Below are 343,580 nucleotides of genomic sequence, written 5' to 3' on the forward strand. Positions count from 1 at the left end.
CGTACCGCTCACCGTCACCGTTTCGCCGCTCAGTACACCACTAAGCTCGTAATTGTCAGCAGCAAGTGTAGCCTCTTCCAAACCGTCGTACACTTTCGTAATCGGCGGATCAGCGGACAACGAGACCGTCAGTTCCCTGGCCGTGATATCGCCGGTGGTCGTCGCTGATACCGTTGAAAGCGTATAGTTGGCGTGATCAGCACCATCCAGCACGAAGCCGGTCACCGTGACCGTTATACCGGTGCCAACGTTCTTATGATCATAAACAGCTGTACCACTCACTGTCACCACCTCACCGGATACGATGCTGCTGAGTTCGTAGTTGTCTGCCACAAGCGTAGCCGCATCCGAGCCGTCATACACTTTCGTGATCAGTGGATCGGCAGACAACACGACCGTCAGCTCCCTGGCCGTGATGTCACCGGTAGTAGTCGCTGATACCGTGGAAAGCACATAGTTGGCATGGTCAGCACCGTCCAGCACGAAGCCAGTCACCGTGATTTCCTTACCTGTACCAATATTTTTGTCGTCGTAAACAGCCGTACCGCTCACTGTTACCGTTTCGCCGCTCAGTACACCGCTAAGCTCGTAATTGTCAGCAGCAAGCGTAGCCTCATCCGAGCCATCATACACTTTTGTAATCAGCGGATCAGCAGCAAGCGATACCGTCAGTGCTTTTTTATTTACGACAAGGGGTACAGAAACAGCTGCCGGGTCATATTCGGCATTCCCCTCCACCCCGATTGTCAATTCGACTTCACCGACCCCATGGATCTGGATCGATCCATCCACGATTTCCGCGATATCAGCTGCATCCGAAGGCAAGCTGAATGTAACCGCACCTCCCGAACTGCTTGTCAACCCAGGCTGGAAATCCGCATCACCGTAGCTCACCGCCAGTGTATCGTCCTGGAAACGCAAATCGATAATATCGATAATCTGCTGTTTGAAGGGACGCTCATACGCCCCGATATCAATGCGTCCATCAAAAATCCGGGTTCCTCCGGGAAGATCGCTGCTCCCCGCCTGGATACGGTAACCGATGTCATTGGTCTGTGGATCACCCCGATTGATCACAGGGCTGCCGGCCTGAAGGCTGAAATCCCCATCGGCAATAGGAGCGTCCAATGGATCTACCGCGGCTACAAACAGCGGGTCGGCATCGATATTGTTGCCGCCGTCTATCAAATCACCGCCCAGGGTCCAGTTATCACTGCCGCCGCTATTCGCAATCAGGCTGTATGCCGCATCGAAGGTGCCACCTCCTGCATCCACGTAAACCGATGCCGAGGCGCTTCCCGTATTTGTGGTGGCGCTGTTATTCCAGACCATGCTGTTGGTCAGTGTCGTCTCCGAATTGCTTGTTTGGTAAATCCCCCCACCTTCGCCGGTGTTCGCCGCATTTCCCGTAACGGTCGTATTGACAAGCGACATCACTGTATTCCATGTGTATATCGCCCCGCCAAATTCAGCCGCCTGATTGCCACTGATCGAGGTATTCAACAAATGGACGGTCGATTTTTCCTGGTACATTCCGCCACCAGATCTTTCCGTGGCCGTATTACCAGAGATCACCACATTTTCGAACGTCAAATCCGACCCATCACTGTACACCCCCCCACCCCGGTTTGCCGTGTTTCCACTGATGGTCACATCTGTCAAAACCGCATTTACCTGGTAGTTATATATTCCGCCACCTCGATAACTTGCCCCCGCTTGGTTGCCCGTGATGGTCAGATTTGTCATCACCGGATTTGCATCTGTATTAAATATTCCGCCACCATTCCTGGTTGCCGTATTGCCACGGATAATCAGGTTACGCAGGGTCGGACTGACATCGCGGTTTTCTATCCCGCCACCATAATAATTACCAGTCCCCCCGGTAATCGTAAACCCGTCCAATTGGGCCGCTATCGTCACCCCGTTGTACAGATTACGGATTACGCTCGCCCCGTTGCCTTTTAATACGGTTTCATTTCCCTCCCAGTCGCGTTCATCCACGCCGGGCGTGCCAGTGGAAGGGAAGCCCCCATAGATCATCACCCCGTCCTTCATCGAAAATGATTCACCGGTGCCGCGTTGGTACTCACCCGCTGCGACCCAGACTCCATCACCGCTGCCGGATTCGTTGATCATGGCCTGCAAATCACCGGCAGCATCTGCCCAGCTGTAGCCATTGCCTGTAGCGCCCTGTTTTACATAGCGGATGCCCTGCTCATGAACCGCCCCCTGCCGATTGCTTTCCACGGTCGGGCCTGCGACGATACCGTCGTGCGCCGTTACCTCGAAACTGATGAATTTACCGATATCCGCCGCGACAAGCGTATACGATTTTCCTGTTGCCCCCGGGATGGCTGTTTTACCTGCATCTCCACTTGGCACATCATAGCGATACCACACCACCGTACTGTGGTCTTCGTCGTCCGGGTTTGCATCAATAAAGGCATAGGAAGCCGTCAGCGTGTTGCCCACCTGGAGCGGAGCATCCAATACCAATGCTACATCCGATACTTCGGGGGGCGTAATGCCAAATGCTGTCGCGGTGAGCAACTGAAAGGTTACTGGATCGTCAAATTCGGACCCTACATATTTGTCCTTGGTATTGACGTCCGCTTCAATCACCAGCCTAAGCGGGCCGTCATCCGATTCCCCATAAATCAGTTTCAGATCACTTGCTACCGCTCCGTCCAATGCACTCGGCTTGTAGTGCAAACGCACAACTCCCGCAAACGTAATCGGCGCACTGAACGTATATACCTGACTGATGGATGGTAATCCGCTGAACATTACTGGCGTCGCCGACCGTTGAATTTCCGTCTCCGATAAATTCATGGTAGCAGCAGGCTTAAATTCCAACCCATTTACTGAGAACAGCATTTCCTTCTTGATCCAGAGGCCATCGCTGCCGATGGTAAGCTGGGCGAATGCGGGCTTAACGCAAAAAAGACTGCTGCTTAACACAAGTATGGCTACAAAAAAACGGGATATGGAGCGGGCAATTTTCATAGAGGAATCAGGTTGTTGATTACGGTTCAGGCGTTTCTTCCATTCTGGCCATCCACGCTTCCAGCAACGCCAAGCGTTCCTTTGCGGCCTGCAGCTGACTCTTTAGATCTTCATTTTCCGCCTTCAGCTCGGCTGTCCGTTTTTCCAGTGCCTGGATGGCCGCCATATTCACCCCATCGATATCCACGGTATTGATGGTCGTGTCGTTAGTTAGGCCATCAAGCCGGAATGCTGCGTGGAAATCCTGTGCCATGGGGCCAATGTGCTGTTGCGTGTTCGGTTGGCTTTTGTAATTCCATCGGGAAACGGGGATAGCTGTCACTTTTCGGAGAATGGATTCGGTATCAATCGGCTCAAAGTTTTCTTTTCGGTTGCGATCGCTTAAGCTGCTCCAAGCACCGGCACCGGGAGCCAATGCCACACCTGCCGAAAGGTTTTGGTTGGTATAGAGCTGATACCCCCCAATAAACCGCATGGTTATCTGGTTGTTTGCCGTTGCGTATACGTAGTCCTCGCCCGAAAAACTGCCATCTGCCAAGACGATCGAACCTTGCCGGTTATCGGTATGTGCACCCCGGCCTATTGCGACCGAAAAATTCCCGGAAGCAAAACTTTGTGTACCAATGGCTACTCCAAAGCTTCCCCGCGCCCTCGACTCGGCGCCGATTGCAATCGAAGCAAGCCCTTCTGCAAGCGAAGACTTCCCCAGTGCCAATGCATCGTCGTTCGTCGCTTGCGCGTTTACCCCGATGGCGACCGCACCTACCCCCGATGCTGTTCCATTAGCTGCGAACGAGCGGTCCGCGCTGGCGGTGCTGTTCAGCCCCAATGCCACCGACTCCTTACCTGTGGCTGTAACGCCAGAGCCCGCAGCGAAGGAAGACGCCCCTTGCGCCCGGGCATTCTTGCCTGCGGCAAACGAATAGTTGCCGATATTGGCCGCATCCCAATAGTTGGCACCGGTGGCATCAAGATAACCCACCCGGAAGGCAGCTTTCTCGGCGTACCACATCATCCGGCGCCCCTCGCCTGATACCGGAACGGTAGTCGATGGTGTGGCCGCCCCCTCCGCACTGAACACCACACTGCTGTCTACCACATGCAGGCCTGCCTGGGGCGCATTCGTCCCGATACCGACCTGCGCTGCTGCTTGTAACGTAATTGCGCATAAAAATGCGAGTAATAGCTGTTTCATCATTGTTTATTTTTTGCCATCCATGCTTCCAGTACCGCCAAGCGGCGGTCCATTTCCGCCAATTCATCCGTCAGGTTATCTACTCCCAATCGTAGCGCAATTGTTCGCCTTTCGAGTGCTTGAATAGTGACCATGTTTATCCCATCGATGTCTACGGTGTTGATGGTCGTATCGTTGGCAATCCCATCAAGCTGAAACGCAGCATGGAAATCCTGTGCCATGGGGCCAATGTGTTGCTGGGTAGTGGGTTGGCTTTTGTAATTCCAGCGGAAGATGGGAATAGCGGCTACTTTTTGTAGTACCGACTCGGCTTCGGTGGCACCGATTGCTTGAAAGTTTTCCTTTTTCCGGCGGTCGCTGATGACATTCCAGGCACCTCCACCGGCGGATAGTTCCACTCCGGAAGAAAGTTCGGAACTAGTAAGCAACCTAATCCCGGCTGCACCCCGTGTTGACAGTTGATTATCGGCCGTAGCGTATACGCTATCGCTCGAAAACCCGGCGGAACCATCGCCCAATACCATCGACCCGTATTTTCCGGCTGTCCGCGCATTTTTGCCGATAGCCACCGAGTAATGTCCTGAGGCGCCGTTTTGCAGGCCTATGGTCACAGCAAAACTGCCATTTGTAATTGAAGGGCCGATGGCTATAGACGCGGCTCCCCCCACAAGCGAAGATGGCCCCCATGCCATGGCATCGCTGCCCGTGGCTTGTGCGCCTGAGCCGATGGCAACCGTACCAACCGCCGAGGCCGTCCCGTTAAAGCCAAACGCCCTATCGGCAGTAGCCGCGCCGTTATTTCCCAACGCCACAGCCCCGTTGCCGGAAGCGGTGGTAGCCAGGTTCATCGCGACGGAATAATCACCGGAGGCCCGGGTATTCTCACCAGCGCTGAACGAATAGTTACCAATATTGACTACATCCCAATAAGTAGCCCCATACGAGTTAACCATGCCTACCCGGAAGGCGGCCTGCTCGGGGTACCACATCAGCCGCCTGTTTGCCTTGGATAGGGGGAGACGATCCGATGCCGTGACATCGCCCGCCGCACTGAATACCACACGACGATCAACCACGTGCAGGCCCGCTTTGGGGTCATCGGTTCCAATACCGACCTGCGCTACCGATTGATACCCCACTGCGCAGAAAAGCACGAGTAGCATTTCTTTCATAACTATTTTATTTAGTCCATTGTAGTTGTCCTTTTTACGTCCTGAATATCCCGTTCGATACGATCCAACTCACATTGATAATATATATACACGAGTACGACCGATACCAGTACCAGCACGATGAGGGCAAGCCATAGGGTTGGATAAACGGATTTGGTACGCACAGGTAGCATAACGCAACAAACATAACGGGATTGCCCAAAAAACAGGAAATTCAGGCGTTACAACTGGCGTTACAATCGGATTAAAGCTGGGAAATGGGGTCAGAGACCTACCAAATGATCGGTAAAAATCTCTTTTGGCTGATGGGCTGCGGAGAGGCCGATTTTTTTGCGCAGGCGGTGCCACGTGACGCGTAGCGACGCCGGCGAGATACCCAGCGCATTGGCAATTTCAGGATTCGACAATTCCAGCCGCAGCAACAACAGGTAGCGAACCTCCGCGGTGGTAAGGTTGGGATGCCGCGCCACGAGCCTGTCCATGATGCCGGGATACACTTTTTGGAACAGCTTTCTGAAATCCTGCCAATCGCTATCGGTGAGGATGGTGCTATTTCTGAGTTGCTGAAGGATGCCATCGTTGTGCTCAAACTCCGTGGAGTCCGCTATGGACTGGATAAGGCGGGAATTGTTTGAGATTTTACGGGTATACCCTTCTAGCAGCAGCCGTGAATTCTCCAATTCCCCACGGGTACGTTCAAGCTCCAGTTCCTGAAGCCGATGCCGGGTACGGCTTTGGCCTACCATTGAACGGTATATGGCAAGGACCGCTATTAATGCAACCAACAGCCCACCGATGATGGTATTACGAACTAAGCGCTGCCGCGCGGCGTTTGCCTGCAACTGCCGTAATGCCGCCCGCTGTTGGCCGAAGTTAATCTCCTGATTGGCACGCATCAGTTTCAACGCATTGAACTTTTCGGAAAAACGTTTGTTGGCAGCCAACGCCGAGTCGAGGTAAACTGCAGCTTTTCCATGCTGCCCGGCGGTGGTATGCCATTTGCTCATCACCGGATATAATAGCCGGAGCCGATCGGTTTGCCGCGACCGCTGGATGTAATCGTATGCTTTATCGATATGCACCCTGGCTTCGGCAAGGCGACCACGCTGCGTGAGGATGTCAGCCAGGAGAATAGCTGAACCGGCAGCCAACCCCATATCGTTGTACTTTTCTGCAATCAGGATATCCTTTTCACACAACGGGATGGCGGCGTCATAATCGCCGCGCAGGTAATAATTGTAACCGAGATTGCCCGATGCGATGCCCACCCATTGTTCGGATATACCAGCTTCTTGCTTAATAAGCCGCTGAAAACAAGTGTCTGACTGATCCAGCTGGCCCAGTTCGCGATAGGTCAGTCCCATGGTGTTGACCGCATGCCGCCACCGATTGCGATAGAAATCCCGGATGGGTAGATTGACCACCTTTTCGAAATATGGAAGGGCCTTTTCGTAGTCACCGAAGCGGTAATGTGCTCTTCCGATCTCTTCCAGGTAGTTGGCCTTGTCCGGAAAATCCGTCACATCGATTTCCTCCATCATTCGGTCCAGACGAAGGTACCACCGGAACCCCTGTTCATACTGCTCCGCTGCCCAATAATGCTGGCCTATCCGCCACGCCGCCCGGCAGGCAATATGGAAGACGCCCGCCTTTTCCGCCTCTTCCAGCGTATGCAGCAACCTATCCGGTTTGCCCGAACCTACGTTGAGCTCGAAATCAGCTTCCAGTAGATCGGCTTCCAGACGCAGTTCGTGATTGTCCAGCCGGTCGTCCAGCCTCCGCATACCGGCAAGCGTATCGGCCAGTTGCGCTGCGGGCATCCGTTCGTCGACGACCTGCCGATACAGGCGATCGATCACATCCAGTTGCTGGCTATACGGTTTGCCCACCAACTCCCGGTATTGTGCATGGATGATTGTGTGGCAGGCGAGTAAAAAGAAAAGAGAGACGGTTATCGATCTCATTACGACGCAAAAGTAGCAATTGTTTTTTAATCTGCTACTGCATTTCAGCACCGACCCGCCGTCGAACCGATATTTATAATAGCCCCATATCACGCCCAAACCGATAGCTCAGCCCGATTTCATGCGTGGTATTGTTGATGCGCCGGTTCAGCGGTTGGTTACCCGGGTTGAACTGGTAGCTGTAGCCCAAACCGAAACCCCCGAAGTTGAACTGGGCCATACCGGCCAACTCCCCGTAGCTCCGCACGTTTACCCCTATCCCAAAGACTTCCTTCACGAAGAACATCGCCGAGACCTCCGCCTGCGGCCGCAGGCTCTCCGAGTAGGTAACCAGTAAAGACGGCCGGAACTGGAAATCCGTTCCCAAAGGGAACAATGCCCCAGCCGTCAGGTGATAGCTATTGGTGAATTGGTACCGGCTGTCGCCCGTCAGACCCAGGTTGCCGAGCATCAGCCGCGGCAACGACAGCCCTACATAGTATCGATCGGGGCGGTAAAGCATCACCCCGAAACCCACCAGCGCATCCGTCTCGCGGATGTCTTCACGGAACGCCGGATCCATCGGATCCAGTTGCGAAAACCGGCCATCAAGATAGCTAAAGCCCGCATTCATCGACAAACCCAGGTATTCGCTTTCCGAAATACGCACCGACTTGGCAAAAAAAGCACTTGCCTCGGTGAGCTTCTCCACGGCAAGGCTTTCGTGCCGGATGTTCAGCCCCGCCGTTGCACGGATTCCGCCGAACCCCAGGTGACCGCTCCCCCAGAAAACCGTGGGGGCGCCCTCGATGCCCACCCACTGCCGCCGCCCGATTACGCTCACCTCCCCGCCCAGGTGCATCAGGCTTGCCGCCGGGTTGACCACCGTGCGCAGCTGCCCGTGCTGCGTGTGCGTGAGCGGCTGCTGGGCCTGTAAGCCGATGCTTGCCAGTAGCCCCGCCAATGTTATGAATAGATTACGCTTCATTTGTCTCGATGTCTCTTTATCTAATGTCTCCTTATCTCAATACCTCAACACAAAATACCCTTTCTTGTGCTTCCAAGTATTTCCGTCTTTCACTTCCACGATGTAGAAATACGTACCCGCCGGCAGCAGCTGCTGTCCGGTACTGATACCACGGAAGGCCACCCTGTTGTTATCGTAGCCGCTGGCTTCCCACAACAGCGTACCGTTACGGTTGAAGATGGTCACCATATTTTCCGGATAGTCAGTCACCGCCTCGATCATCAGGAACTCATTGATACCGTCGCCATTGGGCGATATCACCGGATGCACACGTACCGGCAGGTCGGATGTGGGGTCAATTACCCGGATGGTCAACGCCACCGGCTCGGCGGCTTCGTGGTTAGCGTCACCAGCTTGCGTTGCTGAAATGGTGACCCGTCCTAACCGGAGAATATTCAACGTCGTACCTTCCAGCGTAGCCACCTCGGCATTGTCGGCCGTCAGCACCACCGGCAACCCGCTCGTGCTCGATGCCGTCAGGCCAATGCTTCCCGCATCGCGGCTCACCTCTGTGGGACCGTCCAGCGTGATGGTCTGGCTGGCTTTGCGCACGGTCAGTATTCGGCTCGCCTGCGGCCGGTTGGCATAATTCGCATGCTCCGGCACCGTTGCCTTAATAATGGTCTCACCCGCGCCAGTGATGGTAATCTTGCCGCCGGCCGTTACTTCCGCCACGTCCGGGTCGCTGCTCGTGTAACTAATCGCTTCCCCGCTGCTCGCCGTTGCAACTGCGTCAAAAGCCGCATCGCCATAGGTTTTCTCCGGCAACGCCTCGAAGTGCAATGTACGTTCTGCCGCGAGGATTGTCAGCGTGGCTTCCAGCACCTTATTTTGATAGTTCCCACCGCCGTCAACGATGGCTTTGACCGTTTGGCTACCCACATTCGTCCGACCATTGTTCTCGTAGGCCACCGAGGCTCCCGCTGGCAGGTTGCCAGCAAGGGAAAGCCTGTGTTCGGTGCCATCGTAGGTAGATGAAGTACTGTTTAGCGCAATGCCGGTAATCTCTGCCGGTGTAATCGTCAAGGTAGCCATCAACTCGGTGTTTTCATAGTTTTCGCCACCATCGATGGTCGCTATCACTTCATACGTGCCCGCATCTGTGGCACCATTGCTAGCTTTGCCATCGATCGTGTAGGTCACTGCTCCCGCAGGTAGTGCGCCCGAGAGTTCAAGTACATGCTCCGTACCATCGTACTCGAATGAACCATCACTGAACGTAATGCCTTCATATGCGGCAGGCGTAATCGTCAGCGTTCCTTCTTCGAAGGAGATTTCATAGTTGTCGCCGAGCGACAGGCCTCCCTGCGTAATCGCGTAGCTACCCACATCATCTCCTTCTGCACGGTCAAGACCACCGGCAAAGGCATCATCGCCAATCAACTCCGGCATAAAGGTATACGTCAGTGCCGGGTCATCCACACCGAATACCTTCGTCTTGTCATCTGCAACAACCGTTATTTCCTTCGGCGTAACGATCAACGTAGCTGTCAATTCGGCGTCTTCGTAATTATCCCCTCCGTCGATGGTGGCGGTGACTTCATACGTACCTGCGTCCGTGGCACCATTGCCCGGCTCACCATCAATCGAATAACTCACTGTTACCCCTTCCGGCAATTCACCGGTCAGTCCAAGTACGTGTTCCGTACCGTCGTATTCGAATGAGCCATCATTGAACGCGATACCTTCATACACCGCAGGCGTGATCGTCAGCGTTCCTTCCTCAAAGGTGATTTCATAGTTGTCGCCGAGCGACAGGTCGCCCTGCGTAATTGCATAGCTACCTACGTCTTCTCCTTCTGCACGGTCAAGACCACCGGCAAAGGTATCATCGCCAATCAACTCCGGCATAAAGGTATACGTCAGTGCCGGGTCATCCGTACCGAACACCTTCGTCTTGTCATCTGCAACAACCGTTATTTCCAATGGGGTAACGATCAACGTAGCTGTCAATTCGGCGTCTTCGTAATTGTTGCCACCGTCTATAAATGCTTTCACTTCGTAGGTACCCACATCCGTGGCACCATTGCCCGGCTCACTATCAATCGAATAACTCACCGTTACTTCTTCCGGCAACTCACCGTTTAGTTCTAACACATGTTCCGTACCGTCGTATTCGAATGAGCCATCATTGAACGTGATACCTTCATATGCGGCAGGCATAATCGTAAGCGTTCCTTCTTCGAAGGTGATTTCATAGTTATCGCTGAGCGACAGGTCGCCCTGCGTAATTGCGTAGCTACCTACGTCGTCTCCTTCTGCGCGGTCAAGACCACCAGCAAAGGCATCATCGCCAATCAACTCCGGCATAAAAGTATATGTCAGTGCCGGATCATCCGTGCCGAATACCTTCGTCTTGTCGTCCGCCACAACCGTTGTTTCCAATGGTGTGATGGTTAAAGCGCCGGCTTCAAAGACAAGCACATAATTATCATCCAGCGAAAGGTTACCCCGCGTAATCACGTAGTTGCCCACGTTATCTCCCTCCTCACGTTCAAGCCCGCCCGTAAATTCGTCATCAGCGATGAGCTCCGGCGCATACATATACGTCAGTGCAGGGTCATCCATACCAAATACCTTGGTTTTATTTTCCACGGTAACTGTAATTTCCAATGGCATAATCACAAACGCATCGTTATCGGCTTCAAAGGAGATGGCATAATTCACCGCCTGTTCTCCGTCAACAGCCAATTCAATATCATACGCACCCACGCCTTCGCCTTCCTGGCGTGTAGTAGCCGAAACGATATCCGTCAGTGCATCGTCAAACGCCAGCATATCGCCGTCAGCCAGCCCATAGGCATACGTGTCAGGATCATCCGCTCCGTATACCTTTCCTTGATCTGCAGTCGGAATGATCGTGATGGCCTTTTGTGCCACGGTAACGGCAAGTGACAGAGATACCGCTTCATAATTGTCCGTTTCCTCCTGTTCAATAGTCAAGGTTGCATTGCCGGCCAAGTGGGCAGCAACAGCGTCGAGGTCGCTCAGGTCGACAATTGCGTCATCGCCTATGCCCAGCGTATAAGTAACTACACCATCCGGATCGGTTGTACTAAACGTCAGTCCCCCGACATCACCGTAGGTTAGCGATAGTCCTTCGACTGCATCTACCGCTTCGCCGTTCCAGGAAGCCGCCAATATCGGCGTACCTTTCTCGACGGCTACCGTCACTTCTGCCCGAAGGTCCTCCGGGTTCAAGTAACAAGCCTCCGCAGGAATCAACAGCGGTACGGAAAACACATACGTACCTGCTACATCCCCGTCATAGCTGCTACCTGCAGGCGTAAGGAGCGTCCAGTGGTCACGATTGCCATCCAGTGGGATGGACACGTCCGTATCATCGCTTAATCCGGCGGTTACGGCAGTCGGCAATCCGTCGATATCGTCCCAGGCTGTACCGTACGCCACTGTTACCGCCGCCGGTGCGGCTAATTGTTCGATGTATACCCGTTCGCCCTGATATTCATAGGCACCCATATCAATCACGCCACCGCTAGCTTGATTGTACACCCGGGGATTCCCCGCCAGGTCGAGGTCGGCGGCAAGGTTCCCACCTGCATCGGTGTAGGCGGAGTTGTTACCAATACTGATGGCTGGACTGCAAGCATTCAATTGCAGAAAACCCGCTTCTCCGGGCGTGCTACTCACGAATGCCGGATCGGCGTCGATGTTATTGCCTCCGTCCAGGATGCCCATTGCATTATTCCAGTTCGCGCTTCCACCCGAATGAGCGACCAAGCTATTGGCAACGATTACATCGCCCCCCAATGATATGGATATGGATGCGGATGGATCAGCCGGGTCACCTTCTACTTCATTGCCCCATATCACCACATTGTTCAGCCAGGTCGAAGTCTGCTCCACCTGTATGGCAGCCCCATCGAAACTGGGAATAAAGGCTCCAACAATCCAGTTTCCGCTGAACGTAGCATTCGTTATGGATAATGAAGTACCATTCCCACTGCTGTATATCCCCCCACCCGGGCCGGAAGACGTTCCGTCTTCAACCAATCCGGCTCCATTGTGTGCGAATATGGCCTGCTTGATGTCAACAGAACCCCCAAAATTACGTATACCGCCACCACCGCCGGGCGCCATGTTCCGATAAAACGTCACGTTGGATAACGCCGGCGAGCTGATTTCTGTTAAGAGGGAAACCGAATTGTACAGCCCACCTCCCCACTCACCCAAATTATTAAACCACGCCATGTGGGTAAATTGTGGCGACGAGGAGATGATATATGTCCCACCACCAAAAAACCGATAAACTGTCTGCCCCATTACGGACGGGCCCGATGTATTGCCGGTCGCGTAGCCACCGGTTACCGTAAATCCGTCCATGAGGGCACTGCCTACATTTCCCGATGCGATGGTCACGTGATGGGCATTCTCGGTATGATTATCATAATTGGCTGTATTGTCGTTACCGTTGAAATCGCCGCTTAGGATACTGCCCTGTTCCAAGTTATTCATATTCGGAAGAATACGCGGATCTTCCAGTGTTTCAATGCCGGCTGGGGGATCAAACCCACCATATAATTGCACATCGGGCACCAGTACGAAACTGTTATCCCGACCGCCATCGGTGGTATACGCACCGTCTGCAGCGTTGTACAGGGGCTTGTAAACCCCTTTAGCCACAAAAATCTTCAGCGGGTCGGTATCATCCCACCCCGGGCTGCCGCCATCGTGTTGCTCACGCGCCCACTTCAACGCATCGGCCAGTTCGGGAATGGCATTTTCCCAGCTGTCGCCGGAGCCGCTACCATCCGGAACGTTTTGGTCAACATACAGGATATTGCCTGGACCCGGCGTGACGGGCGTACTCGGCAACGTAACACTGCACGTCCCAACCCCGTCATTTCCCTGAAAGTTCCAGTCTAGGTCATTGATCAGGAAATCCCGATAGGGCGCAACATCCGGACTGAAGGTGATTTCATTGGGCCCAAAAATCACACCTTCGTTTGTATTCGGATGCGTGGCCCAGCCGAAAAGGGTATAGCTGAAGTTTTCGCAGCTCATACCGCTCCTGAAAAAGGCAGCAACAGCCCCCCTTAGGCTTTCCAATTTCCAGGTGCCCAACGATTGATTAAAACTGGACGCGTCACGAAACATGTAATCGAAGTGTTCCAACTTACGCACATCCCAGCTGTCCAACGGTTGGTTGAAGCTCGTCGCCCCGTCAAACATAAATCTCATGTCGGTTACATTGCTCACATCCCACTTGTCCAAGGGTTGATTGAAGTTGGTTGCCTGTTCAAACAAGTTACCCATGTTGGTTACGTTGCTTACATCCCAATCATTGAAGTTGGGTATTTCGTCAATTCCACTGTAGCTGAACGCAAAGCTTAAGTCCGTTAAACCGCTCAGGTCAGGGATATCCGTAGCCGTGACAGATAGGTTTGTGCAGCCACCGAATGCGAATTCACCCCAATGTATGGCTCCCCAATTCTTTATTTCCAACAATTTAAGCTTGTCGCCGGAAACAAATGCAGCAAAATAGATACGATTAAAAGGAGAGCTTCCCGTCGGTGCAATCCGTACCTCATACGTTCCCGCCTGCGGAAAGGTGATGGTCGTCCCACCATTTCCACTCCCCGACCCCGTTGATGCCGGGTTGTTGGTATCCACCCAGGTATAGGTGAACTCACCAGAGGCAGGTATCGTGATTTGGTCGTCTCCGCTCGGACCATCATTATCGGTCTTCCAGATGGTGATGAAATGACTGGGGTCGGCGGGGCCGATGCCCCCGCCACCACAATCGGACGCTTCTCCTGCGTCGTCGATACTCCATTGGTGATCGTCGATCAATTGTTGCCGAGCATCGGCACCAGCGCAAAAGGTCAGGCCTTGAGCGCCTAACATAACGTCCGGTTGCACGGCTTGTGTTGCCCAGCCGATCAATGTGGCGTCGTAATACTCGGGGGAAAGCCCCGAACGGTTGAGCATGTTTGTCATGTTCTCCACGGAAGAGACGTCCCAACCGCCAAGATCCTGGTTGAACGAAGCGGCACGCTCGAACATAGTTGTCATGTTAGTCACCTGCGATGTAACCCAAGCACTTAAGTCACTGTTGAACGTAGCGGCGCCCATAAACATCCCCTGCATATTCTCCACCGATGAAACATCCCAGCCGCTCAAGTTGCCGGCAAATGACTCGGCCTCCTCAAACATGTTTGCCATATTGGTTACCCGGGACGGCACCCAACCGCTTAAGTCGCCATTGAACGCCGTGGCACGCATAAACATCCCCTGCATATTCTCCACCGATGAAACATCCCAGCCACTCAGGTTGCCGGTGAAAGACGTAGCGTCTTCAAACATGTTCGCCATGTTGGTTACCCGGGACGGCACCCAAGCACGTATATCCCCGTTGAACGCGGTAGCGCGCATAAACATCCCGTGCATATTTTCCACCGATGACACATCCCAATCGTTCAAGTCGCCATTGAAAGAGGCAGCGTCCTCGAACATATTCGCCATATTTTTCACCGATGAGACATCCCAACCGCTCAGGTCGCCGTTGAATGCGGTAGCGCGAAAAAACATCAAGTTCATATTCTCCACCGACGACACATCCCAGTTACTCAGGTCACTGGAGAAGTACGTGGTGCCCTCAAACGCCCGTTCCATTGATGTCACATGCGTTAAATCAGGGGTATCACTAGCGCGGATTACCAAATTGGCAGCGTCCATAAATGCTCTTTCCATGGATTGCCAAATCATATCACCCCATTGCTCGACGGAAATGAGTTGCTGGCCGGCTTCATATAAAGCCGGAAAACTTCCACTAATGGATACCTCATAAGTGCCCGCAGTGGAATAGGCATGTGTAGCATTGCCTGTCTGTCCGGTCGATGTATTGCCATCCCCCCAGTCCACCGTATAATTATACCCCGTTACACTAGGATTGATTCGAATGGTAATGCTTTCATCGGCAGCAGTCGTCCGCCACGTAGTGATGAATGCTTCGTCAGTTCCGCCGCCGCAATCGGTTGCCGGGTTATCACCGATAATATGCCATCCCTTCATCTCCAATTCCTGCCTGGCCGTTTCGGCTGCGGATCCGGGGCAATATTCCTGGCCCGCCGCATTCAGCGTGATATTGGATGGCACACTAGGCAACGCTGCCCAACCGACGAGCGTAGCGCCATAATTAGCGGAAGAAAGGCCCGTCGCGAGCAACATGTCGCCCATATCCGTTACGTTTGAAATGTCCCAACTGCCCAACGATTGGTCAAAATTAAGGGCAATAAAAAACATGCTGTTCATCGTCGTCACACGGGATACATCCCAACTGCTCAAGTCCTGATTAAAGACCGGCGCTTGATAGAACATAAAAGACATATCCTCCACGTTGCCTACCTCCCATCCGCCGATATCTTGATTAAAGGCACTTGCACCCCAGAACATCCAAGACATGTCCGTTACATTACTGACATTCCATCCGCTGATATTACCGTTGAATGCAGCTGCTCCATTAAACATTTTACTCATGTCGGTTACGCTCGATACATTCCAACCGCCAAAGTCGCCATTGACCAATTCTGCGCCCGAAAACATCTGTGCCATAGATGAAACGCCACTTAAATTGGGTACATCACTTGCGTTCAATACCATGTATCTCGCTCCCGAAAAAGCTCCTTCCATAGACTTCCATTCGATATTGCCCCAATGTTCGATGCTCATCAGTTTATCGCTCACTTCGTTACCGAATTGCCACAGCTGTATCGCTGGAAAGTCTCCGGATATGGATACGGTATAGGTACCCGGCGTGGCATACGTGTGCTCGGCATCCCCGGTTTGGCCAGCAACCGTGCTCCCATCTCCCCAATTCACGTTGTAATTATATCCTGTAACAGTTGGATTCACGGGGATAGTTACACTTTCATTGGCAGTAGTCGTTTGCCAGGTTGTGACAAATTCATTTTGTGCAATTGCCGTCATCGTTAGCAGCATGCAGCACAGAGTACCCCATAATCCGACCAATGGCATGCGTAGATGTGGTAGAAATCTTTCCATAGCGCTACAAATTGACGGAAAATAGAACAACCCTGCCACCCCTCTTTTGGGGGGGGTATATTCCCAAAACGACTAGGTTGCTTCAAGCACACCGGTCTGACCGCAATACATACCATTCAAAACCGGCAACCTCCAAAGGATGTAGCGTAAAGGTTTTAAAATGTTTCCGCCCAATCTCAATATTAAAAGAGATTAGAAAATTATATATTAACTATGTTTATCTTATATTTCATCGTATTTTCACCGTAAATTCATCGTATTTTTATCGTTTTATATACGATAAAAATAGGTTATTTATATATTATATAGATGTTTTTTTAAAAAATGTATCTATGTATTATATCATTTTTATTAAGTATTCTTTGCGCAAACAGTTCGAAAAGTGTATACTTGCATTAACAGGACCAAGTATAAACAACGAAAAATGGGCATCATCCAAAAAGGTATCAACGGGCCGTTCAAGGGCAAAACGGGCAGCGTAGTCGGGAGCAGCTGGAAAAAGGTGAACTACATCAAAGGGTTGCAACGGAAGAAAGGCGTAAAACGCAAGTCCACACCGGAGCAGGCTATCCAACAACAACGTTTCAAGTTACTTAACGATTTTCTCCGGCCGATTTCGCAATTCCTAGAGGTCGGTCTTAAACCCTTCCTGGCCAAAGCAACGGGCGTGAATGCCGCATTCAGCCTTAATTATGATCACGCATTTCTGGTAGACGGCGACCACCTATCACTTAACTATGAAGCCATGCAATTCAGCCACGGATCGCTCTGCACCGCTGGCGCAGAAAAGGCACGGCACGAAAACGGCCTCGTTACGGTTACCTGGCATACCAAAACCTACGGCATGGGCGGTGAAATGGATGACATCGCCAATGTATTGGTGTATTGCCCCGAAACCGACCAGTTTTTTGGGAGTGAGCCGGATGTTACCCGGCAGGATGGCATCGCGGTGGTCGACTTACTCGGCGATAAATGCAGGACAGGGCTACATACCTGGATTTTCTTCGTTGATAACCAGCAAAAGCGGGTTTCCCCCACCGTTTACATTCCCCTATCGACCAACGAATCTTAAAACAGCACCTATGGAAGTCCTTTATGATCGGAATATCCCGAAAAAGACCGCACAGTCTTATGGCAAACTTGCCGTGCAGCAACGGATGCGCCTGGCAATGGCGTTCCTCAATCCTTTGCGCCCCGTCATAGCCGAAAGCTGGTTGAGTCACGGCAGGGGCAGCAAAAGGAAAGCTTTCGGCCAAGCCCTCAAAAAACTGATGCAGGATGCGTTAGAAGGTGATTATCCCGAGCAATACGTGATCCCTGAGCGGGTTGGCGTCAGCACCGGTATCCTACCCGGGCTATTGGCAGGCGATGTGGTGCGTAGCGAGCAAACGCTGGAAGTTTATTTCTCCAGTAAGGAGACCCCGCTTGCCCGTGCCAACGACGAGGTGGTATTGGTGGTATATAGTCCGCAGCAGGGTGTGGCCGCACGCAACACATACGTATGTAAACGCAGCGAAGGGTATATCAAGGTCGACTTGCCGCCGCAATTGTGGTCAGTACCATTCCACGTCTACCTGTTCGTTCACAGCGCAAGCAAAAAGCAATACAGCAAAAGCGTACACATCGGGCAGTTGTAGCCGTGGCGGAAGGAACGGCTATTTATACTTCCGACTAATCAGCGCGTGGCGGCTGTTGACCTGCAATTTTTCGTAGATGTTCTTGATGTGAAATTTCACCGTTTCCAACGAGATGTCAAACCGGATGGCCACCTCTTTGTTGGTCAGCCCCTCTTCGATGGCTTCCACTACCTGGGCCTCGCGCGGGGTCAGCTTTTCATAAAGATCGGTCGTGCCCTTCGGGTTGAAATATTCAACCACCTTCCGTGCGATGCCCGGCGACATCGGTGCACCGCCTTCTTGGAGTGACACAATGGCTTCCTTGATTTTCTGCAACGGGGTTTGCTTCAGCAGATAACCCGATGCTCCATTGCACAGCGCCTGGAATATGCGGTTCGCATCGTCATAAACGGTCAGCATAATCACCTCGCACTTCGGCGCGTGTTTCTTGATTCGCTTCACGCCCTTGATGCCCGACTCACCGGGCAGGCCGATATCGGAAAGAATGATATCCAAAAAGATATCCTCCTTCCATTGCTCGAAAAAAGCTTCCACTGAATGTGCGGACAACAAGCATGAAAAACCGGGTTGCTCCTTGAAAAAATCAACCAGCATGTTCCTGATCTGTTCGTCGTCTTCAATAATGCCTAGGCGTATCATAAGGTAAAGATAGGTAATGTTCATTAAAATACACCCCCCTTTTTGGGTAGTGCGTGGATAATGGACATCAAGGGATAATCAAACTGACGCTAAATATCCCGTCCGCCGCCGTGTACGACAACTCCCCACCCACCCGGGATGCCCGCAACCGCATGCTTTCCAGCCCACGCCCCCCCTGCTGGTCGGTGATGGGTCCGTTTCCACTCGCATACCTGTTCCGGACGGTAAGTTGGATGGTACGACCGAAGTTCAAATCGACGGTGATTTCCGAACCATCGCCATATTTAATGGCGTTGGTTAGCGATTCCTTGAAGATGAGGAACAGGTTTTGCCGCACGAGCTGCGTTACGGACCGCGATGTCTGGTCACCCCTCACGTCAAACCGGTAGGTAATCTCCAACTCTTCACGGAGTTTGAAGAGATAGTCCTTCATGCGGATCACCAGATCCTTTACCGTATCGAACCGCGAATCGATGGACCACACCATATCACTCATGGTCAACAAGGCTTCCTTGCTGGTATCCGCGATTTGCTGCAACTGCTTATCGTCCGCTCGGCCAACATGTTTTGAAGATAACATATCTGCCTGGAAATAGATACGGGTGAGGGAGCTACCCACCTCATCGTGCAGGTCGCTTGCAATCTTGATGCGCATTTTCTTTTCCTTTCGCAGGATGATTTCGCGGTATTGGAAGAAGCCACCGATGGCGCCGGCCACAGCTAACAGAACCAGCGCATTGAACCACCACGTTTCGTAATAATGCGGTAGTTTGGTAATAGTAAACACCCGTTTGTTGCCGGTAGCTACCGTGCTCCGCGTTTCCAACTGAAAGCGGTAATCGCCCGGCGATGGTTCGATAAGCGAGATGAATTGCCCCAATTCAAGCGGCTCCCAATCGCCGGCATTGAGGGAATACTGGATTTCGCCGTCAGCGCGATGGTTCCCCGGTGTCCCCAGGTAAAGGCCGGTCAGGCTTTGATCCGGCTGTAGCACCAGTCCGTTTTCTCCCCGATAAGGCCACGTATAATCCGCCGATTTTTCACTTGTGGCTCCTGTGGCCGTATGGATTTCCGTAACGTAGCTCTCTAGTTGATGCTGGCGTTCAAACCAAGGTTGAGCCACATCCAATACGGTATAGCCCATCAACCCGCCGATATACATCCGTTGCCGCGGTGTATCCAAAAACGACGCACCCGAATTGAATTCCGACTGGGTCAACCCTTCGGCCATGCCGATGCGGCGTACCAGGGTGCCCTTGATCAGGTTCAGCCCGTCTGCCGTGCCGGCAACGAACACACCGTTGGTATATTCCAAACTGTAGACAAGGTTGTTACTGAGACCTTGCTTCCGTGTCAATGCATCCACCATGCGGCCCGCACGATTAAGCGCCACCACCCCTTCCCCTTGCGTCGCCAACCAAATGGTATCGCCAACCATGATCGACTTAAAAACCCCCACATTTCCCGATTGTGGATATCGCTTGGTTACCCGCCCCCCGTTCACCTCATAGAGGCCAAGGTGAGTACTCAACAACAAGCCGCTATCAGGCATCAAGCGGATGTGCCGGATCTGGAAATCCAGCGCGTGGGAATCGTCCGAATCAATTGGATATTTACTAAGTTGGCGGCTCTTCTTATCCAGCAACCAAAGGCCGCTCATGCTGCCAATGAGGTAATCGTTAGCCGTTTCAGCGAGGCTCATCACATAAGTCGGTAGATTAAAGGCATACTGATCGCTCGCGGTTTCGGAAAGCGTATAGGGCAGGTCTGAAATGCGGCCGAGTTTCCGATTGAAAACTTTCAGCATCCCCCCTTCGGTGCCAATCAGAAGCTCGTTTTCATTCATCGGGAGCATCGCATATGCATGCTTCAAGTCCTGGAAAATCCGGGTTTCGCCGTCGGGACCGATAAATCCCGCACCGTTGTAGGTGCCGTAAAACAAGGCGCCATCCGGATAAACATATATCCCACGGGTGCTTTTGTTGGCACCGGGATTCGTAGGGATAAGCTGTGATAGCCCATTCGTTTTTGGATAAACCACGAAAATCCCTTCGTCGGTACCGAGCAGCGCTTCCTTTCCGAAAATCTTTACGTTGGTGGTGTTAAAGCGGTGGGTCGACGGGATGGCCAACCGCTGCAGCAGACCGAGGTCGCCATTAAGCAGGCAGGCCGATTCGTCGTCTGCATAAATGTGCATCCCGTCGCCCACTGCCAATACATACGGTTTATCTTTCGACAACGTAAAGTGGTCTGATGTAAATGGTACGGGCGTGCCGTATCCATCAAATCGATAAATATCCTGTTCGAAAACATCCAGCAACAACGCGTCATCTTGCACAAGAACATTTCTCACCATATGGGTTATACCCGGCAATTGGTGATACTCGGTTTCAGTAGGATCATCCACGTTAATTGATAGCATGCCACCGGCGGTCGTGCCCACCCAATAGTTTCCTTTCCATACCGCGGCACTCCGTGGAGACACCTTGTTGCGGGCCGCGTTACCCAGTTCGTAGAGGTCGTCTATACGTGTAGTCGTATTTCCCGTCAACAGAAGAAGATGCCCGTTCTCATAAGCCACCATAATCATCGAATCAGCAAGTTGCTTGATCCAGACAACCGTGCGGTCTGGAACCGGCGGCAACAGCGTCGAATCCACCGGATGTACTTTCCATGTCTTCAGGTCGAGGTAGCTGAGGTTGGCATTTCCGGCCATCCAAAGCCGATTCCGGTGATCAATCAATATGCGCTGTGGCATATCATCTGTAACCTGTTGGTCCGTGATGGTTTTCAGAATGTCCAATGACCGATAACCATCGTACCGGTAAATCTCGCCATTGGTCAAAAACCAGATAAACCCGAGACTATCCATGGTGACGTCCTTAACCAATATCTCCTGGCGATCGGCGAACAGCTTCAGCTTGGCAATTGTGTATTCCTGCGCGGCAGTAGGTGCCAAATAGCTAACGGTAAAAAAAATCGATAGTAACGTCTTTGCGATATGTGGCATGATGGGGCACGAAACTCAAGTAGCTTGTTCATTCATTGGTAAATCGGCGATAAAAGTAGGAAAAAACAGGCAACTTCTAGTTAATTTTTGGTTAACAATCTAACACGCATCAATAATGGCACGGTATTGCAGTCTTTGCGGCACACTTATAAATAAGTTTGCATGGTATTTAACAGATGACGAAACTGATTTTTTCCCCTTCGATGCCTTCTTCGCAAAGTGCTGCTTTTTAGCTTCAACGCCGGGGTCAATAGGTTTGCGGTAATAACAGCAAGCTTAAGATAGTGGGCTTGATGCAAGATCAGCTCCGACCGGGATGGACTCACAAATAAAATAATCTACTAATTCACTATATATTGTGCTGTTTACTATATATTATCCTGTCAAATCCTTATGTTTGCACGATATTTTTCAGGTAACGAAACGTGGCTTTTTACCTTACATACCTTCTTATCGGTGCCATCCTATTCGGCTTCATTGCCGGCTTTACGTTGTTTGCGGTCTACAGCGAGCGTAAAATAGCGGGATTTGTGCAAGACCGGCTCGGCCCGATGGAAACTGGACGATATGGTAGCCTGCAAACTCTTGCCGATATCTTGAAGCTTATCCAGAAAGAGTACATCACACCCGCCGCTGCTGATAGGGTCCTCTTCGCCGCCGCACCCGTCATTATTTTCATTGCCGTATTCCTCGGCTTCGCTGTGATGCCCTGGGCGCCTGGTATGGCTCCATCCGGTCTCTACCTCGGATTGTTTTTCGTGATTGCCATTATATCTGTCGATGCTATTGGCTTATTGATGGCGGGCTGGGGCTCAAACAATAAATTTTCGCTGCTGGGGTCCATGCGGGCCGTGGCGCAGATTGTCTCCTATGAGATTCCTTCGGGCTTGGCGCTGATTGCCGCCATCATGATTACGCAGACGCTCGATCTCCGCGAAATCGTGATCAATCAAGGTATACAAACTGCCGAGCGCTTGTTGTTTGCCGGAGTATGGGATGTAACACGTATCGGTGGACTGTTCGCCTGGAACGTTTTCCAAGCACCGCACCTGTTGTTGGCATACGTGATTTTTTTCATCGCCTCCCTCGCCGAGTGCAACCGTGCGCCGTTTGACATACCGGAAGCCGAATCGGAACTGGTAGGCGGATTCCATACCGAGTACGGCGGACTCCGTTTCGCCTTTATTTTCCTCGCTGAGTATGCCATGATGTTCCTCGTGGCCATGATCGGTGTAGTGGTGTTCCTCGGTGGATGGAACACGCCGTTGCCCAACGTAGGTGTGGTAAAACTGGCCGACTGGACTACCGGGTTGGCATGGGGTGTTTTTTGGACGCTCTCGAAAACCCTGCTCATCGTGGGTATACAGATGTGGATCCGGTGGACATTGCCCCGGTTGCGCGCCGACCAGCTGATGGCACTCTGCTGGAAAGTGCTTACACCACTGGCATTCCTGTGTATGGCCGTTTCGGGGATATGGCGGGTTTGGGTGATGGTTTAGGATTGAGACAACAGACATTAGACAACAGACATTAGACACTGTACAGAAATACTAAATACTTACGTACTAATAAATGTTTAAAATAACCATACATGCATTCGTCACCGCAGCAAAGGGACTGGCAGTAACCCTTGCGCACCTCTTCGGTGCGCGGCGGTCGCGCGGCACAAGGGATGTACGTAAGGCTGATTATTTTGACCAGCAGGGGGGCGTCACCACGGTGCAGTTCCCAAAAGAAAAAATGCCTATCCCCGAGGTAGCCCGTTACCAGCTGGATGTCGAAATCGACGACTGCATCGTCTGTGACCTTTGTGCCAAAGCCTGCCCGGTGGATTGCATTACCATCGAGTCGGTAAAGGCTACGGATGTCATCGGAAAAACATCCGATGGCAGCGTAAAACGCCTTTATGCCGCACAATTCGATATTGATATGGCCAAATGTATGTATTGTGGCTTATGCACGGTGGTGTGCCCCACGGAATGCATCACCATGACCGACCAATACGACAGGAGCATGACCAATTTGGCGGAGTTGACCTACTCCTTCGCCGATATGACAGCGGAAGAGGTCGAAGAAAAGAAACGGGAATGGACCAAGTTCCAAGCTGAAAAGGAGGCGGCAAAAAAGAAATAGATGCAAGCACTCGTATTCTACGCCTTTTCAATAATCGCCATCGGCTCGGCCGTTATCCTGGTCAGCATGCATAATCTGGCAAGAGCCTTGTTCCTGTTTTTTATTGTGCTTTTTTCCGTTGCTGGCCTGTACGTCTTCGCATTGGCCGATTTTGTGGCCATCACACAGATACTTATTTACGTAGGCGGGGTATTGGTGCTGATGCTCTTCGCGTTCATGTTGTCCAACAAAACATTGCTGGACCAGCTGCAAACCGGTACGGCGCACTTTTTTGCCTTACCGGTATGGCAGGCCATTTTGATTTCGGTCAGTTTCCTTGCCATCCTCGTGTACGCATCGTTACAACTGGGGGCGCAACAGCCCGCTTGGATCGCGGTTGCCCAACGAGAGGGTACCACCATCGCACCGGCCGACAGTACCATCCAGCATATCGGCATCCAACTGATGACGCGCTACCTTTTGCCTTTCGAAGTGATTTCCGTATTGCTCATGATGGCGTTGGTCGGCGCGGCTCATCTTACCCGGAAGGAGGATAGGCCATGATTACGCTTACCCATTTCCTTGTTGTTGGGGCATGCCTTTTTTCCATCGGCCTGTATGCCGTTATGGCACGCCGCAATGCGATTATGGTATTGGTGGGCATCGAGCTGATGATCAACGCGGCTATCCTCAACCTCGTCGCTTTCGGGCGCTATGATGCTGAACGGTACGGCGGCCAGGCCTTCGCGCTTTTTGCCATCGTGCTGGCTGCCGCTGGCGTCGCCGTAGCCCTTGCCATCATACTAAATGTATATAAGCACTATAAAACCATCAATCCCGAAGATATCAACCAATTAAAAGATTAGGCTACCCTTGACGCTACCGACAACGACATATCCACTCCTGGCCGCACTTGCGACGGTTTTGCTGCCGTTCATTGGCTTCCTGTTGTCGGCCATAGCCGGTAGAAGGGCCAAAAGTGGGGCTATTTCCATTACGGCGATTGCGCTGAGCGTCGTTACCGCGGGTTATGCCTTTGCCAACGTGTGGGGCGGGGACCCCATCCACGCCCAATGGCGGTGGTTCATTATCGGTGAGCAGGCCTTCCACGTGGGCGTGCTTTTGGATAATATCGCCGTACTGATGTTGCTGTTAGTCGCCGTCGTGGCCCTTCCCGTACATATTTATTCGGTGGCTTACATGAAGGACGATCCGGGCATCCACCGGTATTGGACCTACCTCAGCCTCTTCTGTGCGGCGATGTTCGGATTGGTCATCGCTGACAACCTGCTGCTGCTCTATATGTGTTGGGAGCTCGTGGGCTTTGCGTCCTACCTGCTTATCGGTTTCTGGTTTACCAAGGATGCCGCGGTGCAGGCCAACAAACGCGCATTTATTATCAACCGTATCGGAGATATCGGTTTCCTTATCGGTTTCGCCATCCTGTACAGCGGCTTCGGTACGCTCGACATCAACACCCTTTTCGGGCCGCAAGGGATTTTTGCAACCCCTGCGGGTGCAGATACGCCGGGCATCGTGGCACAAAGCGAGCTGCCCGCCGGTTGGCTTACGGTGGCCGGACTGGCTTTTTTCCTCGGTGCCATGGCCAAGTCGGCCCAGTTTCCGCTGCATGTGTGGCTACCTGCGGCGATGGAAGGCCCAACTTCGGTATCCTCACTCATCCACGCGGCTACGATGGTCGCCGCAGGTGTGTTCCTGCTGGCACGCATCTTTCCGGTGTTTGACGACACCGTTTTATTGGTCATCGCCACCACAGGTACGGTAACCGCCTTGGTTGCTGCTTATTTCGCGCTTACCCAATTCGACATCAAGAAAATATTGGCCTTTTCAACTGTGTCGCAACTGGGCTTCATGATGGTCGGCATCGGCATTGGCCTATATCCCATCGCACTGTTCCATTTAGCCACGCATGCGTTTTTCAAATGTTTGCTGTTTCTCTGCGCGGGCGCCATCATCCATGAGATGCAGCACCTCAACGATAAGCACCGGCTTGGCATCGACCCGCAAGACATCCGCAACATGGGTGGCCTGCGCCGGTATATGCCCGTCACCTTTGCAACCATGCTGATTGCTTCGCTTGCGTTGGTGGGCTTCCCGCTTACTTCGGGGTACCTTTCCAAGGATGCCCTGTTGGTCCATGCCTTCGAATGGGCAGCATTGCATCAGGGCGCAGCCCACATCATACCGTATGTATTGGCTTTCGTGAGCGTGCTCACCAGCTTTTACATCTTTCGCCTGCTGGCGAAGGTGTTTTTCGGTACTGCCGCCACGCCGGCGTTGGCCAACGGCCAGGCCAAACTGCACGATCCCTCTGCATGGATGGTTGGGCCGATGTTGTTTTTGGCCGCCTGTTCGCTCTTCCCGCTGTTCACCCTGCATCCGCTGAATGACGGGCACGTGTGGCTGTTGCAGGGAATCGCAGTGTCGAAACCGTGGCCATCGCTCCCCTTACTACACATCGTCATTCCCGTAGGAGCAGCATTCGCTACGCTGGCGGTTGCCGTGTGGGTATGGCGTTGGTACGTGGGAGGGAAATACACCGCGAAGACGGATGGCCCGCTTTATCGGCTGTCGTTCCACCAGGGGTACTTGGATGGCTTGTACGACCGGTTCGTGGTTGGTACTGTCCTGCGGTTTGCTGGTGTGCTGCGTTGGCTAGACACCTATATTGTGGATGGCCTCGTGCATGGATTGACCGCATTGGGGCGTAGCCTCGCATCCGCCGCCGGATGGGTGGATCAGCGTATCGTGGATGGTCTGGTCCGGCTCATCGGCAAATTGGCCTGGGGGGTGGGCAACGTGGTACGGCGCACACAGACCGGCCGCCTGCAAGGCTATTTCGCTAGCCTCTTTTTAGTTATTTTGGTGATTTTGCTATATCATATTATCGTGCAAGCATGAACCCGCATCTATTAACCATACTTATTTTCTTGCCGCTCGTCGCCGCCACAGTGATGTTCGTTGTTCCTGCCGGCAAGCGGAATGCCTATAAATACATCGCACTCGCCACCGGCGTATTGCAGTTGGTATTGAGCGGCGGCATGTATTACCTGTTCCACCCCAAGGGCGCGGGCATCTCCCAAGAACGCCTATACCAATTCGTGGACCATATCCCCTGGATACGGCTCGACATGGGTAACTTAGGTCGCTTGGAAATCGATTATTTCATCGGGGTGGATGGCCTTTCCATGCCGTTGCTCTTCCTATCTGCCTTAGTGATGGTCATTGCAATCGGTGCCTCATGGAATGTGCAGAAAAGCGCGAAGGGCTACTTTGTGCTGCTGATGATCCTCGATATGGCGGTGATGGGGGTATTCTCGGCGCTCGACTTCTTCCTCTTCTACATCTTTTATGAATTGATGCTGCTGCCGCTGTATTTCCTTATCGGCATATGGGGCGGTGCCCGGCGGGAATATGCGGCTATCAAGTTCTTCCTATACACGCTGTTCGGCTCGGTGTTCATGCTGCTCATCATCGTAGGGCTGTATTTTTCGGTGACCAACCCCGAAACGGGTGCGCACACCTTCAACATGCTCCACATGATGGACCCGGCCAATTACGTGCCCGGATCATTCTTCTCCGCCTTGGCCAACCAGGAGTTGTTCGGCATCCCGGCGCGGCTGCTTGGGTTCATCGTGCTGTTCGTTGCCTTCGCCATCAAGGTGCCCATCGTACCGCTGCATACCTGGCTGCCCGACGCACACGTGGAAGCGCCCACCCCGATTTCCATCATTTTGGCAGGCATCCTGCTAAAGGTGGGGGGCTATGGCATCTTACGCATCTGCTTTAGCATATTCCCCGATGCGGCGATGCAATCCGCCTGGTGGCTCGGCCTGATCGGCGTAGTGTCCATCATCTACGGCGCACTCGTTGCCCTGGCACAGCGCGACCTGAAGCGCATGATTGCTTATTCATCGGTATCGCACATGGGGTTTGTACTGCTGGGTGTAGCCTCATTCACCACAGAAGGTACGGCAGGTGCGCTATTCCAGATGATCAGCCACGGGTTCCTGTCGGCCGCCCTGTTTTTCCTCGTGGGCATGCTTTACGACCGGGTGCATGACCGCGGTATCTACCATTTCCGTGGATTGGCCACGCTGATGCCACGCTATACGGTATTTGTCGCGATCGCCTTTTTCGCATCGCTGGGCTTGCCCGGGTTTTCGGCATTCATCGGCGAGGTGTTCGTCATCATCGGTGCGTTCAATGCGGAAAGCGTAAACGGTTTGCTTCCCCGATGGATGGCCATCGCCGGCTCCGTGGGTATCCTGCTCAGCGCGGCATATTTCCTTTGGACGCTGCAACGGATGTTTTTCGGCCAACCGCGCCTCAAAGGTGGCACGGCGTGGTCTGAAGCATTGACCGACGCATCGCCACGTGAAACGGTGATTATGGTGCCCATGCTGGTGCTTGCGCTGGCGCTGGGTATATACCCTGCCCTTGCATTGGACAAAATCAACGCTTCGGTGTTGGCGCTTGTAGAGTTGATAGTTTATAATTGATAGTTGATAGTTAACGTGACCGAACTTCTACCCGATATAAGCGAAAGACTGGACCACATCGTCAGCGGATTACCCGCGCTGGCCCCTGAGCTGGTGCTGATTGCAGCATTCGTGGTGAGCATCCTCACCGGATTGTTTGTCGACCGGCTGTGGCGCCACGGCTCATTTTCCGTTACGATAACCGGAATAGTCATTTCCGCATTGGCCAGTGGATTCTTAATGGGCACACCGAGTGCCGAGGGGTTATTATTTGGCATGGTATCAACCGATATGTTCGGGCAGTACATGCGCATACTGATCTCTGGGGTTTGTTTACTATTTGCCTTGTTCGTAAATACCAGCCCCGATTTCAGGACACATAGCAAAAAAACCGCCGACCTCTACAGCATCTTGCTAGCCACCCATATTGGCCTCAACCTGATGGCACTTGCTACCCATTGGCTGATGACATTCATTGCCATCGAAATGGTCTCGATCGGCTCTTACCTCATGGTGGGGTATCTCGCGAAAGATTCTCGGCAGACCGAAGCCGCAATGAAGTACGTACTATTCGGGGCCGTATGCTCTGCCGTGATGCTGTACGGGATGTCGCTCTTATATGGCTTTACCGGCAATCTCGATTATACATCGGCCCAGCATATCGAGGGCCTTAACGCGATGCCTCCGTTGCTGGTTACCATCGCCCTCTTATTTGTATTCACGGGCATCGGGTTCAAGCTCACCTTCGTGCCTTTCCACTTCTGGACGCCCGATGTATACCAAGGGGCACCCACGCCGGTGACTGGATTCCTTTCTACCGCTCCGAAAATCGCGGGGATTGCCTTGCTGGCTAACATCCTGTGTGCATGGCCTGCGGATAGTCTTCCTTATCGGAACCTGCAACTCATGCTGGTAGCCACAGCCGCAGTGACGATGCTATGGGGCAATCTGGCGGCACTACGCCAGACCGATGTGAAGCGGATGATGGCCTATTCCTCCATCGGCCACACCGGGTTCCTGATTATGGCTGTGCTGGCTTATTCGTCGCAAGATTATACGGCACTGTTATTTTACCTGGTGGTTTATGCCCTGATGAATATGGGGGTATTCATGATTACCGGCTACATCGAGTCGCGTACTGGAGCGATAGATGTAAAACAGTACGGCGGCTTAGGTAAAACAATGCCTTTGGCGCTGGTGTGTTTTACCCTGCTGATGATATCGCTTACGGGCATCCCTCCTACTTCGGGCTTCGTAGCCAAGCTACTCGTATTCACCGCGGTATTCCATAGTTGGCAGGCTACCGGTGATATCGGAATGGTTTTGCTATTGATTGTGGGTGCACTCACGACCGTTGTGTCCCTGTTCTATTATTTCAAAATACCATTGCACGCCTTTTTAAAGTCGGCGGAGAGCGAGTCGGAAGTGAAACCGCTGCGCCATTCCATCCTGTGGGTGGCGGTGCTGCTTACCGTTGCGGTATGGTTGCTCGGGGTGTTCCCGGATTTATTGGTGGGGTAAGCGTTGGTAGACTCTTATATTCTAGGTCTGCTTTTTGGATTCCTTTTGTCATGGAAGGACGAAAGCACCCTAACGACCAGCGTCCTTTCATTAATGATGAAATAAAGCGAGTATCGTAATAGCTTTTGATTTAAAAGCTGCTTTGATCGCATCCAGAAGATCCGTATTCACATTTTCAGCGGAACTTAAGTGAAACGTCGTATACATTTTCCTTATTAATTACAAACTTACATTTATATGCAAGTAGATGTCTTTCGAGACACGTTTTGTGAAACCATGGTGTGTTGACAGATTTTTAATGGCGTTCGTTTTGAACAGATTACAATTAGTATTAATCTTGTGCGGGGAAACACGCATTATGATTATCACGTTGGTCGCTTTGGGTATATCTGTCGTCTTTTTTGTCAGCGGAAAAGTGCGCGCAGACCTCGTTGCACTCTGCGCATTGGCCTCCCTCATGCTATTCAACATCCTGACTCCCGAGGAGGCGCTGTCGGGTTTCTCCAATCCCATCGTCGTCATGATGATCGGGCTTTTTGTGGTCGGCGGCGGGATCATCCAGACTGGCCTGGCCAATATGGTGAGCAACAAAATCATGAATGTTGCCGGCACCAACCCGTTTTGGATTTATCTATTACTGATGCTGACCACCTCGGCAATCGGCGGTTTCGTGAGTAATACGGGCACCATCGCACTGATGCTACCCATCGTGGTTAGCCTCGCTGCCGCCACCCAAGTCAACCCCAGCCGACTGCTCATGCCCCTTGCGTTCGCCAGCAGTATGGGCGGCATGCTGACGCTGATCGGTACGCCCCCCAACTTGGTTATCAGCAATGAATTGGACAAGGCGGGATATGGTGCCTTATCTTTCTTCGCTTTCACGCCATTGGGTCTCATTGTCATCGCCATCGGAATCGTGGCGCTATGGCCACTGAGTCGCCTGTTGCTTTCGAACAAACCAAAGGGCGATGGCAAGAAAAACAACAGACGCTCGTTAAAAGATCTTGTAGAAGCATACCAGCTCGCCAATAACCTCTACCGGGTAAAAGTACAGGGGAAATCAGATGTCGTCAACAAACAGTTACGTGAATTGAAGGCCGCCGCTCATTACCGAATCACTATTCTCGGCATCACCAGAGCCGTAAGGCGCAAGCGGTTATTTGCCAAGCCCATCATCCAGAAGCTGGTATCGCCGGATACGATAATAAACGAGACCGATATCCTCTATCTATCGGGTGATCCCGAAAACATCCGGCAATTTGTTGAACACCACCAGCTTTCATGGGCAGATGGGAAAGATGGTGACCTCGGGAGGCCCTACACCGGCGAGCTGCTGTTTGACGAAATCGGCATTGCGGAGGTTGTCGTGCTTTCCAACGCCAAGCTGGTCAACAAACTCGTAAGACATTCCGCCCTACGCGAGAACTACCACATCAATATCCTGGGCATCCACCGCAATCGACGTTATGTGGTAACCGATCTTAAGGACCAACGGATCCTTGCCGGAGATGCGTTATTGGTGCAGGGACGGTGGGAAGACATTGCCCGGTTGGATGAAGAGACCGTTGATCTTGTTGTCTTGGGCCAGCCCCTCTCCGAAGCATCCAACGTAACGATCGACCATAAAGCGCCGTTAGCTGCCCTTATTATGCTGGGCATGGTATTGGCCATGGCGTTCAATATCTTCCCAGCAGTAACTGCGGTTATGCTGGCGGCTATCCTGATTGTGCTTACTGGGTGTCTCCGGAATATCGAAGCGGCCTACCAGACCATTAACTGGGAAAGCATCCTGCTGATTGGTGCGATGCTTCCCATGTCGCTCGCCCTTGAAAAAACCGGTGTCTCCGCGCGTATCGCGACCGCACTGGTGGACACATTGGGTGGTCTCGGCCCCACCTACTTGCTTGGCGGCATCTACTTAGCCACCTCGGCCCTCACGCTATTCATCAACAATACGGCAACGGCCGTGCTGTTCGCGCCAATAGCCATCCAATCGGCCACAACCATCGATGTGAGCCCATATCCGTTTCTCTTTGCGGTGACGGTGGCGGCAAGTATGTGTTTTGCCAGTCCATTTTCTACGCCGCCCAATGCGTTGGTTATGTCGGCCGGGCGGTATGCCTTTATGGATTACATTAAAGTAGGACTACCGTTGCAATTACTTTTCGCCTTGGTCATGGTGTTTTTATTGCCCTTGCTTTTCCCTTTCTGACGGGCTTTTACGAATAACGCTATCATCTTTGCTGCACCGCGTAACTTTGGCTCGGTAAAGCCACTTATTCTATCTTGGCATTGCTGAGTTTGAGGGTCCGGATACCGAAGCGGGGAATACTAGCCGTAAGGACAACACCCCGCCCATCCGTGTGCGATTGAGCAACCTCGGCCGTTTCGCCGTTCAGCTCCACCCATTCAACCGCTTCCGATTTCCCGCCAAAAATGATTTGCTTGTCGCCAGCCACGCTTTGCGCATTGAACAGCCGGATGTACAGATCTTCGTCTTTCATCTCCATGGATACCAGCTCGTAGGCATTATCCTGGATGGAAAGGTATGATCGTTGCGGAGCGACACCGGCCCCTCCCGCTACCAACGTCGCCACGAGGGGCTCATTTGCCCGTTCACCCGCGGTCCAAATCCGGTCGTCATCCCATTGACCGGCATGCGGGAGCAGACTGTACGAAATATCGGTTGGCCCGGTAATGGCATAATCCCTGCCCCACAGGCCTTTCCCCGAGTATTGCAGGGTCAGCGCCAACGGGTGGTCACTGCCGTGCACGTAACTGGTCGTATGATCGGTAAACAGGGCGAGGCTGTTGTCCTGGCTGTTGCTGCCGAGGTCCACCCAGTTCAGCAAAATGTTATGCTTGATTTCATCCCACCGATTGAAATGGGTGTTTTCCAATTGGCTTTTGCTCACATCAAAGGGTGCATTCTTGTAGATTTGCTGATCGTTGATGGCCGCGGGAAAACAAACCAACAGCTTATAGCGATCGTCATAGAATGCTTTCCGTGGATTTTCGGCACTGAAAGGAATACCAGTTTCGCCGATGGCGGGGTTGCTTTGCCAATCGATTGATACACCCATGTCGATTTTTTCGTCGTTATACCGAAGCTTGATGGTCTGGGTAAAGGGGTGTTCACCGATAAAACCATCGATTGCCACGTGCAGCAATAGCGGACCGTTTTCCACTACGCGTACTTCCGCAGGTTGTTCGGCACTGGATATAAACCTTTCCTCCTCACCGAAGTAACCCCTGAGTTCGTTGAAATGCCAAGGGCTGGCAGTGTCGACATACGCTTTGTTGTTGAGCTTCTTGGCGATCAGACTTTCGATGACACCACCTTTATTGGGGTCAATGGCCAGCCGATACAGATCGCTCTCAAGTACATATTTACCGTTTTCCCGACGGAACAATAACTCACTTTCAGCGGCCATTTCCTTCTCCTGGATGGTGTAAGTGGAATAGCCGAAAGATGGCACGTTTGCCCCGAACAACATCCAGGTGCTTCCGTCTTCTTTTATAAATTGGGTGGGATATGCCTTACCCTGCTGGTCGACCACCTCCCACGTGCGGCGGCTCCAGTTGGAGGGCACCTCCACCCGTGCCACTTCATTCCGGTCGACCGCCAACGTGTTGAACAACCTGACGGCGTTGTTTTGCCCGCGCTCCCCCTTTAAGGCGTTCAACGAGCGGTCGACGACCACGCGGCTGTTCTGGTAGGTTACACCGGTCCACTCCGTCACGTGTTGCGCCCACGTACGCCCGCTATGGAGGTTGTTATACGGTACAATCCAGCAATCGTGGTGCTGTGAAAGCAGCAGTTTAATCCACCCCTCATCGATCAGGCCCTCGGGCCACCGCATGTTGCCGGTCAAGGTGGCAAACGCAGCCATTTTCTCGGCCTGAACGATATCGTTCTCCGCCTGCCGCACTTCCTGCGCCAGGGTATTCATCACTTCACTGCCCCACATCAGGCTGGTCAACACGTCTTCCTGGCTAAAATGCCAATCTTCATCGGGGGTGCCGATGGAATAATTGGCGATATAGTCGCGCCAAGTGGTGTACCGTGTAGGCGTATAAAACTTCGTGGTATCCTGCCCCAGCCACGGCCCTTTTGCCCATCCGTGGCTCCAGGCCGCATCCTGAATGGTCATCCCTACGGGATGCGCTATTCCGGCATCGAGCGCCTTCCGGATGTAATCGTTGCTATTATACCACGCAATACTCTGCCAAGTGGATCCGGGTTGGAAATCTTCGATAGCATACCGGGGCACCGTCGTGATGGCGGTGCCGTCCGGCCCGATCCAATTAACCAGTTCTCCACCATACGCCCTGGTGTAACCGCCCCACATGGTATTCGGGCTTTTAGTAGACGCGTATTTAAAACCAAATGATTTCAGAATATACGGCAGCGAGCTGGTAAAGCAAGGCTCCTCGGCCGAGTAGGTGGTAAACACCGCCGACGGGAAGTGCTTTCGCAACAGTTCGATGCCATACGAAAACTGGCGGATGTTACTCTCCCCCGAAGTGGCGAAAAGGTAACTCTGTGCATACGTGGGGTTTACATACTCGATCCGCCCCGTGCTGGCCGATTGGTCTTCAAACATTTTTTTAAAGGCCTCATATGCGGCTGGATCGCGCAACTTCACCGCATCCCACGTCTCTGGCTCCACTTCCATGTTGACGCGCCAGTCGGAGTACCGCTGCAGCATTTTGTTTATAAAATCGGTTTGTCCCATGGGATAGTGCCCATAAACACCCCCATGGTAGCCGTCGATAAAGTAAGCCTCTTGGGCAACCACTGCACAAGGAACTCCTACCAAGCAAAAAAGGAGCGCCGCAAACAATTGTTTCTTCATTTATTTCGTTCTATCATTCAATATTCCAATTCTCCATAACACCCCGGTTCATCAATCATTCCGTTCTTCCGCCCATGCATCGGTTCGGAAAGGAAGCGCCGGAAACCCTTCCTTGTTCTCCAGATTGGTAATGGGGTAATTAAAGAAGGCGTACCTCACGGAAACGATGTGGTTTACCCGATCGCTTTCCACCACGATGCGGTCGCCGTCGAGTTTCGCTTCCGCCGGATGGAACACCCGGTCATCCCCCGCCACATAGAAAAACCGAGGTTGTTCACCGTCGTTGGTGCGGAGGCCACTCCCCAACGTTTCCGGCTCAAAATACACATATGCCCTGTTCCCCTCAAACCGTACATCATCCACAACCGGGCCTCGGTAAACGACCTCCAATCGGTTATATGTGCGATTAAGGGCCACCGCGGCCAACCGTTCGCCAACCGGCTTTTTACGCTTCGGATGCAGGTCTTTCGCTTCCCCCACATCCATCGTACTCACCATATAAGTGTTGTTGAGCTCGGCTACTTTTTCCTGTGCTTCTCTGAAATAAGCGTCAAACGCCAGTTCCGGATTTTCATGGTCGTGGAAATACGGTGCTATTTGCACGTAATAGAATGGCAATTGGCCCTGCGAAAAGTCTCTCCGCCAACTGTTGATCAACGTCTGGGTTGCGCGCACGTACGATTCCCTTTCCAAATGGTTTGCCTCGCCTTGGTACCAGATAAATCCCCTGATGGACAAATTAATGAGCGGATGAACCATGGCATTATATAGAAGGTAGGGCCGCATTACCTTTTCAAAAGAGAAACCACCGTCTACCGGTTGCTTCGACTTGGGGTCGGCCAAATAGGGCTGTAAATAGGCTTTATGGAGCATCGCATCATTTGCCAGATCTTTTTTTGGAATATAGGCTTGGACACTGGATGCACCGATCCCGGTAAAAATCAAACCAATGGGGATATCCAGACTATCGGATAGCTTTTTACCGAACGAATAACCGACGGCACTGAAATCTTTAGCGATTTCAGGTGAACAGACCTGCCAGCTGCCGTGAAAATTTTCCAACGGCGTTTCGCTAAAATTCAACCCGACGTTCAACAACCTGATGTGCGGCTGATCGGCTGTTGAAAGAACTGCTTCGGCATCAACCATCTCACGGACAGGGAACTGCATGTTGGATTGCCCACTGCAAATCCAAACGTCACCGATCAACAGGTTGTTCAGTTCCACTTGCTCATCGCCGGCAACCACTCGTATCTGATGGGCCGTGAATTTACTTTTTTCCGCTTGTGGCACCGGAATGAGCCCCATAAAACCGCCATCACGGTCTGCTTGGATGGTTGTCGACGAGCCGGTCCAGTCGGCATCGATGACCACTTGCTGACCGGGTGCGGCCTTACCCCACACCTTAAACGGCTTATTCTGTTGGATAACCATGTTACTCTGTAAGGCGTCCGCCAACCGTAAACTATCCGTTAACGCAGCAAAACCGACTGCCGGAAACGAAAATGCACAACAAATGAAAACCTTTAATATGTTCATAACGATTTCACTTATGCGGTTGGTATTACCTTCATTAACGTTCCATACTTGTTAAAGAAAACGGCCGATCTTCTTGGCGTGTTCCTCTTTCTTTATTGGGTTGATTACCCATTTGGAATTTCAACACGCCGCCCTGCAAGATATCCTGAGAGTCGATCCAATTTTTCTTCAAAGGCACACCATTCAGGCTCGCCGACTGGATATACACGTTTTCTGTGCTGTTGTCTTGTGCCTCAATGATAAATTGCGCGCCATTTTCCAAGGTAATAGTCGCCTTGCAGAACACCGGACTTCCGATGTTATACTGCGTAGTCCCCGGGCAAACACTGTATATCCCCAAAGCGCTGAGCACATACCACGACGACATCCCGCCTTGGTCCTCATCGCCCGGAAAGCCCTTGGGCGTTGCATTATATAATTTTTGCATAATCGTACGGACACGGTGTTGGGTTTTCCAGGGCTGTCCGGCATAATTGTAGGCATAGGCTACGTGCTGAACGGGCTGATTGCCATGTGCGTATTGCCCCATGCCGGCCAATACCATCTCGGTCATTTCATGGATCTCCCTGCCGTAGGTACCCACCTTAAATTCCGAATGCATCGTAAAAAACGAGTCTAACTTGCTTACAAAAGCTTGCTCCCCGCCCATGAGGTTAGCCAGGCCGTCGAGGTCGTGGAAAACCGACCACGAATACTGCCACGAATTGGCTTCGGTAAACGGGCCTCCCCATTCAATGGGGTCAAAGTTTGGCATCCATTGGCCATCTTCGGTGCGCCCGCGCATAAACCCGACCTCCGGATCCCATACGTAGCGGTAATTGTACATCTGCCGTTCGAAGATGGAGGCGTAGTTTTCGTTGCCGGTTGCCTTGGCTAGCGTATAACCGCAAAAATCATTGTACGCGTATTCAAGGGTTTTGGCCGTGGTTTCATGGATGTCGCCATAAGGAATGAAGCCTCTGATAAAGTAGCTTTCCCAACCTTGGCGCCCGTTGGAGCCACCGAAGAATCCGGCGTTGGTCGCCTCATGCAGGTAGGCCTCAAGTGCTTTTTCGGGGTCGAAACCGCGAACGCCTTTCACCCACGCATCGGTGAGCAAAGAGATGGCGTGATTGCCGATCATGACGCCCGACATGCCCGGATTTGACCAGGTAGGCAACCATCCAGATTGGTCATACGCGTCCAGGAGCGACTGCATATATCGGCCCTGCATTTCGCGGTGCAGGATGTTGTTGAGCGGAAACTGCGCTCGGAAGGTATCCCAAAATCCATTATCGGTATACATATAGCCGCTGTGGATTTTTCCGTCATAGGGGCTGAAATAGATGGGTTCGCCGGCTTCATCAAGTTCATAGAACTTGCGGGAAAACAGGTTGGCACGGAACAGGCACGAGTAAAATGTGGCTTTGTCTTCTTCAGAGCCACCCTCTACGATAATACGTCCCAGTTGCTTGTTCCAAACTGCCGCACCCGCAGCTTTGGTTGCCTCCAGGTTTTTGTGGCTGCCCAATTCACGCTGCCAATTGAGCTCAGCCTGTTCCGGACTGATATACGATGATGCAAGCTTCACCTGCACGGTAGCACCGGGTTTGAACGCCAGGTAAGCACCCACCTTCTCGCCGGCAATCATGGTTTGGCCGGCGGTGGGTTCGGGTTGATCTACCGACCATGTGCCATGCGCGGTAAAGGGCTGGTCAAATTCCAATACAAAGAAGTTCTTGAAGTTTTCGGGAATGAAAAGCCCATTCCGCACGTAACCGATAATACGACGCTGGTCGGGTAGAATGGTAATGGATGCCTCTTTTAGGAAGCCGTCAAACACGAGGTAAGCATCTTGCCGCTTGGGAAAGGAAAACCGCATGTGCGCACCACGCTCCACGGGTGCGATTTCTGTCTGTATGCCATTGTCGAACTTTACGCGGTAATAGTGGGGCTTTCCCTCTTCGTTGTCGTGGCTGAACGTGCTGGCCCGGTCGTCTTCGTGTACCTGCAAGGTGCCGGTTACCGGCATGAGTGAAAAGACGGCATAGTCATTCATCCATGGGCTACACTGGTGTACCTGCTGGAATCCGCGGATGGTCGTATCGGTATACTTGTATTTCCAGCCGTCTCCATTTTTACCAGTCTGCGCCGAGAAAAAGTGTTGGGCGAAGGGCATACCGGTGGTTGGGTAGGTGTTGCCGTAGGAGAGTTGCGGATTGGAATAGGTACCTTGCAGGGTATTCACATAGCGTACCAAATCGGGCTGTTTCGCCTGAACGGATTGAAGTAGTGCCGCGAAGATGATGAATGTAATTCTCATAATAGTCGTTGTTTGTTATCGCTAAAATCCAATCTGAACCCCCAAATTAACCACGCGTTGGTTGAAGTAAGCGTCACCCGCGGAGTTGCTTGATATTTCAGGGTCCTGCTGGTATTTGTTGTAATTGGTCCAGGTAAACAAGTTATACGCGCTTAGGTACAACCGCAGGTTGTTTAACCCCAGCGGAAGGCGGTTGCTTGGAAACTGATACCCCATATCAACGGTCTTCAGCCGGAGGTACTGTGCATCGATAAGCCAGAAATCAGACATATACGCGCGGGCACTGTTTACGGTTGTCGGGTTGCGCGACAACCGCGGGAATAACGCATCGCTGGCATTCTCGGGCGTCCAGCGCTGCTGGTGGATCGGTTGGAACTGGCTCTGGAAGGCTTCGATCCCCGTACCGATAACGCTGAAACTGTAGTTGAATGACCCCTGGAACAGGACGTTCAAACTGAACCCCCGGTAGTTGGCACCCAGCGTAAGGCCGAGTACGGAGCTCGGTAGGTTAGGTTTCCCGATAGCGCCCATATCACGTTCGTCGATGAACCCGTCTTCATTGAGGTCGCGGTACTTCAGGTCGCCCGGCTGGATACCCCCTTCGCCCGATGCGTCCAGCCCGTAAAGGGGTATGGCCGGGCGTTGCCCCGCCGGAGCAACGCCGTCGCCGGTATAAATTGTGGCCACATCGGCCTCGGTGTAAAACCCGTCAAATGTATAGCCAAACGGTTGGTTTATCGCCCTGCCGGTACGTGCAAGCCATGGGAATGCGGGCAATGCCTCGTCCTGGAACAGGATTTTGTTTTTGAAAATTTGAAATACCAGGTTACTGCTGAGTGATAGTTCACCCACCTGCCCGCGGTAGCCAAGCATGCCGTCTATGCCACGGTTGATGGTCCGCGCGACGTTGGTAGGCGCAAAGCCGATGCCGAGGATCGACGGTATGGACCCCCGATAGGTGAGCTGATCAAATCGGGTGTTGTAAAAATAGTCAACCGTGAGACTGAACTTCTGGCGAAACAAATTGATTTCCAATCCGATGTTTCGTTTTATTTCCTTTTCCCACGTTACGGAAGCATTGCCCAGTTCGCCTTCTGCAATGGTGCCTACATCGCCGCCATTATCACCGAACACATAGCCACCGGATGAATTATAAACCTGGTTATAGAGGTAGCGCCCGCCGCTGGTAATGTCGGAGCCCACCAGCCCGAAAGAACCCCTGACTTTCAATAGTTCGATCCACGAGACGTTGTCTTTGATAAAGCGCTCCTCGGACGCCACCCATCCCAGCCCAATGGCCGGAAACCAGCCATAGCGGTTAGCTTCATCGAAGCGGTCGGTGCCGTTGTAGGCGGTATTGATATCGATGAGGTACTTGTTTTTGTAATAGTACCCTACTTTGACCGATGTGCCCCGGAAGTTGGCCGGCACGTCGGCACCGGACGATACGCTCTGCTGGTTAAAGAGCAGCAGGGAGCTGATTTGATGGTCGCCAAACGTGCGGTCGTAGTTCATAAAGCCCTGAAGGTTCAGGTTGCGGTAATACTGGTTCGTATTGCCCGTCACCGCATATGGCGCCAGCACGTATTTTCCGCGGGGGTCCACGAGGTAACTGTCCATGTGGCTATCGTAATGATAAGACGGCGGCAGATCCTCCCGGAAGAGATTCCGCGCGTATTCCTCAACGCCCCCATAGGCAACGCGGGCCGTCAGTGATAGCCCTTTAGTGAGGAAATGCAGTTGCTGAGTGGCTTGCAGCAGGGCATTGTAATCCGTGCGCTTGGTACGGCTGTACCCTCCGTTGGCCAAACGCGCATTGAGCGTTGGTAGCGCATCGGGGTTAAAGTCAGAATAGGCATAAGCATAACTGCCATTCGGATTCATAAAGGGTGCGGAAAATGGTGTGATTTTACTGAAATCATAGATTTCGCCCACCGCATTAAGCGATTGGGGCTGATTGATATCGGCAAACCGTGTGCTGAGGTCAAACCGCAGTTGCAGCGTCTCGGTGGCTTTCAGGTCGAGGTTGGACCTGAAGTTGTAACGCCTGAAAAAGTAATTGGTATTCACTTCATTGTAGGGGTCTTCGAAATGGCGGACAAGGCCGCCCTGGGTGAGTGCACCGCCGGACACGAAGTAACGCAAAGCGTCGGAGCCTCCCGAAAAATCGATGTTCGAATTGGTCTGGGTAGCCATAGTTTTGAAAATCGCCTCATACCAATTTACATCGGGATGCCCGTAGGGATCCGCTCCGCTACGGAATAGCTCCAGATCGAGGTCGGTGAATTTCGGCGGCTGGCCGTCGTTGGTATATGCCTCATTAATCAATACAGCGGCATCATGCGAGTTAAGGAATTTCGGTTGGCGGACAGGGCTTTGCAGTCCGGTTTCCACCCGGAGATTTACCTGTGGCCGGCCGTCGCTGCCACGGCGGGTAGTGACAACGAGTACGCCGTTTGCACCTTTGATCCCGTAAATGGCGGTAGTCGACGCGTCCTTGAGAATGGAGATATTCTCGATTTCGTTGACGTTGATTTGTTGCAACTGATCGTATGAATATTCAATATCGTCTACGATAATGAGCGGCCTGTTGCCTTCGTTATTCAACGAGCTCACTCCACGGATAAAAAAGTCGGATGCGTCGCGACCGGGTTGCCCCGAACGTTGTTGGGCCACAAAGCCGGGCATCCGGCCCATCAGCGTGTTTTGAACGTTGGCCGTGGGGACATTGCGGATTTCCGATCCCGAAACCGAGCTGACCGCACCGGTATTGGTGATTTTCTTTTTGGTGCCGAAACCAACGACGACAACTTCGTCCAGCCCTTGGTTGGACGTCTGCAACGTCACGTCGATATGTTCCCTGCCGGCAACGTCCACCTCACTCTCTGCAAACCCCAAGAGGCGCACAACGATGGTATTGCTGCTGCCGGTGAGTACCAATCGGAAGCGCCCGTTTGCGTCGGAAGCGGTACTATTTTTTTCTACGCCCTTTTCGTGGATGGTGGCGCCTGACAGCACGCCACCCAAGTCGCGGACGGTTCCGGAGACTATACGCTGTTGGGCGAAAAGGCCTTGATGGAAGAACACGGTTGCTACCAAAAGCAAGGCAAATCGTATATTGTTCATGTCTTTTAAACTTATGCCGTTAACACTGATTATTCGTTAGTTCCATCCGGGATTTTGCTGCAGCTGGCTGTTTTTCAGCACTTCGCTGTCCGGTATCGGATACAGGTACATATTGGTTTCGAATCGCGGCTCAAACACCGGCACCCGGCTGTGGGTCAACAGGCCGCCGGTTTGAACAATTTGCATACCATGCAAGGGCTCATTCATCACCTCTTCGGCGATCTTCCATCGCCTGATATCCCAATACCGGTGCTCTTCAAAGGCCAGCTCCAACCGCCGCTCATTGCGGACGAAGTCGCGGAGCTGGTCCTGTGATGGATTGGCGGGGATACCATAGTTGCCGTCCTCGCCGGGCAGGATGCCAGCTCGCTCCCGTAAGGATTTGAGGTAGTCGACCAGCTCCTGGCTTGGCCCTTCGGCTTCATTTTTAGCTTCCACATAGTTCAGGATGACCTCCGTATACCGGAAGAGGATATAGTCGCGCTGTACGTCACTGTACTGCGATGCTTCCTCAAAATGCCCCATAAACTTGCGGAGGTAATAGCCTGTGCGGGTTTGCATGGCTGTACCACCCGGCTTATTGCGGCCTCCCTCAAACATTTCCAGGTTATTGCCAAGCCATCTCGCACCGTTGTACAGTATCGTGCGTGCAAGACGTGGATCACGGTTGGCGTACGGGTTATTCGGGTTATAGTCGTCGGAGGTTGCCGTGGGTTCACCGTCGTTCATCGGAAACGCGTCAACCAGTTCCTGCGTGGGACTGGTACGGCCTTCGCCGCCGATTTGGGTGCCGAACCCGTAAGGGCCGTTGGCATTTTCTACGTTGCGGTTATTTCCCCATTGTTTAAAGAACAGCATTTCCTGATTATACTGACTGACAAACAGGTCAGTAACATCGTTTGCCAATCCGTAGGTTCCCAGATCAATGATGGCTTCGGAAGCAGCTGCGGCGCGTACCCACCGTTGCACGTCAAATGACGTATAACCGGTGAGCGGATTACCTTCATCGATATTGCCCCCGTTGAACAGCGGACTCGCTGCATACAACAGCGCACGCGCTTTAAGAGCCATCGCCGAGCCTTTGGTTACCCGGTGGCTGTTGCGCGAAGCGCTGGGTACGGGATACGATAGTAGGCTATCCTGAATGGCATCCATCTCCGATACGATGTATTCGATGCACGATTCAAACGAATGACGTGGCAGCTCGACATTGTCGCCCAGCTCCAATACGTGGTCGCCCATCAGCGTGATGCCACCGTACCGCTTGACCAGCTCAAAATAGGCCAACGCCCGTAGGAAGCGGGCTTCAGCTTTCCAGGTACGCTTAACGGTCAAGCCGGCCGGAAGGGGATCGAATTTACTGTCATTAATCGGTACCACATCGATGTTGTTGATAAAAATACTGGCAGCCCGTATATTGCGGTAACAGATGCCCCAGATCATATCGGAGTCTACGCGGTCATAGGCATTGTATTGCCCTCGGCCCAAACGGCTCACATCGGTTTCTTCGATATTGGAGGGGATGGCGTCGTCGCTGGCTGCATCAAGCAAATTGCCGCCAACACGGTTGATGTTGACATCCCGCGGGAACATGTCCGCATACATCGAATTTAGGAACCGGCCGGCATTCGTGCCCAGTGAATCGAGCGGATCGAATACATATTCGATGGTTACATTTTCTAGTGGCGCAGCCTCATAGTCCTTTTGACAGGCTGACACCAATAGGAAACCCATCCCGATCAGGACAGCGGCGGTGGTATGTCGAGAAAAATTTTTCATAACGTCGTTAGCTTATAATTTGATATTCACACCGAGATTGATCACCCGTTGCAAGGGGTATGCGCCGATAGCGACCTCCGGGTCCTGGCCTTTGTAAGCGGACCATGTAGCCACGTTAATCGCATTGGCAAACAGACGGAGCCCTTGCAACCGAAGCTGTTCTGCCCACTGTGTTGGAAAGTCATAGGCGACCTGCACATTTTTCAGCCGCAGGTAATCGCCCGGCCTGATCCAAAAGGACGATTCGGCGTAGTTGTGGGAATTGCCGATGGTCAGCCGGGGATACGCCGCTGTCGCGGCAGTTTCGGGTGTCCAACGGTCCAGTATCGGTGTATAAGCCTGCTCATAGCCGCCGAATCCAAGGAACCCACCGTGGACGGCACGGTCTCCGATGTAAATTTCCCGGTTCTCAACGCCCTGCAGGAGCGCACTTACATGCAGACCGCGGTAGTTGGCACCCAAGGTAAGGCCGTAGTATACACGTGGCTTGGCATTGGAAATCAGTGTGCGGTCAAATTGGTTGATGATGCCATCGTCATTGAGGTCGCGGTAGCGGATATCGCCTGGCATAGCGTCATAGCCGATGGTAGATGCGCCGGCTTCCACTTCTTCGGCTGTCTGGAACATCCCTTCAGCAATATACCCAAAGCGTACACCCAATGGCAAGCCGGTGAGCTGCATCCAGGGATAACGCTGCTGTTGTTCGTCAAAGAACGTGACAGTGGACTGCTCCAGCGTAACATTACCCGAAACGAAGTAACCGAAATTGTCTTGCTGCCTGCGGTGCGTCAGTTGCAGTTCCATGCCTTTTTGCGTATTCCGGCCAATGTTTTCAAACGGGTAGGAAATGCCGATCATTTCGATGCTCTTCCCGCGACTTTGCAGGAGGTCGAAATAACGGTCGTAGTAGACATCGGCAACCAGTTCGAGTTTGTGGTCAAAAAACTGAGCATCCAGACCGACATTCATCTTATGCGCGCCTTCCCATGTACGCACATTGGGCAGGAAAGGGTTTTCCCAATAGCCACGAAGTTCGGAGCGCGATATGCCAGCACTGTAAACGCCACTACCGATGCGCCCGTCAGTAGCCCGGAAGGTGGCCCGATAGTCATAATAACCGGAGTTATCCACACCGTTGCCCGTTTTGCCATACGTGGCGCGGAGCTTCAACCCGTCAATCCACGAAACATCTTTAATAAAGGCTTCTTCGCTGATGTTCCAACCCAAGCCGAATGCATAAAATAATCCATATTGATATCCCGGCCGGTACCGGTTAAATCCGCTGGTATTGACCGCACCCTGCACCAGGTACCGCTTGTCGTAATCGTATGCGAGCTGGCCGGTCACGTTGGTGGCCACGGCCGGCAGATCGTAATTGAACAATGTGCGCCGCTGGTCGGCCATCAAACTGCCGGTCAGGTGATGTTTTTGCCAGGTACGTGTATAATCCACACCAAACTGGCCGAACCAGTAACGTGCATTGAATACTGTATTGAAGTTGTTGCCCTGCGCCATCGCACTCCGCACGGCGGTATAGGTCGTGTCTCCCGATGGCGTAAAGGTCATCCGGTAGGTCGGCTCACGCCGCTCGCGGACGATACCTGTCAGCGATTGTACAGCGATGTTGGTGACCGCCCGGAATGACAACCCTTTGACCCAATGGTCAGCGTCATACCGCAGGTTCACATTGGCCATCACATCTTTCATGTTATCGCGGCGATAGCCCGAATGGGTGGTCAATGCCAGCAGATTGTCCTGAAAATAGCTGGTTGAGGCCCATGTACCGTTGGCGTTCCTCACCGGGTAAGTACCGTTGGGTGTTTTTTTCAAGGTTTCCAACAGACTATTCATGCCGATACCCGGCTCGTTGCCGTCTTGTATGCGGCCCATGATCTGGAGGCCGAGACTGAGGTGATCGGTCACATTGATATTGACATTCGTATTGAGAATATAGCGTTTCAGCGACGCGTTGGTATTGTAGGGAACATCGCTGGCCTCGTTAAACAACCCTTGTTGGTCCGTGTAGTTCAACGCAATGGCATACTGCGCGGTTTTGCCGCCACCACTGGCGCCGAGATTATAGCGCATCAACGGTGCCGTGTTGCGGAGCACGAGATCATACCAGTCTGTATCGGGGTAGCCGAACGGGTCGTCGCCGGTGCGGAAGCGATCAAACTCATGCGCTTCGTATGCTGGCTGGTTGTCGGTATTGGTGAGGGCCTCATTCAAAAGATAGGCATACTGATACGATGGCAGGGGCGTGGGTAAACTCAGCGGCTCCTGAAGACCGGCCTGTGCATTGAATGTAATCGTAGTACGGCCTATTTGCGGCTTTTTGGTGGTGATGAGCACGACACCCCTGGAGCTTCGCTGCCCCAGTGCCAGCGTGGAGAGGGCATCTTTCAGTACCGTAATCGATTCGATATTTTCCGGATCGATCGAAAAAAGATCGCGCTGAATGCCGTCGACCATCACAATGGGTGCTTGTCCCCGAAGGGAAAAACTGTATTCGGAATTTTCGCTAGGCGCTCCGGCACCCGCGATGGCCCTATTGCCTATAAAGATGTCTACGTTGTAGTTCACGGCTGTATTGGTTTGCCTGAAGCCGCTGTATTGCTGCATGTAGAGGCCCGGAAGTCTCCCGGGCAAAGCCGGCAGATACCCCGAAGCAGGCGTGCTGGTGAGTTGATCGGACAAAAGGGTGGTTTTTGCACCGACGTAGGTTTTCAGTGGCACTTGATGGTAAAGTACATCGAGTGTGTCCTGAGCGTAGCTGCCCAACGGGTTTGCTATCAAGCAGGTGGCCCAGGTACCGATGGTTAGGATATATCTTTTTAATTGCATGGTATTAACTGCTAAATTCAGACCTCATTCACAGTGGAATGTATAAACGAAAGGTTCCTCGGTGTTGGCATAACCTACCCTGATCTGCCCATCGGCGTCGGTAAAGTGGTAAGTTAGCCGTTCGATAACGTCACCGGGTGCCAACCCAAAGAATTGCCGTGGCCAAAGGCTGATTTCATAGCGCCCTTTGGCACCTGAAACAGCGTTTAGCTTATATCCTTCGGAAGTACCGCAGCGGTTAATTTCCCTACCGTCGGTGAGCACAGCATTGGCACAGAGGAAAATATCCTCGCCTAGGGGGCCAGGCAGGATATCACGATCGAACGTGATGGTGAGGATATCGTTGTCAGTAGAGCGGTACGGGTCGATAACCGTTTGCGGCGGGTTGCAGAAATCCAACAGGTCGCCGTCGCCATCGGTCACATCGAAACAGTCGGTGAATTGTGTTTTATACAGCGCTCCCGCCCCACCGAGAAAATCGTTAAGTCCGTCCTCGCTGGAGGCGATGAAATAGCCGAACTTGAACTTCATGTTCTGCGGCCCACTTTTGATGGATATGTGGGCGGTGATTTCGGGTCTATTCCCGTTTCGAATGGTATATTGTTCGCGTGTCCAGAACACAATCCATTCCATATCGTCGACCAGGTTGGGTCCGATACCGAACTTATTCATGAGTGCGGCCGACCACGCCAGCGTATTTCCCGAATTGGGTGCCCGGACATTGGCCGGTATCGGAACCAGATCGCCATCGCCGAAATTGGAGGTATAGCGCATCTCGGTGTTTTCTGCTGCCCGCCAGCTCCGGGGCACCAGCACACCGATAACAAACCGTACGTTCGTGCGGTCTTCGGCTGCTTGGATGTATGCACGTAGGGTAGTGTTGACCGTTTCTCCAGCACGTACGGAAGCGGGTTGTTCCACGCCTTCCAGGTATACGCACCGAACGACAACGAGCAGCACGACGGCCACCATCAGGCCCTTGGCCAGCAGGCTGCCTGCTTTTATCCGTTTATTTTTTAAGTTTATCATGATTTCGTGTGATGACGTTAATCCCTTATCAATGTGTAGCGATAGGTGTTTGACCCGCAGCCGGGGCTAAACGTGAGCAACAGGTTGCGCCTGCCGGCAACAATCGGATACTCGAAACTCGAACTCACCGCATTGTCGCTATTCACTTCAGTAAAGCTGATCGAGAACGGATACTGGGGGTCGTCGAGTTCGAAACTGCCGTTTTCGGACACAATAAAGGGCAACGGCTGCTGAAGGCGGTATGTTCCGTCTTCATTGAATGTGATGTTGAACCCTGAAAAATCGAATTTCTCGGTAATGTCTGTGCCGTTGCGCGATGCTTGGGTAATGCGCCAGTTGCCGGCGATTTCCTTTGCCGATTCCACCGTGATGATAGCTTCAGTTTTGCACGACGCGAAAAACGCTATCAGTGCCGCATAACATGCGATTTGGTTAATCCTGATCATTTTATTATGGTATTATTGGTTAGTATTCGTTAATATCCCGGGTTTTGTTCCAGGTCTGGTGATTTGCCCACCTCACTCATGGGAATCGGCCAATAGTACATCTCTGGCCTGAAATTATGTTTATCGACCGGAACGACCTCATAGGAAACCTGACCGCTGCCGCGAGTTACTTCCATCCCATGCATCTGGCGGTTTTGGGTGTCGCCAAGCAGCCAACGCCTAACGTCCCAGAAGCGGTGACCTTCAAAAGCCAGCTCTACCCGGCGCTCATTGCGTATCCACTCGCGCATGTCGTCTTGCGACAGTCCTTCGGGCAGCTGGTACGGACTAAGGCCTGCGCGGCGGCGGATGGCTTCGACGGCTTGGTAAACGGCGTCGGAAGGCCCGCTGTATTCATTGAGGGCTTCCGCATAGTTAAGCAGGATTTCCGCAAAGCGGACCAATGGAAAACAACGCTGGCCCCCATGGATAAAGTTTGCCGCGTGTTCGGGGTTGAGCATCTTATTGGTATAGTAGCCCGTAGGCGTACCCGAGTAGATTGCATCTTGACTGGACGGCGTACCGTTGGGTAAGAGGTAAATATTTACCGGTACAATGGCGCCCAGGCTATTGGCAATCGCTGTCTGGTCGCGGATAAACGTATATGCAAGCCGGGGATCGCGACCGGCATAGGGGTTCTGTGGGTCGTAACCGCTTGTCGGATCGGTAATTGGTTTGCCATTTTGCATGCCGAATGCATCTACGGTCTCCTGATAAGGGAAACCACCCTTTGCCGCGCCACGCGATGGGGGCTGCCATATTTCCTCCAATTCCTTATTGCCGCCCTGCATACGTGCAATGATATATTCGGGGTTTTCGCGCCGGGTGAAGAGGTAATAGAAGCTATAGCCCGGCGGATCGTTATTCTCTTCATACAGGTTATACTGGCTGGAAGCAATGATGCGTTGTGCCGCATCTGCCGCCAGTTTCCAGCGCTCGGGGTCTTCGCTGGTGTACCCGAGCAGCGGGTTGTTGTTGGCGCGGTTGTACAGGGGACTGGCTGCGTAAAGCAATACGCGTGCTTTCAGCGCGTCGCACGAGGCGCCTCCGGCTCTTCCATACTCTCCACGTATCTGTTTGTAAGGCAACACATTGCGTATAGCGTCGCACTCGGAAACGATGTAGTCGACACATTGTTCAAACGTGTTGCGCACGGCTGGAATGTGATCGGCAAACGTGTAAACCGTATCGCCTACAATCGGGACACCACCGTAATGTTTAAGCAGAATGGCGTAATACCACGCCCTCAGAAACCTCGCCTCAGCCTCTACAAGTTCCTTGCGGGTAATGGCCATGGGTACATCCGGCAAGTTTTTAAGCAAAAGATTCACTTTCCGGATATTGGCATAGGGCTTTACCCAGGCATCGTTCGCGATGCTGGAAGCCGTTATTGTACCGGAAGAAAACAGCACCGAAGTGGTCACATTGATCGAACTCTGGGGGCGCGCTTCGTCGCTGGCGGCGTCGAGCCCACCATTGCCGAAACGATTGGGATGTTCCGAGAATCCGATGTCGCGATAGATATCATTCAGGAACTGAATGGTGTAAGAACTGTCCGAAAAAACCAGTTCTTCGGTGAGATCGGACGTGACCGTCTGGTCCAGAAACCCCTGTTTATCACACGAGAGGCAAGAAAAGGCGAGCAACGCGGCGCCTGTCAAAAGAGCTATCCATTGGTACTTCATATTGGTTTAATTTTCGGTTATCATGCACATGAATTAGTTAGTTCGTTTCCAAATTATCGACGGGCTTATCCCCCATTTCCAAAACCAGCTCGCCCCCTTGAACAATCGTCGCATGGGTCAAATAGCTTTTATGATACGAGTTGCCGTTAAGTTTAATCGACTGAATGTATGGGTGGGCAGGCGAATTGTTGCGGGCCACCACGGTGAATTCCTTGCCTGTGGCATAGGCTTCGTCCAAACGGAAGCTGATCTTGTCGAAAATCGGACTGGTGATTTCATACCGTCCATCGGCACCCGCCACGGGGTGAAGGCCGCTGGCAGCCAGCACATACCAAGCCGACATCTGGCCCACGTCTTCATTTCCCACCAACCCTTTTTCTACCGCATTATGATAGGCATTTTCACATATTTGCCGCGTCCATCGTTGCGTTAGCGAAGGTTTTCCCAAGCGATTAAACAGAAAAGGCACGTGATGGACGGGTTCATTGGCGTGGTTATAGAAAGCATTCCAATTAAAATCTGCCGGCGTCTGCTCAAAAAATTGAATTAAATCTTGCAACATCCGGTCCCTTCCACCCAATAGCGCTTGCAACCCTTCGAGGTCATGCGGCACAAACCAGCCCTGCTGGTAGGGGTTACTTTCAATACAGCCGTACCCTTCCGTTTCACGGCCACCTGCGGGCCAGGGCAACCATTCGCCATACTCGTCTTTCGGTCGGAACCATCCTTTTTCCTCGTCAAACAGTTGCCTGTAAGCTTTTGATCGCTCCGTATAACGCGATACATCAGCCTCCTTCCCTAATGCATGGGCCAGTTGGGCTACACACCATTCACTGTAGGCGTATTCAAAGGTTTCCGATATCGCTAAATTCCCCGGCGTATAGCCTTGACGACTGTTCCCGAACTTTTCCACCGAATTAACGGCATATTGGTATGCTTTTTCGACATCATAATCACGAATGCCTTTCACATAAGCCTCCGCCAATACATTCACAGCCGGATTGCCAATCATGCATCCGGAATAGGCATTCAACAGCTCCCAACGTTCGAAATACCCCCGGCCGGATTCCTCGGCAAGCGAAATCAGCGAATTCAATTGATCGCTGACCAATCGCGGATTGATGATGGTCTGGAGTGGGAATTGACTGCGGAAGACATCCCATCCACTGAAGATGGTCCGCCTCATATAGCTACTATCCTGGTAAATCTTCTTGTCGCCTCCGACATACCGCCCGTCGACATCGGTATACGTCCGGGGGTCAATCATCGTGCGGTACAGGGCCGTATAGAAAATCGTTTTTTGATCGTCCGTTCCGCCCTGTACGTTCATACGCGATAACGATTGGTTCCATAGCTCGGTAGCTTCGGCCCGCACCTGATCAAAACTTTTCCCGGCTAGCTCGGCGTTGAAATTATTCTCCGCCCCCGCCATGTCGACAAATGAGATGCCCACCTGCAACGTAACCGCTTCATTTTCGGTGGTTTCGAAATCGGTGAAAAATCCGAGGTGCTCACCTTCCAGTTCGGGCTGCCCTTTGATGATCTCCGCTTTTTCCACGTGTAGCAGGTACCGTTCACTCACTACATCATCCCGCTTGCGGGACCACCCGTCCGGGATATCCGCCTGCCAAAAGCCACAATCGTCCAACGGCTTGCTGAACCGCGCATAGAAGTAGACCGTATAGTCGGCGTTCCCTTCGCCGTCGCCCCAGCCGCCCCCTTCGGGGGTGCATTCCATCCATCCCTGTATGGTGTGGTCGTCGACCTTGCGGATATATTGCCGTACCGACGTACCGCCCACACGCCGGGCCAGGTCAATCTGTATCCGCGATTCGTTGCTTTCCGGAAACACAAACCGGATCATGCCGCTGTGGGGGGCGGCGGTTGTTTCTACGCCGATACCGTAGTCCGTCAATTCCACGGCGTAGTATCCCGGTTTGGCCTCTTCCGAATTTTTATCGTAAAGAGAACGATACCCACGGACGCTTCCATCCTCCTTCCCCGCAATCGTTTTCAGTTTCCCGGTTGTGGGCATGACCAGGAAATTGCCCAAATCACCGTACCAGCCCACGCCGCTCATCTGCGTAAACGCAAAGCCTTCTATGGTCTTGTGCTCGTAGCTGTAGCCGGGGCCGTTGTCTCCCCCCGTTATCGTATTCGGGCTAACCTGTACCATTCCGTAGGGCGTCGTTGCCCCCGGAAAGGTCTTTCCCAAACCGTGGTAAACCCCTGCTGCCCCCACGCTGGTGCTCGCCCCGATAAAGGGGTTTACGAAATCCGTTGCCGCGAGACCCCTCTCCTGCGTATCACCCGAGCACGCACCAAGCAAGAACAACAACACAAACCCCAAGTAATGGTATACCTTCTTACCTACCATAAATAATTGCGTCATTAGCTTTTACTGTTTCCTTTGTTACTGAACGGCAACGAGTTCGATTTTCCGTGTTTTTGGCGTACCCGCTTCGCGGATAGCCGCTACCAATTGGTCAATTTGATGCTGCCACGCTTCCCGAACCTCAGGAAGCATGGCCTTCGCGTACAGGTCCCTTTTGGCTCTTAACCAACCGTCTGTGGCAACGTGCTCATCCATCACGGTGATGGCCTTCCGGTTGTTGGCATCCAACAATCCCTTGGCTTGGAAAAAGTTGTGCTGTACCCACGCGTAATCCCTGAATCGGCGCTCAATTTCCCACCGCTCTTCGTTCAAATACATCATGCCCAGTGCCTGTTGGTATTGCGGTGTTTGGCTCAACGCGGCAAGGTTTATCCCCGTGGCAAAATCCTTGGCAGACCAGGTGCCGATTACTTCGCCATCAATAAGCAACTGATGACTGCCCTTCAATCCCGTCACCGTCAACAGTTCCTGGTTCATCTCTTCCATAAAAGGGACGGCACGCAACGCATCGTACTGGCTTTTTGTACTTCCCCATCCGCGGGCGACGGTATCCAACGGATACGGCAGCGCGTTTGCCTTGTAAGCAAAGGAAATGCCCCCGGCTGTCTTTTTGATATCCGAAAGCTGGCAATTCACAGCGGACACCACTTGCTGCCCCGCGGCATCGATGGATAGCTCGGCCACCTTGTTGCCCGCGAATCCCTGTGCCTTCAGGAACAAGTACGCCATCACCATGTGGCCGTCGTTGTCTGGATGGATACGGTCGTTGCCGCAAAGTGCAAAGGACGAATCTTGCTGTTGGATCTCTTGGTTAATGCGCGTCATCGGCTGGTTTAGGTCGAAAAATTCCCAACCATTCGCTTTCGCCGATTCCTTTTGGAAATCCACGATACGGCGCATGGCGTTATTCTTTCCCTTGAACGGTGTGTTGTCTTTGATAACCGCCGTTTCGTCGTAAGGGGAACTCCCCATCATGACGATTCGGGTGCCGGCAAGTTGCTTATACCGTCTTTCCATTTCTTGGTAGGCGTCATAAGACTCCTTCACTTTCTCGTCCGCAAACTTATCGGGTTCATCGCCATTGTATTCGAAATACCCCGAATCGTTCATGCCGAACGTGGTGACCAGCACTGTCGGTTGTTTGCTGAACACGTCGCCATCAAGACGCTTGACCATATCGCCAACCCGGTCGCCGCCGATACCTGCATTCCGTATCGACAGGTTCATCGCTGGGAACCGTGTCATGTAATAAAGCCAGATGTAGGAATGGTAATGCCCCCCATCCGTGATGCTGTTTCCTAGAAAAACGACCCGATCGTTGCTTTTGAAGGGTTGTATCTCTTGGGCGTAGCCCACATGTCCTAGAAGGTAAAAAACCGGGATTAGCAGACTCAGTCGGGTAATCATGGAAAAACGGTTGTTCATATCAGCGTTTATCGTGTTTATAATTTAAAAGGTTAAGCCGGAATCGGAATCATACCGGTCCGCCGAACGGCGTAAGGGTATGCCTATTTCCTGTACCAGCAAATGTATATACCAAAGCGCCCACCTGTATGCACAAGTAGGCGCTTTGGTAGGTTATTTTTACCCTTCAGAAATATAATCTATTTTTAATCAATAGTTTACCTTGTAGTCATACGAGGCAGTTGGTAAACACATGAGAATCTAGCTAACGGGAAACGCACCTATTTTTTTGACGTTTTCTTCAAAATTGTCGGGGTCGACAGTGGCCTTTCCCTTCACTTTGCTCTTATAATTGTAAATGGTTTGAATGGAATACCGCAGGAACGTTGCAATTTGGTTGACGTCGGTTATGCCCAATCGGATTAGTGCAAATATGCGCAGTTCCGTGTTCAGTTGGTTTTTCTTGAGCACGTATCGTTCGTCTTCCTTCAGCAACGCATTAAATTCGACGACGAAGTCCGGATAAACCTCCAAGAAGGTACTGTCGAAGTCGGTATACAATTCCTGTGCATCTTTTTCGAGTGTGGTTGTAGACGCACTCAGTTTTTGCAATTCGTCCAGTTGCCCGGATTTAATCTTTCTGCTTACGTTTTTGCGAAACTCATCCAATTTATCAAGGTATACCGCACACTGGTTGATATAATATCCGATATACCGTTCTCGTATCAGGTTGGCCTCGTCCAGTCGCTGGTTGGCCGATATCAACTGTACGTTGATCGTATTCAAATGCCTTCTTGCCCTCGATACCGTCTTTATCTGTTTGTAAAGGAAATATAACGTAACGACCAAGACAATCAAGAAGATACTTGTCGCCAGCGCGTATAACCTTAAGTTTCTCCGCTGTTGCTCGATTTTGGCTAAATAAGTGGCCTCAATGATCGGTTGCGTCCTTGCTATCACCGCATTCCTGAAGCGCGAGTTATAAAAATTGGCATCTTCAAGTGCAGCTTGGATATAGTTGTAAGCTCGGTTTACGTCTCCCTTACCATGCAAATACATGGCTAAGTTCAGCAAGGATTCGTTTTCTTTCACGGCTAGGCGCACATCCGTTATTGCGGCAAGCAGCAGGTATTTCTCCTGCAACCGTTGGTTTCCGAGTTCTTTATGGATCATCGACAGCCCCATTGCCGACATCGCATACCCGTGAGAACCGACCACCTCGTTCGTGAATAACGTTAGTTGAATGTCGGCAGACGCTTGAAACGCACCTTCCGCCTTCAGTTTGAAAGACTTTTCCTTAAGGTACATATCCGACTCTTTGCTAAGGAGATTCATCAATGTATCCCTGCATCCAGCAATCTCAGCTAAACGCACAGCATTATATTTCGGATTATCGGTATATTTAATCAGGTTTTCATTATAACGGATAAATCCCCAGCAATAATACACCTTTAGGTGATGCGGTAGCGCATCGAATTCGATGGTGTCAAAAATTTCAAATGCTTGAGTAAATAAACCGGATATGGAGAGCACAAAAGCCAGTCTCAACCTACTCTCATCAATCATCTCCCTGTTATTCAAGTCATTTGCCAATTGGATATTCCGGTCGATATAACGCAATGCGGAATCACATATAAAAGATTGGTATTCGCCGATAAGCCTGTTGTTTAACTGAAAGCGCTCTTCGGGGGAGCGTTCGTTTTGGAGCACACGCTTTATCTCATCAATCTTTTGTTCTTTTTCCGCTGTGTAGACGGCGCGTTCCGCTATGGTTTTATCCAATACCCTCAACAACGAATCTATTTCGTTTTTCCCATCATTCGGAAATGCGAATGTGCAGGAACCCAATAAAGAAATGATGATGAATAAATGTCTCTTCATTTTTCAATAACAATTGGTCGATAAGTTGCTATGAAAGGCAAAGCTAGCGAAATATAAACGAAACCCGCATGAGTTGCCTTCCAAAAAGAATATAGCGGGTCAAACGGGCGCCATGGCCATGCAGAACGGGATGCCGTGAAAAAAAGAAAACCCCTCACGGGGCATAAGCCGACGCCGAAAGGGGTTCTCTGGGTAAACGATTAGGGTCTATTTCATGGCAGTTCAAAAACGTTTTCCATGTGTAGTTGAGTGCCTTTGACAATGAATTGGCCGCTTTTGGCTACCGCGGTGGATACCATACCGATTTGTGCGTGATCCAACGTCATCGTAGCGTCATCGCCCACCGTTAAGGAAGCGTACCCCAATTCATTCCGGTGAATTTCCACCGTGCCATAGCGTTCTGCCCGGGCGGTCAACGAATCAACCGCCAAACTGTCCAGCGTTACCTCCATACCTTCTGCTGCAAAAATATCCATCCCCGCACCGCGGAAACCCACGACGGCCACCAGGCTTTTCTGGTAATGCCGCCGCGTAAGCACGTGGGCGTTTGGCGGTAGGTCTATGCTATCCAAGGGCGTCCCGATCGCCGTCAATCCAATCAAATCAGGACATTCAATGACGATTTCCAGCACTACATGTGGGGGCCCGTCATAGCCTTTCTCATGGTCGATGGTCACTTTCAATACTTCGCCGTCCTGTGCCACGTGGATGAAATCTCGGTAGTTACTATACTGTACGGCAAAACGGTCGGCCTGTTTCACGATAATGCGCGACACCAATCCAACCGGTGCGGTACCCGAGAGTTCGATGGTGTTGAAACTTGCTGCCGGAAACTCCGTGAACCGCGTTGTTTTACTTGAAAGCATCTTGGCTAATTGGCTCTTAAGTGTCAGCGCATTAACCACCGCAACCGTAACCAACAACAGTACCGCCGCGACTAATAATTTGTTACTCGTCTTCATGATCTTTATAATTCTCGTTTAGGTATACTTGGTATCTTTCTGTAATTTCATCCGTTGAAATGCCCAATAGGTACATGTTTTTAAAAAACTCAGGAAGGTCGCGGTCGAGAAAGCGCTCGCGTTGCTGCTTCCGAATGTGGCGTCTCGCCGGTTCGGATACAAAAAAACCGATGCCCCGTTTGTTGAAAATGATACCAGACTGCTGGAGGTGCTCATAGGTCCGCATCACGGTGTTCGGATTTACCTGGAGGTCTGCAGCCAGCTCCCGCACCGAAGGAATCTTTTCATTGACCACCCATCGGCCCAACAGGATGTGCTCATTCACGTAGTCCGCGATCTGTAGGTAAATAGCTTCTTTACTTTTGAATTCCATATCAAGCCTCTTTTTCACGTAATTTATGGTACGACGCAACCCAGAGCAAACCGATGACCGCGATGGCGAGTGCCAGCAACCAATAAGGCCAACCGGGAATATTCACACCATAGTATACACCATCTTTTAGGAGTAGTACCGGTGTGAGCGGCAAGAGCGGCGCTTGTTGTTTGGCGTCCGGTTGAAGAAATACATTAAACAAAACGCTGCTAACAATCCGGTAAACCCACGTTGCCAAAAATAGTGTCAATGCCGTCTTCAGTACCGCCTGTTTCCGGAACACCAACGAACAATACAGTGCAAGCGCATGGATGAATAGATAAAGCATCACGCCTATCGGCGCCATTGAAATATCCTCGTACAGCCGTTCGTCGAAACCCTGAAAGCCCGAGACCTCGTAGCCCTGCCCCGAATAATACCGCAGTACGACAAAACGTACCGCGAAAAACAATAAGTTTGCACAAATGGTGTAGCCTACGAACGATAACACCCAACCTGCCAGAAATTTTTCAAAACCCGATGCCGGAAGCATCAGTTGAAACATCCCCTCTCTCGGCCGTTGGTAAGCCTGGAAAACGCCGGCTGTGAAAATTAATAAGCCACTATAGATTATAGCAAAGTACACGAAAGACTGGCTGCTGGCATTCACCGCTTTTTGCTGGGACAAGGCCACCAGCATAAATAATACCGCTGTGACGCCCATGAATACAAGGCCACTGATGATCAGTGTTTTCACGTTATTTCTGAAATGACTACCTACCAGCCGCGAAAAGCGGCCCCAATCAAATACTTGATTCATCGTATTTCCTCCTTAGCTAAATAATTCAACAATATCCCCGAATCGCTGACCACGGCGTTAAACAACAATTCCAGATCGGGCTTACTTGATATTCTTTCCGGATTAGGCAGAATGGCATGTGTACCATCAAATGCCGCCTCGCCGTACAGAGCAGATGCAACTGCCGTGCCCGATACATTCCCAAAACGGATTTGTTCCGTCAGTTGATCCAGTTGGACCTGGAGCTTTACCGTGCCGTCATGCAATACGATGACCGAATCAATCAGGTTATCGAGGTCTCGTACCTGATGCGTGGATAACACAATACAGCAATCTTCGTCAACAGCCGACGCTAGTACTTTGCGGAACTGTGCCTTAGAGGGAATATCCAGCCCATTGGTCGGCTCATCCATCACCAGCAATTTGGTACGGCAAGCCAACGCGAACGCGATCATAAACTTCTTTTGCTGCCCTAGCGAAAGCTTGGTGAGCACCCGCCGCTCCGGCACGTCAAAAGCAGCTAAGTAACCATTGAACAGCTCCCGGTCGAACGTCGGATAAAACGGGCTTGTCGTTTCCAAGAACGCCTTTGCCGTGTGGTCGGGGATGTAAGGCTCCTCCGGTAGGAAAAATATGCGGCTCAGCAAATCGGGGCGTCGCTTGGCCGTATCCACCCCGTCTATGGTGGCTCTGCCGGCCTTCGGGTAGTGCAACCCGACCATGTTTTTCAGTAATGTTGTTTTGCCCGAACCGTTTTTACCCAGTAAGCCGTAAATATGCCCTGTCTCCAGCGAGAGATTCAGACCGTTGAACAACAACGGCTGGTTTCGGTACCCAAAAGACAAATCTGTCAATCGAATCATAATCTAGTGTATTAGTTAAATAGTACACTGCAAAAGTAACAGTTCGATTTTGAAATGCAAGAAATTTTTGATTTTTTTCTGTACAGGCAGCTAACGACACTGAGGATCAGACCCATCCTCGTCTCCGAAATGCGAATAATGGCTTTTCAATTCAATATTGGAGTGCCAACCCGCCATAGAAGTTCCGTGGTGCCGCCGCATTGAAGAAGCGTCCGCCGAACGCGTTGATGTCGTTGCCGAGGCTATATTTTTGGTTCAACAGGTTATCGCCGCCCACGAAAAATCGGAACGCCAACCGATTTCCTACCGGCTTTTCCCAGCTTACTTTCGCTTGCAGCAAGTGATAAGCATCGGCAAATGCCGTATTCGCATCATTCAATGGGATGGAGGCCGTATAATTATGCATCATATAGGCGCTGATATCCAATGGTAGCCGGATCAACAAATCACTGATCACCGTGCTGCCGGGAACGCCTGTTAATTTATTGCCCGTGAAATCGTCGTCACCCGCACGATAATCGCCAAAACGGAACTTACTCCATGTCAGGTTCGAGCCCACATGAATGCCGCGTAGCCACGCGGTCTGGCGCGGCTCAACCAGCCAAGCTGCTGCGGACAGCTCGGCACCCCGCTGCTCAACCGTTCCCGCGTTGCCAAAATACTCTGCGCCACTGTCGCGCAGCTGGCGAATAATCGCATCGTTCATCCGGTAGTAGAATACGGAACCATCCAGCCAAACCCGGCGGTCGATGCTTTGCCACCGTATCCCCGTCTCGTAGTTCCAACCGGTCTCAGCCGCCAACGAGGTGTTGATTATGTTGTCTGAGGGACGTACCTCGGCGATGGTCGGAGGCGAATAGCCCCTCGAAACAGCGGCCCGCAAAGCCAGCGTGGGTGTAAACAGGTACGACAGCGCCACACGCGGCATCCATTCGGCATCGAACCGGTTTTCGGTATAGTCTTGTTCCTGCGTTGGAAAGACCGATTTAAACGCATACCCATAATAATTCAGGCTCGCCGAGGCTTCTATAACGAGCCGTCTCTGGATATCCGCACGGATCCGTGCGAAATAAAAATGCTGACGACTTTGTAACGCATCGATGGCCTGTTTCCCCCCGCGTGTTCCACCGTTATTGTCGTAATTGGCAATATCATTTTGACCAAACTGCCATTCCATACCCGCGTTGATGTGCCAAGCTACCACATCTGCATCCCCGTCGGCATAGTCAACATAGGTGCGGAAACCGAAGTTACCCTCATCGCGTACTTCATAGTTGGTAATAAACGGGTTGCGGAAGTCGGTATGCATACCGAAAATACTGGCCACATGCTGGAGTTTGGGAGTTAACCGCGCCTTGTGGACCAATCCGCCAACCAATGTCTTATTGCGGATACTGGCTTGCTGGTCCACCGCACCAGGTGCCGTTGCCGTGGCTGGACGCGCCAGCCGCGGATCGGCCGTGAATTGCGCCTCCGTAAGTCCGCCCGGTGTGCGGTAATACAAGTCTGAATACAATGCGATCAATCGCAATTCGTTATGCGCGTTGTAGTTCCACCGTTGTACGGTCTGAATGGATTTCCGGTTCATTGCCGAATGCTGCCGGTAGCCATCTGCACGCTGGAAAGCCTGATTAACACGGAATTCATAGTTACTCGCTGGACGCACTGACGCCGTTAATTGCTGGTGGAACAACCCGTAGGTACCGCTGCTCAATTGCAGTGCCGCCGAAGGGGCCATATCTCCGGCCGTACTACCTTGTGGTCTAAGAAGCACCACACCGCCCGAATTGGCACCAAAAAGACTGCCGTCCGGTCCCTTCAATATTTCGATACTGCTCAAGCTTCCTGCATCCAGCAGGTTAAAATACGTATTGCCGCCCGCATCGGTAAGCGGGATTTCGTCAAGGTATACCTTCACATTGCGCACGCCAAAAGGCGAGCGCAACAAGCTACCGCGAACGGACAAGCGGTAGCTTCCGGGCGATCGCTCCTCCATGCGTACGCCCGGCACCGCATTAAGCGCCGGCAATAAGGTAACACCAGGCTGGTTCGCCAACGCGGATTGACCAACCACGCCAGCCGAAGCGGTAAGGCGCAAAAGCGGTTGTTCACTGAAATATGCACTTACAGTGACCTCTTCAAGGTGATTGGTGGTATCCTGTGGTACCCCAGCAAGCAGACCCAATGGCACCACCGCAAAAATATAAGCTAAAATACGTTTCATGGATATGGATAATTGCCCGCGAAGTTACGGATTATACGTGTATAGGCTGGATTAAACTTTAGGGCGGTTGGATCGTCTAATGTTATCGAGGCAATAACAACATTGAAATTAGGAGGTTCGCACCATGAAAGCAATCATCATCTGTATATCATTTATGGCGGCCAGCGCCGCCTTTGCACAGGACACCAACACCATCCATATCCCTAAGCTGGAAATCGAGCGGAATAAGAAGGAAGTTTTTGCTAGCCGGGATTCATCACTGGTAATCTACATCGACACCTTGGTGATGAAAAACAAAAGTCAATTGGTGTTTTTCGGCAAAAAGGATGTGCAACTCCACGTACGTCATGCCACCATCGAAAAGCGTGGGTATATTTACGGAACGGACGGTAAAAACAACGGCACCGACTTCAATATCGACATGCGATTCGAAAAACTTGGGGAACTGTATGTTTTGGCCGGCGGCCAGGATGCCAGCAACAACGGCTCCCGTACCCATCCCAACGGTGACGGGGGCGATGTTGTCTTCACTTACGCCGGTGATGGTATCATCCCGCAAACAGCCGATAAAAAATCGGCCAACTACCTATACATAGACACCCGGGCAGGTGGATATCGTGTAAACGCGCAAAGTGAACTTCGCAACATCTACAGCATGATTAACCAAGGGACACCCGGAAGACCATTGGGTAGCCTTTCTCAGGGAATGGTGTATTCCGGTTCACCGGGCAACGACGGAAAAACCACATTGAAAGCGAAGGAATAAGTGTTGCGGTTTTTTAGCCTAACGCATCGCGGACAGAAGTACGGTAGGACGCCAGGCTGATGGCAGGATAAAGCGTATTCAATCCATTATTTACGGCAACCAAGTCTTTCCGCATATAAACGTTGAATGCGGCAGCGATATCTTGCTCAAATTTGTAGATATACCGCCCCAACAAAAAAGAAACGGGTTTACTTAAGCCCGGTAGGGCCAGTACTTTCTTTTTCAGCTTCGCGATATCCATGTACCGTTCAAAAGCTTCCTTGTAGGTCATTACTTCCGGGCCGCCAACATCAAATACCTTCCCATAGGTGTTGCTGTCGCCCATGATCTTGTTCAGGTACGCACATACATCCAGTAGGTGGATGGGTTGGCATCGGCTTACGGCAAACTCTTTAGGAAGGACAACCAACTTGGATTTTGCCAAACTCGACAGGATATTCATCAGCGCCGATCCTTTCCCAACGATATTGCTAATCCTTACCACCGTGTACTCCAAGCCGCTGCGGCCAAGATATTCCATGACCGTCTCCATATTGTCATCAGCCAATTTTGTCACGTAGATCAGGTGCTCACACGCGGTAAATTTGAGCGCCCGTATATACCGTTGCAATGCAATCAGATCCATTTCTATGCGAATGTCAATCTCATTTACGGGCGACTGGTTGAAATAAAATGCCACGTGGGTGTCTTTATCGAAACCGGCAGGCAACGCACCCCTAAACAAGTCCCCTTCAAGGATCTTTATGCCGTACTTTTCGGACACGTTTCTATAAAAGAACTTCTTGTTCCGCAATAAACAAGTCACCTCGTGCCCTTCCTCAGACAAGCACACCGCTACATTTCTTGCTAAGTAATTGTTAAGGCCGGTAATTTGGACTTTCATCTGTTATCATTTAATCGTTAAGGGTCAGATGGGGCCTTGATGACTAAAACAACCATCTGCTTTGATAAATAACGACTATTTTAATCATGTCGGGTTCATATGCAAATACGCTCACGCTTACTGAGGCGGTTGGCAATTTTATTCCTACTAATTACAATTGAAAACGGAATATGTTTCGGCGAACCTATATTTTTGTTGCAAACTTAGGTAAATTGATGAAATATGCAAAAACCTGGGTGCCGGGGTATTTGTGGTTTTATTGTCAATATTCGTATTACAGCATATCTAGCCACATTTCATCAATAATAAAAGGTTATATTTGTAGCATTTAATTCCCGGCTTAGGTATGGATAGGAAGACAATTTTGGTTTGGTTCAGGAATGATTTGCGTATCCATGATAATGAGATATTGCTTCGTGCCGTTGAACGCAGCCAAACGATTGTACCCGTTTACTGCTTCGATCCTAGGTATTTTGTGGATACGGATTTGGGCACACAGAAGACGGGGGTATTACGGGCGGCGTTTTTACGTGAAAACGTGGCTGCCTTGCAGCGGGACCTCCAAGCGTTGGGCGGCGATTTAATAATTACCCAGGGTTGTCCCGAAGAAATCCTTCCTCAAATTGCCGAAGAATACAAGGTGAATGAGGTTTACCATCACCGCGAAGTGGCTTATGAGGAAACGAAGATATCCGCACTCGTTGAAGCCGCACTTTGGAAAATGCAAATTAACCTGCGCCACTTCATCGGCCATACGTTATATCATAAGGAAGATCTCCCCTTCCCTATTAAGGACATTCCCGATGCATTTGCTACATTTCGTAAGAAAACCGAACGGGAAAGCAGTATTCGCCCGGAGTTAGGCCGTCCCAATACCGTCCGTATACCTGAAGGGATGGACACCGGTCGCCTACCCAGTCTCTCCGAGCTGGGGTTCAGCAAAACGGCTATCGAATACGCCAATAACCTCCGCCTACAGGGTGGCGAACAGGTAGCACTGCAACACATGAACAGTTTTCTGTATGGCGATCAAGACACCTTGGGATACTCCCGCCTCTCGCCCTACATCGCTGTCGGCGCATTGTCGCCCAACACATTTTACCACGCCGTCAGAGATGCGGAGCATACTACGCTCGACAAAAAACGCGTTGAACAAATTATTCTCAAACTGCTGTGGCGCGATTATTATCGCTTCATGTTCAAAAAACATGGCAACCAGTTTTTTCAGGCTGGTGGCATGACTGGAAAACCGCCAGCATCCATTGCAGACGACCAAAAACAATTTGACAGTTGGAAAACCGGGAAAACCGGCCATCCGATTGTAGATGGCAGCATGAAGGAGCTCAACGAAACCGGATACATTACGCATCACCAACGCGCCATCGTTGCTGCGTACTTGATTTATCAGCTGAAAGTGAATTGGCTCAAGGGAGCGGCCTGGTTTGAAGAGAAGCTACTGGACTATGGGCCCGCCAGTAACTACGGTAGCTGGGCACATGCAGCAGGCGTAGGGAGCAGTGCCAAAGACAACAAACCTACCGACATCAAAAAGCTCAGCGCACGATTTTACCCAAAGGAGGCGTTGGTATTCGGTAGCTGAGCAGACCGCGCTACGATTTGCACCATCCGTTGTCCATCTGGCATGATGTATTCGTGAAATCACGTTGCCGCTAAAATTTGGCTACAAAATTGTGGTATATTCCTATGGCAAACGATTTAATAATTATAACTTTGACGCAGTATTGCATAAACAACTAAATGGACAAGCTTTCTTACCTAAGTAACGCGGATTCGGCCTACATCGACTCGTTATACGAAGCCTATAAAGAGGATCCCGACTCTATTGACTTCGGTTGGCAAAAATTTTTTGAAGGTTTTGATTTCGGCCAAAATGGTGCCGTTAGCGGTACAGCGGCGACACCCGACCACGTGCTAAAAGAAATCAATGTCTTGAACATGATAAATGGCTACCGAGACCGTGGCCACCTTTTTACAGAAACCAACCCAGTACGCCAGCGAAGGAAATACTATCCCGGCAAGGAATTGGAAACCTTCGGTCTCAGTGATGCAGATATGGACACGGTATTCAATGCCGGGGTAGAAGTCGGATTAGGTCCCGCCAAATTGAGCGATATCCGGCAATTAATCGAAGATACGTATTGCCGCTCTATCGGTGCGGAATTTAAATATATCCGCAGCCCGGAAAAGATAAAGTGGTTGCAAGAGCGCATGGAAGGGGAACGCAATACCCCGAATTTCCCCTTGGAGCGCAAAAAGCGAATCCTACAGAAACTCAATGAGGCTGTGGTCTTCGAAAATTTCCTGGGCACCAAGTTCCTTGGCCAAAAGCGCTTTTCGCTCGAAGGTGCCGAAAGCTTGATCCCGGCGCTCGACTCGGTCATCGAGAAAGGTGCCGACTTGGGAATCCAAGAGTTTGTGATCGGCATGGCACATCGGGGCCGACTCAATGTGCTGACCAATATCCTTGGAAAATCCTACGAAAGCGTGTTCTCGGAGTTTGAAGGCAAAACCTATGCTGAAGAAGCCGAACAGGACTTCGGTGGCGACGTAAAATACCACTTGGGTTATTCCACGGATATCACGACCGATAATGACGCGACCGTACACTTAAGCCTCGTGCCCAACCCGTCGCATTTGGAGACCGTTGATCCGGTGGTTGAAGGGTTGGTACGGTCGAAAATCGACATGAAATACGATGGCGATGCAACCAAGATCGCACCAATACTCATCCATGGCGACGCCGCCGTTGCTGGACAGGGAATCGTGTATGAAGTCATCCAGATGTCCAAATTGGAAGGCTTCCGCACCGGGGGAACCATCCACATCGTGGTAAATAACCAGGTCGGGTTTACTACCAATTTCAAAGACGGCCGTTCCTCTACCTATTGTACAGACATTGCCAAGGTGACACTATCACCGGTGTTCCACGTAAACGGCGACGATGTCGAAGCGCTGGTTTACGCAATCAACCTCGCCGTAGAATACCGCCAGAAATATCATACTGACGTATTTATCGACCTGCTTTGCTACCGCCGGTATGGACACAATGAAGCCGATGAGCCCAAGTTTACGCAGCCGGTACTGTATAAAGCCATTGAAAAGCATGCTAATCCGCGCGAAATATACAACAAAAAGCTCCTGGAGCAAGGCAGCGTAGATGCTAGTCTGGCTAAGGAGATGGAAAAGGACTTCCGCAAACTGCTCCAAGAGCGGTTGGACGATTCGAAGGAAGACCAGAACCTCACCCAAGATAATCCGATGTACTCGGGGGCGTGGAAAGGCCTGCGTAAAGCAAAGTATGAAGATATTTTTGTACCAGCGAAGACCAGCGTCACCGAAAAAACGTTTTTATCGCTAGCCAAGGAATTCAACACATTACCAAAAGACAAGAAAGTATTCCGTAAAATTTCACGCCTCTTTGATGAGCGGCTCAAAATGATCGAAACCAAAACCTTCGATTGGGCTATGGGCGAATTGATGGCATACGCTACCCTACTCAATGAAGGATCGCGGGTGCGTATAAGTGGGCAAGATGTGGAGCGCGGCACATTTTCACACCGCCACGCCGTGCTTACCCTAGAAGACTCCGAAGAGGAATTCATCCCGCTGCAGCAAATCAAGGGCGGCGAGCGTTTCAACATCTATAATTCCCACCTTTCGGAATATGGTGTACTGGGATTCGAATATGGCTACGCACTGGCAAACCCGCAGTCGTTGACCGTCTGGGAAGCCCAATTCGGCGACTTTTATAACGGCGCACAAATCATTGTCGACCAATATATATCTAGTGCTGAGACCAAGTGGCGCCGCTCCAACGGCCTCGTCATGCTGCTTCCCCATGGTTTGGAAGGCCAGGGCCCCGAGCACTCGTCTGCCCGCATAGAGCGCTTTCTCGAACTCTGTGCCGAAAACAACATGCAGATCGTAAATTGCACTACGCCAGCTAACTTCTTCCATGTACTGCGCCGGCAACTCAAGCGCGACTACCGCAAACCGCTGATTGTGTTCACGCCGAAGAGTTTACTACGCCATCCAAAAGTGGTGAGCAACATCAGTGAATTCATCGGGAAATCGCAATTCCAGGAAGTGATCGATGACAGCTATGTGAAGTCCGCCGATGTGAAACGGGTTCTTTTCTGCTCTGGCAAAATCTATTTCGATCTGTTGGAGAAACAACAGGCAGACGAACGTAAAGACGTAGCCATTGTCCGTGTGGAACAACTATACCCCACCCCGATGGATAAACTTCGTGCCATTCGCAACAAGTATAAAAATGCCGGTGAGTTCCTGTGGGTGCAAGAAGAGCCGGAAAACATGGGTGCCTGGCCCTACATCTGCCGGAAATTCAGGAATAGGAACATCACATTGGATGTTGTATCCCGTAAGGAAAGCAGTAGTACAGCCACCGGATACGCCAAGCAGCACATTGCCCAGCAACTCGCCGTGGTAGGTCGCGCATTCGAAGACAAAGCTGGAACAGAGGTGAAGGAAAAAGTGAAAAAGAGCGTAAAAACCGCTGCCAAAGTAGATTAACCAAGAAATAAAACTGTCGTATATGAGCTTAGAAATAAAAGTACCGACCGTAGGCGAATCCATTTCGGAAGTCACTTTGTCGCAATGGATTAAACAAGACGGCGACTATGTAGAGATGGATGAAACCATTGCCGAATTGGAGTCGGATAAAGCAACCTTCGAACTCCCCGCAGAAAAAGCGGGAATCCTGCGAACCGTAGCCAAGGAAGGCGACATCCTCGAAATCGGTGCCGTAGTCGCAACCATCGAAGAAGGGGAAGCCCCAACGGATGCCGACGCTAAAGATACCACGTCGGAAAAGGTAGCCGAAGAACCCAAAGCCGAAGTGGCAGCACCGACTGAAAGCAAGGATTCGGCCAGTTATGCAAGTGGAATGGCCTCGCCCGCTGCCGCGAAAATCCTTCGGGAAAAAGGTATTGACCCCGCATCGGTAAAAGGAACGGGTAAAGACGGACGGATTACCAAAGAAGACGCCGAAGGCGCAACGGTGCCACAAGCGAAATCGGTAGAAAAAGCCAAACCGACTGAATCGGCCGCAACCGCCACACCCACCGTCCGCGGTGCACGTGATGAGCGCCGAGAAAAGATGTCGCCACTGCGAAAAACCATCGCAAAGCGACTCGTAACCGTGAAAAATGAAACGGCTATGCTCACCACCTTCAATGAGGTGAATATGAAGCCCATCATGGACCTGCGGGCAAAGTACAAAGAGACCTTCAAAGAGAAATATGGTGTAGGCTTGGGATTTATGTCATTCTTCAGTAAAGCCGTGTGCACCGCATTGAAAGAATGGCCAGCCGTAAATGCACGTATAGAAAATGATGAAATCGTATACAGTGATTTCGTGGATATTTCCATTGCCGTATCTGCCCCCAAGGGACTCGTTGTTCCGATAATCCGTAATGCGGATTCCTTATCGCTTGATGAGATTGAGAAGGCTGTGATTGAATTGGCTACAAAAGCCCGCGACAACAAGCTGACCATTGAAGAAATGACCGGCGGTACGTTTACAATCACCAACGGTGGCGTATTTGGATCGATGATGTCTACACCCATCATCAACGCACCGCAATCGGCCATTCTGGGCATGCACAATATCATTGAACGTCCGGTTGCCGAAAACGGGCAGGTGGTTATCCGTCCGATGATGTATCTAGCACTCTCGTATGACCACCGCATTATCGATGGCCGGGAGTCTGTGAGTTTCCTTGTCCGCGTGAAGCAGTTGCTCGAAGACCCAGCACGCCTATTATTAGGGGTCTGACCTAGCGGGTAACCGGTTTTGACAATGACTAATGACTGCTGCTAGCCGCCGTCTACCTATCCTGTTTGCCGCGCTGTTGGTCGCTGTGGCAACGCGCGCACAGGACATCGGGTGGAAGGTCAGCTTCCATGGCTTTGCCGACAATCGGGAGTACGCGCATTCGGGCCGGTACTCGCAATCCATACTCGGGGTCCGCATTGCCCCCGAAATCTTTTTTTCCATAGACAGCAGCCATTTCTTGCATGCCGGCATCAACTACATGCACGAATTTGGTGCGCGGGGAAGTGTAAGCGATCGGGTGCTTCCCACCATTTACTACAACTATAAACGGCAGGGCCACGACTTCTATATCGGCATGTTTCCCCGCGAAGGCCTACTATCCGGATACCACCGAGCAATCCTCAACGACACACTGCATTATTACCGCCCCAATATCGAGGGGTTACTGTGGCGTTATAACCGAGGTAAATTCCACCAACAGCTATGGATCGATTGGACCAGTAGGCAAACGGCAACCGACCGTGAACAATTTCTAGCGGGCATGTCGGGCCACGTCCATATGGGTAGGGCTTACTTTTCGCACCAAATTACCTTATGGCACAACGCACGAAGCAAGGGAGTGAGTGGAACCGACCCGATACGTGATAACGGGGCCGCATTGGTTAAATTCGGTATCGACCTAACCGGGCTATCGTTTCTTGATTCATTGGATATCAGTAGCGGTGGGCTCATCGCTTATGACCGGCTACGGGGCGTATACGACTGGCGCACGCCGAAAGGCTTCATTGCCGATCTCTACGCGGAATACCGGAAATTATTCATTGCCAACAGTTTCTACGCTGGGGAAAGCCTACCTGTCGTGTATGGCGATCGCTTCTACAGTGCCAGCCGCTACGACCGAATCGACCTCGGTTGGAAGCCACTGCAATATAAAGGCTTGGAAGGTCGATTTACGTTGAGCTTCCACTTTACACCTGGTGCGGTAGATAACCAACAGCAATTCACCCTGCGCTACCGGATAAGCAGATTATACGCTAAACCACGGTAACCTTCACCCCCAAACGCTCCAGTGCTTTTACGGTGTGCTGCGGAATCCCGCTATCGGTAATGATGCGGTCGACCTCTTCAATGGCACATATCCTACCGAAGCCGCGTTTTCCAAATTTGGTGGAATCGGCAAGTACGATTACTTTTTGGGATACTTCCATCATTTTTCGGTTAAGGTGTGCTTCCTGTGCATTCGTTGTCGTTAATCCGAACTCCAGATCGATTCCATCCACGCCAAGGAAAAGCTTGCTACAGAAAAAATCCGAAAGTATCTGCTCTGCATAAAGTCCGGCCACCGAGGTGGAACTTTTCCGGAGAATGCCTCCGAGCTGCAGTATCTCTATATTCGGGTGCCTGATCAATTGCACCGCCACATTCAGCGCCGAGGTCACAACCGTTAGGTTACCTAGCGGCTTGATTTCTTTGGCCATCGCTTGCACCGTGGTCCCCGAAGCGATAATAATTGAATCGTTGTCGGTGATCATCGAAGCCGCCTCTCTGGCAATCGCCGTTTTCTCAGTAGCCTGTATCCGCTCTTTTTCAAACACCGTTCTGTCTGCGGTATATGGATTAATCAACGTAGCCCCGCCGTGTGTACGGAAAAGTAACTGGCGGTCTTCCAGCAACTTGAGATCCTTCCTTATAGTGACGGATGACACGTTGAGCACCTTGCAAAGGTCCATCACATTTACGGTTCCCTTTTGCTGGAGTTGCCCCATGATCAATTGGTGACGTTCTACACTGTTCATATAATTTACGGTTTTCGAACACGAACATAATCATTTCCGAGCAAAGATGATTATGATATTTTTTTTGCTATCCGGTAAATTTCATTTACTTTTGCTAAAGTATAAAAAAGTTTCGATTAGTTACGAATTGGGAAATTAGCAATATGCAGCTCCAACTTTTAAACCGAATTTCATCGTTAAAACAACTCGCTGATAACCCGCAATACGATATTGTGGTCATAGGCGGCGGGGCCACCGGGTTGGGCATAGCCGTTGATGCCACCACCAGAGGGTTAAAAGTGGCCCTGCTGGAACAACATGATTTCGCCAAAGGGACCTCCAGCCGCAGCACGAAGCTGGTGCATGGCGGCGTCCGCTACCTCGCCATGGGCGATATCAAGCTAGTATATGACGCGCTAAGGGAGCGCGGGATTGTTTTTAAAAATGCACCACACGTTACTCGCATCCAACCATTCATCATCCCCTGTTATTCATTGTTCAGCAAATTGAAATACCTCATCGGCCTCAAGCTCTACGACTGGTTGGCAGGGCGGCGCAGCATAGGCAAATCGAGGGCCGTCACCAGCGAGGAAATCCGGCAGAACTTTCCGAACCTAAAACCCAGGGACCTCAAGGGGGGAGTTCGCTATTTCGATGGGCAATTTGATGATGCGCGGTTGGCTATAAACCTGGCACAGACCGCCGCCACGCATGGTGCAACGATGATTAACTACTGCCGAGTTACCGGCTTGGTAAAATCCGACGACGGAAAAATATCAGGCGTCTGTTTTGAAGACTTAGACACAGGGACCTCCCATGAAGTAAGAGCCAAGGCTGTTATAAATGCGACCGGCGTATTCGTCGACAACGTGCTCATGATGGACACAGGTGACCATAAACCAATCGTAAAACCCAGCCAAGGTACCCACATCGTGTTAGACCACTCATTCCTTGGAAGCGACGAAGCGCTAATGATCCCAAAAACCAGCGATGGCCGCGTCCTTTTCGGAGTACCATGGCACGGCCACCTTCTGATAGGGACAACAGACATTCCTGTTGAACATCCTTCGCTCGAACCCACTCCCACGGACGCCGAAGTTGATTTCATATTGAATACCGCGGCCAACTACCTCACAAAAGCACCGAAAAAAGAGGATATCTTAAGTATCTTTGCAGGACTTCGTCCCCTCGCAGCCCCTGCTGATGACAGCGACTCCACCAAGGAGATATCGCGCGATCACAAACTAATGACCAGCCCATCAGGTTTGGTCACCATAACCGGTGGCAAATGGACAACCTATCGGAAAATGGCTGAAGAAACCGTGAATAAAGCCATTGAAATCGCCGGGCTTCCGCCGTTGGCTTGCCGCACCAAAACAACAAAAATCCATGGCCACACCGAACAGCATTATTCCGGCCACTGGTCAACTTACGGCAGCGACGCACCAAGGATCAGGCTGCTGGCGGACAGCAACAACGCATGGCAGGAAAAGCTCCATAACGACTTCGAACACATCGTTGCGGAGGTCGTCTGGATGACCAGGCATGAAATGGCACTCACGGTGGAAGACGTATTGGCCCGCCGATTAAGGATACTCTTTGTTAACGCACAAGCATCCATTGAGATGGCCCCAAAAGTGGCGGAAACAATGGCCATCGAATTAGACAAGGACGCGAATTGGGTTATCAATCAATTGGCCCGGTACCATGAGGTCGCCATGGCCTACCTGATAAAACAACCGACACCCCAAATGAAAGAGAACGATACCAAATAAGCCAACATGAAAAAATTAAAAATACAGCAATCACTTGCTGTATAAAAGTGCTACACCAAACCAACCAAACACCCAAAAACTAACATTAACACACAATTTGCCACATTCTTATCCAGCACCTATTATTTTGGCTCGATACGTTAGCCTTCGACAGATACTGCTTCACGGTTTCTAATAGATTCGATTTTAAATCAAATACTTTAAATTTATTTCACTTTATTTCTTTTACTTCTCATTTTAATTTCATTAATTTGCACTTACGCTAATTAGTAACCGTTATAAAAACTAAAAACAGGCAATAAAAACGTGCTCAATTAAAATTAAACCTATATGTTATGAAAGAAATATCACATCCGCTTTAATCGATTTCACATTATCGTGATCTGCCGTTAACCAAAAATAAACAATAGAGTTCGAAACTTGCGGCAAATAAAAACCACTTGGAAAATTCAAAAATGATTATGCAATGAAACGTTACTATTCACTGACGTGTATGATATCCATCCTATCTCTCTTGTTTGCATGCAAAGATGAAGGAGAAATCAATCGCGTGGAACACAATCCGAATGTGCCGATTACGTTGACGTCTTTTTCCCCACAAGAAGGCGGTGCGCGCGACAAAGTCTTGCTGGATGGCGATAACTTCGGAAGCGATGCCAGTAAAATCGAAGTGTTTTTCAACAATACCAAGGCAGCCGTGGTTTCCTCAAGCGGCAATCGGATTTATGCCATCGTGCCCCGACTTCCAGGCGAAAACCCTGTAATAAAGGTAGTTATTGGGGAAAAGTCGGCCACTTACGCCGAAACATTCACCTATACCGCCCAGGCACAGGTCACTACCGTGACGGGTAACGGGGAAACGACCTTCCAGGAGGGGCCGCTCGCCACGGCCCAGGTTTATGGCAAGTACCTCGAACTGGACGCCGAAGGCAATATATTCATGACCTGGCGGGACGGCGGTTCGTTCGGTGTTGCCCGGATCAATGAACAGCAAAATATCGTGACCGCATTGTATCAATTCGTGGGATCATCCGGCGCTAATCCTTATTCCAATGGCATAACGGTAGACCGCAGCACAGGTGTGGTAACCGTTTCCCACGAGTCCGTTCCAGAAGTGTTTTTCTCCTTCGATCCGAGAGCCGCCTGGAATCCACGCCAACGTAACGCCCTGTTCTCCGACGCGGAGTATAATTCCATTGTGTGGGCCGATCGGTATGCCAACTTCGTCTCTTTCTGCCCGTACGACGGGTATCTCTATACCCGTTTCCGTGATGGCAAGGTAGCTAAGATACACCCTGATACCTACGAAGCGACCATTGTACACCAAGGGCCCTATGGGTCGCAATATGGACAGGCGATTAACCCGGCAAAGCCTTGGGAACTCTATATCACACTCCATTCCAACGCCTCCCCCGTTGAATTCAGACAAGGCATCATGGTGTTGGATCTCCGAGATCCGAATGGCACGGGCGGATTCAAACGGATCAATGCGCCCGGTGGTAGCGGCTTCCGCGACGGGCCGGTTGAAGAAGCTATATTCAACTACCCGAAAGACATCAAGTTCGACAACGATGGAAACATGTTCATTGCAGACTACGACAACCACTGCATCCGCATGTTATCAGCCGACGGCATCGTCACCACAGTAGCAGGGCAACCCGGAACGTCGGGCTACCGGGACGGCGGACCGATAGAATCGCAGTTCTACCGACCCTGGGGGGTGGCCGTCAATGAGCAAGGGGATATTTACATCGCCGACTGGGGCAATGCCCGTATCCGTAAACTAGTTATCGAATAATTAAAGCAATTACCAATGAAGATTATTCATATTCTGTGCGTACTATCGCTGTACCTGCCGTTCACCGCCGCACTTGCCCAGCAAGGGGAAGCGTTAACGATTACGGGTACCGTTGTTAATCAAGCCGGAGAACCGCTATCCAGCGTATCGATTTATATCAAGGACAAAGCTGATGCTGGCACCGCAAGCGATGCCAATGGAAAGTTCACCATGAACGTGGTGTATGGGGACCGGTTGGTCTTCACTTCTGTGGGCTACGAACCCTATGAGCATGTGTCTGTCGAATCGACCAGTAATCTGATGATTATGCTTTCCGAAAAGAGTGAGGCCCTCGACGAGGTCGTCGTGGTAGGCCTGGGAGCAGCACAACGGAAAATCAGTTCCGTCGGCGCCATCACCACTGTCGATGTCAAGGACCTACAAACGCCGGCTCCGTCCATCACCAACCTCCTCGGTGGCCGGGCAGCTGGTGTTATCTCCATGCAAACCAGTGGCGAACCGGGAAAGAACCTCGCTGAATTCTGGGTGCGCGGTATCGGCACGTTCGGGGCCAATAGCAGTGCCCTGGTACTCATCGATGGCCTGGAAGGCGACCTCAATACCATAGACCCAGCAGACGTTGAAAGTTTTTCCATCCTGAAAGACGCGTCAGCCACAGCGGTATACGGGGTCCGGGGAGCTAATGGCGTGGTGTTGGTCACGACCAAAAGAGGGCAAGTAGATCGGATACAGATCACCGCGCGAGCCAATACCACCCTCTCACGGCTCAACCGCCTGCCGCAATACCTGCGCGCGTACGACTATGCCCAATTGGCCAATGAGGCCAGCGTCGTACGGGGTGAATCGCCGCTCTACAACGAAACCGAGATGGGCATCATCCGGGATGGTCTGGATCCAGATATGTATCCGGACGTGAGCTGGCAAAACGAAATTCTCAACAACCACTTCTGGCGCCAGAGCTATTACGCAAGCGGACGCGGAGGCAGTGAGGTGGCCCGTTATTTCCTGAGCTTGGGCGGCAACAACGAAACGGCGGCTTACAAGGTAGATAAAAGCAGTCCGTACAGCTCGAATGTCGGGTTCAACACCTACAATTACCGGATCAACCTGGATATCAATCTCACCAAAAGCACCAAAGTTTACCTGGGATCGGATGGGTTTTTATCCAAGCTCGACCAGCCCGGCATGGCCAATACCGACTATATATGGGGCGCACAGGCCCGGCTCACCCCGGTGGCCATTCCCACACAATATTCCAACGGCATGCTGCCTGGCCGCGGAACGGGCGATGGATCGTCACCTTACGTGATGATCAACCGCACGGGCCAAGCCTCCGACCAAGTGTTCAAAGGCAAGTCGACCCTCGCCCTGAACCAGGATCTCTCCAGCCTGCTGGATGGGCTCAAATTCCGTATACAGGGTGCTTACGACGTACACAGTTATTTTGAAGAGCGACGGTCTGTACAGCCGGCCCTTTATGAGGCTACGGGGAGAAATTATGACGGGTCGCTCATCATGATGGAAAGGGTGCAGGAGAAAAGTGCATCATACACCAGATCCACCCGGCAGTACCGCAAGTATTTTTTGGAATCGGTGATCAATTACGATCAGCAATTCGGGGAAGACCACCGTACATCCGCATTACTCTACTATTACATCAGCGATGCCAAAGACTCCAAAGACGCCACCAGCAACCTGGAATCGATCCCACTGCGCTATCAAGGCGTATCCAGCCGGTTCACGTATGGTTATCGTGACACCTACTTGTTGGATGTAAACTTTGGATACACCGGTTCTGAAAACTTCCAGCCCGGCAGGCAGTATGGCTTCTTCCCGTCGGTGGCGATCGGTTGGGTGCCGACGAGCTATAAGTTTATGGAGGAAACGGCACCTTGGCTCAATTATTTCAAGATCAGGGCATCTTACGGTACGGTGGGTAACGACCGTATCATCGATGACGTCCGCTTCCCTTACCTGACCAAAGTTGATGAAGGTACAAGCAATATATGGGGCATCCCCCGTATCGAAACCATCCATGAAACGCGCATTGGGGCGGATAACCTCGCATGGGAAAGGGCCATCAAATCCAATTTGGGGATAGAAGGCAGGCTCCTGGACAATAAAATCGATTTTGTCGTCGACTTTTTCCAAGATCAGCGTAATGGCATTTTCCAGCAACGGGTGCAAGTGCCCGAATTCGTGGGCGTTGTATCCAACCCCTTTGCCAATGTGGGTAAGATGAAAAGTTACGGGGCCGATGGAAACATCAGCTACGCCACACAAATTACACCCGACTTCGGCATCACGGTGCGGGGCAATTTCACCTACTCCAAAAACGAGGTACAGAATTGGGAACAAGCCTACATGGAATATCCCTACTTAGCGTTCAACGGCTTCCCGCACAATGCGATCCGCGGCTACCAAGCTCTCGGATTGTTTAAAGATGAAGACGACATCAAATACAGCCCCAGGCAAACATTCGGAACGGTCATGCCCGGCGATATCAAATACAAGGATGTAAACGGAGACGGTGTGATCAATAACCTGGATATGGTGCCACTGACCCATAGCACCTACCCGCTGCTCATGTATGGTATGGGTGGTGAGTTCCGCTACAAAAATCTGACACTAGGGGTGTTGTTCAGGGGTACTGGAAAAACCTCGTTTTTCTACAACGGAATGGGTTTTATGCCCTTCTACCAGGGGAGCGATGGCAATGTACTCACCATGGTTGCTAATCCTTCAAACCGCTGGATTCCCCGCGAATACGCCCTAGAAAATGGCATTGACCTCGCTTTAGCTGAAAACCCCAATGCCAAGTTCCCGCGCCTGCAATATGGCAATAACAGCAACAACAGCCAACGATCGACATTCTGGCAGGGCAATTCACGATACCTGCGCCTTCAGGAGGTTACGCTAAACTACCATGTTAACCCCAGGTTCCTCCAATCGATAGGCATCTCGTCCATGGATCTGCAATTCGTGGGCACTAACCTCTATATATGGGATCAAGTGAAAATCTTTGACCCAGAGCAGGCCGCTGATAATGGCCGGGAGTACCCAATACCTTCTACGTATTCGGTGCAGGTATACCTTAATCTTTAGTAACACAGACATAAATCAATGACATGAAAACGTCGACAATTATAAAAAGAATAGCGAGAGCAGCCATGGTCCTCCAACTGGTTGTCATGGCGACATCCTGTAAGGATTACCTGAATATCGACAACTATTTCGACGATGAATTTAACATCGACTCCGCATTTGCCAACGCCCGGTACATCGAAGCCTATATGTGGGGAGCGGCCGCCATGTTTCCGGACGAATCGAATACCGTCCGGTACGGGTACACGCCGGGGCCGATGGCTACTGATGAAGGGTTCAATGGGCTTACCGGTGGTGGGTCTGCCAATGTGTATTACGGGATGGATTTCGTTACCGGGAATATCACCCCGGATTTTTACGGCTCCAATGCCACCGCCACTGACGCGGTGTACGGCAACCTCAATCAATGGGGCAGATACTACAAGATCATCCGGAAATGTAACCTCATCCTGGAAAACATCGACGTTCCGAGGGACCTGACCAGTATGGACCGGCTGCGGATCGAAGGGTATACGCGTTTTATACGTGCTTACGCCTACTACAACATATTGGTCGATTTCGGCCCGCCAATCCTGTTGGGCGATGAAGTCGTAAGCACGAACGAATCCCTCGAATACTACGACCGTCCGCGGGCGACCTACGATGAAGCCATGGACTATACTTGTGGAGAATTTGAAAAGGCGGCAGAGCTGCTTCCGGAAGAAGTTGGCATCCTGGATTTCGGACGCCCTACTAAAGGGGCCGCGCTGGCACTCATTGCCCGGTTAAGGCTCATACACGCCAGTCCGCTATTCAATGGCGGGCCGGTAGCGAGTTCTTACTATGGCGAATGGAAACGCGTTACGGACGGTGCGCACTATGTATCCCAGCAATACGACGAAAGCCGCTGGGCAGTGGCCGCAGCTGCTGCCAAGCGGGTGATGGATCTTGGACGGTATAGGCTACATGCCGTACCGGCAGATGACAGAACTCCCGCCCTGCCCGCCGGAGTCACCTCGGATCCGAATTTCTACGCCACCTACCCCAATGGTGCCCAGGGCATCGATGCGTTTAGGTCCTATTCGGATATCTTCACCGGCGAAGCCGTGGCTGCCATCAATCCGGAGCTCATCTGGGGCCGAAACACGGGGTACATTGCGGAATTTATCAGCAAAGGCTCCATGCCGCCGTCTTTAAATGGCTGGGGACGTTTCTGTGTCACACAGAAAGTGGTCGATGCCTACCTGATGGCCGATGGCCGCACCAAGGAGGAAGCCCGCGGCGACACCTATTTTGAGGTTGTAGGCGACCTTCCTGCCGGCGGAACGTTTAATGACCTTTTCACGGAACAATCGACATCGTTCTCCGGTTATCCGCTCAATGCCGGTATATTTAAAATGTATGCCAACCGCGAGATGCGGTTCTACGCATCTGTCGGATTCAATGAGGCGGTATGGCAGGCGCTGTCCAGTACCACGATCAATATGCATACCGCCAAGTATTACTACCAGGATCTCGATGGCCGCGGCGGGGTAAGTGCCGTATCTCCCAATTACCCGATTACAGGTTACGTCATCAAGAAATTCAACCACCCTTATGACGCTTTTGCCGGTACGGGTGCCCGGCACATCCCAAAAGCCTACCCCATCATCCGATATGCAGAAATCCTATTATCGTATGCAGAGGCACTCAACAACCTTACCGGCAGCCACACCGTACAATTGAGTGGTCAGTCATACAGCGTAAGCCGTAATGTCGAAGAGATCAAAAGTGCTTTCAACCAAGTACGTTATCGTGCGGGACTCCCCGGCCTATCCGACAGTCAGCTCGCCAGTGCAACGGTAGTCCAACAACAAATCGAACGCGAACGCATGGTCGAGTTTCTGTGGGAGAACAGACGTTTCTATGACGTGCGCCGCTGGGGCATCTATGAGGAAACAGAACGGGAACCGATACGCGGAATGAACCCCGATGGTGCTACTAAAGAAACTTATTATGTACGCACCATACCGGGAACCTCTTCGTTCCTCACGCGGGTCGTTGACAAGAAACTTGTGTGGCTGCCTATACCCCGGGCCGAAAAGAGAAGGTTGCCTTCTCTCGATCAAAATCCGGGCTACAATTAGGATAAACCGATAAAAGAAGGAAACAAATGAAACAACGTTATATAACCATGCTCGCACTGACCACGGTGCTCGCATCTTGCAACGACGACGCCGTGTTCGAAAAGGAAATGTATAAGAATGAAGTCGCGTTGATCAGCAGCGACTATCACAACACGTTCCAGGAAGTCGTTCACCTGACCGGCGAAGAAGAGATCATCGGGTATATCGCCGCTTCTACCGGGGGCACGCATGCTCCCGATAAGGACTTGGTTATTGGGTTGGTCGAAGACCCGGAACCGCTAGCCGAATACAACTGGTCGCTTTATGACGCGGATGAACGGCTGTATGCCAAGCTGTTGCCCGAGGATAAGTACGAGATTACAGATGATAAAATCCAGATTAATGCGGGCGAGCGCACGGGGCGGACCATGATTAAGTTACGCCCAAATGGCCTATCGCCCGACTCGACCTATTTTATCGGATTAAGAGCGACCGAGGTATCGGGTGTTGAGCTCAACCCGAAGAAAAACACGATGCTTTATCAGGTACTCATTAAGAACGACTATGCTTCCCAGGCAGAAAATTCCACGTATACCATGACCGGACTGGTAAACGAAATGGCAACCGCGGCAAACAAACAGCTCTTTCCGCTCACCTACAACAGTGTCCGGATGATTGCAGGCAATGAAACCTTTGAGTCGACGGAAGTGGCCATTGGAAAAACAGCCGTCATACTTGAGGTGGACGAAGACAGCAGGGTGTCGATCAAACCGTATGGCGATATACAGGTCATCCAGTTAAACAACGATCCCTCTTATCCGAATGTGTTTAGGGTCGAAGAGGCTTTCGGGAGAAGAACAAACGTATTCCTGTTGTCTTATGAGTATACCATCGATGGCAACACTAAGGTGATGAAAGAACGGGTTGAGTTGCAAGTCAGGTAGCGTACGGCTTCGGTTATTTTTGATCTGGAAACATGATGAATACACCATAAGAAAGGAGACCACGTTACCCGCGTCTTTATACAAGCCGGAACTGAACTGATTATCTTAAAATCATAACAATGAAAACAACTTATTACACCGATCTTAGAAAGGCTTCGATAGCGCTTTTGGGCGTATTATGTCTGGGTTTAGTCGTGTTTTTTTCTTCCTGTAAGAAAGAAAATGTAGATCGTACGCATTTTGCACTGAAAGACAACCCCGCGGGTATGACGGTCCCGTCACAAGGTGAATCACAGACGTTTACCGTACAGACTGCCGGGGCGTGGAAGGTTGAGCCTTTGCGCAACGAACGGTGGGTGAAGATCGAACCTACGGAAGGGAATGGAGAAGGAACATTTACCGTGACTGTAGCCCGAAATACAACGTTGGAAGCCCGTCAATCGGTGTTGACGTTCGTGGTGGACGGCAGCATACAAAATACCGTATTGCGGATTGACCAAGCGGCACGCGGTCAGAACAACGGAAATGGCGAGTCTTATGTAAACCTGGATGGGCTGCCAAATCTGGAAGTCCCTGAAGAGGGACTTTACGGCCGGTACGCAATCCGGTCGACCGGAGATTGGAAGATAGAAATACCGGAAGGCGTGGACTGGCTGAACATTGAGCCAATGCAGGGACGTTACGACCAGGGTATAACCGTTAATGTCGATATAAACGCAACACCGGACGCGCGAACCGCAGGCCTGATCTTCTATTTGGACGGGGAACAAGTTCCCGGTGTGTTTGAAGTCAATCAGGAAGGAATGGAGGTCATCCTTTACGAAGATTTCAGCTGGCTGGGTTACGGAAGTGAAATTTTCTATACCACCGGTGGTGAAACGAGAATAGATAATTGGAGCAGCACCGAAAAAGAAAAAGGATGGAGCTGGCATAAACCATCCGCAGATAATATCCCGTCGACATATGCCCGCCAAGGTTTTGTAAAATTAGGAAAAACGAACTACGGATCCGATATCCTCAGCCCTAAACTGTCGGCAGTGCAAGGCACTCAGAACCTACGGGTATCATTTAAAGCGGTTCCTTACCAAACCGCTGGAGGAGCAAGAGACGATACGTCCCTCAAGGTTGGCGTCACCGGTCCCGGCACGGTCGATGAGGCGGAGTTTACCATTGACAACTGGCCGAACTACACCGCTGACCCGAACTGCACTGAAATCTGGAAGGCCGATGAAACGACACGTACGTTCACCATTACCGGGGCTACCGCCGAAACCCAAATCTGGTTCCTGGGCGGAGACTATGACCTACGTGCTGCTACAGGTGCACCGATAAACAAAAACCGTATATTTTTAGACGACATTCTGGTTACCGTAATGAAGTAAATGCCGTGGTACCTACACAGCTGGTGATACTGACGGAATGAATCGGTTTTCAACATGGTAAACAAAACACGATTATTAATAGGTGCCTCGATATTAGTTGCCGCCGGGGTTCAGGGGCAAACGGAGTTCGGCCTGAAAGCGGGCGTTAATTTTCCGACGTACAGCTATGCCGATTCGGACGCGCTTTCCGACACGAAATCCTTCGTGAGTTTCTATTTGGCCGGATACTTAGACACCCGCATTGCTTCGGGATTATATCTCCATCCTGAAGTTTCCCTGCAAGGGAAAGGAGGCAAATTGGTTGAAGCCGATTGGTTAGGCAGCGGTACGGTCATTCAAAAAACCATATGGCTCGATTTCCCGGTCAATTTATTGAGTAAAGTACCTGTAGGGAGCATAGGTAACGTATTTGCAGGGGCAGGCCCCTATATCGGGTTTGCCATGAACGGCACAAATAGCTATACGGATGGCGGTTCGGCAACAGCAGTAATCATTTATGACGATAACGCATTGAAAACCGTGGACTACGGCGTCAATTTCTTGGCAGGCTTTAAGTTAGGGAAAAGAGCTTCGTTAAACGCCAACTACCGACTAGGCTTGGCGAATGTAGCCGGGGCTACTTACAAATGGTCAGACAATATCAAAAATCGGGTTTTCTCGCTGGGCGTGGGCGTGGCACTTTAACAATTGGATAAAATCCGATTCGCTGTAGTTACTTTCATTTGGTTTCATTTGATGGCAAAACAAGTAATCTTCGACTTTCTTTATATTCAATTTGTTTTGAATCAAACATTTTTTAGCTTTGACATCGCTTGCAATAGTTATGAACCCTATAAATCCAGCTATGTACCACACTCGAAGCAAAAATGCAAGGAATAGATAGCCTGGGACAAGGCGAGATAATCCGACAATCAATAAATTGAAAAACGTATGAATTCATATATTTTAGCATTAGACCAAGGGACAACGAGCTCACGTGCCATTATTTTCGATCAAGGAGGACAAATTATTGCATTAGCTCAAAAGGAATTCAAGCAATATTACCCCCAATCGGGATGGGTGGAACACGACGCACAGGAAATATGGTCGAGCCAGCTCTCCGTCGCCACGGAAGCCGTGGCCAAGGCCGGATTAAAAGCTGCCTCCATCGCCGCAATAGGCATTACCAACCAACGGGAAACGGCGGTAATCTGGGATCGTGTCACCGGCCGGCCGATACACCCGGCGATTGTATGGCAGGACCGACGGACAGCCAGTTACTGCGATAAGCTGAAGGACCAAGGCCATACCGAGATGATCCGTGAAAAAACAGGTCTGCTCATCGATGCCTATTTTTCGGCCAGTAAAATAAACTGGATATTAGACAACGTAGACGGTGCACGTGAGAAAGCCGAAAACGGCGAATTGGCATTCGGTACGGTAGATTCATGGTTGGTATGGAACCTCACGGGAGGGGAAAAGCATATCACCGATGCCACCAACGCCTCGCGTACCATGCTCTACAACATCAATACACTCAACTGGGATGACGAGCTATTGGCGCTCTTCGAAATACCCCGTAGCCTGTTGCCCGATGTCAGAAGCTCATCGGAAGTCTATGGGGAGACCGCCGCAAACATACTAGCGGCAAGAATCCCAATTGCCGGTATCGCAGGCGACCAGCACGCCGCGCTATTCGGTCAACTGTGCACCCAACCGGGCATGGTTAAAAACACCTATGGCACCGGGTGTTTCATGCTGATGAACATCGGCGAAAAGCCACTGTTATCCAAAAACAACCTGGTTACCACCATTGCCTGGAAACTGGGGGACACGGTTCATTACGCGCTTGAAGGCAGCATATTCATTGGTGGGGCAATCGTGCAGTGGCTGCGGGATGGGCTGGGCATTATTCGGAATTCGGCCGATGTGGAAGAGCTGGCGGCAAAAGTCAAAGACACCGACGGTGTTTACCTGGTGCCGGCATTTGCCGGACTGGGTGCCCCCCACTGGGATCCCTATGCCCGCGGAACCATCGTTGGGCTTACCCGTGGCAGCAACGCTTCCCATATCGCACGTGCCGCATTGGAGGGCATTGCCTTCCAAACGGTAGATATCCTCCGGGCCATGGAAGCCGATGCACAGACCGAAATCAAGGAGTTGCGCGTAGATGGCGGGGCTACGGCGAATAACCTACTCCTCCAATTTCAATCCGATATCCTCCAAGCAAAAGTTGTACGGCCAAAAATTACAGAGACCACAGCACTTGGAGCTGCCTACTTAGCCGGGCTTGCTGTGGGGCTTTGGGAAAATACCGACAATATCCAAGATCAATGGCAGGTTGACCGGACATTCGATGCCGATAGCGCGTACGATTCCGAATCGGCCATCCGCGGCTGGCACCGTGCTGTGGAGACGGCGAAAACATTTAAATAATCGTAAGCACGTGTTAACCGATTAGCCACGAATAACTAATTACTAACGACTAATTTATGACACCATTTATTGCAGAGATCATCGGCACCGGGTTCCTTATCCTCTTAGGGGGCGGTGTGGTAGCCAACGTCGTATTGAAAGGCACGAAGGGCAACAATAGCGGTTGGATCGTGATTACAACCGCATGGGCACTTGGCGTTTTCGTAGGTGTAGTGATTGCCGGGCCTTACAGCGGGGCACACCTCAATCCGGCAGTCACGTTAGCCATGTGGATGACCGGAGCAGTCGACACTGTGGATGCACTGTTGTTTGTCGTGGCCCAGTTCATTGGCGCTATGATCGGGGCTTTCGTGGTATGGTTAATGTATCAGGACCATTTTAAGGCAACGGACGATGCCGGAGCGAAACAAGCGGTTTTTTGCACCGCGCCCGCTATTCGTAATTTACCGGTGAATCTCCTCAGCGAAGTGGTCGGCACATTCGTGCTCCTGTTTACGATCTTTTACTTTACAGATGCCGAACTGAGCACCGATCAGGTCACCCCCATCGGATTGGGGTCTATCGGCGCCATCCCTGTTGCCTTTTTAGTATGGGTTATCGGTTTGGCATTGGGGGGCACCACCGGCTATGCGATCAATCCAGCGCGTGACCTGGGCCCCCGTATCATCCATGCGGTGCTACCCATACGGGATAAAGCCGGGTTCAACGCATCTTACGCATGGGTTCCCGTGGTTGGCCCCCTATTAGGCGCTGCCTTAGCAGCGGGATTGTACCTGGTATTGGGTGTGTAGCAGCAGCAATGCGCGTATTGCCCCTCCATGTACGCACATGGACCGCGTGGAACGTGCGAATGACTAGTCAGTATCAAAAGGAGAATGATTGATGGAAAACCGAAGGGATTTCTTAAAAAAATTAACCGTACTCGCGGGCGCAACGGGCGTGGCAACCGGTATCCCACCCGCCATCCAACGTGCGTTAGCCATCCCCCCCATCCCCGGAAGCACCTTCTTGGATGCGGAACATATTGTCATCCTGATGCAGGAAAACCGTTCGTTCGACCATGCGCTGGGGACACTGAAGGGCGTACGCGGGTTCAACGACCCCCGGTACGTATCGCTGCCAAATGGCAATCCGGTATGGTTCCAATCCGACCGGAAGGGCAACACATACGCCCCTTTCCGCCTCAACCTGCGGGACACAAAAGCCACTTGGATGGGTGCGGTGCCACATTCAAGGGCTAGCCAAGTAGACGCCTTTAACGATGGCCGCCACGACAACTGGATCGAAGCGAAAAAACGTGGCGGCACATTGGGAGATATCCCCCTTACCATGGGTTACTACAATCGTGCGGATATTCCTTTTAATTATGCGCTTGCCGAGGCCTTCACCGTCTGTGATCAGAATTTCTGCTCGGGCATGACGAGTACCTGGCCCAACCGGTTCTTTTTTTGGACCGGCACGATAAGGGAAGAACAGACACCCAACAGCAAATGGTGGATACGGAACGACCTCGGTTTGGGACAGGGCCGTTGGAAAACATTCCCCGAACGCCTTGAAGACGCGGGCGTCAGCTGGCGGATTTACCAAAATGACGTGACCTGCGGCGGAGGCTTCGTAGGCGATGAGCGCTCCTGGTTAGCCAATTTCGGGTGCAATCCGCTGGAGCGGTTTGAGCGATATCACGTACAATTCACCTCGCGCTACCTAACCGGCTTCCGACGCCAATTACACGAGCTTCCGGAGGAAATCAACGAGCTCCGAAAACAGCTAGCCAAACTCCAACCGGGAGATGACGCCCACAGCAAAGCCCAAAAAGCACTGGAGAATAAAACAGATGCCCTCGCAAAAGCGCAGCAAGAAGTAAGGCTGTGGGCCGCGGAAAATTTCGACAAGCTCAATGAAACTGAAAAGAACCTCTTCCAAAAAGCCTTTACGACCAACCAAGAAGACCCGGACTTTCATAGCCTGGATGTCTTAACATATACCGACGAAGCCGGAAATAAGCGGGAACTCACCGTACCGAAAGGAGATATCTTACATGCCTTTCGGAAAGACGTCGCGGCCGGAACTTTGCCGACCGTATCGTGGATGGTGCCCGCCGAAAAATATTCCGACCATCCCACCGCACCGTGGTATGGCTCTTGGTATGTATCGGAGATCATGGACACCTTAACCAAGAATCCAGAAGTATGGAAAAAGACCATCTTAATCATGACGTATGACGAGAACGATGGCTACTTTGACCACATCCCGCCATTCATACCGCCAAATCCAACTAAGAAAAACAGCGGCAAATGCTCCCAGGGCATCGATCCGCGTATCGAATATACGTCGCTTGAGCAGGAGCTAGCGGAAGGGAAGAAAAAGAACGATGCCCGTGGCGCTGCCATGGGCCTGGGCTACCGTGTACCCCTGATCATCGCGTCGCCATGGACAACGGGGGGGCATGTCTGTTCGCAAGTATTCAATCACACCTCCACATTACAATTTCTGGAAACCTTCGTCAATCAAAAGTTCAAGGCAAACATTCGAGAAGAAAACATCAGTGCGTGGCGGCGGACCATATGCGGAAACCTAACCGCTGCGTTTCTACCGGCAGACAAACGGGATGACGCGGGGAACTTACCGTTTATCCAACGGGACGCTTACCTGACTGGTATCCATCAGGCCCAGTTCCGTGATGTCCCCAACAGCTTCCGTAATCTAGGAGCGTATGAGTTGTCCGGTGCAAAGGCCCGTCCTTGGAATTTATCCGATATGCCGCAACAAGAACCGGGAATCAAACCTGCATCAGCGATACCTTATGAACCATATGCCGATCTAATAGCCAATGGCAACGGGGTAACGCTAAGCCTCGCGGCAGGAAACGCATTTTTCGGAGTGCAAAGTGCCGGGATACCGTTCACTGTGTATCACGGCCCCAATATCCGCTCGTATGCCGTAGTTGCCGGCGACCGGCTTACCGATGACTTCGAGATCGGCACGAATGGCTATGATATTAAAATAAATGGCCCCAATGGCTTCTATCGCCACTTCAATGGTCCTGGCGTTCCCGATCTCGCCGTGGAACTACGTTATCATACGGTCAACGGCCGGCCTACGGGAAATGTATCCCTGGCACTGACAAACCGCAGCAATGCCCCCACAACCGTTCATATAAAAGACAATGCGTACAATAGGCCTGCCTTGGTCCAAGCATTGGGCGTAGGTGGCACTGAAACAATCGTTTTACCGCTTGTGGACAGCCATAACTGGTATGATTTGACGGTTACTGTAGTGTCAAACCCCGCGACTTCGTGGAAATATGCCGGGCGGGTGGAAACAGGGAAAACAGGTTTTACAGACCCGCAGATGGGACATTTGACTTAGCGAACCCTCGGCATTAGCATGCCAATATCCGCCGTACGGGGACCTCGCCTGCAAAATAATTTACCAGATGCCTACCCTCTCCATGAACGGTCCAGATTTCACGTGGCTTTACCGCCGCGATGTAACGCAAAATGTCGTTCCAATCCACATGGTCGGAAATGTATAACGGTAGGTCATTCTGGCGCTGCAAGCGCTCCCAACCCGATGCAAACATCCGGATGAAAGGCGTAGCTCGAACATAACTATTGAATGCCAGTGGCGGGACCAGATAAACATGATGGCCGGTACCATTTGTCAGTAATCGCCTATCGTAAGGCTCGTACCGCAAATGAGAGGTCCCCAGCGAACCATACAATCGGTGGAAGGGCAAAACGCCGTGGTGAACCAACACCCGCCTGTCGGGGCAATGCTTATTCAGCAGTGAGGTAAGCCGTTGGGCCTTTCCCAATACGTACGTGCCAATCAGGATATGGTGGGGGATATCGTTTATCTTCGATATCTCCGCAATCGGGTCGGGATGCGATATCTTTGGATCGGCGAATGTACTTTCCGTAATCAACACATCCGCTTGCACGATTTCGAGCGGTTCGCAGGTATCATCGGCCTGTAGTTTATAATCGCCGGTAAATAAATAGGTGATGCCTCGATAAACCATCTCCACCTGGGCCGACCCCAACATGTGGCCGGCGGGTATGAAACGAAGTGTCACATCCCCCATGAAAAACGGCTGCTGATAGGGAACCTCCACGAAGTTGCGGGCAGCCTGCTGGCGGTAGCGGTACCGGATGAAGCTCGCCGTGGGTAGCGTACAGAAAACAGTATCTTGTCCGCGACTCGCATGGTCGGCATGGGCATGGGTCACTACCGCGCGCCGTACAGGCAACATCGGGTCAATGAAAAAGTCGCCGTACTTGCAGTAATAGCCTTCTGCACGTTGAACAAGGAAATCAGGCGCAATATCCTCCATTACGATTGCTTTGAGCGGAAAAAACGGTCGAGCGCTAATACCTGCGGTATAACCGGTTGGCTACCATCGTTTACAATCGTAAAATCAGCGAGTTTTGCCTTTTGCTCATCCGGCCACTGCCGTTGCATGCGCAAGCGTACCTCTTGGGGGGTAACCCCATCACGCTGTACCACCCGTGCTATCCGTGTTGCCTCCGGCGCAGTAACCAGAATCGTATAATCATTTAATTTGAACGAGCCACTTTCAAACAGCAATGCCGCTTCCTTAATGCTATATGGCGCATCTTGGTTGTTTGCCCACACTTCCCCCGCCTGTATGGCCACCGGGTGGACCAGCCCATTCAATACCGCTAACCGCTCCGCATCGTTGAATACCTGACTAGCCAGGTAACCGCGGTTCAGCGTACCGTCGCCATGGTAGGCCTCGTCACCAAATTCTGCGCGTATGGCTGCAATAAGCTCCGCATCGGTAGCCATCAGCCGTTTTGCTTCACGGTCTGCATCAAAGACCGGTATCCCCAAGGTGTGGAATATCTTGCAAATAACAGATTTCCCGCTACCGATTCCGCCGGTAACCCCTACTTTTATTGGTGGCATACTATGCTAATTAAAACCGTTACCTACGGACAAAAAAATCGATATTCTGGGGCTCCACCCTTATCATTTTACAGTACTCGGGCTTTTTCGTAATGATGACCGGTAGGTTCTTGATATCGTCCTCCACCCAATCATCCATGTTGACCACCGCTTCAAACGCACCTGCGGTCACCTTCGTGAAATCCCTCAAGGACACCATTACGGTAAGCCTTACCTTGCCCGGAAGCAACTTCACGGAACTGAACTGGTTCCCGTTTTCTACCTTCAAAGGCACTTCCAATATTTTCTCGGTGACCTCTCCTACCGGTATATCCACTTCCACGGCTGTGGGATATACACTGATATTGGCGCGCTGATTATGTTTTAAGTGGACAACCGTGTGCAGGTCTCCATTCACGTTTGACGCCCGGATGGTATCGGTTTCCCATTGTTCAATCTGGACGACGTCGTCCAGTGGACCGGTAATCGTAACGAATTCGGGCGACACACGCAGTTCATCGATAATATCGTATTGCTTTTGGAACTGTAGGCGATGCAACGCTTTCACCGGCACTTTGCGCTCGGTCTGCTTGGAAAAATCGAAATACAAGGTGTCCGGTGATACTGAAATCACACGCTTGTTGGCCGGGAACTGCCGGTTAATAAACCCCAGTTGATTGGCAAAGACCACCCAGTTTCGGCTACGAAGACCACTAAGATCCACCTGGATCACTTCGGCTGTCGACTGGAAGCTTGAAAACAGCAACTGCCAACCGTTCGCCTCCAAACGTACATTTACCGTATCAGACTGCAGCGGGTGGAAGGCCCTATTGTCTGGCGCATTTACATACTGCATGCTCGCTTTGATGGTATAAACGTAATTGCTCGATACGGCAAACAACGCCCAAGCGAGAAAAGAAAAGATGACACATTTTGCAAAAATGCTCAGTTTCCGTCGTTGTGTTTTGTTTAAATTCAATACCGGCATGCGCTAAAACAACAAACTTAGCAAAACTTGGGTGTTTTTACAATCATTTAAAAAAGCCGTCCCGGCAATATTCCGGAGACGGCTTTTCGTTTAGTTTAGTTAGCTTTTGCTTATGCCATGGCCTCGCCCTGGCGGATGATATTCAGTGCCCCACCGGCTTTAAACCAGCCGATCTGCTGGGCGTTATAGCTGTGGTTGACTTGGATGTGGTCTACGGTGCCATCCACGTGATGGGCAACCACGGTCAACGGCGTATCAGGCGCAAATGCCGTGAGGCCAACGATATCAAACGCATCATCTTCGCGGATCTTATCGTAATCTGCTTTGTCGGCAAACGTCAATGCCAGCATCCCCTGTTTCTTCAGGTTCGTCTCGTGAATACGTGCGAAAGACTTGACCAACACCGCGCGAACGCCGAGGTGGCGCGGTTCCATGGCCGCGTGTTCCCGCGATGACCCCTCACCGTAGTTCTCATCGCCCACCACGATTGTTCCTATTCCCGCGGCTTTATAGCTCCGTTGGGTGGCCGGAACAGGGCCGTATTCGCCCGTCAGTTGATTCTTTACGGAATCCGTTTGTTCGTTGAAAAAGTTGACCGCCCCGATAAGCAGGTTATTTGAAATGTTATCGAGGTGCCCACGGTATTTAAGCCAAGGGCCTGCCATGGAAATGTGGTCTGTGGTACACTTGCCTTTCGCTTTGATGAGCAATTTCAGGCCCGTAAGGTCGGTCCCTTCCCATGCCGGGAACGGATCGAGCAACTGCAAGCGGTCCGACGTTGGCGAAACCGCCACGACAACACTGCTGCCATCCGCTGCCGGCGCCTGATAGCCGGGATCTTCCACATCAAATCCTTTCTGCGGAAGTTCATCGCCCACCGGCGGGTCTAGTTTAACCGCTTCCCCTTGGCTATTTACCAACGTGTCCGTGATTGGATTAAACGACAGGTCACCGGAAATCGCAATGGCGGCGACCAATTCAGGTGACGCCACGAACGCGTATGTATTGGGGTTTCCATCGGCACGTTTTGCAAAATTACGGTTGAACGAATGTACAATCGTATTTTTTTCGGCCTTTTCCGCACCCACACGCGCCCACATTCCGATACACGGGCCACACGCATTGGTGAATATCGTTGCATCCAGATCGGTAAACGTGTCTAACAGGCCATCCCGCTCAGCGGTATAGCGCACCTGCTCCGAGCCCGGATTGATACCGAATTCGGCTTTTGTGGCCAATCCCTTGTCTACCGCTTGTTTAGCAATGGATGCCGCGCGCGAGAGGTCTTCGTATGAGGAGTTGGTGCAAGACCCGATGAGACCCCACTCCACCTTCAATGGCCAGCCATTTTTTGCGGCTTCTTCTTTCATCTTTGATACCGGCGTCGCCAAGTCGGGTGTGAATGGGCCATTCAGGTGCGGCTCCAATTCGGACAGGTTGATCTCGATAACCTGATCGAAATAGCGTTCCGGATCGGCATATACTTCGGCATCTGCTGTAAGGTGCTCCTTCACGGCATTAGCCGCATCCGCAACATCCGCGCGGTTGGTTGCCCGCAGGTAACGTTCCATCGACTCGTCATAACCGAAGGTTGATGTGGTGGCACCGATTTCCGCGCCCATATTACAGATGGTCCCTTTGCCGGTACACGACATCGACTGGGCACCTTCGCCGAAATACTCCACGATGCACCCCGTACCGCCCTTCACGGTAAGGATACCGGCCACCTTTAGGATCACGTCCTTGGGTGCTGTCCAGCCATTAAGTTTACCGGTCAGCTTCACCCCGATCAATTTAGGGAATTTGAGTTCCCAGGGCAATCCGGCCATCACATCGCAGGCATCCGCGCCACCCACGCCGATGGCGAGCATGCCCAAGCCACCCGCATTAACGGTATGCGAATCGGTGCCGATCATCATGCCACCGGGAAATGCATAATTCTCCAATACCACCTGGTGGATGATGCCCGCACCGGGTTTCCAGAACCCAATGCCGTATTTGTTTGATACGGATGCTAGGAAATCAAACACCTCCCTGCTTTCCGTAGTAGCTACAGCCAAATCTTTCTCAGCGCCTTCTTTGGCACGGATGAGGTGGTCGCAGTGTACCGTAGACGGTACGGCCACCCGTGCGCGCCCTGCCTGCATGAACTGCAATAGGGCCATCTGTGCGGTAGCATCCTGCATGGCCACCCGATCGGGTGCAAAATCCACATACGAAGCGCCGCGCTCATACGCCTGCGCTGCATTTCCATCCCATAGGTGGGTGTATAAAATTTTCTCAGTCAATGTCAATGGCCTATTCACCACCTTACGGGCTGCGGCAATCCGCTCACCGTACTGGGCATAGACCTTTTTAATCATGTCAATATCAAATGCCATCTATCCTATAAAAAACAGTTATTAAAAGAAACATAAGAAATCAATAACGGGTGATCAGGCACCCTAATTCCTTAATTGCTGCGAATTTACGAAAAAAAGATCGCTTCGCGAGGGCTGGTAGCGCGGCCTACCAATTTGGAAATGTTCTAAACAATTTCAGCGGTATTGTTGCAGTAACCAACATTCAGCAACATCAGACGGAAATCAAATCCGGCGTTACCCGTTTCAGCTCGGCGATGGCGTGTGCCGGGTTTTTGTCGGAAAAAACCGAATTGCCGGCCACCAGCACGTCAGCACCGGCCTTGAGGAGGGCAAGCGCATTGTGGCTGCTCACCCCGCCATCTACCTCGATAAGCAAGTTGTCGTTTCGGCCAGCGGCCATTTCGCGCAATTCCCTGATTTTACGGTAGGTCGAATCAATGAACTTCTGGCCACCAAACCCTGGATTGACCGACATCAGTAAAATAACGTCGACGTCTTCCACGATTTCATGCAGGTGCGACACCGGCGTTGCGGGATTGATGGCAACGCCCGCCGTACATCCCAGCTCGCGGATGGACTGTACGGTACGGTTCAGGTGCGTACACGCTTCAACATGTACGGTGATGTTATCAGCGCCCATGGCCTGGAACTGTTTGACGTACCGATCGGGATCTACAATCATGAGGTGCACATCAAGTGGCTTCTTGGCGTAATGCGCAATGGAAGCGAGTACCGGGAATCCAAACGAAATATTGGGCACAAACACACCATCCATAATGTCGATGTGAAACCAATCTGCCTCACTTTGGTTGACCATCGCAATGTCATCATAAAGATGGGCAAAGTCTGCGGATAAAACGGAAGGTGCAACGAGGTGTTTACGTTTGGGCATGGCGCTTTTTTTGACAAAGATAGCGAATGTGGCCATGATTTTATAGTGGGTTGCTTGCTTTTAGTTAACTAACTTCCCGAGAATGTTCTTAGCCTACGTGGGGTTTCGATGGTAATGGTACCGTCCTTTTCGAGTTTAACAAAGATTCTGGTCCTCACTTCAATCGCGCCTCTGTCGATACTAGCGGGAAACCAGTCAGCCCGTGACGACTTGTTTCCGGTTTCATACTCCCTACCCAATAAAACATCAACAGCTACATTAGAAAACACCGATTTTTCCCCTAACACCAATCTTAGGTCTTTAAGCAAGAATTGCTTGGTTACTTTACCCTCAAACATCAATGCTGAATCAGCAACCACGTCCTCTCGTTCTTTCGCTTAACGCTCGGTTCCGAGTAGCGTAAGGTTGCCATCTGGATGGGCTAGTTGATGGTTCGTCAACTGCTTCACCGGCGGCATATCCAGTTGCTGTACCCAGCGGGAAAACCCAGTAAGAGTAATAATCAACGGTTTGGCGGCTAGCTTAAAATCATTGGTTAATCACGTTAAAACCTCCGGTTCCTATCAACGGGCGCAGGTCAGACTCCACTAGTCCCTGCGCCACGATCTCGAATTCGCCCGTCACATCCGATGTGAAAAAGCTGAATGTGGCCGTACCATCCGCATCGGTGTACACATTAGGATTCCAGTAAACGGTGGAGCGCATGTCGAGCTCAGTGGTGGGATAGGTTTCATAGTCCGGCAACGGGAATTCCTCGGGGATGGTGATGTTTTTGATGTAGTTGATGTCTCGGTAACGGCCGCAGCCGAGGCAGATGATGGTTTTAGGTTCGTCGTAAGGATTATAGCCCCATGTATATGTTTTTCCCTTTACTATCATCGATTCTACCATGTAAGATAGATCTCTCATTTTTAAATATTCCGCATGAATGCGATCCTCGTATTGTTCGCACTTGGGCTTTTTCAGTGTTCGTGATACCGCCTGTTCCTTCCGACCCACTACTACTTCGTCTAATAAATTCATTGCTTTGAAATCAAATCTTGAAGCCGCTGGGAGCGCTGCTATCGCGAAGCTCTGTAAAACCTCAGGTATGTAAAGCTGCTTACCTGTTACTATAGTACGATCAAACCCGATGTCAGGATTCTGCCAATCAACCAAATACTCATATTTCCAACCGGATGACGTTGGGATTTTCATCGCCCATTCCTGCCCGCTGCGCGACAACAACAAACTGTCCGGCACAAAGAAACTTTGGCTCTCACGATCCACTTCGATAGTCATCGTTTTAACTATTCGACGTATGCCGTTCTTTTCAGCCTTAAATCCTTGAAAAGAACGTAGCTCTATTTTCTTAACTGTTGATGGCACAGTCCCAACAACTCCGTCCGCGTTCGATAAGTGCGCGGATATTCCGCTGGATGGATATACCATGTCACTTCTCCGCCGGTTTCGCAGCCATCCATTACCTAGCAACACACGGTCTAAAACAGTTGCCGATTTAGCAGCAATCAGTCGATTGCTAACGGGCTTTATAAATTCTCCATAATATCGCTGCTGCAAGATGTTACGAAAAACGAGGCTATCATTTCGGTTTTTCTCGCTTGCCGCCACGGAAAAGTTGGCCACCACCGGATTTCCCGATGCATCCGTTGCGCTAAGGCTGACGGTCACTTTCTGGTGCGTTCCGTATTCCTGTCGATCGGTCGTTATCGTAACCTGATAGGGTTCGTCATTCCTATTCAGAAACAGCCGCTCGGCCTGTGGCGTACGGTCCCTGTCGAACACCGCCAGGTTCAGCACATCCTTTGAGTATTTGCCCACGGGAACGACGACCATCACTGAATCGCCCGGAAGGATTTCCTGTTGGGTGCTCCAAAGGACTTCCTTATTGGTGCGCAATACCAACAGGGCAGTACTGTCGGGGCCCAGGTTCCGGATCATGGCCCTGCTGCCCGTACTGTCCTGATGAAGCTTCAGGCTGAAGCCTTCAAGCCGATCGGCTGGTGGGACGTCAAGCGTTGTCTGTCCGCGGCCATCCCGTGTCTCTACCGTATACCGCACACCCGCCGCGTGTGGAAGCTCGACGGTGGCCATGCCCAACGTATCGGAAGCGACGCCGGCAACGGTACTGTCCCCTACCATCAGCCGCAGGGCGGTCTGGACCGGGTTGCCGACGATATCCAGCACCTCGATGGCCACACGTCCGCCCGGCACGGGCCTGCCACCTTCGGGAAAACAGTTCACCGTTAACGGGTTGCCCCGGTGCGGCAGGTTCAGGGATAGCTCGGTATGATCATTAATCTTCGTGAAGAGCAATTTTACTTTCAACGATTCATGGTCGGCCAGATCGGGATAGGTAAAGTCAACGAACGCTTCGCCAAATATATTGGTCGTCAATCTGCCGTACTTCAATTCCTTACCGCCGGCCAGCAGCTGGTATTCGCCTTTGACACCTCCGGCAAAGCTGCCGCTTTCCCTAACGTCCACCCTCACCTGCACTTGTCCCCCGACATACAGCATGGCCGTATCGGTTACCGATGCCGTGGCTTCCAACCGCCTGCCCGTCATTCGGCTGATCTGGATAGGTTGTACGAATACGTTGGTGTCTCCCAGGGCTACCATACGATCCGTGTAAGCGTATAGGGTGTAGTTACCGTCTAGCCGGAAAGGATGTTTAATAAGGCCGAGATGCTCGATATTACTCGGTTTGGACAGCTCAATATTCCCATGCGCCCGGACATCATAAATTGGAAATTGGGCTCCGGAAACCTCATTCCGCTCGTCATCAACGATACGTACATACAGCACCTTTGCTTCCTGCGCAGTATCCCCCAACAGGTAAGCCTTAAACCAGATGGTCTCCTCGGGCGTATACGTTGTCTTGTCCAGGTGCAGGTAGAGGTTACTGCTTGGATAGGCTGGTTGATGGTCCTCCAGCCGTTCCTGTAAAACCGATAACATATCCGGCTGCTGCGCCCTGAAGGAAAACCCCGTTACGGCAATGAACAACGATATGGCAGCCAGCTTAAAACTCATCGATTAATCACGTTAAAACTTCCGGTTTCCATCAATGGTCGCAGGTCAGACTCCACCAGTCCCTGCGCCACGACCTCGAACTCGCCCGTCACATCCGACGTAAAGAAGCTGAAGGTGGCCGTTCCGTCCGCATCGGTAAAGATATTTGGGTTCCAGTAGACGGTGGAGCGCATATCCTGTTCAGAGGTATGATGGGACTCATAGTCTGGCAGAGGGAATTCATCCGGGATGGTGATGTTTTTAACATAATTGATGTCTCGGTAATGACCGCAGCCGAGATAAACAATAATACTGTAATTCTTCAAACTGTGCGGCACCTCCTGATCAGGAGCATACACATACATCTCTCCTTTTCGAGGCCGATAGGTCGGACGGAAATTACAATTCAGGCAACCGCAATAACTGCATATGTAGTCCCCACAACGCGTTCTCAGCTTCCTTGTAATCGTTTCCTTAGCACCAATCACCACTTCCTCCAACATGTTGTTCTGATCGAAAGCAAAATTGTTTTTTTTCGGAAGTGGAAAACTATCAAATGTATTTACACGCTCCATAATCAATGATTGCTGCGCTAGGATCAGGCTATCATAACCGATATCATAGTCTTTCCACGCGACCAGGTATTTGTAACCAATAGGCTGTGCATCTTTTTGAGCCGCATACCGATTCGTCAGCGCATTGTATCGGTCCCCTTTTCTTGGCCTTGAAGGCTGCACATACAAGTCCATCACCCATTGCGATGATTTTGAAGCATGCAGGTGGCTCGCCGGAATAAAAAACGTGCCATCCTCGTTGACATTGATCGCAGCACGCTGGAACATGGCGTCATTATCCTTTCCTTTACGGCTCTTGAAGTTAGCGAGAATAAAATCGAGGGATTGGGCCGAGCGGATATTGATGCTCGTGATCGGATCCTTACCAAAGGATTTAACGACGCCATGCGCCCCATCGACATCGGATAGGGTAAGTGGACGCCCACCTGACTGGCTGTCGTCGGTATGGAGCCATCCGTCGGTTCTCCATTGTCCGGCCAAAAGCAGGTTATCTAAACCCCCGGGAGTTTTTTCGGAGAACAGCCGGTCACGCTGTGGATGGGCTAAAATACCATAAATATGCTGTTGCACTATACTCCGGTAGGTCGAGCTATCCAGCCGTATCTTCTCACTGGCGGCTACGGAAAGATTTGCAACAACCGGATCACCCGCCGCATCGGTAACCCGGAGCTTTACCGTTACACGCTGCTTCATCCCGTAATTCTGCTTGTCCAGCGTCCAATCAATATGGTAATCATCGGTTTCTTTATTCAGAAATAGCCGCTCAGCTTGCAGCGTACCGGTTTCATCAAACACCATAAGGCTCAGAACGTCTTTTGGGAAGTCTGCAGCCGGTATAGGGATGGTTAAGGAGTCGCCGGACACCACGTCAACCGATTTGTCCCATAATATCTTTTCCATGGCACGAAGCACCAATAGCGCGCTGCCAACGGCACCATGGTTGTGAATCACGGCACTTGTACCCTCACGGCCATGATCTACCCTGAGGCTGTACGGAGCCAATTGGCTTACGCGCGGTACATCGACCGTCTGCCGTCCCCTGCCGTCCAATGTTTCCACGGAATACGTTACGCCGTCATCCGGGGGCAGGTTTATGGCTGCCCACCCGAGTTTGTCCGTGCGTCCACGCATTACAACACGGTTTGCAGCCAATACCTGAAAGTCTGACTCAATCCCGTTACCTTGAAGGTCGGCAATTTCTACCGCGATACGACCACCGGGCACCGGCTTACCCCCTTCAGGATAGCAGTTTACCAATAGTGGGCTTTCTATATGCGGGAGGTTCAGTGTCAGCTCGACGAAGTCGTCCCCTTGGGTAAAAACCATCTTTACTTTCAGCGACTCACGCTCAGGTAAATTAGGGTATGTGAAATTCAGAAAAGCCTCGCCAAATCTGTTGCTTCTCAGGCTACCATATTTGAGCTCCTTGCCTGCTGATAGCAATTGGTATTCTCCCCGCACGCCGCTGGCAAGGACACCGAGCTCGCGGATGTCGACTTTTACCTGCGCTTGCCGGCCGCTTCGTAGCATGGCGGTATCCACCACGGTCGCTCTGGCTTCGAGTTTGCGGAATGCCGGAATCCGTCTTACCCGGATGGATTGCACAAACACATTGGTATCCGCTACTGCCAACATGCGGCCGGTATAGGCAAAGAGTGTATACTTTCCCTCGGAAAGGTATTTGGGTAACGCTATGTTGCCATGCGCCCGGATGTCGTATATTGGGAATTGGGCATTGGCCACCACCGTCTTTTCCTCGTCGATAATCCGGACGTACAAGACCTTCGCTTCGCGCGTTGTGTCTCTCAGCAGGTAGGCTTTGAGCCAAACGGTTTCTTCCGGCGAATAAATCGTCTTGTCTAAGTGAAGATAGAGGTTGCTTGGAGGATGGGCTGCTTGATGATTCGCCAGCCGTTCCTGTAAAACGGGCGGCATATCCGGTTGCTGTACCCTGAGGGAAAATCCGGTAACGGCAATCAACAGCGATATGATAGCCAGTTCCGATAGTAGTTTACTGCCTATTCGGAGGCGCTGTACGACTCGGTTGGAACTTTTAGGTTTACCCATGTGGGTGATGCTATTTTCGTTTTAATTGGAAGCGAATAAATCGGAATAACCGCATCACAAGTATACCAATAGATTTTTGAAATTCAAAACAATGCGTTTTTAGATGACCGCATTTAAAATTTGTGTTTCAGGCTGATGTGCTTCGTCTGGAAATTCATGTGCTTTACCTCAGCACACATATACACGCATATATATGCGGTCCGAGAACTCATGTGTCTTACCTCGAAGCTCACCTATCTTGTCTGGGAATAGATGTATATACGTGTTTTGTCTAAGAACAGACTTGTTTTAGGGACGACAGTCGCTACTCAATTCAACAGACCCGCCGAATCGAAAATAAAAGAGAAAGCCTATTCCAAGTTATTTTTACTTGTCCGCAAGGGAATCAAAGCGTTCGGCCAACTCGTGCGAGCGTTCGCCGGCTGCGCCCACATCATATAGGTGTTGCTGGGCTTCCCGCAAGCGGCCCGCGAATAGGATGTTCAATAATTGCCTCACTTGCCCATAATCAAATTCAGATTTAGCCAATGTGATGAGGTAGGCGCTATCTGTAATCTCAATGTTTGATGTTGTCATGATACTAATATTTATTCCGACTGGAAAGATACCCGCCAACCAATAACTTATCATTACCGACGGTTTAATAAATCATTAAAAAACTATCTTACAGGCGTTGATGGCTTTTTGTGCCGTTTTACTACCTTTGCCACATACGAGACCCTATTGACCTGTATGTTTACGATCAAATACACTGGATGTGGCAAGGTTAAAAATCAGATATAAGTCGACAGATACCAAAGGCAGTTATTCTTTCCTGCTTAAGTACGGGATGATATTGGTCAGTATTATACTGATTGCAATGCTTTTACCTAAGCAACCGCGATTTAGGTACGAATACGAGAAAGGCAAAGTATGGATGCATGAGGATCTGGTATCGCCTTATAACTTTGCGGTATTGAAAACACAGGCGGAACTTGACAAAGACCGCGAGAACGTGCTCAAATCCGTATACCCCGTCTACAACCACCACACACAAATCGCCGAGCAGCAACTTAACCAGTTCGAAACGGACCTACCCGAAAAATGGCAGGCTGCTGGATTGGATTCACTCGACGACAACCTAACCGTTTACGAGCGAGCGGGAACGCAGTTATTAACAGAAATCTATAAGCGGGGTGTAATCGCGCTCAACAACAAATTCCAGGGCGACCGTACTAATTACAATTTCACACTGCTCACCGATAACGTAGCCAGGCAGGTGAACACCGCCAGCGTATTCACCACCGAAACGGCGTTGGAACATATCAAGAAAACAATCGGCAACCGGTCGGCCATCACGCAAAAGGACTGGCTAATTGACGTGCTGGGCGATTACATCAACGTGAATTACCTATTCAATGAGTCGCTCACTTCGAAACTGGAGGAAGATGCATTAGCGACCATCTCCACCACCAGAGGCATGGTCCAACGTGGCGAGCTCATCGTGGCCAGCGGGACCACCGTCAACAACGAAATCTTCCAGAAAATAGAGTCGCTGCGGAAAGCGTACGAGGAAGAAGCGCGCATCGGCGGGAATCGTACGCTATTGGTGTTGGGCCAATTTCTGGTTGTGGCGCTGATGGTATCCTTACTTTTTGTGTTTGTGTACCTTTTCCGGAAGGACATCTATCACAACAATCGGCTCATTTTCCTCATCCTCATCGTCATTACGGGGATGTTGGCCGTCTTATCGTGGGCAATCACGATCAAGCTACCGAGCCTTTACTACATACCTTATTGCATCGTACCAGTTATCGTGCGGGTACTCTTTGATACGCGACTGGCGTTGAACATCCACCTGCTCATGGTGCTGTTGGCCGCTTTTTTCGTACCGAACAGCTTCGAATTCGTTTTCCTGCAGTTTTCCACCGGTATGGTAGCGATATACAGCATCAAAACCTTGATAAAGCGGGAACAGTTCCTGATTTCGTCGGCCATCATCCTGGCCACCTACCTGGTTGGCTATATCGGCATGGGGCTTATGCGGAACGGATCATTCAGCAACCTGTACTGGTCAGACCTCACACCGTTTATATTCAGTGTATTGCTCACGCTGCTTGCCTATCCGCTCATCTACGCCTTCGAGCGTGTATTCGGCATCATTTCGGATGTCACCTTGATGGAGCTGACCAACAGCAACTCCAAGCTATTGCGTGAACTCTCGTACAAAGCGCCCGGCACTTTCCAGCATTCCATGCAGGTGGCAAACCTTGCGGAGGCTGCCATTTACCAGATAGGCGGCAACACGTTGTTGGTCCGCGCCGGCGCACTTTACCACGATATTGGAAAAATGTCCAATCCCCAGTATTTTATCGAGAACCAAACCAAGGGGTATAACCCGCACGATAGCCTTTCATTTGAGCAAAGCGCCCAAATCATCATCTCTCACGTGGCTAAGGGAGTCGAGCTGGCAAAAAAGCATCAACTGCCGGAAGTCATCATCGACTTCATACGCACGCATCATGGTACCACGCGGGTGGACTATTTTTATCAATCGTACATCAAATCGTTTCCCGAAAAGCTCGTGGACGAAGATATGTTCCACTATCCCGGTCCTATCCCCTTTTCGCGGGAAACCGCTGTACTGATGATGGCTGACTCGGTGGAGGCTGCCTCACGAAGTCTGAAAGAGCCCACCGCTCAGAGCCTCAATGACGTGGTTGATAAAATCATCGAATCCAAGATGAACCAGAAACAGTTTATCAACAGCAACATTACGTTGAAAGATATCACGACGGTCAGTGAGATCTTCAAGGAGATGCTGAAAAGCATCTACCATGTACGTATCGACTACGAGGTAGGCAAAAAAAATACGCAAGCTTTCAAAACCGACGCACAAGCCAGGGGCCTGCCGGAGTAGTCCCTTTATGAAAATGTTTTTTTGGCTAGCAAGGTTTCCGAAATTCGTTTTTTTGTATTACGTTTGCAGGCGCAAATCCGGTGAGGTGCCTGAGTGGCCGAAAGGAACAGTTTGCTAAACTGTCGTACTGGAAACGGTACCGAGGGTTCGAATCCCTCCCTCACCGCCACCCAAAATGAAACCCGACTTTCGTCGGGTTTTTTCATTTCCTGGCATTGCGAAGCTTGCTTCGGCAAAAGCTGGGAAATGAAAAAATAAATGAGCGTAGCGAATGGTTTCATTTTGGGTGAAGCCTCCCCCTCCCCGGTATGGCTGCGGCCCATTGAGTGCGGGGATTGCGCGACGCAGCCAATCCCTTGAAGTCAATCACAAACTTGTGAAGTCATCCCAAGCTTGCTTGAGCAAAAGCTGGGAAATGAAAAAGTAAATGAGCGTAGCGAATGGTTTCATTTTGGGTGAAGCCTCCCCCTCCCCGATATGGCTACAAAAACAAAACCCCGCTTTTTTGGTTATCTTATAAAAAAAAGAAATGAGAAGCTTCCTCTTTATCCTAGCCCTTATCCTGTTGATTGGTTGGGGCATCGGCATTTTTTTCTACGCGCTCAAAGGATTATTCAACATCGTTATTGTGTTGGCTGCGATCGCGTTTATCATGGCGATATTCAACAGATCATCGAAAACGTAAATTAGGCCTGCGCCGTTGGGCCACCGAAATTCATCGGAAACGGAGGTTCATCCCGCGCATCTATTTGACCATTTGCAGCCTCGTACTTTGCTACATTATCCTCCAGCGCGTGGAGTAACCGTTTTGCGTGCTCGGGTGTAAGGATAATCCGTGACTTCACTTTCGCCTTGGGAATGCCGGGCATAACCCGTATAAAGTCCAGAACGAACTCCGTATTGGAGTGTGTAATGATTGCTAAATTCGAGTAGGTGCCCTCCGCCACATCTTCGGTAAGCTCGATATTCAGTTGGTTTTCTTTCTTGTCTGCCATAGTCCGATCTTTTTAAAATCCTATTGATTGGTTACGGTGTCCCGCAAATGTGCAAAGAAATTTACAATTACTTTGCAAATGTCCTGAAATCATGGCCTGACTTGATGGCCAGCAAGGTCTCATAAATCAGGCGGATGACGTTATCGACATCCTCCTTATGGATCATTTCCACGGTCGTATGCATGTAGCGCAGGGGTAACGAAATCAATACAGAGGGTACTCCCTCATTCGAATAAGCAAACGCGTCGGTATCGGTACCGGTCCATCGGGAAGACGCCTGTCGCTGGAATGGGATGTCCTTTTTTATCGCGGTATCTATCAGTAGCTTATTGAAATTTATCTGCACGGAAGGTGCATACGATACAACGGGGCCTTTGCCGCAGGCGAGGTCGCCCTGGGTCACCTTGTTGATCATCGGTGTCTGCGTATCGTGCGTCACATCAGTCACGATAGCGAGATTGGGTTTGATTCGATGGGCAATCATCTCCGCACCGCGCAAACCGATTTCCTCCTGTACCGAGTTGACGATATACAGGCCGAAAGGCAATTTTTTCTTTTTCTCCTTCAGCAGACGGGCTACTTCCGCCACCATGAACCCTCCGGCCCTATTGTCGAGCGCACGCCCCACGTAGTACCGGTCGTTCAGCACCATAAACTCGTCTTCATACGTCACCACGCAGCCCACGTGGATACCTAGGGCCTCAACTTCTTCCTTACTACTGCAGCCGCAGTCCAGAAAAATATTCTTCAGCGTCGGGCTTTCTTCTTTCTCGCCCGACCGGGTATGGATAGCGGGCCAGCCAAACACCGCTTTTACCGTGCCCTTGTCGGTATGGATATCTACACGTTTGGACGGAGCAATTTGGTGGTCAGAGCCGCCATTGCGGATGACGTATATTAGGCCATCTTTGGTAATGTAGTTGACGAACCATGATATCTCATCAGCATGCGCCTCGATAACGACTTTAAAGTCGGCCTCCGGGTTGATGACGGCGACGGCGGTACCGTAATGGTCAGTAAAGGTTTCATCTACGTAGGGCTTCACGTAGTCCAACCATAGACGCTGTCCGCTCCATTCAAAGCCGGTAGGCGATGGGTTGTTGATGTATTCTTCGAAAAACCGAAGCGACTTCGGCGTGACTACTGGAACATGTTTTTTTTCTTCTGTTTTCGTTTTGGCCATGGCTATTATTCCGCTATAACGTTATCTTTTTGATTCTCCGCGAATATCGCTTGCATATCGAAGCAAACTTAGCTAAGTTTGACCATATCCGTAATAGAATCAGTGGTGGGCAAACTTACAAAATAATTGTCGCTATGAAATGCCCGCCGGTCGACAGAACGTACTCGTCATGAAGAAAGGATTGTTCAAACTGCTCGTTAAAGTAAACAACGTCATCTTGCCCAGATACACAGGCAAAGATCCGGCGAAGTTGACCAAGACGCAACAGGCGATATTAGGTTTTCGGTATTGGGCTCTCATCAATTCCCTTTGACCCCTACCCTAGCCAAGCTACTGGGAATTGCGCGAAATCACAATTCGCCCTCGACCCCCAGACCGAACAGGGCGAAATCATATTTCACCGGGTCTTCGGCGTCGAGCAGCCTTAAGTTATCCGTCAACTCACAGGCGGTTTTCCAATCGGATTGCTTGCGTACAATCAAACCCAACTTGCGTGCCACCCGTTCCACATGCACATCACAGGGGCAAACCAGATCGGACGGCTTGAGCTGTACCCACAGACCGAAGTCAACCCCACGGTCATCCCGGCGGACCATCCACCGCAAAAACATATTCAACCGCTTGCAGGCCGAATTGGCGGCTGGCGAACTGATATGTTTGCGGGTGCGCATGGGATACTCCGGCAGACCGAAGAAATACGTGCGGAAATGGTTCAATGCAGATGCCACATCCAATCGGCTCCCAATACCGTGCAGCTCCCCAAGGTAACATGCGGGCGACGACAGCGCCATATCGCCGGGACTGGCAATGGCATCATCGATGTACTCGCTTCTGAACTCAGACTGGACGCTTGGCGGCACAAAAGCGGCCTCTAACGAATGGTACTGGTTGTAATGTTCATGAAAAAAACGGATGAAATATAACAGGTCGGTATCGTTGAAGGTACGATGCTTGAACCCTTCCAACCGCTTCAGGTCACTGTAGACATGGTTCTTCACGAAATCGTACGGCGCACCATCCATCCGATCGATGAGTTCGCTGCATTTGTTTATGATCGTTTTCCGCTGGCCCCAAGCCAATACAGCCGCAAAGAAGCCCATGATTTCGATGTCCTGCTTACGGGCGAACCGGTGTGGAATGCATATCGGGTCGTTATCGATAAACGCTGGGCGGTTATATTCGTCTACCTTCCGATCAAGAAAGCCCTTAATATCAAATGACATGACTGTATTTTATATGATATTATTGAACTCGAATGACGCAGATCTGACTGATTTGCGTGGATTTTTGTGATTAATCAGCGAAATCTACTTTATCCGTGCCATCCGTGTTCCCTTATCAAATCACGGAAAGCGCTTGTTCCAAATCGGCCAGCAGGTCATCAATATCCTCCACTCCCACGCTGATACGAAGAAGGTTGTCTACCACGCCTACCCGTTCACGGACTTCTTTCGGTATGGAGCCATGCGTCATGGTAGCAGGGTGGTTGATCAGCGATTCCACGCCGCCCAATGATTCTGCCAGCGTAAATACCTTAAACGAAGATGCTACCTTAAAGGTCTCTTGCAATCCTGCGTCTTTCAACACAATCGACACCATCCCGCCGAAATCGCGCATCTGCTTTTTTGCGACGGCATGACCGGGGTGATCTTCAAATCCCGGCCAATATATCTTTGCAACTTTCGCGTGGCCCTTCAGGTATTCGGCCACCTTCCGGCCGTTTTCGCAGTGCGCTTTCATGCGGAGATGCAGGGTTTTGATGCCCCGCAACACCAGGAAACTATCTTGGGGTCCGGGCGTGCCGCCACACGCATTATAATAGAAAAATAACCTGTCGTACAGCTCCTTATCGTTGACAACCAGTGCGCCCATCACGACATCGGAGTGCCCACCGATGTATTTGGTTACCGAATGCATCACGATGTCGGCGCCCAAATCCAACGGATTTTGCAGGTAAGGCGATGCGAATGTATTGTCTACCGCAAAAAGAACCCCTGCGGCTTTTGCAATACCACTGATTGCTTCGATATCCGCCAATTTCAAGGTGGGGTTGGTCGGCGTCTCGATCCAAATCAAGCGTGTGCTGTCGTTGATCTTCTCGGTGATGCGTTCCGGTTCTGCCGTATCAACAAAATGGAACTTGATACCGTACGTCTCAAAGACCTTGGTGAAAATCCGGTACGAGCCCCCGTAGAGGTCGTCCCCCGTAATCACCTCATCACCCGGTTTAAGCAATTTGAGCACGGTTTCCGTGGCGGCCATACCGCTCGAAAATGCTAATCCATATGCCCCGTTCTCCAATGCAGCAATGCAGTCTTCCAGCGCCTTGCGGGTAGGGTTGGTGCCGCGTGAGTATTCGTAGCCTTGGTGGTCGCCTGGCGCGGCCTGCCAATAGGTCGATGTCTGGTAAATCGGCGTCATCACCGCGCCGGTGGTGGGGTCGGGCTGCTGCCCCGCATGAATGGCCTTTGTAGCAAATTTATATCCCATGATATCAAGAATTTTCAGTTGAAGTAACGTGGCAAGTCATCAAAATTCATACAGGTGTGCTGATGGTTGGGAACACCTGAAAGCAACACTACAAGTAATGGCCTTTTACTGAATAAACGATAAGCTTATCAGGTTCAACCCTGTAAACATAACGATCTACGTGATTTATTCTTCGTGACTACTTACCACTTAAATCATATTTCAATGGTTCAGGTTTACCGATTCCTGTATACGGTGTCTCAAGAATTGCGCTGGTAAGCTGAGAAATCTTCTTCAGTACTGCTTTATTCCCAGATTTCTTCCAATAGGTCAAATCATCTACTGCATCAGGAAGAAAAACTACTTCCATAATTCATCCAGCTCTTCGAGCGTCATCTTTTTCCCTTCCCCCCGATGCAAAGCTTCATCGCCCCGCTTGATTTTTGCCACAAAATCAGCATTATAGAGAACGTCATCCGTTTTCCAGAAATTGACATTCAATGCTTTCAATACGGCCTTTACCGCAGCCAGTTGCTTTTTGTTCTGTGGTTCAACAATTAGTGTCTCCATAATACAAAAGTACATAATTGCCATCAATTTGCAAATGAGGCTAAACGACATGTCCAGCCGTTAGAACTTCAGCGGCGAGCGGTATTCAAACGTATAATCCAAATCGGCAATCAGCCGCTCCGGGGATACCACCTTCGCCGTCTGGTCCGCTTCCGAAAAGGCCGTAGGCAGCCCGTGGCCGTATTTCGCTGCGGAAGCAGCAATCACCTCTTTTTTCAACGGGTGCTCAGGACACACCACATTGTACGTTTTTCCCTGCGACCCTGCGGCAATCATCGCTGCGATGATACCTTGGATATCCACCACATGCACAAAATTGGCTGTCTGGTAACCGATTTCGCAGACCTTCCCGACAAAATACTTGGCCATCACACGTTCAAAGCCGAACAATCCACCCAGCCGGAGCACGTTCAGGTTCGGATACGCCGCACGGAGCGCAGTCTCGCCCAACAATAACTTTGGCTCCAAGTCTGCATCCGAAAAAGTTGTCTCCGTAATCGTGGCACTCACCTTGGGATAAATACCTACTGAACCGAAAAAGAACGACTGGTTGAACGAAAGCTGGTCTAAGAAGTCGACCAGCCCGGCAAAGCGCCGATGCACTATGTCTACACCGTCTTTACGCGTAATAGGCACGCTGATGATGGCCACGTCAAACACCTCCCGTCCCAACCGAGGGTGCTCCCCCTCGCGGTCGAAATCGGCAACCGTAGCCGTCAGCCCGATTGCCCCTAAACGCTGCGCCTTCTCGACAGACGTACAGGTTGCCCACACCCGATGTCCCGCACCGACCAACACCGTGGCGATGTGGGTGCCCACCCATCCACAACCTACAATCAATATATCCATCCCGCCGAGCTAGCCATAACGTATACTTAATAGGCTTTGGCAAACAGAACGCGCTGTACCGAAGGCTTACCCGTACGGATACATACTCCCGTTTCGGCCTTGTTGTTGAGTGGAATGCAGCGGATTGTCGCCTTGGTTTCCTCTTTAATGAGCTGCTCCGTTTCCGCCGTGCCGTCCCAGTGGGCCGAGACGAACCCGCCCTCGCCATCAAGCACCGCCTTGAATTCGTCGTACGTATCGGCCTCAACCGTATGCGATTCACGGAAGGCCAGCGCTTTCGCATAGATATCGCGTTGGATATCGGCCAACACCTGCTCGATACGATCGGCCAGGCCCGATTGGGAAACCGTTTCTTTGGCCTGCGTATCGCGCCGCGCTAACTCTACTGTACCATTTTGCATATCGCGGGTGCCGATGGCAAGACGCACGGGCACCCCTTTAAGTTCCCATTCTGCAAACTTGAAGCCCGGGCGCTGCGTATCGCGATCGTCATACTTAACGGATATACCTTTGGCTTTCAGTTCGCCGATGAGCGTATCGGCAAGTTCCCCTATCGTCTGCCGTTCCTCCTCCTGCTTGTAAATCGGCACGACAACGACCTGTATAGGTGCCAATTGGGGCGGAAGCACCAATCCTTTATCATCGGAATGCGCCATGATCAGCGCACCGAGCAACCGCGTGGATACCCCCCACGACGTAGCCCATACATAATCCAGCTTACCTTCCTTTGACGTGAATTTCACATCGAATGCTTTCGCGAAATTCTGCCCCAAAAAGTGTGACGTACCCGCCTGCAACGCTTTCCCATCCTGCATCAACGCCTCGATACACAGCGTATCAAGTGCACCGGCAAACCGTTCATTCTCGCTTTTGCGGCCGCGCACTACGGGCAGCGCCATCCAGTTTTCCGCAAAATCAGCATACACTTCCAGCATCTTGTTCGCTTCGGCAATTGCCTCTTCTTCGGTCGCGTGCGCGGTATGGCCCTCCTGCCATAAGAACTCGGCCGTACGCAGGAACAACCGCGTGCGCATCTCCCAACGCACCACATTGGCCCATTGGTTTACCAGAATCGGCAGGTCACGATACGATTCAATCCATCCCTTGTAGGTATTCCAAATGATGGTCTCCGATGTCGGCCGGACAATCAGTTCCTCTTCCAGCTTGGCCGTTTCGTCGACCACAATCTGGCCGCTGCCATCATTCTTCAGCCGGTAATGGGTCACCACCGCACATTCCGTTGCGAAGCCCTCTACGTGGGAAGCCTCCTTGGAGAAAAATGATTTCGGGATAAATAACGGGAAATAAGCGTTGCTATGTCCGGTATCTTTAAACATCTTGTCGAGCGCGGCCTGCATCTTTTCCCATATGGCATAACCATAGGGCTTGATGACCATGCAGCCCCGCACGGCCGAGTGCTCGGCGAGGTCGGCTTTCACCACAAGTTCGTTGTACCATTGGGAGTAATCTGTTTCGCGGCTGGTAATTCCTTTGCTCATCGTTGTTTTCCTATGAAAATAGTATTAAGTTTTTTCTAAAAAACGCTTCTCATCCTAACTATTTTGCTTTGCTTATCAAGCAACTTTAGCTAAGTTTGCGGATTGGACATGCGTCTGAATTTCGCTTAGCAAAGGTATATGCTTTTGTCAAATTACCGAATAAAAAATGATTCAGCGATTAAACCAATCGTCCAAAATATAGTCCATTAAGTAAAAGCATGGGCTTAATCAAAGGAAAGGATAGTTAAAATGGAAGCCAATAAATTAAAAGTCAGCGCAGTAGCTTTAATAAGCTTGCTCACCTTAGGTGCGTGCAGCACCTCCCGGCAGGCGGCATTCCGCGATGATGTCTATAATAATAATGCCCAGGCAAAGGAAACGAACTACCAAAGCCCGGATTATTATTACGACGAAGGCGCCACGCAGGAGGAATATGCCGATGGCGGTTATTATGCCGATGAATATGCGGATGAAGGATATTACAACGACTACTATGCGGACGAATACAGTGACAGCGAATATGCCAGTCGCATAAACCGCTTTTACTACAATTCGCCGGGTATGAGTTATTACGACCCTTGGTTCGACCCGTGGTATGGCTACAACTCGTGGTACGGCTACGGCAGCGGATTCAGCTTTGGCTGGAGTATGGGTGGCTGGGGCCTCGGTTGGGGCAGCAGCTGGTATAATCCCTATTATGGTGGTTATTGGGGCTGGGGATCGCCTTATTACGGCCGCGGCTACTGGGGCCCTTATGCCTATAACCGTTGGGGTTGGGGTGGTTATGGAGGCTATGGTTACGGTTATTACCCCGGAACGATCATCGTCAACAATCGCCACTTGGCAGCGCGCTCCTCTTCACGTGACCGTATGGGCACGCGTACTTCGCGCAACGCTAGCCGCACAGCGATATCCCGGGATGCCAATGGACGCATCTCCACCCGTGCGGTAGCTACGCGTGGCAGCGCAACTCCGGGCGTAAGGACAAGTACGCGTGGTGCGGTGCGACCGGGTGCGACCACACGCGGTTCGCGCAACACCGAAGCGATACGCAGCGGTACATCGCGACGGCCTGCCGGCCAAGCTGTAAGGCCTTCGGGCAATACAACGCGGCAACCAGCTAGCAATGCGCGACCATCGTCGACTAGGCGCCCATCGGGCAGCAGTGCCCGCCCCGCACAACCGAGTTCATCACGGCCAAGCAGCAGTGCCAGACCGGCCGCCCGCCCGTCGCAGCCAAGCAACGTAGCTCCGCGGTCGTCAGGAAGCAGTTCCCGTGGCTCATCTGTATCGCCGCCATCACGGTCGTCTGGATCATCGAGCGGTAGCAGCAGCAGTAGAGGTAGCAGCAGTAGTGGTAGCAGTGGTAGCAGCAGCAGAGGCAGCCGGGGCCGTTAGCCTGATAAGATAATATTCCAAGGGCCAACTGAATCCATTTCCTGAAAGGGGTATTTCCCCGGAAATTAATTTGGTTGGCCCTCTTTATGAGTGTAATCGAAACCAACCATGAATATGTACATCAAAAAAATCGCATTATCCGGACTACTGTTAAGCACACTTTGCCTTACCGCACAAGGTCAATACCTACAGGACGTCCTCCGTTTTTCGCAACCCGAACAAGGAGCAACCGCAAGGTTCAAAGGATTGGGAAATGCACAGACCGCACTCGGGGGTGACCTCAGTTCCATTTCTGGCAATCCCGCCGGCCTCGGCTTCTTCGGACAGTCAGACATCAGTATTTCGTTCGATTATGCCAATGATCTCAACAAAGCAGGCTATTTCGGCACCAACAGTCAATACAGTATAGATAAGCTCGGTCTGAACCAAGTTGGAGCCGTTTTCCATATCCCCGCGCGTCGGGCCCGTGGAAGTAACCTCACCTCCGGCTGGCTAAATTTCAATATTGGCGTAGGATACAACAAAACAAATAACTTCAATAGCACGGTGGGATTCACCGGCGTTAATTCCGAAAGCAGTATCGCCGACTTTATGGCCTATGAGGCCTATGAAACCGGCAATATATACGGCGATTTCGGCTGGGATGCTGGCCTAATCGACGAACGGCCCGTAGATGAAGATTATGAATATGTGGCTATGACGACGTTAGATAACATCCAGACCGTGACCAACCGCGAAACAGGATTCCAGTCGGAAACGAACATTTCTTTCGGGGCTAATTACGGCAACAGGCTTTACATCGGCGCAGGCATCGCGTTCACACACATCAATCACGACATCAATTACCTTTACAGGGAAGATGGCTCGATCGCAGATCATGGCTATATCTTTAGTATGAACCCAGGCTCCCGCTTTGTAGACGCCGCCCATGGCGATTACGACGTTTATAATCCGCTTCTTGAATCCGAATACGAATACGAAAATGAATACTGGTCAACAACCACTGGAAACGGCTTCAGTGCCAAGTTGGGGGTTATTTACAAGCCGGTAGATTACATCCAAATCGGTGTGACGGCCACTACTCCCACCTGGTATAAGTTGACCAACGATTACGAAGATTATTTCGGCGTCACCAACTACCTTACCGATGGCTCATCAGAGCCTTTTCCCAGCGAGGGTGAACCCACGTATTACGATTATAACATGCGTAGCCCCTACCGCATCAACGGCGGGATTGCGGCATTGTTCGGCCAAGGGCTCATCAGTGCCGACATTGAGTATATCGACTACGCCAGCATGACGTTCTCCTCGGTCAATTCGAATACGGATAATATCATGAATGAGCAAATACGCGACAGTTATACCAGCGCCGTCAATTTCAGGATTGGTGGCGAATACCTTGTTGCACCTGCATTCCTCTTACGTGCAGGATATGGCCATACAGGCAGCCCCTATAGCGATTTCGAATCCACTACGCAGCGGGTATCCGCCGGCGTTGGATACCGGGTAAACAATGTCTACATTGATTTGGCCTACCAAAATTTCACACAAAAATATGGATGGCAGGTGTACCTGCTGGACGATATTAACGAACATTATAGCCCCGTGGCCGACATCAGCAACTCAAGAAATAGTGTGTTACTGACCCTTGGGCTTAAGTTTTAACTCGTTTAAACCATTTATTTATAAAAAATGCGGCAACTGTACCCGGTTGCCGCATTTTTTTATTAATCAAGTGGCGCTTCCCTACGCCTTATTCACAAACGCCCGCAACATCCAGTTCTGTTTCTCATTGAATTGCATAAAAGCGTTAACCATATCATTGGTCCCTTCATCGTCCGCTTCCGACGTAATTTCCAACAGGTCGCGCTGCATGGCTATTAATGCCTCTAGATCGTCGATGATGGCCTTTACCATGTCGATGTCTTTCATGCCGATGGTTTCCACCTCTCCAATGTCGGCGTGTTCCACATAATCCTTAAACGTACTGAAAGGCGCTTTCCCTAGGGTAAGGATACGTTCGGCCAGTTCATCGATGGTGGTCAACGCGTTGGTGTATAACTCCTCAAACTTCGCATGCAACGTAAAAAAATGGTTACCGCGCACATTCCAATGACATCCCCTCAATTTCTGGTAATGGATATGGTAATTAGCCAGTAAATCATTCAGGTGGTCAACAACAGGCCTTAATTTTTTTTCTTCTAAACTGATTGCTTTTGGATTCATGATGTTCGAATTTTATAGTTTGCTGATAAAACACCGAAAGCTACAAAAAGTTTACGGCAACGTCATGATGTCCGTTTCTTTCTGACAAACAGATTATAGTTTTCATGCTTCTCCACATATACATCTTCCCCGATATCGATGAAACCATCCAGCGCCACCGCATCATACCATTTGCCTTCAATCTCCACCTTGCCCGATGGGCGCAACACCGTCTTCGCCACCCCTTCTTTGTTCACCATCTCCAGGTTCACTTTCGACGAGGTGTAACCCGCCGCCGATCGTTGTTCATCTTGCAGTACCAAGCGTTTGAATGCCCGGGTATTCAGTAAACTTTTACCGAAAATAACCATTAGGATGGTGGCCACCACCATCGATGCGATCACCAGTAGAAACGAATTGAATAACATGCCCGGTTCAGCGATTGAAAAGTCGAAATAATCATTTACAACCATGCTGAACGCCAATCCACAAACCAGACAGATGATGCCCAGTATACCGGCCACACCGAATCCCGGAATAACGAATAGCTCCAGCAGGATCAATACAATGCCCGCCACAAAAAGCGCAATCTCCCAGTTGTCGGCCAATCCTTGGATATAGAGCGGAGCGAAAAACAAAGCGGCCGCAATGATGGCCACAATCAGTGCAAAGCCGATGCCCGGAGTTTGCATCTCAAAATAGATGCCTCCGATGATCAACAAAATCAGGATACCACTTACTGCCGGGTTGATGAGGAACGAAATAATCCGATCAATCGTAGTTACCTGATGCGTAGTTACACGCGCCGAACCCATTCCTTCGGCCGACAACACATCGGCCACCGACGAGGCCTCCGCTTCAGCCAGCCCGATATCGACGGCCTCGGTTGAGGTGAGCGTAAGGATTTTCCCGGCAGGCTTGATATTCGGCAAATCCACATCGCCATCTACGAAGGCCTCGGCAACTTGGGGGTCTCGCCCCTTTGCTTCCGCCGTAGCCCGCATCAATCCCCGCATGTACGACTGATGTTTCTCGGGCAGCAGCTGACCGGTTTGGTCTACCACGCTCGCCGCCCCGATGCTGGATCCTTTACTCATGTAAATGCGGTCTGAAGCCAACGAGATCAACGCTCCCGCCGACGCAGCATTGTGGTTGATGAAAACGACTGTCTCCAATGGCGAATCCAATATCCGGCTCCGGATCGAATCGGCAAAATTGACCATCCCACCAAACGTATTCATCTCGATGAGCACCATATCCACCTTGGCTTCCTCCGCTTTCGCATAAGCGTTTTTCACCTGCCGCCAAGCATTGGGGCCGATATCTTCTTTGATGTCGAACCGGTAAACATGCTGCGCTTGTGCCGTGCACGCCGTTATTATCAAACAGATGGCAGCCAGCAACGGACTCAGCAATCCTTTTTGTCGTATTTTTTTATGCATATCATTCAAAATCATTATATTTTCCTCTACAAACGCTTTCTCTCATCGGCAGAGGAGAGATCAATAAAGATGCACTTTTATAATTGCATAAAAAAGCATCTTTATTTAAGTTTGGAACCAACGAGAGCGCATGGATAAATATACACTAAAAACCGTATTCAAAAAAAGTTTTTTGGGCATGGTATGGCGTATCGAAGCCGACACATCCGCCCATTTACTGGCCGTCGAAACGCGCGATAAGGAAACCGGCCAGCCGTCCTTTTCCGCATTCGACTATCAATCGGGTGTTTCGTTTATCCATGAAAAGCCCTACGGCAATCGGAATTGGGTGCTCGCTGGTGTCACCGACCGTAAACTGATTGCCAAAGCATTCGGCCAAAATAGTCCTGACGGTGCGGGCATCGCGTGTATCGACGTAGCCAGTGGGGACTTGCTATGGGAACAGTTCAATTACGTATTGGTGCACGTGGGCAATCAGCAACTTACCGTGCGACACCGCAACTTTGCCGGAGGCTATGAGCAGCACCTCGACATCACCACCGGAAATTTAACACAATTTAACAAAAATGCCGGTAAACCAACCGAAGCGGATATCGTCTTACCTCAGCGGTATGGACACGGTTTACCCGAATGTTTGGCTGGCTATCCAGTCCATGGCGATTTGTTTTACTGCCAAATCGGTCCGAAACAGCTTTGGGCTTTCCACGAAGCGAGGCAGGGAAGCTACCGGGTACGGATGGTTATTACCAGCGGTTTAACGGTACTGGCAGACCAAATTATCCTTCCGGAACTGGCTAAGATGACACCGGAATTATTTTTCATGATCGGCCAACAGGTTTTCATAATCAGCGATAATAAACGGGAAATTGTATCGTATTTAGTATAATTGCAACAGATTTTTAATATGAGCATCAAACATACATATCACCCCTATTTATATCGCGCCTCTTTTTTTTTAATGGCTACCCTGATTGGCTGTTTCAGCCTGTCGGCAAAAACCGCATCAACGGTACCGGATTCCATCGGTGTGGAATACGAAAACGGCCGGAAAATCATCATCCATGAATTGGAAGCCAAAGAAACATACTATGGTCTAAGCAGGCGGTACCAAGTTCCGGTAAAAGATATTATCGCAGCCAATAACAACAAAGCATTGAAAATCGGCGATACCGTTCGGGTACCTCAGGAAACCGTAGACAGCGGTACAACGAACACCACCGGCGATACAACGTTGGAGCAACCCGCATCCGTGCCTGTCCTCGCAGAAGGTGAGTATACCGCCTATAAAGTAGGTAAGGGCGAAACCCTATTTACCATAGCGAAGCGTTTCATCATCACCGTTGAAAGTATCAAACGCGCGAACGCACTCGCCAACGACTCCGTCAAGGACGGTACTGTGCTTAAGATACCGCACGAAGAACTTCCCCCCCCGCCCCCTACGGTCAATGAAATCATTGTACACGATACCGACTCCGCTGCCGCCAACGATAGCGAGTTGGAAATACCGGCCAATAAATATGGTATCCGGGAGATGAGCGAAAGGGGTGTCGGCGTATGGATAGATGACCTCAACCAAGAAGGCGGCAGTATGCTAGCCCTGCACAAAACGGCACCAGTGGGCACGGTGATCAAAATAACCAATCCCATGACACGGCGCACCACCTTTGCAAAAGTCGTTGGCAAATTTGCCGATACGGCCGAAACAAAAAATGCCATCATCGTCATTTCCAAATCGGCGGCGTCGCTCATCGGTGTCTTGGATAGGCGTTTTCAGGTCGAAATAGCATACGGTGCGCCCAATGAGCCAAATTAGTGTCCCTTTCGTTGTCGGTATCGCCGGAAGCAGCGGGTCAGGAAAAACCTTTTTCCTCCATTGTTTCCTTAATCATTTTGCAGCACACGAGGTAGCGCTCATCTCGCAGGACGATTATTACATTCCTGCCAATACGAAAACAAAAGAAGAAAATAAGCTATATAACTTTGATTTGCCGACCGCTATTGACCGACCGGCATTCGAGCACGACATCCGCTTGTTATTTGAAGGGCATACAGTATACCGCAAAGAGTACACATTCAATAATCCGGCCTTAAAGCCAAAAATGATCGAAACCAAACCAGCCCCCATATTGATTGTTGAGGGGCTATTCATCTTTTACTACCAAGAAGTGAATGCATTGCTCAACCATCGGATATTCCTGCACGCCGACGAAGAAGTAGCCTTGCAAAGACGGTTGAAAAGGGACCTCGTAGCGCGTGGGTATGATGAGGACGATGTGCGGTACAAGTGGACAAACCACGTAATACCGGCTTACCGGAAATACCTATTGCCCTTCCGCGAGCAGTGCGACCGCGTCATCATCAACAATACAGACGATCCTGCGCCCATCATCGCCATCACCGATGAAATATCGGCCGACCTTCGGCAACGTGTTCATGGGTTGAACCGTATAGGCTTATAACACCATTTCGGGGATGTCGCCCGCTGCAATGAATTTGCCGGCCGTGGCATTCCGGATCTCTTCTACACTAACTCCCGGTGCCCGTTCGCGCAGATGGAATCCACCGTTTTCCACATCTACCTCAAAAACCGCCATTTCGGTAACTATTTTACGGATACAGCGCACGCCTGTAAGCGGAAGTTTACAGGCGGGTAGTAACTTACTTTCACCCGCTTTATTGGTCTGCTGCATCGCCACAATGATATTTTTGGCCGAAGCCACCAAATCCATGGCACCACCCATACCCTTCACGAGTTTACCGGGGATTTTCCAGCTGGCGATATCACCGTATTCAGAGACTTCCATCGCACCTAAAATCGTCAGGTCTACCTTCTGCGCCCTAATCATGCCAAAGCTCACGGCTGAATCAAAGACCGCCGACCCCGGCAACATGGTGATGGTTTGCTTACCCGCATTAATGAGGTCGGCGTCTTCCTCACCTGCCTTGGGAAACGGGCCCATGCCCAGCAAGCCATTTTCGGATTGGAGTACCACGTCGATGGCTTCCGGGATATAGTTTGCCACTAACGTCGGAATGCCAATCCCCAGGTTCACATAGTAACCGTTCTTTATTTCTTTTGCGATCCGTTTTGCGATTCCGTTCTTGTCTAACATGCCTTTTTTTTAAATCAAACAACCGTCCGCTGCTCAATCCGCTTTTCATAGTCCGTACCCTGGAAAATCCGATGCACGTAAATACCGGGGGTGTGGATGTGGTCGGGGTCCAATTCCCCTACTGGTACCAGTTCTTCCACTTCGGCAATGGTAATTTTACCAGCCATAGCCATGATGGGGTTGAAATTGCGCGCGGTCATCCGATACACTAAGTTTCCGGCGGTATCCCCTTTCCATGCTTTCACGATCGCGAAATCGGCTTCAAACGCCATCTCCATTAAATAGTCTTTTCCACCAAAATTACGTACTTCCTTTCCCTCGGCGACCTCGGTACCTACGCCTGCGGGCGTATATATGGCAGGCATTCCGTAGCCCGCTGCCATGCACCGGGTAGCCAGCGTACCTTGTGGCACCAACTCCACTTCCAATTCGCCCGTAAGCAGTTGGCGTTCAAATTCCGCATTTTCACCCACGTAAGAGGCGATCATCTTTTTCACTTGCCGTTTCCGGAGCAACAAACCTATCCCGAAGTCATCCACCCCGGCATTGTTGGAAATGCAGGTCAACCCCGAGATCCCTTGCTTCGCAATTTCGTGGATGCAGTTTTCAGGGATGCCACATAAACCGAAACCACCCAACATCAACGTCATTCCCTCAGTTATTCCGGCAATCGCCGCCTCCACATTGGTTACTACCTTATTGATCATACCCGCCGTCTAATTGGTTAACACCCGTAAATCGGGATGTCGACAAGTTACGAAAGTTGCCCTAACCCTGCAAATCGAAATAGCAGAACGTAAAAATCCAGCCGCCTTAATTGGAATTTTTCTAAATAAAACATACCTTTGTCCCGCCATGTTAGAGGAGCATTCACTTTTGTCGGGTCAGGAAGCGGCCTGCGCCTGCGCTACCGACCCACGGTATTTCAAAGGATTGAACCCTTACCATGAGGGATGTGGATGTGATTTCAAGAAGTGCTGCAAGAAATACAAACGTGGTAAACGTTGCAAGAAATGCCCTAAACGATAATCACTCAACGAAATCCAAATCCCGGTCAAAACTCTCCTTTAACCGACTGATAGCAAATATCGCAATACCGGTAAGCAGAAAAATCATGATGTAAGCGGCGGTAACGATGTCGGTGCGCCGCACGAAAAACTCAAAAAGAAAGGTCGATGGAATCAGTGCTCCCCGCACAAAATTCGGAGCGGTGGTCGTCACGGTGGCGCGGAGGTTGGTACCGAACTGTTCCGAAGCAATGGTCACGAACGTCGCCCAGTAGCCAATGGCTATCCCCATGAAAAAGGCGATCCAATGGAATCGCTCTTCGGTAATTCCCTCGCTGCTTAAGTACCATATCGACGACGCAATGATCATAAGCTGGAACGTAAACACCGCCAGCCGTCGCGACTTAGTAAGCTGGGCAAACAAACCGGCAGCCATATCGCCCAATGACAGCCCCAAGTAGGTAAACAAGATTCCCTTCCCGGCACTCAGTGTAACCGGTGCACCCAATGCTTTTCCGAATTCAGGGGCCTGTGTAATCAGGATACCTACCACAAACCAAATCGGCAAACCGATGAGTAGGCAATAAACGTAACGTTTGAAGCGCGCGGAATCTGTAAACAACATGCTCAGTTTCCCCTTCTCAATCGGTTTTGCCGATAGCTTCTTAAACATACCCGATTCAAACGTCCCCACACGTAAAATAAGGAGTAACAAGCCCATTCCACCGCCAACAAAATACGCATTTCGCCAATCAAAAAATTCCGAAACATAATAGGCGGCAATAGCCCCCAACACCCCTACAGACGCCACAATCATCGTTCCATATCCGCGTTTGTTCTTATTCATCGCTTCACTTACCAGCGTAATGCCTGCTCCCAGCTCACCGGCCAGGCCAACCCCGGCAATGAAGCGGATAATCGCATAAGAATGGATATCCTGTACCAACCCATTGGCAATGTTAGCCACCGAATACATCAAAATCGAGCCGAACAGCACCTTGATGCGGCCAATCTTATCGCCCAATACGCCCCATAACAGTCCGCCGAGCAGCAATCCACCCATCTGCATATTCAGCACATACTCGCCATCCGTACGCATAGATGCTTCCGGAACACCGATATCATGGAAGCTCTGTACCCGAACGATGGAAAAAATGACAAGGTCATAAATATCAACAAAATAGCCTAACGCTGCTACAATAACCAACAGCCATGCATTTCTGGTGTTGGTCAGGTTTTCTTTGGTCATTACCTAACGATTTATGGTGCTAAAATAACAAATTTTCCTTCTTCCAAAATTTGTGGTTACCTTAGTGGATATATGCTACTTTCGGAAAATGCATTGAAATGGGTCATGCGGCTATACCCACCGTTCTTTTTCCAGCGGATATGGGTACGACGGTTTGAGAAAGGGTTTACCGGCGTGGAAGTCAAGATCAATCGTAGTTTGCTGAACCGCAATTATAACGGTTCCATATTCGGTGGTACCATCTTTGCCGCTGCCGACCCCTTTTTTGCGCTACTATTTGACCAACGGTTGCAACGAAAAGGATTCAAGACGGTGGTGTGGCTCAAGAGTGCAACCATCCAGTACGTCAAACCTGGCCGTACTGCACTGTTTTTCCGGATTTCGCTCGATGAAAGCGATATTCGCGAGGTTGAAGCGGCACTGGCCCAGCATGGCAAAATCGTAAAATCGTACCCCATCACCATCGTGGATTGCAACGGCGACACCTGCGCCATCATGCACAACGAAGTGTACATCCGCGATGCCCGGTACCAGGGGGCGAAACAGCAAACAAGTACGTTATAAGCGGATAGTAGGCGTGACCATCAAAGCATTGATATTCGAAGGCGAAGGCGAACGGCTTGATTTCAAAAACAGGATCAGCAACTGCGGTAAGATTGCGAAGACGCTGGTGGCCTTTGCCAACACCAAAGGAGGCAAGTTACTGGTGGGCGTGGCCGATGATGGCACCATTAAAGGGGTAAAGAGCGAAGAAGAGGAAAAATACATGCTCCACCGGGCCGGACAGCAATATTGCCGCCCGGCCATCGAGCTGCACTTCACCGAACTGTATGTCGACGACAAGCTGGTATTGGTTGCTGAAGTTGCGGAGAGTGATCTAAAACCGCACTATGCATTGGACGATAGCGGGAAATGGTGGGTGTATGTGCGGGTCGACGACAAGAGTCTACTGGCTGGGAAGGTAGTTGTGGATGTATTGCGCCAAAGTAACCGTCTTGAGGGTGTGCGGTTCAGTTATACCGAAAAAGAAAAAGCGTTGATGGAATACATGCAAACGCACCCCCGCGCGCACCTACCCGAATTATGCGATCACCTCCAACTGTCGCGCCGGAGAACACGGCGTATCCTCGTGAACCTGATTGTTGCCGGTGTCATCGAAGTACACAACGGTGACCACGAGGAATTCTATACGGAACGTACTGATTTTTGATATCTCTGCAATGAAAAAATGCGCAATGACAGCAGAGCCAACGATATATTTAGCTAAGTTTGAGACGTGAATAATTCAACAATACGAACGGTACAGGTAACCCGTTACGTGACGCCACTGCGGGAAGGCGGATCGCTGCCGGCCATCGTGGAGGCAGATGACGGTTTCCTTTATGCGCTTAAATTCCGCGGCGCGGGACAGGGCAGCAAGGCGCTCATCGCCGAACTACTGGGTGGTGAAATTGCGCGCGTCTTGGGATTCCGCGTTCCGGAAATTGTATTTGCTCAACTCGACGAGGCCTTCGGACGGACTGAGCCAGACGAGGAAATCCAGGATCTACTGCGGGCCAGCACCGGACTTAACCTAGCATTGCATTACCTCTCAGGCGCAATTACGTTTGATCCTGCAGTAACCCGGCCGGACGCGGCATTAGCATCGCAGATTGTTTGGCTGGACTGCCTGCTTACCAATGTGGACCGAACCGCGAAAAATACGAATATGCTGATGTGGCACAACGAGCTATGGCTCATTGACCATGGCGCCTCCCTCTATTTCCACCATACTTGGGACGATTGGAAAGTACAGGCGGTTAAGCCGTTCGTCCGCGTAAAAGACCATGTGCTACTCGCGTGGGCAGATGAGCTTGATATGGCAGATAAGATACTGAAAAGCAAACTAACAGAGCCGGTAATTGAGTACATTGTACAGCAGATTCCAAACGAGTGGTTGGCGGATACAGGCGAGCAATCGCCTACGGAGGCGCGGGAAGTCTACCGACAGTTTTTAACGATGCGCGTGGCTGCATCGGAAGTTTTTGTTAACGAAGCGAAAGATGCCCGGAAAAGAATTGTTTGAGTACGCTGTTATCCGACTGGTGCCGCGGGTCGAGCGCGAAGAGTTCATGAATATCGGAGTGGTGCTGTACTGCCGCGGGCAGCGTTCACTTGTGATGCGGTACGCATTGGATGGTCCGCGACTCCAAGCATTTCGCCTTCCGATACCCATGGAAGAGTTAGAAGCCTACCTACGCGCGTTTGAACAGGTGTGCAGCGGTAATCGAACGGCTGGCCCCATTGCCGCACTGCCGATGGCTGAACGCTTCCGGTGGCTTACCGCCAAGCGGAGCACAGTCATCCAAACATCGGCTGTACACCCCGGACTGTGTGTGTCGGCCGAAGCGACCCTAGGGCGTCTCTTCCAAGAGTTGGTGATGTGATTTATTTTTTCAAGGCATCCTTGTCCCGGCAAGCAGCAAGCCCTGCCTGAACCTCTTCCAACGTAAACATATCCATCGAGTTACCAAACGAATGACCGATGTAGGTAAGCACGTACGCGATTTCGATGGGTGAAAGCGTCGGATTGGCGGGCATTTCCGTGTCAAAGACGATACCGTTCACCTCAAGTGGGCCCGACACCCCGTATTTCACCATGCACGCAAGTTGCTCCCGATGGGTGATCAGGAAGGTGCTATCGGTAAGCGGTGGGTACAGACTACCGAGCCCCTCGCCACGTGCCCCGTGGCAATTTTGGCAATGGGTGGTGTACACCTTCTGTCCGTTTACGGTATATTGTGCTGTTCGGATGGCCTGTTCGCTCTGGCACGAATGGAATACTAGGTATACTGACAGTAATGCCACGCAAAAGTACAAATAGCGATTGCGCATCAGTCTTGGATCTCTTTCAGCAGCGTTGCCAAATCATCAAGGAGCAGCTGCACCTGTGCATCGTTGGTGCCATCGTAAGCCCCGCGGATATGCCTATTCTGGTCTACCAGCAGTAAATGGCCGGAGTGGTCATAACCACCGGGCACATCGGCATCTTCCTTCGTGTACACCATATAACTATCGGAGAGACCATAAATAGCGGCCTTACTACCGGTTACAAACTGCCACTGGTCGTTGGTAACCCCCAATTTCTCCGCATACGTTTTGAGTACACTTGGCGAGTCATAGCGGAAATCGATACTGTGTGAAAGGAACCGGACCCTTTCGTCGCCTTTGTATTTCTCGTACACTTTCAGCAGGTTACGCTGCATAGTGGGACAAATACTGGGACAATGGGTAAAGAAAAAATTAGCAATATAAACGCCATTATCGAACGCATGGTTATCGATGAAGACGCTATCCTGGTTGAGCAACCGGAAATCGGCGATGCTGTGGTACACGGTATCTGTAACAGTTTGACCATCTACAACCTTGGTCACCGGTTCGCGGGACCCCAAGATGGGCAACGTCGTATTCGTGGCCTGTTGGCAGGCTAACACACTGCTAAGCACATAGGCGCCCACCAGTAACGAGGGAATACGCATGGCGGTCAGAATTGCGCTAACTTTTCAGCACTTTCCTTGGCCGCATCGTCAAAGAGCACCTTCATGTCTTTCACCTTTTCCACTTCCTGCTCGTAGTACGTTTTAATTTCAGCAGCCGATTTATCTTGTGGGTCGACCTCAAAATTCGTCATCCAATCCATCATCGCATTGGTTGCCTCATCGAGGCGGTCTTTCAGGCCAGACAAATCCGTGCGTACCTGCGCGGTGTCAATATCCGGGTTTGTCGCTTTCAATTCCGGCAAACTAGACAACAGGGAGTCGATTTTCACCGTGTTCCGATCGAACGCACTGATTTGGGGCATAATTTCGTCATGAATAGCGATCGCCTCGTCGCGCAATCTGTCGATTTCAGCGGTATCACTGCCACCACCGTTACAGGCAGCGAGCAGCAAAAAGGCCGCAGCAGCTGGAAATATGATCTTCTTCATCATCTCATCTTGTTGTTGGATGACAAACTTAGCTAAAATTCGTTTGATAAACAATCAGTACGTCAGCACATCGACACATCAGCAGTTCACCAAATTCTTTTATCTTTGCCAATATCATGGATACATCAGCACAATACGATCGTATTATCGAGCATTGCCAGCAATTATTCGCAAAAAAGACGGCCGATTACGGCACGGCATGGCGCATCATGCGTCCCGCATCTATTACCGACCAGCTATACATCAAGGCGCAACGCATCCGCACCCTCGAAGAAAAAAAAGTATCCAAAGTTGGCGAAGGGGTCACCGACGAATACATCGGAATTGTAAATTATTGCGTAATTGGCATCCTGCAACTGCAACTGGGCACCAGCGTAAATGAACAACTGCCGGCCGAAGCCGTGCAACAGCAATACGAACAAGCCGTTCGCGAAACCAAGGAACTGATGTTTGCCAAAAACCACGATTACGGGGAAGCATGGCGCGATATGCGGCTTACGTCGCTCACCGACCTCATCCTCACAAAAATCTACCGTGTAAAGCAGATCGAAGACAACGACGGCCAAACCGTTGCTTCCGAAGGTGTAAAAGCAAACTACCAGGATATGCTGAACTATGCCGTTTTTGCGCTGATCAAACTCGGCGTAGCCGATAGCAAACCTTAAGCATAAGACCATGTATACCACAACTACCCCAAACGCACGTACGAATTACCTGCTCGCATTTGCACGGCTATTCACCGGACTCCTCTTCATTTTCTCTGGATTAATCAAGGCCAACGATCCAACCGGTTTCGGCTATAAGCTCGAAGAATATTTCCACGTCTTCGGCACCCACTTCCTGAATGACTACGCCGTCACAATCGCTATTGCCATCTGCGGGCTGGAAATCCTGCTCGGTGCACTGCTCCTACTCGGCTTCTGGGGGCGCACAGTCGCCTGGGGCTTGTTGTTACTCATCCTTTTTTTCACGTTTCTCACCTTCTATTCTGCCTTTTTCGAGGTAGTCACCTCATGCGGCTGTTTCGGCGATGCCATTCCCCTCACTCCCTGGCAGTCGTTCGGTAAAGATGTGGTGCTGTTGGCGCTTATTCTGATTATCTTTTTCAACCGGAATGCCATCCGCCCCCTTATTTCCAATAAAGGCACCCGGGCCTTCCTAACTGTGGTATTGATTATCGCATCGGTAGGCATCGGCATCTACACCGTCAACTATTTGCCGTTTATTGATTTCCTCCCCTACAAAAAGGGCAATAACCTTCCCGCACTGATGACGCTACCCGAAGGCGAAGTGGGCGATCAATACGACATCATCTACACCCTGCGCCATAAGACTTCGGGCGCGGAAAAACAGGTATCAGACAAGGTTTATCTGGCCGACGAGCTTTGGAAAGACGAAAACTGGGAAATCATCGGCGACCCGGAAAGCAAGCTGGTCAAGAAAGGCTACCAGGTACCCATACCCGACCTGCTCGTCAGCGATGCTAACGGAGAGGATGTTACCCAACAACTTATTGAAAACCCCTACTACAACCTAGTCGTGGTGGCATGGAACCTCGATAAAACCAACCTCGATGCATTACACCACATCAATGAGCTGGTCACCGAGGTTACTGAAGCATACAACATCCGCGCCATCCTACTTACCGCGAGTGGCACGCAGCAAGCCGAGCAAATCAGCCGGGAACTACACCTGCTTACCGAGATATTCTATGCCGATGCCGTCCCCCTCAAAAGCATGGTACGGGCCAATCCCGGTATGTTGCTATTACGGAACGGCTCGGTAATCGACAAATGGCATTACAACACATTACCCGATTTTGACACATTAGACAACCGGTATTTCAAAAAAGCCTATCAAGATGAATGATACCAAGCCAATTTTCCTCATCGGCTTCATGGGAAGTGGCAAAACAACCTGGGGCCGTAAGCTCGCACTTAAAACCGAACGGGCGTTTATTGACCTCGACGAAGAAATTGCCGATGAAGCCGGCATGCCAATCCCCCAATACTTTGCCGAGCACGGCGAGACCGCTTTCCGGACACTGGAAAGCCGCGTGCTCAAGAACCTGCCGCTCGAACAACCGGTTGTTGTCGCCACCGGCGGCGGTACACCCTGCTACTTCGATAACATGGCCTGGATGAACAAAACCGGCAAGACCATTTACCTTTGCGTGCCTCCCAAAGCACTGTGGAGCAGGCTCATGCAAACCGATATCGCCGCACGCCCCGCCTTGGGCGGACTCACCGGAAAAGCGTTGCTTGACGATATCACCGCCAAACTCGCCGACCGAACCCCCCACTACCAGCAGGCCACCCACATCGTAGACCAGCTTTCCATGCGATTGGACGACTTGATTAGCCTATCGAAGTGATTTTAAACGACAAATCGTTATCTTTATCCGGTTTATCTATCACAAATTCGCTTTATGATTCGCCGCACACCTCCGTTTCTGGTCCTCGCGCTGATTGCCCTCGCTGCCGCCTGCATACCTGCCAGCGTCGGTAGCGGCGAATACCGAAACGCAGCACGCGATATCAAACTGGCATCGGTAGACGAGCTATACCGTTTTTTGACGTATACCGAGAATCGGTATCCCCTGATTAGCGCACACCGCGGTGGGCCGACAACAGGGTTCCCCGAAAACGCCATTGAAACATTCGAAAACAGCTATCGCTACCAGCCGCTCATTATCGAATGCGACGTTCAGATGACCAGCGATTCGATACTCGTGTTGCTGCATGATGAAACACTCGGCCGTACCACCACCGGTTCGGGGAAGGTGGCCGATATGGTTTTTTCGGACCTGAACGATCTACACCTCAAGGACCCCAACGGAAAAACCACCCCCTACCGTATTCCGACCCTCGATGAAGCCCTCCAATGGGGGGCAGGCAAAGTGGTCTTCACCATCGATGTGAAACGAGGAGTACCCTATCCCCTGGTCATCGATGCCATTCAGCGTAACCAAGCACAAGCCTACAGCGTGGTCATCACTTACAATGCAGAACAAGCGGCCATGGTACACCAGTTGGCTCCCGATTTAATGATATCAGCATCCATACGCTCCCGCGAAGATCTCCTTAGGCTCAACGACCGCAGCATTCCCGATAATCGGCTTGTCGCATTCGTGGGAACGACCAATGTCGCCCCGGCGGTATATGACCTGTTGCATGACCACGGCATCCTCTGCATATTGGGCACGATTGGGAACATCGACAAACAGGCCGCTGTCCGTGGCGACACGGTTTACACCCGCCTCGTAGAATCCGGGGCCGACATTCTTTCGACAGACAGGCCGCAAGAAGCCGGCAAAGCGTTGCGCACTTACCGCGCTGCCCATAAACTGACGTCCCGTTTTATCAAATGACACCCCACCATGTCTATCCAAGTAACCGACCTTCATAAACACTATGGCACAGATCACGCCTTAAAAGGCATTTCATTCGAAGCGAAGCCGGGCCGGGTATTGGGCTTCCTGGGCCCCAACGGCGCTGGGAAAACGACGACCATGAAAATTCTCTCTGGCAGCCTCACGCCCACGTCCGGGTATGCCGCTTTATCTGGCATAGACATCAGCAAAAATCGCTTTGCTGCCCGCGGCCGAATGGGATACCTGCCGGAAGATAACCCGCTTTACCACGACATGTACGTACGCGAAGCACTCGCCTTCCTAGCCGGTTTGCACCGCATTGCCAACTGCGACAAACGGATCACCGAGGTCATTGTCATGACCGGCCTCGCGGCTGAGCAGCATAAGAAAATCCACCAACTATCGAAGGGATACCGTCAACGGGTTGGCCTGGCACAAGCCATCCTCCACGACCCGGATATCCTGATCCTTGACGAGCCGACCTCCGGGCTAGACCCCAACCAACTGCAAGACATCCGTTCGCTGATTAAAAACCTCGCCTGCGAAAAAACCCTTTTGCTATCTACCCATATCATGCAAGAAGTAGCGGCCGTGTGCGACGACGTGATTATCATACATAAGGGGCAAATTGTGGCCGATTTCCCACTGGTTGAACTGGGGAGCAGGTATACCGACAATACCCTTGAGGAGTTATTCATCCGCCTGACCGCCAATTAGCTTACGCCAATTACTCCCCCGTATTAAACAATGTGGCACGTTTTGTGTTATTTAAACAACTAGTTAAAAGACATAACATAAACATTTACATTTAAACGAAAGACCATGAAACGTGTATTTTTATTTTCAGCATTATTCTTAGCCGGCGTATTCGCGGTGAATGCACAGGATGTCAATCGGCCACAAACATCGGCCAACGTAGGTATTACCCCCGTCCAGCAAGGGAACTGGATCGTAGGCGGAAGCCTCGGAAGTCTCGGGTATAGCTTCGAAGGGGAAAGCTTCAGCTTGAGCGTCAATCCTCGTGCGGGGTATTTCATTTCAGACGGTGTCGCGCTGGGTGTGGGGTTGACAGGGTCAGTATACACAGCTCCTGATGCTGACGCTGTGTGGGGATACGGTGTGGCCCCCTTCGTGCGGTATTACTTCCCCGAAGGTTCGAGTGCGTCAGGCCGCTTCTTCGCACAGGGTGATGTTGGCCTTGCCGGAAGCTCATTGGGATCGGGCGCTACCCTCGCTTTAGGTGCCAATGTAGGCTATGCGCATTTCATTACCCAAAGCGTTGCACTAGAGGCAACACTGGGATACAATTACAGTAAGGCAACGGTTTCCGGCGCTGAGAAAGCAAGTGGGCTCAATGTGGGCCTTGGCTTCCAAGTGTACCTGCCGGGCCAGCGATAAGCCCTTTCAATTCGTTGAATATTACCAAAGCATCGGACACCATCCGGTGCTTTTTTTTTACCTTTGCACCATGCAAGTATATCTGGACAATGCGGCTACCACGCCGATCGACCCTAAGGTCATCGCTGCCATGGTGGCTACCATGGAACAAAATTACGGCAACCCTTCATCCATCCATGCGCATGGGCGGAAGGTAAAAACCATCGTAGAAAAAGCCCGGAAAACGGTTGCTGGCCTGCTCAACGTCTCGCCGGCGGAGATATTTTTCACCTCGGGTGGTACCGAAGCGGACAATACAGCGATCGTGCGGGGTATCATCGACCATGGCATCATGCATGCCATTACCTCGCCACTGGAACACCACGCGGTGCTACATACACTTGAAGAACTCGAAAAAAATGGCACCATCCGGCTTAGCCTGCTATCGGTGGACGGCAAGGGGAATGTGGACCTACGCCAGTTGGAGCAGCTGCTAAAAGAAAACCCGCGCTCTTTTGTATCCCTCATGCACGCTAACAATGAAATCGGCACCATCACCGACATCGAATATGTATCGGCGCTCTGTAAACAATACCAGGCCATTTTCCACTCCGATACCGTACAAACCATGGGACATTATGTGCATGACCTCACCAAGCTGCAGATCGACTTTGTAACGGGCGCAGCCCATAAATTCCACGGTCCGAAAGGTGTAGGATTCCTATATGTAAACCACCATACCAAAATAAAACCGTTCATCTATGGCGGCGCGCAGGAACGCAACATGCGCGGTGGTACCGAAAATGTGTACGGCATCGTGGGGCTTGCCAAGGCGCTCGAAATCTGCTATGCCCAGATGGCCGAGCACCAGCAGTATATCCAAGGCCTTAAGGATTATATGATCGGGCAATTGAAAATGCATATCCATGGTATTCAGTTTAACGGCGACATTACGCGCGAAAACAGTTTATATACCGTGCTGAATGCATCCTTTCCATGTACCGACATGGCTGATATGCTGCTATTCAATCTGGATATTTCGGGTATCTCCGCTTCGGGTGGAAGCGCATGCAGCTCGGGGTCAGCTATTGGATCGCACGTGTTGCATGCCATCCATGCCGATAATGAGCGGCCATGCGTCCGCTTCTCATTCTCCAAAAATAACACGCGGGAGGAAATCGACTTCGTCGTCGGGAAATTGCGAACACTCTGTTTAGAAAAAGCATAATTCCAACCCGTCCAAACAACTGGATGCATTCGTGGTTAACCTTATAGTACCAACTAAAAGGAGGAACACATGGATCCGAAAAAACCATTCAGCGGGACACCGGCGGACGAGCGCTATACAAACAAGGAGCTCGATGCGGAAAACACCACCGATAAAAAAACAGACGAAACACCTACAGACGTCGATGAAGTTATCGACAAAGCGAGTTATACCGAGCGGAATCATGGGCGAACACATGATGGAAGTGCTGACGTCAGCAATCCCGGAACTGCTTAATCATCGTCTTCTTCACCCGTAGCCATGCGGTAAGCGGCCTGCAGCTCAGACAGTGCGTGCATGTCTCGCTTTTTGCGTGCGGCATGCATGCCCAGTTCGTAGGTAACGACCGCATCCGCTTGTCGCCCCAGGGTTTCGTACAGCTTACCCAAGTGGTAATAGGTTCCCACATAGTCCGGATGGTTGCTTACCAACGCTTCATAATGATGGAGTGCGTCGTCGGTGTATCCCAATTTAAGATACTCCGTAGCCAATGCATAGGTTAAAAAAGGATCGTCCGGGCTCTCCTTAAGAAATTCAGTCAGCTGCTGTAACCGCTTGCTCATGCTGCAAACATAGCAATTTTCATGATTTTCCGAGGCAGCCATAGCTCCGGAAAGTGCAATTAATTCCCTACCTTTATCCCGTACAACTAGCAAAGCCAATGGATAGAAGAGCATTCATCGCGTTAGGCGCAGCTTCCAGCGCCCTATTAGCCAGCCCGGCAACACGGGCAGCACAACCCATCGCGCAAAAGCGTTATCAAAATGGCGTAAGCCCGTGGCCCATTTGCCTGGATACCGCTACGGTTCGGCCGGCTTCACTACGTGAAAAAGTCAAGATTGCAGCCAAGGCGGGTTACGATGCCATCGAGCCATGGGACGGTGAACTGGAGGAGTTCGAAGCCGGCGGCGGAAACCTCAAGGATTTGGGCAAGGAAATCAAGGACCTCGGCCTTTTTGTACCCAGTATCATCGGCTTGTGGAATGCATTGCCGCCGACACCCGAGTTGTTCGAGGAGTCACTCAAAGATACCCGCCGGCGAATGCGTATGGCCGCCGACATCGGATCCCAGCATATACAGACCATCCCCAACACCGTGGGCGACAACTACAACCAGCAATGGGTAGCCCGCCGCTACCGTGACCTGATTGAAATGGCAAAAAATGACTATGACCTCCAAGCCGCATTGGTCTTTGTTAAATATTTCCCCTTGAAAACGCTAGGTCAGGCAATGGCTGTCGCGTTGGATGCCAACCATCCGGATGCCATGGTCATACCAGACACCTACCATATGCATATTTCAGAGGGAGGCTTTGAAGGGCTACCCCTGATCAGTGGGAAAAGCATCGCCATCTTCCAGTTTTCCGACGCACCGGCTACACCCGCTATCGACCAATTGGACGACAGCCATCGGGTATATCCCGGTGATGGGATCTTGCCGCTAACGAAGATACTTCGCGATCTCAAGGCGATCGGCTTTGACAAGTGCGTTTCTTTGGAGCTGTACAATCCTGAATATTGGAAACAGGACCTACAGCAAGTAGCCGAAACTGGGCTCAGGAAAACCCTCGCGGTTATCCGTGAGGCTGGTGTCTAAGGTTTTGGCCAGCGAAATTTGCCGAAACTTAGTTATCGGCAAATTCGCTGCAATCCATATCTTTCCAGTCCGCAATCGCATCTTCCGCAGCTTTTTTATACTCCGGATACAAATTGCAATTTTGGGCGGCTTTAAGGTAATCCACGCCAATTTTTTTCATTTTATCGCAATTGGCCACGCTGGGGTCTTCAGAAAACGCATTTATCGCTTTTGAAAAAGCTTCGCTCATCTTTAAGACATCATCGCATCCCCTAGCCCCAATCGGGCTTGCCTTTTTGCAGCTGCTCATAGATGTCGCAATCACAGCAATCGATGCAATCGACAGTGCCAGCGTTCTACGCACGGCATGCTTACCTAAGTAATTCATAGTGTGTTACTTTAAATAGTTAATAATCAATATGGTGTAAAAGTATAGGCCTTTTGCTCACTATACAACCCCCCAAAGGGGGTACTTACATTTTTCCTGGTCATTATGCAAACAAAGGTCGCCGCAAAAAAAACGCCATGCAATACACCAAATTAGGTATTTATCGCCCTTGAGTTGCAACAAAGGTATACACTGCTATAGTTCGGGGGGGATACGGTATCAGCGGGTTCCTTATCGTGAGGTTCACATCGGCAAATGTTCAGGGCAGTCCACACGCAGCTCGGTTGGTGCTAACGACTGGTTAATCAATTGGCAAAAGTGACCGTTTCCTCCCGGGCCGGGGCGGTAATGCGAACAAGTGAAACACATTCGCTGTATGGTAATTATACCGGTCTTGTTTAGGTGGCGGATAATGCCGATTAAGCTCAACAGCAGATTTTCCTTATCATCCGCATCCAATAGTTCGATAGGGGCTTTCAGCTCCTTCGTAAACAGGGCGGTCCGGCCCGCTATCGCTTTCCCTGCTGCTGAAAGGTGAATACAGTAGCTCCGCGTATCGTACTGGTCATATTCCTTCGAAATCAGCCCTTTCTGCTCCAGCGCTTTCACGGTATCACTTATCGTCGCTTTGGTCATATTGAATTCGGAAGCGAGGTAGCTTACTTTCCGCATTTCCTCACCGTGATGCAATAGGAAAATCAGCACCTGCATCTGTATGGGGCTTAAACCGTTTGTTTTGCTTTCATTCCACAACAATACCCGGAAAGCCTGCGCAATCCGCTCAAGGGAGGCAACTATTTTGCTATCGGTGCTTTGGTTCTGTTGGCCGAGGTCAAAATCAGATCGATTCATCCGTCACAGTTTTCCATTTCATAAACATAATAACCACGTTCCTGAATAGCCAGCTCCCATTCCGGCCGCACGGTCTCGACATGGCAGAACCTGCACTCGTTGGAAGTAAGTGGTTGCCCGGCTTGGCCTTTGCTCGCTAAATAGGTTTGTCCATAACCGTATATGGTCTCTGTATTCGTCATTGCTGTGGGAACAATGATATCAAAGTGCATGGTACTGCCATCCCGCTTTACCACGTATGTATCCCAAACCGATACCTGCATATTATATGGTGTTTTGTGTTATCCATTTCAGTTGAGGAAAGGATGCCCTGAAACAGGGCACCTTCTCCCTTTCTAACCTGGTTACTTCGTGTACTAACCTCTTACATCCGCCATGGACGCACCGAAATTGATGTGCAGTACGTTTCCCTGCGGCGTAATCAATGCTGGTACGGATTTGACTCCGGCCGCCTCGGCTTCTTCAATCCGCTTACGGTCTTCGCCAAGGTGAACTACTTCCACCTTCTCCGCTCCGATAAGATTGATAATGTCCTGTTCCGCGCTTACACAAACCGGACACCCGGCATGATAAAAAACTGATTTGCTCATCTTTTAATGTGTTTAATTGTCAGTCGGCAACATCGCCGACCCAAATATAGTTAGGATTCCTAACAATTCAAATTAATTTACGAATTGCAAAAAAAGCTGCCGTTTAGGTTAATAAACCAGGTGTTGTACCTTGAAAACTCAAAAAACAAATTATTCCGTTTTCTTGAACAAGAAACACGACATCAGAACAGACAGCTATTTTTTAAGGCTTACCGCAATCCCCGAGCTACTCGTGTTGTCTATATGGGTTTCATATCCGGGGTGGTTGTTTACAAACTCCAGGTATTCGCGGATACCGCTAATCGACTGCAGTACGTTATGGGCGGTAAAGCGGCCCCCTGGTTTGAGTTTCGGGTCCACATCCTTGAAATACTGGATGTACCAATCCTTATCTGCGTCAGAAAACACAAAGTCAAGCGGGCCTTCCACTTCCGGCACCAAGTCGTGTGCGTTCCCCAACCGGAAATCCACGAATGCCGACAGGCCTGCCGCTTCCACGTTGGCTTTTGCCTGCCGCTGCCTATTTTCATCCAGTTCTATGGTTACGAGCTTGCCCCCCGTTTTGCTCAGCGCCCAAGCGATCCATACTGTTGAGTGGCCGGTGGAGGTACCGATTTCCAAGGCCGCCGTATAGCCATTGTCTACAATCAGGTCGTGCAATACCTGCCCGTCGTTGTATGGCACGTTCAGGTCCTGCCATGTTCCTTTATTTTTCTGTAAAAACGCTTCGACTTTTTTATCCAGCTCTCCCTGGCTTTCCGGATTTTGAGCCACACAGCCGGCTGCAATTCCAATGCAGACCGTTATTATTCCAAGTGTTTTTAGTACGCAATGTGTATCCATGGCAGTAATTGGTTTTTCTGGAATAACACTTAAACGGAGGGAATTGTTTTAGGGGTCGATCTGTCGCCGCCCCGCCACCATGATTCAACCAGCTCCCGATGTTCTTCCACCCATTGTTTTGCCGTCTCTTTCTGGTTATCACTGGCTTCCATCTTCATGAGCAAATCGGACATGACTTCCTTCTCAAAAAATGCATGTTCAAGGAACCGGTATACATCAGGGAAATCGACGTCTAAATCTTCGCGGACATACGTCTCGATGTGTTCCGCATCGCCATAGATTTTTTTGGGGTCTTCCAGGAACTTCAGGTCAAACCGGCCGAACAACCAGTGCGGTTCCCAGCCAGTAACCACAATCCATCGATCCTCATCCACCGCCTTCTGAAGTTCGGAAGCCATAGCCACCATAGACGAATTCAATTGCTCATAATCCAGCGCATAAGCAATCAGCACACTGTCGGTATAAGCGGCCATTCCAGTACCTCGCTCGATACCGACAATTTTACCGCCAAATTGCGCGCGGTGGTCGTTCAGCTCCTCGATCGTCTCGATGTCTACATAGGTGGGTACCACCAGCCCCAACTGTGCGCCTTCATAGTTAATCCCTGCACTACGTATCTTGTCAAACGGGGCCACCTTTTCGCCATGGGTGGTAGGCAGCCACACATTCATGAAAATGTCCGTATCCCCATTGTCCATCGATGCCAATAAGAGGTTTGGTGCCGCCTTTTGGGTAACCACGTGGTAACCCTTTTCCGTGAGGTATGCCTGCGTAACCATCGTCATGGCATTACCCTCGGCCCAGCCCGTGACCATCCCCATACTGATGCGTTTGGTAAAACGTTCGCCACAACTACTCAACGCAACGCATACCACACCTATACCTACCAACCGTAATAGCTTCATTTCTTAGTGTTTTAGCCCCTTGCTGCCAAAGGCATGTGTAATCCGATCGAGAATAATCGCCAGAATAACCACCGATAGGCCGCTTTCAAACCCCAGCCCGATATCGAGGTTATTGATCCCCTCAAGCACCTTTTCACCCAGCCCCCCAGCTGCGATCATACCGGCAATTACCACCATCGACAAGGATAGCATAATGGTTTGGTTTACGCCTGTGAGGATGGTTTTGAGCGACAGCGGCAACTCAACCTTAAACAGGATTTGCCGTTGTGTAGCGCCCAGCGAACGTGCCGCCTCCAGCACATCGCCGGGTACCTGTTCTATACCCAAGGCTGTAAGCCGCACCGCCGGTGGCATCGCAAAAACAATGGTGGCAAAAGCGCCGGGTAGCTTGCCGATACTGAAAAACAATACCGCGGGAATAAGGTAAACGAAAGCCGGCATGGTCTGCATAAGATCGAGTATAGGCCTGATGATCCGCCGCGCTGTCGTGCTTTTGGCCGACCAGATACCCAGCGGTATGGCAAATACCAAGGCGATGACGGTCGATGCGATGATGAGCGCCAACGTCTGCATCGTCTCTTCCCAAAAGCCCATCAAATAAATGAGCATTAATCCACAAAGTGTAAAGGTGGCGATGCTTTTGCCGGCTTGCTTCCAGGCAACTGCCGTGAAAAGCGCAATGATCACATAGAACGGGACGCTTACCAGCATCCATTCCAAGCTTTCAATACCGGCGTTGCCCGTGGTTTTGATGAAATCAAAAAGGGGGCGAAGGTTATCCATCAGCCACTGTACTGCAACGGCTACATATTGTCCGATGTCGATTGTCTTTTCCATATCAATTGTTGTTAGCGAGCTTTTGCAAATGGGCTATTTCCTGTTCATCATATCGCGTAGCTTCAATAACCACTGCATTTTGAGACACGATGCCCAACAGGTGCTTTGAATCCATATCGACCACCCCAATGGGTGATCTCGTGGCAGAAATCAGCGGTAACATTTGTTCAACGGTTACTTCTGTGGCGACGGTAGGAACATCTGTTAAGATGATTTCCTGTACGGTCTCGGCTCCTTTTTTCGCACACGCGATCACATCAGTCACCCATACGAAACCCTTAAATACATACTGATCATCGACCACCGGGAGTACATCCAGGCCAGTAGCTCGCATTTTGCGCAATGTCCCTTCCGGACCATCTTTCCCTAAGCGAACAACCGTGGGCTTTTTATGCATCAGGGTACCGGCGGTAATGATCATTTTGCGATCCACCTGTTTAACGAATTCGGCGACGTATGCGGTAGCCGGGTTGGTGAGTATTTCCTCGGCAGACCCTATTTGTTCGATGACACCATCCTTCATGATGGCAATGCGATCGCCCAGTTTAATGGCTTCATCCAGGTCGTGGGTTACAAATACGATGGTTTTCCTAAGCTTATCCTGCAATGCGATAAGCTCATCCTGCATTTCCGTTCTGATCAGCGGGTCGAGCGCAGAAAAGGCTTCATCCATCAATAGCACCTCCGGTGCATTGGTGAGTGCACGGGCCAGTCCCACGCGTTGTTGCATACCACCGGAGAGTTGAGCGGGAAATTGATGTTCAAACCCGTGTAACCCCACGGTATCCAATGTTTTCTGTGCCTTTTCCTCACGGCGCTCTTTACTTTCTCCGCGGAGTTCCAAGCCGAAAGCCACATTTTCCAGAATGGTCCGGTGTGGCAGTAAACCGAATTTCTGGAACACCATACTCATTTCGGTACGGCGCACGTCCAGTAGTGCCTTGTGGCTTTTGCGCGTCACATCGTCACCATTGATGTAGATGTTTCCGGCAGTGGGCTCAATCAACCGGTTCAGGCAACGCAGCAGCGTCGATTTACCACTGCCCGAAAGACCCATAAGCACAAAAAACTCACTTTCGTATATTTCAAAATTTGCACGATTTACTCCCACCGTGCAGTGAGTTTTCCTCAGGATTTCGCTTTTCGTCGCACCGGATCTGAGTAACTCAAGTGCTTTTTCCTTATTTTTTCCGAAGATTAATACAAGATCCTCAACTTTTATTTTTACAGCTTTTTTTTCTACCATCGTTTGCTCTTATCATAAAATTATCCCTCACGTTGGCTAAAAAAAACCAACGTTACGACTGTCACACGCATCGATTAACAAAAACGCGCGGATTAAAAAAAGTAAGAAGGAGGAATTTGGGGGCTTTTGGCGGTTGCCGCCGTTGACTTAATGTGTATTTTCTGGTGTTTTTTTACTGCCATTGCCGCGAATGTACGAAAAAAAGTAGCAGGTATCCAAAATGTACGGGATATATTGGCGGTTACACACGCCGTGGCCGCATGAATTGCCTCATGCGCAGACCTGCCAGACCGGAAAAACCGCTTACCAAAGCCACCACCAATACAGAAGCCGTCAGCATCAACACAACACCGGCCGTGCCAGTCGCAAACGACGCTCCGCCGGTGAAAATACCGGCCACCTGTGCCGTCAGGTCAGACCCCGCGGCAGCAAGCAAGTATATGCCATAGCCCACCCACAAGAGGGCACCTGCCCCCGCCGATTGCCAAAAGGCACGCGGAGCACGGTGCGGCAACCACCAGCACCCCACAAAGCACACCGGTGCGATCAGCCACCACGGACCTATAAACGACAGCACTGCACCCACCACCAGTATAAAAAGGAAAAGCATAGCGTTTAATTTTTCGGTTTCAATAATACATCGCGTTGCAGCCTTGGCGACTGTTCATCCACAGTTTTCAAGAACAACAGCGTATCCAATTCACCATTGGCCCATCGCCCAATCATGTTGTCGTAATATTTGCTACCGGGATTGCCTGACTGTCCCCCGGGATATAGTCCGTATGCAGAAGGCCACTCGCCATCCAGTTGTACCACCATCCGCCACGATGGCCCATGGGTGTCCGATGTGGCATTGACAATACCGCTTCCCCCGCCAATGACAACACCCGTGCGCCCGAAAGACCTGAAGTTTGGCACCAAATGCAGGATACGCGTATTTTTCACGTGGCTCCAGGCCCAATCGTCTGCAGCTATTTCGCCGAATCGGTCGCGCAATTCGCTCACGGTCTGCCGAAAGCTCTGACAGATGATGCCGTCGATGGTTTCAACGGTATCGGCGGTAAGCACATTGTCAAACCATTGCGCTCCGGGTTCGTTGTTGATAAGCTGGTATGTGCGGTCAAGGCTCGGATACAGCAGTTGTTCTTCCTGCGCGAACTCATCGCCCCAGATCGCATCGCATAGTTTATCCAACCAATGTTCGAAAATCGTCGCGCCTACCGCATTGGCATCGTTTCGGTAGTCCCAACGTTCGAGGGCGTCGTACTCGGCCGACCGCCGGATGGAATCATCGGTAGCCAAGCCCCGTAACAGGCGAGGTAACACACGCCTAGCATCCACGTTGAAATTATCATTCTGCAGATCGCGTAAGCTATCAGCTGTGGCGGCGCGCATCGCCTCCAGGCGCTCGTTGATGCGAAGGGCACGGCTCGGATGGGCAAATTTCCAATCGAGGTAATAGGGATACGTGGTATCGGCAGGAAATTGGTTTGCCGAACTCACAAATCCCCGCGGTGGATTCTTTACCGTAGGGTTCTGTTCCCGGGGAATCCAGCCCTGCCAATCGTGTGCTGCCAGTGTGCCATCAAGGAGGTATTTCCCCTGCCCTTTCCATTTGAGTGGCAATTTGCCATTCGACGTGATGGCAATATCTCCACCGTTGCTTGAAAACACAAAATTCTGTGCCGGTGCGGTGAAATAGGCCAATGCCGCACGATAATCATCGTAATTTTGGGCGCGGTTGAGGTAATGGAACGTCAGCACATCGGCCCCGTCGGTCTCGTTCGTTATCCACCGCATGGCGTAGCCCACAGGTATCCGGTTGGTATACGCCGTTTCTGACGTTTTATGGTATACCACCGGGCCGTGATGGGTATAATACAGGGTATCGTGCAATTCGGAGCCCCCCTTCACATGGAATGTTTCGATGTGCATGGTGGTGGGTTTCCATTTCCCGTCATGCCAGTACGCCGTAAAGGTGCTGTCGCGGAACCGGATGCGATAAAAATCCATGACGTCCGAGCCGACATTGGTAACACCCCAGGCCACATCTTTGTTGAAGCCGATAATGATGGCCGGTGTACCCGGCAGGGCTACGCCATATACATTTACGCTTGGCGATGAAAGCTGCATCTGGTACCATATGGAGGGCAACGTAAGCTGCAAGTGCGGGTCGTTGGCCAGTATAGGCAGACCGGTGGCGGACCGCTCGCCCCCTATGGCCCAATTATTACTGCCCACCTCGGGGTGGGGCGTGGGAACCGAAAAGGCCAGCAGGGTACTGTCCGGATGGGCTGCAACCTCCTTAGGCACGGGCGGAGCCATCAGCGGATCGAAATCCCATGCGGTTCCTTCGGGTACAATAGGCGATTCCACAGTGGGATAGCTTGGAAAAAGATCGGCCACAACCTCCGGGCCGTGTTTCGCCAGCACCTGGCTGAGCCGGAGGTCGTTGCTGCCGCCATTGAGCGTGTTGCGCATGTTCATCAGCATGAGGATGGATTTATACGGCGACCAGGCTTCAGGGGTGTAATTCAGCAGCTTGTATTCGACCGGAAGGTCCTTGTACGCCAATTGGGCGATGTACGCGTTTACACCCGCCGCATAGGCTTCCAAGGCCTTTCCGGCCACCGTGTCAGCTTCCATCCGCTCGGCAATTGCCGCCGCGGAACGTGCCATGCCCAACCTCCGGTTAAAACGGTCGTATTCGAGCACGGCCTCGCCCACCACCTCCGTGAGGCGGCCTGCTGCAACGAGCGTATAAAATTCCATCTGCCACAGGCGATCGCGCGCAATCACGTACCCTTGCGCAAAATAGAGATCCTCATCGTTCTGGGCAAAGATGTGAGGCACGGCATTATCGTCATACCGAACGACCACTTCACCGGTTATTCCTGGCAATACGATTTCCGTATCGCTGTCTCCGGGACGGGCCTCAGCATTCTGGAGGTAGCCATGGAAGGGACTGAGGAGCTTACCCAGCGGTGGTAGCATGCCCCAAGCATGATGAAAGACGTAAATCAGCAGCAAGGCAATCGCCAATGGCCAGACATGCTTGATGAATTTCATCATGTGTTAGGCGTTGTTTTCCGATAATGGTTATCTAATCCATTCAAACTTAGCTAAACCATACGAAACATGCAAATGCAACGCTTACCATAAAAAATATCCAGCCCCGTGGAATCGAAACTGGATATTGGAAAAGGAAGGTGAAATGCTTACCGTTATCAGTTGGCCAATGAATTGATATAGGCCGCAATCCGGAGTGCATCTGTTTTTGGCACATGGGGCATTGGTGGCATCTCGGTGGCATAGCCGGGCCAGTTTGCAGGTTGCGGGCTGTAAATCAACTCCACGATTTTCTCGTTGGCATATTTCCGTTTCGCGATATCCGTATATGACGGGCCAATCTGCTTCTTATCGGGGTTATGGCAGGCTATGCAGGTGTATTTTGCCAATAGTCCCTCGACCTCCTTGAAGGTGGGTGCTTTGACCACCACGGTTTTTACCGTAGGAGCTTTTAGCGTAGAAGCCGGCTTGTTGGCTTGCGTTGACGAAGACGTGGTAGAAACTGGTGCCAGTTCCGGTTCGACCACCGGGATGGAACTGTCTTTGGTGCTTACCTCATTCATCGACAGTTTCGGCCCTTGGGGTATTTTGTGTAATGTATAGTAGGCGGTTGGGTGGATCAACGAATAAAAGTTGTCCTTTTCTCGGATTCCATCCAGCGTGATCGTATGGATATAGTGCGCTTTGAGGCTATCCACAATGATCCGTGCACGCAGTCCATCCGCGGAAACCTTCACCCCTTTTATCCGATTCGATTGCATGTCTACCGGCGGACTGCCATACACCGGGTGGTATTTATAGGTATAACTTTCCACCTGGTAGGAGGCAAGGTCATTGGCAGAAGCCGTGTCTACCGGCAGCGTGAACGTGATTTCAAACCCATCAGGCATCGCTTTTACCGTTTGCATTTCGAATGGGATTTCACCATTCCATTCCAGCCGTTCCAGCCCTTCGTTGGCATCGCCCGCCGAACCCCATCCGCGGTTGGTTTCACCAACAAACAACGAACCATCCGGAGCCCATTCTACACGAAGCACGCCCGACCGGAACCCACTACGGAACCCGATAGCCGCTCCCTGCAATTCACCATTCACCTCCTCCAGCATCACCCGCGATAACATGCTCATCCCTTGGTCGCCCACCAACACCTGGCCTGCAAAAGGACCGAATACGCCATCGGGGATAATTGTAGGTTGCGAAGAAGAAATACCCAAGATACCGTGGGGTAACCACACGGCAGGCAATCGAAACTCCGCGAATTCCTGCTTGGCATCGAATGCAGTCTTATATTGCTCATTGATGATGTTTTCAGGCTTCACGAAACGGCCCTGATCATTCTTGACGCGGCGCTCATCTATTTTCGAGACGAACTGTTCCGTGGTCAGTTTAACGGGAGACCCCGGGAGGCCAGCCCAACGTAGCCCGGCGGGATGCCCCATAAAATCACCTTTGTTCACTTGCCACAAGCCGCCCGAGCCGATCCAATCACCCTGATTCTCGGTATAGAACAACTGTCCGTTGAGCAAGCCCGGACCAGCGGGCGATCGCATACCCGTAGCCCAAGGTGTGAGTTTGCCGTCCTCGGTGATATTTACCGCCCATCCGCGCCAGGGCACCCGGCTTTCACCGCGCCACCACTCCTCGTCGCCAAAAGCCACGTTACCCGTCACGAAGAAAGTCCCGTCGGGCGCAATGATTGGGCCGAACGAGTATTCGTGGTAATGACCCGACAGTGGCCACGCATATACCGTTTCATACACATCGGCCTTGCCGTCGTTATCGGTGTCAACGAGCTTGGTCAGCTCACCACGTTGGGCACAATACAGGGCCCCATCTTTATAGGCTAGACCGAGAATTTCGTGCAGACCCGAGGCAAACTTACGGAAATAAGGGTTGCTACTGGTGGGGTTTTCGATGATATAGACGTCGCCACGCCGCGTGCTAAGGCCAAGGTTACCGTTGGGAAGCATAGCCAGGCCACCAACCTCCAGGATGATACCTTCCGGTGTACGTACTTTCCGGATCCGGAAAAAATCTTCTTCCTTGGGGCTCTCCTGAGCAAAAACGCTGAGTACCACCGTAAGCGCTATCGCCAGTACTGCAATTACTTTAAAATAGAGTGTATGTTTAATGTTAGTAGTCATGGTCAACAGTTAAAAGATAATGGAATAACGGATTGTACCGGTTACCGGCACCAGCAATTCCTTGCCGGTTGATTGATCACGGACAAAAGGTTTAGCCTTGCCGGTCTCTTCTACCTTGAGGTACCAACTATTATCACCAATCAGAAATATGCCCTTCCCTTGTTCCACGATGGCAGGTGCCGCAGCCAAGCGCAGGTAGAGACCATCGGTATTGCCTGTAACCGTTATGGTTCTGGTAAACCCTTCACCGTTGGCCAATGGGCGGATGGCATCCGTTACCTGTTGACCGTATATCGCGTATCGGAACGTAGGGAGATCGTGGGCATCCAAAACATACCCGTTAGGCTTGTAGCCTGTACCTACTGTATCGACGGGCCATGTGTCGCCTGTCATGCCCAGTTTCGCTACAACGAGGCTTGGCGCGCCGAAATGGACAGGGCTTCCCATGACCCTCGACGTACCATTTCCACGGTTGTTCCACATGGGCGTAGCATCCAAGAAGCCGCCCCGCCACACTTGGAACAGGCTGCCTTTATCGAGGTCATACGTATAGTGCACCTGTGCCGGGTGGCCAACAGAAATCGCATGCACCACACGCGGCCCATCGGGGATATCCATAAAGCTTCGGAGTGTGGTGTTTACCTGCGCAGCAACCAGGATCGGGTCAGCACCATTCCGATCCCGCGAATCGGTAAGTTCAGGCAGTTTATTGATCGTGACGTCCTTCAACGCAACGGCACCATGGGATACCGAAAAACGTACAGGTGCCTCCGCCTTTCCGTCGGACCCTTCCGGGGTCCGCAATTGTACGGCCTCATGGATAGTCACACCGTTAAGTTCCGCCCGGAGGAGCTGTGCCGGGGCGGTTTCGCGTCCGTCGCTGTCGAACCGGGGCGCTCTGAACTGGATATGCAGCCGCTGCCAAAGCCCCGGGGCCCGCCCTACCTGTTGTCTTGGCGGATAGCCCGCTGCCCCGCCATTGGTCAGGGCTGTAGCAGTAGTCACGCCACGGCTATCGGCTAATGTAACGGGATAGATACCATGCAAATACAATGTTGCCTCGGCTCCTTCAGCCAAAAGGTAGTTGAACTTAAGTTCAATATCGCCATAAGCTGACGCAGTTATCAAATCTTCCGGACGGCCTTTCCGTTCGGAAGCATGGACTAAAATACCCTCACCCGGCGACGTCATCAGTACCTGCGGTTTGGACAACGGCAGGGTAACGTTACCCACGGACTCCCAGCCTTTGGTAGGCGCTGTAAAAACTTGCGTTTGCGCATTCGCTGTCAAGCACAACAGTAACGTGGCATAAGCAATGAATGCAAATGATTTCGAAAAATACTTCAATAAAATCATGAATTGGTTCGTTTTTGTAACTAGTATCTTAAAATTTGGTCGCTAAGATAAATTTTAATCTGCTATTCCCATAAAACGGTTTAGTTTTTTCATTCGAATAACTGTTTTTAATTGGCAATGAAGCTTGTATGAATTATTCGTATCCTTTTGTGATGGCAATTCATGCAGGTTTCATCTGTGTATAATTTAATCCGTTCCGACGAAATCAACGGCAATCCCTTCCACCTTCTCCAGTCGTCCCAACACTTTCCCCACCTGCGTTTGCCGGATTTCCAGTTCCAACGCGCAGCGGTTATCGAAATCTTGCTTCCGAATCGTTAGGTCTTCCTCCTTCGCGATACGCATCACCTCGTTGAGGTGCTCATATAACACAGTGATGCGATACACGTCATTGACGGTCAGCTCTACAATCGATGCAGCCGACAACGCTTCCTGCGCCGCACGCTTATAGGCGCTGATGAGGCCCGGAACACCAAGCAGCGTGCCACCGAAATAGCGAACTACTACCAACAGGATGTTGGTAACATCGGCCGAAAGTAAACTATTGAGAATTGGGCGGCCGGCGGTACCCGATGGCTCGCCATCGTCGTTGATACGAAACACCGATCGGTCGGGCGTCAGTCTGTACGCCCAGCAGTGGTGACGGGCTTTCGGATGCTGCGCTTTCAGTGCGCCCACCAGTTCCTTTACCGCCGCCTCATCCCGCAGCGGATACGCATAGGCGATAAACTTGCTTCCGCGGTCTTTGAACTGCCCCTCGGCGGGTACAGCAATGGTTTTATAGGTGTCTTCAAATAAACTCACAGATAAGCAATTATCAGTACCGATATCACGGCCAGAATTATCCCGATTTTATTAACATGCGATAGTTTTTCGCGGAATAAATATATCCCCACGAGGGCACCCAGCGCAATCACACCTACGTTCATGCCCGTGAAGACGATAGACGGATTATCCGGTAGCGCCCGGTGGGCTTTCATGTAAAAAAGAATGTTGGCAAAATTGAAGCCCCCCAACACCACCCCCCAAAAGATGGCGTGCACGGAAAATCGCTTACGCGATACGGTGAGGTGATACACCAGGAAGGCAAATGCGACCACCATGGCCAGGCAGAAGACCACGAGCATAGACGTGGTATAAGGCACCCCGATATGTTGAGCCACCTGCTTAAACAGGATATCGATGATGCCGTACCCGAAAAACACGATAAGCGGAAAAAGCCAATTACGGCGGTTATGTCCATACTGGTTCTTCCCTTGGTGCCACCCGATGCTGCACAGGATCCCCACAACACCCACGGCGACGCCAGCCAGCTTACTAGCCTCGGCGGTCTCATTGAACAGCCAAAAGGCAGCAATAAGCGCGATGAACAGCGACAATCGTTGGGCGACCTCGGTGCGTACGATGCCCGCGTAACGTATAGAGGCACTGAGTGCGAAGAAAATGCCCGGCAAAAGCACCGCTAGTGCCCCATATAACAGCCACGGAGAACGGCCGAAATAAACGGGCGACCATTCCGGCCGCAGGAAAAGCCATGCACAGCATACGGCTACTGGGTAGTTCCACACCACGATCTGTGTCGTATCCACAGCATAACGTCGTGCCAATTTGAGGATCACGGATACCGTGACACTACAGAAGACGCTGAATAATACATTTACCATAGGGTTGACCTGACGCCGGGCTAAGTTAGCAATACTTCCGGTATAACCACGGCATAATTGCTATATACTATCCACTAGTATTATATCCGTTTTTTAGTTGGAGTTAACTCGTAGTTTATTCGGTATTTTCCGAATAAACCCCGGATATACTCCGAATAAACCCCGAGTAAAACCCGAATATTCAGTAGATCAGGAATAACTCGATATTAACTATAAGGTAAATACCATCTGCTTAGCGCACCAATTTGGATTTGCTTTAACACGTATCTTTCCCTAATTTTGCGGCCCTAAAACAGGCGCTTTAATTCGCAGACAATCCCATGCAGATATCCAAGACATATAGCCCCAAGGAAGCCGAAGAAAAGTGGTATTCCTTTTGGAAGGAAAACGGGTTTTTCCGGTCGGTGCCCGATGAGCGGGAACCTTATACCATTGTGATGCCGCCACCCAATGTGACGGGCGTGCTCCACATGGGGCACATGCTCAATAACACCATCCAAGATGTACTCATCCGCCGCGCGCGCATGCAGGGCAAAAATGCATGCTGGGTGCCGGGCACGGATCACGCGTCCATCGCGACTGAAGCCAAGGTAGTATCGATGCTTAAAGATCGAGGTATCAGCAAGAAGGACCTTACACGCGAACAATTCCTTGACTACGCATGGGAATGGAAAGAGAAGTACGGTGGCATCATCCTGAAGCAGCTGGAGAAGTTGGGCGCGTCGTGCGATTGGGACCGTACGCGGTTTACCATGGATCCCGACCTCTCCGATGCGGTGATCGATACGTTTATCCGGCTGTACCGCGAAGGGTACATCTACCGTGGGGTGCGGATGGTCAACTGGGATCCGCAGGGTCGCACGGCCGTATCGGATGAAGAGGTCATCCGTCGTGAGGTCAACCAAACGCTCTACTATGTACGGTACGCGGTTAAAGGTGAGCCGGGCGATACGCCCTCTTACCTTACCATTGCCACCACCCGGCCGGAGACCATCATGGCTGACACCGCCGTATGCATCAACCCGAACGACGAACGATGGGCTCACCTGAAGGGGAAGACAGCTATCGTACCGCTCGTAAACCGAGAAATCCCCATCATCGAGGATGAATATGTCGACGTGGCTTTCGGCACGGGCTGCCTGAAGGTAACGCCGGCGCACGACCTGAACGATTACGAACTGGGGCAAAAACATAACCTCGAAGTCATCGATATCCTGAATGACGACGGCACGCTAAACGACAAAGCCGAGATTTTAGTGGGCGAAGACCGATTCACCGCACGCAAGGCCATCGCCAAACTGCTCGACGAAGCGGGTTTGTTGGAGAAAACGGAGCCCTATACCTCACAGGTCGGTTTCTCCGAACGTACCGACGCGGCCATTGAGCCCAAACTTTCCATGCAATGGTTCTGCCGGATGCAGGAACTCGCAAAACCCGCACTCGATTACGTGCTTCATGGCGAGGTGAAGCTCATCCCCGACAAGTTCATCAATACCTATCGCCACTGGATGGAAAACATCAAGGACTGGACCATCAGTAGGCAGCTGTGGTGGGGTCAGCGCATACCGGCATGGTATAATGCCGATGGCGAATGGGTGGTTGCTAAAACGGAAGCGGATGCGATGGCGGAGTTTGCCGCCGAAGGCAAGACGGCCAAAGGCATCCGGCAGGAAGACGATGTGCTGGACACCTGGTTCTCATCGGGCTTATGGCCCATGTCTGTATTCGACGGCACACGGCATCCCGATAATGAAGACATCCGCTATTACTATCCCACCAACGATCTGGTTACCGCTCCTGAAATCTTGTTTTTCTGGGTAGCCCGCATGATCATCTTCGGCCACGAATTCCGTAGCACCCCGCCTTTCAGAAACGTATATCTCACCGGTATCGTACGCGATAAACTGGGCCGTAAGATGTCCAAATCGCTCGGCAACTCGCCAGACCCTATCGAACTGATGGAACAGTACGGCGCCGACGGTGTGCGGGTAGGCATGCTCCTCTCCTCGCCCGCCGGCAATGACTTGATGTTTGACGTGGCCTATTGCGAGCAGGGGCGTAATTTCGCCAACAAGATCTGGAATGCCTTCCGGCTCGTGAAAGGCTGGGAAGTGAGTAACGCGGAGGCGTCATCCGCTCAACGTGAAGCAGCCGTATGGTTCGGCCATCGCTTCAATCAGGCGCTGGCTGAAATCGAAGGCCACTTTGCCAGCTACCGGATTTCCGATGCGCTGATGGCTACCTACAAGCTGGTGTGGGATGATTTCTGCTCTTGGTACCTCGAACTGGCAAAACCGGCCTACCAGCAACCCATTGCACGAGAGGCTTTTGACGCCACCGTACGCGCTTTTGAATCGGTACTGAAACTCATCCATCCGTTCATGCCGTTCATCAGTGAAGAGCTGTGGCACGATGAGCTATTCGGCCAACGCGAGGCTGGCGACTGTTGTATCGTAGCCGAATACCCCGAAGGTGACTCATACGACAGTAAGGTGCTGGCCGACTTCGCCGTCATCCAACAGGCGGTATCCGAGATACGCAACCTCCGTAACGCCAAGCAGCTATCGCCGAAGACCACGCTACCATTAGCCATCCATGCCACTTCCGACGTGGATTACGCACGCTATACCGAGGCGCTGGAAAAAATGGCCAACGTGTCTGATATCCGATTCGTTACCGAGAAACCGGCAGGCGCAACGAGTTTCCTCGTGGGCAAGGACGAATGTTACGTGGATATCGCCCAACAGATCGATGTCGAGGCCGAAAAGGAACGGATTGCCAAAGAAATCGAATACCTCAACGGCTTCCTGAAATCGGTCGACGCCAAGTTAGCTAACGAGCGGTTCGTGCAAAACGCAAAACCAGAAATCGTGGCTAACGAACGGAACAAAAAGGCCGACGCCGAGGCGAAACTCCACCTGTTGATGGAGAATTTGGCTAGCCTTTAGATTTCTACGGTTTTCTCTGTACCTTTGCCGATTATGAGCAAGCGAGTTGCATTTTATACCCTGGGATGTAAGCTGAATTTTTCGGAGACGTCGGCCATCGGCCGTATCTTCCAAGATGCAGGGTACACACCTACACCGTTCCATAATCCAGCGGATATCTACGTCATCAACACCTGCTCGGTGACGGAAAATGCCGACCGGAAATGCCGCAAGGTGGTGCGTGAAGCGTTAAGCCACTCACCCAACGCCTACGTCGTGGTCGTGGGTTGCTATGCGCAATTGAAACCTCAGGAAATTACCGAAATACCGGGTGTGGACATGGTACTCGGAGCAGCAGAGAAGTTCAATATCATCTCACATATCAATGATTTAACAAAGTCATCTAAACCGATAATCCATAATGTGCCCATCGCCGAAACCAATGTATTCGTACCGGCGTTTTCCATGGGCGACCGTACACGCACGTTCCTGAAGGTACAGGACGGCTGCGACTATTCATGTACCTTCTGCACCATTCCGCTGGCACGCGGTGCGAGCCGCAGCGGCACCATCGCAGACATTGTGAAGCAGGCGGAGGAAATCGGCGCATCGGACATTAAGGAAATCGTACTGACTGGCGTTAATATTGGCGACTTTGGTATCCGTGGCAACGAGCGCCACGACCGATTTATCGACTTGGTGAAGGCGCTGGACGAAGTGGAATCGGTGTCGCGCTTCCGGATATCATCCATCGAACCCAATCTGCTCACCGACGAAATCATCGCTTTCGTTGCGCAATCCAAGCGGTTCGTTCCCCACTTCCATATTCCGTTACAGTCCGGTTCAAACAAAATCCTCGGTTTGATGCGTAGACGTTATAAGCGGGAACTATATGCGGACCGCGTGGCACGCATCAAGGAATTGATGCCCGACTGCTGCATCGGGGTAGACGTGATTGTGGGCTTTCCCGGCGAGACTCGCGAAGACTTTCTGGAAACCTACCAGTTCCTTAACGAACTGAACATCTCCTACCTACACGTATTTACCTATTCGGAGCGCGAAAACACGATCGCCGCACAGATGGAAGGTTCCGTACCGGGTGCGCAGCGTGGCGACCGCAGCAAGATGCTGCATATCCTCTCCGAAAAGAAGAGGCGTGCGTTTTACCAGACGCAGCTGGGCCGAGATGGCGATGTGCTGTTTGAGAGTGACATCAAGGACGGATATATGCACGGATTCAGCCGGAATTATGTGAAAGTACGTACACCATACGATCCGATACTGGTGAATGAAACCGTTACCGTGAAGTTTACCGGCATCTCCAATCAGGGCGAAATGGATGTCGAGGAATTGCCGGAAGTGTTAGCACACTAAATAACCTGCTGAATAAATCTTGGTATTTACTGCCTGCCAGTAGCTAGTGAATCTTTCTTTGCTTGTTTCGCCTGCTTCCTGAAAAAGCCGCGGAACAGGAAATTGTGCTGCAGGGCTTCCATATTCTGATCCAATTTTTCAGTGCTTGTTTCGAGATTGATTAGGGTCTGTTTGATATTTTCAGCCGCGTTGGGATCGTTAAGCAGTACGCCAATGGCATTGTCCTTATCGTCTAATTTACCGGCCGTTTGGTTGAGATTGGTTACCAAGGCCGACGCAGTTTGGGTAATACCCTGTAACTCGGCAACAGCACCGCGCAGGTTTCCATAAACCACGGTGTCCGTGAGCAGATCGTTGATCAGCGTCCCTTCGGCGTTCAATTTATCCGTCAGCTGGTTTAAGGCACGGGAGGCCCGGGCCGTATTCGAGGCCGTCTGGTCGAGGTTGGCAATCATCTGCCTGATGTGTACCGCCATCAGAGAATCTGCCAAAACGGCTCCTACGGCACCTTCGCCCCGTGCAATTCGTTCACTTACTTCACTGAAATTCTTGGTGATGATTGCTAAATTCTGATTATTCAGCTGTAGGGTCGACAGCATCGCATCCAACCCACCTTCCTCGGCACTTTGCAGCACATCACCGTTTTCGATGGCCGGCGCACTGCTGCTGCCTCCCTCGATGACGATCAGCTTATTGCCGATAAAACTCTCCGAGCCGATTTTGGCTACAGCATCCTTTCGGATGTATTCATGCGATTTCTCTTCAATGGCCATCACAATCTCCACCTGTTCGAGGTTTCTAAAGGTGATGCTTTTTATCGTCCCGATTTTCACACCAGAAAACCATACGTTATTGCCTGCTTTTAGACCGCTCACGTCATTGAATACGGTAGATACCTGGACATTCTTCGAAAAGCGGTTCTGCTGGCCGCCGAGCACCAGGATGCCCGCCACGAGTATAATGATCCCGATCAGCACAAACAATCCGACGATGACCGAACGTTTATTTTCGTTAGCACTCATAATTACTTGATAAAATTATAGTCATAAAACGGCTTTACGCGGCCGTCGTCTGTGTCAAAAATCTGGTCAAAGCTTCCTTCGCGTTCAAACCGTCCATCCAGCAGCATCACAATGCGGTCGCCCACGCTTTTCGCGCAGGCCAAATCGTGGGTGATGATAATCGATGAGGTCTTATACTTCTCCTGCACGTCATTGATGAGCCCATTGATCTCAATGCAGGTAATCGGGTCCAGGCCGGCGGTCGGCTCGTCGTACAACATGATCTCGGGCCGCAGGATCAACGTTCGGGCTATCCCAATACGCTTGCGCTGCCCGCCCGACAGCTCCGACGGCATTTGGTTCAGCGTAGGCAGCAATCCTACCGCATCCAGCACATCCTCCACTTCGTGGTTGATTTCCTTGCGCGACAAGTGGCGTTTATTGCGCACCAAAGGGAACTCCAGGTTTTCGCGAACGGTCATGCTATCGTACAAGGCGCTGTTCTGAAAGGAAAAGCCGATTTTCAACCGCAATTGCTGAAGTTCCTTTTCATCAAGCTCATCCACATGTTCCTCAAGCACTTCAATGGTACCCGTATCGGGTTTAAGTAATCCCGATATCAGCTTGATTAACACGGACTTACCTGTTCCTGACCGTCCCAACACCACCAGGTTCTCACCTTTAAACAATTCGAGGTTCACACCGCGCAACACATCCAGATCGCCGAATGATTTACTCACGTTCTGTACGGTGATTACCCGTGTATCATAATCGATATGTCCGCCCGTCTTTAACATTATGCACGCATGGCTTGTATAATCTGTACGATAAGAATCTCTTCAATGAATACCAGAAACATCGACATGACCACGGCCCAGTTGGCCGCACGCCCTACTCCCTCGGTTCCTTTAGACGAATGGTAGCCCTGGTAGCAGCCCACGATACCGATAGTAAAGCCAAACACGATAGCTTTCAACACCAGTGAAAACACATCGAGGAACGTTACTGCATCGAATACCTGATCGAAATATACCTGGAAGCTGGTATTTTCTACCTGATTAACGCTGAGAAAAGCACCCAGCAGGCCCACAGCTGCCGTATAGAACGATAATATGGGAATACCGATGGTGGTGGCCAATACTCGGCTTACCACAAGGAATTTGAATGGATTGGTGCCCGATACTTCCATAGCATCAATCTGCTCGGTCACCTTCATGGAGCCCAGTTCGGCACCGATTTGCGAACCTACCTTGCCCGAGGCAATCAGCGCGGTAACGAGCGGCGCGAGCGCACGGATGATCGCGATAGATATCAATGCCGGCAACCAAGACGTGGCACCGAATTCAGCCAATGACGGACGTGACTGGTTGGTGAACACGATACCCGTAATAAAGCCCGTAAGTGAAATAAGGGGCAATGATTTCCAGCCGATCTCGTAACACTGCCGGACGATTTCCTTGAACTCATACGGGGGGCGAAACACCTCCCTGAAGAAACGCATCACAAACCGATGGATATTGGCTAACTCAACGAGTGTACGAAGTATCTTCTTTTTTACCATCCGCAGATTTTCGCAGTTAAGGCGGCAAATTTAGCTAAAAAAGCCATCATTTCCCCTATATTAACGTACATTTCGGGAAATTGTTCTATCGCATCACATGGGGCATTCGGGGGTGGCATCAGATGGCCGATTAAACCATCAGCCCCTCGGCACAGTCATACTACCAGAACAAACAAGATGGTTGCACCTTTAAATCGACAGGTCATGAAAACGATGAAGAAGACCGGACTTACGCTACTTACAGCAATCGCCTTTATGGCGATTGTGGCAACAAATGCCGTAAAAGCACAGCCCGGCATGCGTGTTTCGTTCCAATTATTCTACGACGAACTAGCACCTTACGGAGAGTGGATCAACGATCCTGAATATGGATATATATGGCTTCCGAACGCGGAACAAGGCTTCCAGCCCTACGCCACTAATGGCCATTGGGTGATGACCAACTACGGGAACACCTGGGTATCTGACTATGCTTGGGGATGGGCGCCATTCCATTATGGCCGCTGGACGTATACCGACTATTACGGTTGGGCCTGGGTACCGGGTTACGAGTGGGGGCCGGCTTGGGTAAGCTGGCGGAGCGGCGGCGGTTACTACGGCTGGGCACCGTTGGGTCCGCGCATGAGCATCAACGTACATATCGGCATTCCCCACCATCACTGGGTGTTTGTGCCGCAACGGTATATCGCCAGCCCACGGCTGTATAGTTACTATGCGCCGTACCGCAACCAAGTGCGGATATATAACCGCACCACGATCATCAACAACACGTACGTATACAACAACCGTACGTACGTAAGCGGTCCGCGCCGGAGCGAGGTTGAACGGGCTACAGGCAGCCGGGTGGCGGTGCGTGAAATTAGCCGCGCGTCGCGCCCCGGAAAAGCATCGGTAGACAACCGTTCGGTAAGCCTTTACCGGCCGGAAGTAGATCGCAACAGCCGGACTTCGGCGCGCCCCGCACGCGTAGCCGATGCGACAGCAGTACGCACCGCGGGCCGGGAAGCCAATGAGCGGACTGTTACTGCCCGGGCAACTGATAACCGGAGTACGCCAACTGCAACCCGCGGGGCAGCGACGCCGACGACCAATAGCCGCAATGTACGGTCGGCCAGTGGCAGCAATACGGAAGCTACCCGTACAAACAGCACACGTGAAGCAGTGCGCACGAACAGCACTAACCGTACCCGTGAAACAGCTACGCCGGCGGCTCGTACACGTACAACTGCTCCGAGAACGAATTCCGTGCGCAGCGCGGAAAGTACCTCCAGCAGTACCAGGAATCAGGCTACCACGCCATCGTCTAGAAACCGGTCGACAACCAACGTACAACAACGGGCTACCAAGCCTACGGTGAGCCAAAGCAGCCGGACATCTACGCAGGCACAGCGAGCAACGCCGGTACGAAACAGCAGTACGAACACATCCGCGCAAAGGACCAGCCGCCCGAGCAGCGCTACTACGGTGAAAAGCCAGTCATCTTCGCGGCCGAAGGTTTCGACAAGCAGCCGTTCGCAAAGCAGCCGAAGCAGCGCTACGCCCAGTAAAACTGCGGAACGGAAAAGCTCCTCTGGAAGGGGTCGTGGATAACCGGTTGTCCGACTAATGAGGGAAACCTGATCGCTTAATAGGAATCAAAGAAACGGTAGCCCGTCTCGCTTAAAACGAGATGGGCTATTTTTATCCGGCTGAAAATCCCTACCTTTGAAACTGTCAGAACCAAAAAGTAACCATGGACAACAGTAGAAGAAAATTTTTAGGAACCTCATTGGCGGGCGCAGCGCTAGCCATCAGCCTCCCCGAAATCGTAAAAGCTGCCACCACATCAGCTGCCGCATCAGCACCAAAAATCCGGATAGCGGAAAACGATGTCATTTTATTTCAGGGTGATTCCATTACGGACGCCGGTAGGGATAAAGAAAACAAAGCGCCCAACAACAGCCGTGCACTAGGCAACGGTTACGCTTTTCTGGCGGCGGCCAACCTGCTACACGCACATGCTGCAAAACAGCCCACGGTTTACAATAAAGGCATCAGCGGCAACAAGGTGCACCAACTGGATGCACGTTGGCAGGAAGATTGCATTGTACTTAAACCCAACATCCTGAGCATTCTCATTGGCGTCAACGACTACTGGCACACGTTATCGGGCAACTATGATGGCACCATCCAGGTTTACCGCGACGATTATCGGAAATTGCTCGACCGCACGCTGAACGCACTTCCCAACGTAAAACTCATCATCGGCGAGCCGTTTGCCGTAAATAACGTGAAAGCTGTTACGGATGCGTGGTTCCCGGCGTTCGACGAATACCGCCATGCCGCCCGGGAAATAGCCAATGAATACCGTGCCGTGTTTATTCCCTACCAACGGATATTCGATGAGGCAGCAAAGAAAGCGGCACCTTCTTACTGGACCGGCGATGGTGTGCATACCTCGCTGGCGGGTGCCCAGTTGATGGCAGAAGCTTGGCTGCAGGCGGTGAAATAATTAACAATTAACAATTGACAATTGACAATTAACTCCATACTGGACAACGATTTCTATAAATTCACCATGCAGCATGCGGTGATCAAGCTGTTCCCAAAGGCACGGGCAAGGTATCAATTCATCAATCGGGGTAAGCATGTATTTCCTCCTGGATTTGCATCGGCGTTACAAGATGCCATTGCTGATTTGGCAAAGTTGGAGTTAACGGAACCCGAGAAAAGCTACTTTGCTACCACATGCCCGTATATTGATCCCACCTATTTCGATTTCTTACAAGGATACCGTTATGACCCGACGGAGGTACGGATCGAGCAGCGTGGCGGCGAGCTCACCATCGCTATTGAGGGATATTGGTACCGGACGATCTTGTGGGAAGTGCCGATTATGTCGTTGATATGCGAGCTTTATTACCGACTGACCGGTCAGGTACGGCAACCAGACGACGAGGTAGTGGCCACAGCAGGGCAGAAAATCGAGCGGTACGGACAATTGGGCGTCACCATTGCGGAGTTCGGCACCCGCAGGCGTCACTCTTACGCGGTGCATCGGCTGGTAGTTCAGACCCTCCGGGCGGCGGGCAAAGGAACGTTTATCGGTACAAGCAACGTGCACATGGCCATGCTTAACCAAACGAAGCCCATCGGTACGCATGCGCACGAATGGTTCATGTTCCATGCCGCCAAATACGGGTTCAAGATGGCGAACCTCCTGGGCCTGGAACACTGGTCGGAAGTGTACCGCGGCGACCTCGGCATTGCCCTATCCGACACCTATACTACCGATGTGTTCTTTACGCAGTTCGACAAAAAACTGTCCAAGCTGTTCGACGGCGTACGTCACGATAGTGGTGACCCGCTAGCGTTTGCCGACAAGACCATTGCGCACTACACGCAGCATGGCATCGACCCTCGGTCGAAAACCATTATTTTTTCCGATGGACTGGATGCGGAAAAGGTGACACGTATCGCTGCGTATTGCCGTGACCGCATTGGGATTTCATTCGGCATCGGCACCAATTTCACCAACGACGTGGGTTTACCACCGATGAATATCGTGATCAAAATGACGGAGGCCTATCCTGAGGAAGCACACTGGACGCCTGTCATCAAGCTTTCCGATGAACCGGGCAAGCATACGGGCGATGACAGAATGATTGCCCTTGCGAAACAAATCCTTGACATTCCTTAATATAAACTATGCTTGATGTGCTGGGCTATGCCCTCCATGACTACTTACAAGGACATCGCGGCGATCAGCTGCTCACGCACACGAGCTTCGGCGGCGTAGAAGAAATGCCCGTGGAGGAATTTTTCAGGCAACCGATTGATTTTCCTGAGCTTGAACATATCGCGTTGTCACTATGCGATGGGCGCGTACTCGACATTGGAGCGGGTGCGGGCAGCCATGCGTTGTTCCTGCAGAAACGTGGCATGGACGTCACCGCATTGGAACGCTCGCCATTGGCCTGTGAAGTGATGCGCGCTCGCGGCGTTGAGCGGGTGATAACAGCCAACGTTTTCGAGTATGGCGGTGGGCGCTATGACACGCTCTTATTCCTGATGAACGGTATTGGAGTGGCCGGCACCATCGTTGGATTGGAAAAACTGCTCACCCATTGCAACACCTTATTAAACGACGGGGGTCAGCTCCTATTCGACTCGTCGGATGTCGCTTACCTCTACACGGATGGATCCGTGGAGCGACCACTCGGCTACTACGGTGAAATCCGGTATCAATATGCCTACAGGGGCTCGCGCAGCGCGCCATTTGACTGGCTGTTCATCGACCAAGACACCCTCATCAGCATCGCGCAGCCGCTGGGCTGGGTGGTGCAGATTTTGTATGAAGACGGGTACGACCAATACCTCGTGCGCATGGAACGACGTATCGACTGAACCGCCCGACAGATGACAATTTTGCTTATATTCCAAATAAAAAAGGGGCTGGGAGCCCCTTTTTTAGCGATAGAATTGTTTTGGATTTCACAAACACATGATACAAGCGGAACAATTCTGGGAAACCGCTTGGTTTACTGAAGAAACAAACTATTACCGACTATCTTTCTTCTGAAAAAGTCCACGTTTCCGATACCGTCCACCTACCCGAGGTCCATTGGACTTCAATCGACCGGTCGCCAGGGTTAAACTGACCGCTCACGTCGGTAAACTGACGGGAAGGGTTAAATGGATCGGTAATCGAAACCAATTCGTTGCTTTCGGGATCGAACGTAAACGATAGGCCAACGCCTGTGTTTGCCGCTCCTCCAGTCTCTATGCTAACAACAACGTAGAAATCGAAATCGTAATCTAAATCGTAAACATTGGCTGTCGTCGGAGACGAGGTCGTCAATGAGAACGAGCGCGGGTAATCCCCTTGATATAGTCCATTTGCGTCGACACAAGTTCCATCGACTTCATATATGCCATCATACACATTTTTAGCACTAACAATGGTGAAAATGGTATCTTTTAGATGACTGGCAGGGAAGCCGCCTGATTCCGTGATGATATACGCGACGGCGTACTTCTTCTCTAGATCAAACTTGCTTCCATCAAGGGCAATCGTGTAAATCTGTTCGAACTCTCCGGGTTTGAAGTCAACGTTAAACCCACTACCTATCGAAGAAAAAGCAGGGTTTGCCACGGTATAAATATCGGCGGGCATAAATTCATAGGTCTCGTCGTTATCTTCGTTGTAGGCTTCGATCACCTCCGGAGCAGCTTTTATCGAAACGGTCGTTGCTGTCTTTAATGTCGAACTGGCATGCGCATTCTTGGTAATCTTAAATACGTCGATGTTTCTGACATCGGTAAAGGGCGTTAGATAGACAATACTCTCGGGTCCTTCCGCGAAAGAAACAAACGTAGTTCCGGCATCGCCCATCGGCTCTCCATCAAAGGAATCCTTAACGCATCCGGCGAGCAAAGGTATCACCGCAATGACTGCAAGAAAATAGCTATATTTAAATGTTTTCATCTGTTTATTTTTTAGTTTTTAACACATCTATTGATCCCACCAAATCCTGGAATCCTGCGAATCACCACCATTTAAACGTTCCACAGCTGGCTCAACCCCTGCTTTATTTGTGGAATACTCACTGGTATGATAAACGTAGCGCCTAGGGATTTGACCGCCTTCGTTGGTCGCCGCCGGTGCTGGCGTCAACGCTGGGTAGCCTGTCTTACGCCAGATGTTCCATCCTTGCAAACCGTCAGGATAATGTGCAATGTACCGTTGGGTAGCTATCTTAGACAAGTTAGCACCGGATCCCGCAGCGGCAGACAGGTTAACCGAACCTTGGCTGAAATAAGACGCTGGTGCCGAAAGCCCCCATTGCTCGAACGAAAGTTCAATCCCTTGGCGGTACAAGGTTGTCAAATTTTCAGACGTCCACCCATAGTCTGCTGCTTCGGCTCTCGCGAGTGTCACCTGCGCAGCACTTAAGACAACCACCTCTCCTGTTTGGGTACGCTTGTCGCCCCGAAGCACCCGTGCCCAGGTAGGGTTGGCTGCTGTAAACGCCTCTGCGTCTGCCCGCGCAAGCCCATAGGGTACACCGATGTTGGAAGTGGCTGTTGCATTTGGATCGGAAGCGATTTCCGATGCGCCCCCAAAAACCGCTTGTCGCCCATCTGACAATGACGCCATTAAATCTGTCATGGTTTTACTTTCGGCGAAATCCTTCCGACCATTGTATAGACCCCACCAAGCACTTGGAAAGTTCCCTCCTGGGTATCTTAGTTTCACATTGTCGGCATTATCACTGATGTAACCGGCCGGATCGTTCAACGCAGCTGTGAACTGTGTGGCTGCGTAGTCGCCCGCACTCGGATAACGCTTGGACAATTGCAACGCCATCATCATCCGTAGGGAATTGGCGAATTGCTTCCAGGCAGCGATGTCGCCGCCATTGATGATGTCTCCGGTTATGGCACTACCGTCAAACGCGTTTACCGCTTCTGACAGTGTCTGAATCATCCCTTTGTAAATCTCTTCCTGCGTATCGTATTTTGGAGTTACGCCTTGTAGCGCTTCGCTATACGGCACATCGCCCCAACGGTCGGTCACCGTCCAGAAGATATACTGCTGCAGTATCTTAGCAATCGTACTCATGTTATTGCTCTGCTCCAGATTAATAATGTTCTGCAAGTCGAACAACACGCCCGAATATTCGCCGGAAAAGTTCAGCTGTGGAATTTGATACAATGACACGTCTGTATATTGCGTTTCCGAGAAGTATTGTGAATATAAACCGCCGCGCGTTTGGGAAGCGTACCCCCCAACACTCACACTCGAATTGGTAAGCAACGCTCCGATGATGGGCTCAGTAGTGGCTCCCGGATTATCGTTTGTATCACCGAAATCCGAAAGCTTCTCGCAGCCTGCTCCCACGCATAGTGCGAGACAAGCGAATGTATATATGAATTTCTTCTTCATGACTTTTACAATTGGTTGTGACTAGAATGAAAAGCGCAAATTAAAGCCGATACCACGTGTGCCGGGCAATTGCGCTCTTTCGCCATCTATAGCGCTGACTTCACCCGGATCAAAGTCCTTTGTTTTGGCGTATAACAACCAAGGATTGGTTGCCACCAGCGAAACCTGGGCGCTTCGAACGTAATTACCGAGGTTGAGCTTTTGTACCGGTATTTGATAACCCAACGAAATTTCACGCAACTTCACAAACGTCAAGTCATAAACGTAGTCATCAAACGTCAAGTTATTGTATGCGCCATGGAAATAATCCTGCGCATCTACATAGTAATCAACGGGCTCATTGTCCGCATTAACCCCGAAAACATGCACCCCGCCACCATCTGCCACCGCGTCACGAATCGGATTGCCGAGATCGTTCAATACAGCGGTACGAGCAGTCAATCCGCTATATGACCCCCACATGTTCGACAGGGAAACGAACTTACCGCCAAACTGATAGTCGATATTCACCGTTAGATTAAAGTCTTCCAAAAAGGTAAACGAATTTTGGACACCACCGGTTACACGGGGGAGCACGCTACCAAAAAACACATTGGGATCATTCTGATAAGATCCATCGCCTGTTAGGATAGGGACGCCGTCATCGTTTCGCAAAATCCCATTACCATAGATTTGACCCCAGCGCATCTTCTCTTGGTGTATCATATAGGGCAGCGTGGTACCCCAAACACGGGAGCCAGCTATACTTGTAATCTGCTTGATTTCGTATTTTTCGCTCACTTCCAACACATCATTTTCAATCAGGTTCGAATATGTTGCCCCAAGTGTCCATTCAAATTTGGGGAGATTAACCGGGGTTACCGTGAGTTGCACGTCAATGCCCCGTTTCGATATCTTGCCGATGTTGGTCAGGATGGACGTGTAACCGCTAGCGCCATTGAGACTTAGCGGCTGCGGAAAATCAATGTCTGACCCATCCCAATACGTGAACGAAAGGCCTATACGGTCTCTCCCGGTGTTATCACGGAAAAAGCCAAGATCAACCCCCAAGTCCATCTGACTGACAACTGACCCACTGATTTCGGGGTCAACTAATTGGTCCGGTGTGCTCATTAAAAAGTTGTTACCCCATTTGAATTGATTGACTCCATAAGCAGCCCCCGGATAGAGGTACGCCCCGAATCGTGTCGAAGTCGCTCCCAGCGCTTTCGGAATTTCGCCCCAAGCGGCGCGAAGTTTACCATAACTAAACCAGTTGTTCTTCGGAAGCACATCGCTAAAGACAAACGAGGCTCCAAACGACTTGGAAAGAACGGCATTGTTATCTTCCGGTAGCGTTGAAAACCAGTCATTGCGTAGTGTAAAATTAAAGAATACCAGGTTTTTATAACCGAGTACACCTGACCCAAAAATCGCATTGTACCGCTCTTCAAGGCGCGTATTGAAAATCGACGGCTCATTTACCGAATTGGAAATTGTAAACAAATCCGGCGCATTCAGCCCTTGGTTGGTGTTTGCTTCGTTGGTCTTACTAAGGTACCTGAAAAAGTCGGCCCCTAAGGTAGCGGATATCGAAAAATCATCGATTTCTTTCTGATACCTAGCTAGGAAATCGAGGTTTTCACGGTTGGAATACGTAGTTCCCGTACCGTAGTAGCCGAAGTTAAGTGGATTATTACCTTGCGTTTGCAAGCCGCTTTCATTGAGACGCGTGCTGTATTTATCTTCATAGAATGTGGTGTTCTGTTGTTTTCTATACGTACCCGTCAAGCTAAGCCCTTCCATAATATGGTAAGTCAAGGAAATGTCTCCAAACAACCGGTCCCGCTGATTAATCCGATCTAACAAGTCGTAATAGGTATACATATTATACCAATAGTTCGCCGCATAGAAACCACGTTCGTTGGTGGGGCTATAGCTCGACGGATTGGTATGGTTCCAGCTTGCATAAATGCCATCCGGTGTGGTTAGCCCTCGAAGTTCTTTCAGAATATCCATATCCAGATTCCGGTGAAACCACTGACTAAACGCTCCTGTCGACTGATTTGAATATTCATCGTCAATTTCACCGATTAGCTGCCGCCTTACATAATTGACATTGGCGGATAGGGTCAAGTACTTATTAACGTGGTAATCCGTCATCAAATTAATTTGGTTCTTATTGAGGTTTGAAGTCGGCAACAAACCATTTACGTAGGTATTGTTATACGTGAACTTCAAATTCAATTTATCAGCAGACGAACTGAACGTAATTGAATTGTTCAGCACCGCGCCGGTTTCGAAAAAGTCACGGGCATTATCCGGTTGCGGAACCAACGTAGCGGTCTGATAAGAACGACTATGGCCACCGTACCATGCATACCAAGGGATATATTCCTGGCCCACCATTCGAGGTCCCCAGCTTGCATCGTCGTTATAGTCGTGATAATATTTACCGTCCAAAGCCTTCCATTCCTCCGGATGCCCCTCAAGCCACGTATATTTAATTAGGTTACTTGAGCCTCCACCTGCATAGGAGTTTTGATAATTGGGCATAATATAGGGGCTCTGAAACTGAGCACCAAGGTTAACGGTGATTCCCACACCGGGCGACTTGCGCCCTTTCTTCAACGTGATAACAATCGCACCGTTTGCACCTTGCGACCCAAACTGAGCAGATGCCGCTGGTCCCTGCAAGATTGACACGCTCTCGATATCGTCTAAAACCAGATCGTCAGAATTAGGCAAAATCGTACCATCAACCACATAGATCGCGCCCTCTCCGGCACCAAAGCCAGAAGCGCCCCGTAGACGCACCTGGGTTTCCCGGCCGAGTGCGGCCGCTGACTGACCGCGTAGTTGCAATCCCGCAACCTTGCCTGCCAATGCGGAGTTGATACTCGGCTGGCGGATCACGTTTACGTCTTCAGCATCGAGTACTTGCGCACTATAGGATACCGATCGACTTGTCTGTCGAGTGCCGTAAGCGCCAGTTACGACTACTTCATCGATTGCGGTGGCACCTGGCTTCAACGTGACGTCAATTATCGATCGTGAGCCGACCTCTTCGACAACGGTTTCAAAACCGAGTGACCGAAATTGTAACTCGGTGGCGCCAACGGGTATCACGATGCTGTACTGCCCATCTAGATTCGTCTGAACAGTTGCCGAGCTTCCCACCGCGCTAACGGTAACACCGGGCAATGGACTTGCATCGTCCGCTGAAATCACCTTCCCACTGATTCTCCTTTCTTGAGCATATGCCGATCCGATCAGCAATATCCCCAACATAAAAAAACCAAGTAATCTTTGTTTCATGTGTTTTTGAATTTGGTTACTTAATTAATTGATTGGTTTCCGGAAACCCGGATGTCTTTAATGAAGGCTACTCCCTAATTTCAGGTATAATACGGCAATTGCGTACATCATACGTTCGCGGCATAATCCACCCTGTCACTTCCAAGAAAGTAACCTTCCTATTCGTTTACCTATTAGTTTATGATGCCGGAAGACTGACCGACAACATGTTTACTTGTGTGCTAGTAAATGTATTCGAAAAATCTGCTTGTGTGTGTTTGTATAAATTTTGTGTTTGAAATAAATGTGTGCCTGTGCGTTTTTTAAAATAAATGAGCTGTGTGTACTGATTAAGCTTAATATATTAGTTAGTTTTCGCCAACATAGGGGCGGCAAATTGATTCGTTGATGACAAATGTAAATTTTTAATTTACAAAAACAAAATTATGTTAAAATAAAATTTACATGCAACATTTTTGAATCGGCAGGCGTCTTATAATCAAACCGTACGGAGAAAACTATGAAAAAAAAGACATTAGGCGAAATAATCAAGGAAACGATGAAGGAGAAGGGCATTAAGAGCTCTGCGGTGGCGCGGAAAATGAATTTATCCCGACAGGCCATCAGCCAGATCGATTCCCGCAAGAAATTCGACCTCGAATTCCTGCAACGTCTAAAGGAAGCCTCCGGATTGGATTTTACCGCTGTCGCTTACGAAAAAATCGCCGACGACAAAATAGCCAACGACCACGACGAACAACCTTCCGATTCGGCCCACGGCATTACCATAAATATCAGGGTAACTCCCAAAGACAAGGAAAAGCTAGACAACCTGCCTTCGTTTATTGAAGAAGTCGAGGAGTCGGGCAAACGGTATGGGTTCGAACTCACTTAATCCACCCACTCGAAACCGGCATACGGCACCAGCACTTCGGGCACCTTTATGCCTTTTTCCATTTGGTTGTTTTCCAGAATGGAAGCAAGAATGCGCGGTAACGCCAATGCACTGCCATTGAGGGTATGCGCCAGCTGCGTTTTGCTCCCATCGCCCTTGAATCGCACTTTCAGCCGATTGGCTTGGTATGTCTCGAAATTCGACACGGAAGATACTTCCAGCCAACGCTGCTGGGCGGCACTCCACACTTCCATATCATAGGTAAGCGCAGCGGTGAAGCCCATATCGCCCCCACAAAGCCGAAGTACGCGGTATGGGAGCTTGAGCGCTTGCAACAAGGATTGCACATAGGTGCTCATCTCTTCCAGTACGCCGTACGATTTGTCGGGATGAACAATCTGCACGACTTCCACCTTGTCGAACTGGTGTAAGCGGTTGAGTCCGCGCACGTGTGCGCCATACGATCCGGCTTCACGGCGAAAACAGGGGGTATAGGCTGTGTGCTTAATCGGAAAATCGCTTTCCTTCACGATGGTATCGCGGTACAGGTTGGTAACGGGTACCTCTGCGGTAGGGATGAGGTACAGGTCGTCAACGCCCACATGGTACATCTGTCCCTCCTTATCGGGAAGCTGGCCTGTACCGAAGCCCGACGCTTCGTTGACCAATATGGGTGGCTGCACTTCCTTATAACCGGCTTGCTCGGCTCGGTCGAGAAAAAAATTGATCAAGGCCCGTTGCAACCGCGCCCCTTTACCTTTATATACCGGGAATCCCGCTCCGGTTACCTTGGTGCCCAGCTCGAAGTCGATGATATCGTATTTGGTGGCAAGCTCCCAGTGGGGCAAAGCGCTTTCCGGCAATTCGGGGCGATTGCCGTGCTGCAATACCACTTCATTGTCGTCAGCGCCGACGCCCTTCGGTACAGATTGGTGTGGTAAGTTGGGCAGCAGTACCAGCTTTTCGTACAACTTGGCTTCAACGGTAGCCAATTCATCGGCCAACTGCCGCTGCTGCTCTTTATATCCGGCCGATTGGGCTTTCGATGCCTCCGCTTCATCACGTTTACCCTGACGCATCAGTTCACCGATTTGCCGCGCCGCGGCATTCGCCGTTGCGGCAATGGCGTCGGATTCGGTCTGGACCTGCCTGCGGCGCTCATCGAGTGCGATCACTTCTTCCACCAATTCCAATCCCTGGAAGTTCCGGACGGCCAAACGTTCAATCACCTGATCGCGGTTTTCGCGGATATAATTAACTTGCAACATATTTTTCTTTTACTTTGTACCGGCAAAAATAGTAAAAATGCTTTACCTCGTACCCACTCCCATCGGCAACCTCGAAGATATGACCATGCGTGCTATCCGCATACTCAAAGAAGCGGATTTCATCCTCGCTGAAGACACACGCACGAGCGCTCCAATGCTCAAGCATTTCGACATCGGGGGGAAAGTATTTGCCCACCACCAGCATAACGAGCATAAGGCTGTGGCCGAAATCATCCGTTTTTTAGCGGAAGGCAAAACCGTTGCCCTGATATCCGATGCTGGCACACCGGCAATTTCCGATCCCGGATTCTTGCTCGTGCGCGAAGCAATCAAACAGGGTATCGCGGTGCAATGCCTTCCCGGTGCCACAGCGTTTGTACCGGCGTTGGTTGCCTCGGGCCTTCCTTGCGACCGGTTCTGCTTCGAGGGGTTCCTTCCGGTAAAGAAAGGGCGGCAGACCCGACTGATGGCATTGGAGCAAGAAACCCGCACGATGATCTTTTACGAGTCGCCCCACCGCTTACTTAAAACACTGGCGGAATTTATCACGGTATTCGGTGAGGAGCGTCCGGCATCAGTGTCGCGTGAAATCAGCAAAATTTATGAAGAAACCGTACGTGGCCCCCTATCCGAACTCAAGGATCATTTCGAAATCCACACACGCAAGGGAGAGTTTGTCGTTTGTGTACAGGGTATGGCGCCTAACCAACGAATATAGTTGCATATACACGCAACTTTAGCTAAGTTTGTGCAAACGAGATACGAACTGTGTTCAAGCCCATTACCCTCAAAGATATCGCACAGGCATTGAATCTATCGCCATCCACCGTGTCGCGTGCACTTAGTGACAGTTACGAAATCAACGAGGAGACCAAGAAACGGGTACTGGATTATGCCGAGCAGCACAATTACCGGCGCAACCCTATCGCGTCTAGCCTCCGCCATGGGCGCAGCTACTCCATCGGGGTGGTGGTATGTGAGGTAGCCAACAGCTTCTTCTCCCAAGCAATAGACGGTATCGAGTCGGTGGCCTACGGCAAGGGCTACCACGTAATCATTTCGCAAAGCCACGATGCCTACGAGCGCGAGGTGGTGAATGTCCAACATTTGGCCAACCGTGCCGTGGATGGCTTGTTAATTTCGATGTCGGCCGAGACGAAGGATTTCTCCCACATCGTGAAATTACATGAACGGGGGCTACCCATCGTTTTTTTTGATCGCGTTATCGATGCCTTCGACACCCACACGGTTACATCCAACAACCGCTCGGGTGCACAGAACGCCACACAGTCGCTCATTGGCCGTGGCTTCAAGAAAATCGCACACCTCGCCAACGCGCCGCACCTTTCCATCACCGCCGAGCGCATGGAAGGGTACCGGGAGGCATTGGAAGACAGCACGGTCGAATTGGATGAGTCACTCATCCGCTATTGCCACCACGGCGGACGCGTACAACAAGAGGTGGAGGATGCCGTCAACTACTTCCTCAATCTGGACGAAAAGCCAGATGCCATTTTTGTGGCCAGTGATCGGCTGAGTATGGGCTGCCTCAGTGCATACAATAAGCTGGTGCCCAAAGAAATGCATCCCGCCATAGCGGGATTTTCCAACTCGGATGTATTGGACCTCTTCCAACCTGACTTTACCTGTGTGCGACAGCCCGCGTTTGAAATGGGCCGTGTGGCGATGGAAATGCTCATCCAACTGATCGAAAGCCGATATCCGGTATACGAATTTGAAAACACCGTGCTGGAAACGAAACTCATTGTGCGGTAAGCCCCCCTATTACAGCCCCACTCGCTATTTCCCTTTTTAAACCGTAACTTTGCGCCCATGATTAATGTATCCAATCTTTCGCTCCGCTATGGCAAGCGGGTTTTGTTTGAAGACGTCAACCTCAAATTCACGCCTGGCAACTGCTATGGCATCATCGGTGCCAACGGCGCAGGGAAATCCACATTCCTCAAAATTATCTCGGGCGATGTGGACCCCACGAGTGGCTCGGTAAGCTTCACCCCGGGCGAGCGGATGGCCGTACTCAAACAGGATCACTACGCGTTTGATGAATATTCGGTAATCGAAACGGTGATGATGGGCCACCAGGAGCTGTATAACATCATGAAAGAAAAGGATGCCATCTACGCTAAGGAAGATTTTTCCGATGCGGATGGTGAGCGGGCGGGCGAGCTGGAAGCAAAATTTGCCGAAATGGACGGCTGGAATGCCGAAAGCGATGCCGCGACGTTACTCAGTAACCTGGGTATCGACGAGGGCCTACACTATAAACTGGTTAAAGAACTGGATGGGAACCAGAAGGTACGTGTGCTCCTGGCACAAGCGCTTTTTGGCAGTCCCGATATCTTACTACTCGACGAGCCAACCAACGACCTTGACATCCATACTATTGCGTGGCTGGAGGATTTCCTGGCTGGCTACGAAGCCATTGTATTGGTCGTATCGCACGACAGGCACTTCCTCGACTCCGTGTGTACCCACGTGGTCGACATCGACTTTGGTAAGATGACCATCTATACGGGCAACTATTCGTTCTGGTATGAATCGAGCCAATTGGCGTTAAAGCAACGTGCCGACCAGAATAAAAAAATGGAAGATAAGGTGAAGGAATTGCAGGAGTTCATCCGCCGGTTCAGTGCCAATGCTTCCAAATCCAAGCAGGCTACCAGTCGGAAGAAAGCGCTGGAAAAGATTAACTTGGAAGAGATCAAGCCTTCCAACCGGAAGTACCCCGCCATCATGTTTAACACGATGGCCCGCGAAGCGGGCGATCAGATCCTGCAGGTGGAGAACCTTGGTAAAACAATCAATGGCGAAACATTCTTCCGTGATGTGAATTTCATGGTCAATAAAGGTGACAAAATCGCCGTACTTTCCCAAAACAGCTTGGCCACCACCGCTTTTTATGATATCCTTACCGGGCGCGACAACGATTATTCAGGTAGCTTCAAATGGGGCGTCACCATCAGCATTGCTGACATCCCCATGGACAATAGTCCGTATTTCGAAGGTAAAACGGAGAACCTTATTGACTGGCTACGCGAGTATTCAGCGGGCGACAAAGATGAGCAGTTCATCCGCGGCTTCCTGGGCAAGATGCTGTTTTCGGGCGAAGAGGTATTGAAGAAGTGTTCCGTGTTATCCGGTGGTGAAAAAATGCGTTGCATGTTTTCGCGGATGATGCTGCAACAGGCCAACATGCTGCTGTTCGACGAGCCGACGAACCACCTGGACCTCGAATCGATCACCGCGCTCAACAATGGGATGGTGGATTTCCGCGGGAGCATCCTGTTCACCTCGCGCGACCACGAACTGACGCAGACGGTGGCCAACCGCATCATCGAGCTGACACCGAACGGAATCATCGATAAACTGATGAGCTACGACGATTACATCAACAGTGAAGCGGTAAAAGAGCAACGGGAAGCGATGTACGTCTAAATTAGGAAGGGGTAAGCTGATTTCAGCTATCCAATACGATACTGATGTTTTCTTTTAATTTGGCGATTTGGTTGGCAGTAAGCTGGCCAAGCCGCTTAATTAACCGCTTATTGTCTATTGCCCGTATTTGGTCAACGAGCACGTCACTTTGCCGATCGAGCTGCCCTTCTTTCAAATGAACCCTCAGCACCTCAATATCGGGTTGAACATTGGTTGTTATTGGGCATATGATTGTTGATAGATGTACGCTATTGAGCATATCTGTCTGTATCACGACCACGGGCCTCGTCTTGCCAGGCTCTGTTCCCCTGGTGGGATTCAAATCGGCCAGCCAGATGTCATACTGCCTAATCTGCATCCATCAGTTTTTCAAATTCACGCAGCACGTTCATCGACTCGGCACTTGTCAGCTTAGATTCCTTAGCCAGCTTACTTTTCAAAAGCCTCCTCTTATTGTACGCGTTATATGCCGCCACCGCCTCGTTGATATAACGATTCCTCGCCAATTTCAACTTAGCCGTAATTTCCTCCGAATCAGCGAATACATCGTCATCCAATTTTAATGATAAAGACTTCATATCACACCTCCTTTACACAAAGGTATATCTTTTTGGTATATACTCAAAACTTTCAATGCACAAACAACCCCACAGTGAGGAAAATACTGTGCTGATGAAAGCTTCTGCCTGAAAAGCGAGAGTCGAACTGCTGAAAGCCATAACCGGTGCTAAACAACAGGTCTGAACCAACAACCAGCATATGGCCGTAGGTGATGCCGGCCTTCCCCACAAATCCCCTGAAGAAATCGGCCCCGATACTGGGCGCATAACCAGCATTGGCCAGCACACCGAACCTGCCCAATGCCGACACCGCTGCCAGGGGCACCCTGAAATCAGCAAATATCGGCAACGTATTGACCCGACGGGTAGACCGGCTGCCGTCGGCCAAGGTAGCCCGCCCCCGGTATACATCATTGCCGATGCCTAGGCCGAGGTACGTCCGGTCATAAAAATTACGGCCGAATGCAAACTGGAATTGATAGCCATGCATCACGGGTTGATCGACCGATGTGCCCATACCGAAAATCCCTCCTGCCTGCAACAGCGTATACGTATCACGGCGCTGCGCTTGGGCAGAAAAACAGGTATAGCACAATAGAAATAAAAGTATTATCGTATATTTATTCATCGTGGGTTTTGTCAATAAAGTATCTTATAAACCAATTCCTTCAGTAAGTCGCCTTGTTCCAGGTTTACGGCGTTTAGCCCTTTCGATTTCAAATCGCATTCGCGCAGATGATTGATGATATCGAATGTTTTGCGTCTATTGTAGGTACGGGCGGCCACATCGTACTCCTTTGTGAAAAACGGATGCACACCCAGCTCACGCGACAATGACTGGGGTGATTTATCCGTCAAGTAATGGTACTTCAATACTTTGGTGAAATACCCGCCCATTGCCCCTAATATCACCGGCATGGGGTTGCTACGTGGATTGGCAGCAAAGTAATCGACGATACGGAACGCTTTGGCCGTATCGCGTTTTGCTAGTGCGGTGGTAAGCTCGAAAACATTGAAATCTTTACTGATCCCGATATTACGCTCAATGTCTTGAACGGAGATTTCCTGTTCTTTGGGCACGTTGAGCATGAGCTTTTCGAGCTCGTTGACGACTTTAGACAGGTCGGTACCGAGATACTCGGCCATCATGGCCGCCGCCTGTGGATGGATACGCCAGCCCCTGTCCTTCACAAACGTATTAATCCAAGGGGCCACCTTGTCGTCGTATAGCTTCGGCGACTCGAGAACGACGCCCACTTTTTCGGCTACTTTATAGACCTTACGCCGTTTATCAAACTTGCCGTGTTTATAGGCTAGCACGAGCACCGTGCTCTTCATCGGGTTCTCGAGATACGACACCAAAAGCTCATCTTCCTTCCATTTCAGGTTCTGGGCTTCTTTGACGATGATGACCTGGTAATTGCTCATCATGGGGTACCGCCGGGCGGCACTCACAATCGTGGTGAAGTCTGTATCCTTACCATACAGTACCGTTTGGTCAAATCCCCGCTGCGCTTCATCAAGCACCTGCGTTTCAATGCAGTCACTCACCACATCGATCGCATAGGATTCCTCACCATGAAGCAGGTATACCGGCTGGAGCTTCCTGCCCTTTACATCGGAAATGATTTTATTGGTATCCATTTTTCCTTAGTGATCCAAAACGCGATCCGTCCATCTTTCTGGGTTGCCAAATTACACATTTAAACGCTACTTTTGCAACATGTTTACTCCCATACCCCTCAATTTGCCAGCTTATGCAGCCAATATCCAGCGGGATGGCGCGAAGCTACTCATATTTGATGAGTTGCGGAAGAAACAACTTGTGCTCACTCCCGAGGAATGGGTACGCCAACATTGGATAAACCACCTCATCCACGGAAAACGATACCCGCGGTCGCTCATCAAAATAGAAGGTGGATTAACGCTCAACTCCATGCCGAGGCGGACCGATTTGGTGGTTTACGACACCCAGGGGAACAAAATACTGCTGGCGGAATTCAAGGCACCAGCCGTAAAAATTACGCAGGCTGCGTTCGAACAGGTGGCCCGCTACAATATGGTGCATCGAGTGCCCCTCCTGCTTGTGAGCAATGGTTTACAGCATTATTACTGCCGCATCCATTTCGACGAGGAACGGTTCGAATTCCTTGCGGATTTACCCAGTTACCGATAACACATCAGCGCCCACGCTGAACCGACAGGGTGGCAGTGCGCTGACACGGCATTTTGGCAGGGGGCCCTTCATACCACCCGATGGCGCGATGTTTGACTCACTAGAAATACCACACGGATATTTAATATTTCGATGAAATCACATATATTAGCAAGATAATAGAAGAGAAACCATGAGTATTGATAAAAACGAATTCAGAAAATATGCTATTAAGCACCACCGGATCGGCAGCCAACATGTGGATGGTTTTATCGGCCGTGTGGAACGTAAAATGCTGCCCACGTCACTTACGCCGTATATCATTGAGGAACGCCAAATGAACGTTGCCCAGATGGACGTGTTTTCGCGGTTGATGATGGATCGTATTATTTTCATGGGCGATCCTGTGGGTGACCAAGTAGCCAATATCATCCAGGCTCAGCTCCTATTCCTCCAATCGGCCGATGCGCAACGCGACATCCAGATTTACATCAACTCCCCCGGGGGTAGTGTGTATGCCGGATTAGGCATCTACGACACCATGCAGTACATCACGCCGGATGTGGCCACCATCTGTACGGGTATGGCTGCTTCCATGGCTGCCGTATTGCTGTGCGCCGGTGCTAAGGGAAAACGCGCCGCACTTACCCATTCACGGGTGATGATACACCAGCCTTCAGGGGGTGCCCAAGGGGTTGCTGCCGATATGGAAATCAACCTCCGCGAGATGCTGAAAATCAAGAACGAACTTTACGAAATCATCGCGCTACATTCAGGAAAAAGCTACGACTGGGTAGAGAAATCGTCGGATCGCGATTACTGGATGACGTCTTCTGAAGCCAAAGAACACGGGATGGTGGATGAAGTATTAACATCCAAAAAGAAGGAAAAATAACCATGGCAAAGAATACGAAGGAAGTCACCTGTTCATTCTGCGGCGTCCGGAAGCAGGACGCACTGATGCTCATTGCGGGCGACGGTGCGCATATCTGCGACCGGTGCATTGCCCAGGCAGGTGAAATACTGACGGAGGAGATGAACCTCCGCAAGAGCAAGGCGCTGCAAACCACGCTTAAGCTCATACGTCCTATCGAAATCAAAGAACATTTGGATCAGTATGTGATCGGTCAGGACGATGCTAAGAAAGTGATGGCTGTATCGGTATACAACCACTATAAGCGCTTGAACCAAAAGGTTGATAAGGATGAGATTGAACTGGAAAAATCAAACATCATCATGGTGGGCGAAACGGGCACAGGGAAAACGCTGCTCGCCAAAACAATTGCCAAAATCCTGAACGTACCGTTTTGTATCTGTGACGCAACGGTATTGACGGAAGCGGGCTATGTGGGTGAAGATGTGGAAAGTATCCTCACGCGACTCTTGCAAGCTGCAGATTACGACGTAGCCGCTGCAGAACGTGGAATCATCTACATCGACGAGATCGATAAGATAGCCCGCAAAAGCGATAATCCTTCCATCACGCGCGACGTGTCGGGCGAAGGTGTGCAGCAGGCCCTATTGAAAATTTTGGAAGGCACCATTGTAAACGTACCACCACAGGGCGGGCGCAAGCATCCCGACCAAAAGATGATTGCCGTAAACACCAACAACATCCTGTTCATGTGCGGCGGCGCGTTCGATGGTATCCAGAAAAAGATTGCCAATCGCCTGCGCACCCAAACCATCGGATACAAGGTAAACCAGGATGAGGCGGAAGTGGACGTAAACAATCTGTTGAAATACATTACGCCGCAAGACCTGAAGAGCTACGGTCTTATTCCGGAATTGATCGGCCGGTTGCCGGTCCTCACCTACCTCAACCCGCTCGATAAAGCGACGTTGCTGAATATCCTCACTGAGCCGAAAAATGCATTGATCAAACAGTACCAGAAACTGTTTGAATATGAGGACGTGGAATTGAAGTTCGACGACGATGTATACCAGTTCATCGTGGATAAGGCCAATGAATTCAAGCTCGGTGCGCGGGGGCTCCGATCCATCTGCGAGGCCATCATGCTGGATGCCATGTTCGAAATCCCATCCGATAAGGGTGAACAGAAAACATTGTATATATCGCTCGAATACGCGAAACATAAATTCGAGAAGTCCGATTTGAAGAAGCTGAAAGCAGCATAACGTTTCTCCCCCCGCCGAAAACGGGGGGATTTCATTTTATGTCCATGGCAAAAAGCAAAAACATACCTCCGCAGACCCCCATCAAACCGGGCCTGAAGAACAAAGAGGATATCGTGGAGAACTGGCTACCACGGTATACCAATCGGCCATTGGACGAATTCGGGGACTACGTTCTGCTGACGAACTTCTCCAACTACGTAAAGCTCTTCTCGGAGATGCATGACAATGCGCCCATCCTTGGACTGGATAAACCGATGCAAAGTGTAACGGCCGAAGGAATCACCATCATCAATTTCGGGATGGGTAGCCCGATGGCGGCTACCATCATGGACCTGCTTTCGGCGATATCGCCAAAAGCGGTGCTGTTTCTTGGCAAAGCGGGCGGACTGAAAAAGAAAAATAAGATCGGCGACCTGGTACTGCCCATCGCAGCGATACGGGGCGAAGGAACCTCAAACGACTACTTTCCTCCCGAAGTACCCGCACTGCCGGCATTTGCCCTGCAAAAGGCTATTTCCACAACCATACGCGACCATTCGCTCGATTATTGGACCGGTACCGTGTATACGACCAACAGACGGGTATGGGAGCACGATAGGGATTTCAAGAAATACCTCAAAAGTATCCGCGCCATGCTGGTTGATATGGAAACTGCCACCATTTTTTCTGTCGGCTTTGCCAACAAAATACCGACGGGCGCACTTCTCCTGGTGTCGGACCAGCCGATGATACCCGAGGGGGTAAAAACGGTAGAAAGTGATTCCAGCGTAACGGCTGAATTTGTGGAAACCCATCTGACCATCGGTATTGAGTCGCTCCGTCAGCTCATCAACAACGGACTGACCGTGAAACACTTGAAATTTTAATCACCGAAATCACAAGCGTTATGTGGCACAACAATATACTGGAGACGATCGGCAACACGCCCATGGTTAAGCTCAATCGCATCACCAGCGCGATGAAGGGCACGATATTGGCAAAAATAGAAACCACCAACCCAGGCAATTCCATCAAAGACCGTATGGCGGTGAAGATGATCGAAGATGCGGAGGCAGCGGGACTGCTCAAACCGGGCGGTACCATCATCGAAGGCACGTCGGGCAATACGGGTATGGGGTTGGCCATGGCAGCGGTAATTAAAGGCTATCGATGTATCTTTACGACCACTGATAAGCAATCGAAGGAGAAAATTGATGCCTTACGGGCGTTTGGTGCCGAGGTCATTGTGTGCCCCACCAATGTAGATCCCGAAGATCCCCGCTCCTATTACTCGGTTTCCAGCCGGCTGGAGCGCGAAATACCCAATTCGTGGAAAGCGAACCAGTATGACAACCTCTCCAACACCCAGGCCCATTATGAGCAGACGGGGCCTGAAATCTGGGCGCAGACCGAAGGCAGGATTACCCACCTGGTTGCCGGTGTAGGCACCGGTGGCACCATCAGCGGGGCGGGTAAGTACCTCAAGGAAAAGAATCCCGACATCGTCGTTTGGGGCATCGACTCGTACGGCTCGGTATTCAAAAAATACAAAGAGACTGGTATTTTCGATAAGAATGAGATCTATCCGTACATTACCGAAGGTATCGGTGAGGACTTCCTGCCTAAAAACGTAGATTTTGACGTCATCGACCACTTCGAGAAAGTAACCGACAAAGATGCGGCATTAATGACGCGCGATCTGGCCCGGAAGGAAGGTATCTTTGCGGGCAATTCGGCGGGGGCTGCCGTGGCCGGTTTGCTCCAGCTCGGCAACCAACTCAACGATGATTCGGTAGTGGTCGTCATTCTACACGACCACGGTTCGCGCTATATGGGCAAGATGTACAATGAGGATTGGCTCCGCGAACGCGGATTCCTGGAAGACGAGAAACTAACGGCCCAGACCATACTCAAGAAACGGGGCGATGTGCCTTTGGTTATGGCCGATGTGGAACAGTCGGTCATCGAAACATTCAATAGCATGAAGACGCTCAACATCTCGCAGATTCCCGTAACCCAACGGGGCATGATCATTGGCAAGGTGACTGAATCGGACATCCTCAACGCCCTATTAGAAAACCCGGCGTTGAAATCGGCTGGCGTCATGGAAATCTGCACGCCGTCCTTCCCCTTTGTCGATCTCCGGACGTCCATCGACAAAATATCGTCACTTATCCACAAAGACAACCAGGCCGTATTGGTCGAAGATGAATATGGCAAAATTGCCATCATTACCCAATACGACATCATCAACGCCATTTCTGTATAAAGAAAGCCCGTCTCACCTGAGGCGAGACGGGCCCTAATCTAGATCGACCGCGCCTAATACCTACGCACCGGCTACGAGTGTCACTTTAAAGTTGATTTCTTTGCTGATCAGGTCGTCCGCTTGACCCGCATAATTCACACCCCAGTCTTCACGGGCGATATTGAAATCGGCCGTTGCCTTTACTGCGCTCTCGCTTGCTTCCTGCACCTGTGCATCGAACGTGATGCTCTTAGTGACCCCACGGATGGTTAAGTTGCCTGAAACGGTAACCGTACCGGCTTCCGCACCATCTTGCACGCTAGTGATTTCGAAATTAGCTTCGGGATGGTTATCCACATCGAAGAAATCAGCGGACTTCAGGTGGCCTTCCAGCTTACCTTTGTATTCGCCATCCAGATCATGGTTGGCAATGGTTGTCAGGTCCATGACGAAACTGCCACCTACGAGTTTGCCGTCTTCCACGGCCAACGTACCAGATTTGATCTGGACATCACCGTGGTGTTCGCCGCTCACCTTTCTACCAGTCCAATGTACCGTAGACTGTTCGGTATCGACAACCAGCTCGTTAGCGGTATGCGACATAGCCGCTTCGCCTACATTGTCCGATGTTTCCGCTCGTTTTCCTTCAGGGTTGCCTACGCATGACGCCAGCACCAATGCGCCCGCTGCCAATGTTAATACTACTTTTTCCATGTTTTTTGACGATTAAGTAATTATATGGTTAAACATTAATTTTACAAAAATAGGGAAGCTGTTTGTTTTCCATTAGTTTATATAGGCAAATTAACAATTGCCAGACAAAAATGTTTTCAGGAAAGTTTTGGATCTGCTTGGATACGCTTAATATCGGCACCCAATGCCTGCAACCGCTGCTCGATGTCCTGGTAGCCTCGTTCGATCTGCTCGATGTTGTGGATAACGGATTTTCCTTGGGCAGAGAGGGCGGCAATCAACAGCGAAACCCCCGCCCGGATATCCGGCGACGTCATTTCGATGCCGCGCAGCTTGAAGGCATTATCGAGGCCGATCACCGTGGCCCGGTGCGGATCACAGAGAATAATCTGTGCACCCATATCGATCAGCTTGTCAACAAAAAACAGCCTGCTTTCGAACATCTTTTGATGGATCAATACATTGCCTTTGGCTTGCGTAGCCACCACCAATACAATACTCAGCAAATCGGGTGTGAACCCCGGCCATGGTGCATCTGAAATGGTCAGGATTGAGCCATCGATAAAGGTATCTATTTCGTAGCTGCGCTGCGCGGGTATGTAAATATCATCCCCGCGAAGTTCAAACTGGATACCTAACTTGGCAAATACGGTTGGGATAATACCCAATTCGTGGAAATGCACATCCTTGATGGTCAGCTCGGACCCTGTCATTGCAGCCAGTCCGATAAAAGAGCCCACTTCGATCATGTCTGGCAACATCCGATGGTCGGTACCACCCAGCCTATCCACCCCCTCGATGGTCAATAGATTCGAACCAATACCCGAAATCTTCGCCCCCATACGGTTCAGCATTTTACACAGCTGCTGGAGGTAAGGTTCGCATGCAGCATTATAGATGGTGGTTGTACCCTTGGCGAGCACTGCGGCCATCACGATATTGGCGGTACCGGTTACCGACGCCTCCTCCATGAGGATATATGTTCCCGTGAGGTTGGTTGCGTCGACATTGAAAAAGTGTGTTTCGGCATCATAGTGAAAGCGGGCACCTAATTTCTCGAATCCCAGGAAATGGGTATCGAGCCTGCGGCGTCCGATCTTGTCACCCCCTGGTTTCGGGATAGCTGCCCGGCCGAACCGGGCCAGCAAGGGTCCGACAATCATGATCGAGCCACGCAAGCCACTGCCTTTGGCTTTGAATTCCGGTGATTTGAAATAGTCAAGGTTGATATCTTTGGCCCGAAAGGTATATGTGGCCTTGTCGAGCCGATGTACCTCGACCCCCAAATCTGCCAGCAGCTCGATAAGCTTGTTCACATCCTTAATATCGGGGATGTTACTGATGGTTATCGTTTCGTCGGTGAGCAATACCGCCGACAGGATTTGGAGTGCCTCGTTTTTGGCCCCTTGGGGAATGATCTCCCCTGTTAGCGACTTCCCACCGTGTATTTCGAAGGCATTCAATACTTTTTCTTTTTCTTTTGCGGCTGCTTCTTATTTTTCCCGTTATTATTTTGAGGCGTGCTTCCCCCCTTGGTACGGCTACCCGGAGGCGGGGTTTTGAAATCAAGCTTCGTCAACGTCACATCGGGCGAGAGCTGCAGCTCGCCGCCTGAAAGCTCGCGGAGGTCAGCAAGGATGGCATCATCCTCTACCGAATCCTTATTCCAAGTCAAGTAGGCCATTTTCATGAAATTGGCAATGGAGAGCGTCATGCTTTGCCTCTTCTCCGTATCCTTCATCATCTTGGCTCGATCAATCATTTCCTCGATGGTATGACCATAATGCTTGAACCTGATGCGGTGCTGCGGATAATCGAGCAGTTCGGGTTTGGGATGGATTGAGCCCTTGTCGGGCGTGGGGTACGGCGAGTCCACATCGATCTTAAAATCGGATATGATATGCAGGTGGTCCCACAGTTTGTGCTTGAAATCAGCCACATCACGAAGGTGGGGATTGAGGAATCCCATCATGTCAATGACCACCTGTGCATGGCGGTTACGCTCTTCCTTGCTGGGCAACGTGCAGATATAATCCACCATATTTTGCACATTCCGGCCATATTCGGCCAAGATCAGCTTCGGCCGTGTGCTATTATAATCAAAGTTTACTTCCATAGTTGTTTCGTTTTTATTCCGCTTATCCCACGATTCGCAATTTCGCAAATTTAAGCAACAATTGTTTCTGACCCAATTCTTTGAAGAAAATAGTTGCCTTCACGTCATTTTTGTTGCCTTCCACTTGGATCACTTTGCCAAAGCCGAAGCGTTCATGCTCGACTTCCATGCCTACTTGCAGGTTGGTGGTATCGGACGGCGTGAATCCCGGTGTTGGCGTATGTGCTTTGGGCAGTAACGTTCGCGTTTTGGGCACTATTTTCGGTTTCGGTTTGGTAAATACGTCCCGCTCACCCCACGCAGACCGCTCATCGGCAAACGATGCGCTGCTTTCGGGGGCTGACCGTGGCTTAAAATCCAGCTCCAGATAGGCCGGGTTCAGCTCATCTAGAAATCGGCTGGGCTCGCAGTTGTTCAACGTACCCCAGCGGTACCGTGAGGTCGCGTAGCTGAGCGTAAGCTTCTTCTCCGCGCGTGTCACCGCCACATAGAAGAGCCGCCGCTCCTCTTCGAGGTCACTGCGCGAGTTGAGCGACAGCTGCGATGGAAAGAGGTTTTCTTCCAGTCCCACGATAAACACGTGTGGAAACTCCAGCCCTTTCGACGAGTGGATGGTCATCAGCGATACCGTATCGGCATTGGGATTTTTGTCGTTGTCATCGTTGGTAAGCAGGGCCACATCCTGCATGAATACGTCGAGTCCCCGATCTTCGATATCTTCGCGCTCACTGAATTCCTTGATACCATTAAGCAGTTCCTGGATATTTTCATAGCGACTGAGGCCTTCCACGGATTTGTCGGCATAAAGGTCTTTCAATATCCCCGAATGCTGGGCAATATGCATGGCGGCGTCATAGGCCGGATGGTTCTTAGCTTCCACCTGGAAGCCCTGTATCATCGCTGCAAACGCTCCCACAGCACCTGCACTGCGCCCGTCGAGGTGGGCGGTGGGGTTGCTGATGACTTCCCACAGGGTGATCTGGCGTTGGTCGGCTGCAATACGGATACGATCCAGCGTGGTGTCGCCGATACCCCGGCGTGGATAGTTAATTACGCGCTTGATGGCCTCCTCATCGTTCGGGTTGAACGTTAGCCTGAAGTACGCGATCAGGTCTTTGATTTCCTTGCGCTGGTAGAAGGAGGTACCACCATAGATTTTATAGGGGATGTTGATTTTCCGGAGCGCCTCTTCCATGGCGCGCGACTGTGCATTGGTACGGTAAAGGATCGCGAAATCGCGGTAGTTCCCGCCGTGTAGGGCACGTTCCTGTGCAATCGCTTCCGACACGATCTTGCCTTCCTCGTTATCGCTGAACGCCCTGTTCACCTTGATTTTCTCGCCGGTTTCGTTTTCGGAAAATACGTGCTTTTGCAGCTGGTTTTTGTTATTGGCGATGATGCTGTTGGCCGCATTCACGATATTCTGGGTAGACCGGTAGTTCTGCTCTAGCTTAAAGACCTTCAGGTCGGGATAGTCTTTCTCGAAATTGAGGATGTTCTGGATATTCGCCCCACGGAACGCATAGATACTCTGCGCATCATCGCCCACCACACAGATGTTTTCGTTGATGGCGGCCAGCTTACGCACGATGAGGTATTGCGAAAAGTTAGTGTCCTGGTACTCATCCACCATCAGGTACTTGAATTTATGCTGGTATTTATGGAGTACATCAGGGCACTCGCGGAAAAGTACGTTAGTTTTGAACAACAGGTCGTCGAAGTCCATGGCGCCGGCTTTATAGCAGCGCTGGGTATACGTCAGGTAAATCTGTCCCATTTGCCCGCGGCCGTTGGCGAAATCGTCTGCTTGGAGCTGCTCATTACTGTTGTATTCCTGTGCCGAAATGAGGTTGTTTTTGGCGGCGGAGATGCGGTTGTAAACGAAGTTTGCATTGTACAGCTTATCGTCTAGTTGCATCTCTTTCAGTATGGCCCTGATTAGGCTTTTGCTATCGTCCGTATCGTAGATGGTAAAATTGCGTGGATAGCCGATGTGCTCGGCTTCGATGCGCAATATCTTAGCAAATACCGAGTGGAAGGTCCCCATCCAAATGTTCTTTGCCTCATTGCCCACCACGCCCATGATGCGCTGGCGCATCTCTTTAGCCGCCTTATTGGTAAAGGTAAGCACCAAAATATGGAACGGGTCTACGCCGTTGCGGACCAAGTGGGCCACGCGGTAGGTGATTACCCGGGTTTTCCCGGAGCCCGCACCCGCTACGATCATCACAGGCCCTTCGGTTTGTTCTACAGCAGCCCGTTGCGAAGGGTTTAAACCAGCTAAATAATCCAAAATCCGTTTACGCTAAATTCTTCCTCGATTACGGTGTAAAGGTACGAAATTTCAGGTTAAAAAGGCGAATCGTCGCTCATGTCATTCATGCGCGATTGTCGCGTGATACTTCCCGGCTGATCGAATGAGGCAGATGGTGCCATGCCTGATGAAAACGAATCTGAATCGCCGAATGCGGCCCCTCCACCGAACGAAAAATCGTCTTCCAGATCGGCAAACTTCACGTATTTGCCGATAAACCGGAGCTGCACCGTACCTGTTTCTCCGTTCCGGTGCTTAGCGATGATGATCTCGCCAACGCCGGCAGTTGGCCGCCCGGCTTCGTCTTCCGTAAGACCATAGTATTCGGGGCGATAGAGGAACAACACCATATCGGCGTCCTGCTCGATGGAGCCAGATTCCCGAAGGTCGGACAACATGGGCCTTTTGCTTCCACCGGGGCGACTTTCCACCGCACGGCTCAGCTGCGATAGGGCGATGACGGGGATATTCAGTTCCTTGGCCACCGACTTGAGCGACCGGGATATGCTACCGATTTCTTGTTCGCGGTTACCACCTTTGCCGTCGTTCTTGCCATGCATGAGCTGCAGGTAATCCACGATAACCATCTGGATGTCGTATTGTGCTTTCAGTCGCCTGCATTTGGCCCGGAACTCAAAAATATTGAGCGCCGGCGTATCATCGATGAGCAACGGTGCCTGGGTAAGTCTTCCGATGCGCGAGTGGAGCTGCGTCCACTCGTGGTCGGCCAAATTGCCTTTACGGAGTTTCTCCTGCTCAATTTCGGTTTCGCCTGCGATGAGCCGGTTAACCAATTGCACGGACGACATTTCGAGGGAGAACACCGCCACAGGCTTATCGTGGTCTACCGCTGCGTTACGCGCACAGCTCAATACGAAGGCGGTCTTTCCCATAGCCGGGCGGGCGGCCACGATCACCAGATCCGAAGGCTGCCAACCCGACGTCATCCGGTCCAATTCGGTGAAGCCCGAGGGCACACCGGTAAGGCCGTCCGTACGGTCGCGTAGGGTCTCCAGCGCCTCCACAGCCTCGCGCATGATATCGTCCATCTTACGCGTATCTCGCCGCAGGTTGTTTTGAGCAATATCAAACAGGCTTTTCTCGGCGTGGTCTAACAGGTCAAAAATGTCGGAAGTGTCTTCGTAGGCGTTGTTGATGATTTCGGTCGATATCTTGATCAGCTCGCGCTGAATATACTTCTGGGAAATGATGCGGGCGTGATACTCGATATTCGCGGCAGAAACGACCCTATCGGTCAACTGTGTGATATAATACGCCCCCCCTACCAGTTCCAGGGCTCCCATCTTCCGCAATTCGGCAGTTACCGTAAGCAGATCGATGGGCGACGTTTTCTGGAACAGATTGTAAATGGCTTCAAATATCTTTTGGTGTGCCTCTACATAAAATGTTTCGGGTTTGAGGATATCGATGACTTCGCTGAGTGCATTTTTTTCCAGCATGAGCGCGCCCAGTACCGCTTCTTCCAAGTCTCCGGCCTGCGGCGGCAGCTTCCCCAATCCGCTCACCAAATTATTCAGCCGTGTACGGCGCTCGGAAAAAGGACCCCGTCCCGACGCACCTATTGGATTGGAAGTATATTCATTCTGGTCTGTCATCATCTAGTTACAACAACGTTTTTATAACAATTTTCAATAAGTAGTATCGACACCGTGGTTTATCACCGGGCTTCCATAAAACAGCGTAACAAAACTAGGCAAATTTACCCACCCCTTTCCGACAAGTTCTAAACAGCCTCTTCACACTCCATTTTTTTTTATGTGTTTCCGCTTGAAACACGTGCAATTAGCAATATAACTTATTAACATCATTTGTGCAAAAAACGTTGATAAAAGTAAACGGGCCCTGACCTGCAACAAGATATGATCTTGTTAATAACTTTAACGATTGTTAATGCACCAAAAACCAAGCCACGGAAAAGCGATTCAGACCACCTTGATTAGGGAACAAATGAGTACCAATTGATTACCATTTTTCAGGGGCAAAAATACTGCTTATACCACCTGCGCAATCGCATAGCCGCTGGCCCATGCCCACTGGAAATTATAGCCCCCCAACCATCCCGTCATGTCCACCCCTTCTCCTCCGAAATACAATCCCGGTACACGCTTCGCCTCCAGCGTCTGCGGCACCAATTCATGGGTAGCTACGCCGCCGCGCATTACTTCAGCCTTGTCATACCCTTTGTCTCCCGCCGGCGTCACCGTAAACCGATGGATTGCCGTTTCAATCCGCTTCGCATCGGCTTTGCTCAGCGAGGCTATTTTGGTATCGATGGGAAGGAATTTTCCGAGCGATTCGACCAACCGGCGCGAATAAAAGTCGGCAAGCAGCTGCCGCACCAGGCGCGCACCCCCGGCCTGCCGTTCCTGCTTGATGAGCTGCCCGATGGCACCGTGCGGAAGCAAGTCGATGAAGATGGTTTCTCCCGGCCGCCAGTATGACGATAGCTGCAATATGGCCGGGCCACTGAGCCCCCAGTGTGTGAAGAGGATATTTTCTTCAAAGACCGCGCGTTTGTTAGACACCCGGCAATACACGCTGTTGCCAGCAAGGGCAGCAAACCAATCTGCGTCCTTTCCCGTGATGCTAAGCGGCACCAGTGCCGGCGCTGTGGGCACCACGTCGAGCCCGAACTGGCGGGCCGTGCGCAATGCAAAGTCGCTGGCGCCCAGTTTCGCCACGGGCAACCCGCCGCTGGCCACCACCACCGACGCCGCGCAGGTTCGCTGCACTTTGCCTTCCCGGTCAACCGATACTTCGAAGCGACCATCAGCCATCTTATCAATTGATATTACCTTGGCGTTCAGTATTATTTCTTGGCTATATTGCTGCATAAGTTTAATAAAAACGTTCACCACATCCTTTGCCTTATTACTTACCGGAAACAGCTGACCCAACGTTTTTTCTTTCCCCATGATGCCCTGTTGCTTGAAAAACCGGATGGTGTCTGCCACTGTCCATTGCGCAAACACGGGTTTGGCGAATTCCGGATCGGCCGAGACGAAATGCTCAACAGATGTATGTAAGTTGGTGTAATTGCAACGACCGCCCCCTGAAATCAGGATTTTGGCTCCCGGTCGGTCGTTGCGTTCCAACACCAGCGTATGCCTACCACGCATGCCGGCTTGGACGGCGCACATGAGTCCACATGCCCCACCCCCGACGATGATGGCGTCGTACGTTGTATGTCGTAAGTCGTAAGTCAAAAGTCGTTAGTCTATTGTCAAAAGCCTAATGTACGCCTTTCCGCCCAGCTTTGCTCGGCCAATTCGATAACGCGAATCACGTCTCGTGCCTGCTCGGGCTTCACCAACAATTCGCCTTGCCCGGTAACGGCTTCGTACACGTTCTGGTAGAAGGCCGGATAGTAGCCCCTTTCGCTGGGCAGGTATTCGGTATAGTCTTGTCCGTTCTCCAATACATTCAGTTTACCCCATATTTCTTTGGGTTCCTGCCCCCATTCGGGATCGCCTTTGGGCGATTTCCCGGCTTTAAGCGCCGCTTCCTGCGGATCGACGCCATATTTAACAAACGCACCTTCAACGCCATACAGCGCATACCTTGGCGAGGGTTCTTTAACGAGCATGGCGCCTTTAAGTGACACCTTTAGCCCGGGATAGTGGAGAATCAATTCAAAATCGTCTACCGCTTGCGCTCCGGTCCGCTGTTTGCGCAGATCGGCATTGACGGCCGATGGCCGACCGAATAGCTGTATAGACTGGTCGATGAGGTGTGCACCGAGGTCGTACAGGATGCCCGATCCGGGCAGGTCTTCCTCGCGCCATGCATTTTCCTTGAGTGTATTGCGGAAGCGGTCGTACCTCGCCTCAAAAGAGACCAGCCTGCCCAACCTTCCGCTTTCCAGCACCTTTTTCACGGTGAGGTAATCACTGTTCCACCGGGCATTGTGGTGCACGGTGAGCACCCGGCTTTGCTGGTTTGCCAACGCGATGAGTTCGTCTGCCTGCGCCGACGTATTGGTAAATGGCTTTTCGACTACCACGTGTTTGCCGGCGAGCAGGGCTGCTTTGGTAATCGAGTGGTGTACATCGTTTGAAGTGGCCACCACAACCAGGTCGATATCGTCGGCCCCGATGAGTTCTTCGATGTTTCCCACAGCTATTGCTTCCGGGTATCGCTGCTGCAATAGCTCCCGCTGTTCCTGTTTTCGGGCCGTAACGCGGTGCAACCGCAAGCCATTCACCGATGTGATGACCGGTGCATGGAACACTTGGCCGGCCGCCCCGAAGCCGACCAAACCTACATTGACTACCTTATCCATATTGATTAGCTACGTTTTATCAGCTACGTTCTTACATACGGTCCGGCACTTCGATGCCCAGCAGACGCATCGCATCGGCGATGATGCGAGCTGTTGCGGCCGAGAGGTGCAGCCTGAAATTCCGAACGATCTCATCCGTCGCCTTGAGGATCGTCTCCTCATGGTAGAATTTGTTATACTGTTTGGCTACCTCATAACCGTAGTTGGCTACCTGGGCCGGACTGAACTCCTTAGCGGCGGCCGCTATCGTGGCCGGGTAGTTACTAAGGAGCTGGATCAGATCGCGCTCGCTATCCGACAGGGTGTCTGGGGTGACCATGGCAAGTTGCGCGGTGTAATCGCCTTTGGTAAGTACCGATTGAATACGCGCATGGGTATACTGGATAAACGGGCCGGTATGTCCCTGAAAATCGATGGATTCGTTGGGATCGAAGAGTAACCGCTTTTTGGGTTCCACCTTAAGTAGGAAATACTTGAGTGCTCCCATGCCGATGAGGTCATACAGATGGGCCTTCTCGGATTCAGGCAATCCCTCGGTCTTGCCGAGCTCCTCCGTACGTTTTTTTGCCGTTGCCGTCATTTCGTCCATCAGGTCATCGGCATCCACCACGGTACCCTCGCGGGATTTCATCTTGCCCGAGGGCAGGTCGACCATGCCATATGATAGATGGAACAGGCCCTTCGCCCAGGGTTTACCCAGTTTTTTCAGTATGAGGAAAAGCACTTTGAAGTGGTAATCCTGCTCGTTTCCCACCACGTAGATGGATTCATCCATCCCGAAGTCGTCGTACTTCAGCTGCGCGGTCCCCATATCCTGCGTAATGTATACCGAGGTACCGTCGCCGCGTAATACAAGTTTCTCGTCTAAGCCATCTTCCGTCAGGTCGATCCACACGGAGTTGTCTTCTTTGCGGAAAAACACACCCTTTTCCAGTCCTTCACTAATAATGTCTTTGCCCAATAGGTAGGTATCGGACTCGTAATAATACCGATCGAAGTCTACACCAAGGCGGGCATAAGTCTGGTCGAAGCCGGCATACACCCATCCATTCATTGTCTTCCAAAGGCGTATTACCGATTCATTGCCCGATTCCCATTGCTGCAGCATCTGCTGCGCTTCGCGGATAATCGGTGCCTGCTTCTTTGCTTCCTCTTCCGTAAGGCCCTGAGCTTTGAGCTCATCGATCTCCTGCTTATATGCCTTATCAAAAAGTACGTAATATTTGCCCACGAGGTGGTCGCCCTTCAGTCCGCTGGTTTCCGGCGTTTCGCCGTTGCCCCACCGCTGCCACGCCAGCATGGACTTACAGATGTGGATACCGCGGTCGTTCACCAGATTGGCCTTGATCACGTCGTAGCCATAGGCGGTTAAGATCGATGCTACCGAATAACCCAACAGGTTGTTACGTATATGCCCCAAGTGCAGGGGCTTATTGGTATTTGGCGATGAGTATTCAACCATCACCTTTCTGCCGTTGGCAGGGAAAAGACCAAACTTTTCCTGCATAATGGCTGTTGTAAACAACGAGATCCAATACGCATCGGATAAGCTCAGGTTGAGGAATCCCTTAATGGTATTGAACGCGGTGAGTTGGGGCAATTGCTTCAGCAAATAGGTGCCGATGTCGTTTCCGGTAGCCTCCGGCGATTTCCCGGAGAACCGCGTGATGGGGAAAACCACGATGGTGAGTTGCCCCTCAAATTCCTTTCGGGTTTCCTGTATGGTTATCTGATGGTCGGGTAAGTCTGCCCCGTATAATTCTTTGACTGCCTGTTTGGTATGGTGGATGAGTTGTTGTTGTATCGTATTGCCCATGTAAGTGTTTAAGCATTAATTTCTTAGCGTCGGTATCATAAATTACGAATTTATGATGGATAGCTATTTTTATAGCGACGTATTCGTACCGAAAACATATCTTTGCCAAAACTAGACAAACCCCGTATTATTTGCAAACGGTTGTTTGTCTAATTCGCTTCTTCAGCGAAGGGGAATTTAGTAATTGACATAGAAGAAAACATAAAAAATGCAGAGCTATCAGGAATTTCTTGATCTTAGTGTGGGATTCCCGCAAGATGGGTTTGAAATCATCGATGACGAGTTGTACTTCCACGACCTCAACCTTATGGAGATGATTGAGACATATGGAACACCGCTACGGTTCACCTACCTGCCCATTATCAGCAAGAAGATTCAGCAGGCCAAGATCCTGTTTCAGACGGCTATCCTGAAGCACAACTACCGGGGTTCGTACAAATACTGTTATTGCACCAAAAGTTCACACTTCAGGCACGTGGTGGAAGAAGCGCTGAAAAACGATATCCACTTGGAGACCTCGTCGGCCTTCGACATGCCCATGATTGATGTGCTGGAAAAGAAGGGCGTGGTTAACAAAGACATTACGGTGATCTGCAACGGATTTAAGACGTATCAGTATAAGCAATATATCGTCGACATGTTGCACGACGGCTTCAAGAACATCATCCCGGTATTGGACAACAAAGAAGAGTTCAATATCTATGATGACGAAGTGGAGTTGGAAGAGCCCTGCAACCTGGGTATCCGGATTGCCGCTGAAGAGCAGCCGGACTCGCCATTTTACACCTCACGGCTCGGTATCCGATTGGAAGACATCCTTGATTTCTATAACAATAAGGTGCTTCCCAATCCGAACTTCAAGGTAAAGCTGCTGCACTTTTTTATCAATTCGGGTATCTCGGATACACCGTATTACTGGAATGAGTTGGAAAAGTACGTGACGTTGTATTGCAAGTTCAAGAAAATCAACCCTGATCTCGATACGCTGGATATCGGCGGCGGCATGCCCTTTAAGGACTCGCTGGTGCACGATTTCGACTATGAGTACATGGTCAACGAAATCGTCAACCGCATCAAGCAGATCTGCGCAGTGCATGAAGTGATGGAACCGGATATCATCACCGAATTCGGAAAATACACGGTGGCCGAAGCATCGGGTATCCTCTACAAGGTGATTGGCCGCAAGCAGCAGAACGACCGTGAGAAGTGGCTGATGCTCGACGGGTCTTTCATTACCAACCTGCCTGATGTGTGGGCGCTAAACCAAAAGTACATCTTGGTACCCATCAACAACTGGGATGCGGAATACGAGCGGGTGAACCTCGGTGGAATTACCTGCGACGGGCAGGACTATTACAGCCAGGAGGCCCACATAAACAGTGTGTTCATGCCCAAAACGCGCAAGCTGCAGTATTTAGGCTTCTTCCACACAGGTGCCTACCAGGAAGTCCTCAGCGGTTATGGTGGCATCCACCACTGTTTACTCCCCTCACCCAAACACGTGCTCATCCGGCGCAACCGCGATGAAACGTTCAACTTCGAGGTATTCGGCGAAGAGCAGAACAGCAAGCAAGTACTACGGCTCTTGGGATATCAATAATTCAGCGGGCATTCACCATCTTGACATTTACGTTTGAAATGCTAAAATAAACGCTTACTTTTGCGTCCCACTTGGAGAGGTGTCAGAGTGGTCGAATGAGCACGCCTGGAAAGTGTGTATACGTGTTGAGCGTATCGAGGGTTCGAATCCCTCCCTCTCCGCCAGCCCATAGCAAGCCCGACGAAAGTCGGGTTTTTTCTTTTAAGGAGTTTGCCAAGCTCGCTTGAGCAAACGGATTAAATGAAAAAAGGAATGAGCGCAGCGAATGGCTTGCTATGGGTTGAAGCCTCCCTTACAAGGGATGGCTGCGGCCTTTGCGTGCGGGGGTGTGCGGCGCAGCCAATCCCTTGAAATCAATTACAAACTTGTGAAGTCATCCCAAGCTCGCTTGAGCAAACGGATTAAATGAAAAAAGGAATGAGCGCAGCGAATGGCTTGCTATGGGTTGAAGTCCCCCCTATAAGGGATGGCTGCGGCCTTTGCGTGCGGGGGTGTGGGTGACACACCCAACTATTCTCGCTGTGGCTTTTGAGTGCGAGGCCAGCGCGACGCAGCTAATCCCTATGCAAACACCACTTGCTTAATATTTTCAAACTCCTCTTTCTTTTCATCCAAAGTAGTACGGATATCGTAATCATCCTGAATGCCGAGCCAGAATTTCACGGAGTTGCCAAAAAATCGGCTAAGCCGTATCGCTGTATCCGCAGTGATTCGACGGTGGCCCTTTATAATTTGGGAGACGCGCGTTTGAGGTATACCGGTATCCTTGGCCAAACGATATGGTGTGATGTTCATGGGAAGCAAAAACTCTTCGTTTAATATTTCACCGGGATGTATATTGGGTAATCTTTCCATCGTTTAATCCTTTCCGTTTAATGATAATCAATGATTTCCACATCAAAAGCGTTATTATCCATCCACTTGAAAACAATGCGCCATTGGTCGTTTATTCTTATGCTGTGATATGCCTTCATGTTACCCTTCAATTTCTCGAGCCGATTAGACGAAGGGATTGTCAAGTCCTTAATGTCCTGAGACTGATCAAGCATAATCAATTTCCTTAATCCAATCCGTTGTATCTCCAAAGGCAGTTTTGCAACGCGTTCACCTTGGTATATCTTTTCTGTCCGTTTGTTGCCAAATGATTTAATCATACTAACGCAACGAATTACTATCGTCAAAGATAAGTATCTTGTTCGAATTATAAAAGTTTATCGGTATTTCGATTTGGTCTCGCCTTCTAGTTTAGGTCAGGTAATTGTTTGTTTAAAAGCACAATGTTCATCAATCTGTAATATCTTCATTTTGGGATTACCTCTGGATTTCAGTTTACTTCGTCCGAACAGTCCGAGTTCCAATTCTTCGGTAAACCATACCGAAACCGAGGATTCATCGTGTACATGTACGTGACCTTCAGAAGCTTCCAGGCCTTCTCCGTCATACACACTCCGCTGATGTGCCAAGACGTACGAGATAATTGTTTCACCAGTGATTTTAGCATGTGCATTTTTAAGCACGGTGCAGTCAGTTAAAAAAGCGTCGACCGATATGTCCAGATGCCCTTCTCTTACGATTATGCCGATTTGTTGGAGATTCAGTGTGCCTGCTGACTTGACAAAACACCTATCCAGCATTTTCAACCCTGTCAGCGTTTTATAGGTAATCGTGATCTGTGGATAGCAATCATGTAAAAGCAGATAGCCGTAATGTTCCGGTTTGGAATACACGGCTAATTGGTTATCCCTCACGGATACATTTACCCAATTCGCCTTTTCTCCATTTTCGTCAATGGAGTAAGACGGATAGTCGCCATGCACAAGAATTATGGTGCAACGTGTTTGAACAACAACGGTATTAAAATTATCCATGGTTGTTACCTCCCTTCGAATAATTCAACAAATAATTCAGTTTTGACTCGAAACAAGGTTTAGCGGCGGCCATAAACTCTTCCGTAATTCCCAACGTACTATCAAATGACCCGAGCATTGAATCAAACCGCAATTGCTCTCGATTTACAAGCAGCAAAGACAATTCTTCGATTTCTGCTAGATCATAATCGAAACAGAACAGTTGAGGAAGATACTGAGCAGCCTTCTTTTTAAGTTCGAATAATTTCAAACCAACTTTAAACGAATACCCGAATGCGCAGATAATCGCGTTGTAAACCTGTTCTACCACACGAACCACCAGTGAATATGCTTGATAATAATGCTTATCGCCCAATAGCATTTTACTTGCTTGCAATGCTGCAACACCCTCATTGTAATACCTATTGAAATCATGCATCGCACTATCGTACGCGAGTTTAATATGTTCATCTGTACAGGTTCTTAATCGATAGGGGCTATTCGAGAATACCAGAAACTCCTCCCGGAAACATAATACACTGTCATCACTGCAATCTTGTAAGTTCTCTTCAAAATCTGTATTCGATTGCAGTGTAATTATGAGGCTTCGATGCTTGAACGATGCCAGCTTGACAAAACCCGCCAGCGAACTTACCTCCTCAATTCTTTCTTCCCGAAACACCAATCTTATCTCATGACAAGGCTCCAAATTAAGTTCATCGATAGCAGGAAATGTGTATAAGAACATTCTTTCTGGCTCTGCTACGGTGAACAATAAGTCCAACAAAGGTTTGAGATGAGCGGCCTCTGCTGTAATCTGTAGAAGCCCTCCAATTTTACGCATCCAGCTTTCAAATTCACCGGATTGATGCCCCGGATGGAGATAAATGTGGTTAGTCGTTTGATGGTCAGTCTTAACGGGGCCATTGTTGAAATTTCTAATAGTTCCGTTGACATTGTTGTTACTCATGATTGATTGTTTTGATTGAAGTCAAATTTCCCCGACAGACTTCGCATATTCAAACCCCTATCCGGCATAAATTATCCCACAAACGGCATATTTTATTCGTAAAATATTCCGTATTTTCGGCGGTGGTAGCCATTTAGTCCGCTACTTTTGTTGCATCATTTTTATCATTATGGAAAGAACACAACAAGTACACGAAGGGCGAAACATTAAGCGGTTCAGGGAAATGCTCGGCATGAAGCAGGAAACCCTTGCCTATGAATTGGGCGAAGATTGGACGCAGAAGAAAATTTCCCAACTTGAAACGAAAGAAAAAATTGAACGGGATATTTTGGAGCAGGTGGCAAAAATCTTGAAGGTTACCCCCGAAGCCATTCAACAATTCGATGCAGACAACGCATTAAACATCATTTCCAATACGTTTACCAGCCACGACTCATCCACGCTAAACGCCATTAACCATAACTGTACATTCAACCCGTTCGATAAACTTGTGGAAGTTTACGAAGAAAACAAAAAGCTGTACGAACGACTGATTCAGGTAGAAAAGGAGAAAGTTGTTTATTTGGAGCAATTGCTAAAAGATAAATAGAATACGATTGTAATTTATTCGACGGGACAATCGATCCACTAGAAATTCGTCGGATTGATAGCCTAGATGTGCCCTTTTGGAACTTTTTTAATTTTTGGAACACGCTTAGAGGCGGCTTTATAAAAATTTCACCAAATCACATTAATCGGATATTCGGTGAAATACTGATCTTTTGAGATGACTTGCAATTTGTTGGTAATGGCTTGAGCGATGATCAGGCGATCGAATGGGTCTTTGTGGAAAAAAGTAAGCGCTGTGAGCTGTAACACATCTTCAAACCCAATAGGGAGAATCTGAAAGCCGTTTTTCACGATTTCATCAGCAATCTTGGAGAAAGGGTGCTTGATATCCTATTTGCCCAAACTGATTTTTATAGTATAAGATGTTCGACTGTAATCCCTAACACCCACTTAGGGAGACGTCTAAATTTTGGCGTCTCTTTTTTTTGACATATTACTACCTGAATAACAATAAATTATATTACAAGAATACTAAATAAACAGGTGTTCGATTTTTTTAGTAATTTTCCATTTACAAAGAAATTTCAGCGTTAGAATTCCCGATACCTGCTATTTATGTGTTCGAAGTTTCTCTAACCACTCTATCTTGTAATTCATCCTAAAGTATTCCATAAACGCCACGTAAGAGATGAGAACCAGCGGGTTTAGGACTAAGTCTGGAACTGGAAATAATACCCGACAAATCAATATCAATAATACTATCGTAGTAATAGATTTTCTATCTCTTTCCAATTATAAACTCGTCTATGCTTATGATTCTCTTCTTTTATATTGTGTGGTTGTGTGAAAAGAATTGTCTCACCTTGAAAAGTATCTAAATTTTTGAAATGGTCATCTATCATGATATCCCCCGAGACAATTTCCTTTGTTCCACACAAAACAACTTGCTTCCACGATATAAAAGGAAAATATTCTTTCAACCAATTCATCTTTTCAATTAGGCTGTTAGGAAATTCTGTCGCAGATGATACGATGAAAACATCATAATTTTCGTTGAGTTTTTTTACAATTTCTATACTATCTTCAATAGGATTGGCTGAATAAAAGAAGTTTTCAGAATTGACATATTTGTCAAAATTGGTAAATGCATCTTTTTCTAATTTTCCCGATAGTTCTTCCAAAGATTGCCTTAATCCTATATCATCAAATTCGCATTTTAAAAACTGTCCATATACATCTGAAAGCACCCCATCCATATCAATTAAAAGTCTTTTTCTCATCTATTAAGTTAAGTTATTGTTTTTAATTTACTACTTCCGAACGTATCCTTTCTAAAGTATCCTTATCTTCTAACGTGCGCCATTCTTCACTCGAGAAAGTGGCCATTCCTATCGGTCAAATAGTTCAGCCACAAAGCTAAATAAAATTGAAACAAAAATTATTTCACTATCTTGGCCTCTCTTTCAAACACCGATTATGAGATACGTTTTGCTGATAGGCTGCTTAATAGGCTTGGTTGTTGTTAGTCAAGCCCAAGACGATGTGGTAATTACGTCACATGGTGAAAAAATACAGGTACGTGTTCAGGACGACGGCCGCTTAAGTATCAACGTACCGTCCGAAAGTATTCGTGATTTTAAGGCTGCCGGTTTAGTGCGGTATAGTGATTTCGGTGCAAAAGGCGACGGGAAAACGGACGACATCAACGCCATAGCAGCCACCCATGCATTTGCCAATGTCTATGGGCTACCTGTAAAAGCGGATGATAAGGCCAGCTACTATATCGGTGGAAAACAACGTACGGCTATCATAAAAACCGATACCGATTTCGGAAAGGCATCCTTTATCATCGACGATACCGACGTCGAGCGCCGGGGTGCGGCGGTTTTCATGGTAAGCTCGGGCATGCGCACCTTTACGCCGGAAGGGATAACTTCGCTTAGGAAAAGCCAAGCAAAACTTGATCTTACACTTCCAGGGCCATGTCTCGTCACCGTTACCAACGCAAACGTAAAACGGTACATCCGTTTTGGTCCGAACCAAAACAACGGCTCACCGCAGACTGATATCTTTGTGGTGGATGAAAACGGCAACGTGGACATGGACGCTCCTATTATTTGGGATTTTGACCAGATTACCGACATTACTGCGCTCCCCATCGACGAAACACCGCTGGAAATCACTGGCGGTACCTTTACCACCATCGCGAATAATGCCGAATCAAAATACACGTATTACAGCCGGAATATAGCTATACGTCGATCTAATGTAACCGTCGATGGGCTCGTTCATTACGTTACCGGTGAGGGAGACCGCGGTGCTCCGTACAGTGGATTCATCGATGTGGGAAACTGTGCCTACGTCACCGTGAAAAACACGGTGCTTACCGGCCGGAAAACGTACACCACCATAGGTTCGGCAGGAGGGCCGGTATCTATGGGAACCTATGACATATCGGTCAATCGTGCCGTTAACGTTTCGTTTATCAACTGCACTCAAACCAATGACATCAACGATCCTACCTATTGGGGCATCATGGGTTCCAATTTCGGCAAGAACCTGTTGTATGACGGGTGTACCCTATCCCGGTTCGATGCGCACCAAGGTGTGGCCAACGCCACTGTCCGTAATTCTACGCTCGGCCATATGGGAATCAACGCCATTGGCACCGGAACGTTCACCATAACGAACAGCACCATCCTCGGCAGGAGCTTGATCAACCTGCGGCCCGACTACGGCAGCACATGGCAAGGTGAGCTCATTATCCAAGACTGCGTTTTTAAGCCTACTGTCAGAAAGCTCTCCAGCGTGTCGCTTATCAGTGGAAGACATACCGGTCTACATGATTTCGGCTATATTTGCTATATGCCCGAGCGTATTACCATCGAAAATCTGAAGATCGATGACTCCAATATTCCCGGGGATTATGAAGGTCCAGCGCTGTTTGCCGATTTCAACCCCAAAATGCAAGACGAGTCGTATCAAGAGCAGTTTCCTTACGTAAAAACGAAAGAGGTGATCCTCAAAAACGTTTCAACCACCTCCGGAAAATCGCTAAGAATCAGTGATAATATGTTTATGTTTAAAGAGGTGAAGGTATTGTAAATCCGTACCCAACCGGAAATCAAAAGCGGATAAAAGAATTACTCAATTTCTTGGCGATCGACTTCATTACAATATATAGCGTATTTATTCTTTTCCTGGCCACATTGGTCCGGTCTACCTTCGGATTTGGTGAGTCCTTGGTTGCGGTGCCTCTGTTGGCGCTATACCTGCCCATTGAAATTGCCGTACCTGTTTCCGTATTGGCGTCTATTGTTGTCGCGGGTGTTATCGTGGCGCAAGACTGGCAAAAAATCCATGTCAGGAGCGCGGGCTGGCTCGTCTTTTTCGCCGCATTGGGCATACCCTTCGGCTTGTGGTTGTTGACAAGTACCGATGAACGCTGGGTGAAGGCATCGTTAGCGGCTATCCTCATCATATTTTCCGTGTATTCGCTGGTTGGACGGTCTATCACCCTCCGGTTTGACAATAAGCTGTGGCTGTTCCTTTGCGGATTGCTATCTGGTGTTCTCGGTGGCGCATATGGGCTGAACGGCCCTCCGTTGGTGGTCTATGGCGCTATGCGCAAATGGTCCGCACAACACTTCCGGGCAACCTTGCAAGGCTATTTTCTACCGGCGAGCCTGATGGGCATCGTTGGCTACTGGTTGAATGGGCTGTGGGTAATGCAGGTCACCACGCTCTTCCTTTGGAGTCTCCCAGCCATATTATTAGCCATTTTTTTGGGGCGGGTAATTAATAGCCGAATGAACGGCACCACCTTTTTCCGCTATGTGTATATCGGCCTAATCGGTATCGGAGTGGTCTTACTTCTGCAATCCCTTCGTCCCATTTTCCACCATTGACCTAAACGTCAGGTTTACCCGAGGTGCCGTTATCTTTTTGGTCGGCGGCAACCGATGCAGCCAGTGCGTCTGCGTGGCGTCTTTCATCACCAGCAGGCTGCCGTGTTCCAAAACGAGTTCGACCTTTGCCTTGCTTTGCTTGTGTTTAAAGGCAAACTTCCGCTCGGCGCCGAAACTTAAGGAGCCGATGGCGCCGTCCTTTTTAAGATCGGTTTCGCCATCGCTGTGCCAGGCCATTCCTTCGTCTCCGCTATGATACAGATTGAGCAGGCAGGAGTTAAAACGTTCCCCCGTTTCACGCTGGATCAGCGCCCTTAATTCCAACAATTCTACAGTCCAGTTCAGCGCTCGTTTCGTGATGTTTGAATAGGTATATTCATAGGGTGCATCGCCATACCACGCTACTTTCCGTTTGGTAATGATCTTTTTTCCAAAAATGACCGCTTCGTCGTTCCGCCATTCGATGGTTTCCAACAAGCGGTTTAGGTAGTGGTCCGCCCGTTCCCTAGACAACAACCTCCCGTAATAGTTAACGGTTCCGTCATAGGGGAGCCAATTGCTATGTTTGTCGATGGTTTGATTAAATAAATCCATTTTCCATTTATGGTATGCGTCATCGCTACGATTGTATCTGGTTGGGCCACACGCCTGGGTGCTGCCACGGTGCGCGGTAAGGCCTTTTCAACAATGCTGTCGCTTCGGCGTCATCGATACATATTTTACGTTGCGGATCATAAGCAAGGGGGCGATCCAACTGCATGGACACGTTGGCCAGGATGCAACTGGCTGAGGATATGTGCCCTTCTTGTACGTCCGCCACAGGCAGGTGATCATTTTCAATAGCCGATAGCAGGTCTAGCATATGTCGCCGTGTTGCCGGTGCTGTATGTAATTCAATCCGCGGCTCGTCCACATCTTCCGGGAATTCCGCCCGCTCATAGACCACGTCTTTCGTTATCCTATCGCCTTTTCCCAACGGGATAAACTCGTACTTCATCACACTGCCTTTCAGCGTACCTTTATCGCCATAGATGACAAACGCCCACGGGTACTCCGGGTCGGTCGGTATTCCCCATGTGCGGTGTTGCCATACGCAGTTCAGTTCGTCGTATTCGAAAACGGCGGTTTGTGTGTCGGCAATGTTCGACTTCCCTCCTTTCTGCACGTAAATGCCCCCGGTTGCAACCACCCGCTTTGGCCAGCCGAGCTGCAGCAACCAGCGCACAGTATCAAACATATGCACGCACATATCGCCGGTGATTCCATTTCCGTATTCCATGAAGGTACGCCACCAGCTACCGTGCGGCAGTCCGTCATATGGACGTAAGGGGGCCGGACCGGTCCACATATCGTAATCGAGGAAATCTGGAACCGGCTCTACGGGTGGATTGCCATTCCGGCGCATGTGGTAGTAGCAGCACATCTCCACATGCGACACCTTGCCGAGCAACCCGGCATCGATGATCCGTTCTTTGGCATCGATGAGGTGGGGCGTGCTCCGCCGCTGGGTGCCGATCTGCACCTTCCTGTTGTATTTCCGCGCGGCGTTGACGAGGGCTTCCCCTTCGAGCACATCCACGCTGACGGGCTTTTGTAAATAAAGGTGCGCACCAGCCGCCATGGCGTCAATGGCCTGCCGTGCATGCCAATGATCCGGTGTACCGATCAAAATGAGATCGAATGTGTGATCGGCCAGCATCTTCCGGTAGTCTGTATACAATGCGGGGATTTTCCCCGACGACTGCCGCCCACTGACCAATTCCCCTACCTCTTGGAGGTGGTTACTGTCCACATCGCATAGGGCAACAACGTCTACATCGCGTACCTGAAGGAGCCGGAGGAGATCGCTTTTGCCGTACCAACCTGCACCTATTAATCCAACACGTTTCACCCGGGATCGGTTGCGAGTCGCCAATCCCAGTCCAGGCACGGTAGACAACGTTAATGCGGCACCGGCACTTTGTATGAATGTTCTGCGGTTCAACTGAAGGTTTGCCATCATCTTTTTCGGTTTATTGTGGAACAACGGAACGAAGATAATCCTTTTTCATAAAAAAACCCCGGCCCATTTATCGAAAAATGGGGCGGGGATTAATCATCTTCCCGGGAAAAGATGTCGCCCCCAAGGGATTGGGGACTATCAACCTAAACCTAGTGCCAATATCGGTATTATATTAACATCATCCAAGGACTTTGTGGAAAAAATACGCGACGTGTTATTTCAATGTCTCAAGACTTGCTTCAATAATCCCGATACATTCATCCAACTGTTCCCTACTAACAACCAACGGCGGTGCGAAGCGTATTTTGTCGCCGTGGGTGGGCTTGGCCAACAAACCGTGGTCTTTGAGTACCAAGCAAAGCTCCCAGGCCGCCTCGGGGTTCTCATGATCGATCACAATTGCGTTGAGCAAGCCCTTACCCCGTACTTCCTTGATGTGCGGATGGTTCAATGCACGTAATCCATCGCGGAAATATTCGCCCAGCTCGGCCGACCGCTCGGCCAACTTTTCTTCTTTTATCACCTCCAGTGACGCGATGGCCACTTTGCAAGCCAGCGGGTTGCCACCATAGGTAGACCCATGTTCACCGGGCCTGATACACAACATAACGTCGTCATCGGCCAGCACTGCCGATATGGGCAATGTGCCTCCGCTGAGGGCTTTGCCCAAAATCAGGATATCCGGGCGCACTCCTTCATGATCGCATGCCAGCATTTTGCCGGTCCGAGCCAGTCCGGTTTGTATCTCGTCGCCAATAAATAACACATTGGCCTGCTGACACAATGCATAAGCCTTAGCTAAATATCCTTCGTCCGGCACATACACGCCGGCCTCGCCCTGTATAGGCTCCACGAGGAAACCCGCTATATTGGGGTCCTCCAAGGCAGTTTTCAACGCCGTCAAATCGTTGTAAGGGATCACTTCGTACCCCGGCATGAAGGGTCCGAAGCCGTCGCGCGACGATGGATCGGTGCTAAACGACACCACATTGAGCGTACGGCCGTGAAAATTACCTGTCACCGTTACGATCTTCGCACGGTTGGCAGCGATGCCTTTCTTGTCGTAACCCCAACGGCGCGCAAGCTTGAGTGCGGTTTCTACGGCCTCTACACCACTATTCATGGGCAATACCTTATCGTAGCCAAAATAGCCGGTGATATATTGGGCATATTCACCAAGCTGATCGCTATGGAACGCCCGCGAGGTAAGCGTAAGCTTTTGTGCTTGTTCTACCAATGCACCCACAATCCTGGGGTGGCAATGTCCTTGGTTTACGGCCGAGTAGCCGGATAGGAAGTCGTAATAACGCTTGCCGTCTACATCCCAGAGATATACACCCTGCCCCCGCTCCAGTACAACGGGCAGGGGGTGGTAGTTGTGGGCACTGTATTGTAATTCTTGATCAATAAACTGTTGTGCTTTGGACGATGAAGTTGCTTCTACTAGTGACATGTGCCAAAGTTAACATACTTTAGTCGAATTGTTGCATGCGTCAACCGGCAAATATGCTTATGTTTGTTACTCCTATTTTTTATACACATGTTTTAAGCATAGGTACCATGAACGCGCCCAACATTACCGCCTTCTTCATACGTCTACCCATCGCGATGTCGTTTCTTTGCCATGGACTCGTACGGCTTCCCAAACTGGAGGTCTTTGCCGAGGGTATGGTTGAACAGTTCGCGAACACACTGCTACCCGATCCCTTTGTCCTTGTGTTTGCCTATCTGCTGGTCTTCGCCGAGCTGATTACCGGCATTTGGCTGCTCAGCGGGAAATGGTTCGGCCAAGCCCTCATGACCGGACTTGCAACGATGGCTGCATTGATTTTCGGCAGCGGACTCATTGAAAATTGGGGTGCCGTGTCGGTACAGCTTGTGCACAGCATCTACCTAGCCGGGTTGCTCCTTGTGCTGCAACGGGAGCGCTAATTCCGACTACTAGCCGGATCGTGCGAACGTCATCCGATTGTCGTTTTTCACCGCACGGCATGGTTGTTTCATTTACATACGTTATTTTTGCTGACAGTGTTAGTTTTTAATCACACTGTTAGTAATGGGAATATCAGAACGTAAGCAACGCCAACTGGAAGAAGTGCGGACTACCATCCTCGAACAATCGTGGCAGATTGTAGAAGAAGAGGGCTGGGAAGCGCTTTCTATCCGTAAGATTGCAGATGCCATAGAGTATAGTACGCCGGTGGTTTACAAGCATTTCGAGAGTAAAGATGCCATATTAGAGGCGTTCTCGCGCGAGGGCTATGCTCGGCTAGCTGGCGATCTGGCAACCGCCAAGGCATCGCGCACGTCTCCCGCCGAACAACTGGCAGCGATTTCGGAAGCGTATTGGCAATTTGCACAAACGCACCCTAAATATTATCAGATCATGTATGGCTTAGGCATCCCTACCTGTCAAATGGTACGCGACATACCCGAGATTAGGCAAGTAAGTGAATTACTCCATACCACCATCGACGCGGCCATCAAATCGGGGAAGAATACAGCCGTAGACGGCCATCTGAAAGCGACCACGTTCTGGTCAATCTTGCATGGCCTCGTGGCCATGACAATGATTGCAGCGCCGGGTGGACCGGATATGGCACGCCGCACCTTGGACGACGCCGTGCAAGGATTCATTAAGGCACTGCTCAATTAACGCCACTATTTTATTTATTCATTCATCATTTTAAACAAGTTCGTATATATGCAACTCTTGGAAGCATTAAACTGGCGCTATGCCACGAAAAAGATGAACGGTGAGCCCGTTCCGCAAGAAAAAGTGGACCAGATACTGGATGCCGCGCAGCTAGCCCCCACATCGTCGGGACTACAGCCCTTTAAAATCATCGTAGTTACCAACCCCGAATTGAAAGCGAAAATACAGCCCATCGCATTCAATCAAAGCCAGATTATCGACGGGTCTCACCTTCTGGTATTTGCCGCTTGGGACAACTACACAGCTAAACGAATCGATGACGTATTTGCCCATACTGCGGCAGAGCGGGGCGTGCCGGCGTCTACATTCGAAGATTACAGCAACCGACTAAAGCACCTTTACCTGGATCGCCCGGCGGAGCAGAATTTCGAACATGCCGCACGCCAAGCCTACATCGCATTCGGACTTGCCATCGCCGCGGCAGCGGAGCTTGAGGTAGATGCTACGCCGATGGAGGGATTTGACAATGCGGCGCTTGATGACCTCTTGGGGCTACCCCAACAGGGATTGAAAAGTATAACGCTTCTACCATTGGGCTACCGCGATACGGAAAACGATTGGCTTGTTAACCAGAAAAAGGTACGTATGCCCAAATCGGTGTTCTTATCGCAGATCGCTTAAACGTTGCGCGCAGCGCGCGAACGAACAGCGGTCGAGCAAACAAATGAATGCTCATAACTGTACTATAAAAAACATGATGGCAACACAACGAACATTAGGAAAATCCGATTTACAGGTTTCACCGATCGCCTTTGGCGGTAACGTCTTCGGTTGGACACTGGACCAACAGCAGTCTTTCCGAATCCTGGACGCTTTCGTGGCTGCGGGATTCAACTTCATCGATACAGCCGATACCTACTCGATGTGGGCTCCCGGCAACCAAGGTGGTGAGTCAGAATCCATCATTGGCCAATGGCTTAAACAGCGTGGAAAGCGCGACGATATCATCATCGCCACCAAATTAGGTGGTGACCTTGGTGATGGAAAAAAGGGGTTGAGCGCCGACTATATCCCTAAAGCCGTCGACGCCTCCTTGAAACGGTTGGGCACCGATTACATCGACCTATACCAGAGCCATTACGACGATCCAGAAACGCCGGTAGCGGAAACAATGGAAGCGTTCAATGCGGTTATCCAAAGCGGGAAAGTCCGCTACCTCGGGGCTTCCAACCTTTCGGCCGACCGTATTGTACAATCCAACCGGTTTGCGGCAGAACACGGGTTGCAGGGTTACATTAGCCTCCAGCCCCTTTATAACCTGTACGACCGGCAAAAATTTGAAACCGAATACCTGCCTACCGTCGAAGCAGAAGGCTTGGCCGTCATCACCTATTATGCATTGGCCAGCGGGTTCCTCAGCGGAAAGTACCGCGGCGAGGCCGACTTCGGCAAAAGTCCACGTGGTGGAGGTATGAAAAAATACCTCAACGAACGGGGCTTCCGCATCCTGGAGGCCCTCGACCGCGTTTCGGCCGAGACGGGTGCACCAGCTGCACAGCTTGCACTCGCATGGCAACTGCATAAGCCAGCAATCACTGCCCCGATTGCCAGCGCAACAACTGAAGAGCAACTTCAGGACCTTGTTGCCGCTGCGAGCCTCGAGTTGACCCGTGGACAGCTGGCATTATTGGATAATGCCAGTGCATACTGATATGTGCTTAAAAAATAAACAGATGAAGATAGAAATTTGGTCTGACATTATGTGTCCGTTTTGCTACATCGGCAAAAAGCACCTGGAAACAGCGCTGAAGCAATTTGGCGATGCCGACGCGATCGATGTGGTATGGAAAAGCTATCAATTGGATCCTTATATCCCGCGCAATCCCGAATACAAGAACACCTATGCATACTTGGCAGCGAGCAAAGGAATGAGCTACGACGAGGCCAAGCGGATGACCGCCGGAGTAACCCAAGCCGCCGCGAACGCAGGTTTAACGCTGGATTTCGAGCAGGCCGTGGTAGCTAATTCATTTGATGCGCATCGGTTGGTGCACCTCGCACAAACCCAAGGGCTCGCCAATGCAGTGAAGGAGGGCCTTTTCCGCGCCCATTTCACCGAGGGTAAAGACGTCAACAGCCGCGAGGTACTGATAGCGGTCGGTACCGCCGCAGGCGTGGCAGAAGCCGAGATTGCCGCCGTACTGGACAGCGAGCGGTATAGCGATGAGGTAGCACACGACATCCGTGAAGCGCGTGACATCGGTGTGCGGGGTGTCCCTTTCTTTGTATTCAACCGCAAATATGCGGTTTCAGGGGCCCAACCACCGGATGTGTTTTTGCAAACGTTGGAGAAATCATTTGCCGAATGGCGTGCTGAAAACCCAAAGGTTACACTCACCGTAACCAAAGGGCCGACATGCGGGCCGGACGGCCGCTGTGAGTAACTTTTCAGGCGACGGGCGAGAAAAAGCCGCAAATCCGTAGGATTTAAAAACATTTTTTTACCTTTGGTTGTATATAAGCTGTAAATCAAAATCTTAATCTGCTATGGCAAGTACCAACAGAAGAAAATTTTTAAAGACTACCGTAGGCTTTTCGGCAGCAGCAGTTGCAACCACTGCTCTGGGGGTCAACCCGCTGAATGCATTGGTGGGATGTACATCTCCCAATTCGTCCGGCAATTCATCGGAATCGGATGGCGTACTCGAGTTTTCACAAGACCCGCTGGGTTACGACTATAATGCATTGGAGCCTTACATCGATGCGCGGACCATGGAAATCCATTACACCAAGCACCACACCGGTTATATCAGCAAGGTGAACGAGGCACTCCAGGCGGAAGGCGTAAATTATTCATCGGCAGAAGAGCTTTTTGCCAACATTTCGAAGCTTTCCGACGGTATACGCAATAACGGTGGCGGAGCATGGAACCATACATTTTTCTGGAAATCCATGCGGGCACCGGTAGAAGGCAATTCGCCTACGGGCGAACTATTGGAAGCGATTAATGGCGCATTCGGCTCGTTCGATAAATTCAAGGAAGAGTTCGCATCGGCTGGTGCTACTCGCTTTGGATCGGGCTGGGCCTGGCTGGTGAGCGACAACGGGGCTCTTAAAATCGGCTCCACCCCTAACCAGGATAATCCCTTGATGGATGATGCCGAGTTGAAGGGCAAACCCCTATTGGGCATCGATGTATGGGAACACGCGTATTACCTCCACTATCAGAATAAACGTGGCGATTACATTAATAACTGGTGGAATGTCGTCAACTGGGATTTTGTGGCAGAGCAATTAAACGGATAACGTTTCCGCGATAACGGTAAAAGGTACGATGTGCTAAATCAGCCATCGTACCTTTTCTTTTGCGGATACACAGATGCATCCGGAGCTATCCTTCTAATGTCTTCTTCAGCGCTTCTAACTGATTGTCGACCAATTTCTGCAGCGGCTTGAGTGCCAGCATCTTCATCATCATATTGAGGTCGGCCTCGATAATTAACTCAGCCGTAGTAGCGGCGTCTCCTCTCGTGGTTACACGCCACCGAAGCGTAAGGTCAAATGGAGCTTTTTCGGCGGGCACAAATACCACCTCGCTATTTTCTTCCCGGCGGTCTACTTTAAGTGCCAATTTCGCCATGTTCTGGATGGTGAAACGTGCCTCATCACGTGTTGACGACCAGTCATGTATGCTCTCCGGCATCAATTGCTCATGGTTATTGCAATCAGCCAAAAACGCATATACAGCTGCAATAGGCTTGTCAATCGATACCTGATTCTTTATAACCGTCATCGGCTCGTATTATCGTTATTTACCGCCTTTTGGCGACCAGTTCGCCGGGTCTACACGCCATGCTTCCAATAACTCGATATCGCTGCTTAAGATGTAATTGTGCTTGGCCGCGACCTCAAGTAACACATCGTAATTGCACAAGCTGATGGATCTGCATTTCGCTTCTGCAAAGTTTGCCTCCGCTTCTGCGAAACCGTAGGTGAATATCGAAACCAGCCCCACCACATTGCAATCCGCATCGCGCAATGCCTTAACCGCATTCAGGCTACTCTTGCCCGTAGAGATCAGGTCTTCGATTACCACGGCACGCTGACCGCTGACGACCTCACCCTCGATCTGGTTTTGCCGCCCATGGTCTTTGGAACTACCCCGCACATAGGTAAACGGCAGCCCCAGGTCCTGCGCCACCAATACCCCTTGCGGAATACCTGCTGTAGCCACCCCGGAAATCATCTCAACGGCACCAAACTCCTCCTGTATCAATTCGGAAAGTTTCTGGCGAATGTACGTGCGGATGGGCGGATGAGATAAAGCTACACGGTTGTCGCAATAAATGGGCGACTTCCAACCCGAGGCCCATGTAAACGGATTTTTGGGTTGTAATTTAATTGCTTTAATTTGCAACAATGATTCGGCAACTTTTTGTGCAACCTCATTCATATCATTCATGGCGCAAATCTATAAAATTTATATGAACCAATCTGTCCTTGTTTTGGCAGATTACCCCCCCAAAAACCAGTCCGATATTCAATCAATTGACCATCAATATCTTGACATTGAAAAACTTTTCAAAGAGACGAAGGCAAATCATACAGCAATCACGTATTTCGTCCAATTAGAAAATCCAGGCGACTATTTTAGCCTAATTAAGAAAAAACTCAAGGTAATCAAAGCGGCAGGAGGGTTCGTGAAGAACGGCTATGGTGACTACCTTTTTATCTACCGGCTTGGCAAGTGGGACTTACCCAAGGGAAAGGTAGACGCTGGAGAATCGATGAAAAAAGCGGCGGTGCGCGAAGTGGAGGAAGAGTGCGGCATACAGGTCGATTACCTTGGGCAAAAACTCGTCACCTCTTACCATACGTACCAACTAAAAGGTGAAGTAGTGCTCAAAAAAACCAACTGGTATGAGATGGGTGTAAATAAAGCACCTAAGCTCAAACCGCAGCACGAAGAAGATATCACGGAAGCCATATGGCTACCGAAAGACAAATTCAGTAAAGTCCTGAAAAACACCTATCCGTTAATTGCGGAGGTGTTGGGTGCGGTAGTCGGTGGTTTGACAATTGATAGTTGACAATCGATAATTGATAGACTTCTGACTTAAGATTTTCGATTTAAGACTTACGACTTACCGCTTCAACCACCGCCTCCGGCACCAATTGGCTTACGTTTCCGTTGTTTGTGATAATTTCACGAACGATGGTGGACGATATGTGCGACAGGCCACTGCTACTCACTAAAAAAACGGATTCGACATCGGGAGCTAGCGCTGCGTTGTTCAGGGCGATGGCCTTTTCAAACTCGAAGTCGTTCGCGTTGCGCATACCACGCAGGATAAAGCGGGCACCTACTTCGCGACAGAAATCGACTGTCAACCCGTTAAACTGCACAGCTTCTATAACACCGTGATGGGAAGAAAATACCGACTTTATAATTGCTAACCGTTCGTCGGTGGTAAAGAATCCCTTCTTGGTGCTGTTGGTTCCTATCGCCACATAAATCTTATCAAATAGTGCCGTGGCACGCTCCACGATATCAATGTGTGCATTGGTAATCGGGTCGAAAGATCCGGGGAATACGGCTATTTTCATCGGGTTCATCTGTCTATTTTTTATCGGCACACTCGGTTTATTCCCTTATCGGCAATGAACCTTGCATACACCCAAAAGTAGCACATTGTGGGATGAATGACAAATCAACGATTAATCAGCCGCGCTACAAACATACTGTCGGCTTTATGCCGATAGCCATGTAGCAGCGCGGTTTGTTGCAAGTGCAGTCCATGCGTGTCTTGCAGGTAGCTCATCACCCTTTCGTTTTCTTCGGCATAAACCGAGCAGGTGATGTAAATAAGCGGCTTCCCCGGCTTCAGGTGCCTGATGACCCGCGTTGCCAGCTGTCGTTGCAATTCGGCAAAGCGGCCGATTGCCTGGCTATCGAATGCCGAAAGCATTTCCGGTGTACGGCCCCACGTGCCGGAGCCTGTGCAAGGGGCATCGAGGATAATGCCGTCAAACTGTTCATCGCCAAGCACCGTTGCCGTATCGTTGCGGAGGTCGATTATCTTCTGCCGGTAGGATTTGATTCCTGCTGCGTCAAAACGCTCATCGAGATTACGCAAGATACTACGCCGCGTATCAGACACCAATAGATTTACTCCGGCCGATTGATCGAGCAGCAAGAGCGATTTGCCCCCCGCTCCGGCGCAGGCATCCCACCAGTGCTCCCCGGCGGTGGCCTGGAAATATGCACCTGTCTGTTGCGATGAGTAATCCTGCACCTCGTATTTACCGGTTAGACCTGCGATGCGGTCTAGGGCCGTACCATTGGGTAGCGCCACAGCGTATTGATCCACTATCCGATAATTGATTTGTGTCGCTTCCAATGCTGCCATGACTTCGTCGCGATAAGACGGCCGCAACCGGATGTAGAGGTCAGGCTGCACAAAAAGACTTTTTAGGAATGCATGGCGGTCGATACCTGCCGACAAGAATTGTTGGAATGGGAATACATCTTGCAGACGGAAAGTTGTATTTGCCTCCAACAACGAAATTTTTTCCGAAAGATCGGCTTGGATATGGGCGTAAACCTGGGGGAGGATAACGGAAGCCACCGCACTATCGTTGCTACACAGAAAATCGGCCATTGCCAACCGGACAGGCACCTCTTCACGTTGCGCCGCTGCCCCTAAACGGAAATAGTGGTATACCAACCGGGAAGCCATCCGCCGGTCTTTACTCCCCATTTGCCGATTACGCTTGTAAAACCCGGTAAGGAAACGAGTCAAAGGTACACCACCTTCTTCCACATATTCCTGGAGTAAGCGTTCAACCGTATGGATCTGTTGCCTTACCCGTTTTTCAGTGACTATCAAAGGGATTTAATTTATCGGCCTGAAACCGCTGCTGCCATATTGTAAAATAGCGATGGCGTGGTTCACGTAGCCCCAAGCGGCGTTGTACTCCCACTTAAACGTGTTATGTAGCCCTTTATAACCGGTATCTTCCAGGTGCAGCCGGTAATCGGGGCCATACTTTACGAGCAAGCTACCGAAATAATAAGCGGCATCGTAGCCCTTATATGCAAATTCGGTAGGAGCTATGCCAAACTCACTTTGGTATTGCTGGTCGAACCGGCGCACATCGGTGGCACTTTTATCGATATAATATGAGGTGGTGATCCGGGTATCAAACGCGGCCAACCCATCTTCCGCATCGAAGCCAAGCTTCGACCAACTTGGGTGGCCGAACAACTGGATATTGTACGAAAGTTCTTCCTGCAGCCTACGCAATTGCGCTAAAATGGGCGATATCTCATACTTATTGGTCGTTGCCAACACGACCAGGTTCTTACCTGCAAGGTGTACCCTACTTTCCAAGCTTTCTTCATCTTCCACTTCCACCACCTGGATGTTACCATTCTTCAGTTTACGGATTTCTGTTTGGAGCGGCCCTAGCAGTTGTTTGCTTGCCTCATCGGGTGTTTTGTAGAAGATCACCACATCGCCCTGTTTGTACTGGTTGGCAATATGGGTTGCCAATGCGTGTACGTGTACCGGAAGCGGGGCCGTCATGGTGACCAGGTTGGAGAAGTTAAACTCCGATGGCATACTCGCGGCCAATGGCGAAATCTGCAAGGTTTGGTCGAGCTGCGCATTAAAGCCAAACACCTGTATTTCCTTCGGATATACCGGCCCCACCACCAACGCTGCATCCTGCACATCGTCTAGCTTGGCGATACGTGCATTCTCACCGGGGTCGTCACGGGTATCCAATACGTTCAGTTTGAAATTGGCGCCTTCGGCAGAAAGCGCATCCAGGCCCACCTTAAACCCTTGGTAGAAATCCAGTGCCAAGGCCGATCGTTTGATATCCGCTGCACTGGGCGCGTGTTGATTGGCTTTATTGAGCTCAAAAGGCAAAAGCAGCGCAATCCGGTTGAAATCGACCGTTTCCTCTTCTTCCGGTATTGCAACATCTTCTTTCTCCGTGGTGGTTTCTTTCTTTTCAGTGGGCGCTTTGTCTCCGGGGGCCCGCAGCACCCGCACCTTAGGCGTACACGCCACCAACAACACCAACACCGATAAGCCTAGCAGGCGTTTACTCCCATTCAATAGTAGCCGGAGGTTTCGAACTAATATCATATACAACCCTATTTATCCCCTTTACGTGATTGATTATCTCGTTTGATATCTTCGCCAATAACTCATAGGGCAGGTGTACCCAATCTGCTGTCATCCCGTCGAGCGAGCCAACGGCACGGAGCGCCACAACATGCTCATAAGTACGTTCGTCGCCCATCACCCCTACCGACTGCACCGGCAGGAAAATCGTTCCCGCCTGCCACACTTGATCATACCAGCCGGATTCCCGCAGGTTGCGAATGTAGATATCATCAGCTTCCTGCAAAATCCGTACCTTTTCGGCCGTGATTTCTCCTAATATCCGGATAGCGAGGCCAGGACCCGGAAACGGGTGCCTGCCGAGGATGCTCGGCGCCACCCCCAGTGTTTTACCCACCCGGCGCACTTCATCCTTGAAAAGGGTATTTAGGGGTTCCACCACTTTCAGCTTCATGAAATCAGGCAGGCCACCCACGTTATGGTGTGATTTGATGGTGGCAGAGGGGCCATTCACCGAAATTGACTCGATGACGTCCGGGTAGATAGTCCCTTGTCCAAGCCACTTCACTTCAACGCCTGCCGGTAACTCCGCCTGTACAGCGTGCGCGGCATCATCAAATTCGTCGATGAATGCTGCACCAATGATTTTGCGTTTCTGCTCGGGTTCGCTCACGCCAGCCAGCTTCCGGTAAAACCGCTCTTTGGCATTTACTCCTTTGATATTAAGGCCCATATGCCGGTATGATTCCAGCACTTGTTCAAACTCATTCTTTCGCAACAACCCATGGTCTACGAATATGCAATGCAGGTTTTGGCCTATGGCCTGATGCAGCAATACCGCAGCTACCGTAGAATCGACCCCCCCGGATAACGCCATGATTACATGGTCGTTGCCCAATTTTTCTTTCAATGCGGCCACCGTTGTCTCTGCGAATGCATCGGCTGTCCAAGAGGGCGTGCAACCGCAAATATCGATGACAAAGTTCTTCAATAACGTTGTCCCGTCGGTACTGTGGGTTACCTCGGGGTGGAACTGTATACCATACGTTTGCGTACCCTTGACGTGATACGCCGCTACATTCACCTTATCGGTGCTGGCAATGATGTCCACGCCTTCAGGAATCGAAGAGATGGTGTCACCGTGCGACATCCACACTTGGGAGCCCGTCGGGATATCGGCCAGCAACGGGTTGCCACTATCTACGAAATGGAGGTTGGCCCGGCCGTATTCACGGATCGTGGACGCTACCACCGCTCCACCCGAATGCTGCGCGATGTACTGTGCTCCATAACAGACGCCTAATAAGGGGAATCGGTTTTGAATCGATTGAAAATCGACCTGTGGTGCATCATCCTGTCGTACAGAGTAAGGGCTCCCCGAAAAAATAACACCCTTCACCGACGCATCAAACTCCGGAATATGGGTATAGGGATGAATTTCACAATATACATTTAACTCCCGCACCCGCCGAGCAATCAACTGGGTATATTGGGAGCCGAAATCAAGGATAATGATTTTTTCTGGCATGGGCCAAAGGTACGTATAAGATACGAAATTCACCCATCTTTTCGCTTCGACCACTCTTCGGCATGCTTGATATCCCACTCATCCGCATTGAACACTGGGTCTTTTCCTTCTGCCTTTTGCTTGCGGTAGTCTTTGAGTGCTTTCAAGGCAGGCTTCCGCAGCAATATAATGGCTATCAGGTTGAGCCAAGCCATCAGTCCCACGCCGATATCGCCCATGGTCCACGCCAATTCAGCAGTCTTAACCGTGCCGTAATAGGTAGCGAATAGGATGAGGAGACGAAGCGCCCACACAGCCCATCGTTGCTTGCCGCGTTTATCCAAGTAACTGAGATTGGTTTCGGCCATATAATAATAGGCCATGATGGTGGTAAAGACAAAAAAGAACAATGCTAGGGCCACAAATCCGGCGCCGATGCTGGGGAAATGATGGGCGACAGCATGCTGGGTGTATTCTGAGCCGATCTGAACGCCCGGTATGTTCTCAACGAAGTAGCCACCCGCAGGATTCTGCACGTTATATGCCCCCGTGAATAAGATCATCAGTGCGGTTGCGGTACACACGAACAGCGTATCCACATACACCGAAAACGCCTGCACCAGCCCCTGCTTTGCGGGGTGGCTCACCTCGGCCGCCGCCGCCGCGTGCGGCGCGGTACCTTGCCCGGCTTCGTTCGAATAGATACCCCTCTTTACACCCCATGAAATGGCTGCCCCCAGCATCCCGCCAAAGGCGGGCTCGAAATCGAAGGCCGACCGGAATATCAGCCCAAACACGGCAGGAATGTCGTTAAAATTCAGCGCAATGATAATGAGTGCCATTAGGATATAAGCACCGGCCATAAATGGCACCACCACTTCCGCTACTTTTGCAATGCGCTTCACGCCGCCGATGATAATGAGACCAAGCAAAATAACGAGACCAATACCAGTATACTCCACCGGTACATCGAATGCGTTCTGCACGCCAAGCGCAATGCTGTTGCTTTGCACACCGGGCAGAAAAAGTGCCGTACTCAGTATCGTCGCAACGGCAAAAACCACGGCGTACCACTTCACACCTAGCCCTTTTTCGATATAGAATGCTGGGCCACCACGGTACTGCCCGTCTTTCACTTCTTTATAAATCTGGCCCAATGTGGCTTCCACGTAAGCAGATGCCGCCCCCAGGAATGCGATGAGCCACATCCAGAATACAGCACCTGGTCCGCCCATGGCGATGGCCGTGGCCACACCGGCGATATTCCCTGTGCCGATCCTACCCGATAGCGCCATGGCAAACGCTTGGAAGGAAGAAACGCCTTTGGTAGACGAACCGCCACCAAACAGGAGTTTCACCATATCTTTCAGGTATCTGACCTGTAAAAATCCGGTTGCAAACGAGAAATAGACGCCGACACCTATACATAATACAACCAGTGCGTTGCTCCACACAACGTCGTTAACGGCTTTAATAAACTGTTCCATAAGGCTTTGCAGTCGAACCGACTGTTTTTATCACTGTGTAAACGGTTAGCAAATCATTCAAGGCCTGCAAAATAGGGAATCTGCGGACATTATACTAGTTTTTTTTACCACAAGGCAAGAAACACCAAATGCCCATTAAAATGGGCATTTGGTAATAGAAAAAGCGATTGCTCCCGCTAAAGCTTATTATTCACGTCAACAGCATTCAACTCTTCAAATGCTTGTGTAAGGCGTTTGACGAAGCTTTCTTCGCCTTTGCGCAACCATACACGTGGATCGTAGTACTTCTTGTTTGGCGAATCCGCTCCTTGGGGGTTACCGATCTGGCTTTGCAGATAGCCTTCGTTGGCTTGGTAGTACCCACGCACGCCATCCCAAAAGGCCCATTGCATATCGGTATCGATATTCATTTTAATCGCGCCATACGAAATCGCTTCGGCAATCTCTTCGGGTGCCGAACCTGAGCCACCGTGGAACACAAAGTTAACCGGTTTCTCAGCGGAAAGGCCGAACTTCTCGCGGATGTATTCCTGGGAATTGTGGAGGATAACAGGTTGCAATTTGACGTTGCCGGGTTTGTACACACCATGCACATTGCCAAAGGCCGCCGCCACAGTGAATTTATCGCTCACCTGGTTCAGTTCTTCGTAGGCATAGGCTACCTCTTCGGGCTGTGTGTATAATTTAGAGCTATCTACATCGGTGTTATCCACACCATCCTCTTCCCCTCCAGTAACACCGAGTTCGATCTCCACGGTCATTCCAAGCGGCTTCATCCGTTCGAGGTATTTTTTGGATATGTCGATATTCTCCTCGATGGGCTCTTCGGATAAATCGAGCATATGGGAAGAAAATAGTGGCTTACCGTGTTGCTTAAAGAAATGCTCACCGTGATCGAGCATGCCATCAATCCAAGGCAAAAGCTTTTTAGCGGCATGGTCGGTATGGAGTATAACCGCGATGCCATAATGTTCGGCCAATAGATGTACGTGATGGGCGGCCGACACGGCACCGAGCACACACGCTTTCAGTCCGTCGTTATTCATCGACTTTCCGGCATAGAACTGCGCACCGCCGTTAGACAATTGGATAATCACCGGTGAGTTGACCGCTTTAGCAGTTTCCATTACCGCATTTATAGAATCCGTACCGATTACATTCACGGCGGGCAAGGCGAATTTATGCGTCTTAGCGATCTCAAATAAATCCTGTACGGCGTCTCCGGTGACAACTCCTTTAAAATCTTTCAAACTCATGGTATTCTTTTTATTATCGTTTGTTTAGGCCTCGAAAGTAGGTATAATTTTTTGAAATCGGTAATCCGCACCATGTCGGGCTTCACGCTGCTCAGAACAGCTCCGATGGATTGATCATCAGAAATTCCCCCCAAGGGATACCTAAGTTATCCAGCAGGAGCAACCTATCCAACTTTATTCAGTGCACTGAATAAAGTTACTCCATCTATTGAGTAAACCAACTATGGTTAACAAATGTTAAAAGTACGGCGCGTAGGCCACCCTACCCTTACCTTTACCGCACTATGCGTGGCAGCCCTCACCTCATATCGTTGTATTTGCTAATTTGCAGCAGCATCCTGTCAATACTGTCGGCACAGGCGCAGTATCTCGGCGGTGTGGTGCACGACCGGGAAACGGGCCAGCCGGTCCGGGCGGCCAGTATTACGATGGGTAACCTACGTACCTCCACCGATGCAGGCGGGCATTTCGGCGTTGTCGGCTTCACCGGCTTCCCTGTCACCATTTCTGTTTCTCATATTGGCTACGAGCCGACGTCGCTTACCCTATACACCGCACCCGATACGCTGCTCTACATTTCGTTGCTGAGCAAAACCATCGGCCTTGAGGAGGTACGCATATTGGGTAAACGTAACTCCGTAAAAGACTCGCTATGGATGCGCCAGGAATATGCCAACCAGTTCAACTTCAAGCCGGTAAAGCCATGGCAGGCGCTTACACTCGCCCCGGCTGGCATCGGTATCAACCTCAATATGCTCTTTGCTTCCTTTTCGCGCGAGCAGAAACAGAGCAAGCTATTGAAGGCTGCGCTCATCCGTGACGAGCACGAAGATTATGTGGACCGTCGGTACACGAAGGCACTTATCCAAGCGCAGACGGGTATCCCCGATGCGGAGCTGGATGTCTTCCACTGGTTTTTCAGACCTACTTACGAACAGTTGCTCAGGTTTTCCGACTATGACCTGCTGCTATATATCCGCGATAAGTACGCGGACTTCAGTACACGTAGGGAAGCCTATCCCACAAAAGTGCCCGGGCTTTTAGGACGACAGTAACAACAGGGTAACATCAAAAAGAATATTTCACTGACAGTAATGATCTGAAATTGGCAACCGGGGCTGTGTCAGCCACCCCACCCATCCCATCTCCGTTCGCGGTGCCATAGCCAGCTACCGTGTATTCGCCTTCAAGAGCCGCATTAACCGGGCCGATATCGTAAGCCATGCGTGGCGAAAGCCGATAAACCCATCCTATATTCTCACCCCGGCTATAACGTGCGTCGCCGATCCGGTTGCCCGCTCCTAAATTTTTTGTATAGCCAATAAAGGCCCCTACATGGACGCCACGCACGATTGACCACATATCGAGCCAGAACGATGCCACATTGAGGTTCGTATAAGCCTTTTCAACCGTATATGCGTCATTCACCAGTTTCTCGGCATATCCCCCAAGAAGGAGCAAATCGTATGCATTTTGGGCGTAGACGCCTTGTGCCGTCATTCCAATGTTTCCGGTTTCCATCTTTAAAAAACCGATGAATGAAACGCTGGAAACCAAACTATTCGACTTAAACACCTCCCCGACATCATTTAACGCAGAACGCGTCGGGACGAGTTGTTTATAATCGATCCCCGCCCCACCGGAAAAAGCGGACGAATCGCCGCTATATTGTAGTTGCAAATGCACGTTGGGGATACCCGCATTCCTCAAGTAATGCGAACCCGGGCCATCGGGACCTGTACTCGTGAAATCCCGCTGTGAAAGAAAGGCACCGGTCAACTTAAATCGACCCAGCATTTGCCGGATGCGAACCTGCGGATTGCGGGACATGGGGTGGAAGGGTGCTCCCGCACTAAACGACACGGTATTCGGGAAGAACTCCCGCACGGACATCGGATGCCAATACTGGCCTACGAGCAGCCCGGTGGTCTTCCAATTGAAATTAATATAGGCGTTAAATAGCCTTAATCCATTCAAGTCACTGAAATGGCTGTTTTCATTTCCATAAAAATCAGCCTCGATCAATCCACTGGTACGAGCGTTGAAAACAACAGGGCCATATGACCGTAGCGCGAGCCGCGAATGAATGGAAAGCATATTCAGATTCCTCCCCGCATTCACATCATTTCCCGATGCATCTACGAGACGGTTCTCGGGGTACATCGATACCAGCCCCTCCCGCGCATTTACTACCTGACGGGTATCGGCAAAAAGATCGTACTTTATAAACCCTGAAAACTCAAGCAGCTTATTTTTTGTCGTTTCATCGTCAGACTTTTTGAAAATCCGTGCCGTATCTGGCACAATGGAATCTTCCGGTGCAGCGCTGGCGTGTGCCTGGTGATGTAAGCCGACCAGCAAACCGCTTGCTATCAATACGGCAGTCCATCGGTTTAAATTACGAACAGACAACCGTAGGGAGCATATCACGAAAATGTTCAAAATCATTAATATTTTAGGTACATGATGTAAAGCTGTATCGCCTCGATGTCGGCATCGGACAGCACACCCACATAAGACGGCATTTCGGCCTCATAGCCCTTCACCACATGCTTACTAGGATCAAGGATTGATTCCCGAATGTAGGCATCATCGGCTTCGATACGCATACCGTCATTCATTTCCCGCATCGTGCCATACATCCCCTTGAACGGCGGACCATACTTACCCGCTGTTTCCGTACCCGGCGAATGGCAACCCACACAGCCAACCGTATTGAAAAGCTGATGCCCACGCTCGCGCGTAATCGGCCCCTCGGATTTCACCAATGAAGCGATCTCCGCCTGATCGATATCCAGCTTGCTGAGGTCGACTTGGCCGAAGCCACCCAACTGGCTATCCAGATCGGGAACATGGGTCACCGAAAACCAGATTCCATCATCCAGCGCTTTGCCATCCGAAGCCTTAAGCCGGTACATCACTTCCATCTGGTCGGTAAACTTCATGTCGGGAATCAGAAGCAACAAATGCTTCCTGTCGGCAGACAGGTATGAGGCGAGCGCTGGCAGGATCTCTTCACCCGGCGTACCGTCCAATTTAAAGTGTCCGGAGCCATATTCCTGGGTTTGCTTGTAATTCCAGCGTTTGATACGATAATTCTCCAAATTACTCACTTCCGCTGGGTCCAGCGGCGCATCAAAAGATACAATAATCCCCTGCTTACCGATCTTCAACCCGTTGGGCATATAACTCGGCTTTCCGGTGTACCTGAACCGCTGTATTGCACTGACGCCCTCCGAACTGCTACCCAACAGGTTGAAACCCGCCACGTAGAGCTGGCCGTCTACAGGCCCCAGCACACCCTTCAGGATAGGCGTGGATAACTTCAACGGCAAGGGTGCCACTCCGCCCTGCAAGCCCTGGGCCGTGGAATCCAATAGTACCCGGAACAGACCTGGCTTACCAAACGAGAAATGAACCAATGCATCGTTGAGGGGGCCCATCTTCCCGCTGGTCATCCACACCTCCGTCGCCGCCGACCGGTCCACCCGGTGCGGGATCCAAGTGAGTGGCCGCTTGTGTTCCGGATCGTCATTGCGCTGTGCCGTGGCCGGAACGCCGAAGAAATCCCCCCGCTCTACCATATAGATGGGTGTGGCAGCCACATAATTGCCCTGCTGGTCGGTCACAGTTATATCGCCTGTGGCTGGATGCTCCCCCAAAAAGGGAGCCCGTAGCCCTGTGGCATACACCTCCGCACGCTTTCCGTCAAGCGATATTTTCAGGATGGAGCCCGAATGGTTAGTGCCCGCCCGGAAGCCTTCCGCGATCGGTTTGGTCAGCCCCGCCGCAGCCACCGCACCTCCGTTGGCGATGAAAATGGCTTCATTCACATCCGAGAAAACCATGTCGGCGGCCCATGCGTAGGCAACTGGCGGCTGTTGCATCAGGTCACAGAAGTTCTCGTAATAGTCTGCCTCGCCATCGCCGTTCAGGTCATTGAGCCGCACAATCCCCTCCTTACCGAAAACATAAATCTGACCGTCATGAACGGCTATGCTCATCGGCTCATAAAGCCCCGAAGCAAAACGTTTCCACGACATTTTTTTCAGTTGCCCTTTAACCCCCTTTGCTATCCAGACGTCTCCTTCAAATGTAGATACCACAATCGTCTCCTCATCTAGGAAGGCTAGGTCTATCACCCGTACATTCCGTTTCCACGGGTTGGGGATCGGAAGTGTCAGGATGTCGGCCACAAAAGCCGCGGTATCCGGCGCGATTTGGCCTCGCGTAAGTACTTCGTCGGGCCAGCGCGTTTGGAAATCTCGCCTAAAATCCGGAAAGTCAACGGTAATCGAATTGACAACCCTTTCGAACGATGGCAGATCTTCGGCAGCTCCCCGCCACAGGTACACGGTCAGACGGGAGCCATTGGTGGATGGCGGTACGGCCACAGACAAATATCGGTTATCCACCAAACGTATCAAGGCAGCTGTTTCGCTAGCCACACCCACCGCTACGACGGAATCCCGTTGCTCGCCGAAATAAATATATCCGATCCGACTATCCGCCGAACCGCCTTCCCCTCCCCGCACTTCTGCGGCATTCATGAAAAGTGTATCGGTCGAGCTATCGATCTCCAAAGCCCGTGTGAAAACCGCCTGTGCCCCTTCCCGCACTACACCCGGCAATTCGAATATGTTTGTCTGCCCCACCCTGTATGAAAGTACAGCTTTGTCGCCGTACACATAGACGCCGCTCCAACGGCCATATTCCGCGGGCAGCGCCCCCCAGTATGCACCGGTATTCAGCTGTTCCTTGGGTCGGACGTCGCTTAGCGTTAGGCTATCTGCTGACCACCCCGGATAAAGTCCGCTGGCAAAGGCGGGCTGGCCGGCTATCTTAGGTATATAGGCCTTCTTGTTGAAGAAATCGTCATATGACACGTGTGGAAGCATGCCTCCGTTCAGGTAATCACCCGTCCAGGCCACCGACCACCGCAGCAAGTCTCTATCGAAGCACATGTAAGCACTGTCGCCCAGATTAACCATGAGCCCCCGGGAAACCACGTTGTTTTTTGGAAAGTGGTCACCGAGGCCACGCGCATCCAGATAAGTACTTACGAAGGGGAAGTCGGGCTCGATGAATGGGTTTAATTCGATATTATCAAAGTCGTTTTCTGTAATGGGCGGGGTGCCCAATGAACACGATACAACACCCAGCATAAACACCCACCAAAAATCAGTTCCTTTCATTTCTAATGTTACTTTGAATAATGGTTAGCTAATTGTTTAAGATATGATTCCCTTGGAATAGATATCCGGTCAACGGTACAACGTCTTGATGTAGAAAATTATAGATTGTATATCGGAGTCTGTGAGTACCCCTTCGAAAGCAGGCATTTCCGCTCCATAGCCTTTTGCCACCTTCTTCTCCGGTTGGAGTATTGACTCTTTTAGATAGGCATCGTCCACCAGTACAGTCGAACCATCGGTCAATTCCCGCTTTGTTCCATAAATCCCTTGAAACGGCGGGCCATACATTCCTTCCGTCTTGATACCCGTAGAATGGCAAGCGATACACCCGGTTTTAACAAACAGTTCCCTCCCCCTATCCACTGTTACAGGGAGTTCCGTTTTTATCAACGCCGAAACCTGGTCCGGAGTCAGATCGAGTTTGGCCAAGTCCACATTCTCGATTCCATATTTGCGGTACGCGACATCATTGACGCTATGTACGGTAAACCACAGGCCATCTTCTATCTTTTTACCGTCACGAAAGTCGAGCCTATACATCACCTCCATCTGGTCAGTTTCTCTCATTTGGGGAATAAGTAACAGAACGCTCTTTTTATCTGCAGCCAGGTAAGAAGCCAAAACAGGAAGTAACTCTTCTCCTGGAGAGCCATCTAACTTAAAATGGCCTGAGCCGTATCGGCCCGTTCGTTTATAATTCCATCGTTTCACGGCGAAATTCTCAATATTCGTCGCACTTGTGTCATTTAATTCAGCATCAAACGACAACAAAACACCTTGGCTCCCGGCGCGGAATCCATTCACCATATAGCTCGGTTTTCCGGTATAACGCATTCGTATCAGCGAGCTGATTCCCATTGAATTGCTCGCGTAGTTGTTAAAACCCACCACGTACAGCTGCCCGTCTGATGGGTTTGTTTCTCCCTTTAATATCGGAGAAGGATAATTCATTCGGATAAATGAAACGCCACCTTGCGAGGTTTCGGAATCACTGTCTAACAGCACACGAAATATACCAGGAGCTCCAAATGAAAAATGTAGCAGTTGGTTATTCAACGGCCCCATTTTACTTTCTCCTATCCATGCTTGGCTCGCCGAGGACCGGTCAATCCTGTGGGGGATCCACGTAATGGGGCGGGAAATCTCTGGATGGTCGTCTCTATGCAAGGTAACAGGCACTCCAAAATAGTCCCCCTTGTGTACCGCATAAATGGGTGACGCTGGGACAAAATTACCTTGTTGGTCAGAAGCAGTCAAAAATGCGGTATTCCTATTAATCCCAATATAGGGCATTCTCAGTCCTGTCGCGAGCACCTCCAGAGACTTGCCATCCGCAGCAATTTTTAAAATTGATCCACTGTGGCGCGTGCTGGCGCGATAGGTGTTTTCCGGCTTGAAATCAGAAAGGAAGGGGAGTACTCCTTTCAGACCGGTTACATGCCCCCCTTTTGCAATGTAGAAATTTCCATCCTTATCCATCGTCATATCCGCAGCCCATTCGCGTGTACCGGTAGATTGTTGCATTAAATTGCAATAAGCTTCATAGTAGTCCGCTTCGCCATCTCCGTTCAGGTCGTGTAATCGAACAATTCCCTCCTTACCATAGACATAAATCTCCCCTTCGAAAACCTCGATACTCATGGGTTCATAAAAGCCGGAAGCAAACCGACGCCAAGAGAGGTTGTTCAATTTTTTGTTAAAACCTTCTACAATCCAAACATCTCCTTCATAAGTAGAGATTGCGGCTTTGTCTCCGTTAAAGAATCCAATATCCGCAACCCGTACATTTCTTTTCCATGGATTTGGTAATGGGAGTGTTAGGATATCCGATACAAACGCGGCAGTATCGGGGCTAATCTTACCTCTTGTCAATACCTGTTCATTCCAGCGTGATGGGCCACCGTGTTTGAAATCTGGGATTTCCCGCTTGTAACCTTTGGCCAATATCTCGAAATCACTGGTGTCGCGCGCGGGCCCCTTCCTTATCAAGATGGAAAACTCCCGTTCTTCATTTGAAGGTGGCAGTTCCACGGTTAGGTATCGATTGTCAACCATTTTCACCACTCCATCTCCTCCGTTGATAGCGACCGTAGTCACCGTATCCGGATTATCGTGAAAAAGATGCCCGATTTGCCCGCCTTCAACTCCCTTCCTTCCATCCAATACTTCCGCAATGTTGACAAACAATTTCGAAGCCGATTTCCCGATTCGGAATGTCCGGGAAAGAGCGCTAATATGCCCGTGTTTCACACTACCGGGAAGCTCCAGTATTTCCGTTGGACCAATGGAATAAGACAGAATGACGGATTGATTATGTATAAAGACACCATTCCACCGTCCCAAATCTGTCGGTATAGGCCCCCAATAAAGCCCCTCCGTCTCTTGTGATGCATCCCTTACTTCCCCGAATTCCGGCTTATTTCGGGACCATCCCGGGTAAATACCCGTAGCCATGCTGGGCGTTCCCAACGGGTAAGGCAACTCGTTCTTATTGTACTGAAAAAAATCATGATATGATCCCTGTGCCGGAAGCACCATCGGTAAGAATTCACCTTCCCAAGCCACCGACCACCGGAGTAAATCCATATCGAAGCAGGCATATGAATCGTTGCCAAGCTGTATAGCCAGTCCCCTAGCAGATACGTTATCGCTGGGAAAACTTGCCCCAATATTCCGAGCATCAAGTGACGTGGTAATATAAGGGAAGTCTTCCTCAACGAATGAGTTTAGCTCCAGGTTCTCGAAATCATTCTCCGTTATGTGTTTTTTTTCACCAGAGCACCCATACCATATGCATATATACACGAGGACAGGGTATAGATAACACCGGTGGAATTCTTTCTTAACACAGCAAACTGTCATCATTCTCCCTGTTAAGACCACGGTAAATTTCCAGAAGCAGCCAGATGAACCTGATGTACTAGCAGATCATGTTCAAACGTATATGGATTTGCTATCTCCCCTTTAATCACTTTCGCAAATTCAGCCAATTGACCAATATATCGGTCATCCTGAGCATCGAAGGTAACAACATGGTTTCCACTGGTGTATTGGGCATTGCCGTCTCGCAGCCGCAGATCCAACTCCAAAGACTTGCCGTCGAAACGTTCCAGTGGCGACAGTTCGATGGTACCCTTCGTACCAGAAATTTTCAAATAACGCTGACCCCTAAATTCGGAATCGCAAGCGTGCACCCAAGCTTTCGCATGGGCATACTCCATAACTGCTAAACAGTTATTGTAAGCGCTATCCGCGGCGGATTTGGTAGCACCTAAAAAAGAAGTTACTTTCTCCGGGCGGCCTAACATGGAAACGATTAAATCGATAATATGACATCCTAAATTGAACATGATTCCACCATGGAAATTGCTCAGATAGCGTTGATAACCCTCCCCACCGTAATTATGGCTCATCGTCCCGCGCATTTCAAAAACATCGCCGAGCCAACCCTCCCGCACGGCTCGCTGGCAAAACTGAATTGCCGGATTTCCACGAAACATGTATCCCATCTGAAAAGGTAGGTTCCTTGTTTTGCATCCATTGATCAATTGTTGGAATAATGCCAGGTCTTCTCCTCCAGGCTTATCCATTGCTATTGCCAGGCCACGATTCATGCAACGTATTGAAGTTGTTACCAAATCGGAATTCGCCGTTTCAACCATCACTGCCTGCATCCCGGGATAATTCAACAGCTCTTCTTCGCTCATCCATTTTAGTCCCTCAAACGATTTAAGGTTGTTGCCACTAAATCTCGCAGCTGTCGAATTCCGGTCATCCACAACCCCCACTATCTCGAAAACATCCGACATTTTTTTTAAGGTATCCATTCTCGCGGACGCGTGTTCATGGCAAACACCGATTTGACCGATTTTTATTTTTTGTTGCTGGAAGGCCGACGAATCCTGCCCACCAAATGCAACAGGAAGATTTAAAAAGCCAACACCATATATTGAATTTTTAACGAATGTTCTTCTTTTCATTTTACTAGCGATATTTAGATATTACGATTGCTTTACAATACCCCGGATGCTGCCTACTATTCAGATTCACGGGCGTATACACATGTGTTCGGAACCGATTTGATGATTTTGAGGGCTCGTATTTCAGTTATATCGATGCCGCTTTTATATTAATACACAACATTGCTGTACACTTCTATCTCAAACAGGCGTACGGTATTATCGTCATATGGCGGTATGTACCACCTGACCTTATTGGTTGTTACCGATTCAAATTCTTCGTAATGGGTAAGTGCAGTATTGTTATCATGGGATACTACAGTTACCCACTCGCCGTCCACCCAAGCTTGAAATCTCCACATTGGCATCGACTGAACATTGCTTTGGCGGAATAGTCTAAGTGCGAAGATGGAGTAGTCATCTTGCAAATCAATTTCGATCCAGTGTTCGTTGAAGTGTGTCATGTCTGAAATCCACCTGGAATTGTTCCCCGCCGTCATTCCATCAACTGCCTTTCCTCCGGCGTACTGGGGGTCATTGAGCGCATAACCACTCTGTTTAACAGGTTTATTCAATGCCACATTTACCGTTTTCGCGAGGTCAACCTTTGTGGGGTCTGTGGAAAAAACATCTATTGCAGTTGGTACCGGTTTATATGTGGTACTGATATGCAACGGTTCACCCAACTTGAAATCGGGTAAGGTCGTGGTCGTTTCCGAACTGGCAAAAAACACGGTTTGGGCAACACCATTGATATCTGTATAAGTCAGTTCTATTCCTGTCTCTGTATCATCGACTGCATCATACCATTCAAGTATAAGCTCGTCCCGGCTGTCATCTACTTCAAAACCTTTTAATGTACGATTTAAAAGTGTCTGTTCGTAATTTACACCATAAGCCAATTCATCCACTTCAACGGGGATAGAAGCGTGGCCAAAATCGTCATAAGATATGATCTTGAATTTGCATAAGGTTTCTTCCAGGTTGGAGATGACTACACGCGTGGTGTCGTTATCCATATTTTTCTGCACGGTGGTCTCGTTCTGGATACCGCCTTGTTCGTACAACACTTTACAGTGAGTTACTTTGGGATCCGAGATTACCCATTCCAATTGAATCCTGTTTTTTCCGGGGTAGGTTTTCACCGAAGCCGCTTTCTGTGGGTAAATGATTTCGCCATTGGGCATGAAATTTTTATACTCATCATACGGAGTACAGTGCGCAAACAGGATACAACATACTGCTATCGTATGATACCATTTTATTTTGATTCTCGTGTTCATCGATACCGCATTTATTAATTTACAAATAAGTTAAAACGTCTACTCATTGAACATCAGATGGTTCCTGCCCCCACAAGGTCATTTCTGATGAAATAAACAGGGTTGTCATTTTCCCCCATGTTTCTTTACACACAAAACGGATGTACCTGACGGGGGGAATGTCCAATGGGAACTCCACATCATTACCGCTCCAGAAAGCTTCCATGTCCTCGTCCGAATTGGTACCGACAGGTAAGCCGGATGGCTTGGTTATCTCGCCGTCTAATAGCAGTGTCCATGAATCCCAGGAACCATCGGGGCTCGGGTTCATACTCCCCCATATTTCGAAATAGCGAACACTCCGATCATTGTATGCCACCGGTGCGTAGTTGTTTCCAAGTCGTTGCCACAATTTCATCCGGCTGAGCAGGGCTCCATCCGGAGTACCCAAATCAAACGTCACAATGTGGGGCCATTGTCCATTGTTTATCGTAGCAAAGGCTTGTCCACCATCACCACCGAGTATATCATTCCACCAATTCGCCCACCCAAAATTGGGGGTGAGCGGCGCATCACCCGGTAAAGACATCCCGCTGAATTTTGACTTGTCTAACTGTTTTTCGAATCTGGGAGTCAAATCACTAACCAACGTATCGGATGTATTACCCCAACGGTCCGTGACATAAACACCGAATGTTGTTTCCTGTGGCGGCAATCCACGTATTGAAAATTGGCCTTCCGGCATTTTGGTGTAGAAGGTTTCTCCTGTATCCCAAAAACCGTCGTCGTCCAGATAAGTCATGGTAATGGCCAAATCCGCTTCACCGGGATTTTCAAACATGACACTGGCACCCCCCCAATTTTCTATCAATCGGATACTTTTAAACACTTCCCTGAAATTGGGCGATAATGGCTTTACCTCTACCACCACGGGTTCGGAGGCCTTCTCACTCCTGTTTACCGAATACAACTTAACCGTATACGCTGATTCGTCAGCAAAACCTTCAATGGTCAGGTTATTCACAAATGAAGAGGCTTTTACGTGCCGTATTACGCCGTTGATCGAACATTCGGCTTTGATATACGAGAGGTTTTGCCCTTGCGGCAATTTGTAAGTCAATTTTACAGCTCCGGGGAGACTCTCCGATTCTACATTGCTCACCTGCCCCGGAATAGTCGAATCATCCACCATCGGGAGCCTGCTGTTTTTATCGCTACATGAATAATTAAGTATTATCCAAGACAGCATCAAAATGAGATATTTTTTCATTTTTCCTAACTTAAACTTATATACTTGACAATAAACCCACCCCGTCCTGTCGCGGGGTGTTCGCTGGGTTTCTACCATCCCGGATTCTGATCCAGATTTGTATTCACGAACAAATCAGACTCTCTTATAGGCCAAAAATAGTCTCGGGTGGAGAATTGAGGTGTAAAAACCGTCCGCACGCGGTAAAAGGTTTCCGTTTCGTTCTGTTCAATATCCCAACCCTGTATCGGTTGATTGTGCCATATCTCTCTACCTCTTTTCCATCGCCTTATTTCCCAGTAACGATGGCCCTCGTTGGCCAACTCGATGAGCCGCTCCTGCTGGACGATATCCCTAAATCCCTCTTTAGTGGTTGGCTTCGTCTTGAACGGTATACTGGCATATTTTGACCACGCCGTTTCGACGCCTTCCAAGCCAGCCCTTTCCCGCACCAGATCAATCCATCGGTAGGCATCTTCATGGGAAGGGCCGTAAGCCTCATTTGCCGCCTCGGAACAAAGCAGGTAAAGATCTGCCAACCGGATTACGGGCCAGTTGTATTCGACCCTGGAATAGCTATTGCTGGAGGCCACGTTTTTATAATTAACTAATTTTTTGGGGTAATATCCGGTAACCGAGTAATAGAATCCATTGACCTTGCCTCCGTAGTCACTTACTTTTCCCCGAATAACCCACTGGTTGTCAACATTGAAATTACTGATTCCGTACCACAGATTACCATCGAATGAGAGATTGGCATAAAACCTAGGTTCGCGGTTAAAATGCATCATGGCTGTTTGATATCCAACGCTAATGTTATACTTATCATCTTCGGTGGCGGTTTTCACACTGTACCTGTCTTTATATTGCCCGTTCAACTCCCATTCTTGATCTTCATCCATAGGTACCCCGTTGTCCGTGTAAAACATCTCGGCGATTTTCAACGGGGGGCCTAGCGTAGGCTGGAACATCATCGTAGTAGCCGTAAACGATTGGGCAAGATATGGCGTGGATCTCCATTGCATCGTGCCGCTGTTGTTCATGGAATTATTCCATACCACTTCATTATTAATGTCATAGTTGCCTTCGGTCACGCTGGTTCGGATGCTCATCTGCGTAACCATTTCAGGCGGCAGGTTTTCAGTAATACCCGGTTGGTAGTAGTGTAAGGCAAAGCCAGCCAAATGGCAGGTATCGATGGCATTTCGGCACGCTAAAGCGGCCTTCTCCCATTTGCCAGCGTCATAGCTCTGATTGAAATATTGCACACCGTCATTGCGTTTGAAACTGGCATAATCCGGGTTCCCATTGAATAAGGGACTGGCGGCTTCAACCAATACTTTCGCCTTTATCGCTAACGCCATCGGTTGCGTAGCCCTTCCATTTTCTGTGGCTTCATTGTCTATAATTAACGGAAGATCCGGCACTGCTTCGTTTAGTAGGCTGACGATGTAATCGAAACAGTCGTCAACCGGCTCCCGGTAGACCTGCACTTCAGCCACCCCTGCCGATATGGGTAGATTTTCTTTGATGAGTGGAATCGGACCATACATCCGCAACAGCCAATAATGATAATATGCTTTCAGAAACTTGACTTCGGCAACCCAGCGTTTCTTTTCATATTCTTGTAAACCCGGTATATCGCCGTTCATCCGTTCCAGGAATAAGTTACAATCGCGTAATGCGACGAACATGGGTTTACCGCCTTTTAAACCGTTCCAGTAATCCAACGTGGGGCTAACCACTCCTTGGTTTCCCCGAGCAATCTCTTGGAAGGGAACGTTCCAAAAATAGTTGGAGTATTGCGGATACGGGCACCAAAACTCATCGGCTATCAAAAATGCTTGGGCGTTCGGATCGGCATGAGCCGGCATATACGAATAACAGGTAAACAGGAATTTTTCTGCCATCGTGCGGTTAACAAAGGCATTGTCAATCGTCGCGATATTGTCGGGAACGACATCTAAATAATTGCATGCATTGAACATGCCCAACAAACCGACTAATAAACATTTGAGAGTTCTATTTTTCATAACGTTCATCTATTAAAATGACACCGAGATTCCGGCATTGTATGATTTCTGTATTGGATATCCCAGTCCATTTCCTCCCATTTCCACATCCCAAAGTTTGAACCTGCTAAACGCGAATAAATTGGTTCCGTTGAGATAAAAACGGGCATTATCCAGGCCTATCTTTTGCATGAACGGTATCGGTAGGGTGTAACCTATTTCTACAGACTTCAACCTGAGGAAACTACCGTCCTGCATGAACCATGTACTCCGCTGGGTATTGTTTGCTATATTTGTGGAGCTTAGCCGGGGCCATAGGGCATAGATATCGCGGTTATCTTCTGACCAGTAGCTGTCGGCATATGCCCGAAGCAACTGTTTATCGTTTACAAACGGACTGGTTGCAACCGGATCAATCCAAAAACTTGAGCGAGCCGACCCCTGGAAGAAACAAGAGAAGTCAACGTTTTTATATCCAGAAGAAATACCGAACCCGTAGATGATTTCGGGGTCGGTTGGAAATCCGATCGGAACCTTGTCTTCGTCAGAGATCTTCCCATCACCACTTACATCGCTATACTTAATGTCTCCGGCCAGGTACTCTCCATATTGTTGTAACGGTGAGTTCAGCACTTCGGCATCATCAATGAATAAGCGTTCGGCAATCAGCCCCCATTGTTGCGACAGCGGATAGCCCGTATGCTTCCGATACTCCTGGGCATAGTTGGGTTCTTCATACACTAGAAACTTGCTGGTGGCATAGGTGAAATTGGCCCGCGCCTTGATCCATACATCCGGTCCAAGCGTGGTCGCGTAATCGATCGACCCGTCCACACCCTGTGCACTCGCTTCGCCTACGTTAGCCCTTTCAACACTCTGTAGTCCCATGGTACTGGGAATACTCGCCCTGTCCATTAATATATTAGTCCTGTACTCACGGAAATAATCCGCTTCTAGCGAAAATTTGCCAAACAGCCCGAGTTCCAGCCCGATATTAGTTTTCCGCGCTATTTCCCAAGTGATGTCCTTATTGGCATTTCGGGTGACTTGTACGCCGGTGAGCGAATAATAGCTTCCCGGAATACCGAACCTTCCGCTACGTGCCGCGCTATTCATATCCGTTCTTGAAAGGTAGTAGAAACGGTCGTAGTCGCTGCCTATAGCGTCGTTACCCACCAATCCGTAAGTAGCTCGGAATTTCAGATTTGAAACTGCGTCGACGTTCCAGAAATCTTCTTTAGACACCGTCCATGCAACGCCTACCGATGGGAAAAAACCCCAACGGTGCGATTCGTGAAACCGCTCGCTGCCATTGTAGCCGAAATTAAACTCCCCGAAGTACTTACTCATGAAAGAATAGGTAGCACGTCCCGACAGACCTACATTTCGATGCGGTAACGACAGCTGCAGATCTCCCGCATTACCCGTCAATTCATTACGAAGGGTGTATACCAGCATCCCACTGATGGAATGCCTTTCGGCAAAGGTCCTGTTGTAATTACCCATGATTTCGATATAGGTAGACGAACTCACCTGCTTATCTCCTTCGTCATACCCAAGGTAATCTGTTCCCGTTAGTTCATTCAGGGGCATCAAGGTGTAGTTGTCGCCAAGCCGATCGTAAAAACCTACCGAATAATAATATGGATTATAAAAACGTTGTACGTCGAAGTAGGAATAACGCGACGTGTTAAATAATCCCCTCACGGACAATCCTTCCGTCAAAAAAGACAAGTTCTGCGTTAGCTCAAATTGTGCGTCGATCTTGCTGCGCGAATAATCTTTATATCCCCGCACCATCTCTGCATACGGATTGATATAATTTGCGTCATCGCCATAATTACCGAATAGCACCCATAGCGTCTCCGCATTAGCCTCATCGGGCTGAAAATAGGGTGGAAACAACACCGGGTTAGCATTCATCACCTGCCGGTAAACTTCCGCTCCACCATTGATGGGACCTGTATAATCATCGAAATTACCGTTTAGGCGCAAGGCCGCTTCTGTCGTTTTGGTGAGGTTGATATTAATATTCGACCTGAATGAGTAATTACGCAGTCGTACATTATTGTTAAAGTTGCTTCGCTTATCCACTTTTAGGTTGCCATTATCCTGGTTGGCTGTAGCAGCCAAGTAATAACGGGCAACCTTCCCCCCACCACTGGCATTCAGGTTCAACCGTTGTACGGTGGCATAGTCATTAAACATTTCGTTATACCAGTCTGTGGCAGGATACACGTATTTGTTGGTACCCTTAATCGTATTATCAATTTTACTTTTCAAATACGGTGTTGCGCCCAGTGGGTCACGCGTCTGTACTGCTTCATTGCCCAGAATCATGTAGGTGATGGGGTCGGCCAATTCGATGTTTCGGGTTGGCATTGTAAATGCGTTTTCAGCGCGTACCGAAATACGGATACTTCCTTCGGCACCTTCCTTGGTCGTGATGGATATAACTCCGTTGGCACCCCGTGCCCCATATACGGCCGTGGAGGTTGCGTCTTTCATGATGGAGAAATTCGCAATATCGTCGGGCTGCATCCTTGCCAGATCGGTTCGTGTTACTTCAATGCCATCAATCAGGATAAGTGGATCCTTTTTATACCCAAAAGTAGTTACCCCACGGATAAAAAAGTCGGCATTGTCTTCTCCCGGCTCGCCGCTCCGCTGATAGGAGATCATCCCCGCAATGTTTCCAGCCAACATGGTGGTCATGTTGCTCGACGATGTTTTTCGCAAATCGGAAACATTTGCGGAAACGACCGCACCAATCAGGTCTTCTTTTTTCTGTTTACCGAATCCCACCACCACAACTTCATCTAGACCGCTTTCCGATTCGGTCAATATGACATCGATAGTCGATCGATTGCCAACAACCTGTTCATCGTTGGCATACCCCACCATGGTAAACACCAAAACAACATCATCGCCATGGGTGTTGATTTGGTAGTTACCTTCGTCATCGGTCAGCGCCACGTTTTGCGTGTTCTTTTGGGTAATGGTGACCGATTGCAAAGGGTTTCCATCTTGATCACTAACCCTACCCTTTACTACCCGTTGTTGAAGGGGAATACTTACTACATCGGCTACCCGGGTTAGTTTACTTCGATGAATTGGCGTTCGGTCAACCGACGACATCACCAAGATGTTTTTTCCTTCAATCGAATAGGTTAGTGACTGCGGCTTTAAAACCTGCTCGAGAAATCGAGTAAGTGCCATGTCTTTGGCATTAATTGTAATGGGTTTTGATCGGTTAATCAATTGGTCGCTATACACCACCCAATAACCTGTCTGTTTCTCGATAGATTCAAAAACCTGTTTAAGGGATTGTCCTTTAGCGTTCAATGTGACGGTTTGGGACCACGAAGCCGCGCTCAAATGCAGGCAGCCTATCAGCAACAAAAATGTAGTCACTTTCATTACTCGGAATAATTGGTTGCTTACCACCCGTTTTGGGAAAGCACGGGCAAGCAATTCATAATTTTTCATTAGATTTGCACGTTTGGATAGTTTAAAATCCGGTTATTACTTGCTTGGTTATTATCGGCTTATCCGAACATCTCGGGGAGGTGATTGCAGCATCTCCCCGTGTTGTTCTCATTGCTCGTAAACTATTCGCTCATATAGCGCTCCTTTCCTTGATTAATTTCTACGCCACCAACAACACCTACTCTTGAACAATCAATTTACCATTCACAATGGTAAAGTTAACTCCAGATCCTTCAAAAAATTTAAGTACGTTTTGTAAACTTACTTCTCTAGACATTTTGCCCGAAAATGTTTGTATGGGCATGTCGCCTTCAAAGACAATTTCGATATCATACCAACGGGTCATTTGCTTAATCACCTCTGGAAAAGGCGTGCTCTTGAAATGAAAATACCCTTCTTTCCAAGCGATAAACGGCCTCACGTCTACGGTTGCGACGGCTACGCTCCCAGCCTCATATACACTTTGTTGGCCCGGTTTCAATACGATGGGCGCATACTCGTTCCTTTCTGCCGAAGCAATACGCACACTCCCTTTTACCAGCGTGGTTTTCACGTTGGCATCATCGGCGTATGCGCTAAGGTTGAATTGGGTCCCCAACACTTCCACGGTTTGGTCTGCGGTCTTTACCAAAAACGGAATCCGCTTGTTTTTGATTTGTAAATGCGCAACATCAAAATACGCTTCGCCCGATAATTCGACAACTCGCCGTTTGCTGTCAAACCGAATTGGATATCGCAATACACTTCCTGCGTTGAGCCACACATCGGTACCGTCGGGAAGCGTCACTTGATAGGTACCTCCCCTGGGGGTCGCTAGCTCCAACCATTGCACGGGCCCCTCCAATTGGTTTCCAGCATTTAAGTCAGCCAACGGGTTTCCATCTTTATACGTAATTTCTTCGTTGGACAGCACAATTCCCGATTGGCCTTCATTCAACAAGATTTGCCTTCCATCGGCCAGTTTTAAAACAGCCCGGTTCCCACCAGGCTGGATATCTTCATGGGGCAACTGTACTACTTGCGTATCAGGAAGATTCGTTTGGGTATATAAAAAGAGTCCCGTGCCAATCATTGCAATCAACACAGCGGCCGCCACATAAGGCAGCCAATTAAAACGCTTCGGCTGTTTATGTGGCTCTTCTTGCTTATATATATGGTTTAAGATGCGTACTTGCGCTTGCTCATCCAGCTCAATCAGATTCGGCTCGCTTTTGAGCTTCTCGGACAACAGTTGTTTAATTACCGATTCAAACGAAGGGTCTTCAACGTATCCCCAAAACTCCGCCTCGTCCATAACGGATAGGCTACCCTCAAGATATTGGGTAATTAACTGGTTAATACGTTGGTAATCTCGTTTCATTGGTGCTTTTCCTAGGTTGACACATGAAACTACCGAGGCGGGGGTATCCCAAACCAGCCAAAATCACAATTCTTTAGCTTTCAGCTAATTAATTTAATCAATGCCGCTACTTCATACGGTTATTCTACCTTTCTATCCGTTTTCAGATACGCTATAATGTCGACAACCTCTCGCTCATCCAGGTGTTCAAAAAGACCCGGGGGCATCATAGACACAGCGGCTACCTCTTTGGATTGGATAGCTGATTTGTTGATCACTATAGGTTCATCCTGCCCAACGATCCGGAGCGAGAGCTGCCGTTGGTCTTCGCCGGTTACATTACCCGAATAGGTACGGCCGTCGCGGGTATTGATCACCACTAGTTTATAATCGTCTTGGATTTCAGCACTTGGTTCGAGGACATTCAACAGGATGTAGTCCACATCCCTCCGGTTGGAGCCCGTAAGGTCCGGACCCATCACGCCGCCCTCACCATACATCTTGTGGCAGCTGCCACAGGTTTGTTGGAATAGTGCTTTCCCGCGTTTCACATCGGCTGCCGCAAGCGCACCGGGCGCAATCATTTTCCGGTATTTTTCATACGCGGCCTTATCGCTGGCTACCTGCTCTATTGGGCCCCACACTTCGATAAACCCACTCCCCACCACGCGGAGCAACTGCCTGGCAACATTAGGCGGCACGTCTTTCTTGGAAATCCGGTTTCTTTTGATTTCGCCCATCAATAGGTTTCCATAGCTCGCACGAGATGCGAGCGTCTGCACCGCTTCTGCTTTTTCCTCGGGTGAGAAGCCTCGGTAGCTGTCCACCAGCAGTCTGCCCAACGATTCCCTGTCGAAAGCGGCGATGGCGCGGATTGCATCTTTTCTCATCGCCGGATCGTGCACGAGCCCAGGCAGCTCGGCAACGAGTTGCTGCTGTTGCTGCGAGGCTAACATCCGGAGGGCATTTTTCCGTTGGTCGACCGTCATTTTCTTGTTCTTGAGCACCATAAATGCCAATTGGGTCGCCTCCTAATCACCAAACAATCCCGAAACCTTCATGGCAAGCGCAGCCACATTCTCTTCGCTGCGCTGCAACTTTTCGGCTACCGATTTCCAGTTAGGGGGCATGCTGAGGTCTGTCCGCCCTTCCATGCCACTAAACATGCCGGCCAAGATGTCTGCCGTATTATTCTCCTGCATCCCAATCAATGCCACAAGCCGGTGCAATTCATCTTCATCCACGGCCCTTCTGGCGATGAATTGCGTAATCATGGGTATACGGGAAATCGCAGCTAATGCCAGGAACTTGCTCGGGTTTTCCAACACCAACGGCTCTATGCTATACCAAACCATTTTGGGTATATTATGGTCGTTCGCATCTTCACTGTTCTTGATGAGCGCAATAGCAATGGCCCACTTGTCTTCGGTGTCCACACGTTGCAGTGCCGCGGCCAGGTACAGGCGAACCACCGGTGAGCGGTCACGCTGGGCCATTGACCGGAATTTGGCCAACGCCGACGCGGATGGTGCCCGGTCTTCGCAAAGCAGCTGGATCGCCCAGGCCCGAATGTAGGCATCCTTGTCGTCAAGCGATTTTACCAACGCCTCCGGTACCAGGCCACCGCTGACGTGCAGCGCCCACATCGCCCGCAATCGCAGGTCGGTATTTCTGTTTTTATCGAAAATTGCTTTCAGTTGGGCATGTGTGCCCGTTTCGAGCTTCCCGGCAGCAGCCCGTTTATGCAGGATACCCCTTGCCCGCCGTGCATGCCAATCGCTGGGGCTGGTCTGCAGTTCCACAAGTTGCTTATCTGCCAGCGTATTGAGGTCATCATATCTCCCGGGAAAATTTTTTGCCAGCGATTCGGAAGGCATGATACGGAAAATCCGGCCGGTCTCCGCATTCAGCACCTCCTGCCCACAGATATCCGCATCGTGCCAATCGAGCACATACAGCCCGCCTTCGGGGCCGATCTCCATGCTGAAGCCTACCCATTGGGCGTTGTTGGCCATCAGGAACTCATCCCCGTGTATTCCCACGTAGCCTGATCCCTCGGGCTCCAGGATATCCGACAGTACTGCATGCTCGTGGATGTTGGCCATGAAGATCCTGCCGTGTTCCTCCTTCGGGAATGCGTCCGATTGGTAAATCCTGGCCCCACCGTGGGCCGAGCTGTGGCTGTGATCGGCTATCGTGGTGATATCCTTGTAGACGTAAGGATTGAAATGCTGCCCTCCCTGCCGGTGGTAAATACCGCCGGGCACCACATGCCACAGATGGGGGATTACACAGGCGGTCATAAACAGTTGGCCTTTCGCATCGTAGTCAATTCCCCACGGATTGCTGAATCCGTGGGCCACCACTTCAAAGCGGTGTTTAACCGGATGGTAACGCCAAACACCCCCATTGATATCTACGCCATCGGCTTCGAGCAAATCTTCCGGGAATATATCGTTGTGGTAATAGAGCTTGGCATCACCGTTGGGCTTCCTTATTTTTGAAGGCGTGGCAAACCCCTGCAGGCCGTAAAGCCATCCATCGGGGCCCCATTGAAGGCTGTTCAGCGTTTCATGTCGGTCGCGGATGCCCCAACCGGTAAGCAGCATCTCGACGTCTTCCATATCCGCCTTATCGTCGCCATCCCTATCGGGCACAAACAGCAGGTTCGGTGGCGCCCCCACGAAAAGGCCGTCGAACCCAACAGCGATTGCAGCGGGAAAAGCCAGTCCTTCCATAAACACCTGCTGGCTGTCCGCCGCTCCATCGCCGTCCGTGTCTTCCAGTATCAGGATGCGGCTAGTCCCCGCATTCGAGAAGCCATGCCCACGCGATTCGTAGTCCTTATTTTCCGCGACCCACAGACGTCCCCTGTCGTCCCAGCAAAATGCCATAGGCTGTGACATCATCGGCTCAGCCGCCCAGACATTCACCTGGTATCCCGCTTTTACGGTCATGGTATCCGCCGCTTCCTGCGGCGTTAAAAACTTGGCATTCCGTCCCTCTGCCTGGGCCGAAGACCACAGCTCTGACATGCTGTACACCCCATCTCTCCCCGCAAACCTGTTCCAGGCTGCGTTCATCTCGGTCTCATTCCATTCGCCCGTGTGTACCACGAGCCGGTGCTTGATTGTCTCGGTGTGGCCGGTCTCCCATTGCCAGTCTGCATCACGCGTGTAGGCAGGCCCCAAGCCTAATTGGGGGTCTACACGCCATTTATTGGGAAAGCCGCGGTTTTCCGGATGATCGAAAATGGTCACATATGCCCAATCCTCACGGCCTACTATTTCCATCCCCACAGCTGCCCACATGGCTGCCTGCCCTTCGGCCCGCCCATCTTTGCTCCGGGCGGCGTTCACAATTTCCCCACCGATACCGGGTTTCCAGGGCATCCGCAAAAACAGGCCACCGTAATCGTACTTTCCGATGACCAGCTTCGATAACGCTTCGCCCTTCCACTCCAGATCAAGTAAATATTGTCCATCGACCAGTTGCATCGACCAGTTTTGCGTTTCTTCCATCACTGGCAGCCCCTGCTCGTCTATCAACCGGTAGATGGTCTGCCAGCTGACTACGTCTCCTTCCCCATCCAGGATCGTGGAGGCTACTTTTTTCCAATGGTCGCCCTGCGGGTTGTGGAAATAGTCGCGGCCATTCACCCGGGTAAATCCCCAATACAATCCGGTCTGGTGCTTATGGTGCTCCGGGCTATATTCGGTAAGCACCCCATGGCCGTCGGGGGCTACAATGGGATGAAGGTACGGCCGGAAGTCCGCTTCTGCGTGTTGCACCAAAATCGGTGTGTCGCCATGGGCCTTAAAAACGGAGATCGTTTCATCATTGCCCTCTTTTGCGAGTTCCAACCGTATGGATGTCTCCTCCCCTTGATTTTCATCCGTTCCGGCACGCGGAACGCAACTGAGGAAAAAGCTGTAGGTAATAACCGATAGGGCATAGACAACCGCCCGTGATCGCGTCCGAATACGCTGTTGGTGTTGGTGCATCGCAATTACTCCTTTATTACCGCTACGTTCAGCCAATCTATTTCATCAATACCGCAAAAAATACTGAGTATGAAATACCATGCTTCTTGAAATGAATACGAATCTTCCGCAGCGCATCTTTCATATAAGCATGGACCGTTTGTGTGGAGATGCCTAATTCAGCAGACGCCTCACTGTAGGTCAGTCCACGCTGATGACACAGTTGATAAACATTTTTTTGTTGGGTTGAGAGTGTCTGAATTGCACCTTCCAATACCTCGTTGACATCGTTATAATCCAGTTGTTGCATGGTTGAATCATCGGTATCATTAAAGTCTGTCGATAGCAGCGACGCATGCCTGCTCTCCATCGCTAATTTCCGGAGCACATTGTAACAATGATTGCGTACCACCCGATTGAGGTATGCCCCAAAATCATCAATTCTCTCCAATGATTCCCGATCCACCCATATTTTCAGAAAGATGTCTTGAACCACTTCCTCAGCGAGCTCTTCCGAGCGGGTGATACGCCTACTGAAGGCGTAGACAAACGGATGATACGACGTAAAGAGCGCACTGAACGCCGGTTGGTCACCCCGTGAAATACGACGGAGCAATTCATTCTCATCACTATTCGTTACTACTTTCAAGGCCACAAGTGGATTAGCTAACAGGCCAAAACTAAGGATAAAATTGAATAATACCAACGGTGCGAAATGGGGTATCTCAGCAAATTTGGTTACTTTTGGAACAGTGCAAGCGGGTAGAAATTGAAGATAGGTATCGTTTTTTTAAGTAGATGGCATGAGCACATATGTAACAGCTGCCGTTCTATTGCTGATGCAGTTTTTCAGCGGGACGGAAACATTTGGCCAGAAACCCAATATTCTGTTTTTGTTTGTTGACGATTTAAGGGCCGATTTGGGTGCGTATGGCAATGCGGTTATACAGACGCCAAATCTTGATCGCCTAGCGGAAAACGGCTATTTATTTACAAACCAGTATGCTGTTGTCCCCACTTGCGGAGCATCGCGATATGCACTACTGACGGGGCAACTTCCCAAAACGGCAGACCATTTGAGAAATGACGTGGCCGACAGGTTCCTGTCGTACCGCCCCAAGACCGATATCCCTGAAACGTTTGTCGACCAGCTCCGTCGAAGCGGGTACAAAACGGTCGGTATCGGCAAAATCAGCCATGCCGCCGATGGATACATATATCCCTATTCAGCAGAAAAAAGCGACGTCCTCGAATTGCCATATAGTTGGGACGAGATGCTATTCAATGCGGGTCGTTGGAAAACTGGCTGGAATGCATTTTTTGCACAGGCCAATGGGAGTAACAGGACCTCCCTCAACGGCAAGATGAAGCCATACGAGCAGGCAGACGTGGATGATACCGGTTACCCAGATGGCTTGACAGCCGAACTAGCAATCGATAAAATCAAAGCGCTTGCAGCGCAATCCGAGCCTTTCTTTTTAGGAGTGGGGTTCTTCAAACCCCATCTTCCGTTCAACGCTCCAAAAAAATACTGGGACCTGTATAATGAAGACGATATACCATTGACGGAATCGCCGGCACTACCCAAAAATGTGGACCGGGCCAGCTTAACCCAGAGCGAGGAATTCAACCAATACTTGCTTGGCGAAGAACACCCCCGGTTAGATGCGCCTGTTTCAGCTGCGTATGCTAGAAAATTAAAACACGCTTATTACGCTTCTGTCAGTTACGTAGACGCGATGATTGGAAAAGTACTCCAAGCCCTGCATGAGGAAGGATTGGACAAAAATACGATCATTATCGTCTGGGGCGACCACGGTTGGCAGCTGGGCGATCATGGTATCTGGGGTAAACACACCTTATTCGACCAGTCGCTGAAAAGCACCTATATCATGAAATTACCCGGCCATCAGCAGCAAGGGCGGGTGGTTGACGAGGTGGTTAGTGCCGTAGACATGTACCCCACCTTAATGGAGCTTTGCGGATTAACCATGCCGCCCATCACATACGATGGCGCGTCATATGCCAAACTGCTGCAAAAAGGTAGCGGCGCGTCCTGGCGGAACACCGCATATGGTTATTTCAAAAAAGGGATAACCCTTAAGACACCCCGCTACCGAATAACCAAGTACGCTCGAGATACGGAGTATGCAATCGAACTTTATGACCATCAAACCGACCCCAATGAGAACGAAAATATCGCCTCCCAAAACCCAGAGTTGGTCAATAAATTATTAAAAGAGCTGGAGAAAGGCAACACGGGGCTTTATAAGTAGGAGCCGCGTACCGTAAGGGAGATATGGCAGGCCGAATACGAGCTGACCGAATTGCTGATGGAATGACATCGTTGCATAACATTGCCTTAACATCTAATTAACCTAGTCGTTATATTTTTGTGCCGTGAACGCAATTACGAAATTCGGTAATTTAACGCCTATTTTGGAATGCCAGAATAGCGGTTGCATACTTCTGTGAGATGACGCTAATCAAAACCATAAGAAATACCCTGGTAATCAGCGCTGGCCTGTTGGTCTCCGCTTGCTTCAAGTCATACGAGGGTAAGATTTACATTGATGGTTCCAGCAGCGTCTATCCGCTTACGGAAGCCGTGGCGGAGGAATACCGCCATCATAAGCCCGATATCCGCATAACAGTTGGTGTCTCCGGCACGGGCGGTGGGTTCAAGAAGTTCCTGCGTGGGGAAACGGACATCAGCAATGCGTCGCGGCCCATCAGTCCTGCCGAATTAAAGGAAAGCCGTGAAAATGGGATTGAGTTTATCGAAATACCGGTATGTTATGACGGGATGGCCGTCGTGGTGAATCCGCAGAATACCTTCGTAAGCGATATCACCGTGGCGGAGCTACACAAAATCTGGGGCCCCGAAAGCCAGGGCAAGGTAATGCGGTGGAACCAAGTACGCGATAGCTGGCCCGACAGTCCGCTGAAACTCTATGGTGCGGGTACGTCGTCCGGTACATTCGATTTTTTTACGGAGGCCATAAACGGCCGGGCAAAGTCATCGCGGGGCGACTATACCGCTAGCGAAGACGACAACGTACTCGTGCAGGGCATATCTTCCGACCCGAACGGGCTTGGCTACTTCGGGCTGGCCTATTACCGAGAAAACAGCGACCGATTGAAACTGGTAGGTATCCGGGCCCAAAAGGGATCACCAGTGGTTTTTCCGAGTGATTCTACCGTGCGCGAGGGAGCATACCAACCCCTATCGAGGCCCGAATTCATTTATGTAAACAAGAAAGCCATGGACAAACCCTACGTGCGCGACTTTCTCCGATTTTATATCGCCAATGCCGCACCGTTGGCCGCAGAAGTGGGTTACGTACCGTTGAGCGAGGAAATTTACCGGTTGTGTTTATTGCGGGTGGAAAAACGGCTATCGGGATCGATGTTCGAGAACCGGTCGGTGGTGGGTGCCAACCTGGGTCAATTGTTAACCGAAGATGTAAAGACGGATGGCGCTCAGTAGTCGGAAAACGGAAAAACTGATGCAAGGCGTCATGTTTATGTGCAGTTTGCTATCCATTGTAACGACAGTGGGCATCATCATCGTGCTGTTGGCAGACACGTGGCGGTTCTTCGGAGAGGTGTCGATCGTGGAGTTCATTACCGGCACCACGTGGACACCCCTGTTTGAAAACAAGCAGTTCGGAATACTGCCGTTGCTGTCTGGAACATTGTTGACCACCGGCATCGCCTGCCTCCTTGCCGTACCTGTGGGCATTACCATCGCGGTATACCTCAACGAGTATGCATCACCCAAGTTTACGGCGGTAGTAAAGCCTATTCTTGAGGTGCTGGCAGCCGTGCCCACGGTCGTCTATGGCTTTTTTGCCCTTCAGTTCGTTACGCCGCTGTTGCAACAATTCATTCCTGGTTTGGCAGGGTTCAATGCCCTGTCTCCGGGTTTGGTAATGGGGCTGATGATCATCCCTTACATCACTTCGCTGAGTGAAGACGCCCTTCGGGCCGTACCCAATTCGCTCCGGGAGGCTTCATACGGACTCGGCGCGAACCGCTTCCAGACCGCATTCAAAGTGCTTGTACCCGCTGCAAGTTCTGGAATCGTGGTTTCGGTAATTCTGGCCATTTCAAGGGCACTGGGCGAAACGATGATCGTGGCTATCGCCGCCGGGCAGGAGCCCCGGCTCACCTTCAACCCGCTACACGCGGTAGAAACCATTACCACCTATATTGTACAGGTGAGCATGGGCGATGTGCCGCAGGATTCCATTGAGTACCGAAGCATCTTTGCCGCCGGGATTACGCTGTTCGTTTTCACGTTCCTGTTGAATAACCTGAGTTTTTGGATCCGCAAAAAATACCAACAACGCTATGAGTAGGAAACGCTCTACCGCTAAAATTAAGGATAAGCTGTTCAAGCTGGTCGCGATCGCGTTTACAACCATCGCGTTGCTGAGCTTGGTCCTGTTGATCGGCGATATCCTGATCAAAGGATTTGCGCGTGTCAACTGGTCGTTTCTGGTGAACCTTCCCTCCCGGCACGCCGACCAAGCGGGCATCTACACGGCCCTGGCAGGGATGGTAAGCCTCTTGGTATTTACCATGATAACAGCCATTCCCATCGGAATCCTGTCTGGCATTTACCTGGAGGAGTATGGCAAGGACAGCTGGTTTGCACGCTTTGTGGAGGTCAACATTTCCAATTTGGCAGGGGTTCCCTCCGTCATTTACGGTATTCTCGGCTTGCAGCTGTTCGTTCGCACGACGGGTTTAGGCAACAGTATCCTAGCGGGTTCGCTAACGCTGGCGCTGCTGATCATGCCCATCATCATCGTTTCTACGAGGGAGGCCGTAAAGGCGGTGCCCGACTCCCTCCGGCAGGGCTCGCTAGCCCTGGGCGCCACGAAATGGCAAACCGTATACAAGGTGGTGCTGCCGGCATCCTTCGGTGGTATCCTCACCGGCATTATCCTATCCACCTCACGCGCTATCGGCGAAACTGCTCCGCTTATTGTGGTCGGTGCGCTAGCTTACGTGCCGTTCATTCCCGAAGGGCCGATGGACCAATATACGTCCCTGCCCATCCAGATATATAATTGGACGACCAGACCCCAAGCCGACTTCGTCACGAATGCGGCAGCCGGAATCATCGTCATGCTGGTATTCACATTCCTGTTAAACGCAGTTGCAATTACTTTAAGAAACAGATGGTACAAAAAAGTCAAGATATAGCTGTCGCTACTGCCAACAAGCTTTCGGCGAATCGGTTGAGCCTTTATTACGGCGAGAAGCAGGCGCTACGCGACATTACCATGGGCATCCAGGCAAACACGATTACGGCATTTATCGGGCCTTCGGGCTGCGGTAAATCTACCTTCCTGCGCTGTTTCAACCGGATGAACGACCTGATACCCAACGTCCGCATTGACGGGCAGGTCACGCTGGATGGCAAGGATATTTACCGGAAAAAACTTGATGTGTACGAGCACCGGAAAAATATTGGGATGGTTTTCCAAAAGCCGAATCCGTTCCCCAAAAGCATATACGACAACGTGGTTTTTGGACTGGATATAAACGGGGAGCGGTCTAGAAGTGTTTTGGATCAAACCGTGGAAGACGCACTCACGAAAGCGGCCCTGTGGGATGAGGTGAAAGATAACCTGCACAAGTCGGCATTGGCGCTTTCGGGCGGCCAGCAACAGCGGCTGTGCATTGCCCGGGCTATCGCCGTGAAGCCATCGGTATTGCTGATGGATGAACCAGCATCGGCACTTGATCCGATTTCGACCGCCAAAATCGAGGAGCTGATCATCAGCCTCAAAGACAGCTTTACCATCGTCATTGTAACCCACAACATGCAACAAGCGGCCCGAATAAGTGATAAAACCGCATTTTTTTACCTGGGCGAATTGATTGAATACACCGATACGGGAACATTGTTTACTAACCCGCAACGCGAAGCCACGGAAAACTACATTACCGGGCGGTATGGATAAGCAACACCGTTTACACATTTAGCATCTCTATTATGACACATCTGGAAAGTGAGCTGAAGAAACTCAGGGAAGACACCGAGGCCATGTGGCACTTGGTGATCAGTCAGTTGGAAAAAACACATACCGCGTTGACCGATTTCGACAAGGGCTTATGCCGCGAGGTTATCGCCACGGAAAAACGGGTAAACTCCATGGAGCTTGCCCTCGACCGCAATTGCGAGCACCTATTTGCCTTGCATACACCGGTAGCTATCGACCTCCGGTTTGTGCTGGCCATACTGAAAATCAATAATAACCTGGAGCGCCTGGGCGACATCGCCGAAGGGATATGCAAATACCTGTTGTCGGAGGATCAGGCGTACGACAAGCAACTAGTTACGGCTACCCAGCTAGACGAGATGTTTGTAAAGGCCCTAGCGATCGTGGAAGATACGCTGACCGCATTCCAGGGCGAAGACACGAAGTTGGCACGGACCATCTTCCAGAAAGACGAAGAGCTTGACGTCATCAACAACCTGGCCAACCAACGCCTCACCGAGTATATCGGCCAGCGGCCAGACAATATCGGGCAAGCGCTCAACACCCTTTCCATGATCCGCAGGCTGGAGCGCGTGGGCGACCAAAGTAAAAACATGGCTGAGGAGATTATCTTCTACCTGGAAGCGAAAGTGCTCCGCCACGGGGGCAATAAGAAGAAAAAATTGCATTAAATTCATATCTTCGCGCGAAATACCGGAGTTGATACGGTTTCGATTTAACTCATTAACCCAATGTGCATGAAAGCAAAATTATCTTTTCTCGCGACGATAGTGACTCTTCTAGTGGTTTACAACGGGGCGTTTGCCCAGCGCAACACCGGAAACGAGAAACACGACGTAAAACTCAACGCGCTCAATCTCATCGTGTTTAAGACACTGGACTTGTCTTATGAACATATCGCCAGCCCCAACTCCACGTTTGGGGTTTCGTTGTTGGCCAACCTACAGGATGAGCCCAGTTGGCTATCAGACATTGGCGAAATGCCTTATTATAACGAAAAATTCGCCATCACGCCCTACTACCGGCATTTCTTTATGAACCGCTATGCCAAAGGCTTCTTTTTGGAAGCGTTCGGCATGTTCAACAGCCAAAAGCGGTACGACGAAGTGTATGACTCGGAAACTTACGAATCACATTACAACTATCTAGGCCGGTCCACTAATTTCGCCGTCGGCATCGCCATCGGCGGCAAGGTTGTGAGCCGCAAAAATTTCCTGTTTGAATTTTTCGGGGGTGTAGGCCGCAACCTGATACAGTCGGACACCGACGTTGGCACCGAGTTCGTCCCCAGGGTGGGCATCAATCTTGGCTACCGGTTTTAGACCAACCGGGCCCCGCTCACGCGGGAACGAGCCATAAGAAAAAAATGTATAAGAAAGCCTGAGGATACCGCTGCAAGACGATCTCCTCAGGCTTGACCGACGTTAGCGCCCCCGCCGTCGCAAACGGTGCAGCAACCAAGTCACTCCAAAGCTCATCACCGCACCGATGGCGGCAAGCAGCGTTGTACGCAGCATATCGTGTACACCCAATTGGCCAACGATGCTTAGCAATGTGCCGATCCGGTATTCATACTGCCAGGCATGCTTCAGCTTGGCGATGTCCATCAGCAGTTGCCCCCGCTGCGGCCCACGCCGTACGCGTACCCACAGTAGCACCTTCGTTACCGTATGGCTCTCGGGTGGCGGCACCAGTTTGAAGCCCGAGCTCACCAGCTTGTGGGCATCGCCACCTGCCTGGGATTTCGGATCGGACACCTGTTGGCTGAACGATAAGATATTTTTCAAGGCATGTGGCCGCGAAAGCGATTGGGGCACCTATATTGACCGGCCGGAAGATCACAGTAGTTATAATCCGCAGATACAAGCGCTCCAATCGCTTTCCGGCCGGCATGAAGACGAGGAAGATCGGTATAATGATGAACCCGACGAACGCGAGGAAACCCTGCTCGACATCAACGAACTGATGGACGACGGCGTAGAAATGTGGCGTTACGTCGAAATGCGAAAGGATTATATAAAGACTATCATTCGGCAGGGATGGAAATTAGCAAGAATGCTCTCGACTTTATGCTCCCTCGGGCTATCTTGTACACCTATAATCAACTCCCCCCGCGTTATTGGCAAAAGCCACAATATGGGGAAATGATCAGCTGTCCGATTCAACGCCGTTGTCTACAGGTATTGATTCCCGCTTTTGGTATGATTTGTGTGCGTCATTAGGCACACCAAGGGTTGAGGCTATCCTATTTACTTGAATTATTGATCGATGACAAATTTAAATTTGTTTGCTATGAAAACCTTACGAAATCTTACGGGGAAGGTCTTGTTTACTGTGGCGCTACTGACGGTGGTTGGCTTGCTAGCAGTACGCGCTCAGGAAAAAATCACGGATTTACAAATCGGTGATGCTGCACCAGATTTTGAACTGCTCGGTATTGACGGCAAGACCTATTCCTTGGCAGATTTCGCGGATGGGAAGTTGCTGATGGTTTTCTTTACCTCAAATCATTGCCCGACATCGCATGGGGTGGAAGAACGCTTATTGGCTTTTTTGGATGAGACGGATAAAAAGGATCTTTCTTTCGTGGCCATCAATCCCAATCATCCGGATGGATTAAGTATTGACGAACTTAGCTTTGGCATTTATAACGATGGGTACGAAGATATGATCCGTTATGCGGCAGATCGCGGATTCACCTTCCCGTACCTATATGACGGCGAAACGCAAGATGTTGCCAGGGCTTACGGCTGCTTGGCCACACCGCATGTATTTATATTCGATGAGCAGCGCAAATTGCGTTACAAAGGTCGTTTTGATGATTCGATGTATGCCGATGTCTCGACGGTAAAGTCGCCAGATGCCCGAAATGCGGTTCAGGCATTGTTGACCGGAGAAGAGGTACCTGTCGCGGTGACGCAACCCATGGGCTGCTCCACGAAATGGCGCAGTAAAAAAGCCGGCATCCTCGAGCGGATGGCGCAATGGGATAAAACTCCCGTTGATGTAGCGCCAATCGATACCGATCAAGTTGCCGCGGTGCGCGCAAATGGCAGCAATAATTTCCGTTTGATCAATGTCTGGGCTACCTGGTGTGTCCCTTGCGTGGAGGAATTCCCGATATTGGTTTCCGCTGCAAGACGATTCGATTGGCGAAATTTTGATTTTATCACCATTAGTGTGGATCATAAAGACCAAAAAGATGCGGTCAAAGCGTTTTTGGAGGGCCAAGGCGCAGGCTTATCAGACCCAGGCCGTGGGCGAGTGCTTGAAGATGGCAGGACAACCAATAGCTACTTGTTTACTGGGGGCAATGCGGATGAGTTGATGAAGACGTTGGATGACCAATGGCAAGGAGGCGTTCCCTACACGGTCTTGGTGAATCCACAGGGTGAAGTGGTCTGGCGGAATCACGGGGTAGTGGAAGAAGAGGAAATGCTCAGGCAAATAGTGAATGTAATCGGTGCACATTATGTGCCTTAAATAGGGTTATTCCAGATGTACCCTCCCGAAAGCCACTTGCAAGAAAAGGTAAATGTAATGTAAACAGGTCTCCTAATGTGTGAGCCGTATTATGGCTGGAGAGCGTTTTCAATGGCATCATATGCTAAGCGAAATCCCGTTTTTTTCAACTTTTCATTATCCACTCTCGAACCGGTCAACAATATTATACCCATCTCTCCAAGCAGTAGCTTTATGAGAAATGCCGGTGCATTGGGTAGAAAACTGCCCTTTCCGAAAGACCTTAGCAATGCTTTTGAAAAAACATTCATCGTAATATGCTGGGACGAAACCACATTGAAAACCCCTGCTATTTTATCATTTTGTAAGATAAACTCATACAAACTGACCAGATCCCGAATATCAATCCAAGGTAAATATTGCTTACCGTCGCCTAAGGAAACATTGACACCTAATTTAGCCAATGGCGCTAATTTTTGATACATCCCACCCCCTTTCCCAATCACAACACCTTTTCTTAAGATGACAGTGGTAACGCCCAGACTCTCAAATTGACGTGCCGCTTTCTCCCACTGATCACAAACAAAGGCCAGAAAGTCGTTTCCATTAACGGATGTTTCTGTGAATATTTCATTGGTGGTAACCGCTCCGTAATAACCCGTAGCAGATGAGGAAATGAAGGTATCTATACGAATAGCTAGTGTAGCTACATATTTATAAAGTACATCGATGGCTTTTGTGCGACTTTCAAGGATCTCAACTTTTCTCTTTTCCGTCCAGCGCTTTTCCGTGATGTTAACACCTGTCAGATTGATTATTTTCGTAACGCCATCAAATGCATCCTTCTCGATATAACCTTTTTCAATATCCCAACGAAAATATCGCACGTTTTTAGCCTGGATAATGGCACTTCTTCGCATCAATACATGGATGGTGTATCCACAAATTAAGAGATGTTTTATCAAGAATTCTCCTACAAAGCCTGTTCCTCCCGCAATAAGTACCTTTTCCATATGCTTTAATTAAAATCATCAGTCATATTATTTGCGTATGGAACCCGGTTTAATTAGCACCTTCACAATCACGACATATACCACCGCGAGAATGAAGCCGATAACGCCTTTATTCGGGATGCGACCTCCATTTAAAAAGAGCTCAATAAGTTGCAAAGCAACGTCGGCACCCAGTGTTAAAGAAAAAATCCACATCAAACCATTGAAGATTTCTGCGGGGGCATTTTTACGAAAAAAAGCTTTCCTTTTAATCGTTCATACCGCAAAGATAATAAGATCGCGTTAACGGTCTGTTAATACAGGAATAAGCGACGATATCGTCTCCACTACACCATGCCACCCATAAGTGGATCGGTATGGCTGGCGTTCCCGGTTTCGACATGTCCGGCAAATCGCTGATAAAAAGACGGATCATGATCACTGGTGACCTCGAGATCATACCAGCCGTAAGAATCTTCCAAATTAATGACAACATCCCTGCCCGAACGCAGCTTATAAAGCGGCTTATCTTTCTTATATGCTATCATGCTAACGTTTAACTCGTGATGCTTCATGCCTTCACTAGAGACAGCCTTCAACAGCACGACTTCCCTATTGTTTACCACCCCGTGCTCCAGCCGTACGCTTGGACTCGTAGCTTTTGCGCCGTGACCGGCACCGCCGAACTCCCTAAAAAAGCCATTTGGACCATAGATTTCCAGGTGATAGGTGTCCGATGCAAATTGATCCAATGGCCAACGGTACTCCAACGGTTCGCCTTCCTTTACGGCAAAGTTCCACGTTCTTCCCATTTCACGGTTTGTACCATAGGGTTCACGGCTGATTGCTATGAACGGGACACCAACGACTTTCGTTTTGGGCAACTTCCCTTCCAATTCAAACCGCACGATCAGTTCAGTCGCCGTATTGCCACCACCACTCGTGTGCGCATTTACCTGCAAATCATAAGGTATAGCGCAGGCCGGCTTGATTCCCTTTTCCTGGCGAGGCAAAAGGTCTTTCGGATCCAACGACCCATTTTTGATGCCTTCCAATTGTTCCGCATCCAACAATTCGAAATTTCCCGGCAAATCCTTGTTACGGGCAGCATGGATACGTTCCACATAACGGTTCCGATCGACCGATTGTATGGTAGGCGCGGTTGTTTCTTCAACCGGGCGGAATACCGAGGTTAGGTTTCCACAGACTAATCGACGCCACTCACTCAGGTTTGACTCTTCTATTTTCTTCCCTGTTTTATGTTCCAGAAAATGCTCCAGAAACATCAGTGTGGAGGTTAGATCACACACCTCTGAATTGACCCACCCCCCTTTTGACCATGGAGATGCCACAACCAATGGTACGCGGAAACCCAACCCGACGGGGCTGTCGAGGGTGGCATCTGTATTTTTCGTCCGCAGCTTTTCTTGGTCTGCGGTCACGTACTCGTCTCGGGTATCTAATCCTATTGGCACCGCTCCGCTTTCTGGCCTGCTGCTCAGCGGCGGTACAAAGGGAGCTATGTGATCGAAATAGCCATCGTTCTCATCGTAGTTTAGGATAAAAATGGTTTTTCTCCATACTTCCGGGTTTTTGGTCAGTATGTCCAAGGCTTCCGACACATACCATGCACCATACCAAGGGTAGCCCGGATGGTCAGAAAATATACCGGGAGCTACCAACCAGGATACTGTCGGTAATTTCCCTTCGTTTACATCTTTCCTGAATTGATAGAAAATGTCCCCTTTGGGCACCTCAACCGTTTTGTTGCCTTCATCGTCTTGATAGGTAATCGTTTCGAGGGTATGGTAATCGGGGTCGCCGGTATTGGTTAACAATGCTCGTTTATGGATTTGCTTTTCGAAGTCGGAAAGTTTTTCGTAGTTCTCCTGGCTGAATACCCGGTGCTCCTCAACTAGCCCTGATAGTTCATTGGACAGCTTTTTACGCGTTTCCTCATCGAGCTCCTTATCATTCAGTAGTTTTTCGATTTCCGGAATGCGCACCGCCCTGTACTGCCTTCTGGCCGGGTGAAACCGTACGCCGTATTGCTTATGGAACTCCAAGTTATTGTTTGTGAAATTGGCCAGCCAAGCATCCTGTTCCCTACTCAGCCCGATGGAAATACTCAATTCATTCTGGTACACCTTCCAGTCTATCCCCGCAGCCTGCAAGCGTTCGGGGTATGTCTTCCAGCTCACATCGCGGTAGTTGATCTGCCCATTCTCCACATGGGCCACCGAATCGCCATTACGGGGTTCTTCGCGAATGGTGCCTGCCCAGAAATACGAGCGGTTGGCACTGGTACCGGTGAGAGAAGAACAAAAATGTTGGTCGCAAACGGTAAAGGCATCCCCAAATGCGTAGTAGAAAGGGATATCTTGCCTATTATGATAACCCATGGTGAGGGGCAAGTGCTTATATTCTGGATTTCCAGGTCTTTTCGCATCCAGCCATTGATCCATTTTACCGTCATTCCTCGCTTGGACCATATCCCGCCAGCCATGTGGTAGTGACCCCATCCAGGTTGTCTTGCTGTTTTCAATATCCAGGCGGAAAGGGCCGTAGCTTTTGTTGTCCTTGTCTGTTTGGAACCATACAGGGATTCCATCGGGCAATTTCATGGCACGGGGATCATTGAAACCCCTTACGCCACGCATGGTACCGTAGCAGTGGTCAAACGATCGGTTTTCCTGCATCAAAAAAACGATGTGTTCTGCGTCGAGGTATGTGCTTCCGGCGGGTGCATCAATGGCTAAAGCACGCTGTATCGATTCCGGCAAAAGATTAATCATGGCCGTGGCACCTGCCAGCAACGACGCTTTCTTTAAAAACGCTCTTCTTGTTTCCATGGTTTATAAATATATTAAGGTAGCTGCCGATTCGTAGGCAGCTACCTCTAGTATTGAAAAATAGTTTAGCTTTAAATCATTGCAACCACCACGTTTTCGAATGTATATTATCTCCTGCCGAATCGAATTGCCTTTTGATAGCTTCCGAAACCCTATCGGCGTTGTTATTGTACTCTGACTGGGGGTACATCCATCGATAGGCAACCCTCACCCCAGCAGCTTTGCGCAATTCCGGATATCCGGTTCTCAAATGGTCGAAATATGCAGACAGCCCACCCTGATGAAACGAACGTAAATATTTCTGCATCATGATACGTGCTATTTTTTCTTCGTCGTTAGCCGCCGCGTCCAACCGAATAATCGGCTGTTGCAGGTAAGCAGTCACGTTATCTTCAGAAACAAAACCGCCGATACCTTTGGCGTAGTTCTCATAAAATTTAAACGCGGACCGTATCCCTTGTTCGTAAGCTTCGCTGGCATCTCCGGTGATCCATCCACGCACGATAGCTTCTGCCAAGATAAATTGCTGCTCGGCGTAGCCCATCAATACTAGGGGCTCGGTGGTAGGATCTTCCGTGTATCGTTCCAACACCTTAGATAAACGGCCTGCAACTGCTTTATTGTTCACCAAGGCATAAGGAACAGCCGGGTCCCCGCCCTCATACGAAGAAAAATCATCCAACGCTGCCCCTGCCTCTTTACCCAAGCGTGTCTGCCCGAACAGCACAAAAAGACGCGGATCCCTACGGTCTTGTAACCGGCGGATAAACGTGGAGTCCACATACATTCCGGAACCGTAACCACTGGAGTTGAACTCTGGATAGCGGTTGCCTTCCTGATTCAAAAATACTAATTGTGCATCATCTCCGGAAATCGAAGTAAACAACGGCTGGCTGTTTACGATTGATGCAAACTCAGCCTTTACATTGATGTCTGGATCATTTTCTTTACTAGACAAGGTCATCAATACTTTCAGACGGAAGGCATTGACCAGTTTCTGCCACTGCGCGCCATCTCCCTGATATATAATATCACCGGTGATGATGTCGGCATTCTCCGCCAGCAGGTCGTTAGCTTCTTTAAGCTCGGCCAATATGCCTAAGAACACCTCCTTCTGCGTATCGTATTTCGGCGTAAAGATACTTTCACGTTCGCCTTTCAGTGCTTCCGAATAAGGGATATCTCCGAAGTGCAAGGTCAAGTTGTAGAAATAGTATGCCCGGAAAAACTTAGCCAAAGCGACATAGCTTTTTGCATCGATTTTTTCGGCCTCTTCTTGCATTTTGACTACGTTACGCAGCAAATCGTACTGTTCAAAACTCCCTCGTTGCCAGCTGTATATCTGGTTAGCGTTTTCCCCATCCGTCTGTACCAGCATTTTCAGTACATAGAGCGGCCCGGTACCTCGCCAGGTTCTGAACGCATCCCATTGTACTTTGGTCAATTGTGCTTGCGGGTGCGTAGTAGCAGCCTGATTGGGATTGACATTCACTTCGCCCAACTTCTTACACGAAACCACCGATATTATGGTGCCCACGGCAAGCAGTATGAACAATTGATAGGATATCCTTTTCATGTTATTGTTGTTTATGATCGTTGAGATAAGATTAAAATTTGACGTTTAGTGACAAGCCAATATAACGTGTGGAAGGATCTTGCAGGTTGTCATCGTTGCCAATGCCAAAATCTGGGTCGACATACGGGATATTTTTCCACATCGCCAGGTTGTAACCGAACAGTGAGGCATCAAAGGACCGCATGCGCGTTGACTTAATCAGTTTATTCAGGTCGTAGCCGATGGATAGCCGCCTAAGTTTTACAAACGACCGGTCGTATACATTCGCAAAGAATTCATTTTCATCTTCGCTAACGCGGGCCTGGTAGGGATAAATCTGACTCCAAGTCTGCCAGCTCACCGCATCGGCAAACGGTTGGTAGGTACGTGTATCAGACACCACGTTCCCATTGACGTCGCGCACCAGCTCACCACCGGTTACCACCACACCGTCAGGCTTATACACATTTTGCCCTGCATCGTATTCGGCTTGTCTGTACAGGGTAGATGAAGGGTGCTTTCCTCCCCACCACATCTTCTCGATCGTCTGCGAACGCATCACCCCACCGATGGAGCCATCGATATCCAGGTTAACCATAAAATCGCTAATCCGGAATGTATTGGTGAACCCAAACTGCCAATCCGGCCGGAAATGACCCAGTATCGTAGGATAGGTATCACGGATAGGCATACCGGTATTGGGGTTGAGGATGACCTGCCCGTCGGCCGACTTCTGCCATACCTGATCGTAGTAGGCATCAGCGCGGTCGTTTAGCTGTAGATTGCCGAATTTGCTCTGACTCCCGTATATTTCGGTCAGTCGTTTTACCGAATGCGTCCAATTAAGTCCGAAATTCCATTGAAAATCTTGGCGCTGTACCGGAGTGGCAGATAGCATCACCTCATACCCGTTCGTGCGGTATTTGTTCCCGTTTACCTTTCTCGATTTGAAGGCGGAAGCTTCCGAAATGCTAAGGTCTATAATCTGGTTTTCATCTGTTATATTATAGTACGTGAAGTCTACGGACAATCGGTTTTTGAACAAGGCAAAAGCTGCTCCCAGCTCTAGCGATGTTGATTTTTCAGGAAGTATGTCTGGATTGACGATACCCTCGGGGTAAGAAACTGAGGGTGTGGAGCCGTAAGTAACATCTTTCACGTAGGTAGCGCTGGTTCTGTAAGGGTCTAAGTCATTGGATACCTGTGCCCATGAAGAATACAGTTTTACGAAGTCGATCTGCTCAGGCAGGCGGAAATAATCTGAAACCATGGTACTCAACGACACCGCCGGATAGAAGTAGGAGTAGTTATCTTTTGCGAGGGTAGATGACCAGTCGTTCCTACCCGAAAAGTTCAAGTAAGTGGATCGGAACAGATCGAAACTGACAGACCCATAAGCACTCCGGATTACTTTTTCTTCCAGGTGATTTTCTGCCCTGACCGGCCCTTGGGTGTTATTGAGGCTATATACAAACGGCACCACCAACCCGTCGGTAGACTGATGGCCCGTGCGTAGCGTACGGGCAAACGTCGCTGAGCCGGCATTGATGGTCAACCCAAAATTATCCGAGAATTGCTCGTTATATGAAGCCAGTATGTCCGCATCGAAGTTGAGCCTGTTGTTGGTCCACATCTTATAATCTCCGTTTCTTGAATCCCCATAATTCATATACGATTTGGGGCTCTTCATATCTTCAAACACCATGTGTTGACGGGCCGCTGCACGTCCGCTCAACGTCAGCTTTGGGGTAATGCGCCACGTAAGGCTGCCTTGACCATGTAGAATATCCCGGTCGTGATGTTGCGTAAGCTCCGTATTCGCAAAATAGGGGTTGTTGTACCATGCATAGTTATAGTTCGCTTGGCGGTAACCCTCCTGCCCTGGTATATACATGTGTTTTTTTAGATCCTGTCCGTTCACGTCGTTACCCATCCAAAGCAAAATGGTGTACATATGGTTTCGGGGGCCGTAGCCATAGCGGGGGTAGTTGGGTGAGTTGACTTTATTGTAAGACAAGTTTACATCCAACTGTAGGTTATCGCTGAAATGGTAGGAACTATTCATGTTCACCCCACCAGAATGCAACTTCGAATTTGGCACCTGTCCTTGCTGGAACGCATATTTTCCTGATACAAAAATACGGGCCTTTTCGGTTTTGTACGATACGGTCATGTTGTTTTCGGTAATGATTCCCGTTCCGAGGAAATCACCCAGATTATCGTAGCTAACCCAATCTATCGGCACACGCTCATAGCGCGATTTGTCTTCGTAAATGGTTCCGCTTACATCCCCCCACCACGGAATTTCCTCGCCGGTTACCTTATCGCGTATCGGGCTGTTCCATTGCGGTATTTTCAACCCGATGTCCAGTTTAGGGCCCCAAGTCATGTCCCCATCGGAGATGCCGCCATCGGCTCCGTCCCAAAACTCGTACTTTCCATTTGAACCACTTCCAAACTCGCTTTGGCTCTCCGGAAACACGGTAAACCCAGCGCTAAACATATTGGTAGTACCCACACTGATTTCCAGCCGGTCACCTTTGGCCTGTTTGGTGGTGATCATAATTGCACCGTTTTTTCCTCTCGATCCATAAAGTGCTGAAGCTGCGGTTCCTTTCAGCACGTTGATGCTTTCGATGTTCTGACTGGGAATGTCATAAAAATCGGTTTCCACCGGGATATTGTCTATCACAATCAACGGCGTGTTACCCCTCAGGCTAAACGTTGGGGCCTGAAAAATGCCCGTGGGATTATTGACGATCAGACCGGCTACCTGCCCAGAAAGCGCCGACCCTACGTTCATGGTTTTTGATTGCTGAAGTACCTCCGGCTTTACCTCCTGAGTGGCATATCCTATCTTACGCTTCTGTTGCATAATGCCGATAGCGGTAACAACCACTTCATCCATTGCTGATACTCCAGCCTCCATCACTACATCGATTGCTTTTCCTTCAAACAGGATTTCTCGGGTCTGGTAGCCCATGAATGAAAACTGGATCACATCGCCCACACTTGCAGCCAAGGTGAAGCGTCCGGCGTCGTCTGTAGCTGTAGCAGCTCCGGTTGTTTGATTAACGACAGAAACTCCCGATAGCGGAACTCCGGGTTCACCCTCTACCCTTCCTGAAACGATTTGCTGAATGGCATTTCCAGAGAGATGGATTTCTGCCTGCCGTTCATGTTTCGGCTGGGCCAAGCCATTCCTGGCATAAACATTCTGTTGTTGTAAAAACATGCTAAATGCAAGAGCTGTAGCCGCTGTGAGTGCCTGCCATGGTCTTTGCTTACGTTGTAAAAAATTCTTCATGTTGATGAGTAATAATGACAAAAAATCACATTGATTTTGATGAAAACACTGATTTTCCGGCAAAATTACATGCGGGTTATTAACACTGAATTAGGCGCGTGTTAAGAAAAGCTGTTTCGGGACTGAACAGCCGGTATAGGCAGAAACGGGGTTGTATCGGCAATAATCGCGATAATAGTTTACTTGGAAACAAATGTACTTACGTTCCCTACACCATCCTTGTTTTTGAGATAAACGGCTACAGGATGGAAGCGCACGGTATCAAAGTGGGGCGGTTCGAGCTGGAGGGATTTAGGAGTAGCTTTGTCAGCCCGGAAAAAGTAGGCTTTCGTTACGCTGCCGTAGTCGTTGTGGGGTAACAGCTCCCCGCATGCCAGGTAATCAGCGTCATTGGTGTCGGCTACGCTGAACGCGTATATTCGCACAATACCGCCCTTGTTCTGTTCGTTCCGGGCAAATGCGATTTCCTCAAACCCACCTTTTAAATCTGCCGGTCCCTGACGTTGCAGGAAATCCTGAACCAGTAATGTGCCAAAGACAACAACTACCGATCCGATAAGCAACTTACGATACTGCTTAACCATAATGGCACAAAACTACGAAATACCTATCCGTCTACCCAAAACAGTTACGTCGCTGGGATTATTGCACCGATCCGGCCGTGTTTTCTACTGGCTCGTAATACAGCACGATGGCACCCGAACCGAATATTTTAGTCTTTACGAGCTTTAGCAACGTCATATCGCCTATGTTATTGAATAACCGTAAGCCTTTCCCTACGATAACGGGGTGTACACAGAGTTGGTATTGGTCAACTAAGTTAAGTTCTCTAGCGGCTACAATCAAACTCGGGCTACCTATCAAAATGTCTTTATCCGATTGTTGCTTGAGTGCCAAAACTTCGTCTTCGAAACTTCGCGTTGCAATCCGCGCACTTTCCCAACCCACCTTTTTTAGCGTCCGGGAAAAGACAATCTTGGGAACGCTGTCCATGATTACTGCGAATTCATCAATTGCATGGTTGCCGGTAGGATTTTTAACGACCGGGGGCCAATATTCCATCAGTTGATAGGTTATCCTTCCGTATAGAATGGTGCCGATATTACCCAATAGCTCACTGTAATGCTGATGCAATTCATCGTCTGCAATGCCGTACGTATGATCGCAAAACCCGTCAAGCGTCATATTGATTCCTGCAATTATTTTGCCCATACTGTGTTATTTTAATCGTCGTTTATTACAAAGATACCACTGCTACTTGGTAATGGAGTTGGGAAAAGGAGACAAAATAAGGGGGTGGAAAAGACAGCGGTAAAATCTTTCTCCATAGCGGGATGGTGGTAAAAAAGCCCCGAAACGGGGAGGATCGGGGCTTTCAAACTAACCAATTATAAACCTAAATTATGAAAAGACAATTTTACAAATTTTACTAACTGACTATATAACGCCTATCGCCCCTGTTTTGTTACAATGGAAATGTTAAGAAATGTTAAAATGAAATTTCCACCCGATCGCCACTTTCCATAGCCCGGTAAATGGCTTGCAGAATCTTCACGTCCTGCCTACCCATCTCGCCGGGCACGGGCGTAGGCCGGCTTTCTTTAATCGCCTTAGCAAAATCATCCATCTGATAGGCTTGTTGGTTTACTTCCGCGCAATCCATTCCGCCTTCAGAAGTTTCCCCTTTAATCCCGCCGTAGGGATAAGCCGGTTCGAGCTTGGCCCAACCGTGTTCCGCTTCGGCCCGCAGGACGTCCATGTTCTCGGAATAGCTCGTCTTGCATAGCGCGGTTATTCCGCCCGGAAATTCCATCTGCCAAGTCAAGGATTCTTCTACTTCACTAAACATTTCCGGGTCGGTCTTCGGGCCTTCCTGGGCGGTAACGGCAATGGGCTCCATGCCGAGGGTATACCGAGCGCCCTGCACACAGTAGATGCCCACGTCCATTAGTGGGCCGCCGCCGGCCAGCGATTTATCCAGCCTCCAGCCTTCGGTGCTTTCCATGCCATTTTCGGCGATGATGTGTTTTATTTCACCCATCTCTTTCTCCTGTCCGAATTTCATCATTTCCATGTTGTGTGGCTCAAAGTGAAGCCTGTAACCAATGGAAAGCATTTTTCCCGCTTTTACGGCTGCGGCAATCATTCGGTCGCAATCGGCAACGGTAACTGCCATGGGCTTTTCGCAGATAACGTGCTTTCCTGCTTCCAATGCGCGGATGGTATATTCTGCGTGCATCGCGTTTGGCAATACCACATACACGATATCGATATCGGAATTTGAGGTTATCGAATCGAAGTTTTCGTAATTATATACGTTGTTCTCCGGGATGTCATATTTGCGGCGCCATTTGCCGATTTTGTCAGGCGTGCCAGTGACGATGCCTGCCAGGTAACAATGCGCGGTCTCTTCCAAAGCAGGTGCCAATTGACCTTCACTATATTGGCCTAATCCAACCAGTGCAATTCCAAGTTTGTGGTCGGCCGGTTGCTCGCGGGCTTGTCGCTCAGTTTGCTCTCCGCTACCGGAGGCACAGCCACTTAGTCCTTGCAGGCTGGCAAAGGCCATCCCGCCCATACTAATCAGCGAAAGCTCACCTACAAACTGTCTGCGTGAATAATGCCCTTTACCGGAAATCTGATATCGTCCTTCCATGTTTCATTCTTTTAGTCTTATTCAGGATGACAGTCAACAAACGGAATTGTTGGAAAAAACTGAAATGAGCGCAAACAAAAGCCCCGAAACGGGGAGAATCGGGGCTTTCAAACTAACCAATTATAAACCTAAATTATGAAAAGACAATTTTATGATTAAGGATACTCAAAACACATGCCGGTTTAACCCTCAAACTGTTAAAATTTGTTAAACAGACAATGTAGTGACGAATCGGATTATCTGCAATTCCCCCGGATTGTCACCAAAAAGCGAGATAGTCTACTGTTGAAGCCCGCCCTGATCGGTTAACTCCTGAAGTACACCCGTGTAGTATAGACTCATTGCCGTCGTAAAATAGACCGTTATGGATTTCCGTACGAACGGAATGAACATGAATAAGATGAACAAAGCTTTCCCTTAAAGTGCTTGCTAACTTTGTTCAGACAATAACATTTTGCCACACATGAATAAACAACGCTTAATCTGATTTTTCGCATACCACGTCAATCACACGCCAGATTCATACCCCTTGCCTATGATTTGATTATGTACTATCACGTTACATCTACCTCTTTTTCACGCCTACGTTTAGTGGTGGTCTGCGCTGCGTTGCTAGTCGGCGCGGTGAAGGAAGGGTATGGGCAAAGGGTGTATGGAAACCGAGACCTAATAAATTCTGTATATAGTCCGGGAATAGCAGGAATTTTGTTAGGCGTCAGTGGCGTTGAAAACAGATCAAATGCGATAGATGGTGATTTGGATAACTCCTCTCAGCTTCGACTTGTAGCATTAGGTGGTTTGGAAGCGTGGCAATCGATTAGATTCCCTAGCGGTAATTTACCTGCTCCCAACTCCCCTATATACGTGAAGTTGACACCACCTCCCGCTGTTTTGTCGCTTCTAAGCGGTATTTCGATTGTACGAACGGTTGGAGACGACGCAACTACGGTTGGAGAGGCTTATTCTGACGGCCAACTTTTGGACCTGCTAGGGCTATTGTCAGAAAATCAACCTGTCGAGTTTACCATCCCTGTTCCGGAAGATTCTCAAGATCTTGTTGAGTTCGATGGTGTTCGTTTTTGGATAGGTGGAGTCTTGAGTGCTGGATCTATAGGCCGTTACTATTTTGCATTTTTTATTTCCAAACCACTGTTACTGTCACCATCGAAGGAGATTTGCGAAAAAGAGCAGGCAAGCATTCAGTTATCTCATTTCGAACCTGGATATAAATACAGAGTATACTCTAACGAAACCGGTGGGTCACCCATAGCAGAGACAACTTCATCTCTACAAATATCACTACCAACGTTTGCGACGGAAGGGGTTTTCACCTACTGGGTGGAAGCTGTAGATAGCGATACCTATGTTTCAGCAAGGGTACCGTTCAAGGTAACCGTACTTCCCCAACCCGGCAAGCCTCACCTCACCATCACCGATATACATAATTAAAGATCACCGAAATATATAAATGAACAAAATAAAAACTAAGTAAAATGGATTTGAAAACGACAAAAACAATGTTAAAACTAGGTCTGGTGGGTCTATTTTTAACAACATTCATCACATTAGCACAAGCTCAGAGTATCGACAAAGACCCGCAGGCCCAAATTCTGGTAGGTCCAGAAACTCCAATAAGTGATGCGGGCCGTGTAACGGCCATCACACCACTCTTGACAGGCGGCAATAGCGATTACGAATCCCTTCATGCTGTTCTTTTCTACAATCCAACCGCACCAGGTTCAGGGTTAACGCTAGTTGCAAGTTTAGTGGAAGATCATGCCACTCGTACTGGTGGAGATGCGCTCGAATTTACGATGTACAAATGGTTCTATATGGGACAAGATAACAACGCTGCCGTGGCAGACTATGGTCTAGCAGTTGGGGGCACCGATAAAACAGTAGGCTTGGACACAGACCCAAACAAACACACTGTTACGAATCTTGCTCCCGGTTATCATTACTTCCGAGTAGAGGGCTACATCATTCCTGAAGGTGCAGACGATTCAGAATTATGTACCGTAGAAGACGAAACATTCGTAGTATACGTATTACCACCACTTGCCGTTACCACTACACACACAGGAGAGAATGGATTATTATTACAGTACTGCGAAATTGATGCAGCAACCCAGCAAAACGTACAAATGACTGCCACCGTTGCTTATGATGGCGGCTATACTGGTGATCCCGCCATCGCGAACGGTTTTGAGCTCAAATACACCTGGTATGCGGTTAAATCAGAACATGCAACTGATATTTTTGCTGATGATATAGCTGACTTCCCCACAATAGACCCTACCAAAGTGGATATTGGTGCTGCTGTTGCGCAGCCTGAAGCAATCGTCGTATCAAATACAAATGAGTTCACACCGACTATAGCTACTATTGGTTCTTATAAATTCTTTGTTGAGGTAGAATATACAGTCAAAACTCGCGACTATGACGGGGCTGAAACGGATAATGCACGTAAACGTGTCCACGCGATCTATCGCCAGTGGTTTGGGGGAGCGGATCAAGACTTAGCGAGCGTGGTCTTCGTAACTCCACAACCAGGCAAGCCGCATATCACCGTCGAAGGGGTAACGGATTAATAGCACACAAAAGCGGAAGCAAATACAACAGGGACTACATCGTCATTTCGGCGGCAAAGGGATCCTCCCTATGCTTCGCCGAAATGACACCCTTTTAATTACTTTCCTTAAGAACGGGAAACCAATGGTCCAGTGGTTGAGGTATACGTGGGTAGTACTGATGCTGTGCATAGCAAGCTATGTTTCGGCACAGACTGGGCAGTCCGTGCACCTAGTGCAGGGTAGCTCCGTGACCTTACGCGCAGATGCCGCCAACGCCCTCTCCTACCTATGGTTCCACAATGGCAAACCGATAAACGGCTTCCACGACCAACGACTTATCGTTTCGGAAGCAGGCATCTACACCGTAATGGCATTGGGCACCGACTGCAACTCAGACCTCTCCGACCCCGTGGAAGTGATCGTCGACCCCGGTGGAGAGCCAGTAGTTGTAGACATGCAGATACACAATACGCCCGACCGGCACCTCGCCATGATCAACGAGCTATTCAGCTATCAACTCCTTGCGGTGAATAATGGCAGCCATACGGCAACGGGGGTGGTGGTAACTGCGAAGCTGCCTGCAAATGTAATCTATGAAACAGTACTGGGCGCCTACGCCGGCGAGGTTAATTACAACATGGCCACACGGGAACTTACATGGCTCCCGGGCGACATGACTCCGGGGCAATCCGAAATACTCACCATCAGTGTACGGGCCAACGAGAAAGGCATGGCACCCCAGCTAGCTGTTGTAACAAGCGCCGAGCCGGATAGCAACCCCGCCGACAACGAAGCGGAAGCAACGGTGGAAATCGTAGCGCTGGAGATACCGAACGGCTTTACACCGAATGGCGACGGGCTAAACGACCGCTTCGAAATCCGTGGCTTGGAATTCTACCCCGAGAACCGGCTGTTGATTTTCAACCGCTGGGGTAACGAAGTGTATAACATTACCGCGTATAAGAACGACTGGGATGGCGCATCCCTAAGTGAAGGGACGTACTACTACATCTTCGAGTTGCGGTTGCACAGCGGGCACTGGCAAACGTTCAAAGGGTTTGTAACAATTGTGAGGAATGTGAATCGGTAAACGTTTATTTCCCCTTTTTGGTCGTCACCTCAATCACTCCTTTCTTTCCTTTGTCACCATATTTATCCGTCGCTGATGCTCCTTTAAGCACATTCATGGCCTTGATATCGTCGGGCGACAGTTTACTGACCGCCGCCACAGAGGATTCCTCCCCATCGACAACAATAAGTACGTCGTTTAAATCGTTGGCGGCTGATGGTTCTTCCTTCTTGGACGCGTCCGACTTGCCGTCGTCGATTATCCGTATTTTACGGAGTTCGGTGGTATCGGGCCCAGCGGCATCTCTTTCTGCCTTCGCTTTGGTGGTGATAAGGACGACCCCATGGATACCGCGGTGGCCGTAAATGGCCGTGGCGTTAGCGTCCTTCAGCACGCTGACGCTGGCAATCGTGCTGGCGTCAAGCGTGGTGATATCAAACCCGTTTTTCTGCTCCTTACCATCCAAAATTATTAAGGGGGCACGCCCGCTATCCGGAAGTGTGCCGACAATCTCGGCAATCGGCTTGTCGCGCTTGGTTTTTGTAGTATCTTGCTGCGGTGCTCCGTGCCGCGGTGCCTCGATAGTAGGTTGGTAAGCCGCGCGGCTCATCGTGAAAAACAATACTGAAACGGCGATAACAGGCACGGCAACCAAGTACTTACCCAAGTGCAACCGCGAAGAATGTTTTTTATTCATCATCATAATACGTGTTTTTAGGTTTTTGAAATTGAAGCCCTGGACTATAGCCGGGTAGGCTTCCAACTGCCGGCCGACTCCCAATAGGCTGTATTGGTAGGCTTGCTTGTCGACCCCGCTCCGAAGCACGCTCCGATCGGTAATAAACTCGAGGTTTTCGCGGATGGCATGGCGAAGCAACCACATGCCCGGGTTGAACCAGCACAGCACACAAAACACCTCGGCCAGCAGCACATCCACCGTGTGCAGCTCACGCACGTGCACCTGCTCGTGCTTGAATATTTCCGTCAGTTCGCTGTCAGCGTGGTTATGTACGTTTACATAGATGTTGCGCCAAAACGAAAACGGCCGAATGGGTGCAAATACCTGTCGGTAGCGGAACCACTGCCACGTAGCCGGCTGCGACTGTCCGTGGAGACGCCGTAAACTGAACAAGCGGACGACGAATTTGGCCGCGAACCACACGGCCCCAACGCCGATTAAGCCAATAATGAAAGGCCATCCGTTGAACGCGGCGGCAGGTACTTGCTCCCAGTCGGGGATAAGGTACACCACTTCACCCGGTAGCTCCTGCACCGGTGTTTCAAACAGCCCCGCAAGATCAACCAAGGGGTAACTGAACGAAAAGAGCAACGCAAACAACAGGTAAAATCGGTTGAGTGTGTAAAACGTGAGCTTACGTAGCAACAACCGATACCCGACATAAAACAGGAGGATGGCTAGATTGGCTTTCAGCAAATAAAGAACACTCTCCGGCATAGCTATTTATTTCGTTCGTTCTTGATCATGTCGAGGATTTCGTCGAGTTCATCGGCACTGATTTTCTCTTCCTTGGCAAAGAAACTTACCAGCTCCTTGTATGAATTACGGAAGTAGTTGTTTACAAACCCGTTCATGTAAGCTTTCTTGTAATCTTCCTCGGCAATCTGCGGTTCATACCGGTAGGCATTGGCATACCGTACGGTTTTGACGTACCCTTTGGTTTTCAGCTTGGCCAGGGTCGATGCCAAGGTGGTATAGGGCACCTTCTCCCCCGGCATACTATCTAGCAGTTCCTTGACGAAACCACCTCCATTGCGCCACACCAATTGCATCGCTTCTTCTTCCTGTATTGTCAGTTTCTCCATACCAATTACGACTTTGGCGTAAAGCTACGAAATTATCGTAAAATAGCAAAAACTTTGTTGTTATTTTTCGAAGATCGCTTATTCTCGCCTATGATTACTGCCATGTTTAGTTTATGTTTGCACCGATGGAGGATTACAGCGCACAGCTCCGTAAATACATGCCCGCCTTGGCCACGCCAATCATCTCGCGGTGGATCAACGACAGCGGCTGCCAGTTCCGCATAAGCCGGAGCCGAACCTCGAAACTGGGTGACTACCGGCCACCTTATGGCGGAAAGGGACACCGTATCTCGGTAAATCATAACCTCAATCCCTACGCTTTTCTTATCACCTCGGTACACGAATTTGCCCACCTGAAGACATGGAACACCTACAAGAACAAGGTGAAACCCCATGGGCCGGAGTGGAAATCAGATTTCCGGGAGCTTATGCGCCCCTTTATCCGGTTGGGTTTGTTTCCCGCCGACATTCAACAGGCCATTGTCCGTTACCTAGATAATCCAGCTGCTTCAAGTTGCACGGACCTCCAGCTTTACCGTGTATTGAAACGATACGACGCCCCGGAAAATCCGGTGCACACCGTAGAGCAACTACCGGAAAACACCGTATTCTCCCTCAAAAATGGCCGCGTATTTCAGAAAAAGGAAAAAATCAGGAAGCGGTACCGCTGCATTGAAGTGGCAACCCGACGTATATACCTATTCAGTCCGGTGGCTGAAGTTATACCGGTGAAACACGAGAAAGCTGATGGCGATTAAATATTTATTCCGTACTTTAGCACCTATTTCATGGCTATGAAGAGATTCTCTTTTGTTGGTATAGCAGCTTTTAGCATTGCGGCATTGACATTGGCCTCATGCGGCGGTCCGGATAGCAGCGATGTATCTGAAGGCTTCGACTTACCCGTCATCGACACCGAAAGCTTCACTACGTATGTGAAAACCCTTTCGGGGGATGACTTCCTCGGCCGCAAGCCATTTACCAAGGGCGATACGCTCACCGTGAATTATATTGCTGATGAGTTCCAGAAAATCGGACTGGAACCGGGAAACGGCGACAGCTATTTCCAGGAAGTTCCCATGGTCGAAATTACGTCAGCTCCGGGCTCTTCACTTGTCTTCAATAAAGGAGGCAAAGAACTCCGCTTGGGTTACCTGGATGATTATGTGATAGGCAGTCCGCGGACTGACGCACAAATAAACATTTCGGAAACAGCGTTGGTATTTGCCGGATTTGGTATCGTTGCACCCGAATACCAGTGGGATGACTATGCCGGACTGGATGCAAATGGCAAGACGGTTGTGGTGATGGTGGGCGATCCGGGATTTTATGATGATGGTCTTTTTAAGGGCGATACGATGACGTATTACGGTCGCTGGACATACAAATTTGAGGAGGCGGCCCGGCAGGGAGCCACCGGCGTGTTGATTATCCACGATACGGATGCTGCCAGTTACGGCTGGAATGTGGTGCGGACCGGATGGACGGGTCCACAGCTGGCGCTGGAGACACCCGATGGAGCATCCTTACCTGCGGCATTCGAAGGCTGGATAACCACGGAGGCTGCCGACAGGCTTTTTGAACTGGCCGGCCACACCGACTTGATTGCCCGCGCGAAGAAGCCAGGGTTCAAACCGGTGCCGATAGACGTCACTACCGGCGTATCGATAGCAAACGACGTCCGCAAATCGACTTCCAACAATGTACTGGGCAAGGTGTCCGGCAGCAAATACCCGGATGAATACCTCATTTACACTGCTCATTGGGATCACTTGGGCGTTGGCGAACCGGTCGACGGCGACTCGATATACAACGGGGCTATCGACAACGCCAGCGGCATTGCTGCACTTTTTGAACTGGCAAAAGCTTTCAAATCGTTGGAGACGCCGCCTGAACGCTCCATCCTGTTCTTAGCGGTCACCGCAGAAGAGCAGGGCCTGTTGGGTTCGGCCTATTATGCCAGCCACCCCGTGTATCCCTTGGGGAAAACCGTGGCCAACATCAATATCGATGCATTGAGTCCGATAGGACGTACCAGTGACATCGCTGTTATCGGACTCGGCCATTCCGATATGGATGATTATGTAATGCAAGCTGCCGAACGGCAAGGACGCACCGTGGTAGCGGGGGGAAACCCTTCTGCGGGTAGTTTTTTCCGTTCGGACCATTTTAATTTTGCCAAGGTGGGCGTACCAGCACTATACACGGGAAGCGGCAGCAACGTTACCGGCAAAGACAGCGCTGAGGTTGCCCACCTGCGCGACGCATTCGCCAAACGGTATCACCATGTGAGCGATGAATATGACGAGACGTGGGATGCAAGTGGCATGATTGAAGACATCCAAATCGTATTCGCGGTGGGTTATACACTTAGCCGTGAGCGGACTTTCCCGAAATGGAAAACTGGCTCCGAATTTAAAGCGGTAGGCGAAGAGCGGTTTTAGCTTACCACAAAAAAAACAACGATTAAAGACAGGAAGAGCAAGCAAAGATTAAAGACAAAAAGAACAAGGATTAAAGACTAACAACTAACGACTAACAACTAAAGAACATGTACATCGGATTCAAACACCTACACTCTACACTGGCATACGTACTGCTAGCAGGCTTGCTCATCTCCATTCTTTACGTGCTGTTTGCTTACATACAGAACAAGGGCTATAACCGTAAAATGGCGCTCCTGGGATTGATATGTGCACACCTGCAATTGGTAGTGGGTCTTATCACCTACTTTGTGTCGCCACTGGGCATCAAAGCGGCTTCCGGCGAGGCAATGAAAATAAGTACCTCACGTCTCTATTTTCTTGAGCATCCGCTCATGATGTTGATTGCCATCGTGTTGATTACCGTGGGTTATTCAAAAGCAAAAAAGCTAACAATAGCCAAAAAGCAGAACGGAACCGTACTGGCATTTTACCTCATTGCGTTGATCTTCATCCTTTCGCGCATCCCCTGGCAGGTGTGGCCTCCGGGGCTTGCTGGATAAATTAGGTTTTCTTGTGGATTAATGGTAACTTTATCGTGTGTTTGCGAAAACACCTATGGTAATCGCTATCGTCGTGTTTGCGCAATTCATGCAGCGATCTCGCTGATTAATAGAGCTATCCAATAAATATAAAGCAATAATCATGAAGACCGTTAAGCACATTCTCCACAACAAACCGGCTGTTGTACACGCTGCCAGCCCCGACGCCTCCGTATTGGACGCGTTGAAGATCATGATGGAAAAAAATATCAGCGCCTTGCTGATTACCGAAGATGAACAGTTAAAAGGAATATTTACCGAGCGGGATTACGCCCGTAAAATCATCTTGCAGGGAAAATCATCCAAGGACACGGCAATCAGCGAGGTAATGACCAAAAATCCGCATACCATTACACCAGATGAAGCGATTGATCAATGCATGCAGCTGATGACCAACAACCACTTCAGGCACCTCCCTGTGCTGGATGGCGGAACAGTGGTCGGCATCATTTCCATTGGTGACTTGGTCAAATCGATCATCGAGGACCAACAGCAGACCATCTCCCAATTGCAAAGCTACATTACGAGTTAGGCAGTTTAACGTTATTTAATAATCCGGAATACTACGCGGAATACGATAAGCCAACCAATGGCCAGTAAAATCCATGATATTGCGGAGAGCAAGGTGGAATCTTGAACAAACCGTAAAAACGTACCAACCATGCCAATTGCTACGGCAATCGCCAGGGTAACGTAATAATGGGTTTCGTTTGCGTTGTTTACTGTTTTCCGTGCTGGTCTCTTTTCTATTGTTGTTGACATAATAAATAACAATTTGCCTTCAAACTTAGATAAAGTTGCTGTGATATACAACTATAAATGCGAGAAATAAAAAAGGGTAGATTCATGGTCTTTTTGAGTTGAAACCTCGTCGGTCATCGGATTACCAACTGGAATGACTACCTTTGATTCTCCAAAAAATCACTGAAATGGCTTTACAAGACAAGATAGATCAAGCAATCAAATCGGCTATGCTGGCCAAAGACAATAGCCGCCTACGCGGCCTTCGTGCCATCAAGGCGGCCATCCTGTTAGCTAAAACCGAAAAGGGCCCTACCGAAGTGCTTACGGAAGCGACCGAGATCAGCGTATTGCAGAAGTTGGCAAAGCAACGCAGGGAGTCGGCTGATATCTACCAGCAGCAAAACCGCGACGACCTTTATACCATCGAAATGGAGGAACTGGCTGTTATCGAAGAATTCCTGCCCAAGCAGCTGAGTCAGGCGGAGGTAGAAGAAATCGTGAAGCAAGTTATCACCGAAACGGGTGCTGCAACCGCCAAAGATATGGGAAAAGTGATGGGCTTAGCCAACCAGCGACTTGCCGGACAGGCCGACGGCAAAACCATATCGGCCATCGCCAAGGCGTTGCTAACCGGAGGCTAGATGGCGGCTGCCTAAGTCCTTGTCTCGTTCGTATGTGGAGATATGGCGCTCTTTCTTGCTTTCGAAAATATCGTCGATAGTAATCATGATTCCGGTTTCTTCAACGGTACCGAACTCATCGTTGATAGCCGTACCGAAAGTCATCATGGTTGAAGACAAGTTCATATACGTATTGATCAACGGTGGGATGTTTTCGCCCAATGCTCGAACGCGGCTATTCAATAGTTTATACCCCTCTTTATATTCCAACCCGTCGAACGTGTGGTTGAAGATGGCTTCGTCGCTGAAATAGTTTAACGGTTTGATGGGCCATACCAGTTGCTCACGATCGGGGAAATAATGGTGCATGAAGTGGATAAGGAGGTCGCGGGCTTCACGGTTATAATGCGGATACATGGTGACTTTGCCAAACAGGTACTTCACATCGGGGTTGAGTTTGACCACCGCACCCAGCCCGTCCCACAGGTTATCAAGCGAAAATAGCCCTTTGCGGTTATCTTTGCCCGGCTGGTACTTGGGTTGCACGAAAGAACGACCCAACTCAATGGTATAGGGCAGGTATTCCGCGATGAACTTGGGAGAGAAATGGAAATAATGCGCGGTAGACAGATTGATATCTCCGTGGCTATTCACTCCCACATCTTTGCACTTTATCAACCGGTAACCGGCAATAATCTCCTCATCTTCCGGATTCCATGCAATCAGCTGGTCATAGGCGTCTTCGCCCGTGTCGTTATCATCGAGATCCAGCGCCATCCCCGTACCGCCACCGGCTGCCCTGAAGGTAAGTTCCCTCAACCTCCCGATTTCCCGCACCGTATGTGGCGCGTGGCGATGATTGATCAGGTAAATTTCATTATTGCCATTATTGGTATAACGGATAAATGCCTCTTGCGTAAGCTCCTTCTTGATTAAATCGATGTCAACAGGTGCTATGATCTCTTGCATATAGTTAGTTTTCAGGAGCTAAATTGTATACGGTCCGTTTAACCTCATCAGCCCACTCCTTTTCACTTTTAGAGCTGTCAAAATAAGTATAAGATATTGGTTTTCCTACACGGATGGTAACTTTTTTGTTTTTCTGCTTAAACATTTCGTCTGCGAGGTAAAACATTTCAATATTGGTTTTTACACCGATTGCTTCCCGTAAGCGAGCGAAATTATAAAAAAAGCTGGAATTTTTCCCATCGATATAGACGGGTACAATGTCCCGTTGGTATTTTCTGGCTTTAACGATAAAACTTTTCTTCCATTCGAGGTCTGCGATTCGCCCATGCCGCTTACGCGATACCAGTCCAGCCGGAAAAACCAGCAATGCTTGGTCTTGCGCATATGCCTCTTCGATCTGGCGGATGCCTTGGCGCCCTTGAGCACCGTGCTTGTTTACCCCCACAAAAAGCGGCTGTAGGTTTTTGATGTTGAGCAGGATGTCGTTGACCAGGAATTTGATATCGCGGCGGTATTTACCCAGTGCATGCATAAAAGCGACCCCATCCAACCCGCCCAGCGGGTGGTTAGATGCAAAAATGACCCCTCCGGTCTCCGGAATGTGCTCTTCGCCAGTCAACTCGACAATAACACCCAGTTCGCCAATCAGCGCATCCACAAATTCCAACCCATGTAAATGGCCGATGTTATCCATTACCCGGTTAATGTCATCTTCATGCACTACCCGCTCGATGTAACGCAACACAAACCGAGGCATCCAACGCAACAACCCCGGATTCTTTTTCCGGATGACGTCGCGAATGACGATGTATTTATCTTTGTTTTCCAAAATAAGCTAAGCTCTGCACCACTTTCCGACAAGCATTCCCCTCGAAATCGGTATAGCAGCCAAAAGTAGCAAAAGTTCCGCTATTGTTGCGTGTTTATTCGCGGTATGACAAAGAATCCATTTTTTTCTTGCAGCCATTCGCATCGTCATTTCACAAAGGTGTTTCCAGCATACGTTTTAGGCGGTGCCCTAAGCGTAAAACGCCCTGCAAATGAAAACGTAGCGAAGCGATCTTGTTAATGCCACTAAATCCGAAGAATAGATGAATAAAAAAATTTAGATGAAATTAGTCGTTGAAATCGGCAAAAGCAATTATTTTTGGCAAGTGGATGGATTTATATTAAACGATTGCACATTCTAATCGTTTAATAAATTAAGGAGGTGGAATAACGATCATGAATATAGGCCAAGTCATAACCGACCGTAATTACGCGGTAACACCCACGGACAGCAAACAATCCATCCTGGACAAAATGGCCGATTTGCGACTAGCGCAACTGCCCGTAGTGAAGGACGACATTTTTCTAGGGCTCGTTTCGTACGAATCGCTATCGGGGCAGGGAAATAAGGATGAACGCTTGGAGCAATTGCATGGTGCGTATCAACAGGTGCACCTCTTCGACACTCAACACATCTATGATGCCGTGCTTTTTTTTCAGGTACACCCGCTCGACCTGCTGCCCGTGCTCGATGAACAGCATTTATACTTAGGGGCATTAACCCCGCTTGACGTGGTCGACGCCGTTGGGCAGACCATGTCCGTAAACCACCCCGGTGGGATCATCATCCTCGAAATGGGTAACCGCGACAATGCCTTATCGCACATTGCGCATATTGTGGAAGCCGAAAATACGCAGATACTCAGCTCTTATGTACGCATGTTTACCGATTCTTCGCGCTTGGAGGTGACCATTAAGGTCAACACGGCCGATGTCTCATCCATCGTTGCTGCTTTCTTGCGGCACGACTATACCGTTAAATCAACATACAACGACGAAAATAGCCGCGACAACTCACGCGACCGCTATGAGCAGCTGATGAACTATATCAATATGTAGCACCATGAAGATAGCGGTTTATGGAAGGGAATTCCAACCGTCGGTAATTCCCTATGTACAACATTTATTCGATTCATTGACCACCAAAGGTGCCGAACTGTGGATATATGGCGATTTCTACGACTTCCTGAAACAACAACAGGTGGTTTGTCCGCAACAACTGCACACCTACACCACCAAAATCGGTTTGCCTAGCGACGTGGGATTCATGCTCAGCTTAGGCGGTGACGGCACCATGCTAGCTGCTGTATCCATCGTGGGCGATTCGGGTATTCCAGTGGCTGGTATTAATTTTGGCAGGCTCGGTTTTCTGGCCGACATCAGTAAAGACGACATTGATACTGCCATGGATGCTATCCTAAAGGGAAACTATGACATCCAGGCGCGGACACTGGTGTCGGTAGAGTCTGCACAAACTACCCTGTTTGATGGGAATCACTTTGCTCTAAATGATGTAACGCTCTTCAAATCCGACAGCTCGGCCATGATTACCATAAACGCCCATGTAAATGGTGAGTTGCTAAACGCGTATTGGGCCGATGGCATCATTGTGGCCACTCCAACGGGGTCTACGGCCTATTCGCTGAGCTGCGGTGGGCCAATCCTTATGCCGGGAAGCGGCAATTTCGTGATTACGCCAATCTCTCCGCACAACCTCAACGTGAGGCCGGTGGTGATTTCGGACGAGGTGGAGCTGAGACTCGACATCGAGAGCCGAAGCGGCAAGTTTCTACTGTCGTGCGATTCGAAAACCACGGCCGTATCGTCAGACATCCGGCTTACGGTGCGTAAGGCTCATTACCAAGCTAAACTGATACGCATGAAAAACTACCGCTACTTTTCTACCCTGCGCAATAAGCTCCTTTGGGGATTGGATGCGCGGAACTATTAGAGACGCTAGACAAAAGACGCTAGACAAAAGATAACAGACTACGAGTCATGACCCGAATCGCTATACTGCTGCTTATTTTCCAACTACCGTTGATAGCCTCAGCCCAGGAATGGGAATTGGGCTTGCAGGGCGGCGCTTCGGGGTATATGGGTGATCTGAATCCGGAAAACCCACTGGCGTTCAATGACTGGGCTGCGGGCGCCTTCGTCAAATATAACCTAGATGACACGTGGGGTATTCGCGGCAATTTTGCGTATGCAAACACGTATGCCCATGACCGGCACTCGCGGGTGCAAGAGCGCCGCGACCGCAACTTGGGATTCTTCGGCCCGATCATGGAAGCTTCGGTGGTGGTTGACTTCAATTTCTTCAGGTGGTTGCCCCAGCGGGGAAGAATTGTCTACACACCGTACATCTTTGCAGGCGTGGGGGTGGTTTCCTTCGACCCCAAATGGTACGTGCCTTCCACGACCGGCGGATCGCCTGAAACCGTACGACTCCGCGAACTACGAACGGAATACCATGTAGTGGACAACCCCGACCCCTATGAGAAATACGCTTACTCGATCCCCTTCGGGGCTGGCTTCAAATATAACCTCCGCGGACCTTGGTCGGTCGGCGTGGAATTGGGGTATCGCCTCACGCTCACCGATTACCTTGATGATGTGAGTGGAAATTACCCAGAGGTCACCACTCCACCTTTTTTGAATGACCCAGGTGATCCAAGTTCTCGCTATTCGGTAACGCAATGGCAATACCTAGCTTACCGCATAGACCCACCGACCGGCCTGCCGGGCACCCAACGTGGCGACGGCCGCCCTTACGATTCCTTTATGACGCTGGGCATTACGCTGTCCTATACCATCTTTAAAGGCGGATGCCCAGAGTGGCGGTAAGTCCTCAAAAAAATTTTAACTTTGCGCCAAATTAAGGATGGACATTAAGGACACAATTGATAAAACAAGGCTGCCGCAGCATGTTGCCATCATCATGGATGGCAATGGCCGATGGGCTAAGGAACGTGGCCAATTGCGCGTATTCGGCCACAAGAACGGTGTAAAGGCCGTGCGGGACACCGTGGAGGGAGCTGTGGAAATCGGCATCAAGTACCTGACGCTTTACGCCTTCTCAACCGAAAATTGGAACCGACCCAAGCTGGAAGTTTCTGCATTGATGGAATTGCTCGTCAACACCATTAACAAGGAAACGAAAACGTTGATGGACAATGGCGTGAAACTCCATGCGATTGGTAATCTTGAACAATTACCGTCGAAATGCTACGCTCGACTTCAGGAAGCCATACAGAAAACTGCAGACAATACGAATTGTACACTGACCCTCGCATTGAGTTACAGTGCACGTTGGGAAATCACCGAAGCGGCGCGGCAAGTGGCCCAACAGGTACAAGCGGGTGAAATTACACTCAACGATATCGATGAAAACCGCGTTGCCCAGCATTTGGCCACACGCGGCATGCCCGATCCGGAACTCATGATACGGACCAGCGGTGAACAGCGCATTAGCAATTACCTACTATGGCAACTGGCTTATGCAGAATTGTATTTCACCGACAAGATGTGGCCCGAATTTAGGCGTAATGACTTGTTTGAGGCGCTTGCCACCTATCAAAACCGGGAGCGACGGTTCGGAATGATTAGTGAGCAATTGGAAAAGAAAGTCTGAAATCTCAAAAAAACACCTTTTAACAAAAATTAACAACTGTTTACCGTACTTTAGCGGCGATAAATTAGATAGATGAAGCGAATATTCCTTTTTATACTCACTACCCTATTGGCAACGGGGAGCATGATGGCCCAACAACGTGGTATACGCGTAGCTGATTCCGATGAATTCAGCTACCTCAATCCACAAAATTACATCATCGGTGGGATAACGATTAGCGGCACGGAATACCTGGATAACGATGTGCTCATCACGATTTCCAAGCTGGTGGTTGGCTCGCGTATCGAGGTGCCCAGCGACGCCACATCAAACGTGGTGAAAAACTTAATGAACCAAGGCCTGTTTGACGAAGTAGAGCTCTATGCAGATGCGGTAAAAGGAGATTCCATTTTCTTTAACATACACGTGGTGGAACGTCCGCGCCTTACCCGCATTGATATCGAAGGGTTGAGTAAAACCCAAACCGAAGAAGTACGGAAATTGCTAACCGATAATACCGGCAAAATCGTCAACCAAAACCTGATGAATACCACCCGGAATACGATTACGCGCTATCTGAGTGAAAAAGGCTACCTATACCCTGAAATCACGATGGCGCCGGTGAAAGACTCGGCACAGGTAAACAACCAGATACTCGTGGTCAATGTAGACCGCAACAGCAAGGTGCGGGCGCACCGTATCAACTTCACCGGAAACGAGGAATTCTCGCAACGGCAACTCCGCAAATACTTCAAGGGCGTGCGGCAACGCACGTGGTGGCGCGTTACCGGTCCGGGTAAATTCAAAGCTGAAAAATATAAAGAAGCAAAAGAAAACCTAATCGCTAAGATGCACGAACATGGCTACCGCGATGCAGAAATCCTCCGGGATACTTTCTATAAACACAATCAGCGGAACGTTATCGTAGACATTGACCTGTATGAAGGACCGAAATACTATTTCGGTAACATCGCCTGGCAGGGCAACGCTAAGTATTCAGACTCCATATTGAATGTCATCCTCGGCATCAAAAAGGGCGAAGTATTCAGCGAGGAAAAGCTCAACACCAAGTTGATGGGCCCTACACGTAACAGTGACGACGTTTCATCATTGTACCTCAACGACGGCTACCTCACGTTCACCGTAGATCCGGTACAGACCCGGATATATAACGATACCATCGACTTGGACCTGCGCATTTATGAGGGGGCGCAATTCACGGTTAACAACATCATCTTGAAAGGCAATGACGTGACCAATGACCGCGTACTGCTGCGTGAAATCCACACGAAGCCAGGGCAAAAATTCTCCAAAGAGCTACTCATGCGCAGTACCCGGCAAATTGCTCAATTAGGCAACTTCGACGAACAAAAGACGAACCCTGTGCCAACGAACCTCAACCACGCTGACGGTACGGTGGATATTGAGTATAATGTGGTAGAAAAACCGGCTGATCAGGTGGAACTCTCCGGCGGTTTCGGTGCGGGCCAAGTGATTGGTACGTTGGGGCTTTCGTTCAATAACTTCTCTACACGTAATTTCTTCGACAAAACGGCATGGAAGCCCTTACCTCGGGGCGACGGACAAAAATTAAGCTTACGCGGGCAAACTAGCGGCAAACGTTACCAGTCGTATAGTTTCTCCTTCTCCGAACCTTGGCTGGGTGGCAAAAAGCCTATTTATTTCGGCGTCAGTGCCTTCACCTCGTCCTCATCTTATGGAGGGTTTGATTGGTATACCGGCCGGCAAACTGTGCGCGATAGCGAATTGAGCAGAATTTGGATGAATGGGGTGACCGTAAGCCTAGGTAAGCGTTTACAGTGGCCAGACAACTATTTCCAGTTGAACTATTCATTAGGCGTACAGCAATATAAATTGCAAAACTACGGTAATTACTTCCTGTTCGACAATGGAACGTCTTACAACATCAACTTGACACAGGAACTCAGCAGGAACTCCGTAGACCAGCCGATTTATCCGACATCTGGTTCGCACCTGAAGCTGACGATCCAGGTAACCCCGCCCTACTCGCAGTTTAACAACATCAATTACCCAACTGCGCCAAACGATGAGCGATACAAATGGACCGAGTACCACAAATGGAAATTCGATTCACAGTGGTACACCCGTATTACCGGTAAGCTGGTGCTCAAGGCACAAGCCCAATTCGGTTTCTTGGGCTCTTATAGTAGTGTTACCGGCCAGTCGCCCTTCGAGCGATTCAAACTTGGTGGTGATGGGATGATGGGCTTTGACTTCCTGCAAGGTTCTGAAATCATTGCCATGCGCGGCTATGCGAATGGTATGGTTATACCTGATGGTTCCGATGTGAGTATCGCCCGCAACTCAGGCAGCCCCATTTACAATAAATACCAACTGGAACTGCGTCATCCAGTAATGCTGAACGACCAAGCCACGGTATTTGTATTGGCGTTCGCCGAAGGCGGAAATACATGGAACAACTTCCGTGATTTCAACCCCTTCAAGGTGCGTCGGTCGGTCGGCGTAGGTGCCCGTATATTCCTACCTATCTTCGGATTGCTGGGAATCGACTACGGCCATGGCTTCGACCCCATACCTGGTGTTCCTTCCAGTACGTGGAGACAGAACTTTACGTTTAGCATCATGCAGCAGATGGGCGGATTCAACTAAATATAGCTAATATTTAAAAAATGGAATTACTTTTGCAGTTGTTATATTCCGTTGTCAACATATAGAATGATGAGCATGAAAAAATTAGTCGGTATAGTGGTGCTGTCAGTGGTAGCTTCCTCCGCGGCCATGGCCCAGCGATTTGCTTATGTAGATACTGAGTATATCCTGAAACACATCCCCGAATACCTCGCTGCACAGAAACAACTCGATGCCCTGTCGGTACAGTGGCAGGAAGAAGTGGACACCCGGTTTGCCGATATTGAAAGCCTATACAAAAAATATCAGGAAGACCAAGTGCTGCTCAGCGAGGAAATGCGCCGTAAGCGCGAAGATGAAATCGTAACAAAAGAGCAGGAAGCACGGGAATTCCAACGGCAGAAATTCGGTTTTGAGGGTGACCTGTTCCAAGAGCGTGTAAAACTCATCCAACCCATTCAGGATCGCGTGGCTCAGGCCATACAAACCATTGCCACGGACCAGAGTTTGGATATTGTGCTAGATAAAGGAAGCGAAGTTACCTTCCTCTATGCCAACCCACGGTTGGACAAAAGCGACGATGTCATCACCCGCTTAGGGTACAAACCTGATCCTTCACTTGCGGATGACTAAACCGTTTCGTATCATTGCGCAACTTTTTTTGAAAATTAAAGAATAATAGACTTATAATCACAACAAGGGAAAGCAAACAAACCCTAAAACAACAAGTAAAAATCAAAATGAATAGCATGAAAAATTTGTTTAAAGGTGCAGTGGTGGTTGCGGTGCTGTTTTTATCAACCGGACTCGTGAGTGCGCAGCAGAAGATCGGCCATATCAATTCGAATGAAATCATCCAGGATATGCCCGAGTTCAAATCCGCTCAGACGGAATTTGAGAACCTCCAAAAATCGAAGGAAGCCGAGTTGCAAAAAATGGGTGATGTACACGATCAGAAATTGCAACAAGCGCAACAACTGCAGCGTAACCGCAGCGAAGCCAATAAAGATTCTATCGATTCGGAAACTCAGAAAATCGGAACCGAACTACAGGATTTAGGGCGCCGTATCCAAGAGTTTCAGCAGGTAGCACAAGACGAACTGCAAAAAAAGAACGAAGAGCTCTTTGCACCTATCATCCAAAAAGCAAATACCGCGATACAAAGTGTAGCTAAAGAGAAAGGATACGCCTACGTATTTGACATCGCCAATCCGGGCATCTCGTATTTCGCCGGTGGGGATGACCTGACGGCCGACGTGAAAACAAAATTGGGTATAACGGCAACAACACCGTAATGCCCAACTGACAACAAATGGAAGCGGAATGTGGTTACATGTTCCGCTTTTTTTATGGCTGCCGCTTAATACCTTTCTCACCCAAACCTTAAAATCCAACTAAAATAATTTATTATGCTTGCATAGTATTGCGAATTGCTTACCTTCGTAATAAACGCTACTGCACGCATGTAAACTCGTTGTGATGATAAGTCAGGCTATTTTTGGGATTGTATTGCTAACAGCCATCGCATTAGCTACCTATAACGCATGGCGGATTATCGCAAACATCCGAATCGGTCGGTCCGAAAAACGCCAAGACCAACCCAATAAGCGACTTAAGACAATGCTACTGGTTGCATTCGGCCAAAAGAAAATGTTTAAACGGCCATTCGCGGCGCTACTCCACTTATTTGTGTACTTGGGCTTCTGCATCATCAACATCGAGATGCTCGAAATTGTCATTGACGGGCTGTTTGGCACACATCGTGCATTTTCAGGTTTGGGTACATTTTATGCCTTTCTTATCGCTGCTTTCGAATGGCTTGCCCTTGCCGTGCTGGTGGGATGTGTGATTTTCCTTGCCCGGCGCAATGTGGCCCGTATAAAGCGCTTTTTCGGGACGGAGATGACACCGTGGCCACGCACCGATGCGAACCTCATCCTAATTGCTGAAATACTGCTCATGGCAGCTTTCCTTACCATGAATGCGGCCGACTACAAACTACAACTCCTAGGTGCGACCCATTACACACAGGCCGGTGCATTTCCAGTAAGCGGTTGGCTGCTGTCCTTACTTCCCGATAACATCACATCGCTCATCGCTATTGAACGGGGTTGCTGGTGGTTTCACATCGTCGGCGTACTGATTTTCCTCAACTACCTCCCCTATTCCAAGCATTTGCACATCCTGTTGGCATTTCCCAACACTTATTTTTCGAACTTACATCCCAAGGGTCGATTTACGAATATGGACAGTGTAACGAACGAGGTGAAGGCCATGCTGGACCCTGCTTATACACCGTCCGAAACGAGCATGCCAGCGCGGTTTGGGGCGAAGGACGTGCATGACCTGACATGGAAAAATCTGTTGGAGGCCTATACTTGTACCGAGTGTGGGCGATGTACGGCGGTATGCCCGGCAAATATGACCGGCAAACTGCTGTCGCCACGAAAAATCATGATGGATACTCGAGATCGGATGGTGGAGGTAGGTGAGAATATCCGTAAGAACAATGGTTTCGCAGATGATGGTAAATCCCTATTTGACGATTACATTACCCGGGAGGAAATATGGGCATGTACTACATGCAACGCATGTGTGGAGGCCTGCCCCGTAAACATTAATCCCCTAGAGATTATCATGGAACTGAGGCGCTATGCAGTGATGGAAGAATCAAAAGCGCCAGCCAGCCTGAATACCATGTTTGGAAACGTGGAAAATAATGGTGCGCCGTGGAAATATGCACAGGCGGACCGGGCCAACTGGATTGATAATGGTTAATTGATAATTGACAATAACTGACGACTGACGACTTATGACTAACGACTGACGACTAATGACTACGTTAACCATACCAACGATGGCCGAACTGGTGGCTAAGGGGGAAACGGCAGACATCCTCTTTTGGGTGGGCTGTGCGGGCAGTTTTGACGAGCGCGCACAACGCATTACGCGCGATATCTGCAAGATACTACAACATGTAGGTATTAAATACGCTATACTCGGTACGGAGGAAAGCTGTACGGGGGATCCGGCAAAACGGGCGGGCAATGAATTCCTCTTTCAAATGCAAGCGATGGCAAATATCCAGGTGCTCAACGGCTATGAAGTGAAGAAAATCGTCACGGCCTGTCCGCATTGCTTCAACACCATTAAAAACGAATATCCCGATATAGGTGGTCATTACGAGGTAATCCATCATACCGAATTAATACAGCAATTGATTGACAGTGGAAAGCTGAAAGCAGCCGGCGGCGAATCATTCAAGGGCCGGCGTATCACCTACCACGATCCGTGTTACCTCGGGCGCGGCAACAACGTATATGAAGCGCCCCGTAAAGCGCTGGAAAGCCTAGATGCGCAGCTGATAGAGATGAGACGCTGTCGAAGTAATGGACTCTGTTGCGGTGCCGGTGGAGCGCAAATGTTCAAAGAGCCCGAGCAAGGTTATAAAGATATCAATGTGGAACGTGTGGAAGAAGCCCTAGAAACGCAGCCCGAAATAATCGCTGCCGCTTGCCCATTCTGCATGACGATGTTACGCGACGGGGTGAAAGCGAAAGAAAAAGAGCAGGAGGTAGAAGTGCTCGATATTGCAGAAATTACAGTAAGGGCCAACGGCCTTTAGAAAGCTGCCTTTCACATTTATCGGAGGAACTCGTGTTTTCCTTAATGCAACAGCCAGAACATCACGTACACGGCCGCCATCGCGGTGGTGCCGATGATCAACGTGCCGGTGGTATGCAACTTGTAACCCGTTTTCACCCCCATTTTGGTCATTTGGGTGAGTACCCAGAAGAAACTATCGTTGACATGGGAAACCACCAAGGACCCCGCTCCTATCGCGAGAACAACCATGGCTTTATCGAGCTCGCTCACGAAACCTAACGCCCCCATCAGCGGTGCCGTCACCGATGCGGCGGTGATTAATGCAACCGTAGATGAACCTTGCGCGCTCTTCAAGGCCGCCGCCAGTAGGAATGGAAGTAAAATACCCAGGTTAGACGATGTGAGGAGGTCGCCCAACGTGCTCGCCACCCCCGAGTTTTGCAACACAGCACCGAAAATGCCGCCTGCGCCCGTAACCATGATGATCGTTGCCGAATCCGTTAATGCCTCGTTAACCCAGCCATCAGTGGATAGCATCTGTTTATCTAACTTTTTCGGAAGCAATAAACAGCACGCAAAGCCGATTAACAGTGCGATCACCGGCTCACCGAAAAAAGTGAAAAAGTAACCTATGTATCCGGGCCAGCCATCACTGTCAATATAAGTTGATAGCGATTTGCCGATAATCAGCACGATAGGTATGACGATAGGAAGCGATGAACTGAACAAGCTGGGGCGGTACACATTGACAAGGGCCGGTTCTTCATCTATTTCGCCTGGGTCTACAAACACCTTTGCCGCTACCCTATGAGCAAAAAGCAAAGCGGCGGCCAGCGCCACGCCAGCGGCAATCATCCCCAATCCCATTACCAGACCTAAATCGGCACCGAGGATGCCTGCGGCGGCAATCGGGCCGGGTGTAGGTGGTACCAATGCATGCGTACAGGACAACCCTAACCCTAGCGCTACCGCGGTTCCAGCCAATGAGAGACCTGCTTTTTTTGTCAGACTTTTATTAAGCGAAGAAAGCAGTACGAACGCACTATCGGAGAAAACCGGGATGGAGATTATGTAGCCGATAATACCCATGGCGGTAATCACCCGTTTCTTTCCGATAAACGCCAACATGGTATTGGCAAGCACCATTGCGCCACCCGACTTTTCAAGAAATGCGCCAATCAGAACACCTAAGATAATGACCAATCCGATTTTTCCGATTGTGCCACCAAAGCCATCTTGGATAGATTGGATTACCCCTTCGGAGCCCATGCCGCTAACCAATCCCAATACGATGCTGACCAGCAGCAGGGATAAAAAAGGATGCAGTTTCAATTTGGTAATAAGCAGCACGATGGCGGCGATACTTAACAAAATGGTGATAATGGCCATACGATTGGTCTCTTTTACGCTATAAATGGTTCCGACGCAAAATACGTAAAAGATACCTGTCTTCTTTGCAAAATTTGCAAAAAAGTACATTACCCTTCCTTATTGCAGCGGTTCGGGATCGAAGATTTCTCGCTTCATACCTATCCTTTGCGTCATGTGATGGGCATAAAACGGGCTACGGTGCGTTTTTAACACCGATGATCTTGAAGAAAGCTTCTTTGGGTCGATTATTGCGATCAAACACCAGTGGATAGTTTGTCCTCCCACGGATTGGCCAGTTATTGAGCCACGAATACTTATCGTTCACGCCCCAGAATGTTACCCGGCTAATGTGATTCCCGTGTTTCAGGAAAAGTCGAAATAAACTTTCGTAATCGGCCGCCAATTGCTGTTGCACGCTATCCGGCAAACCGTTTACATAGGGGTTTAGCGCCGGGTGATGCGTCGCCATTCGCCGGTTCACGTCGGCTCCTTGGAAGTTGCGCGGCAACACTTCCAAGTCGAGTTCAGTGATGGCGACCTCGAGGCCCAAGGCAGCGTATTCGAGGATACTCTGTTCAATGGCTTCTAGCGGTAATTGATCCACGTGCCAATGCCCCTGTATACCCACGCCGTCTATGCGTACGCCTGCCGCTTGCAACTTCTTGATCAACCGGATGGCACCAGCCCGCTTCGCTGGCTGTTCGATATTATAATCATTATAGTACAGCTTGGCTTTGGGAGCGGCTTCGGCGGCTATCCGAAAAGCGTCTATGATGTAATCCTCACCCAGAATCTTGTAAAATACCGATTCGCGCCATGAGCCGTCCTCATTAAGGGCTTCGTTTACGACGTCCCAGCTGTCAACCGACGACGCATAACGTTTCGCGATGGTGCGGATATGCAGGTCCATGAATTGCCGAAGGGAATCCACTTGTGTAATTGTCTGAACGAAGGAAGGCAACTGACTGTGCCAGATTAGGGTATGGCCCACGATATACATGCCGTGTCGGTCTCCGTAGGCTACAAACTTGTCGGCCGCATCAAAATCAAACTTCCCCCACCGTGGATGGATGACCTGGGCCTTCATGATGTTTTCGGCAGTGATGGCATTAAACTGCTGTTTGATCAGCTTATTGGTCGAACCGTCCGTCGCATCGATTTGACCGAGATTCAATGCCGTACCGATTAAAAAATCGGCTTGGAAGACTTTTTTTAGTGAATCGTTGGGTTGCGGCAGCGGCCCATCGAGCCAGCCACTTACTGTTACCGAAGTGAGGATGGCTATCAAACCTAACCAAGCTCTTTTGTTTTTCCTTATGTCAATGCCCTCCATTATCCGCCTTCGTGCAACGACAAGCTTCATTGCGACTTTACGGCGCGAAAATAATCCGAGGCTCACGTTTTTATAAACAGCGAAGGCACCGTTGGGTAATTGGCTATTGCTTTGGTGAGGCTGGGCCTGAAAATCTTCTCGAAGAATGATTTATGTGGCCTCGCAAATACCAGTAAGTCTAATCCATCGGCTTTCGTCTCTTGGGTTACGGCGTTGATATCAACTTTATCCACCGGTATCGTTTTACACGAGACCGGCCAGTCCGGGAACGCAGTTTCGACCTTCCGCTGCCAACGGCTAAGCTCCTTATCGGGAGTGGAGTCGTTTTCCTTATAAAAATGGAGCATTGACAAATGGGGTTTCAGGTTAATAGCCTGCTGGAATGTCATCAATGCGTCCAGTTCATGGTCATCATAAGCAGTGAAGAACCCTACCCGCTTGAATGAAAAATCGGGAGTATCTATCGGAACCACCAGTACAGGTACGGGTGACTTCTTAATGACTTCATAGGTGGTGCTGCCCAGAATACTCTCGGCAATATTAGTGACCCCCTTTGTTCCCATGACGATCAACGAATTCTCGTTCTTTTTAAGCTTGTTTGTCACCACGTCGATCATAAACCCCTTAATGCATTCACCCTCGATATCCACACCGGGAAACTGATTGCTTAGACTTTCCAAGAGGCTTTTCATAGCAGCCGCCGATTCGGTCTCGGCTAGCTTTATTTGTTTTACACTGTTGCCCTCTTCGCCGAAGCCCGAATACAGGGCGATGTAGACGTGCAGTAATTGCACTTTTTGTTTTGAGGCTTCCGCCAATGCACAGGCATATGCGGCAGCGACAAACGCATTTTCCGAGAAATCGGTTGGGACTAATATCGTTTTCATCTGCTTATTTTTTGTTCTCAGTTGTCAGATGGGGCCTTATCCCCAAGCACTTTTAAAACCGTGTGCTTCAAGTACATCTTCTGGCACGCCGTCCCAAACCCCGGGCTTATTACCTACGTAGCCAATATCCTTTACCCCGATTTCACTGGTGAAAAAGCCCGAGGCAGTGAGGTCACGCATGAGGTTGAAAAATGACACTCCTCGGACCATCTCCGGTTTGGCTTTCGCCGGATAAGCGATCTCATCTACCAATTGCAATTGCTGTGCAGCTTCACATTTCGCAAAAGCATTGCCGTATCGCCGCTGGCATTGCACATCCAACCATTTGAGCCCACCCCTTATGGGTGTTTGATAACTCGGTATATCTTTCACCATGAATTCGATAAAATCGGGCACACCTGCATCGGTGGCACTGCCCGAAACGTCGTCGGCCGGGATAATGATATCGGCTAACACCCCGATAGTCGCCAACTCGTGGGTAGTAAAAAACTGTTCTTCAGCCAGCTTGCTATTGCGCTCATGCTCGATATCCGTTACCCCGGGCAGTTGTTCAGCTGCTGTCGCCGCGTCCTTTTTTGCTTCTTTGGTACCGCAGGAATCAAGCATCAGTGCCCCGCCTGCGGCGGCAGCTAGGCCGAGCGCCTTTAAGGTGTCTCTTCTGTTCATATCCGTCGTTTCTATTATCCGATATTCAGTTTATTGCGTTGCTCTAAAATATAATCCGCTGTGCGCATCGACAAGGCAAGGATGGTCCACGTGAGGTTTTTATCGCCCTGTTGCACAAAGGGTCCCGCGTCTACCACGAAAACGTTGTTGCAATCGTGCGACTGCCCCCACTTGTTGAGCACCGATTTCTTCGGATCGTCGCCCATACGCGTGGTGCCGCCCTCATGGATGATTTTTCCCGGAGCTTCCAAACCATACGATGACTCCGGCCCCGGCATTGCCCCTGGCACGATAGCGCCCATTTCGTGGAGGATTTCGCGGAAGGTTTCCTGCATATGCTTAGCCTGTGCAATCTCCTCATTGGCCCATTTATAATGGAAGCGGAGAACGGGTATACCGTATTTGTCGACACGGGTGGGGTCGATCTCACAGTAATTATCGTAACGTGCCAACGCCGTACCCCTACCGGCCATGCCTACGCTGGCACCATAAAAGCGGCGATAATCGTCTTTAAGTGATGCTCCATAACCGCCTTGCTCGCGCTGTCCGCCGTCTCTGGTGGGCACCATATGATTAACACCGGGCACCCAGTTCGTAAACCCATAAGACGGCATGTGCAAGCCACCACCATATTCGATATGGTATCCACGAGGGAAATTGAGCTTTTGGTTATCCCCCCACCAGGGCGAATAGATGTGCACACTGCCCACCCCATCTTCATTGTAGCGTTTCCGATCAAGGAGTTGTGGCAGGAAGCCGCCGGCACTGGCTCCGGTAGAATCGTGTAGATAACGTCCTACGAGTCCACTACTGTTGCCCAGACCACCCGGATGCGCCGCTGACTTAGAATTCAGCATAAGCCTTGCACTCTCGCAAGCGCTCGCTCCCAAAACCACCAGCTTACCCCGCACCTCGTGTTCCTGTAAGTCGCGGGTATCGACATACGACACGCCCTTAGCGCGTCCTTCGCTGTCTGTAAGTACTTCACGCACCATCGCGTTGTCAATAACCGTTAAATTGCCTGTTTTCATAGCCGGCATGACTAAGCAAGAGGATGAAGAGAAATCCGCATAAACCCGGCACGAACGACCACATTGGCCGCAATAGAAACAGGTTCCGCGACCTTCGACATCCGGTAACGCTTCAGTGAGCACCGAACCCCGGCCGGCTATCACCGGTACCCCAGCCCGTTCGGCACCGCGTTTGATATACAGTTCGTTGAGCCGTGGCTTAGGTGGTTTCATGAAGATGCCGTCTGGCTCATTACGTATGCCTTCTACCGTTCCATATATACCGATCATTCGGTCGACACGATCGTAATAGGGCTTCACTTCGTCGTAGCTGATCGGCCATTCGTCGGTGATTCCATCGGTCGGCTTAAAATCATCCGGGCCCATACGCAAAGAAATACGGCCCCAGTGATTGGTACGGCCGCCAAGCATCCTTGCCCTGAACCAGTCGAACGAGGTGCCCGGCACATGCGTATAGGGTTCTCCGTCCAGTACCCAACCGCCATAAGCGGCATCAAAATCACCGAAGGGGCGAACGGTGCCGGCGCCCCGGCGGGGCGATTCCCACGGCCATCGTAATTGCATCGCATCCTTTGCAGGATCGAAAAACGGCCCTGCCTCCAACATCAGCACATTTAGGCCGGCATTGGCGAGTACATAGCCAGTCATGCCGCCGCCAGCACCAGAACCCACTACAATCGCGTCATATTCGGTTGGGTTCGTTTTGATCTGAAAAGAAATCATTACAATATTGTCTATTTATAACTGTTTATGTTTAGTTCATTACCCCACGCCTTTGCAACATGTGGTTGTTTTTGCGACCAAATATAAAATTTTATTAATAACAATCACCACAAAAGCTAAAATGGTTATACCCCGAAGGATGTATAACGGAACTTTTACGTCGCGCTTGCCGTTGGTTGTAATCAATAGTTTGCCTTTAGGAAATCGGCCAATTTCGCTACTGCGAGGGCACGATGACTGATCGCATTTTTCTCTATTGACTTCATTTGGGCGAATGTTTTTTGGTAACCCACCGGCGTAAATAGCGGGTCGTAGCCGAACCCACCATCGCCTTCGCATTTGTAGCCGATTTTTCCTTCGACCACCCCTTCAAAAAAATGCTCTTCATTCCCTATTCGAAGGGATATAACAGTCCGGAAGCGTGCGGTGCGGTCGGGTCGGTCGCCAAGCCGCTTTAGCAGCAGTGCGATATTCTTTTCCATATCCCGTGTACCTGAATACCGCGCGGAATACACGCCGGGCTCATTGCCCAATGCTACAACTTCTAAGCCGGAATCATCGGCGAAACAATCACAGCCGTACCGCGTAAACAGGTAGTCGCTTTTTTGAGACGCATTGGCCTCAAATGTATCGCCGGTTTCCGGAATATCGTCCGTACATCCGATTTCCGCGAGTGTACGGATGTGGAATTTATCGCCCACTACTGCCCGCACCTCTTCCAGCTTGTGGGCATTGTTGGTAGCAAAGACCAATTGAATCATATCAACAAATGCTTTATGGTAGTCCAAAACGCACGCTTCTTTTCGGCATCGGCTAACATGTCGCCAAAAGCGTAGGTGTGAAACAGTTTGACGTCGTGCTGTTCCGGCCAAACGAATTTGGTACCGAGGTTGACAACTACTTTGGGTTTAAAAAATAGGGCAAGTTGGCCAATCGAAGGGGGCTCCGCTAGCTTAGCCAAGTTCAAGAGCGCCACATCATCTGCCGCTAATTTCAACGCAGCCAATGTTTTGACAAACGCATCCATAGCGACTTCTGACATCCATTCATGTTGTTTTTCGTCGCTCAAAAACAAGTAGTTTCGCTTATTCTGGCCAAAAAAAACAAATGACGGTGCCGCCTGTTCAGGTTTATGGGGTTCTGATCCCTTCGACCCGGTTCGCGTTTCTACAAGTGTATCGGCCGATCCATCCTCGACACTGAAAACTGTTTCTGTCATCAAGTAGCGAAGCGCAACGGGATCAACCGTATTTATAGCAGGTGCTGGCATCTTCAAATTAGCAAAAAAAACCAACTATTGGCCCAATATCCATGCAAAGATAAGGGGTGCAACAATCGTCGCATCGGATTCAACGATAAATTTCGGCGTGTTTATATCCAGCTTGCCCCAAGTGATCTTCTCGTTAGGTACCGCCCCGGAATACGAACCGTAGGACGTGGTTGAATCTGATATCTGACAGAAATAACTCCAGAAAGGGATGTTTTCCATCTCCAGATCCTGATATAACATGGGTACCACACATATGGGGAAATCACCAGCAATACCACCCCCAATCTGGAAAAATCCAACACCTTTGCCACCGGAATTGCCGATGTACCAGTCTGAAAGGTAAGCCATGTATTCGATACCACTTTTCATGGTGGCGGCTTTCAGTTCTCCTTTGATTACGTAAGACGCAAAAATATTGCCCATGGTACTATCCTCCCACCCCGGAACGACGATGGGGAGGTTTTTTTCGGCCGCTGCCAACATCCACGAGTTTTTAGGATCAATCTCATAATATTGCTGCAACACACCGCTATTCAGCAGTTTGTACATGTATTCGTGTGGAAAATACCGCTCCCCGGCCTGTTCGGCATCCTTCCATATTTTGTGGATATGCTGCTGGATACGACGGAATGCCTCTTCTTCGGGTATACAGGTATCTGTAACCCGATTATAGTGATTTTCCAAGAGGTCCCATTCATCCTGCGGACTCAGATCTCGGTAATGGGGTACGCGTTTATAATGCGAATGGGCAACGAGGTTCATGATATCCTCTTCGAGGTTGGCACCGGTACAACTGATAATGGATACGTTGTCCTGCCGAATCATTTCGGCCAGCGAAATACCTAACTCGGCAGTACTCATAGCTCCGGCAAGGGTTATCATCATTTTACCGCCCGCGTCGAGGTGTGCTTCGTAACCTTTGGCTGCATCGACCAGCGCAGCCGCATTGAAATGCAGGTAATTCTTTTCGATAAACTGTGAAATCGGTCCTTTTTCTTTACTCATATCGCATTTATTGTTTATACGTTGTTTAATCCAGACACAAAGGTAGAACTTTCGGCACGAAGTAGGAAGTCCGAAATAACCACCGTCAAACCTCCCAGCGTTCGCACCTGCTGAGGAATGCAGCGTCGATTTCCGCGCCGATACCGGGCTGCCCGGATAATGACAGCTCATAGCCACGGAACTGAACTCCGCCTACCACCGGATCCTCAAGGTGACCAAGTAAGCATGTATCCATATCGAAGAACTGCACATTAGGTGCGGCGAAAGCAAAATGCACCTTGGCTGAAAGAGCCAAACGGCTTTCTAACATGCCACCAATCATGCAGGGGATGTGATAGCCTGCCGCAGCTTGCTGAATGCGTAAAGCCTCAACTATCCCCCCGGATTTGGAGAGTTTGATGTTGATGTAATCGCAGGCTTTGTCGGTAGCCAAGCGCACCGCATCGTGATGATTGTAACAACTTTCATCTGCCATGATAGGGATGGTGGTTTCCCGACGCAATTGTGGCAAGAGGTCGTCGTTATAACTCCGCAAGGGCTGCTCGCAGAACTGGATATTGAACAGCTGCAACCCCTTTAGTGCAGCAACGGCCTCCTCATAATCCCATCCCTGGTTGGCGTCTATGCGGATGGGTACGTCTTCCCCGATCGACCTCCTGATAGCACGGATACGCTCGATGTCCTCCGCCGGTTCTCTTCCAAGTTTTACTTTAAGTACTGCCGCCCCTTGATTTCTAAAAGCCAGGGCTTTGGCTGCCATGGCTGCCGGACTAGCAATACCCACGGTGATATCCGTTACGATATCACGTACGTTCCCTCCGAGGAAACGGTAAAGTGGCAGTCCGGCGTGTTTTGCAGCTAGGTCATGCAAGGCCATATCAAACGCACTTTTGATGGTCGTATTGCGAGCCACAAATGTATCAAGCTCGTTGAGCCGCTCCGAAATGGCCAACGGGTCTTTGTTTTTCCACAACCGGGCAAAATCCCGCGCCAGCGCCAGGCAGGTATCCTGCGTTTCACCCACAATCATGGGGAAGGCCGAACATTCGCCGACACCGTATATCCCACGGTCTGTACGGATGCGGATAAACGTATTCTGTGCATAATCCATGGTACCCGTAGCAATAGCGAAGGGTTCCATCGGGATGCTGAGACGATAAATCTCCGTGCGGGTAATTTTCATATTTTTCTAATTGCACGCTCCGAAACCGAGATGTAAATAATATTGACACAAAGGATAATCATTATTTACATCGAGTCCTCATCGACCAAATAAATGGAAAATAATTGAAAATAACATTTTTATCTGAATAACTCCAAGTATAGCCAACCGCTGCTTTTGTCGTAAACATCCCCCAACAATGTCGCAACTGCCACCTATCCATTTGGGCCAACATCATTATTTTTGAACCAAACAAAGCATAACATCATGAAAAAATTATTGCTTTTGGGAGCAGCCTTTATTGCGTTTTCATTTACGCAGCGGGAGGTTGCCCCCAACACGACAAAACCGCTCGCTGGCGTCGCTTCCGTGCAACATGACAAAGCATTCTTGTTGGACTATTACCGGAAAACAGAAAACCAGTTGAAAGCGCACTTGGATGGACTAACCAGCGCACAGTTGCAGTATAAGCCGTCGGCTAATGAGTGGTCCATCAGCCAATGCGTCGAGCACATTATCAAGACGGAGAAAATGCTCTTTGACATGGCCAAAGAGACGCTGGCAAATCCCGCAAATCCCGAACGGAAGGCAGAGGTGACCATAACGGACCAACAGCTTATTGACGGCATTACCGACCGAAGCCACAAGGCCGAAGCGCCGGCGGCGCTGATTGGTGAAGGAACTTATCAGGATGTAAAAGCGGCGATGGCTGACTTCCGCGCGCAGCGCAAAGTGATACGTTCGTACCTTAAAGGCGTATCGGTTGATGACCTGCGCAACCATATTGCAGACTCACCGTTCGGGCCGGTCGACGCGTACCACTCGATGTTGTTTATCGCCGGACATACCGCACGGCATACCCTCCAGATAGCGGAGGTGAAGGCAAATGCGGCTTTCCCGAAGTAGCGGCATTGCGCCGACAGGCGGTGTGGAAAACCTAACCCAGGTCACCCACAGTCATTTGCAATCCCAACGCCAGCCACGGTTCGGCTGGCGTTAGGCATTCCCACCAAAAAACCATAAGTTTGTTTGGGTATTTTTTTTATCCGATCAGGTTTTTTTTGAGGGAAGCGATGTACTTGATTTTTGACACCGAAACGACGGGTCTCCCGAAGCGTTGGGACGCACCGATAACCGACACAGACAACTGGCCCCGTTGTATACAGATTGCATGGCAACTGCACGATGCCATGGGTGAACTCGTTGAGCACCAAAACTACCTGGTTAAACCGGATGGATTCAATATTCCATTTGACGCTGAAAGAATACACGGTATCTGCACAGAGCTCGCTGACGAACAGGGGGAACCCTTGGCCAATGTATTGCAGAAATTCAATGAGGCATTAGCCAAAGCCAAATTCGTCGTTGGCCAAAACATTGGATTCGATATCAATATCATGGGTTGTGAATTTCATCGGTCCGGTATCGATTCGCCGATGGCCCAGCTGCCGGTACTCGACACCTGTACCGAAATAACTGCCGAGTTGCTCCGGATACCCGGAGGCCGCGGTGGCAAATTCAAACTGCCCAACCTCACGGAGTTACACCAATACCTTTTCGGGGTGCCTTTTGCCGAAGCCCATAATGCAACGGCCGACGTGGAGGCTACCACCCGATGTTTCCTCGAATTGGTGAAACGGGAGGTGTTTACTGCCGCCGAATTGCAGGTGGACACGGGTTATTTTGTCGAATTCCGCCAACGGAATCCGCAGCCCATCCCCCCTATCGGACTCTCGCATGTCAACCTCAAAGCGGCGTCTGACGAAATCCGGAAGCGCCTGCAAAGCCAACAACAAACGGCCATTCCCACGCAAGATCTGGAAGCAAACAAGCGGGATATGGCTGCGGTGGACTTCGTGCATTTGCACAACCACACCCAATTCTCCGTATTGCAGTCAACGATTTCCGTTAACAGCCTAGTCAAAGCTGCGGCCACCCACAAGATGCCGGCAGTAGCGATTACTGACCATGGCAACATGATGGGGGCTTTCCAGTTTGTAAGCGCCGTCCTCAATCACAATAAGGCCGCTGAGGCCAAAAACAAAGCGGCCGAGGAGGCTGGCGAGGCACCTGCCGAGTCAACAATCAAACCGATCGTTGGTTGTGAGTTCTATGTTTGCGAGGACCATACGGACAAATCCCGAAAGGACAACGGCTACCAGGTTGTTTTTCTTGCCAAAAACAAAGCTGGCTACCACAACTTAGCCAAAATGGCATCCATCGCCTATACCCGGGGGTTTTACTATGTACCCCGTATTGACCGCGCTGTCGTGGAGGAATACAAGGATGACCTAATTGTATTATCGGGTAACCTATACGGTGAAATTCCCAACAAATTGCTCAACATGGGAGAGCACCAAGCTGAAGAGGCTTTGGTTTGGTGGAAAAACACGTTCGGTACCGATTTCTATATCGAAGTGATGCGGCATGGCCAGGAAGACGAAGATCGGGTAAACGGAAGCCTCATTTCGCTAGCCGCAAAACACGGTGTGAAAATTATTGCGACGAATAACACGTATTATATCAATAAAGCGGACGCCCACGCACACGACATTCTGCTGTGCGTGAAAGATGGCGAAAAACTCACGACCCCGAAAGGCCGTGGACGCGGTTTCCGCTTCGGCTTACCCAACGACGAGTATTACTTCAAATCGGGCGAGGAAATGAAAATGGCTTTTGCGGATCTTCCGGAAGCTATCCTCAATATTCAGGAAATAGTCGACAAAGTCGAACCTTATTCGTTATACCGCGATGTATTGCTTCCCAAGTTTGAAATACCGGATGAATTTCAGGTGCCGGAAGATCAGGAAGACGGCGGCAAGCGTGGCGAAAACAAATATTTGCGACACCTCACATACGTGGGGGCACAAAAGCGATATCCTGATATTATACCAGAAATCCGCGAGCGCTTAGATTTTGAATTGGCTACGATTGAACGTACGGGATATCCTGGTTATTTCTTGATTGTACAAGACTTCATAGCCGCCGCTCGCCGAATGGGTGTGTCTGTGGGGCCAGGGCGGGGATCAGCGGCTGGATCTGCAGTAGCCTACTGCCTTGGTATCACCAATATCGACCCGGTCGCTTACGACCTCCTTTTCGAACGGTTTCTGAACCCCGACCGTATATCCATGCCCGATATTGATATTGATTTCGACGACGAAGGCCGGGGGCGTGTGATGGACTACGTAATCGGTAAATACGGTGCAAACCAGGTAGCTCAGATCATCACCTATGGCACCATGGCGGCAAAGTCGTCAATCCGCGACACCGCGCGGGTGCTGGACCTCCCTTTGTTTGAGGCCGATAAAATAGCGAAGCTCATCCCCAACTTGAAGCTTAATAAAATCTTCAACATGGATGCCAAAGCACTCAAAAGTGCGCTCCGCGGGGATGAAGTGGACAATGTACAGCAATTGGTATCCATGGCTGAAGGGAACGGGCTCGAAGCAGAGACCATCCGTCAAGCCAAGGTACTGGAAGGCTCACTTCGGAATACGGGCATCCACGCATGTGGGGTAATTATCACACCTGACGACATCACCAACTTCGTTCCGGTGGCAACAGCCAAGGATTCCCAGCTATACGTGACCCAATTTGACAACGCCGTGGTGGAAAGTGCGGGGTTACTCAAAATGGATTTTTTGGGACTCAAGACCCTTACACTCATTAAAGACACCGTGAAAATCGTCAAGCACCGGCACGGTGTTGAGCTTCTTCCAGACGAATTCCCGATAGACGACCAGCAAACCTACGAGCTTTTCCAGCGCGGTGAAACGGTCGGCATTTTCCAATACGAGTCGCCTGGCATGCAGAAATACATGAAGGAACTCAAACCGACCGTATTCGGTGACCTCATTGCGATGAATGCGTTGTACCGACCGGGACCTATGGAATACATCCCCAGTTTTATCCGGCGGAAACATGGGCTAGAGCCCATTACCTACGATCTTGAAGCGTGTGAGGAATACCTGAAGGAAACCTATGGTATATCGGTATACCAAGAACAAGTGATGCTCCTCTCGCAAAAGTTAGCCAACTTCACGAAAGGCGAAGCGGACGTGCTTCGAAAAGCGATGGGGAAAAAACAACGCGATGTACTGGATAAAATGAAAACCAAGTTCATCGACCAGGCGGCTACCAACGGGCACCCACCCAAGGTGTTGGAGAAAATATGGAAAGACTGGGAAGCATTCGCCAGTTACGCGTTCAACAAATCACACTCCACATGCTATGCCTGGGTGGCCTACCAGACGGCCTACCTGAAAGCGCATTACCCGGCAGAATACATGGCGGCGGTACTTTCAAACAACATGAACGATATCAAACAGGTAACGTTTTTTATGGAAGAATGCAAGCGGATGGGCTTGCAGGTGTTAGGACCAGATGTCAACGAATCGTATTACAAGTTTACGGTAAACAACCAAGGAGCTATCCGCTTCGGCATGGGCGCAGTAAAAGGGGTGGGTGCCGGTGCGGTAGACACCATCGTGGAAAGCCGCAACGACAAACCTTATTTGTCCATCTTTGATTTAGCACGCCGGATCGATCTACGCGCAGCCAATAAGAAAGCGCTGGAAAGCCTGGCCTACGCGGGTGGATTTGATTGTTTCGCGAATACGCACCGCGCACAGTATTTCCACGCAGATAGCGACGGGGGTACGGTGCTTGAGAAGTCGTTGAAATATGGTGCCAAGTACCGCGAAAGTGAAAGCTCGGCACAGGTGAGCCTATTTGGTGGTGGCAGCAATGTGGAGATACCGGAACCGACACTCCCTCACTGCACTGAATGGGGGCTGATTGAAAAGCTCAAATACGAAAAAGACGTAATCGGAATCTACCTAACTAGCCACCCACTGGATAGCTACCGCTTTGAAATCACACATTTCTGCCAACATCCGGTTAAGCTCCTCACCCTGATCGACAAAATAAAGCAGGCCGAGGTGGCAGAAGAAGTTCGCGAGGAATTCAACAAGATCAAGAACCGTGAACTCACGATAGGCGGTATGATCACTGCGGCTAATCACCGGATTACCAAAAATGGAAAACCATTTGGCGTCATGGTGGTGGAAGACTACTCCGACTCCTATGAAATCGCGCTGTTCGGTGAAGAATACGTAAAAATGAAAGGTTACCTCAACGAAGGTTATTTCGTACAGCTACGGGGTATGGTTGCGGAGCGATACCGTCAAGCCGGCAATTGGGGTTTTGAGATAAAAAGCATGCAATTGTTGTCCGATTTGCGCGATAAGCTTGCTAAAAGTTTGACCATACAGGTACCGCTCCATGAGCTGAACGATGGTTTCGTCGAGCGCATACAACAGCTTGTTCATACCAACATCGAACAACATGAGAGTAAAACCTGTCAATTGCGGTTTGCCATCCGAGACATGGAATCGGAAATCAGTATTGAAATGCCCTCTAAAGGACTGAAAATCAACCTTAGCAATGACTTCATTGAAACTATTACCAAAATAAACGGTGTTCATTACAAGTTAAATTAATGTCAGATTGTCGTGGTTTATAACTTGGTAACGATTTTGATCGCTATATTTGTTGAATAGAAGCGGTTAGTAGCTGGAAACCGCCGACGGTATTGCTGCATGTCTTTAAGCAGGGAATAGCCGACGGCAAAAAAGAAAAACGAACAACAAAAAAACAAATATAACGATTAAACATCATGGCATTAGAAATCACAGACAGCAACTTCGATGAAGTTGTACTTCAATCAGACAAGCCTGTATTGGTGGATTTTTGGGCGGAGTGGTGCGGCCCCTGTCGCATGGTAGGCCCCATTGTAGAGGAGTTGGCTAAAGAATACGATGGCAAAGCCGTGGTAGGCAAGGTAAATGTCGACTATAACCCCGATATCTCGGTGAAGTATGGTATCCGCAATATTCCTGCGCTGTTGTTCTTTAAAGACGGCCAGATTGTGGATAAGCAAATCGGTGCAGTACCCAAATCGGTATTGGCCGACAAGTTGGTTAAACAACTTTAAGGCAAGCTATAAATCCAGATGGTATGGCCCGTGGTTGAATAACCACGGGCTATGTTTTTTCATTAATGGCATCGCATGCAGGTTTCCTGTATTTTCTGTATGTTTGTGAAGTATTTAAGTTATGCTAAAACAGACTTTACAACAAAAGCTACTACAGAAACTTTCACCGCAGCAAATCCAATTTATCAAACTGCTGCAGGTGCCCACCGTATCGTTGGATACGCGCATTAAGGAAGAGCTGGAAGAAAACCCGGCATTGGAAGACATCAGCCTAGCCAATATGAACGAGCCCGTTGAAGAATATCCGGACAAAGATCCGGATGATGATAACTTCAATGAAGACGAGCAATCGGGCGAGCTGGATGAATTCAATGTAGATGATTACCTGCAAGCAGACGACATAAACGACTACGGATCAAGCCAAAGCAATGGTGGTGACGACGAAGATGACCGTAAAGAAATACCTATAGCCATCCAAAACTCTTTTTTCGAGAACTTGCAACAACAACTCGACCTGTTGGCGTTGTCTGATAAGGATTTTCTTATTGGACAGCAAATCATCGGCAGTTTGGATGATGACGGTTATTTACGACGGCCCATATCCTCCTTGATAGATGACTTGGCATTTGCTCAGAACGTTATTGCCGAAGAGGAGGAAGTGGCAGACATACTCAAAATCATCCAAGGGTTCGATCCGGCGGGGATTGGTGCCCGCGATTTACAGGAGTGCCTGCTCATTCAGCTTCGAAAAAAGGATCAGGAAAATCCGGTTATTAAAAAGGCGGTTACCGTGGTTGAAGACCACCTCGATGAATTTACCAAGAAACATTACGATAAGCTTGAGCGGGCGCTTAACATCGATTCGGACGAACTGAAGGAAATTGTCAACGAAATCCTCAAGCTCAATCCGAAACCGGGAGATTCGGGAGCAGTGGCCGGCAAGCAACTTCATATCATTCCCGATTTCCACATTACAAACAACGATGGTGTGCTTCACCTCACCCTCAACGCCCGAAATGCGCCCGAACTCCGTGTAAGTCGTTCGTATCAGGAAATGTTTGACCACTATGACAAAGCGGCTCAGAAAGATAAAAAAATGAAAGAAGCCGTTCAGTTTGTCAAACAAAAACTCGATTCCGCCAAGTGGTTCATCGATGCCATAAAGCAACGGCAACAGACCCTGCTCAAAACGATGAACGCGATTATGAACTACCAATACGACTATTTCCTTACCGCCGATGAGCGAAAGCTTAAACCGATGATTCTTAAGGATATTGCAGACCGTATCGACATGGATATCTCCACGGTCTCCAGGGTGGCTAACTCCAAATACGTACAGACGGAGTTTGGCACGTTCTTGCTGAAGTCATTCTTTTCGGAGGCCATCCAAACGGATAGCGGAGAGGAAGTATCCAATAAAGAAGTAAAAAAGATACTGGAAGAATGTATCTCTACGGAAAACAAACGGAAGCCGCTTGCTGACGAGAAGCTTACCGAAATACTGAAAGAAAAGGGGTATACCATCGCCCGCCGAACGGTTGCCAAATACCGGGAAGCTATGGGGATACCGGTAGCGCGCCTGAGGAAGGAATTGTAGACGATGTGATGATTTGGAAACCGATAGCTAGTTAATTGACAAATAAATCTTTAATACGATGAACAATTCACTTCTTATTGCAACGGGTGCAGCCTTAGTGCTATGGGGTTGTGGAGGAAGCCAAAAAGGTGACACCGCGGAAACAACCATGGTAACCCCGCAGCTGACGCAAGTATGGAAAACCGACACGGTATTCACTGGTTCGGAATCTACCTTATATGACCCATCGGCTGACGTCATATACGTCTCCAGCGGCAATACCAACGCTGGTGATAAAGACAATGATGGATTTATATCCGTTATGAACACAGACGGTACCATCCGCGACCTTAAGTGGGTGGAAGGCAACCTCCATGCACCGAAAGGGATGGCACTTCTTGACGGCAAATTGTACGTAACCGACATTGACGAAGTGAAAATCATCGACGTAGCCTCGGCAACCATTGAAAAAACAATAGCTGTCGAAGGAGCCGTCTTTTTGAATGACGTGGCCACGGATGGTCAACAGGTGTACTTCTCAGACACTCGTGCAGGTAACATTTATGCCTTGGCTGCCGATGGTAGTTACACGATTATATCGGAAAATGCTGGCGTGAATGGGTTGGAATGCCACGACGGTCATCTCTTTGCACTGGACGGTGAAGGCTTAAAGAAATTCAGTAAAGATGGCGAATACACACAAGAAGTCATCAATACAGACGTAACCGGCGGCGATGGGCTTGTTATCATCAATGATAGTACCTTCGTAGCTAGTAGATGGCATGGCGAAATCTTCTTTATCCGCGGCAACGAAACAACGGTACTGCTCGATACCCAAGCCGACGAATCCAATACCGCCGATATCGGTTTCGTACCGGATCAGAAACTGGTCATCGTGCCGACGTTCTTAAAAAATGAAGTTGCGGCCTACGAGTTGGCGTACTAGTCTGCTACGCAACCTTTTTTACTGTTGTAATTAGTCGTACCTTTGTACCGATAAAGGAATGCATGATGACCAACGTAAAAATCGGGACTGTACAGATGAGTTGTGTGGCTGATAAGGCTACAAATCTTAACAAAGCAATCGATCAGATTCGGATAGCCGCAGCCAAGGGAGCCCAGATAATCTGCCTCCAGGAGCTATTTACATCGCTTTACTTCTGCGATGTAGAAAGTTACGACAATTTTGAATTAGCTGAAGCGATTCCGGGCCCGTCTACTGAGGCATTGCAAGTTGCAGCAGCCGAGTTGGGCGTTGTTATTGTAGCATCCCTTTTTGAAAAACGGGCCGAAGGTCTCTACCACAATACAACAGCCGTTATTGATGCTGACGGTTCCTACTTGGGTAAATACCGTAAGATGCACATTCCGGATGACCCGGGCTTTTACGAGAAGTTCTATTTCACGCCGGGAGATCTTGGCTACAAGGTCTTCAAAACCCGATATGCAACCATAGGTGTACTCATCTGCTGGGATCAATGGTATCCCGAAGCGGCCCGTATAACGGCGTTGACGGGGGCTGAAATCCTGTTCTTCCCCACAGCGATCGGCTGGGCCACCGACCAAGACACGGAAACCAACAAGGATCAATACAATGCATGGCAAACGATCCAGCGGAGCCACTCAGTGGCCAACGGACTACCGGTAGTGAGTGTCAACCGTGTCGGTTTTGAACAAAACGGCGCCATGAAGTTCTGGGGAGGAAGCTTTGTGACCAATGCACAGGGAAAGCTGTTGTATTTGGCATCCCATGATGTTGAGGAAACGCAGGTCACAGAGGTTGACCTGTCACAATCGGACTACTTCCGTAAACACTGGCCTTTTTTACGCGACCGAAGGATTGACAGCTATCAGCCAATTACTAAACGGTTTATTGACGAGTAACTCGAAAACGATATTCCAACTTTTTTCCAAAAACCCGTCGTTCTTTTGTATAAAATGACTGCTACACCCAAAAAGCTAGGATATCATTTCCCCGCAGAGTGGTACCCCCATCGCGCCACATGGTTGAGCTGGCCCCATAAAGAAGCCAGCTGGCCGGGTAAACTGGAAATGATATATGCACCTTACTGCGCATTCATCCGTGAAGTATCCCTCGGCGAACAGGTCTGCATCAATGTTGCAGACGGGGCGATGGAAACCGTTGCCAGCGCCCATTTGGAAAAGGCCGGCGTAAACTTGGAAAACATCCGCTTTTTCCACCACCCAACGGATGATGCGTGGTGCCGTGACCATGGGCCAGCTTTTTTAATAAATCGCGATACCAACATTGAAAAGGCCATCGTGGATTGGGGTTATAATGCCTGGGGTAATAAATACCCGCCTTACGAACAAGATGACGTGATCCCGACACTAGTAGGCAAGGCGTTGGATCTACCTGTCTTCCATCCGGGTATCGTGATGGAGGGTGGAGCGGTTGATTTCAATGGACAAGGGGCGGTACTTACTACGAAGGCATGCCTGCTGAATAAAAACCGCAACCCGCACCTTACGCAAGATCAAATAGAAACGTATCTTCAGGAATATTACGGTATTTCGCAAGTGCTGTGGCTGGGTGATGGCATTGTTGGGGACGATACGGACGGCCATATCGACGACATTACACGATTTGTGAGTACCGATACGGTAGTTACGGTAATCGAAGAGAACCGTACGGACGAAAATTATGGCATTCTACAGGAAAACCTGCGGATGCTGAAAAGAATGCGATTGGAAAATGGCAAGCCACTCAATATTTTGGAGCTGCCAATGCCGGCTCCAGTTTTTTACGACGGCCAACGGCTACCGGCATCGTATGCCAATTTCTACATCGCCAATGCAGCCGTAGTGGTACCGACTTACCGTGATGACAAAAATGATCAACGGGCGTTGGATGTTTTGGAGACGTGTTTTCCACATCACAAAGTCGTAGGCATCGATAGTACCGATATCATTTGGGGCCTTGGCAGCTGGCACTGCCTCAGCCAACAGGAGCCGCGATAACGGTCGCCTCCCTAATAACATTTTATGTAAATACCGATCGACAGATGAATAAGACATTCCTTTCCCTCCTTACTACGTCCGTGCTATTGATTGCGACTTTCGAAGCACTCGCCCAACGTGAGCATGACGAGCGGCCGACAATTGAGAATTTCAAAGGTATCCAATATACCGGCGACGACTCGACATTCTATATCAATTTTCGTTTCCGGATGCAAAGCCGTTTGAAATACACGGCTGTTGGTGGTGATGACCTCGGCGTGGAAAGTTTAGAAGCGCGGATTAGGCGTTTGCGCCTCCGGATGGATGGTTACATTTATAATCCCAAATTTTCATACAGCATTCAATTGGGTTTTACCCGCGGCGACCAAGATTATGACGACACCGATGTACCCAACCTCGTGCGCGACGCCGTTGTCTTCTACAATTTTACCGACAATTTTTATATGGCCTTTGGCCTTAACAAGCTCCCGGGCAACAGACAGCGGGTCAACTCTTCGGGCGAATTACAATTCGCCGAGCGTTCTTTGGTCAACGCGACCTTCAATGTAGACCGCGATTTTGGCATAAAAGCATACTACTCGCCTACGATCGGTTCAGTTCCATTCCATTTTAAGGGCGCCGTAACCACCGGCGAGGGACGGGTAGCCAATACGACTGACGATGGCTTGGCATACACCGGCAGGGCCGAATTTTTGCCTTTAGGCGAATTTACAAATGGTGGTGATTATTACGAAGGCGACCTCGAATACGAGGAAACACCAAAGCTTTCTATCGGTGGAGGCTACAGCTTCAACGACCGGACCACGCGGGTACATGGCCAAACCGGCGGATACCTGGGTGCACCGCTTACATTAAAGACCTCCTTTTACGACGCCATCTTCAAATACCGCGGTTGGGCTTACCAGGTGGAATACATGAAACGCGCAGTCGATGACCCTATTACCATTGATCGCGATGGGGAAACAATTTACGCATTCAAGGGACAAGGCGTAAACCAACAACTCTCCTACCTCATTAACCGAGACGCAGGGTATGAGGTTGCTAGCCGGTATACGTGGATCAAACCCCACGATGATATCCGCGCATTCGAAGCACAAACAGAGGTGGTGGAATTGGGATTGACTAAATATTTCCGTGCCCACCGCGTAAAGCTGCAACTCAACGCCAACTACCAAATCAAGGATGGCATTTACCAAACGGCCCATGACGGTAACCATTGGGGCGGGACGTTCCAGATTGAGTTGGGTATATAAAAAATGAAGTATTACATCATAGCCGGAGAGACATCGGGCGACCTACACGGCGCCAACTTAATCAACGCTTTGAAAGACGTCGACGCTGATGCCCAATTCCGCATCGTTGGCGGGGACCGCATGCAGCAGGCATCGGCTGAAAATCCGGTTATTCACACCTCCCAGATGGCATTCATGGGTTTCGTCGAAGTACTTGCCAACATCCGGGCAATCGCCCGAAACCTGCGTACTGTGAAGGCAGATATTATCGCCCATGAACCGGACGCACTCGTGCTTATCGACTTTCCAGGCTTCAATCTCAAAATTGCCGAATTTGCCAAAAAAGCGGGCATACGCGTATGCTATTATATCTCACCGAAAGTGTGGGCATGGAATCAAAAGCGGGTATTGAAGATTAAGCGCGTTGTCGATAAATTGTTCTGTATCCTTCCATTCGAGGTGGATTTTTACCGGAAATGGAACATGGAAGTAGACTACGTGGGAAATCCACTCCTTGATGCCATAGCGAATCACACCGTCGATACCCGCTTTGCGGAAACGCACCGGCTCACGGACAAGCCCATCATCGCACTGCTGCCGGGCAGCCGCGCAATGGAAATCCGCCGTATATTGCCGATCATGGCCAATGTATCGCGCTTATTCCCCGGCCACCACTGCGTAGTTGCAGGGGCACCTAACTTCGACCGGCAGTTTTACGAGCAATACATGGCGGGATTGGCACTGCCCGTCGTGTTTGATGCCACTTACGATTTACTGAAGCATGCCGAAGCTGCGGTGGTTACCAGCGGCACCGCCACATTGGAAACCGCCCTGCTACGGGTTCCCCAAGTAGTGGTATACAAAGCCAATCCAGTCTCCATTTTAATTGCTAGGATGGTCATTAAGGTACGGTTCATTTCGCTCGTCAACCTGATCACAGATATGCTGGCCGTACGCGAGCTTATCCAAAAGGATTGCAACACAGACCATATAGCCGACGAATTGGACCTGCTGATCAATAATAAGGAATACCGGGATAATATCTTGGAAAACTATGATTTATTGATCGCGAAAATGGGCGATCCGGGCGCTTCCGAACGCACAGCCAAGTTGATAACGGAATTTTTAAAAGAAACAAACCAGCCATAATGGATGGTCCGCTCAACAGTTAACCGATCAGCCCCCTGTAAAAATCAAGGCTTTCCTTGATCGTTTCCTCATCGACGAATACATCGACATCGCATGCGCCGATGGCATTGAGTAGCGCAAAGCCAATGCGGTCACCGGCATTTTTCTTGTCGTTTTTCATCAAAGCGATCAACTGCCCATAAATTTCCTTTCCGAATCGATAATCGGGAAAATGTTGACGAAATGTATGGATAATGTCCGCCAGAGCCTCATCCCCTAGGCTATTCAGGCGTCGAGCAAGATACGCCTCGCAGATCATGCCCACAGCAATCGCTTCACCGTGCAGCAGCGGGTCACCGTCATGGGCCAATGAATAGCCTTCAATGGCATGGCCGATGGTATGTCCGAAATTCAATATTTTGCGCAATCCTCTTTCGTGGGGATCTTGGGTTACTACGTTATTTTTGATGGCCACCGAATGTTTGATATCATCCAGATTAATCGTTGTTGCATCCCTTTCTTTCACTACTTCATAAAAGGTCCGATCGGCAATCAACCCGTGTTTAATCACCTCGGCAAAGCCCGAAACCAATTGCCGATTATCCAAGGTTTCCAAGAAATCCGTCGCGATAAACACGGCTTCGGGTTGCGCAAACGTACCGATAATGTTTTTCACATGGCCCATATCGATACCCGTCTTGCCACCGACAGAGGCGTCCACCTGAGACAATAGTGTGGTAGGAACTTGCACGAAGTCTATTCCACGTTTGAACGTGGAGGCCGCGAAGCCGCCCATGTCTGTTACAACACCACCTCCTAGATTAATCAACAGACTTTGCCTATCAGCCCCAAAATCGAGCATCATCTTCCAAATCCCGACACAGAAATCGATGTTCTTATTCTCCTCACCCGGGTCTACCTCGATGAGGTCACATCCCTGTAGCCGTGGCACAGCTTCCTGCAGCACCGGCAAGCAATGTATGCTGGTGTTCCTATCGGTAAGTATAAGTATTTTCGAGTAGTTACGTGTTTGAAGGAAGTTATCCAATGTGATTAAGGTGTTGTCAAAAAAAACCTCGTAACCAGTACTTGCTATGCTATTTTTACTCATTTATCGTGTTTTATCTTACTTTCATCAGTTTCAACTCAAAGTCCTTCACCCGATCGTAGTAAGGAATATCCGAACGCCGCGCAAATTGGATAAAATGCATAATAATACTATCCCGCTGGTTTTGCGGAATGGTGGGGCCAATATCCGTACCTTTGTCATCTAGGATACGTAAACCCTTGACCTCTTTTATCGAGTCAGGAAACTGTGCCACATGCATCAATACGGCTGCATATTTTTGGATGCCCTTGGAATAGGCAGCGAGTGCCGTCGGCACCTCAACAGTATCCGACTCGATTTTCTCCACCACCGCGTCAGCTCCTTTAGCCACGTATGCCTCGACAGGGATCACCAAAATATAAGGCTTATTGGCATGATTACCATTCCCCTGGCATCCATAAAAAATGATACCGAATGCGATAAAAAATACGGCTTTCATGATTTTTCAATAAGATGTACTTGCTTTCCGTTAAATTCCACGATATCACCCGGTTTGAGTTTCAGACGCTTCCGATAGTCCACGTTGCCGTTCCATCGAACCAGCCCGGCTGACACGACCGCCTGAGCCTCGCCACCGTGCTCCACCCAGTTGAGCGCCTTAAGCAATTGAATCAACTGAATGTATCCCCCTGTGATTTGAAAGGTATCCATACGGCAAACTTAGATAAATTGTCTGAGAAAACAATTTATCGATTGCTACGCACCATCCGTCTATCCCCTTCTGCAAAGCGTCGATTTTTCTCTCCAGATCCTCAATCATTGCAATCCGCGCAACCATATCGACGTATGATTATTATTTTATCAATAAAAACACCTTTTAATAGGTAATTAATAATGAAAATGATAAAAAATTAAAAAAAAACTAATATTTCTTGAAATAATTACTAATTTAGCAAATTAAATACAGCTAACTAAACAGGATGACGGATACATTAACACGACCAGAAGGGCTTTACCAGTCTGATTTTGAGCGGGATGCATGTGGAGTGGGTTTTGTGGCCCATATTAAAGGCAACAAAACACATACGCAGGTGCGGGATGCATTGACCATGTTGGAAAACATGGAGCATAGGGGCGCCTGCGGATGCGATCCGGAGAGCGGAGACGGCGCGGGCATCATGCTCCAACTACCCCATGAGTTCTTATGGGAAGAATGCATAGCATTGGGCATCCAGCTAAGTGAGCCAGGTTATTATGGTACGGGAATGGCATTCCTCCCCAAAGATACCAAAGCAAATGAAATGTGCAGGCAAATCATCCGTCAGGCATCGGAGGAACGTGGGATGCCTTTCCTTGGTTTTCGCACCGTGCCGGTAAACCCGGAGGGCATCGGTAGCACGGCATTGAGTGTGGAACCGGAAATTGTTCAGTTCTTTGTGTCGCGTCCCGAAGGGGTTAATACAACGGCAGATTTCGAACGGAAACTGTTCGTATTGCGGCGGCTTATTACAAAGAAGGCACAGGAGACGGGGGCGGTCAACGATGCCCTCTACATTGCTTCACTCTCCTGCAATGTGATTGTTTACAAGGGTCAGCTGACCACCTATCAAGTTGGCACCTATTTCAAAGACCTATCGGATGAGCGCGTAACATCTGCGTTTGGGTTGGTGCATTCCCGGTTTTCGACAAACACCTTCCCGTCGTGGCAATTGGCGCAGCCGTTCCGGATGCTTGCACATAATGGAGAAATCAACACACTGACAGGGAACCTCAACTGGTTCTATGCCGGGCTCCGTTCATTATCTTCTCCCTATTTCACGGAAGAAGAAATGCAAATCCTGCTGCCCGTTGTAGATGGTCATCAATCGGATTCGGCCTGTTTAGACAACGTGGCAGAGCTGCTGTTACACAGCGGTCGTAGTGTAGCCCATACCATGTTGATGATGGTGCCCGAAGCATGGGATGGCAATACGCAGATGGATCCGCTCAAAAAAGCATTCTACGAATATCACGCTACATTGATGGAGCCGTGGGACGGCCCGGCAGCGCTATGTTTCACTGATGGTACCACCATTGGCGCCATGCTCGACCGCAATGGGTTGCGGCCGTTACGTTTTGCGGTAACGTCTGACGACCGGGTTATCGTGGCGTCAGAGGCCGGTGCACTTCCTGTAGACGAACGTACCATTATTAAGAAGGGCCGCCAACAGCCCGGCAAGATTTTCCTGATTGACATGGAGAAAGGTGAAATCCTTTCTGACGACCAGGTAAAGGGCGAGCTCTCCGCACGCCAGCCCTACGAGGATTGGCTGCACCAATACAAAATCCGGATGGATGAGCTCGCCGAGCCACGGGTTACCTTCACCTATCTTTCCAAAGAGTCGGTTTTCAAATTCCAACAGATTTTCGGCTATTCGCGGGAAGACGTGGAACACATCATCACGCCGATGGCCTTAGATGGCAAGGAGCCGATTGGCTCCATGGGAACTGACGTTCCGTTAGCCGTGCTCTCCAATCACCCACAGCACCTATCGAGTTATTTCAAGCAGTTTTTTGCGCAGGTAACCAATCCGCCGATCGACCCGATACGGGAGCGACTGGTGATGAGTCTGGCAACATTCATCGGCAATGCCGGAAATATCCTGGATGAAAACAAGATGCACTGCCACTGCGTAGCGTTGGAACATCCGATAATAACCAGTAGGGAACTCGAAAAGTTACGTAGCATCGATACCGGTATATTCCAAGCGAAGACCCTACAGTGCTACTTCAATGCAAATGGTAATCCCGGCGCATTGAAAGACGGACTAGACCGCCTTTGTCGGTATGCCGAAGATGCCGTCCGAGATGGGTTTGAGGTGATTATCTTGTCGGACCGGGCCATCGATTCCCAACATGCCGCTATACCCTCGTTGCTCGCGGTTTCTGCGGTACACCACCACCTTATCAAAACGGGCCATCGCGGCGCAGTGGGCTTGGTAGTTGAGGGCGGAGATGTATGGGAAGTCCATCATTTCGCTTGCCTCTTGGCATTCGGTGCCACAGCGATCAACCCGTATATGGCGCTGGCGACCGTCCGTACCCTTAAAGAACAAAAGTTACTGGATACGACATTGACCTGGCCCCAATTAGCCAAGAACTATGTAAAAGCCGTATGCGGTGGGCTGCTCAAAATCTTTTCCAAGATGGGCATCTCTACTCTTCAGTCGTACCACGGCGCGCAGATATTCGAGGTGCTAGGCATCAATAAGGATGTGGTAGACCTTTATTTCTGTGGTGCTGTATCCCGTATCGGCGGATTAGACCTCGACGATATTGCACGGGAAGTACTGAGCAAACACCATCGGGGTTTTACAAGTAGCCGCAATGCGAAAGACCTGTTACCAGAGGGAGGAATTTACCAATGGAAAAGACGGGGCGAAGCCCATCTATTCAATCCGCAGACGGTGCATTTACTACAACAGGCCTGCCGTACGGGCGACTACGAGACGTATAAGAAATACGCGGCCCACATCAATAATCAGGACGAACGACGGTATACGTTACGCGGCCTGCTCGATTTCGCAAGGCACCGCTCGTCCATCAGCATTGATGAAGTGGAACCGGCAGAGAATATCATGAAACGTTTTGCCACAGGCGCCATGTCATTCGGCTCGATATCGCACGAAGCACATAGCACGCTGGCCATCGCCATGAACCGTATTGGCGGTAAAAGCAATACGGGTGAAGGCGGTGAAGACGAGATGCGTTACATCCCGCTACCGAATGGCGACTCCATGCGGTCGGCCATTAAGCAGGTGGCATCGGGTCGTTTCGGTGTGACCTCTAACTACCTAACACAGGCCGATGAGCTGCAAATCAAGATGGCGCAAGGGGCAAAACCCGGGGAAGGCGGGCAACTGCCTGGTCATAAAGTCGACTCATGGATTGCCAAAGTGAGGCACTCCACGCCGGGCGTTGGACTGATTTCTCCCCCACCTCACCACGACATTTACTCCATCGAGGACTTGGCGCAGTTGATTTTCGACCTCAAGAACGCCAATCGCGAAGCACGCATCAACGTGAAACTGGTATCGAAAGCCGGTGTGGGAACGATCGCAGCCGGTGTGGCCAAAGCCCATGCGGACGTCATTCTCATCGCCGGATACGACGGCGGTACTGGAGCATCGCCCATCAGTTCGATTAAGCACGCAGGGCTCCCTTGGGAGCTCGGGCTCGCCGAAAGCCATCAAACGTTGGTAAAGAATGGGCTGCGCAGCCGCGTGGTATTACAAACCGATGGACAATTGAAAACTGGAAAGGATTTGGCCATTGCCACGTTGCTGGGCGCCGAAGAATGGGGCGTAGCTACGGCAGCCTTGGTTGCCGGCGGGTGCATCATGATGCGCAAATGCCACCTGAATACCTGCCCCGTGGGCGTAGCTACCCAAGACCCCGAGCTACGCAAGCTCTTCTCGGGGAAGCCCGAAGACATCGTGAACCTGTTCCGCTTTCTCGCTGAGGAACTTCGCGAGGTTATGGCTGACCTCGGCTTCCGTACCATCAACGAAATGGTGGGTCGGGCACAGTTCCTCAAAAAATGGGAAAACATCGAACATTGGAAAATCAATAAACTCGACCTCTCGCGTATCCTCCATGTGGCGCACAGCCGCACGGGCGACACCCTGTATCAAACGGAACAGCAGGACCATGGATTAGATATGATTTTGGATTGGGGCTTAGTGAAACAAGCCCGGAGCGCGCTGGATAGCAAGACGCCGGTATTCGGCACGTTTAACGTTAAAAACACCGACCGGACCATCGGCACGCTGCTTTCGAATGAGGTTTCTAAAATTTACGGTGGTGATGGACTACCCGACAATACCATCAATTACAAATTTGTCGGCTCGGCCGGGCAGAGCTTCGGTGCATTTGCCGCAAAGGGACTATCTTTTGAATTAGAAGGTGAAGCCAATGATTACGTGGGCAAGGGACTATCGGGCGCTCAGTTGGCTATATACCAACATCAGGCCAGTCCGCGGGTACCGCACGAACACATTATCATTGGCAATGTGGCCCTGTACGGCGCTACATCAGGCCACCTTTTCGTCTGTGGCCAAGCCGGGGAAAGGTTTGCGGTACGCAACTCGGGGGCGACAGCCGTTGTAGAAGGTGTGGGCGACCACGGGTGCGAGTACATGACAGGTGGACGCGCACTGATACTCGGTGCTACCGGGCGTAACTTTGCCGCTGGTATGAGCGGAGGTATCGCTTGGGTTTACGACATCGAAAGTACATTCCGGGAAAACTGCAATACCGAAATGGTAGACTTGGACCCGCTGGAAGCCGAAGACGAAACCGCAATCATGGCGTTACTCAAGCGGCACATCCACCTTACGGGTAGCAAGCGCGCAGCGGCGATATTAAAGAACTGGAAAACGGAAAAGGCCTGTTTCATTAAAGTATTCCCTAGGGAATACAAAAACGTGCTACGGTCCACATTAGTAGAAGCATAAACGTATAAACAACATGGGAAAACCAACGGGATTTAAGGAGTTTGAACGGGTGCTTCCGAAGAAGGAGGCTGTCGCCGACCGTAAAAAAACATATCGTGAATTTGTACATGCCTACAGCGATGACGAGCTGAACAAGCAAGCCGCCCGATGCATGAACTGCGGAATACCATTCTGCCACTCGGGCTGCCCATTGGGTAATGTTATTCCCGAATTTAATGATGCAGTATATGACGGCAGGTGGGAAGACGCCTACAAAATATTAACATCGACCAATAATTTCCCCGAATTTACCGGACGAATTTGCCCGGCTCCCTGCGAGTCGGCCTGCGTATTGGGTATCAATCGTCCACCTGTAGCCATTGAAGAGATCGAAAAACACATCATTGAAATCGCATTCAAGCGCGAATTCATCAAAGCACGGCCGGTACACTTGAAGACCGGGAAACGTGTGGCCGTGGTGGGCAGCGGCCCAGCTGGACTTGCCGCCGCAGCGCAACTGATTAAGGTGGGCCATGAGGTAACGGTATATGAGCGCGATGATAAACCGGGCGGGTTACTCCGCTACGGCATCCCCGATTTCAAACTCGACAAATGGGTCATTGATCGCCGGATAAAATTGATGGAAGAAGAGGGGGTACTTTTCCGCTGTAATGCCGAAGTGGGCAACAATGTTCCCACTGCTGAGCTCCAAGCTTACGATGCCGTGGTACTCGCTGGCGGTTCCACTATTCCCCGTAATTTAAACATACCGGGAAGGGAGTTCAATGGCGTGCACTTTGCCATGGAATTCCTTAAACAGCAGAACAAGCGGGTGGGCAACGCTCCGTTTACCGAAAAAGACCTCTTGGCAACGGGCAAGAATGTCCTAGTCATTGGTGGTGGTGACACCGGTTCCGACTGTGTGGGCACGTCCAATCGCCAAGGCGCCAAATCGGTAACCCAATTTGAGCTGATGCCACAGCCGCCGAAGGAGCGTACCGCAGCTATGCCATGGCCCAATTACCCCATGTTACTGAAAACCACCACGTCGCATGAAGAAGGCTGTGAGCGCGAATGGGGCATTGGTACGAAGGAATTCGTGGCTGACGAAAGCGGCAATCTCAAAGGTGTCCGCATTGTTGACCTCAAATGGGAACACGACCATTTGGGGCGGCCGGTGAAGTTCACTGAAATCGAAGGATCCGAACGGGAACTGCCCTGCGAGCTCGTATTGCTGGCCATGGGCTTTCTGCATCCGCAACATGAAGGATTATTGCAGCAATTGGGTGTAACACTTGACGGACGTGGCAATGTACAAGCGATTGAAGGCGATTATCAAACATCTGTCAGCCAGATTTTCGTTGCCGGCGACATGCGCAGGGGCCAATCGCTCGTGGTTTGGGCCATCTCCGAAGGCCGCGAATGTGCCCGCAAGGTAGATGAATATTTGATGGGCTATTCCGAACTGGAGAGCAAGGATGCGGTATTCGACTACGCTTAGGCAACGATTTCCCGCCGCTTTTTGGCTAGCCGGAATTTCAATATAGGATACAAGAAAACCGCACCAAAAATGATTACAGCGCCGGCATAAAAGCCGGCGCTCATTTTTTCGCGTTGCCCGAAAAACACCCAGGCCAGCAGGATACCGTATATAGGCTCCAAATTACTGGCGAGGGCAACTCGGAATGCACTGATCTCTTTCATTACAGAAACGGCCGCAACGTATGCCCCTGCCGTGCACACCGTCCCCAAAACGACCAAATAACCGATGTCGTGTCCACTGATGCCTATGTCATCACCACCCATAACCAGCATAAAAAAAGAAACCCATATCCAAGCGCCGGCCATTTCATAAAAACTAATGATGGTAGCACCATTTCTTTTAATTAGCTTGGAATTGATCGTACCAAACAGCGCGGCCGACAAAGCGGCCAACAGCCCCAATACGATGCCGCGAACATACCCGCTCTCGAAATTGAAGATGAGACAGATACCAATAATGATGAGTAAGCCAATAAACACATCAATTTTAGCGGTGCTCCGGCGGTAAAATAACGGCTCAATGAGTGCCGTAAACAAGGTAACGGACGAAAGGCAAACTAATGTCACCGAAACGGTTGAAACCTTTATGGATTCAAAAAAAAGCACCCAGTGCAGCCCAACGAGGCCCCCAGTAAGGAAGAATTGGATAAATTGTTTGGGGCTGACAACGAATGACTGCCTCTTAAGCCAGAAATAGCCAGCCAACGACAACGCTGCAATGAGTACCCGCCACCAAACCAGCTGTATAGCGGAAATGGATATCAGATTGCCCAATATCCCCGTAAATCCCCACACAACTACCGTGATGTGCAGGATAAGTAGGTTTCGACCGGGAGCGGTACCTTCCATGGAGCTATGCCGTAAACTACTTCGGCGCCTTGTACAATAAGTAAACGGCCAATAGACCGAAGATTACATTGGGGATGAACACCGCAATAAGCGGGGCGAGACCGCCCTTGAGCGAAAACATCGTTGCAAATTGGATAAAGACGATATACGTAAAGCTTAACGCGATACCGATACCCAGGCTCAACCCAATGCCGCCTCTCACTTTCTTCGATGAAAGCGCTACTCCCATGATGGTAAGCACGTAAGCCGCCAACGGTGTAACGAACCGTTTGTACTTCTCCAACAGCAAGTCCGTCATCATTCCCGTGCCCCTAACTTCTTCCTTTTCGATACGGGCATTCAACTCGTTCATATTCATCGCCGTGAAAATATTGTCATAGACTTCAAAATCACGCGGCGTCATATCCAGCACCGTATCCAGACTGGAACCTTTAATCATCTCCTCCTTCAGCGAGTCGATTATCCGAATGGTATAATTTTCAATACGCCAATTATTCTTTACGGAATCCCATGTAATGCGATCTGCCATGAGTTTTTCAGTCATCTCGCCCTCGTCAAACTTTTCAAGTGTGAAGTGATAACCCACTTTGCGGTTATTATCGAAATTATCGATGTAGACATAACTATCATCATCGATCTGCATGTGGGTAGAGCTCTTGCTGTTATTCGTCACAGGCTTCACATATATCCGTTCAAACCCCACTTTCAACTTATTGGTGCGCGGTATGATATAAACACTGAAAACAAAATTCAGCACGAAGATAACGGAGGCTGCCACCATATATGGCCGAATGAAGCGGTTGAAACTCATCCCCCCACTCAAAATGGGTACAATTTCCGTTTGGTCCGCCATTTTCGCCGTAAAGAAGATAACGGCAATGAAATTAATCAGCGGCGAAAGCATATTGAGGTAAAACGGCACGAATCCGGCGTAATATTCAAATACGATTTTCGACAATGGTGCTTCATGCTTCATGAAATCATCCAATCGCTCGGAAATATCAAACACCACGGCAACAACAGTAAAGATAGCCATGGTAAACAGAAACGTACTCAGGTACTTACCAATGATGTACCGATCTATGGTATTCAGATAAGGTATGCGCAATCCCTTCATAGTTTTTCTCCCAATTGCATGATCATCTTATTCTTCCATTCGCGGAAATCCCCTGCCAGGATATGCATACGCGCCTCGCGGACCAACCATAAATAAAAATGGAGGTTATGTAGCGACGCAATCTGCGCTCCCAGAATTTCCTGCGACCGGATGAGGTGCCGGAGATACGCTTTGGTATACATGCGATCCACCAACAGGTCGCTTTCCGCGTCTATCGGCGTGAAATCTGCTTCCCATTTCTTGTTCTTGATATTGATGATACCATTTTTTGTAAACAGCATACCATTCCGTGCATTCCGCGTAGGCATCACACAGTCGAACATATCGATACCCAGGGCGATGTTTTCTAGGATATTGACAGGCGTACCTACGCCCATCAAGTAGCGGGGCTTTTCAATAGGGAGTATATCGCAAACCACTTCCGTCATGGCATACATCTCCTCCGCCGGTTCACCTACAGATAATCCGCCGATCGCGTTGCCATCACGTCCAAAGCCGGCAATGGTCTCGGCCGACTTTTCACGTAGGTCGCGGTACACCGATCCCTGCACAATGGGAAACAATGTTTGCTCATAACCATAAAGCGGGTCCGTATGGTCAAACCGATCACAACACCGTTGCAGCCAGCGGTGGGTCATGTCCACCGAACGCCTTGCGTAATGGTAATCGCAGGGGTAAGGTGTACACTCATCAAAAGCCATGATGATATCGGCACCGATAATCCGCTGGGTATCCATCACGTTCTCGGGAGTAAATAGATGTTTGGAGCCATCAATATGCGAGCGGAACGTAACCCCTTCTTCTTTGATTTTACGTACTTCTGTCAGCGAATACACCTGATAGCCGCCACTATCGGTCAATATAGGCCCAGACCAACCATTGAACCGATGAAGACCGCCCGCGCCGTGCAATACATCCAGCCCGGGACGCAGGTACAGGTGGTAAGTGTTGCCGAGGATAATTTGGGCTTTCACAGCATCGACCAGCTCGTGCTGGTGCACGGCCTTTACGGTGCCCGCCGTCCCCACCGGCATAAATATAGGGGTTTCGATGGTTCCATGTGCGGTTTCCATGAGACCTGCACGTGCCTTGGATTGGCTATCTGTCGCCTGAAGGGTGAATTTCATTTCCGCACAAAAATAGCAAAAACAACCCATAGCCGCAGGCAGCTGGCTATGATTTTAAATTTAACGTGTTATCTTTGGCCACATATATGGATATACTCAACCAGTTTACCGAAACACCTTTCTTCCTGTTGCTAGGGGTATGCGGGTTACTCTTGGTTTTCCAATTGTATTTTTTGCTTTTTGTCTATAGCCGACTGGCATTCTACAAGAAACCACAAACAAAACCCAGTGGAGAACAGCCGCCGTTGTCCGTCATCATCTGCGCGCGCAATGAGGAGGAAAACCTACGGCAAAACTTGCCGAAAATCCTCAACCAGCATTATCACCAATTTGAAGTAATACTGGTCAATGATTTCTCCGAAGACGAAACGAAGTGGTTACTGAAAGAATTGTGCACGCAGTACAGCCGATTGAGAGTGGTCGAAATCGCGGAGCATGTCCGCCTGAAGCACGGGAAGAAGTTTGCCGTTACGTTGGGCATCAAAGCCGCTCAATATGAGCACTTGATTTTCACGGACGCCGATTGCGTACCGCAATCGGATCAATGGCTCCAGTACATGGCCCACGCGTTTGATGGCGGGGAAGAAATTATACTGGGATACTCTCCGTACATCAGGAAACCGGGGTTCCTGAACGCTTTGATTCGCTTTGAAACCTTCCATACGGCTATGAGTTACCTATCGTATGCCCTCAAGGGAAACGCCTATATGGGTGTAGGGCGCAACCTTGGCTATACGAAAAGTTTATTTTTTAGAGGCAAAGGCTTCGCTGCGCACATGCATATCCCCTCGGGCGATGACGATTTGTTTGTCAACCAAAACGCAACTCCCCATAACACCGCAATCTGCATCGAGCCGGAGGCACATGTATGGAGTGAACCTAAAACGACATTTTCGGCTTATGCGCAACAGAAAACACGGCATACGGGCGCTTCAAAGGCTTACCGGCGTCCGCATCGGCGGATGCTGGCCGCACAATTGGTCAGCGCTTTATTTTTCTATATGCTGGCTGTTCTCTCAGTGGCCATGTACCCGTCGTATTGGTATGTCATTGTAGGCATGTACCTGTTACGGTTAATAGTGCAGTTGATCATCTATATACCGATCATGAAAAAACTACAGGTAAAAGGACTGATATGGTGGCTGCCGTTCCTGGATGTCTTTTACTACGGATATATATGTATCAACGGGTTCTTTGCACTGTATAAAAAGGATGTGAGATGGAAATAGGAACCGCGCTCAATCCCGGAGTTGATATCATTTACCATTATTTCCCAAAACTTTCGGAAAAACAACGGGAGCATTACCGGCAATTGGGCGAACTATATCCACATTGGAATACGCAAATCAACGTGGTATCACGTAAAGACATCGACAAGCTCTATCTCCATCATGTACTTCACTCACTAGGTATCGCCAAATTCACAAACTTTGTGCCTGGCACGCGCATATTGGATGTAGGTACCGGTGGTGGCTTTCCCGGTATACCGTTGGCTATTTTATTTCCGGATGTCCAATTCCATCTGGTGGATTCTATTGGAAAGAAAATCAAGGTCGTTCGGAACGTAGCAACTACCCTCGGTCTCGAAAACGTGGAGGCCGACCACATTCGTGCCGAGCAACTTGATGAGAAATACGATTTTATCGTTTCACGCGCAGTTACTCGATTGGCCGATTTCTACCCTTGGGTAGCGAATAAATTCCTGAAAAAGCACAAAAACGCCATTTCCAACGGCATCTTGTACCTAAAGGGTGGCGACTTAAATGACGAACTGAAAGAGTCGAGGCTCCGGGCGGAGGTATATGCACTTTCCGATTTCTTCGAAGAGGACTTTTTTGAAACCAAACAGGTCGTTTATATCCCGGTATAGTTAACGGCTCACAAAAGGCATAAGCTTTGCCGTCACAAACAATTGCCCTACATGGCGCTGTGTGTGTTCAGCTGCATGGAACAATAACCCGATCAACGTCGTCGGTATTCGCTTCCTGCCGAGGTAACGTGCATCCGTCAATGTAGCTTCGTCCGTTTCCCTTAACTGCGCTATCGCGGCCTCCACCTGCTTTCCGAAGGCCAGCACCAAATCGCTCGACCGAGCGTGGGACACTTCCTGCCCCTCCGCACGGAGGCATTCAAACTGCTGTTCAGACAACGGATTGCCCAACGCATAGGTAAATAACCGATCCACCACGCCGCTGATGTGCTGCAAATGAAAACCCACAGAAGCACGACCTCCGGGCTGCAACCACAAATAGGTGTCATCAAAACCATCCATATACCTCGTCACTTCCTCCTTAGCCTGCAATAACGCATGGGCTACGGGTTGCAACAACGGCGGCACACCCGGTACCGGGCCGCGCATCCAGACTTCAGGTTGAGCTGCTTGTTGTTCAGACATATTACAAACTTAGGCAACTTCACTTTGATAAGCAAAATAATCATATGGCGTAAATGCGCAAAAAAGATGCTGGCATTTATCCACGAATCCGAGGTATTTCCTATATTCGCAATCCAAGATGAGCCTACTTTACCAAATTGCATTGACTAAGGTGAACGGTGTTGGTCCAGTGATCGGCCGGCATCTCCTCTCCCATTTCGGTGGTGCAGAAACGATATTTTCTGCATCTAAGAAAGATTTCAGCGGCATACGGGGCCTGAACAGCCGGGTAATCGAAGGACTTTCTGGCACGGATGTGCTCAAAGCGGCGGAGAAAGAACTTCAGTTTGTTGAAAAACACAACATCAAACCTCTTTTTTGGGGGGATGATGGCTACCCGAAGCGCCTCGCCGAGTGTGCCGATGCGCCACTTTTACTTTACTACAAAGGAAATGCCGACTTGAACGCACCGCGCATAGTCAGCATTGTCGGTACCCGCAACGCTACACCATACGGAAAGTCCATTTGCGCCGATTTTGTAAAAGCAATCCAGCCGTACAATGTAACGGTCATCAGCGGCTTGGCGTATGGCATCGACAGCCATGCACATCAGCATGCGTTGAACCATGAAATACCGACGGTTGGTGTACTTGGGCACGGTCTCGACCGCATCTATCCCGCTGCCAATCGTGACATGGCGGCCAAAATGCTGAATTGCGGCGGGCTGCTTACCGAGTTTCCGTCGGGTACCAAGCCCGATCGGCAGAATTTCCCCATGCGCAACCGCATCATCGCCGGGCTGGCCGATGTGACGATTGTTGTGGAAGCAGCAGCCAAAGGCGGCGCACTGATTACTGCCGAACTGGCCAATTCGTACAGCCGCGACGTGTGCGCTTTCCCGGGGAGTTTGAACCAAGAGTTTTCTGCAGGCAGCAACTATTTAATTAAAACACACCGAGCCCACCTCATCACGGGAGCCAAAGATTTGCAATACCTCATGAATTGGGAGCTCTCGTCCAAACCGAAACAGCCCAAACAACTTCAACTACCCGTTTCGCTCGACACTTCACAGCGACGCATATATGACATCATCCATGCTGCAGAACAATTATCAATCGATGAACTTGCAGGGAAACTCCAATGGTCACAGAGCAAGCTTGCGGTAACCTTGCTGGAACTGGAAATGAGTGGTGTCGTTGTTGCTTTGCCCGGAAAAATCTACCGCACTACATAGAGTTACCTTCAAACCAATGAATTATGAACCGACAGCGATTTTTATTGGCGAATAACACATTTTTTGCTACTTTTGCGGTGGGTAAGTCTTTTACGACCAGCTCCTCGAGAATCCCCCAGGGTGGGAACACAGCAAGGGTATCGGGTTGTAGCGGTGCGATAAAAGTAGCTTACCCTTTTTTTATTCCATATACCAAACCAGTCAACGGTACTTGCATATCCACACAAGTTTATCTAAGTTTGCATCCCATAATCGAAGTTGCATGAGTTGGTTCAGACGTGAAAAGGCCGGGATTAGTACGGCTACCGAGCATAAAAAGGAAGCCCCTGACGGCCTATGGAATAAATGTCCGTCGTGCAAAAAGCCACTGCTGAATATTGAGCAGATTGAAAACAAATATGTGTGCCATTACTGCGGTTACCACCTACGTATCGGCTCGGCAGCTTATTTTTCAATTCTATTCGACGACAACCAGTTCACCGAACTTTTCACCAACTTACGATCAGGGGATCCACTCCGATTTGAGGATACAAAAAAATACACCGAGCGGCTCGAAGAAAGTTATGCAAAAACAGGGTTGAACGATGCTATCCGTTGTGCCCATGGCAAGGTGGAAGGACAGGATCTCGTATTAGCCTGTATGGATTTCACGTTTATAGGTGGCTCTATGGGGTCTGTCGTCGGCGAAAAAATTGCACGATCCATAGACTACTGCCTACAACACAAACTTCCGTTCATGTTAATTTCTAAATCGGGTGGGGCACGCATGATGGAAGCCGCGTTTTCGTTGATGCAAATGGCTAAAACCTCCGCAAAACTGGCGCTGTTAAACGAAGCTAAGCTACCTTATATCTGCCTGTTGACCGACCCCACCACCGGAGGAGTAACGGCTTCTTATGCCATGTTGGGCGACATAAATATTGCCGAACCTGGAGCGTTGATTGGTTTCGCTGGTCCACGTGTTATTAAAGAAACCATCAAAAAAGACTTACCGAAGGGTTTTCAGACTTCCGAATTCCTACTTGAACATGGCTTCCTCGATTTTATCGTCGACCGCCGCCAGCTTAAACAAAAAGTGGCTTTGTTCTTGGGTATGGTAAAGTAGGTTTTTTAACATTTTTTAGCATTTCACCGAGATATAATTTAATTATCTTTGCCCGCGATCCATCGTACCAGTATCGAACCATCGAGAACGCGTAAATGGCAAAAACGAAATACCATTACAATTCGCATACGCTCAAGTATGAAAAAATTAAGACAAGCACCCGTACTTGGGCGTTGCGTGCAGTAGGGTTTCTCACCAGCTCATTTGCTTGTGCGATGCTCCTCCTCTACATCGGCTTTACATTTATTGATTCGCCAAAAGAAAAGCAACTGCAACGGGAAGTAGACCAAATGACGCTGCAATACAACATCATGCAGGACCGCATGAAGCAGGTAGACGCTGCATTGGAAAACATGCAGCACCGCGACGATAATATTTACCGTGTTATCTTCGAGGCCGACCCAATATCGTCGGATGTGCGAAAGGCAGGGTTCGGAGGGGTGAACCGGTATGAAAGCCTCGAGCACTTCAGCAACTCGAATTTAATGATCGAAACCGCGAAAAAACTCGATTATATATCCAAGGCGTTGTATGTTCAATCGAAGTCGTACGATGACTTGACGGAGATGGCCAAGTCGAAAGCTGAAATGATGGCGAGTATACCTGCCATACAACCGGTCGATTCGCGGAAGGCCCGTGCCGGCATTTCCGGATTCGGCGTACGGATTCACCCCGTCTACAAAATCCGAAAGATGCATACCGGCATTGATTTTACCGCACCTTCCGGCACCCCGATATATGCTACTGGCAATGGTAAAGTGGAAGCTGCCGGTTTAGATGGTGGCTACGGCCGCCGGGTCGTCATTAACCACGGGTATAGTTACAAGACGCTCTATGGTCACATGAGCCGTTTTACGGTAAAAGCAGGCCAACGCGTAAAACGGGGAGACCTCATTGGATATGTGGGCAATACCGGCACGTCAACAGGTCCGCATTTGCACTATGAAGTACACAAAAATGGCAAACCCATAAACCCGATTAACTTCATTTACAACGACCTCACGCCCTTGGAGTATGCGGCTGTCCTCGAAGCTGCCTCGCAAGAAAATCAGTCGTTTGACTAACGTCCCAACAACAAACGGATTTACGGGTTGTGCAATAATCCAAATGTAATTGTATCTTTGTGATAGCAGATCGTCAAATTATTAGCTTGATAACATGCCTTACAAAGAGCGCGAAATAAACAAACTTTATTACACCATGGGAGAAGTGACAGCCATGTTTGGTGTCAATGCCTCCCAGATCCGGTTTTACGAGCGTGAGTTTGACATCATCCAACCCAAAAAAAACAAGAAAGGGAACCGTCTTTTTACCCCGGATGACATCGCCAACCTGAAGATCATCTTTAATCTCGTCAAGGACAAAGGTTACACCCTACAGGGTGCACGTGAATACCTACGGAACAACAAGAATGAAGCGCGGGAAAACCAACGGGTCATCGACTCGCTGCAACGCCTCAAAGCTTTTTTATTGGAGGTACGAGACAGTCTCTAGTAGCCTCATGCAAAGACTTCCACTTCAGGCTGCCGTACAAATTCTTCCACCTTTTCAACCATCGCCGTGCTACCGATGAATATCGGCGTCCGTTGATGTAGTTCCTCGGGTTGGATTTCCAATATCCTGCGGTAGCCATCGGTAGCCTTCCCTCCAGCCTGCTCAATAATGTACGCCAACGGATTGCACTCATACATCAACCGCAACTTACCCCGCGGATGTGAAGAGGTTGTGGGATAAAGAAAAACACCACCTTTGATCAGGTTGCGGTGTACATCGGCAACCATTGAACCGATATATCGGGATGTATACGGCCTATTCCCTGCGCTATCTTCCACTTGGCAATACTTAATGTAATCTTTTACGCCCCGCGGAAACTTAATGTAATTGCCCTCGTTAATCGAATAAATCGTGCCATCACGTGGAATTTGCATATTGGGATGCGATAAGCAGAACTCCCCTATGGAAGGATCGAGCGTAAATCCGTTTACGCCTTTTCCTGTGGTATAGACCAACATCGTGGAGGATCCATAAACCACATAGCCGGCGGCCACCTGATGAATACCTTGCTGCAGAATCTCTTCCGGCTTCACCGGGCCCTCATTTTCAATGCGCCGGTAAATCGAAAAAATAGTACCTACGGATACATTCACATCGATATTCGACGAACCGTCCAACGGATCGATGCAGACAATGTATTTTGCATGTTGCGATATCTTAGAATTGATAAGAATACATTCATCGTGTTCTTCCGAAGCAACCACACAACATTCTCCACCACTCCGCAATGCCGATATAAACTGTTCATCGGCATATACATCGAGTTTCTTTTGTCCCTCGCCTTGTACATTGGTCGTACCGTTATCGCCGAGGATATCGACAAGCCCCGCTTTATTAACCTCTCGGTTAACAATTTTGGCGGCGATACCGATATCACGCAGGAGTCTTGACAACTCGCCTTTGGCATACGGAAAATCTGATTGTTTTTCGATAATGAATTGACCCAATGTAATTGTTTTCGTCATAATGTGGAGCCCAGTTAGTGTACTTCGTGTAATTTAAAATTCGCACAAAAATAGCCAAAAAAGCAACTAAACAAATAAAAAACAAAAACTTAGTGTAAAATAAATTCTATCGGCCCGCCAATTCAATAACTTCGAGATTCTCTATGCGATTATCATCGATGCTAAAACGTAAAAGCGTACGAACCTTATGCCACCCCTGTTTTCCAGCGGCCCCCGGGTTGAGGTGCAGGCATTGTAACTTCTGGTCAAACATCACTTTGAGAATATGGGAATGACCACAGATAAAAAGTTTGGGGGGCGCCTGTTGGATTGCCGACCGCACCCGTGGCGTATAACGACCAGGGTAGCCGCCAATGTGCGTAATCCATACGTCAACTGCCTCGCAGGTAAACCGTAGATGTTCCGGATAGACAGCACGGATATCCTGCCCATCTATATTGCCATACACACCTTTCAGCGGCTTGAATGCAGCTAATGTATCAGCTACGGCAATATTACCGAAATCACCGGCATGCCATATTTCATCGCACCGGTCGAAATGGGTGAAAACGGACTCATCGAGGTATCCGTGCGTATCTGAAAGTAATCCAACCCGTGTCATAGTGCTTTGGCGAAGATAGGCATTCTCAAAATGCCAGGAAAAACGCTTTTAATAATTCTCGATACGCTGGACCGTAAACGCCTCGGCGCTCGTAAATAATAAATTCCTGTGCTTCATAGCTATTGGATTCGGCCGACCTGCCAAGGGTCAAAACACGTCTTATCGGCGGATGAGACACGAAGGACCGAATGGTTGTTACGGCCTGCACCCAAAGTCCATACTCCTCCGCCTTTTGGCCGAGGACGTCTGCCAGTGCGGCCGGCAGTATGATTTGTAAGGTTCCCCCAGGACTCAACCAACGTTGCGACCGCGTCAATAATTGGTCGAAAAAATTCATATCCGTATGCCGGGCTAACCGTTTCCGCCAATCGCCATTCTGTAACGAATGCAGAAAAAACGGCGGGTTTGATACAATTAAATCATATGGGCCTTCCGATTCAAAATCACCCAATGACACCGCATGGCTCGTAAGCTGCTTCGCAAAAGGTGAACGTTCAAAATTCCGTCCGGCAGTATCGGCGGCCAGCGTATCTATTTCAATCGCATCAATTATTGCCGAGGAAAAACGCTGCGCAAGCATCAACGAAATCACACCGGTACCCGTACCCACATCAAGAATGCGCGCTGGAAAATCACCCGTTACCATCGCGGCCAATAACACGCCGTCGGTATTTATCTTCATGGCACATCCCGACTGATCCACTGTAAATTGCTTGAATCGGAACATAGACATATTCCGACAAAATTAAGGTAATATTCTTATGTTGCAGCCGCTGATATGATCGATAGAAAATTTGGATTTTTATTTTGGAAAAAAACGAATATTGGTTACCATTGTAAAAAGCGCTTTCCACACGCATTACCAAATCAAGCACAATGCATGGTACTATGAAGAATTTCCGATACGGCACTGATAAACTAACGATAGGTAAAGCCATGGCACTCACCCACGGCAAGCTCCACGGCACGTTATCTGCGAAAGACCGACATAAAATCGATCGCTCTGAATCGTATGTAAAAGATATTGTCGCCCATAACGAGGTTGTATACGGTATCAACACCGGGTTCGGCCCGCTTTGCGATACGATTATTACGCCGCAAGACACGGCCAACTTGCAGCATAACCTTCTCAAAAGCCATGCGGTAGGGGTCGGCAAGCCCATACCACAATCAATCGCCAAAACGATGATGATCATTAAAGCGCAAGCTTTGGCCCAGGGGTATTCAGGCATACAACTACGTACCCTAGAGCGTATCATCTGGATGGCTGAACAGGATATCATCCCTGTTGTTCCTGAGCAGGGCTCGGTGGGCGCCTCCGGCGACCTGGCGCCGCTTGCCCATCTCTTTTTGCCACTTATCGGCCTTGGGCAAGTGTATTATAAGGGAGACATTGCGCCCGCGAGAGAAATATTGCAAGTACGGGGAATGCCCCCACTCCAACTAGCCCCAAAGGAAGGGCTGGCACTAATCAACGGCACGCAATTCATTGCTGCCCATGCCGTACACGGCTTGTACCGCCTGCATAACGCCCTTGAGGCTGCCGATATCATCGGTGCCATGTCTATTGAAGGATTGATGGGGTCTTATAAGCCTTTTGACGCACGCCTGCATCAAATACGGCCTTTTCGGGGAAATCAATTAGTCGCTCATCGCCTATGGCAACTATTGCATAAATCCGAAATTGCCAATTCCCATCCCGATTGCGGTCGCGTACAGGACCCCTACTCACTACGGTGCATTCCACAGGTGCATGGCGCGTCGCGTACGGCGTGGCTACATCTCAAAGACCTCACCGAAATAGAAATCAATTCGGTGACCGACAACCCGATTATCCTGGGCCCTCATGACACCATTAGTGGGGGGAATTTCCATGGTCAGCCGCTAGCTATCGCACTGGATTACGCGGCCATCGGTGCAGCAGAGTTGGGAAACATTGCTGACCGCCGATGCTACCTGATCATTGAGGGTCGATACGGCCTTCCCAAGCTACTCATCCAAAATGCAGGATTAAACTCCGGGTTCATGGTACCGCAATATACCGCAGCAGCATTGGTATCTGAAAATAAAACCCTTTGTTTCCCTTCCAGTGCGGACAGCATCCCCACTTCCCTTGGCCAAGAAGACCACGTTTCGATGGGATCAATTAGCAGCCGGAAATTGAATAAAATCATCGATCACCTCGAATATATCTTAGCAATCGAGCTCCTGTACGCAGCTCAGGCAATGGACTTCCGAAGGCCGCTCCGTTCATCGGAAGTACTTGAAGCGTGCCACGCACTGGTTAGGCGCCGTGTGCCTTTTGCTGAATGTGACCGCATTTTTGCCTACGACATCAACAACCTTCAACAACTGATCAGCAGCGGAAAATTCGTAGAAGCGGCAAACAGCGCTGCCACGACTCACGACTACGATCTAAACCAAGCAGCTTATGACGCTTTCAACATTTCTTGAGCGATACACCAACCATTCCCACTACGTTTCACCTAGAAGTAGTCGCCTACAACAATTGTTTTCCACGCATGGCGTATTTATCGGAGAAGCGCCGCTAAGCTTCGAATTTATACCCCACCCCTTTCACTGTGGCTACATAATCTTCACCGATTTTCTCCCGTAGCTTGCGTATATGCACATCGATGGTACGATTGGTGACCACTACCGAGTCTTCCCAGATATTTTTAAGGATTGCTTCACGTGTATATACCTTGCCGGGTTTGGAAGCCAACAAATACAACAATTCAAATTCTTTCTTGGCCAGCACGATTTTTTCGCCATTTTTGAAGACTAGAAAAGCCTCCCGGTCGATTACCAAATCTTTGACCTCCAACTTTTCATCAACCGGCTCATCATTTTGCATATTCCGCCGGAGGATGGCATTGATTCGGCTTAACAGCGCACGTGGTTTGATCGGTTTCGCAATATAATCATCCGCCCCAACGTTGAAGCCGGCGATTTCAGAATATTCTTCGCTACGAGCGGTAAGAAACACCATGAACGTGCTTTTGAATTCGGGCATAGCACGCATAATTCGGCATGCTTCTATTCCGTCCATTTTAGGCATCATGACGTCGAGGATGATTAAATCTGGCATTACCTTCTTGGCGGTCGTCACCGCTTCCTGCCCATTCGAGGCGGTATATACTTGATACCCTTCTCGCTTGAGGTTATAGGCTATCAACTCAACGATATCGGGTTCGTCATCCACTACCAATATCTTTTGCTTTATGGAACTCATGGTATCATTTTTTTGCTAAAATATGTACATAAGGACAATAAATGGTTAAATCAATATTAATAAATCATTAAACCATACCATCCGTTAATGCAAACGACGCATTAATCGAATGTCTTTTCCAAAAAAGCTTCTAAGTCTGCCCCCCGCAGATTCTTAGCGATAATGATACCGTCAGGATCCAGCAAATACGATGTCGGTATCGCCTGTATGCGATACAAGCCCACCACTTCACTGCCCCATTGCTGCAAGTCCGACACCTGGGTCCACTCCAAACCATCCTCCTTGATGGCCCGTAACCAGGAGCCGGGATTGCCATCTAACGATACGCCGAGCACGGTAAACCCGTTATCCTTAAAGCGATGGTATTGTTCCACAATATTTGGATTCTCCTCACGGCAGGGCACACACCATGATGCCCAGAAATCAACCAATGTATATTTTCCTTTGAAATCCGCAAGCTTGACTGGCTGGTTATTTGGCGTGAGCGATTCGAAATCGGGTGCGGGCTGTCCGACAGCCAACACCTTCAACCGGGCCATTTCTTCCAGGAATTGCCGCACGCGGCCGTTGTCATCCCACCGTCCGGTAATTCGGTCGGCATAGGCGATTAGCTCGGCTTCCGCCAGCTCCGTATCAAGCGTCGTCATGGCATAGAATCCAGCCAGGTCGTCGTGTTCTTCGGCAAAACGAACCGTTGCTTTGCTATAATCAGCCATCTGCTGGCGGTACAGTTGCAAAAAGCGCTGTCGTAGTGCCATCAATGCAGTATCATCCAATCCAACAGCCTGATCGGCAAACGACTCCTCCAATTCCTGCTGCAACCGTTCTTTTTCTGCAAATGTAGCCGCAAAAAGCTTGATTTTATCCGAAAGTGCCGAGCCGGTCACTTCATAAGTATCGATTGGCTTCGTTATATCCGCATGGAATGAAACCCGATCACCGTTTTGGAGAATAAAATGATACCTGTTCCGACCTGCCTCCAGGGTAAGCAATCGCGGATGTGGTGCCGTACGCTGAAATTTGAACCTGCCCTGTTCATCGAGAAAAACCGAATCTAATTTGCGCTCACCTTCATAGAGCACTACGGTTTGTATATTCTCGGCATGGTGTACCTGTCCATCGATCACGAAAACCTCATCGCCCGCACAGGACGACAATAAAAAAAGTACCCATCCCAGGATTACTGTCAATCTATTCATTACTTCCAATCTACTGTCGCACCGGATTGCACATACGCTTTGGCCTTGGCCAGCGCTCCTTCCAAACCGTTTATGTCCTTACCACCGGCAGTAGCATAAAAAGGCTGACCACCACCACCGCCGCTTATTTCTTTAGCCAAGTCGCGTACGATGGCCGCCGCATTCCAGTCGCGCTCCTTTACCAAGTTTTCCGAAACAACCACCGTGAGTCCGGGCTTCCCACCGATAACCGTACCCAACACCAAAAAGAGATTATCCATGTGGCTTTTCAATGCGTACGACAGCGCCTTCACGGCATCGGCCGTTGGTAGGTCTACACGAGCTATAATGGCATTGACCCCATTGATATTTTCGGCTTTGGCCGCCAGCTCCCCCTTCAGTTGAAGTGCTTTGTCTACCACCGCCTGTTCCACTTCTTTCTTTAGCGAGCTATTTTCTTCGAGCAGCCGGCTGAGGGCCGAGACAGGATCTTTGGGATTATTGAGCAACGTACCGATTTCGTTGAACATCTGGCTTTGTTCGTGGACAAATTGTTCAGCAGCGGATCCGGTGATAGCCTCCACGCGTCGCACGCCGGCGGCGACAGCACTCTCGGAGGTGATTTTAAAAAAACCAATCTGACCGGTTCCACGCACATGCGTACCGCCACATAATTCCTTCGAAAACCCATCGTCAAAAGTAATCACCCGCACCTCATCGCCGTATTTTTCGCCGAATAACGCCGTCACTCCCGCATCTACGGCCTGTTGAAATGGCACCCCCCGCTCCTCTTTCAGTGGAATGTTTTCGCGGACCTTCGCGTTCACTATTCGTTCAATCTGCGTCAGTTCCTCCTCACTTACCTTTGCGAAGTGTGAAAAATCAAAACGTAAGTAATCGGCGTTGACCAACGAGCCTTTTTGGTTCACGTGGTTCCCCAGCACCTGTTTGAGTGCAGCATGCAACAAATGGGTTGCGGAATGGTTAGCTTCCGTATCGCGCCGTTTTGCCACATCTACCTTAGCCGTGAAAGTGTCTTGCGGATCGTCGGGAAGTTCCTGGGTGTAATGCACCACCAACCCATTTTCCCGCTTGGTGTCTATCACGGCAACAGATTGCCGGCTATCGCTACCGATTAATAGGCCGGTATCGCCGACCTGTCCACCGCCTTCGGCATAAAAAGGTGTTGAAGTCAGTACAATTTGGTACCGATCCTTGCCTTTTACGGTAATCTTCCGATATTTAACAATTTCGGTTTCACATTCCAAGCGGTCATATCCTACAAAGTCGCTTACATCGCTTTCCCGCAAAACGACCCAATCACCTGCATCGATAGCGGTTGCTGCGCGCGAGCGATTTTTCTGTTCGTTTAAGGCCAGATTGAATCCCGGCATGTCTACAGCCACCCCCTTTTCCCTCGCCAGCAATTCCGTTAAATCAATTGGAAAACCAAAAGTATCATAGAGTTCAAAGGCAAAATCCCCGCTTATCGCACGGTGCTCTGTGACGTAGTTCTCAAAGCGGTTTACACCGGCGACGAGTGTTCGTAGAAAAGACTGTTCTTCTTCCAGCACTACTTTTTGCACAAACGCTTGCTGTGTTATCAATTCGTCAAATACACCTTCAAATTGCTTGGCTAGTAATGGCACCAACTCATGCAAAAAGGGCTCTTTAAAATGGAGAAATGTATAAGCATAACGCACACCCCGCCGAAGAATACGGCGAATCACGTACCCTGCTTTATTATTAGCCGGCAGTTGACCATCAGCAATGGCAAAACTTACCGCCCGGACATGGTCGGCCATTACCCGCATGGCAATATCGGTTTGCTCATCTTTTCCATAGGGAATTCCGGCGCGGTCAGCGATATACGCGATAATCGGTTGAAATACGTCCGTATCGTAATTAGAGAGCTTGCCCTGGATAACGCGTACCAGCCGTTCAAACCCCATGCCGGTATCCACGTGCCTCGCTGGGAGCGGTTTGAGCGCGCCATCTTTCTGCCGGTTGAATTGCATGAACACCAGGTTCCAAATCTCAATGACCTGCGGGTGGTCCGCGTTGACCAAGGTTTTCCCGTCTACCGTGCGGCGTTCACTATCCGGCCGGCAATCCACATGAATCTCTGAGCAGGGACCACATGGCCCCGTATCACCCATTTCCCAAAAGTTATCCTTCTTGTTGCCCAAGAGGATACGTTCTTCCGGGACTAGCTGTTTCCAGAAGCCATAGGCCTCTTCATCAAGCGGTAACCCGTCGCTATCATCCCCCTCGAAAACGGTTACGTATAACCGGTCGCTATCCAGTTTATAAACCTGGGTAAGCAGCTCCCAGCTCCACGCAATCGCCTCTTTTTTAAAGTAATCACCAAAACTCCAATTGCCCAACATCTCAAACAACGTATGGTGATAAGTATCGATACCCACTTCCTCCAAGTCATTGTGCTTACCGGATACGCGCAGGCAACGCTGCGTGTCTGCCACACGGGGATGTGATGCAGGTGCTTCTCCCAAAAAGACATCTTTGAATTGGTTCATGCCCGCATTGGTAAACATCAATGTAGGGTCGTTTTTGATTACTACGGGGGCTGATGGTACAATTTGGTGGCCCTTACCAGTGAAGAAAGCCAAAAAAGCTTCGCGGATTTCCCTGCTTGTCATCGAAAAAATGCATTTAATATGTCCCGCAAACTTAGTCAAAATTGGCTGTATTTGCAATGTGAGGGCCGCTTGGGAGAAGCCTGTTCCCACTACTATTCATCTACTTACATTTTTCCGTTTCGGAGTCGTTTATTTACGTCTCATGCCAAAATTCGAATAAAACTGGCGCGTTAATTGTGCATGAGCTGACAGAATCAAAAAAAACAATGCATAAACAAATACGACCAATGAAGAAAAAGCTAACTACAGTGGGGTTATTGGCGGGTATCGGCATCCTTTCCGCCACCCAATTAATGGCACAAGCACCCGTCATCAATGAAGTAAAACCATTCGCCCCCGAATCCGAATACCGCACGTGGTCCATCGGTGCCCACGTAGGTTTGTTAAACCAATCCAACCTGATCGGCTTACGCCGCAGATTCGACCAAACGGAACAAAGCCTCGGCTATGGATTGTATGTAAAAAGGCAGATTTTGCCCGGCTTTGGTATCCAGGCGGAATATATAGGCGGCAAGGTAACCGGTACATATGAGAACAATGATAACCGTTTCGACACAAAAATGCCCTGGTCTGTCGCTGTCTCCGGCAATGTAACCTTAGCCAACATCAACTGGCGGCATCACCAAGGCATTATCAAGCCGTATTTAAATGTCGGGTTGGGTGCACTCGGCTTTGAGCCGACCACTGAAATCAACGGAACGACGACAACATACGAAAAAACGACTAAATTATTTGTCCCCGGCGGTGTGGGGCTGAAGTTTGCAGTTACCCCCGATATCGCGATCGATCTGGGTTACCGGCTTAACCTCGTGCAGTCTGCAAATTTCGACGGCGTAAGCCGTGGTGGCGGTAAAGACATTTTTTCTTACACCCACCTGGGTGTTGAATTTGCCTTGGGCGACAAGCGCAAGCCGTTTTTAGGGAACAGCAACCCGGTATCGGCCATGCAGAAAGACTACCAGGCGCAATACGACGAAATACTCGCACAAAAAGCAGCATTGGAAGCACAGCGTGCAGAAAACGCAAAACTACATGAACAGGTTGAGCGCCTCTATGCCGACCTAGCCGATGATGATGGGGATGGCGTTGCAAACCGCTACGATAAATGTCCGGACACGCCCGAAAACACGAAAGTTGACGGTGCCGGCTGCCCCCTTCCTGAGGCAAAAGCACCGGTTGTACAAAAGGTTGTCGTAAGCGACGAAGACCGGCGGGTCGTTGACGAAGCCATCCAAAACCTGGAATTCGATTTAGGGAAAGCCACCATTCGTCCCACGTCGCATGTGAGCCTAAACAAAGTGGCAGCCCTTCTTATTGAGAAGAACTTCAGTTTGAAATTGGCGGGTCACACCGACAATACCGGTTCGATGCAGACCAACATGCGCCTTTCCAAGGAGCGGGCTGAAGCGGTAAAAGCATATTTGGTAAGTAAAGGAGCCAACCCATCGCGTATTGAAGCAACGGGATATGGGCCTACGCAACCGATTGCCAATAACAATACTGCTGCAGGTAGACAGGAAAATCGCCGCGTGGAGTTCACATTATATTAAAATAACGGTCACCCCGACCAATAAATAGCCGCCATGCACACCATGGCGGCTATTTTATTTTTTCTTTTTACCTTTGAATTTCAATAGATTAACCGTACCTTTGCACCGCCTTAGGCAATAGTGCCTATTGTATAAAAAATATTCATGAACCCATTTATTGAATTGGGAATCCGTCATGATATTGTTAATGCCATCACAGAGTTAGGGTTTGAATCCCCTACTCCTATCCAGGAACAAGCCGTTCCCGTATTACTTGGAGGCAGCAACGATTTTGTCGGATTAGCCCAAACTGGTACCGGCAAAACCGCAGCATTTGGTCTGCCTTTATTAGAATTGTTGGATTTCTCTCAAAAGCACCCGCAGGCACTCGTTCTTTGCCCTACGCGTGAGCTGTGTTTGCAGATTTCCAAAGACATTGAGAAGTACGCAAAAAATCTCCCAGATGTACATGTTGTAGCTGTTTATGGCGGCGCGAGCATCGGCGACCAATTGCGTCAAATCCGTCGTGGCGTACAAATTGTCGTTGCCACACCGGGTCGTATGCTCGATATCATTGGCCGCAAAGCCATTGATTTTTCTAATGTACGTTACGTCGTATTGGATGAAGCGGATGAAATGCTCAACATGGGCTTTCAGGAAGACATCAACAATATCCTGTCTACTACTCCCGACGAGAAAAAGACATGGCTTTTTTCAGCCACCATGCCTGCCGAAGTGCGCCGGATCGCCAAAAAGTACATGACCGATCCATTTGAGCTCACCATGGGCACCAAAAACACGGGCAATGCGAACATTGACCACCATTACTACGTTATCCGTGCGCGCGATAAATACGCCGCCTTCAAACGTATCGTCGATTCCAATCCGGAAATCTTCGGCATCGTATTCTGTCGCACGAAAATCGAGACCCAGGAGATTGCCGAATCGTTGATAAAAGACGGGTACAACGCAGATTCGTTGCACGGCGACCTTTCGCAGCAGCAGCGCGACAAAGTGATGAAACGTTACCGTGATCGCAGCCTGCAATTGCTTGTGGCTACGGACGTTGCTGCGCGCGGCATTGACGTAAACGATGTGACCCACGTAATCAACTATTCGCTGCCCGACGAGCTCGAAAACTACACTCACCGGAGCGGCCGTACAGCCCGCGCCGGAAAAACAGGCATCTCCATTTCGTTGATCAACCTGAAAGAAGTAGGTAAAATTCGACGGATTGAAAAGGTAATCGGCAAACCATTCACCAAAATGGAAGTACCGAAAGGTAATGCCGTGGTTGAAAAGCAACTCTTCGCGCTCATTGGCAAGGTCAACGACGTGGATGTCAACAACAGCCACATCGATCCCTATCTGCCTAAAATCATGGAAAGTTTAGGTGAACTGAGTAAAGAAGAAATCATCAAACGGTTTGCTTCGCTCGAATTCAACCGATTCTTGGAATATTACCAGAATGCACCCGACCTCAATGTTGATGCGAGTGAAGCGCGCGGTGGATCGGAACGTAGGGGTGGTGCGGAACGTTTCGGCCGCGACGGTTACAAATCAGACTATACCCGGTTGTTCATCAACCTGGGGTCAGTCGATGATTTCAGTCGTGGGGATATCCTCGGCTACATCTGCGACAACACACGGATCAGCGGCAAGGCTATTGGCAAAATCGACCTCAAAGGTGTGTATACTTTCTTTGAAGTGGAAAACACCTCAGTCGACAAAGTTTTCAATGGATTCCAAAACGTCGATTTCAATGGACGTACCGTGCGGGTAGAAAACGCCGGCGACAGGCAAAGCGACGGCCGGGGAGAACGACGGAGCCGTTCATTCCGGAATGGTGGCGGAGAAAGTGGAAATCGCCGCAAGCGCGAGCATGGCGGTGGATTCCGTGATTTTTCCAGCAAGCGCCGTGAAAAAAGCCGTTGGTAAATCCAACCACTTCTTCAAAAAGCAAAAAATCCTTTAGCTGGTGCTAAAGGATTTTTTTTGAGCGATGCTTTTTGATTTATTAATCGATGTCGGTAATCGGTTCGTAATGCGGAACCAACGATTTCATAATGAACCATCCGATCAAATAGGATACTGCACAGATAGCGAAAATGATGAAATATCCAGCCTCGATTCCCTCGAAGCCCATGAACTTCATATTGGTATCGACCGAATAGTCGAACAATAAACCAGAGCCTTTGTTGATCAGGAATGCACCCACACCACCAGCCATGCCCCCTATCCCCGTAATCGTAGCGACACTGGAACGGGGAAACATATCGCCGATTGTAGAGAAGATATTAGCCGACCACGCCTGATGCGCCGCTCCGGCAATACCAATGATCAACACGGGTATCCACACAGAAATATGGCCGAGCGGCTGCGCAAGCAATGTCAGCAATGGGAAAAACGCAAAAATAAGCATCGATTTCATACGGCCTGCATACGGGTTCATACCTTGCTTTTCAACAAAATAGGTAGGTAACCATCCACCGATGATAGACAACAGCGTGAGCGCGTACAGCGTAAAAATATGCCATGCACTCTCGGTCGAATCCAGGTTATATACCGAGCTGAGGTATGCCGGTGTCCAAAAAAGGAAAAACCACCAGACGCCGTCCGTCATAAACTTACCCGCCGCAAAAGCCCATGTTTGCCGATACTTGAACGCCTGTGCAAAAGACATTTTTCTACGCGGCACCGCCACTTCAGTGGCCAAGATCCGTTCGTTGTCAACCACGTCATCTTGTTGGATGTAGGCCAATTCCGCGGCGTTTATCCGCGGATGCACGTGTGGCTTCTTATACATAAAAATCCAAAAACCCATCCACACAAACCCTAATGCGCCAATAATGACAAAGGAAGCTTCCCATCCATAAGCCGCCGCAATGAACGGGATGGTCAATGGTGCAGCCAGTGCACCTACCGTAGCACCCGCATTAAAAATACTTGTAGCAAACCCGCGGTCTTTCTTGGGGAAGAACTCCGCCGTTGCCTTGATCGCGGCAGGAAAGTTACCCGATTCACCGATAGCAAGAATGATTCGAGCAAAAATAAACAACGTCACGCTGACCGAAATCACGGCGCTTACGTCGCCAACCGTACCGATAAGCTCCTTCGCCTCCTCGAACCCCACAAACCAATTGCCTGTCAGGATACCCGAGGTAGCTATCCCACAAAAGGCGTGGATACAGGCGCCGACCGACCAAACGGCAATCGCCCATAAAAAACCTCGCTTCGTATCCATCCAATCAACTAATCTCCCGGCAAACAACATGGACCCGGCATATACAATTGAAAATACCGCAGTGATGTTACCGTAGTCGTTATTTCGCCAATGAAATTCGGGAACGATAAAATCTTTCCAAGTAAGGGATAGCACCTGCCGATCCAGGTAGTTTATCGTGGTTGCGAAAAACAAAAGTGCACAGATATTCCATCGGTAGTTACTTAACGGTTGAGAAGTCATAATACAAGCATCAAAAATGATTAGATTTACTACGCGTAAACGTTTACGTCTTTCCAAATATAGAAAGACTTGTTGAATCGCCTACTTTTCCCATCGGAAATTCTGCGAAATCGTTTTCGTATAGGTAGGTGTTACGTGCTTATCGCTCCCACCCAAAATACCGGTTAGCATTGTTGTAACAAATATCTTGTATTACCTGCCCGATCCATTCCAAGTCATTAGGCAATTCACCGTTTTCGACCTCCGTTCCAAATAGGTCGCACAGCAATCTTCGGAAGTACTCATGCCTTGGAAACGACAAGAAACTCCGTGAATCGGTCAGCATCCCAACGAACCGGCTCAGCAAGCCCATGTTAGCCAGTGCATTGATTTGCTTGGTCATCCCATCCTTCTGGTCAAGAAACCACCATGCAGACCCAAACTGGATTTTACCGGGTACGGAGCCATCATTGAAATTACCGATCATAGTTGCCATCAGTTCATTATCGGATGGATTGAGATTATACAAAATGGTTTTGGCCAATTGGTTATCACGATCTAATCTATCCAAAAATGCGGAGAGGGCCCTGCCTTGATTAAAATCACCAATGGAATCCCAGCCGGTGTCCGGCCCCAATTGCCGCATCATGCGCGAGTTGTTGTTCCGTAGCGCGCCCAGGTGATACTGCTGTACCCATCCTTTATCAGCATCCCATTGTGCAAATAAATGCAACATGGCCGACTTGAACTGGCGATGTTCACCAACCGATATGTTGCCGTTATCCATTGCCGTTTTAAAGATGCGTTCGATGGCTTCATCCGTATATCCATCGGCATATAGCTCTTCCAACCCATGGTCGGAGACCGTACAGCCCATCGTTGCAAAAAATTCATGGCGCTCCTTCAAGGCATCAACAAAGTCAGCAAAATGGGTTATCGATCGACCTGTCACTTCCGCCAGCCGCAAAACATATCCGTTGAATTTTGTGGTATCACTCAAATCCATGGCTGCGTCGGGCCTGAAGGCCGGGTATACCGGCAATTCATATCCGTTCAACGCACGATGATGGCCAAGACTATCTACCGGATCGTCAGTCGTACAAATTACCTGAACGTTCATCCGTTTCAACAAGCCCCGGACGCGGTATTCGGGCGATTTCAGTTTTTCCGTCGTTTCGTCGAAGATTCGGTCGGCTGTGTTGGGCGACAGCAGTTCCGAAATGCCAAAATAGCGCTTCAGTTCCAAGTGTGTCCAATGATATAATGGGTTACGTAATGTATAAGGCACCGTTTCCGCCCATTTTTTGAACTTCTCCCTGTCGGACCTATCACCGGTGATATAGCTTTCATCCACGCCGTTGGTGCGCATAGCCCGCCATTTATAGTGGTCGCCGTTGAGCCATACCTGTGTAATATTATCAAATTGTGTATTTTCGGCTATTTGCTGCGGCGGAAGATGGCAATGATAGTCGATAATCGGCATAGCTGCCGCGTAATCATGGTACAACGCTTGTGCGGTCTTCGTATTCAACAGGAAGTGTTCGTCCAGAAATTTCTTCATCTTTATAAAATCTAAAGCCGTCAATCTAAAAGTTGATATGGTCGGTCGTCGATCCAATTACTTCCAATACCGGTCGTTGCTGGAGTTGCTCCAGGTAATTCTTGACTGACGGCAGGAAACCTCCCAACGGGAGCAGGTCATTTTCCCATGCTGCGAGCAAGTGGCTGGATTCAGTGCGCCCTGCGGCCCGCAAATACCCCGCAAAGCCCAAGGCCATGCAATCCGCTCCACCTTTGGTCCCGTTGCTAAAGTATCTTTCGAGCGTTGCCAAATTCCGCATCCGCATTTTTGACGTATAATTCGTACTGATGCTCTGCCATTGGTGATGGAGGTATGGATTGGCGAACCGATCGATGACCCGGTCTGCAAATTCACGCGCTTCTTCCCTACCTACGCCTATTTCCACCAATGTGGGAATAATTTCGCTATGCATCAATTGCTTCACGTAGGTTGAAAACGCCTGATTTGCCATGGCTTCCTTCACCGTGTCAAATCCGGCCAGTATAGCCAAACCACATGCAAACGTATGGCTGCCATTGAGTAGACGAAGTTTAAGCTCTTTGAATTTTCCGATATCAGGCGTGACGACAACCCTACTGTCCGCCTGCGCAAAGGAGAGCACTTCAAGCACCTGCGGATGGGAAGATTCGATGGCCCATAAGCAAAATGGCTCAACCATAATGGCCAATTCGTCTTTGTAGCCCGATTGACTTTCGGCCCGTGCCCGGTCATCACCTTTTAAACCGCCAGGCACTATCCGATCGACCAACGTATTGCAGAAATAGTTACAGTTTTTCACCCAGTCGATAAAGCCGGGCGTTAGGTTACTGCGTTCTGCTAACGCGATAACGATATCTTGTAACCGCTTTCCGTTTTCGTCGATAAGTTCCGTGGGAAGTACCACCAACCCCTTATCTGGCGCTCCATGAAACGTGCTAAACCGCTCGTATAGGACCGCGGTCAACTTAGCGGGGAACGATGCCGGAGGCGAAGCAAACACGTCATCACGTTCATCAAGCGCGATCCCCACCTCCGTGGTGTTAGAAATAACAATTGCCAATGCCGGATTGCGGGCACTACTTAAAACGGCATCCCAATCGTCGGCGGCTGAGATGACCCGGTTGATTGCCGATACCAGTAACTCCTCCTGTACATCCCGGCCATCTTCCACCCCTTTGATATAGACGGTGTACAAGTTGTCCTGCCGGTCAAACTGATCCGTGCCTCCCTTATCTGTTGACTTGACCATTACAATACTTCCACCGAACAAGCCTGCCCGGTTTGCCTTTTCAATAAAGTAATCCGGCAACCCGCGGAGTAACACACCTGTTCCAAATTGAAGTACCTTTTCGGGGTACTTCACCCGGTCAAAAAACTGCCTATTTAATAATTCCATTTGGAAAAAAACCACTACAATTTTTACCAGCTTAAGATTGGCCGCCGAATTCCGAAAACTGATCGTTAATGGCTGCAGCATCCAACATGCTTCCCGTGTGGATTAGGATTTTGTACCTGAATCGGGTAGAGGCATCCTTACCCAATTTAAAGTTAAGTACGTCCTTGCCATCGCTGAGCGCCTTTTGTCCCAGCGGGTTGGCTGCAAACAAACCATATCCACGCGCATGCCAATAGGTTGGATATCCAGGGTTTTCGGGATGGTCAAGGATAACGAGCGAAACATCCTCCCCTTCGATGGTGCCGTTCAAGGTTACCCATTTAGCCCGCGTTCCCCACACGTCGTCACCTTCAATACCCTCGCTACTCACATAGTGTCCCGTAACCCCGTCGTTGTTCGCTTGGGCCACCTCCGTAACGATACCATTGGCGTCGGTAAATTTTGCAGGCTCATCGGAAGGATGTTCGAGTTCACGCGCCAAACGTATTCCCAGTACCCCTTCTTTGTTATCGTTAAGCGACACGTCCGTCAATGCCGTCAATTTAATATCGAGCACAATGGACGTATTCCCTTCATCGTCTACTTGAAAAACGTACCGAGTATCTTCCTTCAAGAGGCTATCGCCCTGTGGCCCTTGCCAGTACTTCGTTACATCAAGTACGCCGGTATTGCCATTGGATTCCGTGCCATTGACTGCCGCATGGTGGATACTACCGTAGCCCATGCGCTTTTCGGCCGGAATAGCCATTGAGTTATTCCAAAAATCCAATCCATTTACATCGCCGTAGTTGAACCACAACCCGACGTGGTGGGGGTGGTCCGTCCGTTCGTTCGCGCGGGGTTGCACAGGCCATCCTCTGGTAATGAAATGCCCCGCTTTGGTACGCAACGGAAACAGCACCGGTTTTTTCAAACTATCGGCGTAGCAATACGCAGTATAGGGTTGGCCATCCAGTAATACGGCAATGCTGTTACGCTCGGCGTGTGCTACAAATGAAAACCGGTCGGCGTCTTCGCCAACCTGAGCAGACTGCGATTGCCCAGACTGTGATTGTCCACAGCTCATAAAGGCCGCGGCCAGCACCAGCGCACCCATTAATATCTTTACGTCTTTTTTCACAAATCGCTAGTTAAGAAACCACCACTTCCTGTTTTTCATCGTCAAAGGTTACCCGCTTGCCAGTCTCATAGGCAGTATGCCCCATGATATTGGCGACGGAATGGTTGTATCCCGCCACCACATCCGCGTTCGGCTTTTTGCGGCTGCGCACGCACTCCATCCAGTTGAGCATGTGCAGCGACGTCATCGGGTCGCCCCCGGTATTGGCCGACGTTTCGATTTTGGCAGCGTTTGAAAGTGTGAACGGTTCAAGCAGGTTTGCCTTCATTCCCATCTGGTCGGCCATACCTTGCGTCAACCCACCTTGCGATGTCACTTCGTTGGTATCAAGATTCAGGGATCCGCCGTTAGAAAAATAAAGTTCTTTCACCCCGCCTGCGGAGTTGGTAAACCGGGAAGAATACTGCACCTGGAATCCTTTGGTAGGATCATTAGCCGGTCCGTAGTCCATTACCGCTGTCAGCGTATCTGGATTGGTGCGGCCATCATTCCACAGGTAAATGCCACCGTTGGCCACCACGCTACGCGGATGTGGCAGGTCGGTGAACCAGTGCACAGTATCAATCTGGTGTGCCATCCATTGGCCGAAAATGCCGGATGAGTATGGCCAGAACAACCGGTATTCCAGGTAATAGCGTGGGTTCCACGCCACTTTTGGGCGGTTCATCAAAAAGCGGTTCCAATCGGTATCCTGCTCGCGGATTTCTTTGGTTAGCTGGGGCAGCCGCCAGCGGCCGGGTTGATTTACGTTCCAAGTCATTTCAACCATCTTGATATCCCCGAATTTACCCGACCGGATGTACTCGTTGGCCGCAATGTAGTTAGGTGCGCTCCGGCGCTGTGATCCCACCTGCAATATTTTCCCCGTTTCCTCCACGGCCTTCCGCACTATTTTGGCGTCTTCCATCGTTTCGGCCAAAGGCTTCTCCACATAAACGTCTTTACCCTGGCGTACCGCTTCCGCCGCGATCAGCGCATGTTGGAAATCGGCTGTACTGATGATTACCGCATCCACATCGCTCCGTGGGAAGAGTTCGTCGTTATTACGGTACTTTGCAATTTCGATACCCGCTTTTTCCTTCGCATACGCATAGGCCTCATCGCGGCGCCTGTTCCATAGGTCGGAAACGGCCACAAACTCAAAATTCTGGGCTTTCGCGTGGTTCATAAAGCAGGGGAAGAGCGAACTCTTAAACCGATTGGAAAAACCGACAATCCCCACCCTGACCCGATCGTTGGCTCCGATGATCTTACTGTAACTTTTCGCACTGAAGCCCATGGCAGACAGCCCGACAACACCAGCTCCCAGCGAAGCCTTTTTGATAAATTCTCGACGTGAATTTGCTTTCATCTTTATTTGATTTTATAACGGTATGAACAATGCGAGTAAGCGACGACGCCTTCCAGCAACTGCCTTAATTACAAAGCGGGTATGCAGCTTTGAGCGTAACCGCTCGAATACACATATACAATGTTAAGGTATTTGTAGAGGGATAGCAAGACTAGCGGCAATAAAATCTACGCAATCGATACCGGAAACGTTTACGATTAAAAATCCTCAATTGTAAAAAACATCAGTATAGGATTATCGATATCACTCAATGAATCGACCCAAGAAAGCTTCTCATGTTCGATTTCTCTTTTCGATATTGAATTCGATCTGGAAGTAATTACAGCAGCCGGATCAATCACACTTACAAACTCCGCTTTATAGACCGCGTCGGGGAAACTAAAATACAGCATATCTTTGCGTTGGCCAATAGCATATCCCACGCCACACATCGCATTCCCCGTTCTACGGGAATAGAATAGCCCCCAAGGCCCCATATACCGCCCTCCCCTTTCCCCTTCGAAAAATACGAAGTCATCAATCGGCAGCATCTTACCTTTAAATTTATAAACGCCCTCGGTATTAAAAGCCGCCGAATAGTCTGCGAGGGTAGACTCGTCGTTCAATAACATTTTCAAATCATCACTCCCTAAATCAACGGCATAACTGGCTTTTAACTCCCTTTTATCAATATCAAAATTGAAAATCGTATCGCAAAATATCGGTGCAAAATAAACGTCACTGGCACTTTTGACTAATTCGTGATTCGAAGTAAAATTCCTGATACCTGCAAGCTGATTATAATGTGGGCGGAACGTAACGATGATTTCTTTACAGTCATTGGTCACGACAATATCGTTATCTGCTATTGATGGGATATGCAGATTAACACTATTACCTTGGAAATGAACAAATAGGCCACCTGCTAAATACTCAAACCTATGAAAGAAGAAGCCAACCTTTTCAGCTTTCAAGAAAACGCCATCTTCCGAGAAATGCAGGCACTGGTCGCGTTGATCATCATATAAAACAATGGTATTGCTATCGCTATTAAAAGATACATCCCTGATAATAGCATATTCCTCCGGCCCTTTACCAAGTTGTTGGATTTTCGCAATAAATTTACCGGCATGATCAAAAATAAATACCCCGTGCGCTTTCGTCTTATCCACCACGATTATGCGGTCGTCCGAAAAATACAATTTATCAACCCGCCCAATTAAAACATCGGCGTGTGTTTCCAACTTTACGTATCGAACATCCTTAATCAATCTATCAAGATCTACGGTCGAATCCCCGATGCCTTTCGGTATTTCTATATGCCTAAAATCAGCCGAAAGCGAGTTCTCGCCTTCGACAATAAGCTTTTCATCAATTAAATCCGCGTATCCTTCCAATCGCTTTTTTATATCATCGGCCCTGGATTGCGAGCTGTCGCACGAGAGAGCGAAAAAAACAACAATCACAAAAAAACAAACCTGTCTTTTCATCTTACCCATTTACTTTTCTTTAAGAAACAATACAATCGGGTTCGCCATTTCATCCAGCTTACTGAAACGCAAATGGTCCTCTTCTGTCAGTGGAACTTTATCCAAGAATTCCTTTTTACCTACACTAAGCAAACGAATAGGATCAATGATGCCCACATATTCATCGGCATGCGCCATCTCTAAAAGAAAGGGCAGCCGGTAGCCACCGAAAAGATCATAGTCCATATGATCGCTATCGTATAAACGATTATCCCTTTTATCAAATAGGTAAACTGTTTGGTGTATGGGCATCTGCTCTTCCGTTCGGGTTATCTTCAGGTAGGAAAGGTAGTTAGCCCCTTCAAAAAAGGACATCCTGCTAGAAATCTTTCCGGCATTAAATAACTCTACATTTTTTTCTATTTTTAAGTCATGGGTAGGTCGTCTTATTATTTCTTTCCTTTCGGCTCGTTCATCTTCAGGCAAGCGGACGGCATAAATTGGTACGGGCTCGTCAGCCGTCACATCATAAATTGTATCCGTAGGGTGCCAAAACAAGAACCGGGCCTGATAACTACTCATCTCACCAATTTTAAAGTGTGCTCGATTCACTTCGAGTTTTTGGTCGGCGATTGACAGGTCAGACCGATTTACTTTTAACATATAATACCCCCGATTAACGAGTGCATCGTTGGCCACTACATACACGGAATCTTGGATAGCCATCCCTTGTAAGAAAAATACGTCTTTCGCCTTTGTGGCCCCCACAAACGAGCCGTCAAGCGTATAAGTTAACATCCTTTGGTCATCCCCCGAATGCGAATACAACAAGATAGCTTTCCGCTCCGGATCAATGGTGAAATCGACCAAGAAAGCATACTCCTCCGGGCCTTTCCCCTCCGTACCGATTTGACCCAAAAACGCGCCCGTATACTTATCAAACGACATCACGCGGCGTTTACCCATTGGCGGCGTCCTGTCCATGATGAACAGGTAACGGTCTAAAACCATCATTTTCGAAACAGACGTAGCCAGGAGGCTTTCCGAACTGGTTTCCAAAAAGACGAAGGCAAAGTCGCTGAAAAAATCTGATAATTTGCTTTCTTCCGCCTGGGATTCATCGATAGTGGGCAATGTCCCGCGGTTCGAGGACGACTCATCGCCAGTACCACAACCGATGAACAACAGCAGCCCAGTAATTAGCGACAAATATTTCATCTGGTCATGTTTCAATATATACTATAGCTTTTCCCACCAGTTAGCTACAAAATCTTGTAAACTAACAAATAGGGGTTATCATAATCAGAGTACCCATTAAATTTGCTAAGCAATAGATCTTTCTCCGGAGAATCTTCCGGCAACACCGTTAAAGGTAATAACAGTTCAGGCGGTGTTACATAGGTAACAATAGACTCCTTGTCGTAATAATAAAAATCATGCTTAAAAAAAGCAAAAATGGGCTGGTCAATTATCAAAGATGGACTATATACCGATTGCTGGTCGCCGCGGTTATAAACCAATGTACCACGGGCTCTCGGATTATTAATGGAAAATATTGCCCGCGTATCTAATTCGATATAGTCTCCCGAAAAATAACCTTTCTTGTTCATCACCGTGGAAGAAAACGTACCGTCATTCATTTCTCGGCCGGTGGTTAATTCAAAGCCATTCTGCTTAAATTGCAAACAATATTTTTTCATTAGCCCACCATCAACATTAACCTCGTAAACCATATTTGAGTATCGTGGATAATAAAAAACATGCTCCCCGAATTTCCTCAACTGTCGCTGATTATAATAAGAAAAATCTCTTTGCTTTGGATCACTTGGAAAATGCATTGCTTGTATATTGAAATTGGTATCGCAGACGATCAGCGAGTAACCATCGATATCGGGCATATGCCCGTTATACGCTCCTTGACTAGCCAAAACCCACGTACGATGATCGAGCGATTCGATACCACTAAATAAAAACGGGATGGTCTTCGAGTGTAAAAAACGGCCTTCCAAGGTATAGAAGTTCAATTTCCTACCTGTTAAGTCCAATAAAACAATCTTTCCTTGGTCAATATCGATCGTAAAATCCTGTATGTCATAGTATTCGGTTGGCCCCTCTCCTCTGGCTCCTATTTTTCCCACGAATTTTCCCTTCCGGTCGAAAATAAACAGCGCTTTCGAAATCTCTGTATCCGCAACAAAAATATATTCGCCCTGTACAACTATTTTATTGATCCTCCCAATCAGCGATTGTGGCGTTGTTTCCAATTTGATAACATGAACATTGGTATCTGCCAGCTCAGAATACCGGATAAGATTCGCCTCATTATCTACCTCCAGTGAGGTACAGCCATCTGAAATAATGCCGTCATTACTTACTTCTATCTGGGCGATCTGGGTACTGTCCTGCCGCTCGGCGTGATTTTGACACGAAACGATTATCCAAAACTCAAAGCAAGCAAAAAGAAAATATTGCCATTTAAAACACGTCATGAGTCGATTTATTTTAACGGTTTGTAGCGGATTGCCTGGTAACAACGCACCAACTTTTGATTAGCCTATTCATAATTTTGGTTCTTATTGGGTCTCGTTATTCCGCAAGGTAAGCAAACATCCGCTCTTTTCGGCTATCGAAATATAAATTTTCTGAATCCTGTTTCAATCATCGATTCCAAATTTTATTAATATTGGATTGTCGGTGTCCGTTGCCTTCACGTTTAATATTGCTTTCTGGAAATCCGACAATGATTTATTGTTGACGATCTCGTTTTGATAGGCAATAAATATAGGCGCTTCAACACTGGTCCATACTTGACCGTTGATAACTGTCTTTAAATGTACCCATAACCCGTTAATACTAAAACCCAGACTAGCGCTATTCATATTCTTATAATTCACCTTATCTATCATATAAAATCCTATTCGGTTTTTGTTAAAAGCAAAACGAGTAAATAACCAGTCTTGGGTTTCATAAACCCCATCAATCGCAAAGCCTTCTTCGATATAATCCGAATATCGGCTTAAATCATAACTTTCCAATCTATTGCTGGTTCTATTTTGAAAATAATAACGAGGAGTAATACCCAAACGATCAACAGTATAAACCACCGGTATATACCGCTCAAAGAAACGCACTGAATCTTCATACTTATAAAAATCCGCTCCGGTGATGCCTTTCTCGTCCGCTTGATTAAAAGGAAGCAATTTCCATTTTATTTCTTCATGCTCCTTATAAACAAGTCTAAAATCATTCCCCTTATAAATATTTTTATATTGAGGGTTATATAGGAAGTAACTAGCTTTGTCAATCGGCATAAAAAATCTGTACGCGAAAAAACCCGGATTGCTCCTGTAACTGGTAGAAGTGGTTTCTCCTGACATAAGGTTGTATTTTAAAAAGTTCCATTTATTATCCCATATTTCAATTTTCTGACTCCATTCGTTATAGTGAACATCTGAGATATGCTGATATTCACCGGGGCCCTTGCCTATCCTAGCAATTAATTTTTGAAACCTCCCATTATTGTTGAAAAGCAAGACTTTGTCTGACACTTCGTCTGCGATTACGATGTTCGAATCTACCTGCAGCAAAATCGAAGGCACAGCAAAAATGGAAGAATCAGTTGTCTCCAGCTGAATAATCTCTATATCGGATATTAGATCGAAGAGGTCTATATAATCGTTCTCATAGTCGCCGCCTTGAATGAAGATAATGGAGTCTGCTGACGTAGGGAACGTAACCGTGTCGTCACCATGTGGGATACAACTTACCATCAAACAAATAATACCGTAAAGCGGGATTAATGCGAGCACGCCATGTAGATTTCCTTTTGCTCGGAAGTATTTATCCATAAACGGATGTAGTTATTGGGGATAATATGAATAGCCTATTTAATGTTTATGAAACCATCATGATTTTTCAGACCACACAGGGGGATGAATAAACGGCTTCAGCCATCTTGAATGCCGTTGAAGTCAAACACAAATGAAAAATCTGATAGCTTCATCACCGAAAAAAAAGCAAATTTAAATAGATGAAAAAAAATTTCATAGGTGCTAAGGAAATTCCAATTTAAACGTCACCAATACCGGATTATCTCCCGGTTTCAGTTCCGGAACCAAGGCATAAAAATCCGGAAAATTCTCACGCACCAATTCATTGAATGAGACACGGTTTCTCACATAGTCTGCATATTCAGCTCGAAGGTAAGTAATAAAAGTGTCGTCTTCCATCAATCCTAATACGGGCGAATTGGAAATCGGGAAACCAAGCCGCAACGGTTTCAGTATCTTTTTCCCCCGCACTGTGTCCACCAACTTCCTATTGCAAAAAGCGGAAGGTATGACCGACCGTCCGTCTAAAAAATTAAATGAAATCACATGCTCCGTTTCTGCAATGCGGTCTCCCAAACGTGAATAGTTATATCTCTCGTCCGATTTATATGCCTCATACGAAGTACGCATGGGCAGCGGAAGCGCCTTATCACCAAAATCAAACACGTATTTGGGATAGATTTCCTGGCTCGCTGTCAATTGGAATACGGTATCCGAAAGCGTGGGATGGAAAAGTGCGCCGTTGGCGTTCCCCAATAAAAAACTATGGTCGGGCAGCATCACGTTAAACGTTTCAGGAAAAGGAAAGAATCTATCCAGCACACGGCTATTCTCATCCATAACGATCAGGTTATTCGGGCCCGAAACGTCATTGTCGTTTTGATTGATGAAGTAATGGAATCTATCACCGATCTTCGCAAATGAACTGGCAAAGACATTGGTCTGCATTGTCCGCAAGTAATTACCCTCCATATCATATTCCATCACAGCCCTTTCGTTATTGCTTAGCAATAGAAGTTTGTCTTCCTCAGTGTCAAGCAGGAAATCCATCAGGGTGGTGAACTCGCCGGGGCCGCGCCCGATGTTCCCGATCGATCGGATATATTTCCCTTCTTCCGAAAAAACCTTCAGGGCGGCGAACTGCCTATCATGAACATAAAACTTACCCTTATGAAATACGACCTTGTCAATATGAGCCAGCAAACTATGCTCGTTCGTTTCCAGCGGGATAAAAGCGATCTCCCGGATCAGTTCCTTGTAGTTTTCCACGGACTCCATTGCCGCGATATCAATAACGTAGCAATCCCCATTATCGGCGTATCCTATTTGATTTCCTTCTCCATCTCGGTCGGTGCAGGCGCTAACGATAAAAAGTGAGAAAACAATAAAACACCAACTTTTGATGAGCTTATTCATAATTTTGGTTCTTATCGGGTTTCGTTACTCCGCAAGGTAAGCAAACATCCGCGATTTTCGGCTATCGAAACCTGAAATTTCAACGATTTACAACTTACGACTTTACGTTGCAGAAACCGGTCGATGTTGATGACATCTATTTTTGGAAATTTAACCTTTTTCAAGGTGTTGAAATGTGCGTCATTAGTCACGACGAAAAGATAGGCCGATAGGTTGATTGCTGAGCAATCGTGACCAACAGTACGTTGATGTCCAAGACAACAACCATGCGTTACTTCCGTTTACGCTCGTGGCCTCCAGCCCATTCCTTCATGGTGTCGTTATTCCAATTGTTCTCCTCCCACAACCGATCCATTTCATCACTGGCGGTATCCACAAAGTATTTTAACAGGATGTTTTTCATCTCTGCCAACTGCTTCTCAGGCAGGTCGTATTTAAACAACTTCAACAGCTCCTTCTGGGCGTTTGACAATTTCCCAACAGCTTCCATCATCCTACGTTTTATACACAAATAAACCTAATCCGACCAGTATTTGCAAATTCATTTGTTCGGCCCTTCCTTTACAACTTACTACCTTAACGTTGCAATCATTAATACAGGATTTGAATCATAATCAATCCTTCCTGCTATTTCTTGCATTTTTTTACTTTCAATTCCCGATTTCACAATGTAATTACGTTGCAATTCAATTTCCTGTGGCTGCATGACGTGTACCAGCAGACTATCCAAAGCGCAATCAAACTGTAAAATAGGCACATGATCAATATCATTTACATAATTAACCGTAAATCCTTCCTTTGCGGTTTTATCGTAATAGTAGGTGTAATACCGTCGATTGTGAACATATTGAATCAACGAAAAATTCCTGATGTCGATTACGTTTCCCAAAAAATGAGTGGACTGATTCATGATCTCTCCCTGCCTTTTCGAGGACGATGTCCAATAAAACTCATCCAATAATCGCTTCGGACCACAATCAAGCAGGTATTTTACCTCCATATCGGCTCCATCATATTGATAGATCGTATCTGAATGCATCCTTGTTATCGTATAACCATCCCTCTCACCATTGCCAACGACGTGGATGAGTCCCGAATAGACATTGGGGTTTATAGGCGATAAATGCCACCCTTCAATCCAATTCCCTAAGGAATCAATGGTACACATGAAATTGGAGCTAAATGGTCCCGGTGAACTTTCATAAGAATGGCCGTCTCTCAACAACAAGATTTTATTACTCGTGATTACTTGGAGCTTGTCGTAGGCCGATTTCATTTTTATCGAAGAGACAAAACCCCCGGTTACCATATTGTATTTAAAGATTTCACTAAGGTCATTGCTTAAAACGTACAGCATATTATTTTCTGTGTCTATACAAAAATCTTCGATAGACGTGAATTCCCCCGGACCTTTACCAGGACCAATCCGGTATACAAACTGACCCGAAGTATCAAACACGAATATCGATTGCGTATGTTCCTTATCCATAAGGAAAAATTTGTCGCCATGCATCACCAGTTTATTGATATCGCCGATCAGCGATTCCGGGTGATCGTTTGACAGAAACACATAATTCATCTCGGTAGCAATTTTCGAAATCTCAAGGTTCACTATCTTTTCGGCGTTGATCTCAACAGTGGTTGGATTGCCCATCGCAATCTCCCGATTCTCATGGGCGCGCTCTTGGCAACCGAAAATTAACCATAAAGCGCATACACATCGGTTTATTCGCTTGATTATCATTATTCCATATTTGGAGTTATAATGCATCACTGTTACCCCACCCAAGCCCATGTTTCCTTATTCTTATCTTAGTACTGATGCGTTAACTTTTTGCATCAAATAAGTTTAACAATTTTTGTTCTTTGACACTTTGATTTTTTTGATTCTGAGCGATTAAATCCTTTAGCGGTGTCTTATCAAACGCCGAGATTCCGAACCTATCTTATATGATACTCCCTATTTGCTGGACAACTATTGCACTAATTTAAGATATAATCACGACACATTTTTGATTATCTGATAGAACCTTTCATTGGGTGTTACCCTACCGATGGATTTGTGTCTTCTTTCGGTGTTGTAGAACCG

At 49.8% G+C, this 343,580-nt stretch carries 282 protein-coding genes, 2 tRNA genes and 1 other RNA gene; 122 read left to right on the forward strand and 163 right to left on the reverse strand.

The features are described from left to right. From VNQ80_RS19485 to VNQ80_RS19510, 6 genes are all read right to left on the reverse strand, one after another. Window positions 1-3,006, reverse strand: a 3,006-nt coding sequence (locus VNQ80_RS19485; protein ID WP_325641844.1) for a YDG domain-containing protein, incomplete at its 3' end; no start/stop codon positions are given. Window positions 3,007-3,025: 19 nt separating this feature from the next. After that, window positions 3,026-4,204 (reverse strand): tail fiber domain-containing protein, encoded by a 1,179-nt coding sequence (locus VNQ80_RS19490; RefSeq protein WP_325641846.1) that lies wholly within the window; start codon window positions 4,202-4,204, stop codon window positions 3,026-3,028. Then, window positions 4,201-5,373, reverse strand: coding sequence for a tail fiber domain-containing protein (locus VNQ80_RS19495; RefSeq protein WP_325641848.1), 1,173 nt, complete (start codon window positions 5,371-5,373; stop codon window positions 4,201-4,203). The genes VNQ80_RS19490 and VNQ80_RS19495 overlap by 4 nt, the downstream gene beginning before the upstream one ends. Before the next feature lie 263 nt (window positions 5,374-5,636). After that, on the reverse strand, window positions 5,637-7,337 hold the full coding sequence (locus VNQ80_RS19500; protein ID WP_325641850.1) for a tetratricopeptide repeat protein: 1,701 nt from the start codon (window positions 7,335-7,337) through the stop codon (window positions 5,637-5,639). A 73-nt stretch (window positions 7,338-7,410) separates the two neighbouring features. Next, window positions 7,411-8,304, reverse strand: a complete 894-nt coding sequence (locus tag VNQ80_RS19505; RefSeq protein WP_325641852.1) for a PorP/SprF family type IX secretion system membrane protein — start codon at window positions 8,302-8,304, stop codon at window positions 7,411-7,413. Between the two features lie 36 nt (window positions 8,305-8,340). Next, window positions 8,341-16,368, reverse strand: coding sequence for a BspA family leucine-rich repeat surface protein (locus VNQ80_RS19510; protein WP_325641854.1), 8,028 nt, complete (start codon window positions 16,366-16,368; stop codon window positions 8,341-8,343). A 424-nt stretch (window positions 16,369-16,792) separates the two neighbouring features. On the opposite strand from VNQ80_RS19510, the gene VNQ80_RS19515 reads away from it, so the two are divergent. Both VNQ80_RS19515 and VNQ80_RS19520 read left to right on the forward strand, forming a co-directional pair. Beyond that, on the forward strand, window positions 16,793-17,440 hold the full coding sequence (locus tag VNQ80_RS19515) for a DUF6266 family protein (protein ID WP_325641855.1): 648 nt from the start codon (window positions 16,793-16,795) through the stop codon (window positions 17,438-17,440). A gap of 10 nt (window positions 17,441-17,450) precedes the next feature. Then, window positions 17,451-18,005, forward strand: coding sequence for a DUF6266 family protein (locus tag VNQ80_RS19520; protein ID WP_325641856.1), 555 nt, complete (start codon window positions 17,451-17,453; stop codon window positions 18,003-18,005). Window positions 18,006-18,023: 18 nt separating this feature from the next. On the opposite strand, the gene VNQ80_RS19525 is transcribed toward VNQ80_RS19520, so the two are convergent. Together VNQ80_RS19525 and VNQ80_RS19530 are read right to left on the reverse strand one after the other, a co-directional pair. Next, window positions 18,024-18,644: a response regulator transcription factor gene (locus VNQ80_RS19525; protein ID WP_325641858.1), complete on the reverse strand. Its 621-nt coding sequence runs from the start codon at window positions 18,642-18,644 to the stop codon at window positions 18,024-18,026. Window positions 18,645-18,711: 67 nt separating this feature from the next. Next, window positions 18,712-21,654 (reverse strand): sensor histidine kinase, encoded by a 2,943-nt coding sequence (locus tag VNQ80_RS19530; RefSeq protein ID WP_325641860.1) that lies wholly within the window; start codon window positions 21,652-21,654, stop codon window positions 18,712-18,714. Window positions 21,655-22,079: 425 nt separating this feature from the next. Here VNQ80_RS19530 and nuoH point away from each other — a divergent pair, with 425 nt between their 5' ends. From nuoH to VNQ80_RS19570, 8 genes are all read left to right on the forward strand, one after another. Next, window positions 22,080-23,153 carry an NADH-quinone oxidoreductase subunit NuoH gene (gene nuoH, locus VNQ80_RS19535; protein ID WP_325641862.1) on the forward strand — a complete coding sequence of 358 codons (1,074 nt, stop codon included), beginning with the start codon at window positions 22,080-22,082 and terminating at the stop codon, window positions 23,151-23,153. A gap of 73 nt (window positions 23,154-23,226) precedes the next feature. After that, complete coding sequence (locus tag VNQ80_RS19540; protein WP_325641864.1) at window positions 23,227-23,787, forward strand: 4Fe-4S binding protein; 561 nt, start codon at window positions 23,227-23,229, stop codon at window positions 23,785-23,787. Next, the gene (locus VNQ80_RS19545; RefSeq protein ID WP_325641866.1) at window positions 23,788-24,330 is read left to right on the forward strand and encodes an NADH-quinone oxidoreductase subunit J; all 543 of its coding nucleotides are present in this window, start codon (window positions 23,788-23,790) and stop codon (window positions 24,328-24,330) included. Further along, the gene (gene nuoK / locus VNQ80_RS19550; protein ID WP_325641868.1) at window positions 24,327-24,632 is read left to right on the forward strand and encodes an NADH-quinone oxidoreductase subunit NuoK; all 306 of its coding nucleotides are present in this window, start codon (window positions 24,327-24,329) and stop codon (window positions 24,630-24,632) included. Before VNQ80_RS19545 ends, nuoK begins: the two co-directional genes overlap by 4 nt. 7 nt (window positions 24,633-24,639) lie before the next feature. Beyond that, entirely contained in the window at window positions 24,640-26,688 is a 2,049-nt protein-coding gene (locus tag VNQ80_RS19555) for an NADH-quinone oxidoreductase subunit L (protein ID WP_325641870.1), read from the forward strand. Further along, a complete protein-coding gene (locus VNQ80_RS19560; protein WP_325641872.1) occupies window positions 26,685-28,289 on the forward strand; it encodes an NADH-quinone oxidoreductase subunit M in 1,605 nt (534 codons plus the stop codon). The genes VNQ80_RS19555 and VNQ80_RS19560 overlap by 4 nt, the downstream gene beginning before the upstream one ends. A 15-nt stretch (window positions 28,290-28,304) precedes the next feature. Next, window positions 28,305-29,789 carry an NADH-quinone oxidoreductase subunit N gene (locus VNQ80_RS19565; RefSeq protein ID WP_325641874.1) on the forward strand — a complete coding sequence of 495 codons (1,485 nt, stop codon included), beginning with the start codon at window positions 28,305-28,307 and terminating at the stop codon, window positions 29,787-29,789. Between the two features lie 358 nt (window positions 29,790-30,147). Next, window positions 30,148-32,001: an SLC13 family permease gene (locus VNQ80_RS19570; protein WP_325641876.1), complete on the forward strand. Its 1,854-nt coding sequence runs from the start codon at window positions 30,148-30,150 to the stop codon at window positions 31,999-32,001. Between the two features lie 64 nt (window positions 32,002-32,065). On the opposite strand, the gene VNQ80_RS19575 is transcribed toward VNQ80_RS19570, so the two are convergent. From VNQ80_RS19575 to VNQ80_RS19655, 17 genes are all read right to left on the reverse strand, one after another. After that, a complete protein-coding gene (locus VNQ80_RS19575; protein WP_325641878.1) occupies window positions 32,066-34,648 on the reverse strand; it encodes a glycoside hydrolase family 38 C-terminal domain-containing protein in 2,583 nt (860 codons plus the stop codon). A 51-nt stretch (window positions 34,649-34,699) separates the two neighbouring features. Continuing rightward, the gene (locus VNQ80_RS19580; protein ID WP_325641881.1) at window positions 34,700-36,187 is read right to left on the reverse strand and encodes a sialate O-acetylesterase; all 1,488 of its coding nucleotides are present in this window, start codon (window positions 36,185-36,187) and stop codon (window positions 34,700-34,702) included. A gap of 34 nt (window positions 36,188-36,221) precedes the next feature. Beyond that, window positions 36,222-38,489: a GH92 family glycosyl hydrolase gene (locus VNQ80_RS19585; RefSeq protein ID WP_325641883.1), complete on the reverse strand. Its 2,268-nt coding sequence runs from the start codon at window positions 38,487-38,489 to the stop codon at window positions 36,222-36,224. 21 nt (window positions 38,490-38,510) lie between these two features. After that, window positions 38,511-41,615, reverse strand: a complete 3,105-nt coding sequence (locus tag VNQ80_RS19590; protein ID WP_325641885.1) for a TonB-dependent receptor — start codon at window positions 41,613-41,615, stop codon at window positions 38,511-38,513. A 36-nt stretch (window positions 41,616-41,651) separates the two neighbouring features. Beyond that, window positions 41,652-43,394, reverse strand: coding sequence for a RagB/SusD family nutrient uptake outer membrane protein (locus VNQ80_RS19595; protein ID WP_325641887.1), 1,743 nt, complete (start codon window positions 43,392-43,394; stop codon window positions 41,652-41,654). Window positions 43,395-43,406: 12 nt separating this feature from the next. Continuing rightward, a complete protein-coding gene (locus tag VNQ80_RS19600) occupies window positions 43,407-46,238 on the reverse strand; it encodes a SusC/RagA family TonB-linked outer membrane protein (RefSeq protein WP_325641889.1) in 2,832 nt (943 codons plus the stop codon). 24 nt (window positions 46,239-46,262) lie between these two features. Further along, window positions 46,263-47,267: a DUF4961 domain-containing protein gene (locus tag VNQ80_RS19605; RefSeq protein ID WP_325641891.1), complete on the reverse strand. Its 1,005-nt coding sequence runs from the start codon at window positions 47,265-47,267 to the stop codon at window positions 46,263-46,265. 17 nt (window positions 47,268-47,284) lie between these two features. After that, complete coding sequence (locus VNQ80_RS19610; RefSeq protein WP_325641893.1) at window positions 47,285-47,713, reverse strand: DUF5004 domain-containing protein; 429 nt, start codon at window positions 47,711-47,713, stop codon at window positions 47,285-47,287. A 29-nt stretch (window positions 47,714-47,742) separates the two neighbouring features. Then, complete coding sequence (locus tag VNQ80_RS19615; protein ID WP_325641895.1) at window positions 47,743-49,437, reverse strand: RagB/SusD family nutrient uptake outer membrane protein; 1,695 nt, start codon at window positions 49,435-49,437, stop codon at window positions 47,743-47,745. Window positions 49,438-49,474: 37 nt separating this feature from the next. Next, window positions 49,475-51,829 (reverse strand): GH92 family glycosyl hydrolase, encoded by a 2,355-nt coding sequence (locus VNQ80_RS19620; RefSeq protein ID WP_325641897.1) that lies wholly within the window; start codon window positions 51,827-51,829, stop codon window positions 49,475-49,477. Between the two features lie 21 nt (window positions 51,830-51,850). After that, window positions 51,851-53,257: an SGNH/GDSL hydrolase family protein gene (locus VNQ80_RS19625; protein WP_325641899.1), complete on the reverse strand. Its 1,407-nt coding sequence runs from the start codon at window positions 53,255-53,257 to the stop codon at window positions 51,851-51,853. Window positions 53,258-53,497: 240 nt separating this feature from the next. Continuing rightward, window positions 53,498-55,117, reverse strand: coding sequence for a DUF6377 domain-containing protein (locus VNQ80_RS19630; RefSeq protein ID WP_325641901.1), 1,620 nt, complete (start codon window positions 55,115-55,117; stop codon window positions 53,498-53,500). 212 nt (window positions 55,118-55,329) lie between these two features. Beyond that, on the reverse strand, window positions 55,330-56,079 hold the full coding sequence (locus VNQ80_RS19635; RefSeq protein WP_325641903.1) for a hypothetical protein: 750 nt from the start codon (window positions 56,077-56,079) through the stop codon (window positions 55,330-55,332). After that, window positions 56,066-56,452: a GntR family transcriptional regulator gene (locus VNQ80_RS19640; protein ID WP_325641905.1), complete on the reverse strand. Its 387-nt coding sequence runs from the start codon at window positions 56,450-56,452 to the stop codon at window positions 56,066-56,068. Before VNQ80_RS19640 ends, VNQ80_RS19635 begins: the two co-directional genes overlap by 14 nt. A gap of 1 nt (window position 56,453) precedes the next feature. Beyond that, window positions 56,454-57,251 (reverse strand): hypothetical protein, encoded by a 798-nt coding sequence (locus VNQ80_RS19645; protein WP_325641907.1) that lies wholly within the window; start codon window positions 57,249-57,251, stop codon window positions 56,454-56,456. After that, window positions 57,248-58,093: an ABC transporter ATP-binding protein gene (locus VNQ80_RS19650; RefSeq protein ID WP_325641909.1), complete on the reverse strand. Its 846-nt coding sequence runs from the start codon at window positions 58,091-58,093 to the stop codon at window positions 57,248-57,250. The genes VNQ80_RS19645 and VNQ80_RS19650 overlap by 4 nt, the downstream gene beginning before the upstream one ends. Window positions 58,094-58,244: 151 nt before the next feature. Continuing rightward, window positions 58,245-60,317, reverse strand: coding sequence for a TonB-dependent receptor (locus VNQ80_RS19655; RefSeq protein ID WP_325641911.1), 2,073 nt, complete (start codon window positions 60,315-60,317; stop codon window positions 58,245-58,247). 124 nt (window positions 60,318-60,441) lie between these two features. Here VNQ80_RS19655 and VNQ80_RS19660 point away from each other — a divergent pair, with 124 nt between their 5' ends. Further along, window positions 60,442-61,083 (forward strand): hypothetical protein, encoded by a 642-nt coding sequence (locus VNQ80_RS19660; protein ID WP_325641913.1) that lies wholly within the window; start codon window positions 60,442-60,444, stop codon window positions 61,081-61,083. 13 nt (window positions 61,084-61,096) lie between these two features. On the opposite strand, the gene VNQ80_RS19665 is transcribed toward VNQ80_RS19660, so the two are convergent. Beyond that, on the reverse strand, window positions 61,097-61,966 hold the full coding sequence (locus VNQ80_RS19665) for a hypothetical protein (protein WP_325641915.1): 870 nt from the start codon (window positions 61,964-61,966) through the stop codon (window positions 61,097-61,099). Between the two features lie 346 nt (window positions 61,967-62,312). Between VNQ80_RS19665 and VNQ80_RS19670 the strand changes: the two genes are divergently transcribed. From VNQ80_RS19670 to VNQ80_RS19685, 4 genes are all read left to right on the forward strand, one after another. After that, the gene (locus VNQ80_RS19670) at window positions 62,313-63,566 is read left to right on the forward strand and encodes a DASH family cryptochrome (protein ID WP_325641917.1); all 1,254 of its coding nucleotides are present in this window, start codon (window positions 62,313-62,315) and stop codon (window positions 63,564-63,566) included. Window positions 63,567-63,724: 158 nt separating this feature from the next. After that, entirely contained in the window at window positions 63,725-66,520 is a 2,796-nt protein-coding gene (locus VNQ80_RS19675; RefSeq protein ID WP_325641919.1) for a 2-oxoglutarate dehydrogenase E1 component, read from the forward strand. A gap of 22 nt (window positions 66,521-66,542) precedes the next feature. Next, the gene (odhB, locus tag VNQ80_RS19680) at window positions 66,543-67,784 is read left to right on the forward strand and encodes a 2-oxoglutarate dehydrogenase complex dihydrolipoyllysine-residue succinyltransferase (protein ID WP_325641921.1); all 1,242 of its coding nucleotides are present in this window, start codon (window positions 66,543-66,545) and stop codon (window positions 67,782-67,784) included. Between the two features lie 31 nt (window positions 67,785-67,815). Continuing rightward, window positions 67,816-68,832, forward strand: coding sequence for a hypothetical protein (locus VNQ80_RS19685; RefSeq protein WP_325641923.1), 1,017 nt, complete (start codon window positions 67,816-67,818; stop codon window positions 68,830-68,832). Here the strand turns inward: VNQ80_RS19685 and agaR are convergent. Further along, window positions 68,819-69,580: a transcriptional repressor AgaR gene (gene agaR / locus VNQ80_RS19690; RefSeq protein WP_325641925.1), complete on the reverse strand. Its 762-nt coding sequence runs from the start codon at window positions 69,578-69,580 to the stop codon at window positions 68,819-68,821. The genes VNQ80_RS19685 and agaR overlap by 14 nt on opposite strands. 143 nt (window positions 69,581-69,723) lie before the next feature. Here agaR and VNQ80_RS19695 point away from each other — a divergent pair, with 143 nt between their 5' ends. The 10 genes from VNQ80_RS19695 to VNQ80_RS19740 all read left to right on the forward strand — a co-directional run bounded on the left by VNQ80_RS19695 (window position 69,724) and on the right by VNQ80_RS19740 (window position 86,431). Continuing rightward, on the forward strand, window positions 69,724-71,334 hold the full coding sequence (locus tag VNQ80_RS19695) for a glycerol-3-phosphate dehydrogenase/oxidase (protein ID WP_325641927.1): 1,611 nt from the start codon (window positions 69,724-69,726) through the stop codon (window positions 71,332-71,334). A 466-nt stretch (window positions 71,335-71,800) separates the two neighbouring features. Beyond that, on the forward strand, window positions 71,801-73,132 hold the full coding sequence (locus tag VNQ80_RS19700) for an IPT/TIG domain-containing protein (RefSeq protein ID WP_325641929.1): 1,332 nt from the start codon (window positions 71,801-71,803) through the stop codon (window positions 73,130-73,132). A gap of 15 nt (window positions 73,133-73,147) precedes the next feature. Next, a complete protein-coding gene (locus VNQ80_RS19705) occupies window positions 73,148-76,237 on the forward strand; it encodes a TonB-dependent receptor (protein WP_325641931.1) in 3,090 nt (1,029 codons plus the stop codon). A 23-nt stretch (window positions 76,238-76,260) separates the two neighbouring features. Next, window positions 76,261-78,342 (forward strand): RagB/SusD family nutrient uptake outer membrane protein, encoded by a 2,082-nt coding sequence (locus tag VNQ80_RS19710; protein WP_325641933.1) that lies wholly within the window; start codon window positions 76,261-76,263, stop codon window positions 78,340-78,342. A 26-nt stretch (window positions 78,343-78,368) separates the two neighbouring features. Beyond that, complete coding sequence (locus tag VNQ80_RS19715) at window positions 78,369-79,265, forward strand: BT_3044 domain-containing protein (protein WP_325641935.1); 897 nt, start codon at window positions 78,369-78,371, stop codon at window positions 79,263-79,265. A 119-nt stretch (window positions 79,266-79,384) separates the two neighbouring features. Beyond that, window positions 79,385-80,647 (forward strand): BACON domain-containing protein, encoded by a 1,263-nt coding sequence (locus VNQ80_RS19720; RefSeq protein WP_325641937.1) that lies wholly within the window; start codon window positions 79,385-79,387, stop codon window positions 80,645-80,647. A gap of 54 nt (window positions 80,648-80,701) precedes the next feature. After that, complete coding sequence (locus VNQ80_RS19725) at window positions 80,702-81,331, forward strand: outer membrane beta-barrel protein (RefSeq protein ID WP_325641939.1); 630 nt, start codon at window positions 80,702-80,704, stop codon at window positions 81,329-81,331. A 246-nt stretch (window positions 81,332-81,577) separates the two neighbouring features. After that, window positions 81,578-83,062 (forward strand): glycerol kinase GlpK, encoded by a 1,485-nt coding sequence (gene glpK, locus VNQ80_RS19730; protein WP_325641941.1) that lies wholly within the window; start codon window positions 81,578-81,580, stop codon window positions 83,060-83,062. A gap of 56 nt (window positions 83,063-83,118) precedes the next feature. Continuing rightward, window positions 83,119-83,853 (forward strand): MIP/aquaporin family protein, encoded by a 735-nt coding sequence (locus tag VNQ80_RS19735; RefSeq protein WP_325641943.1) that lies wholly within the window; start codon window positions 83,119-83,121, stop codon window positions 83,851-83,853. Window positions 83,854-83,944: 91 nt separating this feature from the next. Beyond that, window positions 83,945-86,431, forward strand: coding sequence for a phosphocholine-specific phospholipase C (locus VNQ80_RS19740; RefSeq protein WP_325641945.1), 2,487 nt, complete (start codon window positions 83,945-83,947; stop codon window positions 86,429-86,431). 13 nt (window positions 86,432-86,444) lie between these two features. Here VNQ80_RS19740 and VNQ80_RS19745 read toward each other — a convergent pair whose 3' ends face one another. The 10 genes from VNQ80_RS19745 to VNQ80_RS19790 form a co-directional block, all read right to left on the reverse strand. Continuing rightward, window positions 86,445-87,398 (reverse strand): MBL fold metallo-hydrolase RNA specificity domain-containing protein, encoded by a 954-nt coding sequence (locus VNQ80_RS19745; protein WP_325641947.1) that lies wholly within the window; start codon window positions 87,396-87,398, stop codon window positions 86,445-86,447. Further along, on the reverse strand, window positions 87,398-87,994 hold the full coding sequence (gene coaE, locus VNQ80_RS19750; protein ID WP_325641949.1) for a dephospho-CoA kinase: 597 nt from the start codon (window positions 87,992-87,994) through the stop codon (window positions 87,398-87,400). The genes VNQ80_RS19745 and coaE overlap by 1 nt, the downstream gene beginning before the upstream one ends. A 19-nt stretch (window positions 87,995-88,013) precedes the next feature. Beyond that, a complete protein-coding gene (locus tag VNQ80_RS19755; protein ID WP_325641951.1) occupies window positions 88,014-88,961 on the reverse strand; it encodes a hypothetical protein in 948 nt (315 codons plus the stop codon). Window positions 88,962-89,071: 110 nt separating this feature from the next. Next, the gene (locus VNQ80_RS19760; protein WP_325641953.1) at window positions 89,072-91,342 is read right to left on the reverse strand and encodes an aconitate hydratase; all 2,271 of its coding nucleotides are present in this window, start codon (window positions 91,340-91,342) and stop codon (window positions 89,072-89,074) included. Between the two features lie 193 nt (window positions 91,343-91,535). Further along, window positions 91,536-92,216 carry a ribulose-phosphate 3-epimerase gene (rpe, locus tag VNQ80_RS19765; protein ID WP_325641955.1) on the reverse strand — a complete coding sequence of 227 codons (681 nt, stop codon included), beginning with the start codon at window positions 92,214-92,216 and terminating at the stop codon, window positions 91,536-91,538. Between the two features lie 68 nt (window positions 92,217-92,284). After that, entirely contained in the window at window positions 92,285-92,575 is a 291-nt protein-coding gene (locus VNQ80_RS19770) for a hypothetical protein (RefSeq protein ID WP_325641957.1), read from the reverse strand. Window positions 92,576-92,593: 18 nt separating this feature from the next. Next, window positions 92,594-92,722, reverse strand: a complete 129-nt coding sequence (locus tag VNQ80_RS19775) for a hypothetical protein (RefSeq protein WP_325641959.1) — start codon at window positions 92,720-92,722, stop codon at window positions 92,594-92,596. Between the two features lie 22 nt (window positions 92,723-92,744). After that, window positions 92,745-95,252 carry a hypothetical protein gene (locus VNQ80_RS19780; protein WP_325641961.1) on the reverse strand — a complete coding sequence of 836 codons (2,508 nt, stop codon included), beginning with the start codon at window positions 95,250-95,252 and terminating at the stop codon, window positions 92,745-92,747. Next, window positions 95,249-97,873 carry a hypothetical protein gene (locus VNQ80_RS19785; RefSeq protein WP_325641963.1) on the reverse strand — a complete coding sequence of 875 codons (2,625 nt, stop codon included), beginning with the start codon at window positions 97,871-97,873 and terminating at the stop codon, window positions 95,249-95,251. The genes VNQ80_RS19780 and VNQ80_RS19785 overlap by 4 nt, the downstream gene beginning before the upstream one ends. Window positions 97,874-98,239: 366 nt before the next feature. Beyond that, on the reverse strand, window positions 98,240-98,449 hold the full coding sequence (locus tag VNQ80_RS19790) for a hypothetical protein (protein ID WP_325641965.1): 210 nt from the start codon (window positions 98,447-98,449) through the stop codon (window positions 98,240-98,242). Window positions 98,450-98,630: 181 nt separating this feature from the next. Between VNQ80_RS19790 and VNQ80_RS19795 the strand changes: the two genes are divergently transcribed. The 3 genes from VNQ80_RS19795 (at window position 98,631) to VNQ80_RS19805 (ending at window position 101,457) form a co-directional block, all read left to right on the forward strand. Further along, the gene (locus VNQ80_RS19795) at window positions 98,631-100,772 is read left to right on the forward strand and encodes an HDIG domain-containing metalloprotein (RefSeq protein ID WP_325641968.1); all 2,142 of its coding nucleotides are present in this window, start codon (window positions 98,631-98,633) and stop codon (window positions 100,770-100,772) included. A 79-nt stretch (window positions 100,773-100,851) separates the two neighbouring features. After that, window positions 100,852-100,941 (forward strand) — tRNA-Ser (locus tag VNQ80_RS19800). Between the two features lie 360 nt (window positions 100,942-101,301). Further along, window positions 101,302-101,457 (forward strand): DUF5670 family protein, encoded by a 156-nt coding sequence (locus VNQ80_RS19805; RefSeq protein ID WP_325641970.1) that lies wholly within the window; start codon window positions 101,302-101,304, stop codon window positions 101,455-101,457. A gap of 1 nt (window position 101,458) precedes the next feature. On the opposite strand, the gene VNQ80_RS19810 is transcribed toward VNQ80_RS19805, so the two are convergent. Both VNQ80_RS19810 and VNQ80_RS19815 read right to left on the reverse strand, forming a co-directional pair. After that, the gene (locus VNQ80_RS19810) at window positions 101,459-101,767 is read right to left on the reverse strand and encodes a DUF3467 domain-containing protein (RefSeq protein WP_325641972.1); all 309 of its coding nucleotides are present in this window, start codon (window positions 101,765-101,767) and stop codon (window positions 101,459-101,461) included. A gap of 67 nt (window positions 101,768-101,834) precedes the next feature. Next, entirely contained in the window at window positions 101,835-102,950 is a 1,116-nt protein-coding gene (locus VNQ80_RS19815) for a M42 family metallopeptidase (protein ID WP_325641974.1), read from the reverse strand. A 169-nt stretch (window positions 102,951-103,119) separates the two neighbouring features. On the opposite strand from VNQ80_RS19815, the gene VNQ80_RS19820 reads away from it, so the two are divergent. Then, window positions 103,120-103,263 (forward strand): hypothetical protein, encoded by a 144-nt coding sequence (locus VNQ80_RS19820; RefSeq protein WP_325641976.1) that lies wholly within the window; start codon window positions 103,120-103,122, stop codon window positions 103,261-103,263. A 37-nt stretch (window positions 103,264-103,300) separates the two neighbouring features. Here VNQ80_RS19820 and VNQ80_RS19825 read toward each other — a convergent pair whose 3' ends face one another. The 6 genes from VNQ80_RS19825 to proS form a co-directional block, all read right to left on the reverse strand. Next, the gene (locus VNQ80_RS19825; protein WP_325641978.1) at window positions 103,301-104,173 is read right to left on the reverse strand and encodes a TIGR02757 family protein; all 873 of its coding nucleotides are present in this window, start codon (window positions 104,171-104,173) and stop codon (window positions 103,301-103,303) included. A 115-nt stretch (window positions 104,174-104,288) separates the two neighbouring features. Next, window positions 104,289-105,440, reverse strand: coding sequence for a cystathionine gamma-synthase (locus tag VNQ80_RS19830; RefSeq protein WP_325641980.1), 1,152 nt, complete (start codon window positions 105,438-105,440; stop codon window positions 104,289-104,291). A 178-nt stretch (window positions 105,441-105,618) separates the two neighbouring features. Then, window positions 105,619-105,789, reverse strand: coding sequence for a type II toxin-antitoxin system YoeB family toxin (locus VNQ80_RS19835; RefSeq protein WP_325641982.1), 171 nt, complete (start codon window positions 105,787-105,789; stop codon window positions 105,619-105,621). Beyond that, window positions 105,780-105,989: a DUF2683 family protein gene (locus tag VNQ80_RS19840; protein WP_325641984.1), complete on the reverse strand. Its 210-nt coding sequence runs from the start codon at window positions 105,987-105,989 to the stop codon at window positions 105,780-105,782. Before VNQ80_RS19840 ends, VNQ80_RS19835 begins: the two co-directional genes overlap by 10 nt. 60 nt (window positions 105,990-106,049) lie before the next feature. Further along, window positions 106,050-106,838 (reverse strand): GDP-L-fucose synthase, encoded by a 789-nt coding sequence (locus VNQ80_RS19845; protein WP_325641986.1) that lies wholly within the window; start codon window positions 106,836-106,838, stop codon window positions 106,050-106,052. Window positions 106,839-106,864: 26 nt separating this feature from the next. Continuing rightward, window positions 106,865-108,337 (reverse strand): proline--tRNA ligase, encoded by a 1,473-nt coding sequence (proS, locus tag VNQ80_RS19850; RefSeq protein ID WP_325641988.1) that lies wholly within the window; start codon window positions 108,335-108,337, stop codon window positions 106,865-106,867. 249 nt (window positions 108,338-108,586) lie between these two features. Here proS and VNQ80_RS19855 point away from each other — a divergent pair, with 249 nt between their 5' ends. Beyond that, window positions 108,587-109,735, forward strand: coding sequence for a hypothetical protein (locus VNQ80_RS19855; RefSeq protein WP_325641989.1), 1,149 nt, complete (start codon window positions 108,587-108,589; stop codon window positions 109,733-109,735). 114 nt (window positions 109,736-109,849) lie between these two features. Beyond that, window positions 109,850-111,400 (forward strand): hypothetical protein, encoded by a 1,551-nt coding sequence (locus VNQ80_RS19860; protein WP_325641990.1) that lies wholly within the window; start codon window positions 109,850-109,852, stop codon window positions 111,398-111,400. An 81-nt stretch (window positions 111,401-111,481) separates the two neighbouring features. Here the strand turns inward: VNQ80_RS19860 and VNQ80_RS19865 are convergent, their stop codons facing one another. Both VNQ80_RS19865 and VNQ80_RS19870 read right to left on the reverse strand, forming a co-directional pair. After that, on the reverse strand, window positions 111,482-111,961 hold the full coding sequence (locus VNQ80_RS19865; RefSeq protein ID WP_325641992.1) for a DNA starvation/stationary phase protection protein: 480 nt from the start codon (window positions 111,959-111,961) through the stop codon (window positions 111,482-111,484). Between the two features lie 62 nt (window positions 111,962-112,023). Further along, entirely contained in the window at window positions 112,024-113,382 is a 1,359-nt protein-coding gene (locus VNQ80_RS19870) for an NfeD family protein (RefSeq protein ID WP_325641993.1), read from the reverse strand. A 130-nt stretch (window positions 113,383-113,512) separates the two neighbouring features. On the opposite strand from VNQ80_RS19870, the gene VNQ80_RS19875 reads away from it, so the two are divergent. The 3 genes from VNQ80_RS19875 to VNQ80_RS19885 are packed head-to-tail and all read left to right on the forward strand — an operon-like array spanning window position 113,513 to window position 115,841. Continuing rightward, complete coding sequence (locus VNQ80_RS19875) at window positions 113,513-114,268, forward strand: DUF4905 domain-containing protein (RefSeq protein ID WP_325641994.1); 756 nt, start codon at window positions 113,513-113,515, stop codon at window positions 114,266-114,268. A gap of 18 nt (window positions 114,269-114,286) precedes the next feature. Next, window positions 114,287-115,195 (forward strand): DPBB and LysM peptidoglycan-binding domain-containing protein, encoded by a 909-nt coding sequence (locus VNQ80_RS19880; RefSeq protein ID WP_325641996.1) that lies wholly within the window; start codon window positions 114,287-114,289, stop codon window positions 115,193-115,195. Further along, window positions 115,182-115,841 carry a uridine kinase gene (locus tag VNQ80_RS19885; RefSeq protein WP_325641999.1) on the forward strand — a complete coding sequence of 220 codons (660 nt, stop codon included), beginning with the start codon at window positions 115,182-115,184 and terminating at the stop codon, window positions 115,839-115,841. The genes VNQ80_RS19880 and VNQ80_RS19885 overlap by 14 nt, the downstream gene beginning before the upstream one ends. On the opposite strand, the gene VNQ80_RS19890 is transcribed toward VNQ80_RS19885, so the two are convergent. From VNQ80_RS19890 to VNQ80_RS19900, 3 genes are all read right to left on the reverse strand, one after another. Beyond that, on the reverse strand, window positions 115,836-116,495 hold the full coding sequence (locus VNQ80_RS19890) for a 3-oxoacid CoA-transferase subunit B (RefSeq protein ID WP_325642001.1): 660 nt from the start codon (window positions 116,493-116,495) through the stop codon (window positions 115,836-115,838). The genes VNQ80_RS19885 and VNQ80_RS19890 overlap by 6 nt on opposite strands. A 14-nt stretch (window positions 116,496-116,509) precedes the next feature. Continuing rightward, entirely contained in the window at window positions 116,510-117,202 is a 693-nt protein-coding gene (locus VNQ80_RS19895; protein WP_325642003.1) for a CoA transferase subunit A, read from the reverse strand. 322 nt (window positions 117,203-117,524) lie between these two features. Then, entirely contained in the window at window positions 117,525-118,751 is a 1,227-nt protein-coding gene (locus VNQ80_RS19900; protein WP_325642005.1) for an MFS transporter, read from the reverse strand. A gap of 72 nt (window positions 118,752-118,823) precedes the next feature. Here VNQ80_RS19900 and VNQ80_RS19905 point away from each other — a divergent pair, with 72 nt between their 5' ends. The 4 genes from VNQ80_RS19905 (at window position 118,824) to VNQ80_RS19920 (ending at window position 121,177) form a co-directional block, all read left to right on the forward strand. Continuing rightward, window positions 118,824-119,315 (forward strand): DUF4442 domain-containing protein, encoded by a 492-nt coding sequence (locus VNQ80_RS19905; protein ID WP_325642007.1) that lies wholly within the window; start codon window positions 118,824-118,826, stop codon window positions 119,313-119,315. Window positions 119,316-119,328: 13 nt separating this feature from the next. Then, window positions 119,329-119,961, forward strand: a complete 633-nt coding sequence (locus VNQ80_RS19910; RefSeq protein WP_325642009.1) for an ATP-binding protein — start codon at window positions 119,329-119,331, stop codon at window positions 119,959-119,961. 66 nt (window positions 119,962-120,027) lie between these two features. Further along, the gene (locus tag VNQ80_RS19915) at window positions 120,028-120,816 is read left to right on the forward strand and encodes a HipA family kinase (protein WP_325642011.1); all 789 of its coding nucleotides are present in this window, start codon (window positions 120,028-120,030) and stop codon (window positions 120,814-120,816) included. Continuing rightward, window positions 120,794-121,177: a DUF3037 domain-containing protein gene (locus VNQ80_RS19920; RefSeq protein WP_325642013.1), complete on the forward strand. Its 384-nt coding sequence runs from the start codon at window positions 120,794-120,796 to the stop codon at window positions 121,175-121,177. Before VNQ80_RS19915 ends, VNQ80_RS19920 begins: the two co-directional genes overlap by 23 nt. 1 nt (window position 121,178) lies before the next feature. Here VNQ80_RS19920 and VNQ80_RS19925 read toward each other — a convergent pair whose 3' ends face one another. The 3 genes from VNQ80_RS19925 to VNQ80_RS19935 are packed head-to-tail and all read right to left on the reverse strand — an operon-like array spanning window position 121,179 to window position 122,721. Further along, window positions 121,179-121,625 carry a cytochrome c gene (locus VNQ80_RS19925; protein ID WP_325642015.1) on the reverse strand — a complete coding sequence of 149 codons (447 nt, stop codon included), beginning with the start codon at window positions 121,623-121,625 and terminating at the stop codon, window positions 121,179-121,181. Further along, window positions 121,625-122,269: an SCO family protein gene (locus VNQ80_RS19930; RefSeq protein ID WP_325642017.1), complete on the reverse strand. Its 645-nt coding sequence runs from the start codon at window positions 122,267-122,269 to the stop codon at window positions 121,625-121,627. The genes VNQ80_RS19925 and VNQ80_RS19930 overlap by 1 nt, the downstream gene beginning before the upstream one ends. Before the next feature lie 5 nt (window positions 122,270-122,274). Continuing rightward, complete coding sequence (locus VNQ80_RS19935) at window positions 122,275-122,721, reverse strand: transposase (protein ID WP_325642019.1); 447 nt, start codon at window positions 122,719-122,721, stop codon at window positions 122,275-122,277. A gap of 113 nt (window positions 122,722-122,834) precedes the next feature. Between VNQ80_RS19935 and VNQ80_RS19940 the strand changes: the two genes are divergently transcribed. The 8 genes from VNQ80_RS19940 (at window position 122,835) to VNQ80_RS19975 (ending at window position 128,972) form a co-directional block, all read left to right on the forward strand. Then, window positions 122,835-123,383, forward strand: a complete 549-nt coding sequence (locus VNQ80_RS19940) for a DUF1599 domain-containing protein (protein WP_325642021.1) — start codon at window positions 122,835-122,837, stop codon at window positions 123,381-123,383. A gap of 10 nt (window positions 123,384-123,393) precedes the next feature. Continuing rightward, window positions 123,394-124,587, forward strand: a complete 1,194-nt coding sequence (locus tag VNQ80_RS19945) for a BT_3928 family protein (RefSeq protein WP_325642023.1) — start codon at window positions 123,394-123,396, stop codon at window positions 124,585-124,587. Then, entirely contained in the window at window positions 124,580-125,092 is a 513-nt protein-coding gene (locus VNQ80_RS19950; RefSeq protein ID WP_325642025.1) for a shikimate kinase, read from the forward strand. Before VNQ80_RS19945 ends, VNQ80_RS19950 begins: the two co-directional genes overlap by 8 nt. Before the next feature lie 54 nt (window positions 125,093-125,146). Next, entirely contained in the window at window positions 125,147-126,088 is a 942-nt protein-coding gene (locus VNQ80_RS19955; protein WP_325642027.1) for a glycerophosphodiester phosphodiesterase family protein, read from the forward strand. A gap of 9 nt (window positions 126,089-126,097) precedes the next feature. Beyond that, a complete protein-coding gene (locus VNQ80_RS19960; RefSeq protein ID WP_325642029.1) occupies window positions 126,098-126,808 on the forward strand; it encodes an ATP-binding cassette domain-containing protein in 711 nt (236 codons plus the stop codon). A 105-nt stretch (window positions 126,809-126,913) separates the two neighbouring features. Continuing rightward, window positions 126,914-127,489 (forward strand): hypothetical protein, encoded by a 576-nt coding sequence (locus VNQ80_RS19965; RefSeq protein ID WP_325642031.1) that lies wholly within the window; start codon window positions 126,914-126,916, stop codon window positions 127,487-127,489. Window positions 127,490-127,559: 70 nt separating this feature from the next. Further along, window positions 127,560-128,696: a cysteine desulfurase family protein gene (locus VNQ80_RS19970; RefSeq protein WP_325642033.1), complete on the forward strand. Its 1,137-nt coding sequence runs from the start codon at window positions 127,560-127,562 to the stop codon at window positions 128,694-128,696. A gap of 69 nt (window positions 128,697-128,765) precedes the next feature. Beyond that, on the forward strand, window positions 128,766-128,972 hold the full coding sequence (locus VNQ80_RS19975) for a hypothetical protein (RefSeq protein WP_325642035.1): 207 nt from the start codon (window positions 128,766-128,768) through the stop codon (window positions 128,970-128,972). On the opposite strand, the gene VNQ80_RS19980 is transcribed toward VNQ80_RS19975, so the two are convergent. Then, window positions 128,969-129,298 carry a tetratricopeptide repeat protein gene (locus VNQ80_RS19980; RefSeq protein ID WP_325642037.1) on the reverse strand — a complete coding sequence of 110 codons (330 nt, stop codon included), beginning with the start codon at window positions 129,296-129,298 and terminating at the stop codon, window positions 128,969-128,971. The two genes, VNQ80_RS19975 and VNQ80_RS19980, sit on opposite strands and share 4 nt — an antisense overlap. A gap of 98 nt (window positions 129,299-129,396) precedes the next feature. On the opposite strand from VNQ80_RS19980, the gene VNQ80_RS19985 reads away from it, so the two are divergent. Continuing rightward, window positions 129,397-130,332, forward strand: coding sequence for a sugar phosphate isomerase/epimerase (locus VNQ80_RS19985; RefSeq protein WP_325642039.1), 936 nt, complete (start codon window positions 129,397-129,399; stop codon window positions 130,330-130,332). 28 nt (window positions 130,333-130,360) lie between these two features. Here VNQ80_RS19985 and VNQ80_RS19990 read toward each other — a convergent pair whose 3' ends face one another. The 14 genes from VNQ80_RS19990 to VNQ80_RS20055 all read right to left on the reverse strand — a co-directional run bounded on the left by VNQ80_RS19990 (window position 130,361) and on the right by VNQ80_RS20055 (window position 144,205). After that, a complete protein-coding gene (locus VNQ80_RS19990) occupies window positions 130,361-130,699 on the reverse strand; it encodes a hypothetical protein (protein ID WP_325642041.1) in 339 nt (112 codons plus the stop codon). A gap of 243 nt (window positions 130,700-130,942) precedes the next feature. Beyond that, a complete protein-coding gene (locus VNQ80_RS19995; RefSeq protein WP_325642043.1) occupies window positions 130,943-131,551 on the reverse strand; it encodes a MarR family winged helix-turn-helix transcriptional regulator in 609 nt (202 codons plus the stop codon). Then, a complete protein-coding gene (locus tag VNQ80_RS20000; RefSeq protein WP_325642045.1) occupies window positions 131,548-131,814 on the reverse strand; it encodes a DUF2024 family protein in 267 nt (88 codons plus the stop codon). The genes VNQ80_RS19995 and VNQ80_RS20000 overlap by 4 nt, the downstream gene beginning before the upstream one ends. Window positions 131,815-131,907: 93 nt before the next feature. Next, complete coding sequence (locus VNQ80_RS20005) at window positions 131,908-132,141, reverse strand: thioredoxin family protein (protein ID WP_325642047.1); 234 nt, start codon at window positions 132,139-132,141, stop codon at window positions 131,908-131,910. 195 nt (window positions 132,142-132,336) lie between these two features. Further along, a complete protein-coding gene (locus tag VNQ80_RS20010; protein ID WP_325642049.1) occupies window positions 132,337-132,984 on the reverse strand; it encodes an O-methyltransferase in 648 nt (215 codons plus the stop codon). A gap of 29 nt (window positions 132,985-133,013) precedes the next feature. Further along, the gene (locus VNQ80_RS20015) at window positions 133,014-133,889 is read right to left on the reverse strand and encodes a glycine betaine ABC transporter substrate-binding protein (RefSeq protein WP_325642051.1); all 876 of its coding nucleotides are present in this window, start codon (window positions 133,887-133,889) and stop codon (window positions 133,014-133,016) included. 3 nt (window positions 133,890-133,892) lie between these two features. Beyond that, window positions 133,893-134,726: a proline/glycine betaine ABC transporter permease gene (locus VNQ80_RS20020; protein ID WP_325642053.1), complete on the reverse strand. Its 834-nt coding sequence runs from the start codon at window positions 134,724-134,726 to the stop codon at window positions 133,893-133,895. Window position 134,727: 1 nt separating this feature from the next. Next, window positions 134,728-135,972, reverse strand: coding sequence for a glycine betaine/L-proline ABC transporter ATP-binding protein (locus VNQ80_RS20025; RefSeq protein ID WP_325642055.1), 1,245 nt, complete (start codon window positions 135,970-135,972; stop codon window positions 134,728-134,730). A gap of 241 nt (window positions 135,973-136,213) precedes the next feature. Beyond that, a complete protein-coding gene (locus VNQ80_RS20030) occupies window positions 136,214-136,582 on the reverse strand; it encodes a hypothetical protein (protein WP_325642057.1) in 369 nt (122 codons plus the stop codon). A 5-nt stretch (window positions 136,583-136,587) separates the two neighbouring features. Beyond that, window positions 136,588-139,044, reverse strand: coding sequence for a penicillin acylase family protein (locus tag VNQ80_RS20035; protein ID WP_325642059.1), 2,457 nt, complete (start codon window positions 139,042-139,044; stop codon window positions 136,588-136,590). Window positions 139,045-139,199: 155 nt separating this feature from the next. Further along, on the reverse strand, window positions 139,200-141,185 hold the full coding sequence (locus tag VNQ80_RS20040; protein ID WP_325642061.1) for a c-type cytochrome: 1,986 nt from the start codon (window positions 141,183-141,185) through the stop codon (window positions 139,200-139,202). Between the two features lie 9 nt (window positions 141,186-141,194). Next, entirely contained in the window at window positions 141,195-142,541 is a 1,347-nt protein-coding gene (locus VNQ80_RS20045) for a family 16 glycoside hydrolase (protein WP_325642063.1), read from the reverse strand. A 186-nt stretch (window positions 142,542-142,727) separates the two neighbouring features. Beyond that, entirely contained in the window at window positions 142,728-143,345 is a 618-nt protein-coding gene (locus VNQ80_RS20050; RefSeq protein WP_325642065.1) for a YigZ family protein, read from the reverse strand. Then, entirely contained in the window at window positions 143,342-144,205 is an 864-nt protein-coding gene (locus VNQ80_RS20055; protein ID WP_325642067.1) for a DMT family transporter, read from the reverse strand. The genes VNQ80_RS20050 and VNQ80_RS20055 overlap by 4 nt, the downstream gene beginning before the upstream one ends. Window positions 144,206-144,525: 320 nt before the next feature. Between VNQ80_RS20055 and VNQ80_RS20060 the strand changes: the two genes are divergently transcribed. After that, window positions 144,526-147,153 (forward strand): valine--tRNA ligase, encoded by a 2,628-nt coding sequence (locus VNQ80_RS20060; RefSeq protein ID WP_325642069.1) that lies wholly within the window; start codon window positions 144,526-144,528, stop codon window positions 147,151-147,153. A 33-nt stretch (window positions 147,154-147,186) separates the two neighbouring features. Continuing rightward, complete coding sequence (mtaB, locus tag VNQ80_RS20065; protein ID WP_325642071.1) at window positions 147,187-148,506, forward strand: tRNA (N(6)-L-threonylcarbamoyladenosine(37)-C(2))-methylthiotransferase MtaB; 1,320 nt, start codon at window positions 147,187-147,189, stop codon at window positions 148,504-148,506. 26 nt (window positions 148,507-148,532) lie between these two features. Here the strand turns inward: mtaB and VNQ80_RS20070 are convergent, their stop codons facing one another. Genes VNQ80_RS20070 through VNQ80_RS20080 form a run of 3 tightly spaced genes read right to left on the reverse strand, consistent with a single transcriptional unit; the run spans window position 148,533 to window position 151,068 of the window. Beyond that, on the reverse strand, window positions 148,533-149,528 hold the full coding sequence (locus VNQ80_RS20070; protein WP_325642073.1) for an MlaD family protein: 996 nt from the start codon (window positions 149,526-149,528) through the stop codon (window positions 148,533-148,535). A gap of 2 nt (window positions 149,529-149,530) precedes the next feature. Continuing rightward, window positions 149,531-150,304 carry an ABC transporter ATP-binding protein gene (locus tag VNQ80_RS20075; protein WP_325642075.1) on the reverse strand — a complete coding sequence of 258 codons (774 nt, stop codon included), beginning with the start codon at window positions 150,302-150,304 and terminating at the stop codon, window positions 149,531-149,533. After that, window positions 150,304-151,068 carry an ABC transporter permease gene (locus VNQ80_RS20080; protein WP_325642077.1) on the reverse strand — a complete coding sequence of 255 codons (765 nt, stop codon included), beginning with the start codon at window positions 151,066-151,068 and terminating at the stop codon, window positions 150,304-150,306. Before VNQ80_RS20080 ends, VNQ80_RS20075 begins: the two co-directional genes overlap by 1 nt. Before the next feature lie 204 nt (window positions 151,069-151,272). Here VNQ80_RS20080 and VNQ80_RS20085 point away from each other — a divergent pair, with 204 nt between their 5' ends. From VNQ80_RS20085 to VNQ80_RS20100, 4 genes are all read left to right on the forward strand, one after another. Beyond that, window positions 151,273-152,658 (forward strand): DUF6600 domain-containing protein, encoded by a 1,386-nt coding sequence (locus tag VNQ80_RS20085; protein WP_325642079.1) that lies wholly within the window; start codon window positions 151,273-151,275, stop codon window positions 152,656-152,658. A 142-nt stretch (window positions 152,659-152,800) separates the two neighbouring features. Continuing rightward, window positions 152,801-153,559 (forward strand): SGNH/GDSL hydrolase family protein, encoded by a 759-nt coding sequence (locus VNQ80_RS20090; protein WP_325642081.1) that lies wholly within the window; start codon window positions 152,801-152,803, stop codon window positions 153,557-153,559. Window positions 153,560-153,580: 21 nt separating this feature from the next. Beyond that, a complete protein-coding gene (gene pncB / locus VNQ80_RS20095; RefSeq protein WP_325642083.1) occupies window positions 153,581-154,747 on the forward strand; it encodes a nicotinate phosphoribosyltransferase in 1,167 nt (388 codons plus the stop codon). Between the two features lie 8 nt (window positions 154,748-154,755). Further along, window positions 154,756-155,454, forward strand: a complete 699-nt coding sequence (locus VNQ80_RS20100; RefSeq protein WP_325642085.1) for a class I SAM-dependent methyltransferase — start codon at window positions 154,756-154,758, stop codon at window positions 155,452-155,454. A gap of 160 nt (window positions 155,455-155,614) precedes the next feature. On the opposite strand, the gene VNQ80_RS20105 is transcribed toward VNQ80_RS20100, so the two are convergent. From VNQ80_RS20105 to VNQ80_RS20115, 3 genes are read right to left on the reverse strand one after another with little or no spacing between them, the layout of a single operon-like run. Continuing rightward, window positions 155,615-156,535 (reverse strand): DUF1735 domain-containing protein, encoded by a 921-nt coding sequence (locus VNQ80_RS20105; RefSeq protein ID WP_325642087.1) that lies wholly within the window; start codon window positions 156,533-156,535, stop codon window positions 155,615-155,617. 27 nt (window positions 156,536-156,562) lie between these two features. Beyond that, window positions 156,563-157,996 (reverse strand): SusD/RagB family nutrient-binding outer membrane lipoprotein, encoded by a 1,434-nt coding sequence (locus VNQ80_RS20110; protein WP_325642089.1) that lies wholly within the window; start codon window positions 157,994-157,996, stop codon window positions 156,563-156,565. A gap of 21 nt (window positions 157,997-158,017) precedes the next feature. After that, window positions 158,018-161,293 (reverse strand): SusC/RagA family TonB-linked outer membrane protein, encoded by a 3,276-nt coding sequence (locus VNQ80_RS20115; protein ID WP_325642091.1) that lies wholly within the window; start codon window positions 161,291-161,293, stop codon window positions 158,018-158,020. A 499-nt stretch (window positions 161,294-161,792) separates the two neighbouring features. Here VNQ80_RS20115 and VNQ80_RS20120 point away from each other — a divergent pair, with 499 nt between their 5' ends. Further along, complete coding sequence (locus VNQ80_RS20120) at window positions 161,793-162,167, forward strand: helix-turn-helix transcriptional regulator (RefSeq protein WP_325642093.1); 375 nt, start codon at window positions 161,793-161,795, stop codon at window positions 162,165-162,167. On the opposite strand, the gene serS is transcribed toward VNQ80_RS20120, so the two are convergent. Then, window positions 162,164-163,435 (reverse strand): serine--tRNA ligase, encoded by a 1,272-nt coding sequence (serS, locus tag VNQ80_RS20125; RefSeq protein ID WP_325642095.1) that lies wholly within the window; start codon window positions 163,433-163,435, stop codon window positions 162,164-162,166. The genes VNQ80_RS20120 and serS overlap by 4 nt on opposite strands. A gap of 37 nt (window positions 163,436-163,472) precedes the next feature. Between serS and rsmI the strand changes: the two genes are divergently transcribed. From rsmI to VNQ80_RS20140, 3 genes are read left to right on the forward strand one after another with little or no spacing between them, the layout of a single operon-like run. After that, window positions 163,473-164,153 (forward strand): 16S rRNA (cytidine(1402)-2'-O)-methyltransferase, encoded by a 681-nt coding sequence (rsmI, locus tag VNQ80_RS20130; RefSeq protein ID WP_325642097.1) that lies wholly within the window; start codon window positions 163,473-163,475, stop codon window positions 164,151-164,153. 50 nt (window positions 164,154-164,203) lie between these two features. After that, window positions 164,204-165,211 carry a LacI family DNA-binding transcriptional regulator gene (locus VNQ80_RS20135; RefSeq protein ID WP_325642099.1) on the forward strand — a complete coding sequence of 336 codons (1,008 nt, stop codon included), beginning with the start codon at window positions 164,204-164,206 and terminating at the stop codon, window positions 165,209-165,211. A 57-nt stretch (window positions 165,212-165,268) separates the two neighbouring features. Then, window positions 165,269-166,891, forward strand: a complete 1,623-nt coding sequence (locus VNQ80_RS20140) for an ABC-F family ATP-binding cassette domain-containing protein (RefSeq protein WP_325642101.1) — start codon at window positions 165,269-165,271, stop codon at window positions 166,889-166,891. Window positions 166,892-166,913: 22 nt separating this feature from the next. On the opposite strand, the gene VNQ80_RS20145 is transcribed toward VNQ80_RS20140, so the two are convergent. Genes VNQ80_RS20145 through holA form a run of 4 tightly spaced genes read right to left on the reverse strand, consistent with a single transcriptional unit; the run spans window position 166,914 to window position 169,095 of the window. Beyond that, a complete protein-coding gene (locus VNQ80_RS20145) occupies window positions 166,914-167,249 on the reverse strand; it encodes a type II toxin-antitoxin system PemK/MazF family toxin (protein ID WP_325642103.1) in 336 nt (111 codons plus the stop codon). After that, window positions 167,239-167,469 carry a hypothetical protein gene (locus VNQ80_RS20150; protein WP_325642105.1) on the reverse strand — a complete coding sequence of 77 codons (231 nt, stop codon included), beginning with the start codon at window positions 167,467-167,469 and terminating at the stop codon, window positions 167,239-167,241. The genes VNQ80_RS20145 and VNQ80_RS20150 overlap by 11 nt, the downstream gene beginning before the upstream one ends. A 52-nt stretch (window positions 167,470-167,521) precedes the next feature. Next, window positions 167,522-168,079, reverse strand: coding sequence for a hypothetical protein (locus VNQ80_RS20155; RefSeq protein WP_325642107.1), 558 nt, complete (start codon window positions 168,077-168,079; stop codon window positions 167,522-167,524). An 11-nt stretch (window positions 168,080-168,090) separates the two neighbouring features. Next, on the reverse strand, window positions 168,091-169,095 hold the full coding sequence (gene holA, locus VNQ80_RS20160; protein ID WP_325642109.1) for a DNA polymerase III subunit delta: 1,005 nt from the start codon (window positions 169,093-169,095) through the stop codon (window positions 168,091-168,093). A 79-nt stretch (window positions 169,096-169,174) separates the two neighbouring features. Here holA and VNQ80_RS20165 point away from each other — a divergent pair, with 79 nt between their 5' ends. From VNQ80_RS20165 to VNQ80_RS20185, 5 genes are all read left to right on the forward strand, one after another. Next, on the forward strand, window positions 169,175-169,627 hold the full coding sequence (locus VNQ80_RS20165; protein ID WP_325642111.1) for a type I restriction enzyme HsdR N-terminal domain-containing protein: 453 nt from the start codon (window positions 169,175-169,177) through the stop codon (window positions 169,625-169,627). Window positions 169,628-169,799: 172 nt separating this feature from the next. Beyond that, complete coding sequence (locus VNQ80_RS20170) at window positions 169,800-170,501, forward strand: ATP-dependent Clp protease proteolytic subunit (RefSeq protein ID WP_325642113.1); 702 nt, start codon at window positions 169,800-169,802, stop codon at window positions 170,499-170,501. A gap of 2 nt (window positions 170,502-170,503) precedes the next feature. Next, window positions 170,504-171,745, forward strand: a complete 1,242-nt coding sequence (gene clpX / locus VNQ80_RS20175) for an ATP-dependent Clp protease ATP-binding subunit ClpX (RefSeq protein ID WP_325642115.1) — start codon at window positions 170,504-170,506, stop codon at window positions 171,743-171,745. Between the two features lie 44 nt (window positions 171,746-171,789). Further along, window positions 171,790-172,611 (forward strand): AMP nucleosidase, encoded by an 822-nt coding sequence (locus VNQ80_RS20180; RefSeq protein ID WP_325642117.1) that lies wholly within the window; start codon window positions 171,790-171,792, stop codon window positions 172,609-172,611. Between the two features lie 20 nt (window positions 172,612-172,631). Then, window positions 172,632-173,993: a pyridoxal-phosphate dependent enzyme gene (locus tag VNQ80_RS20185; protein ID WP_325642119.1), complete on the forward strand. Its 1,362-nt coding sequence runs from the start codon at window positions 172,632-172,634 to the stop codon at window positions 173,991-173,993. Window positions 173,994-174,053: 60 nt separating this feature from the next. Here the strand turns inward: VNQ80_RS20185 and VNQ80_RS20190 are convergent, their stop codons facing one another. From VNQ80_RS20190 to argS, 8 genes are all read right to left on the reverse strand, one after another. Next, complete coding sequence (locus VNQ80_RS20190) at window positions 174,054-174,686, reverse strand: YceI family protein (protein ID WP_325642121.1); 633 nt, start codon at window positions 174,684-174,686, stop codon at window positions 174,054-174,056. 116 nt (window positions 174,687-174,802) lie between these two features. Next, window positions 174,803-176,128, reverse strand: a complete 1,326-nt coding sequence (gene murA, locus VNQ80_RS20195) for a UDP-N-acetylglucosamine 1-carboxyvinyltransferase (RefSeq protein ID WP_325642123.1) — start codon at window positions 176,126-176,128, stop codon at window positions 174,803-174,805. Next, window positions 176,125-176,781 carry a DUF4290 domain-containing protein gene (locus VNQ80_RS20200; protein ID WP_325642125.1) on the reverse strand — a complete coding sequence of 219 codons (657 nt, stop codon included), beginning with the start codon at window positions 176,779-176,781 and terminating at the stop codon, window positions 176,125-176,127. Before VNQ80_RS20200 ends, murA begins: the two co-directional genes overlap by 4 nt. 22 nt (window positions 176,782-176,803) lie before the next feature. Beyond that, entirely contained in the window at window positions 176,804-179,074 is a 2,271-nt protein-coding gene (locus tag VNQ80_RS20205; RefSeq protein WP_325642127.1) for an ATP-dependent helicase, read from the reverse strand. A gap of 56 nt (window positions 179,075-179,130) precedes the next feature. Then, the gene (gene dnaB / locus VNQ80_RS20210) at window positions 179,131-180,711 is read right to left on the reverse strand and encodes a replicative DNA helicase (RefSeq protein WP_325642401.1); all 1,581 of its coding nucleotides are present in this window, start codon (window positions 180,709-180,711) and stop codon (window positions 179,131-179,133) included. Between the two features lie 396 nt (window positions 180,712-181,107). Further along, window positions 181,108-182,322 carry an aminoacetone oxidase family FAD-binding enzyme gene (locus VNQ80_RS20215; RefSeq protein ID WP_325642129.1) on the reverse strand — a complete coding sequence of 405 codons (1,215 nt, stop codon included), beginning with the start codon at window positions 182,320-182,322 and terminating at the stop codon, window positions 181,108-181,110. Between the two features lie 17 nt (window positions 182,323-182,339). Next, window positions 182,340-183,398, reverse strand: coding sequence for an oxidoreductase (locus VNQ80_RS20220; protein WP_325642131.1), 1,059 nt, complete (start codon window positions 183,396-183,398; stop codon window positions 182,340-182,342). 31 nt (window positions 183,399-183,429) lie between these two features. After that, window positions 183,430-185,214: an arginine--tRNA ligase gene (gene argS, locus VNQ80_RS20225; protein ID WP_325642133.1), complete on the reverse strand. Its 1,785-nt coding sequence runs from the start codon at window positions 185,212-185,214 to the stop codon at window positions 183,430-183,432. A gap of 208 nt (window positions 185,215-185,422) precedes the next feature. On the opposite strand from argS, the gene VNQ80_RS20230 reads away from it, so the two are divergent. Together VNQ80_RS20230 and VNQ80_RS20235 are read left to right on the forward strand one after the other, a co-directional pair. Next, window positions 185,423-186,814, forward strand: a complete 1,392-nt coding sequence (locus tag VNQ80_RS20230) for an arginine decarboxylase (protein WP_325642135.1) — start codon at window positions 185,423-185,425, stop codon at window positions 186,812-186,814. Window positions 186,815-186,887: 73 nt separating this feature from the next. After that, window positions 186,888-186,978: transfer RNA gene (locus VNQ80_RS20235), tRNA-Ser, on the forward strand. Between the two features lie 397 nt (window positions 186,979-187,375). Here the strand turns inward: VNQ80_RS20235 and VNQ80_RS20240 are convergent. From VNQ80_RS20240 to VNQ80_RS20255, 4 genes are all read right to left on the reverse strand, one after another. Then, window positions 187,376-187,669 (reverse strand): HigA family addiction module antitoxin, encoded by a 294-nt coding sequence (locus VNQ80_RS20240; protein WP_325642137.1) that lies wholly within the window; start codon window positions 187,667-187,669, stop codon window positions 187,376-187,378. Window positions 187,670-187,686: 17 nt separating this feature from the next. Next, window positions 187,687-187,968, reverse strand: coding sequence for a type II toxin-antitoxin system RelE/ParE family toxin (locus tag VNQ80_RS20245; RefSeq protein WP_325642139.1), 282 nt, complete (start codon window positions 187,966-187,968; stop codon window positions 187,687-187,689). A gap of 96 nt (window positions 187,969-188,064) precedes the next feature. Further along, window positions 188,065-188,682, reverse strand: a complete 618-nt coding sequence (locus tag VNQ80_RS20250) for a GIN domain-containing protein (protein ID WP_325642141.1) — start codon at window positions 188,680-188,682, stop codon at window positions 188,065-188,067. Then, window positions 188,675-189,631: a hypothetical protein gene (locus VNQ80_RS20255; RefSeq protein ID WP_325642143.1), complete on the reverse strand. Its 957-nt coding sequence runs from the start codon at window positions 189,629-189,631 to the stop codon at window positions 188,675-188,677. Before VNQ80_RS20255 ends, VNQ80_RS20250 begins: the two co-directional genes overlap by 8 nt. 169 nt (window positions 189,632-189,800) lie before the next feature. Between VNQ80_RS20255 and VNQ80_RS20260 the strand changes: the two genes are divergently transcribed. Further along, entirely contained in the window at window positions 189,801-190,220 is a 420-nt protein-coding gene (locus VNQ80_RS20260; protein ID WP_325642146.1) for a helix-turn-helix transcriptional regulator, read from the forward strand. Between the two features lie 128 nt (window positions 190,221-190,348). On the opposite strand, the gene VNQ80_RS20265 is transcribed toward VNQ80_RS20260, so the two are convergent. Then, the gene (locus VNQ80_RS20265; RefSeq protein ID WP_325642148.1) at window positions 190,349-190,531 is read right to left on the reverse strand and encodes a type II toxin-antitoxin system VapC family toxin; all 183 of its coding nucleotides are present in this window, start codon (window positions 190,529-190,531) and stop codon (window positions 190,349-190,351) included. Window positions 190,532-190,938: 407 nt separating this feature from the next. Further along, window positions 190,939-191,460 (reverse strand): 5' nucleotidase, NT5C type, encoded by a 522-nt coding sequence (locus VNQ80_RS20270; protein WP_325642150.1) that lies wholly within the window; start codon window positions 191,458-191,460, stop codon window positions 190,939-190,941. Window positions 191,461-191,656: 196 nt separating this feature from the next. Here VNQ80_RS20270 and VNQ80_RS20275 point away from each other — a divergent pair, with 196 nt between their 5' ends. Both VNQ80_RS20275 and VNQ80_RS20280 read left to right on the forward strand, forming a co-directional pair. After that, window positions 191,657-193,285, forward strand: coding sequence for a hypothetical protein (locus VNQ80_RS20275; protein ID WP_325642152.1), 1,629 nt, complete (start codon window positions 191,657-191,659; stop codon window positions 193,283-193,285). Window positions 193,286-193,335: 50 nt separating this feature from the next. Next, a complete protein-coding gene (locus VNQ80_RS20280; RefSeq protein ID WP_325642154.1) occupies window positions 193,336-194,088 on the forward strand; it encodes a sulfite exporter TauE/SafE family protein in 753 nt (250 codons plus the stop codon). Here VNQ80_RS20280 and VNQ80_RS20285 read toward each other — a convergent pair. The 3 genes from VNQ80_RS20285 to rocD form a co-directional block, all read right to left on the reverse strand. Next, window positions 194,050-194,682, reverse strand: coding sequence for an alpha-ketoglutarate-dependent dioxygenase AlkB (locus VNQ80_RS20285; RefSeq protein WP_325642156.1), 633 nt, complete (start codon window positions 194,680-194,682; stop codon window positions 194,050-194,052). The two genes, VNQ80_RS20280 and VNQ80_RS20285, sit on opposite strands and share 39 nt — an antisense overlap. Before the next feature lie 25 nt (window positions 194,683-194,707). Beyond that, a complete protein-coding gene (locus VNQ80_RS20290) occupies window positions 194,708-196,090 on the reverse strand; it encodes a Gfo/Idh/MocA family oxidoreductase (protein ID WP_325642158.1) in 1,383 nt (460 codons plus the stop codon). Window positions 196,091-196,304: 214 nt separating this feature from the next. After that, on the reverse strand, window positions 196,305-197,543 hold the full coding sequence (gene rocD / locus VNQ80_RS20295; RefSeq protein ID WP_325642162.1) for an ornithine--oxo-acid transaminase: 1,239 nt from the start codon (window positions 197,541-197,543) through the stop codon (window positions 196,305-196,307). 107 nt (window positions 197,544-197,650) lie between these two features. Here rocD and VNQ80_RS20300 point away from each other — a divergent pair, with 107 nt between their 5' ends. The 6 genes from VNQ80_RS20300 to VNQ80_RS20325 all read left to right on the forward strand — a co-directional run bounded on the left by VNQ80_RS20300 (window position 197,651) and on the right by VNQ80_RS20325 (window position 202,052). Then, the gene (locus VNQ80_RS20300) at window positions 197,651-198,022 is read left to right on the forward strand and encodes a DoxX family protein (RefSeq protein WP_325642164.1); all 372 of its coding nucleotides are present in this window, start codon (window positions 197,651-197,653) and stop codon (window positions 198,020-198,022) included. A gap of 124 nt (window positions 198,023-198,146) precedes the next feature. Then, a complete protein-coding gene (locus tag VNQ80_RS20305) occupies window positions 198,147-198,746 on the forward strand; it encodes a TetR/AcrR family transcriptional regulator (RefSeq protein ID WP_325642166.1) in 600 nt (199 codons plus the stop codon). A 48-nt stretch (window positions 198,747-198,794) separates the two neighbouring features. Continuing rightward, window positions 198,795-199,427, forward strand: a complete 633-nt coding sequence (locus tag VNQ80_RS20310; protein WP_325642168.1) for an NAD(P)H-dependent oxidoreductase — start codon at window positions 198,795-198,797, stop codon at window positions 199,425-199,427. Between the two features lie 73 nt (window positions 199,428-199,500). After that, entirely contained in the window at window positions 199,501-200,457 is a 957-nt protein-coding gene (locus VNQ80_RS20315; protein WP_325642170.1) for an aldo/keto reductase, read from the forward strand. A gap of 22 nt (window positions 200,458-200,479) precedes the next feature. Continuing rightward, on the forward strand, window positions 200,480-201,190 hold the full coding sequence (locus tag VNQ80_RS20320; RefSeq protein ID WP_325642172.1) for a DsbA family oxidoreductase: 711 nt from the start codon (window positions 200,480-200,482) through the stop codon (window positions 201,188-201,190). Window positions 201,191-201,293: 103 nt separating this feature from the next. Further along, window positions 201,294-202,052, forward strand: a complete 759-nt coding sequence (locus VNQ80_RS20325; RefSeq protein WP_325642174.1) for a superoxide dismutase — start codon at window positions 201,294-201,296, stop codon at window positions 202,050-202,052. 85 nt (window positions 202,053-202,137) lie between these two features. Here the strand turns inward: VNQ80_RS20325 and VNQ80_RS20330 are convergent, their stop codons facing one another. Together VNQ80_RS20330 and pyrE are read right to left on the reverse strand one after the other, a co-directional pair. After that, window positions 202,138-202,539: an SRPBCC family protein gene (locus VNQ80_RS20330; protein ID WP_325642176.1), complete on the reverse strand. Its 402-nt coding sequence runs from the start codon at window positions 202,537-202,539 to the stop codon at window positions 202,138-202,140. Between the two features lie 15 nt (window positions 202,540-202,554). Continuing rightward, window positions 202,555-203,208, reverse strand: coding sequence for an orotate phosphoribosyltransferase (pyrE, locus tag VNQ80_RS20335; RefSeq protein WP_325642178.1), 654 nt, complete (start codon window positions 203,206-203,208; stop codon window positions 202,555-202,557). A gap of 22 nt (window positions 203,209-203,230) precedes the next feature. Here pyrE and VNQ80_RS20340 point away from each other — a divergent pair, with 22 nt between their 5' ends. After that, window positions 203,231-203,836 (forward strand): NUDIX hydrolase, encoded by a 606-nt coding sequence (locus tag VNQ80_RS20340; RefSeq protein ID WP_325642180.1) that lies wholly within the window; start codon window positions 203,231-203,233, stop codon window positions 203,834-203,836. Between the two features lie 40 nt (window positions 203,837-203,876). Here VNQ80_RS20340 and coaD read toward each other — a convergent pair whose 3' ends face one another. The 6 genes from coaD to fbaA all read right to left on the reverse strand — a co-directional run bounded on the left by coaD (window position 203,877) and on the right by fbaA (window position 211,134). After that, window positions 203,877-204,362 (reverse strand): pantetheine-phosphate adenylyltransferase, encoded by a 486-nt coding sequence (gene coaD / locus VNQ80_RS20345; RefSeq protein ID WP_325642182.1) that lies wholly within the window; start codon window positions 204,360-204,362, stop codon window positions 203,877-203,879. Between the two features lie 95 nt (window positions 204,363-204,457). Continuing rightward, window positions 204,458-205,636 (reverse strand): RsmB/NOP family class I SAM-dependent RNA methyltransferase, encoded by a 1,179-nt coding sequence (locus VNQ80_RS20350; RefSeq protein ID WP_325642184.1) that lies wholly within the window; start codon window positions 205,634-205,636, stop codon window positions 204,458-204,460. A gap of 6 nt (window positions 205,637-205,642) precedes the next feature. After that, on the reverse strand, window positions 205,643-206,905 hold the full coding sequence (locus VNQ80_RS20355; RefSeq protein WP_325642186.1) for an ABC transporter substrate-binding protein: 1,263 nt from the start codon (window positions 206,903-206,905) through the stop codon (window positions 205,643-205,645). After that, on the reverse strand, window positions 206,862-208,412 hold the full coding sequence (gene guaA / locus VNQ80_RS20360; RefSeq protein WP_325642188.1) for a glutamine-hydrolyzing GMP synthase: 1,551 nt from the start codon (window positions 208,410-208,412) through the stop codon (window positions 206,862-206,864). Before guaA ends, VNQ80_RS20355 begins: the two co-directional genes overlap by 44 nt. A gap of 29 nt (window positions 208,413-208,441) precedes the next feature. Next, window positions 208,442-209,878 carry an alanine/glycine:cation symporter family protein gene (locus VNQ80_RS20365; RefSeq protein ID WP_325642190.1) on the reverse strand — a complete coding sequence of 479 codons (1,437 nt, stop codon included), beginning with the start codon at window positions 209,876-209,878 and terminating at the stop codon, window positions 208,442-208,444. A 176-nt stretch (window positions 209,879-210,054) separates the two neighbouring features. Beyond that, window positions 210,055-211,134: a class II fructose-bisphosphate aldolase gene (gene fbaA, locus VNQ80_RS20370; RefSeq protein ID WP_325642192.1), complete on the reverse strand. Its 1,080-nt coding sequence runs from the start codon at window positions 211,132-211,134 to the stop codon at window positions 210,055-210,057. Between the two features lie 284 nt (window positions 211,135-211,418). Between fbaA and VNQ80_RS20375 the strand changes: the two genes are divergently transcribed. After that, on the forward strand, window positions 211,419-212,189 hold the full coding sequence (locus VNQ80_RS20375; RefSeq protein ID WP_325642194.1) for a carboxypeptidase-like regulatory domain-containing protein: 771 nt from the start codon (window positions 211,419-211,421) through the stop codon (window positions 212,187-212,189). 13 nt (window positions 212,190-212,202) lie between these two features. Here the strand turns inward: VNQ80_RS20375 and VNQ80_RS20380 are convergent, their stop codons facing one another. The 12 genes from VNQ80_RS20380 to VNQ80_RS20435 all read right to left on the reverse strand — a co-directional run bounded on the left by VNQ80_RS20380 (window position 212,203) and on the right by VNQ80_RS20435 (window position 234,271). Then, window positions 212,203-213,576, reverse strand: coding sequence for a hypothetical protein (locus VNQ80_RS20380; RefSeq protein ID WP_325642196.1), 1,374 nt, complete (start codon window positions 213,574-213,576; stop codon window positions 212,203-212,205). A 5-nt stretch (window positions 213,577-213,581) separates the two neighbouring features. Next, window positions 213,582-216,329 (reverse strand): DUF6797 domain-containing protein, encoded by a 2,748-nt coding sequence (locus VNQ80_RS20385; RefSeq protein ID WP_325642198.1) that lies wholly within the window; start codon window positions 216,327-216,329, stop codon window positions 213,582-213,584. Between the two features lie 69 nt (window positions 216,330-216,398). Then, window positions 216,399-219,134: a cytochrome c gene (locus VNQ80_RS20390; protein ID WP_325642200.1), complete on the reverse strand. Its 2,736-nt coding sequence runs from the start codon at window positions 219,132-219,134 to the stop codon at window positions 216,399-216,401. Between the two features lie 68 nt (window positions 219,135-219,202). After that, on the reverse strand, window positions 219,203-220,309 hold the full coding sequence (locus tag VNQ80_RS20395) for a Gfo/Idh/MocA family oxidoreductase (protein WP_325642202.1): 1,107 nt from the start codon (window positions 220,307-220,309) through the stop codon (window positions 219,203-219,205). 149 nt (window positions 220,310-220,458) lie between these two features. Beyond that, window positions 220,459-221,571 carry a DUF4998 domain-containing protein gene (locus tag VNQ80_RS20400; protein WP_325642204.1) on the reverse strand — a complete coding sequence of 371 codons (1,113 nt, stop codon included), beginning with the start codon at window positions 221,569-221,571 and terminating at the stop codon, window positions 220,459-220,461. 43 nt (window positions 221,572-221,614) lie between these two features. Continuing rightward, complete coding sequence (locus tag VNQ80_RS20405) at window positions 221,615-222,820, reverse strand: DUF5000 domain-containing lipoprotein (RefSeq protein ID WP_325642206.1); 1,206 nt, start codon at window positions 222,818-222,820, stop codon at window positions 221,615-221,617. 71 nt (window positions 222,821-222,891) lie between these two features. Beyond that, the gene (locus tag VNQ80_RS20410) at window positions 222,892-224,832 is read right to left on the reverse strand and encodes a RagB/SusD family nutrient uptake outer membrane protein (protein WP_325642208.1); all 1,941 of its coding nucleotides are present in this window, start codon (window positions 224,830-224,832) and stop codon (window positions 222,892-222,894) included. Between the two features lie 12 nt (window positions 224,833-224,844). Next, window positions 224,845-228,300 carry a TonB-dependent receptor gene (locus VNQ80_RS20415; RefSeq protein ID WP_325642210.1) on the reverse strand — a complete coding sequence of 1,152 codons (3,456 nt, stop codon included), beginning with the start codon at window positions 228,298-228,300 and terminating at the stop codon, window positions 224,845-224,847. 178 nt (window positions 228,301-228,478) lie between these two features. Beyond that, a complete protein-coding gene (locus VNQ80_RS20420) occupies window positions 228,479-229,660 on the reverse strand; it encodes a FecR family protein (RefSeq protein ID WP_325642212.1) in 1,182 nt (393 codons plus the stop codon). Between the two features lie 119 nt (window positions 229,661-229,779). Next, window positions 229,780-230,649 (reverse strand): c-type cytochrome, encoded by an 870-nt coding sequence (locus tag VNQ80_RS20425; RefSeq protein ID WP_325642214.1) that lies wholly within the window; start codon window positions 230,647-230,649, stop codon window positions 229,780-229,782. A gap of 21 nt (window positions 230,650-230,670) precedes the next feature. Further along, complete coding sequence (locus VNQ80_RS20430; RefSeq protein WP_325642216.1) at window positions 230,671-233,643, reverse strand: PVC-type heme-binding CxxCH protein; 2,973 nt, start codon at window positions 233,641-233,643, stop codon at window positions 230,671-230,673. A 37-nt stretch (window positions 233,644-233,680) separates the two neighbouring features. Beyond that, window positions 233,681-234,271 carry an RNA polymerase sigma-70 factor gene (locus VNQ80_RS20435; protein WP_325642218.1) on the reverse strand — a complete coding sequence of 197 codons (591 nt, stop codon included), beginning with the start codon at window positions 234,269-234,271 and terminating at the stop codon, window positions 233,681-233,683. A 154-nt stretch (window positions 234,272-234,425) separates the two neighbouring features. On the opposite strand from VNQ80_RS20435, the gene VNQ80_RS20440 reads away from it, so the two are divergent. From VNQ80_RS20440 to VNQ80_RS20470, 7 genes are all read left to right on the forward strand, one after another. Beyond that, entirely contained in the window at window positions 234,426-235,898 is a 1,473-nt protein-coding gene (locus VNQ80_RS20440; protein WP_325642220.1) for a sulfatase, read from the forward strand. Window positions 235,899-236,098: 200 nt separating this feature from the next. Further along, a complete protein-coding gene (locus VNQ80_RS20445; protein ID WP_325642222.1) occupies window positions 236,099-237,112 on the forward strand; it encodes a PstS family phosphate ABC transporter substrate-binding protein in 1,014 nt (337 codons plus the stop codon). Continuing rightward, window positions 237,099-237,986, forward strand: a complete 888-nt coding sequence (pstC, locus tag VNQ80_RS20450; protein WP_325642224.1) for a phosphate ABC transporter permease subunit PstC — start codon at window positions 237,099-237,101, stop codon at window positions 237,984-237,986. The genes VNQ80_RS20445 and pstC overlap by 14 nt, the downstream gene beginning before the upstream one ends. Beyond that, window positions 237,979-238,839, forward strand: a complete 861-nt coding sequence (gene pstA / locus VNQ80_RS20455; protein WP_325642226.1) for a phosphate ABC transporter permease PstA — start codon at window positions 237,979-237,981, stop codon at window positions 238,837-238,839. Before pstC ends, pstA begins: the two co-directional genes overlap by 8 nt. Then, window positions 238,815-239,603 (forward strand): phosphate ABC transporter ATP-binding protein PstB, encoded by a 789-nt coding sequence (gene pstB / locus VNQ80_RS20460; RefSeq protein ID WP_325642228.1) that lies wholly within the window; start codon window positions 238,815-238,817, stop codon window positions 239,601-239,603. Before pstA ends, pstB begins: the two co-directional genes overlap by 25 nt. Before the next feature lie 32 nt (window positions 239,604-239,635). Further along, complete coding sequence (gene phoU / locus VNQ80_RS20465) at window positions 239,636-240,313, forward strand: phosphate signaling complex protein PhoU (protein ID WP_325642230.1); 678 nt, start codon at window positions 239,636-239,638, stop codon at window positions 240,311-240,313. 66 nt (window positions 240,314-240,379) lie between these two features. Beyond that, entirely contained in the window at window positions 240,380-240,964 is a 585-nt protein-coding gene (locus tag VNQ80_RS20470; RefSeq protein WP_325642232.1) for a DUF3575 domain-containing protein, read from the forward strand. Window positions 240,965-241,066: 102 nt separating this feature from the next. Here the strand turns inward: VNQ80_RS20470 and VNQ80_RS20475 are convergent, their stop codons facing one another. Beyond that, entirely contained in the window at window positions 241,067-241,399 is a 333-nt protein-coding gene (locus VNQ80_RS20475) for a hypothetical protein (protein WP_325642234.1), read from the reverse strand. On the opposite strand from VNQ80_RS20475, the gene VNQ80_RS20480 reads away from it, so the two are divergent. Both VNQ80_RS20480 and VNQ80_RS20485 read left to right on the forward strand, forming a co-directional pair. After that, window positions 241,359-241,790, forward strand: coding sequence for a hypothetical protein (locus VNQ80_RS20480; RefSeq protein WP_325642236.1), 432 nt, complete (start codon window positions 241,359-241,361; stop codon window positions 241,788-241,790). The two genes, VNQ80_RS20475 and VNQ80_RS20480, sit on opposite strands and share 41 nt — an antisense overlap. Window positions 241,791-241,934: 144 nt before the next feature. After that, window positions 241,935-243,125: a redoxin family protein gene (locus VNQ80_RS20485; RefSeq protein ID WP_325642238.1), complete on the forward strand. Its 1,191-nt coding sequence runs from the start codon at window positions 241,935-241,937 to the stop codon at window positions 243,123-243,125. A gap of 89 nt (window positions 243,126-243,214) precedes the next feature. Here VNQ80_RS20485 and VNQ80_RS20490 read toward each other — a convergent pair whose 3' ends face one another. The 7 genes from VNQ80_RS20490 to VNQ80_RS20520 all read right to left on the reverse strand — a co-directional run bounded on the left by VNQ80_RS20490 (window position 243,215) and on the right by VNQ80_RS20520 (window position 254,466). Beyond that, window positions 243,215-244,117, reverse strand: coding sequence for a TIGR01777 family oxidoreductase (locus VNQ80_RS20490; protein ID WP_325642240.1), 903 nt, complete (start codon window positions 244,115-244,117; stop codon window positions 243,215-243,217). 326 nt (window positions 244,118-244,443) lie between these two features. Further along, complete coding sequence (locus tag VNQ80_RS20495) at window positions 244,444-246,948, reverse strand: phosphocholine-specific phospholipase C (RefSeq protein ID WP_325642242.1); 2,505 nt, start codon at window positions 246,946-246,948, stop codon at window positions 244,444-244,446. Window positions 246,949-247,024: 76 nt separating this feature from the next. Further along, window positions 247,025-248,524: a SusD/RagB family nutrient-binding outer membrane lipoprotein gene (locus VNQ80_RS20500; protein ID WP_325642244.1), complete on the reverse strand. Its 1,500-nt coding sequence runs from the start codon at window positions 248,522-248,524 to the stop codon at window positions 247,025-247,027. 31 nt (window positions 248,525-248,555) lie between these two features. Beyond that, the gene (locus VNQ80_RS20505; RefSeq protein WP_325642246.1) at window positions 248,556-251,810 is read right to left on the reverse strand and encodes a SusC/RagA family TonB-linked outer membrane protein; all 3,255 of its coding nucleotides are present in this window, start codon (window positions 251,808-251,810) and stop codon (window positions 248,556-248,558) included. Window positions 251,811-251,989: 179 nt separating this feature from the next. Next, window positions 251,990-252,394, reverse strand: a complete 405-nt coding sequence (locus VNQ80_RS20510; protein WP_325642248.1) for a hypothetical protein — start codon at window positions 252,392-252,394, stop codon at window positions 251,990-251,992. 58 nt (window positions 252,395-252,452) lie between these two features. Next, window positions 252,453-253,022, reverse strand: a complete 570-nt coding sequence (locus tag VNQ80_RS20515) for a dihydrofolate reductase family protein (RefSeq protein WP_325642250.1) — start codon at window positions 253,020-253,022, stop codon at window positions 252,453-252,455. Window positions 253,023-253,299: 277 nt separating this feature from the next. Further along, window positions 253,300-254,466, reverse strand: a complete 1,167-nt coding sequence (locus VNQ80_RS20520; RefSeq protein ID WP_325642252.1) for a Gfo/Idh/MocA family oxidoreductase — start codon at window positions 254,464-254,466, stop codon at window positions 253,300-253,302. 546 nt (window positions 254,467-255,012) lie between these two features. Between VNQ80_RS20520 and VNQ80_RS20525 the strand changes: the two genes are divergently transcribed. The 3 genes from VNQ80_RS20525 (at window position 255,013) to VNQ80_RS20535 (ending at window position 258,129) form a co-directional block, all read left to right on the forward strand. Next, window positions 255,013-255,915, forward strand: coding sequence for a hypothetical protein (locus VNQ80_RS20525; RefSeq protein WP_325642254.1), 903 nt, complete (start codon window positions 255,013-255,015; stop codon window positions 255,913-255,915). A gap of 44 nt (window positions 255,916-255,959) precedes the next feature. Next, window positions 255,960-257,057, forward strand: a complete 1,098-nt coding sequence (locus tag VNQ80_RS20530; RefSeq protein ID WP_325642256.1) for a hypothetical protein — start codon at window positions 255,960-255,962, stop codon at window positions 257,055-257,057. A gap of 124 nt (window positions 257,058-257,181) precedes the next feature. Next, entirely contained in the window at window positions 257,182-258,129 is a 948-nt protein-coding gene (locus tag VNQ80_RS20535) for a gliding motility-associated C-terminal domain-containing protein (protein WP_325642258.1), read from the forward strand. 4 nt (window positions 258,130-258,133) lie between these two features. Here the strand turns inward: VNQ80_RS20535 and VNQ80_RS20540 are convergent, their stop codons facing one another. After that, complete coding sequence (locus tag VNQ80_RS20540; RefSeq protein ID WP_325642261.1) at window positions 258,134-259,564, reverse strand: M56 family metallopeptidase; 1,431 nt, start codon at window positions 259,562-259,564, stop codon at window positions 258,134-258,136. Window positions 259,565-259,566: 2 nt separating this feature from the next. Then, entirely contained in the window at window positions 259,567-259,932 is a 366-nt protein-coding gene (locus VNQ80_RS20545) for a BlaI/MecI/CopY family transcriptional regulator (protein WP_325642262.1), read from the reverse strand. A 113-nt stretch (window positions 259,933-260,045) separates the two neighbouring features. Between VNQ80_RS20545 and VNQ80_RS20550 the strand changes: the two genes are divergently transcribed. The 4 genes from VNQ80_RS20550 (at window position 260,046) to VNQ80_RS20565 (ending at window position 263,489) form a co-directional block, all read left to right on the forward strand. Continuing rightward, window positions 260,046-260,690 (forward strand): sprT domain-containing protein, encoded by a 645-nt coding sequence (locus VNQ80_RS20550; RefSeq protein WP_325642264.1) that lies wholly within the window; start codon window positions 260,046-260,048, stop codon window positions 260,688-260,690. Window positions 260,691-260,726: 36 nt separating this feature from the next. Further along, complete coding sequence (locus tag VNQ80_RS20555) at window positions 260,727-262,376, forward strand: M28 family metallopeptidase (RefSeq protein WP_325642266.1); 1,650 nt, start codon at window positions 260,727-260,729, stop codon at window positions 262,374-262,376. A gap of 107 nt (window positions 262,377-262,483) precedes the next feature. Further along, window positions 262,484-262,918, forward strand: coding sequence for a hypothetical protein (locus tag VNQ80_RS20560; protein WP_325642268.1), 435 nt, complete (start codon window positions 262,484-262,486; stop codon window positions 262,916-262,918). Window positions 262,919-263,060: 142 nt separating this feature from the next. Continuing rightward, window positions 263,061-263,489, forward strand: a complete 429-nt coding sequence (locus VNQ80_RS20565) for a CBS domain-containing protein (RefSeq protein WP_325642270.1) — start codon at window positions 263,061-263,063, stop codon at window positions 263,487-263,489. 11 nt (window positions 263,490-263,500) lie between these two features. Here VNQ80_RS20565 and VNQ80_RS20570 read toward each other — a convergent pair whose 3' ends face one another. After that, on the reverse strand, window positions 263,501-263,719 hold the full coding sequence (locus VNQ80_RS20570) for a hypothetical protein (RefSeq protein WP_325642272.1): 219 nt from the start codon (window positions 263,717-263,719) through the stop codon (window positions 263,501-263,503). Window positions 263,720-263,886: 167 nt separating this feature from the next. Between VNQ80_RS20570 and VNQ80_RS20575 the strand changes: the two genes are divergently transcribed. Further along, window positions 263,887-264,342: a GatB/YqeY domain-containing protein gene (locus VNQ80_RS20575; RefSeq protein WP_325642274.1), complete on the forward strand. Its 456-nt coding sequence runs from the start codon at window positions 263,887-263,889 to the stop codon at window positions 264,340-264,342. Here the strand turns inward: VNQ80_RS20575 and VNQ80_RS20580 are convergent. Further along, window positions 264,328-265,290, reverse strand: a complete 963-nt coding sequence (locus tag VNQ80_RS20580) for a GNAT family N-acetyltransferase (RefSeq protein ID WP_325642276.1) — start codon at window positions 265,288-265,290, stop codon at window positions 264,328-264,330. The genes VNQ80_RS20575 and VNQ80_RS20580 overlap by 15 nt on opposite strands. 4 nt (window positions 265,291-265,294) lie before the next feature. Then, on the reverse strand, window positions 265,295-266,119 hold the full coding sequence (locus VNQ80_RS20585; RefSeq protein WP_325642278.1) for a 1-acyl-sn-glycerol-3-phosphate acyltransferase: 825 nt from the start codon (window positions 266,117-266,119) through the stop codon (window positions 265,295-265,297). Window positions 266,120-266,514: 395 nt separating this feature from the next. Between VNQ80_RS20585 and VNQ80_RS20590 the strand changes: the two genes are divergently transcribed. The 9 genes from VNQ80_RS20590 to VNQ80_RS20630 all read left to right on the forward strand — a co-directional run bounded on the left by VNQ80_RS20590 (window position 266,515) and on the right by VNQ80_RS20630 (window position 275,987). Next, window positions 266,515-267,177, forward strand: a complete 663-nt coding sequence (locus VNQ80_RS20590) for a CBS domain-containing protein (protein WP_325642280.1) — start codon at window positions 266,515-266,517, stop codon at window positions 267,175-267,177. A 4-nt stretch (window positions 267,178-267,181) separates the two neighbouring features. After that, a complete protein-coding gene (locus VNQ80_RS20595; RefSeq protein WP_325642282.1) occupies window positions 267,182-268,069 on the forward strand; it encodes an NAD kinase in 888 nt (295 codons plus the stop codon). A 47-nt stretch (window positions 268,070-268,116) separates the two neighbouring features. Next, window positions 268,117-268,965, forward strand: coding sequence for a DUF6089 family protein (locus VNQ80_RS20600; protein WP_325642284.1), 849 nt, complete (start codon window positions 268,117-268,119; stop codon window positions 268,963-268,965). Between the two features lie 37 nt (window positions 268,966-269,002). After that, complete coding sequence (locus VNQ80_RS20605; RefSeq protein ID WP_325642286.1) at window positions 269,003-269,752, forward strand: isoprenyl transferase; 750 nt, start codon at window positions 269,003-269,005, stop codon at window positions 269,750-269,752. A gap of 123 nt (window positions 269,753-269,875) precedes the next feature. Further along, window positions 269,876-272,383: an outer membrane protein assembly factor BamA gene (gene bamA, locus VNQ80_RS20610; protein WP_414693013.1), complete on the forward strand. Its 2,508-nt coding sequence runs from the start codon at window positions 269,876-269,878 to the stop codon at window positions 272,381-272,383. A 75-nt stretch (window positions 272,384-272,458) separates the two neighbouring features. Beyond that, a complete protein-coding gene (locus VNQ80_RS20615) occupies window positions 272,459-272,995 on the forward strand; it encodes an OmpH family outer membrane protein (protein WP_325642290.1) in 537 nt (178 codons plus the stop codon). Between the two features lie 116 nt (window positions 272,996-273,111). After that, window positions 273,112-273,657, forward strand: coding sequence for an OmpH family outer membrane protein (locus VNQ80_RS20620; RefSeq protein ID WP_325642292.1), 546 nt, complete (start codon window positions 273,112-273,114; stop codon window positions 273,655-273,657). A gap of 184 nt (window positions 273,658-273,841) precedes the next feature. Continuing rightward, the gene (locus VNQ80_RS20625) at window positions 273,842-275,140 is read left to right on the forward strand and encodes a (Fe-S)-binding protein (protein ID WP_325642294.1); all 1,299 of its coding nucleotides are present in this window, start codon (window positions 273,842-273,844) and stop codon (window positions 275,138-275,140) included. Window positions 275,141-275,195: 55 nt separating this feature from the next. Continuing rightward, window positions 275,196-275,987 carry a (Fe-S)-binding protein gene (locus VNQ80_RS20630; RefSeq protein ID WP_325642296.1) on the forward strand — a complete coding sequence of 264 codons (792 nt, stop codon included), beginning with the start codon at window positions 275,196-275,198 and terminating at the stop codon, window positions 275,985-275,987. 41 nt (window positions 275,988-276,028) lie between these two features. On the opposite strand, the gene VNQ80_RS20635 is transcribed toward VNQ80_RS20630, so the two are convergent. From VNQ80_RS20635 to VNQ80_RS20675, 9 genes are all read right to left on the reverse strand, one after another. After that, window positions 276,029-277,357 (reverse strand): GntP family permease, encoded by a 1,329-nt coding sequence (locus VNQ80_RS20635; protein WP_325642298.1) that lies wholly within the window; start codon window positions 277,355-277,357, stop codon window positions 276,029-276,031. Between the two features lie 175 nt (window positions 277,358-277,532). Beyond that, the gene (locus tag VNQ80_RS20640; protein ID WP_325642300.1) at window positions 277,533-278,702 is read right to left on the reverse strand and encodes an endo-1,4-beta-xylanase; all 1,170 of its coding nucleotides are present in this window, start codon (window positions 278,700-278,702) and stop codon (window positions 277,533-277,535) included. 32 nt (window positions 278,703-278,734) lie between these two features. Further along, the gene (locus VNQ80_RS20645; RefSeq protein ID WP_325642302.1) at window positions 278,735-279,559 is read right to left on the reverse strand and encodes a universal stress protein; all 825 of its coding nucleotides are present in this window, start codon (window positions 279,557-279,559) and stop codon (window positions 278,735-278,737) included. A 36-nt stretch (window positions 279,560-279,595) separates the two neighbouring features. Beyond that, window positions 279,596-280,225 carry a gluconate 2-dehydrogenase subunit 3 family protein gene (locus tag VNQ80_RS20650; RefSeq protein WP_325642304.1) on the reverse strand — a complete coding sequence of 210 codons (630 nt, stop codon included), beginning with the start codon at window positions 280,223-280,225 and terminating at the stop codon, window positions 279,596-279,598. A 14-nt stretch (window positions 280,226-280,239) separates the two neighbouring features. Further along, window positions 280,240-281,979: a GMC family oxidoreductase gene (locus VNQ80_RS20655; protein WP_325642306.1), complete on the reverse strand. Its 1,740-nt coding sequence runs from the start codon at window positions 281,977-281,979 to the stop codon at window positions 280,240-280,242. 182 nt (window positions 281,980-282,161) lie between these two features. Further along, window positions 282,162-282,740 (reverse strand): RdgB/HAM1 family non-canonical purine NTP pyrophosphatase, encoded by a 579-nt coding sequence (gene rdgB, locus VNQ80_RS20660; RefSeq protein ID WP_325642308.1) that lies wholly within the window; start codon window positions 282,738-282,740, stop codon window positions 282,162-282,164. Continuing rightward, window positions 282,737-283,198 (reverse strand): hypothetical protein, encoded by a 462-nt coding sequence (locus tag VNQ80_RS20665; RefSeq protein WP_325642310.1) that lies wholly within the window; start codon window positions 283,196-283,198, stop codon window positions 282,737-282,739. Before VNQ80_RS20665 ends, rdgB begins: the two co-directional genes overlap by 4 nt. Window positions 283,199-283,273: 75 nt before the next feature. Beyond that, the gene (locus VNQ80_RS20670) at window positions 283,274-284,254 is read right to left on the reverse strand and encodes a deoxyhypusine synthase family protein (protein ID WP_325642312.1); all 981 of its coding nucleotides are present in this window, start codon (window positions 284,252-284,254) and stop codon (window positions 283,274-283,276) included. A gap of 85 nt (window positions 284,255-284,339) precedes the next feature. Then, window positions 284,340-285,437, reverse strand: coding sequence for a dipeptide epimerase (locus VNQ80_RS20675; protein ID WP_325642314.1), 1,098 nt, complete (start codon window positions 285,435-285,437; stop codon window positions 284,340-284,342). Between the two features lie 246 nt (window positions 285,438-285,683). Between VNQ80_RS20675 and VNQ80_RS20680 the strand changes: the two genes are divergently transcribed. The 9 genes from VNQ80_RS20680 (at window position 285,684) to lpxB (ending at window position 298,353) form a co-directional block, all read left to right on the forward strand. Next, complete coding sequence (locus VNQ80_RS20680; protein WP_325642316.1) at window positions 285,684-286,322, forward strand: DinB family protein; 639 nt, start codon at window positions 285,684-285,686, stop codon at window positions 286,320-286,322. Window positions 286,323-286,489: 167 nt separating this feature from the next. Beyond that, on the forward strand, window positions 286,490-290,920 hold the full coding sequence (gene dnaE, locus VNQ80_RS20685) for a DNA polymerase III subunit alpha (RefSeq protein WP_325642318.1): 4,431 nt from the start codon (window positions 286,490-286,492) through the stop codon (window positions 290,918-290,920). A gap of 176 nt (window positions 290,921-291,096) precedes the next feature. Further along, window positions 291,097-291,414 (forward strand): thioredoxin, encoded by a 318-nt coding sequence (trxA, locus tag VNQ80_RS20690; protein WP_325642320.1) that lies wholly within the window; start codon window positions 291,097-291,099, stop codon window positions 291,412-291,414. Window positions 291,415-291,535: 121 nt separating this feature from the next. Further along, complete coding sequence (gene rpoN, locus VNQ80_RS20695) at window positions 291,536-293,011, forward strand: RNA polymerase factor sigma-54 (protein ID WP_325642322.1); 1,476 nt, start codon at window positions 291,536-291,538, stop codon at window positions 293,009-293,011. A 58-nt stretch (window positions 293,012-293,069) separates the two neighbouring features. Next, complete coding sequence (locus VNQ80_RS20700) at window positions 293,070-293,936, forward strand: hypothetical protein (RefSeq protein ID WP_325642324.1); 867 nt, start codon at window positions 293,070-293,072, stop codon at window positions 293,934-293,936. A gap of 65 nt (window positions 293,937-294,001) precedes the next feature. After that, window positions 294,002-294,874, forward strand: coding sequence for a carbon-nitrogen hydrolase (locus tag VNQ80_RS20705; RefSeq protein ID WP_325642403.1), 873 nt, complete (start codon window positions 294,002-294,004; stop codon window positions 294,872-294,874). Between the two features lie 54 nt (window positions 294,875-294,928). Beyond that, window positions 294,929-295,972, forward strand: coding sequence for an agmatine deiminase family protein (locus tag VNQ80_RS20710; RefSeq protein WP_325642326.1), 1,044 nt, complete (start codon window positions 294,929-294,931; stop codon window positions 295,970-295,972). Window positions 295,973-296,016: 44 nt separating this feature from the next. Next, a complete protein-coding gene (locus tag VNQ80_RS20715; RefSeq protein WP_325642328.1) occupies window positions 296,017-297,225 on the forward strand; it encodes a porin in 1,209 nt (402 codons plus the stop codon). A 3-nt stretch (window positions 297,226-297,228) separates the two neighbouring features. After that, window positions 297,229-298,353 (forward strand): lipid-A-disaccharide synthase, encoded by a 1,125-nt coding sequence (gene lpxB, locus VNQ80_RS20720; protein WP_325642329.1) that lies wholly within the window; start codon window positions 297,229-297,231, stop codon window positions 298,351-298,353. A gap of 19 nt (window positions 298,354-298,372) precedes the next feature. On the opposite strand, the gene aroB is transcribed toward lpxB, so the two are convergent. The 3 genes from aroB to VNQ80_RS20735 are packed head-to-tail and all read right to left on the reverse strand — an operon-like array spanning window position 298,373 to window position 300,091. After that, entirely contained in the window at window positions 298,373-299,443 is a 1,071-nt protein-coding gene (aroB, locus tag VNQ80_RS20725; RefSeq protein ID WP_325642331.1) for a 3-dehydroquinate synthase, read from the reverse strand. A gap of 10 nt (window positions 299,444-299,453) precedes the next feature. Continuing rightward, window positions 299,454-299,879 carry a hypothetical protein gene (locus VNQ80_RS20730; protein WP_325642333.1) on the reverse strand — a complete coding sequence of 142 codons (426 nt, stop codon included), beginning with the start codon at window positions 299,877-299,879 and terminating at the stop codon, window positions 299,454-299,456. Beyond that, window positions 299,876-300,091: an RNA-binding S4 domain-containing protein gene (locus VNQ80_RS20735; protein WP_325642335.1), complete on the reverse strand. Its 216-nt coding sequence runs from the start codon at window positions 300,089-300,091 to the stop codon at window positions 299,876-299,878. The genes VNQ80_RS20730 and VNQ80_RS20735 overlap by 4 nt, the downstream gene beginning before the upstream one ends. A 269-nt stretch (window positions 300,092-300,360) precedes the next feature. Between VNQ80_RS20735 and gltB the strand changes: the two genes are divergently transcribed. After that, window positions 300,361-304,875, forward strand: a complete 4,515-nt coding sequence (gene gltB / locus VNQ80_RS20740) for a glutamate synthase large subunit (protein WP_325642337.1) — start codon at window positions 300,361-300,363, stop codon at window positions 304,873-304,875. A gap of 13 nt (window positions 304,876-304,888) precedes the next feature. After that, the gene (locus tag VNQ80_RS20745; protein ID WP_325642339.1) at window positions 304,889-306,355 is read left to right on the forward strand and encodes a glutamate synthase subunit beta; all 1,467 of its coding nucleotides are present in this window, start codon (window positions 304,889-304,891) and stop codon (window positions 306,353-306,355) included. On the opposite strand, the gene VNQ80_RS20750 is transcribed toward VNQ80_RS20745, so the two are convergent. The 3 genes from VNQ80_RS20750 to tgt are packed head-to-tail and all read right to left on the reverse strand — an operon-like array spanning window position 306,352 to window position 309,489. Continuing rightward, the gene (locus tag VNQ80_RS20750; protein WP_325642341.1) at window positions 306,352-307,245 is read right to left on the reverse strand and encodes a DMT family transporter; all 894 of its coding nucleotides are present in this window, start codon (window positions 307,243-307,245) and stop codon (window positions 306,352-306,354) included. The genes VNQ80_RS20745 and VNQ80_RS20750 overlap by 4 nt on opposite strands. 16 nt (window positions 307,246-307,261) lie before the next feature. After that, window positions 307,262-308,362, reverse strand: coding sequence for an LptF/LptG family permease (locus VNQ80_RS20755; protein ID WP_325642342.1), 1,101 nt, complete (start codon window positions 308,360-308,362; stop codon window positions 307,262-307,264). Further along, entirely contained in the window at window positions 308,359-309,489 is a 1,131-nt protein-coding gene (tgt, locus tag VNQ80_RS20760; protein WP_325642343.1) for a tRNA guanosine(34) transglycosylase Tgt, read from the reverse strand. The genes VNQ80_RS20755 and tgt overlap by 4 nt, the downstream gene beginning before the upstream one ends. A gap of 86 nt (window positions 309,490-309,575) precedes the next feature. Here tgt and VNQ80_RS20765 point away from each other — a divergent pair, with 86 nt between their 5' ends. Continuing rightward, entirely contained in the window at window positions 309,576-310,718 is a 1,143-nt protein-coding gene (locus VNQ80_RS20765) for a glycosyltransferase (protein WP_325642345.1), read from the forward strand. After that, on the forward strand, window positions 310,709-311,359 hold the full coding sequence (gene rsmG / locus VNQ80_RS20770; protein ID WP_325642347.1) for a 16S rRNA (guanine(527)-N(7))-methyltransferase RsmG: 651 nt from the start codon (window positions 310,709-310,711) through the stop codon (window positions 311,357-311,359). The genes VNQ80_RS20765 and rsmG overlap by 10 nt, the downstream gene beginning before the upstream one ends. Here rsmG and VNQ80_RS20775 read toward each other — a convergent pair whose 3' ends face one another. Continuing rightward, the gene (locus VNQ80_RS20775; RefSeq protein ID WP_325642349.1) at window positions 311,360-311,884 is read right to left on the reverse strand and encodes a DinB family protein; all 525 of its coding nucleotides are present in this window, start codon (window positions 311,882-311,884) and stop codon (window positions 311,360-311,362) included. A 118-nt stretch (window positions 311,885-312,002) separates the two neighbouring features. Between VNQ80_RS20775 and dprA the strand changes: the two genes are divergently transcribed. The 5 genes from dprA (at window position 312,003) to VNQ80_RS20800 (ending at window position 315,696) form a co-directional block, all read left to right on the forward strand. Then, window positions 312,003-313,097 (forward strand): DNA-processing protein DprA, encoded by a 1,095-nt coding sequence (gene dprA, locus VNQ80_RS20780; RefSeq protein ID WP_325642351.1) that lies wholly within the window; start codon window positions 312,003-312,005, stop codon window positions 313,095-313,097. A 79-nt stretch (window positions 313,098-313,176) separates the two neighbouring features. Further along, an RNA gene (gene ffs, locus VNQ80_RS20785) (signal recognition particle sRNA small type) lies at window positions 313,177-313,275 on the forward strand. Between the two features lie 84 nt (window positions 313,276-313,359). Then, a complete protein-coding gene (gene accD / locus VNQ80_RS20790) occupies window positions 313,360-314,202 on the forward strand; it encodes an acetyl-CoA carboxylase, carboxyltransferase subunit beta (protein WP_325642353.1) in 843 nt (280 codons plus the stop codon). Window positions 314,203-314,297: 95 nt separating this feature from the next. After that, window positions 314,298-315,266 (forward strand): M23 family metallopeptidase, encoded by a 969-nt coding sequence (locus VNQ80_RS20795; protein ID WP_325642355.1) that lies wholly within the window; start codon window positions 314,298-314,300, stop codon window positions 315,264-315,266. 94 nt (window positions 315,267-315,360) lie between these two features. Further along, a complete protein-coding gene (locus VNQ80_RS20800) occupies window positions 315,361-315,696 on the forward strand; it encodes a MerR family transcriptional regulator (RefSeq protein ID WP_325642357.1) in 336 nt (111 codons plus the stop codon). 5 nt (window positions 315,697-315,701) lie between these two features. Here the strand turns inward: VNQ80_RS20800 and fbp are convergent, their stop codons facing one another. From fbp to VNQ80_RS20815, 3 genes are all read right to left on the reverse strand, one after another. Further along, window positions 315,702-316,721 (reverse strand): class 1 fructose-bisphosphatase, encoded by a 1,020-nt coding sequence (gene fbp, locus VNQ80_RS20805; RefSeq protein WP_325642359.1) that lies wholly within the window; start codon window positions 316,719-316,721, stop codon window positions 315,702-315,704. 106 nt (window positions 316,722-316,827) lie between these two features. Further along, the gene (locus VNQ80_RS20810; protein ID WP_325642361.1) at window positions 316,828-317,322 is read right to left on the reverse strand and encodes a metallophosphoesterase family protein; all 495 of its coding nucleotides are present in this window, start codon (window positions 317,320-317,322) and stop codon (window positions 316,828-316,830) included. Between the two features lie 25 nt (window positions 317,323-317,347). Next, window positions 317,348-318,055, reverse strand: coding sequence for a tRNA1(Val) (adenine(37)-N6)-methyltransferase (locus VNQ80_RS20815; RefSeq protein WP_325642363.1), 708 nt, complete (start codon window positions 318,053-318,055; stop codon window positions 317,348-317,350). Window positions 318,056-318,210: 155 nt separating this feature from the next. Between VNQ80_RS20815 and hutH the strand changes: the two genes are divergently transcribed. Continuing rightward, a complete protein-coding gene (hutH, locus tag VNQ80_RS20820) occupies window positions 318,211-319,776 on the forward strand; it encodes a histidine ammonia-lyase (RefSeq protein WP_325642365.1) in 1,566 nt (521 codons plus the stop codon). Between the two features lie 94 nt (window positions 319,777-319,870). On the opposite strand, the gene VNQ80_RS20825 is transcribed toward hutH, so the two are convergent. The 3 genes from VNQ80_RS20825 to alaS all read right to left on the reverse strand — a co-directional run bounded on the left by VNQ80_RS20825 (window position 319,871) and on the right by alaS (window position 324,395). Continuing rightward, window positions 319,871-320,557: a response regulator transcription factor gene (locus tag VNQ80_RS20825; RefSeq protein ID WP_325642367.1), complete on the reverse strand. Its 687-nt coding sequence runs from the start codon at window positions 320,555-320,557 to the stop codon at window positions 319,871-319,873. A gap of 101 nt (window positions 320,558-320,658) precedes the next feature. Further along, the gene (locus tag VNQ80_RS20830) at window positions 320,659-321,756 is read right to left on the reverse strand and encodes a TlpA disulfide reductase family protein (RefSeq protein ID WP_325642369.1); all 1,098 of its coding nucleotides are present in this window, start codon (window positions 321,754-321,756) and stop codon (window positions 320,659-320,661) included. Further along, complete coding sequence (alaS, locus tag VNQ80_RS20835; protein WP_325642371.1) at window positions 321,756-324,395, reverse strand: alanine--tRNA ligase; 2,640 nt, start codon at window positions 324,393-324,395, stop codon at window positions 321,756-321,758. The genes VNQ80_RS20830 and alaS overlap by 1 nt, the downstream gene beginning before the upstream one ends. A gap of 227 nt (window positions 324,396-324,622) precedes the next feature. Between alaS and VNQ80_RS20840 the strand changes: the two genes are divergently transcribed. Next, a complete protein-coding gene (locus tag VNQ80_RS20840; protein ID WP_325642373.1) occupies window positions 324,623-325,945 on the forward strand; it encodes an OmpA family protein in 1,323 nt (440 codons plus the stop codon). A 144-nt stretch (window positions 325,946-326,089) separates the two neighbouring features. Beyond that, window positions 326,090-327,862, forward strand: a complete 1,773-nt coding sequence (locus VNQ80_RS20845) for a DEAD/DEAH box helicase (RefSeq protein ID WP_325642375.1) — start codon at window positions 326,090-326,092, stop codon at window positions 327,860-327,862. Window positions 327,863-327,941: 79 nt separating this feature from the next. Here VNQ80_RS20845 and VNQ80_RS20850 read toward each other — a convergent pair whose 3' ends face one another. The 12 genes from VNQ80_RS20850 to VNQ80_RS20905 all read right to left on the reverse strand — a co-directional run bounded on the left by VNQ80_RS20850 (window position 327,942) and on the right by VNQ80_RS20905 (window position 343,145). Next, window positions 327,942-329,390: an MFS transporter gene (locus tag VNQ80_RS20850; protein WP_325642377.1), complete on the reverse strand. Its 1,449-nt coding sequence runs from the start codon at window positions 329,388-329,390 to the stop codon at window positions 327,942-327,944. Between the two features lie 139 nt (window positions 329,391-329,529). After that, on the reverse strand, window positions 329,530-330,930 hold the full coding sequence (uxaC, locus tag VNQ80_RS20855) for a glucuronate isomerase (RefSeq protein WP_325642379.1): 1,401 nt from the start codon (window positions 330,928-330,930) through the stop codon (window positions 329,530-329,532). Window positions 330,931-330,955: 25 nt separating this feature from the next. Beyond that, window positions 330,956-332,326, reverse strand: a complete 1,371-nt coding sequence (locus tag VNQ80_RS20860) for a tagaturonate reductase (protein WP_325642381.1) — start codon at window positions 332,324-332,326, stop codon at window positions 330,956-330,958. Between the two features lie 31 nt (window positions 332,327-332,357). After that, window positions 332,358-333,446 (reverse strand): PmoA family protein, encoded by a 1,089-nt coding sequence (locus VNQ80_RS20865; RefSeq protein WP_325642383.1) that lies wholly within the window; start codon window positions 333,444-333,446, stop codon window positions 332,358-332,360. Between the two features lie 10 nt (window positions 333,447-333,456). Continuing rightward, complete coding sequence (locus VNQ80_RS20870; protein ID WP_325642385.1) at window positions 333,457-334,797, reverse strand: Gfo/Idh/MocA family oxidoreductase; 1,341 nt, start codon at window positions 334,795-334,797, stop codon at window positions 333,457-333,459. Window positions 334,798-334,994: 197 nt separating this feature from the next. Further along, window positions 334,995-336,275 (reverse strand): 6-bladed beta-propeller, encoded by a 1,281-nt coding sequence (locus VNQ80_RS20875; protein WP_325642387.1) that lies wholly within the window; start codon window positions 336,273-336,275, stop codon window positions 334,995-334,997. Then, entirely contained in the window at window positions 336,276-337,463 is a 1,188-nt protein-coding gene (locus VNQ80_RS20880; RefSeq protein WP_325642389.1) for a 6-bladed beta-propeller, read from the reverse strand. A gap of 44 nt (window positions 337,464-337,507) precedes the next feature. Continuing rightward, entirely contained in the window at window positions 337,508-338,779 is a 1,272-nt protein-coding gene (locus VNQ80_RS20885; RefSeq protein WP_325642391.1) for a 6-bladed beta-propeller, read from the reverse strand. A gap of 120 nt (window positions 338,780-338,899) precedes the next feature. Beyond that, a complete protein-coding gene (locus VNQ80_RS20890; RefSeq protein ID WP_325642393.1) occupies window positions 338,900-340,093 on the reverse strand; it encodes a 6-bladed beta-propeller in 1,194 nt (397 codons plus the stop codon). Between the two features lie 204 nt (window positions 340,094-340,297). Then, entirely contained in the window at window positions 340,298-341,491 is a 1,194-nt protein-coding gene (locus tag VNQ80_RS20895; protein WP_325642395.1) for a 6-bladed beta-propeller, read from the reverse strand. 271 nt (window positions 341,492-341,762) lie between these two features. Next, window positions 341,763-341,984, reverse strand: a complete 222-nt coding sequence (locus VNQ80_RS20900) for a hypothetical protein (RefSeq protein ID WP_325642397.1) — start codon at window positions 341,982-341,984, stop codon at window positions 341,763-341,765. Between the two features lie 78 nt (window positions 341,985-342,062). Then, window positions 342,063-343,145, reverse strand: coding sequence for a 6-bladed beta-propeller (locus VNQ80_RS20905; RefSeq protein WP_325642399.1), 1,083 nt, complete (start codon window positions 343,143-343,145; stop codon window positions 342,063-342,065). Window positions 343,146-343,580: the final 435 nt, after the last annotated feature.

Origin of the sequence: Parapedobacter sp. (assembly GCF_035556095.1) — a bacterium.
Lineage (GTDB): Bacteria > Bacteroidota > Bacteroidia > Sphingobacteriales > Sphingobacteriaceae > Parapedobacter.

Bases quoted from the DNA above. Each gene is read 5' to 3' on its own strand.
- VNQ80_RS19490 (WP_325641846.1), bottom strand. From the start codon at position 4,204: ATGATGAAACAGCTATTACTCGCATTTTTATGCGCAATTACGTTACAA.
- VNQ80_RS19495 (WP_325641848.1), bottom strand. From the start codon at position 5,373: ATGAAAGAAATGCTACTCGTGCTTTTCTGCGCAGTGGGGTATCAATCG.
- VNQ80_RS19500 (WP_325641850.1), bottom strand. From the start codon at position 7,337: ATGAGATCGATAACCGTCTCTCTTTTCTTTTTACTCGCCTGCCACACA.
- VNQ80_RS19505 (WP_325641852.1), bottom strand. From the start codon at position 8,304: ATGAAGCGTAATCTATTCATAACATTGGCGGGGCTACTGGCAAGCATC.
- VNQ80_RS19510 (WP_325641854.1), bottom strand. From the start codon at position 16,368: ATGGAAAGATTTCTACCACATCTACGCATGCCATTGGTCGGATTATGG.
- VNQ80_RS19515 (WP_325641855.1), top strand. From the start codon at position 16,793: ATGGGCATCATCCAAAAAGGTATCAACGGGCCGTTCAAGGGCAAAACG.
- VNQ80_RS19520 (WP_325641856.1), top strand. From the start codon at position 17,451: ATGGAAGTCCTTTATGATCGGAATATCCCGAAAAAGACCGCACAGTCT.
- VNQ80_RS19525 (WP_325641858.1), bottom strand. From the start codon at position 18,644: ATGATACGCCTAGGCATTATTGAAGACGACGAACAGATCAGGAACATG.
- VNQ80_RS19530 (WP_325641860.1), bottom strand. From the start codon at position 21,654: ATGCCACATATCGCAAAGACGTTACTATCGATTTTTTTTACCGTTAGC.
- VNQ80_RS19540 (WP_325641864.1), top strand. From the start codon at position 23,227: ATGTTTAAAATAACCATACATGCATTCGTCACCGCAGCAAAGGGACTG.
- VNQ80_RS19545 (WP_325641866.1), top strand. From the start codon at position 23,788: ATGCAAGCACTCGTATTCTACGCCTTTTCAATAATCGCCATCGGCTCG.
- nuoK (WP_325641868.1), top strand. From the start codon at position 24,327: ATGATTACGCTTACCCATTTCCTTGTTGTTGGGGCATGCCTTTTTTCC.
- VNQ80_RS19560 (WP_325641872.1), top strand. From the start codon at position 26,685: ATGAACCCGCATCTATTAACCATACTTATTTTCTTGCCGCTCGTCGCC.
- VNQ80_RS19570 (WP_325641876.1), top strand. From the start codon at position 30,148: ATGATTATCACGTTGGTCGCTTTGGGTATATCTGTCGTCTTTTTTGTC.
- VNQ80_RS19575 (WP_325641878.1), bottom strand. From the start codon at position 34,648: ATGAAGAAACAATTGTTTGCGGCGCTCCTTTTTTGCTTGGTAGGAGTT.
- VNQ80_RS19580 (WP_325641881.1), bottom strand. From the start codon at position 36,187: ATGAACATATTAAAGGTTTTCATTTGTTGTGCATTTTCGTTTCCGGCA.
- VNQ80_RS19585 (WP_325641883.1), bottom strand. From the start codon at position 38,489: ATGAGAATTACATTCATCATCTTCGCGGCACTACTTCAATCCGTTCAG.
- VNQ80_RS19590 (WP_325641885.1), bottom strand. From the start codon at position 41,615: ATGAACAATATACGATTTGCCTTGCTTTTGGTAGCAACCGTGTTCTTC.
- VNQ80_RS19595 (WP_325641887.1), bottom strand. From the start codon at position 43,394: ATGAAAAATTTTTCTCGACATACCACCGCCGCTGTCCTGATCGGGATG.
- VNQ80_RS19600 (WP_325641889.1), bottom strand. From the start codon at position 46,238: ATGCAATTAAAAAGATATATCCTAACCATCGGTACCTGGGCCACCTGC.
- VNQ80_RS19605 (WP_325641891.1), bottom strand. From the start codon at position 47,267: ATGATAAACTTAAAAAATAAACGGATAAAAGCAGGCAGCCTGCTGGCC.
- VNQ80_RS19610 (WP_325641893.1), bottom strand. From the start codon at position 47,713: ATGATCAGGATTAACCAAATCGCATGTTATGCGGCACTGATAGCGTTT.
- VNQ80_RS19615 (WP_325641895.1), bottom strand. From the start codon at position 49,437: ATGAAGTACCAATGGATAGCTCTTTTGACAGGCGCCGCGTTGCTCGCC.
- VNQ80_RS19620 (WP_325641897.1), bottom strand. From the start codon at position 51,829: ATGACGCAATTATTTATGGTAGGTAAGAAGGTATACCATTACTTGGGG.
- VNQ80_RS19625 (WP_325641899.1), bottom strand. From the start codon at position 53,257: ATGAACAACCGTTTTTCCATGATTACCCGACTGAGTCTGCTAATCCCG.
- VNQ80_RS19630 (WP_325641901.1), bottom strand. From the start codon at position 55,117: ATGAAGAGACATTTATTCATCATCATTTCTTTATTGGGTTCCTGCACA.
- VNQ80_RS19635 (WP_325641903.1), bottom strand. From the start codon at position 56,079: ATGAAGACGAGTAACAAATTATTAGTCGCGGCGGTACTGTTGTTGGTT.
- VNQ80_RS19640 (WP_325641905.1), bottom strand. From the start codon at position 56,452: ATGGAATTCAAAAGTAAAGAAGCTATTTACCTACAGATCGCGGACTAC.
- VNQ80_RS19645 (WP_325641907.1), bottom strand. From the start codon at position 57,251: ATGAATCAAGTATTTGATTGGGGCCGCTTTTCGCGGCTGGTAGGTAGT.
- VNQ80_RS19650 (WP_325641909.1), bottom strand. From the start codon at position 58,093: ATGATTCGATTGACAGATTTGTCTTTTGGGTACCGAAACCAGCCGTTG.
- VNQ80_RS19655 (WP_325641911.1), bottom strand. From the start codon at position 60,317: ATGAAACGTATTTTAGCTTATATTTTTGCGGTGGTGCCATTGGGTCTG.
- VNQ80_RS19660 (WP_325641913.1), top strand. From the start codon at position 60,442: ATGAAAGCAATCATCATCTGTATATCATTTATGGCGGCCAGCGCCGCC.
- VNQ80_RS19665 (WP_325641915.1), bottom strand. From the start codon at position 61,966: ATGAAAGTCCAAATTACCGGCCTTAACAATTACTTAGCAAGAAATGTA.
- VNQ80_RS19670 (WP_325641917.1), top strand. From the start codon at position 62,313: ATGGATAGGAAGACAATTTTGGTTTGGTTCAGGAATGATTTGCGTATC.
- VNQ80_RS19675 (WP_325641919.1), top strand. From the start codon at position 63,725: ATGGACAAGCTTTCTTACCTAAGTAACGCGGATTCGGCCTACATCGAC.
- odhB (WP_325641921.1), top strand. From the start codon at position 66,543: ATGAGCTTAGAAATAAAAGTACCGACCGTAGGCGAATCCATTTCGGAA.
- VNQ80_RS19685 (WP_325641923.1), top strand. From the start codon at position 67,816: ATGACTGCTGCTAGCCGCCGTCTACCTATCCTGTTTGCCGCGCTGTTG.
- agaR (WP_325641925.1), bottom strand. From the start codon at position 69,580: ATGAACAGTGTAGAACGTCACCAATTGATCATGGGGCAACTCCAGCAA.
- VNQ80_RS19695 (WP_325641927.1), top strand. From the start codon at position 69,724: ATGCAGCTCCAACTTTTAAACCGAATTTCATCGTTAAAACAACTCGCT.
- VNQ80_RS19700 (WP_325641929.1), top strand. From the start codon at position 71,801: ATGAAACGTTACTATTCACTGACGTGTATGATATCCATCCTATCTCTC.
- VNQ80_RS19705 (WP_325641931.1), top strand. From the start codon at position 73,148: ATGAAGATTATTCATATTCTGTGCGTACTATCGCTGTACCTGCCGTTC.
- VNQ80_RS19710 (WP_325641933.1), top strand. From the start codon at position 76,261: ATGAAAACGTCGACAATTATAAAAAGAATAGCGAGAGCAGCCATGGTC.
- VNQ80_RS19715 (WP_325641935.1), top strand. From the start codon at position 78,369: ATGAAACAACGTTATATAACCATGCTCGCACTGACCACGGTGCTCGCA.
- VNQ80_RS19720 (WP_325641937.1), top strand. From the start codon at position 79,385: ATGAAAACAACTTATTACACCGATCTTAGAAAGGCTTCGATAGCGCTT.
- VNQ80_RS19725 (WP_325641939.1), top strand. From the start codon at position 80,702: ATGGTAAACAAAACACGATTATTAATAGGTGCCTCGATATTAGTTGCC.
- glpK (WP_325641941.1), top strand. From the start codon at position 81,578: ATGAATTCATATATTTTAGCATTAGACCAAGGGACAACGAGCTCACGT.
- VNQ80_RS19735 (WP_325641943.1), top strand. From the start codon at position 83,119: ATGACACCATTTATTGCAGAGATCATCGGCACCGGGTTCCTTATCCTC.
- VNQ80_RS19740 (WP_325641945.1), top strand. From the start codon at position 83,945: ATGGAAAACCGAAGGGATTTCTTAAAAAAATTAACCGTACTCGCGGGC.
- VNQ80_RS19745 (WP_325641947.1), bottom strand. From the start codon at position 87,398: ATGGAGGATATTGCGCCTGATTTCCTTGTTCAACGTGCAGAAGGCTAT.
- coaE (WP_325641949.1), bottom strand. From the start codon at position 87,994: ATGCCACCAATAAAAGTAGGGGTTACCGGCGGAATCGGTAGCGGGAAA.
- VNQ80_RS19755 (WP_325641951.1), bottom strand. From the start codon at position 88,961: ATGCCGGTATTGAATTTAAACAAAACACAACGACGGAAACTGAGCATT.
- VNQ80_RS19760 (WP_325641953.1), bottom strand. From the start codon at position 91,342: ATGGCATTTGATATTGACATGATTAAAAAGGTCTATGCCCAGTACGGT.
- rpe (WP_325641955.1), bottom strand. From the start codon at position 92,216: ATGCCCAAACGTAAACACCTCGTTGCACCTTCCGTTTTATCCGCAGAC.
- VNQ80_RS19780 (WP_325641961.1), bottom strand. From the start codon at position 95,252: ATGAGTTTTAAGCTGGCTGCCATATCGTTGTTCATTGCCGTAACGGGG.
- VNQ80_RS19785 (WP_325641963.1), bottom strand. From the start codon at position 97,873: ATGGGTAAACCTAAAAGTTCCAACCGAGTCGTACAGCGCCTCCGAATA.
- VNQ80_RS19790 (WP_325641965.1), bottom strand. From the start codon at position 98,449: ATGACAACATCAAACATTGAGATTACAGATAGCGCCTACCTCATCACA.
- VNQ80_RS19805 (WP_325641970.1), top strand. From the start codon at position 101,302: ATGAGAAGCTTCCTCTTTATCCTAGCCCTTATCCTGTTGATTGGTTGG.
- VNQ80_RS19810 (WP_325641972.1), bottom strand. From the start codon at position 101,767: ATGGCAGACAAGAAAGAAAACCAACTGAATATCGAGCTTACCGAAGAT.
- VNQ80_RS19815 (WP_325641974.1), bottom strand. From the start codon at position 102,950: ATGGCCAAAACGAAAACAGAAGAAAAAAAACATGTTCCAGTAGTCACG.
- VNQ80_RS19820 (WP_325641976.1), top strand. From the start codon at position 103,120: ATGAAGAAAGGATTGTTCAAACTGCTCGTTAAAGTAAACAACGTCATC.
- VNQ80_RS19825 (WP_325641978.1), bottom strand. From the start codon at position 104,173: ATGTCATTTGATATTAAGGGCTTTCTTGATCGGAAGGTAGACGAATAT.
- VNQ80_RS19830 (WP_325641980.1), bottom strand. From the start codon at position 105,440: ATGGGATATAAATTTGCTACAAAGGCCATTCATGCGGGGCAGCAGCCC.
- VNQ80_RS19835 (WP_325641982.1), bottom strand. From the start codon at position 105,789: ATGGAAGTAGTTTTTCTTCCTGATGCAGTAGATGATTTGACCTATTGG.
- VNQ80_RS19840 (WP_325641984.1), bottom strand. From the start codon at position 105,989: ATGGAGACACTAATTGTTGAACCACAGAACAAAAAGCAACTGGCTGCG.
- VNQ80_RS19845 (WP_325641986.1), bottom strand. From the start codon at position 106,838: ATGGATATATTGATTGTAGGTTGTGGATGGGTGGGCACCCACATCGCC.
- proS (WP_325641988.1), bottom strand. From the start codon at position 108,337: ATGAGCAAAGGAATTACCAGCCGCGAAACAGATTACTCCCAATGGTAC.
- VNQ80_RS19855 (WP_325641989.1), top strand. From the start codon at position 108,587: ATGGAAGCCAATAAATTAAAAGTCAGCGCAGTAGCTTTAATAAGCTTG.
- VNQ80_RS19860 (WP_325641990.1), top strand. From the start codon at position 109,850: ATGTACATCAAAAAAATCGCATTATCCGGACTACTGTTAAGCACACTT.
- VNQ80_RS19865 (WP_325641992.1), bottom strand. From the start codon at position 111,961: ATGAATCCAAAAGCAATCAGTTTAGAAGAAAAAAAATTAAGGCCTGTT.
- VNQ80_RS19870 (WP_325641993.1), bottom strand. From the start codon at position 113,382: ATGCATAAAAAAATACGACAAAAAGGATTGCTGAGTCCGTTGCTGGCT.
- VNQ80_RS19875 (WP_325641994.1), top strand. From the start codon at position 113,513: ATGGATAAATATACACTAAAAACCGTATTCAAAAAAAGTTTTTTGGGC.
- VNQ80_RS19880 (WP_325641996.1), top strand. From the start codon at position 114,287: ATGAGCATCAAACATACATATCACCCCTATTTATATCGCGCCTCTTTT.
- VNQ80_RS19885 (WP_325641999.1), top strand. From the start codon at position 115,182: ATGAGCCAAATTAGTGTCCCTTTCGTTGTCGGTATCGCCGGAAGCAGC.
- VNQ80_RS19890 (WP_325642001.1), bottom strand. From the start codon at position 116,495: ATGTTAGACAAGAACGGAATCGCAAAACGGATCGCAAAAGAAATAAAG.
- VNQ80_RS19895 (WP_325642003.1), bottom strand. From the start codon at position 117,202: ATGATCAATAAGGTAGTAACCAATGTGGAGGCGGCGATTGCCGGAATA.
- VNQ80_RS19900 (WP_325642005.1), bottom strand. From the start codon at position 118,751: ATGACCAAAGAAAACCTGACCAACACCAGAAATGCATGGCTGTTGGTT.
- VNQ80_RS19905 (WP_325642007.1), top strand. From the start codon at position 118,824: ATGCTACTTTCGGAAAATGCATTGAAATGGGTCATGCGGCTATACCCA.
- VNQ80_RS19920 (WP_325642013.1), top strand. From the start codon at position 120,794: ATGCCCGGAAAAGAATTGTTTGAGTACGCTGTTATCCGACTGGTGCCG.
- VNQ80_RS19925 (WP_325642015.1), bottom strand. From the start codon at position 121,625: ATGCGCAATCGCTATTTGTACTTTTGCGTGGCATTACTGTCAGTATAC.
- VNQ80_RS19930 (WP_325642017.1), bottom strand. From the start codon at position 122,269: ATGCGTATTCCCTCGTTACTGGTGGGCGCCTATGTGCTTAGCAGTGTG.
- VNQ80_RS19935 (WP_325642019.1), bottom strand. From the start codon at position 122,721: ATGATGAAGAAGATCATATTTCCAGCTGCTGCGGCCTTTTTGCTGCTC.
- VNQ80_RS19940 (WP_325642021.1), top strand. From the start codon at position 122,835: ATGGATACATCAGCACAATACGATCGTATTATCGAGCATTGCCAGCAA.
- VNQ80_RS19945 (WP_325642023.1), top strand. From the start codon at position 123,394: ATGTATACCACAACTACCCCAAACGCACGTACGAATTACCTGCTCGCA.
- VNQ80_RS19950 (WP_325642025.1), top strand. From the start codon at position 124,580: ATGAATGATACCAAGCCAATTTTCCTCATCGGCTTCATGGGAAGTGGC.
- VNQ80_RS19955 (WP_325642027.1), top strand. From the start codon at position 125,147: ATGATTCGCCGCACACCTCCGTTTCTGGTCCTCGCGCTGATTGCCCTC.
- VNQ80_RS19960 (WP_325642029.1), top strand. From the start codon at position 126,098: ATGTCTATCCAAGTAACCGACCTTCATAAACACTATGGCACAGATCAC.
- VNQ80_RS19965 (WP_325642031.1), top strand. From the start codon at position 126,914: ATGAAACGTGTATTTTTATTTTCAGCATTATTCTTAGCCGGCGTATTC.
- VNQ80_RS19970 (WP_325642033.1), top strand. From the start codon at position 127,560: ATGCAAGTATATCTGGACAATGCGGCTACCACGCCGATCGACCCTAAG.
- VNQ80_RS19975 (WP_325642035.1), top strand. From the start codon at position 128,766: ATGGATCCGAAAAAACCATTCAGCGGGACACCGGCGGACGAGCGCTAT.
- VNQ80_RS19980 (WP_325642037.1), bottom strand. From the start codon at position 129,298: ATGAGCAAGCGGTTACAGCAGCTGACTGAATTTCTTAAGGAGAGCCCG.
- VNQ80_RS19985 (WP_325642039.1), top strand. From the start codon at position 129,397: ATGGATAGAAGAGCATTCATCGCGTTAGGCGCAGCTTCCAGCGCCCTA.
- VNQ80_RS19990 (WP_325642041.1), bottom strand. From the start codon at position 130,699: ATGAATTACTTAGGTAAGCATGCCGTGCGTAGAACGCTGGCACTGTCG.
- VNQ80_RS19995 (WP_325642043.1), bottom strand. From the start codon at position 131,551: ATGAATCGATCTGATTTTGACCTCGGCCAACAGAACCAAAGCACCGAT.
- VNQ80_RS20000 (WP_325642045.1), bottom strand. From the start codon at position 131,814: ATGCAGGTATCGGTTTGGGATACATACGTGGTAAAGCGGGATGGCAGT.
- VNQ80_RS20005 (WP_325642047.1), bottom strand. From the start codon at position 132,141: ATGAGCAAATCAGTTTTTTATCATGCCGGGTGTCCGGTTTGTGTAAGC.
- VNQ80_RS20010 (WP_325642049.1), bottom strand. From the start codon at position 132,984: ATGGATACACATTGCGTACTAAAAACACTTGGAATAATAACGGTCTGC.
- VNQ80_RS20015 (WP_325642051.1), bottom strand. From the start codon at position 133,889: ATGAAGCTATTACGGTTGGTAGGTATAGGTGTGGTATGCGTTGCGTTG.
- VNQ80_RS20020 (WP_325642053.1), bottom strand. From the start codon at position 134,726: ATGGAAAAGACAATCGACATCGGACAATATGTAGCCGTTGCAGTACAG.
- VNQ80_RS20025 (WP_325642055.1), bottom strand. From the start codon at position 135,972: ATGGTAGAAAAAAAAGCTGTAAAAATAAAAGTTGAGGATCTTGTATTA.
- VNQ80_RS20030 (WP_325642057.1), bottom strand. From the start codon at position 136,582: ATGCTTTTCCTTTTTATACTGGTGGTGGGTGCAGTGCTGTCGTTTATA.
- VNQ80_RS20035 (WP_325642059.1), bottom strand. From the start codon at position 139,044: ATGATGAAATTCATCAAGCATGTCTGGCCATTGGCGATTGCCTTGCTG.
- VNQ80_RS20040 (WP_325642061.1), bottom strand. From the start codon at position 141,185: ATGACTACTAACATTAAACATACACTCTATTTTAAAGTAATTGCAGTA.
- VNQ80_RS20045 (WP_325642063.1), bottom strand. From the start codon at position 142,541: ATGATTTTATTGAAGTATTTTTCGAAATCATTTGCATTCATTGCTTAT.
- VNQ80_RS20055 (WP_325642067.1), bottom strand. From the start codon at position 144,205: ATGGTAAATGTATTATTCAGCGTCTTCTGTAGTGTCACGGTATCCGTG.
- VNQ80_RS20060 (WP_325642069.1), top strand. From the start codon at position 144,526: ATGCAGATATCCAAGACATATAGCCCCAAGGAAGCCGAAGAAAAGTGG.
- mtaB (WP_325642071.1), top strand. From the start codon at position 147,187: ATGAGCAAGCGAGTTGCATTTTATACCCTGGGATGTAAGCTGAATTTT.
- VNQ80_RS20070 (WP_325642073.1), bottom strand. From the start codon at position 149,528: ATGAGTGCTAACGAAAATAAACGTTCGGTCATCGTCGGATTGTTTGTG.
- VNQ80_RS20075 (WP_325642075.1), bottom strand. From the start codon at position 150,304: ATGTTAAAGACGGGCGGACATATCGATTATGATACACGGGTAATCACC.
- VNQ80_RS20080 (WP_325642077.1), bottom strand. From the start codon at position 151,068: ATGGTAAAAAAGAAGATACTTCGTACACTCGTTGAGTTAGCCAATATC.
- VNQ80_RS20085 (WP_325642079.1), top strand. From the start codon at position 151,273: ATGAAAACGATGAAGAAGACCGGACTTACGCTACTTACAGCAATCGCC.
- VNQ80_RS20090 (WP_325642081.1), top strand. From the start codon at position 152,801: ATGGACAACAGTAGAAGAAAATTTTTAGGAACCTCATTGGCGGGCGCA.
- VNQ80_RS20100 (WP_325642085.1), top strand. From the start codon at position 154,756: ATGCTTGATGTGCTGGGCTATGCCCTCCATGACTACTTACAAGGACAT.
- VNQ80_RS20105 (WP_325642087.1), bottom strand. From the start codon at position 156,535: ATGAAAACATTTAAATATAGCTATTTTCTTGCAGTCATTGCGGTGATA.
- VNQ80_RS20110 (WP_325642089.1), bottom strand. From the start codon at position 157,996: ATGAAGAAGAAATTCATATATACATTCGCTTGTCTCGCACTATGCGTG.
- VNQ80_RS20115 (WP_325642091.1), bottom strand. From the start codon at position 161,293: ATGAAACAAAGATTACTTGGTTTTTTTATGTTGGGGATATTGCTGATC.
- VNQ80_RS20120 (WP_325642093.1), top strand. From the start codon at position 161,793: ATGAAAAAAAAGACATTAGGCGAAATAATCAAGGAAACGATGAAGGAG.
- serS (WP_325642095.1), bottom strand. From the start codon at position 163,435: ATGTTGCAAGTTAATTATATCCGCGAAAACCGCGATCAGGTGATTGAA.
- rsmI (WP_325642097.1), top strand. From the start codon at position 163,473: ATGCTTTACCTCGTACCCACTCCCATCGGCAACCTCGAAGATATGACC.
- VNQ80_RS20140 (WP_325642101.1), top strand. From the start codon at position 165,269: ATGATTAATGTATCCAATCTTTCGCTCCGCTATGGCAAGCGGGTTTTG.
- VNQ80_RS20145 (WP_325642103.1), bottom strand. From the start codon at position 167,249: ATGCAGATTAGGCAGTATGACATCTGGCTGGCCGATTTGAATCCCACC.
- VNQ80_RS20150 (WP_325642105.1), bottom strand. From the start codon at position 167,469: ATGAAGTCTTTATCATTAAAATTGGATGACGATGTATTCGCTGATTCG.
- VNQ80_RS20155 (WP_325642107.1), bottom strand. From the start codon at position 168,079: ATGAATAAATATACGATAATACTTTTATTTCTATTGTGCTATACCTGT.
- holA (WP_325642109.1), bottom strand. From the start codon at position 169,095: ATGGATACCAATAAAATCATTTCCGATGTAAAGGGCAGGAAGCTCCAG.
- VNQ80_RS20165 (WP_325642111.1), top strand. From the start codon at position 169,175: ATGTTTACTCCCATACCCCTCAATTTGCCAGCTTATGCAGCCAATATC.
- VNQ80_RS20170 (WP_325642113.1), top strand. From the start codon at position 169,800: ATGAGTATTGATAAAAACGAATTCAGAAAATATGCTATTAAGCACCAC.
- clpX (WP_325642115.1), top strand. From the start codon at position 170,504: ATGGCAAAGAATACGAAGGAAGTCACCTGTTCATTCTGCGGCGTCCGG.
- VNQ80_RS20180 (WP_325642117.1), top strand. From the start codon at position 171,790: ATGGCAAAAAGCAAAAACATACCTCCGCAGACCCCCATCAAACCGGGC.
- VNQ80_RS20185 (WP_325642119.1), top strand. From the start codon at position 172,632: ATGTGGCACAACAATATACTGGAGACGATCGGCAACACGCCCATGGTT.
- VNQ80_RS20190 (WP_325642121.1), bottom strand. From the start codon at position 174,686: ATGGAAAAAGTAGTATTAACATTGGCAGCGGGCGCATTGGTGCTGGCG.
- VNQ80_RS20200 (WP_325642125.1), bottom strand. From the start codon at position 176,781: ATGGAAGTAAACTTTGATTATAATAGCACACGGCCGAAGCTGATCTTG.
- dnaB (WP_325642401.1), bottom strand. From the start codon at position 180,711: ATGACAGACCAGAATGAATATACTTCCAATCCAATAGGTGCGTCGGGA.
- VNQ80_RS20220 (WP_325642131.1), bottom strand. From the start codon at position 183,398: ATGGATAAGGTAGTCAATGTAGGTTTGGTCGGCTTCGGGGCGGCCGGC.
- argS (WP_325642133.1), bottom strand. From the start codon at position 185,214: ATGGGCAATACGATACAACAACAACTCATCCACCATACCAAACAGGCA.
- VNQ80_RS20230 (WP_325642135.1), top strand. From the start codon at position 185,423: ATGCAGAGCTATCAGGAATTTCTTGATCTTAGTGTGGGATTCCCGCAA.
- VNQ80_RS20240 (WP_325642137.1), bottom strand. From the start codon at position 187,669: ATGGAAAGATTACCCAATATACATCCCGGTGAAATATTAAACGAAGAG.
- VNQ80_RS20245 (WP_325642139.1), bottom strand. From the start codon at position 187,968: ATGATTAAATCATTTGGCAACAAACGGACAGAAAAGATATACCAAGGT.
- VNQ80_RS20250 (WP_325642141.1), bottom strand. From the start codon at position 188,682: ATGGATAATTTTAATACCGTTGTTGTTCAAACACGTTGCACCATAATT.
- VNQ80_RS20255 (WP_325642143.1), bottom strand. From the start codon at position 189,631: ATGAGTAACAACAATGTCAACGGAACTATTAGAAATTTCAACAATGGC.
- VNQ80_RS20260 (WP_325642146.1), top strand. From the start codon at position 189,801: ATGGAAAGAACACAACAAGTACACGAAGGGCGAAACATTAAGCGGTTC.
- VNQ80_RS20270 (WP_325642150.1), bottom strand. From the start codon at position 191,460: ATGAGAAAAAGACTTTTAATTGATATGGATGGGGTGCTTTCAGATGTA.
- VNQ80_RS20275 (WP_325642152.1), top strand. From the start codon at position 191,657: ATGAGATACGTTTTGCTGATAGGCTGCTTAATAGGCTTGGTTGTTGTT.
- VNQ80_RS20285 (WP_325642156.1), bottom strand. From the start codon at position 194,682: ATGGATTTATTTAATCAAACCATCGACAAACATAGCAATTGGCTCCCC.
- VNQ80_RS20290 (WP_325642158.1), bottom strand. From the start codon at position 196,090: ATGATGGCAAACCTTCAGTTGAACCGCAGAACATTCATACAAAGTGCC.
- rocD (WP_325642162.1), bottom strand. From the start codon at position 197,543: ATGTCACTAGTAGAAGCAACTTCATCGTCCAAAGCACAACAGTTTATT.
- VNQ80_RS20300 (WP_325642164.1), top strand. From the start codon at position 197,651: ATGAACGCGCCCAACATTACCGCCTTCTTCATACGTCTACCCATCGCG.
- VNQ80_RS20305 (WP_325642166.1), top strand. From the start codon at position 198,147: ATGGGAATATCAGAACGTAAGCAACGCCAACTGGAAGAAGTGCGGACT.
- VNQ80_RS20310 (WP_325642168.1), top strand. From the start codon at position 198,795: ATGCAACTCTTGGAAGCATTAAACTGGCGCTATGCCACGAAAAAGATG.
- VNQ80_RS20315 (WP_325642170.1), top strand. From the start codon at position 199,501: ATGATGGCAACACAACGAACATTAGGAAAATCCGATTTACAGGTTTCA.
- VNQ80_RS20320 (WP_325642172.1), top strand. From the start codon at position 200,480: ATGAAGATAGAAATTTGGTCTGACATTATGTGTCCGTTTTGCTACATC.
- VNQ80_RS20325 (WP_325642174.1), top strand. From the start codon at position 201,294: ATGGCAAGTACCAACAGAAGAAAATTTTTAAAGACTACCGTAGGCTTT.
- VNQ80_RS20330 (WP_325642176.1), bottom strand. From the start codon at position 202,539: ATGACGGTTATAAAGAATCAGGTATCGATTGACAAGCCTATTGCAGCT.
- pyrE (WP_325642178.1), bottom strand. From the start codon at position 203,208: ATGAATGATATGAATGAGGTTGCACAAAAAGTTGCCGAATCATTGTTG.
- VNQ80_RS20340 (WP_325642180.1), top strand. From the start codon at position 203,231: ATGAACCAATCTGTCCTTGTTTTGGCAGATTACCCCCCCAAAAACCAG.
- coaD (WP_325642182.1), bottom strand. From the start codon at position 204,362: ATGAACCCGATGAAAATAGCCGTATTCCCCGGATCTTTCGACCCGATT.
- VNQ80_RS20355 (WP_325642186.1), bottom strand. From the start codon at position 206,905: ATGATATTAGTTCGAAACCTCCGGCTACTATTGAATGGGAGTAAACGC.
- guaA (WP_325642188.1), bottom strand. From the start codon at position 208,412: ATGCCAGAAAAAATCATTATCCTTGATTTCGGCTCCCAATATACCCAG.
- VNQ80_RS20365 (WP_325642190.1), bottom strand. From the start codon at position 209,878: ATGGAACAGTTTATTAAAGCCGTTAACGACGTTGTGTGGAGCAACGCA.
- fbaA (WP_325642192.1), bottom strand. From the start codon at position 211,134: ATGAGTTTGAAAGATTTTAAAGGAGTTGTCACCGGAGACGCCGTACAG.
- VNQ80_RS20375 (WP_325642194.1), top strand. From the start codon at position 211,419: ATGCGTGGCAGCCCTCACCTCATATCGTTGTATTTGCTAATTTGCAGC.
- VNQ80_RS20385 (WP_325642198.1), bottom strand. From the start codon at position 216,329: ATGAAAGGAACTGATTTTTGGTGGGTGTTTATGCTGGGTGTTGTATCG.
- VNQ80_RS20395 (WP_325642202.1), bottom strand. From the start codon at position 220,309: ATGAAAAGAAGAACATTCGTTAAAAATTCAATATATGGTGTTGGCTTT.
- VNQ80_RS20400 (WP_325642204.1), bottom strand. From the start codon at position 221,571: ATGAACACGAGAATCAAAATAAAATGGTATCATACGATAGCAGTATGT.
- VNQ80_RS20405 (WP_325642206.1), bottom strand. From the start codon at position 222,820: ATGAAAAAATATCTCATTTTGATGCTGTCTTGGATAATACTTAATTAT.
- VNQ80_RS20410 (WP_325642208.1), bottom strand. From the start codon at position 224,832: ATGAAAAATAGAACTCTCAAATGTTTATTAGTCGGTTTGTTGGGCATG.
- VNQ80_RS20415 (WP_325642210.1), bottom strand. From the start codon at position 228,300: ATGAAAAATTATGAATTGCTTGCCCGTGCTTTCCCAAAACGGGTGGTA.
- VNQ80_RS20420 (WP_325642212.1), bottom strand. From the start codon at position 229,660: ATGAAACGAGATTACCAACGTATTAACCAGTTAATTACCCAATATCTT.
- VNQ80_RS20425 (WP_325642214.1), bottom strand. From the start codon at position 230,649: ATGGTGCTCAAGAACAAGAAAATGACGGTCGACCAACGGAAAAATGCC.
- VNQ80_RS20430 (WP_325642216.1), bottom strand. From the start codon at position 233,643: ATGCACCAACACCAACAGCGTATTCGGACGCGATCACGGGCGGTTGTC.
- VNQ80_RS20440 (WP_325642220.1), top strand. From the start codon at position 234,426: ATGAGCACATATGTAACAGCTGCCGTTCTATTGCTGATGCAGTTTTTC.
- VNQ80_RS20445 (WP_325642222.1), top strand. From the start codon at position 236,099: ATGACGCTAATCAAAACCATAAGAAATACCCTGGTAATCAGCGCTGGC.
- pstC (WP_325642224.1), top strand. From the start codon at position 237,099: ATGGCGCTCAGTAGTCGGAAAACGGAAAAACTGATGCAAGGCGTCATG.
- pstA (WP_325642226.1), top strand. From the start codon at position 237,979: ATGAGTAGGAAACGCTCTACCGCTAAAATTAAGGATAAGCTGTTCAAG.
- pstB (WP_325642228.1), top strand. From the start codon at position 238,815: ATGGTACAAAAAAGTCAAGATATAGCTGTCGCTACTGCCAACAAGCTT.
- phoU (WP_325642230.1), top strand. From the start codon at position 239,636: ATGACACATCTGGAAAGTGAGCTGAAGAAACTCAGGGAAGACACCGAG.
- VNQ80_RS20470 (WP_325642232.1), top strand. From the start codon at position 240,380: ATGAAAGCAAAATTATCTTTTCTCGCGACGATAGTGACTCTTCTAGTG.
- VNQ80_RS20485 (WP_325642238.1), top strand. From the start codon at position 241,935: ATGAAAACCTTACGAAATCTTACGGGGAAGGTCTTGTTTACTGTGGCG.
- VNQ80_RS20490 (WP_325642240.1), bottom strand. From the start codon at position 244,117: ATGGAAAAGGTACTTATTGCGGGAGGAACAGGCTTTGTAGGAGAATTC.
- VNQ80_RS20495 (WP_325642242.1), bottom strand. From the start codon at position 246,948: ATGGAAACAAGAAGAGCGTTTTTAAAGAAAGCGTCGTTGCTGGCAGGT.
- VNQ80_RS20500 (WP_325642244.1), bottom strand. From the start codon at position 248,524: ATGAAAAGGATATCCTATCAATTGTTCATACTGCTTGCCGTGGGCACC.
- VNQ80_RS20505 (WP_325642246.1), bottom strand. From the start codon at position 251,810: ATGAAGAATTTTTTACAACGTAAGCAAAGACCATGGCAGGCACTCACA.
- VNQ80_RS20510 (WP_325642248.1), bottom strand. From the start codon at position 252,394: ATGGTTAAGCAGTATCGTAAGTTGCTTATCGGATCGGTAGTTGTTGTC.
- VNQ80_RS20515 (WP_325642250.1), bottom strand. From the start codon at position 253,022: ATGGGCAAAATAATTGCAGGAATCAATATGACGCTTGACGGGTTTTGC.
- VNQ80_RS20520 (WP_325642252.1), bottom strand. From the start codon at position 254,466: ATGGAAGGACGATATCAGATTTCCGGTAAAGGGCATTATTCACGCAGA.
- VNQ80_RS20525 (WP_325642254.1), top strand. From the start codon at position 255,013: ATGTACTATCACGTTACATCTACCTCTTTTTCACGCCTACGTTTAGTG.
- VNQ80_RS20530 (WP_325642256.1), top strand. From the start codon at position 255,960: ATGGATTTGAAAACGACAAAAACAATGTTAAAACTAGGTCTGGTGGGT.
- VNQ80_RS20535 (WP_325642258.1), top strand. From the start codon at position 257,182: ATGGTCCAGTGGTTGAGGTATACGTGGGTAGTACTGATGCTGTGCATA.
- VNQ80_RS20540 (WP_325642261.1), bottom strand. From the start codon at position 259,564: ATGCCGGAGAGTGTTCTTTATTTGCTGAAAGCCAATCTAGCCATCCTC.
- VNQ80_RS20545 (WP_325642262.1), bottom strand. From the start codon at position 259,932: ATGGAGAAACTGACAATACAGGAAGAAGAAGCGATGCAATTGGTGTGG.
- VNQ80_RS20550 (WP_325642264.1), top strand. From the start codon at position 260,046: ATGTTTGCACCGATGGAGGATTACAGCGCACAGCTCCGTAAATACATG.
- VNQ80_RS20555 (WP_325642266.1), top strand. From the start codon at position 260,727: ATGAAGAGATTCTCTTTTGTTGGTATAGCAGCTTTTAGCATTGCGGCA.
- VNQ80_RS20560 (WP_325642268.1), top strand. From the start codon at position 262,484: ATGTACATCGGATTCAAACACCTACACTCTACACTGGCATACGTACTG.
- VNQ80_RS20565 (WP_325642270.1), top strand. From the start codon at position 263,061: ATGAAGACCGTTAAGCACATTCTCCACAACAAACCGGCTGTTGTACAC.
- VNQ80_RS20570 (WP_325642272.1), bottom strand. From the start codon at position 263,719: ATGTCAACAACAATAGAAAAGAGACCAGCACGGAAAACAGTAAACAAC.
- VNQ80_RS20575 (WP_325642274.1), top strand. From the start codon at position 263,887: ATGGCTTTACAAGACAAGATAGATCAAGCAATCAAATCGGCTATGCTG.
- VNQ80_RS20580 (WP_325642276.1), bottom strand. From the start codon at position 265,290: ATGCAAGAGATCATAGCACCTGTTGACATCGATTTAATCAAGAAGGAG.
- VNQ80_RS20590 (WP_325642280.1), top strand. From the start codon at position 266,515: ATGAATATAGGCCAAGTCATAACCGACCGTAATTACGCGGTAACACCC.
- VNQ80_RS20595 (WP_325642282.1), top strand. From the start codon at position 267,182: ATGAAGATAGCGGTTTATGGAAGGGAATTCCAACCGTCGGTAATTCCC.
- VNQ80_RS20600 (WP_325642284.1), top strand. From the start codon at position 268,117: ATGACCCGAATCGCTATACTGCTGCTTATTTTCCAACTACCGTTGATA.
- VNQ80_RS20605 (WP_325642286.1), top strand. From the start codon at position 269,003: ATGGACATTAAGGACACAATTGATAAAACAAGGCTGCCGCAGCATGTT.
- bamA (WP_414693013.1), top strand. From the start codon at position 269,876: ATGATGGCCCAACAACGTGGTATACGCGTAGCTGATTCCGATGAATTC.
- VNQ80_RS20615 (WP_325642290.1), top strand. From the start codon at position 272,459: ATGAAAAAATTAGTCGGTATAGTGGTGCTGTCAGTGGTAGCTTCCTCC.
- VNQ80_RS20620 (WP_325642292.1), top strand. From the start codon at position 273,112: ATGAAAAATTTGTTTAAAGGTGCAGTGGTGGTTGCGGTGCTGTTTTTA.
- VNQ80_RS20625 (WP_325642294.1), top strand. From the start codon at position 273,842: ATGATAAGTCAGGCTATTTTTGGGATTGTATTGCTAACAGCCATCGCA.
- VNQ80_RS20630 (WP_325642296.1), top strand. From the start codon at position 275,196: ATGACTACGTTAACCATACCAACGATGGCCGAACTGGTGGCTAAGGGG.
- VNQ80_RS20635 (WP_325642298.1), bottom strand. From the start codon at position 277,357: ATGGCCATTATCACCATTTTGTTAAGTATCGCCGCCATCGTGCTGCTT.
- VNQ80_RS20640 (WP_325642300.1), bottom strand. From the start codon at position 278,702: ATGAAGCTTGTCGTTGCACGAAGGCGGATAATGGAGGGCATTGACATA.
- VNQ80_RS20645 (WP_325642302.1), bottom strand. From the start codon at position 279,559: ATGAAAACGATATTAGTCCCAACCGATTTCTCGGAAAATGCGTTTGTC.
- VNQ80_RS20650 (WP_325642304.1), bottom strand. From the start codon at position 280,225: ATGAACAGAAGAGACACCTTAAAGGCGCTCGGCCTAGCTGCCGCCGCA.
- VNQ80_RS20655 (WP_325642306.1), bottom strand. From the start codon at position 281,979: ATGATTTCTTTTCAGATCAAAACGAACCCAACCGAATATGACGCGATT.
- rdgB (WP_325642308.1), bottom strand. From the start codon at position 282,740: ATGATTCAATTGGTCTTTGCTACCAACAATGCCCACAAGCTGGAAGAG.
- VNQ80_RS20665 (WP_325642310.1), bottom strand. From the start codon at position 283,198: ATGACAGAAACAGTTTTCAGTGTCGAGGATGGATCGGCCGATACACTT.
- VNQ80_RS20670 (WP_325642312.1), bottom strand. From the start codon at position 284,254: ATGAGTAAAGAAAAAGGACCGATTTCACAGTTTATCGAAAAGAATTAC.
- VNQ80_RS20675 (WP_325642314.1), bottom strand. From the start codon at position 285,437: ATGAAAATTACCCGCACGGAGATTTATCGTCTCAGCATCCCGATGGAA.
- VNQ80_RS20680 (WP_325642316.1), top strand. From the start codon at position 285,684: ATGAAAAAATTATTGCTTTTGGGAGCAGCCTTTATTGCGTTTTCATTT.
- dnaE (WP_325642318.1), top strand. From the start codon at position 286,490: ATGTACTTGATTTTTGACACCGAAACGACGGGTCTCCCGAAGCGTTGG.
- trxA (WP_325642320.1), top strand. From the start codon at position 291,097: ATGGCATTAGAAATCACAGACAGCAACTTCGATGAAGTTGTACTTCAA.
- rpoN (WP_325642322.1), top strand. From the start codon at position 291,536: ATGCTAAAACAGACTTTACAACAAAAGCTACTACAGAAACTTTCACCG.
- VNQ80_RS20700 (WP_325642324.1), top strand. From the start codon at position 293,070: ATGAACAATTCACTTCTTATTGCAACGGGTGCAGCCTTAGTGCTATGG.
- VNQ80_RS20705 (WP_325642403.1), top strand. From the start codon at position 294,002: ATGACCAACGTAAAAATCGGGACTGTACAGATGAGTTGTGTGGCTGAT.
- VNQ80_RS20710 (WP_325642326.1), top strand. From the start codon at position 294,929: ATGACTGCTACACCCAAAAAGCTAGGATATCATTTCCCCGCAGAGTGG.
- VNQ80_RS20715 (WP_325642328.1), top strand. From the start codon at position 296,017: ATGAATAAGACATTCCTTTCCCTCCTTACTACGTCCGTGCTATTGATT.
- lpxB (WP_325642329.1), top strand. From the start codon at position 297,229: ATGAAGTATTACATCATAGCCGGAGAGACATCGGGCGACCTACACGGC.
- aroB (WP_325642331.1), bottom strand. From the start codon at position 299,443: ATGAGTAAAAATAGCATAGCAAGTACTGGTTACGAGGTTTTTTTTGAC.
- VNQ80_RS20730 (WP_325642333.1), bottom strand. From the start codon at position 299,879: ATGAAAGCCGTATTTTTTATCGCATTCGGTATCATTTTTTATGGATGC.
- VNQ80_RS20735 (WP_325642335.1), bottom strand. From the start codon at position 300,091: ATGGATACCTTTCAAATCACAGGGGGATACATTCAGTTGATTCAATTG.
- gltB (WP_325642337.1), top strand. From the start codon at position 300,361: ATGACGGATACATTAACACGACCAGAAGGGCTTTACCAGTCTGATTTT.
- VNQ80_RS20745 (WP_325642339.1), top strand. From the start codon at position 304,889: ATGGGAAAACCAACGGGATTTAAGGAGTTTGAACGGGTGCTTCCGAAG.
- VNQ80_RS20750 (WP_325642341.1), bottom strand. From the start codon at position 307,245: ATGGAAGGTACCGCTCCCGGTCGAAACCTACTTATCCTGCACATCACG.
- VNQ80_RS20755 (WP_325642342.1), bottom strand. From the start codon at position 308,362: ATGAAGGGATTGCGCATACCTTATCTGAATACCATAGATCGGTACATC.
- tgt (WP_325642343.1), bottom strand. From the start codon at position 309,489: ATGAAATTCACCCTTCAGGCGACAGATAGCCAATCCAAGGCACGTGCA.
- VNQ80_RS20765 (WP_325642345.1), top strand. From the start codon at position 309,576: ATGGATATACTCAACCAGTTTACCGAAACACCTTTCTTCCTGTTGCTA.
- rsmG (WP_325642347.1), top strand. From the start codon at position 310,709: ATGGAAATAGGAACCGCGCTCAATCCCGGAGTTGATATCATTTACCAT.
- VNQ80_RS20775 (WP_325642349.1), bottom strand. From the start codon at position 311,884: ATGTCTGAACAACAAGCAGCTCAACCTGAAGTCTGGATGCGCGGCCCG.
- dprA (WP_325642351.1), top strand. From the start codon at position 312,003: ATGAGCCTACTTTACCAAATTGCATTGACTAAGGTGAACGGTGTTGGT.
- accD (WP_325642353.1), top strand. From the start codon at position 313,360: ATGAGTTGGTTCAGACGTGAAAAGGCCGGGATTAGTACGGCTACCGAG.
- VNQ80_RS20795 (WP_325642355.1), top strand. From the start codon at position 314,298: ATGGCAAAAACGAAATACCATTACAATTCGCATACGCTCAAGTATGAA.
- VNQ80_RS20800 (WP_325642357.1), top strand. From the start codon at position 315,361: ATGCCTTACAAAGAGCGCGAAATAAACAAACTTTATTACACCATGGGA.
- fbp (WP_325642359.1), bottom strand. From the start codon at position 316,721: ATGACGAAAACAATTACATTGGGTCAATTCATTATCGAAAAACAATCA.
- VNQ80_RS20810 (WP_325642361.1), bottom strand. From the start codon at position 317,322: ATGACACGGGTTGGATTACTTTCAGATACGCACGGATACCTCGATGAG.
- VNQ80_RS20815 (WP_325642363.1), bottom strand. From the start codon at position 318,055: ATGTCTATGTTCCGATTCAAGCAATTTACAGTGGATCAGTCGGGATGT.
- hutH (WP_325642365.1), top strand. From the start codon at position 318,211: ATGAAGAATTTCCGATACGGCACTGATAAACTAACGATAGGTAAAGCC.
- VNQ80_RS20825 (WP_325642367.1), bottom strand. From the start codon at position 320,557: ATGAGTTCCATAAAGCAAAAGATATTGGTAGTGGATGACGAACCCGAT.
- VNQ80_RS20830 (WP_325642369.1), bottom strand. From the start codon at position 321,756: ATGAATAGATTGACAGTAATCCTGGGATGGGTACTTTTTTTATTGTCG.
- alaS (WP_325642371.1), bottom strand. From the start codon at position 324,395: ATGACAAGCAGGGAAATCCGCGAAGCTTTTTTGGCTTTCTTCACTGGT.
- VNQ80_RS20840 (WP_325642373.1), top strand. From the start codon at position 324,623: ATGAAGAAAAAGCTAACTACAGTGGGGTTATTGGCGGGTATCGGCATC.
- VNQ80_RS20845 (WP_325642375.1), top strand. From the start codon at position 326,090: ATGAACCCATTTATTGAATTGGGAATCCGTCATGATATTGTTAATGCC.
- VNQ80_RS20850 (WP_325642377.1), bottom strand. From the start codon at position 329,390: ATGACTTCTCAACCGTTAAGTAACTACCGATGGAATATCTGTGCACTT.
- uxaC (WP_325642379.1), bottom strand. From the start codon at position 330,930: ATGAAGAAATTTCTGGACGAACACTTCCTGTTGAATACGAAGACCGCA.
- VNQ80_RS20860 (WP_325642381.1), bottom strand. From the start codon at position 332,326: ATGGAATTATTAAATAGGCAGTTTTTTGACCGGGTGAAGTACCCCGAA.
- VNQ80_RS20870 (WP_325642385.1), bottom strand. From the start codon at position 334,797: ATGAAAGCAAATTCACGTCGAGAATTTATCAAAAAGGCTTCGCTGGGA.
- VNQ80_RS20875 (WP_325642387.1), bottom strand. From the start codon at position 336,275: ATGGGTAAGATGAAAAGACAGGTTTGTTTTTTTGTGATTGTTGTTTTT.
- VNQ80_RS20880 (WP_325642389.1), bottom strand. From the start codon at position 337,463: ATGAAATATTTGTCGCTAATTACTGGGCTGCTGTTGTTCATCGGTTGT.
- VNQ80_RS20890 (WP_325642393.1), bottom strand. From the start codon at position 340,093: ATGGATAAATACTTCCGAGCAAAAGGAAATCTACATGGCGTGCTCGCA.
- VNQ80_RS20895 (WP_325642395.1), bottom strand. From the start codon at position 341,491: ATGAATAAGCTCATCAAAAGTTGGTGTTTTATTGTTTTCTCACTTTTT.
- VNQ80_RS20900 (WP_325642397.1), bottom strand. From the start codon at position 341,984: ATGATGGAAGCTGTTGGGAAATTGTCAAACGCCCAGAAGGAGCTGTTG.
- VNQ80_RS20905 (WP_325642399.1), bottom strand. From the start codon at position 343,145: ATGGGCAATCCAACCACTGTTGAGATCAACGCCGAAAAGATAGTGAAC.